Annotated in this window: 465 protein-coding genes, 9 tRNA genes, 2 pseudogenes and 1 riboswitch (1 of these 477 running past the window's edge); of the genes and pseudogenes, 330 read left to right on the top strand and 146 right to left on the bottom strand. The window is 69.9% G+C overall.

Translation table 11 applies throughout. The features are described from left to right. The 4 genes from pdhA to ACZ7CD_RS03450 form a co-directional block, all read left to right on the top strand. On the top strand, positions 1-955 hold the 3' portion of the coding sequence (gene pdhA / locus ACZ7CD_RS03465; protein ID WP_360394044.1) for a pyruvate dehydrogenase (acetyl-transferring) E1 component subunit alpha. It extends 242 nt beyond the left edge of the window; the window shows 955 of its 1,197 coding nt (coding positions 243-1,197); its start codon lies beyond the left edge, outside the window; the stop codon is at positions 953-955. Further along, positions 955-1,980, top strand: a complete 1,026-nt coding sequence (locus ACZ7CD_RS03460) for an alpha-ketoacid dehydrogenase subunit beta (protein ID WP_360394047.1) — start codon at positions 955-957, stop codon at positions 1,978-1,980. Before pdhA ends, ACZ7CD_RS03460 begins: the two co-directional genes overlap by 1 nt. A 14-nt stretch (positions 1,981-1,994) precedes the next feature. After that, a complete protein-coding gene (locus ACZ7CD_RS03455; protein ID WP_470378259.1) occupies positions 1,995-3,404 on the top strand; it encodes a dihydrolipoamide acetyltransferase family protein in 1,410 nt (469 codons plus the stop codon). 115 nt (positions 3,405-3,519) lie between these two features. Then, on the top strand, positions 3,520-4,443 hold the full coding sequence (locus ACZ7CD_RS03450) for a helix-turn-helix domain-containing protein (RefSeq protein ID WP_470378258.1): 924 nt from the start codon (positions 3,520-3,522) through the stop codon (positions 4,441-4,443). 142 nt (positions 4,444-4,585) lie between these two features. Here the strand turns inward: ACZ7CD_RS03450 and ACZ7CD_RS03445 are convergent, their stop codons facing one another. Then, positions 4,586-5,800, bottom strand: coding sequence for an acyl-CoA dehydrogenase family protein (locus ACZ7CD_RS03445; RefSeq protein ID WP_360394054.1), 1,215 nt, complete (start codon positions 5,798-5,800; stop codon positions 4,586-4,588). A gap of 12 nt (positions 5,801-5,812) precedes the next feature. Further along, a complete protein-coding gene (locus ACZ7CD_RS03440; RefSeq protein WP_360394057.1) occupies positions 5,813-6,442 on the bottom strand; it encodes an SCP2 sterol-binding domain-containing protein in 630 nt (209 codons plus the stop codon). A gap of 101 nt (positions 6,443-6,543) precedes the next feature. Between ACZ7CD_RS03440 and ACZ7CD_RS03435 the strand changes: the two genes are divergently transcribed. After that, the gene (locus ACZ7CD_RS03435; protein ID WP_360394060.1) at positions 6,544-7,179 is read left to right on the top strand and encodes a TetR/AcrR family transcriptional regulator; all 636 of its coding nucleotides are present in this window, start codon (positions 6,544-6,546) and stop codon (positions 7,177-7,179) included. Here the strand turns inward: ACZ7CD_RS03435 and ACZ7CD_RS03430 are convergent. Both ACZ7CD_RS03430 and ACZ7CD_RS03425 read right to left on the bottom strand, forming a co-directional pair. Further along, the gene (locus ACZ7CD_RS03430) at positions 7,168-7,929 is read right to left on the bottom strand and encodes a MaoC family dehydratase (protein ID WP_360394811.1); all 762 of its coding nucleotides are present in this window, start codon (positions 7,927-7,929) and stop codon (positions 7,168-7,170) included. The two genes, ACZ7CD_RS03435 and ACZ7CD_RS03430, sit on opposite strands and share 12 nt — an antisense overlap. Next, the gene (locus ACZ7CD_RS03425) at positions 7,929-9,164 is read right to left on the bottom strand and encodes a 3-oxoacyl-ACP reductase (protein WP_470378257.1); all 1,236 of its coding nucleotides are present in this window, start codon (positions 9,162-9,164) and stop codon (positions 7,929-7,931) included. The genes ACZ7CD_RS03430 and ACZ7CD_RS03425 overlap by 1 nt, the downstream gene beginning before the upstream one ends. A gap of 53 nt (positions 9,165-9,217) precedes the next feature. Between ACZ7CD_RS03425 and ACZ7CD_RS03420 the strand changes: the two genes are divergently transcribed. Both ACZ7CD_RS03420 and ACZ7CD_RS03415 read left to right on the top strand, forming a co-directional pair. Continuing rightward, positions 9,218-10,423, top strand: a complete 1,206-nt coding sequence (locus tag ACZ7CD_RS03420) for an acetyl-CoA C-acetyltransferase (protein ID WP_470378256.1) — start codon at positions 9,218-9,220, stop codon at positions 10,421-10,423. A gap of 58 nt (positions 10,424-10,481) precedes the next feature. After that, positions 10,482-11,453 (top strand): serine hydrolase domain-containing protein, encoded by a 972-nt coding sequence (locus ACZ7CD_RS03415; RefSeq protein WP_470378255.1) that lies wholly within the window; start codon positions 10,482-10,484, stop codon positions 11,451-11,453. A gap of 57 nt (positions 11,454-11,510) precedes the next feature. Here the strand turns inward: ACZ7CD_RS03415 and ACZ7CD_RS03410 are convergent, their stop codons facing one another. Beyond that, positions 11,511-12,119: an SIMPL domain-containing protein gene (locus ACZ7CD_RS03410; protein WP_458429901.1), complete on the bottom strand. Its 609-nt coding sequence runs from the start codon at positions 12,117-12,119 to the stop codon at positions 11,511-11,513. A 360-nt stretch (positions 12,120-12,479) separates the two neighbouring features. Here ACZ7CD_RS03410 and ACZ7CD_RS03405 point away from each other — a divergent pair, with 360 nt between their 5' ends. Then, on the top strand, positions 12,480-12,626 hold the full coding sequence (locus ACZ7CD_RS03405) for a hypothetical protein (RefSeq protein WP_167969512.1): 147 nt from the start codon (positions 12,480-12,482) through the stop codon (positions 12,624-12,626). A gap of 229 nt (positions 12,627-12,855) precedes the next feature. After that, positions 12,856-13,710 carry an NAD(P)-dependent oxidoreductase gene (locus tag ACZ7CD_RS03400; RefSeq protein WP_458429902.1) on the top strand — a complete coding sequence of 285 codons (855 nt, stop codon included), beginning with the start codon at positions 12,856-12,858 and terminating at the stop codon, positions 13,708-13,710. Here ACZ7CD_RS03400 and ACZ7CD_RS03395 read toward each other — a convergent pair. Together ACZ7CD_RS03395 and ACZ7CD_RS03390 are read right to left on the bottom strand one after the other, a co-directional pair. Further along, positions 13,707-14,843 (bottom strand): LGFP repeat-containing protein, encoded by a 1,137-nt coding sequence (locus ACZ7CD_RS03395; protein WP_470378254.1) that lies wholly within the window; start codon positions 14,841-14,843, stop codon positions 13,707-13,709. The genes ACZ7CD_RS03400 and ACZ7CD_RS03395 overlap by 4 nt on opposite strands. Before the next feature lie 5 nt (positions 14,844-14,848). Continuing rightward, entirely contained in the window at positions 14,849-16,030 is a 1,182-nt protein-coding gene (locus tag ACZ7CD_RS03390) for an LGFP repeat-containing protein (protein WP_470378253.1), read from the bottom strand. Between the two features lie 135 nt (positions 16,031-16,165). Between ACZ7CD_RS03390 and ACZ7CD_RS03385 the strand changes: the two genes are divergently transcribed. Further along, positions 16,166-17,551, top strand: coding sequence for a S28 family serine protease (locus ACZ7CD_RS03385; protein ID WP_470378252.1), 1,386 nt, complete (start codon positions 16,166-16,168; stop codon positions 17,549-17,551). Between the two features lie 15 nt (positions 17,552-17,566). After that, on the top strand, positions 17,567-17,911 hold the full coding sequence (locus ACZ7CD_RS03380) for an NTP pyrophosphohydrolase (RefSeq protein WP_360394084.1): 345 nt from the start codon (positions 17,567-17,569) through the stop codon (positions 17,909-17,911). Between the two features lie 3 nt (positions 17,912-17,914). On the opposite strand, the gene ACZ7CD_RS03375 is transcribed toward ACZ7CD_RS03380, so the two are convergent. After that, positions 17,915-18,688, bottom strand: coding sequence for an HAD family hydrolase (locus ACZ7CD_RS03375; protein ID WP_360394087.1), 774 nt, complete (start codon positions 18,686-18,688; stop codon positions 17,915-17,917). 97 nt (positions 18,689-18,785) lie between these two features. Here ACZ7CD_RS03375 and ACZ7CD_RS03370 point away from each other — a divergent pair, with 97 nt between their 5' ends. From ACZ7CD_RS03370 to ACZ7CD_RS03360, 3 genes are all read left to right on the top strand, one after another. Continuing rightward, entirely contained in the window at positions 18,786-19,457 is a 672-nt protein-coding gene (locus tag ACZ7CD_RS03370) for a dienelactone hydrolase family protein (protein WP_360394090.1), read from the top strand. Positions 19,458-19,542: 85 nt separating this feature from the next. Continuing rightward, positions 19,543-20,697: a PucR-like N-terminal domain-containing protein gene (locus tag ACZ7CD_RS03365; RefSeq protein ID WP_470369795.1), complete on the top strand. Its 1,155-nt coding sequence runs from the start codon at positions 19,543-19,545 to the stop codon at positions 20,695-20,697. Positions 20,698-20,832: 135 nt separating this feature from the next. Then, positions 20,833-21,426, top strand: coding sequence for a DUF6801 domain-containing protein (locus tag ACZ7CD_RS03360; protein WP_470372945.1), 594 nt, complete (start codon positions 20,833-20,835; stop codon positions 21,424-21,426). Between the two features lie 6 nt (positions 21,427-21,432). Here the strand turns inward: ACZ7CD_RS03360 and ACZ7CD_RS03355 are convergent, their stop codons facing one another. Further along, the gene (locus ACZ7CD_RS03355) at positions 21,433-22,476 is read right to left on the bottom strand and encodes an NAD(P)-binding domain-containing protein (protein WP_360394098.1); all 1,044 of its coding nucleotides are present in this window, start codon (positions 22,474-22,476) and stop codon (positions 21,433-21,435) included. A gap of 194 nt (positions 22,477-22,670) precedes the next feature. Here ACZ7CD_RS03355 and ACZ7CD_RS03350 point away from each other — a divergent pair, with 194 nt between their 5' ends. The 5 genes from ACZ7CD_RS03350 to ACZ7CD_RS03330 all read left to right on the top strand — a co-directional run bounded on the left by ACZ7CD_RS03350 (position 22,671) and on the right by ACZ7CD_RS03330 (position 28,192). Further along, positions 22,671-23,072, top strand: a complete 402-nt coding sequence (locus ACZ7CD_RS03350) for a DUF4259 domain-containing protein (RefSeq protein ID WP_360394101.1) — start codon at positions 22,671-22,673, stop codon at positions 23,070-23,072. Between the two features lie 44 nt (positions 23,073-23,116). Next, positions 23,117-24,937 (top strand): NHL domain-containing thioredoxin family protein, encoded by a 1,821-nt coding sequence (locus ACZ7CD_RS03345; protein WP_470369798.1) that lies wholly within the window; start codon positions 23,117-23,119, stop codon positions 24,935-24,937. Positions 24,938-24,973: 36 nt separating this feature from the next. Next, positions 24,974-25,267: a GroES family chaperonin gene (locus tag ACZ7CD_RS03340; RefSeq protein ID WP_360394817.1), complete on the top strand. Its 294-nt coding sequence runs from the start codon at positions 24,974-24,976 to the stop codon at positions 25,265-25,267. A 289-nt stretch (positions 25,268-25,556) separates the two neighbouring features. Beyond that, positions 25,557-27,353, top strand: a complete 1,797-nt coding sequence (locus tag ACZ7CD_RS03335) for a VanW family protein (protein ID WP_470369992.1) — start codon at positions 25,557-25,559, stop codon at positions 27,351-27,353. 110 nt (positions 27,354-27,463) lie between these two features. Beyond that, positions 27,464-28,192: a DUF1206 domain-containing protein gene (locus ACZ7CD_RS03330; protein ID WP_360394823.1), complete on the top strand. Its 729-nt coding sequence runs from the start codon at positions 27,464-27,466 to the stop codon at positions 28,190-28,192. Between the two features lie 86 nt (positions 28,193-28,278). Here ACZ7CD_RS03330 and ACZ7CD_RS03325 read toward each other — a convergent pair whose 3' ends face one another. After that, positions 28,279-30,114 (bottom strand): acyl-CoA dehydrogenase, encoded by a 1,836-nt coding sequence (locus tag ACZ7CD_RS03325; RefSeq protein ID WP_360394103.1) that lies wholly within the window; start codon positions 30,112-30,114, stop codon positions 28,279-28,281. 163 nt (positions 30,115-30,277) lie between these two features. After that, positions 30,278-31,312: an FAD-dependent oxidoreductase gene (locus tag ACZ7CD_RS03320; RefSeq protein WP_470378251.1), complete on the bottom strand. Its 1,035-nt coding sequence runs from the start codon at positions 31,310-31,312 to the stop codon at positions 30,278-30,280. Between the two features lie 82 nt (positions 31,313-31,394). Between ACZ7CD_RS03320 and ACZ7CD_RS03315 the strand changes: the two genes are divergently transcribed. Continuing rightward, on the top strand, positions 31,395-31,973 hold the full coding sequence (locus ACZ7CD_RS03315; protein ID WP_470369800.1) for a TetR/AcrR family transcriptional regulator: 579 nt from the start codon (positions 31,395-31,397) through the stop codon (positions 31,971-31,973). Here ACZ7CD_RS03315 and ACZ7CD_RS03310 read toward each other — a convergent pair. Then, the gene (locus ACZ7CD_RS03310; RefSeq protein WP_360394112.1) at positions 31,935-32,573 is read right to left on the bottom strand and encodes a response regulator transcription factor; all 639 of its coding nucleotides are present in this window, start codon (positions 32,571-32,573) and stop codon (positions 31,935-31,937) included. The two genes, ACZ7CD_RS03315 and ACZ7CD_RS03310, sit on opposite strands and share 39 nt — an antisense overlap. A 243-nt stretch (positions 32,574-32,816) precedes the next feature. Here ACZ7CD_RS03310 and ACZ7CD_RS03305 point away from each other — a divergent pair, with 243 nt between their 5' ends. The 3 genes from ACZ7CD_RS03305 to ACZ7CD_RS03295 all read left to right on the top strand — a co-directional run bounded on the left by ACZ7CD_RS03305 (position 32,817) and on the right by ACZ7CD_RS03295 (position 35,532). Then, positions 32,817-34,319 (top strand): sodium:solute symporter family protein, encoded by a 1,503-nt coding sequence (locus ACZ7CD_RS03305; RefSeq protein WP_360394115.1) that lies wholly within the window; start codon positions 32,817-32,819, stop codon positions 34,317-34,319. 122 nt (positions 34,320-34,441) lie between these two features. Then, positions 34,442-34,858, top strand: a complete 417-nt coding sequence (locus ACZ7CD_RS03300) for a hypothetical protein (RefSeq protein WP_360394118.1) — start codon at positions 34,442-34,444, stop codon at positions 34,856-34,858. A 50-nt stretch (positions 34,859-34,908) separates the two neighbouring features. Continuing rightward, on the top strand, positions 34,909-35,532 hold the full coding sequence (locus ACZ7CD_RS03295) for a Crp/Fnr family transcriptional regulator (protein ID WP_360394121.1): 624 nt from the start codon (positions 34,909-34,911) through the stop codon (positions 35,530-35,532). Here the strand turns inward: ACZ7CD_RS03295 and ACZ7CD_RS03290 are convergent. Then, the gene (locus ACZ7CD_RS03290; protein ID WP_360394123.1) at positions 35,527-35,994 is read right to left on the bottom strand and encodes a Pycsar system effector family protein; all 468 of its coding nucleotides are present in this window, start codon (positions 35,992-35,994) and stop codon (positions 35,527-35,529) included. The two genes, ACZ7CD_RS03295 and ACZ7CD_RS03290, sit on opposite strands and share 6 nt — an antisense overlap. A gap of 353 nt (positions 35,995-36,347) precedes the next feature. Here ACZ7CD_RS03290 and ACZ7CD_RS03285 point away from each other — a divergent pair, with 353 nt between their 5' ends. From ACZ7CD_RS03285 to ACZ7CD_RS03265, 5 genes are all read left to right on the top strand, one after another. Next, positions 36,348-37,031, top strand: coding sequence for a Crp/Fnr family transcriptional regulator (locus ACZ7CD_RS03285; RefSeq protein ID WP_360394126.1), 684 nt, complete (start codon positions 36,348-36,350; stop codon positions 37,029-37,031). Positions 37,032-37,142: 111 nt separating this feature from the next. Beyond that, on the top strand, positions 37,143-37,826 hold the full coding sequence (locus ACZ7CD_RS03280) for a hypothetical protein (protein ID WP_360394128.1): 684 nt from the start codon (positions 37,143-37,145) through the stop codon (positions 37,824-37,826). A 2-nt stretch (positions 37,827-37,828) separates the two neighbouring features. Continuing rightward, entirely contained in the window at positions 37,829-39,913 is a 2,085-nt protein-coding gene (locus ACZ7CD_RS03275; RefSeq protein ID WP_360394131.1) for a hypothetical protein, read from the top strand. Between the two features lie 141 nt (positions 39,914-40,054). Continuing rightward, the gene (locus tag ACZ7CD_RS03270) at positions 40,055-40,909 is read left to right on the top strand and encodes a hypothetical protein (RefSeq protein ID WP_470378250.1); all 855 of its coding nucleotides are present in this window, start codon (positions 40,055-40,057) and stop codon (positions 40,907-40,909) included. A gap of 13 nt (positions 40,910-40,922) precedes the next feature. After that, positions 40,923-42,209: a DUF4407 domain-containing protein gene (locus ACZ7CD_RS03265; protein WP_360394136.1), complete on the top strand. Its 1,287-nt coding sequence runs from the start codon at positions 40,923-40,925 to the stop codon at positions 42,207-42,209. A 64-nt stretch (positions 42,210-42,273) separates the two neighbouring features. Here ACZ7CD_RS03265 and ACZ7CD_RS03260 read toward each other — a convergent pair. Then, positions 42,274-42,347, bottom strand: a tRNA-Gly gene (locus ACZ7CD_RS03260). A gap of 94 nt (positions 42,348-42,441) precedes the next feature. On the opposite strand from ACZ7CD_RS03260, the gene dcd reads away from it, so the two are divergent. Beyond that, the gene (dcd, locus tag ACZ7CD_RS03255; RefSeq protein WP_360394139.1) at positions 42,442-43,023 is read left to right on the top strand and encodes a dCTP deaminase; all 582 of its coding nucleotides are present in this window, start codon (positions 42,442-42,444) and stop codon (positions 43,021-43,023) included. Here the strand turns inward: dcd and ACZ7CD_RS03250 are convergent. After that, positions 43,020-43,994, bottom strand: coding sequence for a cation diffusion facilitator family transporter (locus ACZ7CD_RS03250; RefSeq protein WP_360394141.1), 975 nt, complete (start codon positions 43,992-43,994; stop codon positions 43,020-43,022). The genes dcd and ACZ7CD_RS03250 overlap by 4 nt on opposite strands. Positions 43,995-44,305: 311 nt before the next feature. Between ACZ7CD_RS03250 and ACZ7CD_RS03245 the strand changes: the two genes are divergently transcribed. Further along, positions 44,306-44,686, top strand: coding sequence for a phage holin family protein (locus ACZ7CD_RS03245; protein ID WP_360394144.1), 381 nt, complete (start codon positions 44,306-44,308; stop codon positions 44,684-44,686). Positions 44,687-44,745: 59 nt separating this feature from the next. Here ACZ7CD_RS03245 and ACZ7CD_RS03240 read toward each other — a convergent pair whose 3' ends face one another. Continuing rightward, complete coding sequence (locus ACZ7CD_RS03240) at positions 44,746-47,007, bottom strand: (Fe-S)-binding protein (protein ID WP_470378249.1); 2,262 nt, start codon at positions 47,005-47,007, stop codon at positions 44,746-44,748. Positions 47,008-47,151: 144 nt separating this feature from the next. On the opposite strand from ACZ7CD_RS03240, the gene ACZ7CD_RS03235 reads away from it, so the two are divergent. From ACZ7CD_RS03235 to ACZ7CD_RS03200, 8 genes are all read left to right on the top strand, one after another. Continuing rightward, a complete protein-coding gene (locus ACZ7CD_RS03235; protein WP_360394150.1) occupies positions 47,152-47,475 on the top strand; it encodes a DMT family transporter in 324 nt (107 codons plus the stop codon). Then, on the top strand, positions 47,472-48,047 hold the full coding sequence (locus ACZ7CD_RS03230) for a TetR/AcrR family transcriptional regulator (protein WP_360394826.1): 576 nt from the start codon (positions 47,472-47,474) through the stop codon (positions 48,045-48,047). Before ACZ7CD_RS03235 ends, ACZ7CD_RS03230 begins: the two co-directional genes overlap by 4 nt. A gap of 5 nt (positions 48,048-48,052) precedes the next feature. Continuing rightward, complete coding sequence (locus tag ACZ7CD_RS03225; protein WP_470369804.1) at positions 48,053-48,607, top strand: hypothetical protein; 555 nt, start codon at positions 48,053-48,055, stop codon at positions 48,605-48,607. An 83-nt stretch (positions 48,608-48,690) separates the two neighbouring features. Beyond that, positions 48,691-49,527, top strand: coding sequence for a DUF4097 family beta strand repeat-containing protein (locus ACZ7CD_RS03220; RefSeq protein WP_458429923.1), 837 nt, complete (start codon positions 48,691-48,693; stop codon positions 49,525-49,527). Positions 49,528-49,715: 188 nt separating this feature from the next. Beyond that, entirely contained in the window at positions 49,716-51,584 is a 1,869-nt protein-coding gene (gene dnaK, locus ACZ7CD_RS03215; RefSeq protein WP_360394159.1) for a molecular chaperone DnaK, read from the top strand. After that, positions 51,581-52,207 carry a nucleotide exchange factor GrpE gene (gene grpE / locus ACZ7CD_RS03210; RefSeq protein ID WP_360394161.1) on the top strand — a complete coding sequence of 209 codons (627 nt, stop codon included), beginning with the start codon at positions 51,581-51,583 and terminating at the stop codon, positions 52,205-52,207. Before dnaK ends, grpE begins: the two co-directional genes overlap by 4 nt. Positions 52,208-52,224: 17 nt before the next feature. Then, positions 52,225-53,391 (top strand): molecular chaperone DnaJ, encoded by a 1,167-nt coding sequence (gene dnaJ, locus ACZ7CD_RS03205; RefSeq protein WP_470372956.1) that lies wholly within the window; start codon positions 52,225-52,227, stop codon positions 53,389-53,391. A gap of 6 nt (positions 53,392-53,397) precedes the next feature. Then, a complete protein-coding gene (locus ACZ7CD_RS03200) occupies positions 53,398-53,826 on the top strand; it encodes a heat shock protein transcriptional repressor HspR (protein ID WP_360394166.1) in 429 nt (142 codons plus the stop codon). A 1-nt stretch (position 53,827) separates the two neighbouring features. Here ACZ7CD_RS03200 and ACZ7CD_RS03195 read toward each other — a convergent pair whose 3' ends face one another. Continuing rightward, positions 53,828-54,724, bottom strand: coding sequence for an SDR family oxidoreductase (locus ACZ7CD_RS03195; RefSeq protein WP_470378248.1), 897 nt, complete (start codon positions 54,722-54,724; stop codon positions 53,828-53,830). Between the two features lie 83 nt (positions 54,725-54,807). On the opposite strand from ACZ7CD_RS03195, the gene ACZ7CD_RS03190 reads away from it, so the two are divergent. After that, positions 54,808-55,374, top strand: coding sequence for a TetR/AcrR family transcriptional regulator (locus ACZ7CD_RS03190; protein ID WP_470369808.1), 567 nt, complete (start codon positions 54,808-54,810; stop codon positions 55,372-55,374). A gap of 4 nt (positions 55,375-55,378) precedes the next feature. Here the strand turns inward: ACZ7CD_RS03190 and ACZ7CD_RS03185 are convergent, their stop codons facing one another. Beyond that, positions 55,379-55,849 carry a pyridoxamine 5'-phosphate oxidase family protein gene (locus ACZ7CD_RS03185; RefSeq protein WP_360394175.1) on the bottom strand — a complete coding sequence of 157 codons (471 nt, stop codon included), beginning with the start codon at positions 55,847-55,849 and terminating at the stop codon, positions 55,379-55,381. A gap of 456 nt (positions 55,850-56,305) precedes the next feature. On the opposite strand from ACZ7CD_RS03185, the gene ACZ7CD_RS03180 reads away from it, so the two are divergent. From ACZ7CD_RS03180 to ACZ7CD_RS03170, 3 genes are all read left to right on the top strand, one after another. Next, positions 56,306-57,409 carry an FAD-binding oxidoreductase gene (locus ACZ7CD_RS03180; protein WP_360394178.1) on the top strand — a complete coding sequence of 368 codons (1,104 nt, stop codon included), beginning with the start codon at positions 56,306-56,308 and terminating at the stop codon, positions 57,407-57,409. Between the two features lie 6 nt (positions 57,410-57,415). Beyond that, positions 57,416-57,500: riboswitch (ZMP/ZTP riboswitch) on the top strand. Between the two features lie 14 nt (positions 57,501-57,514). Further along, on the top strand, positions 57,515-58,732 hold the full coding sequence (locus ACZ7CD_RS03175; RefSeq protein ID WP_470378247.1) for a serine hydroxymethyltransferase: 1,218 nt from the start codon (positions 57,515-57,517) through the stop codon (positions 58,730-58,732). A gap of 294 nt (positions 58,733-59,026) precedes the next feature. Then, positions 59,027-60,697, top strand: a complete 1,671-nt coding sequence (locus tag ACZ7CD_RS03170) for an MDR family MFS transporter (RefSeq protein ID WP_360394180.1) — start codon at positions 59,027-59,029, stop codon at positions 60,695-60,697. On the opposite strand, the gene ACZ7CD_RS03165 is transcribed toward ACZ7CD_RS03170, so the two are convergent. Further along, the gene (locus tag ACZ7CD_RS03165) at positions 60,595-60,978 is read right to left on the bottom strand and encodes a VOC family protein (RefSeq protein ID WP_360394183.1); all 384 of its coding nucleotides are present in this window, start codon (positions 60,976-60,978) and stop codon (positions 60,595-60,597) included. The genes ACZ7CD_RS03170 and ACZ7CD_RS03165 overlap by 103 nt on opposite strands. Before the next feature lie 147 nt (positions 60,979-61,125). Between ACZ7CD_RS03165 and clpB the strand changes: the two genes are divergently transcribed. From clpB to ACZ7CD_RS03130, 7 genes are all read left to right on the top strand, one after another. Further along, positions 61,126-63,711: an ATP-dependent chaperone ClpB gene (gene clpB, locus ACZ7CD_RS03160; protein WP_458429932.1), complete on the top strand. Its 2,586-nt coding sequence runs from the start codon at positions 61,126-61,128 to the stop codon at positions 63,709-63,711. A 102-nt stretch (positions 63,712-63,813) separates the two neighbouring features. Beyond that, the gene (locus ACZ7CD_RS03155; RefSeq protein ID WP_360394189.1) at positions 63,814-64,197 is read left to right on the top strand and encodes a hypothetical protein; all 384 of its coding nucleotides are present in this window, start codon (positions 63,814-63,816) and stop codon (positions 64,195-64,197) included. A 108-nt stretch (positions 64,198-64,305) separates the two neighbouring features. After that, a complete protein-coding gene (locus ACZ7CD_RS03150; RefSeq protein ID WP_360394832.1) occupies positions 64,306-65,022 on the top strand; it encodes a type III secretion system chaperone family protein in 717 nt (238 codons plus the stop codon). 88 nt (positions 65,023-65,110) lie between these two features. Further along, the gene (locus tag ACZ7CD_RS03145; protein WP_470369811.1) at positions 65,111-65,884 is read left to right on the top strand and encodes an SDR family NAD(P)-dependent oxidoreductase; all 774 of its coding nucleotides are present in this window, start codon (positions 65,111-65,113) and stop codon (positions 65,882-65,884) included. Positions 65,885-65,921: 37 nt separating this feature from the next. Then, positions 65,922-66,272, top strand: coding sequence for a hypothetical protein (locus tag ACZ7CD_RS03140; protein ID WP_360394194.1), 351 nt, complete (start codon positions 65,922-65,924; stop codon positions 66,270-66,272). Continuing rightward, the gene (locus ACZ7CD_RS03135; RefSeq protein WP_360394196.1) at positions 66,272-67,219 is read left to right on the top strand and encodes a WXG100 family type VII secretion target; all 948 of its coding nucleotides are present in this window, start codon (positions 66,272-66,274) and stop codon (positions 67,217-67,219) included. Before ACZ7CD_RS03140 ends, ACZ7CD_RS03135 begins: the two co-directional genes overlap by 1 nt. Next, on the top strand, positions 67,216-67,662 hold the full coding sequence (locus tag ACZ7CD_RS03130; protein ID WP_360394199.1) for a hypothetical protein: 447 nt from the start codon (positions 67,216-67,218) through the stop codon (positions 67,660-67,662). The genes ACZ7CD_RS03135 and ACZ7CD_RS03130 overlap by 4 nt, the downstream gene beginning before the upstream one ends. Before the next feature lie 4 nt (positions 67,663-67,666). On the opposite strand, the gene ACZ7CD_RS03125 is transcribed toward ACZ7CD_RS03130, so the two are convergent. After that, the gene (locus tag ACZ7CD_RS03125; protein WP_360394202.1) at positions 67,667-68,242 is read right to left on the bottom strand and encodes a hypothetical protein; all 576 of its coding nucleotides are present in this window, start codon (positions 68,240-68,242) and stop codon (positions 67,667-67,669) included. A gap of 71 nt (positions 68,243-68,313) precedes the next feature. Between ACZ7CD_RS03125 and pyrE the strand changes: the two genes are divergently transcribed. From pyrE to ACZ7CD_RS03105, 4 genes are read left to right on the top strand one after another with little or no spacing between them, the layout of a single operon-like run. Continuing rightward, entirely contained in the window at positions 68,314-68,862 is a 549-nt protein-coding gene (gene pyrE, locus ACZ7CD_RS03120; protein ID WP_360394835.1) for an orotate phosphoribosyltransferase, read from the top strand. A 58-nt stretch (positions 68,863-68,920) separates the two neighbouring features. Then, positions 68,921-69,289, top strand: coding sequence for a DUF2784 domain-containing protein (locus ACZ7CD_RS03115; protein ID WP_470378246.1), 369 nt, complete (start codon positions 68,921-68,923; stop codon positions 69,287-69,289). 10 nt (positions 69,290-69,299) lie between these two features. Beyond that, positions 69,300-69,965 (top strand): TrmH family RNA methyltransferase, encoded by a 666-nt coding sequence (locus ACZ7CD_RS03110; protein WP_470378245.1) that lies wholly within the window; start codon positions 69,300-69,302, stop codon positions 69,963-69,965. A gap of 25 nt (positions 69,966-69,990) precedes the next feature. Next, positions 69,991-71,073 carry a glycoside hydrolase family 76 protein gene (locus tag ACZ7CD_RS03105; protein ID WP_360394210.1) on the top strand — a complete coding sequence of 361 codons (1,083 nt, stop codon included), beginning with the start codon at positions 69,991-69,993 and terminating at the stop codon, positions 71,071-71,073. Here the strand turns inward: ACZ7CD_RS03105 and ACZ7CD_RS03100 are convergent. Both ACZ7CD_RS03100 and ACZ7CD_RS03095 read right to left on the bottom strand, forming a co-directional pair. After that, a complete protein-coding gene (locus tag ACZ7CD_RS03100; RefSeq protein WP_458429940.1) occupies positions 71,055-71,789 on the bottom strand; it encodes a sugar phosphate isomerase/epimerase family protein in 735 nt (244 codons plus the stop codon). The two genes, ACZ7CD_RS03105 and ACZ7CD_RS03100, sit on opposite strands and share 19 nt — an antisense overlap. Continuing rightward, positions 71,783-72,757: a LacI family DNA-binding transcriptional regulator gene (locus ACZ7CD_RS03095; protein ID WP_470378244.1), complete on the bottom strand. Its 975-nt coding sequence runs from the start codon at positions 72,755-72,757 to the stop codon at positions 71,783-71,785. The genes ACZ7CD_RS03100 and ACZ7CD_RS03095 overlap by 7 nt, the downstream gene beginning before the upstream one ends. A gap of 33 nt (positions 72,758-72,790) precedes the next feature. On the opposite strand from ACZ7CD_RS03095, the gene ACZ7CD_RS03090 reads away from it, so the two are divergent. Both ACZ7CD_RS03090 and ACZ7CD_RS03085 read left to right on the top strand, forming a co-directional pair. Further along, a complete protein-coding gene (locus tag ACZ7CD_RS03090) occupies positions 72,791-73,636 on the top strand; it encodes a PfkB family carbohydrate kinase (protein WP_360394217.1) in 846 nt (281 codons plus the stop codon). A gap of 23 nt (positions 73,637-73,659) precedes the next feature. Next, complete coding sequence (locus ACZ7CD_RS03085) at positions 73,660-74,235, top strand: nucleoside/nucleotide kinase family protein (protein ID WP_360394837.1); 576 nt, start codon at positions 73,660-73,662, stop codon at positions 74,233-74,235. Between the two features lie 21 nt (positions 74,236-74,256). Here the strand turns inward: ACZ7CD_RS03085 and ACZ7CD_RS03080 are convergent, their stop codons facing one another. Continuing rightward, a complete protein-coding gene (locus tag ACZ7CD_RS03080) occupies positions 74,257-74,916 on the bottom strand; it encodes a DedA family protein (protein WP_360394220.1) in 660 nt (219 codons plus the stop codon). A 153-nt stretch (positions 74,917-75,069) separates the two neighbouring features. On the opposite strand from ACZ7CD_RS03080, the gene ACZ7CD_RS03075 reads away from it, so the two are divergent. Next, positions 75,070-76,488, top strand: coding sequence for an FAD-binding oxidoreductase (locus tag ACZ7CD_RS03075; protein WP_470378243.1), 1,419 nt, complete (start codon positions 75,070-75,072; stop codon positions 76,486-76,488). Between the two features lie 37 nt (positions 76,489-76,525). On the opposite strand, the gene ACZ7CD_RS03070 is transcribed toward ACZ7CD_RS03075, so the two are convergent. The 5 genes from ACZ7CD_RS03070 to ACZ7CD_RS03050 form a co-directional block, all read right to left on the bottom strand. Beyond that, complete coding sequence (locus ACZ7CD_RS03070; protein WP_360394840.1) at positions 76,526-77,242, bottom strand: DedA family protein; 717 nt, start codon at positions 77,240-77,242, stop codon at positions 76,526-76,528. Between the two features lie 23 nt (positions 77,243-77,265). Next, positions 77,266-77,436 (bottom strand): hypothetical protein, encoded by a 171-nt coding sequence (locus ACZ7CD_RS03065; RefSeq protein ID WP_360394226.1) that lies wholly within the window; start codon positions 77,434-77,436, stop codon positions 77,266-77,268. A gap of 38 nt (positions 77,437-77,474) precedes the next feature. Then, positions 77,475-78,626, bottom strand: a complete 1,152-nt coding sequence (gene nagA / locus ACZ7CD_RS03060) for an N-acetylglucosamine-6-phosphate deacetylase (RefSeq protein WP_470369818.1) — start codon at positions 78,624-78,626, stop codon at positions 77,475-77,477. Beyond that, on the bottom strand, positions 78,626-79,534 hold the full coding sequence (locus ACZ7CD_RS03055) for an ROK family protein (RefSeq protein ID WP_458429944.1): 909 nt from the start codon (positions 79,532-79,534) through the stop codon (positions 78,626-78,628). The genes nagA and ACZ7CD_RS03055 overlap by 1 nt, the downstream gene beginning before the upstream one ends. A 128-nt stretch (positions 79,535-79,662) precedes the next feature. Next, a complete protein-coding gene (locus ACZ7CD_RS03050) occupies positions 79,663-80,229 on the bottom strand; it encodes a SigE family RNA polymerase sigma factor (RefSeq protein WP_065915671.1) in 567 nt (188 codons plus the stop codon). 63 nt (positions 80,230-80,292) lie between these two features. Between ACZ7CD_RS03050 and ACZ7CD_RS03045 the strand changes: the two genes are divergently transcribed. Beyond that, the gene (locus ACZ7CD_RS03045) at positions 80,293-80,553 is read left to right on the top strand and encodes a YciI family protein (RefSeq protein WP_458429945.1); all 261 of its coding nucleotides are present in this window, start codon (positions 80,293-80,295) and stop codon (positions 80,551-80,553) included. Here ACZ7CD_RS03045 and ACZ7CD_RS03040 read toward each other — a convergent pair. From ACZ7CD_RS03040 to ACZ7CD_RS03030, 3 genes are all read right to left on the bottom strand, one after another. Then, positions 80,543-81,394, bottom strand: coding sequence for an SDR family oxidoreductase (locus ACZ7CD_RS03040; protein ID WP_360394237.1), 852 nt, complete (start codon positions 81,392-81,394; stop codon positions 80,543-80,545). The two genes, ACZ7CD_RS03045 and ACZ7CD_RS03040, sit on opposite strands and share 11 nt — an antisense overlap. Before the next feature lie 45 nt (positions 81,395-81,439). Next, on the bottom strand, positions 81,440-82,366 hold the full coding sequence (locus ACZ7CD_RS03035) for an aldo/keto reductase (protein WP_458429947.1): 927 nt from the start codon (positions 82,364-82,366) through the stop codon (positions 81,440-81,442). Between the two features lie 70 nt (positions 82,367-82,436). Next, entirely contained in the window at positions 82,437-82,721 is a 285-nt protein-coding gene (locus ACZ7CD_RS03030) for a DUF427 domain-containing protein (RefSeq protein ID WP_470378242.1), read from the bottom strand. 10 nt (positions 82,722-82,731) lie between these two features. Here ACZ7CD_RS03030 and ACZ7CD_RS03025 point away from each other — a divergent pair, with 10 nt between their 5' ends. Both ACZ7CD_RS03025 and fbaA read left to right on the top strand, forming a co-directional pair. Further along, positions 82,732-83,529, top strand: coding sequence for an LLM class F420-dependent oxidoreductase (locus ACZ7CD_RS03025; RefSeq protein ID WP_470378241.1), 798 nt, complete (start codon positions 82,732-82,734; stop codon positions 83,527-83,529). A 57-nt stretch (positions 83,530-83,586) separates the two neighbouring features. Next, positions 83,587-84,621 carry a class II fructose-bisphosphate aldolase gene (gene fbaA / locus ACZ7CD_RS03020; protein ID WP_360394248.1) on the top strand — a complete coding sequence of 345 codons (1,035 nt, stop codon included), beginning with the start codon at positions 83,587-83,589 and terminating at the stop codon, positions 84,619-84,621. 68 nt (positions 84,622-84,689) lie between these two features. On the opposite strand, the gene ACZ7CD_RS03015 is transcribed toward fbaA, so the two are convergent. Next, complete coding sequence (locus tag ACZ7CD_RS03015; RefSeq protein ID WP_470378240.1) at positions 84,690-85,529, bottom strand: SDR family oxidoreductase; 840 nt, start codon at positions 85,527-85,529, stop codon at positions 84,690-84,692. Between the two features lie 84 nt (positions 85,530-85,613). On the opposite strand from ACZ7CD_RS03015, the gene ACZ7CD_RS03010 reads away from it, so the two are divergent. Continuing rightward, complete coding sequence (locus ACZ7CD_RS03010; RefSeq protein WP_360394253.1) at positions 85,614-86,003, top strand: winged helix-turn-helix transcriptional regulator; 390 nt, start codon at positions 85,614-85,616, stop codon at positions 86,001-86,003. Here ACZ7CD_RS03010 and ACZ7CD_RS03005 read toward each other — a convergent pair. Beyond that, on the bottom strand, positions 85,996-87,111 hold the full coding sequence (locus ACZ7CD_RS03005) for a hypothetical protein (RefSeq protein WP_360394256.1): 1,116 nt from the start codon (positions 87,109-87,111) through the stop codon (positions 85,996-85,998). The two genes, ACZ7CD_RS03010 and ACZ7CD_RS03005, sit on opposite strands and share 8 nt — an antisense overlap. A gap of 250 nt (positions 87,112-87,361) precedes the next feature. On the opposite strand from ACZ7CD_RS03005, the gene ACZ7CD_RS03000 reads away from it, so the two are divergent. Further along, on the top strand, positions 87,362-87,769 hold the full coding sequence (locus ACZ7CD_RS03000) for a DUF3151 domain-containing protein (protein WP_360394259.1): 408 nt from the start codon (positions 87,362-87,364) through the stop codon (positions 87,767-87,769). Between the two features lie 221 nt (positions 87,770-87,990). Continuing rightward, a complete protein-coding gene (locus ACZ7CD_RS02995) occupies positions 87,991-89,151 on the top strand; it encodes an FUSC family protein (RefSeq protein WP_470378239.1) in 1,161 nt (386 codons plus the stop codon). Positions 89,152-89,310: 159 nt separating this feature from the next. On the opposite strand, the gene ACZ7CD_RS02990 is transcribed toward ACZ7CD_RS02995, so the two are convergent. Next, positions 89,311-89,940 (bottom strand): GmrSD restriction endonuclease domain-containing protein, encoded by a 630-nt coding sequence (locus ACZ7CD_RS02990; RefSeq protein ID WP_470378238.1) that lies wholly within the window; start codon positions 89,938-89,940, stop codon positions 89,311-89,313. 115 nt (positions 89,941-90,055) lie between these two features. Beyond that, a complete protein-coding gene (locus ACZ7CD_RS02985) occupies positions 90,056-90,664 on the bottom strand; it encodes a hypothetical protein (RefSeq protein ID WP_470372980.1) in 609 nt (202 codons plus the stop codon). A 110-nt stretch (positions 90,665-90,774) separates the two neighbouring features. On the opposite strand from ACZ7CD_RS02985, the gene ACZ7CD_RS02980 reads away from it, so the two are divergent. The 5 genes from ACZ7CD_RS02980 to ACZ7CD_RS02960 all read left to right on the top strand — a co-directional run bounded on the left by ACZ7CD_RS02980 (position 90,775) and on the right by ACZ7CD_RS02960 (position 95,671). Next, entirely contained in the window at positions 90,775-92,064 is a 1,290-nt protein-coding gene (locus ACZ7CD_RS02980; RefSeq protein ID WP_360394269.1) for an adenylosuccinate synthase, read from the top strand. An 83-nt stretch (positions 92,065-92,147) separates the two neighbouring features. Then, positions 92,148-92,915, top strand: coding sequence for an ABC transporter permease (locus ACZ7CD_RS02975; RefSeq protein WP_360394271.1), 768 nt, complete (start codon positions 92,148-92,150; stop codon positions 92,913-92,915). Continuing rightward, entirely contained in the window at positions 92,900-93,601 is a 702-nt protein-coding gene (locus tag ACZ7CD_RS02970) for an ABC transporter ATP-binding protein (RefSeq protein ID WP_360394273.1), read from the top strand. The genes ACZ7CD_RS02975 and ACZ7CD_RS02970 overlap by 16 nt, the downstream gene beginning before the upstream one ends. Then, positions 93,585-94,550 carry an ABC transporter substrate-binding protein gene (locus tag ACZ7CD_RS02965; RefSeq protein ID WP_470378237.1) on the top strand — a complete coding sequence of 322 codons (966 nt, stop codon included), beginning with the start codon at positions 93,585-93,587 and terminating at the stop codon, positions 94,548-94,550. Before ACZ7CD_RS02970 ends, ACZ7CD_RS02965 begins: the two co-directional genes overlap by 17 nt. Next, a complete protein-coding gene (locus ACZ7CD_RS02960; RefSeq protein WP_360394278.1) occupies positions 94,547-95,671 on the top strand; it encodes an LLM class flavin-dependent oxidoreductase in 1,125 nt (374 codons plus the stop codon). The genes ACZ7CD_RS02965 and ACZ7CD_RS02960 overlap by 4 nt, the downstream gene beginning before the upstream one ends. On the opposite strand, the gene ACZ7CD_RS02955 is transcribed toward ACZ7CD_RS02960, so the two are convergent. Beyond that, positions 95,661-96,758 carry a glycerophosphodiester phosphodiesterase gene (locus ACZ7CD_RS02955; protein WP_470378236.1) on the bottom strand — a complete coding sequence of 366 codons (1,098 nt, stop codon included), beginning with the start codon at positions 96,756-96,758 and terminating at the stop codon, positions 95,661-95,663. The two genes, ACZ7CD_RS02960 and ACZ7CD_RS02955, sit on opposite strands and share 11 nt — an antisense overlap. A 66-nt stretch (positions 96,759-96,824) precedes the next feature. Continuing rightward, on the bottom strand, positions 96,825-98,372 hold the full coding sequence (locus tag ACZ7CD_RS02950) for a Na+/H+ antiporter (protein WP_470378235.1): 1,548 nt from the start codon (positions 98,370-98,372) through the stop codon (positions 96,825-96,827). A 175-nt stretch (positions 98,373-98,547) separates the two neighbouring features. Here ACZ7CD_RS02950 and ACZ7CD_RS02945 point away from each other — a divergent pair, with 175 nt between their 5' ends. Genes ACZ7CD_RS02945 through ACZ7CD_RS02930 form a run of 4 tightly spaced genes read left to right on the top strand, consistent with a single transcriptional unit; the run spans position 98,548 to position 103,582 of the window. Next, complete coding sequence (locus ACZ7CD_RS02945; protein WP_470378394.1) at positions 98,548-100,437, top strand: TRAP transporter permease; 1,890 nt, start codon at positions 98,548-98,550, stop codon at positions 100,435-100,437. Then, positions 100,427-101,404, top strand: a complete 978-nt coding sequence (locus ACZ7CD_RS02940) for a TAXI family TRAP transporter solute-binding subunit (protein WP_458429957.1) — start codon at positions 100,427-100,429, stop codon at positions 101,402-101,404. Before ACZ7CD_RS02945 ends, ACZ7CD_RS02940 begins: the two co-directional genes overlap by 11 nt. Positions 101,405-101,420: 16 nt before the next feature. Beyond that, positions 101,421-102,677, top strand: coding sequence for a phosphoribosylamine--glycine ligase (gene purD / locus ACZ7CD_RS02935; RefSeq protein ID WP_470369828.1), 1,257 nt, complete (start codon positions 101,421-101,423; stop codon positions 102,675-102,677). Further along, entirely contained in the window at positions 102,674-103,582 is a 909-nt protein-coding gene (locus ACZ7CD_RS02930; RefSeq protein WP_470378234.1) for an ADP-ribosylglycohydrolase family protein, read from the top strand. The genes purD and ACZ7CD_RS02930 overlap by 4 nt, the downstream gene beginning before the upstream one ends. Here ACZ7CD_RS02930 and ACZ7CD_RS02925 read toward each other — a convergent pair. Then, positions 103,572-104,420 (bottom strand): AraC family transcriptional regulator, encoded by an 849-nt coding sequence (locus ACZ7CD_RS02925; RefSeq protein WP_470369830.1) that lies wholly within the window; start codon positions 104,418-104,420, stop codon positions 103,572-103,574. The genes ACZ7CD_RS02930 and ACZ7CD_RS02925 overlap by 11 nt on opposite strands. A 218-nt stretch (positions 104,421-104,638) precedes the next feature. Between ACZ7CD_RS02925 and ACZ7CD_RS02920 the strand changes: the two genes are divergently transcribed. From ACZ7CD_RS02920 to ACZ7CD_RS02875, 10 genes are all read left to right on the top strand, one after another. Then, positions 104,639-105,088, top strand: coding sequence for a hypothetical protein (locus ACZ7CD_RS02920; protein ID WP_470378233.1), 450 nt, complete (start codon positions 104,639-104,641; stop codon positions 105,086-105,088). Beyond that, positions 105,088-105,684, top strand: a complete 597-nt coding sequence (locus ACZ7CD_RS02915; RefSeq protein ID WP_470378393.1) for a DUF3558 domain-containing protein — start codon at positions 105,088-105,090, stop codon at positions 105,682-105,684. The genes ACZ7CD_RS02920 and ACZ7CD_RS02915 overlap by 1 nt, the downstream gene beginning before the upstream one ends. 9 nt (positions 105,685-105,693) lie before the next feature. After that, the gene (locus tag ACZ7CD_RS02910; RefSeq protein ID WP_470378232.1) at positions 105,694-106,992 is read left to right on the top strand and encodes a WXG100 family type VII secretion target; all 1,299 of its coding nucleotides are present in this window, start codon (positions 105,694-105,696) and stop codon (positions 106,990-106,992) included. A 23-nt stretch (positions 106,993-107,015) separates the two neighbouring features. Beyond that, positions 107,016-107,753, top strand: a complete 738-nt coding sequence (locus ACZ7CD_RS02905) for an ESX secretion-associated protein EspG (protein WP_470378231.1) — start codon at positions 107,016-107,018, stop codon at positions 107,751-107,753. Positions 107,754-107,846: 93 nt separating this feature from the next. Continuing rightward, positions 107,847-108,308, top strand: coding sequence for an ESX secretion-associated protein EspG (locus tag ACZ7CD_RS02900; protein ID WP_360394306.1), 462 nt, complete (start codon positions 107,847-107,849; stop codon positions 108,306-108,308). Positions 108,309-108,329: 21 nt separating this feature from the next. After that, the gene (locus ACZ7CD_RS02895; RefSeq protein ID WP_470378230.1) at positions 108,330-108,635 is read left to right on the top strand and encodes a hypothetical protein; all 306 of its coding nucleotides are present in this window, start codon (positions 108,330-108,332) and stop codon (positions 108,633-108,635) included. Position 108,636: 1 nt separating this feature from the next. Next, positions 108,637-109,806, top strand: a complete 1,170-nt coding sequence (locus ACZ7CD_RS02890) for a transglycosylase SLT domain-containing protein (protein ID WP_470378229.1) — start codon at positions 108,637-108,639, stop codon at positions 109,804-109,806. A 367-nt stretch (positions 109,807-110,173) separates the two neighbouring features. Next, positions 110,174-111,319 (top strand): pyridoxal phosphate-dependent aminotransferase, encoded by a 1,146-nt coding sequence (locus ACZ7CD_RS02885; protein WP_470372988.1) that lies wholly within the window; start codon positions 110,174-110,176, stop codon positions 111,317-111,319. A gap of 29 nt (positions 111,320-111,348) precedes the next feature. After that, positions 111,349-111,498 (top strand): hypothetical protein, encoded by a 150-nt coding sequence (locus ACZ7CD_RS02880; RefSeq protein ID WP_360394313.1) that lies wholly within the window; start codon positions 111,349-111,351, stop codon positions 111,496-111,498. Between the two features lie 39 nt (positions 111,499-111,537). Next, positions 111,538-112,263, top strand: a complete 726-nt coding sequence (locus ACZ7CD_RS02875; protein ID WP_470378228.1) for a potassium channel family protein — start codon at positions 111,538-111,540, stop codon at positions 112,261-112,263. Here ACZ7CD_RS02875 and ACZ7CD_RS02870 read toward each other — a convergent pair. Continuing rightward, positions 112,207-112,794, bottom strand: a complete 588-nt coding sequence (locus ACZ7CD_RS02870) for an HAD family hydrolase (RefSeq protein WP_360394319.1) — start codon at positions 112,792-112,794, stop codon at positions 112,207-112,209. The genes ACZ7CD_RS02875 and ACZ7CD_RS02870 overlap by 57 nt on opposite strands. Before the next feature lies 1 nt (position 112,795). After that, on the bottom strand, positions 112,796-113,737 hold the full coding sequence (locus ACZ7CD_RS02865) for a threonine aldolase family protein (protein WP_470378392.1): 942 nt from the start codon (positions 113,735-113,737) through the stop codon (positions 112,796-112,798). Between the two features lie 183 nt (positions 113,738-113,920). On the opposite strand from ACZ7CD_RS02865, the gene ACZ7CD_RS02860 reads away from it, so the two are divergent. From ACZ7CD_RS02860 to ACZ7CD_RS02830, 7 genes are read left to right on the top strand one after another with little or no spacing between them, the layout of a single operon-like run. Continuing rightward, positions 113,921-114,439, top strand: a complete 519-nt coding sequence (locus tag ACZ7CD_RS02860; protein ID WP_458429971.1) for a SigE family RNA polymerase sigma factor — start codon at positions 113,921-113,923, stop codon at positions 114,437-114,439. Between the two features lie 26 nt (positions 114,440-114,465). Continuing rightward, a complete protein-coding gene (locus tag ACZ7CD_RS02855) occupies positions 114,466-115,152 on the top strand; it encodes a hypothetical protein (RefSeq protein WP_470378227.1) in 687 nt (228 codons plus the stop codon). Between the two features lie 38 nt (positions 115,153-115,190). Then, a complete protein-coding gene (locus ACZ7CD_RS02850; RefSeq protein ID WP_360394327.1) occupies positions 115,191-115,775 on the top strand; it encodes a TetR/AcrR family transcriptional regulator in 585 nt (194 codons plus the stop codon). A 57-nt stretch (positions 115,776-115,832) separates the two neighbouring features. Further along, positions 115,833-116,366: an RNA polymerase sigma factor gene (locus tag ACZ7CD_RS02845; RefSeq protein ID WP_360394330.1), complete on the top strand. Its 534-nt coding sequence runs from the start codon at positions 115,833-115,835 to the stop codon at positions 116,364-116,366. Continuing rightward, entirely contained in the window at positions 116,363-117,127 is a 765-nt protein-coding gene (locus tag ACZ7CD_RS02840; protein ID WP_470369836.1) for a hypothetical protein, read from the top strand. Before ACZ7CD_RS02845 ends, ACZ7CD_RS02840 begins: the two co-directional genes overlap by 4 nt. A 25-nt stretch (positions 117,128-117,152) precedes the next feature. Then, positions 117,153-118,571 carry an adenylosuccinate lyase gene (purB, locus tag ACZ7CD_RS02835; RefSeq protein ID WP_360394335.1) on the top strand — a complete coding sequence of 473 codons (1,419 nt, stop codon included), beginning with the start codon at positions 117,153-117,155 and terminating at the stop codon, positions 118,569-118,571. 2 nt (positions 118,572-118,573) lie between these two features. Beyond that, entirely contained in the window at positions 118,574-119,389 is an 816-nt protein-coding gene (locus tag ACZ7CD_RS02830; protein WP_470378226.1) for an MOSC domain-containing protein, read from the top strand. Here ACZ7CD_RS02830 and ACZ7CD_RS02825 read toward each other — a convergent pair. Beyond that, entirely contained in the window at positions 119,386-119,823 is a 438-nt protein-coding gene (locus tag ACZ7CD_RS02825; protein ID WP_360394340.1) for a hypothetical protein, read from the bottom strand. The two genes, ACZ7CD_RS02830 and ACZ7CD_RS02825, sit on opposite strands and share 4 nt — an antisense overlap. Positions 119,824-119,909: 86 nt before the next feature. On the opposite strand from ACZ7CD_RS02825, the gene ACZ7CD_RS02820 reads away from it, so the two are divergent. Then, the gene (locus ACZ7CD_RS02820; RefSeq protein ID WP_360394343.1) at positions 119,910-120,785 is read left to right on the top strand and encodes a phosphoribosylaminoimidazolesuccinocarboxamide synthase; all 876 of its coding nucleotides are present in this window, start codon (positions 119,910-119,912) and stop codon (positions 120,783-120,785) included. Between the two features lie 65 nt (positions 120,786-120,850). Continuing rightward, positions 120,851-121,486: a DUF2334 domain-containing protein gene (locus ACZ7CD_RS02815; RefSeq protein ID WP_470372992.1), complete on the top strand. Its 636-nt coding sequence runs from the start codon at positions 120,851-120,853 to the stop codon at positions 121,484-121,486. Here the strand turns inward: ACZ7CD_RS02815 and ACZ7CD_RS02810 are convergent. Then, positions 121,449-122,072: an MBL fold metallo-hydrolase gene (locus tag ACZ7CD_RS02810; RefSeq protein WP_470372993.1), complete on the bottom strand. Its 624-nt coding sequence runs from the start codon at positions 122,070-122,072 to the stop codon at positions 121,449-121,451. The genes ACZ7CD_RS02815 and ACZ7CD_RS02810 overlap by 38 nt on opposite strands. A gap of 318 nt (positions 122,073-122,390) precedes the next feature. On the opposite strand from ACZ7CD_RS02810, the gene ACZ7CD_RS02805 reads away from it, so the two are divergent. Further along, positions 122,391-123,266, top strand: a complete 876-nt coding sequence (locus ACZ7CD_RS02805; RefSeq protein WP_458429978.1) for a trypsin-like serine peptidase — start codon at positions 122,391-122,393, stop codon at positions 123,264-123,266. Here the strand turns inward: ACZ7CD_RS02805 and ACZ7CD_RS02800 are convergent. Then, complete coding sequence (locus ACZ7CD_RS02800; RefSeq protein WP_360394354.1) at positions 123,250-124,230, bottom strand: NAD-dependent epimerase/dehydratase family protein; 981 nt, start codon at positions 124,228-124,230, stop codon at positions 123,250-123,252. The genes ACZ7CD_RS02805 and ACZ7CD_RS02800 overlap by 17 nt on opposite strands. 115 nt (positions 124,231-124,345) lie before the next feature. Here ACZ7CD_RS02800 and ACZ7CD_RS02795 point away from each other — a divergent pair, with 115 nt between their 5' ends. The 4 genes from ACZ7CD_RS02795 (at position 124,346) to purL (ending at position 128,287) form a co-directional block, all read left to right on the top strand. After that, positions 124,346-124,885, top strand: a complete 540-nt coding sequence (locus tag ACZ7CD_RS02795; RefSeq protein WP_360394357.1) for a hypothetical protein — start codon at positions 124,346-124,348, stop codon at positions 124,883-124,885. Between the two features lie 233 nt (positions 124,886-125,118). Further along, on the top strand, positions 125,119-125,358 hold the full coding sequence (gene purS / locus ACZ7CD_RS02790) for a phosphoribosylformylglycinamidine synthase subunit PurS (protein WP_053739663.1): 240 nt from the start codon (positions 125,119-125,121) through the stop codon (positions 125,356-125,358). After that, the gene (gene purQ / locus ACZ7CD_RS02785) at positions 125,355-126,029 is read left to right on the top strand and encodes a phosphoribosylformylglycinamidine synthase subunit PurQ (protein WP_360394360.1); all 675 of its coding nucleotides are present in this window, start codon (positions 125,355-125,357) and stop codon (positions 126,027-126,029) included. Before purS ends, purQ begins: the two co-directional genes overlap by 4 nt. Further along, complete coding sequence (gene purL / locus ACZ7CD_RS02780) at positions 126,026-128,287, top strand: phosphoribosylformylglycinamidine synthase subunit PurL (protein WP_470378225.1); 2,262 nt, start codon at positions 126,026-126,028, stop codon at positions 128,285-128,287. Before purQ ends, purL begins: the two co-directional genes overlap by 4 nt. A gap of 70 nt (positions 128,288-128,357) precedes the next feature. On the opposite strand, the gene ACZ7CD_RS02775 is transcribed toward purL, so the two are convergent. Both ACZ7CD_RS02775 and ACZ7CD_RS02770 read right to left on the bottom strand, forming a co-directional pair. After that, a complete protein-coding gene (locus tag ACZ7CD_RS02775) occupies positions 128,358-129,146 on the bottom strand; it encodes a lysozyme (protein ID WP_470378224.1) in 789 nt (262 codons plus the stop codon). Between the two features lie 42 nt (positions 129,147-129,188). After that, a complete protein-coding gene (locus ACZ7CD_RS02770; protein ID WP_360394368.1) occupies positions 129,189-130,028 on the bottom strand; it encodes an aldo/keto reductase in 840 nt (279 codons plus the stop codon). A gap of 78 nt (positions 130,029-130,106) precedes the next feature. Here ACZ7CD_RS02770 and ACZ7CD_RS02765 point away from each other — a divergent pair, with 78 nt between their 5' ends. Further along, complete coding sequence (locus ACZ7CD_RS02765) at positions 130,107-131,000, top strand: LysR family transcriptional regulator (RefSeq protein WP_470372994.1); 894 nt, start codon at positions 130,107-130,109, stop codon at positions 130,998-131,000. Positions 131,001-131,150: 150 nt separating this feature from the next. Here the strand turns inward: ACZ7CD_RS02765 and ACZ7CD_RS02760 are convergent. Beyond that, positions 131,151-131,600: pseudogene (locus tag ACZ7CD_RS02760) on the bottom strand (hypothetical protein); the annotation flags it as partial. Positions 131,601-132,055: 455 nt separating this feature from the next. Between ACZ7CD_RS02760 and ACZ7CD_RS02755 the strand changes: the two are divergent. Genes ACZ7CD_RS02755 through ACZ7CD_RS02745 form a run of 3 tightly spaced genes read left to right on the top strand, consistent with a single transcriptional unit; the run spans position 132,056 to position 136,920 of the window. After that, positions 132,056-132,880 (top strand): SAM-dependent methyltransferase, encoded by an 825-nt coding sequence (locus ACZ7CD_RS02755; RefSeq protein WP_470372995.1) that lies wholly within the window; start codon positions 132,056-132,058, stop codon positions 132,878-132,880. A 60-nt stretch (positions 132,881-132,940) separates the two neighbouring features. Continuing rightward, complete coding sequence (locus ACZ7CD_RS02750; RefSeq protein ID WP_360394376.1) at positions 132,941-135,106, top strand: putative bifunctional diguanylate cyclase/phosphodiesterase; 2,166 nt, start codon at positions 132,941-132,943, stop codon at positions 135,104-135,106. A 20-nt stretch (positions 135,107-135,126) separates the two neighbouring features. Then, positions 135,127-136,920: a glycoside hydrolase family 15 protein gene (locus ACZ7CD_RS02745; protein ID WP_470378223.1), complete on the top strand. Its 1,794-nt coding sequence runs from the start codon at positions 135,127-135,129 to the stop codon at positions 136,918-136,920. Here the strand turns inward: ACZ7CD_RS02745 and ACZ7CD_RS02740 are convergent. After that, entirely contained in the window at positions 136,913-139,555 is a 2,643-nt protein-coding gene (locus ACZ7CD_RS02740) for a glycoside hydrolase family 2 protein (protein WP_470378222.1), read from the bottom strand. The two genes, ACZ7CD_RS02745 and ACZ7CD_RS02740, sit on opposite strands and share 8 nt — an antisense overlap. Positions 139,556-139,706: 151 nt before the next feature. On the opposite strand from ACZ7CD_RS02740, the gene ACZ7CD_RS02735 reads away from it, so the two are divergent. The 5 genes from ACZ7CD_RS02735 (at position 139,707) to ACZ7CD_RS02715 (ending at position 144,573) form a co-directional block, all read left to right on the top strand. Continuing rightward, entirely contained in the window at positions 139,707-140,300 is a 594-nt protein-coding gene (locus ACZ7CD_RS02735) for a DUF3558 domain-containing protein (RefSeq protein ID WP_470378221.1), read from the top strand. A 178-nt stretch (positions 140,301-140,478) separates the two neighbouring features. Further along, positions 140,479-140,778, top strand: a complete 300-nt coding sequence (locus tag ACZ7CD_RS02730) for a transcriptional regulator (protein WP_360394387.1) — start codon at positions 140,479-140,481, stop codon at positions 140,776-140,778. A gap of 17 nt (positions 140,779-140,795) precedes the next feature. Further along, entirely contained in the window at positions 140,796-142,070 is a 1,275-nt protein-coding gene (locus ACZ7CD_RS02725; RefSeq protein ID WP_470378220.1) for a PPE domain-containing protein, read from the top strand. Further along, positions 142,067-142,873, top strand: a complete 807-nt coding sequence (locus ACZ7CD_RS02720) for an ESX secretion-associated protein EspG (protein WP_458429996.1) — start codon at positions 142,067-142,069, stop codon at positions 142,871-142,873. Before ACZ7CD_RS02725 ends, ACZ7CD_RS02720 begins: the two co-directional genes overlap by 4 nt. 56 nt (positions 142,874-142,929) lie before the next feature. Next, entirely contained in the window at positions 142,930-144,573 is a 1,644-nt protein-coding gene (locus ACZ7CD_RS02715; protein WP_470378219.1) for a glycosyl hydrolase family 28-related protein, read from the top strand. Between the two features lie 145 nt (positions 144,574-144,718). On the opposite strand, the gene ACZ7CD_RS02710 is transcribed toward ACZ7CD_RS02715, so the two are convergent. Then, positions 144,719-146,272, bottom strand: a complete 1,554-nt coding sequence (locus tag ACZ7CD_RS02710; RefSeq protein WP_470378218.1) for a hypothetical protein — start codon at positions 146,270-146,272, stop codon at positions 144,719-144,721. 88 nt (positions 146,273-146,360) lie between these two features. Here ACZ7CD_RS02710 and ACZ7CD_RS02705 point away from each other — a divergent pair, with 88 nt between their 5' ends. Further along, on the top strand, positions 146,361-146,720 hold the full coding sequence (locus ACZ7CD_RS02705; RefSeq protein WP_458434289.1) for a sterol carrier family protein: 360 nt from the start codon (positions 146,361-146,363) through the stop codon (positions 146,718-146,720). Here the strand turns inward: ACZ7CD_RS02705 and ACZ7CD_RS02700 are convergent. Together ACZ7CD_RS02700 and ACZ7CD_RS02695 are read right to left on the bottom strand one after the other, a co-directional pair. Beyond that, positions 146,717-148,702: an alpha/beta hydrolase gene (locus tag ACZ7CD_RS02700; RefSeq protein ID WP_360394407.1), complete on the bottom strand. Its 1,986-nt coding sequence runs from the start codon at positions 148,700-148,702 to the stop codon at positions 146,717-146,719. The two genes, ACZ7CD_RS02705 and ACZ7CD_RS02700, sit on opposite strands and share 4 nt — an antisense overlap. Continuing rightward, the gene (locus ACZ7CD_RS02695) at positions 148,699-149,022 is read right to left on the bottom strand and encodes a type VII secretion target (RefSeq protein ID WP_360394409.1); all 324 of its coding nucleotides are present in this window, start codon (positions 149,020-149,022) and stop codon (positions 148,699-148,701) included. The genes ACZ7CD_RS02700 and ACZ7CD_RS02695 overlap by 4 nt, the downstream gene beginning before the upstream one ends. Before the next feature lie 95 nt (positions 149,023-149,117). Between ACZ7CD_RS02695 and ACZ7CD_RS02690 the strand changes: the two genes are divergently transcribed. The 6 genes from ACZ7CD_RS02690 to arfB all read left to right on the top strand — a co-directional run bounded on the left by ACZ7CD_RS02690 (position 149,118) and on the right by arfB (position 154,606). Further along, entirely contained in the window at positions 149,118-149,864 is a 747-nt protein-coding gene (locus ACZ7CD_RS02690; RefSeq protein WP_470378217.1) for a maleylpyruvate isomerase N-terminal domain-containing protein, read from the top strand. Next, positions 149,864-150,187 (top strand): hypothetical protein, encoded by a 324-nt coding sequence (locus tag ACZ7CD_RS02685; RefSeq protein WP_360394415.1) that lies wholly within the window; start codon positions 149,864-149,866, stop codon positions 150,185-150,187. Before ACZ7CD_RS02690 ends, ACZ7CD_RS02685 begins: the two co-directional genes overlap by 1 nt. Positions 150,188-150,367: 180 nt before the next feature. After that, positions 150,368-151,873, top strand: coding sequence for an amidophosphoribosyltransferase (purF, locus tag ACZ7CD_RS02680; RefSeq protein WP_360394417.1), 1,506 nt, complete (start codon positions 150,368-150,370; stop codon positions 151,871-151,873). A gap of 29 nt (positions 151,874-151,902) precedes the next feature. After that, positions 151,903-152,964: a phosphoribosylformylglycinamidine cyclo-ligase gene (gene purM, locus ACZ7CD_RS02675; protein ID WP_470369852.1), complete on the top strand. Its 1,062-nt coding sequence runs from the start codon at positions 151,903-151,905 to the stop codon at positions 152,962-152,964. Positions 152,965-153,025: 61 nt separating this feature from the next. Next, a complete protein-coding gene (locus ACZ7CD_RS02670) occupies positions 153,026-154,174 on the top strand; it encodes a SigE family RNA polymerase sigma factor (protein WP_470373000.1) in 1,149 nt (382 codons plus the stop codon). Positions 154,175-154,183: 9 nt separating this feature from the next. After that, a complete protein-coding gene (gene arfB, locus ACZ7CD_RS02665) occupies positions 154,184-154,606 on the top strand; it encodes an alternative ribosome rescue aminoacyl-tRNA hydrolase ArfB (protein WP_360394422.1) in 423 nt (140 codons plus the stop codon). On the opposite strand, the gene ACZ7CD_RS02660 is transcribed toward arfB, so the two are convergent. Both ACZ7CD_RS02660 and ACZ7CD_RS02655 read right to left on the bottom strand, forming a co-directional pair. Then, on the bottom strand, positions 154,589-155,260 hold the full coding sequence (locus tag ACZ7CD_RS02660; RefSeq protein ID WP_360394425.1) for a response regulator: 672 nt from the start codon (positions 155,258-155,260) through the stop codon (positions 154,589-154,591). The two genes, arfB and ACZ7CD_RS02660, sit on opposite strands and share 18 nt — an antisense overlap. Further along, positions 155,257-156,786: a sensor histidine kinase gene (locus ACZ7CD_RS02655; RefSeq protein WP_360394428.1), complete on the bottom strand. Its 1,530-nt coding sequence runs from the start codon at positions 156,784-156,786 to the stop codon at positions 155,257-155,259. The genes ACZ7CD_RS02660 and ACZ7CD_RS02655 overlap by 4 nt, the downstream gene beginning before the upstream one ends. A 130-nt stretch (positions 156,787-156,916) precedes the next feature. Between ACZ7CD_RS02655 and ACZ7CD_RS02650 the strand changes: the two genes are divergently transcribed. Genes ACZ7CD_RS02650 through ACZ7CD_RS02640 form a run of 3 tightly spaced genes read left to right on the top strand, consistent with a single transcriptional unit; the run spans position 156,917 to position 159,930 of the window. Next, complete coding sequence (locus tag ACZ7CD_RS02650; protein ID WP_470378391.1) at positions 156,917-157,885, top strand: Bug family tripartite tricarboxylate transporter substrate binding protein; 969 nt, start codon at positions 156,917-156,919, stop codon at positions 157,883-157,885. Then, a complete protein-coding gene (locus tag ACZ7CD_RS02645; protein WP_470378216.1) occupies positions 157,882-158,412 on the top strand; it encodes a tripartite tricarboxylate transporter TctB family protein in 531 nt (176 codons plus the stop codon). The genes ACZ7CD_RS02650 and ACZ7CD_RS02645 overlap by 4 nt, the downstream gene beginning before the upstream one ends. Then, the gene (locus tag ACZ7CD_RS02640; protein ID WP_470378215.1) at positions 158,413-159,930 is read left to right on the top strand and encodes a tripartite tricarboxylate transporter permease; all 1,518 of its coding nucleotides are present in this window, start codon (positions 158,413-158,415) and stop codon (positions 159,928-159,930) included. It abuts the gene before it with no gap. 69 nt (positions 159,931-159,999) lie between these two features. Here the strand turns inward: ACZ7CD_RS02640 and ACZ7CD_RS02635 are convergent, their stop codons facing one another. Further along, on the bottom strand, positions 160,000-161,493 hold the full coding sequence (locus tag ACZ7CD_RS02635; protein ID WP_470378214.1) for a CoA-acylating methylmalonate-semialdehyde dehydrogenase: 1,494 nt from the start codon (positions 161,491-161,493) through the stop codon (positions 160,000-160,002). Beyond that, on the bottom strand, positions 161,490-162,491 hold the full coding sequence (locus ACZ7CD_RS02630) for a LacI family DNA-binding transcriptional regulator (protein WP_470378213.1): 1,002 nt from the start codon (positions 162,489-162,491) through the stop codon (positions 161,490-161,492). Before ACZ7CD_RS02630 ends, ACZ7CD_RS02635 begins: the two co-directional genes overlap by 4 nt. A 133-nt stretch (positions 162,492-162,624) precedes the next feature. Here ACZ7CD_RS02630 and ACZ7CD_RS02625 point away from each other — a divergent pair, with 133 nt between their 5' ends. The 10 genes from ACZ7CD_RS02625 to ACZ7CD_RS02580 all read left to right on the top strand — a co-directional run bounded on the left by ACZ7CD_RS02625 (position 162,625) and on the right by ACZ7CD_RS02580 (position 173,000). Next, positions 162,625-163,620, top strand: a complete 996-nt coding sequence (locus ACZ7CD_RS02625; protein WP_470378212.1) for a Gfo/Idh/MocA family protein — start codon at positions 162,625-162,627, stop codon at positions 163,618-163,620. Between the two features lie 4 nt (positions 163,621-163,624). Beyond that, positions 163,625-164,485, top strand: a complete 861-nt coding sequence (locus ACZ7CD_RS02620) for a TIM barrel protein (protein ID WP_470378211.1) — start codon at positions 163,625-163,627, stop codon at positions 164,483-164,485. A gap of 14 nt (positions 164,486-164,499) precedes the next feature. Continuing rightward, positions 164,500-165,486 (top strand): sugar ABC transporter substrate-binding protein, encoded by a 987-nt coding sequence (locus ACZ7CD_RS02615; RefSeq protein ID WP_470378210.1) that lies wholly within the window; start codon positions 164,500-164,502, stop codon positions 165,484-165,486. 75 nt (positions 165,487-165,561) lie between these two features. Further along, positions 165,562-166,551, top strand: a complete 990-nt coding sequence (locus tag ACZ7CD_RS02610; RefSeq protein WP_458434291.1) for an ABC transporter permease — start codon at positions 165,562-165,564, stop codon at positions 166,549-166,551. After that, complete coding sequence (locus ACZ7CD_RS02605) at positions 166,548-167,318, top strand: ATP-binding cassette domain-containing protein (protein ID WP_360396733.1); 771 nt, start codon at positions 166,548-166,550, stop codon at positions 167,316-167,318. The genes ACZ7CD_RS02610 and ACZ7CD_RS02605 overlap by 4 nt, the downstream gene beginning before the upstream one ends. After that, the gene (gene iolC / locus ACZ7CD_RS02600; protein ID WP_360396734.1) at positions 167,315-168,247 is read left to right on the top strand and encodes a 5-dehydro-2-deoxygluconokinase; all 933 of its coding nucleotides are present in this window, start codon (positions 167,315-167,317) and stop codon (positions 168,245-168,247) included. Before ACZ7CD_RS02605 ends, iolC begins: the two co-directional genes overlap by 4 nt. Further along, positions 168,244-169,149, top strand: a complete 906-nt coding sequence (locus ACZ7CD_RS02595; RefSeq protein WP_360396736.1) for a Cgl0159 family (beta/alpha)8-fold protein — start codon at positions 168,244-168,246, stop codon at positions 169,147-169,149. Before iolC ends, ACZ7CD_RS02595 begins: the two co-directional genes overlap by 4 nt. Next, positions 169,146-170,033, top strand: a complete 888-nt coding sequence (gene iolB / locus ACZ7CD_RS02590; protein WP_470378209.1) for a 5-deoxy-glucuronate isomerase — start codon at positions 169,146-169,148, stop codon at positions 170,031-170,033. The genes ACZ7CD_RS02595 and iolB overlap by 4 nt, the downstream gene beginning before the upstream one ends. Continuing rightward, positions 170,030-171,883, top strand: coding sequence for a 3D-(3,5/4)-trihydroxycyclohexane-1,2-dione acylhydrolase (decyclizing) (gene iolD, locus ACZ7CD_RS02585; RefSeq protein WP_470378208.1), 1,854 nt, complete (start codon positions 170,030-170,032; stop codon positions 171,881-171,883). Before iolB ends, iolD begins: the two co-directional genes overlap by 4 nt. Before the next feature lie 121 nt (positions 171,884-172,004). Continuing rightward, entirely contained in the window at positions 172,005-173,000 is a 996-nt protein-coding gene (locus ACZ7CD_RS02580) for an NADH:flavin oxidoreductase/NADH oxidase (RefSeq protein ID WP_470378207.1), read from the top strand. Between the two features lie 72 nt (positions 173,001-173,072). Here the strand turns inward: ACZ7CD_RS02580 and ACZ7CD_RS02575 are convergent, their stop codons facing one another. After that, entirely contained in the window at positions 173,073-173,258 is a 186-nt protein-coding gene (locus ACZ7CD_RS02575; protein ID WP_360396744.1) for a DUF3073 domain-containing protein, read from the bottom strand. A gap of 173 nt (positions 173,259-173,431) precedes the next feature. Here ACZ7CD_RS02575 and ACZ7CD_RS02570 point away from each other — a divergent pair, with 173 nt between their 5' ends. Beyond that, positions 173,432-174,295: a DUF8083 family protein gene (locus ACZ7CD_RS02570; RefSeq protein WP_360396746.1), complete on the top strand. Its 864-nt coding sequence runs from the start codon at positions 173,432-173,434 to the stop codon at positions 174,293-174,295. Here ACZ7CD_RS02570 and ACZ7CD_RS02565 read toward each other — a convergent pair. From ACZ7CD_RS02565 to ACZ7CD_RS02545, 5 genes are read right to left on the bottom strand one after another with little or no spacing between them, the layout of a single operon-like run. Beyond that, entirely contained in the window at positions 174,238-175,419 is a 1,182-nt protein-coding gene (locus ACZ7CD_RS02565; RefSeq protein ID WP_360396748.1) for an MFS transporter, read from the bottom strand. The two genes, ACZ7CD_RS02570 and ACZ7CD_RS02565, sit on opposite strands and share 58 nt — an antisense overlap. Before the next feature lie 57 nt (positions 175,420-175,476). After that, a complete protein-coding gene (locus ACZ7CD_RS02560) occupies positions 175,477-176,046 on the bottom strand; it encodes an RsiG family protein (protein ID WP_360396750.1) in 570 nt (189 codons plus the stop codon). A 60-nt stretch (positions 176,047-176,106) separates the two neighbouring features. Then, positions 176,107-176,931 carry a beta-keto acid cleavage family enzyme gene (locus ACZ7CD_RS02555; protein ID WP_360396751.1) on the bottom strand — a complete coding sequence of 275 codons (825 nt, stop codon included), beginning with the start codon at positions 176,929-176,931 and terminating at the stop codon, positions 176,107-176,109. An 18-nt stretch (positions 176,932-176,949) separates the two neighbouring features. Then, positions 176,950-178,011, bottom strand: a complete 1,062-nt coding sequence (gene ygfZ / locus ACZ7CD_RS02550) for a CAF17-like 4Fe-4S cluster assembly/insertion protein YgfZ (protein ID WP_458430017.1) — start codon at positions 178,009-178,011, stop codon at positions 176,950-176,952. Beyond that, a complete protein-coding gene (locus tag ACZ7CD_RS02545) occupies positions 178,008-178,397 on the bottom strand; it encodes a Fur family transcriptional regulator (RefSeq protein ID WP_470369996.1) in 390 nt (129 codons plus the stop codon). The genes ygfZ and ACZ7CD_RS02545 overlap by 4 nt, the downstream gene beginning before the upstream one ends. Positions 178,398-178,468: 71 nt before the next feature. Between ACZ7CD_RS02545 and ACZ7CD_RS02540 the strand changes: the two genes are divergently transcribed. Continuing rightward, positions 178,469-179,311 carry an aminodeoxychorismate lyase gene (locus ACZ7CD_RS02540; protein WP_458430018.1) on the top strand — a complete coding sequence of 281 codons (843 nt, stop codon included), beginning with the start codon at positions 178,469-178,471 and terminating at the stop codon, positions 179,309-179,311. Between the two features lies 1 nt (position 179,312). Here ACZ7CD_RS02540 and ACZ7CD_RS02535 read toward each other — a convergent pair whose 3' ends face one another. From ACZ7CD_RS02535 to ACZ7CD_RS02485, 11 genes are all read right to left on the bottom strand, one after another. Then, on the bottom strand, positions 179,313-181,847 hold the full coding sequence (locus tag ACZ7CD_RS02535) for a glycosyl hydrolase family 18 protein (RefSeq protein ID WP_470378206.1): 2,535 nt from the start codon (positions 181,845-181,847) through the stop codon (positions 179,313-179,315). An 85-nt stretch (positions 181,848-181,932) separates the two neighbouring features. Further along, complete coding sequence (locus tag ACZ7CD_RS02530) at positions 181,933-182,784, bottom strand: 5-oxoprolinase subunit C family protein (RefSeq protein WP_470378205.1); 852 nt, start codon at positions 182,782-182,784, stop codon at positions 181,933-181,935. Then, positions 182,781-183,368: a 5-oxoprolinase subunit PxpB gene (gene pxpB, locus ACZ7CD_RS02525; RefSeq protein WP_458430021.1), complete on the bottom strand. Its 588-nt coding sequence runs from the start codon at positions 183,366-183,368 to the stop codon at positions 182,781-182,783. The genes ACZ7CD_RS02530 and pxpB overlap by 4 nt, the downstream gene beginning before the upstream one ends. A 66-nt stretch (positions 183,369-183,434) precedes the next feature. Beyond that, positions 183,435-184,046, bottom strand: coding sequence for a heme-binding beta-barrel domain-containing protein (locus ACZ7CD_RS02520; protein ID WP_360396765.1), 612 nt, complete (start codon positions 184,044-184,046; stop codon positions 183,435-183,437). Positions 184,047-184,293: 247 nt separating this feature from the next. Further along, positions 184,294-184,593, bottom strand: coding sequence for a DUF1416 domain-containing protein (locus ACZ7CD_RS02515; protein WP_360396767.1), 300 nt, complete (start codon positions 184,591-184,593; stop codon positions 184,294-184,296). A gap of 5 nt (positions 184,594-184,598) precedes the next feature. Next, positions 184,599-185,444, bottom strand: a complete 846-nt coding sequence (locus ACZ7CD_RS02510; RefSeq protein ID WP_360396769.1) for a sulfurtransferase — start codon at positions 185,442-185,444, stop codon at positions 184,599-184,601. 33 nt (positions 185,445-185,477) lie between these two features. After that, on the bottom strand, positions 185,478-185,915 hold the full coding sequence (locus tag ACZ7CD_RS02505; protein WP_360396771.1) for a DUF4395 domain-containing protein: 438 nt from the start codon (positions 185,913-185,915) through the stop codon (positions 185,478-185,480). Between the two features lie 73 nt (positions 185,916-185,988). Continuing rightward, positions 185,989-186,060 carry a putative leader peptide gene (locus ACZ7CD_RS02500; RefSeq protein ID WP_355300619.1) on the bottom strand — a complete coding sequence of 24 codons (72 nt, stop codon included), beginning with the start codon at positions 186,058-186,060 and terminating at the stop codon, positions 185,989-185,991. A gap of 85 nt (positions 186,061-186,145) precedes the next feature. Further along, positions 186,146-186,565, bottom strand: a complete 420-nt coding sequence (locus tag ACZ7CD_RS02495; protein ID WP_470378204.1) for a thioredoxin family protein — start codon at positions 186,563-186,565, stop codon at positions 186,146-186,148. Further along, positions 186,562-187,398 (bottom strand): LmeA family phospholipid-binding protein, encoded by an 837-nt coding sequence (locus ACZ7CD_RS02490; protein WP_458430023.1) that lies wholly within the window; start codon positions 187,396-187,398, stop codon positions 186,562-186,564. The genes ACZ7CD_RS02495 and ACZ7CD_RS02490 overlap by 4 nt, the downstream gene beginning before the upstream one ends. Then, complete coding sequence (locus tag ACZ7CD_RS02485) at positions 187,395-188,051, bottom strand: alpha/beta hydrolase family protein (RefSeq protein ID WP_470369867.1); 657 nt, start codon at positions 188,049-188,051, stop codon at positions 187,395-187,397. Before ACZ7CD_RS02485 ends, ACZ7CD_RS02490 begins: the two co-directional genes overlap by 4 nt. Before the next feature lie 240 nt (positions 188,052-188,291). Here ACZ7CD_RS02485 and ACZ7CD_RS02480 point away from each other — a divergent pair, with 240 nt between their 5' ends. From ACZ7CD_RS02480 to ACZ7CD_RS02450, 7 genes are all read left to right on the top strand, one after another. Further along, positions 188,292-189,044, top strand: a complete 753-nt coding sequence (locus ACZ7CD_RS02480) for a response regulator transcription factor (protein ID WP_360396779.1) — start codon at positions 188,292-188,294, stop codon at positions 189,042-189,044. A 10-nt stretch (positions 189,045-189,054) separates the two neighbouring features. Beyond that, positions 189,055-189,930, top strand: a complete 876-nt coding sequence (gene mshD / locus ACZ7CD_RS02475; protein ID WP_470373016.1) for a mycothiol synthase — start codon at positions 189,055-189,057, stop codon at positions 189,928-189,930. Between the two features lie 198 nt (positions 189,931-190,128). Next, positions 190,129-191,235: a phosphate ABC transporter substrate-binding protein PstS gene (gene pstS, locus ACZ7CD_RS02470; protein ID WP_360396781.1), complete on the top strand. Its 1,107-nt coding sequence runs from the start codon at positions 190,129-190,131 to the stop codon at positions 191,233-191,235. A 33-nt stretch (positions 191,236-191,268) separates the two neighbouring features. Next, positions 191,269-192,333, top strand: a complete 1,065-nt coding sequence (gene pstC / locus ACZ7CD_RS02465; protein ID WP_360396783.1) for a phosphate ABC transporter permease subunit PstC — start codon at positions 191,269-191,271, stop codon at positions 192,331-192,333. Beyond that, a complete protein-coding gene (gene pstA, locus ACZ7CD_RS02460) occupies positions 192,330-193,244 on the top strand; it encodes a phosphate ABC transporter permease PstA (RefSeq protein WP_360396785.1) in 915 nt (304 codons plus the stop codon). The genes pstC and pstA overlap by 4 nt, the downstream gene beginning before the upstream one ends. 10 nt (positions 193,245-193,254) lie before the next feature. Further along, positions 193,255-194,031: a phosphate ABC transporter ATP-binding protein PstB gene (gene pstB / locus ACZ7CD_RS02455; RefSeq protein ID WP_470373017.1), complete on the top strand. Its 777-nt coding sequence runs from the start codon at positions 193,255-193,257 to the stop codon at positions 194,029-194,031. A gap of 10 nt (positions 194,032-194,041) precedes the next feature. Next, complete coding sequence (locus ACZ7CD_RS02450) at positions 194,042-195,235, top strand: hypothetical protein (RefSeq protein ID WP_470378203.1); 1,194 nt, start codon at positions 194,042-194,044, stop codon at positions 195,233-195,235. A gap of 16 nt (positions 195,236-195,251) precedes the next feature. Here the strand turns inward: ACZ7CD_RS02450 and phoU are convergent, their stop codons facing one another. From phoU to dusB, 5 genes are all read right to left on the bottom strand, one after another. After that, complete coding sequence (gene phoU, locus ACZ7CD_RS02445) at positions 195,252-195,917, bottom strand: phosphate signaling complex protein PhoU (RefSeq protein ID WP_360396791.1); 666 nt, start codon at positions 195,915-195,917, stop codon at positions 195,252-195,254. A 72-nt stretch (positions 195,918-195,989) separates the two neighbouring features. Further along, positions 195,990-199,391 carry an LCP family protein gene (locus ACZ7CD_RS02440; protein WP_470378202.1) on the bottom strand — a complete coding sequence of 1,134 codons (3,402 nt, stop codon included), beginning with the start codon at positions 199,389-199,391 and terminating at the stop codon, positions 195,990-195,992. A 301-nt stretch (positions 199,392-199,692) separates the two neighbouring features. Beyond that, positions 199,693-200,538 carry a GGDEF domain-containing protein gene (locus ACZ7CD_RS02435; protein ID WP_470378201.1) on the bottom strand — a complete coding sequence of 282 codons (846 nt, stop codon included), beginning with the start codon at positions 200,536-200,538 and terminating at the stop codon, positions 199,693-199,695. Between the two features lie 141 nt (positions 200,539-200,679). Then, complete coding sequence (locus ACZ7CD_RS02430; RefSeq protein ID WP_360396797.1) at positions 200,680-201,132, bottom strand: hypothetical protein; 453 nt, start codon at positions 201,130-201,132, stop codon at positions 200,680-200,682. After that, a complete protein-coding gene (gene dusB, locus ACZ7CD_RS02425) occupies positions 201,125-202,252 on the bottom strand; it encodes a tRNA dihydrouridine synthase DusB (RefSeq protein ID WP_470378200.1) in 1,128 nt (375 codons plus the stop codon). The genes ACZ7CD_RS02430 and dusB overlap by 8 nt, the downstream gene beginning before the upstream one ends. Before the next feature lie 167 nt (positions 202,253-202,419). Between dusB and ACZ7CD_RS02420 the strand changes: the two genes are divergently transcribed. After that, a complete protein-coding gene (locus tag ACZ7CD_RS02420; protein ID WP_360396801.1) occupies positions 202,420-203,097 on the top strand; it encodes a DUF4241 domain-containing protein in 678 nt (225 codons plus the stop codon). A gap of 59 nt (positions 203,098-203,156) precedes the next feature. After that, complete coding sequence (locus ACZ7CD_RS02415) at positions 203,157-203,639, top strand: DUF6328 family protein (protein WP_470378199.1); 483 nt, start codon at positions 203,157-203,159, stop codon at positions 203,637-203,639. Here the strand turns inward: ACZ7CD_RS02415 and ACZ7CD_RS02410 are convergent. Next, positions 203,604-204,308, bottom strand: coding sequence for a hypothetical protein (locus tag ACZ7CD_RS02410; RefSeq protein ID WP_470378198.1), 705 nt, complete (start codon positions 204,306-204,308; stop codon positions 203,604-203,606). The genes ACZ7CD_RS02415 and ACZ7CD_RS02410 overlap by 36 nt on opposite strands. 380 nt (positions 204,309-204,688) lie before the next feature. On the opposite strand from ACZ7CD_RS02410, the gene ACZ7CD_RS02405 reads away from it, so the two are divergent. Then, entirely contained in the window at positions 204,689-206,086 is a 1,398-nt protein-coding gene (locus tag ACZ7CD_RS02405) for an MDR family MFS transporter (protein ID WP_458430032.1), read from the top strand. Positions 206,087-206,823: 737 nt separating this feature from the next. On the opposite strand, the gene ACZ7CD_RS02400 is transcribed toward ACZ7CD_RS02405, so the two are convergent. After that, positions 206,824-210,012 carry a COR domain-containing protein gene (locus ACZ7CD_RS02400; RefSeq protein ID WP_470378197.1) on the bottom strand — a complete coding sequence of 1,063 codons (3,189 nt, stop codon included), beginning with the start codon at positions 210,010-210,012 and terminating at the stop codon, positions 206,824-206,826. A gap of 195 nt (positions 210,013-210,207) precedes the next feature. Here ACZ7CD_RS02400 and ACZ7CD_RS02395 point away from each other — a divergent pair, with 195 nt between their 5' ends. Further along, the gene (locus ACZ7CD_RS02395; protein ID WP_470378196.1) at positions 210,208-210,705 is read left to right on the top strand and encodes an HD domain-containing protein; all 498 of its coding nucleotides are present in this window, start codon (positions 210,208-210,210) and stop codon (positions 210,703-210,705) included. Between the two features lie 53 nt (positions 210,706-210,758). On the opposite strand, the gene ACZ7CD_RS02390 is transcribed toward ACZ7CD_RS02395, so the two are convergent. Both ACZ7CD_RS02390 and ACZ7CD_RS02385 read right to left on the bottom strand, forming a co-directional pair. Beyond that, positions 210,759-211,232 (bottom strand): NUDIX hydrolase, encoded by a 474-nt coding sequence (locus ACZ7CD_RS02390; RefSeq protein WP_470373025.1) that lies wholly within the window; start codon positions 211,230-211,232, stop codon positions 210,759-210,761. A gap of 10 nt (positions 211,233-211,242) precedes the next feature. Further along, positions 211,243-211,986, bottom strand: a complete 744-nt coding sequence (locus ACZ7CD_RS02385) for a DUF5919 domain-containing protein (protein ID WP_470378390.1) — start codon at positions 211,984-211,986, stop codon at positions 211,243-211,245. A gap of 227 nt (positions 211,987-212,213) precedes the next feature. Here ACZ7CD_RS02385 and ACZ7CD_RS02380 point away from each other — a divergent pair, with 227 nt between their 5' ends. From ACZ7CD_RS02380 to ACZ7CD_RS02365, 4 genes are read left to right on the top strand one after another with little or no spacing between them, the layout of a single operon-like run. After that, positions 212,214-212,600, top strand: coding sequence for a plasmid replication, integration and excision activator (locus ACZ7CD_RS02380; RefSeq protein WP_470373026.1), 387 nt, complete (start codon positions 212,214-212,216; stop codon positions 212,598-212,600). Continuing rightward, positions 212,597-212,803 (top strand): hypothetical protein, encoded by a 207-nt coding sequence (locus tag ACZ7CD_RS02375; RefSeq protein WP_470378195.1) that lies wholly within the window; start codon positions 212,597-212,599, stop codon positions 212,801-212,803. The genes ACZ7CD_RS02380 and ACZ7CD_RS02375 overlap by 4 nt, the downstream gene beginning before the upstream one ends. After that, entirely contained in the window at positions 212,803-213,063 is a 261-nt protein-coding gene (locus ACZ7CD_RS02370; RefSeq protein ID WP_470378194.1) for a hypothetical protein, read from the top strand. Before ACZ7CD_RS02375 ends, ACZ7CD_RS02370 begins: the two co-directional genes overlap by 1 nt. Further along, the gene (locus ACZ7CD_RS02365; RefSeq protein ID WP_470378193.1) at positions 213,050-213,322 is read left to right on the top strand and encodes an AMED_5909 family protein; all 273 of its coding nucleotides are present in this window, start codon (positions 213,050-213,052) and stop codon (positions 213,320-213,322) included. The genes ACZ7CD_RS02370 and ACZ7CD_RS02365 overlap by 14 nt, the downstream gene beginning before the upstream one ends. Before the next feature lie 180 nt (positions 213,323-213,502). Here the strand turns inward: ACZ7CD_RS02365 and ACZ7CD_RS02360 are convergent. After that, positions 213,503-213,578, bottom strand: a tRNA-Lys gene (locus tag ACZ7CD_RS02360). Positions 213,579-213,781: 203 nt separating this feature from the next. Between ACZ7CD_RS02360 and ACZ7CD_RS02355 the strand changes: the two genes are divergently transcribed. The 3 genes from ACZ7CD_RS02355 (at position 213,782) to ACZ7CD_RS02345 (ending at position 217,084) form a co-directional block, all read left to right on the top strand. Further along, the gene (locus ACZ7CD_RS02355; RefSeq protein WP_470378192.1) at positions 213,782-214,852 is read left to right on the top strand and encodes an aldo/keto reductase; all 1,071 of its coding nucleotides are present in this window, start codon (positions 213,782-213,784) and stop codon (positions 214,850-214,852) included. A gap of 97 nt (positions 214,853-214,949) precedes the next feature. After that, positions 214,950-216,062, top strand: coding sequence for a serine hydrolase domain-containing protein (locus ACZ7CD_RS02350; RefSeq protein ID WP_470378191.1), 1,113 nt, complete (start codon positions 214,950-214,952; stop codon positions 216,060-216,062). Further along, on the top strand, positions 216,059-217,084 hold the full coding sequence (locus ACZ7CD_RS02345; protein WP_470378190.1) for a serine hydrolase domain-containing protein: 1,026 nt from the start codon (positions 216,059-216,061) through the stop codon (positions 217,082-217,084). The genes ACZ7CD_RS02350 and ACZ7CD_RS02345 overlap by 4 nt, the downstream gene beginning before the upstream one ends. Here ACZ7CD_RS02345 and ACZ7CD_RS02340 read toward each other — a convergent pair whose 3' ends face one another. Continuing rightward, on the bottom strand, positions 217,085-217,993 hold the full coding sequence (locus ACZ7CD_RS02340; protein ID WP_470378189.1) for a CobW family GTP-binding protein: 909 nt from the start codon (positions 217,991-217,993) through the stop codon (positions 217,085-217,087). A 15-nt stretch (positions 217,994-218,008) separates the two neighbouring features. After that, positions 218,009-218,824, bottom strand: a complete 816-nt coding sequence (locus ACZ7CD_RS02335) for an LLM class F420-dependent oxidoreductase (RefSeq protein WP_360396835.1) — start codon at positions 218,822-218,824, stop codon at positions 218,009-218,011. 96 nt (positions 218,825-218,920) lie between these two features. Here ACZ7CD_RS02335 and ACZ7CD_RS02330 point away from each other — a divergent pair, with 96 nt between their 5' ends. Genes ACZ7CD_RS02330 through ACZ7CD_RS02320 form a run of 3 tightly spaced genes read left to right on the top strand, consistent with a single transcriptional unit; the run spans position 218,921 to position 225,790 of the window. After that, positions 218,921-219,448 (top strand): hypothetical protein, encoded by a 528-nt coding sequence (locus tag ACZ7CD_RS02330; RefSeq protein WP_458430077.1) that lies wholly within the window; start codon positions 218,921-218,923, stop codon positions 219,446-219,448. Position 219,449: 1 nt separating this feature from the next. After that, entirely contained in the window at positions 219,450-221,375 is a 1,926-nt protein-coding gene (locus ACZ7CD_RS02325) for a flotillin family protein (RefSeq protein WP_360396839.1), read from the top strand. After that, positions 221,372-225,790, top strand: coding sequence for a DNA repair ATPase (locus ACZ7CD_RS02320; protein ID WP_470378188.1), 4,419 nt, complete (start codon positions 221,372-221,374; stop codon positions 225,788-225,790). Before ACZ7CD_RS02325 ends, ACZ7CD_RS02320 begins: the two co-directional genes overlap by 4 nt. Here ACZ7CD_RS02320 and ACZ7CD_RS02315 read toward each other — a convergent pair. Together ACZ7CD_RS02315 and ACZ7CD_RS02310 are read right to left on the bottom strand one after the other, a co-directional pair. After that, positions 225,787-226,323 (bottom strand): hypothetical protein, encoded by a 537-nt coding sequence (locus ACZ7CD_RS02315; protein WP_470378187.1) that lies wholly within the window; start codon positions 226,321-226,323, stop codon positions 225,787-225,789. The two genes, ACZ7CD_RS02320 and ACZ7CD_RS02315, sit on opposite strands and share 4 nt — an antisense overlap. Positions 226,324-226,395: 72 nt before the next feature. Continuing rightward, positions 226,396-226,806: a PPOX class F420-dependent oxidoreductase gene (locus tag ACZ7CD_RS02310; RefSeq protein ID WP_360396842.1), complete on the bottom strand. Its 411-nt coding sequence runs from the start codon at positions 226,804-226,806 to the stop codon at positions 226,396-226,398. Between the two features lie 34 nt (positions 226,807-226,840). Between ACZ7CD_RS02310 and ACZ7CD_RS02305 the strand changes: the two genes are divergently transcribed. Both ACZ7CD_RS02305 and ACZ7CD_RS02300 read left to right on the top strand, forming a co-directional pair. Then, a complete protein-coding gene (locus ACZ7CD_RS02305) occupies positions 226,841-227,656 on the top strand; it encodes an oxygenase MpaB family protein (RefSeq protein WP_470378186.1) in 816 nt (271 codons plus the stop codon). A gap of 82 nt (positions 227,657-227,738) precedes the next feature. Continuing rightward, complete coding sequence (locus tag ACZ7CD_RS02300) at positions 227,739-228,554, top strand: glutamate ABC transporter substrate-binding protein (protein WP_360396890.1); 816 nt, start codon at positions 227,739-227,741, stop codon at positions 228,552-228,554. Here ACZ7CD_RS02300 and ACZ7CD_RS02295 read toward each other — a convergent pair. Continuing rightward, positions 228,551-229,699, bottom strand: a complete 1,149-nt coding sequence (locus ACZ7CD_RS02295) for a L,D-transpeptidase (protein ID WP_470378185.1) — start codon at positions 229,697-229,699, stop codon at positions 228,551-228,553. The genes ACZ7CD_RS02300 and ACZ7CD_RS02295 overlap by 4 nt on opposite strands. Before the next feature lie 325 nt (positions 229,700-230,024). Between ACZ7CD_RS02295 and ACZ7CD_RS02290 the strand changes: the two genes are divergently transcribed. After that, complete coding sequence (locus tag ACZ7CD_RS02290; protein ID WP_030473173.1) at positions 230,025-230,228, top strand: cold-shock protein; 204 nt, start codon at positions 230,025-230,027, stop codon at positions 230,226-230,228. Positions 230,229-230,320: 92 nt separating this feature from the next. On the opposite strand, the gene ACZ7CD_RS02285 is transcribed toward ACZ7CD_RS02290, so the two are convergent. The 4 genes from ACZ7CD_RS02285 to ACZ7CD_RS02270 all read right to left on the bottom strand — a co-directional run bounded on the left by ACZ7CD_RS02285 (position 230,321) and on the right by ACZ7CD_RS02270 (position 233,894). Beyond that, positions 230,321-230,620 carry a hypothetical protein gene (locus ACZ7CD_RS02285; protein ID WP_360396845.1) on the bottom strand — a complete coding sequence of 100 codons (300 nt, stop codon included), beginning with the start codon at positions 230,618-230,620 and terminating at the stop codon, positions 230,321-230,323. A gap of 474 nt (positions 230,621-231,094) precedes the next feature. Further along, entirely contained in the window at positions 231,095-233,335 is a 2,241-nt protein-coding gene (locus ACZ7CD_RS02280; RefSeq protein ID WP_470378184.1) for a heavy metal translocating P-type ATPase, read from the bottom strand. After that, complete coding sequence (locus ACZ7CD_RS02275; RefSeq protein WP_360396847.1) at positions 233,335-233,541, bottom strand: heavy-metal-associated domain-containing protein; 207 nt, start codon at positions 233,539-233,541, stop codon at positions 233,335-233,337. The genes ACZ7CD_RS02280 and ACZ7CD_RS02275 overlap by 1 nt, the downstream gene beginning before the upstream one ends. A gap of 56 nt (positions 233,542-233,597) precedes the next feature. Then, a complete protein-coding gene (locus ACZ7CD_RS02270) occupies positions 233,598-233,894 on the bottom strand; it encodes a hypothetical protein (protein WP_360396848.1) in 297 nt (98 codons plus the stop codon). 154 nt (positions 233,895-234,048) lie between these two features. On the opposite strand from ACZ7CD_RS02270, the gene ACZ7CD_RS02265 reads away from it, so the two are divergent. The 5 genes from ACZ7CD_RS02265 (at position 234,049) to ACZ7CD_RS02245 (ending at position 235,569) form a co-directional block, all read left to right on the top strand. Then, positions 234,049-234,294: a hypothetical protein gene (locus ACZ7CD_RS02265; RefSeq protein WP_360396849.1), complete on the top strand. Its 246-nt coding sequence runs from the start codon at positions 234,049-234,051 to the stop codon at positions 234,292-234,294. 123 nt (positions 234,295-234,417) lie between these two features. Continuing rightward, on the top strand, positions 234,418-235,035 hold the full coding sequence (locus ACZ7CD_RS02260) for a ScbR family autoregulator-binding transcription factor (RefSeq protein ID WP_470378183.1): 618 nt from the start codon (positions 234,418-234,420) through the stop codon (positions 235,033-235,035). A 246-nt stretch (positions 235,036-235,281) separates the two neighbouring features. Beyond that, positions 235,282-235,354 (top strand) — tRNA-Glu (locus ACZ7CD_RS02255). Positions 235,355-235,408: 54 nt separating this feature from the next. Then, positions 235,409-235,482 (top strand) — tRNA-Asp (locus ACZ7CD_RS02250). 13 nt (positions 235,483-235,495) lie between these two features. Continuing rightward, a tRNA-Phe gene (locus ACZ7CD_RS02245) sits at positions 235,496-235,569 on the top strand. A gap of 46 nt (positions 235,570-235,615) precedes the next feature. Here the strand turns inward: ACZ7CD_RS02245 and ACZ7CD_RS02240 are convergent. Beyond that, on the bottom strand, positions 235,616-236,317 hold the full coding sequence (locus ACZ7CD_RS02240) for a protein phosphatase 2C domain-containing protein (RefSeq protein WP_470378389.1): 702 nt from the start codon (positions 236,315-236,317) through the stop codon (positions 235,616-235,618). Between the two features lie 64 nt (positions 236,318-236,381). Between ACZ7CD_RS02240 and ACZ7CD_RS02235 the strand changes: the two genes are divergently transcribed. Both ACZ7CD_RS02235 and ACZ7CD_RS02230 read left to right on the top strand, forming a co-directional pair. Next, positions 236,382-236,591 carry a helix-turn-helix domain-containing protein gene (locus ACZ7CD_RS02235; protein WP_030473166.1) on the top strand — a complete coding sequence of 70 codons (210 nt, stop codon included), beginning with the start codon at positions 236,382-236,384 and terminating at the stop codon, positions 236,589-236,591. After that, positions 236,588-237,115: a Clp protease N-terminal domain-containing protein gene (locus tag ACZ7CD_RS02230; RefSeq protein ID WP_360396851.1), complete on the top strand. Its 528-nt coding sequence runs from the start codon at positions 236,588-236,590 to the stop codon at positions 237,113-237,115. Before ACZ7CD_RS02235 ends, ACZ7CD_RS02230 begins: the two co-directional genes overlap by 4 nt. Here ACZ7CD_RS02230 and yczE read toward each other — a convergent pair. Further along, positions 237,081-237,719: a membrane protein YczE gene (gene yczE, locus ACZ7CD_RS02225; protein ID WP_360396852.1), complete on the bottom strand. Its 639-nt coding sequence runs from the start codon at positions 237,717-237,719 to the stop codon at positions 237,081-237,083. The two genes, ACZ7CD_RS02230 and yczE, sit on opposite strands and share 35 nt — an antisense overlap. Before the next feature lie 61 nt (positions 237,720-237,780). On the opposite strand from yczE, the gene yczR reads away from it, so the two are divergent. Next, positions 237,781-239,217 carry a MocR-like transcription factor YczR gene (yczR, locus tag ACZ7CD_RS02220; RefSeq protein WP_470378182.1) on the top strand — a complete coding sequence of 479 codons (1,437 nt, stop codon included), beginning with the start codon at positions 237,781-237,783 and terminating at the stop codon, positions 239,215-239,217. Positions 239,218-239,516: 299 nt separating this feature from the next. Here the strand turns inward: yczR and ACZ7CD_RS02215 are convergent, their stop codons facing one another. The 5 genes from ACZ7CD_RS02215 to ACZ7CD_RS02195 all read right to left on the bottom strand — a co-directional run bounded on the left by ACZ7CD_RS02215 (position 239,517) and on the right by ACZ7CD_RS02195 (position 245,757). Continuing rightward, on the bottom strand, positions 239,517-240,536 hold the full coding sequence (locus ACZ7CD_RS02215; RefSeq protein WP_470378181.1) for a hypothetical protein: 1,020 nt from the start codon (positions 240,534-240,536) through the stop codon (positions 239,517-239,519). A 960-nt stretch (positions 240,537-241,496) separates the two neighbouring features. Further along, on the bottom strand, positions 241,497-243,614 hold the full coding sequence (locus ACZ7CD_RS02210; protein ID WP_470378180.1) for a CHAT domain-containing protein: 2,118 nt from the start codon (positions 243,612-243,614) through the stop codon (positions 241,497-241,499). Continuing rightward, on the bottom strand, positions 243,611-243,970 hold the full coding sequence (locus tag ACZ7CD_RS02205; RefSeq protein ID WP_470378179.1) for a hypothetical protein: 360 nt from the start codon (positions 243,968-243,970) through the stop codon (positions 243,611-243,613). Before ACZ7CD_RS02205 ends, ACZ7CD_RS02210 begins: the two co-directional genes overlap by 4 nt. Continuing rightward, entirely contained in the window at positions 243,967-244,497 is a 531-nt protein-coding gene (locus tag ACZ7CD_RS02200; RefSeq protein ID WP_470373042.1) for an RNA polymerase sigma factor, read from the bottom strand. Before ACZ7CD_RS02200 ends, ACZ7CD_RS02205 begins: the two co-directional genes overlap by 4 nt. Positions 244,498-244,593: 96 nt before the next feature. Continuing rightward, complete coding sequence (locus ACZ7CD_RS02195) at positions 244,594-245,757, bottom strand: pyridoxal phosphate-dependent aminotransferase (RefSeq protein ID WP_360396858.1); 1,164 nt, start codon at positions 245,755-245,757, stop codon at positions 244,594-244,596. A 29-nt stretch (positions 245,758-245,786) separates the two neighbouring features. On the opposite strand from ACZ7CD_RS02195, the gene ACZ7CD_RS02190 reads away from it, so the two are divergent. Further along, positions 245,787-247,034: a DUF445 domain-containing protein gene (locus ACZ7CD_RS02190; protein WP_458430089.1), complete on the top strand. Its 1,248-nt coding sequence runs from the start codon at positions 245,787-245,789 to the stop codon at positions 247,032-247,034. Here ACZ7CD_RS02190 and ACZ7CD_RS02185 read toward each other — a convergent pair. Continuing rightward, positions 247,007-247,495 (bottom strand): CGNR zinc finger domain-containing protein, encoded by a 489-nt coding sequence (locus tag ACZ7CD_RS02185; protein WP_360396859.1) that lies wholly within the window; start codon positions 247,493-247,495, stop codon positions 247,007-247,009. The genes ACZ7CD_RS02190 and ACZ7CD_RS02185 overlap by 28 nt on opposite strands. An 86-nt stretch (positions 247,496-247,581) precedes the next feature. Here ACZ7CD_RS02185 and ACZ7CD_RS02180 point away from each other — a divergent pair, with 86 nt between their 5' ends. The 4 genes from ACZ7CD_RS02180 to ACZ7CD_RS02165 are packed head-to-tail and all read left to right on the top strand — an operon-like array spanning position 247,582 to position 251,770. After that, positions 247,582-248,106, top strand: coding sequence for a PadR family transcriptional regulator (locus ACZ7CD_RS02180; RefSeq protein WP_360396860.1), 525 nt, complete (start codon positions 247,582-247,584; stop codon positions 248,104-248,106). Continuing rightward, complete coding sequence (locus ACZ7CD_RS02175) at positions 248,103-248,777, top strand: ABC transporter ATP-binding protein (protein WP_470378178.1); 675 nt, start codon at positions 248,103-248,105, stop codon at positions 248,775-248,777. Before ACZ7CD_RS02180 ends, ACZ7CD_RS02175 begins: the two co-directional genes overlap by 4 nt. Next, the gene (locus tag ACZ7CD_RS02170) at positions 248,774-251,020 is read left to right on the top strand and encodes an FtsX-like permease family protein (RefSeq protein ID WP_470378177.1); all 2,247 of its coding nucleotides are present in this window, start codon (positions 248,774-248,776) and stop codon (positions 251,018-251,020) included. The genes ACZ7CD_RS02175 and ACZ7CD_RS02170 overlap by 4 nt, the downstream gene beginning before the upstream one ends. Positions 251,021-251,053: 33 nt before the next feature. After that, on the top strand, positions 251,054-251,770 hold the full coding sequence (locus ACZ7CD_RS02165) for a Long-chain-fatty-acid--CoA ligase (protein ID WP_470378176.1): 717 nt from the start codon (positions 251,054-251,056) through the stop codon (positions 251,768-251,770). A gap of 164 nt (positions 251,771-251,934) precedes the next feature. On the opposite strand, the gene ACZ7CD_RS02160 is transcribed toward ACZ7CD_RS02165, so the two are convergent. Further along, positions 251,935-253,941: an NACHT domain-containing protein gene (locus tag ACZ7CD_RS02160; protein WP_470378175.1), complete on the bottom strand. Its 2,007-nt coding sequence runs from the start codon at positions 253,939-253,941 to the stop codon at positions 251,935-251,937. Between the two features lie 70 nt (positions 253,942-254,011). Next, on the bottom strand, positions 254,012-255,079 hold the full coding sequence (gene tgmC, locus ACZ7CD_RS02155) for an ATP-grasp peptide maturase system methyltransferase (RefSeq protein WP_470378174.1): 1,068 nt from the start codon (positions 255,077-255,079) through the stop codon (positions 254,012-254,014). A 117-nt stretch (positions 255,080-255,196) separates the two neighbouring features. Between tgmC and ACZ7CD_RS02150 the strand changes: the two genes are divergently transcribed. The 5 genes from ACZ7CD_RS02150 to ACZ7CD_RS02130 all read left to right on the top strand — a co-directional run bounded on the left by ACZ7CD_RS02150 (position 255,197) and on the right by ACZ7CD_RS02130 (position 257,938). Continuing rightward, positions 255,197-255,574, top strand: coding sequence for a helix-turn-helix domain-containing protein (locus ACZ7CD_RS02150; protein WP_360396866.1), 378 nt, complete (start codon positions 255,197-255,199; stop codon positions 255,572-255,574). Between the two features lie 5 nt (positions 255,575-255,579). Then, positions 255,580-256,254 carry a hypothetical protein gene (locus ACZ7CD_RS02145; RefSeq protein ID WP_360396867.1) on the top strand — a complete coding sequence of 225 codons (675 nt, stop codon included), beginning with the start codon at positions 255,580-255,582 and terminating at the stop codon, positions 256,252-256,254. A 179-nt stretch (positions 256,255-256,433) separates the two neighbouring features. Further along, positions 256,434-256,727 (top strand): DUF2516 family protein, encoded by a 294-nt coding sequence (locus ACZ7CD_RS02140; RefSeq protein WP_360396893.1) that lies wholly within the window; start codon positions 256,434-256,436, stop codon positions 256,725-256,727. Further along, complete coding sequence (locus ACZ7CD_RS02135) at positions 256,724-257,380, top strand: alpha/beta fold hydrolase (RefSeq protein ID WP_470378173.1); 657 nt, start codon at positions 256,724-256,726, stop codon at positions 257,378-257,380. Before ACZ7CD_RS02140 ends, ACZ7CD_RS02135 begins: the two co-directional genes overlap by 4 nt. Before the next feature lie 9 nt (positions 257,381-257,389). Next, positions 257,390-257,938: a type 1 glutamine amidotransferase domain-containing protein gene (locus tag ACZ7CD_RS02130; protein ID WP_470369907.1), complete on the top strand. Its 549-nt coding sequence runs from the start codon at positions 257,390-257,392 to the stop codon at positions 257,936-257,938. Between the two features lie 27 nt (positions 257,939-257,965). Here ACZ7CD_RS02130 and ACZ7CD_RS02125 read toward each other — a convergent pair whose 3' ends face one another. After that, on the bottom strand, positions 257,966-258,727 hold the full coding sequence (locus ACZ7CD_RS02125) for a MerR family transcriptional regulator (RefSeq protein WP_458430096.1): 762 nt from the start codon (positions 258,725-258,727) through the stop codon (positions 257,966-257,968). Between the two features lie 183 nt (positions 258,728-258,910). Between ACZ7CD_RS02125 and ACZ7CD_RS02120 the strand changes: the two genes are divergently transcribed. After that, complete coding sequence (locus ACZ7CD_RS02120) at positions 258,911-259,471, top strand: YbaK/EbsC family protein (RefSeq protein ID WP_470378172.1); 561 nt, start codon at positions 258,911-258,913, stop codon at positions 259,469-259,471. Here the strand turns inward: ACZ7CD_RS02120 and ACZ7CD_RS02115 are convergent. Genes ACZ7CD_RS02115 through ACZ7CD_RS02095 form a run of 5 tightly spaced genes read right to left on the bottom strand, consistent with a single transcriptional unit; the run spans position 259,439 to position 263,441 of the window. Further along, positions 259,439-260,515: an LOG family protein gene (locus tag ACZ7CD_RS02115; protein WP_470378171.1), complete on the bottom strand. Its 1,077-nt coding sequence runs from the start codon at positions 260,513-260,515 to the stop codon at positions 259,439-259,441. The two genes, ACZ7CD_RS02120 and ACZ7CD_RS02115, sit on opposite strands and share 33 nt — an antisense overlap. Positions 260,516-260,543: 28 nt before the next feature. Further along, on the bottom strand, positions 260,544-261,419 hold the full coding sequence (gene purU / locus ACZ7CD_RS02110; RefSeq protein ID WP_470378170.1) for a formyltetrahydrofolate deformylase: 876 nt from the start codon (positions 261,417-261,419) through the stop codon (positions 260,544-260,546). 13 nt (positions 261,420-261,432) lie between these two features. Continuing rightward, positions 261,433-262,158 (bottom strand): maleylpyruvate isomerase N-terminal domain-containing protein, encoded by a 726-nt coding sequence (locus tag ACZ7CD_RS02105; RefSeq protein WP_470378169.1) that lies wholly within the window; start codon positions 262,156-262,158, stop codon positions 261,433-261,435. Positions 262,159-262,167: 9 nt separating this feature from the next. Continuing rightward, entirely contained in the window at positions 262,168-262,974 is an 807-nt protein-coding gene (locus ACZ7CD_RS02100; RefSeq protein ID WP_470378168.1) for a class I SAM-dependent methyltransferase, read from the bottom strand. Then, complete coding sequence (locus ACZ7CD_RS02095; RefSeq protein ID WP_458430102.1) at positions 262,953-263,441, bottom strand: DUF2505 domain-containing protein; 489 nt, start codon at positions 263,439-263,441, stop codon at positions 262,953-262,955. Before ACZ7CD_RS02095 ends, ACZ7CD_RS02100 begins: the two co-directional genes overlap by 22 nt. On the opposite strand from ACZ7CD_RS02095, the gene ACZ7CD_RS02090 reads away from it, so the two are divergent. Further along, the gene (locus ACZ7CD_RS02090) at positions 263,440-264,540 is read left to right on the top strand and encodes a UDP-N-acetylmuramate dehydrogenase (protein WP_360396877.1); all 1,101 of its coding nucleotides are present in this window, start codon (positions 263,440-263,442) and stop codon (positions 264,538-264,540) included. The genes ACZ7CD_RS02095 and ACZ7CD_RS02090 overlap by 2 nt on opposite strands. A 91-nt stretch (positions 264,541-264,631) precedes the next feature. Then, positions 264,632-265,648: a chymotrypsin family serine protease gene (locus tag ACZ7CD_RS02085; protein ID WP_360396878.1), complete on the top strand. Its 1,017-nt coding sequence runs from the start codon at positions 264,632-264,634 to the stop codon at positions 265,646-265,648. Here ACZ7CD_RS02085 and ACZ7CD_RS02080 read toward each other — a convergent pair. After that, complete coding sequence (locus ACZ7CD_RS02080; protein ID WP_458430104.1) at positions 265,602-266,372, bottom strand: SDR family NAD(P)-dependent oxidoreductase; 771 nt, start codon at positions 266,370-266,372, stop codon at positions 265,602-265,604. The genes ACZ7CD_RS02085 and ACZ7CD_RS02080 overlap by 47 nt on opposite strands. An 88-nt stretch (positions 266,373-266,460) precedes the next feature. Here ACZ7CD_RS02080 and ACZ7CD_RS02075 point away from each other — a divergent pair, with 88 nt between their 5' ends. From ACZ7CD_RS02075 to ACZ7CD_RS01985, 19 genes are all read left to right on the top strand, one after another. Then, positions 266,461-267,564 (top strand): L,D-transpeptidase, encoded by a 1,104-nt coding sequence (locus tag ACZ7CD_RS02075; RefSeq protein ID WP_458434295.1) that lies wholly within the window; start codon positions 266,461-266,463, stop codon positions 267,562-267,564. A 122-nt stretch (positions 267,565-267,686) separates the two neighbouring features. Further along, positions 267,687-268,451 (top strand): alpha/beta fold hydrolase, encoded by a 765-nt coding sequence (locus tag ACZ7CD_RS02070; protein WP_470378167.1) that lies wholly within the window; start codon positions 267,687-267,689, stop codon positions 268,449-268,451. Then, complete coding sequence (mshA, locus tag ACZ7CD_RS02065) at positions 268,448-269,695, top strand: D-inositol-3-phosphate glycosyltransferase (RefSeq protein ID WP_470369913.1); 1,248 nt, start codon at positions 268,448-268,450, stop codon at positions 269,693-269,695. Before ACZ7CD_RS02070 ends, mshA begins: the two co-directional genes overlap by 4 nt. Beyond that, on the top strand, positions 269,692-270,171 hold the full coding sequence (locus ACZ7CD_RS02060) for a type III secretion system chaperone family protein (RefSeq protein WP_360399893.1): 480 nt from the start codon (positions 269,692-269,694) through the stop codon (positions 270,169-270,171). Before mshA ends, ACZ7CD_RS02060 begins: the two co-directional genes overlap by 4 nt. Before the next feature lie 60 nt (positions 270,172-270,231). Next, complete coding sequence (locus ACZ7CD_RS02055) at positions 270,232-271,104, top strand: DUF4349 domain-containing protein (RefSeq protein ID WP_470373054.1); 873 nt, start codon at positions 270,232-270,234, stop codon at positions 271,102-271,104. A gap of 395 nt (positions 271,105-271,499) precedes the next feature. Further along, complete coding sequence (locus ACZ7CD_RS02050) at positions 271,500-273,065, top strand: AMP-binding protein (protein WP_470378166.1); 1,566 nt, start codon at positions 271,500-271,502, stop codon at positions 273,063-273,065. Between the two features lie 234 nt (positions 273,066-273,299). Then, complete coding sequence (locus ACZ7CD_RS02045) at positions 273,300-274,046, top strand: phosphoglyceromutase (protein WP_360399884.1); 747 nt, start codon at positions 273,300-273,302, stop codon at positions 274,044-274,046. A 188-nt stretch (positions 274,047-274,234) separates the two neighbouring features. Continuing rightward, positions 274,235-275,407, top strand: coding sequence for a sensor histidine kinase (locus tag ACZ7CD_RS02040; RefSeq protein ID WP_360399882.1), 1,173 nt, complete (start codon positions 274,235-274,237; stop codon positions 275,405-275,407). Then, positions 275,404-276,084 carry a response regulator transcription factor gene (locus tag ACZ7CD_RS02035; RefSeq protein WP_360399879.1) on the top strand — a complete coding sequence of 227 codons (681 nt, stop codon included), beginning with the start codon at positions 275,404-275,406 and terminating at the stop codon, positions 276,082-276,084. Before ACZ7CD_RS02040 ends, ACZ7CD_RS02035 begins: the two co-directional genes overlap by 4 nt. Before the next feature lie 27 nt (positions 276,085-276,111). Continuing rightward, positions 276,112-277,092, top strand: coding sequence for a Ppx/GppA family phosphatase (locus ACZ7CD_RS02030; RefSeq protein ID WP_360399876.1), 981 nt, complete (start codon positions 276,112-276,114; stop codon positions 277,090-277,092). Beyond that, complete coding sequence (locus tag ACZ7CD_RS02025; RefSeq protein ID WP_470378165.1) at positions 277,092-278,453, top strand: hypothetical protein; 1,362 nt, start codon at positions 277,092-277,094, stop codon at positions 278,451-278,453. Before ACZ7CD_RS02030 ends, ACZ7CD_RS02025 begins: the two co-directional genes overlap by 1 nt. Beyond that, a complete protein-coding gene (locus ACZ7CD_RS02020) occupies positions 278,450-279,292 on the top strand; it encodes a sugar phosphate isomerase/epimerase family protein (protein ID WP_360399870.1) in 843 nt (280 codons plus the stop codon). The genes ACZ7CD_RS02025 and ACZ7CD_RS02020 overlap by 4 nt, the downstream gene beginning before the upstream one ends. 89 nt (positions 279,293-279,381) lie before the next feature. Further along, positions 279,382-280,278 carry a proline dehydrogenase family protein gene (locus ACZ7CD_RS02015; RefSeq protein ID WP_360399867.1) on the top strand — a complete coding sequence of 299 codons (897 nt, stop codon included), beginning with the start codon at positions 279,382-279,384 and terminating at the stop codon, positions 280,276-280,278. Further along, positions 280,275-281,057 carry a thioesterase family protein gene (locus ACZ7CD_RS02010; RefSeq protein WP_360399864.1) on the top strand — a complete coding sequence of 261 codons (783 nt, stop codon included), beginning with the start codon at positions 280,275-280,277 and terminating at the stop codon, positions 281,055-281,057. Before ACZ7CD_RS02015 ends, ACZ7CD_RS02010 begins: the two co-directional genes overlap by 4 nt. Before the next feature lie 10 nt (positions 281,058-281,067). Continuing rightward, positions 281,068-281,877 (top strand): pyrroline-5-carboxylate reductase, encoded by an 810-nt coding sequence (gene proC / locus ACZ7CD_RS02005; protein ID WP_360399861.1) that lies wholly within the window; start codon positions 281,068-281,070, stop codon positions 281,875-281,877. Positions 281,878-282,089: 212 nt separating this feature from the next. Next, positions 282,090-282,302, top strand: coding sequence for a helix-turn-helix domain-containing protein (locus tag ACZ7CD_RS02000; protein ID WP_053737062.1), 213 nt, complete (start codon positions 282,090-282,092; stop codon positions 282,300-282,302). 131 nt (positions 282,303-282,433) lie between these two features. Next, positions 282,434-282,535, top strand: coding sequence for a 30S ribosomal protein bS22 (locus ACZ7CD_RS01995; protein WP_015105422.1), 102 nt, complete (start codon positions 282,434-282,436; stop codon positions 282,533-282,535). A gap of 263 nt (positions 282,536-282,798) precedes the next feature. Further along, positions 282,799-283,836, top strand: a complete 1,038-nt coding sequence (locus ACZ7CD_RS01990; protein WP_360399858.1) for an NAD-dependent epimerase/dehydratase family protein — start codon at positions 282,799-282,801, stop codon at positions 283,834-283,836. Between the two features lie 15 nt (positions 283,837-283,851). Next, a complete protein-coding gene (locus ACZ7CD_RS01985) occupies positions 283,852-284,811 on the top strand; it encodes a lysophospholipid acyltransferase family protein (protein WP_360399855.1) in 960 nt (319 codons plus the stop codon). Here the strand turns inward: ACZ7CD_RS01985 and ACZ7CD_RS01980 are convergent. Next, positions 284,780-286,012 (bottom strand): isocitrate lyase/PEP mutase family protein, encoded by a 1,233-nt coding sequence (locus ACZ7CD_RS01980; RefSeq protein ID WP_470378164.1) that lies wholly within the window; start codon positions 286,010-286,012, stop codon positions 284,780-284,782. The genes ACZ7CD_RS01985 and ACZ7CD_RS01980 overlap by 32 nt on opposite strands. A 56-nt stretch (positions 286,013-286,068) precedes the next feature. Here ACZ7CD_RS01980 and ACZ7CD_RS01975 point away from each other — a divergent pair, with 56 nt between their 5' ends. Further along, on the top strand, positions 286,069-286,731 hold the full coding sequence (locus ACZ7CD_RS01975; RefSeq protein WP_470378163.1) for an ArsR/SmtB family transcription factor: 663 nt from the start codon (positions 286,069-286,071) through the stop codon (positions 286,729-286,731). Here the strand turns inward: ACZ7CD_RS01975 and ACZ7CD_RS01970 are convergent. Further along, a complete protein-coding gene (locus tag ACZ7CD_RS01970) occupies positions 286,720-286,956 on the bottom strand; it encodes a glutaredoxin family protein (protein ID WP_360399846.1) in 237 nt (78 codons plus the stop codon). The genes ACZ7CD_RS01975 and ACZ7CD_RS01970 overlap by 12 nt on opposite strands. Before the next feature lies 1 nt (position 286,957). Continuing rightward, positions 286,958-288,433 carry an AMP-binding protein gene (locus tag ACZ7CD_RS01965; protein WP_360399843.1) on the bottom strand — a complete coding sequence of 492 codons (1,476 nt, stop codon included), beginning with the start codon at positions 288,431-288,433 and terminating at the stop codon, positions 286,958-286,960. 207 nt (positions 288,434-288,640) lie between these two features. Here ACZ7CD_RS01965 and ACZ7CD_RS01960 point away from each other — a divergent pair, with 207 nt between their 5' ends. The 18 genes from ACZ7CD_RS01960 to ACZ7CD_RS01875 all read left to right on the top strand — a co-directional run bounded on the left by ACZ7CD_RS01960 (position 288,641) and on the right by ACZ7CD_RS01875 (position 304,300). Further along, a complete protein-coding gene (locus ACZ7CD_RS01960; RefSeq protein WP_360399840.1) occupies positions 288,641-289,216 on the top strand; it encodes a sigma-70 family RNA polymerase sigma factor in 576 nt (191 codons plus the stop codon). Positions 289,217-289,270: 54 nt separating this feature from the next. Beyond that, positions 289,271-290,353 carry a DUF5667 domain-containing protein gene (locus ACZ7CD_RS01955; protein WP_360399837.1) on the top strand — a complete coding sequence of 361 codons (1,083 nt, stop codon included), beginning with the start codon at positions 289,271-289,273 and terminating at the stop codon, positions 290,351-290,353. 221 nt (positions 290,354-290,574) lie between these two features. Beyond that, entirely contained in the window at positions 290,575-291,471 is an 897-nt protein-coding gene (locus tag ACZ7CD_RS01950; protein WP_360399834.1) for an HAD family hydrolase, read from the top strand. Between the two features lie 70 nt (positions 291,472-291,541). Continuing rightward, positions 291,542-293,011, top strand: a complete 1,470-nt coding sequence (locus tag ACZ7CD_RS01945) for a molybdopterin-dependent oxidoreductase (protein ID WP_470378162.1) — start codon at positions 291,542-291,544, stop codon at positions 293,009-293,011. 208 nt (positions 293,012-293,219) lie between these two features. Continuing rightward, entirely contained in the window at positions 293,220-293,960 is a 741-nt protein-coding gene (locus ACZ7CD_RS01940) for a redox-sensing transcriptional repressor Rex (RefSeq protein ID WP_360399914.1), read from the top strand. Positions 293,961-293,997: 37 nt separating this feature from the next. Further along, positions 293,998-295,314: a glutamyl-tRNA reductase gene (locus tag ACZ7CD_RS01935; RefSeq protein WP_470378161.1), complete on the top strand. Its 1,317-nt coding sequence runs from the start codon at positions 293,998-294,000 to the stop codon at positions 295,312-295,314. Next, positions 295,311-296,246, top strand: coding sequence for a hydroxymethylbilane synthase (gene hemC, locus ACZ7CD_RS01930; RefSeq protein WP_360399825.1), 936 nt, complete (start codon positions 295,311-295,313; stop codon positions 296,244-296,246). Before ACZ7CD_RS01935 ends, hemC begins: the two co-directional genes overlap by 4 nt. An 18-nt stretch (positions 296,247-296,264) precedes the next feature. After that, positions 296,265-297,797, top strand: coding sequence for a bifunctional uroporphyrinogen-III C-methyltransferase/uroporphyrinogen-III synthase (locus tag ACZ7CD_RS01925; protein ID WP_360399822.1), 1,533 nt, complete (start codon positions 296,265-296,267; stop codon positions 297,795-297,797). Positions 297,798-297,876: 79 nt separating this feature from the next. Continuing rightward, complete coding sequence (hemB, locus tag ACZ7CD_RS01920; protein WP_458430115.1) at positions 297,877-298,851, top strand: porphobilinogen synthase; 975 nt, start codon at positions 297,877-297,879, stop codon at positions 298,849-298,851. Beyond that, entirely contained in the window at positions 298,836-299,351 is a 516-nt protein-coding gene (locus ACZ7CD_RS01915; protein WP_360399816.1) for a hypothetical protein, read from the top strand. Before hemB ends, ACZ7CD_RS01915 begins: the two co-directional genes overlap by 16 nt. 9 nt (positions 299,352-299,360) lie before the next feature. Next, positions 299,361-299,804 carry a hypothetical protein gene (locus ACZ7CD_RS01910; protein WP_458430116.1) on the top strand — a complete coding sequence of 148 codons (444 nt, stop codon included), beginning with the start codon at positions 299,361-299,363 and terminating at the stop codon, positions 299,802-299,804. Then, positions 299,801-300,217, top strand: coding sequence for a hypothetical protein (locus tag ACZ7CD_RS01905; protein WP_470378160.1), 417 nt, complete (start codon positions 299,801-299,803; stop codon positions 300,215-300,217). The genes ACZ7CD_RS01910 and ACZ7CD_RS01905 overlap by 4 nt, the downstream gene beginning before the upstream one ends. Further along, a complete protein-coding gene (locus tag ACZ7CD_RS01900; RefSeq protein ID WP_360399807.1) occupies positions 300,214-300,834 on the top strand; it encodes a hypothetical protein in 621 nt (206 codons plus the stop codon). Before ACZ7CD_RS01905 ends, ACZ7CD_RS01900 begins: the two co-directional genes overlap by 4 nt. Then, positions 300,834-301,256: a hypothetical protein gene (locus ACZ7CD_RS01895; protein ID WP_470373063.1), complete on the top strand. Its 423-nt coding sequence runs from the start codon at positions 300,834-300,836 to the stop codon at positions 301,254-301,256. Before ACZ7CD_RS01900 ends, ACZ7CD_RS01895 begins: the two co-directional genes overlap by 1 nt. Continuing rightward, a complete protein-coding gene (locus ACZ7CD_RS01890) occupies positions 301,253-301,813 on the top strand; it encodes a hypothetical protein (protein ID WP_470378159.1) in 561 nt (186 codons plus the stop codon). Before ACZ7CD_RS01895 ends, ACZ7CD_RS01890 begins: the two co-directional genes overlap by 4 nt. A gap of 11 nt (positions 301,814-301,824) precedes the next feature. Further along, positions 301,825-303,120, top strand: coding sequence for a glutamate-1-semialdehyde 2,1-aminomutase (gene hemL, locus ACZ7CD_RS01885; RefSeq protein ID WP_360399798.1), 1,296 nt, complete (start codon positions 301,825-301,827; stop codon positions 303,118-303,120). Next, entirely contained in the window at positions 303,117-303,746 is a 630-nt protein-coding gene (locus ACZ7CD_RS01880) for a histidine phosphatase family protein (RefSeq protein WP_360399796.1), read from the top strand. Before hemL ends, ACZ7CD_RS01880 begins: the two co-directional genes overlap by 4 nt. Then, complete coding sequence (locus ACZ7CD_RS01875; protein ID WP_360399793.1) at positions 303,743-304,300, top strand: TlpA family protein disulfide reductase; 558 nt, start codon at positions 303,743-303,745, stop codon at positions 304,298-304,300. The genes ACZ7CD_RS01880 and ACZ7CD_RS01875 overlap by 4 nt, the downstream gene beginning before the upstream one ends. Positions 304,301-304,473: 173 nt before the next feature. Here the strand turns inward: ACZ7CD_RS01875 and ACZ7CD_RS01870 are convergent, their stop codons facing one another. After that, positions 304,474-305,466, bottom strand: coding sequence for a M64 family metallopeptidase (locus ACZ7CD_RS01870; RefSeq protein ID WP_470369926.1), 993 nt, complete (start codon positions 305,464-305,466; stop codon positions 304,474-304,476). Between the two features lie 127 nt (positions 305,467-305,593). On the opposite strand from ACZ7CD_RS01870, the gene ACZ7CD_RS01865 reads away from it, so the two are divergent. The 4 genes from ACZ7CD_RS01865 (at position 305,594) to ACZ7CD_RS01850 (ending at position 310,313) form a co-directional block, all read left to right on the top strand. Continuing rightward, positions 305,594-306,370, top strand: a complete 777-nt coding sequence (locus ACZ7CD_RS01865; RefSeq protein WP_458430123.1) for a cytochrome c biogenesis CcdA family protein — start codon at positions 305,594-305,596, stop codon at positions 306,368-306,370. 41 nt (positions 306,371-306,411) lie between these two features. Beyond that, positions 306,412-307,887 (top strand): cytochrome c biogenesis protein ResB, encoded by a 1,476-nt coding sequence (resB, locus tag ACZ7CD_RS01860; RefSeq protein WP_360399911.1) that lies wholly within the window; start codon positions 306,412-306,414, stop codon positions 307,885-307,887. Next, positions 307,887-308,810, top strand: coding sequence for a c-type cytochrome biogenesis protein CcsB (gene ccsB / locus ACZ7CD_RS01855; RefSeq protein ID WP_360399785.1), 924 nt, complete (start codon positions 307,887-307,889; stop codon positions 308,808-308,810). The genes resB and ccsB overlap by 1 nt, the downstream gene beginning before the upstream one ends. Positions 308,811-308,912: 102 nt before the next feature. After that, on the top strand, positions 308,913-310,313 hold the full coding sequence (locus tag ACZ7CD_RS01850) for a MinD/ParA family ATP-binding protein (RefSeq protein WP_470373065.1): 1,401 nt from the start codon (positions 308,913-308,915) through the stop codon (positions 310,311-310,313). Positions 310,314-310,367: 54 nt separating this feature from the next. On the opposite strand, the gene ACZ7CD_RS01845 is transcribed toward ACZ7CD_RS01850, so the two are convergent. Beyond that, positions 310,368-310,535, bottom strand: coding sequence for a hypothetical protein (locus tag ACZ7CD_RS01845; protein ID WP_086667950.1), 168 nt, complete (start codon positions 310,533-310,535; stop codon positions 310,368-310,370). Between the two features lie 57 nt (positions 310,536-310,592). Continuing rightward, positions 310,593-310,802 (bottom strand): BldC family transcriptional regulator, encoded by a 210-nt coding sequence (locus tag ACZ7CD_RS01840; protein WP_053737033.1) that lies wholly within the window; start codon positions 310,800-310,802, stop codon positions 310,593-310,595. Positions 310,803-311,043: 241 nt separating this feature from the next. Here ACZ7CD_RS01840 and ACZ7CD_RS01835 point away from each other — a divergent pair, with 241 nt between their 5' ends. Genes ACZ7CD_RS01835 through ACZ7CD_RS01795 form a run of 9 tightly spaced genes read left to right on the top strand, consistent with a single transcriptional unit; the run spans position 311,044 to position 318,284 of the window. After that, positions 311,044-311,505 carry an Lrp/AsnC family transcriptional regulator gene (locus ACZ7CD_RS01835; protein WP_360399777.1) on the top strand — a complete coding sequence of 154 codons (462 nt, stop codon included), beginning with the start codon at positions 311,044-311,046 and terminating at the stop codon, positions 311,503-311,505. A 4-nt stretch (positions 311,506-311,509) separates the two neighbouring features. Beyond that, on the top strand, positions 311,510-311,779 hold the full coding sequence (locus ACZ7CD_RS01830; protein WP_360399774.1) for a DUF4229 domain-containing protein: 270 nt from the start codon (positions 311,510-311,512) through the stop codon (positions 311,777-311,779). 27 nt (positions 311,780-311,806) lie between these two features. After that, positions 311,807-312,895 (top strand): L-cysteine desulfhydrase Cds1, encoded by a 1,089-nt coding sequence (gene cds1 / locus ACZ7CD_RS01825; protein WP_360399771.1) that lies wholly within the window; start codon positions 311,807-311,809, stop codon positions 312,893-312,895. A gap of 55 nt (positions 312,896-312,950) precedes the next feature. Then, entirely contained in the window at positions 312,951-313,256 is a 306-nt protein-coding gene (locus ACZ7CD_RS01820; RefSeq protein WP_360399768.1) for a hypothetical protein, read from the top strand. After that, entirely contained in the window at positions 313,253-316,066 is a 2,814-nt protein-coding gene (locus tag ACZ7CD_RS01815) for a hypothetical protein (protein ID WP_470378158.1), read from the top strand. Before ACZ7CD_RS01820 ends, ACZ7CD_RS01815 begins: the two co-directional genes overlap by 4 nt. Next, a complete protein-coding gene (locus tag ACZ7CD_RS01810) occupies positions 316,063-316,446 on the top strand; it encodes a hypothetical protein (protein WP_360399762.1) in 384 nt (127 codons plus the stop codon). Before ACZ7CD_RS01815 ends, ACZ7CD_RS01810 begins: the two co-directional genes overlap by 4 nt. Continuing rightward, positions 316,443-317,423, top strand: a complete 981-nt coding sequence (locus ACZ7CD_RS01805; RefSeq protein WP_458430126.1) for a hypothetical protein — start codon at positions 316,443-316,445, stop codon at positions 317,421-317,423. Before ACZ7CD_RS01810 ends, ACZ7CD_RS01805 begins: the two co-directional genes overlap by 4 nt. A gap of 10 nt (positions 317,424-317,433) precedes the next feature. Further along, positions 317,434-317,883: a hypothetical protein gene (locus ACZ7CD_RS01800; protein WP_360399756.1), complete on the top strand. Its 450-nt coding sequence runs from the start codon at positions 317,434-317,436 to the stop codon at positions 317,881-317,883. Continuing rightward, entirely contained in the window at positions 317,883-318,284 is a 402-nt protein-coding gene (locus ACZ7CD_RS01795) for a hypothetical protein (RefSeq protein WP_360399753.1), read from the top strand. Before ACZ7CD_RS01800 ends, ACZ7CD_RS01795 begins: the two co-directional genes overlap by 1 nt. A 7-nt stretch (positions 318,285-318,291) precedes the next feature. On the opposite strand, the gene ACZ7CD_RS01790 is transcribed toward ACZ7CD_RS01795, so the two are convergent. From ACZ7CD_RS01790 to ACZ7CD_RS01775, 4 genes are all read right to left on the bottom strand, one after another. Then, positions 318,292-319,164 (bottom strand): 1,4-dihydroxy-2-naphthoate polyprenyltransferase, encoded by an 873-nt coding sequence (locus ACZ7CD_RS01790; RefSeq protein WP_470369929.1) that lies wholly within the window; start codon positions 319,162-319,164, stop codon positions 318,292-318,294. 45 nt (positions 319,165-319,209) lie between these two features. Then, positions 319,210-320,298, bottom strand: a complete 1,089-nt coding sequence (locus tag ACZ7CD_RS01785; RefSeq protein ID WP_470369930.1) for a hypothetical protein — start codon at positions 320,296-320,298, stop codon at positions 319,210-319,212. A gap of 89 nt (positions 320,299-320,387) precedes the next feature. Next, positions 320,388-321,425 (bottom strand): o-succinylbenzoate--CoA ligase, encoded by a 1,038-nt coding sequence (menE, locus tag ACZ7CD_RS01780; protein WP_470378157.1) that lies wholly within the window; start codon positions 321,423-321,425, stop codon positions 320,388-320,390. A gap of 21 nt (positions 321,426-321,446) precedes the next feature. Beyond that, positions 321,447-322,370, bottom strand: a complete 924-nt coding sequence (locus ACZ7CD_RS01775) for a 1,4-dihydroxy-2-naphthoyl-CoA synthase (protein WP_360399741.1) — start codon at positions 322,368-322,370, stop codon at positions 321,447-321,449. Here ACZ7CD_RS01775 and menD point away from each other — a divergent pair. From menD to ACZ7CD_RS01740, 7 genes are all read left to right on the top strand, one after another. Further along, positions 322,369-323,940, top strand: a complete 1,572-nt coding sequence (gene menD / locus ACZ7CD_RS01770) for a 2-succinyl-5-enolpyruvyl-6-hydroxy-3-cyclohexene-1-carboxylic-acid synthase (RefSeq protein WP_470378156.1) — start codon at positions 322,369-322,371, stop codon at positions 323,938-323,940. The two genes, ACZ7CD_RS01775 and menD, sit on opposite strands and share 2 nt — an antisense overlap. Before the next feature lie 66 nt (positions 323,941-324,006). Further along, positions 324,007-325,509 (top strand): M1 family metallopeptidase, encoded by a 1,503-nt coding sequence (locus ACZ7CD_RS01765; protein WP_470378155.1) that lies wholly within the window; start codon positions 324,007-324,009, stop codon positions 325,507-325,509. Positions 325,510-325,719: 210 nt separating this feature from the next. Then, positions 325,720-326,070, top strand: coding sequence for a hypothetical protein (locus ACZ7CD_RS01760; protein ID WP_360399732.1), 351 nt, complete (start codon positions 325,720-325,722; stop codon positions 326,068-326,070). 9 nt (positions 326,071-326,079) lie between these two features. Next, positions 326,080-326,616, top strand: coding sequence for a DUF3558 family protein (locus ACZ7CD_RS01755; protein ID WP_470369934.1), 537 nt, complete (start codon positions 326,080-326,082; stop codon positions 326,614-326,616). A 27-nt stretch (positions 326,617-326,643) separates the two neighbouring features. Then, positions 326,644-327,858 carry a WXG100-like domain-containing protein gene (locus ACZ7CD_RS01750; protein ID WP_470378154.1) on the top strand — a complete coding sequence of 405 codons (1,215 nt, stop codon included), beginning with the start codon at positions 326,644-326,646 and terminating at the stop codon, positions 327,856-327,858. 67 nt (positions 327,859-327,925) lie between these two features. Beyond that, positions 327,926-328,774, top strand: coding sequence for a helix-turn-helix domain-containing protein (locus tag ACZ7CD_RS01745; protein ID WP_470378153.1), 849 nt, complete (start codon positions 327,926-327,928; stop codon positions 328,772-328,774). Further along, positions 328,752-328,922, top strand: a complete 171-nt coding sequence (locus ACZ7CD_RS01740; protein ID WP_360399720.1) for a DUF397 domain-containing protein — start codon at positions 328,752-328,754, stop codon at positions 328,920-328,922. The genes ACZ7CD_RS01745 and ACZ7CD_RS01740 overlap by 23 nt, the downstream gene beginning before the upstream one ends. On the opposite strand, the gene ACZ7CD_RS01735 is transcribed toward ACZ7CD_RS01740, so the two are convergent. After that, complete coding sequence (locus tag ACZ7CD_RS01735; protein WP_360399717.1) at positions 328,919-330,151, bottom strand: isochorismate synthase; 1,233 nt, start codon at positions 330,149-330,151, stop codon at positions 328,919-328,921. The two genes, ACZ7CD_RS01740 and ACZ7CD_RS01735, sit on opposite strands and share 4 nt — an antisense overlap. 78 nt (positions 330,152-330,229) lie before the next feature. On the opposite strand from ACZ7CD_RS01735, the gene ACZ7CD_RS01730 reads away from it, so the two are divergent. The 8 genes from ACZ7CD_RS01730 to ACZ7CD_RS01695 all read left to right on the top strand — a co-directional run bounded on the left by ACZ7CD_RS01730 (position 330,230) and on the right by ACZ7CD_RS01695 (position 335,653). Continuing rightward, positions 330,230-330,661 (top strand): DUF3592 domain-containing protein, encoded by a 432-nt coding sequence (locus ACZ7CD_RS01730; RefSeq protein WP_360399714.1) that lies wholly within the window; start codon positions 330,230-330,232, stop codon positions 330,659-330,661. A 9-nt stretch (positions 330,662-330,670) separates the two neighbouring features. Then, a complete protein-coding gene (gene paaA / locus ACZ7CD_RS01725; protein ID WP_360399711.1) occupies positions 330,671-331,612 on the top strand; it encodes a 1,2-phenylacetyl-CoA epoxidase subunit PaaA in 942 nt (313 codons plus the stop codon). Next, entirely contained in the window at positions 331,609-331,893 is a 285-nt protein-coding gene (paaB, locus tag ACZ7CD_RS01720; RefSeq protein ID WP_089948924.1) for a 1,2-phenylacetyl-CoA epoxidase subunit PaaB, read from the top strand. The genes paaA and paaB overlap by 4 nt, the downstream gene beginning before the upstream one ends. Continuing rightward, entirely contained in the window at positions 331,890-332,774 is an 885-nt protein-coding gene (gene paaC / locus ACZ7CD_RS01715; protein ID WP_360399706.1) for a 1,2-phenylacetyl-CoA epoxidase subunit PaaC, read from the top strand. Before paaB ends, paaC begins: the two co-directional genes overlap by 4 nt. Then, entirely contained in the window at positions 332,771-333,262 is a 492-nt protein-coding gene (gene paaD, locus ACZ7CD_RS01710; protein WP_470369937.1) for a 1,2-phenylacetyl-CoA epoxidase subunit PaaD, read from the top strand. Before paaC ends, paaD begins: the two co-directional genes overlap by 4 nt. Beyond that, positions 333,263-334,303 (top strand): 1,2-phenylacetyl-CoA epoxidase subunit PaaE, encoded by a 1,041-nt coding sequence (gene paaE / locus ACZ7CD_RS01705; RefSeq protein WP_360399700.1) that lies wholly within the window; start codon positions 333,263-333,265, stop codon positions 334,301-334,303. It abuts the gene before it with no gap. A 38-nt stretch (positions 334,304-334,341) separates the two neighbouring features. Beyond that, on the top strand, positions 334,342-334,869 hold the full coding sequence (locus ACZ7CD_RS01700; RefSeq protein ID WP_458430147.1) for a hypothetical protein: 528 nt from the start codon (positions 334,342-334,344) through the stop codon (positions 334,867-334,869). Positions 334,870-335,026: 157 nt separating this feature from the next. Beyond that, complete coding sequence (locus ACZ7CD_RS01695; protein WP_360399694.1) at positions 335,027-335,653, top strand: hypothetical protein; 627 nt, start codon at positions 335,027-335,029, stop codon at positions 335,651-335,653. Here the strand turns inward: ACZ7CD_RS01695 and ACZ7CD_RS01690 are convergent. Beyond that, on the bottom strand, positions 335,641-336,477 hold the full coding sequence (locus ACZ7CD_RS01690) for an inositol monophosphatase family protein (protein WP_360399691.1): 837 nt from the start codon (positions 336,475-336,477) through the stop codon (positions 335,641-335,643). The genes ACZ7CD_RS01695 and ACZ7CD_RS01690 overlap by 13 nt on opposite strands. Before the next feature lie 145 nt (positions 336,478-336,622). Between ACZ7CD_RS01690 and ACZ7CD_RS01685 the strand changes: the two genes are divergently transcribed. Genes ACZ7CD_RS01685 through ACZ7CD_RS01675 form a run of 3 tightly spaced genes read left to right on the top strand, consistent with a single transcriptional unit; the run spans position 336,623 to position 339,595 of the window. Next, positions 336,623-337,696 (top strand): glycosyltransferase family 4 protein, encoded by a 1,074-nt coding sequence (locus ACZ7CD_RS01685; protein ID WP_458430149.1) that lies wholly within the window; start codon positions 336,623-336,625, stop codon positions 337,694-337,696. Further along, a complete protein-coding gene (locus tag ACZ7CD_RS01680; protein WP_470369941.1) occupies positions 337,693-338,790 on the top strand; it encodes a glycosyltransferase family 4 protein in 1,098 nt (365 codons plus the stop codon). The genes ACZ7CD_RS01685 and ACZ7CD_RS01680 overlap by 4 nt, the downstream gene beginning before the upstream one ends. A 34-nt stretch (positions 338,791-338,824) precedes the next feature. Then, positions 338,825-339,595: a demethylmenaquinone methyltransferase gene (locus tag ACZ7CD_RS01675; RefSeq protein ID WP_470378152.1), complete on the top strand. Its 771-nt coding sequence runs from the start codon at positions 338,825-338,827 to the stop codon at positions 339,593-339,595. Between the two features lie 116 nt (positions 339,596-339,711). On the opposite strand, the gene ACZ7CD_RS01670 is transcribed toward ACZ7CD_RS01675, so the two are convergent. After that, entirely contained in the window at positions 339,712-340,755 is a 1,044-nt protein-coding gene (locus ACZ7CD_RS01670) for a hypothetical protein (RefSeq protein ID WP_470373073.1), read from the bottom strand. Positions 340,756-340,892: 137 nt separating this feature from the next. Between ACZ7CD_RS01670 and ACZ7CD_RS01665 the strand changes: the two genes are divergently transcribed. The 16 genes from ACZ7CD_RS01665 (at position 340,893) to ACZ7CD_RS01590 (ending at position 359,071) form a co-directional block, all read left to right on the top strand. Further along, entirely contained in the window at positions 340,893-342,158 is a 1,266-nt protein-coding gene (locus ACZ7CD_RS01665; protein ID WP_360399676.1) for a geranylgeranyl reductase family protein, read from the top strand. A gap of 267 nt (positions 342,159-342,425) precedes the next feature. Continuing rightward, positions 342,426-342,791, top strand: a complete 366-nt coding sequence (locus ACZ7CD_RS01660; RefSeq protein ID WP_065915906.1) for an NADH-quinone oxidoreductase subunit A — start codon at positions 342,426-342,428, stop codon at positions 342,789-342,791. 7 nt (positions 342,792-342,798) lie between these two features. Next, a complete protein-coding gene (locus ACZ7CD_RS01655) occupies positions 342,799-343,350 on the top strand; it encodes a NuoB/complex I 20 kDa subunit family protein (protein ID WP_089948943.1) in 552 nt (183 codons plus the stop codon). Then, complete coding sequence (locus tag ACZ7CD_RS01650) at positions 343,347-344,099, top strand: NADH-quinone oxidoreductase subunit C (protein WP_458430153.1); 753 nt, start codon at positions 343,347-343,349, stop codon at positions 344,097-344,099. The genes ACZ7CD_RS01655 and ACZ7CD_RS01650 overlap by 4 nt, the downstream gene beginning before the upstream one ends. After that, positions 344,096-345,493, top strand: a complete 1,398-nt coding sequence (locus ACZ7CD_RS01645; RefSeq protein WP_360399672.1) for an NADH-quinone oxidoreductase subunit D — start codon at positions 344,096-344,098, stop codon at positions 345,491-345,493. The genes ACZ7CD_RS01650 and ACZ7CD_RS01645 overlap by 4 nt, the downstream gene beginning before the upstream one ends. Beyond that, the gene (gene nuoE / locus ACZ7CD_RS01640) at positions 345,490-346,209 is read left to right on the top strand and encodes an NADH-quinone oxidoreductase subunit NuoE (protein WP_360399669.1); all 720 of its coding nucleotides are present in this window, start codon (positions 345,490-345,492) and stop codon (positions 346,207-346,209) included. Before ACZ7CD_RS01645 ends, nuoE begins: the two co-directional genes overlap by 4 nt. Before the next feature lie 10 nt (positions 346,210-346,219). Then, positions 346,220-347,500, top strand: a complete 1,281-nt coding sequence (gene nuoF, locus ACZ7CD_RS01635; RefSeq protein ID WP_360399666.1) for an NADH-quinone oxidoreductase subunit NuoF — start codon at positions 346,220-346,222, stop codon at positions 347,498-347,500. Next, positions 347,497-349,947, top strand: coding sequence for an NADH-quinone oxidoreductase subunit G (locus ACZ7CD_RS01630; protein WP_470369944.1), 2,451 nt, complete (start codon positions 347,497-347,499; stop codon positions 349,945-349,947). Before nuoF ends, ACZ7CD_RS01630 begins: the two co-directional genes overlap by 4 nt. After that, positions 349,944-351,278: an NADH-quinone oxidoreductase subunit NuoH gene (nuoH, locus tag ACZ7CD_RS01625; protein ID WP_360399660.1), complete on the top strand. Its 1,335-nt coding sequence runs from the start codon at positions 349,944-349,946 to the stop codon at positions 351,276-351,278. Before ACZ7CD_RS01630 ends, nuoH begins: the two co-directional genes overlap by 4 nt. Before the next feature lie 2 nt (positions 351,279-351,280). Next, positions 351,281-351,811, top strand: a complete 531-nt coding sequence (gene nuoI, locus ACZ7CD_RS01620) for an NADH-quinone oxidoreductase subunit NuoI (protein WP_360399657.1) — start codon at positions 351,281-351,283, stop codon at positions 351,809-351,811. A gap of 59 nt (positions 351,812-351,870) precedes the next feature. Further along, complete coding sequence (locus tag ACZ7CD_RS01615) at positions 351,871-352,659, top strand: NADH-quinone oxidoreductase subunit J (RefSeq protein WP_458434296.1); 789 nt, start codon at positions 351,871-351,873, stop codon at positions 352,657-352,659. After that, on the top strand, positions 352,656-352,955 hold the full coding sequence (gene nuoK, locus ACZ7CD_RS01610) for an NADH-quinone oxidoreductase subunit NuoK (protein ID WP_030473209.1): 300 nt from the start codon (positions 352,656-352,658) through the stop codon (positions 352,953-352,955). Before ACZ7CD_RS01615 ends, nuoK begins: the two co-directional genes overlap by 4 nt. Before the next feature lie 10 nt (positions 352,956-352,965). Next, on the top strand, positions 352,966-354,903 hold the full coding sequence (gene nuoL / locus ACZ7CD_RS01605; protein ID WP_470378151.1) for an NADH-quinone oxidoreductase subunit L: 1,938 nt from the start codon (positions 352,966-352,968) through the stop codon (positions 354,901-354,903). Continuing rightward, the gene (locus tag ACZ7CD_RS01600; RefSeq protein WP_360399651.1) at positions 354,900-356,468 is read left to right on the top strand and encodes an NADH-quinone oxidoreductase subunit M; all 1,569 of its coding nucleotides are present in this window, start codon (positions 354,900-354,902) and stop codon (positions 356,466-356,468) included. The genes nuoL and ACZ7CD_RS01600 overlap by 4 nt, the downstream gene beginning before the upstream one ends. A 1-nt stretch (position 356,469) precedes the next feature. Continuing rightward, positions 356,470-358,050, top strand: a complete 1,581-nt coding sequence (gene nuoN, locus ACZ7CD_RS01595) for an NADH-quinone oxidoreductase subunit NuoN (RefSeq protein WP_360399648.1) — start codon at positions 356,470-356,472, stop codon at positions 358,048-358,050. Positions 358,051-358,105: 55 nt separating this feature from the next. Next, positions 358,106-359,071: a polyprenyl synthetase family protein gene (locus ACZ7CD_RS01590; protein WP_360399902.1), complete on the top strand. Its 966-nt coding sequence runs from the start codon at positions 358,106-358,108 to the stop codon at positions 359,069-359,071. Between the two features lie 61 nt (positions 359,072-359,132). Here the strand turns inward: ACZ7CD_RS01590 and rarD are convergent, their stop codons facing one another. After that, entirely contained in the window at positions 359,133-360,065 is a 933-nt protein-coding gene (rarD, locus tag ACZ7CD_RS01585; protein WP_470369947.1) for an EamA family transporter RarD, read from the bottom strand. A gap of 144 nt (positions 360,066-360,209) precedes the next feature. Between rarD and ACZ7CD_RS01580 the strand changes: the two genes are divergently transcribed. Further along, on the top strand, positions 360,210-362,327 hold the full coding sequence (locus ACZ7CD_RS01580; protein WP_470378150.1) for a sunset domain-containing protein: 2,118 nt from the start codon (positions 360,210-360,212) through the stop codon (positions 362,325-362,327). 82 nt (positions 362,328-362,409) lie between these two features. Here ACZ7CD_RS01580 and ACZ7CD_RS01575 read toward each other — a convergent pair whose 3' ends face one another. The 4 genes from ACZ7CD_RS01575 to ACZ7CD_RS01560 form a co-directional block, all read right to left on the bottom strand. Beyond that, positions 362,410-363,462, bottom strand: coding sequence for a 2-oxoacid:ferredoxin oxidoreductase subunit beta (locus ACZ7CD_RS01575; protein WP_360399639.1), 1,053 nt, complete (start codon positions 363,460-363,462; stop codon positions 362,410-362,412). After that, positions 363,459-365,297, bottom strand: coding sequence for a 2-oxoacid:acceptor oxidoreductase subunit alpha (locus ACZ7CD_RS01570; protein WP_360399636.1), 1,839 nt, complete (start codon positions 365,295-365,297; stop codon positions 363,459-363,461). The genes ACZ7CD_RS01575 and ACZ7CD_RS01570 overlap by 4 nt, the downstream gene beginning before the upstream one ends. Before the next feature lie 211 nt (positions 365,298-365,508). After that, entirely contained in the window at positions 365,509-366,249 is a 741-nt protein-coding gene (locus ACZ7CD_RS01565) for an enoyl-CoA hydratase (protein WP_458430158.1), read from the bottom strand. Positions 366,250-366,259: 10 nt separating this feature from the next. Next, positions 366,260-366,700, bottom strand: coding sequence for an Lrp/AsnC family transcriptional regulator (locus tag ACZ7CD_RS01560; protein ID WP_360399630.1), 441 nt, complete (start codon positions 366,698-366,700; stop codon positions 366,260-366,262). 75 nt (positions 366,701-366,775) lie between these two features. On the opposite strand from ACZ7CD_RS01560, the gene ddaH reads away from it, so the two are divergent. Further along, on the top strand, positions 366,776-367,660 hold the full coding sequence (ddaH, locus tag ACZ7CD_RS01555) for a dimethylargininase (protein ID WP_360399627.1): 885 nt from the start codon (positions 366,776-366,778) through the stop codon (positions 367,658-367,660). A 130-nt stretch (positions 367,661-367,790) separates the two neighbouring features. Next, complete coding sequence (locus ACZ7CD_RS01550) at positions 367,791-368,525, top strand: class I SAM-dependent methyltransferase (protein ID WP_470378149.1); 735 nt, start codon at positions 367,791-367,793, stop codon at positions 368,523-368,525. A gap of 84 nt (positions 368,526-368,609) precedes the next feature. Here the strand turns inward: ACZ7CD_RS01550 and ACZ7CD_RS01545 are convergent, their stop codons facing one another. Beyond that, positions 368,610-368,987 carry a helix-turn-helix domain-containing protein gene (locus tag ACZ7CD_RS01545; RefSeq protein WP_360401810.1) on the bottom strand — a complete coding sequence of 126 codons (378 nt, stop codon included), beginning with the start codon at positions 368,985-368,987 and terminating at the stop codon, positions 368,610-368,612. Positions 368,988-369,886: 899 nt separating this feature from the next. On the opposite strand from ACZ7CD_RS01545, the gene ACZ7CD_RS01540 reads away from it, so the two are divergent. The 4 genes from ACZ7CD_RS01540 to ACZ7CD_RS01525 all read left to right on the top strand — a co-directional run bounded on the left by ACZ7CD_RS01540 (position 369,887) and on the right by ACZ7CD_RS01525 (position 371,932). Next, positions 369,887-370,042 (top strand): hypothetical protein, encoded by a 156-nt coding sequence (locus ACZ7CD_RS01540; RefSeq protein WP_470378148.1) that lies wholly within the window; start codon positions 369,887-369,889, stop codon positions 370,040-370,042. A gap of 57 nt (positions 370,043-370,099) precedes the next feature. Further along, positions 370,100-370,486, top strand: a complete 387-nt coding sequence (locus ACZ7CD_RS01535; protein ID WP_470369974.1) for a hypothetical protein — start codon at positions 370,100-370,102, stop codon at positions 370,484-370,486. Between the two features lie 406 nt (positions 370,487-370,892). Next, on the top strand, positions 370,893-371,639 hold the full coding sequence (locus ACZ7CD_RS01530; RefSeq protein ID WP_360401819.1) for a transglycosylase SLT domain-containing protein: 747 nt from the start codon (positions 370,893-370,895) through the stop codon (positions 371,637-371,639). 140 nt (positions 371,640-371,779) lie between these two features. Next, the gene (locus tag ACZ7CD_RS01525; protein WP_470378147.1) at positions 371,780-371,932 is read left to right on the top strand and encodes a hypothetical protein; all 153 of its coding nucleotides are present in this window, start codon (positions 371,780-371,782) and stop codon (positions 371,930-371,932) included. Positions 371,933-371,965: 33 nt separating this feature from the next. Here the strand turns inward: ACZ7CD_RS01525 and ACZ7CD_RS01520 are convergent, their stop codons facing one another. Continuing rightward, entirely contained in the window at positions 371,966-372,997 is a 1,032-nt protein-coding gene (locus ACZ7CD_RS01520) for a LysR family transcriptional regulator (protein ID WP_360401825.1), read from the bottom strand. 225 nt (positions 372,998-373,222) lie between these two features. Here ACZ7CD_RS01520 and ACZ7CD_RS01515 point away from each other — a divergent pair, with 225 nt between their 5' ends. From ACZ7CD_RS01515 to htpX, 4 genes are read left to right on the top strand one after another with little or no spacing between them, the layout of a single operon-like run. Beyond that, on the top strand, positions 373,223-373,633 hold the full coding sequence (locus tag ACZ7CD_RS01515) for an NADH-quinone oxidoreductase subunit B (RefSeq protein ID WP_360401828.1): 411 nt from the start codon (positions 373,223-373,225) through the stop codon (positions 373,631-373,633). Continuing rightward, entirely contained in the window at positions 373,630-374,163 is a 534-nt protein-coding gene (locus tag ACZ7CD_RS01510; RefSeq protein ID WP_360401831.1) for an NADH-quinone oxidoreductase subunit C, read from the top strand. The genes ACZ7CD_RS01515 and ACZ7CD_RS01510 overlap by 4 nt, the downstream gene beginning before the upstream one ends. After that, a complete protein-coding gene (locus tag ACZ7CD_RS01505; RefSeq protein WP_470378146.1) occupies positions 374,160-374,630 on the top strand; it encodes a 4Fe-4S binding protein in 471 nt (156 codons plus the stop codon). The genes ACZ7CD_RS01510 and ACZ7CD_RS01505 overlap by 4 nt, the downstream gene beginning before the upstream one ends. Before the next feature lie 19 nt (positions 374,631-374,649). After that, a complete protein-coding gene (htpX, locus tag ACZ7CD_RS01500; protein ID WP_470378145.1) occupies positions 374,650-375,513 on the top strand; it encodes a zinc metalloprotease HtpX in 864 nt (287 codons plus the stop codon). Here the strand turns inward: htpX and rfbA are convergent. Next, entirely contained in the window at positions 375,510-376,382 is an 873-nt protein-coding gene (gene rfbA, locus ACZ7CD_RS01495) for a glucose-1-phosphate thymidylyltransferase RfbA (protein WP_360401840.1), read from the bottom strand. The two genes, htpX and rfbA, sit on opposite strands and share 4 nt — an antisense overlap. Continuing rightward, positions 376,379-376,870 carry a YajQ family cyclic di-GMP-binding protein gene (locus tag ACZ7CD_RS01490; protein WP_065915931.1) on the bottom strand — a complete coding sequence of 164 codons (492 nt, stop codon included), beginning with the start codon at positions 376,868-376,870 and terminating at the stop codon, positions 376,379-376,381. Before ACZ7CD_RS01490 ends, rfbA begins: the two co-directional genes overlap by 4 nt. 120 nt (positions 376,871-376,990) lie before the next feature. Here ACZ7CD_RS01490 and ACZ7CD_RS01485 point away from each other — a divergent pair. Next, a tRNA-Tyr gene (locus ACZ7CD_RS01485) sits at positions 376,991-377,071 on the top strand. An 86-nt stretch (positions 377,072-377,157) separates the two neighbouring features. Here ACZ7CD_RS01485 and ACZ7CD_RS01480 read toward each other — a convergent pair. Continuing rightward, positions 377,158-377,514, bottom strand: a complete 357-nt coding sequence (locus tag ACZ7CD_RS01480; protein ID WP_470373088.1) for a winged helix-turn-helix transcriptional regulator — start codon at positions 377,512-377,514, stop codon at positions 377,158-377,160. 83 nt (positions 377,515-377,597) lie between these two features. On the opposite strand from ACZ7CD_RS01480, the gene ACZ7CD_RS01475 reads away from it, so the two are divergent. The 3 genes from ACZ7CD_RS01475 to ACZ7CD_RS01465 all read left to right on the top strand — a co-directional run bounded on the left by ACZ7CD_RS01475 (position 377,598) and on the right by ACZ7CD_RS01465 (position 379,646). Continuing rightward, the gene (locus ACZ7CD_RS01475) at positions 377,598-378,419 is read left to right on the top strand and encodes an NAD(P)-dependent oxidoreductase (RefSeq protein ID WP_470373089.1); all 822 of its coding nucleotides are present in this window, start codon (positions 377,598-377,600) and stop codon (positions 378,417-378,419) included. Then, positions 378,416-379,135, top strand: coding sequence for an SDR family NAD(P)-dependent oxidoreductase (locus tag ACZ7CD_RS01470; protein WP_470378144.1), 720 nt, complete (start codon positions 378,416-378,418; stop codon positions 379,133-379,135). Before ACZ7CD_RS01475 ends, ACZ7CD_RS01470 begins: the two co-directional genes overlap by 4 nt. Before the next feature lie 85 nt (positions 379,136-379,220). Then, entirely contained in the window at positions 379,221-379,646 is a 426-nt protein-coding gene (locus ACZ7CD_RS01465; RefSeq protein WP_360401853.1) for a carboxymuconolactone decarboxylase family protein, read from the top strand. A 109-nt stretch (positions 379,647-379,755) separates the two neighbouring features. Here the strand turns inward: ACZ7CD_RS01465 and ACZ7CD_RS01460 are convergent, their stop codons facing one another. Both ACZ7CD_RS01460 and ACZ7CD_RS01455 read right to left on the bottom strand, forming a co-directional pair. Then, the gene (locus ACZ7CD_RS01460) at positions 379,756-379,965 is read right to left on the bottom strand and encodes a hypothetical protein (RefSeq protein WP_458430167.1); all 210 of its coding nucleotides are present in this window, start codon (positions 379,963-379,965) and stop codon (positions 379,756-379,758) included. A 162-nt stretch (positions 379,966-380,127) separates the two neighbouring features. Then, the gene (locus ACZ7CD_RS01455) at positions 380,128-380,922 is read right to left on the bottom strand and encodes a GNAT family N-acetyltransferase (RefSeq protein ID WP_360401859.1); all 795 of its coding nucleotides are present in this window, start codon (positions 380,920-380,922) and stop codon (positions 380,128-380,130) included. A gap of 30 nt (positions 380,923-380,952) precedes the next feature. On the opposite strand from ACZ7CD_RS01455, the gene ACZ7CD_RS01450 reads away from it, so the two are divergent. The 12 genes from ACZ7CD_RS01450 to rplA all read left to right on the top strand — a co-directional run bounded on the left by ACZ7CD_RS01450 (position 380,953) and on the right by rplA (position 388,917). Further along, on the top strand, positions 380,953-381,705 hold the full coding sequence (locus ACZ7CD_RS01450; protein WP_470378143.1) for a PhzF family phenazine biosynthesis protein: 753 nt from the start codon (positions 380,953-380,955) through the stop codon (positions 381,703-381,705). 157 nt (positions 381,706-381,862) lie between these two features. Next, a complete protein-coding gene (locus ACZ7CD_RS01445; protein WP_470378142.1) occupies positions 381,863-384,469 on the top strand; it encodes a putative bifunctional diguanylate cyclase/phosphodiesterase in 2,607 nt (868 codons plus the stop codon). 74 nt (positions 384,470-384,543) lie between these two features. Continuing rightward, positions 384,544-384,619, top strand: a tRNA-Thr gene (locus ACZ7CD_RS01440). Between the two features lie 42 nt (positions 384,620-384,661). Beyond that, positions 384,662-384,734: transfer RNA gene (locus tag ACZ7CD_RS01435), tRNA-Met, on the top strand. Between the two features lie 171 nt (positions 384,735-384,905). Next, positions 384,906-385,070 carry a 50S ribosomal protein L33 gene (gene rpmG, locus ACZ7CD_RS01430; protein ID WP_053733184.1) on the top strand — a complete coding sequence of 55 codons (165 nt, stop codon included), beginning with the start codon at positions 384,906-384,908 and terminating at the stop codon, positions 385,068-385,070. A 72-nt stretch (positions 385,071-385,142) separates the two neighbouring features. After that, on the top strand, positions 385,143-385,592 hold the full coding sequence (locus ACZ7CD_RS01425) for a MaoC family dehydratase N-terminal domain-containing protein (protein WP_360401868.1): 450 nt from the start codon (positions 385,143-385,145) through the stop codon (positions 385,590-385,592). Next, the gene (locus ACZ7CD_RS01420) at positions 385,589-385,996 is read left to right on the top strand and encodes a MaoC/PaaZ C-terminal domain-containing protein (RefSeq protein ID WP_470370014.1); all 408 of its coding nucleotides are present in this window, start codon (positions 385,589-385,591) and stop codon (positions 385,994-385,996) included. Before ACZ7CD_RS01425 ends, ACZ7CD_RS01420 begins: the two co-directional genes overlap by 4 nt. A gap of 235 nt (positions 385,997-386,231) precedes the next feature. Next, positions 386,232-386,304, top strand: a tRNA-Trp gene (locus ACZ7CD_RS01415). A 34-nt stretch (positions 386,305-386,338) separates the two neighbouring features. After that, positions 386,339-386,752, top strand: coding sequence for a preprotein translocase subunit SecE (gene secE / locus ACZ7CD_RS01410; protein WP_360401874.1), 414 nt, complete (start codon positions 386,339-386,341; stop codon positions 386,750-386,752). Positions 386,753-386,792: 40 nt separating this feature from the next. Continuing rightward, positions 386,793-387,611: a transcription termination/antitermination protein NusG gene (gene nusG / locus ACZ7CD_RS01405; RefSeq protein WP_458430171.1), complete on the top strand. Its 819-nt coding sequence runs from the start codon at positions 386,793-386,795 to the stop codon at positions 387,609-387,611. Between the two features lie 85 nt (positions 387,612-387,696). Beyond that, positions 387,697-388,131 carry a 50S ribosomal protein L11 gene (gene rplK / locus ACZ7CD_RS01400; RefSeq protein ID WP_360401880.1) on the top strand — a complete coding sequence of 145 codons (435 nt, stop codon included), beginning with the start codon at positions 387,697-387,699 and terminating at the stop codon, positions 388,129-388,131. A gap of 75 nt (positions 388,132-388,206) precedes the next feature. Then, complete coding sequence (rplA, locus tag ACZ7CD_RS01395) at positions 388,207-388,917, top strand: 50S ribosomal protein L1 (RefSeq protein ID WP_360401883.1); 711 nt, start codon at positions 388,207-388,209, stop codon at positions 388,915-388,917. 67 nt (positions 388,918-388,984) lie between these two features. On the opposite strand, the pseudogene ACZ7CD_RS01390 reads toward rplA, so the two are convergent. Beyond that, positions 388,985-389,629, bottom strand: a pseudogene (locus ACZ7CD_RS01390) (GlxA family transcriptional regulator); the annotation flags it as partial. A 190-nt stretch (positions 389,630-389,819) separates the two neighbouring features. Here ACZ7CD_RS01390 and ACZ7CD_RS01385 point away from each other — a divergent pair. Then, positions 389,820-390,683: an NAD(P)-dependent oxidoreductase gene (locus tag ACZ7CD_RS01385; RefSeq protein ID WP_470378141.1), complete on the top strand. Its 864-nt coding sequence runs from the start codon at positions 389,820-389,822 to the stop codon at positions 390,681-390,683. 29 nt (positions 390,684-390,712) lie between these two features. Here the strand turns inward: ACZ7CD_RS01385 and ACZ7CD_RS01380 are convergent, their stop codons facing one another. Then, entirely contained in the window at positions 390,713-391,423 is a 711-nt protein-coding gene (locus tag ACZ7CD_RS01380) for a hypothetical protein (RefSeq protein ID WP_360402186.1), read from the bottom strand. A 242-nt stretch (positions 391,424-391,665) separates the two neighbouring features. Between ACZ7CD_RS01380 and rplJ the strand changes: the two genes are divergently transcribed. The 15 genes from rplJ to ACZ7CD_RS01305 all read left to right on the top strand — a co-directional run bounded on the left by rplJ (position 391,666) and on the right by ACZ7CD_RS01305 (position 412,088). Further along, complete coding sequence (gene rplJ, locus ACZ7CD_RS01375) at positions 391,666-392,220, top strand: 50S ribosomal protein L10 (RefSeq protein WP_360402183.1); 555 nt, start codon at positions 391,666-391,668, stop codon at positions 392,218-392,220. A gap of 56 nt (positions 392,221-392,276) precedes the next feature. Continuing rightward, entirely contained in the window at positions 392,277-392,663 is a 387-nt protein-coding gene (rplL, locus tag ACZ7CD_RS01370) for a 50S ribosomal protein L7/L12 (RefSeq protein ID WP_360402180.1), read from the top strand. 310 nt (positions 392,664-392,973) lie between these two features. Beyond that, positions 392,974-394,041 carry an ABC transporter ATP-binding protein gene (locus ACZ7CD_RS01365; protein ID WP_458430173.1) on the top strand — a complete coding sequence of 356 codons (1,068 nt, stop codon included), beginning with the start codon at positions 392,974-392,976 and terminating at the stop codon, positions 394,039-394,041. Beyond that, positions 394,038-394,820 carry an MlaE family ABC transporter permease gene (locus ACZ7CD_RS01360; RefSeq protein WP_360395681.1) on the top strand — a complete coding sequence of 261 codons (783 nt, stop codon included), beginning with the start codon at positions 394,038-394,040 and terminating at the stop codon, positions 394,818-394,820. The genes ACZ7CD_RS01365 and ACZ7CD_RS01360 overlap by 4 nt, the downstream gene beginning before the upstream one ends. Continuing rightward, positions 394,820-395,629 (top strand): MlaE family ABC transporter permease, encoded by an 810-nt coding sequence (locus tag ACZ7CD_RS01355; protein WP_360395683.1) that lies wholly within the window; start codon positions 394,820-394,822, stop codon positions 395,627-395,629. The genes ACZ7CD_RS01360 and ACZ7CD_RS01355 overlap by 1 nt, the downstream gene beginning before the upstream one ends. Then, on the top strand, positions 395,626-396,942 hold the full coding sequence (locus ACZ7CD_RS01350) for an MCE family protein (RefSeq protein ID WP_360395685.1): 1,317 nt from the start codon (positions 395,626-395,628) through the stop codon (positions 396,940-396,942). Before ACZ7CD_RS01355 ends, ACZ7CD_RS01350 begins: the two co-directional genes overlap by 4 nt. Next, entirely contained in the window at positions 396,939-397,970 is a 1,032-nt protein-coding gene (locus ACZ7CD_RS01345) for an MCE family protein (protein WP_360395687.1), read from the top strand. Before ACZ7CD_RS01350 ends, ACZ7CD_RS01345 begins: the two co-directional genes overlap by 4 nt. Then, positions 397,967-398,968 (top strand): MCE family protein, encoded by a 1,002-nt coding sequence (locus ACZ7CD_RS01340; protein ID WP_470378140.1) that lies wholly within the window; start codon positions 397,967-397,969, stop codon positions 398,966-398,968. Before ACZ7CD_RS01345 ends, ACZ7CD_RS01340 begins: the two co-directional genes overlap by 4 nt. Further along, positions 398,965-400,131 carry an MCE family protein gene (locus ACZ7CD_RS01335; RefSeq protein ID WP_360395691.1) on the top strand — a complete coding sequence of 389 codons (1,167 nt, stop codon included), beginning with the start codon at positions 398,965-398,967 and terminating at the stop codon, positions 400,129-400,131. The genes ACZ7CD_RS01340 and ACZ7CD_RS01335 overlap by 4 nt, the downstream gene beginning before the upstream one ends. Continuing rightward, complete coding sequence (locus ACZ7CD_RS01330; protein ID WP_458430176.1) at positions 400,128-401,270, top strand: MCE family protein; 1,143 nt, start codon at positions 400,128-400,130, stop codon at positions 401,268-401,270. Before ACZ7CD_RS01335 ends, ACZ7CD_RS01330 begins: the two co-directional genes overlap by 4 nt. Then, positions 401,267-402,493, top strand: coding sequence for an MCE family protein (locus tag ACZ7CD_RS01325; RefSeq protein WP_360395695.1), 1,227 nt, complete (start codon positions 401,267-401,269; stop codon positions 402,491-402,493). Before ACZ7CD_RS01330 ends, ACZ7CD_RS01325 begins: the two co-directional genes overlap by 4 nt. Continuing rightward, positions 402,493-402,993, top strand: a complete 501-nt coding sequence (locus ACZ7CD_RS01320) for a nuclear transport factor 2 family protein (RefSeq protein ID WP_360395697.1) — start codon at positions 402,493-402,495, stop codon at positions 402,991-402,993. The genes ACZ7CD_RS01325 and ACZ7CD_RS01320 overlap by 1 nt, the downstream gene beginning before the upstream one ends. A gap of 47 nt (positions 402,994-403,040) precedes the next feature. Continuing rightward, positions 403,041-403,946: a hypothetical protein gene (locus ACZ7CD_RS01315; protein WP_470378139.1), complete on the top strand. Its 906-nt coding sequence runs from the start codon at positions 403,041-403,043 to the stop codon at positions 403,944-403,946. A gap of 644 nt (positions 403,947-404,590) precedes the next feature. Further along, on the top strand, positions 404,591-408,076 hold the full coding sequence (gene rpoB / locus ACZ7CD_RS01310; protein WP_360395701.1) for a DNA-directed RNA polymerase subunit beta: 3,486 nt from the start codon (positions 404,591-404,593) through the stop codon (positions 408,074-408,076). 115 nt (positions 408,077-408,191) lie between these two features. Next, a complete protein-coding gene (locus ACZ7CD_RS01305) occupies positions 408,192-412,088 on the top strand; it encodes a DNA-directed RNA polymerase subunit beta' (protein WP_360395703.1) in 3,897 nt (1,298 codons plus the stop codon). Positions 412,089-412,148: 60 nt separating this feature from the next. On the opposite strand, the gene ACZ7CD_RS01300 is transcribed toward ACZ7CD_RS01305, so the two are convergent. The 12 genes from ACZ7CD_RS01300 to ACZ7CD_RS01245 form a co-directional block, all read right to left on the bottom strand. Next, entirely contained in the window at positions 412,149-412,430 is a 282-nt protein-coding gene (locus ACZ7CD_RS01300) for a DUF4287 domain-containing protein (protein ID WP_458430179.1), read from the bottom strand. Between the two features lie 75 nt (positions 412,431-412,505). Beyond that, entirely contained in the window at positions 412,506-413,072 is a 567-nt protein-coding gene (locus tag ACZ7CD_RS01295; RefSeq protein ID WP_458430180.1) for a histidine phosphatase family protein, read from the bottom strand. A gap of 19 nt (positions 413,073-413,091) precedes the next feature. After that, complete coding sequence (locus ACZ7CD_RS01290) at positions 413,092-413,529, bottom strand: hypothetical protein (RefSeq protein WP_470378138.1); 438 nt, start codon at positions 413,527-413,529, stop codon at positions 413,092-413,094. An 8-nt stretch (positions 413,530-413,537) separates the two neighbouring features. Beyond that, positions 413,538-413,984 (bottom strand): hypothetical protein, encoded by a 447-nt coding sequence (locus ACZ7CD_RS01285; RefSeq protein ID WP_360395711.1) that lies wholly within the window; start codon positions 413,982-413,984, stop codon positions 413,538-413,540. 93 nt (positions 413,985-414,077) lie between these two features. Further along, positions 414,078-414,389 carry a TFIIB-type zinc ribbon-containing protein gene (locus ACZ7CD_RS01280; protein WP_360395713.1) on the bottom strand — a complete coding sequence of 104 codons (312 nt, stop codon included), beginning with the start codon at positions 414,387-414,389 and terminating at the stop codon, positions 414,078-414,080. Positions 414,390-414,428: 39 nt separating this feature from the next. Beyond that, positions 414,429-415,253, bottom strand: coding sequence for a phosphotransferase family protein (locus ACZ7CD_RS01275; protein WP_470378137.1), 825 nt, complete (start codon positions 415,251-415,253; stop codon positions 414,429-414,431). Positions 415,254-415,288: 35 nt separating this feature from the next. Beyond that, positions 415,289-416,809: a hypothetical protein gene (locus tag ACZ7CD_RS01270; RefSeq protein ID WP_470378136.1), complete on the bottom strand. Its 1,521-nt coding sequence runs from the start codon at positions 416,807-416,809 to the stop codon at positions 415,289-415,291. Next, entirely contained in the window at positions 416,806-417,498 is a 693-nt protein-coding gene (locus tag ACZ7CD_RS01265) for a hypothetical protein (protein ID WP_458434478.1), read from the bottom strand. The genes ACZ7CD_RS01270 and ACZ7CD_RS01265 overlap by 4 nt, the downstream gene beginning before the upstream one ends. Beyond that, positions 417,495-422,039 carry a WXG100 family type VII secretion target gene (locus ACZ7CD_RS01260; RefSeq protein ID WP_470378135.1) on the bottom strand — a complete coding sequence of 1,515 codons (4,545 nt, stop codon included), beginning with the start codon at positions 422,037-422,039 and terminating at the stop codon, positions 417,495-417,497. Before ACZ7CD_RS01260 ends, ACZ7CD_RS01265 begins: the two co-directional genes overlap by 4 nt. A gap of 21 nt (positions 422,040-422,060) precedes the next feature. After that, positions 422,061-422,369, bottom strand: coding sequence for a WXG100 family type VII secretion target (locus ACZ7CD_RS01255; protein WP_360395723.1), 309 nt, complete (start codon positions 422,367-422,369; stop codon positions 422,061-422,063). Beyond that, positions 422,366-422,863: a YbaB/EbfC family nucleoid-associated protein gene (locus tag ACZ7CD_RS01250; protein WP_458430186.1), complete on the bottom strand. Its 498-nt coding sequence runs from the start codon at positions 422,861-422,863 to the stop codon at positions 422,366-422,368. The genes ACZ7CD_RS01255 and ACZ7CD_RS01250 overlap by 4 nt, the downstream gene beginning before the upstream one ends. A 108-nt stretch (positions 422,864-422,971) precedes the next feature. Further along, entirely contained in the window at positions 422,972-423,454 is a 483-nt protein-coding gene (locus tag ACZ7CD_RS01245; protein WP_470378134.1) for an LppU/SCO3897 family protein, read from the bottom strand. On the opposite strand from ACZ7CD_RS01245, the gene ACZ7CD_RS01240 reads away from it, so the two are divergent. The 31 genes from ACZ7CD_RS01240 to rpmJ all read left to right on the top strand — a co-directional run bounded on the left by ACZ7CD_RS01240 (position 423,453) and on the right by rpmJ (position 442,436). Next, positions 423,453-423,584 carry a hypothetical protein gene (locus ACZ7CD_RS01240; protein WP_470378133.1) on the top strand — a complete coding sequence of 44 codons (132 nt, stop codon included), beginning with the start codon at positions 423,453-423,455 and terminating at the stop codon, positions 423,582-423,584. The genes ACZ7CD_RS01245 and ACZ7CD_RS01240 overlap by 2 nt on opposite strands. 326 nt (positions 423,585-423,910) lie before the next feature. Then, complete coding sequence (gene rpsL / locus ACZ7CD_RS01235; RefSeq protein ID WP_030473471.1) at positions 423,911-424,285, top strand: 30S ribosomal protein S12; 375 nt, start codon at positions 423,911-423,913, stop codon at positions 424,283-424,285. After that, positions 424,285-424,755, top strand: a complete 471-nt coding sequence (gene rpsG, locus ACZ7CD_RS01230; protein ID WP_030478293.1) for a 30S ribosomal protein S7 — start codon at positions 424,285-424,287, stop codon at positions 424,753-424,755. Before rpsL ends, rpsG begins: the two co-directional genes overlap by 1 nt. A gap of 78 nt (positions 424,756-424,833) precedes the next feature. Continuing rightward, the gene (gene fusA / locus ACZ7CD_RS01225; RefSeq protein ID WP_360395728.1) at positions 424,834-426,936 is read left to right on the top strand and encodes an elongation factor G; all 2,103 of its coding nucleotides are present in this window, start codon (positions 424,834-424,836) and stop codon (positions 426,934-426,936) included. 144 nt (positions 426,937-427,080) lie between these two features. Beyond that, positions 427,081-428,274 carry an elongation factor Tu gene (gene tuf, locus ACZ7CD_RS01220; RefSeq protein WP_360395730.1) on the top strand — a complete coding sequence of 398 codons (1,194 nt, stop codon included), beginning with the start codon at positions 427,081-427,083 and terminating at the stop codon, positions 428,272-428,274. Between the two features lie 590 nt (positions 428,275-428,864). Then, the gene (rpsJ, locus tag ACZ7CD_RS01215) at positions 428,865-429,170 is read left to right on the top strand and encodes a 30S ribosomal protein S10 (protein ID WP_003938093.1); all 306 of its coding nucleotides are present in this window, start codon (positions 428,865-428,867) and stop codon (positions 429,168-429,170) included. Positions 429,171-429,197: 27 nt separating this feature from the next. Continuing rightward, the gene (rplC, locus tag ACZ7CD_RS01210) at positions 429,198-429,848 is read left to right on the top strand and encodes a 50S ribosomal protein L3 (protein WP_360395731.1); all 651 of its coding nucleotides are present in this window, start codon (positions 429,198-429,200) and stop codon (positions 429,846-429,848) included. Then, a complete protein-coding gene (gene rplD / locus ACZ7CD_RS01205) occupies positions 429,848-430,534 on the top strand; it encodes a 50S ribosomal protein L4 (RefSeq protein WP_360395732.1) in 687 nt (228 codons plus the stop codon). The genes rplC and rplD overlap by 1 nt, the downstream gene beginning before the upstream one ends. Next, positions 430,531-430,830, top strand: coding sequence for a 50S ribosomal protein L23 (gene rplW, locus ACZ7CD_RS01200; RefSeq protein ID WP_065915972.1), 300 nt, complete (start codon positions 430,531-430,533; stop codon positions 430,828-430,830). Before rplD ends, rplW begins: the two co-directional genes overlap by 4 nt. Before the next feature lie 19 nt (positions 430,831-430,849). Then, on the top strand, positions 430,850-431,683 hold the full coding sequence (gene rplB / locus ACZ7CD_RS01195) for a 50S ribosomal protein L2 (RefSeq protein WP_065915973.1): 834 nt from the start codon (positions 430,850-430,852) through the stop codon (positions 431,681-431,683). Positions 431,684-431,701: 18 nt separating this feature from the next. Further along, entirely contained in the window at positions 431,702-431,983 is a 282-nt protein-coding gene (gene rpsS / locus ACZ7CD_RS01190) for a 30S ribosomal protein S19 (RefSeq protein ID WP_030478300.1), read from the top strand. Between the two features lie 34 nt (positions 431,984-432,017). Continuing rightward, positions 432,018-432,416, top strand: a complete 399-nt coding sequence (rplV, locus tag ACZ7CD_RS01185) for a 50S ribosomal protein L22 (RefSeq protein ID WP_285643061.1) — start codon at positions 432,018-432,020, stop codon at positions 432,414-432,416. Beyond that, positions 432,416-433,249, top strand: a complete 834-nt coding sequence (gene rpsC / locus ACZ7CD_RS01180; RefSeq protein ID WP_360395734.1) for a 30S ribosomal protein S3 — start codon at positions 432,416-432,418, stop codon at positions 433,247-433,249. The genes rplV and rpsC overlap by 1 nt, the downstream gene beginning before the upstream one ends. Positions 433,250-433,252: 3 nt before the next feature. Then, entirely contained in the window at positions 433,253-433,672 is a 420-nt protein-coding gene (gene rplP / locus ACZ7CD_RS01175; RefSeq protein ID WP_030473461.1) for a 50S ribosomal protein L16, read from the top strand. Further along, positions 433,672-433,914 carry a 50S ribosomal protein L29 gene (rpmC, locus tag ACZ7CD_RS01170; RefSeq protein ID WP_053733144.1) on the top strand — a complete coding sequence of 81 codons (243 nt, stop codon included), beginning with the start codon at positions 433,672-433,674 and terminating at the stop codon, positions 433,912-433,914. Before rplP ends, rpmC begins: the two co-directional genes overlap by 1 nt. Beyond that, the gene (gene rpsQ, locus ACZ7CD_RS01165) at positions 433,911-434,192 is read left to right on the top strand and encodes a 30S ribosomal protein S17 (RefSeq protein ID WP_089949051.1); all 282 of its coding nucleotides are present in this window, start codon (positions 433,911-433,913) and stop codon (positions 434,190-434,192) included. Before rpmC ends, rpsQ begins: the two co-directional genes overlap by 4 nt. Positions 434,193-434,262: 70 nt before the next feature. Then, the gene (gene rplN / locus ACZ7CD_RS01160; RefSeq protein WP_089915281.1) at positions 434,263-434,631 is read left to right on the top strand and encodes a 50S ribosomal protein L14; all 369 of its coding nucleotides are present in this window, start codon (positions 434,263-434,265) and stop codon (positions 434,629-434,631) included. A 2-nt stretch (positions 434,632-434,633) separates the two neighbouring features. Continuing rightward, on the top strand, positions 434,634-434,948 hold the full coding sequence (gene rplX, locus ACZ7CD_RS01155) for a 50S ribosomal protein L24 (protein WP_045309812.1): 315 nt from the start codon (positions 434,634-434,636) through the stop codon (positions 434,946-434,948). 2 nt (positions 434,949-434,950) lie between these two features. Next, positions 434,951-435,514 (top strand): 50S ribosomal protein L5, encoded by a 564-nt coding sequence (gene rplE / locus ACZ7CD_RS01150; protein ID WP_360395736.1) that lies wholly within the window; start codon positions 434,951-434,953, stop codon positions 435,512-435,514. A gap of 4 nt (positions 435,515-435,518) precedes the next feature. Then, positions 435,519-435,704: a type Z 30S ribosomal protein S14 gene (locus tag ACZ7CD_RS01145; RefSeq protein WP_030473455.1), complete on the top strand. Its 186-nt coding sequence runs from the start codon at positions 435,519-435,521 to the stop codon at positions 435,702-435,704. 115 nt (positions 435,705-435,819) lie between these two features. Continuing rightward, entirely contained in the window at positions 435,820-436,218 is a 399-nt protein-coding gene (rpsH, locus tag ACZ7CD_RS01140) for a 30S ribosomal protein S8 (RefSeq protein ID WP_030473454.1), read from the top strand. A 12-nt stretch (positions 436,219-436,230) separates the two neighbouring features. After that, a complete protein-coding gene (gene rplF, locus ACZ7CD_RS01135; protein WP_090094708.1) occupies positions 436,231-436,770 on the top strand; it encodes a 50S ribosomal protein L6 in 540 nt (179 codons plus the stop codon). Between the two features lies 1 nt (position 436,771). Next, positions 436,772-437,173, top strand: a complete 402-nt coding sequence (gene rplR / locus ACZ7CD_RS01130; protein ID WP_360395738.1) for a 50S ribosomal protein L18 — start codon at positions 436,772-436,774, stop codon at positions 437,171-437,173. Between the two features lie 34 nt (positions 437,174-437,207). After that, a complete protein-coding gene (gene rpsE / locus ACZ7CD_RS01125) occupies positions 437,208-437,816 on the top strand; it encodes a 30S ribosomal protein S5 (protein WP_030473451.1) in 609 nt (202 codons plus the stop codon). Positions 437,817-437,818: 2 nt separating this feature from the next. Further along, positions 437,819-438,004 carry a 50S ribosomal protein L30 gene (gene rpmD, locus ACZ7CD_RS01120; RefSeq protein WP_045309828.1) on the top strand — a complete coding sequence of 62 codons (186 nt, stop codon included), beginning with the start codon at positions 437,819-437,821 and terminating at the stop codon, positions 438,002-438,004. Further along, positions 438,001-438,441: a 50S ribosomal protein L15 gene (gene rplO, locus ACZ7CD_RS01115; RefSeq protein ID WP_360395741.1), complete on the top strand. Its 441-nt coding sequence runs from the start codon at positions 438,001-438,003 to the stop codon at positions 438,439-438,441. The genes rpmD and rplO overlap by 4 nt, the downstream gene beginning before the upstream one ends. A 591-nt stretch (positions 438,442-439,032) precedes the next feature. After that, positions 439,033-440,346 (top strand): preprotein translocase subunit SecY, encoded by a 1,314-nt coding sequence (gene secY, locus ACZ7CD_RS01110; protein WP_360396061.1) that lies wholly within the window; start codon positions 439,033-439,035, stop codon positions 440,344-440,346. After that, the gene (locus ACZ7CD_RS01105; RefSeq protein WP_360395742.1) at positions 440,346-440,906 is read left to right on the top strand and encodes an adenylate kinase; all 561 of its coding nucleotides are present in this window, start codon (positions 440,346-440,348) and stop codon (positions 440,904-440,906) included. The genes secY and ACZ7CD_RS01105 overlap by 1 nt, the downstream gene beginning before the upstream one ends. Before the next feature lie 53 nt (positions 440,907-440,959). After that, the gene (gene map / locus ACZ7CD_RS01100) at positions 440,960-441,733 is read left to right on the top strand and encodes a type I methionyl aminopeptidase (RefSeq protein ID WP_458430188.1); all 774 of its coding nucleotides are present in this window, start codon (positions 440,960-440,962) and stop codon (positions 441,731-441,733) included. A gap of 342 nt (positions 441,734-442,075) precedes the next feature. After that, the gene (gene infA, locus ACZ7CD_RS01095) at positions 442,076-442,297 is read left to right on the top strand and encodes a translation initiation factor IF-1 (protein ID WP_005166804.1); all 222 of its coding nucleotides are present in this window, start codon (positions 442,076-442,078) and stop codon (positions 442,295-442,297) included. Between the two features lie 25 nt (positions 442,298-442,322). Next, positions 442,323-442,436: a 50S ribosomal protein L36 gene (gene rpmJ, locus ACZ7CD_RS01090; RefSeq protein ID WP_010148647.1), complete on the top strand. Its 114-nt coding sequence runs from the start codon at positions 442,323-442,325 to the stop codon at positions 442,434-442,436. The last annotated feature ends 164 nt before the right edge of the window (positions 442,437-442,600 follow it).

Genomic DNA, 442,600 nt, shown 5'->3' with positions numbered 1-442,600 from the left:
CCGCGAGGCGAACGCGTTGCAGCGCAAGGGCCAGCTCGGCATCTGGGTGCCGCTGCTGGGCCAGGAGGCCGCGCAGATCGGTGCCGGCCGCGCGATGCGCCCGACCGACATGGCCTTCCCGAGCTACCGCGAGCACGGCATCGCGTGGACCCGCGGGATCAACCCGACGGAGCTGCTCGGCATCTTCCGCGGCACCGACCAGGGCACCTGGGACCCGGTCGAGAAGCGCTTCCACCCGTACACGATCGTCATCGGCAACCAGGTCCTCAACGCGGCCGGGTACGCGATGGGCCAGAAGTTCGACGGCAAGGTCGGCGACGACGAGGGAGAAGCCACCATGTGCTTCTTCGGCGACGGCGCGACCAGCCAGGGTGACGTGCACGAGGGCTTCGTGTGGGCCGCGGTCTACGACGCGCCGCTGGTCTTCTTCTGCCAGAACAACCAGTGGGCCATCTCCGAGCCCACCGAGCGCCAGTCGCGCCTGCCGCTGTACCAGCGCGCCCGCGGCTACGGCTTCCCCGGCATCCGGGTCGACGGCAACGACGTGCTGGCCACGCTCGCCGTGACGAAGTGGGCGCTCGACGAGTGCCGCCACGGCAACGGCCCGATCCTGATCGAGGCGTTCACCTACCGGATGGACGCGCACACCACCTCCGACGACCCGACCCGCTACCGGCTGTCGGACGAGCTGGAGATGTGGAAGCTCAAGGATCCGATCGAGCGGGTCAAGGTCTACCTCGTGAAGCAGCAGTGGGCCGACAGCGCGTTCTTCGAGGGCGTCGAGGCGGATGCCGACAAGCTCGGCGAGGAGCTGCGGGAGTTCTGCACGAACATGCCCGACCCGCCGGCTGAACGGATCTTCAGCAACGTCTACGCGGAGGGGAACCCCAACCTCGACGCGCAGCGCGATGAGTTCCTCGACTACGTCTCGGGTTTTGCTGGAGGTGAGCACTGATGGCTGCTCCGACGATGGACCGCTCCACCGCTGCCGCCCCGGCGACCCCGGTGCAGACGCTCACGATCTCGAAGGCGCTCAACATGGGCCTGCGGGCGGCCATGGAGGCCAACCCCAAGGTCATCATGATGGGCGAGGACATCGGCAAGCTCGGTGGCGTCTTCCGCATCACCGACGGCCTGCAGAAGGACTTCGGTGAGCAGCGCGTGCTGGACACGCCGCTCGCGGAGTCCGGCATCATCGGCACCGCCGTGGGCCTCGCGATCCGCGGCTACCGCCCGGTGTGCGAGATCCAGTTCGACGGCTTCATCTTCCCCGGCTTCGACCAGATCGTGTCGCAGGTCGCGAAGCTGCACTACCGCACGCAGGGCAAGATCAAGATGCCCATCGTGATCCGCGTGCCGTTCGGTGGCGGCATCGGTGCGGTCGAGCACCACTCGGAGTCCCCGGAGTCGTACTTCGCGCACACCGCCGGCCTCAAGGTCGTCTCGTGCTCGAACCCGGCCGACGCGTACTGGATGATCCAGCAGGCGATCGACTGCGACGACCCGGTGCTGTTCTTCGAGCCCAAGCGCCGCTACTACGAGAAGGGCGAGGTCGACACCACGACCCAGCCCGGCAAGCTGTTCGAGTCGCGCGTGCTGCGCTCCGGCACGGACGCCACGCTGGTCGCCTACGGCCCGATGGTCCGCACCTCGCTCGACGCCGCCAACGCGGCCGCCGAGGACGGCACGTCGCTGGAGGTCATCGACCTGCGCACGCTGTCGCCGCTCGACCTGGAGCCGGTGTTCGAGTCGGTGCGCCGCACCGGCCGGCTGGTCGTCGTGTCCGAGGCGCCGTCCGAGTCCTCGATCGCCAGCGAGATTGCGGCCAAGGTCCAGCAGGAGTGCTTCTACTCCCTGCAGGCACCGGTGCTGCGGGTGACCGGTTTCGACACCCCGTACCCGCCGTCGAAGCTCGAGGAGGAGTTCCTCCCCGACCTCGACCGGGTGCTGCACGCCGTCGACCGCTCTCTCGCCTGGTAAGGGGACAACCGGAAATGCCGCAGTACAAGCAGTTCCCCCTGCCGGACACGGCTGAGGGGCTGACCGAGGCCGACATCCTCACCTGGCACGTGAAGCCCGGTGACACCGTCACGGTCAACCAGATCATCGTCGAGATCGAGACGGCCAAGGCCGCCGTCGAGCTGCCGTGCCCGTGGGCCGGCGTCGTGACCGAGCTGCTCGCGGAGCCCGGTCAGACCGTCGAGGTCGGCGTCCCGATCATCACGATCGACACCGACCCCGGTGGCGCGGCCGCACCCGCCCCCGCTCCTGCCGCGGCAGAGACGAACGGCACCTCGTCCGGCAAGATCGGCGAGGAGATGCCGGGCGGGCGCATCGCGACGCTCGTCGGCTACGGCCCGAAGTCCGGTGCGGCCAAGCGCCGTGCCCGCAAGGACGCCCCGGCCGTGGCCGGCGCCGCCGGCGCCGCCGTCGCCGCGGTCACCCCGGCCGCCGTCGCGGCACCGCCGGCCCCCGCTCCTGCTCCGGTCGTCCCGGAACCCGTTGCGGCGGCTCCGGTCTCGGCCCCCGGCGGGTACGTGCCGCTGGCCAAGCCGCCGGTCCGCAAGCTCGCCAAGGACCTCGGCGTCGACCTGCGCGCGCTCACGGGCTCCGGCCCCGGCGGCGTGATCACCCGTTCCGACGTGGAGAACGCGGTGTCCGCACCGGCCGCCGCACCCGTTGCCGCGTCCACTGTGGACAACGGCACGCGGGAACGCCGGGTGCCGATCAAGGGCGTCCGCAAGGCGACCGCGCAGGCGATGGTGGACAGCGCGTTCACCGCACCGCACGTCACCGAGTTCCTGACGGTCGACGTGACGCCGATGATGGAGCTGCGGGCCCGGTTGAAGAACCACCCGGAGTTCCGCGGCGTGAAGCTGACGCCGCTCGCGTTCTGCGCCAAGGCCGTGATCCTCGCGGCCCGCCGCACACCGGACGTCAACGCCACGTGGGACGCGGCGGCCAACGAGATCGTCTACAAGGACTACGTCCACCTCGGCATCGCGGCCGCCACGCCGCGCGGCCTGGTGGTCCCGAAGGTCCGCGACGCCGACCGCATGTCGTTGAAGGAACTGGCCGTCGCGCTGGACGAGCTCGCCACGGTGGCCCGCGAGGGCAAGACCGCGCCTGCCGACATGATGAACGGCACCATCACGATCACCAACGTCGGCGTCTTCGGCGTCGACACCGGCACGCCGATCCTCAACCCCGGTGAGTCCGCGATCCTCGCCCTCGGCGCGATCCGCGACATGCCGTGGGTGGTCGACGGCGAGATCAAGGTCCGCAAGATCTGCCAGCTCGCGCTGTCGTTCGACCACCGCGTGGTCGACGGCCAGCAGGGCTCGCAGTTCCTGGCCGACGTCGGCGCGCTGCTGGCCGAGCCGGGCATCGCGCTGACCTACTGATCCCAGGTCCGTGAAGGCCCCCGTGCTGCGGCGCGGGGGCCTTTTCGCTGTTCAGCCACCTGTTCGGCCAATCCGGCTTGACCCTCCAGCCACTGGAGACTGCACAGTTGTCCCCGTGACGCGCTACCAGATCGGCGAGCTGGCCAGGATGACCGGCCTGACCGTGAAGACCATCAGGTTCTACTCGGACTCGGGCCTCATCCCGCCCACGGACCGGACCACCGGCGGGTACCGCACCTACGACGCGGAGGCCGTCGCCCGGCTCAAGCTCGTCCGCACCCTGCGCGACCTGGGTGTGGACCTGCCGACGGCCGGGCGGGTGCTCGCCAAGGAGGTGTCGGTGACCGACGTGGCGCGTGCACACGCTGATGCGATCGACGCGCAGATGAGGACGTTGCGGCTCCGCCGTGCCGTGCTGCGCGCCGTCGCCAAGGGAGGGGAGATGGAACTGATGAACGAGCTGGCCCGCATGTCGGACGAGGAGCGGCAGCGCATCCTCGACGACTTCTTCGAGGACGTGTTCGGGCCGTACGAGCTGGACCCGCAGTTCGAGCAGCACATGCGGTCCGTGCGGATCGAGCTGCCGGACGACCCGTCGCCGGAACAGCTGGAGGCCTGGGTCGAGCTCGCGAAGCTCGTGCAGGACCCGGACTTCCGCGCGTCGATCAAGCGGATGTCCCGGCAGCACGAGCAGTACCGCCGCGACAACGTGAACATGACCCCGCCGTCGAGCGGCAACCAGATGGAGACGTTCACCTACTCCATCGACCAGGCACGGCAGGCGATCGAGGCCGGCATCGCACCGGACTCGGCGGAGGCCGCGGAGGTCGTCGCCCGCGTCAACGCGAAGTGGGCGGAGGCGCTGGACGTGCCGAACGACGAGACCGTCGTGCGGCGGCTGCGCGAGTTCGCCGACTTCGCGGACCCGCGGGCCGAGCGGTACTGGGTGCTGATCGGCCGCGTCAACGGCTGGCCCGCCATGCCGGACAACACCCGCGAGCGCGAGTGGCTGCGCGCCGCCGGGGTGCCGCTGGGCTAGACCCTGCGCACGACGCGGGAACCAGCTGGGCGCCCAGCTCGTTCCCGTGGCGACGAAGGTGACGGTTCGCGGTGGACGGGGTCTTCAAGCCTCGCAAGACCCCGCCCCTCAGACGGCCTGAGGACGGCCTGGGGTGATCAACTCACTTGATCTGCATCCCGGAGATCATCCGCGACACCACCAGCCGCTGGATCTCCGACGTCCCCTCGAAGATGGTGAAGATCTTGGCGTCGCGGTGCATCCGCTCCACCGGGTGCTCCCGCGTGTAGCCGGCGCCGCCGAGGATGTGGATCGCCCGCTCGGTCGCCCACACCGACACCTCGGACGCCTTCAGCTTCGACATCGAGCCCTCGCCCGCGGTGAACGGCACGTTGTTGCGGCCCATCCACGCCGCCCGCCACACCAGCAGGCGTGACGCGTCGATCTCCATCCGCATGTTCGCGAGGTCGAAGGCGATCGACTGGTTCTCGATGATCTTGCGGCCGAACGCCTCGCGGTCCTTCGCGTACTCCAACGCGTAGTCGTAGGCGGCCCGTGCGACACCGACGGCCATCGCGCCCACGGTCGGGCGGGTGGTCTCGAAGGTCGCCATCGCCGCCTGGCCGCCGGCCTTCAGGCCCTCACGAGCTCGTGCCAGCCGGGCGTCCAACCGCTCCTTACCGCCCAGCACGCAACGGCCCGGCACCCGCACGTCGTCCAGGAACACGTCGGCGGTGTGCGACGCGCGCATGCCGTGCTTCTTGATCTTGCCCGGTGACGACAGGCCGGGGGTGCCGGGGGGAACGATGAAACCGGCCTGCCCGCGCGAGCCCAGGGCGGGGTCGACGACTGCGGTGACCACGTGCACGTTCGCGATGCCGCCGTTGGTGGCCCAGGCCTTCTGGCCGTTCAGGACCCACTCGTCGGTGGCCTCGTCGTAGCGGGCCCGCGTCCGGTAGCCCGCCACGTCCGAGCCCGCCTGGGGTTCGGAGGCGCAGAACGCCGCCAGCTTCGGGTCCGACTCGTCGCCGAAGCACTCCGGGACCCACTCGGCCAGCTGTTCCGGCTCGCCGCCCGCGAAGATGCCGGCGACCGCGAGACCGGTGCCCATCAACGACAGCGCGATGCCCGCGTCACCCCAGAAGAGCTCCTCGGTGGCGATGGGCAGCGACAGCCCGATCGGGTCGGCGAACCAGGTCGCGAGGGCCTCGAAGCCGTAGAGACCGATCTTCGCGGCCTCCTGGATGACCGGCCACGGCGTCTCCTCGCGCTCGTCCCACTCCGAGGCCGCCGGCCTGATGACGTCGCGAGCGAAACCGTGCACCCAGTCGCGCAGGTCGGTCTGGTCTTCGTTCAGTTCGAGCGAGAAGCCACCCACGGGAGAACCTTCCTACGCCTTCGGGATGTTGAACAGGCTCATGAACCCGGCCGCGAACCCCAGGTCGCCCTTGACCTTCAGCTTGCCCGTCATGAACAGCACGGGGGCCGACGCGTTGCCGGTCGCGAGCTTCAGGAAGTCGGCCGGCGTCAAGGTCACGATGGCGCGGGCCTCGCGGGTCACGCCCTTGTTGATGGTGCACGTCGCGTCTTCGATGATGGCCTCGTAGACGTCTTCGAGCACGTGGAAGTGCACGACGGCGCGGGTGGCACCGGCCCGGTCCGCGCGGAAGTGGACCTCCATGCGGCGGAACACCTCGTCCAGCACGCGCACGCGCAGCGCCGGGTCCGCGACGACCGCCTCGATCTGGTCCTTGGAGGCGCGCGAGATGATGCGGGCGAAGTTCGACGGGTCCATCTTCGAGAGGTCGAGGTCCGCGCCGCCGTCGGCCAGGGCGCCGAGGGCGTTCAGCAGGGCGGCGAAGTCGTCCTTGCCGAGCTTCTTCGGGTCGATGCCGCGTGCGATGACGTCGATGTCGACGTCCTTCAGCGCGGGGTCGTCCGGCGAGATCTGCTGCAACGTGCTGATGAGCTCGGCGGGGCTGAGCTTCGCGATCGCCTCGGTCGTGAGGTCGTGCGTCATCGAGACACCTCCTGGTACCTACTCGCGAGTAAGACTACTGGCGAGTAGATAGAGCGGCAAGCCGATCGGATAATCTTGCACCTCCGAACCGAGGGGTAGTGATGCGCACAGAAGGTCGAGCCAAGCGCTTGCCGCGCGCCGTGCGGGAGCGGCAGATCATGGATGCCGCCGTCGACGTGTTCTCGCGGCTCGGCTTCCACGCGGCGTCGATGGACGAGATCTCCGACGTCGCGGGCATCTCCAAGCCGATGCTCTACGCCTACCTCGGGTCGAAGGAGGAGCTGTTCGCGACCTGCATCCGGCGCGAGGCCACCAGGATGATCGAGGCCATCGCGACCGGCGTCGAGCCCGACCAGGAACCGGACGTGCAGCTGTGGAGCGGGCTGCGGGCGTTCTTCGGGTTCGTCGGGGAGAACCGGGCGAGCTGGCAGGTGCTGCACCGGCAGGCGTCCTCGCAGGGCGGGCCGTTCGCGGCCGAGCTCGCGGACATGCGCGGGCGCGCGGTGTCGCTGGTCGCGGCGCTGCTCACCCAGTCGACGAAGGCGCCGGCGACCACCCTGGAGGCCGAGTCGCTGGCGGCCGCGCTCGTCGGTGCCGGCGAGTCGCTCGCGGACTGGTGGCTCGACCACCCCGAGGAACCGGCCGGCGTGGTCGCCGCCCGGCTCATGAACCTCGTGTGGATGGGCTTCGGCGACCTCGTCGACGGCAACGTCTGGCACCCACCGTCACGTCGCTGAGCCGAGCAGGTGAGGTCCCTTGCCCCAGACGGCGAACTCCCAGCCGTTCTCGTCCTCGCGCGCCGAGAACTCGACGCGCCCCGGGATCAGCAACGGCTTCTTGAACCTCACGTCCACCGTCACGGCCTCGGGCAACCGGCCTTCCAGCGCCGCGAGGCACCGCGCCTTGGTCCACATCCCGTGCGCGATCGCCCGCGGGAACCCGAACAGCTTGGCGCTCAACGGGTGCAGGTGGATCGGGTTGCGGTCGCCGGACACCGCGCCGTAACGCCGCCCGATGTCCGCGGGCACCCGCCACTGCGCCGACCCGGCCGGCCGCCGCAGCTCCTCACCGGAGGACGAGCCGGAACCGGTGCGCCGCAGGTAGGTCGACACCCCTTCCCAGACACCGGACACCGCCGTCACCACGTCGAGCTGGCTGCCCTGCGGGTGCGGGCGAAGGTCGCGCGCCGACACCGTGACCTCCAGCGGTTCGTCCAGGCGCAACGGCCGCGACTGCGTGATCCGGTTCGCGACGTGCACCAGACCGGGCAGCGGGAACGGGAAACCTGCCCCCGTCATCAGCTCCAGCTGCAACGGGAAACCCAGCACGTGCGGGTAGGTCAACGGCAACGCGTCGCGCAGCCCGAACCCGCACACCTCGTTGTACGCCGCCAGGTGCTTGAGCGAGACGTCGTAGGTGGCCGAAACCGGTTGTGCGGCAAGGGAGTCACCGCGCCGGAACGCCGTGAGCGCCGCCTTCAGCAACATCACGCCCCCAGCAGCATCTGGCCGCACACCCGCACGACGTTCCCGTTGACACCACCGGATCCGGGCGCGGCGAACCACGCGACGGTCTCCGCGACGTCAGAGGGCAGCCCGCCCTGCGACAGGCTGTTCATCCGCCGCCCGACCTCGCGGGTCAGGAGCGGCACGGCCGCGGTCATCTTCGTCTCGATGAAACCGGGTGCGACGGCGTTGATGGTGGCGCCGCGCTCGGCGAGCACCGGCGCCAGCGACGTGACCATCCCGATCACGCCGGCCTTCGAGGTGGCGTAGTTGGTCTGCCCGACGTTGCCCGCGATCCCGGCGATCGACGACACCCCGACGATCCGCCCGCCGGTCCGCAGCACGTCGCCGTCCAGCAGGGCCGCGTTGATCCGCTCCTGGCAGGCCAGGTTGACCTCCAGCACGGCGTCCCACTTGTCGGAGTCCATGCGCGCCAACGTCTTGTCACGGGTGATGCCCGCGTTGTGCACGACGACGTCCACGCCGCCGTGCCGTTCCAGCAGGTACGAGGTCAACCGAGCCGGGTCGCCGGTGATGTCGAGCTGCAACGCCGACCCGCCGACCACGTTCGCGACCCTCGACAGGTCCTCACCGGCCGCCGGGACGTCCAGGCACACCACGTGCGCGCCGTCGCGGGCCAGCGTCGTGGCGATCGCCTCGCCGATCCCGCGCGAGGCACCCGTGACCAGCGCGACCTTGCCCTCCAGCGTGCCGGTCGACGCGGCTCCCGATATGTGGACGACCTGGCCGGACACGTACGCGGACCGCCCGGACAGCAGGAACCGCAGCGTCGACTCGGCACCGTCCTCGGCGCCGTCGGCCACGTACACCAGGTTCGCCGTGCCGCCGCGGCGCAGCTCCTTGCCGACCGAGCGCACGAACCCTTCGAGGGCCCGCTGCGCCACCGAGTCCGGCGACCGCCCGATGACGACCACCCGCCCGCACGGGCCGAGCTGCGTGATCACCGGGTGGAAGAAGTCGTGCAGCTGCCGCAGGCCGGCCACGGTCTCGATGCCGGAGGCGTCGAACACCAGCGCGCCGTAGGGCGCCGAGCCGGTTTCGAGCGTCTTGAGGAAGGGCAGCCGGGGGGTGCCACCGACCAGGACCGGTGTCGCCAGTGCGGCGTCGCGGCGGAGCGGATGCGGGTTCGGCAGGCCGAGCCTGCGCACGAGCTGGCGGCCGAGTCCCGACGAGGCGAACTTCTGGTACCTGTCCACGTCACACAACCTACTCGCTAGTAAGTCTACCCGCTAGTAGGTAGTATGGCGGCATGCGAGTAGCGATCATCGGCGGCAACCGCATCCCGTTCGCCCGCTCGAACGGCCCGTACGCCACCGCGTCGAACCAGGACATGTTCACGGCGGTGCTGGACGGCCTGGTGAGCCGCTTCGGGTTGCAGGGCGAACGCCTCGGCGAGGTGGTCGCCGGCGCCGTGCTCAAGCACTCGCGCGACTTCAACCTCGTCCGCGAGTCGGTGCTGGGCAGCAGGCTCAGCCCGCAGACACCCGCATACGACCTCCAGCAGGCGTGCGGCACCGGCCTGCAGGCGATCATCGCGGTGGCCAACAAGATCGCGCTCGGCCAGATCGAGTCCGGCATCGCGGGCGGCGTCGACACCACCAGCGACGCGCCGATCGGCGTGAACGAGGACTTCCGCAAGCTGCTGCTGGAGTTCAACCGCACCCGCAAGGTCGGTCTGCTCGCCAAGCTGCGGCCCGGCCACGTCGTCCCGCACCTGCCGCGCAACGGCGAACCGCGCACCGGCAGGTCGATGGGCGAGCACGCCGCGCTGACCGCCGCCGAGTACGGCATCACCCGCAAGGACCAGGACGAGCTGACCGCGCGCAGCCACCGCAACCTCGCCCGCGCCTACGACGAGGGCTTCTTCGACGACCTCGTCACGCCCTACCTCGGCCTCACCCGCGACCAGAACCTGCGCCCGGACAGCAGCGTCGAGAAGCTCGCCAAGCTCAAGCCGGTCTTCGGCGACACCATGACCGCGGGCAACTCCACCCCGTTGTCCGACGGCGCCTCCGCGGTGCTGCTCGCCACCGAGGAGTGGGCGGCGGCCCGCAACCTCCCGGTGCTCGCGTACCTGACGTTCGCCGAGACCGCCGCCGTCGACCACGTGCACGGCGGCGAAGGCCTGCTCATGGCCCCGGTGCACGCCGCACCGCGGATGCTCGACAAGGCGGGGCTCAAGCTGCAGGAGTTCGACTTCTACGAGGTGCACGAGGCGTTCGCGTCCCAGGTCCTCGCGACGCTGAAGGCCTGGGAGACCGACCTCGGCGAGATCGACCGCGCCAAGCTCAACGTCAACGGCTCGTCGCTCGCCGCGGGGCACCCGTTCGCGGCGACCGGTGCGCGGATCGTGGCGACGCTCGCGAAGCTGCTGCACCAGAAGGGCAGCGGGCGCGGGTTCGTGTCGATCTGCGCGGCCGGCGGCCAGGGGATCACGGCGATCCTGGAGCGATGAGTTCCGCGCGGTCCCGAGGTCAGCACATCCGACCCGTTCACGGAGAAGGATGACGACCATGACCTTGCAGGACGTGCTGGAAAAGCACCGCGGGACCACCCCGAACGCCGTGGCGCTCGTCGCCCGCGGTGACGACGTGGAGGTCGCGGCGGTCGGGGGCGAGACCCGCGACTCGGCGTTCGCGGTCGCGTCGGTGACCAAGCCGGTCGTCGCGTACGCCGCGCAGTTGCTGGTGAACGACGGCCGGATCGCGCCGGACGACCCGGTCGCGCGGTGGCTGCCGGAACTGGCCGAGCCGAAGGTCGTCCGCACGCCGCAGGGGCCTGCCGACGACGTGGTGCCCGCGACGACGCCGATCACCGTCCGGCACCTGCTGACCTCGCGGTCCGGCTGGGGCTTCACGGCGGACTTCTCGTTGCCCGCCACGCGGGTGCTGTTCGAGAAGGCGCACCTGCACGGCGTGCCGGAGCTGCCCACGCCGGACGAGTGGTTGCCGCGCCTCGCCGAGGTGCCGCTGCTGCACCAGCCGGGCGCAGGGTGGACCTACAACACCTCCTACGACGTGCTCGGCGTGCTGGTCCACCGCGTCACCGGCTCGTTGCCCGACTTCCTGGCCGAACGCGTCTTCGCGCCGTTCGGCATGACCGCCACGGGTTTCGTGAGCCCCGTCTTCCCGTCCGGCGCCGGTGGCCTTAGCTCCACGGCGGACGACCTGCTGGCGTTCAGCCGCGGTCTGCTCGCGAGCGACCTGCTGCCGGTGCTCGCGACCGACACGACCTCGGCGGCCGAGCGGGCGGCCGCGCGGATCTTCCTGGAGGGGCAGGGCTGGGGCTGCGGCGGCAGCGTCGACATCGCGGACGTCGACCCGTGGAACGTCCCCGGCCGCTACGGCTGGGTCGGCGGGTCGGGCACGGCGCTGCACGTCGTCCCGGCGCAGCGGAAGGTGACCGTGCTGCTCACGCGCACGGCCATGACGAATCCCGAGCCGGCGCCGGTCATGCGCGACTTCTGGGAACTCGCTGCCGGATAGCACCCTCCGTCGAGCACACTTCCCCACGGCCGCCCTGGAGCACTGGGCGGGCCGGACCTAGTCGAGCAACGCCCAGGCCGCGGTGCAGGTCGCGGTGACCGTGATCTGCTGCGCCTTCAGGTTCAGCTGGTCGACCATCCCGGCCGGCCCGGCCATCTCGAACGACGCACTGCGCATCATCTTCGGCGAGTAGCCGCCGCCGTCCGTGTCGCCGATGCGCAGCAACGGCCCGAGCCGCCGCCCCAGCGCGTTCGCGTAACCCTCGGCGCGGCGCAACGCGTCGGCCACGGCCTCCTTCTGCGCCTCGCGGACCGCCTCGGTGTCGTCGACGAGCGTCCACGACGGGCCGTTGACCCACGACGGCTCGGCCTGCACCAGCTCGGCGAGCAGGCCGTCGAGCTTGTCGAGGTCGGACACCCAGATCACGTACTGCTGGGTGGCGCGGCTGCCGATGCGCTGGTTGTTGTCCCAGTTGTCGTGCACGGACAGCTGGCGCGACCGCACCTCGAAGTCCGCCAGCAGCGGTTCTACGGCGGAAATGCGCTGGTTGAGCGTGCTCACCGCCTCGGACCGTTCGGCGCCGAGCGCCTCGAACGTCACGTCCACCTGGGCGCGGTCGGCGGTCCGCTCGACCTCGCCGGTCCCCTTCGTCACCACTTCAGCCACACCACCCACCCAACCGCCACCCCACTCCATCCGCAACCACTACCTCTTGCAGCTCTCCCACCAGCACCCCCAATCCTCACTTCGCGAAGTGCACGCGGGGAGCTTTCGTACCCTCCTGGGGCACGCGGGGTCCCCGCGTGCCCCTCGGAGCGGGCCTGGTGCGGGCCGCCGGGCCGTACGTCGGCCGGTCTCTGCCTGGGCGTGAGGGATGACCGGTGTTGTCCGGTCGTTCACGTTGTCCACCGGCGATTCATCGGCGTGTGCCCCACCTCACCGGATAATCGCGTGCTTTCGACGGGCTCAGGGTGCATACTTGAGTCACCAGCCCAACAGATCTCCGAGAGGGAAGTGCAGACCGAGATGAACTTCGCAGCGAAGCTCCGCGCCCGTCGTGCCGAGGCGCGCAACCGGAAGGCCGTGGCTCGCGCGATCGACATGGCCACCACCCCGGCCATGCGTCACGAGCTGATGGCCATCGCCCAGGCTCAGGTCACCACCCTGCGCTGACACTCGAGAACCCGGCACTCGCACGGCGCCCCGGCGCGAGTGCCTCCCCAACGGGAACCCCTGGAGCACCTCCCGCGCTCCAGGGGTTTCATTCTGTTAAACGTGATCCACGCCACAGTATGCTGGCCGTGTAACAGAGCGCATCGGTCCGCCGATGTCACGGATGACCTCGCGGTGCTGTCGGACCCCCGACCTGGCAGCACCGCGAGGTTTCTTGTTTGCTGGGGGCATGAAGATCGCCGTGCTCGGCACCGGCCTCATGGGTGCCCCGATCGCAGCCAACCTCGCCGCCGCCGGACACGACGTCCGGGTCTGGAACCGCACCCGCGCCAAGGCCGAACCGCTGGCCGCGCAGGGCGTCACCGTCGTGGACACGCCCGCGGGGGCCGTCGACGGCGTCGAGGTCGTGCTGACGATGCTCAACGACGGCCCCGCCGTCACCACGACCATGCAGGACGCGGCCCCCTCGCTGCCGCACGACGCGGTGTGGGTCCAGGCCTCCACGGTCGGCATCGAGTCGACCGAGGACCACATCGCGCTCGCCCGGTCGCTCGGGCTGGAGTTCGTGGACGCCCCGGTCCTCGGCAGCACCAAACCGGCCCAGGACGGCACCCTCGTCGTGCTCGCCGCGGGTGTCGAGGAGCTGCGCGAACGGGTGCAGCCGGTGTTCGACGTGATCGGCGCCCGCACGATGTGGGTCGGCGAGGCGGGTGCGGCGACGCGGTTGAAGCTCGTCGCGAACAGCTGGGTCCTCTCGCTGACCGCCGCGGTCGGTGAGGCCGTGGCGCTGGCCGAGTCCTCCGGCCTCGACCCGAGGCTGTTCCTGGAGGCCGTCTCCGGTGGCCCGCTGGACTGCGCGTACCTGCAGACGAAGGGCAACGCGATCATCGAACGCTCCTTCCCGCCGGCGTTCACCGTGCAGAACGCCCTCAAGGACGCGCTGCTCGTGAACGAGGCGGCCACGCGGGCCGGGGTGCAGCTGGACGTGGCGCAGGCCTCGGGCGCCCGCCTGAACCGCGCGGTCACCCGAGGCCACGGCGACGAGGACCTGGCCGCCGCCTACTACGCCAGCTTCAAGAACTAGTTCCGCACCGACCAGGCACCCTTGGCGGGCGTCCAGTAGAAGGTCGAGCCCTCGAAGACCTGCATCCGGCCGCCTGCCTCGCCGGCCCAGTCCTTCTCGGCCTCCCTCGGGTAGCCGTGGGTGTGCTCGTCCCCGGTGCTCATGAACTTCGAGAGGATGTCGCCGTACACCGGGTACGCGCTGGTGCGCGCGCTCCAGTACCAGATGCCGTTCTGGAACTTCTGGTAGCGACCGCCGTTCGCCCCCGGTGCCTCCTCCATGAGCGGGTAACCCCAGCGGTGCTCGTCACCGGCGTTCATGAAGTTGGTCAGGATCTCGCCGTAGACGGGGAACGCCCCGGTGGCCGCTGTCCAGTAGAAGTGCGCCACCTGGAACTGCTGCCATCGGCCGCCGCGCGCGCCCGGTGACTCGTCGTTGACCGGGTAGCCCCAGCGGTGCTCGTCGCCGGTGTCCATGAACCGGGTCAGGATGTCGCCGTACACGGGGTGGGCGCTGAGCGCGGGCGTCCAGTAGATGTTGCCGCGCTGGAAGCCCTGCCACCGACCGCCGGGAGCGCCGTCCTGCTCGTTGTTCACAGGCGCGCCGACGACGCTGTTCTCCGCGCCCATCGCACGCCACTTGACGCCGATGTCGCCGCCGACCGCGATCCTGACCTCGTCGAGCATCTGCCGCGCCTTGGCCTCGGCCTGGTCGTAGCGGGCGGGACAGCACGAGCGCTGCACCTTGTCCGCGAGCAGACCCGCGGTGAGGTTCGGGTACTTCGGTTCCACCCGCTGCGCCTCGGCGAAGAAGCGGTCGGCGGCGTACGCGACGTTCATGATCTGCTCCGGCGTGCCCCAGCCCTGCGAAGGCCGTTGCTGGAACACGCCGAGCGAGTCGCGGTCGCCGCAGCCCAGGTTGTTCATGTGCGACTCGACCCAGCCCGCCTCGAACCCGGCGAGCATCACCTTCGCCGACACCCCGCGGCGGACGCCGACGTCGTGCACGGTCCGGGTGACATTGATGTCGCGGTTGGCCGGCACCGCGCACGCCGCCTGCATCTCGGCGTTGGAGATGTGCGCGGGTTCGGCCTGGGCGACGCCCGCCAGCGGGAGCAGGGACAGCGTTGCGAGAGCGAGAACTGCCTTCCTCATCGCCGTCACCCGTTCCGGACGGACCAGGCACCCTTGGCGGGGGTCCAGTAGAAGGTGGAGCTCTCGAACGTCTGCATGCGACCGCCCGTCTCGCCGGCCCAGTCCTTCTCGGCTTCCTTCGGGTAGCCGTGGGTGTGCTCGTCGCCGGTCGACAGGAACTTGGTCAGGATGTCGCCGTAGACGGGGTACGCGCTGGTGCGCGCGCTCCAGTACCAGATGCCGTTCTGGAACTTCTGGTAGCGACCGCCGTTGGCGCCGGCCGCCTCCTCCATGAGCGGGTAACCCCAGCGGTGCTCGTCGCCCGCGTTCATGAAGTTGGTCAGGATCTCGCCGTACACGGGGAAGGCGCCGGTCGCCGCGGTCCAGTAGAAGTGCGCGGTCTGGAACTGCTGCCACCGCCCACCGTGCGCGCCGGGCGACTCGTCGTTGACCGGGTAGCCCCAGCGGTGCTCGTCACCGGTGTCCATGAACCGGGTCAGGATGTCGCCGTAGACCGGGTGGGCGTTGAGCGCAGGGGTCCAGTAGATGTTGCCGTGCTGGAAGCCCTGCCAGCGACCGCCGGGAGCGCCGTCCTGCTCGTTGTTGACCGGGGCGCCCACGACGCTGTTCTCCGCGCCCATCGCACGCCACTTCGTGCCGATGTCGCCGGCGACGTTGTACGAGACGATGTTGTTGTAGCGGATCGGCGTGTACTTGGCGGCCGTCGCGGCCGACCAGTTGCGCTCCACCGTGGGCGAGCCGTTCGGACCGGCCTGCTCGCGCACCCGCGGCATCGTCCGCGCGGCGTCGGCCCAGCCGATGAACAACGCGGTGTGCTGGCCCGGCCAGTTCAGCGCGTCACCCGGCTGCAGGTCGGCCCGGTTGATCGTGTGCGACACCTGGTGCAGCGTCGACGTGGTGTAGGAGTGGGCCAGCCCCCAGATCATCGACAGGTAGCCGCTGCAGTCGGTGCGGTACGAGCCGAACTGGTTGTTGTGGCAGGCGCTCTGGCTGTACGGCACCCGCGCCTGGAGCCACGTCGTCGACCTGGCCAGCGCCTCGTCCCTCGCGGTCTGCTTGCCCGCGGGGTAGTTGCCGCAGTTGAACATCACGCCGATCTCGTCGGCGGTGGCCACGTTCGCGTTCGCCGTCCCCATGACGAGCGCGACGGCCACGGCTGTCGTGCCGAGCAGTTCTCGAACCTTCATGTCAGTCCCCCTCTTCGGACGTGGACCCAGGTTCGGGGGCCGGTCTGCAAGGCGTCTCCAAGTCCGCTGCAAGCCACCTGCAGTCCCGCCGATCGGCCGGTCCGCCGCCCGCCCGCCGCTGGCTAGCGTCGGAGCGTGAACAGACTCGTACGCTCCCTGCTGGCGTTCGGCCTGGTATCAGCGCAGGTCACGGCCACAGCGGCGGTCGCGACCGCCGCCACCGACATCAAGGACCGCATCGCAGCCATCCCCGGTGTGCGGATCATCAGCGAGGGCACGTCCGGCACCGCCAGGACGTTCGTGCTCGGCATCCAGCAGCCCGCGGACCACCGCAAGCCGCGCGGCCAGCGGTTCGAGCAGCGGTTCTCGTTGCTGCACAAGGACGTCTCCCGCCCGATGGTGCTGCACACCACGGGTTACAACCTGCCCGGCACGATCGGCGCCTCCGAACCGGCCCGGCTCGTCGACGGCAACCAGCTCAGCGTCGAACAGCGGTTCTTCGCGCCCTCGCGCCCGTCACCGGCCGACTGGGACGACCTGACCATCTGGCAGGCGGCCAACGACCACCACCGGATCGTCACGGCGTTCAAGGAGCTCTACGGGGCGAAGTGGCTGTCGACCGGTGCCAGCAAGGGCGGCATGACGTCGATCTACCACCGGCGGTTCTTCCCGCGCGACGTCGACGCCACCATCGCCTACGTCACGCCGAACGACGTGGTGAACGACCGCGACACCTACGGCGAGTTCATCCGCGAGGTCGGCACCGACCCGTCCTGCAACCGCCGGCTCGAAGGCGTGCAGCGGCAGCTGTTGCAGCACCGCGACGAGATCGTGGCCAGGCTGACCGCGCGGGGCTACACGTTCCAGCAGTTCGGCGGCGGGCACCGGGCGCTGGAGGTGCTGGTGCTCGACACGCCCTTCACGTTCTGGCAGTACGGCACCCAGGAGCAGTGCGCGCTGGTTCCGGGCGCCGGTGCGTCCGTGGACGACCTCTGGACGTTCATCGACAAGACCGTCGGCTGGGACTTCTACAACGACGCGGGCGTCGCGCCCTACGCGGCGTACTACTACCAGGCTGGCACGCAGCTCGGCTGGCCGGAGGCGGACGAGTCGGCGGTGGCGGACCTGCTGCGCCACCCCGGCGTCTCGGTGCCGCGCACGATGGTGTCCCCCGACATCAGGTTCCCGCGCTTCGACCGGCACGCCATGAAGGACGTCGACCGCTGGGTGCGCCACCAGGGCAACCGCCTGCTGTTCGTGTACGGGCAGAACGACCCGTGGAGCGCGGAACCGTTCCGGCTCGGGCCCGGCACCCGTGACTCGCTGTCGTTCGAGGTGCCCGCCGGCAACCACGGCGCGAACATCGCGAAGCTGCCGGAGGACCGGCGCGCGGCGGCCACGGCGGCGGTGCTGCGGTGGGCCGGCGTGTCCTCCCCGGTCTCGGCCGCGCTGTCCGACACCGGCCCCGACGCCGGCCCCGACCCGGACTCGCTGGACGCGCTGCGGGCCCGCCGCGGCTGAGGCAGGCTGACGGGCGTGAAGCCGTTGCTCGTGGTCGACGCCGCCAACGTCGTGGGTTCGGTGCCCGACGGGTGGTGGCGCGACCGCGCGGGTGCGGCCGAACGCCTGCGCGACGCGTTGCGCGGCCGGGACGAGGAGGTCGTCCTGGTCGTGGAAGGCAAGGCGCGCACCGTGTCCAGCGTCGACGACGTGCGGGTCGTCGCCGCGGAGCACTCCGGTGACGACACCGTCGTCGAGGTCGTGCGCACCGAGGGCGCCGGCCGCGCGGTGACGGTCGTGACCGCTGACCGCGAGCTGCGGCGGCGGGTGGCGGAGCTCGGTGCCGAGGTGGCCGGACCCACCTCGGTGCCGCGCCGTTAGTCCCTAGAGGCGGAAGAGCCGTTCGAGGACCTGTGCGACGCCGTCCTCCGTGTTCGGCGGCGCGTGGTTCGCACAGGCCTGCTTCACGAGCGGGTGCGCGTTGCCCATCGCGTAGGCCGTGCCCGCCCAGCCGAGCACCGACAGGTCGTTGGGCATGTCCCCGAACGCGACGACCTCGTGCTGACCGATGCCGCGCGTCGCGCAGAGGGCTTCGAGCGTGGCGGCCTTCGACACCCCCGGCGGGCTGATCTCCAGCAGCCCGAGCCCGCCCGAGTGCGTGACCGAGACGTGCTGGCCGACCGCCTCCCTGGCGATCTCCATCATGTGGTCGGACTCGCTGTCCGGCGCCCACGCGAGCATCTGCACCACCTGGTGCGCCTCGTCGAGGACGTGGTCGAGCAGCTCCAGCGTCCGGTGCGGGTTGTTGGCGCTGAACCCGCGGAAAGCGGGTTCGCACAACACCTCCAGGCCGGTCTCGACCGCGATGCCGACGTTCGGGATGACGTTCGCGAGTGCCTCCGACACCGTCCGCACGACGTCCAGCGGCACCGTCTGCGCGTGCGTGACGCTCTGGCCGGCCAGGTCGTAGACGATCGCCCCGTTGGAGCAGACCGCGGTCCCGGTGAACCCGAGGTCCGCCACGAACCGCGGCGGCCGGGCGGTCACCACGACGACGTCCGCGTCGACGGCCTCCAGCGTGGCGCGCGTGCGGTCGCTGAGCACACCGCCCGGCTGCAGCAGGGTGCCGTCGAGGTCGGTGGCGATCAGCCTGATCATCGGCCGATTATCGGGCACCGGCCGCGCGTGCGGGACGGGTTTTCCCGTCGCACGGGCGGGCGTGGGCGCGAAGTCGACCTTCCGGCAGGATCACCCCATGACTCACCGCGTGAACGACATCCCGCTCCCGGTCTGGTTGCCGGAGAGCGGAACCGGCCCCGGCATCGTGCTGATCCAGGAGATCTTCGGGCTGGACTCCTACCTGCAGGGGGTCGCCGCCGACCTCGCCGCGCGCGGGTACGTCGTGGCGATCCCCGAGCTCTTCCACCGCTTCCAGCCGGGCTGGGTCGGCGAGCACGACGAGGCCGGCGTCGCGCGGTCCATGGAGGTCGTGCAGGGCCTGGACTTCCCGCAGGCCGTGCAGGACGTGGTCGCGTCGGTGCAGTACCTGCGCTCGCTGCCCGAGGTCTCCGGCGGGGTCGGCGTGTTCGGCTTCTGCCTGGGCGGGACGCTCGCGTTCAACGCCGCCGCGGTCTCCGACCCGGACACCGCCGTGTCGTTCTACGGCTCGGGCGTGCCGGACCAGGTCGCGCTGCTGGACCAGGTGTCCTGCCCGATCATCTTCCACTTCGGCACCGAGGACGACTTCATCCCCGGCTACCAGAAGGTGGTCGACGCGTCCGACTCGCACGAGGGCGCCGAGGTGCACCTGCAGCCGGCCGGGCACGCGTTCCACAACCACCTCGGCCACTTCCACGACAAGGCCGCCGCCGACCGCGCGTGGGACCTGACGACGGCGTTCCTGGACCGCACCCTGCCCGTGGCGTAGTGCGGTTGTCCCGACTGCGGCTTCGTCCGGTTGGCTGACGACGTCCTTTCACCTGCCCCGTACGCTCCGGGCAGTGGGAGGGTGAATGAGCCAACCGGACGATCCACGCAGTTCGGTGCCCCGCGAACTCGCGCCACTTCTGCGTCGGGAGATACCGCCGCTCGCCGTGAGCATCTTCGAGGCGATCGAGAAATCGATTCCGGAGTACCAGCATTTCCGGGAAAACGTCATCGAAGGCATTCAGCAGGCGCTGGACAAGTTCGTCGACCACATCGCGGCACCCGATGCGCTGGTCTACCCGCACGACATCCACCGCAAGCTCGGCGCCTGGGAGTTCAAGTCCGGCCGCAGCCTGGACAGCCTGCAGGCGGCCTACCGGATCGGCGCTCGGGTGGCGTGGCGGCACGTGTGCGCGTTCGCGGAGCGGCGGACGCTGTCGCTGCACCTGATGAGCGTGCTCGGCGAAGCCATGATCGCGCACGTCGACGAGCTGGTGAGCCTGTCGGTCGACGGGTACGCCGCGGCTCAGGCCAGTGCCGCCGGCACGCTGGAGCGCAAGCGCCGGCGGCTGACGGAGCTGCTGGTCGGTGACCCGCCGGTGCCGTGGCAGTCGGTCGTCGACGCGGCGGACGTGGCGGCGTGGCCGATGCCGGACTCGCTGTGCGCGGTGGCGCTGGAGCCGTCGTCCGGGCACGTCGACGAGCTGCTGCTGCCGCAGGACGTGCTGGTCAACCTCGAAGACGCCACGCCGTACGTGCTGGTCCCGAACCCGGTCGAGGTGCCGCGCATGGTCCGCGCGGTGGGCTGGCGGGCCGTGGTGGGGCTGGCCGTGCCACCGCGGGAGGCGCGCCGGTCGCTGGCCTGCGCCCGCCGGGTGCTGGCGCTGTCGAACGCCGGGGTGCTGCCCGGTGACCAGGTGCTCGACTGCGCCGACCACCTGGTCGAGCTGACCCTGCTCGCCGACGAGTTCCTGGCCCGCCAGCTGGCCGAACGCGCGTTGGCGCCCCTCGCACCGTTGACCGCCCGGCAACGCACGAAGCTCGCCGAGACGTTGTTCGCCTGGCTCTCCGCCCGCGGTGGCGCACCGGAGATCGCGGCCAGGCTGGCGGTCCACCCGCAGACCGTGCGATACCGGGTGAACCAGTTGGAGGAACTGTTCGGCGACCGTTTGCAGGACGCCGGCGAACGCTTCACGCTCGAACTCGCACTGCGGGTCCGCGCGTTTTTGGGTCTCGACTGACAAATCGCACCGCGGCAATTATTACGCGGATGACAAAAACGCGCTAATGCTTGCTTTGCATTGTCGGCGTCGCTACCTTACTGACCAGTAGCTCCATTCCCTGCAGTTCGATGCCGCACTCAGGAGAACCCTGCCATGAAACTCGGAATCATCGCACGTGCCGCCGCGGTCGTCCTGTTCGCCGGAGCGACGAGCATTGTCGCGGCGGGCACCAGCCAGGCCGCCGACGTGACCCTGAACATCACGTACTCCTGCACGTTCACCCTGATCGGCCTGCAGGACCAGCCGTCCACGGTCACCGCGACGAACCTGCCGGACTCCGCCACCGTCGGCACGCCCACCGCGGGCGGTCAGACCCAGGTCGTCTCGACCGTCTCCGCCGCGGCCACGGGCGTGCTGAACTGGCTCGGCGCCGCGACCGTCGAGGGCACGCTGAGCACCACGAACACGATCAACAACGCGGGCAGCGTCTCGTCGGTCACGGCGACGCTCGCGATCCCGAAGACGAACGTCGCCTCCTCCGGGACGTTCAACGTGACCGGCACCGGCACGTTCCCGTCGCTGACGCTGACCAGGGCGGGTACCACCACGGTCAACCTCGGCAACGCCTCGCTGACGCTCACCCCGCGCCACGCGGACGGCTCGACGACGTTCCTCGGCACCTTCACCTCGCCGTGCACCGTCAAGGCCGGCCAGAACACCAAGCTGCACGAGTTCCCGGTGGTGTAAGGCCTTTCAGGCGATACAAGGCACCGCGAGCTGCGTGGAGAAGAACCTCTCCAGCGGCTTGCGGTGCAGCCTGCGTTCCACGGCGATCAGCTCGTTGTGCCGGTAGTGCTCGACCTGCGCGTTGGTGACGACGAACCCGGTGCGCCGCCTGGCCGGCATCTCGTCGTAGAGCAGTGCGTTCTGTCCTTGCGGCACAACGACATCCGCCAGCCCCTCCGGGATCTCCCGAGCCCTGGTCGCGATCGCCGCCGCCAGCGCGTCCGGCCGGTTGCGCAGCTTGCGGTGCGGCCACGGCACCCCGTGGTGCTCGGCCTCCAGCGTCCGGTGCAGCGCCCTCGTCGAGTGCCGGATCGCCCTGATCGAGTCACCCGCCGCCAGGTGCACGTGCGGCACGTCGAGCGTGGTGTCCCGCTTGAACCCGGTGCACGCGATGACCCGGTCGTAGTACAGCTCCCCGGTGTCCAGCACCGCCTTGAACCCCTTGCCGTGCCTGGCGATCCGCCGCACGGTCCGCCCCACCGTGTGCGTGACCGCCGCCGTCGACGACACCAGGTCCGCCGTCTCGAACGCGCTGTGCCCCCGCCCGATGATCAGCACCCGCTGCCCCGCGTACACCGTCGGGTCGGTGCTGGCCGTCGCGTACGTCTCCGCGAGCCCGATTCCCTCGATCCGCGGCAGGTGCTCCTTCGCCCGCCCGGTGGCGAGGATGATCCGCTCCGCCTCGATCCGCCCGTGCGCGTGCCGGACCTCGTTGCCCCGGATGCCCTCGACCCGCGTCCGGTACCGCACGTGCAACGGCCGCGCGAAGTCCTCCAGGTACCGCACCAGCTCGTCCGCCGGCGGGAACGCCCGCTTGCTGTACCGCTCGAACGGCGTGCCGAACAACGAGTTGTCGTCCGTCGCCAGCACCCGGTGCCGCGGGAACTCGCGGAAGAACGTGCCCGCCGACGGCCCCGCTTCGAGGATCACGTAGTCGCGCCCGGCCTCGTGCAGGAAGTGCCCCATCTGCAGGCCCGCCGGACCGGCGCCGATCACCAGGTACTCCACCATCGCGCACCTCCCGGCGACCTCTACGCCGACGGCACGTAAACGGTTCAGAACCTGTCGACGTCGACAGGTTGGGCCGGTCGCGCCCGGCTCGGCGGGCGCGTGGCCGGGGTTGCCGCTCGCGGGGGCCGCGCGGTCGCGCATGATCAGCGCTGGCCAGCGCCACGCTGCCTTTCCACCTGCACCGGGAGATCGCCTTGGGTACTTGGGACATCGGGTCGTTCGACAACGACGCGGCAGCGGACTTCGCCGGCAGGCTGGACAAGGCGCGGGCCGAGGAGCGCGAGGGCATCGTCCGGGCCGTCCTGGCCGGCGCGGCCGAAGCGGACGACGTCGAGGCCGATGACGGCAGCGAAGCCGTGGCGGCAGCCACGCTGGTCGCCGCGCAGTGTCCTGGTGGGAAGCCGGTCACCACCGCCTATGGCCCCCGCGAGCCCCTCCCCGCGTTCCCGGCGGACCTGCCTCCGCTGGCGGTGAGGGCGCTGGACCGCGTGCTGGCGAACTCCGAGCTCGCCGTGCTCTGGGACGACGCCGGGCACGGACCGCTGTGGCGCCAGGGCGTGGGCGACCTGCGCGCGGTACTGGCCCAGTCCACATGATGGACGTCGGAACACCACCACCGTCCACAGTGTTGGATACGGCCGTGACGACTGCCAAGCGCCGTGCCCGTGTCCGTGCCCCCGAGCTGCACGGCCGCGGCTGGCTGAACACCGGTGACGCCGCGATCAGCCTCAGGGACCTGCGCGGCAAGGTCGTGCTGCTCGACTTCTGGACGTTCTGCTGCATCAACTGCCTGCACGTCCTCGACGAGCTGCGGCCGTTGGAGGCCAAGTACTCCGACGTCCTGGTCACGATCGGCGTGCACTCGCCGAAGTTCGTGCACGAGGCGGACCCGGAGGCGTTGAAGGCCGCCGTCGAGCGCTACGAGGTGCACCACCCGGTGCTCGACGACCCCGAGCTGGAGATGTGGCAGCAGTACGCGGTCAAGGCGTGGCCGACGCTCGCGCTGGTCGACCCGGAGGGGTACGTCGTGCACGTCGCCGCCGGTGAGGGGCACGTCGACGCGCTCGACACGATCATCGGCGAGCTGGTCGCCGAGCACGCGGCGAAGGGCACGTTGCACCGCGGCAGCGGGCCGTACGTCGCGCCGGAACCGCCGAGCACCACGCTCCGGTTCCCCGCCAAGGCGATCGTCACGCCGCGGAACACGATCCTGGTCAGCGACAGCGCCCACCACAGCCTCGTCGAGCTCGAAGCGGACGGCGAGACGGTCGTCCGGCGCATCGGCACCGGTGAGCGCGGGCGCGCGGACGGGCTGAACCCCACCTTCTCCGAGCCCGCCGGGCTCACGCTGGTGCCGAACACGCACGGCTACGACGTGGTCGTCGCGGACACGGTCAACCACCTCCTCCGCGGCCTCGACCTGGAGACCGGCGAGGTCACGACCATCGCGGGCACCGGTGAGCAGTGGCGTGACGGCCAGACCGACGGACCGGCAGACAAGATCGACCTCACCAGCCCGTGGGACGTGGCGTGGTGGAACAGCGGCGTCGCCATCGCCATGGCCGGCAACCACACGCTCGGGTTCTTCGACCCGGGGACGAACCAGGTCAGCAGGCTCGCCGGCACGACCGTCGAGGGCATCAACGACGGCCCGGCGGAGGGGGCGTTCTTCGCCCAGACCAGCGGGCTGGCCGCGGCCGGCGACCGGCTGTGGATGGTCGACTCGGAGACCTCCGCGCTGCGCTACCTCGAGAACGGCGAGGTGCGCACCGAGGTCGGCAAGGGGCTGTTCGCCTTCGGGCACAGGGACGGCGACGCCGACGAGGCGCTGCTGCAGCACCCGCTCGGCGTCACGGTGCTGCCCGACGGGTCGGTGGCGGTCTCGGACACCTACAACGGCGCGATCCGCCGGTACGACCCGGAGACGCGGACGGTCAGCACCATCGCGACCGACCTCGCCGAGCCGAGTGACGCGCTGGTCGTGGACGGCGAGCTCGTCGTCGTGGCGAGCGCGGCGCACCGGCTCGAGCGGTTCACCGCCGCGGCCGTCAAGGTCGACGGCGAGGCGCACCGGGTGAAGCGGCCGAGCACCGACATCGCGGCCGGTGCGGTCGAGCTCGCCGTCGTCTTCACCCCGCCGACCGGGACGAAACTGGACGAACGGTACGGACCGTCCACCCGCCTGGAGATCACCAGCTCACCCCCGGAGCTGATCCTGGAGGGCGCGGGCGTCGGCACCGAACTGGTACGGGCGTTGCGGATCAACGATCAGGTCACGAACGGCGTTCTGCACGTCGTAGCGCAGGCGGCCAGTTGCAGTGACGATCCTGCCGACGAACACCCGGTCTGCCGCCTGACCAGGCAGGACTGGGGCGTCCCCGTTCGAGTGGTTGCCGATGCACCGACCCGGCTCCCGCTGCTGATGGGCGGCATGGACGAGGCACCTCCGCAGGCCACGTAGACTCTGCGGGTGCCTGATGTCAAGCTCGAGATCCAGATGCTGTACGACCGTGTGATGGTGCGCATCTCGCCGGAGGACGGCGAGCGGCGGTCCAGCGGTGGCATCGTGATCCCCGCGACGGCCCAGATGGCGAAGCGGTTGGCGTGGGGCAGCGTGTTCGGAGTCGGTACCAGCGTGCGGCACGTGAAGGTGGGAGACCGGGTGCTGTTCAACCCGGACGATCAGCTCGAGGTCGAGGTGCAGGGCACCACGTACCTCGTGCTGAGGGAACGCGATCTGCACGCTGTGGCCAGCGAGCTCACCGAGCACGGCACCGGCCTGTACCTGTGAGCCGCCGGTTCGAGATGGTGAACTGCTAGCTGTACACACGTATACGCCGCCTCAGTGGAGAGACAGGGCAACGGGGAGAGCTGTGCCGTACGACGCTGACAAGACGAGGGCGATGCCACCGGTCAACCCGAGAGGCACCGCCTCCGAGGAGACCACCCAGATCGCGCCCGTGAACGTGAACGCGTCCACCGAGGCCTGGCCGTCGGAGGAACCGGACACCGAGCAGCCGACCGTCACGGCCGCCGTGCCCGGTGTCGGCTTTCCCGCCGGCGAGGACGCCACCGAGTACATGCGACCGGTGACCCCGCCGCAGCCCCTGCCGGAGGACTCCGGCGTCTACGGGCCCGTGATGATCGAACCGGGCGACGAGGACGACGGGGCAGAGCCGAAGAACACGAAGAAGAAGGCGTTGATCGTGGCCGCGGCCGTGGTCGGCGCCTTCGGTCTGCTGTACGGCCTCGACATGCTCGTCTCCAGCGGCAACGTGCCCCGCGGCGTCACCGTCGCGGGCGTCGACGTCGGCGGCATGAGCCACTCCGAGGCCGAGGGGAAGCTGCGCGAGGCGATCGAGCCGCGGCTGAGCAAGCCGGTCGCGCTGAAGGCCGGTGACGTCACGGGCGAGCTCGACCCGAAGGCGGCGGGCCTGGAGCTCGACTGGAACGCCACGATCGACCGCGCGGGCAGCCAGCCGCTCTCCCCGATCACCCGCGTGACGTCGTTCTTCACCAGCCGCGAGGTGGGCGTGGCGACGAAGGCGGACGACGAGAAGGTCGCCGGCGCGCTCGAGGCACTGCGCCCCGAGCTCGACCACGAGCCGATCGAGGGCACCATCAGGTTCGAGGGCGCCGCCCCGGTCGCCGTCGAGCCGCACGCCGGTCAGAAGATGCGCACGGAGGACGCGGCGCGCACCGTCGTGGCCAACTGGGCCTCCGGTGACCCGGTCGACGTGCCGATGGACTTCACCCCGGTCAAGACCACCAAGGAAGGCGTCGAGAAGGCGCTCAACGAGGTCGTGAAGACCGCCGTCTCCGCCCCGGTCACGATCAAGGGCGAGGGCAAGGACGCGGTCCTCGCACCCGAGCAGATCGCCGCCACCCTGAACTTCGTGCCCCTCGACGGGGGCGCGCTCGACGTCGGCGTGAACAAGGACAAGCTCGTCGAGGTGGCCGCTCCGCCGCTGAAGGAGACGGTCAAGGAGGGCAAGGACGCCCAGATCGTGTTCGAGGGCGGCCGGCCGACCGTGAAGCCGTCCGTCGACGGGCTCGACGTCGACTGGGACAAGAACATCCAGCCCTACTTCGACACGCTCAAGAAGACCGACGGGCGCGAGCTGAAGTTCGAGTACAAGCACACGCCCGCGAAGGTCACCACCGAGCAGGCGAACAAGATGGGCATCAAGGAGGTCATCGGGGAGTTCCAGACCGGTGGCTTCGCCGCGACGTCGGGCGTGAACATCCGGGTCGTGGCCGAGAAGGTCAACGGCGCGATCGTGAAGCCCAAGGAGACGTTCAGCCTCAACAAGCACACCGGCCCGCGCGGCACCGCGCAGGGCTACGTCGAGGCGGGCATCATCGAGAACGGCATCCCGGGCAAGGCGGTCGGCGGCGGCATCTCGCAGTTCGCGACCACGCTCTACAACGCGTCCTACTACGCGGGCATGAAGGACGCGGGCCACAAGGAGCACAGCTACTGGATCACGCGGTACCCGAAGGGCCGCGAGGCCACCGTGTTCATGGACGGCGCGGGCAACAGCCTGATCGACATCGCGTTCACGAACCCGGACGACACGGGCGTCGCCATCCAGACGATCTGGACCCCCTCGTCGATCAAGATCGTGCTCTGGGGCACCAAGAACTACGACGTCACCGGCTCCACCAGCGGTGAGTTCGCCCCGACCCAGCCGCAGGAGAAGAAGATCACCAAGGAGGGGTGCACGCCGAGCAACGGCGCCCCCGGCTTCTCCGTGACGGACACCCGCACGATCAAGGACCGCCGCACGGGCCAGACCCGCAGCGAGTCGCGCACGGTCCGCTACGACCCGCAGTTCAAGATCATCTGTGAGGGTCCGCCGCCTGCGGGCGGCTGACCCGAACCCGGGATTTGCCGTGGCCACGAGCGGGTATTCACCCGTTCGTGGCCACTGTTGCGCATGAGGCGCGAAGACACCCCGTCGTCCAGACGCTGGGGCGGGTGGGGATGGTTGTGTACGGAGCGGTGCACGTGCTCATCGCGTGGCTCGCGCTCCAGGTCGCGTTCGGCACGGACGCCGAGCGGACGGACTCCAAGGGAGCGCTGAGCGAGCTCGCGAAGAACGGCGCCTGGTTGCTGTGGGCCGTCGGCATCGGTCTGGTGTTCTTCGCCGTGTGGCAGCTGATCCTGGCCTTCGTCGGCTACACCTACGTGAGCAAGAAGCGCAAGCGGATCTCCAAACGCGTCGGCTCCGCGGCACGTGCCATCACTGCGGGCGGTATCGCGTTCGGTGCGTTCAAGTACGCCACCAGCGGTGCCACCGGTGACTCCACGCAACAGCAGCAGGAGCTGACCGCGCAGGTGCTCGCGTGGCCGGGCGGCCAGCTGATCGTGGGTGCGATCGCGATCGGCATCCTGGTCACCGCCGGCGTGATCGCCTACAAGGGCTTCAAGAAGTCGTTCGAGAAGGACCTCGACATGAGCCGTGCGCCGTCGTGGGTCGAGCCCGTCGGCCGGATCGGCTGGATCGGCAAGGGCGTCGCGTACGGCGTCATCGGCGTCCTCGTCGGACTGGCCGCGATCAACGCGGACCCCGAGCAGTCCGGCGGCATGGACAAGGCGCTGCACACGCTGGCCGCGCAGCCGTTCGGCATGTTCCTGCTGTCGGCGGTCGCGGTGGGCATCGCGGCGTTCGGCGTCTACTGCTTCGTCGCCGCGCGGGCGCTCAAGGAGTGAGCAGGAGCCGGAAAACGGAGACCGACTGAAAACGGGTCCGCGCACCTCGGGCAGGAGGGGCGCGGACCCGTCGTCGTGATCGCGTCCTAGAAGACGCTCTCGTCGATGTCCATCAGCGAGTTGTCGGTCTGCTCGGTGACCTTGCGGCGCGCGGTCAGCTCCGGCAGCACGTTCTTCGCGAAGAACGACGCCACCGCGATCTTGCCCTCGTAGAACGCCTTGTCCTTGGCCGACGGGGTGCCGCCGAGCTTCTCCAGCGCGACCTCGGCCTGGCGCAGCAGCAGCCAGCCGACGAGCACGTCACCCGCGGTCATCAGCAGGCGGACCGAGTTCTGGCCGACCTTGTAGAGGTTGCGGACGTCCTCCTGCGACGAGGTCAGGAAGCCGACGAGGGCGCCGAGCATGCCCTGCAGGTCTTCCAGGCCCTGCTTCAGGAGAGCGCGCTCCTCCTTGAGGCGACCGTTGCCGCCCTCGTTGTCGAGGAAGGACTGGATCTCGCCGTTGATGAACGCGAGCGCCTGGCCCTTGTCGCGGATGATCTTCCGGAAGAAGAAGTCGAGCGACTGGATGGCCGTGGTGCCCTCGTACAGCGAGTCGATCTTCGAGTCCCGGATGTACTGCTCGATCGGGTACTCCTGCAGGAAGCCGGAGCCGCCCAGGGTCTGCAGCGACTGCGCGAGCTGCTCGTAGGCGCGCTCGGAGCCGACGCCCTTGACGATCGGCAGCAGCAGGTCGTTCACCTGGGCCGCGAGCTTGGCGTCGTCGCCGCCGAGCATCACCTTGTCCTGGAACGTCGCGGTGTACAGGTACACGGCGCGCAGGCCCTCGGCGTACGCCTTCTGCAGCATCAGGCTGCGGCGCACGTCCGGGTGGTTGGTGATGGTGACGCGCGGGGCGGTCTTGTCCGTCATCCGCGTGAGGTCGGCGGACTGGACGCGCTCCTTGGCGTAGGACAGCGCGTTCAGGTAGCCGGTCGACAGCGTCGCGATGGCCTTGGTGCCGACCATCATGCGGGCGTACTCGATGACGTCGAACATCTGCGCGATGCCGTCGTGCACCTCGCCGAGCAGCCAGCCCTTGGCCGGGACGCCGTGCTGGCCGAACGTCAGCTCGCACGTCGTGGACGCCTTGATGCCCATCTTGTGCTCGACGTTGGTGACGAAGGCGCCGTTGCGCTCGCCCAGCTCGCCGGACTCCGGGTCGAAGTGGAACTTCGGCACCAGGAACAGCGACAGGCCCTTGGTGCCGGGCTTCGCCTCGATGCCCTCACCCTCGGGACGGGCGAGCACCATGTGCATGATGTTCTCGGTCAGGTCCTGGTCGGCGGACGTGATGAACCGCTTCACACCCTCGATGTGCCAGGTGCCGTCGTCCTGCTTGATCGCCTTGGTGCGGCCTGCGCCGACGTCGGAACCGGCGTCCGGCTCGGTCAGCACCATCGTGGCGCCCCAGCCGCGGTCGATCATCAGCTGCGCCCAGTGCTGGTCGCGCTCGGTGCCGTTGTTGTAGACGACCGTCGCGAAGCTCGGGCCCGCCAGGTACATGTAGATCGGCGGGTTGGCGCCCAGGATCAGCTCGGACGCGGCCCACGCCACCGAGGGCGGGGTGCCGAAGCCGCCCAGCTCCTCCGGCAGGAACATGCGGTACCACTCGCCGTCCCACACGGCCTGGTACGACTTCTTCAGCGACTCCGGCAGGGTCGCCGAGTGCGTCGCCGGGTCGAACTTCGGCGGGTTGCGGTCGGCGTCGGCGAACGAGTCCGCGAGCGGACCCTCCGCCAGGGTCTTCATCTCGGCCAGAACGCCGCGCGCGGTGTCCTCGTCGGACTGCTCGAACGGCCCCTTGCCGAGGTGGTCCTGCACGTTGAAGACCTCGAACAGGTTGAATTCGAGATCCCGGACGTTGCTCTTGTAGTGGCCCATCTCGTCAGCTCACTCCTCAGGGTCGCGGCGGGGTCGCCTACTGACCGGTAACAACAGAGTATTACCCGACAGTAACCCCGGCAAGGGCGACCACCCACCGGTGGCGAAGCAGACAGTCCTCCGCGCGGCCTGAATCGGACATGAGGTCGGACATGAGAGCAGGTCAGACGCGTACGGGGCGTGCGGGAACCATGTCGAGCAGTCCGGCCTCCGTGCGCTCGGCGAAGTCGACCGCACGCGGCACCATGACGGACTCGTAGGCCCGCACGCCCTCGTCGACACCGTCGCGGGCGACCGCGAGCGCCAGTTCGGCGGCGTCCTGCAGTGCGAGGTTCGCGCCGACGCCCAGCGGGGGCATCAGGTGGGCGGCGTCCCCGAGCAGCGTCACGCCCGGCGTCGGGTCCCACCGGTGCGGGACGGGCAGGGCGTACAGCGGCCGGTGGACGGGCTCGCCGCGCAGGAACGCCCGCAGCGACGGGTGCCAGTCGGCGTAGACGTCCAGCAGGTCGGCGGTGGAGGGCCGCCAGTCCTCGGGGGCACGCAGGCACGCGTACGCGCGGATGTGGTCGCCGCTGCTGCGCTGCGACCACAGCATCAGGCCGTCGTGGTCGGCGACCATGGTGCCCTGGCCGGTGAGGTCGAGCAGCGCCTCGTCGCCGTCGTGCCGGACCTCGACGAACAGCACGCCGGTGTACCGCGGCACGGCGGCCGAGACCGCGCCGCGCACCCGTGACCAGGCGCCGTCCGCGCCGATGACCAGGTCGAACGTCGCGGTGGTGCCGTCCGTGAGCGTGACCTCGTGCGGGGCGGCGCCGGTGACGCCGAGGCCCCACGCGACGGTGCCCGGCGCGAGCGAGTCGAGCAGGAGGCCGCGCAGCTGCCCGCGGTCGATCTCCGGCCGGAAGTCGCCCTCGGCCGGTTCGTGCTCGACCAGCGCGGCCGTGGCGTGGTCGACCTTGCGCTGCTCCTGGCCCTCGAACCGGGCGAGCGCGCGCCACTGGTCGTAGAGGCCGGCGGCGCGGATCGCCTGCTGGCCGCTGTCGGCGTGCAGGTCGATCGTGCCGCCCTGCTGGCGGGCGTCCGGGGAGCTCTCCCGCTCGAAGACGGTGACGTCGGTGAACCCGTGCTGCTGCAGGACGCGGGCGCAGGTGAGGCCGCCGAGACCGGCTCCGGCGATGGCGATGCGTGGTGTGGTCATGCCACCGATGAAAGCGCACTGACTCAAAAAGTGCAATGACTACACTTTTGAAGTGGTTAAACTCGCAGGGTAGGCTGCCGGCGTGACCGAACTCGGCCGCCGTGAGCGCAAGAAGCTGCAGACCCGCCAGTCGATCGCCGACGCGGCGCTGGAGCTGTTCCTGGCGCGTGGGTTCGACGACGTGGGCGTGAAGGAGGTCGCCGACTGCGCCGACGTGTCGGTGACGACGCTGTTCAAGCACTTCCCGAGCAAGGAGGCGCTGCTGTTCGACGAGGACGCCGAGATGGAGTCCTCGCTCATCGGCGCCGTGCGGGACCGCCCGGCCGGGACGTCGATCCCGGCCGCGCTGCGCGACCACTTCGTCGGCGCCGCGGAGGGCCACGTCGACCACCCGCTGTTCGAGTCGTTCGCCCGGCTGGTCGAGAGCACCCCGTCGCTGCGCGCCTACCAGCGCACGATGTGGCTCCGCCACGAGAAGGCGCTGGCCGAGGCCATCGCCGCGGAGATCGGCGCGCCACCCGGCGACGTCCGGTGCGCGGGCCTCGCCCGGTTCGCGCTGGAGGCCCGTGACGTGATCTTCAGCCGGCCGGACCGCGAGCGGGCGGCGGCGGAGCTGTTCGGCCTACTCGAACACGGTTGGCAGGCTCAGCAGCAGGCCTGACCGGTACGCGAGCGACACCGCGTGCGTCCGGTCGCGCGCGCTCAGCTTGCGGAGGATGCCCTTCACGTGGGTCCGCACGGTCTCCACGGACACGATCAACGCGTCGGCGACCTGCCGGTTCTCCATCCCGTCCGCGATGAGCGTGAGCACCTCGTACTCGCGCCGGGTCAGCGCCGGCCGTTCCCGGCAGCGCAGGTCGGGGTGCACGTACCCGCGGATGCGCAGCGTCTCGGAGATCACCCGCACGATCTGCTCCGGCTCCGCCGACCGCGGCACCACACCGCGAACCCCCGCCTCCAGCGCGCTCGTGACGTAGTTCGCGTGCGAGTGCGCGTCCCTGGCCAGCCCGATCACGACGAGCCGGCTGTCGCGTTCGAGGAGCTGCCGCGCGAGCTGCCCCACCGGGTCCAGCATCGAGTCGACCAGCAGCACGTCCGGGTTCAGGTGCTCCTGCAGGCGCGCGGCGGCCTCCGGGTGCCCCGTCGACCCGAGCCAGCGCAGGCCGGCGGTCCGCCGGACCAGCGAGGACAGGCCCTCGCGGTAGAGCGGTACGGGGTCGATCAGCGCGACGCCGGGAGCAGGCCGGCCTGGCGGGAGCATCAGCACCTCCGTTCGTGCTTCCAGAGGAATGACGTCGTTCCCCCGGCCGCATGACGTGGAAAGTGCCGTTCATGTAAGTGAACAAGGGTCACGAATGTGATTCAAGACTGGCCAAGGTCTTCCACCCGGGGGCAACGGTCTCGTAAGACCTACGTCACATATCCCGTGCGGATGTGCCAGGTTCCCGCCGCCATGATGCCTGGTGCTCTCGCGGGCACACGTGTGTGCACGCAAGGAGGTCACATGGGCACCCTCGATTGGATCGTGGTTGTCGGCTATTTCTTCGTGATGGTCGCGATCGGGCTCTGGTCGCGCGGGCGGGTCCAGAACATCGCCGACTTCTTCACGGCGGGCGGCAAGATGCCGTGGTGGCTGTCCGGCATCTCCCACCACATGTCGGGCTACAGCGCGGTCATGTTCGTGGCGTTCGCGTCCGAGGCGTACCGGCTCGGTCTCACCGTCTACGTGTGGTGGTCGCTGACGATCGGCATCGGCGTCGGCATCGGCGCGTTCCTGTTCGCACCGCGGTGGAACCGGCTGCGCTCCAAGCACGACGTCAAGTCGCCGCTCGAGTACCTGGCCAAGCGCTACAACCTGCCCACCCAGCAGGTCATGGCCTACGCGGGCGCACTGCTCAAGGTCGTCGACATCGCCGCGAAGTGGGCGGCCGTCTCGATCCTGCTCCGCGGCTTCGCGGGCGTCCCGATCACCTGGGGCATCGTGATCATCGGCCTGGTGACGATGGTCTACTCGGTGCTCGGCGGCCTGTGGGCGGACGCGCTCACCGACTTCGGCCAGTTCATCATCCAGGCGGCCGCGGGCTTCGCGATGTTCATCGCCGTCGCCGACACCCTCGGCTGGGGCTTCCCCGTGACGATCTGGGACAGGCTCCCCGACAGCCACAGCGACCCGCTCGCCGGCCCGTACACCTCGACGTTCCTCATGGCGCTCTTCCTGATCAAGACGCTGGAGTACAACGGCGGTATGTGGAACCTGGCGCAGCGCTACATGGCCGCGCCGTCGGGCTTCGCGGCCAAGCGGTCCGCGCTGCTGTCGTCCGCGCTGTGGCTGGTGTGGCCGCTGGTGCTGTTCTTCCCGATGTGGGCAGCGCCGCTGATCGTCCCCGGCCTCGAAGGCGCGCAGGCGGAGAACGCCTACATCGAGATGGGCAAGCAGATGCTGCCCGCCGGCATGATCGGCCTCGTCCTGGCCGGCTTCTTCTCGCACACGATGGCCATGGTGTCCTCGGACGCGAACGTCATCGCCGCCGTGATCAACCGCGACATGCTGCCGCACATCTGGAAGAAGGTGAAGACGTTCTCCGCGGACAACCAGCTCGTCCTGGCCCGCGTCACGACGTTCCTCTTCATCGGCATCAGCATGATCATCGCCATCGCCTCCGGCGGCCAGGGCTTCGTGCTCAAGGTGGTCGTCGACCTGGTCGCCGCCACGATGGGTCCGATCGCGATCCCGCTGATGCTCGGCCTGCTCCCGTGGTTCCGCAAGATCGGCTCGACGGCCGCCATCGCCTCGGTCGTCGGCGGCCTCGGCATGTGGGCGTTCCTCTACGTCGAGCAGATGAGCAAGGCCGCGTGGGTCACCAAGGGCGTGCTCGTCTCGTGGCCCCTGCTGCTCTCGCTGGTGCTGTACCTGTCGATCGGCTTCCTGAAGAAGGAGCCCTCCACCGAGCGCGACGCCCTGCTCGACTCGCTCAACTCCGACGAGCGCGAGCGCGTCAGGGCTTGATTTCCTGCGCGTCTCGCGGCGCCACGCCACGCCGCCGCGAGACGCGCAGATCACCCGTTGGTTGCCGTGGCGTGCGTCATCGTCACGAGACTCCCGCTTCGTCCGCATGCACAGTGGAGGTCATGGGTGCATGGCGTCCGGCGGACGACGCGGAACTGACCGCAGGCTGGCGACTCTGGCTGGAGCTCGCCGACCGCGTCTACCCCGGCCCGTCCTGGGACGGCACCCCGGCCGACGCCATCCGCCAGGTCCGCGACCTGCTGGCCGCTTGCGACTCGATCCGCACCGACTACCTGACCGAGTCACCGTCGCCTTCCGCCGCGCTGCTGCAACTGCTGCAGTCGATGACCTTCGTGGCGTCGTTCCCGGTCGACCTGTGGCACGACGACGTCCATCCTCTGGACGTGGAACGCGCCGAGCTGCTGCACGGGGACCTGGCCTCGTTCGCGGAGCACGTCGCGGGGGTGCGTGCGGCGCTGGCCCGTGGTGGCGGGTGGGTGGAACTGGACCGCCGACCGTGGGGCCTACCGGTCGACTGACAGACCCTCGCAGCTAGGTTGGATGCCGCGCTTCGCGTCAGACTGAGTTCGTGAGCGCACAGTTGCACGCAGCATTGGCCCATGTCGGAGTCAGGAAGGCATTCCCGCCTGGCAGTGTGATCGTCCGGCAGCACGAGGTAGCTGTGTCGGTGGTCTTCGTCGAGCGTGGAATCTGCCGAGTCGCTCATCTGTCGGCGAACGGCAAGGAGAGCCTGCTGGCGCTGCGTGGTGCCGGTGAGCTGATCGGCGATTTCGGCGTTCTCGCTCAGCGTCCACGATCGGCGATGGTGACAGCGGTGACCGAGGTGGTCGGCTTGGTGGTGCCGGCGGAGAGATTCGAGCGGCTCGCCGAGGACGACCCCGCCGTGAGCCGCGAGCTGATGCGGCGGCTCGTCCTGAGGGTGGAGCAAGCCAACAGCAAGCGCGTCGACCTGGGCACCCTGCCGACGAGGCAGCGACTTGCCCGATTGCTCCAAGAGTTGGTCGCGACTCACGGCAGCGATGTCGGATCGTTGCTGACCCAGGAAGAACTCGGGCACGCGATCGGGGCGACCCGTGAATCGGTCGTCCGTGCCCTACGGGGTATGAGGGAAGATGGCGTGGTCAGCACCTCGCGGCGCACGCTCATCGTGCGCCGCCCTGACCTGCTGGCCGCCGAATGCGCTGAGTCATGATGCGACGACGAGCCATGTGATGAGAAGTGTGGCCGAGACGAACCACAGCATCAGAGCCCACCGCAGCGATCGGTATTTCGCCTGAGCGATGCGTGCGAGGGTCTGTGCGTAGGCCCAGCCGGCTTCCTCACCCGCTGGAGTCCTGCTCATGAGGTCGTCCAACGGCAATTGAGCCAGGGACGGCCATGAGTAGCGACTGTGCGCTCCTGGCGCCGTGCGCGGTAGGAGCACCTTCACGAGGAAGAAGGCCGAGGCGATCAACGCTGCGGCGGACAGTCCTAACGCGACGAGCGCCAAGACGTTCACCACTCCAGCCGACTTCGCCACCGTGCCCAGGATCGGGCGCTGACTCGCCACGGCAGTCGCCACCCCGGCCACCGCCGTGGCGCACAGCCCTGCCTTCACGTCGGCGTTCTTGATCCACGTCGTGCTCTGTTCGATCGCCAATTCAGCGTCACTCATGTCTCCTCCGTCCTTCAGCATCCACCTTTCCTGATCACTGGATCATGGAAAACGGCTGTTCGAGTGCGGACTTGTGCCACTTTCTGGGTCATTTGTCGCAGACTTCGCGTAGTGCGGATGGTATTACTCCAGGTGGCGGAATGGATGCTGAAACTTCTTGCGGAGGTGGCGAGGTGAATCGAGGACACGTCGATTGGCATAGATCAACTTTTGGCCTGTTTCGCTTACTCCTGATTCACCCGCTATTGTTTCGGTGCTTTCGTCGCCGCGCTCGCTCGGACTGTCTCGCGACAACGGATGCCCTCAACGGTGCACCAGGAGGTCAGGTGACTGGCAATGGTGGTGGCTGGCCTGTGCGAACCCTGCTCGGCAGGCTGCCGTCATCGGTGTGCGATCGCGCGCTGCAGTTGGGGACCGAGCGCTTGCGTTCGTCAGGAGAATCGCTTCTCCGGCAGGGCGAAGTGGGTAGCGAAGTCATCCTCCTGCTGTCGGGATACGTGAAAGTAGAGGTCGATCTGCCCAGCGGGAAGCAGGTGTTGATCGCTGTTCGCACAGGTGGCGACCTCGTCGGAGAGATGGGTCCGCTGGAGGGCAAGCCGAGGAGCGCCAGCGTCCGGGCCTGTACGCCCATCAGGTTCAGGTCGATCGCGTGGGGCGAGTGGGAACGCTTTCTCGCTCTCCACTCGTCAGCTGCGATCGAGTTCGGTCGAATGTTGTCATCCAGGCTGAGGTGGGCGAACGAACGTCGTCTGGACGTTGCCGGTTCTCGCCGCGTGTCGGTTCGAGTTGCGCGGATTGTGGAAGAGCTGTCTGCGATTCACGGAAGGCCTGTCGAAGCAGGTGTCGAGCTCGTGGTGGCGCTCACGCAGCGAGAGCTGGCTTCTTTGGCTGGCGTGTCGCTCTCATCGGCAGAATCGGAACTGAGTGATCTCGAAAGTGCTGGGATCATCAGGTGGGGTTACCGCGGCTGCGTCGTGCTGGACGAGGCTGCGCTGAGTCGACGAGCCGAAAACATGGACGAGAATCCCTGCCAGTAGGGAATGTCGTTCGTCTGTTCCGGTGGAAAGTTCAGCAGGGCGCTGCCCAGGTCGCGCGTCCTGTCCAGAAAGGTAGTCGGAATGCATGGAACATTCAGTCGCGCCCTCTGCATGACCGCCGACGTGGAGGCGTACGGAAGACGCAGCGATCCCGAGAAGCTGGCGGCGCAGGAAGAGCTTGCGGCGGTCCTGCGGCAAGCGGCCGAAGACGTCGGTCTGCAGCGGGACCGCTGGCTGCGCCAGCCCAAGGGCGACGAGGAGCTCGCCGTGATCCCGAGCGAAGAGTTCGAGCCACAGGTCGTCGACCCCTTCATCGCTGCGGTTGACCGCCACCTCAGCGTCGTGAACCTCGGTGTCGCACCGAGCAAGCGCCTGAGGCTCAGAGCGGCGTTGCACCACGGCAACGCTTTTCCGTCAGCCATGGGGTTCGGTGGGCAGGCAGTCGTGCACGTGAGCAGGCTCGTCAACGGCGACGTGGTGAAGCAAGCACTGATCGCCGCACCTGATGCGAACCTCGCCGTCATCCTCTCCGCGGAGGTGTTCGACCACGTCGTCAAGACCGGACACACATCTCTGTCACCCAGCGAGTTCCGCAAGGTTGCCGTGGTGAACAAGGAAATCACGACATCTGGCTGGCTTCGGGTGCCGGGTGCGGATGTGCACTCACTGAACCTCCAGCCTGCGAAACCGCCGGCTGCCCGTGCGAGGGCGGTCGGGGACAACCGAGCCGTGCACAACGAGTTCCACGACGTCGTCCACGCGGACAACGCGAACTTCGGTTTCCAAGGAGGATGAACGTGAGCGAGGGGGATACCGGGGACGACGGACGCGTCGACGAACCGGTGGTTGAGCAGTCTCCGCAATCAAACCCGGCGAACGACCTGCAGGTCGTACAGGGTGAGACGGGCGAGGACCAGGACGACGACCTTCTGCCGGTCGAAGAGTTGCGCGGTAGCCAGGTCATCAACAACTTCTACGGCCGCGTAGACGCTGACAACGCCAGGTTCGGAGTGTCGATCTCGGCGTCGACGAGGAGGTCGACCGGCCCGGTCAGCACCGATGAGATCAACGCGATCGTCGAGCGCTACGTCGGTTCTGAGTGTTTCGACAACTTGATCGAGTTGTTGAGGACCAACCACATCGCGTTGGCGGTAGGAACGGACGGCACCGGCAAGCGGACTGGTGCCATTGCTGGCCTGCACTCAGTGCTTCCTCCCGGTGGCCGGATCACGGCGCTCGCACCCTCGACGAGCCTGGGCGAACTCACGATCAAGCCAGGCAAGGGCTACCTGATCGCGGATCGGTTGGACAGCGGCACTGCGTCGGTGCAACAGCGCTTCGAGATCGAACGCGTCCGCGATGAGTTGAAGCGCAACGGATCGTACCTGGTGATCACGCTGAATTCAGCGGGCTCTCTTCGCAGGCATGTACGCGACCTCGTCGTGGAGTGGCAACCGCCCGATCCGCAACTGCTGCTCGACCGGTACCTCGACGACGCCGCGCTGGACGACCCAGATCTGGAGCTGGTGCGCAAGCGAGTCGCCGACCTCGTGTTCCCGAGAACCATCGTTGCCATCGCCAAGGCAGCGACGGGAAGTTGCCAGGCCGCACTTCGCGCGCTCGACGGTTCGTCGAAGGACAACGTGCGCGAGTGGTTCGACGACGAAAGCCGGACGCTGGCGGACGTGTTGTCGGCAGCGGCTGTGGTCTTCGCGCACGGTGTGCCGCTGCGGAAGTTCGAGGTCCTGCTTCAGCGCTTGCTCGACCTGGGCACGTCGGGAGGCGGTGAAGTGCCCGCACAACAACCGCGTCCACTCGGCGAGAAGCTGGTGCAACGGCGGGTGAGTTGGGCGAACGTGGAGGGACTTTTCACCGTCACGCGCGACCTCGCAGCCGGCTCAGATGAGTCTGACCGCGAGCGCACGGTCGTGTTCCGTTCGGATGACTACCGCGAGCACGTCATCGCTGAGTTGTCCGAGCGCTATGGGCTTGAGCTCTGGGCGCCTGTGCGGACATGGGCACGGGAGATCGCCGCTTCGACTCCGGTGTCGGAGGTGCAGGTCCAGGTTGCGCTCGGTCTGGCGCTGTTGTGCCGCGACTCCTGGGGCGAGGTTGAGGAGTCGTTCCTCACCCCGTGGTCGAACGGCACCAGACCGGAACGCGCCACCGCGGCGTACCTGCTTTCCTGGATGTGCATCGACGACTCGTTGGCGCCGATTGCCCTCGACCTGGCTCTGAAGTGGGTTCGCAACGGTCGAACCCGGCAGAAGACGACTGCCGCGGCAGCGCTGGGCAGCACGCTGGGCATCCGTTATCAACTCTCCGCGCTGACCTGGCTGTGGCACCTCGCTGCGCGCGGCGGCGTCCAGACCAAGGTCGCCCGCCAGTCGATCGCATTGCTGTTCTGCGCGAACACGGCCGAAGGCGAAGATGCCGGCGGCCTGCTCCGATTTGTCCAACGCGGACTGGACACCGCGATCGACGGCGGTCGCGACCTGCCCGCGCTGGATGCGGTGATCAACGTACTGGCTGCCAGGCAACCGGACTCCGGTGAAGCGGCGATGGCCGCGGTGCTGCGCAACCAGCCGCAGAACGTGGAAGTCGCAGGCGAACTGTGGGCCGAGGCGTTGCGCAGCGGTCTTCACCGTGGCAAAGCGATCGACGCGCTGCGCAACACCCTCGTCGCACTCGGCGGAGACGAGAGGGCTCGCCAGATCACCGGACGTCTCGGTGATGCCGTGCGGGCGTCCCTGTCCGACGGGGAGATCGATCTTCTGCACAGATCCCTTGAGTACGAGTTCACCTCTGCTGATGGCGCGGGTCTCACCGAACAGGTCACCTCCGCTCTGTTGGCCGCTTTCTTGATCACGAACGTTCGTTGAGGAGACCCACCGATGAACAGCAACGACCACAGCAGTTATCCCGTTCGTGAGGAACGGGCGTTGGCGCCGGTCAACCGTCGTTTCCTGTCCCGCCGACGCGACGTCGCCGAGCTCCCGGCCCAGGTGCCCGGGACGGTCCTCGTGTTCGAGGTGGGGGGCAGGTATGAGGCCTTCACCGAACGCAGGCACCTGACCGGTGCAGAGGAGGCGGTGCTCGAAGCCGTTACCGTCAGCGTGGTCGACATGGGCCCGCGACTGGTCACGGTTGAGCTCCCCATCCCTTCCTCCAACCCCGGCAACGACTTCTACGTGCGCGTTCGATTCGTCTGTGCGGTGACGAATCCTGAGACGGTCGTGGCCAGGAGGCTGACGAACGTGGCAGCGGTGCTGAGCGAGCACCTCCGCCGTGATCGGAAGTTGCTGGAACTGGGCGTCGGGCGCGACATCGACCAGCTGAACGAGGTGCGGAGCCAGGCCCACGCGCGGGTGACCGCATATTGCACGCTCGAACCACCCCGGATTCCCGGTCTCACCGCCGATTTGTCCACGGTGGACGTCCTGACACCAGGTGAGCTCCGCAGCCACGGGAAGAAGGTTCAGGCGTTGAGCTGGGAACAGCAGCTCGAAGCGTTGAGCCTCAGCGGGCAGAAGGCGTCTACGGAGTTCCTGTACGAGCTGATCAGCCGCGGACCGGAGATGGCCGACGCGCTCGCCCTCAACCGAGGTGAGACCACGGCATCTCAAGTGGCTGACCAGATCCGCAACGACCGGCATCGACACGACCAGAACCTGCTGACGGTGCTCCAGCAGCTGAGCGAGAACAACGCGCTGAACAGGATTGGCTACGACCCGGTCGAGCTGATCAATCAGGTCACCAGGTCCCAGCTGGGCATCCAGCCCGCGAGGGAGGTGGGACCATCTCAGCGCCGCCGTGCCGTGACTGCGGCCGACGACCAGAAGCCCGGCTTCGTCCCGAGTGAGGACGACCTTGCCTGAACACGAGAAGTCGATGAGCAGGCGACTCCGCGTCTTCGCGGGTGTCGACGAAGAGGTGCTGGCCAGGGTTCCGCAGGAACGCGCTCGCTACACGGGTGTCGGCGGGGCTGTGCTCGGCACGGCCACCATCGCCACCGCGTCGTTCGGCCTCGCGCTCTCCCAGATCTTTGACGGCTGGCACCTCCTGCTGGCAGTGCCGATGCTGATCTGGGGCCTCTTCGTGTTGAACCTCGACCGGTGGCTGGTGTCGAGCTCGACCGGGTCGAAGTGGACAAGGCGGGCCTGGTTGCTCGTGCCGCGGCTCCTGCTCGCTTGCTTCTTTGGTGTGATCATTGCTGAGCCGTTGGTTTTGGGCATCTTCGGGAAGGCGATCGAACAGCACATCAACGAGGAGCGCCGTACGGAGATCGAGAGGTTCGAGAAGAGGCTTGCAGGCTGCAACCCCGTTTCGGGTGCAGCACCATCGGGTGACTGCACTGAAGCTGACCGCATTCGAACGGGCACGACGCCGGCCGCTGTGGAACAGGAACTGGCCGCCCGGCGAGCCGATGCGAACACCCTCCAGAGCGCCATCGTGCGGGACTCCGAGGAGCACGGCAAGCTGGAGGACCTTGCTCGGCGCGAATGCACCGGTGGCAGTGGTGAAGGGCTGACAGGCGTGCCCGGTGCGGGGCCTGAGTGCCTCCGGCTGCGCAAGCAGGCAGACGACTACGCCGCAGCCCACCCGATCGCTCCGGCGAAAGCACAGCTTGCCGAGGTCACCAACCGGATCAACGAACTCGAAGCACAGGCCGGCACCGTCAAGGCGGACTACGAGCGGGCGATCAACGAAGAGATCGAGAAGCGGGTACGGGGCAAGCGCGAGACCTATGACGGTATCGGCCTGCTCGAACGTTTCAAGGCGCTCGACGAGTTGACCCGGAGCAGCGGCTTCCTCGTCGCTGCCCTGTGGTTCATCCGGTTCTTCCTCATCGTGATCGACTGCCTGCCGGTGCTGGTCAAGCTCTTCGGCGGTGTCAGCGCCTATGACCGGCTGGTGGAGGAGCGCCTCACGAGCGCGGTCAAGGTCGATGGCGACGAGCTGCGAGTACTAGAGGCACGTCGCCTGAGCGCGACGCGGATCGCCCTGCACGAGATCGAGGTCGCCGAACAGAAGAAGTTCTCGGAGATCGACGTCGAGCTCCGCAAGCACAAGGTGACGATGAGTCAACAGGAGGAGAGGGCAGTCGATCAGCTCGCCAATCTGCTCCTGAAGCAGCCGCAGCGGCAGGAAACGCTGGTCAACGGGCATCGGCTCTGAAGCTGACCCTGCCGTTTCACGGACGAAGGGCCCCTCTGGTGGTCGACCAAGGGGGCCCTTCGGGTGGAGCGGGTGACGGGAATCGAACCCGCCTCTACAGCTTGGGAAGCTGTCGTTCTACCAATGAACTACACCCGCAGGAGCAAGCTCGCAGCCGATCATACACAGCCCGGCAACGTGACGTCTCACCGTCCTCGTCGGCGAGCCGGACCAACTCGGTTACCCTGCCCAGGTGCTGCTGAGTGACCAGGATCTGCGCAAAGAGGTCGAGTCCGGCCGTCTCCACCTCGACCCCTTCGACGCCGAGATGCTCCAACCGAGCAGCATCGACGTGCGGCTCGACCGGTTCTTCCGGGTCTTCAACAACACGAAGTACACGCACATCGACCCGTCGCAGCAGCAGGACGACCTGACGAGCCTGGTGGAGACGCCGGAGGGTGAGCAGTTCGTGTTGCACCCCGGTGAGTTCGTGCTGGGCAGCACCTACGAGATGGTGACGCTCCCGGACGACCTGGCGGGCCGGCTGGAGGGCAAGTCCAGCCTGGGGCGCCTCGGGTTGCTCACGCACTCCACGGCCGGGTTCATCGACCCGGGGTTCTCCGGCCACATCACGCTGGAGCTGTCGAACGTCGCGAACCTGCCGATCACGCTGCACCCCGGCATGAAGATCGGGCAGCTGTGCCTGTTCAAGCTGTCGAGCCCGGCGGAGCACCCGTACGGTTCGACGCAGGCCGGCAGCCGGTACCAGGGGCAGCGGGGACCGACGCCGAGCCGCGCGTACCTGAACTTCCACCGGACGGACACGCGCCGCTAGAAGCCGTAGCGCTCCAGCACGCGGCGGCGCAGTTCGGGATCGGTGCGCGGGACCGGTTCGAGGAAGATCTCGTCCAGATCGGGGAACTCCGAGTGCAGGTCCGCGGAGATGCGCACGCAGGCCAGTTCCAGTTCGTGGGCGGTCATGGAGTCGTCGAAGTCCAGTCGGGCGCACAGCAGGACGCGGTCGGTGCCGATGAGCATCGTCAGGACGTCCACCACGGCGTCGACCTCGGGCAGGTCGGCGAGCCACTTCCAGATCGCCTTGACCACCACCTGGTCCGCCTGGCGGCCGATCAGCAGGCCGCGGTTGGTGCGGGCCAGGGTGTAGGCGACGAGGGCGAGCAGCACGCCGATCGCCAGTGACGCGAGGCCGTCCCACACCGACGAGCCGGTCAGCTGGTGCAGGCCGAGGCCGGTGAACGCGAGGACCAGGCCGATCAGGGCCGCCGAGTCCTCCAGGAACACGGTCTTCACGGTGGGGTCGTCGGACTCGCGCAGGAACGCCCAGAAGCTCTTGCCGTGCTCGGCGGACTGGGAGCGGACCTGGCGGAACGCCTGCGTCCACGACACGGACTCCAGCAGGAACGCCAGTGCCAGCACGATGTAGCCGACCAGGGGGCGGGTCTGCTCCTCCGGTTCGCCGAACACGGTGCGGAAGCCCTCGTAGAACGCGAACATCGCGCCGGAGGCGAAGATCGAGACGGCGGCCAGCAGCGACCAGAAGTAGCGCTCCTTGCCGTAGCCGAAGGGGTGGCGGCGGTCGGCCGGGCGGTCGGAGCGGCGCAGGGCCGTGAGCAGCAGGGCCTCGGTGAACGTGTCGGCCACCGAGTGCGCGGCCTCGGAGAGGATCGCGGCCGAACCGGTCAGCACGCCCGCGATGGCCTTGGTGATGGCGATCGCCAGGTTCACCAGCAGGGCGAGTACGACGGTCAGCGTGCTTTCCCCAGAGCCCTGCGGCTTGTCGCTCATGGTGATCAGCGTAGGCCCGGCGGGGCCGCTCCACCGGTTGTGACCTGGCACGATCCGAACCCCGGCAACCGGACAAACCGCCCCGAACCACAGGCGTTCATTGGTTCATTCGAGTGACATTCGGGGAACCGGGCAACATCACCGGGGGCTGTGGTGTCTTAGGGACGGGATCTGCTCCGGGGGGAGACGCTGATCACCAAGGGGGTAAGACGGAACCGCCCGCGTCCAGCGAGAGGACGCGGGCGGTTCTGCGTCCGGCGCACCACGCCGGCGCTCCCGGCCACTTAGGACCGAAGTGGTTAGTCTGCGGCATGGGCATCTTGGTGCATGTGCTGCTGACTGCCGTGGCGGTCTGGGTCTCGACGGCCATTCCCGGCATCGACCTGGGCGAGGGCAGCACCGGGTCGCGGATTCTCACGCTGATCGGCGTGGCGGTGATCTTCGGCCTGGTGAACGCGGTCGTGAAGCCGCTCGTGAAGTTCTTCGGCTGCCTGTTCTACCTGCTGACGCTCGGTCTGATCGGGCTCGTGGTGAACGCGCTGCTGTTCATGCTCACCGGCTGGCTGGCCGAGCAGCTGGACCTGCCGTTCCGCGTCGACGGGTTCTGGCCCGCCTTCTGGGGCGCGATCATCGTGGCGCTCGCGAGCTGGCTGCTGAACGTGGTCTACGACAAGGTCACCGACAACGACTGACGCGCAACGAGAAAGGCCCTCGGTCCATCGGACCGAGGGCCTTTCTCATGCCGTCAGGCTCAGGCCTTCGCCTTGTCCTCGTTCGGCAGCGGCGTGCCGGTCGGGACCTCGTCGGTCGGCGTGTCGGCCTTCTCCGTGCTGCGCTTCACCGACGCCAGCAGCATCTGCGCCACGTCCACGACCTCGACGTGCGCACCGGCCTGGCCGTCGGACTGCCGCGCGGTCACGCCGTCGGTCAGCATCACGCGGCAGAACGGGCAGCCGGTCGCGATCTTCGACGGCGCGGTGCCCAGCGCCTCGTCGACGCGATCGATGTTGATGCGCTTGCCGATCCGCTCCTCCATCCACATGCGGGCGCCACCGGCACCGCAGCACATGGAGCGCTCCTCGTGGCGCGGCATCTCGCGCAGCTTCGCGCCGGACGCGCCGATGAGCTCGCGCGGGGCCTCGTAGACCTTGTTGTGGCGGCCCAGGTAGCACGGGTCGTGGTAGGTCACGTCCTCGGTGACCGGCGCGACCGGCACCAGGCGGCGTTCGCGCACCAGCTTGTTCAGCAGCTGCGTGTGGTGCACGACCTCGTACGTGCCGCCGACCTGCGGGTACTCGTTGGCCAGCGTGTTGAAGCAGTGCGCGCACGTCACGACGATCTTGCGCTGGCCTGCCGGGCGGTCCTCGAACACCGCGTTCAGCACCTCGACGTTCTGCTGCGCCAGCATCTGGAACAGGAACTCGTTGCCGGCGCGGCGGGCCGGGTCACCGGTGCAGGTCTCCTCCGGGCCGAGCACCGCGTACTTGACGCCCGCGGTGTGCAGCAGCTCGGCCACGGCGCGGGTGGTCTTCTTCGCGCGGTCCTCGAACGCACCGGCGCAGCCGACCCAGAACAGGTACTCCGCGTCGCCCAGCTCGCCGTCGAACACCGGCACCTCGAACTCGAGGCCCTCGGTCCAGCTCAGCCGGTCCTTGGCGTTCTGGCCCCACGGGTTGCCCTTGTTCTCCAGGTTCTTGAACATCCCGCCGAGCTCGGTCGGGAAGTTCGACTCGATCAGCACCTGGTAGCGGCGCATGTCGACGATGTGGTCGACGTGCTCGATGTCGACCGGGCACTGCTCGACGCACGCGCCGCAGGTCGTGCACGACCACAGCACCTCGGGGTCGATCACGCCCAGCTCGTCGGGGCCGCCGACCAGCGGGCGCTCCGACTCGGCCATCGCCAGCACGTCGATCGACTCGAGGCGCTTCTTGTAGTCCTCGTACTTGTCCTCGGTGAGGCCGACCTCGTCGCCGGCCATGTCGCGCGAGCCGCCGGCGAGCAGGTACGGCGCCTTGGCGAACGCGTGGTCGCGCAGCTGCGTGATGACCATCTTCGGGGACAACGGCTTGCCGGTGTTCCAGGCGGGGCACTGCGACTGGCAGCGACCGCACTCGGTGCAGGTGGAGAAGTCGAGCCAGCCCTTCCAGCTGAAGTCCTCGACCTTGCCGACGCCGAACACGTCCTTGTCCGGGTCGGCCTCTTCGAGGTCCAAGACCTTGCCGCCGGACATCATCGGCTTCAGCGCGCCCAGCGCGACGCCACCGTCGTCCTCGCGCTTGAAGTAGATGTTGAAGAAGGCCGAGAACCGGTGCCAGGCGATGCCCATCGTCAGGTTCCGGCCGACCACGACCAGCCAGAGCATGCCGCTGAGCAGCTTGACCAGCGCCATCACCGACACCCAGATCGGGGCGGCCGGCAGGATCTGCGCGAGCGGCTGCGTCACGAACGACGTCCACAGCGGCGCGGACTCGAGGCCGCTCGACTGCTTGAACGCCTTCACGAGCAGGATGCCGAGGCCCTCGACGATGACGACGGCCTCGACGAAGTACGCCGACCTGAAGCTGGAGCCCGCGAAGCGCGAGATGCGGTCGGCGCGGCGCGGGTGGTTGCGCTGGCGGATGACCGCGAGGGCCACACCACCGACGACGGTGCCGAGGCCGAGCAGCTCGACGAGCAACAGCCAGATCGACCACGTGCCGATGACCGGCCAGTGGAAGTGCGGGTCGAACACCTCGCCGTAGGCCTCGAACAGCACCGCGGAGCCGATGAGGAAGCCCCACATCACCATCCAGTGCCACGGGGCGACCGAGCGGAACTTCGCCATCCTGGTGTGCGCGACGAACTCGACGACCATCGTCTTCAGGCGCGGCCAGAACGGTCCCGTGCGGGTGCCGTCCGGCTGGCCGAGCCGGATGATCTTGATCATCTTCCAGACGCCGGCGACGAACACGCCCCAGGCGACGACGCTCACCACTACGGCGACGAGTCCGAGAACCAGCTGGAGGGTCATGGCGGGAGTCTAGGCCAGGTTACCGCTGAGTAACCACTTGGACGTGGCCGGTGTCTCGTCACGTACCGGTCAAGTACCCGGAATGTGATCGAAAACTTGTGGAACACTTGTTCAGATAGTTCTGCGAGGCATCCGGAGGCCGCCGTGTTGTACCTGTACCTGGCCGCGGCGATCGTCGCGGAGATCGCCGCCACCGTCTCCCTGAAGGTCTCCGACGGATTCACCAAACTGTGGCCTTCGGTGGTCGTCGTCGCCGGCTACACGATCGCCTTCACAGCGCTCTCGCGCGCGTTGAAGTTGGGTATGCCCGTGGGCGTCGCCTACGCCGTGTGGTCCGCGATCGGTGTCGCCGCCGTGGCGCTCATCGGCTGGCGGTTCCTCGGCGAGGCGCTCAACCCCACGATGGTCGTCGGGCTGGCCCTGATCATCGGGGGCGTGGTGACCCTGGAGCTCGGGAGGACGCACTGAGCGCGACGGCAGTCGACGGGCGCAAGGCGCGCGGCGAGAAGAAGCGGCGCGCCATCGTCGAGGCCACGTTGCGGGTCATCGAACGCGAGGGCGTCGCCGGGGTGACGCACCGCAGCGTGGCCCGCGAGGCCGGCGTGCCGACCACGGCGCCGACCTACTACTTCGCGACGCTCGACGACCTGCTGACCGCCACGCTGCTGTGGTCGGCCGAGGCGATGTGCGACGAGGTCCTGAAGATCATCGCCGTCGGCACCCCGCGGGAGATCGCGCGCAGCCTGGCCAGGGCGGTCGACGAGCACCGGGCGCGCACGCTCGCCGAGTACGAGCTGTACCTGCTGGCAGGGCGGCGACCGGAGCTCAAGCCCGCCGCTCGCCGCTGGCTCGACCTGGCCGCCGAGGTGGCCGCGCCCGCGGACCCCGTGGCGTTCCGCGCGTTCCTCGCCGCGATCGACGGCCTGCTCATCCAGGGGCTGATCGCCGACGTCGCCCCGGACGTGGACGAGCTGGAGCCAATCGTGTCCTTCTTGATCCGCGGTCGCGACGATCCCACGCCCGCCGCACGGGGAGAATGAGCGGCATGAGGTTCGCGCGAGAGGTGTCCGGCATCAGCCACGGGGTGAGCCTCGGGCTGCTGACCGCGCTCTACGTGCGCGACGGCCTGGCGTTGTCGGTGGACGTCGAACCGCACGTGCCGGGACTGGAACCGTCGCTGCCGGTGCACGTGCCGGCCGGGGTCGACCGCGCCGCCGTGACCGCCGAGTGGCCCGGCTGGTGGGCCGACGCGCTGGACGCGTGCACCCGCGGTGCCGAACCGGCCGTGCCCGAGGACGCGGAGGCGTTGCTGACCCGGCCCGCCAGCCGGACGGCGGTGCTCGCGCTGAAGCCCGGCATCCAGGAGCTGCACCGGGTGCAGAGCCCGGCCGCGCTGCCGATCGGCGACGTGCTGCGCGGCATCGAGTCGCGGATCGGGCGGTGGGCGCAGAGCGTGGAGCTGCACATCGCCGAGGTGCCGGTCGAGGGCCTGCTCTGGGAGCGGATCGCGCCCGCGCACGTGCTGGCGTCGTCGCGGTTCCTCAACGACCCGGCGCGGACCGCACCGGCCCTGCGCGCGGTGCTCGAAGACCTGGTCTAGGCACGGGGTAGGGAGAACCCCACCCCGCCTCCGGGGGCTGACTGCCGTGTGGCCGGACCCCGGCCGGCTCTACTTTTGTGCCCATGATGAGGGCAGCGCTGGTGGCGTTGGTGGCGGGGACGGTGCTCACGGCGCTGACGGGCTGTGGCATCCGCATCGTGAAGTACGAGTTCTCCGATGACTACGTCGTCGCGGAAACGTTCACGTCGGTGCGTGCGCGCAACGGGTCGGGTGACGTGACGATCAGGTACCAGGAGGGCCTGACCGGGACGAAGGTCCACCGCAGGGTGGAGCACGCCAAGAACAACAAGCCGGGGGGCACCACGCACCGGGTCGAGGGCGACACGCTGGTGCTGGACACCTGCGGCGACAACTGCGAGGCCAACTACGAGGTGCTCGTGCCCGCCGCCGGCATCAGGGTCGTCGGCGACGTGGGCTCGGGCGACGCGGTCGTCGAGGGTCTCGCGTCCGTCGAGTACGCGACCGGCTCCGGGGACATCACCACCCTGGACATCTCGGGGGACGTCAAGGTGAACACCGGGTCCGGCAACTTCCGGGCCACCAGGGTCGGCGGCACCGTGACCGCGGACCTCGGGTCCGGGCACATCGAGCTGAACACGGTGAAGGGCAAGCTGCTCGCCGTCACGAGGTCCGGTGACATCGACGGCTCGTCCCTGAGCGGCGAGGTGATCGCCGACGCCAGCTCGGGACGGGTCGAGCTGATCATGGCGGAGCCGCGGTCGGTGCGGGTCAACTCCGGCTCCGGTGACGTGGACGTCCGGGTGCCGGGTGGTCCGTACCGGATCACCGGGGTGTCGGGCAGCGGTGACCGCGACATCCAGGTCGCGACCGCGCCGGACGCACCGCTCGAGCTCAACCTCACCACCGGTTCCGGCGAGGTCCGGGTGCTCGCCATCTGAGTCCGTCCGAGGGGGACTGTGTCGAGGGCCACTCCACAAGGGGTGGCCCTCGTGGCGTTCTGAGGGAACAACGGGAGCTTCCCAGCCGTTATGCCAGTCAGAAAGCTTGAGTCGGGTAGGCTCAAGGTTGAGCAAGGTGGCAAACTTGAGCCAGCAACGCTCAACAAGTACTAGCGGAAGGAACTCCAATGGCGCGTGCAGTCGGCATCGACTTGGGGACGACCAACTCCGTCGTCGCCGTTCTCGAGGGCGGTGAGCCGACGGTCATCGCCAACTCGGAGGGCTCGAGGACGACCCCGTCCATCGTCGCTTTCGCCAAGAACGGCGAGGTCCTCGTGGGTCAGCCCGCGAAGAACCAGGCCGTCACCAACGTCGACCGCACCATCCGCTCGGTCAAGCGCCACATCGGCACCGACTGGAAGACCGACGAGGTCGACGGCAAGAAGTACACCTCGCAGGAGATCAGCGCGCGCGTGCTCATGAAGCTCAAGCGCGACGCCGAGGCGTACCTGGGCGAGGAGATCACCGACGCGGTCATCACCGTCCCGGCCTACTTCGAGGACGCGCAGCGGCAGGCCACCAAGGAGGCCGGCCAGATCGCGGGTCTCAACGTGCTCCGCATCGTCAACGAGCCGACCTCCGCCGCTCTGGCGTACGGCCTCGACAAGGGCGAGAAGGAGCAGACCATCCTGGTCTTCGACCTCGGTGGCGGCACGTTCGACGTCTCGCTGCTCGAGCTCGGCGACGGCGTCGTCGAGGTCCGCGCGACCTCCGGTGACAACCACCTCGGTGGCGACGACTGGGACCAGCGCGTCGTCGACTGGCTGGTCGAGCGCTTCAAGCAGGCCAACGGCATCGACCTGACCAAGGACAAGATGGCCCTGCAGCGGATCCGCGAGGCCGCTGAGAAGGCCAAGATCGAGCTGTCCAGCTCGGCGCAGGCGTCCATCAACCTGCCCTACATCACGGTCGACGCGGACAAGAACCCGCTGTTCCTCGACGAGACGCTGTCGCGCGCCGAGTTCCAGCGCATCACGTCCGACCTGCTCGAGCGCACCCGCGCGCCGTTCAACAACGTGATCAAGGACGCTGGCGTCTCCGTCGGCGACATCGACCACGTCGTGCTCGTCGGTGGCTCGACCCGCATGCCCGCCGTCGCGGAGCTCGTCAAGGAGCTGACCGGCGGCCGCGAGCCCAACAAGGGCGTGAACCCGGACGAGGTCGTCGCCGTCGGCGCCGCCCTGCAGGCCGGTGTCCTCAAGGGCGAGGTCAAGGACGTCCTGCTGCTCGACGTCACCCCGCTGTCCCTCGGCATCGAGACCAAGGGCGGCATCATGACCAAGCTGATCGAGCGCAACACCACGATCCCGACCAAGCGGTCCGAGACCTTCACGACGGCGGACGACAACCAGCCGTCCGTGCAGATCCAGGTCTTCCAGGGCGAGCGCGAGATCGCGTCGCAGAACAAGAAGCTCGGCATGTTCGAGCTGACCGGTCTGCCCCCGGCCCCGCGCGGCGTGCCGCAGATCGAGGTCACCTTCGACATCGACGCGAACGGCATCGTCCACGTGTCGGCGAAGGACCTGGGCACCGGCAAGGAGCAGTCGATGACGATCACCGGTGGCTCCGCGCTGCCGAAGGACGACATCGACCGCATGGTCAAGGACGCGGAGGCCCACGCGGAGGAGGACAAGCGCCGCCGCGAGGAGGTCGAGGTCCGCAACCAGGCCGAGACGCTGGTCTACCAGACGGAGAAGGTCGTCAAGGAGAACGACGACAAGCTCCCGGCGGAGATCAAGGACAAGGTCAACGCCGCCGTCGCCGAGGCGAACGAGGCGCTCAAGGGCACCGACATCAACGCCATCAAGGCCGCGGTGGAGAAGCTCGCGACCGAGTCGCAGGCCATCGGCCAGGCGATCTACGCCAACGCGCCGGGCGCGGCGGGTGCCGAGGCCCCTGGTGCGGGTGCCGGTGCGGCCGGTGCCGGCCAGGCCAAGTCCGACAAGGACGACGACGTCGTCGACGCCGAGATCGTGGACGAGGACGAGAAGAAGTGACCGAGCCGAGGCACGCAGCTCCTGACGAGCAGCAGCCTCCCCTCGTCGTGAACGACCGGCGCCGGATCGACCCCGAAACGGGCGAGGTCCGCGCGCCGGCCGCTCCGGCGGAGGAGGGCGCAGCCCAGGAGACCGACGAGACCGTGGTCGCCGCCGAGTTCGTGGACGACGCCGCCGTCGAGCTGAAGGCCCAGCTCGACGAGCGCACCGCGGACCTGCAGCGGCTCACCGCCGAGTACGCGAACTACCGCAAGCGGGTGGAACGCGACCGGGAAGCGGTGATCAACAACGCGAAGGCGTCCGTGGCCGCCGAGCTCCTGCCGCTGCTGGACGACGTCGAACGGGCCGCCGCTCACGGCGACCTGACCGGCGCGTTCAAGGCGGTGGCGGACAAGCTCGTGTCCACGCTGCAGAAGACCGGCCTGGAGCCGTTCGCGCACGAGGGCGAGGCGTTCGACCCGTCGGTGCACGAGGCCGTGCAGCACAGCACGTCCCCGGACGTCGAGGGCCCGACCGTCACCGCCGTGCTGCGGCGCGGCTACCGGTTCGGCGAGAAGCTCGTCCGCCCGGCGCTCGTCGCCGTGACGGACCACGAGCCGGCAGCACCCGCTGAAGAGAGCTGAAGGGAGGGAGACGTCCGGTGAGTGCTAGGGACTGGATCGAGAAGGACTTCTACCGCGAACTGGGCGTCTCCTCCGACGCCTCGGCGGACGAGATCAAGAAGTCGTACCGCAAGCTCGCCCGTGAGCTGCACCCCGACGCCAACCCCGGCGACGCCAAGGCGGAGGCCCGCTTCAAGGCCGTCTCCGAGGCCTACGGGGTGCTGTCCGACGCGGCGAAGCGCAAGCAGTACGACGAGGCTCGTCGCCTGTTCGCGGGCGGAGGGGGCTTCCCCGGCGGCTTCGGCGGTGCCGGCGGCTTCGACGTCAACGACCTGTTCGGTCGGGCAGCGCAGGGCACCGGTGGCGGTGGCGGTGGCCTGGGCGACCTGCTCGGCGGCCTGTTCAACCGGCGCGGTGGCGGCGGTGCGGCCTCGGCCACGCGTCCCCGTCGCGGCGAGGACGTCGAGACCGACGTCCGGCTCGACTTCACCGAGGCGGTGAGGGGCGCGCAGGTGCCACTGCGGCTGTCCTCACCGGCCGCGTGCACGACCTGCGGCGGCTCCGGCGCCAAGCCGGGCACGACGCCGCACACCTGCGCGACCTGCTCGGGTTCCGGCCTGGTCACGCGGTCGCAGGGCGCGTTCGCGTTCAGCGAGCCGTGCCGCGACTGCCGCGGCACCGGCCGGATCATCGACGACCCGTGCGTCGAGTGCGGTGGCGACGGCGTCAGCACCCGCACCCGCACGCTGACCGTCCGAATCCCCTCGGGGGTCGACGACGGCCAGCGGATCCGCCTGGCGGGGCAGGGCGAACCGGGGCGCAACGGCGGACCGTCGGGCGACCTGTTCGTCCGCGTGCACGTCAACCCGCACAGCGTGTTCGGCCGCCAGGGCAACGACCTGACGCTGACCGCGCCGATGACGTTCCCCGAGCTGGCGCTGGGCACGACGTTGACCGTGCCGACGCTGGACGGCAAGGTGACCTTGAAGGTGCCGGCCGGCACCGCTTCCGGGCGCGTGCTGAGGGCGCGCGGCAAGGGCATCACCCGCAAGGACGGCAGCCAGGGCGATCTGCTGATCACGCTGGAGGTCGCCGTCCCGAACAACCTGTCCTCCGAGGCGCGCACGGCCCTGGAGGCGTACGCGGACGTGACCAAGGAGCACGACCCGCGAGGTGAGCTGAACGCGCTGCTGGAAGGGCGGTGAGTTCCGGTGAGTTTTCCGTTCCCGCCGGGGACCGACGAGGACACGCCGTTCTTCGTCATCTCGGTGGCAGCACAGCTCTCCGGCCTGCACGCGCAGACCCTGCGGTCCTACGACCGGATGGGCCTCGTGTCGCCGGGCCGCACCTCCGGCGGCGGCCGCCGCTACTCGATGCGCGACATCGTGCTGCTGCGCGAGGTCCAGCGCCTCTCCCAGGAGGAGGGCGTGAACCTCGCCGGCATCAAGCGCATCATCGACCTGGAGCACCAGGTCGACGCCCTGCGCGCCCGCGTGACCGAGCTGTCCCAGGAGCTGGCCCAGGCACTGGCCGCCGCCGACTCCGCGGCGGCCGCGGTGCACGCCTCCTACCGCAGGGACCTGGTCCCGGTGCGGCAGGAGACGGCGCTCGTGGTGTGGAAGCCCAAGCCGCGCAAGTAGCTCACCGCTCGAAGTAGAACCCGGTCTCCAGGTCCGCCAGGAGGCCGGGTTCCTGCGGTTCCCACCCCAGCAGCGTCCTCGTGCGCGCGCTGGACGTCGGTGCGTCCCGCGTCACCATGAACGCCAACGGCCCGAAGTGCTCCTGCGCTCGTTCCGCGGGAATGCTCTCGACCGGCAGGCCGAGCTTGCGCCCGATCGCCTCGGCGATGGTGCGCATCGGCACGGCCTCCTCGGCCACCGCGTGCAGCACCGCGCCCGTAGGCGCCGCCTCCACCGCCAGCCGGTACAGCCGCGCCGCGTCCAGGGTGTGCGCCGCGGACCAGCGGTTCGTGCCGTCACCGGGGTAGCCGGACACGCCCTTCTCCCGCGCGGTCCTGACCAGGATCGGGATGAACCCGGCCGTGTCGAGCGGGCTGTGCACGGTGGGCGGCAGCACGACCACCGAACCGCGCACGTCCGCGGCGTCGACGATCGCGTTGCGGGCGGCACCGCGGCTGTCGGTGTCGGTGACCCGGTCCTCCTCCGTCGCGGTGCGGCCCAGGTCGGCGTACGACAGCGTGCCGCTGGTGCCGATCAGGGCCTTGCCGGTGCCGGAGAGCTCGTCGAGGAACGCCTTGACCACCGCCAGGTCAGCTCCGGCGGCACCCGCGTAGTCGCCGGCGAACATCTCCTCGTGCTTGAACGCCAGGTGGACCACCGCGTCCGCCTCGGCGGCGGCCTTGCGCAGCCCGTCCAGGTCGTCGAGGTCACCGCGCCGGACCCGGGCGCCCCAGGCCTCCAGCCTGGCGGCGGACATGTCGGACCGGGCCAGGCCGACGACCTCGTGCCCGGCTCCCAGCAGCTCCGGGACCAGCGCCGAACCGACGTGACCGCTGGCGCCCGTGACGAAAACCTTCATCGCACTTCCTCAAGGTGATGGGACTTGGTCTCATCAACAGTAGCAGAGTGATGGGACTTAGTCGCATCACTTAGGATGGGGTCATGGGTCGATGGGAGCCGGACGCGCGGGAGCGGTTGGTGCGCGCCGCACTCGACCTGTTCGGCGAGCAGGGGTACGACAACACCGCGGTCGCGCAGATCGCCGAACGCGCCGGGCTCACCAAGAGCACGTTCTTCCGGCACTTCCGGGACAAGCGCGAGGTGCTGTTCGGCGGTCAGGACCAGCTCGCCGAGGTGCTCACCACCGGCATCGCCGGCGCGCCGGAGCAGGCGGAACCGCTGGCCGCGGTCGAGGCGGCGCTGGTCGCGGTCGGCACCTGGTTCACCGACGAGCACCGGGCGCACGGCCCGCAGCGGCAGGCGGTGATCGAGGACCACCTGGAACTGCGCGAGCGGTCGGCGCTGAAGATGGTCGGGTTCGGCGTGGCCATGAAGGACGCGCTCGAACGCCGCGGCGTCGCCGAGCTGGCGGCAGCGGTGGCCGCCGAGCTCGGCGTGCTCGCCTTCGAACGCGCGTACGGCACGTGGGTGACGACCACCGGAGACTGGTCCGACGTCGTCCGGCGGTCGGTCGCCGAGGTGCGGACCGCGGCCGCGACGCTCGGCTAGCCGCTCACGACTCCTCGCCAGACCCCTTGCCGGCCTTCACCCCGAAGTAGTCGCCGCCCTTGCGCTTCGCGTCGTCGGTGCCCCAGTCGCGGATGCGGTCCACCGGCACCATGCGGGGGATGTGCTTGCGGCAGTGGACGTAGGCCTCCTGCACCTGCACGACGACCCAGCGCTCCACCTTGCGGTCCTCGGTGGGGAACTCCTCGCGCGGCGCGATGCGGGCCCTGCCGTTGACGTGCAGGCCGATCAGGTCCTCGGTGAAGTCCACCATCAGCATGCCGACGTGCGGGTTCTCCATGATGTTGCCGAGCGAGGCCATGACGCCGTTGCCGCGGTACTCGGGGTACGCGACGGTCCTCGGGTCGACCACCCGGATGAAGCCCGCGGGTCCGGCGCGCAGCGTCGAGTCGCATTCGCCGTCGGCGTCGGAGGTCGAGATGAACGCCATCTCCATCCGGCCGACGAACTCGGCCATCGCGGGGTTGAGGTGGTCCAGTACCTGGTCCGAGTAGAAGCGTGTGGCGCGATCGGAGGTCTCCAGGGCACATTGGAGGAAGTGCTCGCCGCGGGAGCCGGGATGTTCGACACGGTTGGGTGAGGTGGTTCCAGTCAATTCAGGCAAGGACACGCGCCACACCGTTGCACGCAAGCGCGCAACTCGGTACGGAGGGACCCTCAGATTCACACTGTTGCGGTAACAAGCAGTTGCGTACCGTAGTCATGCTTCGCTCGAAGGTGGCATCAAGGAGTCGGAAGGCCAGAACAGAGGTTAGTGTCCACCCCGTCGGGGGACGGATGTTTGACGAGCACGGCGCCTCACCGGTGCCAGGACGAAGAACGTGGAGACTGCGCGCGGACCATGACTGCGAACGCTGTGCTGAGCCCCATCCCTACCCCGCCACACCGTGAACCCCCGCCTGGCGTCACCGCGATGGTGCGGATGATCCGGGAGAGCTTCGCGGTGGTGGAGCCGCATTCCGAAGAAGTGGCGAAGTTCTTCTACGGGATGCTCTTCTCGCTCTCGCCCGCCACACGCGAGATGTTCCCCGCCAACATGGAGGTGCAGCGGAGCCGTCTGCTGCGCGCCCTGGTGCACGTGGTGCAGATGGTCGACCGCCCGGACGACCTGATCCCCTTCCTCCGCCAGCTGGGCCGCGACCACCGCAAGTTCGGTGTCATCAACGTCCACTACGAGGCGGTCGGCACGGCACTGCTGTCGGCGGTGAAGAAGTTCGCCGGTGCCGCCTGGACGCCGAAGGTCGAGATGGCCTGGGCCGAGGCGTACACGCTGATGGCCCGCGCGATGCAGGAGGCGGCCGACGCCGACAACGGGCCCGCGTACTGGCACGCGACGGTGCTGGAGCACCAGCGCGTGTCGTGGGACCTGGCGGTCGTGCGGCTGCAGCCCGACCACCCGGTCAACTACCGCGCCGGGCAGTACGTGTCCGTCGAGACGCCGCAGCGCAAGCGGCTGTGGCGCTACTACACGCCGGCGAACGCGCCGCGCGAGGACGGCATCATCGAGTTCCACATCCGGTCCGTCGACGGCGGCTGGGTGTCGCGCTCGGTGGTCGGCCACACACAGGCCGGCGACACGTGGCGCATCGGTCCGCCGATGGGACGCCTCTCGGTCGACCGCACGTCCGGGTCGGACATCCTGATGGTGGCCGGTGGCACGGGCGTCGCGCCGATGCACGCGATCATCGACGAGATGGCGCAGTGGGGCGACAACCCGCGCGTGCACCTGTTCTACGGCGGCCGCACCCGCGAGGACCTCTACGACCTGGACAACCTGCAGCGCATCGCGACCACGAACCCGTGGCTCACGGTCGTGCCGGTGCTGGAGTCGGACCCCGGCGTCCGCGGTGTCGAGCAGGGCACCCTGGCCGACGTGGTCACCCGCTACGGCGCGTGGGAGGAACGCGACGTCCTGGTCTGCGGCAGCCCGGCGATGATCAGGTCGACGGTGTCCCGCATGCTGGTCGCGGGAACTCCGCTCGACCGGATCAAGTACGACCCGTTCACGCTGGACTAGGCTCGGCACGTCGAAAGCGACTGGCGTGCCGAGGGTGGAACCGACCACCGGGAAGCGACTGCCGAGCGCACCGAACGCCTGGGTGCACCGGTGTGGAGCTGAGCCGTGCTCTCCCAGGTCGATCCCGAGATCGCCGCACTGATCGAGGCCGAGTCCGCCCGCCAGTCCCGCAGGCTGCGCATGATCGCGTCGGAGAACGACGTGTCCGCCGCCGTGCTTGAGGCAACGGGCTCGGTGCTGACGAACAAGTACTCCGAGGGGTACCCCGGCAAGCGGTACTACGAGGGCCAGCAGGTCGTCGACCAGGTCGAACAGCTCGCGATCGACCGCGCGAAGGCCCTGTTCGGCGTGGACCACGCCAACGTCCAGCCGCTGTCCGGCGCGCCCGCGAACCTCGCGGTGTACCTCGCGTTCCTGTCGCCGGGCGACACGGTGATGGGCATGTCGCTGCCGATGGGCGGCCACCTGACCCACGGCTGGAACGTGTCCGCGACCGGCAGGTGGTTCCACGCGGTGCAGTACGACGTGCGCAAGGACACCGGCGTCGTCGACCTGGACCAGGTCCGCTCCCTCGCGCTCGCCGAACGTCCGAAGGTGATCTTCTGCGGTGGCACGGCCATCCCGCGCACGATCGACTTCCCGGCGTTCGCCGCCATCGCCGCCGAGGTCGACGCCGTCCTGGTCGCCGACATCGCGCACATCGCCGGTCTCGTCGCGGGCGGCGCCCACCCGTCCCCGGTCGGCCACGCCCCGGTGATCACCACGACCACGCACAAGACGCTCCGCGGCCCGCGTGGCGCCATGATCCTCAGCGACGCCGAGCACGCCAGGGCCGTCGACCGCGCTGTCTTCCCCGGCCTGCAGGGTGGCCCGCACAACCACACGACCGCCGCCATCGCCGTGGCCCTGCACGAGGCGGCGCAGCCGGCGTTCCGCGAGTACGCGCACACCGTCGTGGCCAACGCGCGGGCGCTCGCGGCCGCGTTGCTGGAGCGGGGCTTCGACCTGGTCTCCGGTGGCACCGACAACCACCTGATCCTGATCGACCTGACGTCCAGGGGCATCGGCGGCAAGCCCGCCGCGCGGGCACTGGACCGGGCGGGCATCGAGCTGAACTACAACGCGGTGCCGTACGACTCCCGCACGCCGTTCGACCCGTCCGGCATCCGGCTCGGCACCCCCGCCATCACCACCCGCGGCCTCCGCCCGTCCCACATGCCGCAGATCGCCGACTGGATCGACCGGGCCACCACCGCCGTCGCTGACGAGCCCGCACTCGCACGCATCGCCACCGAGGTCGAGGACCTGCTCACCTCCCTCTAACCCCCGCCGTAAGTGCACGCGGGGACCTTTCGTACCCCTGGGAGGGCACGCGGGGACCTTTCGTACCCCCAGAGGACACGCGGGGAGCTTTCGTAACCCTCGGGAGTGCACGCGGGGAGCTTTCGTAACCCCCTGGGAGGGCACGCGGGGACCCCGCGTACCCCCAGAGGGCACGCGGGGTCCCCGCGTGCCCTCCACTCCTGGAGGAGTGACGCAGGAGACCGTGGGAAAGTTGTTCTAGCTAACTATTTCCCGATATAGTTGTATGGCATCAACTAACTACTGGAGGTGTGCTTGAACCGGCCCTCGTCGCATCGGGAGATCCTCGAAGCGCTGTCCGGCATCTGGGTGGCGTTGCTCGTCGCGATCCTCAGCTCCACCATCGTCTCGAACGCTCTCCCGACGATCCTGGCCGAGCTCAAGGGCACCCAGACCCAGTACACCTGGGTCATCACGGCGATGCTGCTGGCCTCCACGGCCAGCACGCCGCTGTGGGGCAAGCTCGCGGACCTCTTCGACAAGAAGAAGCTGCTGCAGGCGGGCATCGTGCTGTTCGTCATCGGCAGCGTGCTGTCGGGCCTGAGCCAGAACATGGAGCAGCTCATCGCGTTCCGGGTCGTGCAGGGCCTGGGCATGGGCGGTGTGCAGGCGCTCGGCCAGGTCGTGGTCGGCGCGCTGCTCAGCCCGCGTGAACGCGGCCGTTACAGCGGCTACACCGGCATGGTGATCTCGGCGGGCACCGTCGGCGGACCGCTGGTGGGCGGGTTCCTCGTCGACTGGCCCGGCTGGCGCTGGTGCTTCTTCGTGTGCGTGCCGCTGGCCCTCGTGGCCCTCGCCGTGCTGCACAAGACGCTGCACCTGCCCGTGCAGAAGCAGCACGTGAAGATCGACTACCTGGGCGCCACGCTGATCACCGGCGGGGTGAGCCTGGTGCTGATGTGGGTGTCGTTCGCCGGCAAGGACTTCGCCTGGTTCTCCGGTGAGAGCGCCCTGTACGTCGGCGGTGTGGTGCTCGCGCTGACCGCCGCCTACTTCGTCGAGCGCAGGGCCTCTGCGCCGGTCATCCCGCTGCACCTGTTCCGCAACCGCACGGTCGTGCTGGCGATGCTGGGTGGCATCGCGGTCGGCACGGCGATGTTCGGCGCCTCGGTGTTCATGGGGCAGTACTTCCAGATCGCGCGGGGCTTCTCGCCCACGAAGGCGGGGCTGCTCACGGTGCCGCTGGTGCTCGGGCTGAGCATCTCCTCGACCGTCAGCGGCCAGCTGATCGCGAAGAGCGGCCGGTGGAAGAGCTACCTGGTCTGGGGTGCGTTCTCGCTGGTCATCGGGCTGGCGCTGCTCGGCACGATCGACCACGGCACCAACCTCACGCTGATGGGCGCCTACCTGCTGCTGGTCGGCGTGGGCGTCGGGCTGACCATGCAGAACCTGGTGCTGGCCGTGCAGAACGGCGTGGGCATGGCCGACCTGGGAGCGGCGAGCTCCACGGCGACGTTCCTGCGGTCGCTGGGAGGCACGGCCGGCGTCTCGGTGCTCGGTGCGGTGCTGGCCGCCCACGTGAGCACCACGTCGCTCGACCGCGGCTCCCTCTCCCCGGCCGTGCGCAACTCCTACGGCGACGCGATGGGCGAGCTGTTCCTGATCGCCGCCGGGCTCGCGGTCTTCACCGTCATCGCAGTGCTGCTGATCAAGGAACAGCCGCTGCGGGACTCCGTGGACGTGACGGCGGAGATCACCCCAACGGGTTCTGGCGCACAGACGGTCGCCACCGAACTTGCCTCACCTGTGGATACTGACCAGCGGATTGTGGACAACTCAACCCCTGGTGTGGACAAGCGGTTGATCCGAACGAGTGACGGCGATCATGAGGTCGCGGCACGTTCGGCTGCGCTGCGTTCCACGCAGAACTCGTTGCCCTCGGGGTCGCGCATCGTGACCCAGCCGGTGCCGTCCGCCCTGCGCTGATCGTCGTAGACCGTCGCACCGATCCCCAGCAGCCGGTCGACCTCCTCGTCACGGGAGAGGTCGGCCGGCTGCAGGCAGATGTGCACCCGGTTCTTGACCGCCTTGTCCTCGGGAACGGCGACGAACAGGTAGCGGATGCCGTTCGGCAGTTCGATCAGGCACTCGTCGTCGCCGGGGTTGTCGTCGGGGTGCAGCGGCAGCCCGAGCACCTTGCTCCACCACGACGCGATCTCGTAGGAGTCGCGCGCGTCGACGGTGACGTTGTGGATGATTGAGGTCATGGCGCTGATCTTCGCCCATCTCCGCTCCACCGACGTGCGATTTTCGCGACCTCCGTCACGTTCTCGTAGTTGAGCGGAACAGGCTCAACTTTTCTGACGTTGTGCGGGATGATGGTCCGTGCCGCAGGCTGACCACGAGGTGGAGGAATGGACGCTTTCAACCCGACGACCAAGACCCAGCAGGCCGTGTCCGCGGCCGTGCAGGCAGCGACCCTCAACGGGAACCCCGACGTGGGACCCGTGCACCTGCTCGGTGCCCTGCTGGCGCAGGCGGACGGGTTGACCGCGCCGTTGCTCTCCGCGGTGGGCGCCGACCCGACGCTGGTGCGCAAGGAGCTGGAGCAGCTCTCCCGCGCGCTGCCCAGCGCCTCCGGTGCGAGCGTGTCCGCCCCGCAGTTCTCGCGCGACGCCGTGCGGGTGCTCAGCCGGGCGCAGGAGCTCGCCACCGAGATGGGCGACGAGTACGTGTCCACCGAGCACCTGCTCGTGGGCTTGGCGCAGCACGGTGGCCAGGTGGCCGACCTGCTGCGGCGCAACGGCGCGACGCCCGAGGCGCTGACCGAGGCCTTCACGAAGGTGCGCGGCTCGGCGCGGGTCACCTCGGCCGACCCCGAGGGCACCTACAAGGCGCTGGAGAAGTACGGCGTCGACCTCACCGAACGTGCCCGCAAGGGCGAGCTCGACCCGGTGATCGGCCGCGACTCCGAGATCCGCCGCGTCGTGCAGGTGCTGTCCCGGCGCACCAAGAACAACCCGGTGCTGATCGGCGAGCCCGGCGTCGGCAAGACCGCCATCGTCGAGGGCCTGGCCCAGCGCGTGGTGGCCGGCGACGTGCCGGAGTCGTTGCGCGGCAAGCGGGTCGTGTCACTGGACCTCGGCTCGATGGTCGCGGGCGCCAAGTACCGCGGTGAGTTCGAGGAGCGGCTCAAGGCCGTCCTCAAGGAGATCACCGACTCGGCCGGCCAGGTCATCACGTTCATCGACGAGCTGCACACGATCGTCGGCGCCGGCGCGACCGGTGAGTCCGCCATGGACGCCGGCAACATGATCAAGCCGATGCTGGCGCGCGGCGAGCTGCGCATGGTCGGTGCCACGACGCTCGACGAGTACCGCGAGCACATCGAGAAGGACGCCGCACTGGAGCGCCGCTTCCAGCAGGTGCTGGTCGGCGAGCCCTCGGTCGAGGACACCGTCGGCATCCTGCGCGGCCTCAAGGAGCGCTACGAGGTGCACCACGGCGTGCGCATCACCGACGCCGCCCTCGTCGCCGCGGCCACGCTGTCCGACCGCTACATCACCGCGCGCTTCCTGCCGGACAAGGCCATCGACCTCGTCGACGAGGCCGCGTCCCGGCTGCGCATGGAGATCGACTCGCGCCCGGTCGAGATCGACACCGTCGAGCGCTCGGTCCGCCGTCTCGAGATCGAGGAGATGGCGCTGGCCAAGGAGTCCGACCCGGCGTCGCTGGAACGGCTCTCCGCCCTGCGCGCCGAGCTGGCAGAGAAGCGCGAGGAGCTGTCCGCGCTGACCGCCCGCTGGCAGAACGAGAAGGGCTCGATCGACAAGGTCCGCACCCTGAAGGAGCAGCTGGAGTCGCTGCGCGGCGAGTCGGAGCGCGCCGAGCGCGACGGCGACCTCGGCCGGGCCGCCGAGCTGCGCTACGGCCGGATCCCGGCGCTGGAGAAGGAGCTGGCGGTCGCCGCGGAGGCGTCCACCCAGGAGTCCGCCATGCTCAAGGAGGAGGTCGGCTCGGACGACGTCGCCGACGTCGTGTCCGCGTGGACCGGCATCCCCGCCGGCCGGCTGCTGGAGGGCGAGACCGCGAAGCTGCTGCGGATGGAGGACGAGCTCACCCGCCGCGTCGTCGGCCAGGCCGAGGCCGTGCGCGTCGTCTCGGACGCCGTGCGCCGCACCCGTGCCGGTGTCGCCGACCCGGACCGCCCGACCGGCTCGTTCCTGTTCCTCGGCCCCACCGGTGTCGGCAAGACCGAGCTCGCGAAGGCGCTGGCGTCGTTCCTGTTCGACGACGAGCGGGCGATGATCCGCATCGACATGAGCGAGTACTCCGAGAAGCACTCGGTGGCCCGCCTGGTCGGTGCCCCTCCCGGCTACGTCGGCTACGACCAGGGCGGGCAGCTCACCGAGTCGGTCCGCCGCCGCCCGTACTCGGTCGTGCTGCTCGACGAGGTCGAGAAGGCGCACCCGGACGTCTTCGACGTGCTGCTGCAGGTCCTCGACGACGGCCGCCTGACCGACGGCCAGGGCCGCACCGTGGACTTCCGCAACACGATCCTGGTGCTCACCTCGAACCTGGGCTCGCAGGCCATCGCGAACCCGTCGCTCACCGAGGTCGAGCGCAAGGACGCCGTGCTGGCGGTGGTGCAGCGCCACTTCAAGCCGGAGTTCCTGAACCGGCTCGACGACGTGGTGGTGTTCCACGCCCTCGCCACCGAGGAGCTGACGTCCATCGTGGACATCCAGATCGCCCGCCTGGCCGAGCGCCTCGCCGCGCGCAGGCTGACGCTGGAGGTCACGACGGCCGCACGCGACTGGCTGGCGCTCAACGGGTTCGACCCGGTGTACGGCGCCCGGCCGCTGCGCAGGCTGGTGCAGTCGGCGATCGGCGACCAGCTGGCCAAGGAGCTGCTGGCCGGCGAGGTGCGCGACGGTGACGCGGTGAAGGTCGACGTGGTGGACGACCAGTCCGGCCTGATCGTGGGCCGCGGCGTCTAGTTCCACCGAGCTGGGCTGAGGTGTCGTCGCGGGTGTGGTCAACCCACACCCGCGACGCCGTTCCAGCCCGCCCGATCCCCCGCGGTCGATAGGTTGACCGCCATGGGGGATCTTCGCTTCGTGCGGTTCGAAGGGGTCGAGCCGACCGCCCGCGGCACCTGGCCGGGTGTCTTCGGGCTGGTGAACGGCCTGCGCAGGGCCGGTCGGCTGACCGCGGAGCAGGAGTCGTACTGCCGTGTGAACGGTGACTGGTTCAACGCCGCCTACACCGACCCGTCGACGGTCGACCCGGCCGTGTACGACCGCGAGCTCAACCCCGGTGCCGCCGCGTGGTTCAAGGTCGAGGCGACGCACCTGGTCGAGCGCGTGGCCGGCTACCTGGACATCCTCGACGCCCACGGCGTGCGGTGGCGCAGGGTGGAGTCCGACGACCCCGGTCGCGTCGTCTACGAGGACGCGGACCAGGTCGTCGTCGTGCCCCGGTGACCGGTCGCGGGACCCTCGTCGACGTGGAAACACGGCCCCCGGCCCACGACGCGCGGAAGTGATCTTCGTTCTCGGCTGCCGACCCACTACGCTTCAGCTGTGGGTGGCATACCGGCGTGGGTCTGGTTCACCGTCGCCGCGGTGGCGGGCGTGGCGGGGTTCGCCCTGCTCGCGACCGACCGGGCGCAACGAACCGCGCGTAATCGTGAACGGCGCCGTTGGGCTGCCCTGCGCGGCTGGCAGTTCGAAGAGACAGACCACGTGCTGCCGACACGCTGGGAAGCGGGCGCGATCGCCTACTACGGCACCGGGCTCGCCCGTGACGTGGTCGCCGGTTCGACCTTCACCGCGGACGGGCGGCGCCAGGTCTACGTGCTCGACCACGAGACCGGCGGCAAGGTCAACTCGGTGCTGGTCGGCGTGCGGTGCCGCCGCGCGTTGTCCGTGGTCATCGAGCTGTGGCTGTCGACTGTGCCGTTCCAGCGGGACAAGATGCCGGACCTGCTCGGACCGGTCGGGTCGCGCTACGCGTTCGTGACGGACGTGCCCGCGGCGCGCAAGCTCATCACGCCGGACCTGATCGACGCGGCCGAGGAGATCGGTGGCGACGTCACGGTCGTCTGGCTGGAGAACGACTGGGTACTGGCCTCCGCGCCGCCGAACTCGTCGCCCGCGCGCCTGGAGCGGCTGCTGCGCGACGTCGGCGAGCTCGCGGACGTGATCGACCCGTTCGACGCGGACCCGGCGCGGGACGAGCCCGTCGCGGACGCCGAGGACGAGGGCGGAGAGGTCTACCGGCCGACGTTCGGGCGAAAGCAGACGTAGCTGGTTCGGGTGTGACTCACGTCATACCTCACTCTGCGTGGAACCGCGTGCTTCGGCCTCGGCGGTTTTCCGACTAGCGTGCGGAGCCATGCCAACCGCACTGGTGACCGGAGCAACCGTCGGGATCGGGGCCGCCTTCGCGCGCAGGCTCGCGGCCGAGGGCTACGACCTCGTCCTCGTCGCACGGACGGCGTCCGCTTTGGACGAGCTCGCGAAGCAGCTGCACGACCGCCACGGCGTGCACGTCGACACCCTGCCCGCCGACCTGAGCGACCGCGCCGATCGCCTCAAGGTCGAGGCCCGACTCTCCGAGTCCGCTGTGGACCTCCTCGTGAACAACGCGGGCTTCGCCACCAGCGGCGAGCTCTTCCAGACCGACGTGGAGAAGCTCCAGTCCCAGCTAGACGTCAACGTCGCCACCGTCCTGCGCCTGAGCAGGGCCGCCGTCCCGCTGATGGTCGCGCGTGGCAAGGGCGACGTCATCAACGTGGCCAGCGTCGCCGGCTTCCTGCCCGGCCGCGGCACGAGCTACAGCGCCGACAAGGCGTGGGTCATCGCGTTCTCCGAGGGCATGTCGCTCGCCGTGGCCGGCTCGGGCGTCCGCGTCCTGGCCCTGTGCCCCGGTTTCGTGCGCACCGAGTTCCACAAGCGCGCGAACATCGACATGTCGAAGACGCCGGGCTGGCTGTACGTCGACGCCGACCGCCTGGTCCACGAGGCGCTGCGCGACCTGCGCCGCGGCCGGGTCCTGTCGATCCCCGGCTCCCAGTACAAGGGCATCGTCGGCGCGACGAAGCTGCTCCCCAGGGCGCTGGTCCGCAAGATGGCCTCGCGCTTCGCCGGCGGGCGCGGCCGGACGTGAGCGGAACCATTCAGACCAACCGAGCGTCGGAGCAGCCGTGAGTGAACAGTTCCACGTCGTGCCGGAGGAGCTGCGCGGGTACAGCGAGCTGCTGGACCGCAACGCCCAGCACTTCCTGACCATCAAAGACCACGCGATCTCCAAGGGCGGTGACACCAGCGGGTTCACCGGGCTGCTGTCGTTGCTGCACCCCGTCGTGACCGGGGTGGCGAGCCTGTACGGGGAGACCCTGGACTTCGCCAACAAGATGCTGCTCAAGGACTCGGAGGCGCTGCGCAAGACCGCGGAGCACTACGAGAAGGCCGACGCCATCGGCCTCAAGCTCTTCGACGGTGTCCAGAACAAGCTGGCGAGCGCCCAGAAGGCGCCGCAGGTCGGGGGCAACTGATGACGACGGCGTACGCGGACGTCGAGGACCCCTCGGTCGCGCTGAACAAGGCGGCGGAGGACCGGCCGGGCCGGCAGTCCACCAAGGAGCTCATCGAGAAGGCCGGCTGGAAGATCCAGGGCGTCAACTGGATCTACGAGAAGGTCACCGGCGAGAACCTGGTCGAGTCGCTGATCAACCCGCTGCTCGGCGACTTCGAGAAGATCGACGCCAACGCCAAGGCGTGGGACAACGTCGCGAAGGCGCTGGACTCCGTGCGGCACAACGTCGACGCGGGCGTCGACCAGCTGAACCCGCACTGGAACGGCTCTGCCGCGCAGGCGTTCGAGCGCCGCATGGACACCATGTGGGTCATCGCGATCGAGGCGGACTCGCAGGTCGCCCGCATCATCGGCGACAAGTTCAAGTCGACGGCGAACACCTGCCGCACGCTGACGGGCCTCGCGCTGTCGCTGCTCGACTACCTGTGCCAGAAGCTGATGGAAGCGGTGATCCTCGCGCCGATCCCGGTGGTCGGCTGGGGCAAGGCCGTGTGGGTCGTCTACGACTGCATCCAGATCGTCGACCGCATCCGCAAGATCATCATCGCGGTGCAGACGCTGATCGAGGGCGTGCAGGGCATGATCAACGGCATCAAGGACATGGGCACCGCCCTGATGAAGCTGAAGGACGTCCGCGACGTCAACGACCTGCTCGACGTCGTCGACGGCTACCAGGACGGCAAGGAGAAGTTCGACGACGGCAAGTCCGCGGCCAAGTCCGGGGCGCTGGGCGTCGCGCTCAACGGCTACAAGCTGAACAAGGACATCGGCAAGGCCACCACCCGCTACGACACCAGCAGCGCGTCCAGCGCCGCGTCGAGCAGCTCGTCGGCAGCGGGCAGCAGCTCGTCATCCGCGGCGGGCAGCTCGTCGGCCTCCGGTGGCCAGGGCGGAGGACAGCAGTGACGTTCCCCTACGACCAGGCCCGGTTGCAGGCGCTCGTCGACGGGTTCGACGCCACGACGGCCGCGGTGGAGAAGACCGGCAGGGAAGCCGCCCAGTTCCAGCCGCGTTCGCGTGGGGTGACCGAACAGGACCTCGCCGCGATCGAGCGGTACGCCAAGGGCCCGAACGCGCCCAAGGAGTTCAAGGAGCTCCAGCGGCGCATCGACTCCGGCGAGTTCAGCTGGCAGGACGTCGCGGCCGGCCGCGTGATGGACGACGGCGTGCAGAAGGCGCTCGCCACCGGCGTGCCCGACCTGCGACGCGCCTACACGGCCATCCAGGAGGGCCACGACCTCGACGACATCATCGAGTCGGGCAACCCGTCGCGGCCGCCGGCCCGTCCCGCACGCGGTGACGACGGCGACGACGACGGCCCGCCCGTGTTCAAGGAACGAGTCTGGTGAGCCGCTAGCTCGACAGGAAGTCCGGGATGACGTCGCCGGTGCCGAGGTGGTTCGTCCCCACCCCGCGGACGACGTCGAACGCCACCACGGCCGCGACCGCGAGCGACCGGACGGGGTCGGCGGTGCCGGGGCGGAGCTGAGCGACGTCCCGGCGCACCCGCTTGCCGTTGCGCTTCGTGATCTGTCCGATGTGGAGCTTCAGCACGTCGCCGAGCAGGCAGAGGTGCGTGCCGTTGGCGTCGAGCAGGGCGTACCGGCCCGGTTGCGGCACGATCGAGCCGACCGGCCGCCCGTCCGGCCACGCCACCTTCGTCGGCCGCCTGCCCACGCCGGCCGACTTGGTGATCACGAGCAGCGGCCGGCCGTCCGGTCCGGTGGCGAGCAGGCGGAACGGCGTCCACCGGGACAGGCTCAGGTTGCGCAGGCGGGCGGTGACGAACCCGCGCCTGGTCTCGCGCACCGACCCCAGCAGGGTGTTGCGTTCGTCATAGGCCTCGACCGAGTACCTCGACCCCAGCATCAGCCGCACCGGCGTCCACGGCTGGTCCACCACGAAGGAGTCCGCGCTCAACAGGTTCACGGTGATGCAGGGTATGCGGCGTCTCGGCGGCGCGTGTGCGAAGCTTGCGACCTGTGCGAACTGAACAGGTCTTGGACGCGAACGCGAAGTCGGAACTCGCCCGCTTGGTGAGCGAATTGGCCGTGGTGCACGGCAAGGTGACCCTCTCGAGCGGCAAGGAAGCCGACTACTACGTCGACCTGCGCCGCGCCACGCTGCACCACGCCGCGGCCCCGCTGATCGGCAAGCTGCTCCGCCAGCTCACCGCCGACTGGGACTTCGTGGCCGTCGGCGGCCTCACCCTCGGCGCCGACCCCGTCGCCTACGCGATGATGCACTCCGCCGCCACCGCCGGCGACGTGCTGGACGTCTTCGTCGTCCGCAAGGCCGCCAAGGCCCACGGCATGCAGCGCCAGATCGAGGGCATCGAGGTCCGCGGCCAGCGCGTCCTGGCCGTCGAGGACACCTCCACCACCGGCGGCTCCGTCCTCACCGCGGTCGAGGCCCTGCGCGCGGCCGGCGCCGAGGTCGTCGGCGTCGCGACCGTCGTGGACCGCGGCACCGGCGCCCGCGAGGCCATCGAGGCGGAGGGCCTGCAGTACCGCTACCTGCTGGACCTCGACGACCTCGGTCTCGCCTGAGTTTCGTCGAGCGCGGTTCGAGCTACCCCGTCCTGGGCTGGAGGACGGGGTGGTGCGAATGGCCGGGTTCCTCGCGGGAGCCGTTGTGCTCCTGCACTTCGCCGTGCTGGCGTTCCTGCTGGCCGGCGGCTTCCTCGCGTGGCACTGGCGCCGCCTGATCTACCCCCACCTCGCCCTCGCCGCGTGGGCCGTGCTGAGCCTCGCGGTGCCCACCGTGTGCCCGCTGACCACCTGGGAGAACGACCTGCGGGCCGCCGCCGGGATGCCGGTGCTGGAGACCGGGTTCATCGACCACTACATCGACGGCGTCTGGTACCCGGAGAGCGCGTCGACGGTGGTGCAGCTGGTGCTCGGGGCGGTCGTGGTCGTGTCCTGGACCGGGTTCGCGGCGAGTGCCAGGACGGCCCGGCGGGTGAGCGTTCAGTAACGTCTGGTCCGTGCTGCTCGAAGGGTTCCACGCCGTCAAACACGCCCTGCGCTTCGGCGGGAACGTCACGTCGCTGGTCACCACCAGCAGGCCCGTGGCCGTCGGGCTCGCCGAGTCGCACGCACCGGACCTGGTCGAGGCCTTCGGCCGGGCGACCGAGGTGACGAAGGAGGAGTTCGTCCGCCGGGTCGGCCGCACCCACCCGACCGGTGTCGCGGGCTTCGCCGACCGCCCTGACCTCCCGTTCGACCGCGACGCCCCGGTCGTCCTCCTCGACAACCCGCGCAACCTGGGCAACTTCGGCGCCGCGATCCGGGTGGCCGCGGGCCTCGACGCCGGCGGCGTCCTGTCCACCGGTGACGTCGACCCCTGGCACCCGAACGTCCTCAGAGGATCCGCGGGCCTGCACTTCGCCCTGCCCGTCGCCAAGGCCGCCACCCTCGACCTCGCGGGCCCGCTGATCGCCTTCGACGCCGACGGCGAACCGCTCAGGGGACCGATCCCCGACAACGCCGTGCTGGCGTTCGGCTCCGAGCGGCACGGCCTGAGCGACGAGGTGAGGCAGCGCGCGGCGAAGGTCGTCCGCCTTCCCATGCGCGCCAAGGTGAGCAGTTACAACCTGACGACTTCTGTCGCCATGGGTCTCTACCACTGGGCGGTTCACCGAGCTTCTTGACCGGTCAAGAACTCACCATTGCAGGGTGGTGATCGCGAAACTGCTGGCCGCGCGGGCGGGTGTTGCGGAGCGTGCCGTGCATTCGAGGCACCTGCGACGGGTGTGGGGTGTGCCGGGCACGAGCCTGGGGGCCTGCGGGTGGCCGCCGAGGTTCAGGGACAAGGTCTTCGCGCCGTTCAACTACTGGTGGCAGGCGCACCTGCTCGACTGCATGGTCGACGGGTACGAGCGCAACCCGCTGGAGGCGCGCAGGCAGGCGATCGTGCGGGTGGTCCGCGGCATCCGGGTGCGCAACGTCAGCGGGTGGACCAACGACTACTACGACGACGTCGCGTGGCTGGGGCTGGCGCTGCAGCGGGCGGAGAAGATCGGGGTCGGACGGCCCAGGGCGGTGCGGCAGATCGCGGACCAGCTGCGCGACGGGTGGACCGACCACGCCGGTGGCGGGATCTGGTGGAAGCGCGGCGACGACTTCAAGAACGTGCCGGCGAACGGGCCCGCGGCCATCTTCCTCGCGCGGCAGAACGAGGGGACCGACCTCGCCAAGGCGCGGTCCATCGTGGACTGGGTGGAGGAGCACCTGGTCGACCCCTCCGGGCTCGCGTGGGACGGGCTGCACGTGCACCCCGACGGGGAGGTCCGCGAGGTCGAGAAGAACATCTACACGTACTGCCAAGGTGTTCTCATCGGTGCGTGCGTGGAGCTGGCCAAGCACGGGCAGCAGCAGAAGTGGCTGGAGAAGGCCGCGCGCACCATCACGGCCGTGTACGACGACCTCGCCATCGGTGGGGTGGTCAAGGGGCAGGGTGAAGGCGACGGCGGCCTGTTCGCGGGCATCCTCGTGCGCTACCTCGCCCTGGCGGCGGTGGAGATGCCGCGGCTCGACCCCGCGCAGCAGGGGGCCGCCGAGCTCGCCCGTCAGCTGGTGGTGGAGTCGGCGGAGGCGGCGTGGGCCAACCGGACGGTGGCGGTCAGCGGGCCGCTGTTCGGTCCGGAGTGGAGCGTGCCGGCCGAGGAGGCGCAGAGCAGGGACCTGTCGGTGCAGCTGGGCGGGTGGATGTGCCTGGAGGCGGCGGCCCTGCTCGAACGTCACGACGCGGCGAGGTAGCCCAGCAGGGTCCTGGCGTCCTCGCGGAACTGGTCGGCGGAGTCGTCGCGCACGAACTCCAGCAGCACGTTGCGGTCGACGCCGTCGCGTGCGAGCTCGCCGAGGACCGGCTTCCACAGGTCGCGGCGCGCGGACAGGGGCAGGCGGTCGGTGAAGCCGCCGGGGCCCCAGGAGAAGACGTGCGCGGTCACCGGTTCCAGGGTGCGGACCTCGTGCACCGCCGAGAACACGTCCTGGCCGCCGCTCGGCTGCCAGTACGGCACCACGCCGTCGACCTCGTCCAGCAGCCGCACGGCCGAGTCGAGCGTGTCGGTCAGCGTGTTGCGGTGGTACTCCAGCGCGATCCGGGTGCCTGCGGCGTCGGCGTGCTCGACGGCGTGCCGCAGGGCCTCCACCACGGCGCCGCGGTCGGCGCACTCGGCCGAGCCCGCCGTGCCGGCCCACACCCTGACCAGCGGTGCGTCCAGCTCGGCCGCGGTCTCCAGCACGGCGGCGAGCTCCGCGCGGTCCGTCACGCCTGCGCGGTAGTACGAGCCGTAGGCGGCCACCTTCAGGCCCGTGTCCACCGCGCGGCGCGCCGCCGTGAAGTCACCGGGCGGCACGTGCACGTCGGCACCCCACTCGACCGCCTGCAGACCGCAGTCCAGCGCCAGCTCGCCGATCTCGCCGACCGACAGCTGCCGGAACGTCACCGAGACCAGGCCGGGGATCAGCACCCGCAGGACTGCCGGTGCAGCAGCGACGGGGCCAGCCGGATGGTCTCCGCGGGACGGGACGGGTCGGCGATGCGCGACAGCAGCAGCTTCACGGCGGTGCGGCCGATCTCCTCGACCGGCTGGGCCAGTGTCGTCAGCGGCGGGTCTATCAACGTCGCCCACTCCACCTCGTCGTAGGCCACGACGGCCAGGTCCGTGCCGAGCTTCAGGCCGCGGGCGCGGGCCTCGTGCAGCATGCCGACCGTCACCAGGTGGTCGGCCGCGACGACGGCGGTGACCGGGTCGTCCTGGTCGATCAGCGGCGCGAGCCAGCCGCTCTGCGAGACCAGGCCCTCGTCCCACTTCAGGCCCGCGCGGCCGAGGCCGAGGCGGTGGCCGAGGACGCGCTCCTCGGTCGTGGCCACGCCGGCCTTGCCGCAGACGATGCCGATGCGGCGGTGACCGAGCTCGGCCAGGTGCGTGACCAGGCCGGAGGTGGCCTGCACGTTCTCCGGGCCGACCTGGTCGATGTCCTTCGCCACGGTCAGGCGGTCCACCAGCACGGTCGGGATGCCGAGTCGCTTGAGCTCCGGCAGCACCTGGTTGCCCGCACCGGCGGAGGGCGTCAGCAGCAGCCCGTCGACCCGGCGCGACCGCAGCATTCGCACCGCGACCTGCTCCGACTCGGGCGTGTCCCTGGTGTCGATCAGCACGAGCGAGTAGCCCGCTCTCGTCGCTTCCGACTCGATGGCCGCGATCAGCTCGGCGAAGTACGGGTGGGAGACCAGCGACACCGCGAGGCCCAGCGACTTCGTGCCACCCATGACCAGCGACCGCGCGATGGCGTCACCGGTGTACCCGGTTTCGTCGATCGCCTTCTGCACGCGCTCGCGCGTGTCCCCGGCGACCGGCCTGGTCTCGTTGATCACGTGTGACACCGTGGTGATGGAGACCCCCGCGAGAGCCGCGACATCCCGCATGGTGACCATGGCCGGGACCTTACCCGTTTGGAGGAAGGCCAGATGGCAGCCGTGCTGTGTGTCGGGCTCACAACTCTCGACGTCACCCAGCGAGTGGCCGTGTTCCCCGCTCCCGGCGAGAAGGTCAGGTCGGCCGAGGCGCACCTCGCCCCCGGCGGTCCGGCGGCCAACGCGGCGCGGGCGGTGGCCGCTCTGGGCGGATCTTCGTCACTTCTCACCGCCCTGGGCGCCGACGCACTGGGTGAATTCGTGCGGGCCGGGTTGGAGCCGGTCCACGTCGTCGCCGTCGAGGGGACGACGCCGGTGAGCATGGTCGTCGTCAGAGATGCTGATGGGGAGCGCACGGTCGTGTCGCGCAACGCCTCGGTGCCGGTCATCGCGCCGGATTTGTCCGATCTCGTGGCCGCCGCGGACGTGGTGCTCTTGGACGGGCACCACGACGGACTGGCGTTGCCCGCCGCCCGTGCGGCGAAAGCGGCGGGATTGCCTGTGGTGCTCGACGCCGGGAGCTGGAAACCTGTCCTCGATCACCTGTTGCCGCTGGTCGACGTGGCCGCTTGCGCTTCGGGGTTCGAGCGGTCCGCTGCCGAGGTGCACTCGTACGGGGTCCCGCTGGTGGTTCGCACCAACGGCCCCGCACCCGTGACCTGGTCGTGGAACGGCTCGACCGGGGCGGTGCCCGTGCCGGCGGTGCAGGTGAAGGACACGAACGGTGCCGGTGACGTCTGGCACGGCGCGTACGCCTACGCGCTGGCGTCAGGAGCCGACCCGGTCGCGGCCATAGGCTTCGCGTCGCAGGCCGCCGCCGTTCGGGTCGGTGTGATCGGGGACTGGGTTGAGGAGCTGGCACGGTGGCAGGACAGCAGGTCAGGTTCGAAGAGCTGCTAGAGCGGGCCAAGGCGCTCACCGACATGGGTGAACGCAAGATCCTCGGGATCGGCGGAGCTCCCGGCTCCGGCAAGTCGACACTCGCGCGCAGGCTCGTCGAGGCGCTCGACGGGCAGGCCGTGCTCGTCGAGATGGACGGCTTCCACCTCGCGCAGAGCGAGCTGGAGCGGTTGCGGCTGGTCGAGCGCAAGGGCGCGCCGGACACGTTCGACATCCCCGGCTACGTCGACCTGCTCGGCCGCATCAAGGCGTGCGGGCCGGACATGATCTACGCGCCGGAGTTCCGCAGGGAGGTCGAGGAACCGATCGCGTGCGCGGTGCCGGTGCACCCGGACGTCCCGCTGGTCGTGACCGAGGGCAACTACCTGCTGCTCAACTACGACAAGTGGAAGCGCGTCCGGATCATCCTCGACGAGGCGTGGTTCCTGTTCATCGACGAGGACGTGCGGGTGCAGCGGCTCATCGACCGCCACCTGCGGTACGGGCGCACGTTGTCCGAGGCCGAGGAACGCGTGCTGCACGGCACCGACCACGTCAACGCGCTGATGGTGAACTCGTCCAAGGGCTCGGCGGACCTGCTGATCACCGAGGTGCTCTGACCGGGCCGCGGGCCCCCGCCGTCAGCTCCGGCGGGCGGAGGGCTCCAGCTCGGCCGCCTCGTCGATCGGCTTGCGCATCTCCTGCCGGTAGCGCCAGACGCCCCACCCGGTGCCGACTAGGAAGAACGCGACGCTGACGACCAGTGCCGCCGTCTCCAGCCAGGGCAGCTGCTCCAGGACGCCGGCGCCGTAGTAGCCGGCGAGCACGAGCGTCGGCACCCAGGCGACGGCACCGATGGTCGTGGCCAGCGTGAACCGCTTCACGTCCATGCGGGCCGCTCCGGCGATCATCGGCGCGAGCGTGCGCACCCACGGCAGCCAGCGGGCCAGCACGACGGCCCAGAACCCGCGCTGGTCGAGGAACCGGCGGGCCTTCTCCAGGTTCTGCCGGTTCAGCACCTTCCCGTCCTTGCGGGCCAGCACGCGGGTGCCGGTGTGCTTGCCGATGTGGTACCCGACCTGGTTGCCGACCACGGCCACGACCAGTGCGACCGCCGAAAGCGCCCACGCCGAGACCTCGCTGCCGTGTGCCGCCAGGACCACCCCGGCCGCGAAGAGCAGCGAGTCACCGGGCAGGAACAACCCGAAGATGAATGCGCACTCGATGAAGATGAAGCTCAGGACGATCAGCCACACGGCCACCGGACCTGCGGTCTCCAGCGAGGCGAATGCGTGCGCCACGGTGAACCAGCCTACGTCGTGCCCGCCGGCAGGGCGGCGACATCGGTGCGACGGGCCGGCCAAATCCGGGTTGAGGACGCCCGGTCACCGGGTGAACTCGCCCGTGCTCGTTCACCCTCGAAGGAACCGGCCGGTCCCGCTAGCGTGGCGGACATGGAGACCCTGCTCGGCGAACTCCGCACCGCACTGGGTGACTCGGGCGTGCTCACGGACGCCGACGTCACGGCGGGCTACCAGCGGGACATGATGCCGCTCGCCCCGTTCGGCAGTCCGCTCGCGGTGGTGTTCCCGTCGGACACCGAGCAGGTCCAGGCCGTGGTGCGGGCGTGCGCGCGGCACCGCGTGCCCGTCGTCCCGCGCGGCGCCGGCAGTGGTCTGTCCGGTGCCGCGAACGCGGTCGAGGGCTGCGTGGTGCTCGTGACCACGAAGATGGACGCGATCGTCGAGGTCGACACCGACAACCGGCTCGCCGTCGTGGAACCCGGTGTCGTGAACCTCGACCTGCGCGGCGCGGTGGAGAAGCACGGGCTGTTCTACCCGCCGGACCCGAGCAGCTACGACTGGTGCACGATCGGCGGCAACCTCGCCACCAACGCGGGCGGCCTGTGCTGCGTGAAGTACGGCGTGACCACCGACTCCGTGCTGGGGCTGGAGGTGGTGCTGGCCGACGGCGAGGTGCTGCGGACCGGCCGCCGCACCGTCAAGGGCGTCGCCGGCTACGACCTGACCAAGCTCTTCATCGGCTCCGAGGGCACCCTCGGCGTGATCACGAAGGCCACGCTGGCGCTGAAACCGCTGCCGCAGGCCCCCGCCACGCTCGTCGCCGCGTTCAGCAGCACCGCGACGGCCGGTGCCGCGGTCAGCCGGATCGTCCGCGAGGGCCTGGTGCCGTCGCTGATGGAGATCATGGACCGCACCTCGATCGAGGCCGTCGAGCAGTACCTCAGGACCGAGCTCGGCGCCGGTCCCGGCTGTGCGGCGCTGCTGATCTGCCAGTCGGACGCGGGCGGCGAGCAGGCGCGCCACGAGCTGCGCAAGATCGAGGAGATCTGCCTGGAGGCCGACCTCGTGTACGCCACGCACGACGTGAGCGAGGGCCGTGACCTGCTGACCGCGCGCCGGGCCGTGCTCACGGCGCTGGAGGTCTACGGCTCGTGGCTCACCGACGACGTGTGCGTGCCCCGCACCCGCATCGCCGAACTCATCCAGGGCTGTGAGGACATCTCCGCGGCGACCGGCCTCAAGATCGCCGTCGTGGGCCACGCCGGTGACGGCAACATGCACCCGACGATCGTCTACGACCCCGCGGACGCCGACCAGTTCGCCCGCGCCCGCGAGGCGTTCGACGACATCCTCGCCCTCGGGCTGGCGCTCGGCGGCACGATCACCGGCGAGCACGGCGTCGGCAAGGTCAAGCGGGAGTGGCTCGCGAAGGAGATCGGCCCGGTCGGCCTCCGCGTCCACCGCGAGATCAAACGCGCACTGGACCCGGAAAACCTGTTCAACCCCGGTTCGATGTTCACCCCTGACCCCCTTGCAGATGCCGGCAGAGGCAGGGCGCGCAGGCGGTGACCGGGATCGGCCCGGTGGCTGCCGCCCGGTCCTGGGCTCAGCGTTCGACGCGCGGGATGATCTGCGTCGAGTCGTCCTGCAGCTGCGCCTCCATCACCTGCGTGATGTCGTCCGCCTCCTCCTGCACGAGCGACTTCTTCTCCTTGCGCGCCTTCAACACCTCGATGATGATCGGCACGATCGACAGGAAGACGATGGCGAGCAGGGTGATCTCGAGGTTCTCCCTGATGAAGGAGACCTGGCCGAGGAAGTAGCCGAGGACCGTCAGGCCCGCCGCCCACGCCACGCCGCCGATCGCGGAGTACGTGAAGTACTTCTTCGGGTCCATCCTGCCGACGCCGGCCATGGCCGTGATGAACGTGCGGACGATCGGCACGAACCGGGCCAGGACGATGGCGCGCGCCCCGTACTTGTCGAAGAACTCCTGCGTCTTGTCGACGTACTCCTTCTTGAAGATCTTCGACTCCGGCTTGCTGAACAACGCCGGACCGGCCTTCGCGCCGATGTAGTAGCCCACGACGTTGCCGACGAACGCGCACACGGTCAGCAACGCGCAGACGAGCCAGAGCGGGGTGTCGATGGTGCCCGCCGCGACGAAGAGGCCTGCGGTGAACAGCAGCGAGTCGCCGGGCAGGAAGAAACCGACGAGCAGCCCGCACTCAGCGAAGATGATGAGGCACAGCCCGATGAGCATGTACGGGCCGAGCCCGTTCAGCAGCACGGTGGGGTCCAGCCAGTCAGGGCCCAATGCAATCGTCACGGCGACAACGGTACAGGTCAGCCGAGCGTGATCACTGCGGCCACCGTGCCCGCTGCCAGGCCCAACAGCAGGGCGAGGCCCAGCACCCACCACGTGGACATGGGTGCGGGGCGCTCAGGAACAACCGGGGCAGATGCGACAAATCCGGCATTCGTGCTGGTCGCCTGCGCGCGCAGTGCGTTGGTCACCAGTCGCTCCGGATCCTCCGCCATGCCCCGCCCTCAGCTCAGTCCTGGACCCACTCGCCCTTGCTCATCACGTCCCTCGGCTTCAATTCTGCATCGAGGACGACGAGGTCGGCGGCGCAGCCCGGTTGCAGCTTGCCGGTCTCCAGGCCGAGCAGCTCGGCGCCGCGGGTCGCGGTGGCGTACGCGGCCTCCACGAGCGACAGCCCGCACGCGTTCACGGCGTTGCGGAACGCCATGTCCATCGTGAGCGTGCTGCCGGCCAGTGCGGCGCCTCCTGCCAACGTTGGAACGCCGTCGACGACGCGCACCTCGAGGCCGCCGACGTCGTACACGCCGTCGCCCACGCCCGCCGCCGCGATGGCGTCGGTGATGAGGACGGTGCGCCGCAGGCCGGCGTGGCGGGCGGCCAGCCGGACGGCGGTCGGGTGCAGGTGCACCAGGTCGCAGATGAGCTCGACGGTCACGCGCTCGTCGTCCAGCAGCGCGCCGATCGGGCCGGGCTCGCGGTGGTGCAGCGGCCGCATGCCGTTGAACAGGTGCGTGGCCACGCTGGCACCGGCGTCCACGGCCGGGCGGACCTGCGCCTCGGTCGCGTCGGTGTGGCCGATGGCGGCGAGGACACCGTTGTCAACGAGCTGGTGCACGGCCTGGACCGCGCCCTCCAGCTCGGGCGCGACGGTGATCATGCGGACCGTGCCCTTGCCCGCGTCGAGCAGCTTCGTGACCGCGCTCTGCTCCGGCGGGCACAGGATCGCCGGGTCGTGCGCGCCGCAGCGGGCCGCGGACAGGAACGGGCCCTCCAGGTGGATGCCCGCGACCACGCCCTCCTGGACCAGCTCTGCCAGCGCGGAGACCTGGTCGGCCAGCTCCGGCACCGGGCGCGAGACCAGCGACGCGAGCAGCGTCGTGGTGCCGTGCCTGCGGTGCGCGGCCGCGGCCTTGCGGACCTTCACCGGGTCGCTGCTGGTGAACGCGTCACCGCCACCGCCGTGGCAGTGGATGTCGACGAAGCCGGGCACGATCGTGCCGCCGCCGACGTCGGTCGTGGGGCCGTCCGGTACCGCTCCCACACCGACCCCGGCGATGCGACCGCCCCGGACGCTCACCCACCCGTTCTCGAGCACCCTGTCCGGCGTGACGACCCGACCACCGGTCAGGGTCACGTCGACCGGTCCACCCCACGTGCTCATCACGCCTCCAGCGTGTCGATGGCCAGCAGCGCCGCGCCGAGGAAGCCCGCCTCGTCGCCGAGCGCCGCGAGCCGAAGCTCCGGTCGGCGCTGGAAGGCGATCAGGCCGTCCAGCCTGTCCTCGAGCGGCTCCACCAGCAGGTTTCCCGCCAGTGCGAGCCCGCCGCCGAGCACCACGGCCTCCGGGCCGAGCAGCGTCGCCAGCACCAGGACTCCCCTGGCGAGCGCGTCCACGGCCTCGTGCCACACGGCGACGGCGTCCTCGTCCCCGGCTCTCACCAGGTCCGCGACCTCGGCGGCACCGTGCACGGCCCGTCCGGTGCGCGCGGTGTAGCGGCGGGCGATGGCGGCGGAGGACGCCACGGTCTCCACGCAGCCGACCTGCCCGCAGGCGCACGGCACGCCGTGGCCGACGTCCACGTGCCCGATCTCGCCCGCGTACCCGCCGCCGCTGAAGATCTGCCCGTCCAGCAGCAGCGCGCCGGCGATCCCGGTGCCGATCGGCATGATCACCGCGTTGCGCAGGCCCTTCGCGGCACCCATCCGGCACTCGGCCAGACCCGCGGCGCGCACGTCGTGGCCGAACGCGACGGGGACGCCGAGCCGTTCGGTCAGGACCTCGCTGAACGGGAATTCGCTCCACGGCAGGTTCGTCGTGTACACGCCGACGCCGTTGGCCTCGTCCACGATGCCCGGCGCCACGATGCCCACGGCGTCGATCTCGTGCTCGGAGGCCCCGCGGAGCTCGTCGACGAGCTCGGTGAGGACGTCCAGCAGCGGCTCCAGCTGTGCCGGAGTCGCCCTGCGCGCGTGCTTCTGGGCCACCACGGCTTCCGAGGTGCCGGTGACCAGCGCCGCCTTGGTTTCGGTGCCACCGATGTCGACGGCGACCACGTGTCTGCGTGCCACGGGGTGTGATCCTGCGGCATCGGAGCCCTATTGGTCTATACCAAGCACCGGATTGGGCGCGTGTTCCTGCGACCGGAAACCGCCTTCATCGGGCAAAAGGGGTGTCCGGTGGGCGGTGTGACGTTGCCTCAGCGGCCGGCCATGAGCTTCTGCAGCGCGTCGAGGGCCCGGGACGCGGTCGACTTGACCGTGCCCTTGGAGATGCCGGTGGCCTCGGCGATCTCGGCCTCCGACAGGTCGCCGTAGTAGCGCAGCACGAGCACCTCGCGCTGGCGCGGCGGCAGCTGCTGGAGCGCCTTGACCACGGCCTGGTGCTCCGCGGTGAGCATCGCGAGCGACTCGGCCGAACGTGCGTTCGCCACGTGCGGAGGGGTGTAGTCGCGGGCGGTCTTGCGGCGGCGCAGCACGCTGCGCGAACCGTTGACCACGGCCGTGCGGAGGTAGCCCACGGCGGCCTGGGCGTCGCGCAGGCCCTTCCAGTTGCGGTGCAGGCCCGTGAAGGCCTCCTGCACCACGTCCTCCGCCGTCGCCGGCTCGTCCACCAGCAGCAGCGCGAGCCTGATGAGGCGCATGCGGTGCTGCTTGTACAGGTCTTCGAGCGTCAGAGGCCCTGCGGGAGGTCCTGCGACGCCGTCCTTGATGCGCAGGTTGGTCAGGGTGTCCTGCACGCTGCGCGGGGTTTCGTCGCCAGCCACGAGGTAGGACGGTACCGGTCACGTCGCTACGGTGGTGCCATGGCCCGCTTTGCAGTCGAATTGGTGTTCGGTTCAAACCGTGACGAGCGTCTCGCGGCGCGCCCGGCGCACCGCGAGTACATCGCCTCCCTCGCCGAGAAGGGCGTGGTGCTCGCCGCCGGCCCGTACTCGGACGACACCGGCGCGTTGATCATCTACGAGGCCGCGGACGAGACGGCCCTCCAGGAGATCATCGCCGCCGACCCGTACACGCCCGCGAACGTCGTCACCAAGTGGGACGTCCGCCCGTGGAACGCCCTGCTCGGCTCCTGGCTCAACGGCTAGCGGCCTGCCCGCCGGGCCCGACCAGACCGGACGTGTCGTTCGCGGCCATCTGCCGGTCGGCCTCGGCCACCTCCGCGACCGCCTGGCGGTCCACGACCACCGGCGTGAACGCGCGGAAGTACTTCAGAGCGCCGACCCAGCCGGGGACGTGGACCGCCTTCGACCGCTTCTCGATGCCCTTGACCACGGCCCTGCCGACGTTGCGGACCGGGTACTTCTTGCCCGCGACCCCCGGCATGCCCTGGCGCAGCTTGCCGAACACCGGGTGCTCGTCGGCGCTGTTGACCATGTCCGTGGAGATCCACGAGAAGTACGCGGTGCCGACGTCCACGCCGAGGTGCCGCACCTCCGCGCGCAGGCTGTCCGCGAACGCCTCGCAGCCCGCCTTCGCCGCCGAGTAGGCCGCGTTGCCGGGGATGTGCACGATCGCCGCCAGCGACGACACGACCATGCAGTAGCCGCGGCTCTCGATGAGGTGCGGCAGCGCCGTGCGCACCGTGCGCCACACCCCGAGCAGGTTGACCTCGATGACCCGTTCGAACGCCTTGGGGTCCATCGAGCGCACGAAACCGGTGGCGGCGATGCCCGCGTTCGCGACCACCACGTCGATGCCGCCGAAGTGCCCGGCGACCTCGTGGAAGGTGCGTTCGAGCGCGTCCCAGTCGGTGACGTCGACCTCCCACGCCCTGCCGCCGGTCTCCCGCGCGACCTCCTCCAGCTGGGCCTTCTCGAGCCCGACGAGCGCGAGCCGAGCTCCGCGTGCGGCCAGCTGCCTCGCCACCTCGGCGCCGATGCCCCTGGCCGCGCCGGTGATCAGTACCACCTTGCCCGTGACGTCCATGACCGCCACGGTAACGCAACCTACTCCCAGTAAGCTACTGGCAAGTTAAATTGCACTCAGACGGTCCACCTCGGCCTGCGACAGCTCCAGCTCCAGCACCGGCGTGAGGTCGCTGAGCTGCTCCAAAGTCCTGGCCGACGCGATCGGTGCCGCCACCGTCGGCTGCTGGGCGAGCCACGCCAGCGCCACCGCGGCAACCGTCGTCCGGTGCGTCTCGGCCAGCTCGTCGAGCACCTCCAGCACCTGCAGGCCGTGCTCGTCGAGGTACTTCGACGCGGCACCCGCCCGCTCGCTGCGCACCTCCACGCCGGGCCGGTACTTGCCGGTGAGGAAGCCCTTGGCGAGCGACCAGTACGGCACGGTGGCGAGGCCGTGCTCGGCCACGACCGCCTGCAGCTCGCCCTCGAACCGGTCGCGGCTCACCAGGTTGTACTCGGGCTGCAACGCGACGAACTTCGCGAAGCCCTCGCGCTCCTGGACCTCCAGCGCCGCCGCGAGCCGTTCGGCGGAGAAGTTGGACGCGGCGACGTAGCGGACCTTGCCGTCCCGCACGAGCTGGTCGTAGGCGGCGAGCGTCTCCTCCAGCGGCGTGTCCGGGTCGTCGAGGTGGTTGTAGTAGAGGTCGATGTGGTCGACGCCGAGCCGCTTCAGCGACCGCTCGGCCGCCGTCAGGACCGTGTCGCGCTTCTGGTTCTTGAAACCGGCCAGCATGCCGACCTTGGTGGCGACCACGACGTCGTCGCGGTCGCCGCGCCTGGCGAGCCACCTGCCGATGATCGTCTCCGACTCGCCGCCGGAGTTGCCGTCCGCCCAGGCCGAGTACACGTCGGCGGTGTCGACGAAGTTCCCGCCCGCCGCGACGTAGGCGTCGAGCACGGCGAACGAGGTGTCCTCGTCGGCGGTCCAGCCGAAGACGTTGCCGCCCAGGCAGAGCCGGGACACGTTCAGGTCAGTGGTGCTCAAGATCCCCATGTTCCGACGGTAGTCCGCCGTGGCCGGGGACACGTGACGAGCTCAGCGGGTGGAACACGGGCCGGCCGGCTCAGGCCGTGATCTCGACGCCCTTCCAGAACGCCACGCGGTCCTTGATCTCCTTCGCGGCGTCCTTCGGCTCGGCGTAGTACCAGGCGGCGTTGGTGTTCTCGGCGCCGTCGACCTGCAGCGAGTAGTAGTTCGCGGTGCCCTTCCACGGGCACACGGTGGTGTGGTCGGTCGGCGTGAGCACCGCGGGGTCCACGGAGTCCAGCGGGAAGTAGTGGTTGCCCTCGACCACGACCGTGTCGTCGCTCGAAGCGATGATCTTGCCGTTCCACTCAGCGGTTGCCATGGTCTCCACTATGCCTTCGAAAGCGTCGCTCGGAACGTTCGGTGTGTGGGGCTCGCACGTGCAGTGGGCCGACGGGGTCGATCGGATCGCCGAGCTCGAACAGCTCGGCTACGGCACCTTCTGGATCGGTGGCTCGCCCGACGTCGGGCTGGTCGGCAGGGCGTTGGCCGCGACCGGGTCGATGACGATCGCCACCGGCATCGTCAACGTCTGGCAGTCGGAGCCGGAGGAGGTCGCCGCCGAGTTCCACCGGCTCGCGAGCGACCGGTTCCTGCTCGGCGTCGGCGTGGGCCACCGGCAGCTGGACCAGGCGTACGAGAAGCCCTACGACAAGCTGGTGGCGTACCTGGACCGCCTGGACGTGCCGACCGAGTCGCTCGTGCTCGCCGCGCTCGGCCCGCGGGTGCTCCAGCTCGCCGCCGACCGCACCGGCGGCGCGCACCCGTACCTCGTCCCGGTCGAGCACACGGCGCACGCGCGCGAGGTGCTCGGCGACAAGGTCCTCGCTCCCGAGGTGACCGTCGTCGTCGAGGCGGACCCGGACCGGGCGCGGGCGATCGCACGCGAGCAGCTCGCGTTCTACTTCACGCTCACCAACTACACGGACAACTGGCTGAGGTGGGGTTTCTCGGCCGACGACGTCGCCGGCACCGGCTCTGACCACTTGATCGATGCACTCGTGGCGTGGGGAACCCCGGACCAGGTCGCCGCCAAGTTGCGCGCGCACGTCGACGCGGGAGCCGACCACGTCGCCATCCAGTCGCTGAACGGGCACTACGCCGAACTGGCCGCCGCGTTGGGCCTGTGACCCAGCCTCGTAGGATGCCGGTGATACGGCGTTCAGGGCACCTGAGGAGGACGACCGATGCCCATCGCAACTCCCGAGGTCTACGCGGAGATGCTTGACCGGGCCAAGGCGAACGAGTTCGCCTACCCCGCGATCAACGTCACTTCTTCGGAGACTCTCAACGCGGCTCTCCGCGGGTTCGCCGAGGCCGAGAGCGACGGCATCATCCAGGTCTCGACCGGTGGTGCCGAGTTCGCCTCGGGCACCAAGGTCAAGGACATGGTGACCGGCGCTGTCGCACTCGCCGAGTTCGCGCACGTGGTCGCCGCGAAGTACCCGGTGAACATCGCGCTGCACACCGACCACTGCCCGAAGGACAAGCTCGACGGGTACGTGCGTCCGCTCATCGCCATCAGCCAGGAGCGGGTCGACAAGGGCGGCAACCCGCTCTTCCAGTCGCACATGTGGGACGGCTCCGCTGTTCCGCTGGAGGAGAACCTCCAGATCGCGAGCGAGCTGCTCGACCTGTCCGCCAAGGCGAAGATCGTCCTCGAGATCGAGGTCGGCGTCGTGGGCGGCGAGGAGGACGGCGTCGACAACGAGATCAACGACAAGCTCTACACGACGCCCGAGGACTACCTGAAGACGGTCGACGCGCTCGGCGCCGGGGAGAAGGGCCGCTACCTGCTGGCCGCGACCTTCGGCAACGTGCACGGCGTCTACAAGCCGGGCAACGTGAAGCTGCGCCCGGAGATCCTCAAGCAGGGCCAGGACGTCGCGGCGGAGAAGCTGGGCCTCGCGGCCGGCTCGAAGCCGTTCGACCTGGTCTTCCACGGCGGCTCCGGCTCGCTGCTGGAGGAGATCCACGAAGCCGTGTCGTACGGCGTCATCAAGATGAACATCGACACGGACACGCAGTACGCGTTCACCCGTCCGATCGCGGCGCACATGTTCGCGAACTACGACGGCGTGCTGAAGATCGACGGCGAGGTCGGCAACAAGAAGGCCTACGACCCGCGCAGCTACCTCAAGGCAGCTGAGCAGGCCATGGCCGCCCGCATCGCCCAGGCGTGCGAGCACCTCAAGTCGTCGGGCCGCATGATCGCGGGCTGATTTCCGACCGCACGCGGGGACCTTTCGTACTCTCGGAGAGTACGAAAGGTCCCCGCGTGCGTTTGCGGCTAGCGGAACGCGTCGGCGTTGCGCGTGGCCCAGTCGGCGAACGGGCGCGGGGCGCGGCCGAGCACGGCCTCGACGTCCGGGCTGACGCGCAGCTCGGCCTCGGTCGGGGCGCCGATGATGTCGAGGGTGTCGTCGGCGAGCTCACCCGGCATCACCCGCTCCATGCCCGCCTTCGCCTCGGCGCGGGTGAGCTCGTGGAACCGCACCGGTTCGCCCAGCGCGGCGGCGATGGCCGCGGTCTGCTGCCGCGGCGTGACCACCTCCGGGCCGGTCAGCTCGTACACCCCGCCGCTGTGCCGGTCGTCGGTCAGGCAGGCGGCGGCGACCGCCGCGATGTCGGCCGGGTCGACGACGGGCACGCCGACGTCCCCGAACGGTGCCGCGACGAGCCGCTGCGCGCGAACGGACTCCGTCCACCACAGCGCGTTGGACGCGAACCCGCCCGGCCGCAGCAGCGCCCAGTCGGCCCCGGACTCCCGCACCCCGTCCTCCAGCGCCCGCAGCTGGACCCGCGTCGTGCCGAACGGCCTGGTCACCACGCCCAGCGAGGACAGCAGGACGATTCGGCGGACCCCGCTCGCCACCGCCGTGCCGATGACGTCGGCCGGGTTGGCGCCGACCGCGTGCAGGTCGCCCGACAGCAGCAGGAACAACGCCTTCGCGCCCGCCAGGGCGGGTTCCAGACCCGCCGGCTCCGCCAGGTCGGCCACCACGTGCCGCACGCCGTCCGGTACCTCCGCCGAGTGCCGCGACACCGCCGTCACCTGCTCACCGGCCTCGGCCAGCGCCCGCGTCAACGGTCGGCCCACGTTCCCGGTAGCCCCGGTCACCACGATCATGAACAGCTCCTTCGTCGTTGTCGGCACGACGCTAGGAACCGGGCTAACTCCTGGTAAGGACGTACCTGGAGGTAAGCTCAAGACGTGACGGGAGGTGTCCAGGTGGACCAGACCGAGGTCAAGGCGCGGTATGAGGTGTTTCACACCGACTGCCCGGCGCGCGACATGGTCGACCACGTCACCAGCCGGTGGGGCATCTGGGTGCTGATCTCCCTGCGCGGCGGCGACCTGAGGTTCTTCGAGCTGCGCGACAGCATCCGCGGCATCAGCGAGAAGATGCTCTCCCAGACCCTGCGCGGGCTGGTCGAGGACGGTCTCGTGTGGCGGCACGTCGAACCGACGACCCCGCCGCAGGTCACCTACGGGCTGACGGGGTTCGGACGGGACCTCGGCGAACCGCTGGAGGAGCTGTTCGGCCGGATCACGCGGCACCTCACGGCGTCCGGCCTGACCCGGCCGCAGCCGGTCAGCTGAGTTTCAGCCGCGCGGCCAGCTGGTGCGCCTCCGGCCGGTGGATCACCAGGTCGCCCACGGTCCACAGCACCGCCAGCAGCACGGCCGTGACCGCCGCGGACGAGAACGAGATGGGCGGCGCCCACAGGTACTCCTGCTGCGCCCAGATCCCCACGTACCCGATGGTGGTGACCGCGGCCGACCCGAGCACCGCGGCGGCCGGCGTCGGCATCTTCACGACGTGCACCGCGTCGATCACGAGCCCCACGACGACCAGGAACAGCGGCACGGCGGACTTCGGGAAGTCGATGCCCGCGAGCAACGGCCAGATCAGGCACCGGTACGCCACGTACCCGCCCGCGACCGCCGTCGCAGCCCAGACCCGGTCGGTCGTGCGGCGCGCGATCACGAGCACGACGGCCGCGGCCACCAGCCCCCACACCGGGTAGACCCAGTCCGCGATGGGCAGCGCGAAGTTGACCACCGCCTCCCGGCCGACCGGGACGCCCAGCTGGTCGGCGGCGAACTGCAGCAGGATCGGCTCGGCCTCCGGCTTGCCGCTGTCGTAGGCCTGCAACGCGCGCACGCCGTACTCCTGGTGCTGGTTGGGGAACCAGACGTTCTCCAGGACGAAGAACCACAGCGCCACCAGCCCGAACGTCCGCCAGTTGCCGGCGGGGAAGTACTTGATCCACCCGCGGATCGCGCCCGCCAGCATCACCGCCGTCCCCAGGTACAGCAGCGCGTGCGAACCGGACCAGCTGGTGATGTCGAGCCCGTTGATCCGGTGGTTGATCACGTCGATCGGCAGCGCGACCAGGAAGATCCCGCACCCGACCTGCATCAGCCGCAGCGCGGCCTTGTCAGCGCCGTAGCCGGTGAACGTGTGGAACAGCGTGAGGCCGACCACGATCGCCGTGCCGACCGTGTTGATCAGGTGCGGCGGTGCGAAGTCGTCGCGCAGCCACTTGAAGTGCCACGAGACGTCCCACGACGAGCCGATCAGCTTCAGCAGCAGCCCCACGAGCCACAGCTGGTACAGCTGCCTGGTCAGCGCCGCCGGCGTCTCCCTGCCGGGCACACCCCGCTCCCAGTACGTGTCCCGGAACTGCCTAACCCCCTGGATCATCCGCCCATCATGAGGTGACAGTGGGTGATCATGTTGCCGAAACGCCCCTGGTTTTACCCTGATGTTTCCAATTCGTGTGCACGGACGAGTGAGTGTCATTGCTCCGCCTGGTCCAGAACGGCACCATGCACGCCCATGGGCAAGAAGATCGTCGCCGGTGTGCTCGTCACTGCTCTGCTGCTGGCCGTCGTGGCCGCGGTCATGCGGCTGTTCCTCTCCTAGCCGCGCGCCGTGCGGCAGGATGGACCGCATGGTTGAGAACCTCCTGGGCCCCGGTCCGACCCACCTGCCCGACCGTCCGGAAGCGCAGGCCGCGGCCGACGGCGGGACCGACCCCGCCAAGATCGTGCGCGCGTACCCGGACTTCTCCGAGGCGTGGGCCCTGCTCGCGGAACGGGCGCTGCAGGCCGGCGACCCGGTCGCCGCCTACGCCTACGCCCGCACCGGCTACCACCGCGGGCTGGACCAGCTCCGCCGCTCCGGCTGGAAGGGCTTCGGGCCCGTGCCGTGGGACCACCGGCCCAACCAGGGCTTCCTGCGGGCGCTCGCCGCGCTGGCGCTGGCCGCGCGGGAGATCGGGGAGGACGAGGAGTGGGAGCGCTGCTCGAAGTTCCTCGCGGAGTCCGACCCCCAGGCCCCGGCCGCCCTCGGCCTCTGATCCCACCCCTGGCTGTCCAGGCGTCTGCGAGTACCACCAACCCTTGATCGAGACGCCGCTGACTGCACCCAACTCGCGCACGGGGCGGTTCGCCGTCCCGCTGCGCGCGGTGTGAGGCTGCTCGCCATCGCGGATCGAATCCGGGTCCCCGCAGGTTGTGCCTGGTGGCCGTGGGACGAAGACTGACGGCGGCAGGTGCGGCGGAAGACGGGGTGGCAGTGGTGGGCGTGGTCAGGGACGCGGTCGGACGGGGGTTGACGCGGTGGCGCGCGACCGCGTTGCCGATCGTCCAATGTGCCCTGTCGGCCGGGTTGGCGTGGGTGGTGGCGACGCTCGTCATCGGGCACCAGCACCCGTTCTTCGCGCCCATCGCGGCGGTCGTGTGCCTCGGGGTGTCGCTGGGGCAACGGCTGCGCCGGGTCGGTGAGCTCGTCGTCGGCGTGTCGGTCGGGGTCGGGGTGGGCGACGCGCTCATCGGCTGGATCGGCAGCGGACCCTGGCAGATCGCGCTCGTGGTGGCGCTGGCGATGTCGACGGCCGTGCTGCTCGACGGCGGGTCGGTGATCGCCCTGCAGGCCGGGAGCAGCGCGGTGCTGGTGGCCACGCTGCTGCCGCCCAGCGCGGGCGGCGGGTTCGACCGGATGATCGACGCGCTCACCGGCGGGCTGGTGGGGCTGGCGGTCGCCGCGCTGATCCCGGCGAACCCGGTGATGGTCGCCCACCGGCAGGCGAAAGCGCTCACGGGCACCCTCAGCACGGCCCTGCGGAGCATCGCGGAGGCCATCGACCAGCGCGACGCCGTGAAGGCGGCCGGGGTGCTCGCGGAGCTGCGCAACAGCCAGTCGGCGATCGACGACTACAAGTCCGCGCTGCAGACCGGCAGCGAGATCGCGAAGATCGCGCCGATCCGGTGGCGGTCCAAGGACGAGCTCAAGCGCTACCAGACCGCGGCCGGGCCGGTGGACTACGCGATCCGCAACACGCGCGTGCTGGCCCGCAGGACGATGGCGGCGCTGAAGGCCGAGGAACGGATTCCGGACGGCGTGTCCGGTGTGCTGCAGCGCTACGCCGACGCCGTCGACTGCCTCAGGGGTGAGCTGGAGAGGGGCAGGACGCCGCAGCTGACCAGGGAGGCCGTGCGGGACGCCGCACGGCCGTTGACCGCGCGGCGCCTCGGTGGGGACGGGTTCTCGTCCAAGGTGGTGCTGGCGCAGATCCGCAGCATCGCCGTGGACCTGCTGCAGGCGACCGGGCTGAACCGGGCGGAGGCGATGGAGGCGTTGCCGCCGCTCAGCCCTCCGGCCGGTGTAGAAGAGCCAGGAGCAGGGAGTGGACCGGCTCGTGGTCGCGAGGATCGGTCAGGGCGGACGCAGCGCCCGTGACGGCGTACCACTCTTCCGCGCCTTCATAGCGGACCAGCGCCTGGAACTTCCCGTCGTCGGAAAGGTCCGTGCGCAGTTCCAGGTCGCCGGTCACAACGCCGACCTCGTCGGTCATCACGCCGCCGGGACCCGCCACGAACAGCGAGGAGAGTGACGCCATCAGCACCTTCCGAGCATGTCCGACAAAGCCGATTTCTCCGACGAGTTCACGCTGAGGCTCCAGCGGTACTTGGTGTGTACCCACATCTTGGCGTAGGTGCACCAGTAGGACGTCAGCGGAGGCTTCCACGTCGCCGGCGTCTGGTCGCCCTTCGCCTGGTTCACGTTGTCGGTCACCGCGATGAGCTGCGGGCCGGACATGTCGTTGGCGAACGACTGGCGCTGCGCCGTCGTCCAGGAGGCCGCTCCCGACCTCCAGGCGGCCGCCAGCGGCACGACGTGGTCGATGTCCACGTCGGAGGCCGCGGACCAGGTCGCGCCGTCGTACGGGGAGAACCAGCTGCCGGAGGTGGCGGCGCAGGCGGAGTCGGTGACCACGTTGGTGCCGTCCCGCTTCAGCACGGCCTCACGGGTGTTGCAGGTACCCGACTGGGTGATCCAGTGGGGGAACTTGTCGCGGGAGTAGCCCGTCATCGAACCGTCGGCGCGAACGGTCAGCCCGGCGAGTTCGGCGGTCGCCGTGGCGGCGCTGGGGATGTTCGGCGGTGTCGCGAGTGCAGGGGTGACGAAACCGAGGGTGAGCGCCACCGCGGTGACGGAGACACCGATGATCCGGTTAACTGTTGACATCGTCCCGACCTTCCTGGTTGGAAGTGATCGGAACCACCCTCGGTCACATTGTGCAATTAGGCAATGCCTTCGAGTGACACACGAGTGAACGACAAACGCCGAACAAGCCCTGTTTTTAAAGACCGCGAACCAGCCTCAGGTCTTCCGTGTGGCGGTACCAGGTCCACTTGTCGACCGGTCGCGGGTGCCTGTGCCCGTCGAGCACGGCGGTGGTGGGCAGGCAGCCCAGCTGGAACGCCCGCGGCTTGCTCTCCCGCACCCGTGACCCGAACAGGCGCTTGTTCACGATCCGGACGGTGAGGCCCAGGCCACCCTCGGTGTCGGGCGTGCACTCGATCCGCGACGCCTGACCGCGCAGCACGTTCTCCGCATCGCTGTAACCGACGCCACGAACGGGGGAAAGCACGCCCAGACCCATCAGGACACCGCCGACGTCGTCACGCACGAACGGCACGGGATCCACGTCACCGTTCAGGGCGATGTCCAGTGCCCGCGCCGGGTCCGTCGAAAGGTTCCACAGGGCGGCCACCGCCGACGGTCCGACGGGCACGAACCCGAGGGCCACGGACGCGAGCTTCTCCTTGCGCAGCAACCGAACCCCGACGGCGGCGAGGTCGGCGTCGGTGCCCACGACGACCAGCCGTTCCGCGTCCAGGTGGGGGTCGACGTGCTCCTTGCCGGGGCGGGTGGGCACCACCTGCACGTCGTCACGTTCTGTGATCATTGGCAACTGCGCGTTTCCGCAGGCCAACACGATTCCGTGCACGGTCATCTCCTGGTCTACCCTCGCTTACCGGCGTTCGCTCGAACCAGTCCAAGCGCTTGGAGTTTCACATGCCGGCCGTCGTGCTGATCGGTGCCCAGTGGGGCGATGAGGGCAAGGGCAAGGCCACCGACATCCTCGGTGAGCGTGTCCAGTGGATCGTCCGCTACCAGGGCGGCAACAACGCGGGTCACACCGTCGTCCTCCCGGACGGCCAGAAGTTTGCCCTGCACCTCATCCCGTCCGGCATCCTCACGCCCGGCGTGAAGAACGTGATCGGCAACGGTGTCGTGGTCGACCCCGGCGTGCTGCTCACCGAGCTCGCGGGCCTGGAGGAGAAGGGCGTCGACACCAGCGGCCTGCTGATCTCGTCGGACGCGCACTTGATCATGCCGTACCACGTGGCCATCGACAAGGTCACCGAGCGCTACCTGGGCAAGGCGAAGATCGGCACGACCGGTCGCGGCATCGGCCCCGCCTACCAGGACAAGCTCGCCCGCGTCGGCGTGCGCGTGCAGGACCTGCTGGACGAGAAGATCCTCCGGCAGAAGGTCGAGGCCGCGCTGGACTTCAAGAACCAGGTGCTGGTCAAGGTCTACAACCGCAAGGCGCTCGACCCGGAGCAGGTCGTCGACCAGGTGCTGGAGCACGGTCAGCACTTCGTGCACCGCATCGCCGACACCCGCCTGCTGCTGAACCAGGCGCTCGACCGCGACGAGATCGTGGTGCTGGAGGGTTCGCAGGGCACGCTGCTCGACGTCGACCACGGCACCTACCCGTTCGTCACGTCGTCGAACCCGACCTCGGGTGGTGCCACGGTCGGCTCCGGTGTCGGCCCGACCCGCATCAGCACCGTGATCGGCATCCTGAAGGCCTACACGACCCGCGTCGGCTCCGGTCCGTTCCCGACCGAGCTGAACGACGACCAGGGCGAGTACCTGCGCAAGCAGGGCGGCGAGTTCGGCGTCACCACCGGCCGCTCGCGCCGCACCGGCTGGTTCGACGCCGTGATCGCCCGCTACGCCTCGCGCGTCAACGGCATCACCGACTACTTCCTCACCAAGCTGGACGTGTTGTCCGGCCTGGAGAAGGTGCCCGTCTGCGTGGCGTACGAAGTGGACGGTCGCCGGGTCGACGAGATGCCGATGACGCAGACCGACGTGCACCACGCCGTGCCGGTCTACGAGGAGCTGCCGGGCTGGTTCGAGGACATCTCGCACTGCCGCACGTTCGACGAGCTGCCGGCCAACGCCAAGGCGTACGTCGAGCACCTGGAGAGCATCATCGGCGCCCGCGTCTCCGCGATCGGCGTCGGTCCGGGCCGCGACCAGACGATCGTCCGCCACGACGTTCTCGGCTGACACCGACTATCTCGAAGTACGACGCGTTTTCACGATTTGGGCGTCGTTGACGAAGGGCCACGGCTCGCCTGTAATTCAGCGCCGTGGCCCTTTCCGTTGTTCGAAAACCGACGCTGCCGCTGCGCTGGATCAGCCCGGCGGCGCTGGTTCTGCTGTGGCAACTGGCCAGCTCAACGGGTGTGCTCTCGCCTGAGAAACTGGCGTCGCCGCTGACGGTGGCGGAGTCGGCCGGTGAGCTCATCGCCGACGGCCAATTGGTCGACGCATTTCTCGTTTCGCTGGGCCGCGTTTTCTTCGGATTTCTCATCGGCGGCGTGGTCGGTGTCGCGCTGGGGCTCGCGGCGGGTCTTTCCCGGTGGGGCGAGACGCTGGTGGACCCGCCCGTCCAGATGCTGCGAACGCTCCCGCACCTGGGCCTGATCCCGCTCTTCATCCTCTGGTTCGGCATCGGCGAGGAACCCAAGCTCGCGCTGGTCGCGGCCGGTGTCGCGTTCCCGCTGTACCTGAACCTGCACTCCGGCATCCGGCAGACCGACCCCGGTCTCGTCGAGGCCGCCCGCGTCCTGGGCTACACCCGGTTCGAACGCGTCGTGCACGTCGTCCTGCCCTCGGCCGTGCCGCAGACGCTGGTGGGGCTGCGGATCTCGCTCGGCACCGCCTGGCTGTCGCTGATCGTCGGCGAGCAGGTCAACGCCGACGCCGGCCTCGGCCACCTGATCAACAACGCCCGTGAGTTCCTCCGCACCGACGTCGTCGTGGTCGGCCTCGTGGTCTACGCGCTGCTCGGCCTGTCCACCGACGCCCTGGTGCGGTTGCTGGAGAGGAGAGTGCTGCGATGGCGAGCGCGGTGACGGTGCGCGGTCTGCGCAAGGCCTTCGGGCAGCGGACGGTGCTGGACGGGATCGACCTGGAGATCGCGCCGGGTGAGCTGGTGGCGCTGCTGGGCCGCAGCGGCTGCGGCAAGTCCACGCTGCTGCGCATCCTGGCCGGCCTGGACGACGACTTCTCCGGCACGGCCCAGGTGCCCGGCACGGTGTCGGTCGCCTTCCAGCAGCCGCGGCTGCTGCCGTGGCGCAAGGTCTGGCGCAACATCGCGCTCGGCCTGCACCGGCCGGATGGCCGCCCGGTGGCGCTGAAGGCGCTGGAGGAGGTGCGGCTGCCCGACCACGCCGACGCGTGGCCGTTGACGCTCTCCGGTGGTGAGGCGCAACGGGTGTCGCTCGCGCGGGCGCTGGTCCGCGAACCCGACGTGCTGCTGCTGGACGAACCGTTCGGCGCGCTGGACGCGTTGACCCGCCTGGCCATGCACCACCTGGTGGAGGACCTGTGGGCCCGCCACCGCCCCGCCGTGCTGCTGGTGACGCACGACGTCGACGAGGCGTTGCTGCTCGCCGACCGGGTCCTCGTGCTCGACGAGGGCCGGATCGTCGCCGAGCACCGCGTCACCGAGTCCCGCCCGCGCCGCCGGGCCTCCGTTGTGGAGCAACGCACCCGCGTGCTCGCCGACCTGGGAGTGGATGTTGAGACAGCTGCCTAGGAAGTTGCTCGGGCTGCTCGCCGCGATCCTGCTGACGACCGGGTGCGCCGCGACCGCGCAGGACACCCCGGCCGGTGAGGTCGTGCTGAAGGTCGGCGACCAGAAGGGCGGGGCGAAGGCGCTGCTGACGGCCGCCGGTCTGCTGAAGGACTTCCCGCACGAGCTGGAGTGGTCGACGTTCACGTCCGGTCCGCCGCTGCTCGAAGCCGCGTCGGCCGGTGCGATCGACATCGGCGGTGTCGGCAACACCCCGCCGATCTTCGCCGCCGCCGCGAACGCCAAGATCGCCGCCATCGGCGCGTCGAAGGGGCAGGTCGAGGCCGACGCCATCCTCGTGCCGGAGAGCTCGCCGCTGCGCAGCGTCAGCGAGCTGAAGGGCAGGAACATCGCGGTCGCCAAGGGCAGCTCCGCCCACGGCCAGGTGCTGCTCACGTTGCGCGCCAACGGGTTGACGACCAAGGACGTGACGCTGAACTTCCTGCAGCCCTCCGACGCCTACAGCGCGTTCACCCAGGGCAAGGTCGACGCGTGGGCGGTGTGGGACCCCTACACGGCGCAGGCGCAGCAGGAGGCCAAGGCCCGCGTGCTCACCACCGGTGAGGGCAGGTCCAACGGGTACGGGTTCCAGGTCGCGGGCCGGAAAGCCCTGGACGACAAGGGGAAGGCCCCGGCGCTCAAGGAGTACCTGATCCGCTACTACAAGGCCCAGAAGTGGGCCGACACGCACCGCGAGGAGTGGGCGAAGGCGTGGGCCGCGGAGACCGGGCTCAAGCACGAGGTCGCGCTCGCCGCGGTCAACCGCAACGGCGACCTGCCGGTGAAGATCGACGACACGCTCATCAGGTCGGAGCAGGAGCTCGCCGACGCGTTCACCGAGGACGGGACGCTGCCCGGCAAGGTCGACTTCGCGAAGTTCGTCGACACGAGGTTCCAGGGAGATCTCACATGAGCATCACGCTGCACTGGTTCCTGCCGACCTCCGGTGACGGCCGCACCGTCGTGGAGCACTTCCACGCGCAGCGCGCCCCCGCCGCCGGCGCCCGCCGTGAACCGGACATCGACTACCTGGCGCAGATCGCGCGGACGGCCGAGCAGGTCGGGTTCACCGGGGTGCTCACGCCCACCGGCACGTGGTGCGAGGACGCGTGGCTGACCACGGCCGCGTTGATCAGCCAGACCTCGACGCTCAAGTTCCTGGTGGCGTTCCGGCCGGGCGTGCTGTCGCCGACGCTGGCCGCGCAGATGGCCGCGACCTACCAGCGGATCTCCCGCGGCCGGTTGCTGCTCAACGTCGTCACCGGCGGCGACTCCGTCGAGCAGCAGCGGTTCGGCGACTGGCTCGACCACGACGAGCGCTACTCGCGCACCGACGAGTTCCTGGAGGTCGTGCGCGGCGTGTGGAGCGGGCAGCCCTACTCGTTCCACGGCAGGCACTACCAGGTCGAGGGCGCGACCGTGCTGCGTGCACCGGACCCGGTGCCGCCGATCTACTTCGGCGGCTCGTCCGACGCCGCGCTGCCGGTGGCCGCCGCCAGGGCCGACGTGTACCTGACCTGGGGCGAGCCGCCCGCCGACGTCGCGGCGAAGATCGCACGGGTGCGGGCGCTGACGGACCGGCCGATCCGGTTCGGCATCCGGCTGCACACGATCAGCCGCGACACCTCGGCCGAGGCGTGGGCGGCCGCGGCGCGGTTGCTCGACGCGCTGGACCCGGCTGCCGTCGCACAGGCGCAGGCGCAGCTGGGCAAGTCGGAGTCCGTTGGCCAGCAACGGATGGTGGCCCTGCACGGCGGCGACCTCAGCCGCGGTGTGCGGGGTCTGGAGATCCACCCGAACCTGTGGGCCGGGGTCGGACTGGTGCGCGGCGGCGCAGGGACGGCGCTGGTGGGCTCGCACGCGGAGGTAGCGGATCTCGTGGAGGAGTACCACTCCATCGGGATCAGCGAGTTCATCCTCTCCGGCTACCCGCACCTGGAAGAGGCCTACTGGTTCGGGGAGGGCGTGCGGCCCCTGTTGGAGCAACGCGGGTTGCTCGACGGGGACCGCACGCTCTCACTCGCTAGCGCTTGACCTTGGCCTCGACGGCCGTGTCGGGGTTGTCCGCGAACACGCCGTCGATGCCCTGCTTGAAGAACAGGTCGTACTCCTCGAAGGCCCGGCCGTACGCGGCCGGGTCGGTCGAGGAACGGAAGTCCGCCGGCAGGAACGAGTTCTCGTTGCGGAACGTCCACGAGTGCACGGCCAGTCCGAGCCTGTGCGCGTCCCTGACGACGGTCGTCGGCGCCTTGAGGAACCCGTTGGCGTCCCTGGGGATGATGATGTCCTTGGTCAGGCCCACGCCGTCGGCGTACGAGCGGACCTCGCGCAGACCGGCCGGCGTGACCAGGTCGGCGTAGGTGCGCTTGTCCCCGGCCACGACGAAGTCGTACGGCGCGCCGGAACCGTTGACCAGCTGCACGATCGGCACGCGCAGCGACCGGTTGAGCTCCTTGAGGTTCGCCACCTCGAACGACTGGACGAACACCTTGGCGCCGCGGCGGTTGAGGCCGTTGCGGTTGAGCACGTCGACGAGCTTCGGCTCCAGCGCGAGCCCGATCGACTGGAAGTACGTCGGGTGCTTGGTCTCGGGGTAGATGCCGATCTCGCGGTGCAGTTCCCGGGACAGGCGCTTGGCGAGGTCGATGACCTCCTGCAGCGTCGGCACCTCGAAGCGGCCGTCGTAGAGCGTGTTGCGGGGGCGGATCGCGGGGATGCGTTCCTTGGCGCGCAACGTCTTCAGCTCGGCGAGCGTGAAGTCCTCGGTGAACCAGCCGGTGACCGCGACGCCGTCGATCGTCTTGGTCTTCCTGCGGTCGGCGAACTGCGGCTTGGCGGAGACGTCGGTGGTGCCGCCGATCTCGTTCTCGTGCCGCGCGACCAGCTTGCCGTCCTTGGTGGGCACCAGGTCCGGCTCGATGTAGTCGGCCCCCATGCGCGCGGCGAGCTCGTACGCCGCGAGCGTGTGCTCCGGCCGGTACGCCGACGCACCGCGGTGCCCGATGACGATCGGTCCCTTGTCGTCGTGTGCGGACGCGGAGGGCAGTGACGCCACCACCGCACCCGCGAACACGAGGACCACGGCGGCCAGGCCACGGCCGCGACCCCTCTTGGGATCCATCATTCGACCTCCCATTTCGTGTTGAGAGCGCACCCAAGCATCGCAACACGAAAAGCAGGTGAACGGTTACTCACGGGACAGTGCCGCCTCCTCCAGGTCGAGCTCGCGCAGCACCCGGAACAGCACCTCGTCGTCGATCTCGCCGGAGTCCCTGGCCTTGATGAACTCGTCGCGCTCGGCCTTCAGCATCACCCGGCGCAACCGCCGGTACGCCGCGGCCGGGCTCTCCTCGTCCTGGCGCCCCAGGCGTTCCCACGCGGCGTTGCCCCGGTGCTCGGCGAGCGACCGCAGCTGGTCGCGCACGTGGTCGGGCACCTCGTCGACCTCCTGGTCCAGCCGGTCGACCGCCGCCTGCGCCGCCCGGTGCTGCACCTGGGCCTCCGCCAGCGCGTCCTGCCGCGCGTCGTCGCCCTCGAAGCCGATCTTGCCGATCAGCCACGGCAGCGTCGTGCCCTGCAGCAGCAGCGTGGCGACCGTCACGACGAACGCGCAGAACACGATGATGTCGCGGCCAGGCACGTCCGGCGGGATCGCGGCCGCCGCGGCGAGCGTGACCACACCGCGCATGCCGGCCCACGAGATCACCGTGAGCTGACCGGTGTGCGGCGGCCGTTCCCGTTCCCGCAGCTTCTTCGACAGCCGGTACGGGATCCACGCGGCCGGGTACATCCAGGCGAACCGGGCCAGCACCGTCGCCAGCAGCACCGCAGCGGCACCGAGCAGCAGGCTCGCGTTGAGGTCGGCGGCACCGATGATCGAGGACAGCTGCAGGCCGATCAGCGCGAAGACGAACGACTCCAGCAGCACGTCCAGGGCCCGCCACACCGCCGCGTCCTGCAACCGGGTGGTGTAGGTGCCGCGCGGCGAGTGGTGACCGACGTACAGGCCGGCCACGACGACCGCGAGCACACCGGAGACGTGCGCGACCTCCTCCGCGAGCAGGTAGGCGCCGAACGGCACCAGCAGGCCCAGCGCGCTCTCCAGCACACCCTCGCAGAGCCGCTTGCGCAGGAACCTGACCACCACGCCCACGGCCAGGCCGACCGCGATGCCGCCCGCCGTGACCAGCAGGAACAACCCGACGCCCTCGACCGGGTGCATGGCGGCGCCGGCCGCGGCGGCCACCGCCACCTTGAACGCGGTCAGCGCAGTGGCGTCGTTGATCAGGCTCTCGCCGACCAGCAACGTCATCGCGCGGCGCTGGAGGCCCAGCTTGCGCCCGATGGCGACCGCGGCGACGGCGTCCGGCGGTGCCACGACGGCACCGAGGACCAGCGCGGCGGCGAACGGCAGGTCGGGGAACACCAGCTTCGCCGTCAGCCCCACCACGAGCGTCGTGAACAGCACCAGGCCGATCGCGAGCAGGCCGATCGGCCGCAGGTTCGCGCGGATGTTGAGGTAGGAGCTGTCCAGCGCGGCGCTGTAGAGCAGCGGCGGCAGCACGACCAGCAGGATCAGGTGCGGGTCGATCTCGAACTCCGGCACGCCGGGTATGAACGACACCACGAGCCCGACGGCGACCAGCACCAGCGGTGCCGACCAGTTGAGCCGACGGGCGATGGACGTGACGACCAACGCCCCGAGCAGCAGCAGCAAGACTTCAGGCCCGACCATGCGCTCATTCTGCGCAATGGCGGGAGCGCTGTCCTGCGCGTGCCGTGTGGACGGTCGCGGTGACTCTTTGCAGTTCCTTTGGATTGATCCCCTGGGGCTGTGATCGGCCCCACAGTACGGTCGGTCCGTGGCCAACCCCGACCTCGCCCGCATCGTCGCGGAGCACGACGAGGAGATGCCGTCGCGCTCGCTCTCACCCCGGTGGGAGCGGGCGCTGTGGATCGCCGGCCTGCTGATCGCACTGCTGGTGCTCAAGCAGGTGTTCTTCCCGTTCGCCAAGGGAAGCCAGTACTACCTGATCATCTTCCTCGCGGTGACGCTGCCGCTGGTGTTCCTGTCCTACGGCCGCGGGCACCAGCCGCCGTGGTGGGACTGGGTGCTGGCGGCCCTGGCGTTCGTCGTCGGCGCCTACCCGCTGTTCGGGGGCTTCGACGCGTTCCTCGACCGGCAGGGGCAGCTCACCGCGCTCGACGTCGCCGCGGGCGCCGTGCTGCTCGTGCTGGTCCTGGAGGCCTGCCGGCGCACGACCGGCTGGGTGCTCCCCGTGGTGTGCCTGGCGTTCATCGCCTACGCCTACTACGGCGGGTTCCTGCCGCCGTCGTGGTCGATCGCGCACTCCGGCGTCGACTTCTCCCAGATCATCAACGGTTTCTTCAACGACGCCAGCGGGTTCTACGGCACACCGCTCGACGTCGCCGCGACCTACATCGTGCTGTTCACGATCTACGGCGCGGTGCTGAACGCGTCCGGCGCGGGCAGGTTCTTCGTCGACATCAGCTTCGCCGCGTTCCGCAAGTCCCGCACGGCACCGGGCCGCACCGCCGCGACCGCCGGGTTCCTGCTCGGAACGGTGTCCGGCTCGGGCACCGCGACGACGGTGTCGCTGGGCGCCGTCACGTGGCCGATGCTGCAGAAGGCCGGGTACCCCAGGGAGAACGCGGGCGGGCTGCTCGCGGCGTCCGGCATCGGCGCGATCCTGTCGCCGCCGACGCTGGGGGCGGCGGCGTTCATCATCGCCGAGTACCTCCAGGTGTCGTACCTGTCGGTGCTGATCTGGGCGATCATCCCGACCCTGCTGTACTACCTGGGCATCGCGCTGGCAGTCGAGGCCGACGCCCGCCGGTTCGGCGCGCGGCCGGTCGACGTGGACGCGCCGCGGTTCCTCGACGTGCTGAAGCTCGGCTGGTACCACTTCCTGTCGCTCGGGATCATCATCGTGTTCCTGGCGCTGGACATCCCCGTTTACAAGGCGGTCGTGTACGCGACGGGCGTGGCCGCGCTGTTCGCGCTGGTCAACCACCGGCGCGACTGGCCGCGGATGGTCGCCGACTCGCTGTCGGCCGGCGTGCGCTCGGCGTTCCCGGTGATCGCGGTCTGCGCCGCGGCCGGTGTGATCACCTCGACGATCACCAAGACCGGCCTGGGGCAAGCGCTTGCGGGCTCGCTGGTGGACCTGGCGTCGGCGCTGACCTCGGAACCCGCGGTCGTGCTGATGCTCACCGCGGTGCTCGCGGCCGTCGCCGTGTCCGTGCTCGGGCTCGCGGTGCCGGTCACGGCGTCGTTCATCATCTCGTGGGTCGTCATCGGGCCGGCGCTGATCACGCTGGGCGTGGAACCGGCCGAGACCGCGATGTTCATCTTCTACTACGCGGTGCTGTCGGAGGTGACGCCGCCGACCGCGCTCGCCGCCGTCGCCGCGGCCGCGCTGACCGGCGGTGACGTCATGAAGACGATGTGGCAGACGTGGAAGTACACGCTGCCCGCGTTCCTGGTGCCGCTCGCGTTCGTGCTGACCGACGAGGGCGCCGGGCTGCTGCTGCGCGGCTCGTTGCTGGACTCGGTGTGGACGTTCGCCGCGTCCGCGCTGGGGGTCGCCGCCCTCGCCGTGCTGACGGGCGGCTGGTTGTTCGGCCCGGCGCGCTGGCCGGAGCGCCTGCTGTGCGTGCCGGCCGCGTTGTTCCTGCTCTACCTGCAACCGCTGACGATCGCCATCGGGGCCGGGTTCCTCGTGGTGGCCGTGGCGGTCCACCTGGTCACTCGTAGGAGGGTTCCTGATGCTGCGTAGGTACGCGATCGGCGCGATCGCACTGGCGCTCGTGGTTTCCGGGTGCGGCGGCAAGCGCACGCCCACGACACCGGACGCGGGCAGCGGCTCGCAGGCGTCGTGCGAGGCGTCGGACGGGCGGATCACGATCGCGACCGGCAACTCCGGCGGCGTCTACTTCGTCGTCGGAGGCGGTCTCGCGAAGCTGATCAGCGACAACTCGAAGCTCAAGGCGTCGGCGGCCGAGACCGGCGCGTCCGTGCAGAACGTCCAGCAGCTCGTCGGCGGCACGTACGACATCGCGTTCTCGCTCGCCGACACCGCCGCGGACGCCGTCAACGGCACCGGCGCGTTCACGACCAAGCAGAAGGTCTCCGCGCTGGCCCGGATCTACCCGAACTACACGCAGGTGCTCGTCAGGGCCGACTCCGGGATCAACTCGATCGCGGACATGAAGGGCAAGCGGATCTCCACCGGCTCGCCCAAGTCGGGCACCGAGGTGATCGCGGGCCGGCTGCTGAAGTCCGCCGGGCTCAACATCGACTCCGACGTCTCCGCCCAGCGCCTCGACCTGACCAAGACCGCGGACGGGATGAAGGACGGCAGCATCGACGGCTTGATCTGGTCCGGCGGCCTGCCGACGCCGCAGATCACCGACATCACCACCTCCATGAAGGACCGGGTGAAGTTCATCGACATCACCCCGCTGCTGCCGGAGATGAAGAAGATCAGCCCCGTGTACGACACGGCCAAGATCCCCGCCGCGACCTACGGCGTGGCCGAGGTGTCCACGATCGTGGTGCCGAACCTGCTCCTCGTCCGGGACGACTTCGCCGCCAACAACGCGTGCGCCGTGACCAAGCTGATCTTCGACAAGAAGGCCGACCTGGAGAAGGTGCACCCGGCCGTGAAGGACATCGACAGGGCCAAGGCGTCGGCGTCCGACCCCGTCCCGCTGCACCCTGGAGCGAAGCAGGCCCTCGGCTGAACTACGCTCAGGCACCGTGCGCGTCCTGGTCATCGGGTCTGGAGCCCGTGAGCATGCCCTTGTCCTCGCGTTGTCGCGCGACCCGCAGCTGACTGCCCTGGCGTGCGCGCCGGGCAACGCAGGCATCGCGGGACACGCCGAGATCTACGGCGTGGACGTCGCAGATGCCTCGGCGGTCGCCGGCCTCGCCCGTGAGTGGAAGGCCGACCTCGTCGTCATCGGCCCCGAACAACCGCTGGTCGCCGGGGCCGCCGACGCGGTCCGCGAGCTCGGCATCCCGTGCTTCGGGCCCTCGAAGGCGGCGGCCTGCATCGAAGGCTCGAAGGCGTTCGCCAAGGACGTCATGAACGCCGCGGGCGTGCCGACGGCCCACAGCGAGGTCGTGGACAACCCGGCCCGCCTCGACGCCGCCCTCGGGCGCTTCGGGCCGACGTGGGTCGTGAAGGACGACGGTCTCGCGGCCGGCAAGGGCGTGGTCGTCACGTCTGACCTGGCCGCGGCCCGCGCGCACGCGATGACGTTGCTCGACGGCGGCCACCCGGTGCTGCTGGAGTCCTTCCTGGACGGTCCGGAGGTGTCGCTGTTCTGCGTCACCGACGGCGTCTCGGTGGTGCCGCTGATCCCGGCGCAGGACTTCAAGCGCGTCGGCGACGGCGACGCCGGCCCCAACACCGGCGGCATGGGCGCCTACGCGCCGCTGCCGTGGGCCCCGGAGGGCCTGGTCGACGAGATCGTCGCCCGGTGCGTGCAGCCGGTGGTCGACGAGCTGCGCGCGCGGGAGACGCCGTTCGTCGGCCTGCTGTACGCGGGCCTGGCGCTGACGTCGAACGGCGTGCAGGTGATCGAGTTCAACTGCCGCTTCGGCGACCCGGAGACCCAGTCGGTGCTGGCGCTGCTGAAGTCGCCGATCTCCGCGCTGTTCCTGGCCGCGGCCACCGGCACCCTGGGGTCCCTGGAGCCGTTGGAGTGGGAGAACGGCTACGCCGTGACCGTCGTGGTCGCCGCGGAGGGCTACCCCGGCCGCCCGCGCACCGGTGACGTGATCACCGGCTCCGACGCCGACGGCGTGCTGCACGCGGGCACCCGCCGCCGCGAGGACGGCGCCGTGGTGTCCGCAGGCGGCCGCGTGCTGTCCGTCGTGGGCACCGGCAAGTCGTTGGCGAAGGCTCGTGAGCGCGCCTACAAGAGGGTGGCCGACATCCACCTGACCGGCTCGCACCACCGCACCGACATCGCGCTGAAGGCCGTCGACGACCAGATCACGGTGCCGTGAGCCTGCTCGGGTGCGTCCTGGGAGGCGCCGTCGGTGACGGTCTCGGTGCGCCGATCGAGTTCTCCTCGATCGACGTGATCCGCCGCCGGCACGGCCCGGACGGTGTCGTCGACCTGCCGTCGCTGGAGATCACCGACGACACCCAGATGGTGCTGTTCACGCTGGAGGGCCTGCTGCTGGCCCGCCAGTACGGCGTGGACCCGCTGCTGACGGTGCGCGCCGCCTACGGCCGGTGGCTGCACACCCAGGGCGGCCCGCCGGTGGCCGACGACGGCTGGCTGATGTCCGACCGGCGCCTGCACTCACGCCGCGCACCCGGCCACACGTGCATCACCGCGCTGAAGCACGGCGAGAAGAACGACTCGAAGGGCTGCGGCGGCGTCATGCGCGCCGCCCCCGTCGCCGTGTGGTCCCCGGACGTGCGCGAGGTGTTCACCCTGGCGGTGGGGACGGCGCGGATGACCCACCACCACCCGAGCGGCTACCTGTCCGCGGGCGTGCTGGCGGCGGTCGTGCGTTCCCTGCTGGACGGCGCCGACCTCCTGTCGGCCGTGGCCGTGGCCCGCGCGGAACTGGTCCGCTGGGACGGCCACGAAGAGCAGACCACGTTGCTGGACAAGGTGGTCGGCCTCGGCCCCCTGACACCGGAGCAGGTCGAGTCCGAGCTCGGCGGCGGCTGGGTCGGCGAGGAGGCCCTCGCCATCGGCCTGCACGCGGCCCTCGTGGCCCCCGACTTCGCCACGGCCGTGCGCCTGGCCGTGAACCACTCCGGCGACAGCGACTCGACCGGTTCCATCTGCGGCAACCTCCTCGGCGCCCGCGACGGCGCCGAGGAGGTGCCCGACCAGTGGCTCGCCGTCCTGGAACTGCGGGACGTCATCGAACGCCTCTGCCTCAGCTGGTGACCGGAACCCACAGCTCGGCCTTCGCCGTGTCCCCGTGGATCTCGGTCCGCAGCATCGTCGGCCCTTCGGCGCTCTCGTAGCTGTTCGACGGGAACCACTGCGTGTAGACGTCCCGCCACATGTACTGGATGCTCTCCGGGTACGGCCCCTCGGTCGTGAACACCGCCCACGTGCCCTTCGGCACCGTGACGGTCTCCATGTCCTCCGGTGCCTCCGCGGTCGTCACCACACCGTGGAAGTAGTCGAGGTGGTCACCCTCCTCGTTGCCCTCCTGGTTGCTGGTCAACGCCACGAGCCCACGCGGTTCGCTGTCGCTGAGCTCCTTCATCCGCTCCAGCACCGGCATCCCGATGCCCTTGACGAACTCCACGATCGCCGGGTTCATCCCCAGGTGCACCAACGGCACCCGCGTCCCCCGCCCGACCACCCGGAACCCGTCCCTCTCGACGACCCGGTACTCCATGCTCGCACTCCCCTCCACGATCAACTTGAACGTCAGCACCTGCTGCGACTGCAACGGCTTCCTGGTGCTGCGCGCCTCCTGCGGCCCAACCCCGTGCATGGCCCTGAACGCCCGCGCAAAAGCCTCGTTGGACCCGTAACCCCACCTGACGGCCACGTCCAGCAACGAGCTCTGTCCACTGAGGACCTCACTCGCCGCCCTGGTGAGCCGCCTGCGCCTGATGTACTCGCTCAGCGGAATCCCGGCGAGCGCCGAGAACATCCGCCGGAAGTGGTACTCCGAACTGCCCGCGATCCGCGCGAGCTGCTTCACGTCCACCTCGCGGTCGAGGCTGTCCTCGATGTGGGCCATGGCCTGGTTGAGTCGTTCCAGCACGCGACCAACGCTATGGGCTCTCCCGCCGGCGCACCCGACTTCCTGTGCCCGGTTCGGTCGCCCCGGTTCTTGGCACGTTCTGCCAGCGCAAACGAACGCTGAGTGACGTGGAACCAACTGGGGGTGGTCTTCGTCGAACTACAGGTGCGTCTTACGCGGGCGTTGGTAGCCTGCGAAGCGAGACCGAACCGTCACCAACCGTACGGGGGTAGGACGTCGTGACACAGGAGAACGCGGGGGCGGATGCCGTTCTCGGTGCCGCTGCGGCAATGGCGGGTGGCGCTATCGCAGGCGCGGTCGGTGCCTTCAAGGCCGCTTCGGCGGTCTTGGACAACGTGTCTGCAGGTCCGTCGACCCAGCAGTTCCACGTCGACAAGGACACCGTGCTGAAGGCCGGCAAGGTCATCGCCGAGCAGTACGACAAGCTTGAGAAGGCTTATCGGCGCAACGTGCCCAAGCTGCGGATTCCGACGACCGAGGACCAGGTCACCACGGACGTCGTCGAGGCGTGGAACGACCGTTTGGTCTATCACACCGATTCGTACGCGAACCGGCTCACTCGGTACATGGAAGTGCTGGACAGCCTTTCCCAGCAGCTGCAGACCTCGGCGAAGCAGTACGGGTACACCGAGGACGAGATCACCGCCGTGTTCAGGCCGAAAGCGTGATGATGCACATCTCCAAGCTAGTTGCCGTGGTTCTCCTCGCTGCAGCTGTGTCGGCTTGTACGTCCTCCGGTGAGAAGGGGAACCCGACTCCGGCGCCTCCGCCGTCGACCAGTTCATCTGGCAACGACTCAGCGAGCGAACTGCCTGAACGGCCTCAGGCCATCAAGGTCGACGCGGTGGACACCTGCAAGCTCCTCACCGCCGAGCAGATGAAGCAGATCAACGTCGTGGGGTCCGAGGCGCTGAAGCTGGACCTCGTCGAGGGCGAGGAATCACCCAGCTGCGACTTCGACGGCGACAGCGGCTTCGGGTACCAGGTCGGCGCGGTGACGCACAAAGGTGTGTCCTACTGGCTGCAGGGCGGCGGCAACGTGGACGCGAAGGTGATCAAGGTCGCCGACTTCGGAGCTGTCGAGGTCAAGCTGAAGGGCGGTACGGGGTTCGACTGCTCGGTCGCGATCGACGTGGCGGACGGTCAGCAGCTGATGGTGAGCTACATCCCGACCACCACCAAGGAGAAGGACCAATCCGTCTTGTGCGGGAAAGCCGAGAAGGCTGCCGCATTCGCGCTCGCGACACTCAAGACTGTGAAGTGAGGGGAAGCCATGTCGGGCTACAAGCAGCTCAACGACTGGAATTTCGAGGGTTGGTCCAACGAGCTCCTTGCAAAAGAGGTCCAAGCGCTCTCCAAGACCACGGTCGTTTCGCGCTTCAGCGAAGCTTCTGAGGCCCTCCGCACGCTGGCCAACAGCCTTGAGTCGATCGACCAGGAAATCCGAGCCCAGCTGAAGGAGCTCGAGATCGACTGGGGTGGTGCGGCAGGCCAGAAGAGCCACCAGAAGCACGACGTGGTCGCCCAGGGGATCGAGGGCAGCAGTCAGGCGTCGAACGACAACCACCAGGCGATCACCCAGCAGGGCGAAGTCACGAGCCATGCCCGCCACACCAATCCCAACCCGGAAGCGCTGCGCGGCGACACCGAGCGGAACCTGGGCGACAAGGTCGTCGGCCTGGTCGGCATCGAGACCGACCACGCCGCTGAGGTCGCGGCTACGAACAGGGCTCGTCAGCAGGCCATCGACAACATGACCGGCTATGTCGACAACAGCCGGGGCGCCCTCGAGAACTTCCGTCCGCCGCCTCCCGCGCCGGATGTCGTGGTCAGCAGCTCTGCTGTCTCCAGCCCATCGGTCGGCCCCACCGTGGGCATGCCCCACTCCACCCCGCCCGGCGTCACCGGCGGTCCCGGCTTCACCGGCACCCCCGGCTCACCGGGCTCCCCCGGCGTCCCCGTCGGCCCCACCCCGAACATCCCCGGCAGCACCACCGGCATCCTCCCCGGCACCTCCACGCCGGGCACGATCGCCGCAGGCCCCGGCCTCCCCAAGCCCTTCGGCTCCCCGCTCCCGGTCGCGGCCACCGCCGCCACCGCAGCGGCGGCCGGCCTGGCGGGTGCCGCGGGCAACGCGCGGGGGGCGCAGGTCGTCGGCGGTGGGCGCGGGCCCAGCCAGGCGCCGAAGACGCCGATCGCCTCGACCGGTCCGAAGGGTGCTCCGAGCACCATCGGCGGCGGTGGCAAGGGTGGTCCCGGCGCGGGCGGCGGCCCCGGTGGCGCGAGTGGCACGGGTGCGGCCGGCAAGGGTGTGCCGGGCAGCATGACGCCGGGTGGCTCCACGGGTGTCGGCCCCGACGCGAACCGGCCCGGTGCGGCCGCCGGGAAGGGTGGCGCCGTCGCCGGCAAGGGGTCCGGCTCGCTCATGTCCCCCGCGGCCGGTGCGGCCAAGGGCGAGGGCGACGAGGACAGCGAGCACGTGCGCAAGTACGGCGTCGACTCCGACGACGTGTTCGGCGACGAGCGCATGGTGGTGCAGTCGGTGATCGGCGAAGAACCGAAGGACAAGTAGATCCCTTGAGCTCACCAGGTTCCGTGGTTCTGTCCACAGTGGAGTTCGCCGTGGTCTGGGAGGCGCAACGCCTCCCGGCCGCCCACGTCGCGCTCGACACGCGGATTCCCTCCATCACCCACACCGAGAAGGCCGAGGTGGTGAAACGGGCCTGGGAGTCGCTCGAAGCGCGCGGCCTGGCCGGCAACGGCCGGGTCGTGCCCGAGCTCGCCGACGGGTTCGCGTTGCTCGCGAACGCGCCGATGTCGATCGACCTGTGGGTCTGGGCCGACCGGCAGATCAGCGGGCTCGCCGCTGCCGTGGGCGACGAGGCCATCCTCGCCGTGCAGGACCGCGGCGAGATGTGGCTGATCGAGGCACGCGGCACGGCGCTGGCCGAGGCCGCCGTGTCCGTGGCCGGTGAGATGCCGGCCGGGTACGGGCGTTCGATCAGCCTGCCGTACGACGACCTCGTGGCCGCGGCCAAGGACGTCGGGCAGGACGCTCAGCGCATGATCACCACTTTGGAACGCCAGGGCATGCGCCTCGGCGACGCGCAGGAGCTCGCCGCCATGCTCGACGGCACCTCCACCCGCGGGCAGTTCGGTGCGCAGCGCAACGGACAGCGCGCGGGACGCGTGGTCTCGTTCCACGACACGCACAACGGCCGCTACCTGCGGCAGCTCAAGCCCAGCAGCGACGGCCGCAAGTGGTGCACCATCACGCCGGTCGACAACCACCGGCTCGCCGCCGCCGTTTGGGAGCTCCTCCAGGAAGTGTGACCACGGAACCCCCGCGCTCGCCCGTGCGTCGTAACGCACGCGGGCCTGGGGGGCCAGGGGACGTCGCCCGCGACATGCCGGGAGAGTTCCGCCGTGAGAGCAGCACTCACCCCGTCCGCGTTCCGCGCGGCGTGGGACCACCTCGACCTGGGCGCGATGCCGATCGTGCTGCACGCGCCAGAGTCCACTGTGGAGTCTGACGAGCTGGACCCGTGGCTCGCCAAGGCCTTCCACCAGCTCGCGACCCCCGCACTCGCCCTCGACCTCCGCCTCGGCATCGGCAGCACGTCGACGCGCGCCATGGTCGTCGCCGGCGGGGTCAGGGCAGTGCTCACCCGCGACGAGGTCGTGGTCGACGAGGTGGCCGACATGGCGGCCGCACTCGTCGAACTCGTTCCGGAGCAAGGTGTTCGCGCCTGGATCGGTGCCATCGCCACACATGGCGGGCGCCGGTGCCGGCTCGACGTGATCGTGGACGAGGACATCACCCGACCGGCGTTGAAAGGGCGAATCGACGCCCTGCTCGACTCAATTCGTTCTAAGGTCTCCGAGTAGACATCGAGGGGGTACGTGCGCATGGCTGTGGCGAAGTTCAACAGCGAAGCCATGGAACAGTGCCGAACAACCGTGAGCAGTCAGGCCGGACAATTCGGCGCGATCGGTGACGGCTTTTCCAATCAACACGGCAATTCGGACATCTTCGGAAAGTTCGGCGCCTCCGCGGCGATCTTCAGTGCGGTCAGTGCAATGGACCAGGCGGGCGCGCAGGAGTTCGAGGCGGCGGAGAAGGTGCTGCGCAAGGTGGAGAGCACACTCGACGCGATCCAGTCCAACGTGGCCGCCGTCGAGGACGTCAACCGGAACTCCTTCAGGGCGGTGTGACGTGAGCGCGATGGACGAGGTCGCGGGCCTGCCCGGCGGCGCACCGCTGGCCGAGTTTGCTGACAAGGTCGAGAACGCCCAACCGCAGGCCGTGCGCGACATCGCCACCCGCTGGAAGCAGGCGGCCGGCAAGTGCGGCGACCAGTCGAACGTGCTGCAGCGGTCCGTCTCCCAGCTCGACGGCGCCTGGGAGGGCACGTCGGCCGACGGTTTCGTGGCCTACATGGGCAACGTCACCAGGTGCGGCACCGCGATGACGGACGCGCTCAACGGCGCCGCGGCCGACCTGGAGGCGGCCGCGAACGCGTTGGAGACGGCGAAGAGCGCCATGAGCCGCATCTGCGAGAACCTGCTGAGCCGCGCCCGCCAGGTCCGCCGGCAACTGCACGGCCAGCCGCAGGAAGACGTCGACAGCATCATCCGCAGCTACTGCGCCGAGGCCTTCGCGGACGCACAACCCGTTGTCGCACAAGCAGAAAACTCCTTGAGCTCAGCCGCTGGCACCCTCAAGGGCCGCCCCGGCGCGCTGGCACCGAAGTTCTCGTCCGTCGAGGACCCGAACACCCAGACCTTCACACCCGCGCCCGGCAAGCCCGTGGAGTGGACCGCGACCCCGCCGCCGGACGACAGCACGACCACGTCCAGCTCGGACGCGAAACCGGCGTCCGTCGAGGACCGCGGCGGTGGCGGGGGTGGTGCTTCCGGTGCTTCCGGTGGAGGTGGCGGTGGTGCTTCCGGAGGCGGCGGTGGTGGCGGCGGAGGTGTTGGTGGCATGGGTCCCAGCGGTGGTCCGCCGTCGGGCAGCCCGCCGCCCGGCAACGTCGAGGAGTGGATCCGCGAGGCCATCAAGATCCTGCAGGCCAACGGCATCCCCGTCACCGAGGACAACATCGACGAGATCTGGAAGATCATCGAGAAGGAGTCCAGCGGCAACCCGCACGCCATCAACCTCTGGGACTCGAACGCGCAGAAGGGCACCCCGTCCAAGGGCCTCATGCAGTGCATCGACTCGACGTTCAACGCCCACAAGCTGCCCGGCCACGACGACATCTGGAACCCGGTCGACAACATCATCGCCGGCGTCCGCTACACGTTCTCGCGCTACGGCGGCTTCGAAGGCCACCCCGGCCTGAAGGCGATGTCCCAGGGCGGCGGGTACCAGGGCTACTGATTCATCACTCGAACGAGTGAGCTTTGTCCGGAACCCGGCGCATCTCCGTCTGTGTTTGCATGACGGAAATGCGCCGGGTTTCGTTCGTGCTCACCCGATCGAGTGGGCTTTGTCCTGATTCGCCCGCTCGCTCGCCCCGCAAAGGGGAAACGCGGGGAGGGCGGCCGGGAGGTGAACGGGGAAATGGTCGGTCGGGTGCGGCTCGCGGCGAGGTTGATGGGGATCATCGGAGGGGGCAGCCGGTGAGGCCTGGCTAGCGCAGGTGGTGGCGTTTGGGCCCGGTGGTGGATGTGCGTGTGTGCAGATGTGTGGGTGTGCGCCCGAGGTCTCAGGCCCCACCGGCCCGCAGGCGAGTTAGCCTGGCGCCATGCTGACCGTGGCTGCTCGCGCTGACGTCCCGCCGTTCCACGTCATGGACGTGCTGTCCGCCGCCGCGCAACGGCAGCGCACCCACGGGGACGTGGTGTCGCTGGCCGCCGGGCAGCCGTCGAGTCCGGCGCCGCGGCCGGTGCGGGATGCCGCGGTGCGTGTGCTGGGCGAGCAGGCGCTGGGGTACACCGAGCAGTTGGGGGTGCTGGAGTTGCGGGCCGCCATCGCCGGGCACTACCGGCGGCAGTACGACCTGGCGGTCGGGGCTGAGGACGTGGTGGTGACGACCGGGTCGTCGGGGGCGTTCACGTTGGCGTTCCTGGCGGCGTTCGACGTCGGGGACCGGGTGGCGTTGGCGCGGCCGGGGTACCCGGCTTACCGGAACATCCTGAGGGCGTTGGGGTGTTCGGTGGTGGAGTTGGCGTGCGGGCCGGCGACGCGGTTCCAGCCGACGGTGGAGATGCTTGCCGCGGAGCACGCTGTTGCGGCGCTCAAGGGGGTCATCGTCGCCAGCCCCGCGAATCCCACCGGGACGGTGGCCGACATCGCGCCGATCGCGCGGTGGTGTGCGGACAACGGTGTGCAGTTGATCAGTGACGAGATCTACCACGGGATCAGCTACGGGGAGCCGTTGGCGTGTGCGTGGGAGACGTCGCGGGACGCGGTGGTCGTGAACTCGTTCTCGAAGGCCTTCGCGATGACCGGGTGGCGGCTGGGGTGGATGTTGCTGCCGGAGCGGCTCAGGCGGGCGGTGGACTGCCTGACCGGCAACTTCACGCTGTGTCCGCCCGCTTTGTCGCAGTTTGCGGCGATTGAGGCGTTTCACCCGGACTCGTACGCGGAGACCGCGGGGCACCTGGAGCGGTACCGGGTCAACCGGGACCTGCTGGTCGACGGGCTCACCAGCCTCGGGATCGGGGAGCTCGCGCCGGCCGACGGGGCGTTCTACGTGTACGCGGACGTGCGGCACCTGACCGACGACTCGATGGGGTTCTGCCGCAGGCTGCTGGACGACACGGGGGTCGCGATCGTGCCGGGCATCGACTTCGACCCGGTCGACGGGCACCACTTCGTGCGGATGTCGTTCGCGGGTTCAACGAACGACGTCGAGGAAGCGTTGAGGCGGTTGAAGGCCTGGCTGTAGAGCAACCAGAAGAACAGGGGAGACACCACATGTGGGCGATCATCGGCTGGCTCGTCGCGATCTGGGTCGTCCTCGCCGTCGTCGGCGCCGTCGTGAAGGGCCTTTTCTGGCTCGCCGTGATCGGAGTGCTACTCCTCGTGGGCACGGTGGCTTATGGCGCGGTGAAATCGCGGCGCTAGCCCCTGGAACAATGCCGCCGCAACATTCACCATGGAGCGGTGTTGCAGTCCAGCGAGGCCCGCTTGGAACGGTGGGAGCGCAAGGCGGAGTGGCCGTTGACGGCGCTCGCCGTGCTGTTCCTCGTCGTTTACGCGTTCCAGGTGCTCGACGACCACGTGTTCCTGCACGTTCCGGTCGAGGTCGTGTTGTGGCTGATCTGGGCGGTGTTCGCGGTCGAGTTCGCGGTCAGGTTCAAGCTCGCCGTCGACAAACCGCGGTTCCTGAAAACGCACCTGTTCGACCTCGCCGCGGTGTTGCTGCCGATGATCAGGCAGTTGCGCGTGCTGCGGTTGATCACCGTCATCACGCTGTTGAACAAGAAGTTCCAGCACAAGATCCGCCGGCGCGTCAGCATTTACGTCGCGGGGGTCACGGCCATCGTCGCTTTTTGCGCGAGCCTTGCCGTGCTCGACGCGGAAAGGCACGCCGAGAACGCGAGCATCACGACGTTCGGTGACGCGTTGTGGTGGACGCTCGCCACGATGTCGACGGTCGGGTACGGCGACCGCTACCCGGTCACGACCGAGGGGCGGCTCGTCGCCGGGCTGCTCATGATCGGCGGCATCGCGTTGCTCGGTGTCATCACCGGGACGATCGCCAGCTGGCTGGTCGAGAAGCTGCGCGGCGTCGAGGAGGCGGAGCTGGAGACGGTGCGGGAGCTCAGGAACCTACGCGCCGAGATCGCCGAGCTCCGCGCGGAGCTCAACGCGCGCAGCGGCGGCTGACGTCCACAGCCGCGCGTCGATGCCCGCGGCCAGGGCGCCGTCGACGTTGACCTGGCGGTCGTCGTAGAACACCAGGTCCGAGCTGCCCACGACGTCCTTCAGCCGCTGCCAGATCACCGCGTCCGGCTTGGCGCAACCGAGGTCACCGGAGAAGACCAGGTGCCGGAAGTGCTCGGTCCACGGCTCCTCCTCCGCGAGGCGCGCGAACGTCACCGGCGCGTTCGACAGCAACGCGAGCGGCACCCCCGCGGCGGCCAGGTCCGCGATCAGGGCGACGGTGTCCGGCACCGGGTCGGCCAGCCAGCCCGCGTTGTCGAGGGCCGTCAGCTCCTCCACGTCCACCGGCACGCCCAGCCGCGACCCGATCCGGCCCCAGTAGTCCGCGTCGGAGCCGCCGCGGTCGTAGGCGTCGCGGTCCCAGTACACGGCCTCGAACGCCTCCACGGACACCCCGAGCCGCGCGGCCATGCCGGGAATCCCGGGGTTGCGCTGGCTGATGACCTCACCGAAGTCGAACACGACCCAGCGCATCTCAGGCACCTTCCCGAACCCGGCGGAGCACCTCGGTGATGTCCGCTGCGGTCACGTCGCCGTGCGTCACGAACCGCACCTTGCCCGACATCGGGCCCGCGAGCACACCGGCCTCCCGCAACGACAGCAGCGTCTTGTCCAGATCCGGCACCGCCGCCAGCACGATGTTCGTCGCGGGTTCCGCGACCTCCCAGCCGATCGACCGCAGCCCGGAGGCCAGCGCAGCGGCGTTCGCGTGGTCGTCGGCCAGCCGGGCGATCCGGTCCAGCGCCACCAGCCCGGCCGCGGCCAGCACACCGCCCTGCCGGACCCCGCCGCCGAGCATCTTCCGCACCCGCCGCGCCTCGACGACGAACGACGCCGACCCGGCCACGACCGACCCGACCGGCGCGCCCAGCCCCTTCGACAGGCACACCTGCACCGTGTCCACCCCGGCGGTCAGCGCCGTCAACGGCACCCCGAGCGCCACCGACGCGTTCCACAGCCGCGCCCCGTCCAGGTGCACGGCCAGCCCGACCGACCGCGCCGCCGCCACCAGGGCGGCATGACCGGCGACCGGGGTCAGCGCGCCACCGGCGGCGTTGTGGGTGTTCTCCAGGCACAGCAGGGTCGACCGCAGCCCGTAGTACGGCGACTCGCCGCCGCCCGCCGCGACCACGGCCTCCGGGGTCATCGAGTGCAACGCGTGCGGCATGCCGCCGGCCAGCCACGCCGCCGTGCCCAGCTCCGCGTCCAGCACGTGCGCGCCGAGCGGGGCCAGGAACCGGTCACCGCGGTCCAGGTGCAGGAACAACGCGATCAGGTTGCCCATCGAGCCTGACGGCACCCACAGCGCGGCCTCGACGCCGAGCAGCCCGGCGACGCGCTCCTCCAGTGCGGCCATCGTCGGGTCGTGGTCGAGCACGTCGTCGCCGACCTCGGCCGCGGCCATCGCGCGGCGCATCTCCTCGTCCGGGCGGGTGACGGTGTCCGAGCGCAGGTCAATGGGGGTCACGACCCCGATCACATCACATCCGGCTCACGACCGAGGGGGTGATGTGGCTCTCCTCGCGGGTTCGTGCAACCGTGGGGCCCCCGGATTCCGTCCGGTCAGTGCAACTCGAGGAACGAGCGGAGAGCAGTCCGCGTGGATCAGCGCGACGAGCAGGAGTTCGCGGAGTACTTCGTGGCTCGCCGTGAGGCCGTGCGCCGAACGGCATACCTGCTGTGCGGCGACTGGCACCGCGCTGACGACTTCGCGCAGACCGCGTTCGTGGCACTGCACAGGAGGTGGCGGAAGATCCGGGACAAGCAGGCCCTCGACGCCTACGTCCGGCGCAGCGTCGTGCGCGCGGTGATCGACGAGTCACGGCGTCCGTGGCGGCGCGAGAAGTTCACCGACGAGCTGCCGGAGACGCCGGCCCTCGACCACGAGGTCGGCGACACGGTCGCGACGCGCGAGGCGCTGATGAAGGGCCTGCGCAGGGTTCCGCCGCGGCAACGGGCGGTGCTCGTGCTGCGGTTCCTCGAAGGGCTCGACGTGACGGCCACCGCCGAGGTGCTGAAGTGCTCGGAAGGAACTGTGAAGAGTCAGACCGCCCGCGGGCTGACCGCACTGCGGGAAGCGCTTGGCAGCGCGATCGACGACCTGCGACCGGCGTCATGACGGCGACCAGCGGAAGGAGGCTGTAGGTGGACGAGAACAAGCTCGCGGACCTGTTCCGCGACGCCGCGCACGACGCACCACCGGCGGCCTTCGACGTGTCGGACGTCCGCACCGCGTCGCGCAGGGCCACCCAGCGCAGGCGCAGCGCGATCGCCGGCGGGACCGCGCTGGTCGTGGTGCTCGGCTTCGGCGGCGTCCTGGCCGGGACGAACTGGGTGAACCAGGACAAAGGCGCCGAGTCCGTCGCCGGTGCTGGCCAGGCGGGGGACGACTCGGCACAATCGCCGCTGTCCGCTCCGGTCGACCCGCCGAACATGCAGACGAAGAACTTCCCTGGTGACGTGTCCACGCAGGGGGACACGGCCACGCCGGGAAGCGCCGACCCCAGTGTCGGCGAACGCGCGGTGCAGGGCTGCGCGGAGGTGGACCGGGAGCTCGCCGTCGCCCTCGCCGGAGAGCTTTCGGTCCCACCCGCTGACGCCGTCCCGCCGACCGTCAGCTGCGCGCCGTCGTCGCGCTCGGCCGCGTTCAAGGTCGACGGGCTGACGATCACGGCCATCGTCACCCCGAGCGAGTTCACGGCACCCGACCGCGCCGACACCGCGGTGGTCAAGACCGGCAAGGGCCAGGACCTCTACGTCTTCACGCAGGGCGACGGCGAGCTGAAGGGGCAGGCAACGCGGGTCGCGGACGCACTCGCGTCCCGGTTCTGACCAGGCCGCGCCCGCTCGCCCAGTACTCTGGCCCGACTATGACCGCAGCAACTCCCAAGGGGGAGCGCCGCAGGCAGGCGCTCGTGGAGGCCGCGGCCGAACTGCTCGTGGAGGGCGGGTTCGACGCGGTCCGGCACCGCGCGGTCGCCGAACGCGCAGGTCTGCCGCTCGCGTCCACCACGTACTACTTCGACTCGCTCGACGAGCTCGTGACCGCGGCGGTCGAGCTGCACGGCCGCGCCGAGCTCGCGAGCAGCAGGGAGAAGCTGGCCGCGCTGCCGCACGGGACCGTCGACGACGACGCGTTGATCCAGCTGGTCCTCGACCTGCTGGTCGGCCCGGACGTCACCGACACCGAGACGATGCTGCTGCGCTACGAACGCCTCGTCGCGACCGGCCGCCGCCCCTACCTGCGGCCGTTGATGCGGGTCATGGGCTCCGAGCTGCAGGACCTGATCTCCGCGATCTTCGCCCGCTCCGGCCGCGCACTGCCCGCCGACCGGGTCGAGGAGCTGATCGCGCTCGTGGACGGCACGATGGTGAACGCGTTCATCGAGCTGAAGTCCGACCCGCGCGGTGTCGCGGCGAGAATGCTCCGAAAGGCCCTTTCGCGTCACGAGTGATGCAACCCCGCGTTCCCCCGGTGCGTTCCCCTGGATGAGGACGCGAGAGGGGATCGCATGCGCAAGGCCGATGAACAGGGCTTCCGCGAGTTCGCGGCAGCCAATGCCGCGAGCTTGCGCCGCACCGCGTACCTGTTCTGCGGGGACTGGCACACCGCAGAGGACCTCATGCAGTCCAGCCTCATGAAGATGTACCTGGCCTGGAAGCGCATCAAGGGCCTGGACAACCTGATCGCCTACGCCCGCAAGGTGCTGCTGCGCACCTGGCTGGACGAGAAGCGCAGGCCGTGGCGCAGGGCCGAGCAGCGCGACGGGGAGCTGCCCGACGCCGCCGACGAGCGGGTCGACCCCGACCACACCAGCGCGAAGCTGTGGGCGCGTGAGCTGGTGCACACCGCGTTGCTCCAGGTCCCGCCACGGCAACGGGCGGTGCTCGTGCTGCGTTATTTCGAGGACCTCTCGGTCGCCGAGGTGGCGGTGGCCATGGGGTGCTCGGAGGGAACGGTCAAGAGCCAGACGGCGCGTGGCCTCGCGACGCTGCGCACCATCGTGGAGAAGCTCGACAGCAGTTCGGGGAGGGTCGCGTCGTGAGTGAGCAGGAGATCCGCGAGGGGATGCTGCTGGCCGTCTGGGACGAGCCGCCCCTCGACTTCGACCCGGACGCCCTGATGAGGCGGGCCGAGCAGAAAAAAAGTCGCAGGCGAGCACTGGTCAGCGTGGGAGTGGCCACCGCCCTGATCGTCGTGTCCGCCTTCGCACTGCCGGGGCTGCTGCCCAAGACCGGTGACGACGACCAGATCGCGGCGCGGCGCACCGAGAGCAGCGCGCCCACGTCGACCGAGTCGCCGAACGCCCGCAGCGTGCGCATCGGCGACGCCCTCGCGGCGAAGCTGCAGACCGTGCGCCGGGAGCTGCGCGACGTCTCCGCCTACGTCCAGCCGGGCATGCAGGTGGTCCAGGGCACCTCGACGACGAAGCCGCCCTCGCCCGGCTCCGCGCCGGACCCGTCCCTGAGCGGTTACGTGTACCTGACCGACGACATCGGGCCGACCGCGTTGCTGCTCACGACCACGAGCACCCCGAAGAGCTCGCGGCTGGAGTGCATCGGCGCGGTCACGTGCAAGGAGATGCCCGTCGACGACGGGTCGACGATCCTCGAGGCCGAGTACCTCGACGGGACCTCGACGGTCGTCAGGGCCGTGTCCACCCGCGTCTTCGAGAGCGGTTACACCGTGAAGCTGTCGGCGTTCACCACGAACCCGGCGACGGGCAGCGGTCTGCGGGCGCAGCTGCCGGTGTCTGTGGACGTGCTCACAACGATGCTCACCGACGGCCGCATCCGCTGGGAGTGAGTCCGACGTGCACTAACCTGGCGGCGTGACCAAGCCGCGCATCGCCAACGTCCTCGCAGGTCGCTACGCCTCCACGTCGCTCGCGACGCTCTGGTCGGCCGAGCACAAGATCGTGCTGGAGCGCCAGCTGTGGCTCGCGGTCCTGCGCGCGCAGGCGGCCGCCGGCATCGACGTGCCGGACGGCGCGGTGGCCGACTACGAACGCGTGCTGGAGCAGGTCGACCTGGAGTCGATCGCGGCCCGCGAGCGGGTGACGCGGCACGACGTGAAGGCGCGCATCGAGGAGTTCAACGCCCTCGCCGGTCACGAGCACGTGCACAAGGGCATGACCTCGCGCGACCTCACCGAGAACGTCGAGCAGCTGCAGGTGCTGCGGTCGCTGGAGCTCGTCCGCGGCAAGACCGCGGCGGTGCTGGGCCGGCTGGCGCGCCTGGCCGCCGAGCACACCGACCTGGTGATGGCCGGCCGTTCGCACAACGTCGCCGCGCAGGCCACGACGCTGGGCAAGCGGTTCGCCACGGCCGCCGACGAGCTGCTGGTGGCGTTCTCCCGGCTCGACGAGCTGATCTCGCGGTACCCGTTGCGCGGCATCAAGGGCCCGGTCGGCACCGCGCAGGACATGCTCGACCTGCTCGGCTCCGGCGAGAAGCTGGCCGAGCTGGAACGCACGATCGCGGGCCACCTCGGCTTCGAGCGCGTGCTGACCTCGGTCGGCCAGGTGTACCCGCGCTCCCTGGACTTCGACGTGGTGTCGACGCTGGTGCAGCTCGCGGCGGCGCCGTCGTCGCTCGCGAAGACCATCCGGCTGATGGCGGGCCACGAGCTGGTGACCGAGGGCTTCAAGCCCGGCCAGGTCGGGTCCAGCGCCATGCCGCACAAGATGAACACCCGGTCGTGCGAACGCGTGAACGGCTTCGCGGTGATCCTGCGCGGCTACCTGTCGATGGTCGGCGAGCTCGCGGGCGACCAGTGGAACGAGGGCGACGTCTCCTGCTCGGTCGTGCGCCGGGTGGCGCTGCCCGACGCGTTCTTCGCGTTCGACGGGCTGCTGGAGACGTTCCTGACCGTGCTGGACGAGTTCGGCGCGTACCCGGCCGTCGTCGCCCGTGAGCTGGACCGCTACCTGCCGTTCCTCGGCACGACGAAGGTGCTGATGGCGGCCGTGCGCGCGGGTGTCGGCCGGGAGACCGCGCACGAGGCCATCAAGGAGAACGCCGTCGCCGTGGCGCTCGCGATGCGCGAGGAGGGCCTGGCGCAGAACGACCTGCTGGACCGCCTCGCCGCCGACGAGCGCCTGCCGCTCGACCGCGCGGCCCTGGACGCGCTGCTCGCGGACCGGCTGTCGTTCACCGGCGTGGCGTCGGCGCAGGTCGCCGCGGTCGTCGAGCAGGTGGCCGCGGTCGTCGAGAAGTACCCGGCGTACGAGCCGGAGCCGATCCTGTGATCGTGTCCGGGCTGTTCGCCTACCCGGTCAAGGGGTGCGGCGGCGTCGCCGTCACGTCGTCCGCCGTGGACCTCACCGGGCTGCGCGACGACCGGATGATGATGCTGGTGTCGGCCGAGGACGGCGTGTTCCTGTCGCAGCGGAACACGCCCGCGCTCGCCGCACTGCGACCGTCCCTCGTGGACTCGGCGCTGCGGGTCGGCGGTGAGTCGTTCCCGGTGGTCGCCGACGGGCCGCGCATCCCGGTCGTGGTGCACAAGTGGGACGGCTTCGGCGTCGACCAGGGCGACGACGCCGCCGCGTACTTCTCCGACGTGCTCGGTCAGGCGGTCCGGCTGGTGCGGATGCCACAGGACGTGCGCAGGAAGTCGGGCGGGCAGACCGAGGGCCTGGTGGGCTACGCGGACGCGCACCCGCTGCTGGTGCTGTCGCTGTCCTCTTTGGACGGCCTGAACGAACGCGTCCTGGACCGCGGCGGCGAACCGGTGCCGATGGACCGCTTCCGCCCCAACGTGGTGATCTCCGGCTGGCCGGAGCCGCACACCGAGGACCGGGTGCGGCGCGCGGTCATCGGCGACGTGGAGCTGGGCTACGCCAAGGACTGCGTGCGCTGCTCGGTGCCGCTGGTCGACCAGGACACCGGTCTGCGCGCGGGCCCGGAGCCGATCCGCACGCTCGCCTCCTACCGGCGCGACCCGGACGGCGGCGTGACCTTCGGGATGAAGGCGGCCGTCGTCCGCGCGGGATCGCTCGCCGTCGGCGACGAGGTCGACGTCCTGGAGTGGGCCCCTCCGGCCCCTCCGGCTTCCCCGGCCTAGGCCTGCTGCCAGCGGAGGCGGTCGGCCCGCCGGTCGTCCTTGCGGCACACGAGCGCCTGCCCGCGCAGGTCGACACCGCCGGCACCCTCGGGAGCACAGCGCGCGCCTTCGTTCACGAGGAGACCCCGCTGCGGCGGCTCCGTCGTGGTGACCACCGGCGCGGGTGGCGGCGGCTGCACGGGCGGCGGCGCCGGCCTGCGCGTGGTGGTCGTGGTCGTCGTGGTGGTGGTCGTCGTGGTCGTGGTCTTGACCGTGATCTCGGCGAGCTCGGGCGTCGGCACGAGGCTGACCTGCTGGGTCGTGCTCGCGCCCAGACCGGGGGCCGGTGCGGACGACTGCGGACCGGAGTCGCCGCCCCACCCCGCGACGGCGAGCACGACGAGCAGTCCCGCACTGGCGGTTGCCGGGATCAACAGGGCCTTTCGGGTGAGCACGGGGTGCACCTTAAATGGCCGGACGCCCGATCTGTAGTGGTGCGGTGGCCGGAAGCCGGCCGACCCGCCCGGCTAGGCTGACCGGCGTGCCAACGCTCGCTGACTACCAGCACGTCGCCAGGGGCAAGGTCCGCGACCTGTACGACGTCGACGACGAGCTGCTGCTGTTCGTCGCGTCCGACCGGATCTCGGCCTACGACCACGTCCTGAGCACCGCGATCCCGGACAAGGGCCGCGTGCTCACCGCGATGAGCGTGTTCTGGTTCGAGCGGCTCGGCCCGAACCACCTGGTCGCCGCCGACGACCCGCGGATTCCCGCCGAGGTGCGCGGACGGGCGTTGCTGGTGCGCAAGCTGGCCATGGTCGACGTCGAGTGCGTGGCGCGCGGGTACCTCACCGGCTCCGGCATGGCCGACTACCGGCAGACCGGCGCGGTGTGCGGGATCGAGCTGCCGGAGGGCCTGGTCGAGGCCGACGAGCTGGACCCGCCGATCTTCACGCCGGCGTCCAAGGCGGAGATCGGGCAGCACGACGAGAACGTGTCGTTCGACGTCATCGCCGCCAAGCACGGTGTCGAGCTGGCCACGAAGCTGCGTGACCGCACCATCGAGCTGTACAGCGAAGCGCGCGCGTACGCCAAGACGCGCGGCCTGATCCTCGCCGACACCAAGTTCGAGTTCGGGCTGGACAAACAGGGCGAGCTAATCCTCGCCGACGAGGTCTTCACGCCGGACTCGTCGCGCTACTGGCCCGCCGAGGGCTACGCGCCGGGCCGGGTGCAGCCGTCGTTCGACAAGCAGTACGTGCGCGACTGGCTGACCTCGGACGCGTCCGGCTGGGACCGGCGCTCGGACACCCCGCCGCCCCCGCTGCCCGACGAGGTCGTCGAAGCCACCCGCGAGCGCTACGTCGAGGCCTACGAGCTGCTGACCGGCCGGTCCTTCGCCGACTGGCTCGCGTGAGTTAGCTCCGGTTTCACGCGGACGTCACCACGGCATGGCGCACTCGTCGGGTGCACTCACAGCTCGTGGTCTCACTGTCCGGCATCGGTCCGCAGACCCTCGACCGGTGCGCTGATCTGGCCGCGGCCCTCCAGTCGCGGCGGGTGCCGTTGTCGCTGCTCGTGGTCCCCCGCGAGCTCGCCACGGCGCAGGACTGGGTGCGGCAGCGCGCCGCGCTCGGCGACGCCGTCGTGCTGCACGGCCTCGGCCAACGCAGGCTCCCCGCGTACGAGGCGGGGCTTCTGCTGACGGGCGCCCGTGTGCAGATGGACGCCATCGGGTTGAACGTCGACACGTTCGCGCCACGGCGTTGTGTGGCGTCGCCGGGGACGTTGATCGCGCTGGCCAAGCACAAGTTCAAGCTCTGCGCCGACGCCCACGCCGTGCGGGACGTCGGCACCGGGCTCGCGACGCTCGGGCGGCTGCACGCGCTGACCGAGCGCAGCAACTTCGGTGAGCTGCGGTCGCTGGCGCTGGTCTACGCGGCGGCCAGGTCCGCGCGGCGCGGTGGGCTCACGCGGATCACCGTGGACGCGCGCGACCTGCACCGTGCGGGGGCGCGGCAGGCCGTGCTCGACGCCGTGGACGTGGCCCTCGCCCACGACGCCGTGCCGACCACCTACGTCAGACTTCCGTCTCCTCGCCCCGCTGCAGTGGTCTGACCTCGGTTCCGACCGGCTTGAGGTTCTCGAAGTGGTGGTAGGCCATCTGCGGCATGGCCAGCACCGCCTCGTGGATCGGCACGGCCACGCGCGGCTTCACGGCGCGCATGAAGTCGACGGCCTCACCGGTGCGCATCCAGGGCGCGCCGGAGGGGAGGCCGAGCACGTCGACGTCCTCGTCGGGCACGAACAGGGCGTCGCCGGGGTGGTAGAACGCACCGTCGCCGACGACGTAGCCGGTGTTCGGGACGACCGGGATGTCCTGGTGGATGACCGCGTGCTGACCGCCGACGGCCTTGACGGTCGTGTCGCCGACCTTCAGCACATCACCCGGCCGTGCGACGGTCGGGTGCTCGACGCTCGGCGCGGTGCCCTCGTCCACGACCAGCAACGCCCGCGGGTTCGACCTGAGCAGCGCGGGCAGCTTCTCGGCGTCGACGTGGTCGGCGTGCTGGTGCGTGATCATGATCGCGTCCAGGTCCACCAGGTCCTCGAACCCGGACGAGAAGGTGCCGGGGTCGATCAGGATGCGGGTGCTGCCGGTGTCGAGCAGCACACAGGCATGACCGAAATGGACAACTTGCATGGATTCCTCCATTACCGACGTTCGGCGGGCTGACACGGTCAGGTGACGTCGGAAGTATCAAAGGGCATGAGGAAAACCCTGCAACTCCTCACGGCACTGGCGCTGGCCCTGCCGATGACGACCGTTGTCCCTGCTACCACCACCACGTCTACACCTGCTCAGGCGCAATCGCCGCAGTCACAGGAAATCGGCACCGAGGAATCCGTCTCGGTCCGCGTGGGCGGCCTCAGCCGTTCGACGACCGTCGAACGGCCCGGATCGGGATACGTGAAGCTGCATTTCACGGATCTGCGCATTCTGCCGGGTGACGTGCTCACGGTGTCGAACCCTGACGGCACCGAGAAGTACACCTACACCCGCGACCTGAAGTCCTCGCTGACCGCCACCGTCGACGCGACCGGCTTCTGGGCCATGTCGATCACCGGCGACAGGGCGGTGGTGTCGGTGAGCAGCCCGCTCAGCCGCGCCCGCGTCGACAAGCTCACCCGCGGCTACACCGAGGCGGAGATGTCCGCGCAGCCGTCCGTGCAGAGCATCTGCGGCACGAACGACTACAAGGACGCCGTCTGCTACCAGTCCAGCAACCCGACCGAGTGGGGCAAGACGCCGGCCGTGGCGAAGCTGCTGCGCAACGGCAGCTCGCTGTGCACCGCGTGGCGGGTCGGCCCCAACAACCGCATGCTGACCAACGAGCACTGCTTCACCAGCACCACCGGCATCGAGGTGTGGTTCAACTACCAGTGCCCCACCTGCGGCGGCACGGCCACGGCCACCGTCACGAAGGTGCTGGCGGCCCAGGTCCTGAAGTACAGCGCCGCGCTGGACTACACCCTCTTCACCGTGAACAACTTCGCGGCCATCAGCTCGTTCGGCTACCTCGAACTGGACGCGCGCGTTCCGGCCGTGGGTGAGGAGATGTACATCGTCGGCCACCCGGCCGGGAAGCTGAAGAAGCTGTCGTTGCGCGACGACAGCAACGGCGGCGGCTACTGCGCCGTGCGGGCCGTACGGGTCAACGGCAGCTCGTCGCAGTCCGACATCAGCTACATGTGCGACACCGAGGGCGGTTCGTCCGGTTCGCCGGTGCTGTCGAGGCGCACGCACAAGGTGATCGGGCTGCACCACTTCGGCGGCTGCCCGAACCAGGGCGTGCGCATCGACCTCGTCGCCGCGCAGGTCAACCCGCTGCTGTAAGGACCTCCGCCTCCTCGTCGGGCGTCAGTCCCGCCTTGCGGGGCCTGTCCACGCCGAGGCCGCGCTCGTACTCCAGCGAGTCGAGCGCGGTCTCGGCCAGCGGCCTGGTCCGCAACCCGTTCGCCAGCGCGGCGCTGACGTCGCGGCCGACCATCTTCGCCCACTCCCGCGGCAACCACAGCGGCAACGACCGCGGCCCGGCCCACGGGTTGACCCCGAGCTGTTCGAGCACGCTCTCCGCCACCGGCACGAGCTGCGTCCCCGGCGCCGCCGTGGCCCCGGCGATCTCCCCGATGGCCATCTGGAACGGCATGACCGGCCCGGTCGAGTCGAACGTGCCGGTCACCCGCTCCTCGGCCGCGAACACGATCCACCGCGCCAGGTCCCGCACGTCGATGTGCTGGAACCCCAGCTCAGGGCTGTCCGGCACCACCACCCGGCCACCTCTGCTGAGCCTGGCGGGCCAGTACCCGAACCGGTCGCTCGGGTCGTCCGGCCCGGTGATCAGCCCGGCCCTGACGATGAACTCCTTGCCCTGCACGGCCTCCCTGACCGCGTTCTCGCTCGCGACCTTGACGCTGCCGTACCGCTCGGACGTGAACTCCTGCGCCGGATCGTCTTCGAGCGGCGGCAACAGCTCGTCGCTGCCCGACGCGTGGTCGGCGTAGACCGAGATGCTGCTGACGAACGTCCAGTGCGGCGTGGTCGCCCCGAACGCCTCCAACGCGTCCCGCACCCAGGTCACCGAGTACTTCGACACGTCGATGACGGCGTCGAACCGCTCCCCGGCGAGCTGGTCGAACGCGCCGGGCCGGTTCCTGTCCATCGAGACCAGGCGCGCACCTTCGGGTACTTCGCCCGAGGCGCCGCGAGCGCCGCACACCACGTCGTGGCCCCGGCGGACCGCCTCCGCCGTGACGGCCTTGCTGAGGAACACGGTTCCGCCGAGCACCAGGATCTTCATGATCCCAGCATCCGTCCGGAACACCCCGGACGCCAGCGCGCTCCGCTGACGGCGAAACGCGCTCGATCGGCTGGACTTCCTGCAGTGTCGTTCGGCCCCGGCCGATGAACGTTCCGTGAGTCTGCACGCCTTCGTCGACGAGTCGCGGCGAAACAACACCTACCTGCTGGCCGTCGCACTGGTCTCGCCCGGCCAACTGACCAAATTGCGCAAGCTGCTCATGGGCCTGCGCATGCCGAACCAGCGCGAGCTGCACTTCAAGAAGGAGACACCGGCTCGGCGCAAGCAGATCCTGTCCGCTCTGGGACCGGCCTTGGTCCAGGTCGACATCTACCTCGCCTGCTGCCGGAAGGGTGAGGAGCGGGCGCGGCAGACGTGCGTCTCCCGCCTGACGGACGACGTGCTGAAAGCCGGCGTGACGCGGTTGGTGTTCGACAGCCGTGAGATCCGCGACGACCACGACCTGCTGACCATCCGAACGACGCTCGGCAAGTCCGCGTGGGGCACGGGGTTGTTCTACGAGCACCTGCCCAGCGAGAACGACCCGTTGCTGTGGATCGCGGACATCGTGGCTTGGTGTTACGGCGCGGGCGGTGACTGGCTACGCCGGTCACGACCGCTGATCGGGACCGTCATCGACACGCGAAGGCCCTAGAAAGCGCGAAGCACGGCGGCCGACCGTCCGGACGGGCACCGTGCTCACTTCTCCGGCTTACGGGCCGAAGCTGAGTCAAGAATAGCAGGACCCGTGGCCCGGACAAGCCGCTTCACCCGATGGTGGAACCCGGTGAAGATGTGCCCCCGAACACCTGTCGAGTTGATGAACACCCAGGTCAGGTAGGCTCTCCGGGTACCGCCAGCCCCCTCGAATCCCGGGAGCAGTCTGTCGTGGCCCGAGTCGTCGTCGACGTCATGCCGAAGCCCGAAATTCTCGACCCGCAAGGCCAGGCGGTGGCGAACGCGCTGCCGCGCCTCGGTTTTGACGGCATCACCGCTGTCCGCCAGGGCAAGCACTTCGAGCTGGAGGTCGCCGACGACGTCGACGACGCCACGCTCGCCAAGATCGCTGAGACCTTCCTCGCGAACCCCGTGATCGAGGACTGGACCGTGCGCAGGGTCGACGCATGAGGGTCGGGGTCATCACCTTCCCCGGCACCCTCGACGACGTCGACGCACAGCGAGCCGTCAGGTACGCGGACGGGGAGGCCGTGCCGCTCTGGCACGGCGACCACGACCTGAAGGGCGTCGACGCGGTCATCGTCCCCGGCGGGTTCTCCTACGGCGACTACCTGCGCTGCGGTGCCATCGCCCGGTTCGCGCCGGTCATGCAGGAGGTGGTCGAGGCCGCGAACAAGGGGATGCCCGTGCTGGGCATCTGCAACGGCTTCCAGATCCTCGCCGAGGCCCACCTGCTGCCGGGTGCGCTGGTCCGCAACCACAAGCTGCACTTCGTGTGCCGCGACCAGTGGTTGAAGGTCGAGAACAACAGCACCGCGTGGACCACCCGTTACGACGCCGGCGCCGAGGTCCTCGTGCCGCTGAAGTCGGGTGAGGGCGGCTACCAGGCCGACGACCGGACCCTCGACGAGCTCGAAGGTGAAGGCCGCGTCGTCTTCCGGTACGTCGGCGAGAACCCCAACGGCAGCCGCAACAACATCGCGGGCATCACGAACGCCAGGGGCAACGTCGTCGGCCTCATGCCGCACCCCGAGCACGCGATCGACGCGCTCACCGGCCCGACGGACGACGGACTGGGGATGTTCCTGTCCCTCCTCGACGCAGTGCAGGTGAAGGCATGACCGTGGACACCGTCAAGAACGCCGAGAGCACCCCCGACCAGGAGCAGCCCTACAAAGAGCTGGGCCTGAAGGACGACGAGTACGCGCGCATCAAGGAGATCCTCGGCCGCAGGCCGACGGACGCCGAGCTCGCCATGTACTCGGTCATGTGGAGCGAGCACTGCTCCTACAAGTCGTCCAAGGTGCACCTGAAGTACTTCGGCGAGACCACGACCGACGAGATGAAGTCGAAGATGCTCGCGGGCATCGGCGAGAACGCCGGTGTGGTCGACATCGGTGACGGCTGGGCGGTCACGTTCAAGGCCGAGAGCCACAACCACCCGTCCTACGTCGAGCCCTACCAGGGTGCGGCGACGGGGGTCGGCGGCATCGTGCGCGACATCCTCGCGATGGGTGCCCGGCCGCTCGCGGTCATGGACCCGCTGCGCTTCGGCGCGCCGGACGCGCCCGACACCAGGCGCGTGCTGCCCGGCATCGTCGCGGGCGTCGGCGGCTACGGCAACTGCCTCGGCCTGCCGAACATCGGCGGCGAGGTCGTGTTCGACGAGACCTACCAGGGCAACCCGCTGGTCAACGCGCTGTGCGTCGGTGCGATGAAGGTCGAGGACCTGCACCTGGCGCACGCGTCCGGTGCCGGCAACAAGGTCATCCTCTACGGCGCGCGCACCGGCCTCGACGGCATCGGTGGCGTGTCCGTGCTCGCGAGCGAGACGTTCGACGACACGGCCGGCAAGCGCAAGAAGCTGCCGAGCGTGCAGGTCGGCGACCCGTTCACCGAGAAGGTGCTGATCGAGTGCTCCCTGGAGCTCTTCGAGAAGGGCATCGTCGTCGGCATCCAGGACCTCGGTGGCGCGGGTCTGTCCTGCGCCACGAGCGAGCTGGCGTCCGCGGGCGACGGCGGCATGCACGTGTGGCTCGACCGCGTTCCGCTGCGGGCCACGGGCATGACGCCGGCGGAGATCCTGTCCAGCGAGTCCCAGGAACGCATGTGCGCGGTCGTCGAGCCGCACAACGTCGACGCGTTCATGGAGGTCTGCCGCAAGTGGGACGTCATCGCCACCGAGATCGGTGAGGTGACGGAAGGCGACCGCCTGGTCATCACGTACCACGACGAGGTCGTCGTGGACGTGCCGCCGCGGACCGTCGCCCACGAGGGCCCGGTCTACAACCGGCCGATCCAGCGGCCCGCCGACCAGGACGAGCTGCAGGCCAACACGCCGGACGCCCTCGCGAAGCCCGCGAAGGACGAGCTGCTGGAGCTGATCAAGTCCCAGGCGGCCAGCCCCAACCTGGCCTCCAAGCGGTGGGTCACCCAGCAGTACGACCGGTACGTGCGCGGTGGCACGGTCCTGGCGCAGCCCAGCGACGGCGGCATGATCCGCATCGGCGAGGACACGCACCGCGGTGTGGCGCTCTCGACCGACTGCAACGGCCGCTACACCAAGCTCGACCCGTACGCGGGTGCGCAGCTGGCGCTGGCCGAGGCCTACCGCAACGTCGCCGCCACCGGTGCCACGCCGGTCGCGGTCACGAACTGCCTCAACTTCGGCTCGCCGGAGGACCCCGGTGTCATGTGGCAGTTCGAGCAGGCCGTGAAGGGCCTCGCGGACGGCTGCGTGGAGCTGGGCATCCCGGTGACCGGCGGCAACGTCAGCTTCTACAACCAGACCGGTTCCACGGCGATCCTGCCGACGCCGGTCGTGGGCGTGCTCGGCGTGATCGACGACGTGCGGCGCCGCATCCCCACCGGGATCGGGGCCGAGGCCGGCGAGACGCTGCTGCTGCTCGGTGAGACGCGCGCCGAGTTCGGCGGGTCGGAGTGGGCGCACGTCGTCCACCGCCACCTCGGCGGTCTGCCGCCGAAGGTCGACCTGCAGCGCGAGAAGCTGCTCGGCGAGGTCCTCGTCGCGGGTTCCCGCGACGGCATGGTCTCCGCCGCGCACGACCTGTCCGAGGGCGGTCTGGCCCAGGCCCTGGTCGAGACGTGCCTCATCGGCGAGACGGGTGCGCGGGTCTTCCTGGAGGGCGACCTGTTCACCGAGCTCTTCAGCGAGTCGGCCGGCCGTGTGCTCGTGGCCGTTCCTCGCACCGAGGAGCAGCGCTTCACCGACATGTGCACCGCGCGCGCTCTGCCGTGGCGCAAGGTCGGCGTCGTCGACCCGGAGTCGGGCGCCCTGGAGATCCAGGACCTCGGCTCGCTGCCCCTGACCGAGCTCCGCGAGGCCTGGGAGGGCACCCTCCCAGCCCTGTTCGACTGACGCTTCAACCGCACGCGGGGAGCTTTCGTACTCTCGGAGAGTACGAAGGCTCCCCGCGTGCGTTGAGCGGTCAACGGGCGGCCAGGCGGGCCAGTTGGTCGTACTTGCCGTTGAAGAGGTTCTGGTCGCCGGGGAAGAAGCCGGCGGCCTGCCACTGCCAGATGGTGTGGAAGGTGAAGCCGGCCGGGAGCGGTCCGAGCTCGTCGGCGTAGCGCGCGATCCACAACGGGTGGTGCTCGCCGAAGTTGTACGAGCCGCCGACGCACTTGTTCCACCAGTTCGTGGACGTGTAGATCGCCGGATACCGTTTCGTGCGCGCGTAGACCGTGTCGCTGAACGAGCGCACCCACGTCGTCAGCTCCGCCTGGGACATGTCGTAACAGGTGTCGCCGTACGGGTTGTACTCCATGTCCAGCGCGGGTGGCAGGGTCTTGCTGTTCGGCGTCCAGCCCCCGCCGTTGTCGACGAAGAAGTTCGCCTGCTCGGCGCCGTCGGAGCGGTCGGGCAGCGCGAAGTGGTACGCGCTGCGGATCATGCCGACGCCGAGCGAGCCGTTGTACTGCTGGGCGTAGTCCGGGTTCTTGTAGTCGGTGCCCTCGGTCGCCTTGACGTAGGCGAACCGCGCACCCTTGGCCCACGAGTCCGCCCAGTCGACGTCACCCTGGTGGCTGCTGACGTCCATGCCGGGCACCTTGCCGTCTGCCGGTGGTGCTGCGGCCGTCCGGGTCCCCACCCCCTCGTGCCGGAGGATCTGTGAACCCGCGAAGTGGTCCGCGGAGCCCTCGGGCAAGGGCACCGCGGACGCGGGGGCCGGGGTCATCCCGGCGACGATCGCCGCAATGCTGATCAAGGTCCGCATGCACTAGATCGTGCGACCATTCGGCTCAGTCGGCCACCGGCTTCACCCGTCCAGGCGGGTCAGCTCCTCCGCGGTCAGCTCCAGGTGGGTCGCCGCTGCCGAGTCCGTGGTGCTCGCCGGCCGGGAAGCGCCCGGGATGGGGATGACGACCTCGGACTTGGCCAGCATCCACGCCAGGCACGCCTGGTGCGGGCTGACCCCGTGTGCGTCGCCGACCTCCTTGAACGGCCCGCTCAGCGCGCCCGCCTTGCCGATGCCGCCGAACGGGCTCCACGGCAGGAACGCGATGCCGAGCTTGTCGCACAGCTCCAGCTCCGGTTCGCTCGACCGGAACGACGGCGAGAACTGGTTCTGCACGGCGGCCAGCCGACCGCCCAGGACCTCGTTGGCCTGCACGATCTCCTCGGGGTTGAAGTTCGACACGCCCGCGTAGCGGATCTTGCCGTTGTCCAGCAGCTCGGCGAGCGCCCCGACCGACTCGGTGATCGGCGTCTTCGGGTCCGGCCGGTGGAACTGGTAGAGGAAGATCTGGTCTACACCCAGCCGCCGCAACGACCCGTCGACCGCCTTGCGCAGGTACTCGGGCCGTCCGTCGAGCGCCCAGCCGCCACCCTCGACGCGCGTGTGACCGCCCTTCGTCGCGACGAACACCTCCTCGGAACGACCGCGCAACCCCTCGGCGATCAGCTCCTCGTTGTGCCCGAAGTCGCTGTCGTCGAGCGAGTAGGCGTCGGCGGTGTCGATGAACGTCACGCCCGCGTCGAGCGCGGCGTGGATGGTCTCGATGGCCTGTGCGCGGTCCGGCCGGCCCTGGACCGACATGGGCATGCCGCCCAGTCCGATGGCGCTGACCTCGACTTCTCCGATTCGGCGCTTCTGCATGCCCTCCACTCTGCTCCACCTGCATTAAGCTGTCCAACGCAGAGAAGTGATCTCATTGAGCACCGCAGGTGATGAATCGTGGAACTCCGGCAGCTGGAGCACTTCGTCGCGGTCGCCGAGGAATCCCATTTCACCAGGGCCGCGCGGCGCCTGCACATCGCCCAGTCGGGGCTGTCGGCGTCGATCCGCGCGCTGGAGGTCGAGCTCGGCGCGCCGCTGTTCCTGCGCACCACCCGCCAGGTCGAGCTGACCGAGGCGGGCCGCGCGCTGCTCCCGGAGGCACGGCGCGCGCTGGGCACCGTCGAGTCGGCGCGCGACGCCGTGGCCGCCGTGCAGGGGCTGCTGCGCGGCACGTTGTCCGTCGGCAGCCTGCAGTGCCTGCACGTGGTGCACCTGCCGGCCGTGCTGGCGCGGTTCCACGAGCTGCACCCCGGCGTGGAGATCCGGATGCGCCAGTCCGGCAACGCCGAGCTGGTCGAGGACGTCCGCGCCGGGCGGCTCGACCTCGCCTTCGTGACGCGCCGGCCGAGGATGCCCGACGACCTCCGGGTGTCCACTTTGGCCAGTGAACCGCTCGTGCTCGCGTGTGCGCCGGAAAGTTCGTTCGCCGGTAAAGAAAGCGTCGAGCTGACCGAGCTGAGGGGGCAGGCGTTCGTCGACTTCAACGCCGACTGGGGCACGCGCGACGAGGTCGACCGCACCCTCACCGCGGCCGGGGTCGAGCGGCACGTCGCCGTCGAGGTCAACGACGTGCACTCACTTCTGGACTTCGTCGGGTTCGGTCTCGGGGTTGCGCTCGTCCCGCAGTCCTTCGCGGTCAAGCCCACCAGGGCGCACTTCGTCGGCCTGCGCGGGGACGTGCCCGTTGCCGAGACCGCGGTCGTCACCGGCCACGCGGTCAGCGCCGCCGCGCGCGTCCTGCTGGACGTGGTCGCCGAGGCGCGGGCGGGGCGCCTGCGCGCCGCCGGATAGCGACCAGCCCTCCACCGGCGTGCGCAGAGCGGTGCCGGGCAACAACCTCAGCTCGCCCACCTGCTCCGGCGGTGGCGGGTCGACGAGCGCCAGGAACGTGCCGACGGTGGCACCGCGGAAGTCCACCCTGCCGTGGAACGTGCACTCGGTGAACGCGAGCCCGCCCTCGAACCGCGCCTCCGGTACCGAGAGCCGGCCGTGGAAGGTCGAACCGGAGAACAACGCCCGGCTGCGCACGTGCAGCTCGCGGAACTCGGTGATGCCGTAGAACTGCGCGCGCCGGCAGACGAACCGGTGCACCCGCCGCCCGTCGAGCTGGAAGTACTCCAGCGCGGCACCGGTCAGGTCGAGGTCGTAGAAGTCCTTCCTGTTCCTGTCCCCCCACGACAGCAGGTCGCGGATCAGCCGTTGCGCGGTGCGGCGGACCTGCTGCTCGCGCTGGACCTCCGGGTCGACCGTGACGAACACCGTGTCCGGGTCCGCGCGGTCGTGCTCCCACGACGGGTGCGTGAACGGGCGGCGCAGGTACGCGCACAGCACGTCGAGCACGGTCTGCGTGTAGCGCGGCGTCGAGTTCGCGAGCCACACCAGCGCGTGCATCGCGCCCACGCGCACCTGGTCGGCCTCGTTGCCGAGCAGCTCGACCGAGCGCGCGAACCGCTCGTCGGCGACCTTGTCGCTCTCCAGCAGGTGCTTGCGGTCGTTGAGCCACAACGCGTAGACCGCGATGACGGCACCACCGGCGACACCGGCGGTCTTCACGACCTCCACCGCGGGTGCCTTGAGCCACCACAGCGCCACGGCGGTGCCCGCGGTGACGAGAGCGGCCGAGATGACGGCGAAGAGCCACTTCACGTCAGTTCCTCCACGTCAGCGGCAGGTCGGGCTCGTGGGAACGCCACGAGGGAGGCGGGGAGGGTGGGGAGCAGCACGGTCTTCTGGTGGTGCTTGCGCCGATCGGCAAGCCGCAGGAACCTCACGAGGTCCGCATTCTGCCAACGGCGCGATGTGCAACGCTGGCGGATCGGCCCATGACGTGGGTGCGCGGATCCGACGTGGAGGTAGCGGTGGAGCGGCCGAACTGGGCACCGGGGGACATCGACCTGGAACGGCCGAGCGTCGCACGGGTCTACGACTACTGGTTGGGCGGTGCGCACAACTTCGCGGCCGACCGCGCGGTCGGGCAGCGGGCCCTGGAGGTCATGCCCGAGCTGCGCGACGTCATCCTCAACCACCGCGCGTTCCTGCGCCGGGTCGTGCGCCACCTGCTCGGCGCGGGCGTCCGGCAGTTCCTCGACCTGGGCTCGGGCATCCCGACCGTGGGCAACGTCCACGAGATCGCGCAGGGCACCGACCCGGCCGCGAAGGTCGTCTACGTCGACGTCGACCCGGTCGCCGTGGCCCACAGCCGGTCGCTGCTGAACGGCAACGGACGGGTGGCCGTGCTGCAGGCCGACGTGCGTGACCCGGCGGCCGTGCTGGGCTCGCCCGAGGTCGGCGGCCTGCTGGACTTCGACGAGCCGATCGCCGTGCTGATGATCGCGCTGCTGCACTTCGTGTCCGACGAGGAGGACCCGCTGGGCATCATCGGCGGGTACCGCGACCGGCTCGCACCGGGCAGCCACCTCGCCATCTCCCACGCCGGGTACGAGGCGGACGAGGAGACCGGCTCGTACCGGGCCGTGCGCAGCGTGTACGACCGCGACGTCACCCCGATGACGTACCGCAACGAGGCTGAGTTCACCCGTTTGTTCGACGGGTTCGACCTGGTGGAGCCGGGTGTGGTGCGGTTGCCCGCCTGGCGGCCCGAGTCGCCGGACGACCTGAACGGCTCGCGAACGCCCTTCCCGGCGTTCGGCGCGCTGGGCCGGAAGGCGTAAAGGTGACTGCGCACGGCAACCGCCCGTATGCTGCGCGTTCGTGGCGTTAGGGCCGAGACGATGACCGAACGGGTTGACCACCGGGTGCGCGACGACCGCTCTCCCTCGGACCCGGCCGTGTTGGCCGGTGCCGAGTCGTTCGCGCGCAGCTGGGCGACGGCCGTCATCGGGTCCAGCTACGTCCCCATGACCAGGGCCGAGGTCGCCCAGCACCTGCAGGACCTGACCGTGCTGCTGGTCGAGGCGCTCTACGCGAGCCCGTTCCGCACCGAGCCCGGCTACGAGATCGGCTCCCGGCTGGTCGACGCGCACTTCACCGGCACCGACACCCTCGGCCGCACGGTCCAGCTGCTCGGTGACGACCTGCTGGCCGAGCTGGGCGCGGCCGGGGACACGCGGTTGCGGTCCCGGCTGGCCGCGCTGCAGGGCGCCCTGTCCGCCGGGTACGCCCGCGCGCTGCGGGAACGCACGCTCGCCGAGCAGGAGGCGATCAGGGCGGCCGTGCTGGACGCCCGCGACCAGGCCGAGGCGGCGCTGCGGGCCTCGGAGGCCCGGTTCCGCGCCATGTTCACCGAGGCCGCGATCGGCATCGGCATCGCCGCAATCGACGGCCGGATACTGGACGTCAACCAGGCGTTGCAGGACATGCTCGGCTTCAGCGTCGAGGAGATGCGCCAGTACAACGTGCGCGACCTCATGCACCCCGAGGACGCGGGCAGCGTGTGGCGGCTCTACGACCAGCTCATCGCGGGCGAGTGCGACCACTACCGGGCCGAGAAGCGCTTCCACCGCGCCGACGGCGAGCAGGTGTGGACGCACCTGACGCTGTCGCTGGTCCGCGACGACCACGGCGAGCCGCAGTACCAGGTGGCGATGATCGAGGACGTCACCGACCGGCACCTGCTGCAGAACCGGCTGCGCTACCAGGCGCTGCACGACCCGCTGACCGGGCTGCCGAACCGGGCGCTGTTCCTGGAACGCCTCGGCCGGGTGTTCAACAACCGCGGCAAGCACCAGCGGGCCGGCCTCTGCTACCTGGACCTCGACGGTTTCAAGGTCATCAACGACTCGCTCGGCCACGACGTCGGCGATCAGCTGCTGGTCGAGGTCGGGCGCAGGCTCGACCACTCGGTGTCCGGCGAGGGCAAGCTGGTCGCCCGCATGGGCGGCGACGAGTTCGTGATCCTGGTCGAGGGCTCGTCCGGTGAACAGGACATCGTCGACGTGGCCGGCCGGGTGCTGACCGAGTTGGAGGCACCGATCCGCATCGCCGGCCACGAGCTGTCGGTGTCGGCCTCGATCGGCATCGTCGAACGGCAGCTGTCCGGCACCACGGCCGCCGACCTGATGCGCGACGCGGACATCACGCTGTACTGGGCGAAGGCCGACGGCAAGGCGCGCTGGGCGTTGTACGACCCGGAGCGCAACGCCCGCGAGGTCGCCCGCTTCACGTTGTCCGCCACGATGCCGCGCGCGTTGGAACGCGACGAGTTCTACGTCGAGTACCAGCCGCTGGTGCGGCTGGAGGACTCCACGGTCGTCGGTGTCGAGGCGCTGGTGCGCTGGCAGCACCCGGAGTTCGGGCGGCTCGCGCCGGACCGGTTCATCGAGCTGGCCGAGGAGACCGGGCTGATCGTCCCCTTGGGACGGTGGGTGCTGCGCAAGGCCTGCGAGGAGGCGCGGCGCTGGCTGGTCGAGTTCGGTGACGCGGCACCGTTCGTGTCGGTGAACCTCGCCGTGCGCCAGTCCCGCGACCCCGAGCTGGTGCGGGACGTGAAGCGCATCCTCGACGAGTGCGCGCTGCCGCCGCACCACCTGCAGCTGGAGCTGACCGAGTCGGCGATCATGGGCACCGCCGACGAGCCGTTGGAGGCGCTGCGGGCGTTGTGCGACATGGGTGTGCGCATCGCGATCGACGACTTCGGCACCGGCTACTCCAACCTGGCGTACCTCAAGCACCTGCCCGTGCACGAGCTGAAGATCGCCGGTTCGTTCATGGAGGGCCTGCGCGCCGAGAACGAGGAGGACCCGGTCGACGCGCAGATCGTGGCCACGCTGGTGCAGCTGGCGCACGCGCTGTCGTTGGGCGTCACCGCCGAGGGCGTCGAAACGCCTGCTCAGGCCGCACGGCTGCTGCGGCTGGGCTGCGACACCGGCCAGGGCTGGTTCTTCGCGCGGCCCGGTCCGCCTGAGGACATCGACAGCCTGCTGCGTGGTGATCTCTAGGTCGGGGAACTCCGAGTGCCATGAAGATCCTGGCGCTCGTCGTGCTCCTTCTCGTGGCGGTGACACCGGTCGTGCACGCCGCTGAGGTCGTCCCCCTCCCCGCGGACAAACAGGGGTTCGGCACGGCCAGAGGTGGCAGCCCGGTGTGGTTCACCCTCGGCCACCAGGGCCTGTCCGAGGTCTTCCACCCCGACCTGAGCACCCCGGCGACCCGCGAGACCCGGCTGCTGGTCGACGGCAAGCCCGGTCAGGCGCGGACCGAACCCGCCGACGACCGGTCGTTGACGTTCCGGCAGCGCTTGTACGGTGAGGGCTGGCACGCCGTGCTCACCTACGTCACCGATCCGCAGCGTGCGGCCGTGCTGGCGGACGTGGAGTTCTGGGCCAAGCGGCCGATGAAGCTGACGATCGACCACGTGCCGATGAAGGGCGCGAGCACCGTCGAGAGCACGCTGCCCGCCGAACCCGTGCGGCACGCTCGTGGCACGTTCGCCGTCGGGTTCGGCGACGGCGTCGCACGGGCGGCGCTGAACCGTGATTTCCGTGTGGTGGCACGGGAGTACGCACGCGGCTGGCACCAGTACCTGGACGGGTTGAAGCGGCCGAAGTCGGCGGACCGGCGGCTCTACGACATGTCCGTGATGGTGCTGGCGGCGACCGAGGACAAGACGCACCCCGGTGCGTCCATCGCGTCGCCGAGCTTCCCGTGGGCCTTCGGGTCCGATCGGGAGCTGGCACCGGAGCTCGGCCCGTACGCGCTCGTGTGGCCGCGCGACCTCTACCACGTGTCCACCGCCATGATCGCCGCCGGCGACCGCGGGTTCGCCGAGCGCTCGCTGGACTTCATGCTGCGTGAGCAGCAGGAGCCGGACGGCCACCTGCCGCAGAACACGCGGGTCGACGGCACCCCGGTGTGGCTGAAGGTCCAGCTCGACCAGACCGCGGCACCGCTGCTGCTGGCGTGGCACCTGGACCGGCGCGACAGGTCCACAGTGGACGCTCTGCGCCGTTCGGCCGACTACCTGCTGAGCTACCCGGACGCGCCGTTCAGCGAGCAGGAGCGGTGGGAGAACCAGAGCGGGTACTCGCCGGCGACGATCGCGTCCGCGGTCGCGGGCCTGGTGTGCTTCGCGGACCTCCTGCGGCGCAACGGGGAGAACGCCGACCGCTACCTCGCCGCGGCCGACGCGTGGCAGCGGCAGGTCGAGGGCTGGACCGCGACGAGCACCGGCCCGTACGCGCCCAAGCCGTACTACCTGCGCGTCACCAAGGACGGGAAGCCCGACCAGGGTACGAAGTACAACCTGGGTGACAACAACCCGACCGACATCGACCAGCGGGCCGTCGTCGACCCGAGCTTCCTCGAACTGGTGCGGCTCGGCGTGAAGCGCGCCGACGACCCGGTCATCCGCAACACGGTCGCCGTGGTCGACGCGCAGCTGAAGGAACAGGGCTACTGGCACCGGTTCACGCAGGACGGCTACGGCGAGACCGCGGACGGCCGCCCGTGGGGCATCAACTGGCCGGAGCCGACCCGCACGTACGGGCGGCTGTGGCCGTTGCTCAGCGGTGAACGCGGCGAGTACGAGCTGCTCGCGGGCGACAAGGCGAGTGCAGCCAAGCGGTTGCGGGAGGTCGCGGCGACGGCGAACAGCGGCCTGATGCTGCCCGAACAGGTGTGGGACGGCCGGGGCACGCAGTCGGCGACCCCGCTGGCCTGGACGCACGCCCAGTACGTGCGGCTGGCGTGGTCGCTCGACCGGGGCGAACCGGTCGAGCGACCTGCCGTGGTGGTCGAGCGGTACCTCAGCTGACCGACTTCTTCGCCACGTTGTGGCCGGAGACCTCCACGACGGGCCGGGCGGACCCGAGCGACGAGGACCGGTACTCGGCCTTCAGCGCCAGGGTCTCGCCCGGCCACAACGTCACGTAGTTGTCGCTCCACCGCGTCGGCAGCACCTCGGCACCGCCGGTGCCCTTGCGCAGCGACGCCCGCACGAAGAACGCCACGGTGCTGCCGGTGTTCTTCAGCGTCACCGTGGTGACCTGCCGGTCGTCACCGGCGGGCGCGGTCGACACGGTCGAGGTGACCGTGCCCGGCTTCAACGCGTTGAGGCCTTTGAGGTCCGCGTACCCGGACTGCGGCGTGTGGTACCAGGTGGAACCGCCGTAGTTCAGCGTGTCGGGCTTGGTGGAGAGCCAGTAGACGTTGCGGTCCACCACCTGGCCGGCCGCGTCCTTGAGCAGCAGGCGCACGAAGTACGTGGTGGACAGCCCGGACGGCTGCGGCAGCGGGCCGGCCTTGGTGGGACCGTTGGCCGCCGCGGTCACGGCCCGGGTCTCGTCGGCCTTCTGCGTGCCGTCGAGGTTGAACAGGGTGATCTGCAGCCGGTGGCCGGTGGCCGGGTGCAGGCTCGTGTTCATGACGGACAGCGACTTGTCGTCGTAGGAGTACTGGGCGTGCAACGGCCGCAGTCCCGCCTTGGCGCCGAAGTACGACCCCGCGGTGGCGAGGTAGTAGTCGTACAGGTGCCAGTAGAGCGTCGGCCAGGCGTTGTTGAGCATCCAGTAGATGACACCGGTCGACGGGTTGGTCGCGTCGCTGAAGTTGTCGCCGAACGCCTCGAACTGCGCGCGGTTCGTCTCGTAGTTCGCGAGCTGCGCCTTGCGGACCAGGTCCTCGGCGTTCGCCGGCTTGCCGTAGCGGTTGTCGAGCGCGGTGCCCCAGAACGTCAGCTTGTCGAACGTGGCCGACGGCGACAGGTGGTACTGCGTCGCGTTGTAGTCGGTGAGTCTGTTGATCTCGGCGGCGGACAGGAACTTCTTCAGCTCGTCCATCTCGGGGATGGTCGCGCCGGGGCCGATCTCGGAGGCGAACCCGGCCGCGCCGCCGAGCTGCTTGGTGTGCCAGTAGACCGGCGGCTCCCACCAGTACGGGCCGTCCATCTTCATGCCGGGCTCGCCCAGCTGCGGCGAGCCGATGTTCTTGGCCGACGAGATGACCGGCAGGTTCCACTCGGCCCGCTGCAACGCGTCGAGGTAGGTCTTCTCCAGGCCGGCGCCGGGTGCGGCGTCGGAGCCGATCATGAACCCGATCATGCTCGGGTGGTTGCGGATGCGCCGTGCCTCGCTCTCCGCGGACTCGCCGGCGACCCGGTCGTCCTCGGCGTCGAACGAGTCGTACCGCTCCCACTTCGAGCAGCACTCCCAGCCGGTGAGGATCATGATGCCGCGCTGGTCGGCCAGGTCGTAGAGCTCGTCGTTCTCCGGCTTGCCCTCCAGCCGGAGGGTGTTCATGCCCATGGCCTTCACGAGGTCGAGCTGGTCCTCGACGTAGCGCACGTCCGTGCGCAGGAACAGGTCCGAGGCCCAGCCACCGCCGCGGATCAGGAACGGCTTGCCGTTGACGGTGAACTGCCGTCCGGTGCCGCGGAGGCTCGACGACACCTCGCGGACGCCGAAGGTGGTCTTCGCGCTGTCGGACGCGGTGGTGCCGACGTTCGCGGTGAGCACGGCCTCGTAGAGCGGCTGCGCGCCCATCTGGAACGGCCACCACACCCGCGGGTCCCGCAGGTCCTGGGTGAACGTCACGGTCCTGGTCTGGTTGGCCGCGAGCTGCACCCGCTGCTTGAGGACCTGACCGGCGACCGCGGCGGTGACCTCGGTGGTGACCGGCTGGCCGGTGTTGTTGCGCGCGTCGACCTTCGTGGTGATCTTCGCGCTGGTCAGGGCCGGCAGCGGCAGGTCGGTGTCGACGCGCGGGTTGCGCAGCGAGACCGGGCCGCTCGGTTCGAACGTGACGTCGCGGAAGATCCCCTGGTTGCGGTCGGGCGGCAGCTGCGCCCAGTCGATGAAGTGGATCAGCAGTTCGTTCTGCGGGTCGGCCGGCGTCGCCTTGATCGCGAGCGCGTTGTCGCCCTTGCGCAGCAACGGCGTCACGTCGAACTCGTGCGTCGGGTACGCGCCGACGACCTGGTCGGTGCCGGCGACCTTGCTGCCGTTCAACCAGATCTCGCCGCGGGCGATGATGCCGCCCTTGAGCCGGAGGAACGTGTGCACGCCCGGCTGCGGGTCGGCGCTGAACACCTTGCGGTACCACCAGGCGACCTTGAAGTCGCCGGCGTCGACCTGCTTCATGTTCTCGGAGAACCGGACGTCCGGGTACCGGCCGTTGGCCACCAGGCCGGCCATGACGGTGGACCGCGCGGGCACCGTCAGCCACCCGGTGTCCGAATAGGCCGGTCCGGAGATCACGTCACCGGCCTGCGCGGCCCTGGCGCTGCTCTGCATGCGCCAGTCGGGGACGGTGGAGGCGGTACCGGGCCGTGCGGTCACGGTCAGCGCCGCTCCCGTGCCGGGCACCGGACCCGCGGCCGCCGTGGTGGGCACCAGCAGTGCCAGCCCCAGGGCCGCCACGGCCAGTGCCGGTAGTGGTCGGTTGCGCAGCATGTCGCTCCTCGACGCATCGGGGCGGCGGCGCTCCGGGTTATCGTAAAGAAGGTTTCCTTTCAGTGGGGGTCACCGGCAATGGGCCGTGCGGGTGACTCGGCTCACCGCAATCGCGACACTCCGCGTTCGGCGATCCGATACGTTGACCGTCATGCGTCGCGTGGTGGTCCCGTTCCTGCTGGCAGCGGTCCTGACCGGGTGTTCTTCCACCGAGCCCGGCACCTCCTCCGCGGGCGGGCAGACCTCGGCCGGCACGCAGACCGGGACGTCTGCGAAGAGCGCACCGGTGAACCGCCCCAGGGCCGTCGACCTGCTGGCGCTCGACCCGTGCACGCTGGTGACCCCCGAGACCAGGACCGCGCTCGGCATCCGCAGCGTGCAGCCCGGCACGCCCGACGCCGACTACGGCGAAGGCAGCAGGGGGTGCGGCACGAGCTACGAGGACCGCAAGTTCCTCTGGAGCATCGACACCGTGGTCAACGGTGGCGCCGACCGGCTGAAGAGGACGGTCGGCCAGGCGACCGGGCTGACCGAGCTGGAGGTCGCCGGGTACCCCGCCTACCTCGCCACCGGCCGGTCCGGGAACAGGACGGCCCAGTGCGAGGTCTTCCTCGACGCCAACGAAGGGCAGCTGTTGAGGGTTGCGGTGACCGCCGGTCTGGGTAATGACTCCACGGCGGACAGCGCGTGTGAGAGGGCCAAGCCGCTCGCGGAGGCAGCGGGGTCGGCGCTCCGGGCGAAGTGAGCAGAACTACTCGCTTTTACCGGGAACCGGTCACCCGCGTCATGCATCAGAGCTAAAGTCGTTCCAAATGCACACGCGGCCCCGATCCTGAGGGCCGTACTGAGGAGGGTGTGCCGTGCATCTCGCGGATGGTGGGGGTACTTCGTCGCCTCCGGAGTTCGGTCAACGCAGGCTGAAGGTGGACCCGTCCGCCATTCCCCAGGCGAGGGCGGCGTTCGAGCGCGCGTTGGACGAGTTCGAGGCCAAGATCGAACGTTCGTCGGACGCGCTGCCCACCAGGCCCTGGGCCGGTGACCCGATCAGCAGCGAGACCTCCAAGGCGTTCAACGAGCAGACCAGCGAGAAGGCCCTGGCCGCGCTGGTGTTCTACAAGAAGCAGCTCATCGGGGTCATCGACCAGCTCCGCGCGATCGAGGAGCAGTACCGCATGGTCGAGGGCGACAACACCGCCCTCTGGGGAAAGCACCTGCAGGGCTGAGAGGAGGGGACTGACCGATGAGCGACCACCGCTTCCAGGGGTACGCACACCCCGAGCTGTACAAGATGATCAACTCCGGCCCCGGCGTCTCCGCCTCCATCCCGGTCGAGGGCGGCTGGAAGACGATCGCCGCCTCGCTCGCGGAGATCAACGAGAACCTGCACGCCGCGCTGGCGAAGATGGGCGCGGACTGGGAGTCCGACGCCGCCGACGCCGCGAACGCCGCGCTGTCGCCGCTGGCGGAGTGGGCCGGGTTCGCGAACCAGGGCGCCACGACCATGGAGAGCTCGGCACGCCTGCAGGGCGAGTTCATCGCCGAGGCGCGCAAGAAGATGCCCGAGGTCGTCCCGATCACCGCCGAGAAGCCCGGCTTCCTCGACTTCGCCGGTGGCGCGCTGACCGGTCCGGCCGGCATCGCGCACGTCATCGGCCAGCAGCGCGACCACGAGCGCCAGGAGGCGGCCGCCGACAACGCCGCCGCCCAGGCCGTGAAGGTCATGGAGGACTACCAGGCCGACAGCCGGTGGAACTCCTCCACGCTGGGCGAGTTCCCGGACCCGCCGCAGATCGTCATCGACACGCCGCCGCCCGGCCAGACGGGCACGCACAACCAGCACGTCGGCTACACCCCGACGGGCGTGAGCTCGCCGACGGGCACCGGCACGAACACGGGCACGACCACGCCGTCGTGGACCGCGCCGCCCACCGGCACGGTCTCCCCGACGCCGACGTGGACGCCGCCCGGTGACACCACGCACACGTCGTGGACGACGCCGTCGACGACCACGACGCCCCCCACGACCCACCTCCCGCCGACGACCCTGCCGACGCCCGAGCCGAAGCAGACCCCGACGCCGGGGCCCGGTCCGGTCTTCACCCGCCCGGCCACGGGCGTGCCCGGTGGCGGCCGCAGCGGTCCCGGTGGCACCGGTGGCGTGCGCGGTGGTCAGCTCGGTGGCGGCAAGGCGTTCGGCCCGATGTCCGGGTCGCTCGGTGCCTCCGGCCAGGGCGTCGGCGCCGGTCAGGGCGGCCTGAAGGCCGGCGTGCCCGGCATGGGCCCCGACGCGCTGCGCCCCGGCGGCATGGGCGCTGCCGGTGGCCCCGGCGGTGCCGCGGGCAAGGTCGGTGCCGCCGGTGGAGCCGGCATGGGCGCCGGTGGCGCGCACGGTGCCAAGGGCGAGGGCGAGGACGACATCGAGCACAAGGTGGCCGACTACCTGGTCGAGACCGACGACGTGTTCGGCGACGACCGCATGATCGCGCCCCCGGTCATCGGAGGCCTGTCGGAGTGAGCCTGTTCGGCGGCCCGGCGGAGAGGGAGCCGATCACCCTGTCCGCCGAGGAGTTCGACGTGGTGTGGGAGCGGCTGAACGTCGGTCCCATGCCGCTCGTGCTCAAGGTCCCCTCACCTGGCCGGACGCGGGACGAGCGCATCGCGCTGGAGAACCGCGTCCACCAGCAGCTGGACCACCGCCGGCTCGGCAACTCCCGCGGCCTGTCGGCCGAGCTGGACGGTCTGCTGCGGATGTTCTCCAAGCCCGAGCGGGAGGCGGACGGCCGCCTCTGGCTCGGTCACGGCCTGCGCGTCCTCGCCGTGGCGAACGGCGACCACGGCGCGCTCGCGACGTTGCGGGACGACCAGCTGACGTTCCAGCCGTGGGCGGGCTCCGGCCTGGCCGCCGCGGTCCTGTCGGTGCTGCCCCAGCACCCCGCAGGCACCGGCCTCTCGGTCACGCTGCCGAGTGCGGACATCGAGAAGGCGGCCGCGCGGACCGACGGTTCACCGAAGTCGATGGAGGCCGCGTTCCGCGGCATCGGCCTGCGCGAGGACGACGCGAAGGCGCTCGTCACGATGTTCACCGGCGTCGTGCGGACCGGGAACTTCGGCGCGGCGGCCCGCGACAGGTACGGCAAGCGCTGCCGGCCCGACCGCGTGATCTCGTTCTTCGACACCGAAGAGGGCCGTTACCTGCAGCAACGCCGTTCCACCAACGGCCAGCCGCCGTGGAGCACCTTCACGCCGACCGACGCCCGCCGGTTGATGCACCAGGTGGACGAGCTGGTCGCGGAAGCAGTGCGTTCCGCAGCGGACTGATCTCTGGTTTGATCTGACCACCGCCGCCGTGGCCAAGACCCCTTGGAGACGGCGAAATGAACATCGACAGACGGCAGTTCCTGGTGGCTGCGGGGATTGCGGTGGCAGGGACACCGGCGTTGACGGGGACGGCGGCCGCCGAGTCCTCCGCCTCGCTGTGGCAGGAGTTCGTCGCCAACCCGTACGACCACCCGCAGCTCCCCAACGTCGCCTACGCGGGCCACCGCACCGGTGAACGCCCGCCCCGCCGCCCGGTGCTGGCGAACGTCCTGTTCTTCGGCGCACGCCGCGACGGTTCCGCCGACGCCGCGCCCGCGATCAACAGGGCGGTCGAGTTCGTGGGCCGGTTGGGCGGTGGCACCGTCCTCGTCCCGCCGGGCCGCTACCGCATCGACGACATCATCCGCATCGGCTACGACAACGTCGTGCTGCGCGGCGCGGGCAGTGCGAAGACGACGTTCTACGCGACCCGGTCGCTGGAGCAGATCATCGGCATCAACCGCAGCCGCTACGGCTCGGAGAACTCGGCGTGGAGCTGGGCGGGCGGCCTGGTGTGGGTCTGCCACCGCGACCGCTACCGGCCGCTGGTCGAGTCGATCCAGGCGAAGAGGTGGCCGTTCGAGGGCTGGACCGGCAACGAGCTGGAGCAGGGCTCGGTGCTGACCGGGATCACCGGCTCCGCACCGCGCGGTGCGTTCGTCGTGACCGTCGCGGATGGACGGTCGATCCACGCGGGACAGCGGGTGCTGTTGCGACTGGACGACTCCGACTACTCGCTGCCCAGGCACATGTGCGGCGACGTGCCCGGCACGACGTCCTACCGCTGGGACGACAAGACGAAGCTGTTGTCCTACTTCCCCTTCCTGTGGCCGGTGCGGGTGGAGTGGGTGCGCGGCAACAGGGTCAAGCTCGCGCAGCCGTTGCCGCTGGAGCTCCGGCCCGAGTGGAAGCCGCGGCTCACCACCATGGCACCCGTCGTCACCGGCGCGGGCGTCGAGGGCATCAAGATCGAGATGTTCCGGGTGCCGACCCCGAAGCACCTGCAGGACAAGGGCTACAACGGGGTGGCGTTCCAGTGCGCCTGGGACTGCTGGGCCGACGACGTGCACGTCCACGACGTCGACAACGGCTTCCTCCTGGTGTCCGCCAAGGGCATCTCGCTGCTGAACACCCGTGTCTCCGGCCGCGGCCACCACCACGCCTACGCCACCCGCGAGCAGTCCCACGACAACCTCACCGACGGCTTCGTGATCGAGGCCCCGTCCGAACCGTCCCAGGCGGGAGCGGGCAACCACGGTCTCAACGTCGAGGGCCTGTCCTGCGGCAACGTCTGGACCCGCGGCAGGATGGACCACGACGTGTTCGACACGCACCGCGGTCTGCCGTTCGGCAACGTCCGCACCGAGATCACCATCAACAACGTCGGCGCCCACGGCGGCAGCGCGGACGCGGGCCCGTTGTACGGCGCCCGGTTCGCGCACTGGAACGTCACCGTGACCAACCAGCGCGCCGGCAACGTCCGCATCGACCAGGTCGCCCCGTGCAGCGCGACGGTGGCGATCTCCGAGGTCCGCGACTTCGGCCAAGTCGACAAACCGGACTTCACCGGGCCGCTGAACTCGCGGCTGGAGCTGTACGGCACGACGGACGTGGTGCCGCGCAACCTCTACGACGCGCAGCGGCGCCTGCGCGGCCGCTGAGCCCGGGCCGGACCGGTCGGGCGGTGCCGCGTCACGACCGGTCCGCTGCCGCAGCTCGGTGCACTCGGGTCCGTCCTCCGCCACCCGCCGTCGGCGAGCGCTCGTGGTCCGGTCAGGTGGGGCGGGCCGATGAGGTCGCGGTGGGTCACGGCAGCGCGATCTGCACGTGCAGCCGGTCGGGCACGGACAGGCCGAAGCCCGGCCGGTCCGGCACCCGGCCGGCCTCGCGCGCCCCGACCAGTGACGTGGCCGGGTCGTCGAGGCGGAGCTCGACGCCGAACGCGAGGCTGTCGAGGACGAACTGCGGCACCTGGTCCCAGGTCCGGGCCGTCACGACGACGTGGCGGTCCGGGTCGAGGGGTTCGCCGGGGCCGTCGAGCAGCTGGAAGCCGGTGAGGTCGGCGAGCACCGTCGCGAGGGTGCGCAGCGTGGTGGTCTTGCCGGTGCCGGGGCCGCCGACGATCGCGCCGTGCCGCAGCTCGTCGGTGAACGACGGGACGAGCACGCCGCGGCGTTGTTCGTAGGGCAGGTCGAGCACGCCGATCGCGCCCGGCGGCAGCACGTCCAGGGTGGGCGTGTCGCCGGTGGTGTGCAGCGGCGCCAGGACGATCTCGTGCGCGGGCGGGCCGCCCACCAGCACGTGCGGCAGTGCCGCGGCCATCTCGTCGAGGTCGAACGCGGGGGTCGCGTGCGGCCACTCGGGGAGCTGGAGCGCCAGCTGCGGCGGGAAGGCCTCGCCGGAGAACAGCATCCGGATGCCGAGGGTGCGCCCGGCCCTGACCAGCGGTTCCAGCACGTTGCGGTAGCCGCGTTCGATCAGGATCTCCGCGGTGTCGACGCAGATCAGCAGGTCCGGCAGCGGTTCGAGGCCGGCACCCGCCGCGCGTGCGGCCCGGTAGTCGAGGCTGTTGCGGCACCGGGCAACCCGGTGGATCAGCTCCTGGCGGCGGTTGAGCTCGCCGTGCAGGCCCGCGGTGAAGCGGTCGAACCACTCGTCGTCGTCCTGGCCGGTCAGCTCGAACGTCGTGTGGCCCGTGTTCGGCAGCTCGCCGAACACGTCGTTGTCCTGCATGTCGAGGAACGCGATGTTCAGGTCTGCCGGCGAATGCGTGACCATCAGGCCGAGGAGCGCGCTCTGCAACCATTGCGAGCGCTGCTCGAACGGGCCGAGGTACGTGCCGCTGTAGCCGTGTCCGTCCACGCTGATGTCGAGGTACACGGGCCAGCCGTGCTCATCCGTGCCGAGAGCGGTCTTGAAGTCGCTGCGCTGCCACTTGTCGTGCAGGTCGGCCGAAACCCCGTGCAGCGCCAGGAAGTCCGTCGCCTCGCCGTGCAGGTGCCTGCGCAGCCGCCGGGGCAGCGTGTCCCAGTCCCGCGCCGTCACCACGGTCTGCACGCCCCGCCCTGGACCGAAGGCCGCGACCCACTCCACCGTCCGGTCGAGCTCCGGGTCCATCTCCGCGCACAGCGCCCAGTCGTCGACCAGCAGCACCGCACCCGACGGCGCGCCCCGCTCGAACCAGTCGAGCAGGCTGCGGCACCCCGACTGGTCGGCCGGGTCGAAGCTCGCCGAGACCGGTAACGGGTCGGCGCCCCGGCCGATCCGGTAGACGGACAGGTTCGGCGCGGCCGCCAGCGCCGCCGCCAGCCGCTCCCTCGTCGCCGGCCTGGGGCCCACGACGGCGAAGTTCCTGATCACCGCCCAGATATACCAACAGCACCAAATCGGCTGCTCGCACTTCGCTAATCTGGCCCGCGTGCCAGCCAAACCCGTCGACCCCGCGCAGATGCGCGCCGCGGTCGAAGCCGTCCTGCCCTGGCTGCACGGCACCGCCGACCAGCCGGAACGCCCCGTGCTCGCCGCCGCCGTGCGCCTGAGCCTGCGCACCCTCGAACAGGTGGCACCCGGCCGCAGCGTCGAGGTCCGCGTCCCGCCGTTCGCCGCCGTGCAGTGCGTCGAGGGCCCCCGCCACACCCGCGGCACGCCCCCGAACGTCGTCGAGACCGACGCCCGCACCTGGCTCGAACTGGCCACCGGCGCCCTGACCTGGCCCGACGCGGTGGACACCGCCCGGGTCACCGCGTCCGGCACCCGAGCCGACCTGTCCGCACTGCTCCCGGTCGTGAGGTTCCAGGACCCGGTCTAGAACCACGACCCGATCGTGTTGCCGATGCCCTTCACGATCCCGACGCCGCCCTCGACGACGTCGCGGCCCAGCTCCACCGCGTTGCCCACGGTGTCCGCCACGACGTCGACGGCGTCGCTGCCGACCTCCTTGGCGGTGTCCCAGGCGTGCCCGGCGGCACCGCCCCAGTTGCCGTTCGACACGTCCTCGACGACCCGGCCGCCGCCGTTCCAGAGGTCCTCGCCCATGTCGGCGACCTCCTTGCCGGTGTTGACGCCCCAGTCGATGATCGGACCGGCCACCGGCAGGTCGGAGCCGGGCACCTCGACCGGGGTGGGCGAGTCCTGCCAGCGTTGCGAGCTGATCTCGTCGCCGCGACCGGTGGCGATCTTCGCGAGGTTGTCGAGCGACTCGGAGTTCTTGTCGAAGTAGGCCGAGTGCGCGTAGTCGACCTTCGCGTCCGTGGCGGTGCCGAACGTCTGGGCGCCGAACGACGAGTCGTAGGGGCCCGTGGACGAGCCGTCCTTGGTGAACCAGTCACCGCTGGTGGCCTGCACGACCGGGTCGTGCTCGGTGCCGCCGACGTACACGTGGCCGCGGCCGGCGGAGAGCTGGTCGACGGTGGAGGCGCCGACGCCCGGCGAGCCGACGAACGCGATGTCGTCGGCCCTGAGCCCGTTGTCCATGGCCGAGTAGCCGACGACGGTGCTGCCGTAGCTGTGGCCGATCACCGTGACGTGGGCGCCGGGGTTCGTGGTGCGGTAGCCCTCGACGTCCTTCGCGAGGATCGCCGCGCCCTCCTGGGCCTGCGCCGGGTCGTTGACCTGGCCGATCGCGAACTCCGGCGCGTCGTAGCCGAGCCACTGGATCGCGGCGCCGTCCGGTCCCATCGCCGCGCTGAGCTGCGCGGCCTGGTGCTGGCTGAAGGACGTGAGCGTCGACGTCGTGCCGGGCACGCACACCGCGAGGTTCTTCGCGGTGTCCGGGTTGCCGTAGGACACCGCGAGGGCGCCTTCCTTGGCACCGGCGCCGTCCGGGCTCCAGTAGAGGACGTAGGGCTGCTTGCCGTTCGCCTTGCCCAGGTCCCTGGCGTCGGTCAACGCCTTGGCCGCGTCGTTGGAGTTCTTCTCCCGCCGGGCCGCCTCGTCGTACTGCGCCATCAGCTGGGAGCCCTGCGGGTCGTTGCGCAGTGCGCGCTGGCCCTCCGCCGACTTCGGGTCGACGCCGAGCTCCCGCGCGCGGTCGGCGAGCTGCTGCCCGAGCTGTTCGCGCTGCTGCTTGAACCGGGCCTGGTCCTCGGGGATGCGCTTGCGGTTGGCCTCGTCGAGCACGTCGGCCGGCAGGCCGCGGAGCTGGCCGAGCTCCTGGTACCTGGTGTCCCGCAACGCCTTGCGCTGGTCCTCGCTGAGCGAGTTCCACCAGGCGGCGACCGCCTTCGGGTCGGTTCCCGGCGGCGGCACCGGCGGCAGCGGTCCACCCGCACCGCCAGCGCGCTGGGCCGCCCGGCTCCAGCCGCCGTCGGTCCGCGCGGACTCCTCGAAGCCCGGCGGGATCTTGGCGAGCGCACCCGCGTAGGAGCGCAGCACGGCGTCGTAGCCGGTCCGCACCCGGTCCAGTGCGGCGTTGACCTGGTTGGCCAGCTGGCGCGTCTGCTGCTCGTCGAGACCCGGTGGGCGGCTGCGCCACACGCTGATCGCCTGGTCGGCGGCGCCGCGCATCTGCCCGTAGGCGCGGGAGGCGGCCTGCACGATGTCCACGCCGGCACCGAGGCGTTCGCGGACGGCTTTCGTGGCGGTGGAGGACAGCTCCGCACGCGCGGTGAACTTCGCGGCGCTCTCGCCGACCCAGCTGCTGACCGCGGTCCTGCCGCCGTTGACGACCGACTCCCCGGCCCTGCCGACGGCGCTGATCGCACCGGTGATCGGGTCCGCGGCGGCGGCGATGCGGCTGACGTCCCCCGAGGCGAGCCGGCCGTACAGGCCCTCCGGATCGGTGTAGCTCACCGGCCGCCCCCCAGTCCGTTCATGATCTTCGTCAGGAACGACGCGTGGTCGTCGTCCGTGCGCTGGTAAGCCTCCGCGTTCGACACCAGGCCCTCGGCGGCGTCGGTGAACCAGGCCGAGCCGCGCTGGAGGTCCTGCGAGTGGGTGCCGACGAACCGCGACAGGGCGTCCGCGAACTCGGCGGCCGCGTCCACCTCGCCGAGCGCACCGGCGTCGAGCTGGAGCATCGAGATCATCTCCGCTGCCTCCCGCACCGCGTCGGAGCCGTTGCCGAACTCCTTCGACGCGGTTCGCAGCAGCTCTGGCTCAACGCCGAACATCGCCACCCCCTGGTTGGTCGTCGATCCATGCGACGCAGGAGCATCATGACCGGTTCCCCACTCATGCGAAGACCGTTTCGGGCACGATGACGCGCATGGTGCAGACAGGGTGGACGGCCCAGCGGTGGACCGCTGTGTTCATCGAGCAGGCGGAGATGTTCCGCAAGGCAGTGGCGGACGCGGACCCGGCGGCGGAGGTGCCGACCAGGCCCGGCTGGACCGTGCAGGACCTGGTCATCCACCTCGCGCGCTTCCTCGAGACCTCCACCGCCTACCTGCGCACCGGCAGCCGCAACCCGATGGCGCCGCCGCCCGCGCCGACCGGGCTGTCCCCGCTCGAGTACCTCGACCTCCAGCTCGTGGCCGCGAACGAGATCCTCACCGCGGTGCCGGGCAACCGCCCGGTGTGGACCTTCTCGCCGTCCGCCCCCGACCTCGCGTGGGTCTGGCACCGCCGGATCGCGCACGAGACGGTGCTGCGCCGGTTCGACGCGCAGACGGTCGTCCGCACGCTCGTCGGTACGGACGCCGACCTGTGCGCCGACGGCATCGACGAGGTGCTGACCACGATCGTCGCCGCCAAGCTCGACGGCGACTCGCCCACCGTCCTGTCCGGCACCGCCGTGGTCCGGCCCACCGACGTGCCCGAGTCGTGGCTGATCTCCTTCACGCCGGGCGGGGTGCCGGACGTCCGCGCGGCCGCCCCCGGCGAGGAGGGTGACGCCGGGGTCACCGGCGAGGCCGAGCTCGTCTACTTCTGGCTGTGGAACCGGATGAACCTCCAGGACATGACCGGCGACCGGGACGTGCTGGACGTCCTGCAGGTCGGACGGGGGCACTGATGCGCAAGCTCACCGCGGTCCTGCTCGGCTGCCTGCTGCTGTCCGGGTGCGGTGCGTCCGGCTGGGAGGGCCAGCTGCGCTACCGGATCGCCTCGATCGACAGGTCGACCCCCACCGAGTTCCTGGACCTCGAACTGGTGGGCGACGCACCCGAGGGGGTGCTGTGGCAGGACGGCCTCACCCCCAAGTCGCTGATGCCGAGCAACGTCAGCGGTGACGTGGCCGTGGGCGACGAGGTGGTCTGCACGGGCACCCAGAAGAAGGGCAGCCCGTTCGCGGACTGGCAGAAGGGCACCGAGCTGAGCGGGTGCCGGAAGGCCTGACGCGCGGCCGGGAAGTACACGATCGGGGTGTCGTCCCGGCGAACTCGGTGCGAACCGAGGTCGCCGGGTGCCGGAAGGCATGAGTTTCATCACCTCAACGGGGGTGCGATGGGGGTGAACAGCCCCCTGCTCCACATACACTCGGGTAGCAGCCAGCCCCGTCGTGAGGGAGCCAACTCGGTGGTCGCCGACCATTCCCAGCCCGAACAGGAACCTCGTGAGGAGTGCGGCGTCTTCGGCGTCTGGGCTCCTGGCGAGGACGTCTCGAAGCTCACCTACTACGGCCTCTACGCCCTGCAGCACCGCGGTCAGGAGGCAGCGGGCATCTCGGTCGGTGACGGCGCGCAGGTGGTCGTCTTCAAGGACCTCGGGCTCGTCAGCCAGGTCTTCGACGAGCAGGTCCTGCAGTCGCTGAAGGGCCACGTGGCCGTCGGCCACTGCCGCTACTCCACCACCGGGTCCACGACCTGGGAGAACGCGCAGCCGACGTTCCGCACCACCGCCGCCGGGTCGGGGCTCAGCCTCGGGCACAACGGCAACCTGGTGAACACCGCCGAGCTGCGGGAGAAGGCGCGGGAGCTGGGTCTGACCAGCCGCAACGGCGCCACCACCGACTCGGACATCCTCACCGCGCTGCTCGCGCACGCGGCGGCGGACAAGGGCATCGAGCAGGCGGCCATGGAGCTGCTGCCGACCGTCCGCGGTGCGTTCTGCCTGGTGTTCTCCGACGAGAGCACGCTGTACGCGGCACGGGACCCGCACGGCGTCCGGCCGCTGGTCCTCGGCCGGCTGGAGCGCGGCTGGGTCGTCGCGAGCGAGACCGCGGCGCTGGACATCGTCGGCGCGAGCTTCGTGCGCGAGGTCGAGCCGGGTGAGCTGATCGCGATCGACGGCGACGGGCTGCGGTCCAGCCGGTTCGGGAACCCCGAGCCCAAGGGCTGCATCTTCGAGTACGTCTACCTGGCGCGGCCGGACACGACGATCTCCGGTCGCAGCGTGCACGCCACGCGCGTCGAGATCGGCCGCCGGCTCGCCAAGGAGCACCCGGTCGAGGCCGACCTGGTGATCCCGGTGCCGGAGTCCGGCACGCCGGCCGCGATCGGGTACGCGCAGGCCAGCGGCATCCCGTACGGCTCGGGCCTGGTCAAGAACGCCTATGTCGGCCGGACGTTCATCCAGCCGTCGCAGACCATCCGGCAGCTGGGCATCCGGCTCAAGCTGAACCCGCTGCGCGACGTCATCCGCGGCAAGCGCCTGGTCGTCGTGGACGACTCGATCGTGCGCGGCAACACCCAGCGCGCGCTCGTGCGCATGCTGCGCGAGGCCGGTGCGCTTGAAGTGCACGTGCGGATCGCGTCACCGCCCGTGAAGTGGCCGTGCTTCTACGGCATCGACTTCGCCTCGCGGGCCGAGCTGATCGCCAACGGCCTGGACGACGACGGCATCCGCCGCTCGGTCGGTGCCGACTCGCTCGGGTACGTGTCGCTCGAACAGCTCGTCGCGGCGACCGAGCAGCCCAAGACGCGGCTGTGCTCGGCGTGCTTCGACGGCGAGTACCCGATCGAGCTCCCGGCGGACGCGCTCATCGGCAAGCACCTGCTGGAGGGCCTCAAGGGCGTGGCGGGCTCGGCCGCTCCCGTCCTGCCCAACGGCTATGGTGCCGAGGACGCACTGCGTCGCCCCTGAGGCCTCCAGAACAAGTGGAAGAAGTTGACGTGACCGACAGCGCCAAGGCCACCTACGCCGCAGCCGGAGTCAGTATCGCCGCAGGTGACGAGGCGGTGGAGAAGCTGAAGCCGTGGGCGGCCAAGGCGCACCGGCCCGAGGTGCTCGGTGGCATCGGCGGGTTCGCCGGCCTGTTCCAGCTCAAGCTCGACCGCTGGAAGGAGCCGGTCCTCGCCTCCTCCACGGACGGCGTCGGCACCAAGATCGCGGTCGCGCAGGCGCTCGACAAGCACGACACCGTGGGCATCGACCTGGTCGCCATGATCGTGGACGACCTGGTCGTGTGCGGCGCGGAGCCGCTGTTCGTGCAGGACTACATCGCGGTCGGCCGGGTTGTGCCGGACAAGATCGCGGCGCTGGTCAAGGGCATCGCCGAGGGCTGCGTGCAGGCCGGCTGCGCGCTGCTCGGCGGGGAGACCGCCGAGCACCCCGGCCTGATGGGCGACGACGACTACGACATCTCCGGCACTGGCGTCGGCGTGGTCGAGCAGTCGAAGCTGCTCGGCCCCGACCGGGTCCGCGACGGCGACGTCGTGATCGCGATGGGCTCGTCCGGCCTGCACTCCAACGGCTACTCGCTGGCCCGCCACGTGCTGCTGGAGATCGCCCGCATGCCGCTGGAGGGCCACGTCGAGGAGTTCGGCCGCACCCTCGGCGAGGAGCTGCTGGAGCCGACCAAGATCTACGCGAAGGACTGCCTCGCGCTGATCGCCGAGACCGAGGTCCGCGGGTTCTCCCACGTCACCGGTGGTGGCCTGGCCGCGAACCTGGCCCGCGTGCTGCCGGAGGGCCTGCACGCGAAGCTCGACCGCGGCACCTGGACGCCCGCCCCGGTCTTCCAGCTCATCGCCCAGCGCGGCCGGGTGGAGCGCGAGGAGATGGAGAAGGCGTTCAACATGGGCGTCGGCATGGTCGCCGTCGTCGCGCCGGAGGACGTCGACCGCGCGCTGGCCGTGCTGACCGCGCGCCACGTGCCGTCGTGGGTGCTCGGCGAGGTCACCAGGTCGGAAGAGGGCGGCGCCTCGCTCGTCGGGGACCACCCGCGTTTCTGATCTCCCGAGGCAACCTCCCGGGGTCGCCGCCGCGTACTAGGCGGCGACCGAGGAGGGGCACTTGGACCGGGACCGCGAGTTCGGGGAGTTCGTCGACGCACGCGCGCTCGTCATGCGCCGCACGGCGTTCCTGCTGTGCGGCGACTGGCACCGTGCCGAGGACATCGTCCAGAACGCGTTGATCAAGCTCTACGTGGCGTGGCCGCGGGTGCGCAGGGACAGCGTGGACGCGTACGCGCGCAAGGTGCTCGTGCGCACGTCGATCGACGAGTCCCGGCGCGGGTTCTTCCAGCGCGAGCGGTCCGTCGACGCCGTGCCCGAACGCGCGGCACCGGAACCGTCGACCGCCGACCTGGACCTGCGCCAGGCGCTCGACGCGTTGCCACCGGGGCAACGCGCCGTCGTAGTGCTGCGGTACTGGGAGGACCTGAGCATCACCGAGACCGCCCGCATCCTCGGCAGGACGGAGGGCACGGTGAAGAGCCAGGCGGCCAAGGGACTCGCCGCGTTGCGCGACCTGCTGGTCGACGAACCGCAGTCGGGCATCCGCCGCAGCGAGGTCATCAGAGCGGGCAGGACGAAGCTCGCCCGCCGCCGCACCGCCATCGCGGGCGCGCTCGCGTTCGTGCTGGTCGCGGGCCTGGGCGGGGTGGTCGTCGCACTCCGGCCGCAGCTCACGGCGAGCGACAGCGCGGGCAGCGCGGTCTCCGGCACGATCGACCGCAACGCCCAGCTCACCGCGGTCCTGGGCGCCGCGGACGTGATCCCGGCCGGGGTGACCGTGCGGGACGTCCCCGGGGTGCCGGGACGTGCGCTGCAGTTCTTCGACCTGGACAAGAGCCGTCGCGCCGTGGCGCTGCTGGACGACGCCCAGGGCACCGGCGCGTTGACGATCGAGCTCACCCGCGGCAACGCCACGGACATCAGCACGTGCTTCGAGCCCGAGGTCGCACCGTGCGAACTGCGCGAGGTCGGCGGCATCAAGGTCCGGTCCAGCATCGCGGGCAGGCCGGACGGCGTCCACCTGTACCAGGTGGAGGCGCTCCGGCCGGACGGCACGTTCGTCAAGGTCATCAGCGTCAACGTGGGCGAGTTCCGCACCAACGTGGCCGGCGCGCCGAAGCTGGACGCCCCGACGTCCCGGCCGGCGCCGCTGCCCGACCGCGAGACGCTGATAAAGATCGCGACACTTCCGGGCCTGACCTTCTAACCTGGAGGCATGAACGACGTGACCGTGACTCGGACGCTGGTGCTGCCGGCGGCCGAGTTGCGCGAACGTTTTTCCAGGTCGGGTGGCCCTGGCGGGCAGGGCGTGAACACGGCGGACAGCCGGGTGGAGCTCAGCTTCGACGTCGCCGGCTCGCCCACGATCCCCGAGCACCTCAGGCGCCGCATGCTCGACCGCCTGGCCGGTCGGCTGGTCGACGGCGTCCTCACGATCGCCGCCTCCGAGCACCGCGCCCAGCTGCAGAACCGCGCCGCCGCCCGCGAACGCCTCGCCGCGATCCTGCGCGCTGCGGCCGCACCCCCGCCGCCGATGCGCAAGCCGACCAAGCCCACCAGGGGCTCGAAGGAACGCCGCATCGCGGGCAAGAAGCGCCGGGCACAGACCAAACGCGGCCGCTCAGGCTCCTGGGAGTAGTGCATAGATCCGTTCCGGTCGGCCGGTTCCGCCGTACCGCAACCGCACCTCCGCCCGCCCCGCCGACACGAAGTGCTCCAGGTACCGCCGCGCGCTCACCCGCGCGACCCCCGTGGACGACGCGCACTCCGACGCCGACAACCCCTCCGGGTGCGCCCTCAGCGCGTTCTCCACGAGCCGCGCGGTCTCCGGCGTCAACCCCTTGGGCAGCAACGGTTTCGACGACGGTCGTGCACCGAACACCTGGTCCACGTCCGCCTGCCCGGCCGTTCCGAGCCGGTCGAGCTTCTCGTGCAGCGACGCGAAGTGCGCGAGCTGGTCGCGCAGCGCGTCGTAGTCGAACGGCTTGATCAGGTAGTGCAGGACGCCGCCGCGCATCGCACCGCGCACGGTGTCCACGTCGGTCGCGGCCGTGATCACGATGACGTCGACGTCCTCGTTGGCGCGCAACGACTTCAGCACGTCGAGTCCGCTCATGTCCGGCAGGTAGACGTCGAGCAGCACCAGGTCCGGTTTGAGCGTCGCCACCAGCCGCAACGCGTCCGCGCCCGTGTGCGCGACGCCGACGACCTCGAAACCGCCGGTGCGCGCGACGTAACCGCTGTGCACCTTGGCCACCATGAAGTCGTCGTCGACGACCAGCACCCGCTTCACCAGGGCAGCCTTGCCGTGAACACCGAGCCGGACACGCTCACCGACCCGCCACGCCGCAGGCACGCCCGCCGGATCAGCGCGAGCCCGAGGCCGCGTTCCCCGTGCGATGCCGCCTTGGTCGTGAACCCGTGCCGGAACACCTCCTCGGCCAGCTCCGGTGCGACTCCCGGGCCGGAGTCGCGGACCACGACCTGGACCTCGTCGTCCACCTGCACCACACCCACCTCGATCCACTTCCGGTCGCCGTTCAACGAGCTCAGCGCATCCAACGCGTTGTCGACGAGATTTCCCAGCACCATCACCAGATCGGCGGACAACGCCTCGTCGGTGCGGCCCAGCACGCTGTCCGGCGCCATCCGCAGCTCCGTGCCGCGCTCGGCGGCCAGCGACGCCTTGGCGATCAGCAGCGCGGCCACGGCGGGGTCGCCGATCGACGAGCTGACCTCGGCCCGCCACTGGTCCTGCGCCGAGCTGATCCGGTGGATGTAGTGGGTGACCTCGTCGTACTCCTGGAGCGAGATCAGCCCGGCGATGGTGTGCAGCCGGTTCGCGAACTCGTGCGCCTGCGCCCGCAACGTGTCCGTCGCGTGCTGCGAGGCGTCCAGCTCGTGTTGCAGCGCGAGGAGCTCCGTGCGGTCCCGCAGCGTCACGACCGCGCCCGCGCCCTCGATCGGCATGCGGTTCAACGTGAGCACGACGCCTTGGCGCAGCACGAGCTGGTCGACGCCGGTGGCCCGCCCGGTGAGCACGTCGCGCAGCCGGTCGTTGAGCTCCAGCTCCTCCACCGCCCGCCCGACCGCGTCGCCCGGCAACGCGAGCAGCTCCCGCGCGTGGTCGTTGACCAGCGTGATCCGGTCCTGCGCGTCGAGGCCGACCACGCCCTCCCTGATGCCGTGCAGCAACGCCTCGCGGTTCTCGACCAGCGCGGTGATCTCGTGCGGTTCCAGCCCGAGCGTCTGGTTCTTCACCCGCCTGGCCAGCAGCAGCGACCCGGTGACGCCGATGACGAGCGCGATCAGCAGGTAGCGCAGCGCGTCGACCGGCTGGTTGAGGGCGCCCGCCCAGATGCCCGGCTCGCGCACGCCCGCGACCACGATCCCGTTGACCCCGCGGGTCTGCGGGTCGAACACCGGCACGTGCGCCTCGATCGAGCCTCCGGCCGTGCCGACCCACGCCCTGCCGTCGAACGCGGTGGTCGTGGTGTCCAGAGTGGACCCGACCTGGGCGGGGTCGGGTGAGGTGAGGACGCGCCGCTGGAGGTCGACGACCAGCACGTAGGTGGCGCCGGAGAGGCCCCGCGCGGTCTCCGCGGCCGGTGCCAGCAGGTCGCGGTTGCCCATCTGCGTCTGCACGACGTCCGTGGCGGCCACGTTCTCCGCGACGGACAGCATCCGGCGTTCCTCGTTGGAGCGGAAGTTGCGGCCCGTCTGGACGACGGTCAGCGCGCCCACCGCGAACAGCAGGCACAGGACCACTACGAGTTGCCACACGAGCAGTTGACTGGCCAGGGAACGGCGGCGGCGCATGAAACCTCCCGTGACCAGAAAGACCGAAAGAAACCTTAGAAGCGCAAGAGCGACATCCAGGTTTACACCAGAGCAACATGTCCAACCACGCGGACGAGAGGCGGGGATCACAGTGTCGGTGAAGGTGTGGGTGGCGGTGGCGACGGCGTTGCTCGCCGTCCTGCTGGTGCCGCCGTTGCTGACGCCGGGTGCGGACAGCGGCGACACGAACCAGGTGCGGGCGCTGCGCGTGCTCGTGCCGAACGCACCGGGCGGCGGCTACGACATCACGGCGCGCACCGCGGCCAAGGCCATGGAGGACGCCGACCTGCTGCGCAACGCCGAGGTGTTCAACCTCCCCGGCGCCGGCGGCACGGTCGGGCTCGGCCGCACGGTCGGCGAGCGCGGCAACGGCAAGCTGATCATGTCGATGGGCCTGGGCGTGGTGGGCGCGGTCTACACGAACAAGTCGCCCAACTCGCTGCTGGACACCACCCCGATCGCGAAGCTGATCGAGGAACCGGACATCGTCGTGGTGGCGAAGAACTCGCCGTACACGTCGATGCAGCAGCTCGTGGACGCGTGGAAGGCCAACCCCGGCACGGTCACCGTCGGCGGCGGGTCGGCACCGGGCGGTCCCGACCACCTGGCACCGATGCTGATCGCGAAGGCCGTCGGGCTGCCGCCCAGGACCGTCAACTACATCCCGTTCGACGGCGGCGGCGAGCTGCTCGCGAGCGTCCTCGGCGGCAAGGTCGCGTTCGGCGTCTCCGGCGTCGGCGAGTACCGCGACCAGATCCAGGCCGGCACGCTGCGGGTGCTCGCGGTGACCAGCAAGGACCGCATCCAGGGCATCGACGCGCCGACGTTGCGGCAGGCGGGGGTGGACGTCGAGTTCACCAACTGGCGGGGCGTCGTCGCACCGCCGGGCATCGCGCAGGCCGACCGCGACAAGCTCGTCGACCTGTTCGAACGGATGCAGAAGACGCCGCAGTGGTCGGAAGCCCTGCAGCGCAACGGGTGGACCGACGCGTTCGCACCGGGCGACGAGTTCGGGACCTTCCTCGACAACGAGAACAAGCGGGTGGCAACGGTGCTCAAGGACTTGGGGCTCGCATGACGACGAAGACGGAGGAGCGGCCTCGGGCACGGCCGGGTGCCTGGCTCCGCGAACGGTCCGAGCTGGGCATCTGCGCCCTGCTGGTCGTGCTCGGCGCGCTGGTGCTGACCGACGCCGTGCAGATCCCGACCGACTTCGCCCAGCGCGGCCCGGTCGGCCCGAAGGCGGTGCCGGTCCTGGTCGGCTCGCTGCTGCTGGTCGTGGCGGTGCTGCTGGCCCGCGACGTGCTGCGCGGCGGCCGCGGTGAGGCCGAGGGCGGCGAGGACGTCGACCTGACCGCACCCGCCGACTGGCGCACGGTCTTGTTGCTGTGCGGTGCCTTCCTCGCGAACGCCGCGCTCATCGGCGTGGTCGGCTTCCCGATCTCCGGCGCGGTCCTGTTCTGGGGCGCGGCCTACGCGCTCGGCAGCCGCAACCTGGCCCGCGACCCGCTGATCGCGGCCGGCATGTCGGTCGCGACCTTCCTGGTGTTCAACAACCTGCTCGGCGTCCCCCTGCCCGGTGGCCCGTTGATGGAGGTGTTCTAGGTGGAACAACTGCTCGACGGCTTCGCGACCGCGCTGACGCCGACACACCTGCTGTTCGCGGCGATCGGCGTGCTCCTGGGCACCGCGATCGGCGTCCTGCCGGGCATCGGCCCGGCCATGGCGGTGGCACTGCTGCTGCCGGTCACCTACGGCATGGAGCCGACCGGCGCGTTCATCATGTTCGCGGGCATCTACTACGGCGGCATGTTCGGCGGCTCGACGACGTCGATCCTGCTGAACACACCGGGTGAGAGCGCCGCGGTCGTCGCCGCGTTCGAAGGCAACCCGATGGCCCGCAAGGGCAGGGGTGCGCAAGCGCTTGCCGCGGCCGCGATCGGCCACTTCACCGGCGGCATCGTCGGCACGCTGCTGATCGTGCTGCTGGCCCCGTTCGTCGCGAAGCACGCCGTCGACATCGGTGCACCGGACCTGTTCGCGATCATGGTGCTGGCGTTCATCGCGGTGACCTCGGTGCTGGGCGCCTCGCGCATCCGCGGCGTGGCGTCGTTGCTGATCGGCCTCACCCTCGGGCTGGTCGGCCTGGACGAGATGACCGGCCAGCAGCGCCTGACGTTCGGCTCGCTGCACCTCGCGGACGGCATCGACATCATCGTGGTCGCGGTCGCCCTGTTCGCGGTCGGCGAGGCCCTCTGGGTGGCCGCCCACCTGCGCCGCAAGCCGTTCGAACCGATCCCGGTCGGCCGCCCGTGGCTGTCCCGCGCCGACCTCAAGCGCACCTGGAAGCCGTGGCTGCGCGGCCCGGTGATCGGCTTCCCGTTCGGCGCGATCCCGGCCGGCGGCGCGGAGATCCCCACGTTCCTGTCGTACGTGACGGAGAAGCGCCTCTCCAAGCACAAGGACGAGTTCGGCAAGGGCGCCATCGAGGGCGTCGCGGGCCCGGAGTCCACGGCCTCCGCCTCCGCCGCCGGCACCCTCGTCACGATGCTGACCCTGGGCCTGCCCACCACGGCGGTCGCGGCCGTCATGCTCGCCGCGTTCCAGCAGTACGGCATCCAGCCGGGCCCGCTGCTGTTCCAACGCGAGTCCGGCCTGGTCTGGGCGTTGATCGCGTCGCTGTTCATCGGCCTGACCCTGCTGCTGGTGCTGAACCTGCCGCTGGCACCGGTGTGGGCGAAGCTGCTGCGCATCCCGCGGCCGTACCTGTACGCGGGCATCCTGTTCTTCGCCTCGGTCGGCGCCTACGCGGTCAACGCGGACATCTTCGACCTGCTGCTGATGTTCGTGATCGGCCTGCTGGGCTTCGCGATGCGCCGCTACGGCCTGCCCGTCCTGCCGGCGATCATCGGCGTCATCCTCGGCCCGGCGGCCGAACAGCAGATGCGCCGCGCACTGCAGCTCTCCGACGGCTCGCTCACCGGCCTGGTCAACACGCCGATGGCGATCGTCGTCTACGTCGTGATCCTGCTGATCGTGTTCTTCCCGCTGCTCCGCCGCCTCTTCCCCACCCCAACCCCTCCTGCTGCTCCCTCTCCCCAGCACGAGAAAATCGACGCCTGAGCAGGGCACGCGGGGACCTTTCGTACCCTCCTGGGGTACGAAAGGTCCCCGCGTGCCGTGAAGCCGGGGTCAGCCGTGCGTGGGGAAGCCCAGGTTCACGCCGTGCTGCTGCGGCCATCGGGCCGTGATCGCCTTCGCCCGCGTGTAGAACCGCACGCCCTCGGCGCCGTGCACGTGCGTGTCACCGAACAGCGAGTCCTTCCAGCCGCCGAACGAGTAGTAGGCCATCGGCACGGGGATGGGGACGTTGATCCCGACCATGCCGACCTGCACCCGCCGCTGGTACTCGCGCGCCGCCAGCCCGTCACCGGTGTAGATGGCGGTGCCGTTGCCGTACGGGTTGGCGTTGACCAGCGCGAGCGCGTCCTCGAACGTCTCGGCGCGCACGACGACGAGGACCGGCCCGAAGATCTCGTCGGTGTAGACGCTCATGTCGGGGGTGACGTGGTCGAACAGCGTCGGCGCGAGCCAGAAGCCGTCCTCGTGGCCCTCGGGTGCGTGCCCGCGGCCGTCCACCACCAGGGACGCGCCCGCGGCCTCGCCCGCGTCCACGTAGGACCGGACGCGGTCCCGGTGCGCGCCGGTCACCAGCGGGCCCATCTGCGCGGACGGGTCTGTGCCCGGCAGCACGGACGGGTGCAGGTCGCGGGTGCGCGAGGCGATCTTGGCCACGAGCTCGTCACCTGCCGGGCCCACCGCCACGACCACCGAGATCGCCATGCAGCGTTCGCCCGCGGAGCCGTAGCCCGCGGACACGGCGGCGTCGGCGGCCACGTCGAGGTCCGCGTCCGGCAGCACGACCATGTGGTTCTTCGCGCCGCCCAGCGCCTGCACCCGCTTGCCGGCCGCCGTGCCGCGCGCGTACACGTGCCGGGCGATCGGGGTCGAGCCGACGAACGAGGCCGCCGCGACGTCCGGGTGGTCGAGCAGGGCGTTGACCGCGAAGGCGTCGCCCTGCAGCACGTTCAGCACCCCGTCGGGCAGGCCGGCCTCCTGGAACAGCTCGGCCAGGCGCACCGACGCCGACGGGTCGCGCTCGGACGGCTTCAGCACGAAGGTGTTGCCGGTCGCGATGGCGATGGGGAACATCCACATCGGCACCATCACCGGGAAGTTGAACGGCGTGATGCCCGCGACCACGCCCAGCGGCTGCCGCAGCGAGTACGCGTCCACACCGCGCGAGACCTGCTCGGAGTGCTCGCCCTTGAGCAGCTGCGGGATGCCGCACGCGAACTCGACGACCTCCAGCCCGCGCTGCACCTCACCGGCCGCGTCCGACAGCACCTTGCCGTGCTCGGCCGTGATGATCGCCGCGAGCTCGTCGCGCGCCTCGTGCAGCAGGTGCCGGTAGGCGAACAGAATCCTGCCGCGGGTCGACAGCGACGACTCCGACCACGACTGCGCCGCCTTCAGCGACGACGACACCGCCAGGTCGACATCGGCCTGCTCGGCCAGCACGACCTGCGCCGACACCGCACCGGTGGCCGGGTTGAAGACGTCGGAGGTCCGGGACGACACCCCGGTGGTGCGGGCGCCGTCGATCCAGTGGGGGATGGTGCTCAACGCAAGCCTCCTGGTGGGGCGGTCGTGGTCCGGACTACGAGGGAAGGGGTCAGCAGGTGGCGCACGGGTTCGGTGCGTCCTTCGCGAACCCGTTGCAGCAGCGCGGAAGCAGCCAACCGGCCGAACTCGGCGCGGGGCTGGTCGATCGTGGTCAGCGAGACGTGCCGCAACGCCGCCAGCGACGTGTTGTCGTACCCCACAACGGAAACGTCAGCAGGCACGCGCAACCCGGCGTCCTCCAGAGCCGAGATCGCGCCGACGGCGTTGAAGTCGTTGCACGACAGGATCGCCGTGGGCAGGGCATCTGCTTCAAGCAGCCCGCGGATCGCCCGCGCACCGGCCGCGTCGGTGTACTCGGACGGCACGACCTGCGGCACCAGCCCGTGCGCCTCCATCGCGGCGACGTACCCGCGCCGGCGGGGCCCCGCCTGGGTGCCCTCGCCACCGTCCAGGTGCGCGATCCGCCTGTGCCCCAACGACACCAGGTGGTCGACGGCCAGCCGGGCGCCCACCTCGCCGTCGTCGTTCACCGTGTCCACAGTGGACACACGGGACGAACGGGCCACGAGCACGACCGGGAGTTGTTCGGCCGCCTTGGAGATCGCCGTCGCGGGCACGACCGGCGACAGCAGGACCAGGCCACCGGGGCGGAACGACAGCAGTGACTCCAGCGCCCTGCGCTCGCGGGTGGGTGAGCGGCCGCCGGTGTTGATGATGATGTCGAACCCCTGCTCGCGCGCCACCTCGTCGATGCCGTCCACGACCTCGGCGAAGAACGCGTTGTGCAGGTCGGACACCATCACGCCGAGCACCGTCGAGGTGCGCGAGGCCAGCGAGCGCGCCATGGCGTGCGGGGAGTACCCCAGCTCCTCCGCTGCCTTCAGCACCGCGGTGCGTCGCGCCTCGCTCACCTTGGGTGAATTGCGCATCACCAGTGACACGAGGGCGCGGGACACGCCCGCGCGCAGTGCGACGTCTTCCATCGTCGGCCTGACCACCGGCAACACCTCCCCTCACGTCACGGGCGGGAAACGCACCCTTGACACCCGTGTGACGCAAGCTACAGCATTAGAGCGCTCCAACCAATAGAGCGCTCTAACACATCAGGTCGATGAACAGGGGAAACCTGCGATGCGGATCGGAGTAGCGGGTGTCGGCAGGATCGGCACCATGCATGCGACCAACCTCGCCGCACTGGATCGGGTGGACGAGGTGCTCCTCTTCGACCCGGTGCCCGGCAGGGCAGCGCAGGCGTCGGCGGGCCTCGCCGGGACCACGGCGGTGGACGACCTCGACACGCTCCTGGGCAGCGTCGACGGCGTCCTGCTCGCCACCCCGACGAACACGCACCCCGAGATGCTCCGCGCGGCCATCGCCCAGGGCGTTCCCACGCTGTGCGAGAAGCCGATCGCGAGCGACGTCGCCGAGATGCGCGCGCTGGTCGCGGACGTCGAGAAGTCCGGTGTGGAGGTCCTCGTGGGCTTCCAGCGCCGGTTCGACCCGGCGATCTACGAGCTGCACCGCCGCATCCGCGCGGGTGAGGTGGGTGACGTCTACCTGGTCAGGGCGGTCGGCAACGACGCCACCCCACCCGACTTCTCCTACCTGCCCGCGAGCGGCGGCATCTTCCGCGACCTGCTGATCCACGACCTGGACTGCGTGCCGTGGCTGGTCGGCGAGCCGGTCGTCGAGGTCTACGCGAGCGGGTCTGTCCTGGTGCACCAGGCGTTCGCCGACGCCGACGACGTCGACAACGCGGTCGTGCTGCTGAAGTTCGCCGGTGGTGCGCACGCCACGCTGGCCGGCGGGCGGCACGACCCGGTCGGCTACGACCACCGCATCGAGGTGCTGGGCAGCAAGGACTCGCTGGTCGCGGGCGTCGACCCGCGCACCCCGCTGAACTCGCTGGAGCCCGGCGGCCACGTGGCCGGACCGGACGCCTACCCCGGCTTCCCCGAGCGCTTCCACCGTGCTTATGTCAACGAGATGAAGCTGTTCACGCAGGTCATCAAGGGCGAGGTCGCGAACCCGTCGCCGGCGGGGCAGAGTTTGATCAGCCTTCGCCTGGCCGAAGCGTGTGAGCAGTCGCGCCGCAGCGGCGCACCGGTGCGGATCGAGGGGAACTGAGGACATGGCGAAGATCGCCGGAGCACCGATCTCCTGGGGCGTGTGCGAGGTGCCGGGCTGGGGTGACGTGCTCCCGTCCGGGACCGTGCTGAGCGAGATGCGCTCGCTCGGCCTCACCGCGACCGAGCTCGGCCCGCCCGACTACCTCCCGGCCGACACCGAGCAGCTCAAGACCCTGCTCAAGAGCCACGAGCTCGGCCTCGTCGGCGGCTTCCTGGCCGTCCCGCTGCACACCGGCGCCCAGTCCACCCTGGACGAGACCGACCGGGTCGCCGCGATCCTGGCGGCCGGCGGCGCCGAGGTGCTCGTGCTCGCCGCCGCGACCGGCCTCGACGGCTACGACGAGACGCCGGAGCTCAGCGCCGACGAGTGGGACACGCTCGTCGGCACCTGCGCGAAGATCCGCGAGATCGCCGCCGGGCACGGACTGCGGACCGTGCTGCACCCGCACGTGGGCACCCACGTCGAGCGGGAGGCGGAGGTCGACCGGTTCCTCGCCGACTCCGATCTCCAGCTCTGCCTGGACACCGGCCACCTCCTCATCGGCGGCACGGACCCGGTCGAGCTGGCGCGCCGCTACCCGGACCGGATCGGTCACGTGCACCTCAAGGACGTGCGTGACGAGGTCGCGGCGAAGGTGCGCAGCGGCGCGCTCAGTTACACCGATGCCGTGGAACAGGGCATCTACGTGCCGCTCGGGGACGGCGACGTGGACGTGGAAGCACTGGTGAAGTCCGTCCTGGAGGCGGGCTACACCGGTTGGTTCGTGCTTGAGCAGGACACCCGGCTCAAGCACGGAGGTCCCGTGGACAAGCCGCTCCAGGACACCGCGCGCAGCCTCGCGCACCTCAGCAAGATCCTCTGAAGGGACGGGAGACGATGAAGTCTCGTCTGGTCATCCGTGCGGGCGCCGCTCTCGCCGGTGTTGCTCTACTGGCCGCGTGCAGCGGCCCGACGGGAACGCAGTCGCAGAACACGGGCGACAACGCCCCGGCCGCCGCGTCGGGCGACCTCAAGGTCTCCGTCATCACGCACGGCACCGCGGGTGACGCGTTCTGGAGCGTCGTGAAGGTCGGCGCGGAGGACGCGGGCAAGCAGCTCGGCGTCGGCGTCACCTACAACTCCGACGGCGACCCCGGCGCCCAGGCCAAGCTGATCGACAACGCCGTGTCGCAGAAGGTCGGCGGCATCGTCGTGTCGATGGCGAACCCGGACGCGCTCAAGACGTCCGTCGAGAACGCGGTGAAGGCCGGCATCCCGGTCATCACGATCAACTCCGGCAGCGCGAAGAGCGCGGAGTTCGGTGCCATGGCGCACGTCGGCCAGGAGGAGACGATCGCGGGTGAGGAAGCCGGCAAGAAGCTCAAGGCCGCCGGCTGGACGAAGCTGCTCTGCGTGATCCACGAGGCCGGCAACTCGGGCCTCAACCAGCGCTGCGACGGTGCCCGCACCGGCTTCGGCGGCGCGGTGGAGAACCTCCAGGTCGACATCTCCAACCCGACCGACGTCGAGGCCCGCATCAAGGCCAAGCTGCAGTCCGACACCACCGTCGACGGCGTGCTCGCGCTCAACCCGCAGGTCGCCGTGAACGCCGCGTCCGCCATCAAGGGCACGAGCTCGAAGGCGCAGGTCGCCACCTTCGACCTCAACGCGGACGTGGTCACCGCGATCAAGGCGGGCGAGGTGCTCTTCGCCGTCGACCAGCAGCAGTACCAGCAGGGCTACCTGCCGGTCGTGATGCTGAAGCTGTTCAAGGACAACGCCAACACCCTCGGTGGCGGCAAGCCCGTGCTCACCGGCCCCGGCTTCGTCGACAAGTCCAACGTGGACAAGGTCGCGGAGTACGCCAAGAACGGCAAGAGGTAGGGAGGAGGCGGGGAGATGACCGTGACAGCCACAGCTCCACCGGCTGCCGACGAACGGCTGGGCAAGCCGAAGCCGATGGACCAGCTGGTCAAGCGGCCGGAGATCGGCGCCATGCTCGGCGCACTGCTCGTGTTCGTGTTCTTCTCCGTGGTCACCGAGCAGTTCCTGAGCGTCGGCGGTGCCGCCACCTGGCTGGACGACGCGTCCATGCTCGGGATCATGGCGGTCGCGGTGGCGTTGCTGATGATCGGCGGCGAGTTCGACCTGTCCGCCGGCGTCATGACCGCGTCCACCGCGCTGGTCACGGCTCTCCTCGCCACCCAGCTCGGACTGAACGTCTGGCTGGCGCTGCTGGTGTCGCTCGCCTTCGCGCTGGCGGTGGGCGCGCTGAACGGCTGGCTCGTGATGCGCACGGGCCTGCCGAGCTTCATCGTGACGCTGGGCAGCTTCCTCGCGTTGCAGGGCCTCAACCTCGGCGTCACGCGCCTGGTCACGGGCAGCGTGCAGGTGTCGGGCATGCGCTCGGCGGCCGGGTACGAGTCGGCCGGGTTCCTGTTCGCCTCGACGTTCCAGGTCGCGGGCACCGGCTTCTACGTGTCGATCATCTGGTGGGTGCTGTTCACCGTCGTCGCGTCGACTGTGCTGATGCGCACCCGGTTCGGCAACTGGATCTTCGCGGTCGGCGGTGCCGCGCAGAGCTCGCGCGCGGTCGGCGTGCCGGTCGTGCGGTCGAAGATCCTGCTGTTCATGACGACCGCGTTCGCCGCGTGGCTCGTCGGCTCGATCAACATCCTGCGGTACGCGAGCGTGCAGGCCAACCAGGGCATCGGCCTGGAGTTCCAGTACATCATCGCGGCGGTGATCGGCGGCTGCCTGCTGACCGGCGGGTTCGGTTCCGCGGTGGGCGCGGCGATCGGCGCGCTGATCTTCGGCATGGCCCGGCAGGGCATCGTCTACGCCGGCTGGAACAGCGACTGGTTCCAGCTGTTCCTCGGCGTGATGCTGCTGGCCGCCGTGCTGGTGAACAACATGCTGCGCCGCCGAGCGGAGAGGGTCCGGCGATGACGCCACTCATCGAGACCGAGGACATCGGCAAGACCTACGGCAGCGTCATCGCGCTCAGCGACGTGTCCACCGTGGTCAACGCCGGCGAGGTCACCTGTGTGCTCGGTGACAACGGCGCCGGCAAGTCGACGCTGATCAAGATCCTGGCCGGTGTGCACCAGCACGACCGGGGCTCGTTCAAGGTCGAGGGGCAGGAGATCCGCTTCTCCTCGCCCCGAGAGGCGCTGGACCACGGCATCGCGACCGTGTACCAGGACCTCGCGGTCGTGCCGCTGATGTCGGTGTGGCGCAACTTCTTCCTCGGCTCGGAACCGACGACGAAGCTCGGGTTCCTGGACCGGAAGAAGGGCAGGGAGATCACCAGGAAGGCGTTGTCCGACATGGGCATCGACCTCCGCGACGTCGAGCAGCCCGTCGGCACGCTGTCCGGCGGTGAACGGCAGTGCGTCGCCATCGCCCGCGCCGTGCACTTCGGCGCCAAGGTGCTGATCCTCGACGAACCGACCGCGGCGCTCGGCGTGAAGCAGGCCGGGGTGGTGCTGAAGTACGTGGCCCAGGCCCGTGACCGCGGCCTCGGCGTCGTGCTGATCACCCACAACCCGCACCACGCCTACCCGGTCGGCAACCGGTTCCTGCTGCTCAAGCGCGGCCGTGCGCTCGGCTCGTACGAGAAGTCCGAGATCGACATCAACGAGCTCACGAAGCAGATGGCCGGTGGTGCCGAGCTGGAGGCCCTGGAGCACGAGCTGCGGGGTGTGGAGGCGTGACGTCGCTGGAGGTGCTGACCGTCGGCCGGGTCGGGGTCGACCTGTACCCCGAGCAGTCGGGCGTGCCGCTGGCCGACGTCAGCACGTTCGCCAAGTCGCTCGGCGGCACGGCGACCAACGTCGCGGTCGCCGCCGCACGGCTCGGCCGCCGGGCCGGTGTGCTGACCAAGGTCGGCCCGGACGGCTTCGGGACCTACGTGCGGCGAGCACTGGAGGGGTTCGGGGTGTCGCCGGCACACGTCGGCACGTCGCCGGACCTGCTGACGCCGGTGGTGTTCTGCGAGCTGAACCCGCCCGCCGACCCGCCGCTGCTGTTCTACCGGCTGCCGACCGCGCCGGACCTGACGCTGACCGACGCCGACGTGCCGTGGGACGTCGTGCGGGACGTGCCGCTGCTGTGGGTGACCGGCACCGGCGTCTCCGCGGAACCGGCCCGCGCGACCCAGCGGAAGATGCTGGAGCACCGCGGCCGGCGCACGCACACCGTGCTCGACCTGGACCACCGGCCGATGTTCTGGCCGGACGTCGAGACCGCGCGCACCGAGATCGGCTGGATGCTCGACCACGTCACGGTCGCCGTGGGCAACCGGACCGAGGTCGAGGTCGCCGTCGGCACGTCCGATCCGGACGGGGCCGCTGACCGGCTGCTGGCCCGCGGGTTGTCGTTGGTGCTGGTCAAGAAGGGTGCCGACGGCGTGCTCGTCGCCACGCCGGAGGGCCGCTGGACGGTCGCGCCGAACCCCGTCGAGGTCGTCTGCGGGCTCGGCGCCGGTGACGCGTTCGGCGGGTCGCTGGCGCACGGCCTGCTGTCCGGCTGGGACCCGGTGCGGATCGCCCGCTACGCCAACGCGGCCGGCGCGTTGGTCGCGTCCCGGCTGGCCTGCGCCGACGCGATGCCGGACGAGAAGGAGATCGAGGAACTGCTGTGATCACTGATGGGCAGTGGCGCGAACTGCTGTGGCGGCGCGCGGAGGACCCCGGTTCGATCCGGCGGGCCTACCAGTCGCGCAGGCGCAGGCAGACGTTGCTGAACGGCAAGTCCACGCTGTTCCTGGTCGCGGCGGACCACCCGGCGCGCGGTGCACTCGGCGTCGGCGGCGACCCGCTGGCGATGGCGGACCGGCGCTCGTTGCTGGCGCGCCTGCTGACGGCGCTGGCCAACCCCGACGTCGACGGCGTGCTCGGCACGCCGGACGTGATCGAGGACCTGCTGCTGTTGGACGGCCTGCACGAACGCGTGGTCATCGGGTCGATGAACCGCGGTGGCCTCGCCGGTGCCGACTGGGAGATCGACGACCGGTTCACCGCGTACTCGGCGGCGTCCATCGCGACGTTCGGCCTGGACGGCGGCAAGATGCTGCTGCGCCTGGTCGACTCGGACCCCGGCACGATCCCGACGCTGGAGGGCTGCGCGCGGGCCGTCACCGAACTGGCCGAGCACGGCCTGATGGCGATGGTGGAACCGTTGCCGTACCAGCGCGACCACAACGACAAGCTGGTGCTGCAGAAGGACGCCGCCGCCCTGTCGCGCGCTTCGGCCGTGGCAGCGGGGCTGGGCTCGACCTCCGCCTACACCTGGCTCAAGCTGCCCGCGCCGGGCGAACCCGAGGTCGTGCTGGACACGACGGCGCTGCCCGCGCTGGTGCTCGGCGGCGTGCCGTCCGCGAACCCCGAGGACGACCTCGCGTCGTGGGGCCGTTCGCTGCGCCACGACGCCGTGCGGGGCCTGGTCGTCGGCCGCGCGCTGCTCTACCCGCCGGACGGTGACGTGGCCGCCGCCGTCGCCGCTGCCGCCGAAGTCCTCCGCGCCGCGAAGGGGATCACCGAATGACCCTGCACCGTCCACACGGGACGCTCTCGACGCCGTCCGACGTCGTCTCGCTCGCACCCGCGGACGCGGGCTGGACGTACACCGGTCTGCGGGTGCTGCGGATCGAGGCCGGCCACGCCCGTACCGTCGCGACCGGTGAGTTCGAGGCGTTCGTGCTGCCGCTCGCCGGATCGCTCGTGGTCGAGGTGGACGACGAGCGGTTCGAGCTGCGGGGCCGTGAGTCGGTCTTCACCCGCGTCACGGACTTCGCCTACGTGCCACGGGACGCGACGGTCGTCTTGTCCAGTGTGGACGGATGCGAGGTCGCGCTGCCGATGGCGCGCTGCGAGAACCGGCTGTCGCCGAAGTACGGCCCGGCGGAAGGCGTCCCGGTCGAGGTGCGCGGCGCGGGCAACGCGACCCGCCAGGTCACGAACTTCGGCGTGCCGGGCGTGTGGGACCACGCGGACAGGCTGAACGCGTGCGAGCTGATCACCCCGGACGGCAACTGGTCCTCGTACCCGCCGCACAAGCACGACGCCTCCGCGCCGTGCGAGGTGGAGAACGAGGAGGTCTACTACTTCCGCATCGCCGACCGGGACGGCGTCACGCCGTCGCGCACCGGTTTCGGCTTCCACCGCACGTACACCGACGACGGCACGATCGACGAGGACGTGACCGTGCGCGACGGCGACGTGTTCCTGATCCCGCGCGGCTACCACGGCCCGTGCGTGGCCGCGCCCGGTTACCCGATGTACTACCTGAACGTGCTGGCGGGACCGGGTGCCGAGCGCTCGATGGCGTTCTGCGACGACCCGGCGCACACCTGGGTCCGCGACAGCTGGGCGGCGCAGGAGCTCGACCCGCGCTGCCCGGTCACGACCGCAGAGGGGCGGACCAAGTGAAGCTCACGACCGCACAGGCGCTCGTCCGCTGGATGCTCGCCCAGCAGACCGAGCTCTTCGACGGCACCCGCGCACCGCTGTTCCCCGGCGTGTTCGCGATCTTCGGTCACGGCAACGTCCTCGGCGTCGGCACCGCGCTGGAGGAGGTCCGCGACCGGATTCCGGTGTGGCGCGGCCACACCGAGCAGGGCATGGCGCTGGCCGCCGTCGGCATCGGCAAGGCCACCCACCGCCGTCAGGTCGGCGTCGCCACGTCATCGATCGGCCCCGGCGCGTTGAACATGGTCACCGCGGCCGGCGTCGCCCACGCCAACCGCCTGCCGCTGCTGTTGCTGCCCGGCGACACCTTCACCGGCCGCGCGCCGGACCCGGTGCTGCAGCAGGTCGAGCACTTCCACGACCCCACGGCCACCGTGAACGACGCCTTCCGCGCCGTCTCCCGCTACTTCGACCGCATCACCCGGCCCGAGCAGCTGCTGTCGACGTTGCCGCAGGTGGCCCGCGTGCTGACCGACCCGGCGGACTGCGGCCCGGTGACCCTGGCGCTGCCGCAGGACGTGCAGGCCGAGTCCTTCGACTTCCCGGAGTCGCTGTTCAAGCCGGTCGTCCACCGCCTGGTGCGCTCCCGCCCCGACCTGCACGCGCTGGCCGACGCCGCTCACCTGGTCCGCTCGTCGGCCCGCCCGCTGCTCGTGCTGGGCGGCGGCGTCCGCTACTCCGGTGCCGCCGGCCGCGCCCTGCGGTTCGCCGAACAGCACGGCATCCCGGTCACCGAGACCACGGCGGGCCGCACGCTGGTCCCGCACGACCACCCCCTGCACGCCGGTCCCCTGGGCATCACCGGCTCGACCTCGGCGAACGTCCTGGCCGGCGAGGCCGATCTGGTGCTCGCGGTGGGCACCCGGCTGCAGGACTTCACGACCGCGTCCTGGACCGTGTTCTCCCCGGACGTGAAGCTGGTGTCGCTGAACACGGCCCGCTTCGACGCCGTGAAGCACGGCTCGTCCGCCCTGGTCGCCGACGCCGACGAGGGCCTGCGCGAGCTGACCGACGTCCTCGGTTCCTGGCAGGCCCCGTCCTCGTGGGCCCAGCGCGCGGCCTCGGAGCGTGCGAAGTGGGACGCCCACATCACCGCGCTGCGCACCCCGTCGGCAGGCCTGCCCACGTACGCCCAGGTCGTCGGCGTGGTGAACGAGGCCAGCGGCCCGACCGACTACGTGCTGACCGCGTCCGGTGGCCTGCCCGGCGAGCTGATCGGCGGCTGGCGCGCCACCGGCGCGGCCACCATGGACGTCGAGTACGGCTTCTCCTGCATGGGCTACGAGCTGGCCGGCGCCTGGGGAGCCGCGATCGCCCACACCTCCGGTGTCGTCACGACCCTGCTGGGCGACGGCTCGTACCTGATGCTGAACTCGGAGCTGTTCTCCGCGTCCTTCGCCGGCCACGGCTTCGTGGCCGTGGTCTGCGACAACGACGGCTACGCCGTGATCCACCGCCTGCAGACCGGCCAGGGCGGCACCGGCTTCAACAACCTCTACGCCGACTGCCGGTCCACCCACGCCACACCGCCCCGCACCGACTTCGCGGCACACGCGGCGGCCATGGGCTGCGCGGTGTTCCCGGTCGACTCGCTGGACGAGCTGGACGGCGCCTACCGCAAGGCGCGCGAGGTGGCGGTCGGTGAGCAGCGGCCCGCGGTCGTGGTGATCCGCACGCACCCGTCGTCGTGGACGGAGGCCGGGGCGTGGTGGGAGGTCGGGGTGCCGGAGACCTCGCACCGGGCGGAGATCGCGGCGGCGCGGGAGGACGTGCTGGAGGGCAAGGCCAGGCAGGTCCGCTATCTGACCTGATGACCGGTTCGGTGTCTCAGCGTCACGCCCAGTGACTGAGACGACGCCGCTGCCGGGAACAACACGCCGAGAGGCTCCCTTGAACATTTAGTTAGGTCTACGAACGTTCAAGGGAGCCCCCGTGAGCTTGCTGTTCTCCCCGCTTACCCTGCGGGGCGTCACGCTGCCCAACCGCATCGCGGTCAGCCCGATGTGCCAGTACTCGGTGGACCAGGAGGACGGCGTCCCGACCGACTGGCACCTCGTCCACCTCGGCTCGCGCGCCGTCGGCGGGGCCGGCCTGGTGATCGCCGAGGCCACGGCCGTGGTGCCGGAGGGCCGGATCTCACCGCAGGACACCGGCATCTGGAACGACGAGCAGGTCGCGGCCTGGCGCAGGGTCACGAGCTTCATCAAGGCGCAGGGCAGCGTCCCCGGCATCCAGCTCGGGCACGCCGGGCGCAAGGCGATCGGCGACTGGGTGCCGGTGGCGCCCACGACCGAGCCGTTCCCCGGTGGCAACCAGCCGGAGAAGATCACGAACCACACCGGGGTCGTCAAGGCGTTCGTCGAGGGGGCGATCCGGGCGCTCGCGGCCGGGTTCGAGGTGCTCGAGATCCACGCCGCCCACGGCTACCTGCTGCACCAGTACTACTCGCCGCTGACGAACAAGGGCAGCCTGGAAGAACGCATCGCCGTTCCGGTCGAGGTCACCGCCGCCGTGCGGGCAGCCGTCGGCCCGGAGGTGCCGGTGATCGTGCGGATCAGCGGTACCGACTGGGTCGACGACGGCTGGACCGCCGACGACAGCGTGGTGCTGGCGACGGCGCTCAAGGCCGCGGGTGCCGACCTGGTCGACGTGTCCAGTGGTGGCAACACGGCGCAGGCGGAGATCCCGGTCGGGCCCGGCTACCAGGTGCCGCTGGCTGAGGCTGTGCGGCGCAAGGCGGACGTGCCCACGGGTGCGGTCGGCCTGATCACCGAGGCGAAGCAGGCCGAACAGGTGTTGAACGACGGTGCCGCCGACCTGGTGCTGCTCGCACGCGAGCTGCTCCGCGACCCGTACTGGCCACTGCACGCGGCACAGCAGCTGGGTGTGGAGGTTCGAGCACCGAGGCAGTACGCCAGGGCGTTCTGAGCAGGCCTGACGAGGTCAAGGGTTGGGTGGCCTCGATCAGCCACCCAACCCTTGAACCGCGTCAGGCTTGATTCAGCGACGGTAGTCGTCGTAGTCGTCGTACGGGTCGTCATGGCGCTCATCGCCACCACTCCCGTTCGGCGACGTTTCGCCACCAGACAGCTCTCGCTGCAGCGCAGCGAAGTCGGTCTCATGAGAGCTGTATTTGAGCTCCCTGGCGACCTTCGTCTGCTTGGCCTTCGCTCGGCCGCGCCCCATGGCTCGACCCCCTCGCACAGGGACGGGGGCGGCCGGGGGAACGGCGGCCCCACTCGTCTCGACAACTAGTTCCTGGTAACTACCGTACCGTGCCGATGGGGTTCCTCGCGACGCGGTAGGCGTGACACGCACCGCCAAATCTCCCAGCCGCCCCCGCGTGGAAGGATGCACAGGTGCCCAGACCGTTCGTCGCCTACCTCAGGGTGTACGAACCGTTATCGGTTCTGGACGCGCCGCTGGCCGATGAAGTGCGAAAAGCCCTGGACAGGGGCCCTGTCGCCCGCGCGGAGGTCGGTGACCGAGAGCGAGAGCTGTGGTTGCGCTCACAGTTGGCGAAGAAGTTGCTCCCGGGCGGTTCGGACCTCGACGTGATGACCATCAGCCCGGCCGAGGTGCCGACGTCCGACGCCGCGCGTGTCGGGCCGGGACCCCTCGTCTGCCCGCTGGACCTCAGGGCCCGGTCCGCGGCGGCCCTGGTGGGCTTCCTGGCCTCTTCTCCGCCCGTTCTGCAGGACGCGGCGCTCGGCGCGGCACCGGAGACGGTCCGGTCGCGTGCGTCCGCCGTGCTGGCCGAGCTGTCCGCCGGGGCCGTGCACGTGATCTCCACGACGTGGACGGTGCCGCTGCCGTGGTTCGCCCTCGTCGACCCGGCCCAGCGCCGGGTGGTGCTCGCGAGCGCCCAGGACGACCCGGAGCGGCAGGTGTCCTGGCGGGTTGCCATGGCCGACGCCCGCCGGCGGGTCGCGCGGGCGTTGAAGGTCGTGAAGAGCGCGCTGGGTGACGACGGGCCGGCCAAGGTCCTCGCCGACACCGGCCGCTGGCTGGAGCACTTCCACCCGCACTCGGCGGTCGAGCTCGACTACGGCGGCCTGGTCCAGCTGCTGAACGACGTGGACCTGATGGAGGACTCCTCCGCGGCCGACGTGAACGCCGTCGTCGACGCGCTGGAGACCGGGGACGCCGAGGAGGTCGCGCTGCGCTACGAGACGCTGCGCGAGTTCTGGGGCGAGCTGGCCCGCCGCGAACGCCACGGCTGAAGCAGCGCCCACCCGGCGGTCGAAGCCGCGGCCGCGAGCAGCATCGCCGCGGGCCACCCCACGTGCACCGCGACCCAGGCCGAGACGGCGGGCGTGACCGTCGCGCTGAGGTAGTTCGCGCTGTTCTGCATGCTGATCGCGGTCGCGCTGCGGCCCTCCGGCGCGAGCTCGCCCGCCTCGGTGACGGCGAGCCCGTTCCACGCCAGCGCCACCACGGCGGTCGGCACCAGCACCGCCACGAGCACCGGCACCGGCGCCCGGTCCAGCACGGCGGTCAGCACGAACCCCACCGCCATCGCCACGGCGAGCACCCGCAGCGGCCCGACGCGGCTGCCCACCCGGTCCGACCAGACCCCGGCCGCCAGCCGGCCGGCCCCGCCCAGCGCCTGCGCCACGCCGAACACCACGGCGGCGGTCGTGACGGCCAGCCCGCGGTGCTCGTGCAGCAGCGGCACCAGCAGCGTCGCCGCGGTGAACTGGGGGACGACGAGGAGCCCGCTGGCCGCGGTGAGCCGGATCAGCCGCGGGTCCCTGAGCACGAGCCCGTGCGCGCCACCGCCGCGGGTGGCACCCGGTGGTTCGCGGACCAGCAACGCCACCGCGAGCGCCACGAACGCCGTCACCGACGCCAGGACGACGAACGCCACCGGCACGCCGGAGGCGAGCGCGATGCCGGGCAGGAACGCGGCGGTCAGCGCGGCGCCCAGCGGGGTCGCCGTCTGCCGCACCCCCATCGCCAGCCCGCGCCGGCCGCTGGGGAACCAGGACATCACCGCCCGGCCGCTGGCGGCGTTCACGCTGGCACCGAACAGCCCGGCGCCGAGCAGGGCCGCGCCCGCGAGCCACGCGTCGCCGACCGCCACGCCGAGCAGGCAGGCCGCGGCGCCGGCGCCCCCGATGGTCATCGCGAGCCGTTCGCCGCGCTTGTCCGCGAAGAGGCCCCACGGCACCAGCGCGATCATCGTGCCGAGGTTGACCGCGCCGAGCAGCAGCCCCACCTGGGGCAACGTCAGGCCGAAGTGGTCGCGCAGCTGGGGGCTGAGGGCCGAGAGGCCGAGGAAGACCGCCGCGTTGGTGCCCTGCGCCAACGCCCCCACGAACAGCACGACCCAGCGGTACCCCATGGGGGCACGCTAGGTCCGCAGCTCAGAAAGTGGAACGACTCTCCCAGATGCTGGGAGTCAGCTCTTCCGCCGGTGGTGGCCGCGCTCCGCGGCCAGCAGCTCGTCCACGGACGCGCTCCCGCGCTGGTAGCGGGACGCGATCTCGGCGTTGAGCCGGTCCACGACCACCTGCACCTCACGCCGCCGCACCGACACGGAGGCCTCTTCGGAGATGAACGTCTCCAACACCTCACCGAGGCGGTCGTCGGACAGCTTGCTCACGTCGGAGAGGTCGACATCGGAAATCAGCGCTTCCACGTGCCGTTGATGCGCATCAGCACGTGAGGGCTCATGGGTCTGGTACCGGCCGAGGCCGGTCGCCGGCCCGACGGCGTTCGTGGAGAGGATCGTGGCCAGTTGGTCGACCACCGCCGAGCCGCCGGAGCTGCGGCGCTGCTGTTCGGCACGCACGATGTCGATTCGCGCGTGCAGCAGCCGCCGCAGGTAGGACAGGTCGGTTTCCTCCTGCGCTGCTTCGTCGCGGAGTTCGCGCACCTCGACGAGCGGGCGTTGCTCGACGCCCTCCGTGTAGTCGGGAGCGAGCACCCGGTCGATTCGGCGGCGCCCGCCAGGACGCACCTCGATCACGTGTCCATCCTGCGGTAGATCCTCCTCAGCCGCCAACAGATCCCTTGCACCGAACTTGTCTCAAATCTGCACGCCCAGCACCTTGCGCGCCTCGTCGGGCGACAGCGGCGGCCGCTGCGCGATCTTCGCGAGACCCGCCGCACGGGCGACGAGCTGTGCGTTGTCCCGCACCGGCACGCCTCGCGAGTAGCTGGTCGTGTCTTCCATACCCACGCGGAGGTGCCCACCCGCGCCCAATGCGGTGAACATCACGGGAAGAGTGGTCCGGCCGATCCCGGTGGCGGAGAACGTCGCCCCGTCCGGCAGGGCGTTCACCGCGGCGACCAGCGTCTGCGCGTCACCGGGCATGCCGCCGGGCACGCCCATGACGAGGTCGACGTGCACGTGCCCGCCCGCGGGCAGGCCGTGCTGGTCGAGCAGCCGCTTCAACGACGCCAGCTGGCCGATGTCGAAGATCTCGTACTCGGGCACGATGCCGCGTTCCTGCATGCCCTTGTGCAGCGCGACGACGAACTCCCAGCGGTTCAGGAACACGTCGTCGCCGAAGTTGACGGTCCCCATCGTGCAGGACGCCGAGTCCGGCATCGCCTCCAGCACGCGCAGCCGGTGCTCCTCCGGGTCGTGCACCGACCCGCCGGTGGACAGCTGGACCACGAGGTTCGTCTGCTCGCGCAACGCGGCGACGGTGGCCTTCAGCAGCCCGAGGTCGAGCGACGGCTTCGCGTCCGCGCCGCGGACGTGGACGTGGATCATCGCCGCGCCGACCTGCTCGCAGCTCCGCGCCGTCGAGACCAGCTCCTCCAGGGTCACCGGGAGCTGGGGGACGTCGGTCTTCGCGTGCTCCGCTCCGGTGGGAGCGACAGTGATGAGCGTGCCCAGGGACATAGGCGCGACTGTAGGGGCTCAGCCCCTCAAGTTGCGAACAGCTTCCCTGCCCAGACCGGGCGTGTCCGGCGGCACCGAGTCGGGGTCGATGCGGGCGGCCGCCTGGCGCTCCCCGTCACCGGCGACCAGCTCGGACTCGACCGGTACGGACCGCTTGACCAGCGCCAACGCGATCGGCCCCAGCTCGTGGTGCTGCGCGACGCTGCCCACCCGGCCCACCACGCGGCCGTCCAGGAGGACCGGGTCACCGGTCTCCGGCTGGCCATCGGCAGAACCATCCAGGTGGAGTAGGAGCATGCGGCGGGGCGGCCGTCCCACGTTGTGGACCTTCGCGACCGTCTCCTGGCCGCGGTAGCAGCCCTTGCTCAGGTGGACCGCCGGCTCGACCAGGTTCACCTCGTGCGGGATCGTGCGCTCGTCGGTGTCGACGCCCAGCCGGGGCCGCAGCGACTCGACCCGCAGCGCCTCGAAGGCGAAGCTGCCGGCCGGGCGGGCGCCCGCGCCGGTGATCCGCTGCCACCACGCGGCCAGCTCGGCGCGCGGCACCAGCAGGTCGAACGCGCCCTTGCCCGGCCACGACGTCCGCCGCACGAAGCCGTCGCCCAGCGCGGCGACGTCCGCGGGCACCGGCACGCCGAGCTTCTCCAGCAGCGCGGCCGCGTCCGGGCCGATGACCGTCAGCAGCGCGAGCTCGGCCGTGGCGTCACGTGGCTCGACCTTCGACCAGAAGACCATCTTCTTCAGGTACGCGAGCAGGTCGTCGACCTTCTCCACGTCCAGGAACACGGTGCCGCCGACGTTCGCGACGACCATGTGGTGCTCCAGCCGGCCCTGCGCGTCGAGGATCAGCGCCTCGGTGCCGGCGTTCTCGCCGAGCTGCTCGAAGTGCTGGCTGGTGAGCTGGTGCAGCCAGGTGAGCCGGTCCTCGCCGGGCACGGCGATGATCCCGCGGTGCGAGCGGTCCACGACGACGACCGAGCGCGCGGCCGAGCGTTGTTCCGCGAACGGGTCGCCGTAGTGCCAGGCGACGCCGGCGTCGGTCGACTCGTCGGGCGGAGGAACGGCTCCTGGGAGGCTCACTCGGTCTCCTGCTCCTGCTTCAGGCAGTCGCGGCACGTGCCGGACAGCGCGAGGTGGCTTGCATCAAGTTCGAACCCGTCGCGCTCCCGCAATGTTCCGACCAGCGGGTCGAGCAGCTCACACGGGATCTCGTCGATCCGGCCGCAGGAGTGGCAGACCAGGTGCACGTGCTGGTGCTCGTCGACGGAGTAGCTCGGCGCGCCGTGCCCGAGGTGCGTGTGCCGCACCAGCCCGAGCCGGTCGAGCAGGTCGAGCGTGCGGTAGATCGTCGTGATGTTGACCGTCGGCGCCGTCTCCTGGACGCGCTGGCAGATCTGCTCCGGGGTCGCGTGGCCCAGGACCCTGACGGCGTCCAGCACGAGCTGGCGCTGCGGTGTCATCCGCATGCCGCGGTCGTGCAGCGTTTTGCGCAGGCCTCTTGCGGTCTCCACAGCCCTGATGTTAGTAGGCTCACGCCATGCGCGTGCTGGCACTGCTCGACGGAACCCTTGCCGACCCCGACGCCCCGCAGATCCGTGTCGACGACCTCGGTCTGATGCGCGGCGACGGCGTCTTCGAAACCATCCTCGTCGTCGACGGCAAGCCCCGTGAGCTGTCGCCGCACCTGGACCGCCTGGAGCGGTCGGCGGCCATGCTCGACATGCCGGTCCCGCCGCGGCCAGAGTTCGAGCGCGCGGTCGAGCTCGTCATCGCCAACTGGACCGGTGGCGGCGAGTTCGCGCTCAAGCTCGTCTACACCCGCGGTGTCGAGGGCGGCGACGGCACCGGCACCGGGTTCGCGCTGGGCATGGAGATCGGCGCGAAGGTGCTCAAGCAGCGCGCCGAGGGCCTGTCCGCGGTGACGCTGGACCGCGGCATCGAGGCGGACCTCGCCGACCGCGCGCCGTGGTTGCTGCTGGGCGCCAAGTCGCTGTCGTACGCGATCAACATGGCCGCTGTCCGCGAGGCCGAGCGCCGCGGCGCCGCCGAGGTCATCTTCACGACCTCCGGCGGTTCCGTGCTGGAGGGCCCCACCTCCACCGTGGTCCTGGTGCGCGGCAAGACGCTGGTCACGCCGCCGTCCGAGCTCGGCATCCTGCCCGGCACCACGCAGTACGCGTTGTTCCGCGCCGCCGAGCGCGCCGGCTGGACCGTGCTCGTGGAGCCGGTCCAGACCGGCGAGCTCTACGACGCCGAGGGCGTGTTCCTCGCCTCCAGCGTCCGCAAGATCACGCGGGTGACCACGCTGGACGGCAAGCAGCTGCCCGACTCGTCGGCCCTGCTCACCGAGCTGCAGGGCCTGTACGAGTCGGAGTACTGAGCTACCTCAGCCCGGCGTCGACCGCGGCCAGCAACGGGCCGCGGTCACCGGACATCTCCCAGAACATCGCGCCCAGCAGGTTCTTCGACTTGAGCCACGCGGTCTTCTTCTGGATCGACCACACGTCGTCGAAGGTCCACCACTGGTTGCCGGTGTAGCAGGACGTCGCCACCGCCACCTCGTCGTGGAAGACGGTGCAGTTCGGCACCGACGCGACGAGGTTGGCGTACCCGCGCGTGCCGGACTCCTCCGGGAACTGGCCCGGTGCCGCGCCACCCGCCTGCTGCCACTCGCCGTTCTTGCCGCCGTTGACCACGTTCTGCCAGCCGCGGCCGTAGAACGCGAGCCCGAGCGTGATCTTGCGCGGCGGCACCCCCGCGTCGAGGTAGGCCTGCACCGTGCTCTCCACGCTGAACTTCGTCGTGTACGGGTCGTCCAGGTCCGGGTACAGGTTGCCCTGGTGGCCGGTCCGGTTGGGCTCCCACGAGTTGTCGCTGCCGGAGCCGTGGAAGTCGTAGCCCTGGACGTTGAAGATGTCCATCGACTGCGCGACCCGCCCGAGCTCCCAGCCCGCCTCGATCTTGGCCGGGTCGGCCGGCGTGAACGCGGTCAGCTGGTAGCGCTTGCCGGTCGTGGCGCCGTAGGCGTCGATCTGCCGGCGGAACTCCTCGATCAGCAGGGTGTTGTTGACCTTGTCCTGCGGACCGAAGTGGTTGCCCGCGTGGCCCTCCGCGCCCGGCCACTCCCAGTCGAGGTCGAAGCCGTCGAAGATGCCCGCCGCCGTGCCGGGACCGCCCGCGCCGTTGTAGACCGGCAGGTTGCCCTTGAGGTAGACGTCGATGCACGACGACACGAACTTCTTGCGCGCCGCGTCGGTGGCCGCGACGTCGGAGAAGTACTTGGAGTACGTCCAGCCGCCGAGCGAGATCAGCACCTTCAGGTCCGGGTGCTTCGCCTTGAGCTTCTTGAGCTGGTTGTAGTTGCCGCGCAACGGTTCCCAGCCGCTGTCCGCCACACCGTCGACGGACTGGGCCGCCGCGAACGGCCTGCTGTAGTCGGCTTCCGCGTCACCGGCGCCGTCACCCTGGTTCGGGTCCTGCGGGTTCGGGCTGGTGCCCTTCGTGACACCGTGCAGGCACGTCAGGTTGACCGGGTCGATGTTGCCGAACGCGTAGTTGACGTGCGTCAGCTTCGCGGCGTCCATGTCCTTCACGAAGTACTGGCGTCCGTAGATGCCCCACTGCACGAAGTACCCGACACGGGCGTGGCCGCCGACGATGTCACTGGTGCGTTCGTTCACCGCGTTGCTCGCGGCGGACACGTTGTCGTAGATGTCCCGTGCGCGCACGGTGAACGTGTAGTCCGTGGACGGCGCAAGGCCATTGACGACCGCGGTGGTGCCGGAGACCGTCTGCTTCACGGTCGAGCCGACGTAGACGTCGTAGTTCGCGACGCCGCGGTTGTCGGTGGACGCGGTCCACGCCAGCGTGACGCTGCCCGCGTCCTTCGCCGTGGCGCGCAGGGTGCCCGGCGCGGTCGGCGGGGTCGTGTCGTCGGCGGGGTTGTTGGTGGTGACGGCCACGGCCGTGCTCGGAGCGCTCTGCGTGCCCTTGGTGTCCTTGGCGCGCACGGTGAACGAGTACGCCGTGTTCGGGTTCAGGCCGGTGATGATCGTGGACGTCGTGGTGGAGCTGCCGGCGAGCGTGCTGCCGTTGTAGACGTCGTACCCGGCGATGGGCAGGGAGCCGGGGTTCGACGCGGTCCACTGCAACGTCACCGTGCGCGTGGTCTTCGTCGGCGAGGTGAGGCCCGTCGGGGTGCTCGGCGGGGTGTCCGCGCTGCCGTCGCAGTTCGCGTTGTTGATCCGGCACGTCACCGGGTCGACGTTGGAGCTGATGGCGAACGTCGGGCTGTACGGCTCGGTGCTGCCACCCGCGGCCACGGTCTTGTTGTAGTGCAACGGGGTGATGGTGACCTGGTTGCCGTTCTGGCTGACGGTGCCGTTCTGGCCGTTGCCTGCCGTCACGCCGTTGGGCAGCGTGAGGGAGATCGACCAGTCGCTCACCGCGGCGGTGGTGTGGTTGCGCACGACGAACTTCGCCGTGCCACCGGCCACCGAGTACTCGGCGGTGAGCCCGGTGGGCGCCGGTGCGGGGTCACCGCTGCCGTCGCACGCCATGCCGTTGATCGTGCAGGCGGTCGGGTCGGCCGCGGCGCTCAGCGTGAACGTCGGGCTGTAGGGCTCGGTGGTGCGCCCCGCGGGGAGGTTGGCGAGGTAGAACGCCGGGGTGAGCGTCACCCGCGTGCCGTTCTGGGTGGTGGTGGCGTTCTGGACGCCGCTCACCGTGACACCGGTGGGCAGGTCGAACTTGACCAACCAGCCGTTGAGCGCGGCCGTGGACGCGTTGGCGACCACGAGCTTGGCGCTCGTGCCGGTGCGGGTGAAGGTCGCGGTGATGCCCGTGGCGGCGTGTGCAGGGACCGCCAGGGCTGTTACCGCGACCAGAATCGCTAGGAGGGCAGGGAATCGGCGCATGCGGAACTCCAGTTTGGTGAAGGTTCCGCGGCGGCCTGGTGGATACCGTATTTGGTCTGGACCACTTCCGTCAACGCCGTGGTCCTCAGTCCCGCGGCAGGAACCTCACCGTCGTGCCGGGCCTGGCCTGGCCGAGAAACCGCAGGTGAGCGCTGTCGACGACACCGATGACGGGGTAGCCGCCGGTCGTCGGGTGGTCGTTGAGGAAGACCACGGGCTGCCCGTCCGGCGGCACCTGGACCGCGCCGGTGATCATGCCCTCGCTGGGTATCTCGCCGTCACGACGATTCAGAACGGTGCCCCGCAGTCGCACGCCGACCCGGTTGCCGCGGTCGCTGACGGTCCAGGAACCCCGGCGCAGCTGGGTTTCCGCGTCCTCGAACCAGTCGTCGCGCGGGCCGAGCAGGACGGGAACGGTGATGGTCTGCGGTGCGTGGAACGGCGGCACGACGTCTGCGCCGGTCGCCGGGTTCGGGGCGCCGAGCTCCAGGACGTCGTTGTCCCGCAAGGGTTCTGGACCGATTCCGGAGAGCAGGTCGGTCGACCGGCTGCCCAGCTCCGCGCGCGCGTCGATGCCGCCCGAGACGGCGAGGTAGGTGCGCAGGCCGGTCTGCGGGGTGCCGATGACGAGGGTCGCGTTCGCCGGCAGGTGCACCGGCTGGTGCGAGTCGGCGAGCCGGCCGTCGACGCGGACCTCGACCGCGGGCCCGGTGATCGCGACCGTGCAGGAGGAGTGCGCTTCGAGGTGGAGACCACCGAGCAGCAGTTCGAGGCCGGCGGCGGTCTCGTCGTTGCCGACCAGCCGGTTGGCGAGCCGCAGCGAGTGCGGGTCGACGGCACCGGACGGCGGCACGCCGAGGTGGGCGTTGCCGGGGCGGCCGAGGTCCTGGACGAGCGCCTGCGGGCCGGTGCGGACGATCGTGACGCGGCGGCTCATGCGACCACGAACCTGACCTCGTCGCCGGGCGCGAGCAGGGCCGGTGTCTCGGCCCCGGGGTCGAACAGCGTGATCCGGGTGCGGCCGATCAGGCGCCAGCCGCCGGGGGTCGCACGCGGGTAGGCGGCGGTGAACTCGCCGGCGATGCCGACCGACCCGGCCGGGACCTTCGTGCGCGGCGAGTCGAGCCGGGGTTGCCGGAGCACCTCCGGCAACCCGGTCAGGTAGCCGAAGCCGGGAGCGAAGCCGCAGAACGCGACCTCGTAGGTGGCGGCGGTGTGCAGCTCGACGACCTCGGCGGTGCCGATGCCGGCGGTCTCGGCGACGAGGTCGAGGTCCGGCCCGTCGTAGGTGACGGGGATGGTGACCTGGCGGGACTCGGTGGCGGGCGCCTTGGTCAGGTCGACGTTCGCGAGCACTTCCCTGACCCGCGGCAGCGCACCCTTGACGAGCACCGTCCTGGCGGCCGGGACGAGCTCCTCGACCCCGGGCAGCCCGTGCAGGGCCGCGCGGACGGCCGCGACCTCGGTCAGCGAGTCGACCTCGACCAGGAGTGCGTCAGTACCGCAGCGCCGCAGCAGCATGGACCCATGCTACGGGGAATCGTGGGATTGTTGAACAATCCCACGACCCCGGCTTCAGCGTGTCGCTCAGCCGACGATGCGCTGGAGCTGCGCCGACGCGTGCGCCTGCATCGGCTGCCCCATCATGGCGCGCTCCTCGACGTAGGCGAGGTCGCCGTTGACGATGCCGTAGAGCCGCTGGGCCGCGGTGACGTCCTTGGCGGTGGCGGTGCGGATCAGCGCGTCGGTCTGGAACTCCCAGGCCGTCTGCTTGATCGGCTTGCCGTAGTACATCTCGATGATGCCCGTGTTGTGCGTGAGCAGCACCTCGATGGTGTCGTCCGGCTGCGGGCGCCAGAACCCGCTCTCCCGCGCCGCCGGCCTGATGACCTCGCCTGCCTCGTTGAGCAGCCACGACCGCGCCTCGTAGACGAGGAACGGCCGGCCGTCGTGGGCGAACGTGATCTGCTGGCCGAAGCGGAACGGGCCGTCGATCGTCGGGTAGACGACCTCGCCCTCACCCCGCCACACACCCACCAGCGGCAGCACCGCGAGCAGGGCGTCGTTCAGGTTCGCGCCCTCCCGCAGGTTCGCCGTGTCGCCCGGGATGGGCATGTCGGTGAACTGCGGCAGGTTGCGGGCACGCGTCGCCTCCGCGCGCTGCTCGGCCAGGCGGATGGCCTCGTCGCCGCTGGTCATCGCTGGTCGGAGTAGAGCCGGTACACGACGTAGGCCGAGAACCAGACGACCGCGATGGTCACGAGCACCAGGAGTCCGGTGAAGATGTGTTCCACCGGGAAAGGATATCCCGGGGCGGCTGACGTGCAGGATTGTGGTGGTGGACGACACGGCTCACGCCCCGCGTGAGCCGCGGCTGTCGCGGCAGGCCTGGACGGCGAAGGGCCCCGGCAGTGGCGTGACTGCCGGGGCCCTCCTGCTCGAAGCGTCAGGCGACCGCGATCTCCAGCGAGTGCACGCCGGGACCCGAGGCCGCCACGTCGGCCTGCCCGTTGCCGGTGCGGTGCAGGGCGCGGACGGTCCAGCTGCCCGGCGCCGCGAAGAACCGGAAGTCGCCCTCCGGGGAGGAGACGACCTCGGCGGTGAACTCGCCGGTCGAGTCCAGCAGGCGGACGAAGGCGCCGCCGACGGGGGTGCCGTCGGCCACGACCTTGCCCTGCAGGACGGTCTCCGAGGACGAGACGTCGATCGCGCCGCCCTGGACGGGCGCGCCGCACGAGTCGCTCATGGTGATCAGGCCTCCTTGCCGGAACCGAGCTCGATCGGCACGCCGATGAGCGAGCCGTACTCCGTCCAAGAACCGTCGTAGTTCTTGACGTCTTCGTGGCCGAGCAGCTCGCGCAGGGCGAACCAGGTGTGCGAGGAGCGCTCGCCGATGCGGCAGTACGCGATGGTCTTGCGCGAGCCGTCGAAGCCGGCCTCCTCGTAGAGGGCGCGCAGCTCCTCGTCGGACTTGAAGGTGCCGTCCTCGTTGGCGGCCTTGCTCCACGGCACGTTCACGGCCGAGGGGATGTGGCCGCCGCGCTGGGCCTGCTCCTGGGGGAGGTGGGCCGGGGCGAGGAGCTTGCCGGAGAACTCGTCGGGGGAACGGACGTCCACGAGGTTCTTGTTGCCGATGGCCTCGACGACCTCGTCGCGGAACGCGCGGATCGAGAGGTCCTGCTCCTGGGCGGAGTAGGAGGTGGCCTCGCGGACGACCTCCTCCTTGTCCAGCGGACGGCCGTCGAGCTCCCACTTCTTGCGGCCACCGTCGAGGAGCTTCACGTCGTTGTGGCCGTAGAGCTTGAAGTACCAGTACGCGTAGGCGGCGAACCAGTTGTTGTTGCCGCCGTAGAGGACGACGGTGTCGTCGTTGGAGATGCCCTTGGCGGACAGCAGCTTCTCGAAGCCCTCGCGGTCGACGAAGTCGCGGCGCACCGGGTCCTGGAGGTCGTTCTTCCAGTCGATCTTGACGGCGCCGGGGATGTGGCCGCCCTCGTACGCGGTGGTGTCCTCGTCGACCTCCGCGAAGACGACGCCGGGCGTCTGGAGGTTCTCCTCGGACCAGGCTGCCGAGACCAGCACGTTCTCACGGCTCATCGAAGTTGCTCCCATTTAAGGTTCAGTGCTTGTTCATTGGGGACGGGCGAGGGCGGGTGCGTACCGGCGCAGCAGCAGGTACATCTCGCACCCGAGGCACAGGCCGAAGGCGGCGTTGAGGAACGCGGCGACCAGGGCGAGGCCGGTGGCGACGGTGCCGAACGTGGGGTAGCCCGCTGCGTAACCGACGGTGCCGAGCAGCGCGAACACGAAACCGACGCCCTGGGCGAAGCGCAGCGGGGCCGCTTCCTCGCGTTCGGTGGTCGGGGTGATGCGCGGCTGGACGGCGTACCGGTAGACGTGGCCCCACGGGTTGAGCTTCAGCGAGATGAACGCGCACATCGCGAAGAGCACGGTCTGGGCGGCTAACAGGCGCCACCAGCCGGTGAGCAGCACGATCGCGAGGACGACGGTGGTCATCCAGGCGGAGAAGCGCGGTCCGCGCGGGTCTACAGGGGCATCTTGGGGCACGACGACCTCCGGACATTCGGACGAGGGGTGATTCAGTCCGTCAGAGGTGGCTGGTGGGCGTCAAGCGGCCCAGTCAGCTCGTCGTGCGACACAGGCTGCTGCGCACGCGGCACAGATCAACCGCGCGTCGCTTCGTGAGCAGCATGGTCATGCCAGCGAGGGTAGTACCCGATCCCTCGGTCCGGGAGATATGTCCATCAGGTGGAACAACGCAGGTTCACTCAACCGGACTAGGCCGATTGCGCGCCCAGATGTGGGCGCAACGCGGCCAGCAACGTGTCCCGTTTCGGCACCCCGCCGACCCGCAGCACCTCGGTCCCGTCGGCGGTCAGCGCCAGCGTCGTGGGCGTGCGCATCACGCCGAGCCGTGCGGCCACGTCCGGCAGGTTCGTCACGTCCAGCTCGGCGTGCGTGAGGCCGTCGGTGCGGTCGGCGAGGTCGCGCAAGATCACCTTGGCGTGCCGGCACGGTGCGCAGAACGTGGTGGAGAGCTGGACCAGCGTCACGCCCGGAGCGAGCAGTGCGCGCACGGGCTCCGGCAGGTCGACGGCCCGCGCCGGCTCCTTGATGCGGCCCTCGCGGACCTTGAGCAGCACGCCGATCGCACCGGCCACCGCCAGCGCGCCCAGCAGCGCCCACACCCCGGTCATCGTCCGGCCAAGGGTACGTCCGTGACGATGCCGCTCAGGGTGAACGCGCCGTTCTCCACCTCGACGGCGGTGGGCTTCGCACCGAACGGCAGCGCGCCGGGGTCGATCTTGATCGCGAGTGCGTTGCGCAGCTGCGGGACGAGCTGCTTGAGCGACGCGTCCTCCAGCTCGATGTCGTCGACGGTGATCTGGATGGCGCCGTCGACGAGCGCGATCTGGCCGTACGCGGCGACCGTGATGGTCTTGCCGGCGAGGTTCGTCTGGCCGGACAGCTTGATCGCGGCGGTCGTCTTCTGCTTGGGCGTCTCCGGTGCCGCGGGCGTCGGAGTCGTGGTGGTCACCCGGTTGTCCGGCTCGATCGACAGCTTGTCGAACGGCGTGACCTGGTTCGCGAGCCGGTTCAGGTCGAGCGCCTTGATCCGCACCTTGCCGTCGACCTGGTCGATCGTGGCCTTGGAGACGTTGCCCGCCAGCAGGTCGCCCAGCTCGACGCGGGTGTGCAGCAGGTCGGCCTCGACGTCGAGGTCGCGCAGCTCGATGTCCTTCTGCTCGTCCTTGATCGGCACGCCGTAGGCGTCGATCTCCACGCGCTGGTAGTCACCGCGGATCGCCTGCAGCACGAACGGGAAGCCGCTGATCCGGACCGACGGGTCCTCCTTGAGCTGCAGCTTCTCCCGCATCCGCTGCGCGATCTGGTACTCCGCCGCCGCGGCCAGTGCGAAGTCGGCGGCCACCAGCAGCACACCGAGCACGAGCACCGCGATCACGAGGAACTTGCCGCGCCGCGACTTCCGCTTCACCTTGCGCGTCTGTCCAGAGTGCCCTGCAGTCATCCCTCGTCCTCGACGTTGCCGGCGGTCCAGGCCGCCATCCGGTCTACCAGGTCAGGAGTCGTCGCCGATTCCGCGTGCCGCATGCCCGGTTCCAGCCACAGCCGCGCATGTCCGGAGGACGCGCGGTGCAGCGACTTGGCGTGCTCCGGTCCGAAATAGTGGTCCAGCTCACCGTGCACGAGCAAAAGCGGGGTCGGTGCGATCCGCGAGACCACCTCCAGCGGGCTCTCGGGCACCTGTACCCACGGGTCACCGAGCCGAACCCCCATCGCACGGGCCGCGAGCTTGCCGTGCGGCTGTTCCAGCAGCCAGTGGACCCGCCGCATCGGCGCGGTCTCCCGCGACCACCACCGCGCGGGCCCGCTCACCGCGACCACGGCGTCCGGCTTCGCCTCCCCCAGCGCCGCGTGCCGCACGACGATCGACGCGCCCATCGAGAACCCGACCGTCGCAACGCGGGTGTAACCCAGTTCACGTGCCGTCCGGACGGCCGCCTCCACGTCGTGGACCTCGTCGGCACCGACCGTGCAGCGCCCGCCGGACTTGCCGTGACCCCGGAAGTCGAACGCCACGACACCCCCGTGCCGGGCGAACCGGGCGAGCACCCGTGCCACGTAGGGCTTGGTCACGTTGTTCGTGAACCCGTGTGCCACAACGAAAGCGAGGGGGCCTTCACCCTTGTGGTGGACGCCGTGCAGACGCACGCCGTCGTGTGACATGGATGTAACAGGCGTGACGCTTGTGGAAACAACTGTGAGCACGGCTTCTTGACCTGGGACTTTCTCGGGGTGCACCGGTATTGTCTCCGTCATCCGCAGGCAACGGGGCCCGGTCACCGTACGCCGCTGGTCTGGTCGTGGTGACCGACCACGGCCGACTTGGAGGGCGCCGCGATGAGCATCGACGTGCTTCTGCTGACGACAGACCCCGACCCGGAGGCGGTGCTCCCGGCTCTGGCGCTGCTCCCGCACGCGGTCCGCCCGCTGCGTCCTGAGGTCTCCGCGCTGCTGGAGGCGGGCCCGCACGACATCGTGCTGGTCGACGCCCGCACCGACCTGGTCGGAGCGCGGTCGCTGTGCCGCCTGCTCGACTCGTCCGGCGTGGACGTCCCGGTCGTGGCCGTGGTCACCGAGGGCGGCCTGGTCGCGGTCAACTCCGACTGGTCGGTCGACGAGATCCTGCTCCCGACCTCCGGCCCCGCCGAGGTCGACGCCCGCCTGCGCCTGGTGCGCTCGCGCCGCGGCACCACCCAGCCCGGTGGCGACGGCGCGCTGCAGCTCGGCGACCTGGTGATCGACGAGGCCACCTACACCGCGCGCCTCAAGGGCCGCCCGCTCGACCTCACCTACAAGGAGTTCGAGCTGCTCAAGTACCTCGCGCAGCACGCGGGCCGGGTGTTCACCCGCGCGCAGCTGCTGCAGGAGGTCTGGGGCTACGACTTCTTCGGCGGCACCCGCACGGTCGACGTCCACGTGCGGCGCCTGCGCGCCAAGCTCGGCCCCGAGCACGAGGCGCTGATCGGCACCGTGCGCAACGTCGGCTACAAGTTCGTCCGGCCGCCGCGCCCCGGCTCGTCGCGCCGCGCGTCCGATGTGGAGATCGCCGACTCCGTCCGAGTCCTGGATGACGAGTTGATCGCGCGGTAGGTTCGCCGGTGTGGCGCAACTGAGCTGGTTCGACGAGCTGACGACCGACCAGGCTGCGGAGGTCGCGCAGCTGCTGACCGCCGCGGAGGCGACCGACGGCGTCGCCCCGGTGGGCGAGGCGGTCAGGCTGCGGATGCGGCCGGGCGCCACGGGCAGCAGGCACCTGCTCGCCCGCGTCGACGACCGGCTCGCCGGCTACGCGCACCTCGACCTGCTGGGCGACTCCGGCGGCCACCAGGTCGCCGAGCTCGCCGTGCACCCCGAGCACCGCCACCGCGGCGTCGGCGCCGAGCTGGTGTCCGAGCTGCCCGCGCGGAACCTGCGGATCTGGGCCCACGGCGGCCACCCCGACGCGGACCGCCTCGCGGGGAAGCTCGGTTTCGACAAGGTCCGCGAGCTGCTGCGGATGCGCCTGCGGGTGCAGGACGACCTGCCGGAGCCCCGGCTCCCCGAGGGCGTGGTCATCCGGGCGTTCGTGCCCGGCAAGGACGAGGCCGCGGTCGTCTACGTGAACCACCGCGCGTTCGACTGGCACCCCGAGCAGGGCGCGATGTCCATCGAGGACGTCCGCGCGAAGGAGCAGGAGCCGTGGTTCGACCCGGCCGGGTTCCTGCTGGCGTTCGACGCGGAGGACCGGCTCGTCGGCTTCCACTGGACGAAGGTGCACACCCCCGAGCTCGGCGAGGTCTACGTCGTCGGCGTCGACCCCGACCGGCAGGGCGGCGGCCTGGGCAGGGCGCTGACCCTCGCGGGCCTGCGGCACCTGCGCGACCAGCGGGTCCAGGAGGTCATGCTCTACGTGGAGTCGGACAACACCGCGGCGGTGCGGGTCTACACCAAGCTCGGCTTCACCCTGTGGGATGCCGACGTCCAGTACGCGCGGTAGTCAACGTACCGTCACAAAACGCATACGCGCTGGTCACGCAGTCACTCTTTCGGCCGTGTGACCCGTCACTTCCCGTTCGGTGTTCACCTCCCGTTCACCCGGTCTAGGTGGTCTGTCCACTCTGGCTACCTACCTTCCGAAGCGAGCGGCGACGTCCGTCGCGAAACCGCTAAAGCTTCCGCAAGGTGGAGGACCAAGGTGAAGATCCAGCGGCACGGCGCCGTGCTCGGCCTCGTCGCGGCCAGCGCGCTTCTGCTCGGTGCGTGTGGTTCCGACAACAACACGGGCGCGGGTGGCAGCACGAACACGCCCGCCGCCTCCGGTGTCGAGTGTGGCGGCAAGACCAAGCTGAACGCCGAGGGCTCTTCCGCCCAGAAGAACGCCGTCGACGCGTTCGTGCAGGCGTACCAGGCGGCTTGCCCCGGCACCGACCTCGCCTACAACCCGTCCGGCTCCGGTGCCGGCGTCAAGAACTTCAACGCGGGCCAGGTCGACTTCGGCGGCTCTGACTCCGCGCTGAAGGAGGGCGCCGAGACCGAGGCGGCCGCCAAGCGCTGCCAGAGCAACCCGGCGTGGAACCTCCCGCTGGTGTTCGGCCCGGTCGCGGTCGGCTACAAGGTGTCCGGCGTGGACAGCCTGGTGCTGGACGCCAAGACCACCGCCGCGATCTTCTCCGGCGCGGTCAAGAAGTGGAACGACCCGGCCATCAAGGCGCTGAACGGCTCCGCGAACCTGCCGGACAAGGACATCGCGGTCATCTACCGCTCGGACGAGTCGGGCACGACCGACAACTTCCAGAAGTACCTGAAGGTCGCCGGCGGCTGGACCAAGGGTGACGGCAAGCAGTTCAAGGGCGGTGTCGGCGAGGGCAAGGAGAAGTCCGCCGGTGTCGCGCAGGCCGTCGGCTCCATCGACGGTGCGATCACCTACGTCGAGTGGTCGTTCGCGCAGGACAACAAGCTCTCGATCGCCAAGATCGACTCCGGTGCCGGTGCGGTCGAGCTGACCGCCGAGTCGGCCGGCAAGGCCATCGACGGCGCGAAGGTCAAGGGCGAGGGCAACAACCTCGTCCTCGACCTCGACTCGATCTACGGCTCCAAGGCCGCCGGCGCGTACCCGCTGCTGCTCGCGACCTACGAGATCGTCTGCTCGAAGGGCTACGACGCCGACACCGCGAAGGCCGTCAAGGCGTTCCTCACGGTCGCCGCGACCACGGGCCAGCAGCAGCTCGCCGACGCCGGCTACGTGCCGCTGCCCAAGGCGTTCCAGGACAAGCTGCTGACCGCCGTGAAGGCGATCGCCTGAGGTTGATGCGAGACTTCGACCAACGCTGACGCGATGAACGATCCCGTCGTGGCCAAGCGCCCCGCCCGCACCGGTGCCGCCGGTGCGGAGCGGGGCGTTGCGGCTGCTCCCCACGCCTCGGAGGCTCCGATTCCCCCGACACCGGAAGCTCCAGAAACCCCTAAGGCACCGCACGTTCGGCCCGGTGACCGCATCTTCCGCGGCCTGGCGACGGGGTCTGGTGTCTTCATCGTCGTCCTCATCGGCGCGATCGGCCTGTTCCTGATCCTGCAGGCCATCCCGTCGCTCGGGCTGGACAACGTCAACTTCCTGACCAGTCGCGAGTGGAACACCACCGACCCGTCCAACCTGCGGTTCGGCATCCTGGACCTCACGCTCGTCACGGTCGTGGTGGCGGTGCTGGCCCTGCTGATCGCCATGCCGATCGCGCTGGGCATCGCGCTGTTCCTCACCCAGTACGCGCCGCGCAACCTCGCCCGGCCGTTCGCCTACGTCGTGGACCTGCTCGCCGCGGTCCCCTCGATCGTGTTCGGCCTCTGGGGCCTGTTCGTGCTCGGCCCGGTGCTCTTCCCGTTCTCCGAGTGGCTGATCTCCAACCTCGGCTGGATCCCGCTGTTCGCCAAGGGCAACGTGAACGTCCAGCTCGGCGGCACCATCTTCACCGCGGGCATCGTCGTCGCGGTGATGATCCTGCCGATCATCACGGCCGTCACCCGCGAGGTCTTCGAACGCACGCCCACCATGCACGTCGAGGGCGCCATCGCCCTCGGTGCGACCAAGTGGGAGGTCGTGCGCACGACGGTGCTGCCGTTCGGCAAGGCCGGTTACGTCAGCGCCTCCATGCTCGGCCTCGGCCGCGCGCTGGGCGAGACGATCGCCGTCGCGATCATCCTGAGCACGGCCACCCAGTCGTTCGGCTGGTCGCTGTTCGACGGCGGCTCGACCTTCGCCTCGAAGATCGCGCTGGCCGCGCCCGAGTTCAACGACCCGCGCTCGGCAGGCGCCTACATCGCCGCCGGTCTGGTGCTGTTCGTGCTGACCTTCGTCGTCAACGCCATCGCGCGCTCGATCGTCGCCGGCCACAAGGAGTACGAGTGAGCACCAACCTCGCCGACCCCACGCGGCTCGCGACGCCGCCGACGTTCCAGTCGGTCAGCGTCTCCCGCCGGCTCAAGAACGGCCTCGCCACCACGCTCGTGTGGGGCGCGTTCGCGGTCGCGATCATCCCGCTGGTGTGGGTGCTCTACACCGTCGTCCAGCGCGGCTTCCCGGTCATCCTCGACGGTGACTGGTGGCAGAAGTCGATGTCCGGCCTGCTGGCCCGCCAGCAGGGCGGCGGCGCGTACCACGCGATCTACGGCACCCTGGTCCAGGGCCTGATCTGCGCCGTGATCTCGGTGCCGATCGGCATCATGGTCGCGATCTACCTCGTCGAGTACGGCGGCCGTTCGAGGCTGGCCAAGGCCACGACGTTCATGGTCGACATCCTCACCGGTGTCCCGTCGATCGTCGCCGCGCTGTTCGTCTACACGGTCTGGATCACGTACTTCGGCCTCGGCCGCAGCGCGCTCGCCGTGTCGCTCGCACTGGTGCTGCTGATGGTGCCGGTCATCGTGCGCACGACCGAGGAGATGCTCAAGATCGTCCCGGACGAGCTGCGCGAGGCCTCCTACGCGCTCGGCATCCCGAAGTGGAAGACGATCGTCAAGATCGTCATCCCGACGGCGCTCTCCGGCATCCTGACCGGCATCATGCTGGCCCTCGCCCGCGTCATGGGCGAGACGGCACCGGTGCTGGTGCTCGCGGCGTACGCGCCGTTCATCAACTACAACCTGTTCGACGGCCCCATGGCCTCGCTGCCGTTGATGATGGTGAACGAGCGCAACAACCCGACGCAGGCGGGATTCGAGCGCATCTGGGGCGCGGCGATCACGCTCGTCGTCCTCATCACCCTGTTCAACCTCCTGGCGACCGTGATCTCGCGGGCGCTGGCGCCGAAGACGAAGTGAGCGGGCGGACATGGCCAAGCGACTCGACATCAAGGACCTGAACCTCTTCTACGGCAAGTTCCACGCCGTCGAGAACGTCTCGCTCGCGGTGCCGCCGCGCAACGTGACCGCGTTCATCGGTCCCTCCGGTTGCGGCAAGTCCACGGTGCTGCGGTCGCTGAACCGCATGCACGAGGTCGCGCCCGGCGCCCGCGTCGAGGGCAAGGTGCTGCTCGACGGCGAGGACATCTACGCGTCCACTGTGGACCCGGTCGAGGTGCGCCGCACCATCGGCATGGTGTTCCAGCGGCCCAACCCGTTCCCCACGATGTCCATCAAGGACAACGTGGTGGCCGGTCTGCGGCTCGCGGGCGTGAAGAACAAGAAGGAGCTCGACGAGGTGGCGGAGCGCTCGCTGCGCGGCGCCAACCTCTGGAACGAGGTCAAGGACCGCCTCGACCGCCCCGGCGGCGGCCTCTCCGGTGGTCAGCAGCAGCGCCTCTGCATCGCGCGTGCCATCGCGGTGCAGCCGGACCTGCTGCTGATGGACGAGCCCTGCTCGGCCCTGGACCCGATCTCCACGCTGGCGATCGAGGACCTGATCACGGAGCTGAAGAAGGAGTACACGATCGTCATCGTGACCCACAACATGCAGCAGGCGGCGCGCGTGTCGGACCAGACCGCGTTCTTCAACCTGCTCGGTGTGGGCCAGCCCGGTCAGCTCATCGAGGTCGACGACACGGAGAAGATCTTCTCCAACCCCGGCCAGAAGGCGACCGAGGACTACATCTCCGGCCGGTTCGGCTAAATTGCCGGGCGTGAGCCCGCAGAGCAAGTCCCGCAAGAAGAAGCAAGGCAAGGCACCCGGCCGCCGGCCGGAGCAGCAGTCCCCGTACGGGGCGCTGCTCGAGTCGGCGGCCGTGCTGCGTTCCGAGTCCTGGTTGCTCGCGGACGCCTGGGCGAGCGAGGTCGTGGCGTCGCTCTGGCTGGGGTCCTGGCGGTTCCCGGAGCCGGCCGAGGCGTTCGAGTCCGAGCACGGGAAGCTGGTCGCGGGGGTGCTGCGGGCCGGTGGTGAGGCCGCGCTGACCGCGTTGCGCGCGCTGTCCGGTGTGTCGTCCGGCGAAGCGGCCGTCGAGGCGGCGGAAACCCTTGCCGCGCAGGGCGTTGCCGAGCCGTCGTGGTTCATCGCCGGTGCGGCGCTGGAGTTCCGCGAGGCGTTCCTCGTCACGAACCTGCTCGGTGACGTCGAGGTCGTCGCGGTCACCCAGGAACGCGCGGGTGCCGTGGAGACCGTGCTCTTCATGCGGCAGCCGGTGCTGGGCGCCACCGCGATCGAGCTGTTCGCGACCCCGGACGAGGGCACCACCGCGTTGCTGGAGGACATGATCTCCTCCGCGCCGGGTGCGTTCCGCGACCGGATCACGCCGATGAGCGCCGAGGAGGCGTTCAGCCGGGTGTGGCCCGACATCGAGCTGTTCTGGAACGAGGAACCCGACGAGGAGGCCGAGGCCGGTCTGCTCGACGACGACGAGGAGGCGCGGCACCCGATCCAGCTCATGGCGCTGGCCGAGGCACGGGTGCGGGCGCTGGTCCCCGACGACTACGAGATCCCCGAGCGGCCCGACCGGACCGACGAGGTGGTCGAGGCGTTCCTGGCGTCCGAGCACGCCACCGCGCTGCCGGACGCGGAGCTGGCGAGGGCGGTCGCGCGCGTGCTCGCCGGGGAGGCCACCGACCAGGACCGCGACCCCGTGGCGTACGGGCCCGCGTCGCTGACCGGTGTGCTGATCCTGGCCGTGGCGGCCCGGCTGCACGTCTCGGACGAGGACCTGGCACTGCTGCCGGACGTCGTGCGGGCGTGGGCGTACTTCACCGCGGACGCGCGCGATCTGCCGCGCGAGGAGGCGCGCGCCGCCTGGGACGCGGAACTGCCCACCGTGCTCGCCGAGTTCTCCGAGGCCTACGCCGATCCGGAGCTCGAGGCTGAGCGCGACGGGCAGCTGCGCGGGTAGCCGTACCTGAAGTTTTCTAGAGGTCGTCGTCGCCACCGTAGCCGGGCATCCGGCCGGTGACGACGAAGACGGTGCGCTTGGCGACCGACACGGCGTGGTCGCCGTAGCGCTCGTAGAAGCGGCCCAGCAGGGTCACGTCCACGGCGGCCGCGACACCGTGCTGCCACTCCTTGTCCATGATCACCGAGAAGAGGTGGCGGTGGATGTCGTCCATCGCGTCGTCCTCCTCTTCGAGGGAACGGGCGCGGGCGACGTCCCGCTCGCGGATGACCAGGGCGGCCTCCGTCGCGAGCTTGACCGCGATCCGGCCCATCTCGGTGAAGTACGGCTGGACGTCCTCGGGGATCGCGGACGCGGGGTGGCGGCGGCGCGCGGCCTTCGCCACGTGCAGCGCCAGGTCGCCCATCCGCTCGACGCTCTCGGCCGCGTGGATCACCGCGAGCACGGTGCGCAGGTCGGTCGCGACGGGGGCCTGCAACGCGAGCAGCGCGTAGGACTGCTCCTCGATGCTGGCGCGGACGTCGTCGACCTCCTGGTCACCGCTGATGACCTGCTCCGCCAGACCGAGGTCGGCCTGCAGCAGGGCAGCGGTCGCGTTCTCCATCGCCTCAGCGACCATGCCGGTCATGTCGGCCAGTCGTTCGGCGAGCTGTTCTAGCTGGTCGGTGTAGGCCTCGCGCATGGGGCTCAGCCTACGGTGCGACCATCGCGGCAGCGACATGCCCGAGTGAACCGCGGGTGAACCCCAGGCGAATCACTTCGCGCAGGGGTCCTGGCCCGCGTTCACAATGGACAGATCACCCTGGTTGCCCGCGCTCTGGTTCTGGTTCTGCGCGGGGGCGTTCCCACCCGTCTTCGGGTCGACCACCTTGTCGTCGAAGTCGGAACCGAGGACGAGCATCACCGCGCCACCCATCTCCGGGGCCTCCACCAGCTCCGCCTTGGGCACCGCGGCCCGCAGCGTCGCCGCCTTGTCCTCGAAACCCCTGGCGTAGCGGATGGTCGTCTTCGCGGCCCGCTCCGTCGCGTCGCCCTTGAAGGACACCTGGAAACCGACGCCCTGCAACGCGTCCGCGGTGCGGCCGGCAACACCGTCGTTGTCCGGGTCGCCGTTGAGCACCTGGATGAGGACGCTCTTCGGGTCGATCACCGTGCCCTGCTTGGGCGCGGAGCTCTGCTCACCCGGCTTCTGCTCGGCCGGCTTCTCCAGCGGCAGCGGCGTTCCGTCGATGATCGACTGGAAGAGCCTCTTGACGCCGTCCTTGTCCAGCCGCTCGATGTTGTCGTCCGGGATGTTGATGAGCTTGTTGTCGTCGGTCCAGTGCGGCATCGTCACGAACGACACCCGGCCGGCTTCCAGGCCCTGCAACGACTGCCCGAGCTCCAGCAGCTGCGCGACACCGATGTTGTCGCCGACCGTCGACCTCGTGAAGGCCTTGATGAAGTCGTTGAGCCTGCTGGGGTTCAGCAGCACCTCGCTCGACAGGGCCGTGCGCAGCATCGAGGACATGAACTGCTGCTGCCGCGTGATGCGCGCGAAGTCCGAGGCGTCGTCGCCCTGGACGTAGCGGGCGCGCACGTACTGCAGCGCTTGGTCGCCCTTGAGGACGTGCTTGCCCGGCTTGTCGATCACGACGCCGATCTCGTTGTCCTTGATCGGCTTGGACGTGCAGATCTCGACGCCGCCGACGGCCGTGGCCATCTCGCGGAAGCCGTTGAAGTCGATGCTGACGAAGTGGTTGATCTTGAGACCGGTCAGCTGCGTCATCATGTTGGCGACGCACTGCGGTCCGCCCTCGGCGTAGACGCTGTTCGCCATGACGTCCTTGGCCGGTGCCAGCGCGTCGCCGTACTCGCCGTTGTCCGAGTTCCAGCTGCGGCAGTCCGGCCGGTCGACGCGCACGTCCCGCGGCAACGACACCACGACCATCCGCTTCCGGTCGGCCGGGATGTGCGCCAGCATGATCACGTCGGACCGGGCGCCCTTCTCGGTCGCCGTCGTGCCGACGTTGTCGCCCGCCTTCGCGCCCGCCCTGGTGTCCGAGCCGACCAGCAGGAAGTTCTCGTCACCGAGCTGCTTCTCGGCCTGCTGCACGGCCTGCGAGTTGCCGCCGAGCGCGTCGATGTCCCTGAACTGCGAGTCGGCCCACTGCATCGCGCCCCAGCCGATGCCGGTGGACGCGAACACCACGGCCGCCGCGGCGATAGCACCGACCTTCGCCGTGCGCATCAGCTTGCGCTGCTGCGGCGTCCGTCCGGCCGGACCGGCCTTCTGGTCGTCCTCCGCGCCGACGACGACGGGGTCGGCGAACTGGGTCGCCTCCTCGTCCTCGCCGTCACCGTCGTTGAGCCACGGCATGAGCTTCGCGCGGCGTTCCTTGCGCTGGCGCTCCTGTTCGAGCAGCTCGTCGTGGACGGCCGAGAACCGCGCGAGCGTGTGGTCCACCTCGCGGCGCTTCTTGACCTCCTCGCCGATGGCCTCCATCTCGGTGGTCAGGCTCATCGGGTCGATGTCCTCGCGCCGTTCCACCTTGGCCACACCCGCCGGGGCGATCTGGGTGGCCTCGGGGCCCTTGTCCTGCGTCGCGTCGTCCTCGGGGGCACCGGCGGGCCGGTCGGCGACGTCGCCGCCACCGAGCCGGTCGGAGACACCGCCGGGAGCGGGCCGCGGCGCGCTGGACTCCGCACGCGTCGGCATCGGGTGCCGGCCGGTCACGTCCCCGGTCACGGGCCGCTCACCCGGAACGGGCGGACGCGGGATCCGGTTCGCCGAGGGCGCCTCGCCGGGGAGCAGCCTGCGCGGCGCACCCTCCGGTGCCGGGGGCACCGCGTTCGGGTCGGGGCGCCGGATGCTGTTGGACGACGGTGCGTCGCCGGGGTGCCTGCGCGGGCCGCCCTCGGGAGCGGGCGGGCGCGGGATGCCGTTGGAGGAGGGCACGTCGTGCCGGAGCGCCTCACCGGGAACCGGTGGCCGCGGGATGCCGGTGGACGAGGGCACGTCGTGCCTGCGCGGTCCACCGTCGGGCGCCTCACCCGGAGCGGGCCTGCGGCCGTCCGGTGCGGGCGGACGCGGGATGCCGTTCGACGACGGCGCGTCGCCGGGAGCGAGCCGCCGGGGCGCACCACCGGGACCACCGGGGCCGTCGAGCCGGCGCTGCACGCCCTCGGCGTCCGCGGGAGCACCCGGAACGGGACGCCGCATCGTGCCGCTGGGGGGACCGTCCTGGCGGCGCGGCGCACCGGTCACGTCACCGGGCCGGGCCGCGGGGTCCGGGCGCCGCTGCGCACCGGTCGCCTCGCCGGGCCGGGGTCCGCGCGGGACGCCGTTCGGGTCTGCCGGGGGCTCCGGTCGCCGGACCGGTCCGTTCGCGTCACCGGGACGCACGCCCGGTGCGTCGGCCGGCGGAACGGGACGGCGCACCGCACCGCTCGCCTCGCCCGGCCGCATGCCGGGAGCCGGTCGCCGCGGGGCGCCGTTCGCGTCCGGCCGCGGTCGCATCCCGGTCTGCTCGCCGACGGGCGGCGGGGTCTGCGCGGGCCGCGGTCGCGTTCCGGTCTGCTCACCGGTGGGCGGTGGGGCCTGGGCAGGTCGTGGGCGCGTTCCGGTCTGCTCGCCGACGGGTGGCGGGGCTTGCGCAGGTCGCGGTCGCGTTCCGGTCTGCTCACCGGTGGGCGGCGGGGTCTGCGCAGGTCGTGGGCGCGTTCCCGTCTGCTCGCCTGCGGGCGGGGTCTGCGCGGGCCGCGGGCGCGTTCCGGTCTGCTCGCCCGGACGGACACCGCTCTGCGGCGGTGCCGGGGGCGCTGCCTGCGGCGGGTTCCGGTCCGGTCGCGGCCGGGCACCGGTCTGCTCGGCACGACGGTCACCCGGCGCCGGGCGCGCGGGCGCACCGTTCTGCTCGGGTTCGGGCCTGCGCCGCCGACCGGTCTGGTCGGGTGCCTGGCCACCGGTGAAGCCCTGCGGCGGAGCGGGTTGCCGCTGGTCGGCGGGCGGCTCCTGCAGCGAGCGGCGGCCGGTGGCCGCGGGCGGGTTCTCTGGCAGAGCACGCCTGCCGGTAGTGGAAGCGTCGGGCGAGCCGGGCGGGACGGGCCGGGGGATGTCCGTCCTGCTGTGCTGCTCGATGAGGTCCGAGACGCTCAGGCCCCCAGAGCCATCCATCGAGCGACGTCTACGGCCGGTCGGCTGGTCGTGCTGGGGATCCTGATCACCGCGGGAAGAGGGGCCGCCACGTCGGGGGTCGTCGGGCACCCAATCTCCCTTCTGGGTCAGAAGCGCTTTAGCGGTTCGCTATTACGAGTTGACGACGACCGGGACACAAGGGTTGCATCACCGGGCGTGTCAGTTGCGCCCGCGATACTACGGATGTAGCCGTCTTCTGACGACCACTCCGGGTGATACGAGTTCGATCTGTACGCGATTACGCGCAGTCCGCTTGCCCTGAACGGGTGAGCTGGGTCACTCAGCAGTAACCGAGAACACGTGTTTCAGCGACGGCACGCCGCCCGGAAGCGGCACCGGCGAGGCGAACCCGGCCGTCCGAACGGTACGCCACGGCGTTGCGGCCCGACTGCTTGGCCGAGTACAGGAGGCTGTCGGCGCGCAGCAGCTGCTGCTCGGCGCTGACCGGTGGCCGCTGCGGAGCCTCGTCCGCTGGCGGTTCGTAGGCGAGACCCGCCGAGACCGTCACGCGCAGCCCGGGAGCGATCTCGTCCCAGGGGTGACGCTCGACACGTTCTCTGGCCTTCTCGGCCACCTCGACGGCCGACGCGGCGTCCACCCGCGGCAGCACGAGCACGAACTCCTCGCCGCCGTAACGGGCGCAGAACGCACCTTCCGGCAACCCCTGCTGGAGCAGCTCCACCACGCGCTGGAGCACGCGGTCGCCGAGCAGGTGGCCGAAGGTGTCGTTGACCTGCTTGAACCAGTCGAGGTCGATCAGGGCGATGGCGAGCCCGTGCCGGCACGCGCCGTGCTCGGCCAGCAGGTCCATCAGCCGCTGGTCGAGGTAACGGCGGTTGTAGGAGTCGGTGAGGCTGTCGCGCAGGCTCTGCTCGCGCGCCTCCGCGTGCTCCCGGCGCAGCCGGTCGACCTCGCGGCGCAGTTGCTCGGGGACGTGCGGCTCCTCCTCCTGGTCGGCCTGGACGAGGTCGAGCGCCGAGCGCAGGTGCTGGTAGGCCTGGCGCCACTGACCGCGGGAGGCGAGCAACCTCGCGATGGACTCGTGCAGGCCGACCAGTGCGGGCCCCTGCCCGGCAGCGGCGTCGGCCGGCTCGGTCTCTGCGATTTCGGGTCGCAGCGCGGTCATCGCGATCACCTCCTTACTTGCCAGGTGTCGTCTCCGAAGAGGCGGCGCTTGAGCAAGAAGGACGGGTGGGGGCGGGATTTCCCCCGTCCGGTTGACCGGGGCCTGCTCCGATCCAGTGAGCTTGGGAGATCAACAACCCGCTCAGCCACCGGGACAGGGGGCGAACCCGTAGACCTCGTCGTCGAGGAGCACCACGTGCAGTGATCCGATCTGGCTGCCGACGACCGCGTCCTCCTGGCGCAGCGTCACCGTCACGGCGACGACGTACACGTCCCCGCGTGGGTGGGACTTCTCGCCAGGGGGTGCCCAGTCGGCGTCCATCCGAAGCGTCGACCAGGTCGGTTCGACCTTCAGGGTGGCGCCCCGCAGGTTGCAGGTCTTCTGCTTGAAGTCCGGGTGCTGGGTGTCCTTGAACAGTGCGGCCTGCTGCTCGGCACCCTCGTCGCCGGCCTTGTTGACCCGCTCGTAGTACTCGCGGAACTTCGCGCGGTCGCCGTCGGACAACGACACCGGCCGCGCCTTGCCCGCGACGGGACCGCCGCAACCCGCGAGCAGCAGCAGGGAGACCAGGAGAACCGCCGCGCGCTCAGCCACCGGAGTGCATCACGTCCGCACCGGCGGGAACGGTCGCGTCCTCGGGGTCGTCCAGCCACCCCTCCGGCAGCACGACCTTGGCGGCGGACCCCTGCCGCCCGCGCGGCCCCTCGGCGTTGGCCGGGAACGGCACGTCCGCGTCCAGCTGACCGATCAGGTCGTCCAGCTCCTGCAGGCTCGACATCATCGCGAACGCCCGCCGCGTGTCCCCGCCGACCGGGAACCCGTGCCAGTACCAGGCCATGTGCTTGCGCAGGTCGCGCAACCCCTTGTTCTCGCCGTCGTGCGCCGCCAGCAGCCGCGCGTGCGTGCGCAGGACCTCGGCCACCTCGCCGAGCGACGGCCCCGGCGGCACCTCCTCGCCCCGGAACGCCGCCTGCAGGTCGCGGAACAACCACGGCCGCCCGAGGCACCCGCGCCCGACGACCACGCCGTCGCACCCGGTCCGCGCCACCATGTCGAGCGCGTCCTGGGCGCTGAAGATGTCGCCGTTGCCCAGCACCGGAATGCTCGTCACGGCCTCCTTGAGCCGCGCGATCGCACTCCAGTCCGCCTTGCCCGAGTACCGCTGCGACGCGGTGCGCGCGTGCAGCGCCACGGCCTGCGCACCCTCGTCCTGCGCGATCCGCCCCGCGTCGAGGTAGGTCAGGTGGTCCTCGTCGATGCCGATGCGGAACTTCACCGTCACCGGCATGTCCCCGGCGTTGCGCACCGCGGCCCGCACGATCTGCCGGAACAGCTCCCGCTTGTACGGCAGCGCCGCCCCGCCGCCCTTGCGCGTCACCTTGGGCACCGGGCAGCCGAAGTTCATGTCCATGTGGTCGGCGAGGTCCTCGTCCACGATCATCTTCGTGGCCTCGCCGACGTTCTTCGGGTCGACGCCGTAGAGCTGCATCGACCGCGGGTTCTCCCCCTCGTCGAAGGTGATCATGTGCATGGTCATCGGGTCCCGCTCGACCAGCGCACGCGCCGTGATCATCTCGCAGACGTAGAGCCCGGCCCCGTACTGACGGCACAGCTGCCGGAACGCGACGTTGGTGATCCCGGCCATCGGCGCGAGCACAACGGGCGGGTCGACGGCGTAGGGGCCGATCTTGAGGGTGGGGGCGGACACGACCACCAGGTTACGGCACTGACCTGGCCGGATCTTCGCCGATGCGCGCCCCCCGCCGCGGAAGTGCCTGCTGAACGCCGATTTCCCGGAGCCCGGCCGGATCGTGGTGGTGGTGCCCCGATCGGGTGGCGTACCCCTTCTGCCAACATGCCACCTGGAAAGGAGACCGAAGCGTGGGGGCGAGTCAGCTGATCAAGACCGGGTTCGAGCTCTTCTTCGAGGAAGGTCCCATCGGCAGACCGACCGGTGGTGACGAGCAGCAGGTCATCAGCGTGCGCGAGGTCGGTTTCCTGGCCATGCCCACCGGCCGGCTGGTCGCGGCCGACCCGTTCGTGCTGTGGCCGGAGGACGCCGAGCCGTTCACCGCGACGTTCGAGCCGGGCAAGTACCCGGTCGCGGTCTCCCTGGTGTCGTGGCTCGACCGCGACGGGTTCCCCGACGTGCGCCAGGGCTACCGGGTCGCCGCCGCCAAGCTGACCGTGCGCGACGAACCCGCCTACGTCTGGGAGCCGGCCCTGGTGCCGGGCGAGCACGTGACGCCGATGCTGCCGGGCCAGCGCTTCGGGTACGAGGTCGAGTCGAGCACCGGCGCGTTCTTCGACCTCTCCGCGGCACCCGCCGTCGACCGGCTCGCCGGCGACGACCAGGGCGGCTGCGAGCTCATCGACGCGCTGAGCGCGGTCGGCGGCGGTCGCGGGCCTGCCAACGTCACCGACGTCGAGTCGGGCCTGAACGTGGTGGCGTTCTCGACCGGCTGGGGCGACGGCGTCTACCCGACGTGGGTGGGCCGCAACGCCGCGGGCGACCCGGTCGCGTTCGTGACGGACTTCTTCGTGATCAACCGGTTCTGAGGGGCTGGTTCGCCCGGTCGCCGCGTTTCGAACGGGGGTGACCGGGTACGCGGGAAGGCGTGAGCGAAGCCGAGGAGTCCGATCAGCACAGGCTCGCGCGCAACGTCAACGAGCTGCTGCAGGAGCTCCGCGTGGCGCAGGCCGGTGTGCAGATCCTGTTCGGCTTCCTGCTCTCCATCGCCTTCACCGACAAGTACTCGACCGTCGGCGCCTACGTCCGCGTCACCCACCTCGTCACCGTCCTGTGCGCCGCCATCGCCGTCGCGTTCCTCACCGCCCCCGCCGCCTGGCACCGCGTGCTGTTCCGCCAGGGCCGCCGCGAGGACGTCGTGTCGTCCGGCAACACGTTCGCGTTGGCGGGCCTGGGTTTCCTCGCACTGGCGATGACCGGCACGGTGCTGCTGCTGGCCGAGGTCGTCGTCGGCGGCTGGCCCGCGATCCTCGTGGGCGCGGTGGCGTTCCTCGTCTTCGCCGGCCTGTGGTTCGCCTGGCCGTTCGCCTCGCGCTCAACCGAGCGTGCTGACGAACGCGAGCGCCCCTAACCCCACCGCGACCGGCACCGCCAGCACGACCGCCCTGCGACTCGGCCGCGGCAGCTCGCGCAAGGTCCTGACCCCCAGCGGGACCAGCGCGACGCACAACCCGGCCGTGCCCACGACCGACAGCACCTCCGCACCCTTCAGCACCCCCAGCGGCAACAGCCCCATGGCTGCCAACGCCACCGCCCTCACCGGCCCGAGCACCCCACCCAGGTAGGCGCCCACCGCCAGCACGCACCAGCCGAACACGATCGTGAACGACAGGTGGCTGAACAGGTGCAGGTCCCCGTACCCGTCCGCGACCAGCCGCGTGGCCTCCTCGACCCCGCGGTGCCGCACCGCGCCGAACGCCGCCTGGTCCACGCCCGCGTGGAACGTCCGGGCGAACAACCCCACCGTGACCAGCACCCCGCCCCAGGCCGCCCACACCGGCCGCCGCCCCGCGACCCGCCGCGCGACCTCGGCCACAGCGGGCCACATCACCACGTGCCCGGCGAGGAACGCCGTGTAGGCCGCCGTCATCAGCCCGGGGTGGTCGGCGGCGGCCCTGAGCTGGTCGGGGAAGAAGAAGTGGAACGGCGACCGCAGCAACGTCCCCACCAGCAGCAGCACCGGCCCCAAGACCAGCGCGACACCGGCGGTCCACCCGTTCGGGAACACCTCGTCCGCCATGGTCGGCAACGCTGCCAGCGCGGCCGTTCCCCGTGATCGGACCGTGGTCCGACCGCCCGCCTCGGACCACGGTCCGAGACCGTTGTCCAAAAGATTTTTCGAGCGGTCTGTCGATCGGCGTTCCCCCAGTTCGACGTACCGGTGGGCGGACGAGCGCTGGATCTGCCGGAGGCGGAATTCGGGTGAGACGAACGCGGCGATGAGGAACACTCGGACCCACCGATGAGTTCTACCTGATCTGCCGGTCTCAACCGGCGTCGACGACGACGCCGGCGGCCTTGGCCGCGACGCGACTGTGCCAGCCAGCTACCTAGTGAGGGCCTGACATGCCTGCTGCGATCCAAGACCGACCGACCGCGCAAGCGAGTCGAACACCACTCGTGGTGCGCCTGCTGGTGCTGGCGACGTTCGTGGTCATCCTCAACGAGACCCTGATGATCAACGCGATCCCGCGCCTGATGGAGTCGCTGCACGTCAGCGAACAGGCCGCCCAGTGGGTCTCCACCGCGTTCATGCTCACCATGGCCGCCGTCATCCCGATCACCGGCTGGTTCCTGCAGCGCGTCACGACCCGCCAGGGCTACCTGATCGCGATGAGCGTGTTCATGGCGGGAACCGCGATCTCCGCGGCCGCGCCGACGTTCACCGTGCTGCTGATCGGCCGCATCGTCCAAGCCGCCGGCACCGCCGTGATGATGCCGCTGCTGATGACCACGCTGATGACCGTCGTCCCCGAACAGGACCGCGGCCGCGTGATGGGCAACGTGACCCTCGCGATCTCCGTGGCCCCGGCCATGGGCCCGGCGATCTCCGGCCTGATCCTGCAACTCGGCTCGTGGCGCCTGCTCTTCGTCGCGGTCCTCCCGATCGCCGGCGCCGTGACGTACTTCGGCCTGCGCCAGCTCACCAACATCGGCGAACCCAAGGTCAGCACGATCGACTGGCTCAGCGCAGCCCTGGCGACCGTCGGCTTCGGCGGCCTGGTCTACGGCCTCAGCCTGTTCGGCGAGGGCACCGACCACCTCGGCCCGACCATCGGCGTCGTCGTGGCAGGCGCCGCCACCATCACGTTCTTCGTGCTCCGCCAACTCCGCCTGCAGCGCACCGGCGCCCCGCTGATGGACCTCCGCACCCTGAGCCACCGCACGTTCGCCCTGGCCCTGATCCTGATGTGCGTCGCGTTCCTGGCGATGATGGGCTCGATGATCCTGCTGCCCCTCTACCTGCAGAACCTCCGCGGCCTCACCCCACTGGAAACGGGTCTGCTCCTCATGCCCGGCGGCCTCGCCATGGGCCTCCTCGGCCCCACGGTCGGCAAGGTCTACGACCGCCTCGGCAGCCGCCCCCTGGTCCTGCCCGGCTCCATCGGCATCGTGCTTTCGTTGGCCGGCTTCACCCAGATCTCCACCACCATGCCGTACTGGCAGATCCTCGCCCTGCACGCACTGCTGATGGTGAGCCTGGCCGCCACCTTCACCCCGATCTTCACCCTCGGCATGGGCGCCCTGCCCCCCGACATGTACCCGCACGGCAGCTCGATCCTCGGCACCCTCCAACAGGTCGCCGCGGCCCTGGGCACCGCGCTGGTCGTGACCGTGATGTCCGCCCGTGCCAGCTCGTTGGTGGCCGACGGGGTCGCGGCCGGTGCGGCTCAGCTGAGCGGCATGAAGATCGCGTTCGTGGTGGCGACCGTGCTGGCCGCGGCGACCATCGTGGTGGCGGTGCTGCTGCCGAGCCGGGCGTCTGCTTCGGCTGGTGGAGGTGTGGCGCACCACTGATCGTGGTTGGTTGTTGGAGGCCGACGTGCTGGTTGCACGTCGGCCTCTTTCGTTCGGTGGCGCTCTTGCGACGCGGTGCAGCATCTGGGGGTGTGGTGGGCCGCCAGGGACTCGAACCCTGAACCCGAAGAGTAAGAGCCTTCGCTTGGTGTTGTTCGTCGATCTTCCTCGACAGCGCTTACTACCTGCGCGGATGCGATCTTAATCTGAGCACTGTGGACAGTCGCTTCTCGACTTCTGTCGTCGTTTTGTGAGGGTTAAGTATGGGTTGATCTTGGTGTCCTGGACCCGCTCACACCCCTGCCATCATCCCGACACTGAGCCTCGAACGCGGCCGGTGGCGTCGGGTCAAGGTAACTCGTTCCAGCCTTGACGCGACGTTGCCGGCCGTTGTCATGCTCGCGGTGTCGGGGTGGCTCGGCCTGATGCTCGTCGAGCTTTTCGCGGCTTCGTCTGGGCCTCTTCGGTGGCAAGGCGGCGCAGCCGTCGCGGCAGTCGAGCGCCGTGCCCAGCCGGCCTGTGGTGACTGCGCTGGCGCTCGTCGGGAGTCGGGGACGCATCAGGCCTCGGGGTCGGATGCGCCGTCAGCTGCTGCCTGACGTCCGGCGCGCAGCGCCGCCCGACCGACCGGCGGAGCGAAGCGGATGCCGGGAGTGTCGGGATGGATGCTGGCGCAGCAACACACCGCACGCGCCGGCGTGGCGGCGCCTTGATCCTGTAGAGCCATATTCGGCAGATTAGATCGAAGGCAAGCCAGGATCATATTCGCGGTAGTGTTCCGGGCATACCCAGAGGTAATCGCCTGCCGGGCTGAGTGTCCGTCGTAGATCTCCGTACGCGGCTTCGGCGTCCAACTTCATCAGCAGAATCCGAAAGGCCCGCAAGGCCGCTCCCTGTGGCTTTGTCATTGCGTTCTTACCGGTGTGTGAGTCCAATGGATCCTCTGGAAGTTTCTCCGCCAGAATCTTCATCAAATCAAGATCTGCTTTCGCGCTTTTCAGCGCATCGTCGCTCATGGAGGCCGCATAGGCCGTGACGCCGATGGGCACAGCAATCCGAAGGAACTTTGTAAGGTAATTCACGTACGGTGCGACCGACTGAAGCCAGCTCTTCGGGGGGTGAAAACTGTACGTCGCTTCTTCCTGCGGATGCTCGCTTCCTGGCTCCTCGCACCATAGAACCATCTTGTATTTCTCCGTAGGACTCAACTTTCTCATCGCGAACGAGCGATCTTCAGGGGTGAGTGTGAAGTACCTGGGACAGTCGGTGACCTCTTTGTCTAGAACTTTTAGAACCGTCCGCGCGTAGCGGGCTGTTTCTGATGAGCTTGCCTCTACCGATAGCAGTCGTGATGAAATCTTCTGCATACCTTCCAGAAGCTGATCGATTGGTGCTGCGAGACGCCCGAATCCAGTAAGCAGAATGTTGACATCGCTCCAGCCGGCACATGCATTGCAGATTATTCGAGGTTCGCTTCTCTCTCGAAACTTTTGGAGAATTTTGAACGGAAATAGCCCGCTGCACGCAGTAGCGTCCTCGGTTATCTGTTGGCATGGGACCAGGAAATCATATGAGAGGCCTCTCCAGCGCAACTGGATGAGCTCTTCAATTCCGTCCCTCAGAACATGGAAAAAGTAGTCAGGTGCAGGCCCGATTACTGTCAATCGAAGATCGCGGTTGTTGTCGGCTAGTTCGAGCACCGCTTGAGATGCGTACTTTTTGTATTCGAGTAGAACTCCGCGTCTCCAATGCAGCCCGGTTGAGAAGCGGTGATTGCGAACTGTCAGCCACGCAATCAACCCCGGCGCCTCTTCGGCCGTTTGGCAAACTGCGCGCATCCGTCGGCGACCATGAAAGCTCGGCGCGCCATCCTGCCAAACGTTCTTGGGGCGTTCGTAAGGCACAAGTTGAGCTACTAGGCTTGCGCTATCGTCAGTGAGGCGATAAGAGACGTCGAACTTCTCCATAAGTCTCAGAAAGTACGGGTGGAGCTTTGCGTCGTACTGAATCTTTTCGGACTTGTCGGACCAAATGTTCTGTAGACGCCCGTGCTGCAACACGCCGCCATTAGCGCGTGTTGGCTCATCCTCTAGCACATATCCGATTGCCTTCGTGAGCCATTCCGGTTGGAGAACGACGATGTCACGCAGGCCGTCGTCGTCTCCATAGTGGATGATGTGGCCGAGATCATGGAGTAGGGAGCTGAGAGTTTCGGTTTCTGCTTCATCAAGACCATGAGCTGCGCAGATCCGTTCGAACATCATCCGAGATATTTGCGGTCCGTCTTGATGTTTGATCTCATCACGCGCATCAATCCAACTCTGGCTTATCAGCTCCCCCATCTGCGGAAGCTTCGATGCATGGTTAGCGATGGAAGTTCGTAGAGCGTCGATACCTCGTCCGGATCCGCTATCGACTTCGTGATATCCCACGAGAAGATTGGGGAACTTTGCTCTTAGGTATTCGAAGTCGAACTCTGGTCTTCTTTCGTCTGCGTGAGTGGCAACGATCAGTATTCTTGCGTGGTCGCCGACACGAAGGCGGATCCGCCTGCACCAAGCTTCCACACTATTCTCTTCATGCCCCTCGCGCGGCTTCCATACGAGTATGTAAAGCGCGCGCTTCGAGAAGAAGAACTGATGAGTTATTCGGTATACCTCCTGTCCGCCGAAGTCCCATGAGTTCAACTTGAGGGTTTGAGCAAACTGAGGATGGTCAAGCGTGAGTCCGTTGATCTCAATACCGTGGGTGGTAGGACGGTTTTCTAGGAAGTCATCTCCCCGGAGAGCGGCGATGAGCGATGATTTACCAACACCGCCTTCGCCCACAAGCAGGACTTTAGCTTCGTAATGAGGAGTTCCGTCTCCTAGACTGCGTAGATAGGTGAGAAGTGCCGGGACGCCTCTTGCGACTAGACTTGGAAGTGGCTCGACAAGCGGGTTGCCGCTTAGGTCTATTTGTACATTTTCGGGAAGATTCCCGAGTTCCTTGGGCAAAGTCTTGATCTGGTTCCCGGACAAATCTAGATGTTCAAGACTGCTCAGTTTGCCAATCTCGGCCGGAATAGATGTTAGTTCATTGTGGGAAACATCAAGATTGCGCAGGCCGCGGAGTTTTCCTATCTGGCTAGGGAGGAGCTTTAGTTGGTTTCCCGACAAGTGAAGGTCTTGAAGTTCCTGTAGCCATTGTATGCTTGGAGGTAGAGATCGTAGGGTGTTCTCGGCAAAGTTCGCGAACTTGAGCTTATGCAGTCTTCCAATTGATACAGGTAGTCGAGAGATAGAATTGGCGGACAAGTCGAGAGACTCTAGATCATTAATTTCACCTATTTCTTCGGGAATATCTGTGAGCTCGTTATCGGCTAGATTCAGGCTGTTTAGTGCGCGCAACTTGCCGATCTGGCGCGAGATCGATCGCAAGTGGTTGGAAGTGAGGGAAAGCTCTCCGAGATTTACTAGGTAAAACAGGCTTTCGGGTAGCTCCTTTATCTTGTTTTCGTTCGCCTCGAATGCGTAGAGGCTCGAAACTCGACCTATGTTAACCGGCAGGCGCGTTATCTTGTTCCCGCTAATGTCGAGCAGTGCCAGGTTTCGAAGTTTGGTAATCTGCTTGGGAAGCTCTGTAAGCTCGTTTCCATAGGCTGATATTGTGGTAATAAAATCCGGGTTGTCGTCGAGGAGTTCGACTGGGAATTTATCGTGGCCTTGAATGCTGATATCTATATTGACTTCTTCATCGTATGGCAAGGAGGACGTTGACTTGTTAGTTGCGGAGCGCTCTTCGTCAGGCCAACTATCGGGGTCTTCGCTCAGGGATGCCGACAAACTCGTTTTCCCTGGATCAATGGCGTGGCTCTCAAGCTCGCTGATTGCTGATTCTGCAAGCTTGTCTGCATCATCGTCGATGAAGGGGTTGTCCGTAGTCATGGCTCCCGGTCCTACCTGAGCTATACGATGGTCTTGCGGGCTTAGCTATACAGGTATGTCGTAGCAGAAGTGCGGCTCGTTACGTTTCTGCGTCCACTCGCTCTGAGCAGCCCTCTGCAACCCGGCATCTCGTTATATTTTTCTGGGCGATCGATGCGCTTTTGTAGTTGTTGCATCGTGCCGTACGCTGGTGGCGTGGATCTAGTTGATTGGGCGACAAAGGTTGCACGGGAAGCGTTGGCGGAGCCGTTGCCGCGCCGCTGGAAACACGTTATAGGGGTAGGTCGCAGAGCGCGGATGGCGGCGCTATTGTTGGATGTGTGCGACCAGCATGTTTTGATTTCATCTGCATTGTTGCACGATATCGGCTATGCGCCGAAAATGGCGAGGTCTGGATTCCATCCTTTGGATGGGGCTCGTTTCCTTGCTGGCATGAAGGTTGATGAGCGGATATGCGCGCTAGTTGCGCATCACTCTTTTGCCTACCTTGAAGCTGAGCTTCGTGGACTTTCATCAGAGCTTGCGGAGTGGTCAGACGAGAGGACTGTGCTGCGGGATGCTCTTTGGTGGGCTGACATGACGACGACGCCCGATGGTCAAGCTACGAACGTCTTCGATCGAATCGAAGAGATTCAGAAGCGCTACGGCCCAGAAGACTTGGTGAGCTTCTTCATTAGGCAAGCTAAGCCTTAACTGGTTGCCGCGGTAGAGCGCACGGAGGAACGGCTACGAGCGGCGGGAGTCGACTACACCGCGAAGTAGGGAGTCGACCGCTTTTCGAACCCGTGCTCGATCCGAAGCCGGATGGACGGGTGGATGTTGAGCGCGCCGAGGTCTCCGCGGCTCACCCAGTGAACTTCGCTGGACTCGTCGCTGGTCCGCAGCTCCCCACCGACCAACCGTGCCCGGAAGCAGATGGAGAACTGCTGCCGCACCTCGCCGTCCGTGTAGGCGATGACGTGCGCGGGGTCGGAGTACACGCCGATGATGTCGACGGGCTCGACGTCGATCCCGGTCTCTTCCTTGACCTCGCGGATGACACTGTGGCCGATGGTCTCGCCGACGTCCTGCGCCCCACCGGGGATCGAGTACAGGTCGTTGTCGGTGCGGCGGATCATCAGCAGCCGGCCTTGCTCGTCCTGCACGAACGCCGTCACCGCCACGACGATGTTGGTGGCTTCCGGTGCGTTCGGGTCGTTGTAGTGATCAGTGCGAGCCATGCCTACCTGCCTACCACTTCGGCGGCTTCGCGCCATCCCAGACGCCCTGGAAGCTCTCGGCGTACGTCTCGAACAAGTCGCCCCCGGACAACCGTCGTAGGTGCAGGACCGGCGCGTGAGCTGCCATGAAGCCGTGCACGTGCGTGTTCACGAGCATCTCGTCATCGAAGCGGTAGATCGAGTTGTAGAGCGTCGTCCCGTGCACGCGGATCTCTACGCCGGGCACCTCGGCCAACGGCTTGTAGACCGCGAGGGCGTTCCGGATCTTCGCGCCAAGCGTGGTCTTGCCGATGCCCTCTTCCTCGCTGCGACGCGCGACTTCCCGACTCGCTGGGTCCCCTAGTAGCAACCTGATCCGCACGCCGCTCTCTGCCTTCTGGCGCAGCGTCTTGATCAGGGCTGGGTTGTCCACCAGGAACATGGCGGCGTAGACGAGGATCGAGATGCTGATCTTGGACTGTTCGATCAGGTGCCCCCAGATGTCGTGCGACACCGCGTGGCGGTGTGCGTAGACCTGGACGACCTCGGACTCGTTGATCTTTTTCTTCTTCTCCGGCGCGACGGCGTCCGGCCAGAGGTAGGTCTCCGTCTCGCGGACCATCGCGGCGATGGCGTGCCGGTGACGTGGGTACGGCGTCCGGTCCTGCGTGATCCACCGTTCGACGGTCTTCGGGTCTACGCCGGTTGCCTTGGCGACTTCATCGAAGCCCAAAGTGTTGCGCAGCAACGCATCCCGCAGGCGTTGGTTCGGTATGGCCCACCCTCCGTACAACTAGGGACGACTTCAATGTAGCCGAGACGTCTGTAGTTGTCCTGATGTGTGGTGTTGACGTCCTGCCGATTCGCCGAAAGTCGTAGGTGTCGAAACGTCGGGGAACAGCCCCGACCGGCACAAATGACAGGAGAACGACGATGGCGATCACAGGTGGGAGCAGGCTCCCGGCGGGTCACGACTTCGTGTTCCCGAGGGGTGCGCTCGTGATGAGCGTCGAGCCAGTGCTCAAGTTCCAGTCAGCTGAGGAGCGCACCAAGGGCCTCCCTGTCGAACAGGAGAAGGACAAGGAGACCGGTCAGCTCGTGTGGTCCGTGCTGGTGATCGACCAGGCGGCGGAGCGCAAGACAGACGCGGCGGTCACGGTCAAGATCTCCGCGCCTCACCAGCCGGTGCCGCCGGAGGCGATTCCGGGTACGGACATCCGCCCGGCGATGTTCGAGGGTCTGACGGTCACGCCGTGGATCGACGACAAGGGCTGCCGTGGTGGCCACGTCGGCGAGCGTCACCGCTGCCGGGCGAAGCTGGGCTACAGCCTGCGCGCCACCGGCATGAAGGCGGCCGTCGCGTCCAAGTCAGCACCCAAGGCGGCGTGACCGTGGCCGACTTGATGCGCCTGCACCTGACGGCGAACCTGCCGATCCGGGTGGAACCGCTCGTCTTCGCTGGACGGGTTGAGTTCCGGTTGGGCAACGCGTTTCCGGCCGTCCTGGTGGTCGACGCGGAGGCACTGCCTCGCCTCGCTGAGGCGGTCGCCGAAGGACAGGCAGCTCTCGACGGGGCTCGGGGTGGTCGGTGATGGGGTTCAACGCCACCTGCACGCCCGGTCAAGACGCGGGCGCGGCCATGGTCCGCGTGACGCCGGAAGTTCCGGCACTGGCCATCTACCTCGACCCGGTCAACATCTCGATCCAGCTCCCGCCCTTCCCTGGTGGTTCAGACGTACTGATGCGGTTCTGCCGCGAGTTGTCGCGTGAGGCTTCCAAGCTGGCTGACCACCTCGGCAACCAGGAGGGAGGTCACGCGCTCGCGGAGGAGGTTCCCGATGTCCGCGGCTGAGGCCACGCACTGGGGAGTCGCGGAGCAGGTTCGAACGCTGAGCGAGGCGCACGACGTGCTGAGCAAGCTCCTGCCCAACCCCAAGGCTGCTCCCGCCGTCCTGCGGGACTACTACCTCCGCTTGGCCGCTGTTTACGCGCGGGTCGCCGAGACCGATCGCAGTCACCACCACGAAGCCGTCTACTGGGCGAACCGTGAGCGCGAGAAGGGGGAGGCGATCAAGGTCACCGCGACGGAAAAGAAGCAGCAACATCCTTGATGGCGCAGAACACCTACATGGAACGGGAGACGGTCAACCGGCGGGCCGCTGACGCTCTGGAGACGCGCTCGGAGGGCCGAAAGAGGAGGACGGCGAAGTTGAATGACCAGCAGTTTTGTGTGGGTTAAGTGTGGGGAGACCCGGACAAAGCGAAACCCCCAGGCCTGTGACCTGGGGGTTTGGTGGGCCGCCAGGGACTCGAACCCTGAACCCGAAGATTAAAAGTCTCCTGCTCTGCCAATTGAGCTAGCAGCCCTCGCCGACACAGCCTACCGATCGTCATCACGCCATGTCGCTCGGGTTACCCACCTCACGGTTGACACTCCCCACCCACCCGAACGACCGAGCCCAAGCCGAATGAGAGGATCAGGCAAGACCCCAGGAGCATCGTCGTACCGCCGACCACCCCAGCACTGGTTCCATTGGAGCAGCGAAACAGCAACCCCAAGGAGCCAAGAGATGCCGCTCGACCACTACGTCACCCTCGGCCGGTCCGGCCTCCGCGTCAGCCCGTTCGCCCTCGGCGCGATGACCTTCGGCGAGGACCCGGGGTCTGCCGGCTGCAGTGTCGAGGAAGCGGAGAAGATGCTCGACGCCTACCTCGAACGCGGCGGGAACTTCATCGACACGGCCAACTTCTACACCAACGGGCACTCCGAGAAGATCCTCGGCGACTACTTCAGGACCAAGGACCGGGACCGGGTCGTCCTCGCCTCCAAGTTCTTCTTCAACATGCACCCCGGCGACCCGAACGGTGGTGGTGCGGGGCGGAGTGCCGTCCGCAAGCAGCTCGAAGAGACGTTGCGCAGGCTCGGGACGGACTACCTGGACCTCTACTGGTTGCACAACTGGGATCGGAACACCCCGGTCGAGGAGACCATGCGGGTGCTCGACGACCTGGTGGGATCGGGCAAGGTGCGGTACATCGGGTTCTCCAACACGCCTGCCTGGGTCACGGCGCGGGCGCAGACGATGGCCGAGCTCAACCGGTGGACGCCGCTGATCGCGTTGCAGGCCGAGTACTCGCTGTTGGCGCGGACCGTGGAGGGGGAGGTGGCGCCGATGGCGAGGGACCTGGGCATGGCGCTGGTGCCGTGGAGTCCGCTCAAGAACGGGTTCCTGTCGGGCAAGTACCGGCGGGACGGGCGGGTCGGCGACTCGGAACGGGTGAAGTTCGTGGGTGGGCCCGGTGAGGCGGAGTTCCGGGTCATCGACGTGGTGGTGGAGGTTGCCGAGGAGGTCGGTGCCTCGGCCGCGGCGGTGTCGTTGGCGTGGCTCAGGCAGCGGGCGGGGACGGTGGTGCCGATCATCGGTGCGCGCCGGCTGGAGCACCTGGAGAGCAACCTCGAGGAGGTCGTTCTCAGCGGGGAGCAGCTCCGCAGGCTGGACGAGGTGTCCGCGCCGGAGTTGGGTTACCCGGCGCCGTTGCACGGGGAGTTGCGGGCCATGTTGCAGTTCGCGGGTGCCACGGTCGACGGAGAGGCGTCCGCCGTCTACCCGCCGCTGCTCCTGAGCGACGTCCGGTACTAGGTGGAGCAGGCTCTACCTGATCAACGGCAGTGTGCCTGACTGTGTGCGCGGCGCGGAATTGGAATCGTCTTCCTCAAGCCGAACGAGGGGACGAACGATGAAGAAGACGCTGGTAGGAGTGCTGGCAGCGGCCATGCTGTGCAGTGGGACGGCCATGGCCACGCCGGCGGGGCAGGTGCAGAAGCAGCTCGACGGGCTCGCCAAGGAGTTCCCGGCGGCGCTGGCGACGACGACCGATGCGCACGGCAGGGCGACCGCGTACACCGCGGGGACGGCCGAGTTGAACAAGCGGGTGCCGGTGCCGAAGAACGGGCAGGTGCGGGCCGGGTCCAACACCAAGGCGTTCGTCGCCGTCGTGATCATGCAGCTGGTGGCCGAGGGCAAGGTCGAGCTGGACGTGCCGGTCACGAGGTACCTGCCGGGCGCCATCAAGGACGACCGGATCACGGTGCGGCAGCTGCTCAACCACACCAGCGGGCTCGCGAACTACACGGGCTTCCTGGGGCTCGAGAAGTTCGAGGACGTGCGGCACCGGTACTTCGAGCCGTACGAGCTCCTGGCCGTCGCGAACCAGCAGCCGCCGACGCACCAGCCGGGTGAGAAGTTCAAGTACAGCAACACGAACTACGTGCTGCTGGGGCTCATCGCGCAGAAGGTCACCGGGCGGCCGATCGCGGAGAACGTCGACCAGCGGATCGTGCAGAAGCTCAAGCTCAGGGACACCTACTGGCCTGGCCAGGGTGAGCAGGGCATCCGCGGCAAGCACGCCAAGGGGTACGACCGGGTCAAGGGCGTGCCCACCGACGTCACCGAGATGGACCCGTCGTGGGGCTGGGCCGCCGGACAGATCGTCTCGTCCACCAAGGACCTCAACACCTTCTACCAGGCGCTGCTCAAGGGGGACCTGGTTCCCGCCGCGCAGCTGACGGAGATGCAGAAGACCGTCGACACCGCCGGTGAGATGTGGCCGGGTTCGGCGTACGGGCTGGGCATCGCCAGCACGACGCTGAGCTGTGGTGGCAAGTACTGGGGTCACGGCGGTGACATCCACGGGTACGAGACCCGCGGTGGCGTCACGGAGAAGGGCCGTGCGTTCTCGATCGCGGTCACGGCGCTGCCCGGCACGTTCCAGGACACGCCGGAGAAGGGTGCCAAGGCGCACGACCAGATCCTGGCCACTGTGGACAGTGCACTGTGCGGTGCGAAGTGAAGGTCGTCGCGGCCTTAGCCGCCCTCAGCCTCGTCACGCCGATACCGCAGCAGCTCGACCGGATCGTCGAGGACGGCATGCCCGGCGTCGAGATGCACGTCAACGGCAGCAACCACGCGAAGGGCAACGCACCCGTCAACGGGCGGGTGCGGGTCGGCAGCATCACCAAGTCCTTTGTGGCCGTGACGGTCCTGCAGCTGGTCGGCGAGGGCGAGGTCGCGCTCGACGGGCCCGTCAAGAACTACGTCCCGCGCATCGAGGACGAGCGCATCACGGTCCGGCAGGTCCTGCAGCACACCAGCGGCCTGCCCGAGTTCTCGGTCGCGGTGGGCGTCGCGAAGATCGCGGACGTCCGCGACCGGTACTTCGAGCCGTACGAGCTGCTCGACGCGGGGCTCAAGCAGCCCGTGACCGGTGCGCCCGGTGAGAAGTACAGCTACAGCAACACGAACTACGTCGTCGCGGGGCTGCTGGTGCAGAAGGTGACCGGCCGGCCGGTGGCGGAGGAGGTGCAGCGGCGGGTGCTCGACCGGGCCCAGCTGCGCGACACCTACTGGCCGGCGCAGGGCGAGCGGACCATCCGCGGCCGGCACGCCCGCGGGTACGCGCCGGCGGACCTGTTCGACCCGAGGTCGAAGGCGGTCGACGCGACGGAGCTCGACTCGTCCTGGGCCTGGGCGGCGGGTGCGCTCGTCTCCACGCCGCAGGACATCGCCCGGTTCTACCGCTCGCTGCTGCGGGGCGAGCTCCTCCAGAAACCGCAGCTCGACGAGATGCGCAGGACCATCCCGATCGACGACCGGAACGCGGCCGGGCTCGGCCTGGAGAGCACGAAGCTCAGCTGCGGCGGCGTCTACTGGGGCCACGGCGGCACGATCCACGGGTTCTCGTCGTTCGGTGCCGCGACGGACGGCGGGCGCCACACCGCGATCACCGCGACCGCGCTGTTCGGCACCTACGGCGACGCGGAGAAGTCGCTCAAGCAGATGCTCGACGTCGTCGACACCGCGCTCTGCACGTGATCAGCGGGCGTACCGCAGCACCCACAGCATCTCCTCGGAGCTGACCGGCTCCAGTGCGACGCACGCGAGCAGCCAGTCGGTCACCGAGTCCGCGTCGATGCCCGTCCCGATCAGCACCAGCTGGGTCGGGGCGGGCTCGACCGGTGTGAACGACACGTACGCGCCGACGGTGTGCAGCATGAAGGTGCCGTGCTCGAACTGCACGAAACCCTTGGCGCGGAACAACCCCGGTGGCCGCGCGGACAGGAAGTCCATGAACAGCCTGGGGTGCAGGGGGTCCTCGGACGTGAACGTCACGGTGTCGTACGCGGCGTGCGCGTGCGTCGAGTGGTCTTCCAGGTCGTCGAACGCCAGCTGGCGCGGGCCCGGGTCCGGCGGCCGCACCTCGAAGAGCAGCGCCGGGTCGATCCGGCCGTACGACACCGCGAGCGCCGGCGCCTCGCACGGCAACGACGGCAGCGCGTCCACCCGGTCGACCTTGTTCAGCACCACCAGGTCCGCCAGCGCGAGGTCCCGGTCGAGGTGGTCGACGGCGTCGAGTTCCACGGCGTCGACCACGTAGATCAGCCCGCCGTACGCCACGTCCGGTGCCTGGACCACCATCCTGACCAGCGCGGACGGTTCGGCGAGCCCGGACGCCTCGATGACGATGACGTCCAGGTCCGCCGTGGCGAGCGTGCCCAGCATGTCGGCCAGCTCGGAGCCGTCGACGGCGCAGCACAGGCAGCCGTTCGACAGCGTCACCATCGAGTCGACCTGCGCGGACACCGCGAACGCGTCGATGTTGATCGAGCCGAAGTCGTTGACGACCACGCCGATCCGCGTGCCGCCGGACGTGCGCAGCAGGTGGTTGAGCAGGGTGGTCTTGCCGGCGCCGAGGAAACCGGCCAGGACGACTACGGGGATCACGGCCGTTCAGGCTACCTACCGCAGGGCGATCAGGCTCGCCAGCGCCTCGTCCACCGGCAGGTCGACCGACGAGGGGACCACGATCAGCTGGTCGACGCCGAGGTCCTCGTACTGCCGCACCACCGACGCGTCCAGCGGGGCCGTCGCGAGGACGTCGATCTCCAGCGCGCCGAGCGAGTCGGGTCGTTCGGTCATCGCGGACAGCCTGCGGATCCGCTTGAGGTTGGCCGCCGTCTCCTCCGGCGTGCCGATGCCGATCCACGCGTTGCCGCGGGTCAGCGCCCGCCGCAGGGCACCGTCGCTGGCACCGCCGACCGCGATCCGGGCGTTGGCCGGGCGCGGGTGGGCGTCGATGCCGCTGAACGAGACGTGCCTGCCCGAGAACGACGGCGCCGGCGAGTGCCACAGCTCCCGCATCGCGTCGATGTACTCGTCCGTGCGCCGGCCACGGCCCGCGAACGGCACGCCGACCGCGGCGAACTCCTGGTGCAGGTAGCCGGCACCGACACCGAGCGTGAACCGGCCGCCGCTCAGCACGTCCAGTGACGCCACCTGCTTCGCGAGCACCACCGGGTTGCGCTGCGGAAGGATCACGATGCCGGTGCCCAGCTCCAGCCTGGTCGTGGCCGCGGCCACGAAGCTCAGGCTGACCAGCGGGTCGAGCAGCGGCGTGTCCGGTTCCGCCGGCGACGGGTCGGCCTTCGGCGAGGGCAGCACCACGTGCTCCGCCACCCACCACGACCGGTACCCCAGCGCCTCCACCAGCTCGGCCAGCCGACGAGTCTCGGCGGGGGCGATCGCGTCGCCCGTGTTCAGCCCCTGAACCCCCATGTCCATGTTCCCGGCAACGACCGGGTGACAACGATCATTCCCCGAAGTGCAACGAAAACGCCGTTTCGCGCATCAGAGTGGCGAGAGGGGGCGATGATGACCGAGTTCCTGTCCGCCGCGGTGGCCTTCCCGACAGTGCTGTTCAGCGTCCTGGTGCTCCTGGTGCTGGCGTACTGGTTGACGGTCGCGTTGGTGGGCGTGGACTTCGACGCCCCGGTGCTGCCGGTCTCCATCTCGCTGTTCGTCGTGATCACGTGGTTCGCCGCGCTGGTCGGCACGGTGCTGACGCCGGAGAACAAGCTCCGCTACGCCGTCCTGGCCGCAGCGCTGCTCGTCGGCGCGCTCGTCACGAAGGTCGTGCTGATCCCGGTGAAGCGGTGGACGCGACCGGAGAAACCCGCCTCCCGCAACGACTTCGTGGGCCGCACGGCGATCGTGCGGACCGCTCGGGTCACCGGGCACTACGGCCAGGCCGAGGTCACCGCCGACGACGGCGGCACCGCTGTCGTCCAGGTGCGGGCGGCCGAGAGCACGCAGCTGGTCTTCGGGCAGACCGCGCTGATCTTCGACTACGACGCCGAAGGCGAGTTCTTCTGGGTCGTCGACATCTCCACAGGGGGCTGACATGGGTGCAATTTCGACGGGGTTGCTGGTGCTGATCGGGGTGATCGCGGTCGTCCTGCTGATGGCGGTGGTCGTCATCAGCAGGTTGTTCAAGAAGTGCGAGCAGGGCAAGGCGCTCATCGTCTCCAAGATGCGCAAGGTCGACGTGACCTTCACCGGCACCGTGGTCCTCCCGGTGCTGCACAAGTGCGAGACGATGGACATCTCGGTGAAGACCATCGAGATCAAGCGGGCCGGCAACGAGGGCCTGATCTGCAAGGACAACATCCGCGCCGACATCCGCATCACGTTCTTCGTGCGCGTCAACAAGACCGTCGAGGACGTCATCAAGGTCGCGCAGGCGATCGGCACCGAGCGCGCGAGCCACGAGGCCACGCTGCAGGAGCTGTTCAACGCCAAGTTCTCCGAGGCGCTCAAGACCGTCGGCAAGCAGCTCGACTTCGTCGACCTCTACACCCACCGCGACGAGTTCCGCGACCGGATCATCCAGGTCATCGGCACCGACCTGAACGGCTACAGCCTCGAAGACGCCGCGATCGACTACCTGGAGCAGACGCCGCTCAAGCAGCTCGACCCGGCGAACATCCTGGACGCGCAGGGCATCCGCAAGATCACCGAGCTGACCGCGATCGAGCACGTCAAGACCAACGAGTTCACCCGCAACGAGGAGAAGGAGATCACGCGCCAGAACGTCAGCGCGCGTGAGGCGATCCTGGAGCTCGAACGCCGGCAGGCCGACGCGGAGATCAAGCAGAAGCGCGAGATCGAGACCGCCCGCGCCCAGCAGGAGGCGGAGACCCAGAAGGTGCAGGCAGAGGAACGCCTCAAGGCCAACACCGCGTTCATCCGCACCGAGGAGCAGCTCGGCATCCAGACCGAGAACAAGGCCCGCGAGATCGCCGTGGCGGAGAAGAACCGCGAGCGCGTGATCGCCGTCGAGACCGAGCGGATCGAGAAGGACCGCCTGCTGGAGGTCATCGCGCGCGAACGGGAGACCTCGCTGCGCATGATCGAGAAGGACAAGGAACTCGAGCACGAGCGGCGCGCCATCGCCGACCTGGTGCGCGAGCGGGTCGCGGTCGAGAAGACCGTGGCCGAGCAGGAGGAGAACATCAAGCGGCTGCGCGCGGTCGAGGAGGCCGAGCGCGAGCGGCAGCAGATCATCATCCGGGCCGAGGCCGAGGCGCAGGAGTCGCTGGTCAAGGACATCAAGGCCGCGGAGGCCGCCGAGCAGGCCGCGCAGCACCAAGCCCGCCAGGAGGTGCTGCTCGCGGAGGCCCGCAAGCAGTCCGCCGAGCTCGACGCCACCGCCAAGATCCGGCTCGCCGAGGGCGTGCAGGCGGAGGCCGCCGCGAAGGGCTTGGCCGACGTGCAGGTCAAGGAACGCGACGCCGTCGCGGTGGAGGCGCTGGGCCGCGCGGAGGCCGTCGTCGACCGCGAGAAGGCGCTCGCCGACGCCGAGGGCATCAAGGAACGCCTCAAGGGCGAGGCCGAAGGCCTGTCGCACAAGGCGGAGGCCATGGCCGCCCTCGACACCGCGACCCGCGAGCACGAGGAGTACCGCCTGCGGCTGGAGGCTGAGAAGGAGATCCGGCTCAAGGGCATCGACGTGCAGCGCCAGATCGCCGAGGCGCAGGCCATGGTCCTCGCGGCCGGGCTGGAGAAGGCCGACATCGACATCATCGGCGGCGACACCGTGTTCTTCGACAAGATCGCGAACGCCATCACCGCGGGCAAGCAGGTCGACGGGTTCGTCGGCAACTCCGACGTGGTGCAGGCGCTGGGCGCCAAGTGGATGGACGGGACGAACAACTTCCCGGAGGACCTGACCAAGGTGCTCAGCTCGTTCACCACCGGTGACGCGCAGAACATCGCCGCCGCGATCGCGCTGACCCAGATGGCCAAGAACAACGGCCAGCCCGCATGACAGCTCTCGACGCGGGCACCTACGAGGTGCTCAGAGCCCGGCTGGCCGAACAGGCCGCCGGGCTCGCCCGGAGCACCGAGGCGCTGAACGACCGGCGCGTCGAGACGTTCGGCAGCCAGGCGCTGGAGCTCGTCGCCACCGAACGCATCCGCACCGAGAACAACTGCGTGCCCCGCGACATCGTGCCGCTGGGCGACCAGATGTTGTTCGGCTACAACGTGTTCCTCGGCCTCAAGCCGGAGACCGCGGTCGCGGACGTGTTCGCGGTGCACGGCAAGGACCTCGGCCCGGCCGACGCGGGGTTCCTCGACGACCCGAGGTTCCGCAACGACTTCGCCGAGCTCTACCGGTACTACCGCGAGACCAGGCTGCTGCAGCTGCGGATCGTCGAGTCGCGGTTGCTCGCGGTGTTCCAGACCGGCGCGCGGATCGAGGACATCCGCGTGCTGCGCTGGGACGTCGCGGTCGACGGCACGGTCACCTACCTCGACAACCGCGGTGAACGCGACCACGTCTTCCCGCCCGCGCACGACTTCACGTGGGTCGAGACGACCCGTGAGCAGCACGTGCTCGGCCGGCACCCGCACATCGCCATCGACGGCGAGGTGTTCGTCGAGACCGTCGGCGGCACGCTGACCATCAAGGTCGAGAACAACACCGAGACCGGCGAGGGCATCTACTCCGAACCGGTCGACGAACCGCTGCAGAGCCTCGCCGACGCCGACGTGCACTACGCGCGCGTCGGGCCGTTGCTGCTGCTCAGGGTCCTCCCGTACAAGGAGACCGAGTGGCGGCACCTGGTGTTCAACACGCGCACCAAGGCCGTGGCCCGGCTCGACGGCATCGGCCAGGCCTGCCAGCGGCTGCCCGAGGACCAGGGGATCATCTTCCCCGGCGGCTACTACCTGGTCACCGGTGACGACAAGACGTTCGACGTCGACACCGAGGACCTGGAGTTCGAACGGGTCATCCGCTCCGCCAACGGCGAGGACGTGCTGTACGTCTACCACGCCCGCCGCGAGGGCCGCAGCCTCCTGCTGCCCTACAACGTGATCCGCAAGGAGGTCGCCACCCCGCTGGTGTGCCACGGCTACTCGCTCTTCGCCGACGGCACGCTCGTGGTGTTCCGCGAGACGAGCACCGAACCCGTGCGCGTGCACCCGATGCAGGTGTGGCGCACTCCGTTCGTGGCCGACGAGGTGCTGCCGGAGGAGTCCGGCCCGCTCGCCCGCATCGGCAACGCCGAGCTGGTCCGCGGCATCTCCGACTGCCTGAGCGTGACCCGCATGGCCGCCGGGATGACCCCGACCATACCGGTGTTCGAGGGCCTGATCGCCCTGTGCACCAGGGTGGTCGACAACGTCCACTGGCTCGCCGAGCTGGGGCTGCGCGACGACGTCGTGGCCGTGCGCGCGACCGCGGAGCAGGTGCTCGACGAGTTCGAGTCGGTCCGCGTGCTCACCGAGAACGCCGCTCAGCAGCTGCACGAGGCCGGTGAGCAGCTCGCGTCGCTGGTCCGGCTGTCCCGCTCGGCCGCGCCGCGGTCGGCCGACGAGTGGGTGCGGTTGCTGGCCGACCTGCGGTCCGCGCAGGGCCGCCTGATCACGTTGCGGGACGTCCGGTACGTCGACCTCGACGACCTGGGCCGCAGGGAGGCCGCGCTCGTCGAGGCGCTGGCCGACTCGGCCCGCCGCGCCGTCGCGTTCCTCAGCGGTGAGAACGCGTTCGCCCAGTACCACGAGGAGATCGACCGGATCGCGGCCACCGGGCTCGCGACCGCGGCCGAGGCGGGACCGCTGCACGACCGGCTCGCACAGCAGCAGGCCGGTCTGGAGGTGCTGACCGAGGTCGTCAGCACGCTCGACGCCGCCGACACCACGACCCGCACGCAGATCCTGGCCGGCATCGGCGAGGTCCTGGCCGCCGTGAACCGCGCGCGGGCCACTGTGGACGGTCGCAGGCGCGCGCTCGCCGAGGCGGAGGGCCGCGCCGAGTTCGCCGCGGAGTTCGCGCTGCTCGGCCAGGCCGTCACCGGTGCGCTCGCCGTCGCCGCCACACCGCAGAGCTGCGACGACCACCTCGGCCGGCTGCTGCTGCAGCTGGAGAACCTGGAGTCGCGGTTCGCCGAGTTCGACGACTTCCTCGCCCAGGTCGGTGCCAAGCGCACGGACGTCTACGAGGCGTTCTCCGCGCGCAAGCAGACCCTGCTCGACGAACGGGCGCGCAAGGCCGACCGGCTCGTCCAGTCGGCGCAGCGCGTGCTCGGCACGATCCGGCGCCGCGTCGAGAAGCTGACGTCGGTCGACGAGATCAACACCTACTTCGCGGGCGACCCCATGGTCGCCAAGGTCCGCACCGTCGCCACCCAGCTGCGCGAGCTCGGTGACGTGCGGGCCGACGAGCTCGAAGCGGAGCTGCGCGACGCCCGGCAAGAGGGCGGCCGGGCGCTGCGGGACCGCGCCGACCTGTACGACGGCGCGTCGATCGTGCTCGGCAGGCACCGCTTCCCGGTGACGACCGAGCCGATGAACCTGACCCTCGTGCCGCGCGACGGCCGGATGTACTTCGCCATCACCGGGACCGACTACCGCGGCGAGGTCACCGACCCGGCGTTCGCGGCCACCCGGCCGTTCTGGGACCAGCTGCTGGTCTCCGAGACGCCGGAGGTCTACCGCTCCGAGCACCTGGCCGCGTGCCTGCTCGCCGAGGGCCGCACGGACGTGTCGGTGGCCGCCGCGGAACGCTACGACGAGGGCTACGAGAAGGGCGTCCACGACCACGACGCCGAACGCATCCTCGCTGTCCTGCACCGGTTGCACGCCGGCGCCGGGCTGCTGCGGTACCCGCCGGACGCACGCGCGGAGGCCCAGCTCTTCTGGGCCGCGCAACCGGAGGAGAAGCGTGCCGTGTGGACGCGCAAGGCCGAGTCGCTGGCTCGCGCCCGCACGGTGTTCGGTGGCACGCACGGCATCCCGGAGCTGACGGCCCAGTTCGGCATCAGCCCGCTCGCCGCCGAGTACCTGTTCGAAGAACTCGCCTGCGCACCAACGGGTTTCGTCACCAGCAAGGCCGCCCGCGCGGTGATCGACCGGTTCCGCGCGGTCGTGGACGAGGACCTGCACGACCGCGACCTGATCGAGGCGTGGCTGCGCGGGTTCCTCGGCGACGAGGACTGCCCCGAGTTCCCCGAGGTGGTCGCGGTGCTGCTCACCGACCTGCCCCGGTACGACTCCAGCGCCGCGCTGAGCGAGACCGTCACCGGCCTGCTCGGCTCCCACCCGCGGGTGCGCGACCAATCGTTGGACCTGCGCCTGGACGAGGCGCTGACCAGACTGCGGCGGTTCGGCGGCGAGCACGTGCCGGCGTTCCGGGCCTACCAGCGGCAGCGCGACGAGCTGCTCGCAGGGGAACGCCGGCGGCTGCGGCTCGACGAGTACCGGCCCGCGGTGCTGAACACGTTCGTGCGCAACAGGTTGCTGAACGAGGTGTACCTGCCGCTGATCGGCGACAACCTCGCCAAGCAGCTGAACGACGGCACCGGCCTGCTGATGCTGATCTCCCCGCCGGGCTACGGCAAGACGACGCTGGTCGAATACGTCGCGAACCGCCTCGGCATGGTGTTCGTCAAGGTCAACGGCCCGGCGCTGGGCAGCGGCGTCACGTCCCTCGACCCGAGCGAGGCACCGAACGCCACGGCCCGCCAGGAGGTCGAGCGGATCAACTTCGCGTTCGCGCTGGGCTCCAACGTCCTCCTGCACCTCGACGACATCCAGCACACCTCACCGGAGCTGCTGCAGAAGTTCATCTCGCTGTGCGACGCCCAGCGCAGGGTTGACGGCGTGCAGGACGGCGAGGCACGCACGTTCGACCTGCGCGGCAAGCGGTTCGCCGTCTCGATGGCCGGCAACCCGTACACCGAGACGGGCCGCGCGTTCCGGGTCCCGGACATGCTCGCCAACCGGGCGGACGTGTGGAACCTCGGCGACGTGCTGCACGGCCGCGAGTCCCTCTTCGCGTTGAGCTACCTGGAGAACGCGTCCTCGGCCAACCCGACGCTCGCGGGCGTGGACGTGGAACCGCTGGTGCGCCTCGCCTCCGGCCAGGACGTCAAGACCGGCCACGACACCGTGCAGCTCGACCGGATGCTGTCCGTGCTGCGGAAGCTGCAACGCGTCCAGGAGGTCGTGCTCAGGGTGAACCAGGCGTACATCGCCTCGGCGGCCGGCGCGGACGGCGAACCGTTCCTGCTGCAGGGCAGCTACCGCAACATGAACCGGATGGCCGCGCGGGTCGTGCCGGCGATGAACGACGCCGAGGTGGAGGCGTTGATCGACGACCACTACCTGGGCGAGGCGCAGCTGCTCGGCTCACGCGCCGAGTCGAACCTGCGCAGGTTGCGGGAGCTGAAGGGCTAGCACTTCGGCGCGTTGAGCCTGCGCCCGTCGGGGCCGCGGACCTCGACCGGGCGCAGGCGGTGGTCGTCGAGGAACTTGCACAGCTCCTTGGGCGACATCGGCCACGGCAGGCAGCGCTCGAAGTCCTTCTCGACCAGCTTGTCGAAGTACTCGGCGTCGCAGCGCAGCAGGTCCAGCAGCGGCGGACCCGGCTGCGGTGGCGGTGGCGGGGGCCGGTGACCGCGGTCGGGCGGTCCAGGGCGGTGCGGTGCGTCCCCCGTCGGCGGGGGCGGCGGCGGCGGCGGCGGAGGTGGTGGCGGAGGCGGCGGAGGTGGTGGCGGAGGCGGCACGTGGGTGTCGAGCACCACGGGGCCGATGGCGACCAGGGTCGTGGTGGCCGACGCGATCACGGTCGCGGGCGGCGGAGGTGGCGGTGCGACGAGGCGGATGTCCACGGGACGGTCCGGCGGCGCGGTGATCAGTGCCGTGACCAGGGCGGCACCGAGCATCGCCACCGCGGCTGTGAAGTAGCCGCGGCGTCTGGCACCACTCATCGCGCTCCCCAGGTCCGGATGACGTGTCCGCTGCCGTCCCCGTGGAATCGTTGTGCCCGCTAACGGTGTTACTCAGCCCGTCCGGTCCGGTCCGGCGGTGGTCAGCGCGATGCGCAGCACGACCCGCTGTTCGCGTTCCATCGAAGCGCGGTACTCGTCCCAGTCGGGGTGCTCGCCGGAGATCGTGCGGTAGTACTCGACCAGCAGGTCCATCGCCTCGGGCAGCGGCACGACCGTCGCCGTTCCCGCGATCTGGATCCACCGCCCGAAGAAGCTGTCCGGCAGCACGCACAGCCACACGCGCGGATCCCGTTGCACCTGCTTGGTCTTGTACGCGGTCGCGCGCGTCGAGACGAGCACGTCGCCGTTGTCGTCCAGTGCCACGAGCACCGGTGACATCGACGGCGTCCCGTCGGACTTCATCGCGCTGAACACCGCGCGGTGCTGGCTGCGGAGCACGTCCCGTGCCTGGTCGAGGTCCATGGCTTTCATCTTGGCCAGGCGCGACGATGCTCGCATGCTCGATGCGAACACGGTCAGCTGGCAGCTGCACGCGGACCCGACGATGTGGATCGCCGGGATCGCGAGCCTCTACCTCCAGGCACTGCACCCGAAGGCGGTCGCGGGTGTCGTCCAGAACTCGAACTTCCAGGCCGACCCGCTCGGCCGGCTCAAGCGCACGGCGGACTTCGTCGGGCTCGGCGTCTACGGCACCGGCGAGGAGATCGCCGCCGCCGCGGCACGGGTCCGCGCCACGCACCGCAGCCTGCGCGCGACCGACCACGCGGGCAGGACGTTCCGGGTGGACGAACCGGAACTGCTGCTGTGGGTGCACTGTTCGGAAGTGCACTGCTTCGAGACGGTGCTCGACCGCGCGGGCTACGGCCTCACGGACCGGCAGAAGGACCGGTACTACGCCGAACAGCGGTTCGCGGCCACGCTGGTGGGCCTGCACGAGGAGGACGTGCCCGGCTCACGCAGGGAGATGGCCGAGTACCTCGACTCGATGCGGTCGTCGTTGCGCCGCACCGCGGACTCCGAGGTGATCTACGAGTTCCTCCACGGCCCGCCCGTCAAGGGGTGGCTTCGTCACGGCCTGCCCCTCTACCGCGTGCTGGTCGGTCATCTGGCGTACTCCGTGTTGCCCGAATGGGCGGTGGAGCTGCACGGGCACGAGCCGTACGCCAACCCGGACCGGTGGTTGCGGGTGTTGCGCCGAACAGCGCTCTTGGTGCCGGGCAAGATCCGCAGGATGGCACCGCCCGGACACCTGCGCCGTGCCGTGGAACGTGAGGGGCGTCATGTGACACCCAGCAAGGCGCGGCTGCCGTAGTTGTCATACATCACAGTTGATAATCGCCGCTGGTACGTAGCATTGCCCACGACTCCACACCACCCCGGAAGGTCCTGTCGTGATCCGTCGTGCTGCGCTCCTCGCTGCTGTCGCGGTGTTCGCCACTGCCTGTGGGAGCGGTGACACGGCCACCGTCGTCGGTCGTGCCGGGTCCGGGAAGCTGACCATCGGCATCCGGTACGACCAGCCGGGACTGAGCGAGCGGCGGCTCGACGGCCGCTACGTCGGGTTCGACGTCGACGTGGCCAAGTACGTGGCGAACGAGCTGGGCGTGAAGGAAACAGGCATCACCTTCAAGGAGGCCCGCGGCGCCGTCCGGGAGTCGATGCTGGAGAGCGGCGAGGTCGACCTGGTCGTCGCGACCTACTCGATCACCGACGCCCGCAAGGAGAAGGTCGCGTTCGCCGGCCCGTACTTCGAGACCGGCCAGGGCATGCTCGTCCGCTTCACCGAGACCTCGATCACCGGTCCGGAGACCCTCGACGGCCGCAAGCTGTGCTCGGTCAAGGGGTCCACGTCCGCGCAGAAGGTGAAGAACGACTACGCCAAGGGCGTCACGCTGATCGAGTACGGCCAGTACTCGGACTGCGTGATCGCTCTCATGGCGGGCAACGTCGACGCCGTCTCCACCGACGAGGTCATCCTCGCGGGCTTCGCGGCGGAGAACCCGGAGCTGCTCAAGCTGGTCGGCAAGCCGTTCTCCGAGGAGCGCTACGGGATCGGCCTGCCGAAGGGCGACGACGAGAGCCGCGCCGAGGTCAACGAGGCCATCGAGAAGATGATCTCGACCGGTGAGTGGAAGCGGGCGCTGGAACGCAACGTAGGCCCGTCGGGCTACTCGATCCCAGCGCCGCCCCAGATCACCGAGAAGTCCTAGCCGTTCACGGCGGACTTCGACTTCCAGGTCTCCCAGTCCAGCGCCCAGTCGTAGTAGTCGCGGTCGGCGGGCCCGAGCTTGACCGACGAGTTCAGCACCTCGACCGGGTCACCGATCATCGTGAGGTCGAAGAACGTCTTCGCGTCGGCCGGTGAGAGGTTCGCGCAGCCGTGCGACACGTTCTCCTTGCCCTGCGCGTACATCGAGCCGGCGTACTCGTGCACGAACTCGCCGTTGTTCGACAGCAGCACGGCCCAGGTGACCGGGACGTCCTTGTAGTTGAACACCGTGCTGGACATGGTGCGGCTGGCTTCCTTCTGCATCACCACGTGCGTGCCGGAGCGGGTGACCCGGCGCGGGTCGGTGTCGAGCCCGTACGAGGCCGGGAAGTCGTGCAGCTGCACGCCGTCGCGGTAGACGACGAACCGGTGCGACTGCGTGTCCGCCTTGACCACCAGCGCGCGGTCCGCGATCGCGAACTGCACGTGCAGGTCCTCCGCGCCGTACGCGCCGCCGCCGAACGGGACGCCGTGGACGTTGACGTCCACGGACACCTGCGTGCCCGGCTTGTAGTACTCCTTCGGCCGCCAATGCGCTTCGCGGTCCGACAGCCACGCCCACGCGCCCTCGGTCGGCACCGACGTCGTGACCGTCATGGCCTTCTGCACGGACGCCTTGTCCTGCACCGGCGCGCTGAACGTGATCTTGACCGGCATCGCGACGCCGTAGGTCTGGTGGTCGCCCACGTTCGCCGACGCGCTCGTGAGGCGGCCCGGCTTCACCGTGCGGAACGAACCGGAGACCGGCACCTCCGCGCCGTCCTCGCCCTTCGCCGACCCGGACCACGTGTAAGCCTTGTCGTAGCCCAGGTCCTCGGTGGCCACCCACCGGTCACCGGTCAGCTCACCCTTGACCACGCGGTTGCCGGGACCGGTGAGCGCGACCGAGGTCAGCTTCCCCCCGGTGACACCGACCTGGAACGGACCCGCCGGGCTGATCCCCTCACCCGACGCCGGCGTGACGGTCACCGCCGCCTTCGCCTTCTCCTGCACGACCGGTGCCGCATCGGGCGCCGACGGTGCGTCGGGCGCGCCGCCGCACGCGGTCAAACCCAGCAGTACAGCCAACATGAACGGCCGGAACACGCGTTCTCCCCGAGATCCCCCTGGAACTGATGCTCAGAGGACGCGCGAGCCACCAACGAGTTGCTCAAGGGTTCGTTATCACCCTCATGGACCAGCGCCTTTGGTCCTGTTGAGGCACTCGGCTGGCTGGATTTCACCTGTAGTGCTATGACGCGGCACACGTTAGGCTTCTCCGCGCAGGCCGTGGTTTCTGTGTTCGTGCTTCACACGCTCGCGGAACGACACGCGGGCGTGCTGTGCGCTCGATTCGAGCGGGCCGAACGCCCCCGGGACGGCCGGGGTTGCACGGTGCAGCCCCAAGCTTTCCTGCGATGGAGGCAGGTACATGGCACAGGGCACTGTCAAGTGGTTCAACTCCGAGAAGGGCTTCGGCTTCATCGCCCAGGACAACGGCGGCGCTGACGTCTTCGTCCACTACTCGGAGATCCAGGGTCAGGGCTTCCGCACCCTGGAGGAGAACCAGCGCGTGGAGTTCGAGGTCGGTCAGGGCACGAAGGGCCCGCAGGCCCAGAACGTCCGCGCGATCTGATGTGATTCGCCGCAGCAAGACGTAACTGAGAAGGACCCTCGGCCGGGCTCGGCCGAGGGTCCTTCTTCGTGCTGGGGGTGACTGCGCAGGGGTCAGTTGCCGCGCTGGCGGGCTTCCCACTCCAGTCGCTGCATGACCCACTCCGTGGCGAGCGCGCCGGGGGAGGTCTGGCGTTCGGCGGCGAGCTCCTTGAGCTGCTCGTTGGCCATCAGCTGGAGGCGCAGCTGGTACACCTGCGCGTTGCCGAAGCCCGAGGCGGTGGTCTCGTTGTCCGAGTCCGGGGCCAGTGCGGCCAGGTAAGAGGTCAGCTCCTCGTCGGGCGTCGTCTCCTGCGGTTCGTCCGCGGGGCGGTGACGGCCGGACTTGGAGCGTCCGAGGGATCCGATAGGCACCGGAACACGATAACGGCTCGGTCACGGAACCCAAACCCCTGTGACCTGAGTCACCCACCCATGTGCCTCCCCCGCTGCTGCCGAAGTGCACGCGGGGAGCTTTCGTACTCCAAGAGGGCACGCGGGGTCCCCGCGTGCCCTCCTGGAGGTGGCGGCGGGGGCAGCGGTGGCGGAGGGAGCAGCGGTGGCCGGGGGAGCAGCGGTGGCGGAGGGAGCAACGGGAGGTGGCGGAGGGAGCAGCGGGAGGTGGGCGGCGGGAGCAGCGGTGGCGAGCCGGCTCGGCGTCGAGCCGGCTGGGGGTCCGGGGCGGCCCCCGGCTGGGGTCTGGGGGCTTGGCCCCCAGAAGGCACCTCCGACCGACCGCGGCGAGGCGTCAGCCGAGCAAGGTCGGCCGGAGAAGAGGAGAGGCCCCCGCGCCAGGGGGAGGAACGCGGGGGCCGGAGGGGATCTCCACAGGCGCTGACCGGGGGTGTGTCAGCAATCGGATTGTTGCACGCGCACGCGGCGCTGCGGGAGAGGTTGCACGGAAGATTCTTGAGTTGCCGATGGGCGGAATTGCCGCAGTCGCAAGCTGTTGGTAACAACGAACACGCTGCTGAAGGCCATCGCGGCCCCCGCGAGCATGGGGTTGAGCAGCCCGAGCGCCGCGAGTGGAAGTCCAGCGACGTTGTAGGCGAACGCCCAGAACAGATTCCCCTTGATCGTGCCCAACGTCTTGCGTGACAACCGAATTGCGTCCGCAGCCACGCGCAGGTCGCCGCGCACCAGGGTCAGGTCGCTCGCCTCGATGGCGGCGTCGGTGCCGGTTCCCACGGCCAGCCCCAGGTCAGCGGCCGCGAGCGCGGGCGCGTCGTTCACGCCGTCGCCCACCATGGCCACGACTCGGCCCTGTGCCTGCAGATTCCGGATGGCCTCGACTTTTCCGGCGGGCAGCACGTCGGCGATCACCTCGTCGATGCCGACTTCCCGTGCCACCGCCGCAGCGACGACAGCGTTGTCCCCCGTCAGCAGGACAGGTCGCAGGCCGAGTTCCCGCAGATCGCGAATTGCTTGTGCGGACGTGGGTTTCACGGTGTCCGCCACCGCGATCAACCCGACGACCGCGCCGTCAAAAGAAACCGCGACCACCGTGCGATCGGCGTGCACGACTGCCGCCGCGGACAGCGATTCGGGGACTTCGGCATTCCGCAGCCGGCCGACGGCAACGCGGCGGCCGTCCACCACGCCGCTGACGCCGACGCCGTCGGTCGACGCGAAGTCGGAAACGGGCCTCGGTTCCGGTGCGGCGCGGACGATGGCCGCGGCGATGGGGTGCTCGGAGGCGTTCTCGACCGCCGCCGCGCACGACAGCACCTCGGCGCGGGACACGCCGTCGGCCGGGACCACGTCGACGAGCGCCAACCGGCCCGTGGTGACGGTGCCGGTCTTGTCGAGCACCACCGTGTCCACGCGCCGGGTCGACTCCAGCACCTCCGGGCCCTTCACCAGGATGCCGAGCTGGGCGCCGCGGCCGGTGCCCACGAGCAACGCCGTCGGCGTCGCGAGCCCCAGCGCGCACGGGCAGGCGATGACGAGCACCGCCACGGCCGTCGTCACCGCGAACTCCAGCGGCCGCCCGGCGAGCAGCCAGGCCCCGAACGCCACGGCGGCGATGGCGACGACGACCGGCACGAACACCGCCGACACCCGGTCGGCGAGCCGCTGCACGTCCGCCTTGCCCGCCTGCGCCTGCTCGACGAGCCGGGCCATCCGCGCGAGCTGCGTGTCCGCGCCGACCGAACGGGCCTCGACGACCAGCCGGCCGCCCGCGTTGACCGTCCCGCCGACGACCGGTGCGCCCTCGCGCACCTCGACCGGCACCGACTCGCCGGTGACCATCGAGGCGTCCACGGCCGAGCTGCCCTCGACGACTACCCCGTCCGTGGCGATGCGCTCACCCGGACGGACCACGAAGCGTTCGCCGACCCGGAGCTGCTCTACCGGCACGCGGGTCTCCACGCCGTCGCGCAGCACCGCCACGTCCTTGGCGCCGAGCGTCAGCAACGCCCGCAGCGCGGTACCCGCACTGCGCTTGGACCGGGCCTCCAGCCACCGCCCGAGCAGCAGGAACACGGTCACGCCGACCGCGACCTCGAGGTAGATGTCGCCGGAGGACGCCGGCCGCGGCAGCAGGCTGAACTCGTGCCGCATGCCGATGGTCCCGGCGGCGCCGAACACCAACGCGTAGAGCGACCACAGGTACGAGACCGTGACGCCCATCGACACGAGGGTGTCCATCGTGCTGGCGCCGTGCCTCAGGTTGACCGCGGCCGCACGGTGGAACGGCCAGCCGCACACCCACACGACCACGCTCGCGAGCGCCAGCGACACCCACTGCCAGGTGGGGAACTGCCAGGCCGGAACCATCGAGAACGCGATCACCGGCACGCCCAGCGACGCGGCGAGGACGAACCTCAGCCGCAGCTCACCGGCGTCGCCCTCCTCGGGCTCGGCGACCGGCTCCCGCGCGTCGTACCCCGCCGCCCGCACGGTCGACACCAGGTCGTCCACGCGCATGCCGACCGGGAACTGGACGCTGGCCTTCTCGGTCGCGTAGTTCACGGTGGCGGAGACGCCGTCGAGCCGGTTCAGCTTGCGTTCCACGCGATGCGCGCAGGAGGCGCAGGTCATGCCGCTGATGCTGAGCTCGACGTGGCGGGGTTCGGTCGTGGTCATCAGGCGACCTGGTACCCGGCCTCGGTCACGGCGGCCTCGACCTCGGACCGGTCCAGCTCGCGGTCGCTCGTGACGGTCACCGCTCCGGTCTCGAGCACCACGTCGACACCGGTCACGCCGGCGACCTCGGACAGCTCCTCGGTGACCGAGCTGACGCAGTGGCCGCAGGTCATGCCGGTGACGGTGTAGGTGGCAGTGACGGACATGGAGTCCCTTCCTCTCGATCGGGACTCCGATGATACCCACCCAGGGTATGGCGACTCTACTGAGGACCGTCGGGTTTCGGCTGGTCCAGGTTCTGGATGTCCTTCTCGATCTTGTCCACCAGCGAGTCGAGGCCCGCGAGCATCTCGTCCAGCTGGGCCATCCGCGAACCGAACGCGGACTCGATGTCGGCGTCGATCGTGGCGAGGTCGATCCCGCTGATCGCCTTCAGGATCTCCTGCGGATCGGGTGCCGGCGGGATGGTGCCCGGCTGGGGGTCACCCCCGGGCTCCGGCGCAGGTCGGGGGTTTTGGCCTGCGGCTTCGGGGGAAGGCTCCGGCGTGGGGTCGGTCATCGGTCCATCTTCCACTGGCCACCTCCCCATCGGACAGACGGCACACCTGTACGGAAAGTAACGCTGGGTGTTGGTGGAATCACTCTGCGGGGGGCTGCGGCCGTTGTCCCAGGTCGCTTAGCCTCGCGCCAACCTCAAGTCGGGGAGGGCACTCATGAGCGGCTCACTGGAAGTGCGCAAGTTCCTGTGGACGCAGGACGACGGCATGCAGAGGCAGGGCGGCCCCAACGTGCCGGCCCAGCGCAGCGGAGAGCCCTCGCGGATCTCCGACGAACAGGTCCACCGGGCCAGGCTCGCGGTCGCGCGGAGCGCACTGGGCACCGAGGACTGCAGGACGCTGCTGGACATGCTGGGGTTGTCACCCGGCGAGGACGGCGGGACACCGCCGGTCCAGCGGTGAGGCGGTAGCGGAGCAGAGGCGGCCCTGGCCGAGGCGCGCACCCCCCGGAGCGCGTCTCGAAACAGGGCCGCACCTGGAAACATACCCACGGGTCTCTTTAGCGGCAACGACTAACCTGGAGCCATGCCCCAGCAAGACCGGGCGTATGCGACACGGGAGGCGATTCTCCGCGCCGCGGCGCAGGAGTTCGACCGGCTCGGCTACGACCGCACGTCGCTGACCGCCGTGCTCGCGCGCGCCGGTCTCACCAAGGGCGCGTTCTACTTCCACTTCGCGTCCAAGGACGCCGTCGCCGGTGCTCTCACCGAGTACCAGCACGACTTCTGGGTGGAGATGCGGCAGCGGTGGCACGCGCGCGGCCTCGACCCGTTGCACACCCTCGTCGGCATGGTCGTCGAGTCCGCCGGCCGGATGGCGGCCGACGTCCTGCTGCGGGCGGGCGTGCGGCTGACCGCCGACCGCGAGGTCGGCTATCCGGGCGTCCCGAACTCCCACCTCATGTGGGAGAAGATGATCGCCGCCTACGTGGCGGAGGCGGGCGAGTGCGGTCACCTGCGCGAGGGCGTCGACCCGGCGGCGGTGGCGCGGACGATCTGCGGCGCGACCCTCGGCGCCCGGTTGATCTCCTCGGCGACCACGATGTGCGCCGACTTCCCCGACCGGCTGCGCGAGGTGCTCCGGCTGGTGCTGCCCTCCGTCGCGAACGACGCGTGGCTGAGCGCCTGGGACGGGCTCTCCTGACCGCTCCTGCGGAGTTACCCAGGTCACACAACATCGTCGGAAAACCTCCGTTCGACCCGTGTTCACCACCGATTGGGCCCTTGAGCTGGCATTTGCCGTTTCCGGACGCTTCCACGAGATCGTCCCGCGCGCTTCGTCCGGCCTGCTTTTTCGACGGTTTTGGCAGGTCAAGGCATAAGTGGGACCCCCGTTTTGGAGGTGCGCGGACCTATGTCATATGCTTACGATGCTTCCAGAGACCAGCTAGTCCCCATCATCTAGCGGCCTAGGATCCCGCCCTTTCAAGGCGGTCGCGCGGGTTCGAATCCCGTTGGGGGCACGCAGTAAAGCAAGATGATGCAGTAAGGTACGATCTGCACGACAGCAAGAGCAAGGCCCAGTGGCGCAGTTGGTTAGCGCGTCGCCCTGTCACGGCGAAGGTCGCGGGTTCGAGTCCCGTCTGGGTCGCTTTTTCTCTCATGGCCAGGTAGCTCAGTTGGTACGAGCGACCGCCTGAAAAGCGGTAGGTCGGCGGTTCGACCCCGCCCCTGGCCATCCCTCTTCGAAAGAAGCCCCGCGAGTCTCGCGGGGCTTCTTTCGTTCATGCGGTGATCCGGACGACGGCTTGATCGTCGTGCGTTTTGCAGCGCGGCCACCGGATGTGTTCCGGATCACTGCGCTCGGCTTCCCTGATCCGGTCGAGCGCCGCACCGAGCGGGAGCTCCGCGAGCTCGTCCCACGAGAACAGCCCGTACTCGGACACTCCACACGAGACACCGTCCGTGGCGACGACCACTTTCTTGATCATCTCTCGCGGCCAGCTCGCGGTCAGCGCCTGGCGGCCCGCCTCGGGATCGGCCTCCGCGACCCAGTAGCCGCCGGGCCTGTTCGTCCACCGCAGGATGTCCGGGTCCGGCCGGAGGTCGGCCAGCCGGGTGTCCTCGACCACGTCCGTGGTCCGTCCGAACGCGACGACCGGGGTGTCGCACAAGACGAGGGCGTCGATCGTCTCGTCGTCCCACCGCACGATCGCCGCGGTGGCGGCCGGGGAGTCGCCGGGAACGAGGTCGTGCTCCGCCACGAGGGACGTGATCGCCTGCGCGAGGAGCTCGGTCAACGGCGTGCCGGCGTCCATCGTCCTGGCCAGCTCGTCGGCGAGCCGGGTGGCGTACCAGCCGCCGTCGCGGTCGGGTGGCCGGGTGCGCGAGGTGACCCCGTCGAGGACCACGACGGCGTTGGGCAGCACGCGGATCCGGTCCTCGGTGACGCGTCCGGGAGCGCCCTGTTCGGCAGTCTCGATCATCACCGCTCCACCGTACGTGTCAACCCCGGTTGACGAACCCTCATTGTCAACGTACGTTGACGGCATGACGGAAGCGACGGATCTCGCCACAGCGGCCGGTGATCGCGACCCGAAGGTCGGGTTGCGGGCCGTCAGCGCGTTGCGGCGACTGCTCGAACACCTGGAAGCGGCCCAGGTCCGCAGTGCGCGGGCGCAGGGCTGGTCGTGGCAGGACATCGCGGCGGAACTCGGGGTGTCCCGCCAGGCGGTGCACAAGAAGCACGGGGGACGATGATGATCGCGGAGCGGTTCACGAAGGAAGCGCGCGAGGCCGTGCAGAAGGCGGTCGCGGACGCGGAACGGGTGCACGCGGGCGAGGTCGGCGTGGAGCACCTGCTGCTGGCGTTGCTGGACACGCCGGTGCTGGCCGGGTTCGACCTGCCGCGCGAGGAGCTGGAGGCGGAGTTCCGCGACTACCGGCGCAAGGGCGGGCTGACCAAGGCGGACGCGGATGCGTTGCGCGGCTTGGGGATCGACGTCGACCAGGTGATCGACTCGGTCGAGCAGTCGCTCGGCACGGGCGTGCTGCGGCCGGGGCCGCGGCGGCGCTGGTTCGGGATGCCGCTGGAGCCGGAGTTCAAGAAGGCGCTGGAGAAGAGCCTGCGCGAGGCCCGCGACCTCGGCCACAACCACCTCGGCAACGAGCACCTCGTGCTGGCTCTGTTGCAAGGCAAGGGGATCGTGGCCGAGGTGCTGGCCGAACGCGGGGTCGGGTACGCCGAGATCAGGAAGCGGGCTGCGAGCGCTCGCGCCAGGTGAGGTGCGGCAGGAACAGCTGCGAGAGCGGGCCGATCCCCAGCGCGTACAGGACCGTGCCGATGCCGACGGTGCCGCCGAGCAGCCAGCCCGTGCCGAGCACCAGCAGTTCGAGGACGCTGCGCGTGAGGCGCAGCGAGAGGCCCGTGCGGCGGCAGAACCCGGTGACGAGGCCGTCGCGCGGGCCCGGTCCGAGCCGGGAACCGACGTAGGCGGCGAACGCGACCGCGTTCAGCACGATGCCCAGCGCCAGGAACACGATCCTGGGCACGAGCCCCTGCGGTGCGGGCAGGATCGCGAGGGTCGCGTCGACCGCCAGTGCGATGACGACGACGTTCGCGATCGTGCCGACGCCGGGCTTCTGCCGCAGCGGGATCCACGCCAGCAGGACCAGCACGCCGGTGATCGCGGTGATCAGGCCGAAGCTCAGGCCGGTGCGTTCGGTGAGGCCCTCGTGCAGCACGTCCCACGGGTTCAGGCCGAGCGTCGCGCGGATCTGCAGCGCCATGCTCGCGCCGTAGAGCCACAGCCCGGCGAGGAGCTGCGGAAGGCGACGGGCGGGGGAGATCCGGACGGAGACCTGGTGGAGTGCGGTCGTGGAGGCCATGTGGTCATACTGAGGCGCGATTGGCCTGGTAATCCATAGCCAATTCTGGGAAATTGGCCTCATGCTCCCACCAGGTGGACGTATATCGGGTGCTCGGCTGGCCCGGCTGCTCGGGTCGTGGCGCAAGCAGGGTGCCCGGCAGGGGTCGGCCGACCTCGCCACCGCGATCCGGCTGCTCGTGGCGGACGGCCGGCTGCCGGTCGGCACCCGGCTGCCGTCGGAGCGCGAGCTCACCGACGCACTCCCGGTGAGCCGCACGACGATCACGGCCGCGCTCGACCAGCTGCGCGGTGAGGGGCTGGTCGCATCCCGGCGCGGCGCCGGATCGTGGATCGACGGCCCGGTCGGAGGCGGCGGTGGCATCGTCGGCGGCGACGACGCGTTGATCGACCTGACCCGGTGCGCGCCGCCCGCCCACCCCGGCCTGCGCCAGGCGATGGCGGCGGCGCTGGCGCGGATGCCCGAGCACCTGGTGTCGCACGGGTACCACGAGCGCGGCCTGCCCGTGCTGCGGCAGGCGATCGCCGACCGGTACGCGGCACGGGGGCTGCCGACGTCACCGGACCAGATCGTGGTCACCTCGGGCGCGCAGCACGCGTGGGCGCTGGCGCTGCGGCTGTTCGCGGGACCGGGTGACCGGGTGCTCGTGGAGCAGCCGACCTACCCCAACGCGCTGGAGGCGGTGCGGGCCGCGTCGGCGATCCCGGTGCCCGTGCCGATGACCGGCGACGGCTGGGAGGTCGACGCCTACGAGGCGGCGCTGCGGCAGGCAGGTCCCCGGCTGGCCTACCTCATCCCGGACTTCCAGAACCCGACCGGCGCCCTGCTGCCCGCGGCCGGCCGTGAAGCGCTCGCCGCCGCGTTGAGGAAGGCGCACACGCCGGTGGTGGTGGACGAGACGCTGGTCGAGCTGTCGCTGACCGATGACCGGATGCCAACGCCGATGGCGGCGTTCGGCGGCGATCTGGTGGTGACGCTCGGATCGGCGAGCAAGTCGCACTGGGGTGGACTGCGCGTCGGGTGGATCCGGGCGTCGGCGGAGATCGTGCACCGGCTGATGTCCACGCGCGCGGCGATCGACCTCGGCACCCCGGTGTTCGAGCAGCTGGTGCTCACCGAACTGCTGACGGACGCGGACCCCGTGTTGCGGCAACGGCGCCTGGAGTTCGCCGCTCAGCGGGACGTCGCGGCGGAGGCGCTGCGGCTGCACTGTCCACAGTGGAGCTTCCAGGTCCCGGCCGGTGGGCTCGGGTTGTGGTGCACGCTCGACGCGCCGGTGAGCACCCGGATCGCCGTGGTGGCGCAGAACCACGGCCTGCGGCTCGTGCCCGGCCCGCGCTGGGCGGTCCACGGCGGCTGCGAGCAGATGCTCCGAGTGCCGTACACGCAGTCGCCCGAAGTGCTGCGCGAGGCGATCGGCCGTTTGGGTGTGGTAGCTGCATCCGTTGCGGGCACTGGATTTCCGTCGGATGCCGACGTCTCGGTGCCGGTCGCGTGAGACACGTCGGCCCGGTCTCCCACAGCGGTGGAGACCGGGCCGACGAACTTGCCAACGGAGTGGCCTGCGGCGGGGGACGTCCCAGGGATTGGCGTCCCCCGTCCGCAGGTTTCCCCGTGCGGTCCGAGGCTGCGGGGGCAGCGCGGCACTCGGACCAGACCCGACCTGCCAGGGCGCGGTTGGCAGGTCAGGAAGACTGGGGGTTCCTTGCGTACAACGGGAAATACGAGGAGGAGTTACTGGCGCGACGGCACGAGACGGTCACAAATCGCGCAGAGGGCAGACCTGTCCTGTCGGACTCAGTCGGGTGACGTGCTCGGCAGGCCGGGAAGGCTGCCGGGGGACCGACCGTCGCGGCGTTCCTCGACCGACCACGTGGCCGGCGGGAACAGCTCGTTGCGCGACGTGAGCACGGCCAGCACGCCGCGCGTGCCGCCGGAGTTGTCGGTGTGGCTCGACGACGCGGACGCCGTCGTGGTGACCGGGGCGGGCTGGGGCGCCGGAGCGGGCGCGTCCCTGCCGGGCTCGGTCCAGGTGAGGTCGGCCTGCTGCGGCGCGGGCTCGGCCTGTGGCGTGGGCTGGCTGAACGTCCGCAGCGGCTGCGGCACGTACTTCGCGACCGCGACCGCGACGGGCGCGGCCGCCGGCGGCGGAGGAGCGGGCAGCTCGGCGGCGGCCCTGGCGGCCAGCCGCGCGGCGCGGACCTGGGCCTTCGCCCTGATCACCTCGGGCGGCGCCTTGTTCGAGACGGTGCCGGACCGGGAGTTGGAGTGCGTGCCGCCGGTGAAGTCGAGCACCGGGCCGTCGTCGTGGTCGTCGTCCCCGGCGGGGTCCTCCGGCCGGTTCGGCGGGACGAACCCCGGTACCGGGACGTCGTCGACCGGCTGGTGCTGCTCGATGAAGGACGTGGTGAACGCGGTGGCCCAGCCCGCGGGGTCGTCGCTCAGGCTCGGGGCGGTGAACAGCTGCGAGGCGTCGAGCGCCTGCGGTTCGTCCGCGGCCTGCGGTTCGTCGAGGGCCTGCGGTCGGTCGACCGGCTGCGGTTCGCCGGCCGGGGTCGCTACCGGGGTCTCGGTCGCCTGCTCGGCCTGCGGTGCGGCGGTCTCGGGGCTCTGCTCCTGGACCGGCTGCGGTGCCGTGACCGGTGTGGCCGGGTCGAGCGGCGCGGGAGCTTCGGTCGTGATCTCGACGGCGGGCGGTGCCTCCACGGGGTTCGCGTCGGCCGAGGCGGGCGAGCCGCCCATCAGCCAGGCCGCGGCCGTGAACCCGCCGAGGGCAGCGGCCCGCAGCAGCAGTGCGACAGCTCCACCACCGGCCACAGGATCACCACCGTCCACCGTTCGGGCCACCGTCAACGCCGCAGCGCCGTCGGAGGTCGACGTTGAGCTATGTCTAGCACCGGTGGGTGGTTTTGCGAACCAACTCGCCGCAAACCACACGGAAGGGCGGTCACGTGCGGCTGTCCGTGTTCGCCTCGATCGGGCGCGAACACCGTCTGTGTGGTCATCGGATCGAGTGACATCGCGCTCCGGTCTCCTGTGGACCTCGCCGCAGCGCGGGATGGTGTCCGCTGTGGACGCACCGAAACAGGTCAAGAGCCTCTCTGAGCTGGCCGGTCACGCGTCGGAGGCCCTCGGTCCGGTGCACGTGCACGATCCGGGCGGTCCGAACGAGTGCTTGGTCCGTTCGGGGGAAGTCATCGTGCTCCCGGAGGACGCACCCACTGTGCGCAAGCGTTTGCGGGGTGTCTGCTCGCACGAGGAGGCCGTTCCGGGGGCCGTCCGGATGCACCTGAAGGCGGCGCACGCACTGCGCGTCGTCCCCATCGCCCGCGACGTCGGTGCCGCACCGCACCACGTCCACCTCGCCTGCCCGATCATGATCGGCACCTCCCGCCCGGTCATCGGTGGCCACCTGCCGTCGTTGCGAGGGGAGGGGTCCGTGGCGTTGCTGGACACCCCTCTCGATGCCCCGCACGGCGCGTTGGTCGCCGGTGTGCTGCGGCACCACGGTGCGACCGTCCGCCCGTTCCCCGTCCTCACGCCGTCCGGCTTCGGCTCCGACCTCGCCCTCGCCGCCGCACTGCGCGCCACCCGCTCGGTGCCGGTGGTCCTGGTGTCGTCCGGCACCTACACGTTCGACGACGCCTGCCCGCCGGTCCTGGCCGCGTGCGGCGGCAACGTCGTCGCGGCCGCGGGCAACGGCGGGTCCGCCCGTCCGTGGTGGCCCGCCGCCCTGCCCGCCGTGACCGCCGTGGGCACCTCCGACCCGTTCTCCGGTCACGGCCCGTGGGTCGACGTGGTGACCAACGGGACCGACGTGCCCGCCAGCGTCGGCTCCGCGCAGTCGCTGTGCACCGGCACCTCGTTCGCCGCCGCGCTGCACGCCGCGACGCTCGTGCCGGTGCCGTAGCAGCTGAAGCCCAGGTGGGCGACGGCGCGTGCGGCCGCCGCGGGGTGGTCGAGCCGCCGGTGGACCGCCGCCATGGCCGCGCCGACCTGCCGGTCCGGGACGGGCAGGACGCTCGCCAGCACCGCCCTCGTGCCGGCGTCGAGGAATGCCCGCGCGAGGCCCGACTCGCAGGCCGAGAGCACGACGACCTCCGGCGGGTGCTCGACGCGGGCCAGGTCGTAGCCGTAGAGCGGGCCGTCGTCGAGCTCCAGGTACGAGAACAGCGGGTTGTCCGCGTTGACGACGCCGTGCGCCGCGATGTGGGCGATGCCGGCGCCTTCGAGGCCCCGCAGCGTCTCCTCCACAGTGGATCCGAGGACCGTGCCGCCGTGTTCCCGGTGCAGCGCGGTCACCTCCTCGTGGCCGAGGTCCGGTCCGGCGACCCACACCCTGCGGCCACCGGGTTGCGGTGGGCACCAGCGGTCCAACGCCGGCAGCACGTGCACCTTCGGCCGGAGCGCGGCCCACGGCATGTCGCGCAACACGCCGTCCGGGACCACCACGACCTCCTCCACCTGCGGCAACAGGTCGTTGTCGACCGTGCGGCCCGCGCGCAGCGCCAGCTTGGCCGCCTGGACGAGCGCGGCCGGCTCGGCCACGACGCGGACGCTCTCCGGCGTCACGGCCAGCACCTGTCCCCTGTGGACGACGAAGCTGACCACCGGCAGGTGGCCGGGCACCTCGTCGCCGGAGGGGGAGCGCCGGGCCGTGGCGACGGTCAGCCGGCGGATGTCCCGTTCCAGCGCCTCGACCGGACCGCCGAGCGCCCGTGCCCGCCGCAGCCCGGCCAGCGCGCTCGCGAGCGCCGGATCGCCCGGCGGCAACGGCGACGGGTAGCTGCGGCGGTGCCGCTCGCCCCACCGCAGCACCTCGCGCGGCGTCCGGGCGAGGTCGAGCGCGCGTCCGGTCAGCTCCCGCCGCACCCACTCGTTGGCGAGCCCGGCGCCGTCCTCGTCGAGGACGCGCAGCCCGGCCCGGCACGCCGCCAGCGCACCCCGCCGGTCCGACCGCCTTGCCTGCGCGAGCCACCCCAGCGCCCTGGTCCTGGCCGGTCCGCGGAACCGCTGGGCCGCGACCGCGTCGACCTCGCCCGCGGCCAGCATCAGCTCGCCGTCCGGTCGTCCGGCCGTCCGGTAGAGCCGCAGCGCCGTGGCGGTGTCCCCGCGTCGCAACGCGCACCGCGCGCCGAGCAGCACCGCCTCCGGTGACCGCCGTCCGCACCGCTCCAGCAAGGCGAGCGCGGGCTCCACCACCCGGTGCGCCTCCTCGTCCAGCCCGGCCGCGAGCAACGCCTCCGCCCGATCGACCAGCGCCTCCGGCCGGCTCGTGGAGTCGAGACCGGCCCGTGCCGCCTCCTCGTACCGCCGCAGCGCCGACGGCAGGTCACCGGCCAGCATCGCGACGAAACCCCTGTTGTGCAGGCACATCGCGATCCGGCCGCTCTCGCCGATCCTCCGCAGCGCCGCCGCGGCCGCCGTGAAGTCCGCGTCCGCGCCGGCCAGCCGCAGGGCGTAGCACCGCGCGATGCCCCTGCCGATCAACGCGTTCGCGAGCCACCGCTGGTCGTCGTACCGGCGCAGCTCCCTGATCACGGCGGTCAGCTCGGCCATTGCCGGACGAGGGTCGGCCGACCGGCACAGGTGCAGCCCGCGCAGGCAGCGCGCCCGCGCGAGCTCGTTGCCGCGCAGCTGCGGCGTGGCGAGGTCGAGGTGCCGCAGGCTGCGGGTGCGACGGCCCCGGTCCAGGTCGATCCACGCGAGCGTCAGCCGGAACCGCGGTTCGCCGGTGAGCCGCAGGCCGTGCTGTGCCAAAGCGGCCGCCTCGTCGAGGTGCCCGAGCTCGACGTGGGCGACGCTCAGGTCGTGCAGGGCCTGGGCGCGTTCGGCCTTGGAGCCGCGGACCACCGTGCCGGCGATGGTGGCCCGCGGGTCGGCGCTGGCGCTCACGCGACGAACCAGTCCGTGGTCAGGCCCAGCTCCGGCACGCAGACGCACACCGGCCCCGGCGCGACCTCGGCGCGGAACCAGCCCTCGGCGTCCGGCGCGACCGCCCGCACGGCCACCGGTGAACGCACCTCGACGGTGCCGGTCACGCCGTCCAGGACGCCGGTCAGGCGCGGGCCGTCGAGCTGCAGGTACATCCGGCCGGTGCCGACGTGGAACACGAGCTGCCGCGACGGGCCGCGAACCGGCTCGTCGACGACCGCCATGGGGGCCAGGCCGGTCGGGACCGGCGCACCGACGGCCGGGGGTACGTCGGCACCGAACAGCGCGGCGATCTCGTCGAGCAACGGGTCCCTCACCGCGCCACCGCCAGCTTCCGGCGCAGCGCGGTGAGGCACCGGGTCCGCGTCGGGCCGACGCTCCCCAGCTTCATCCCCAGGGCGTCGGCAACCTGTGCATAACTCAGCTCGGGGCTGTGGGCGGCGATCCTCAGCAGCCGCTGGCAGCGTTCGTTCAACGTGACCAGCGCCGTCCACAGCCGGTGGGCGCGGTCGTCGCCCAGCACGACGTCCTCAGGTGTCGGCAGGGCCGACTCCGGCTCCCAGCGGTCGACCGGGACCTCACGGCCGCGGCTGCGCAGCACGGCGATGCTCTGCCGGGTTGCGGTACGGAGCAGCCACCCGGCCAAGGCCTCGGGATCTCGCAGCCGGGTGAGGTGTTCTGCCAGGCAGAGCCACGTGCACTGGTAGACGTCGGCCGCGTCGGCGTGGCTCAGGCGGAACGATCTGGGCACCGACCAGACCAGCCGTGAGTAGCGCTCGACGAGCGCGTCCCAGCCCGTGGCCCCGGCTCGTGCGGACTGGACGACCTCGGTGTTCGAGTTCATGCCATTTGGAGTGGAACACCACCGGCACGGCTCCGCCGCTCACCCGAAAGTGGTTTGTCCACAGGTGTGGAGAAACTCATCCACACCTGTGGACAACTACAGCTTGTGGAGTCGCTCCACGGCCTCGTCGATCACCGCGTCCTGCTTGCAGAACGCGAACCGGATCAGGTGCTGCCACTCGGCCGGCCGGTCCGTGAAGACCTGCACGGGCACCGCGGCGACCCCGATCCGCGCGGGCAGCTCGCGGCACAGCGCCAGGCCGTCGGTGTAGCCGAGCGGGCGGACGTCGGCGCAGATGAAGTACGTGCCCTCCGACGACCGCACCTCGAAGCCCGCCGCGCGCAGCCCCTCCGCCAGCCGGGCCCGCTTCGCCGCCAGCGAGTCGCGCAGCGCCGTGACCCAGTCCAGCTCGGTGGTCAGCGCCTGGGCGACGGCGGGCTGGAACGGCGCCCCGCCCACGAACGTCATGAACTGCTTCGCCGCGCGCACCGCCGCGACCAGTTCGGCCGGGCCGCACACCCAGCCGATCTTCCAGCCGGTGCAGTTGAACGTCTTGCCCGCGCCCGAGATCGACAGGGTCCGCTGGGCCATCCCCGGCAGCGAGGCCAGCGGGACGTGCTGCCGGCCGTCGAAGACCAGGTGCTCGTACACCTCGTCGGTGATCGCCAGCAGGTCGTGCTCGACGCACAAGGCGGCGATGGCGCGCATCTCGTCGACGGTGAACACGGTGCCGGTCGGGTTGTGCGGCGAGTTCACCAGGATCGCGCGCGTGCGCGGCGTGACCGCGGCCCGCAGCGCGTCGACGTCCAGCGCCAACCGGCCGGACGAGTCCTCGCGCAGCCCCACGGTCACCCTGGTCGCTCCCGCGAGCGCCACCGACGCCGCGTACGAGTCGTAGTAGGGCTCGACCAGCACCACCTCGTCACCCGGCTCGACCAGCGCCAGCAGCGAGGCCGCGATCGCCTCTGTGGCGCCGACCGTGACCAGGACCTCGGTGTCCGGGTCGTAGGAGGTGCCGTAGCGCGACCGGTGCGCGGCGATGGCGGCGCGCAGCACCGGCATGCCGGGGCCCGGCGGGTACTGGTTGACGCCCGACGCGATGGCCGACTGGGCCGCCGCGAGCATCGACGCCGGACCGTCGGTGTCGGGGAAGCCCTGACCGAGGTTCACGGCGTCGTGCTGCACGGCCAGCCCGGTCATCTCCGCGAAGATCGTCGAGGTGAACGGCTGCAACCTGGGGACTAGCGCTGGTACCCGCACAACGCAGGATCTTCACGGACAATGGTGCCGTGGAGCAACTGACCGCCGCTGACCAGCAGAAGCGCACAGACCTGCGCAAGATGAAGGTCGTCGCCACCAGCTTCCTCGTGGGTGCGACGGTCGTCTTCTTCGGGACCCACGCCTTCGAGGGCGCCTGGGTCGGGTACGTCCGGGCCGCCGCGGAGGCCGGCATGGTGGGCGCGCTCGCCGACTGGTTCGCCGTCACGGCCCTGTTCCGGCGCCCGCTCGGCCTGCCGATCCCGCACACCGCGATCATCCCGACCCGCAAGAACATGTTCGGCAAGACGCTCGGCGACTTCGTCGGCGTCAACTTCCTGAGCAAGGAGATCGTCCAGGACAAGCTGCGCCGCGCGGGCATCGCCGAGCGCGCCGGTGCGTGGCTCAAGCAGCCGGAGAACGCCGAACGCGTCACCAACGAGCTCGCGAACGTCCTCAAGGGCGCGATCACCGTGCTCAAGGACGAGGACGTGCAGGCCGTCGTCGAGCAGGCGATCGTCAAGCGCGTCACCGCCAAGCCGTGGGGCCCGCCGCTGGGCAAGCTCCTGGAGCAGGTGCTCACCGACGGCGCCCACCACAAGCTCGTCGACCTGATGTGCGACCGGGCCTACGAGTGGGTGCGCGACAACTACGACAAGGTCAGCCTCATCGTCACCGACCGCGCGCCGGCGTGGTCGCCCAGGTTCGTCGACTCGATGCTCGGCGACAAGGTCCACACCGAGCTGGTCAACTTCGCGTGGGCGGTGAAGACCGACGTCAACCACCCGATGCGGCTCGCCGTGGACCAGTTCCTGATCGAGTTCTCCGCGGACATGCAGAACGACCCGGCCACCCTGCAGCGCGCCGAGCAGGTCAAGCAGCAGGTCATCAACCACCCCGACGTGCAGAAGCTGATCAGCAGCGCGTGGGGCACGGCGAAGAAGATGCTGCTCGACGCCGCCGAGGACCCGTCCAGCGAGCTGCGCAGGAGGGTGATGCAGGGGCTGATCACGCTCGGCACCAACCTGACCGACGACCTCGAGCTGCGCGCCAAGGTCGACGGCTGGCTGGAGCAGGCCGCCGGGTACGTCGTGAGCAACTACCGGGCCGAGATCACCACGCTCATCACCGACACCGTCGAGCGGTGGGACGCGGAGGAGACCTCGCGCAAGATCGAGCTGCAGGTCGGCAGGGACCTGCAGTTCATCCGGATCAACGGCACCGTGGTCGGCGCGCTGGCCGGCCTGGTGATCTACACCGTGGCCAACGTGCTGTTCTGAGAGGCGCGCGAGCGTTTTCGGAACGTCCTGGCCTTCTCGCGGTTGCCGCACACCCGCATGGAGCACCAGGTGCGGGAGCGGTTGCGGGATCTGTCGAAGAACGCGCGCAGGCAGTCGTCTGCGGGGCAGATCTTGAACCGCTCCCACGACCCGAGCACCGCGAGGCGGGCCGACGCCGCGAGCACCGCGCCCACCGCGTCGCTGCTCGCGAGCATCGGGACGCCGCCGGTCAGCTCGACGTGCACCACGCCGGCCGCCGTGCGCGGCCCTGACGACCCCTCGATGGACGAGCGCAGTGCCGCCCGCGCGGCGCGCGCCTGTGCGATCTCCCCGCTCCGCCCGAGGCCGCGTTCGGTCACCCACGCGCGCCAGGAGGCTTCACTGTCCAGTACGTGTCGAGTGTTCAGGAAGTCGAGCAGCAGCTCGACGTCGTGATCCCAGCCGACAGTCAGACCAGTCACCCCACCACTGTAGGCGCCACGGCGGTTGCCCGTCAGGACATCCGGGGAATGCACCCGGTGTATACACGGGGTGTACAGTCGTCCGCATGTCGATCGGTCACGCACTGTTGGGCCTGCTAGAGGGTGGTCCAAGGCACGGGTACGACCTCAAGCGCACCTACGACGAGCGCTTCGGGCAGGACCGGCCGTTGCACTACGGGCAGGTCTACTCGACGCTGTCGCGGCTGCTGAAGAACGGCCTGGTGACCGAGGCCGGAGTGGAGGCGGGCGACGGTCCGGAGCGCAAGCGGTACGCCATCACCGACGCCGGGGTCACCGACGTGGAGCGCTGGCTGGGCACGCCGGAGAAGCCGGAGCCGTACCTGCAGAACACCCTCTACGCGAAGGTCGTGCTGGCGCTGCTGTCCGGCCGCAGCGCGGTGGAGGTGCTGGACGTCCAGCGCTCCGCGCACCTGCGGACCATGCGCGAGCTGACCCGGCGCAAGACCGGCGGCGACCTGGCCGACCAGCTGATCTGCGACTTCGCGCTGTTCCACCTGGAGGCGGACCTGCGCTGGCTGGAGCTGACGGCCGCCCGCGTCGACCAGCTCGCGGAGCAGGTGGCGCGATGACGCTGCTGAGGGCCGAGGAGCTGCACAGGTCGTTCGGGAAGACGCACGCGCTGGCCGGCGCCGGGCTCACGGTCCGCGAGGGCGAGGTCGTGGCGGTCATGGGGCCGTCCGGGTCCGGCAAGTCGACCCTGCTGCACTGCGTCGCGGGCATCCTGCCGCCGGACAGCGGCACGATCACCTACCGCGACCGCGACCTGACCCGGATGTCCGACCACGAGCGCAGCGAGCTGCGGCGCACCGAGTTCGGGTTCGTGTTCCAGTTCGGCCAGCTGGTGCCGGAGCTGACCTGCCTGGAGAACGTGGCGCTGCCGTTGCGGCTGAGCGGGATGCGGCGCAAACCGGCCGAGCGCGCCGCGCACGAGTGGCTGACCAGGCTGGAGGTCGACGGCGTGGCCGACCAGCGGCCCGGTGAGACCTCCGGTGGCCAGGGCCAGCGCGTCGCCGTGGCCCGCGCGCTGGTCACCGGCCCGAAGGTGATCTTCGCCGACGAGCCGACCGGGGCGCTCGACTCGCTCAACGGCGAGCGGGTGATGCACCTGCTCGCCACCGCGGCGCGGGAGACGGGCGCGGCCGTCGTGCTGGTCACGCACGAGCCGCGGGTCGCCGCCTACTCCGACCGCGAGGTCGTGGTGCGCGACGGGCGGTCCCGGGACGTGGAGCCGGCCGGGTGAAGCGGGCGATCGGCGACCTCGCCCTCGGGGTCCGGCTGGCGGTCGGGGGCAGCCGGAAGTCGTGGGCGCGGCTCGTCCTGCAGGGTCTCGGCATCGGCCTGGGCGTGGCCGTGCTGGTCCTCGCGGCCTCGCTGCCGGGGGCCATCGACGTGCGCGACAAGCGCGGGGACGCGAGCGAACCGGTGTCGGAGGGCACCGGGCCGGCGCCGTTGCTGGTGAGCGTCGTGCACCTGGAGTACCGGGCGGAGCTGGTGCGCGGCCGGTACGTGAAGGTGCTCTCGCCGGACGCCCCCGTGCCGCCCGGTGTCGACCGGCTGCCCGGTGACGGGGAGGTCGTCGTGTCACCCGCGCTCGCCGAGCTGCTGGCGAGCGAGGAGGGCGCGCTGCTGCGGCCGCGGTTGCCGCAGCGGGTGGTCGGGACCATCGGCAGGGAGGGGCTCACCGGTCCGCTCGACCTGGTGTTCCTGGCCGGGGACGCCTCGATCGTGTCGACCGGGAGCAACGAGACGTACCGCTGGGGCGCGTACTACGGCGGCGGAGGGCTCGCGCCGATCCTGTGGCTGCTCAGCATGGTGGGCGTGATCGTCCTGCTGTTCCCGGTGCTGGTGTTCGTCAGCGTGGCCGCGCGGCTGGCCGCGGCCCAGCGCGACCGCAGGCTGGCGGCGTTGCGGCTGGTCGGCGCCGGTGCGAGACGGGTGCGGCTGATCGCGTCCGGTGAGGCGCTGGCCAGCGCGGTGGTCGGGCTCGCCGCGGGGTTCGGGCTGTTCTACGCGCTGCGGCCGTTCTCGGACGACGTCGTCCTGGAGCAGCTGGTGGTGTTCCCGGAGGACCTGACCCCGGCGCCGGCGCTGACGGTCGCGGTGCTCGTCGGGGTGCCGGTGCTGGCGGTGGCCACGTCGTTGTTCTCGATGCGGCGGACCATCATCGAGCCGCTGGGCGTGGTGCGCGAGCAGCGCCCGGTGCGGCGCAGGCTGTGGTGGCGGCTGCTGCCCACGGTCGCCGGTGCGGCGCTGCTGGTCAGCCAGGCCGGCCGGGTCACCGGCGACCAGCAGCCGGAGGAGCTGCCCGTCGTGCTCGGCGTGGTGCTGCTGATGTTCGGCATCCCGGTGCTGCTGCCGTGGCTGGTCGAGCGGGTCGTCTTCCGCCTGTGCGGCGGCACCCCGGCATTGCAGCTGGCCGTGCGCAGGCTCCAGCTCGACAGCGGCACGGCCGCGCGGGTCGTGGGCGGCGTCGCGGTGGTGCTCGCGGGCACCGTGACGTTGCAGATGGTCCTCGCCGCCGTCGAGAACGAGGTGGTGGACAGGGAGCTGACGCGGTCCCCACAGGACGTGCTGGCCATGCGGGTCACCGACACCACCGCCACACCGGGCCTGCGCGATGCACTGGCGCGCAGCGCCGGGGTGCGTGCCGTGCACGAGCTGCGCTGGACGTCCGGCAGCACCGGCGAGCGGTCGTCCGTGTCGATCGTCGTGGGCACCTGCGCCGCGCTGCGGACGCAGCTCCCGGTGACCGGGTGCACCGACGGCAAGGCGTACCTGGCGCGGGAGGCCACCGGCGGTTTCACCGTCACGCCGGGCGTGCCGCTCGCCGTCGGCAGGGACCGCGAGCAGCGGTGGCTGCCCCCGGCCGTGGTCGAGGAGGTCTCCGGCGCCACCACCGGCGGCTACTACCTCACCCCGGCTGCCGCTCAGGGCCTCACCCTCGGCACCCGCGGCGTCGAGTACATCGCCCAGCTCGACCTGGCGACGCCGGACGCCGCCGAACACGCCCGCAACGCCGTGGCCCCGTACTCGTGGCGCGTGCGGTCGTTCTCCGGCGGCCAGTCCAGGATGTCGGAGGTGGAGCGGGTGTTCGGGCTGGTGCGCCAGGGCCTGTACGGCGGCATGGCCGTCACTCTGCTGCTGGCCGGTGCATCGATGCTGGTGGTGGGCCTCGAACAGGTCAGGGAACGCCGTCGCCCGCTGGCCGTGCTGGCCGCGTCCGGCGTCCCGCGCGCCACCCTGGCCCGTTCCCTGCTGTGGCAGAACGGGCTGCCCCTGGTGCTGTCGACGGTGGTGTCGGTGGCCACCGGCATCGGCCTCGGCGTGCTCTCGGTGAGGGTGTCGAGAGCCGAGGTCGCCTTCGACTGGCAGGGCATCGCCCTGGTCACCGCCGCCGCGATGGCCCTGGTCCTGCTGGTCACCGCCCTGACGCTGCCATCCCTGCGCAAGGCGACCGGCGCCCTCGGCCTGCGCACGGAGTGAGGTGCCGATCTGCACGTGCCTACGATCAGGCCCGTGCAGATCGTCACCACCTCCGACCACCCGCACCTCTCCACGGCGGCGCTGGTCGGCGAGTGGCCCCTGTTCGTCCTGAAGGACCCGATCTCCAACCGGTACCGCAAGACCGTCCAGCAGTACTTCCCGCAGTACGACGTGCTCGCACTCGACGGCTCGGAGGTCCTGGCCCACGCCGTGGCCGTCGCCCTGTGCTGGGACGGCACCCCGTCCACCCTCCCCGACGGCGGCTACGACGGCGCCATCGTCCAATCGGTGCGCGACCACGAATCCGGCACCACCCCGGACACCCTGTGCGTCCTCGCCGCCACCGTCCGAGCCACCCACGCCGGCCGGGGCCTGGCCGCCGCGGTCCTGACCGCCCTCCGCACCCGCGCCCTCGCGAACGGCCTGTCCCGCGTCGTCGTACCGGTCCGCCCCACCCTGAAGGCGAGCTACCCGCTCACCCCGATGGCCGACTTCGCGACCTGGACCCGCCCCGACGGCCTGCACCTGGACCCGTGGATCCGCACCCACCAACGCCTCGGCGCCACCGTCCTCGGTCCGGCCGAACGCTCCATGGTCGTGACGGGCACCGCCGCGGAGTGGCAGAGGTGGACCGGCCTGCACTTCCCCCAGTCCGGCCGGTACGTCGTACCCGGCGGCCACGACGTCGTGGTGTTCGAGGGGGACCGCGGCGTCTACGAGGAGACGAACCTCTGGATGCGCCACCTCTGACGGCCCAGGCTCCCGCCCGCGTACCGCACAAGACGTCCGCGCCTTCCGGTGCCTCCGCTCATCCCGCGCCGTTGAGCCCGCGTGGCGTGGCTTGCGCCGCTCCGCCTGCGCTGCCCACGCGGTTCGGCTCGCGCACCGCCTCGCGCCGTCCGCGCTCGACAGCCCTACACTCGGTCCTTCCGGCGCAACCGCACCTTCCCCACCCCGCCCCCGGCCGCCGCACCGTGCTCCGCCAGCCGGTCCTGCACCAGCCCGTGCCGGAACTGGTAGCAGGCCCCGGCCCGGCACAGCACCCCGAGCTTGCGCGCGTCCTCGAAGAACACCATCAGCTCCCACGGCAGCTTGCCCCGCAGCGCCAACCAGATCCGCGCCACGGTGAACCACCACCACCGCAGGTGCAGCACGGCCAGCGCGAACCCCAGCATCAGCCCGGAAGCCAGCCCCAGCCCGACCATGCCGGTCTGGTTCGGCCCGAACACCAGTGCCGCCGCCGAACCGAACACCACGGCCAGCACCAGCGACCCGGTCCACACGGCGATCCGGTCGCGCGCCATGGTCCACTGTGGACTAGAGGCCTGGGACAGCTCGGCCGTGCTGGACAACGCGAACCGCAGCGCCACGGCCACCGCGAGGCCCAAGCCGACCACCAGGCCGGCGGACAACCCGTACAGCGCGCCGAAGACGAGGCCCGCCGCGAGGCCGAGTACACCGGGGACGAGGAGCAGGGAGCGCGAGATTCCCAGGCGTGGCTTGGGTTTGCGTTCCTGCGAGGCGGTCAGTGCGGCGCCGCCGACCAGGACGCCGGCGACCAGGCCGCTGAGCGGGGCGAGTTTTGGGGTGATCGAGTAGGCCATCAGCCAGGCGACGCCGAAGCCGCCGATCGCGCCCAGTGCCAGTGCGCCGAGCAGGGCGAGCCAGGTGCGGCCGACCGAGCGGCGCAGTTCCCACCAGGCTAGCTCGCGGATGCCGCGGTCGCGCATCTCGTGCGCGAGGAACTCCAGCCACCTGCGCGCCCTGTCGCGGGGCCAGACCTGGCTGGCCCTGGCGTGGTGGGCGGCGGCGCGGTTGCCGAAGGCGCGGGAGACCAGCTCGTCGCAGAGGTGGTCGCAGACGGCGCGGGCGTCCGGGAAGCGGCCGCGGTCGAGGAGCTCGGTCGGTTCCGCCTCGAAGTCGGCGTAGACCATGCTGGCCAGCCACATCGTCAGCGGTGTGGACAGGGCGTCGGCGAGGCGGCCGTCCGGTTCCTCGCGCAGGTGGATGAACACCGGTTCCCAGCGGGCCGCTCCCACGCTGTCTGCGCTCGCCCGCAGGTAGGAGGCGACCTCGTCGAGGTCGAGCGGGGCCAGTTCGACGACGTCGGCGCCGTGCAGCGGGCCCGCGAGGTGCACGGCCTGGGCGTACTCGGCGGTGCGGCACGTGAGGACGAGCGGGCGCGTGGCGGGGAACGCCTTCGCGATCCGCGCCAGTGCGTCGGCGCGCTGGTGTGCGGGGACGTCGTCGAGGCCGTCCAGCACCGGCAGGACGCGGTGCTGCTCGATCAGCAGGTCACCGGCGTAGCTGCCGTAGAGCTCGGTGTTGCTCAGGGCCGGGTGGTCCTCGTAGAGGCGGCGGGTCAGCCACGTGCGGATGTCCTCGACCGCCGGGTTCCACGTCGACAACGGCAGCAGCACCGGCACCATGCCGCCGTCGTAGCGGTCGAGCAGGCCGCACGTCAGCAGCATCGCGACCGTCGTCTTCCCGGTGCCCGCCTCGCCGAGGACGACCATCCGGCGGTGGGGCTGCCGTTCGAACGCGCCGACCACCGCGTCGCTGTGGCCGGGGGGTGCGTTCCGTCCGTCACCCAGGTCCAGTTCGGGTGCGGTCCAGTGCAGGTCGAGGACGTCCGGGTCGGTGAGGCCGCGGGAACGCACCTCCTCGTTCCACTGCGCCTGCAGAGCGGTGGCCAGGGCGCAGCAGGCGGCGTCTAGGTGCTCTTCGGTGCTCAGTTCGGCGTTGTGCCTGCGCCGCACCCACGGGTCGAGCAGCGCGAGGAAGCCGAGGAACACCACGGCGAGCGCGCCCAGCCACACGTGCGGGTTGATGCCGTGGTCGGTGACGAACAGACCGGCAGCCGTGAGCAGTGCGGTCAGCACGCAGCCGGCCAGCAGCGCCTGCTGGCGGAATCTGGACATGCGCGCATCATGACGCACCGCATCCGCCCGGGGTCGGTTCAGTGAGCCGTGTCGTGCCGTTCGCTGTTGATCACAGTCGCCACCTCCGCCCGTCGAAGGTGAGGAACTGGCCGTCATGACCGATGGTGACACCGAAGTGCTGCCGCCGGGGTTTGCCCAGGTCCTCCCACAGCGCCAGCGCCTGTTCCGCCAGGTCCCACAGCCGTCGCGGACCGCCCTGGTCGACGTGCGAGCCGTGGTGGTGCACCCAGGAGCCGTCCGGGTGGCCCAGCCAGTCCTGTCCCGCGACGACGTCGGGCAGCGCGACGCCGGCGAAGAACTCGAACGGGCCGGCCGGGTCGACCACCGTGGCCATCGGCAGCGTGGTGGTCCTGCGGTCGAACGCGCCCGTACCGGCGAGCGCGGGCTTGCGGGCGTGCGCGCGCAACGGCATGAAGCGGCCGTCCTCCACCAGGACCCGGCCCTCGCCGGTGCCGTCGCCGCGGGAGACGATCCGGACGAGCCCGGCGCCGATGGGGCGGTGCAGGGTGGTGATGACGAGGCCGCCGGGCCGGGTCTGCTCCAGCCACGCGGGCGGGATCGTCGTCACGGAACACGTCGCGAGCACCCGGTCGTACGGCGCTCCCGCCGGATGACCCCGCGCGCCGTCGCCGATGACGCAGGTGGGGGTGAAACCGTTGCGGTGCAGGCGTTCGCGGGCCCGTGTGGAGAGGTGCGGGTCGACGTCGACGGTCGTCACGCGGTCGGCGCCCAGGGCGTGGCACAGGAGTGCGGCGTTGTACCCGGTGCCGGTGCCCACCTCCAGCACCGACTGTCCGGTGTGGACCTCCAGCGCCTCCAGCATGATCGCCATGATGGCCGGCATGCTCGACGAGCACGTCGGTGTGCCACCGGTCACCGTGTCGTCACCGTCGAACTGGGTAACCCAGACCCGGTCGGTGTAGACGAGCTGCAGCCAGCCGGGGTGCTCCGCGGTGACCGGTTCCCAGTCGCCGTCGTGCCGCTGGCGGTAGAAGCGCGGCAGGAACTCGTGGCGCGGCACCTCGCGGAAAGCCTTGAGCCACCGGGGATCGCGCAGCACACCGGTGCCGAGCAGGTGGTCGGCCAGCTCGGCGCGCAGGGCTCCGGCGTCGTCCATGACCCCTCCACGGTAGCCCTGTGGCGCAGCACACGCAGCGATTGCTAGCAGAGTGCTTGCAACTGCTAGCACCCCTCGCTAACGTGGTCGGTGCACGAGGAACGGGAGCGGGAACCAATGGACAAGTCCATCGACAAAGCCGTCGCGGACCTCGGCCGCAACATCGGGGACTTCATCCGCGAGCAGCGCAACACCGCGAAGATCTCGTTGCGGGAGTTGGCAAAGCAGGCCGGTGTCTCCAACCCGTACCTGAGCCAGATCGAGCGGGGACTGCGCAAGCCCAGTGCGGAGATCCTGCAGCAGATCGCCAAGGGGCTGCGCATCTCGGCCGAGGTGCTCTACGTCGAGGCCGGGATCCTCCAGCAGCGCGAAGGCGGTGCGTTGGCGGACGCCGTCGTCGCCGCGACCGATCTGACCGAGCGGCAGAAGCAGGTGCTGCTCGACGTCTACGAATCTTTCCGGCGGGAGAACGCCGCCAAGACCAAGGAGGAGTGATCTCCATGCCGAAGCTCACCCAGGACGACATCCGCACCGCCGCCGAGCAGGGCGCGCACGCCGCCCGCCAGGCCCTCCTCGCCGCCCTCGGCGCCGGTGACCTCGCCGCCAAGGCCGTGGTCGAGGCGCTGGGCAAGGCCAGGGAGCGCGCGGAGGAGGCCTCCGCGAAGGCCACCGACCTGCCCACCGAGCTCAAGGACCTGCGCGAGAAGCTGCAGCCCGCCGAGCTGAAGAAGCTGGTCGACGCCTACACCGCCTCCGCCGTGAACCTCTACAGCTACCTCGCGGAGCAGGGCGAGCAGACCCTCGAGCAGATCAAGGCCCAGCCGCAGGTCAAGCAGGCCGTCGAGCAGGTCGAGCAGGCCGTCGGGGCCGCCCAGAAGCGTGCGGGGACCGCCGCCGCCGACGCCCGCGTGCTCGCCGACGACGTCCTCGGCAAGGTGACCCGCCGCACCCGCTCGGTCGGCGAGAAGGTCGCCGTCCAGGTCGAGGACACCGCCGAGAAGCTGGCCGAGGAGATCGTCGAGGTCGGTGGCGAGGCCGCGTCCGAGGTCCGCAGCACCACCCGCAAGGCCGCGAACCGCACCGCGCCGCGCAAGCCGGCGACCACGACCCGCAGCACCGGCACCACCGCCGCGGTCAAGAAGCCGACCACGACGACGGACGACACCGCCAAGTGAGTCGTTGAGAACCCGCTGAAGTTCCTCCGCAGGGGGAGCGCGCCACGGCGTGCTCCCCCTGCGGCGCGTCCGGCGCAAGTGCGCGCCGCTGGCCGGATCGGGCCCTGCCCGACGCTCCGTTCCCGCTGACGCGCACGGGCACGTAGGCTGGTCCTGTGTTCCCCGTGCCGATCTTCAGCATCTGGAACCTCGACGGCATCGTGTACTTCCTCGCCGACCTGGGGTTCACCATCCTCGGGCTGTTCGCGTTCTTCCACGCGCTGAGCCAGCGCGTCGACGCCTACACCGCGGCCGAGCGCATGACGAAGCCGGCGTGGTTGGGCATCACCGGTGGTGGAGCCGCGGCGATGCTGCTGTTCTCGCCGGGCACCTTCGGGTCGATCTTCTGGCTCGCCGGTCTCGTCGCGGTGCTCGTGTACATGGTGGACGTGCGCCCCAGACTCATCGAGGTGCAGCGCGGCCCGCGCTGGTGATCACGAACTCCTACGGCTCCGGCTCGCCCGTCACCCTGGTGGCGCACGGGCTGGGGGCCACGCCCGGTGAGGCGCGCATCCCCGCCTCCGGGCTGCCCGGCACCCGCGTGGTCGTGACGCTGCCCTCCCACGGGTCGGCTCCCGACGCGCCGCCCGGCTACTGGGACTACGGGCGCATCGCCGACGACCTCGCCACGGTCGAGGCCGACCACGCGGTCGGCGTCTCGCTGGGGGCCGCGGCCCTGGTCAGGCTGCTGTCGCGGCAGCCGCGACGGTTCCGGCGGGTGGCGTTGCTGCTGCCCGCGGTGCTCGACCAGCCGCGCCCTGCGGTCACGCTCCAGCAGCTCTCCGACCTCACCACCGGCCCGCCCGCCTACGTCGAGGACCGCCGGCAGGCGCTCACCAGGCTCGAAGCCGCGGCCGAACAGCTGCCCGGCCAGGTCGCCGTCGCCGACGCCGGACTGCTCGCCCACGTCGAGGTCCCGGTGCTGGTCATCGCCGCCACGAACGACCCGCTGCACCCCGAGGACGTCGCCAAGGCGACCGCCGGTGCGTTCCCGAACGGCGAGCTGTGGCTGGTCGACTCGCCCGCGCCGATGATCACCCACCGCGCCGAGGTACGCCACAGGTTGGTCGAGTTCTTCGGCGGGTAACCGAACGACATGGCTGAGAAGAAGATCGCATTCCTGGTCGCCTCGGAGGGCATCGAGCAGGTCGAGCTCACCGACCCGTGGACGCACGTCGAGAAGGCCGGTGGCACGCCGCGGCTGCTCGCGCCTGAGCTCGGCGAGGTGCGCGGGTTCAACCACCTCACGCCGGCGGACGCGTTCCCGGTCGACACCAAGCTCGCCGACGCCAAGGCCGACGACTACGCCGGCGCGGTCATCCCCGGCGGGGTGGCCAACTCGGACTTCCTGCGGATGGACGGCGACGCCGTGCGGCTGGTCAAGGAGCTGGTCGCGCAGGGCAAGCCGGTCGCGGCGATCTGCCACGGGCCGTGGCTGCTGGTCGAGGCGGACGTCGTCCGCGGCAAGATGCTGACCTCGTTCCCGAGCCTGCAGACCGACATCCGCAACGCGGGCGGTGACTGGGCCGACCAGGAGGTCCGCGTCTGCGACATGAACGGGTGGACGCTCGTGACGTCGCGCAACCCGGACGACCTGCCCGCTTTCAACCGCGAGGCGCTCAAGGCGTTCGGGCTGGCCGAGTAGCCGGGATCTGCAGCTCCCGGCCCTGCGTCAGCTCAGACGCGTCTCGGCGTAGTGCGCCATGGCGTCACGCGTCCACTCGGCCATGTTGCCGGCACCCTCGACGTCGAAGTTGGCCCGGAACTCGTCCGAGTCGACGTAGAGGTCGCCGAGGCCCTTGTAGGACTCCCGGTTGGGCGTCCAGCTCAGGCAGATCCAGCGGTAGTGGCGGTCGACCAGCTCCTGCGTCTGCGGAGTGTCGACCGCCGCGCCGGCGACGTACAGGGCACCGAGCTGTGTCGCGATGTCCTGCCACTCGGCCATGAACCGGTCCGCGTCGGCCCGGTTCCAGCCCTTCATCTTCCGCTTGCTCTCGGCGATGTGCTCCTTCGCACCCTCGCCGTAGCGCTCGACGAGCTCTGCCTCGTGCCGTTCCTGCTTCTTCGCGTCGAAGCCGTCGAACAGCTCTTCCATCTTCACCTCGTCCCCTCCTTCCAGTTCGGCGATCGTGCGCGCGACGGTGCCCGCCAGCCGGTCCAGCCGCCGCTGCTCGTCGCGCAGCCACCGGTGGTGGTTGCGCAGGACGGTCAGCTGGTCCGTGCCGTTCAACACCTCCGCCACCACGTCGAGGCCCAGGCCCAGGTCGCGCAGCAGCAGGATCTGCTGCAGGCGGTGCACCTGCTCCTTCTCGTAGTAGCGGTAACCGTTGTCGCCGACCCAGGCCGGCGGCAGCAGCCCGATCGAGTCGTAATGCCGCAGCGTCCTGGACGTCACCTTCGACATCCGGGCCACCTGGGCGATCGACCAGGCCATCTCTTCTCTCCTTCGCGCTCTCCAATGACGCTAAAGGTTGACGCAACGTCAATGTCAACGCGACTTTTCAAGTGCACGCGGGGCGCTTTCGTACTCCAGGAGGGCACGCGGGGTCCCCGCGTGCCCTCCTGGAGGGAACGTAGGGTCCCCGCGTGCCGGAAAGTGGAGGGGGAGTGGGGGAGGATGAGAGGTGTGTGGACCATCGGTGGTTCGTTGGAACCCGTACCTGTGCTGTCGCGCCTCGACCTGGTCGCGGAACCGGTCGCGAAGGCGCTGAAGGAGCTGGACGGCGCCGACCGCGTCGCCGTCGCGGAGATCGACCCCTCGCTCGCCGACACCGCCGAGTTCTGCGCCCACTACGGCTCACCGCTGGAGGCCAGCGCGAACTGCGTGGTCGTCGCGGGCAAGCGCGGCGGTGAGATCCGTTATGCGGCCTGCATGGTGCTGGCGACCATGCGTGCGGACGTCAACGGCGTCATCCGCAGGCGGCTCGACGCGCGCAAGGCGTCGTTCGCGCCGATGGACGAGGCAGTGACGTTGACGGGCATGGAGTACGGCGGGATCACGCCCATCGGGGTGCCCGCGGACTGGCCGGTCCTGGTGTCGCCCGAGGTCGCCGCCGCTCCTGAGCTGGTGGTGGGCAGCGGCATCCGCGGTTCCAAGATCCTCATCCCCGGCGACGTGCTGCTGACGCTGGCGGGCGCCGAGGTGCTACCCGAGCTCGCCCGCGTACTTGAGCAGTAGCGCGACGGCCTCGTCGACGTCGTCGGTCACGAGGATCCACCGCTCGGCGTCCCGGCCGGCCGCGAGCTTCTGCACGAGCGGTGCGGCCGGGACCTCGTCGGTCCAGAAGGCCGTGCCCAGGAAGATCATGGGCGCGGCCGGGCCGACGCTGCCGTAGTAGTTCTGCGTGAAGTCCTGGAAGACCTCCTGGACCGTGCCCGCCTTGCCCGGCGTGTAGACGATGCCGCCGGTCGCGATGGTCAGCAGGCCCTCCTCGCGCACCGAGTTCGCGAAGTACTTGGCGTGCAGCTCGCAGGCCGGGTTGGGCGGCTCGTGGCCGTAGAACCAGGTCGGGATGCCGATCGTGCGCGGCACCTCGAACGACGGCACCTCCGGGAACGCCGCCAGCCACCGGCCGATCGACTCGTCGTCACCGCCGAACGACGGCGCCTCCGCCAGCTGCGCGAGCACGTCGGCGTCCGCCGAGCCGCAGCGCACGCCCAGCGGCACGGCCTCCATGGCGCCCGGACCACCACCGGTCAGCACGGTCAGGCCCGCGCGCCCCAGTGCGGCGCCGAGCTCGACGGCGTTGCGGTAGCCGTCCGAGCCGCGGGCCAGCGCGTGACCGCCCATCACGGCGACCGGCCGGCCGGTCAGCACCTCGTCGAGCGCCTCGGTGATCGAGTGGTCGTGCAGGCGCTCGGCCAGCGCGTGCAGCGGGTCAGGGTGGTGGCCCTGCTGCTTGCTGTGCCGGTAGATCACCGCGTCCGGGGTGTCGGCGTAGGTCCTCGGGTCAGCCGGGTCGAAGCCCGCGAACAGCTCACCGGGCGTGTAGAGGTGCGAGCGGTACACGTCGTAGGGCACGTCCGGGATCACCGGGAAGATCAACGCGCCCGCCGCCTCCGCCCGGCGCTGCATCGTCTCGCTGAGCGTGCAGCCGAGCAGCAGCGCGCCGTCCATCGGCACGCGCACGTCCTCACGCGTCAGGTCCAGCCCGACGATGACGGCTTTGCGCAGGTCGGGCGCTGCCCGCAGGTGGTCGAGGTCGGTGATTTCGGTCCGCACGGGAAAAGCCTATGCCTCGTGTTGCCGGCTAGAAGATGACCGTCTGGTTGCCGTGCACCAGCACCCGGTCCTCCAGGTGCCACCGCAGCCCGCGGGCCAGCACGACCTTCTCGATGTCACGGCCCTTGCGGACCATGTCCGCGACGCTGTCGCCGTGGTGCACCCGCAGCACGTCCTGCTCGATGATCGGCCCCGCGTCGAGGTCCGCCGTCACGTAGTGGCAGGTCGCCCCGACCAGCTTCACACCGCGCCGGTGCGCCTGGTGGTACGGCCGGGCGCCGATGAACGACGGCAGGAAGCTGTGGTGGATGTTGATCGTGCGGCCGGACCAGTGCGCGCACAGCTCCGGCGGCAGGATCTGCATGAACCTCGCCAGCACCACGGCGTGCGGGTCGTGCTTGTCGACCAGCTGGCGCAGCTGGGCGAAGGCGGCCTGCTTGCCCTCGGGGTCGTTCACGGGGAACGGGACGTGGTGGAACGGGATGCCGTGCGCGCGCGTGATGTCGCCGAGCTCGGGGTGGTTGCCGATGACGGCGGCCACCTCCACGTCGAGCTCGCCGGTCGCGACGCGGGCCAGCAGGTCGTACAGGCAGTGGCCCTCCTTCGACACGAGGATGACCACGCGCTTGCGCTCGCCGGTGTCGGTGACCGTCCACGTCGACCGCGCGCCCAGCGACGCCGCCACGTCGGCGAAGCGGGTGCGCAGCTCGGTGGCGTCGAAGGGCAGGGAGTCCGCGCGGACCTCCTGGCGCGTGAAGAACCAGCCCGTCTCCGGGTCGGTGTGGTACGCGGCCTCGACGATCCAGCCGCCGTTCTCCGCGAGGAACGTGGAGATCCGCGCGATGATGCCGGTGCGGTCGGGGCAGCCGAAGGTGATCACATAGCGGCGTTCAGGCGATGACACGACGGACGAGTATTCACGCCCTGGGCAGCGCCGCCAACAGCGACTCGTCACCGGACACGATCGCGTGGCTCGGACGGGCCCACAGCGCGCGGTAGACCGCGTCGGCGGTGCCAGCGAGGGTGGCGTCGGTGTCGACGGCCGAGTCGAGCACGTCCGTCACGACCGGCGCCTCGCCGGGCGCGAGCCAGACCTCCCAGGCCCGTCCCGCGTCGGCGGCGTGCACGAGGACCCGGCCGGTCACCTCGACGGTGCGGCCGAGCACGAGCTGGCGCGGCATCATGACCGTGAGGAACTCGTCGACGCCGTCCGCCGCGAACTCGGTGCCGAAGACCAGCGACGGCAGGTCGTGACCGGTGGCGAGCTGCGCGTCCAGGCGGTGGACCGAGGTCTCGTGCGCCTGCCTGCGCGCCCAGAAGCCGGCGACCTGGGGGCCGTGGAACGTCCAGGCCGGACGGTCGGCGGGCACCTCGCGGAGCCGTTGCACGAGCGTCGCGAGCCCGTTGTCCCACCAGGCGAGCGCCTCGTCCCAGTCCCGGGGCGCCTTCGGCCACTCCGGGCGACCCGCGGCGGGTTCGGTGACGACGCAGGTGCCCGCCCACGTGTGCACCTCGGCGATGTGCCGCACCAGCTCCAGCACCGTCCACTCAGGACAGGTGGGGACCGCGGCACCCGGACCCGCCTGCTCGGCGGCCGACCGCAACGACGAAGCCTGCTTCTCGATCTGCGCGACGAAGTCCACCGGCCCACCCTAGGGTGCGACGGCGGCCCATTCGAGCGAGATCTCGCCCAGCCGCCAGCGCTTGCGGTCGTCCACCACCGGCCAGCCGCGCTCGGCCAGCAGCCGCGCCGACTCCACCCAGCGCGCACGGGGTCCGAAGGGAGCGAACGGGGCCGCGGTGGCCCAGCACGCGTCCAGTTCGGCCAGCAGCGCGTGCACCCGTTCGCCCGGCACGTTCCTGTGGATCAGCGCCTTGGGCAGCCGCTCGGCGAGGTCGGACGGCACGTCGATGCCGGACGGCTTGCACGCCAGCGTGAACGTCCGCGGCCCTTCCGCCGACAACGTCACCCACGTGCAGCGCCGGCCGATCTCGTCGCAGGTGCCCTCGACGACCAGGCCGCCGGGCGACATCCGCGACAGCATCGTGTCCCACGCCTCGAACGACTGCTCCTCGGTGTACTGGCGCAGCACGTTGAACGCGCGCAGCAGCACCGGCCGCGCGCCCGCGAGCTCGAACCCGCCGCGCCGGAAGTCGAGCAGCGGCGGGTCGGCGACGGCCTTGCCCGCGTCCACCCGCTCCTGGTCGATCTCCAGCCCGAGCACGCGCACGTCCGGCCGCACCGCCCGCAGGCGTGCGGCCATCTCGACGGTCGTGATCGGCGTCGCGCCGTACCCGAGGTCGACCACCAGCGGGTCCGCGGCGTCGCGCAGGAACCCCGCGAGCGTGCCGGTCATCCACCGGTCGACCCGGCGCAGGCGGTTCGGGTTGGTCGTGCCGCGCGTGGGCAGGCCGAGCGCTCGGGCCCGGCCGGCCGCTAGCCGCGGTTTTCGAGCCATCGCGAGGTGAACTCGCTCTCCTTGTCGATCAGCACGGCGACCTGCTCGGCGATCATCTTCTCGAGCTTGCCGCCCATCAGCGGGATGCCGACCTTGACCTCCCCCGTGAGGGTGAGCTTCGAGCCGGCGCCGTCGTCGGTGATCGTGAACGCGCCCTCGAGCCGGCCGGGCACGCCACTGATCGTCACCTCGACCGTGCCCGCGCCCGCCGCCCAGTTCTCCGTGCGCTGGATCACCAGGTCGCCGCCCAGCGCGGCCTTGGCGACCGACGGCAGGTGCTCGGCGGGCACGCCCTGCTTGAGCTGGTACGACGTCTTCCCCTCCACCGAGGTGAACGAGATCAGCTCGGCGTTCGGGCCCCCGATGGCGGCCAGCCGGTCGCGCAGGTGGGTCTCGTCGACCATCGCGCCGAAGACCTCCTCCGCCGAACGGGGTGAGGTGGTGTGGTGCTCGATGCGGCGTGCCATGTCGCGGAGGCTACCGTTGACGTCCGTGACCACCACGCAGTCCGTGCCTCTGGCCGAGCGCACCACGCTCCGACTCGGTGGACCGGCCGCGCGGTTCGTCCACGCCACGACCGCAGCCGAGCTGGTCGACGCCGTGCGGACGGCCGACGCCGCCGCCGACGAGAAGGTCCTCGTGCTCGGCGGCGGGTCCAACCTCGTGATCTCCGACTCCGGCTTCGACGGCACCGTCGTGGAGGTCGCCACCAAGGGCTTCCGGCTCGACCCGCTGGGCGGCGGCATCGTCCAGTTCACCGTCGAGGCCGGCGAGGAGTGGGACGCGGTCGTCGCCGAGGCGGTCGCGCAGGGCCTCGGCGGACTGGAGTGCCTGTCCGGCATCCCCGGCTCGAACGGCGCCACGCCCGTGCAGAACGTCGGCGCGTACGGCGTCGAGATCTCCCAGGTGCTGCAGTCGGTCGACCTGCTGGACCGGCGCAGCGGCAAGGTGCACCAGGTGCCCGCGGCCAAGCTCGGCCTCGCCTACCGCACCAGCGTGTTGAAGAACACGGACAACGCCGTCGTGCTGCGGACCCGGTTCTCGCTGACCGCGGGCGGCATGTCCGCGCCGATCCGCTACGCCGAGCTGGCGCGGGTCCTCGGCGTGGCGCAGGGCGACCGCGTGCCGGCCGACGCCGCCCGCAAGGCCGTGCTGGAACTGCGCCGCGGCAAGGGCATGGTGCTCGACCCCGCCGACCACGACACGTGGAGCGCCGGCTCGTTCTTCACCAACCCGATCCTCGACGACTCGACGTTCTCCGGCGTGCTGATCCGCATCGCGGAACGCCTCGGCACCGACGTCGACGTGCCGACTTACCCGGCGGGCCACGGCTTCCGGAAGCTGTCCGCCGCGTGGCTGATCGAACGCGCCGGCTTCCGCAGGGGCCACCAGGGTCCCGGCGGTCGGGTCGCGTTGTCGGGCAAGCACACGCTGGCGCTGACCAACCGCGGCACCGCCTCCACCGAGGACCTGCTGGACCTGGCGCGCGAGGTGCGCGACGGGGTGCGGTCGGCGTTCGGCGTCGAGCTGCACCCCGAGCCGGTCTTCGTGGGCGTCTCGCTGTAGCTCCCCGGCTCCCACCGCCGTCCGGGTGACTCCGTGTGACGAACGGCTACTTCGCGTGTTTCATTGAGGTAGGGGTGGAACGGAGGTTGCCATGAGCCACCTCGACGACAGCGCGCGAGAGGTCATCCGGCCGGTCAAGCGGATGGTCGAGGACGAGTTCCTCGCCCGGCCCGGCGTCATCGGCGTCGACATCGGCGAGAAGTACACCGGCGGCCGGCCCACCGGCCGGACCGCGATCGTGGTCTACGTGTGCACCAAGGGACCCGAGCACCCGCAGCAGATCCCGCCGGAGGTCGCCGGCGTGCCGACCGACGTGGTCGCGGAGACGGTCGTGCTGCACCGGGCGCGGCTCTCGCGCTCGGCCGAGGTGCTCGGCGAACCCGGTGCGGCGGAACGGCATCCGGTGCTGCGCGGCGGTCTGAGCATCGGCCCGGCGCGCGCGGTGCGGATGGTGCCGCCGGACGTGCCGGTCGCGGGCGACTACGTGGTCGTGGGCACGCTGGGCGCGTTCGCGGTGACCCGCGAAGACCGGAAGGTGGTGGGGCTCACCACGTTCCACGTCGGCTGCGTGGACGACGCGTGGGCGGTCGGCGACGAGTTCCTGCACCCGTCCAGAGTGGACGGTGGGCTGGTAGGTGCCGACCAGGTGGCCGTGCTCGACCGGGCCGCGCTGGCCGGGTCGGTCTCGGCGGCGGGGCTGCGGATGGGCGGCCGGCCGTTCCGCGCGGAGGTGCTCGACGTCGGCGCGCTGACCGGGACGGCACCGGCCGTGGTCGGCTCGTCGGTGCGGAAACGGGGCCGCACAACGGGTCTGACCTACGGCGTGGTCACGTCGGTGGACGCGACGCTGCGGCTCGACTTCGGTGCCGAACTGGGCGTGCGGACGTTGCGCGACCAGGTCCGCGTGCACTCGGCCGAGCGCTTCGGCGACCACGGCGACTCGGGCGCGGTGCTCGTCGACGCGGACAACCGGGTCGTCGGGCTCTACGTCGGCGGAACGGGCACGACCGGGTTCGCGAACCCGATCGAGCCCGTCCTGCGCCTGCTGGACGTGGAGTTGCTCACACCCGGTGTACCCGAGTCGCGGAAGCCTGGGCCCGCGGCTTGAGCACGATCTCGTCGAGGTTCACGTGCGAGGGCCGGGTGACGGCGAACGCGATGACGTCCGCCACGTCGTCGGCCGTCAGCGGCGTGAGGCCCTGGTAGACCTTGGCCGCGCGCTCGGTGTCGCCGCCGAACCGGTTGGCGGAGAAGTCGGTCTCGACCATGCCCGGCAGGACCTCGGTGACCCGCACCGGTTCGCCGAGCAGCTCGCCGCGCAACGTCCGGTGCAGCGCCGACTGCGCGTGCTTCGCGCTCGTGTAGCCGGAGCCGTTGTCGTAGGCGTCACGTGCCGCGACGGACGTCACGGACACGATGTGGCCATCACCGGACGCGATCAGCTTCGGGATGAAGGCCTTGGTGACGAGCAACGTGCCGAGCACGTTCGACTCCCACATCCACCGCCATTCGTCCGGGTCGCCCTCGGCGACGGTCGAGAGACCGCGCGCACCACCCGCGTTGTTCACGAGGACGTTCGCGTGGGGTACCCCCTCCGCGAACGCCGCGACCGAGCCGGCGTCCGTGACGTCCAGCTCGATCGCGGTCCCCTCGATCTCTTTCGCGATAACGTGGAGACGGTCCAGACGACGTGCGCCGAGCACGACGTGGAACCCCTCGGCGGCAAGCCGCCGCGCGGTCGCCTCGCCGATGCCCGCGCTCGCTCCGGTCACTACTGCGACAGGTCGATTCACGACCCCGATCGTAGGCGTCGACCCGGGTGTGACTGACATCACTCGCACCAGGCGGTCGGGCTGGACGTCTTGGTTTGTGGAGGTCAGAACCGTGAAGAGAACCGTTGGTGCGTTGCTCGCCGGCCTGATGCTGCTGTCCGCGTGCTCGAGCGTCGAAGCAGGGTCCGCGAAGCCGGACAGTTCGCTCCCGTCCGCGAAGGTGACCGTGTCCCCCGTGGACGGCACCAAGGACGTCCAGGTCACGTCCCCCGTGCAGGTGGCGGTGGTGGACGGCAAGCTGGAGGCGGTGGCGCTGAAGTCACCGGAGGGCAAAGAGGTCAAGGGCACGCTGACCGAGGACAGGACCGGGTGGACCAACGCCGAGCCCCTCGGCTACGGCAAGACCTACAGCTACTCGGGCAAGGCCGTCGGCACCGACGGCAAGCCGGTCGAGCTCACGGGGTCGTTCACCACGGTGGCGCCGGGCTCGCAGACCCGCGCGACGCTGTGGCCGGGCGACAACCAGACCGTCGGCGTTGCGGCGCCGATCATGGTGAAGTTCGAGGCGCCGGTGCAGGACAAGGCGACCGTCGAGAAAGCGCTGAAGGTCACCAGTTCGGCGAACGTGCAGGGCTCGTGGGCGTGGCTGACCGCCCAGGAGGTGCACTACCGGCCTGAGCAGTACTGGCCGGCGAACACGCAGGTCAAGGTCGAGGCCAAGCTCTACGGCGTGAACTACGGCGGCGGCGCGTTCGGCAAGGCCGACGTGACCAGCGAGTTCACCATCGGCCGCAACCAGGTCGTGAAGATCAACAACCCGACGCACCAGCTCGTGGTGCTGCGCGACGGCCAGCAGGTCGCGTCCTACGCCGCCTCGTTCGGCCGGGACGCCGACCCGGAGCTGACCACGCCGAACGGCACGTTCGTGGTCATGTCGAAGCACGAGACGTTCTCGTTCGACAACCCGCGCTACGGCTACACCAACGTCGTGAAGAAGTGGGCCGTGCGGTTCTCCAACCACGGCGAGTTCATCCACGAGAACAACGACAACGCGGCGAACATCGGCAAGAACAACACCTCGCACGGCTGCGCGAACCTGCTGGAGGCCGACGCCAAGGCGTACTACGACTCGGCGCTGGTCGGTGACCCGGTCGAGGTGACCGGCTCCATCACCACGCTGCCGGCGCAGTTCGACTGGTACGACTGGCAGATCCCGTGGGCGCAGTGGAAGGAGAAGTCCGCCGTCAAGTAGGCGCCCCCTGCTGCTCCAGCTGTCACGCGGGGGCCCCGCGTTTCCCACAGGGGAACGCGGGGCCCCCGCGTGACGTTCGGGCTGAGGGGAATGTGTGCGTCGACCAGGTCGTTCGTCATTGTGTGCAGCTGACACGCGTGACGGTGGCCGGTGGGGGACGACTGGCCGTCCGTGCGGCGGGACCTCCTGACGCGCCACCGGTGGTGCTCGTCCACGGCTGGGCGCAGACCGGTGCCGCCTGGGACCTGCCGGAGTTCCGCACCTACGCCGTCGACCTGCGCGGACACGGCGAGTCCGACGACTTCGGCGACTACCGCGACAGCGCGCGGTGGGCCGCAGACCTCAAGGCCGTGCTCGACCACACCGGCCCCGCGACCGTCGTCGGCTGGTCCTACGGCGGTCTCGTGGTCGCCGACCACCTGAGGTTCCACGGCACCGCGCAGATCACCGGCCTGGTGCTGGTGGGCGCCATCACCGAGATCGGCCGCGGTCGCCCCGGCGGCGAGACGGGGCCGGTCATGCGGGCCGCGCTGCCCGCCGCGATCACCGACGACGCCGCGCTCGCGGACTTCTGCCGTGCGATGGCACCGCGTCTACCTGGTGGGACGGTCGACGCGCTCACTGCCGCCGCCCTCACCACGAGCCCTAAGGTGCGGGGGGAGCTGTTCCGCAGGGACGTGGGCAGCGCCGACGTGCTGAGGGCCGTCGACGTGCCGACCCTGGTGGTGCACGGAACCCAAGACCAGGTGGTCGCCCCTGCCGCCGCCGAGTACTCCGCCGCCCTGATCCCCGGAGCCGAGTTGAGCCTCTACCCCGACACCGCGCACGCGCCCTTCCTGGAGCAGCGGGACCGCTTCGCCGCGGACCTCGAGAAGGTGGTCCGGTGAAGCGGGTCGCGGTCCTGAGCGTGCACACCTCCCCGCTGGAGCAGCCCGGCACGGGCGACGCGGGCGGCATGAACGTCTACATCGTGCAGACGGCGACGCGGATGGCGCGGCGGGGCGTGGAGGTCGAGATCTTCACGCGCGCGACGTCCAGCGAGCTGCCGCCGGTCGCGGAGCTGGCACCGGGCGTGCGGGTGCGCCACGTCGCCGCCGGGCCGTTCGAAGGGCTCGGCAAGGAGGAGCTGCCGGGGCAGCTCTGCGCGTTCACCGCGGGCGTGCTGAGGGCCGAGGCGCGGCACGAGCCGGGCTACTACGACGCGATCCACTCGCACTACTGGCTGTCCGGGCAGGTCGGCTGGCTGGCGCGGGAACGCTGGGGCGTGCCGCTGGTGCACACGGCCCACACGCTGGCCAAGGTGAAGAACCTCGCACTGGCCGAGGGCGACGCACCGGAGCCGCGGATGCGGGTCATCGGCGAGGAGCAGGTGGTCGCCGAGTCGGACCGGCTGGTGGCCAACACCGACATCGAGGCCGCCGAGCTGGTCAAGCTGTACGAGGCGGAGCCGTCGAAGGTGGCCGTGGTGCCGCCGGGGGTCGACCTGGACCGCTTCACGCCGGGTGACCAGGCCGCGGCGCGGCAGCGGTTCGGCATCCCGCCGGACGCCGTGGTGCTCGCGTTCGTCGGCCGGATCCAGCCGTTGAAGGCGCCGGACGTGCTGCTGCGCGCCGCGGCGGAGATGCTGGTCCGCGACCCCGGGCTGCGGTCGCGACTGGTCGTGCTGGTCGTCGGCGGGCCGTCGGGCAGCGGGCTGGAGCAGCCGAAGGCGCTGGAGGAGCTCGCGGGCCGGCTGGGGATCGCGGACGTGGTGCGGTTCCTGCCGCCGCAGCCGGGAGCGGCGCTGGCGGAGGTCTACCGGGCGGCGGACCTGGTCGCGGTGCCGAGCCACAACGAGTCGTTCGGGCTGGTGGCGCTGGAGGCGCAGGCCTGCGGGACGCCGGTGGTCGCGGCCGCGGTCGGCGGGCTGCCGGTGGCGGTCAACGACGGTGTGTCCGGGGTGCTGGTGCACGGCCACGAGGCCGAGGCCTGGGCGCGGGCGCTCGCGGACGTGGCGCTGCCGCAGCGCGAGCACCTGGCGAGCAACGCGGTCGGCCATGCGCGACGCTTCTCCTGGGACCGCACGACTGACGCCCTGCTCGCGGGGTACCAGGAGGCGGCAGAAGTGTTCCGCCGGGAGGTTTTCGCGTGACCGTCGACGCCGTCATCAAGTCGTTCCTCGACGAACGGGAGATCGAGTACGACCGTCGTGAAGAGGGCAGGTTCTTCGTGACGCTGCCGGGCACCAAGAAGCTGCAGACCAACGTGTGGCTGGTCGAGACGGCGCACGCGCTGGTCGTCGAGGCGTTCGTGTGCCGGCGGCCGGACCAGTCGTTCGAGGACGTCTACCGGTTCCTGCTGCGGCGCAACGCCCGGCTCTACGGGGTGCACTACACGATCGACGCCGAGGGCGACATCCACCTGGTCGGGCGGATCGGCAAGCACGCCGTGACCCCGGACGAGCTGGACCGGGTGCTGGGCCAGGTGCTGGAGGCCGCCGACGGCGACTTCAACCCGCTGCTGGAGATCGGGTTCGCCGACGCGATCCGGCGGGAGTGGGCGTGGCGGGTGTCGCGCGGCGAGTCGCTGGCGAACCTGCGGGCCTTCGAACATCTCGTTTCGGAGTAGGCGCCGCCTCGTTTCGGTCTGGACGGCAACTCCGGCGGCCCTCCGCTCCGTCCGACGGGCATGAGCAGACGAGTGCTGTGGGTGGGAGTCGCGTTGCTGGCCGTCCTCGCGACGGGGTGCGGCGCGGACTCGAAGAGTTCCGGTGGCTCGTCGGTCGCGGAGAACGCCGCACCGCAGCAGCGTGCCGCACAGCCGACGGGGGCGCAGAAGCAGCAGGACAACAGCGGTCAGCAGAACCAGTCCGCCGAGTCGGTGCAGCAGCAGGAACGGCAGCTGGTCCGCACGGCGACGGTCGACCTGCGCAGCGACGACGTGCTGCGGTCGATCAGCGACATCAAGGCGAAGGCCCAGCAGGTCGGCGGGTTCGCCGGGCAGGAGAGCTCGACCCAGGCTCGTGGGAGCGTGACCGTGCGGGTGCCGTCGAACGAGCTCGACGGGGTCGTGCGGAGCCTGGAGGACTACGGCGACGTCACGCGCAGCGAGGTCCGCAGCGAGGACGTCACCGACCAGCTGGTCGACGTCGAGGCGCGGATCGCGACGCAGAAGGCCAGCGTCGAGCGGTTGCGCGTGCTGTTCGAGCGGGCCGGGTCGACGGCCGAGATCGCGCAGGTCGAGGGCGAGCTGACCAAGCGGCAGAGCGAGCTGGAGTCGTTGCAGCGGCGCAGCGAGTCGTTGAAGGGCAAGGCCGCGCTGGCGACGTTGACGGTGCAGGTCAGCACCACCCCGATCGCACCGCCGGCGCCGGAGCGCACCGGGTTCGGCGACGCCTTCGTGGCCGGCTGGAACGCGCTCGTGCACGTGCTGCGACTGGTGCTGGTGGGGGTCGGCGGCCTGCTGCCGTTCGTCCTGGTGCTCGGCGCGCCCACGGTGGCGGTGATCTTCTGGCTGCGTCGCCGGAAGCGTGTCACTCCAACGGTCGAAGCAGACGCCTGACGATCTACTGAGAGTGGTCCTTTGTGAAGCGCGGAACGGCTCGGGAGAGAGGGGGAGTCGCATCGAGCCGTCCCGCGTCAAAGGTCCCCGCTGCGTCGATCCGTGGACGGGGGGAGCCGACGGATCTCAAGCGGGCCACGCGATCCGACGGGGGATGACGAACCGCGCCCTTGCCGTCCGCTTGTCGAGTTAAGCGTGGGAGCCGACTCGCGGAGGCGTGACCAACTTCCCAGATACCTGGTTGCGATCACAAGTGCTCGGATTGCTCCATTCGAGTGTATTTAGCGGCGCGAAGTAACGTCTCTGTAGCGATCCCGACTTGCTTGACCTGTTCAGTGGGCTGGCTCACGATGACGGCGCAGGCTGGGTGTACAGCGAGTGAATGAGGTCGCCGCATGGTCTTTCGCAGTCCGTTCCCCGACGTCGAGATCCCCGACGTGTCGCTGCACCAGCTGTTGTTCGGCGACATCGCCGACCGGGTGGACCGCGTTGCGCTGATCGACGGCATGTCCGGCACGTCGCTCACGTACGGCCAGCTCGCCGGTGCCGTCGACCGCCTGGCCGCCGCACTGGCCGCGCGGGGCATCGGCAAGGGCGACGTGGTCGGCGTCCTCAGCCCGAACACGCCGTACTACGCCGTCGTGTTCCACGGCATCCTGCGCGCGGGTGCCACGGCGACGACGATCAACGCGCTCTACACGCCCGACGAGGTGGCCCACCAGCTGCACGACGCGGGCGCGAAGATGCTGTTCACGGTGTCGGTGCTGCTCCCCAACGCCGCACCGGGCGCCGCGAAGGCCGGTGTCACCGACGTCGTCGTGCTCGACGGCGCCGAGGGCTACCCGTCGTTGCCGGAGCTGCTCGCCAACACCGAACCGGTGCCCGAGGTCGAGATCGACCCGGCCGAGGACGTGGCGGTGCTGCCGTACTCGTCCGGCACGACCGCGCTGCCCAAGGGCGTGATGCTCACGCACCGCAACCTGGTGGCGAACATCGTGCAGTGCCAGTCGATCCTCAGCGACGTCGGCCCGCACACCCGGATCCTCGCGGTGCTGCCGTTCTTCCACATCTACGGCATGCAGGTCCTGATGAACAACGGCCTCTACATCGGCGGCGTCGTCGTGACCCTGCCGAAGTTCGAGCTGCCCGAGTTCCTCCGCGTGATCGCCGAGCACAAGACCGACCGCGTCTACATCGCCCCGCCGGTCGCCGTCGCGCTGGCGAAGCACCCGATCGTCGACAACTACGACCTGTCCCCGCTGAAGACCCTCTTCTCCGGCGCCGCCCCGCTCGACGCCGACCTCGCCGCCGCCGTCCGCAAGCGCATCGGCTGCCGCGTCGTGCAGGGCTACGGCATGACCGAGATGTCCCCGGTCAGCCACGCCATCCCGGACGGCCGCGACGACATCTCGGTCGGCACCGTCGGCCTGATCGTGCCGAACCTGGAGTGCCGCCTGGTCGACCCGGCCACCGGCTCCGACGTGGGCGTCGGCGAACGCGGCGAGCTGTGGTGCAAGGGCCCGAACGTCATGAAGGGCTACCTGAACAACCCCGACGCCACCGCCGCCACCATCGACGAGGACGGCTGGCTGCGCACCGGCGACGTGGCCGTGATCGACGACGACGGCGTCGTCTCGATCGTCGACCGCGTCAAGGAGCTCATCAAGTACAAGGGCTACCAGGTCCCGCCGGCCGAGCTGGAGGCCGTGCTGCTCACCCACGAGGAGGTCGCCGACGCGGCCGTCATCGGCGTCCGCGACGCCGACGGCGAGGAGGTCCCGAAGGCGTTCGTGGTGCGCCAGGCCGGCTCGACCATCGACGCGGACGCGGTGATGTCGTTCGTGGCCGCGCACGTCGCACCGCACAAGAAGGTGCGCGTGGTGGAGTTCATCGAGGCGATCCCGAAGTCGGCGTCGGGCAAGATCCTCCGCAAGGACCTCCGTTCCCGCGAACAGGTCTGACCGCGGTCCGAACGCCCCCGGCTCGATCACCGCCGGGGCCGTTCGCCGTATGTGGTGAACGCACGCGGGGACCTTTCGTGCTCTCCGAGAGTACGAAAGCTCCCCGCGTGCGCTCCCCGCGAGTACGAAAGGTCCCCGCGTGCGCTGTCAGAGCTGGCTGACGACACAAGCGGTTGCCTTCGTCAGCGTGGGGACGGGGTACGGCGGGAGGTCCGGCATGGCAGGCTAGCCGCCATGTCTGTCGGAACCTTGGTGCTGCTCCGCCACGGCGAGAGCACGTGGAACGCGGAGAACCTGTTCACCGGCTGGGTGGACGTTCCCCTGTCGGAGAAGGGCGAGAAGGAGGCCCGCCGCGGCGGGTTGCTCCTCAAGGAGGCCGGTGTCCTGCCGGAGGTCCTGCACACCAGCCTGATGCGCCGCGCGATCATGACCGCGAACCTGGCGCTCGACGCCGCCGACCGGCACTGGATCCCGGTCAAGCGCGACTGGCGCCTCAACGAGCGCCACTACGGTGCGTTGCAGGGCAAGAACAAGAAGCAGACGCTGGAGGAGTTCGGCGAGGAGCAGTTCATGCTCTGGCGCCGGTCCTACGACACCCCGCCGCCGCCCATCGAGCCGGGCAGCGAGTTCAGCCAGGACACCGACCCGCGCTACGCGGGGCTGGGTCCCGACCTGCCGCTGACCGAGTGCCTGCTCGACGTCGTGAAGCGCATGCTGCCGTACTGGGACGAGGCGATCGTGCCGGACCTGCGCACCGGCAAGACGGTGCTGGTGGCCGCGCACGGCAACTCGCTGCGCGCGCTCGTGAAGCACCTCGACGGGATCTCCGACGAGGCCATCGCGGGGCTCAACATCCCGACCGGCATCCCGCTGCGCTACGACCTCGACGAGGACCTGAAGCCGATCAAGCCGGGTGGCGAGTACCTCGACCCCGAGGCCGCGAAGGACGCCATCGCGGCGGTGGCCAACCAGGGTCGCTGAAAGTCACGCGGGGGCCCCGCGTTCCCCCGAGGGGAACGCGGGGCCCCCGCGTTCCGCCCCGTGCATCACGGTTGGGTGAACAGGGGCTGACCAGGTGCGGAACAACCGTCCACTGAGGTGTCGCGGGTATCACGGTTCACGCTTCGGCACTAGGCCGGGACACCTCTGAGCTGCTTACCATTCGCCTCGTGACCACAACGGGTTACCTCGCTGTGTCGATCGGCGTCGCGCTCATCGGCGTGATCGCCGCATTCTTCGTTGGCAGGTTCACCGCTCCCAGGAACCCCAAAGCCCCGGAGGGGCTGACGGTGGCCGACCTGATGCAGCGGATCGTCCAGGACGCCCACGACGGCATCGTGGTGCTGAACCACTTCGGTGACGTCGTGCTGCACAACCCGCGGGCCGAGGAGCTCGGGGTCGTCCGCAACAACCGCGTCGACGACCGCGCGCGCAAGGCCGCCGAGGCCGTCCGCAACAGCAACGAGGTCGTCTACGTCGACCTGTCGCCGCTGGAGGGCCAGCGCCGCGCCCGGCAGCCGGAGGCGGTGCACGCCGAGGTCAGGCTGCTCACCGAGGGCTTCACCGTGGTCGACGCGAACGACGAGTCCGAGGCCGTGCGGCTGGAGAAGACCCGGCGCGACTTCGTGGCGAACGTCAGCCACGAGCTCAAGACGCCGGTCGGCGCGCTGGCGCTGCTCGCGGAGGCCGTGCTGGACGCGAGCGACGACCAGGAGGAGGTCCGCCGGTTCAGCGCGAAGATCATGCAGGAGGCCACCCGCCTCGGCACGCTCGTCACCGAGCTGATCGCGCTGTCGCGGCTGCAGGGCGCGGAGAAGCTGCCGGAGCTGTCCGACACCGAGATCGACGTCGTCGTCAACGAGGCGCTGTCGCGCTCCAAGCTCGCCGCCGAGTCCGTCAACATCTCGATCACCACCGACGAGCCGAGCGGCTTCGTCGTGCCCGGTGACCGGTCGTTGCTCGTCACGGCGCTGACGAACCTGCTGGACAACGCCGTCGCGTACTCCCCGCCCGGCAGCCCGGTGAGCGTGAGCCGCCGACTGGTCGACGGGCACGTCGAGATCGCCGTCACCGACCGCGGCATCGGCATCGCCGAGGAGCAGCAGCAACGCGTCTTCGAGCGGTTCTACCGCGTCGACAAGGCCCGGTCGCGGGCCACCGGCGGCACCGGCCTGGGCCTCGCGATCGTCAAGCACGTCGCCGCCAACCACGGCGGTGAGGTGAAGCTGTGGAGCCTCCCGGGAACGGGGTCCACCTTCACGCTGCGGCTGCCGGCCGCGGCGACCGAGATCGACCCGACCCTCGTCCACACCGGCGCGGGTGACACTGGAGGAGAGCTGTGACCAGGGTGCTCATCGTGGAGGACGAGGAGTCCTTCGCCGATCCGCTCGCCTTCCTGCTGCGCAAGGAGGGGTTCACCGCAGCGCTCGCGGCCACCGGCCAGGAGGCGCTGGAGGAGTTCGACCGCAACGGCGCCGACATCGTGCTGCTCGACCTCATGCTGCCCGGCATGAGCGGCACGGACGTGTGCAAGCAGCTGCGCCTGCGCTCCGCCGTGCCGGTGATCATGGTGACGGCGCGCGACAGCGAGATCGACAAGGTCGTGGGCCTGGAGCTGGGCGCCGACGACTACGTGACCAAGCCCTACTCGGCCCGCGAGCTCATCGCCCGCATCCGCGCGGTGCTGCGCCGCGGCGGCGAGTCCGAGGACCTGCTCCCGCAGATCCTGGAGGCCGGCCCGGTGCGGATGGACGTGGAGCGCCACGTCGTCACCGTCGGCGGCCAGGACGTCAGCCTGCCGCTCAAGGAGTTCGACCTCCTGGAGTACCTGCTGCGCAACGTGGGCCGGGTGCTGACCCGCGGCCAGCTGATCGACCGGGTGTGGGGCGCGGACTACGTGGGCGACACGAAAACGCTGGACGTGCACGTCAAGCGGCTGCGGTCGAAGATCGAACCGGACCCGTCGGCACCGCGGCACCTGGTGACCGTGAGGGGTCTGGGTTACAAGTTCGAGTCCTGACGGACACGACCAGGTACCGTTTCCGGCGTGCGCCTGGGCGTCCTTGACGTGGGTTCGAACACCGTCCACCTCCTCGTGGTGGACGCGCATCGTGGTGCCCACCCGATCCCGACGACCTCCGAGAAGACGATCCTGCGGCTCGCCGAGCAGCTGGACGCCGGGGGAATGCTCAGCAAATCAGGTGCTGACCAGCTGGTTCGCGCTGTGGCCGCCGCCAAGGCGTCGGCCAAGCGCTCCGGCTGCGAGGACCTGATGGCGTTCGCGACCTCGGCGGTGCGCGAGGCGGGCAACTCGGCCGAGGTGCTCGACCGGGTGCGCACCGAGACCGGGGTCGACCTGAAGGTCCTGTCGGGCGAGGACGAGGCGAAGTACACGTTCCTCGCCGTCCGCCGCTGGTACGGCTGGTCGGCGGGCAAGCTGCTGTGCCTCGACATCGGCGGCGGCTCCCTCGAGCTCGCCGTCGGGCGCGACGAGAACCCGCAGATGGCGTTCTCCGTGCCGCTCGGCGCCGGCCGGCTCACCAGGACCCGGTTCAAGAAGGACCCACCACGGCGGTCAGAGGTCCGCGAGACCACCGAATGGCTCGCCGAGCAGCTCGCGCCCGTGGCGCGGAAGCTGAAACGCGCGGGAGAACCCGATCGGGTGGTTGCGACCTCGAAAACCTTCCGAACGCTGGCGCGGCTCACCGGGGCCGCGCCATCGTCTGCCGGGCCCAGGGCGCGTCGCGTGCTCACCGACGCCGGCCTGCGGCAGCTGATCGCGTTCATTTCCCGGATGTCGGCCAGCGACCTCGCCGAGTTGGAAGGTGTCAGCACCTCGCGTGCGCACCAGCTCGTCGCGGGTGCGCTGGTCGCGGAGGCAACCATGCGAGCCCTGTCACTCACGCAGCTGGAGATTTGCCCGTGGGCGCTCCGGGAGGGTGTCATCCTCCGGCGGCTGGACCACACTGATGGGACGGACCAGAGCGATACTGGACGTACCAGCCAGACCGGGGCACGGTGGAGTTGATGAGTCGAGAGAGCGGATCGGAGCACACGCAGCGCACTGTCGCTGAGCTGCTCGCCCAGTACGGCGGCAGCTCGGGGGAGGCGCCACGTCGGCGACGCCGCCGCGCGGAGGACGACGACGACGTCCAGCAGCCGGAGACCGCGCCCCAGTCGATCATCGAGCGCGTCCTGTCCGACAGCGGCCGGCTCATGGCCGTGCGCGACGACGACCCGGCACCGACCGGTCGCCGCGCCGCACCGGAACCGTCCTCCGAGCGGACCGCCTACCAGCCGGTGCCGCCGGTGGCACCGCCCGCCGCACCCCCGAAGGCACCCCAGCCCCCGGCAGCGCAGCCCCCGCAGCCGCAGCCGTCGCAGCAGCTGCCCAAGCCGCAGCCGCCGGTGGCGCCGCAGGTCCGCAGACCAGGCCAGCCCGCTCCCGTGCCCCCGCCCGCCGCTGCCGCCGAGCAGACCCGGCAGGTGCCGCCGGTCCGCGACCAGCCGTCGCGCTCCGACCTGCCCCGTCCCGACCTGGCCCGCCCCGAGGTGTCGCGGTCGGACCTGCCGCGCCCGGACGTGGCCAGGCCCGACGTCTCGCGGTCCGACCTGCCGCGCCCGGACGGCGCCCGCATCGAGTCCCGGCTGGACCCCGCCGCACCGCCGGCGTCGCGCACGAACATCGCGCGCCCGCCGAAGCCCGGCCAGCCGTCGGTGCCGCTGCCGGTCCCCGGTCCGCCGCGCGAGGCGATGACCGAGCAGCTCCCGCGCATCCCGGCGAAGGCGCCGGTCGACCAGATCGCGGCGCTGGAGACCGAGTCGGTCCTGATCGTGCCGCCCGCACCGCCGAAGCTGCCGGAGCCGCTGCCCGGCAACGACGCCGACGCGTGGTTCGGCGACGACGAGCCCGACCTGCAGAAGACCGACCTGTCGCTGCCGCCGATGGAGTCGACCGCGGCCCACGCGGGCCCGTACGTGGACGACGACGACTCGCAGGAGTACGCCGTCTACCGCGAGGACGACTACCTCGCCGATGCGGACGAGATCGACGACGACGAACGCCCGGCGGGCCTCGACGACGTCAGCGAGGCCGAGGAGGACCCGGAGGAGGACGCGCAGCGGTCGCCGGCCAAGGAGTGGCTGGTCATGATCGGCCAGCTCGCGGTCGGCGTCCTCGGCGGCGCGGCACTGTGGCTCGCGTTCAACTTCCTCTGGCGCACCCAGGCCGTGGCGGCGCTGGTGGTCGCACTGGCCGTGACCGTCGGCCTGGTGCTGCTGGTCCGCAAGATCCGCCGCGCCGACGACCTGCAAACCACACTGCTCGCCATCCTCGTGGGCCTCATCGTCACCGTGTCACCAGCGGCGATGCTGCTGGTGAAGAGTTGACGGCCCGCATCCCGGTCGGGCTTTCCACGGCATCGGTCTACCCGCAGCCCGCCGGAGCTGCCTTCGAGATCGCCTCCGAGCTGGGCTACGACGGCGTCGAGCTGATGGTGTGGGCCGACCCGGTCTCCCAGGACATCCGGGCGGTGGACCGCCTGTCCACCCGCTCCGGCCTGCCGGTGCTGGCCGTGCACGCCCCGTGCCTGCTGATCTCCCAGCGGGTCTGGTCGCCCGACCCGGTGGAACGCCTGCGCAAGGCCGTGCGGGCCGCTCAGGACCTGGGCGCGCCGACCGTGGTGCTGCACCCGCCGTTCCGCTGGCAGCGCAGGTACGCCGACGGCTTCGCCGGCCTGGTGTCGTCGCTGGAGGACGAGAGCGGCATCGCGATCGCCGTGGAGAACATGTTCCCGGTGAAGCGCCCGCTCGGTCGCGGCCGGTCGGTGCAGATGACCGCGTTCAAGCCCTCCATCGACCCGACCGACGTCGGCCACGCCAACTACACCCTGGACCTCTCGCACTCGGCCGCGGCGCACGTGGACGCGCTGGAGCTGGCGAAGCGGATGGGCGACGGGCTGCGGCACGTCCACCTGGCCGACGGCTCCGGCGCGCCGAAGGACGAGCACATGATCCCCGGCCGCGGCACGCAGCCGTGCGCCGAGCTGTGCGAGCGGCTCGCCCGCAGCGGGTTCGACGGGCAGGTCGTGCTGGAGGTCAACACCCGGCGTGCGGTGACCCCGGCGGCCCGGCGGGAGATGCTGGCCGAGGCGTTGCTGTTCGCGCGGCTGCACCTCGACTGGCCGGCCGACGGCCCCTCCACGACCCCTCGCTCCGCCCTGTCCTGAGTGCACGCGGGGAGCTTTCGTACTCCCACAGCGCACGAAAGGACCCCGCGTGCGCTGAGCGGCGGAGGCCAGCGGGTTAGGGTTCCGGTGTGGACCCGCTGCGAGCGTTGATCATGGCCGCGTCTCGCAACGAGGCGGTGCGGCACCTCGTCGCCAACGCGCCCATCAGCCGGGACGTCGTGAGGCGGTTCGTGGCCGGCGAGTCGACGGCGGACGCCGTGCGGGTCGTCCGCGATCTCGGACTGCCGGTGACGCTCGACTACCTCGGCGAGGACACCACCGACAAGGCGCAGGCGGAGAAGACCGTCCAGGCCTACCTGGAGCTGCTCGACGCCCTGCACGCCGCAGGCCTGGCGGCGAACGCCGAGGTCAGCGTGAAGCTGTCGGCGGTCGGCCAGTCGCTGGACGAGTCGCTGGCGCTCACGAACGCCTCGCGGATCTGCGCGGCGGCCGAGCAGTGCGGCACGACGGTCACGCTCGACATGGAGGACCACACCACCACCGACTCGACGCTGGAGGTCCTGCGCGAGCTGCGCAGGACGTGGCCGTGGGTCGGGGCGGTGCTGCAGAGCTACCTGCACCGCACGCTCGACGACTGCCGGGCGCTCAGCCACGAGGGCAGCCGGGTCCGGCTCGTCAAGGGCGCCTACGCGGAGCCGCCGGAGGTGGCGATCCAGGACCCGCACGAGGTGGACCTGAACTACGTGCGCTGCGCCAACGTGCTCCTGGCAGGAGAGGGGTACCCGATGTTCGGCACGCACGACCCGCGGCTCATCGAGATCATCGGTGAGCGGGCGCGGTGGTATGACAAAACCGACTTCGAGTTCCAGATGCTCTACGGCATCCGGCCGGAGGAGCAGAAGCGGCTCGGGACGCGCGTTTATGTCCCGTACGGCGAGCAGTGGTACGGATATCTCATGCGGCGACTTGCGGAACGGCCTGCCAACGTGACTTTCTTCCTGCGGTCGCTGGCCAGCCGCTCATGACCTTCTCGAAGTCCAGCGCGGTGCGGTCACTCGGTGACGGAACCTTCACCGCCTCGCTCCCGGCCGAGTGGACCGTGGGCCCGAAGCCGCACGGCGGGTTCCTGCTCGCGGTCATGACCAGGGCCGCCGCGGAGCTGACCGGCCACGACCCGCTCGCGGTGTCCGCGCAGTTCCTGCGTGCGCCCGAGGTCGGTCCGGTGCTGGTCAGGACCGATCTGCGCAAGGCGGGGCGCACGGCCACGGTGGTGGCGGTGACGCTGGAGCAGCGCGGTCAGGTGTGCGTCGAGGCGTCGGTCACGCTCGGGCGCATCCCGGAGAACCGGGCCGACTACGCGAACCTGCCGCAGGTGCCGGCCGCGCCGCCGCCGGGGTCGATCGAGCTGGCGTCGTTCCCGACCGGCGGGGCCTACAAGGTCGGCGCCCTGTGCGACCTGCGGGTGGACCGGGAGTCGGCGGCGTTCCTCGAACGGCGCACGGACGGGCCGCTCACGTTCAAGCTGTGGGCGCGGCCGGTCGACGAGCACCCCGACCTGCTCTTCGCGTTGCTCGCGGGCGACCTGTCGATGCCGGTGACGTTCAACCTCGGCCGGTTCGGGTGGTCGCCGACGGTGCAGCTGACGGCCCTGCTGCGGGCGCGGCCGGCACCGGGGTGGCTGCGCATCCACGTCACCTGCCAGGCGGTGCACGGGCAGTGGTTCGACGAGGACGCCACCGTCATCGACGCGACCGGCCGGCTGGTGTGCCAGGCACGGCAGCTGGCGCTGACACCCGCTGTGTGAGACTTGACCGATGACGAAGATCGCGGTGCTCGGCGCGGGCAAGATCGGTGAGGCGCTGCTGTCCGGGCTTCTGCAGGGCGGTCGTCCGGCCGCCGATCTGATGTTCACCGAGAAGCACGAGGCCCGTGCGCGCTCGCTCACCGAGCAGTACGGCATCGAGGGCACCACGGTGGCCGGTGCGGCGGCGAGCGCGGACGTGCTCATCGTCGCCGTCAAGCCGCAGGACATCGAGCCGCTGCTGGTCGACCTCAAGCCGGTGCTGAAGCCGGGCGCGCTGGTCGTGTCGCTGTGCGCGGGCCTGCCGACCGCCCTGTTCGAACGCAGGCTGCCGGAGGGCACGCCGGTGGTGCGGGTCATGCCGAACACGCCGATGGTCGTCGGTGAGGCGATGAGCGCCATCTCCGGTGGGTCCAACGCCACGCCCGAGCACCTCAAGGTCGTCGAGGAGCTGCTGTCGACCGTGGGCAAGGTCGCGGTGGTGCCCGAGTCGCAGCAGGACGCCGTCACCGCCCTGTCCGGTTCCGGCCCGGCGTACTTCTTCTTCCTCGTCGAGGCGATGATCGACGCGGGCATCCTGCTCGGCATCCCCCGTGACCTGGCCTCGCAGCTGATCATCCAGTCGGCCGTGGGCGCCGCGACGATGCTGGCGGAGGGCCAGTCGCACCCGGTCATCCTGCGCGAGGCGGTCACGTCACCGGCGGGCACGACGATCATGGCGATCCGCGAGCTGGAGAAGCACGGCGTCCGCGCGGCCCTGCTGGCGGCCATCGAGTCGGCCCGCGACCGCTCCGTCGAACTGGGCCGCCAGCACGAGGACTGAGTGCACGCGGGGAGCTTTCGTACTCTCCTGGAGCACGCGGGGGCCCCGCGTGCCCCTCAGGGGAACGCGGGACTCCCGCGTGACATCAAGACTGACCGGTTGGTCGTCGCAGTGGTCACACCAGTCCCGCTACTCTCAGGGCAGCACGTGCGTGTCGAACCGTCGGTGGGGAAGACCGACGGCACGACACGTGTCGAAGGATGCGGTGATGCATGTCTGCGAAGGAGAACGAACGAACAGGTCTCGCTCAGGTGCAGTTCCTGACCGTGGCCGAGGTGGCCTCGATGATGCGGGTCTCGAAGATGACCGTGTACCGCCTGGTGCACTCCGGTGAGCTGCCCGCTGTGCGGGTCGGCAAGTCGTTCCGGGTGCCCGAGAAAGCGGTGCACGCCTACCTCGAGAACGCGTACTTCGACGCCGGCTGAAGGGCGTTGCAGGACTGGCGAACCCCAGCGGGTAGACTGGCAGGCCGATCGTGCTTACCGGCGCGCCGTGCTTGACACGGCCAAGGCTGGGGCGCGCCAGTAAAAGCAACGTCTAGAGCTAAGGATCCCGCATGGGCTCGGTCATCAAGAAGCGCCGCAAGCGCATGTCGAAGAAGAAGCACCGCAAGCTGCTGCGCAAGACTCGCGTCCAGCGCAGGAAGCGCGGCAAGTAAGGCCCATGTGCGGCTCTCGCCACCGCCGGTCCCTCTCGCAGGGGCCGGCGGTGGCTGCTTTTCCGGCACGCCCGGTAGTTGCACTGGCACGGAATTTCACCCAGTGAGACGCTTGCCCGGAAACGCGGGAACGGTCGCCGCCGATCGGGTGATTGGGCCGTAAAGGCTGCGTGACCTGCGTCAAGACGGCGTTCCGGCCCCCTGCGCTCATCGGCCGGGCTTGTAGCATCGACCAATCGCACCACCCGTCTGCTTGGAGTCGCATGACGCCCAAGGTCGTCCTCGTCACCGGAGTCAGCCGCTTCCTCGGCGGCCACCTCGCCGCGCGGTTCGCCGCGAACCCGGACGTCGAGCGCGTGCTCGGGGTCGACACCGAGCCACCGCCGCGTGACCTGCTGCGCCGCATGGGGCGGGCCGAGTTCGTGCGGGCGGACATCCGCAACCCGCTGATCAGCAAGGTCATCGCCACGGCGAACGTGGACACGGTGGTCCACGCCTCCGTCACCGCCAACCCGGCCGGGCCCACCGGCCGCACGGCGATGAAGGAGATGAACGTCATCGGCACCATGCAGCTGCTGGCCGCGTGCCAGAAATCGCCGAACGTGCGCAAGCTCGTGGTGAAGTCGACGAGCGCCGTGTACGGGTCCAGCTCGCGCGACCCGGCGGTGTTCACCGAGGACATGGGCCCGAAGGACCTGCCGTCGTCCGGGTACGCCAAGGACGCGGTCGAGGTCGAGGGGTACGTGCGCGGGTTCGGCCGCCGCAGGCCGGACGTGAACGTCACGACCCTGCGCTTCACCAACTTCATCGGACCGCGCATCGACACGGTCCTCACCCGGTACTTCGCGCTCCCGGTCGTGCCCACGGTCCTGGGTTACGACGCGCGCGTGCAGCTGCTGCACTCCGAGGACGCCCTCGCTGTCCTCGAACGCGCGACGCTGCACGACCTGCCGGGCGTGTTCAACGTGGGCGGCGACGGCGTGCTGCTGTTGTCGCAGGCCATCCGCAGGGCGGGCAGGCTGGCCCTGCCGGTGCCCAGCGCGGCCGTGCCCACGGTCGGCGGCTTCTTCCGGAGCGCCCGGCTCGTCGACTTCTCACCCGACCAGATGAGGTTCCTCAACTGGGGGCGGGTGGTCGACACGACCCTGCTGAAGAGGGAGTTCGGGTTCACACCGCGGTGGACCACCCAGCAGGCGTTCGACGACTACGTGAGCGGCCGGGGTCTCAAGCCGCTCGTCGATCCCGAGACGGTGGACGCCGCGGAACGGGGAATCCTCGACGCGGCCGCCCGTTTCCGCTGATCTTTGCCTGAGGAGATGAACGCAGTGGCAGGAGCGCGCGTTATCCCGCTGCACGACCCGGAACGCGACGCCGCACGCAGAGCGCGGCACGTCGAGGTGGTCCCGGAGCCCGCGCAGCAGCAGTCCGGGGTGCCGGACTGGGAACGCCGGCTGACCGACCTGCTGTCGTTCGCGCGCAGGCGGATCGCGGGCGACTACCAGGTCGACGAGTTCGGGTTCGACAAGGACCTGACCGAGAACGTGCTGATGCCGCCGCTCAAGCCGCTGTACGAGAAGTGGTTCCGGGTCGAGACGATCGGCATGTCGAACGTCCCGGCGACCGGGGGTGCGCTGATCGTGGCGAACCACTCCGGCACGTTGCCGCTCGACGCGCTGATGACGTCGTACGGCATCGCCTCCGAGCACCCGGCGCAGCGGCACATGCGCATGCTGGGCGCCGACCTGGTGTTCCGCACGCCGGTGCTGGGCGCGCTCGCCCGCAAGTCCGGGCAGACGCTGGCCTGCAACCCCGACGCCGAGCGGCTGCTGTCGTCCGGCGAGCTCGTGGGCGTGTGGCCGGAGGGCTTCAAGGGCATCGGCAAGCCGTTCAAGGACCGCTACAAGCTCCAGCGCTTCGGCCGCGGCGGGTTCGTGGCGGCGGCGCTCAAGACCGGCACGCCGATCATCCCGTGCTCGATCGTGGGCGCGGAGGAGATCTACCCGATGATCGGCGACATCAAGGCGCTGGCCCGGCTCTTCGGGTTCCCGTACTTCCCGGTGACGCCGTTCTTCCCGCTGCTGGGGCCGCTGGGCGCGATCCCGCTGCCGTCGAAGTGGTACATCGAGTTCGGCGAGCCGATCCGCACGGACGTCTTCGGCGAGAACGCGGCCGACGACCCGATGCTCGTGTTCAACCTGACCGACCAGGTGCGCGAGACGATCCAGCAGACGCTCTACCGGCTGCTCACGCAGCGCCGGAACGTGTTCCTGGGCTGAGCAGGGCGTTCGCCGTCTCGACGGTCGCGGCGCGGGCGGCGCGGAACAGCTGCGAGCCCGTGCTGATCCGCCGCACGCCGAGGTCGGCCAGGCGGTGCACCGGCTCGCCGGCCAGCACGTTCAGCGGGGTGTCGAACGTGGCGGTGAACGTCGCGATGCCCGGCAGCGGCAGCCGCGGCACGAAGATCCCGTCGGCGCCGGCGGCGAGGTAGTGCTCGGCGCGGCGCAACACCTCGGTGGTCGTCGCGTCGATGCCGAGCCAGTGCGTGTCGACGCGGGCGTTGACGAACACGCCCGGCGTCCGCCGCTTGACCGCCGCGACCAGTTCCGCCTGATCAGCCGGGTCGGCGAGGTGGTCGCCGCGGCCGTCTTCGAGGTTGATGCCCGAGACGCCGAGCGAGGCGACGTACTCGGCGACCTCCTCCGGGTCTTCGGAGAACCCGTGCTCGACGTCGGCGGTGACCGGGCACGGCAGCGTGCCGATCAGCCGGGCCAAGGCGCGGGTGTGCTCCTTGGCGAGTCCGGACGCGTCGGGCACGCCGTGCGCCGCCGAGACTCCGAAGCTCGTGGTGCCGACGGCGGGGTAACCGGCTTCCTGGAGCGCGACGGCGGTGGCGTGGTCCCAGGCGTTCGGCAGCAGCAACGGCTCGGCGCGGTGGTGCAGCGCCTTGAACGCCATGTTCTTCGCGATCTTCGTGGCGAGCTCGCGGCCGGGGCAGGCGTGGGCGCCGTGACCGAACGGGTGGGCGGTGAGGTCGACCTCGACCACGCCCTGCGGGCTCTGGCGGCGCGTCAACGGGACCGGAGGCGTCCGATCACCGGTTGTCAGGCGGTCGGCGAACGCCCGCGTTGCCGCCCAGGCCTGCACCAGGAGCCCGATCCGGGCCGCGGTGGTCTCCGTGCGCCCGTGCCGGGCCACCAGCCGCTCCACGGCCGCGTCAGCCTGCGCCGTGATCGGCTCGTGCGGCTGGTAGCTCGGCGCGATCTCCGCGACGTCGGCCGGCGCGCCCGGCAGGACCCGGTCGGCCAGCTCGTCGAGCGTGGTGGCGTCGACCCCCTCCAGCAACGCGGTCGTGAGCGCGCGCCGGCGGGTGTGCTCGGGGCCGTCGCTGAACCGGACGACCTGCGATCGAAGCCACGCCACCCCGCTCTCACCTGCGGGAACGCTGGGCACGGGCAGGATCGGCAGCTCTTCGGTCATGTCACGAAGCTAGGGCCGGGACGGTTCGGCGCTGACCGAATCGTCGCAGGCGCAGAATGGCCGTCGTGGAGGCATTGGCACAGGTGGCCGCGCTGCTGGCGGACCGGACGCGGGCCGCGTTCTGCTCGGCGCTGCTGGACGGCCGGGCCTGGACCGCGACCGAGCTGGCCCGGCACGCGGGTGTGGCGCCGTCGACCGCGAGCGAGCACCTGACCCGGCTCGTCGAGGGCGGTCTGCTCGCCGAACACCGCCAGGGCCGGCACCGGTACGTCTCGTTGGCAGGACCGCACGTCGCCGAGCTGCTGGAGTCGATGACCGCGTTCGCGGGGCCGGGGGAGAAGCCGCGCACGCTGCGGGCCGCGTCGGCGTCGGAGGCCCTGGCCCGTGGCCGGACCTGCTACGACCACCTCGCCGGACAGCTCGCCATTGCGCTCAAGACCGGTCTGCTGGGGCTGGGCGTGCTGACCGCCGACCTCGCCGTGACGCGGCACGGCCTGGTCTGGCTCGGGGAGCTCGGCTTCGAACCCTCGAAGCGGCAGGGCAGCAGGGCCTGCCTGGACTGGACCGAACGCGTCCCGCACGTCGCCGGAGCCGCCGGGGCCCACCTGTGCGGCGAGTTCCTCCGGCGGGGCTGGGTCAGGCGGATCGGCACGAGCCGCGCCGTCGTGCTCACCTCGCGGGGCGAGCACGGCTGGCGCGACCTGGGCCTACTCGGCTAGCGCCGCCCGCAGCCGGTCCTCCTCGACCTTCCAGAACCCGTGCTCGACGCCGTCGACGAGGAACACCGGCACCTGGTCGCCGTACTCGGCACGCCACTCCGGGTCCGAGTCGACGTCCTCCACCGACCAGGTCGCGCCGGCCTCGCCGCAGATGCGGGCGATCTCGGCCTCGGCGACCTCGCAGGCGTGGCAGTCCTTGCGGCCCATGACGGTCACGTGGTGCATGTCAGGCTCCCAACGGCCGGCGCAGCACGGCGCGGGCCAGCTTGCCGGTCGGCGAGTGCGGCAGCGTGGCCGCGAACTCCACCGACGTCGGCACCTTGAACTTCGCGAGCCGGGCCGCGCAGTGCGCCACGACCTCGTCGGAGGTCAGCTCCTGGCCGTCGCGCAGCACGATCACGACCTTCACCGACTCGCCGGTCCTCTCGTCCGGCACGCCGACCGCCGCCGCCTCCACCACACCCGGCAGCTCGCCGAGGACCTGCTCGACCTCGTGCGGGTAGACGTTGAAGCCGTTGACGATGATCAGGTCACCGGCCCGGTCGACCAGGTGCAGGTCACCGTCGGCGTCGATGAACCCGACGTCGCCGGTGCGGAACCAGCCGGTCGCGTCCGGCCCGTGCGCACCGTCCGGCCAGTAGCCGGAGAACAGGTTGTCGCCCTTCGCCGACACCAGGCCGGTGCCCGGCTCGTCCTCGTCGATGTCGAGCACCGAGCCGTCGGTGTCGACCAGCCGGATCTCGACGCCGGGCAGCGCCCTGCCGACCGAACCCGGCTTCGGCGTGCCGCCGACCAGCGTCGACGTCAGCACCGGGCCCGTCTCGGTGAGGCCGTAGCCCTCGAAGACCGGGATGCCGAGCGCGGTCTTCATCTCGTTGATGACCCCGGCGGGCAGCGGCGCCGCGCCCGAGGTGAAGAGCCGGACCGTGGCGAGCTTCTCGCGCAGCACCTCGACCGGGTGGGCCAGCAGCGCCCGGTACATCGGCGGCACGCCGACCATCGTGGTCACCCGGTGCTGCTCGATCACGTCCAGCGCGCCGGCCGGGTCGAAGCGCTCCAGCAGCACGGCCGTGGCGCCCGCGCCCGCGACCTGCAGCAGACCGGGGCCGAGGCCGTAGACGTGGAACAGCGGCAGCGCGAGCAGCACCCGGTCGCCCGCGGTCACCGGCGCCGGGCGCAGCGAGGCGCACTGGGCGACGTTCGCGAGCAGCGCGCGGTGGGACAGCATCGCGCCGCGCGGCACACCGGACGTGCCGGAGGTGTAGCCGAGCACCGCCAGGTCCTCGCCGCCGCCCACCGCCTCGAACGGTTCCGCGGTCGCCCGCACGTCCGGCAGGTCGAGCACGGTGGCGTCGGACCCCTCGCCGTCACCGACCAGCAACGCGGCCCCGGAGTCGGCCAGGATGCGCTGCAGCTCGCGCGACGGGGTGCCGGGACCGGTCGGCACGACGACACCGCCCGCGCGCAGGACGCCGAACACGGCGACCACGAACTCGGGCCCGGTGGGCAGCCGTACCGCCACCCGGTCGCCGGTTTCCAGACCAGAATCGGCCAAACGGCGGGCGAAAGCGTCGACCGCGCCGTCGATGGTCTCCCACGTGAGGCTCAACCCGCTCGTGACGTCGACCAGTGCGACGTGGCCCGGCCCCCGCTGTGCCGAGGCACGAACCAGATCTGCGACATTGCGAGCGGAAGTCACCATGGCCTCCTCATGAACAACTGGGCGCTCCGAGCAGTCTTCCACGCGTCGGCGGCGTCACGAATACGCGGTTGGTGCGTCTCCACATCACAATCGGTCCACTACCTACTACGGAGTAACAACACGTATGCTGCCGCCACGGCGACTCTGTGGAGGTGCCGCCAGCCGATGACCGCGCGGGCACGACCGACGATCAGGACCACCCGGACCATGACGGGAGGTCAGCACGACGACGCAGGCGACGAGCCGTGGCAGCTCGTCAAGGCCGCCCAGGAGGGTGACACCGACGCGTTCGGAGTGCTTTACGACAAGTACGTCGACATGGTGTTCCGCTACGTCCTCTTCCGGGTGGGCGGTGATCGGGCGTTCGCCGAGGACGTCACCAGCGAGACGTTCTTGCGCGCGTTGCGCAGCATCGGGTCGGTCAGCTACCAGGGCCGTGACGTCGGCGCCTGGTTCGTCACGATCGCCCGCAACATCGTGTACGACCACGTGAAGTCCAGCCGCTACCGGCTGGAGGTCACGACCGCGGAGCTGCAGGACAACCGCGAGGAGACCAGCGGCCCCGAGCAAGAGGTGATGACCGAGGCGACCAACGCGGAGCTGCTCCGCTGCGTCTCCCAGTTGGGGGACGACCAGCAGGAGTGCATCCGGCTGCGGTTCATCGAGGGCAAGTCGGTGTCCGAGGTCGCGGAGCTCATGGACCGCAACGAGGGCGCCGTGAAGGCGTTGCAACACCGGGCCGTCCGGCGGCTCGCACAGATCCTCCCGTCGTGGTTGCGGTGATCGCAGTCGCAGACGCGTAACCCAAAGCAGATCAACTTCGTTACTCGGGCTGAGATGGACGGCAAGGGAAGAACACCGCGGTGGCGGCAGACGGAGCACGAGCGATTCGCCCGTGCCGTGGAAGGCGGTCCGCAGCCGGTCGGGGGTGACTCGTTCGCAGAGGAGCTCGCGGTCGTCGAGCTGCTGCGCGGCCTGGACGTCGGCCCTGACGCCGCGACCCGCGAGCGGATGAGGCAGCGCGTCCTGACCGCGCCGCCACCGGAGAAAGCGCCGGTGCTCCTGTCGGTAAGACGCGTGGGAGCGCGTGGCCGGATGGCGGTCGCCGCCGCCGCGGTGCTGTGCCTGCTGATGTCACTCGGTGGCATGAGCGTGCTGCTCAGCCGTGACGCGCTCCCGGGAGACCCGCTGTACGGGGTGAAGCGCACCGCGGAGGGCGCCTCGCTCGGCCTGACCTTCGACGACGAGTCGCGCGCGCTGAAGCACCTGGAGTTCGCCGCCTCGCGCGTCACCGAGATGGAGACGCTCGCCGACCGCGGCGCCGACTCGGCGAGCCAGCTCACCGCCCTCGCCGACCTGGACGCCGACGCCGTGGAGGGCGCGCGCCAGCTCACCGCGTACGGCACCGTGGCCGACAAGACCGTCCTGCCCTCGCTGCGCGACTGGGCCCTCGACCAGTACGAGAAGCTCGGCGTCCTGCGCCCCCGCCTGCCGGAGGACGCCGGCAAGCACGCTGACACCACCATGTGGCTGCTCGCCTCCATCGCCCAGCGCGCCCACGACCTGGCCGCCCGCGCCGCCTGCCCCGACGTGGTCAGCGGCACCTCCGACCCGCTCGGCCCGCTGCCCGCGAAGGACGCGTGCGCCGCGGCGCCGACCCCGAGCACCACCCCCAGCCGCTCGCCGGTGGCCCCCACGCCGTCCGGTCGGCCGGTGCCGTCCGCGTCCGGCCAGCCGCCGGTGCAGCCGACGCAGTCCGCGGTGCCCGGCCTGCCGGGGGTCTCGACGCCGCCGGTGCCGTCCGGTCAGCCGGACACGACCCCGCCGCCCACGTCGGGCAAGCCGGGGATCACGATCCCGCTGCCGTTGCCCCTGCCGAGCATCTCGCTGCCGCTGCTGCCGGGGATCAGCTTCGGCTGACCCGGCCGCCCGCCGGCCGGCCGGGGCCGGCGCGGTGCGTGCTGCCGGGGTGCGCTCGGCCGCCGGGAGGAGGCGGCCCGGGGGCTTGGTCCGCCGGGCGCCGCCGCCCGTTCGGCACCACCCGCCACCCGTCACCCACCAGGTCTCGTTCCGGCACGACATGGAATCCGCTTCGGCGCAGTCGGGCGTTTTCGACCGGACCAGATCGCTAGGCTGGTCACATGGCAGGCAAGCGTGAGGTGCAGAGCGACCGGCTGGCCGAGCTCGCGGGTGAGGCGTCAGCCGACGCGGCCGTGGCCGCCGCTGCCGCCGCGCCCGAGCTCGAAGCCTCGCTGGCGGTGCCGACGGACCTGACGGCGGCCGCGTTCTTCGACGTCGACAACACGATGATGATGGGCGCGTCGATCTTCCACTTCGCGCGTGGGCTGGCGGCGCGCAAGTACTTCTCGTCGTCGGACCTTGCCGGGTTCGTCTGGCAGCAGCTGAAGTTCCGGGTCGGCGGGCGGGAGGACCCGGAGTCGGTGAAGGCCTCGCGGGAGCAGGCGCTGTCGTTCGTGGCCGGGCGCAGCGTCGCCGAGCTGGTGTCGCTGGGCGAGGAGATCTACGACGAGCTGATGGCCGACCGGATCTGGAAGGGCACGCAGGCGCTCGCCCAGATGCACCTCGACGCGGGGCAGCGGGTCTGGCTGGTCACCGCCACGCCGGTCGAGCTGGCGCAGATCATCGCGCGGCGGCTGGGGCTCACCGGTGCGCTCGGCACGGTCTCGGAGTCGGCCGACGGCATCTACACCGGCCGGCTGGTCGGCGACCTGCTGCACGGCAAGGCCAAGGCGCAGGCGGTGCGGTCGCTGGCCGCCAAGGAGGGGCTCGACCTGCGGCGGTGCACGGCCTACTCGGACTCGTCGAACGACGTGCCGATGCTCTCGGTCGTCGGCACGGCGGTGGCGGTGAACCCCGACTCGCAGCTGCGGGAGATCTCGCGCCGCAAGGACTGGGAGATCCGCGACTTCCGCACCGGGCGCAAAGCGGCCAAGATCGGCGTGCCGTCGGTGCTGGGCGTGGGTGCGCTGGCGGGTGCCGTGGCAGCCACGATGGCGTGGCGGCGCCGGGTCAGGTAGCCCCGCGGGCTGATTACCGACCCCTTACGGACCGTGCGAACCGGGGCCGGGTCGGTGTCGAATGAGAGGCATGAAGCCCGCCAAGGCCGCTCTCACGGGACTGCTCGCCGTCATCGCCGCTCTCGCGGCCGGGCACCTGGTGGCCGCGTTCGTGGGCCTGAGCGCCTCGCCGTACCTCGCGGTCGGCAACGCCGCCATCGACCTCACGCCGTCGTGGCTCAAGGACTTCGCCGTCGCCACGTTCGGCACCTACGACAAGCTCGTGCTGCTCACCGGCATGGCGCTGGTCCTCGTGGGCGTCGGCGTCGCGGCGGGCCTGCTCAGCCGCACCAGCCCCACCCCCGGCTCGGTGGTCGCGGTCGCGCTCGGCGTCGTCGGCATCGCGGCCGTGCTGAGCCGGCCGGACGTCGGCCAGCTCAGCGTCCTCGCACCGGTCGCGAGCCTCGCCGCCGGCCTCTACGTCTTCCGCTACCTGCACCGGGAGGCCCAGCACGACGGCGCGCGGCGGGACTTCCTCATCACCGCCGGGCTCGCGGCCGTCGCGGGCGTCGCGGGGCAGCTGTTCGGCAGCCGGACCGACGTCGAGGGCTCCCGCCAGGCGATCGGCGAGCTCAAGGCCGCCACGCCAGCGCCGGAGCCGCCACCGGGCGCCGACTTCGCCGGGGACGGCACCCCGAGCTTCATCACCAGCGGCGACGACTTCTACCGGATCGACACGGCGCTGAGCGTCCCGCGGCTCCGCGCCGAGGAGTGGTCGCTGCGGGTGCACGGCATGGTCGAACGGCCGACCGTGCTCACGTTCGACGACATCCGCAGGCGCGACCTCAAAGAAGAAGTCATCACGCTGGCCTGCGTGTCCAACGAGGTCGGCGGCCCCTACATCTCCACCGCCAAGTTCATCGGCATCCCGATCGGCGACGTGCTGCGCGAGGCCGGCGTGCGGGCGGGCGCCGACCAGCTGTTCAGCACCAGCGACGACGGGTTCACCGCGGGCAGCCCGCTCGACTACGTGCTGGAACGCGGCATGATCGCGATCGGCATGAACGGCGAACCGCTGCCCGCCGAGCACGGCTTCCCCGCGCGGCTCGTCGTGCCCGGCCTCTACGGCTACGTCTCCGCCACCAAGTGGGTCACCGACCTCAACGTGACCACGTTCGCCAAGGACCAGGGCTACTGGATCCCGCGCGGCTGGGCGACCAGGGCGCCGATCAAGACGATGTCGCGGATCGACCGGCCCAGGGGGCTCGCGAAGGTCCGGGGCAGGACCGTCGTCGCGGGCACGGCGTGGGCGCAGCCGACGGGCGTGGCCAAGGTCGAGGTCCGCTTCGACGGCGGGCCGTGGCGGGAGGCCGTCCTCGCCGCCGACGTCAGCGACAGCACGTGGCGGATGTGGCGGGTCGAGGAGGACCTCCGGCCCGGCAGTCACACGGTCGAGTGCCGGGCCACCGACAAGTCCGGGTACACCCAGGACCAGGCGCGCCTGGACCCCGTTCCCGACGGTGCGACGGGATGGCACTCGGTCACGTTCACCGTCGAGTAGGCGCTCACCCGGAATGATCATGAGCCGAGGAAGTGCTGGTCACAGCCCGTCACCGCCGTCGCGACCGGCGAGCGCCGACTTTGTGCATGCGTTCACAAGCGGTACGGTGTGAGCATCACCAACGCCGCGGGCTCCCTGCGGTGGAGCACACCCGGAGGTCGGACGCGTGGCAGCACAGCGGGGCGAAGGTGAGACGACCGCCACCCCTCTGGAGCCCGCCGACAGGGAGCGCGCGCGTGCGATCCCGGAGGCGGCGGTGGCCAGGCTCGCCGTCTACCTCCGCGTCCTGTCCGGCATGTCGGACCAGGGTGTGACCGCGGTCTCCAGCGAGGAGCTGAGCCAGGCGGCCGGCGTCAACGCCGCGAAGCTCCGCAAGGACCTGAGCTACATCGGCTCGTACGGCACGAGGGGCGTCGGGTACGACGTCGAGGTCCTCGTGAGCCACATCGAGCGCATCCTCGGCCTCACCCGCAACCACTCCGTGGCCGTCGTCGGCATCGGTAACCTTGGTCACGCTCTCGCCAACTACGGCGGGTTCCCCGGCCGCGGGTTCCCGGTCACCGCCCTGTTCGACGTGGACGCCGATCTCGTCGGAGTGCCTGTTGGGGGCATTCCGGTCAACCACATCGACGAGATCACCGCTGTTTGCATCGAGCGCGAGGTGTCGATCGGCGTGATCGCGACGCCGCCGCCCGCCGCTCAGTCGGTTTGCGACCGTTTGGTATCTGCGGGCGTGCAGTGCATCCTGAACTTCGCACCGGTTGTCCTCCAGGTTCCAGACAACGTCGAGGTGCGCAAGGTTGACTTGGCGGTCGAGATGCAGATCCTGTCGTTCCACGTCGCTCGGCGTGCGGACGAGGCTGTGCACGCAGCAGGCGGCGTCTCGGCGGGGATCGGCCCGGCAGGCAACAACGGACATGGTGTGGACGGGATGGTGATTCGCCCGTGAGCGTGAGCCAGACGGCTCCGGCAGACGTGGTGAGTGCATGAGCGTGCTCGTAGTCGGTCTCTCGCACCGCACCGCACCCGTCCCGGTCCTCGAACGCGTCACCGTGGCCGAGCCCCAGCTGCCGAAGGTCCTCGGCCAGCTGCTCGCCGCCCCGAGCATCTCCGAGGCGATGGTCCTCTCCACCTGCAACCGGGTCGAGGTCTACGCCGTCGTCGAGTCGTTCCACGGCGGCATGTCCGAGGTCGTCGACGTGCTGGCCCAGCACGCCCAGGTCGACCCGCAGTCGCTGTACGAACACTTTTACGTGCATTACGCCGCCGCTGCCGTCGAGCACCTGTTCTCCGTCGCGGCCGGCCTCGACTCGATGGTCGTCGGCGAGTCCCAGATCCTCGGTCAGCTGCGCGGTGCGTACGCGGCGGCGGACGAGGCGGGCACCGTCGGCAGGACCGTCCACGAGCTCACCCAGAACGCGCTGCGCGTCGGCAAGCGCGTGCACGCCGAGACCGGCATCGACCACGCGGGCGCGTCGGTCGTGTCCGAGGCCCTCGGTGACGCGGAGTCCGAGCTGGGCACCCTCGTCGGCAGGCGCGCGCTGCTCGTCGGCGCCGGCGCCATGGGCGGCCTGGCCGCCGCTCACCTGCGCAGGGCGGGCATCGGCGAGGTCGTCATCGCCAACCGGACGCAGGCCAACGGTGTGCGCCTCGCCACGTCCCTGCGGGCCGACGGCGTCCCCGCGACGGCCGTCGACCTCGCCGCGCTGGCCGTCGAGATCGACCTCGCGGACATCGTCTTCGCGTGCACCGGGTCGATCGACACGGTGGTCCGCGCGGACATGATCAGCGCCCGCTCGCGCCCGCTCGTCGTGTGCGACCTCGGCCTGCCCAAGGACGTCGACCCGGCCGCGGCCGAACTGCCGAACGTTCGTGTGGTGGACCTGGAAACGCTGCAGCGGCGCCTCTCGGACGCCCCGGCCGGACAGGACGCCAGGCTGGCCGCCCGGCTCGTCGCCGACGAGGTGAAGGCCTACCTCGCCACCCAGCGCTCCGCCGAGGTCACCCCGACCGTCACGGCGCTGCGCAAGCGGGCGGCCGAGGTGGTCGACGCCGAGCTGCTCCGCCTCGATTCGCGGCTTCCCGAACTGGACGCCGCGACACGCGGTGAATTGGCCAAGACGGTGCGCCGCGTTGTAGACAAGCTCCTGCACACGCCGACCGTCCGGGTGAAGGAGCTCGCAACCTCCCCCGGTGGTACCGGCTACGCGGAGGCTCTCCGCGAACTGTTCGGGCTCGACCCCCAGACGCCAGGGGCCGTCAGTCAGACCAAGCAAGCTTCTGTGGATGGTGAAACGCGGTGACCCGCACCCTACGGATCGGTACCCGTGGCAGCGCTCTGGCGCTCGCCCAGACGGGGACCGTGGCCGAGGCGCTCAAGGCTGCCGGAGCACAGGTCGAGATCGTCGTCATCAAGACGCCGGGCGACCTCTCCGACGCGCCCATCGCCCAGATCGGCATCGGCGTGTTCACGTCGGCCCTTCGTGACGCGCTCGCGAACGGCGAGATCGACGTCGCCGTCCATTCTTACAAGGACCTCCCGACCGCGCCGGACCCCCGTCTGGTGCTCGCGGCCGTGCCGCAGCGCGAGGACCCGCGTGACGCCCTCGTGGCGCGCGACGGGCTCACGCTCGGCGAGCTGCCGCCGGGGTCCACTGTGGGCACCGGTTCCCCGCGCCGTGCGGCGCAGCTGGAGGCCCTCGGCCTCGGGCTGAACGTGGTCCCGTTGCGCGGCAACGTGGACACCCGCATCGGCAAGGTCCGCAACGGCGACCTCGACGCCGTGGTGCTGGCTCGCGCCGGCCTCGCGCGCCTCGGTCGCACGAGCGAGATCACCGAGAGCCTGGAGCCCATCCAGATGCTTCCCGCACCCGCACAGGGCGCGTTGGCAGTGGAGTGCCGGATCGACGACGTCGACTCCGAGCACCTGATCCAGTCCACTTTGGACGACTCGGCCAGCCGGGCCGCTGTGACCGCGGAGCGCGCCATGCTGGCTGCGCTCGAAGCGGGCTGCAGCGCGCCGGTCGGCGCGCTGGCCGATGTGGTGGAGGACCTCGACGACGAGGGCAAGGTCGTGTACCGACTTTCCCTGCGCGGGGTCGCAGCGACGCCGGAGAACGATCTCCTCCGCGCGTCCGCCACCGGTGACTTGACCGAAGCTGAGGGACTCGGCCGGGCGCTGGCCGCCGAGTTGCTCGACCTCGGGGCCGCGGTTCTCAGCGGTCCAGAGGCGTAATCGATGGGGAGTGCCCTGATGACCCGCGCACGCAAGACCCCCGGACGCATCGCCTTCGTGGGCTCCGGCCCCGGCGACACCGGGCTGCTCACGGTCCGGGCCCACGACTTGCTCACCAGGGCTGAACTCGTGGTCACCGACCCGGACGTCCCCTCGGACGTCCTCGCGACCGTGGCGGAGGGAGTCGAGGTCCGCCCCGCCGTCGGCGAGTCCGCCGACGTGGCCAAGGACCTGGTGAACGAGGCGAAGAACGGCGCCACGGTCGTCCGCCTCGTCGCGGGTGACCCGCTGACGCTCGACTCGGTCGTCAAGGAGGCGCAGGCCGTCGCGAAGTCGACGATCCCGTTCGACGTCGTACCCGGCGTGCCCGCGGGCACCGCCGTACCGGCGTACGCGGGCGTCGCGCTCGGCGGCGTGCACACCGAGGTCGACGTGCGCGCGGTGACGGACTGGGCAGGCCTCGCGTCCGCCCCCGGCACCCTCGTGCTGCACGCGACCGGCTCGCACCTGGCGGAAGCCGCGTCGAACCTGGTCGAGAACGGTCTCGCGCCGCAGACGCCGGTCGCCGTGACCGCCGAGGGCACCGGTTTCCAGCAGCGCACCGTCGACACGACGCTGGCCGCCGCGGCCGCGGACGCCGGTGACCTGGGCGGCCCGCTGGTCGTCACGGTCGGTGCCGCCGCCGCCGCGCGCTCGAAGCTCTCCTGGTGGGAGTCGCGGGCGCTGTACGGCTGGCGCGTGCTGGTCCCGCGGACCAAGGAACAGGCCGGCGCGATGTCCGAGCGGCTGCACTCGCACGGCGCGATCGCCGTCGAGGTGCCGACGATCTCGGTCGAGCCGCCGCGCAGCCCCGCGCAGATGGAGCGCTCGGTCAAGGGCCTGGTCGACGGCCGCTACCAGTGGGTCGTCTTCACCTCGACCAACGCCGTGCGCGCCGTGTGGGAGAAGTTCCGCGAGTTCGGCCTGGACGCCCGCGCGTTCTCCGGCGTGAAGATCGCCTGCGTCGGCGAGGCCACGGCCGCGAAGGTGCGCTCGTTCGGCATCATCCCCGAGCTCGTGCCGTCCGGTGAGCAGTCGTCCGAGGGCCTCCTCAACGACTTCCCGCCCTACGACGACATCCTGGACCCGGTCGACCGCGTGCTGCTGCCGCGGGCCGACATCGCCACCGAGACGCTGGCCGCCGGCCTGCGCGAACGTGGCTGGGAGATCGACGACGTGACGGCGTACCGCACCGTGCGTGCGGCCCCGCCGCCCGCCGACACCCGCGAGATGATCAAGTCCGGTGGTTTCGACGCGGTGTGCTTCACCTCGTCGTCCACGGTGCGGAACCTGGTCGGCATCGCGGGCAAGCCGCACGCCCGCACGCTCGTCGCGTGCATCGGCCCGCAGACCGCCGAGACGGCGCGGGAGTTCGGCCTCCGGGTCGACGTGCAGCCCGAGGAGGCGAACGTGCCCGCGCTGGTCGACGCGCTGGCCGCCCACGCCGCCCGGTTGCGCGCCGAGGGAGCGCTGCCTCCTCCCCGCAAGACGAAGCGTCTGCGCAGGAGCTAGAAGACACTGAAGCCGTCGGGGCCACTCCAAGATCCTTTGGGTGGCCCCTTCGACTCTCTTGAAGTCAGGGAGTCAAGCGATGTACCCACTGCACCGGCCCCGGCGTCTGCGCACGACGCCCGCCATGCGCCGCCTCGTGTCCGAGACCGAGGTGCGCCCCCGGCAGCTGATCCTGCCGATGTTCGTCAAGGAGGGCCTGCGCGAGCCGGCCGAGATCACGAGCATGCCCGGCGTTCTCCAGCACACCCGTGACTCGCTGCGCAAAGCCGCGGTCGAGGCCGTGCAGGCGGGCGTCGGCGGCATCATGCTGTTCGGCGTCCCGGCCGAGCGCGACGCCGTCGGCTCCGCCGGCACCGACCCGGACGGCATCCTCAACGCCGCGCTGGTCGACCTGCGCGCGGAGCTGGGCGACAGCACCGTGCTGATGTCGGACTGCTGCCTCGACGAGTTCACCGACCACGGCCACTGCGGCGTGCTCGCCGCCGACGGCACCGTGGACAACGACGCCACCCTGCAGGCCTACGGCGAGCTGGCCGTGGCCCAGGCCCGCGCCGGTGCCCACGTCGTCGGCCCCAGCGGCATGATGGACGGCCAGGTCGCGTTCATCCGCAACGCCCTGGACGCCGCGGGCTTCGCCGACACCGGCATCCTCGCCTACGCGGTCAAGTACGCCTCGGCGTTCTACGGCCCGTTCCGCGAGGCCGTCGAGTCGCAGCTCGCCGGTGACCGCAAGACCTACCAGCAGGACCCGGCCAACGCCCGTGAGGCGATGCGCGAGGTGCAGCTCGACCTCGCCGAGGGCGCGGACATGGTCATGGTGAAGCCGGCGCTGCTGTACCTGGACGTGCTGCGCGCGGTCGCCGAGGTGTCGGACGTCCCCGTCGCGGCGTACCAGATCTCCGGCGAGTACGCGATGATCGAGGCCGCCGCCGCGAACGGCTGGATCGAGCGCGAGCGGTCGATCCTCGAGTCGCTGACGTCGATCCGGCGCGCCGGTGCCGACATCGTGCTGACCTACTGGGCCGTGGAAGCCGCGCGGTGGTTGGACCGGTAACCGCTCCACCGCCCGTCCCGAAGCTCGTGAACGCGGCGCGCTGGTTGTGGATCTCCAGCGCGCTGCTCGGGATGGTGCGGTTCGTCGCCGAGCTGTTCGACCGCGAGACGCTCGTGGCGGAGGCCCGGCGGCAGAACCCCGGGATGGGCCAGGACCAGGTCGACGCCGGCGTCAACGGTGGCATCCTGTTCGGACTGCTGATCGTCACGGCCGTGCTGCTGGCCTACACCCGGCTCGCGAACACCATGGCACGCGGGAAGAACTGGGCCCGCGTCGTGCTGACCGCGATCGGCGCCGCGTCCGTCCTCTTCGGAGTGTTCCGGGTGTTCGCCTGGGCCAGTGGGATCGCCGCCGAGGTCGGTGTGGTGCTGCGGCCGGTCGACCTGGTGGTCACGGTCGTCACCGCCGGTCTGGACGCCACCGCGATCGTGCTGATGTGGCGGTCGTCCGCGCACTTCAGGACGCGCGTCGCGGTGGACACCGACTTCCTGCGGCCCTAAGTTCCGACCGTGACGTCTCCGAAGCGGTCGGGTGCTCCCGGCACGATCACCGCGGGGTTCTGGCTGGTCGTGGTCGGCATGGCGTTCGTCGTGCTCACCTCGCTCTTCCTGTGGGTCAACCGGCAGGTGCTCATCGACGCCCAGGTGAAGGCGAACACCGACCAAGGGCTCACCGCGCAGGAGATCGCCGACCTGGTGCCGACGGTGCTGCTGGTCGCGCTCGGCGTGAACGTGCTGCTGGCCGCGCTGGCGGTGTTCTTCGGCAACCGGGTCCGCCAGGGCTCGCGCAGGAGCCGCACGAGCCTGTTCATCACGCTGATGATCGCGCTGTTCTTCCAGCTGTTCGTCGACAACCTGCTCGGGCTGGTCGTCGTCGTGATCGCGCTGGGTGGTCTCGCGCTGCTGTTCTTCCGCCAGTCCACCGACTACCTCACCCGTGAGCAGGCGCTGTGAAGGAACCGCTGGAGGACACCGGAACGCCCAGGACGGTGCGGACCGCGGTCGGGCTGTGGCTCGCCATCGCCGTGTTCGTGCTGTTAGTGACCGCGGGGCTGTGGTTCCAGCGCGGGCAGGTGCAGGAGCTCACGAGGTGGACGTCCGGGCAGGTCACGAGCTTCCTGACGACCCTCACCGTGATCGCCGTGCTGTTCGCGGCCGCCTACGCCTGGCTGACCCGCGCGTTCCTGCGTCGCAGGAAGTGGGCTCGGATCGCGTTGTCGGTGATCGCGGTCGTGCACATGGTCTGGCTGCTGTTCCTCGGGGTGAGCGCGGCGAACCTGGTCACGTTGCTGCTCATCTCCGTCGCAATCGTCTTCACGTGGCAGTCGCGTACGGCACAGTGGTTCGCGGAGGTGCGTGACGAGTGAGCGATCCGCAGGGCTCCTGGCAGAACCCGGAGCAGTGGCAGAACCCCGGCCAGTACCAGGCGGCGCCCTACGAGGCCGGCCAGTACCCGCAGCCGACGAGCCAGTACCAGGTGCAGCCGGTGCACAACCCGGCCTGGTCGATGGCACCGCTGACCCCGGTGCTGCCCCAGGAGCTGGCGCCGCCGCGACCGGCGACGATCACCGCGGCGATGTGGACCTGGATCGCCGCCGCGGTCCTCGCCGTCGCCGTGCTGCCGGTGCTGATCCTCGGCAACGCCGACGCGCTGATCGGTGACTCGACGATCAGGGAGGACGACCGGCAGGCGGCTGAGCTGGGCGTGACGACGATCGCGGTGTTCGCGGGCTTCGGCATGCTCGTGGCGGCAGCGCCGTACGTGGCGTTCGCGGTCGTGCTGCGCAACGGGCAGAACTGGGCGCGAATCCTGCTGACCATCCTCGGCGCGCTCGGGTTGCTGAACATGATCGGCACGCTGCTGTTCGCCGTGCGCGCCGACTCGTGGCAGCCGGGGGTGCTGCTGACGCTGCTGGTGATGGGGCTGACCGTCGCGGCCGTGGTGCTGCAGTTCATGCCGGCGTCGAACAGGTACGTGCGTTAGTGCCCCTGTACCAGGAGTCCGGCGGCAGCCGGTGGCCGCTGGTGTGGGGGCCGGCGTTCGCCGTCGCGGGCTACCTGGTCGAGCTGATCACCGGGCCCGCGTCCGTCGCGCTGTGGACGATCGTGGGCCTCGGGCTGCTGCTGGCCGCGTTCCTGTGGGTCAACGGGCGGCGCAAGGTCGGCAGCGTGCGGCTCACGACCGAGGACGTGCAGTTCGGGCGGGAACGCCTGCCGGTTGCGATGGTCGAGGCGTTCCGCGACGTGGGCGCGCCGACCGGGGCGCGGGTGCTCGGCGGTGGCTGGTCGGTGCCCAAGGGGACGACCGCCGTGCCGTTGCGGCTGCTCGACGGCACCGTGGTGCTCGGGTGGGCGCGCGATCCGGAAGCCTTGGTCGCCGCGCTGCTCAAGGTCGTGAGAGGGTGAGCGACGTGACAGAGGCGAGGTCGGACACCGGGTCGTCGGACACCGAGACGCCGGGGACCGGGTCGGCCGGGACCGAGGCGACTGGAACCGGGGCGACCGGGACCGGGGCGACCGGGACCGGGGCGACCGCGGCCGGAGCGGCCGGTGCCGGGTCGCCCGTGCCCGCCGGTGGCGGGCCCGCCGAGCTGGCCGAGGAGTTCGAGCCCACCGCGGAGGAGCGCTCCCACGCGGCGGCCCTCGCGCAGGGCCCGTACCCCGCCACGCAGCCCGCCCCCGACCTCCACCAGCCCAAACGCGCCCTGATCGCCGCCGGGGAGCTGGTGGTGGCCGTCGTCCTCGTGCTGGTCGCCGTCTGGGCGTGGAACCGGGGCATCAGCACGCTCGCCTACCCGCTCGAAGGCCGCGACCCGCTGATCTCGACCCGCTACGAGGGCAACTGGCTGGGCACGGCCGTCGCCGCCGTCACGGTGTCCGCGATCCTGCTGCTCGACGCGGTCCGCCAGCTCGTGCTGGCCGCGCGCACCCGGCCGGGGAAAGCCGCCGACGCCGACGTGTGAGACTGGGGTACGTGACTGCGAGTCGATCCCAGGCCCTGTTCGAGCGCGCGTCGACGCTGACCCCCGGCGGGGTCAACTCTCCGGTGCGGGCGTTCCACTCCGTCGGCGGCACGCCGCGGTTCATGGTCCGCGGCGAGGGCCCGCACCTGTGGGACGCCGACGGCAACCGCTACGTCGACCTGGTGTCGTCGTGGGGCCCGATGATCCTCGGCCATGCCCACCCCGCCGTTGTCGAAGCGGTGCAGAAGGCCGCGGTCCACGGCCTGTCGTTCGGCACGCCGACCGAGGGGGAGATCGACCTCGCGGCCGAGATCGTCGACCGGGTCGAGCCGGTCCGCCAAGTCCGGCTGGTCAACTCCGGCACCGAGGCCACGATGAGCGCGATCCGCCTCGCTCGCGGCTTCACCGAGCGCCGCAAGGTCATCAAGTTCGCCGGCTGCTACCACGGCCACGTCGACGCGCTGCTGGCCCAGGCCGGCTCCGGCGTCGCCACGCTGGGCCTGCCGACCTCGCCCGGCGTCACGGGCGCGCAGGCCGCGGACACGCTGGTGCTGCCGTACAACGACATCGAGGCGGTGCGCGCGGCGTTCGCGGAGAACCCCGGCGAGATCGCCTGCGTGATCACCGAGGCCGCGGCGGGCAACATGGGTGCCGTAGCCCCGCTCGCCGACTTCAACCAGGGCCTGCGCGACCTCTGCGACGCCGACGGTGCGTTGCTGATCATGGACGAGGTCATGACCGGCTTCCGCGTCTCGCGCGCCGGCTGGTACGGCCTGGAGCGGGTCAAGGGCGACCTCTACACGTTCGGCAAGGTCATGTCCGGCGGGCTGCCCGCTGCGGCGTTCGGCGGTCGCGCGGACGTGATGGCCCGCCTGGCGCCCTCCGGCCCCGTCTACCAGGCGGGCACCCTGTCCGGGAACCCCGTGGCCGTGGCGGCCGGCCTGGCCACGCTGCGCGCCGCCGACGAGGACGTCTACCAGGCGCTGGACCGCAACGCGACCCGCCTGGGCGCGCTGTTCACCGCCGCGCTGACCGAGGCGGGCGTCGAGCACCGCGTGCAGTTCGCCGGGAACCTGGTGAGCGTGTTCTTCGGTTCTGAAGAGGTGAAGGACTACGCGGGCGCCCAGGCGTGCGAGACGTGGCGCTTCCCGCCGTTCTTCCACGCCCTGCTCGACCGCGGTGTCTACGCGCCGCCGTCGGCGTTCGAGGCGTGGTTCGTCAACGCCGCACTGGGTGAAGAGGAGTTCGCCGTGATCGCCGACGCGCTGCCCCACGCGGCCCGCGCCGCCAAGGAGGCCCGCAAGTGACCAGCACCGTCGTCCACCTGCTCCGCCACGGCGAGGTGCACAACCCGACCGGCATCCTCTACGGCCGCATCCCCGGCTTCAAGCTGTCCGAACGCGGCCAGAAGCAGGCGCTGACCGTGGCCGAGCACCTCGCCGACCACGACGTCGTGCACGTCGTCGCGTCCCCGCTCGACCGCGCCCAGCAGACCGCGGCACCGATCGCCGACTCCCACCGCCTGGAGCTCGCCACCGACGAGCGCCTGATCGAGGCGGACAACCAGTTCGAGGGCCTGAAGGTCTCCGTCGGCGACGGCGCCCTGCGCTCCCCGGAGCACTGGCCGAAGCTCGTGAACCCGTTCAAGCCCTCCTGGGGCGAGCCGTACATCGAGATCGCCCACCGCATGCTCGGCGCCATCCAGCGCGCCCGCGTCGCCGCCGAGGGCCACGAGGCCGTCTGCGTGTCCCACCAGCTGCCGATCTGGACCGTCCGCCGGTTCCTGGAGGGCAAGCGCATGTGGCACGACCCGCGCAGGCGCGAGTGCTCGCTCGCTTCCCTGACCTCCCTGCACTTCGAGGGCGAACAGCTGGTGCGCATCCGGTACTCCGAGCCGGCCGGCGCCACGAACCCGCGGGTGACCGGGGCATGAAACGCCTGCTCGTGCTGCTCCTGCTCGTCTCGGGCTGCACCGTCGGCAAGGACGCGTCCCAGGTCGGCGGCGGCGACTTCTACCTCGTCGCCCCCGGCGGCCAGGTGAACCTCCGCTACGAGGTCGCGGACCGCAAACCCCTCAAGGGCCTCGAAGGCGAGTCGCTGCTGGAGCCCGGCAAGACGGTCCGGCTCTCCGACTACGCGGGCAAGCCCGTCGTGGTCAACATCTGGGGAGCCTGGTGCGGGCCCTGCCGCACCGAGGCGCCGGAGATGCAGAAGCTGTACGAGGCGGGGACGCAGGTCATCGGAATCGACGTGAAGGAGACCTCGCCGGAACACCCGCGGGACTTCATGAAGGTCCGGAAGCTGACCTACCCGTCCATCTACGACCCGTCGGGACGCAGCTTCATCAACGTGTTCAAGGGGTTGTCGCCCAACTCGGTGCCGTCGACGTTCGTGCTCGACAAGGAGCACCGGGTCGCGGCGGTGTTCCTGCAGGCGGTGCTGGAGTCGGACCTCAAGCCCGTGGTGGAGGAACTCGCCAAGGAGTGACCCTGCCTCCGCATCCGCACGTCACGCGGGGGCCCCGCGTTCCCTCCAGGGGAACGTAGGGCCCCCGCGTGACTTTTCAGGGGTACGTAGGGTCCCCGCGTGCCCTCCAGGGGTACGTGGGGTCCCCGCGTGACTTTCAGGGAGCGGGGGATGGGCGGGGCTGCGGCACTCGGTCAGCTGACCGGTGCCGGTGCGGTCGGGGTGGTCAGCGACGGGATCTTGGCCTTGAACGCCTTCACCATCGCCTCCCGCCCGATCGAGTTGAACTCCTTGCCCAGCGTGCGCATGATCGAGTTCTGGGTCGGCCGGTACAGCCCGTTCTTGTAGTACCGGGCACCCTCGACCGGTGCGATCACGCCGCCGTCCGGGGAGGGCTGGCCGAGGTGGGCCGACCACTTCAGTGCGCCGGTCGGGTCCTTGGTGACGTTGACCTCGCGCGGTTCGGAACCCGTGTAGGTGGCGTAGGGGTAGTCGTACTCGTCGGCGAGGCCGCCGATGGAGTGGCCGAGCTCGTGGACGGCGATCTGGCCCGCCTGGTCGTTGGAGCCGGCGGCGGTGGCGACGGAACCGCCTGCGCCGCCGTACTTCGCGGTGTTGCCGAGGGCGATGACCTGGTCGGCGGCGGGGGCGAGGGCGGCGAACTGCTTGGCCTTCGTCTCGTTCACGCACAGGAGGCGCTCGGTGTTCGGGTCGCGGCCCTGGCACCAGAAGCCCATGTCCAGTGCGGTGTTCCTCTCGACGCCCTTGGCCGGGTCGTTGTCCACGCCGGACTCCGCGGAGACGACGTTGACCTGCCAGACGTTGAAGTAGTCCTTGTAGGACGCGAACGGTTCCACGGCGGACAGCTCCGTCCACTTGCTCAGGACGTTCGCGGTGTAGGTCGGCAGGTCCGCCTCGGTGTAGCCGTCGCCGACGAAGACGAGGTCGAAGCGGTCGGCCGAGTCGCCGGTCACCTGGACCGGGACGACCTCGGCCGCGGCCAGTGTGCGCAGGTCGGTGGCTCTTTCCTTGGGAGCCTTGGGGGTGAGGGCCTGGGTGATGGAGCCGTCCTCGTTGAAGACCTCGCGCCACTCCATCGCGGGGGCTGCGCCGCCGGCCGGGGACTGGGCGAAGAGGGCCAGGGCGGTGACGGTCAACGCCGGGAAGATCAGCCGGGAACGTCGCATGTGATGACGCTAAGCACACGTGTTGTCACCCACAAGGCGGCAATCGTCGGTACTTCCGGCCCAAGGGCGCGACCCGAAGGTGACACCGGTCGTCGCGTGATCTGGGCAACTACCTACCCTGAGGTGTGTGAACCCCACCGATCTGGCGATCTCCGGGCCGTTGCTGCTGGCCACCGGGGTTGCCTTGCTCGCTGGCTTCATCTCCTTCGCCTCCCCGTGCGTGGTGCCGCTGGTGCCCGGCTACCTGGCGTACCTGGCCGGACTGGTCGGGGCCGAGGCGCCGCGGGTCGAGGCGAACGAGCCGGCCAAGGCAGGGCGGTGGCGGGTCGCGGGTGCGTCGTTGCTGTTCGTGCTCGGGTTCACCGTGGTCTTCGCGCTGGCGTCGATGGCGGTGCTCGGGGTCTCGCACGCGCTGCTCTTCAACGCCGACCTGTTCCAGCGGATCGGTGGCGTCGTCACGATCCTCATGGGACTCGTGTTCATCGGGCTGGTGCCCGCGCTGCAGAAGGACGTGCGGTTCCACAGCAGGCCGAAGGCCGGGCTCGTCGGGGCGCCGCTGCTCGGTGCGGTGTTCGCGCTCGGGTGGACGCCGTGCCTCGGGCCGACGCTCGCCGGGGTGCTGGCGGTGGCGCAGAGCACCGAGGTCGGGTCGATGTCGGCGCGCGGTGCGGTGCTGGTGCTGGCCTACTGCCTGGGGCTCGGGTTGCCGTTCGTGGTGCTGGCGCTCGGGGCGCGGTGGGCGCTGGGCGTGACGAAGTGGCTGCGCGCGCACGCGCGGCAGGTGCAGGTCTTCGGCGGGGTGCTGCTGATCCTCGTCGGCATCGCGCTCGTCACCGGGCTCTGGGGTGAGTTCGTCGGGTGGCTGCGCTACTCGTTCGTCGACGTAGTGGAGTTGCCGCTCTAGTGACCGCCTTCCTGCGCAACACGTGGCGCGGCCTCACCTCCATGAGGACCGCGCTCACCCTGCTGTTCCTCCTCGCGCTCGCGGCCATGCCCGGCGCGTTGCTGCCGCAGCGGTCGCTGAACTCCGCGCGGGTCGACGACTACGTCCGCGAACGCGGCTGGTGGGGTGAGCTCCTGCAGGACCTCGGCTTCTTCGAGGTCTACGCGACGCCGTGGTTCGCGGCGATCTACCTGCTGCTGTTCACGAGCCTCGTCGGCTGCCTGCTGCCGCGCACGGTCGAGTACTTCAAGCAGATGCGCGCGAAGCCGGTGCTGACGCCGCGCAACCTCTCCCGCATGCCGCACCACGCGCAGGCCGAGCTCGACATCACGCCGGACGAGGCGGTCGCCAGGGCGAAGAAGGCCATGCGCGGCTGGCGGATGGAGACCGGCGAGGGCACGGTCAGCGCCGAGCGCGGGTTCCTGCGCGAGACCGGCAACCTGGTCTTCCACTTCGCGCTGCTCGGGCTGCTCGTCTCGTTCGCGCTGGGCAAGATGTACAACTACGAGGGCCAGGTCATCGTCCAGGCCGACGGCGGCCAGTTCTGCAACGGCGGCATCTTCAACTACGACCAGTTCCGGCCCGGTCTGCGCATCGACGGCACCGACCTCACGCCGTTCTGCGTCGAGATCGGCAAGTTCTCCGCCGAGTACCTCGACAACGGTCAGCCCGTCGGCTACCAGGCCGACATCCGCTACCAGTCCGGCGCCGACCTGGAGACGAACACCTGGCGGCCGTACACGCTGCAGGTCAACCACCCGCTGCGGACCAGCGGCGACCGGCTCTACCTGCTCGGCCACGGCTACACACCCACGTTCACGGTGACGTTCCCCAACGGGGAGAAGCGCACGCAGGGCATCCAGTGGCTGCCGACCGACCAGCTGACGCTCGCCTCCGAGGGCGCGACGAAGTTCGACCCGCCGGGCATCACCGACTCCGAGCAGCGGCGCAAGAACCAGATCGCGGTCACCGGCCTGCTGGCGCCGACGCCGTTGCTGCACGGCAACATCCTGAACTCGAAGTTCCCCGCGCTGAACGCCCCGATGGTCGCCGTCGACGTGTACCGCGGCGACCTCGGCGTGGACGACGGGCGCGGGCAGTCGATCTTCTCGATCGATCAGGAGCTGGTGGAGCAGGGCCGGTTGCAGAAGGTCGCGCGCAAGAACCTCGCGCTGGGCGAGGAGATCGCGCTCGACGACGGCACGAAGGTCCGGTTCGACTCGGTCAACGACTGGGTGTCGTTGCAGGTCTCGCACGACCCCACCCAGGGGTACGTGCTCGCGTTCGCCGTGCTGATCATCCTCGGGCTCGGCGTCTCGCTCACGGTCAAGCGCCGTCGCGTCTGGGTGCGTGCGACTCCTCGGGAGGACGGGCGTACGTTGGTCGAGGTCGGCGGCCTCGCCCGCACTGACCAGGCCGGATACGGCGAGGAGTTCACGCGGCTGGCCCGCGCGGTGTTGATAGGGGAGAAGTCCTGATGCCGGTCAACGAGACACTCGCGACCTACAGCGACTGGCTGTACCGCAGCGCCCTCGGGGTCTACCTCTTCGCGATGGCGTTCTACCTGGTCGAACAGGCCTTCACGCGGGCGCCGCGCAAGGCCGAGGCGCTGGTGGGCGCCGGTGCGCCGGTCCCGGGACCGGCCGAGGAACCGACCAGGCGCGAGGTCTCGCGGCCGGAGCGGTTCGGCCGCATGGGTGCCGCGCTGACCGTGCTCGGCGCAGTGCTGCACCTGGGTTCGCTGGTCATGCGCGGCCTGTCCGCGGGGCGGGCTCCCTGGGGCAACATGTACGAGTACATGTCGCTGCTGTGCCTGGCCGCGGTGGTGGCGTGGATCGTGCTGATGGCGAAGTTCCCCATCCGCCGCCTCGGCGCGTTCGTGCTGGTGCCGATCTGGGTGCTGCTGTTCCTCGGCGGCACGGTGCTCTACGCCGAGTCCGCGCCCGTGCAGCCGGCGCTGCGCTCGTACTGGCTCGTGATCCACGTCTCGGTGATCTCGATCTCGTCCGGCGTCCTGCTGATCCCCGGTGTGGCCTCGGTCCTCTACCTGCTGAAGGACGGCAGGGACGACCGGCTGCCGAGGCTGCCGTCGGCCGACGTGCTCGACCGCCTGGCCTACCGCACGACGGTGCTGGCGTTCCCCTTGTTCACCGCGGGCATCATCTGCGGCGCCATCTGGGCGGAGGCGGCCTGGGGCCGGTTCTGGGGCTGGGACCCCAAGGAGACCGTGGCGTTCGTGTCGTGGGTCGTCTACGCGGCCTACCTGCACGCCCGTGCGACGGCCGGCTGGCGTGGCCGCGGGGCCGCGTGGATCAACGTGGCCGGGTTCGCGCTGAACGTGTTCAACCTGTTCTTCATCAACTTGGTCACCAGCGGGTTGCATTCCTACGCGGGTCTCTAACGAGTTAGCCCCCACGTCGATGGAACCGTTGCCGGTTGCGTACCGTCGCAACCCGGGGGTCGGGGAGGTCTCGATCCTCCTTGCTCAGGGAGGGCCACAGCGGTGACACGGCAACCACCGGGTGAGGAACAGGGCTCGGGCCCGCAGTACGTCGACCCGCAGACGGCCTACCTCGACCCGCAGCAGTCCGGTCCGCAGCAGATCAGCGGCCAGTCCGGCGCGTACCCCGTCGCCGGCGGTCAGTCAGGCCCCTACCCGGCACCGCACGGTTCCGGCGCGTACCAGGTCCCCGGCGGGTCGGGCGCGTACCCGGTGCAGGGCGGCTCCGGTGCGTACCCGGTGCAGGGCGGCCAGTCGGGGCCCTACCAGGTGCCCGGCGGGCAGTCCGGCGCGTACCAGGTGCCCGGTGGGCAGTCCGGCGCGTACCCGGTGCCCGGTGGGCAGTCCGGGCCGTACCCGGTGGCCGGCCAGTCCGGGCCGCACCAGGTCGGCGGCGGCCAGTCCGGTCAGCACAGCACGGCCCAGTACGGCCAGTTCGCCGGCCAGCAGTACCCGAACAACTTCCCGCAGCAGCAGTACCGCTCGCAGGCCCAGGAAGTCTCGTCGCAGCAGCTGATCAAGAAGGAGAAGCGCCCGCCGTCGTCCGGCTGGCGCAAGTCGCTCCACTCGATGAGCGGCGGCCTGATCAACCTCGGCGAGAGCCCGGCGGACCTGCGCCGGCGTGAGCTGATCGCGCGGATCAACCAGCCGCTGCGCGGGTGCTACAAGATCGCGATGCTGTCGCTGAAGGGCGGCGTCGGCAAGACCACGACGACCACCACGCTGGGCTCGACGTTCTCGTCGCTGCGCGGTGACCGGGTCATCGCCGTGGACGCGAACCCGGACCGCGGCACGCTGGCGCTGAAGATCCCGCGGGAGACCACGGCGACCGTGCGGCACCTGCTGCGCGACGCTTCGCGGATCACGAAGTACAGCGACGTGCGCGCGTACACCTCGCAGTCGCCGTCCCGCCTGGAGGTGCTCGCCTCCGAGCAGGACCCGGCGGTGTCGGAGGCGTTCAGCGAGGACGACTACCGGCGCACGGTGGCGTTGCTGGAGCACTTCTACAACATCGTGCTCACCGACTGCGGCACCGGACTGATGCACTCGGCCATGAAGGGCGTGCTGGACGAGGCGGACTCGCTGGTCCTGGTGTCGTCCGGGTCGGTCGACGGCGCGCAGACGTCGGCGGCCACGCTGGACTGGTTGGAGGCGCACGGCTACGGCGCACTGGTCGCCAAGTCCGTGTGCGTCATCAACTCGGTGCGGCCGAAGTCCGGCAAGGTCGACCTGGACAAGCTCTCCGCGCACTTCGCGCAGCGCTGCCGGTCCGTGGTCCGCATGCCGTTCGACGCGCACCTGGAGGAAGGCGCCGAGATCGAGCTGGACAAGCTCGCGCCGGAGACGCGCCTGGCGCTGCTGGAGCTCGCCGCGGTGGTCGCGGACGACTTCCCCAACACCTAGGCGCTGGTCGTCAGAGCACGCGAGAGGGGCCCCGGGAACGGGGCCCCTTGTCGTTCACTCGTCGCGTTTGCGCTGCTCGTCGAGCTTGCGGAGGAACTCCGGGTCGTCGTCAGGTGCGATCACCTTGCGGCCCGGGGTGTACTCCGAATGCTGTGGGGCGAACGCCCGCCACACGAGCACAGCCACGGTGAGCGCACCGATCACCGCCAGCAGGTAGATCATCTGGTCGCCACCTCCCTTTGCCACGAGATTACCCGCGGCACGGGGATTGCCGCGGTCTCAATGGCGGACGGGTTCGGTCGCCTCGGTCGTGAGCTCCGTGAGCAGCGCCTTCACCTCGGTCTCACGGAACCTGCGGTGTCCTCCAGGGGTGCGGATCGAGCCGATGCGTCCAGCGGTCGCCCACCGGGTCACGGTCTTCGGGTCGACCCTGAACAGGTTGGCCACTTCTCCAGGCGTCAACAGGCGCTCGGTCGCTGCAGCAGTCACTACTGCCTCCTCAGATCAGACGTTCCGGTCCGATCGTGGCATCTCACCCGTCAGGTACTCGAACGCTTGTTTTTTGGTAAAGAGGTAGTAATGGGACGACCGACGCGTTTCGGACACTCCCCCCGTTGACGGCCGCACGCGGGGCCCTCCCGTGCTCTCCTGGTGAACGAAAGCTCCCCGCGTGCACTTCAACTGTGACCGGGACGACGTGCACGCGTGTGCGAGGCATAGGGTGTCGCGGGTGGATGCACTTGATCGCCAGATCATCGCCGCGCTGCGTGCCAACGGGCGGGCCACCTACGCCGACCTGGGCCGACAGGTCGGGCTCTCGGCCTCCGCGGTGCACGAGCGGGTCGGCAAGCTCGAGTCGGCCGGCGTCATCGTGGGCTACCACGCCGTGGTCGACCCCAGCTCGGTCGGCCTGGGCGTGACCGCGCTGATCGGCATCCACCCCACGGACACCGCGGACGACAACGAGGTCGCGGACGAGCTGGCCGAGCTGATCGAGGTCGAGTCCTGCTACCGGGTGGCGGGCGACGAGTCGTTCGTCGTCAAGGTCCGGGTGGCCACGGTGGACGACCTGGAGAAGTCGCTGGGCAGGTTGCGGCGCATCCCCGGCGTTGCCCGAACGCGCACGACGGTGGTGCTGTCCACCCGTTTCGAAGGACGGCCGAACACCTCCGACGAAGGCGACGTAACCTGAACGGGTGCTCGCTCGAGATGTGACCCTGTACGTTCTGGCCCGCTTCGGTCTCGTCGCGGTGGTGACGGGCGCTCTCCTGCTGTTCAAGGTCCCGCTGCTGGTCGCGCTGGTGGTCGGCATCGTGGTGGCGCTGCCCGCGTCGCTGTTCGTGTTCAAGGGCCTGCGCGAGCGGGTCGCCGCCGGTCTGAACGAGCGCGACGCCGTGCGCAGGGCCGAGCGGGACAAGCTGCGCGCCCAGCTCCGCGGTGACGAAGGTCCCGTCACCCAGGCGTGAGCCCGTGGCGCGGATATCGTGCCCGGTGTGAGCACTTCTGTGGACCGGTGTTGCAGCAGGACCAGGCACTGGGTGTGTGAGGCCGTCGGGATCATCGAGGCGGATGCGAACCGCAGCGCGGACACGCACCTGCTGCGCTACCCGCTGCCGCTCGACTGGGGCATCGACCTCTACCTCAAGGACGAGTCGACGCACCCGACCGGCTCGTTGAAGCACCGGCTGGCGCGGTCGCTGTTCCTCTACGCGATCTGCAACGGCTGGGTGACCGGCGGGACGCCCGTGATCGAGGCCTCCTCCGGTTCCACGGCCGTGTCCGAGGCGTACTTCGCACGGCTGCTGGGGCTGCCGTTCATCGCCGTGATGCCGCGGTCGACGTCCGCGGAGAAGGTCGCGCTGATCGAACGCCAGGGCGGCCGGTGCCACTTCGTCGACGACCCGTCGGCGCTCTACGACGAGTCCCGCCGCCTCGCCGCGGAGCTGGGCGGCCACTTCATGGACCAGTTCACGCACGCCGAGCGCGCGACCGACTGGCGCGGGAACAACAACATCGCCGAGTCGATCTTCGACCAGATGCGGCTGGAGCCGTCGCCGGAACCGGAGTGGGTCGTCGTCGGCGCCGGCACGGGCGGCACGTCCGCGACCATCGGCCGGTACATCCACTACCGCAAGCTGAACACGCGCCTGGCCGTGGTGGACCCGGAGCACTCGGTGTTCTTCGACGCCTGGCGCGACGGCAACCCGGACCTGGTCGGCACCCGCGGCTCGCGGATCGAGGGCATCGGGCGCCCGCGCGTGGAGCCGTCGTTCGTCGGCCAGGTGATCGACCGCATGATCAAGGTCCCGGACGCGGCGTCGGTGGCGACGATCCGGTACGTCGAGGACCTGCTCGGACGCCGGGTCGGCGGCTCCACCGGCACGAACCTGTGGGGTGCGTTCCAGGTCGTGGCCCAGATGCGGCAGTCGCGCACCCGCGGCAGCGTGGTGACCCTGCTCTGCGACGGCGGCGAGCGTTACGCGAACACCTACTACGACGACTCATGGGTAGCTGCCCAGGACATGGACCTCGCCCCGTGCCTGGACCGCCTCAACAACTTCCACCGCACGGGGAACTGGTGACGAGAGCGCTGCGTCACAGCGTGACCTGAGCACTTTGAGTCCGAGGGGGACCGCCGTGGCGCTGTTTTCAACAGACGCTGCCGAGCTGCGCGCGTACGCCGAGTACCTGCGCACCGAGGCAGCGGAGTTCGAGACGATCCGCAAGTACGTCCACGCCACGGCCTGCGACAAGAGCGGTTTCACCGGCCTGCTGACGCTGTTGCAGCCGGGCGTGGACCTCGTGCGCGCGCTGTTCGACGAGACCCTCGACTTCGGCAAGTCCAAACTGGAGGGCACCGCCACCGGCGTGGAGGCCACGGCCGCCGTCTACGAGCAGGTCGACCTGGCCCAGCGGAAGATCTTCGAGGGCCTCCTGCGATGACGACGACGTACTCCTCGCCGCGCCCGGTCTCGGGTTCGCTGCAGCAGCCCGAGGTCGACCGGGCCGCGCTGAACGACGTCCTCCAGGACCAGGGCTGGGGCGTCCAGGCCGTCAACTGGGTGTTCGAGGCCGTGACGGGCGAGAGCCTGGTCGCCACGATCATCACGCCGATCACCGGTGACTGGTCGAAGATCCGCGCCGACGGCGACGCCTGGCGCTCGGTCGGCAACGCCATGAACGACATGTCCTACAACCTCACCGACGCCGTCGGGAAGGTGCGGGACGCGTGGGACGGCGAGGCCGCGAGCACCCACGAGAAGTACATCGCGCTGGGCTGGAAGGCCGGCCTGCTCGCGGAGATGGGCGTCGCCCAGCTCATCGCGAAGGGCTTCGACACCCTCGCCTCCGGCGCCGAGGCCCTGGGCAGGCAGGCCGCCCGCCTGCTCGACTACCTGATCAACAAGCTGCTGCAGGCGGCAGCGACCGTCTGGGTCCCGGTGGCCGGCTGGATCAAGGCCGCCGAGATGGTCTGGAACGCCTACCAGATCTACCGCCGTGTCATGGACATCATCGACACGGTCAAGAAGCTCATCACGGACGTGAAGGCCCTCTTCGACGCCGTGGGCCGGGTCGCCTCCGCGCTCGGCAAGCTGAAGGACGCCGACTCCCTCGCCGAGGCCATGAACGCCACCCAGGAGGTGGCCGAGGGTGCCCGCGACGTGCGCAACAGCGTCCGCGACATCCACGAGGACATCCAGTCCGTCAAGGACTCCGCCACCGAGATCGGCGAACGCGGCCGAGACATCGGCTCGACCGTCCGCGAGGTCTACTCCCCGTCCGGCGGCGGCGCCGACGGCACGAAGGCGGCCTCCGTCTCCACCCCGGTCGCGGGCACCCCGGTCTCCGCACCGCCCACGGTCCAGTCGCCCGGCGACACCACCGCCCCCTCGTCCGGTGGCGGCGGCGGAGGCGGCGGCGCCGTGACGGCCCCGCCCCCGGTCCGCCCCGGCGGCGGTGGCAGCGCGAGCGCACCCCCGTCCGGCGGCCACTCCGGCGGCCCCGCGGTCACCCGCCCCGACACGACCCACGCGGCCGGCGCGGCCCCCGCACCCGCCCCGTCCTCGCACTCCGGCACCCCGGTCGGCGGCGCCATGCCGATGGGCGCCCCCATGACCCCCGGTGCAGGCGGCGGCGACACGCAGCGCTCCGGCCCCCGCCCCGGCTCCACGGCCGCCGCGGGCACCCCCACCGCCCCGCCGCAGCACCGCCCGGCCGGCGGCTCGGGTTCCGCACTGCCCTCACCGCAGCCGGCCGGCCACTCGACCCCCGGCTCCGGCGCCGGCACCGGCGGCACCTCGTCCGGCCCGCGCCCGACCCCCGGCGGCCTGCCGTCGCCGTCCGGTCAGGGGTCCGGCCTGCCGTCGCCCTCGGGTCACGGCTCCTCGGGCTCGCCGTCGAGCCACGGCTCGACTCCGGGCACGCCGACGGGCCACGGTTCCGGCCTGCCCTCGCCCGCTGGTCACGGCTCAACGCCGGGCTCGACTCCGGGCTCGCCTGCGGGTCACGCGCCGGGAGGTTCCGGCTCGGGCCTGCCCTCGCCGACCGGCCACGACACCCCGCGTCCGCACGACACGCCCCCGTCCGGCACCACGCCCCACGACGGCGGCACCAAGCCGCACGACAGCACCCGTCCCCACGACGGCACCGGTGCCCCGACCGACACCAAGCCGCACGACACCAAGCCCCACGACACGACGACCCCGCACGACGGCACCCGTCCCCACGACACGGACGGCACCCGCCCGCACGACACCGACGGCAAGCCGCACGACACCGGCACGAGCGGTGCCGACGACGCACGTCCCCACGACGACACCCCCACCGGCCACGACCGCGACCCCGGCACCGACCGCCCCGCCGACCACGACACCCCCGGCAACCACAACACCGGCGACAACCACAACACCGACAACCACAACAACGGCGACGACAACGGTGGCGGCGGCGATGGTCCGCCCCGGTCGCCGCAAGGCCACGACCTCACCCCGCAGTTCGACAACTCGGCCATGGCCGCGCAGGGCGAGGGCTACCGGCAGCAGCTGGAGCACATCCTCCCGAACGAGGCCGACCGCCAGCGGTACGAGCAGCTCAGCACGACCCTGTCGACGAACCTCACCCCGGACGAGGCCCGGCACGTCGCGGACGTCCGCAACCAGCTGACCGTCGGCAACGGCGACATCGTCACCAAGGCCCTCAACCAGGGTGCGATGGACACCTACCTGCCGGCGACGCCGCACCCGGACGGCGACCGCAGGCAGGACTGGCAGACCCAGGTCGGCGGGTCGATCGCGCGCGGTGTCGACGTGGTGGACATCAACACGCCGCAGGGGCTGCGGGACGGTCTCGCCCTCGACGACAAGGGCGCCGGCTGGACGCCGATCCCGGCGAACGCGGACTCGGCGATGCAGCTGCGCTACAAGCTCGACGCGACCACGGCGGGGGAGGCGTTCATCCCGTTCGGCGGGCCGAACAAGGAGACCTACGCGGACGCGGCCGAGCAGCGGCGCTACGACGACGCGGCGCAGCGGATGGCCGACGCGGGTGGTGTGGCCACGCCGAACCGGAACCTCGACCCGTTCACGGGCACCGGGTCCACCGGTGGCGGCGTGCCGGAGTGGATCGTGCCGCGCGGCACGGACCTGCCTGACCGCGCCGAGATCTGGCAGGTCGACCGGGCCGGCGGGGAGCGCCTGCACGCCGTCTACGACAGCCGGTACGGCTGGTACCAGCTGCCCGCGGGCACGCCATGACCCACGACTTCGACGTCGCCGAGTACCGCGGCGAGACCTTCCGCACGAGCACGAGCGAGGCGGCGGAGGGCCACGTCTGGCTCATCCGGATCGGCGAGCAGGCACCGGAGCGGCAGGTGCCCATCGCCGACCTGGACGCCTGGTACCGGGACCGCACGACGGCGACGTGGCGCGGGCAGCCGTTCCGGGTCGGCCAGGTGCGCAACGGCACGGCGACCGTCGACTACGTCGGGCACGACGGCACCTGGGCCGCGCAGAACGGGCTCCAGGGCGACCGGTACAACGGCTTCTACGGCACGATCAGTGCGGCAGAGCTGGAGGACGTGCGGGTCGACCGCACCGACCACCTGGCGCGGTGGAAGAAGGAGAACCTGGGATGACCACGCCACAGGCCGTGCACAAGGCAGCGGGCATCGGGCCGGAGACCATCCTGCAGAAGATCGTGCACCCGGCGACGGCGCAGCTCTACCTGGGCAACGTCACGGTCACCGGCCGGTTCGAGCCGCACCGCACCGCCGGGTTCGTCACCCGCGGCCAGGACTTCCCGCAGGGCACGAGCACGCAGTTCGCCGAGGCGTTCGGCGTCGACCGGGTCGAGGGCTGGCCGCAGGGCACGCAGTACCTGCTGCGGTTCTACGCGCACACGACGGAGCTCTTCGAGACCAGCTTCGGCGGTCCCGACCTCGAAGGCGCGCGGAAGATGGGCACGACGCGCGTCTACCCGCTGCCGTTCACGGGCACCGGGTACACGCCGAGCGCCACGCCGATCCCCGAGTACGTCATGGAGCTCAGCGAGTTCGCGGCCGGCACCGAGCTGTGGCGGTTCGAGCCGAACGGCGAGGGCCGCAGCGTCGGCAAGTACGTCGACCGCCAGGTCGGCTGGGTGCCGACGGGGGACGTGGGCTTCGGGCCGGGGAGGTACTGGCAGGGCCCGGTTCCGCTGCGCCCGACCGTCCGGCGTGGACTGATGGCGCGCTACCGCGGCCAGGACTTCGAGGTCGACTTCGCGCCGCGGCCGGGTGCGCTGATCCTGCACCCGTTCCCCGGCCAGACGGTGCCGGAGGACTTCACCGACCGCAACGGACACTGGTCGCTGGAGCTGCCGGACGCGGCCGTCGAAGAGCTCGTGCACGTCCGCAAGCTCTGCACGTACCGCGGCGCGCCGTTCGAGGTCCTGGGCATCCAGAGCGACCAGGTCACCCTGCACTACCTGGGTGAGAACTACCAGCAGGCGCAGGAGCTGGGCCTGACCGAGGTCGACTTCCGCCAGTGGCGCACGTTCGCCACGCGTGGTGAGGTCACCGACGTACGCGACGAAGTCAGGCCGTTGCCACGCGGTCTCTTCGGGTCGAACTGACGGGGAGAGCATGAGCACGCCCAACGACAGCTGGAAGACGCCGGAGCTGCGTGCGGCCGAGGCGCAGGTCGACGCGCGCTTCAAGGAGGCGCAGGACCTGGCGAACCGGCTGAAGGACACCCCGCTGCCGCCGGTGCCGCCCGTCGACTTCAAGGCCATCGCCCAGCAGGTCGAACGCGCCGCGCAGGAACGGGACGCGCCCGAGCAGCTGAAAGCGTTGAAGCGCAAGGTGGACGCGGGCGAGTTCACCTGGGAGGACGTCGTCTCCGGCAAGGTCGCGCAGGACCCGGACGTGCAGGCCATGCAGCAGGAGAACGTCAACAAGATGAAGCAGGCGTTCCAGATGCTCCAGGAGGGCATGACCGCCGAGGAGATCATGAACGCCCAGGGCCCGCGCCGCGGCGGTGGCGAGGACGGCGACGAGATGGACCCCGGCATCTTCACGGAGGACAAGTGGTGATGACGGCCTGGCGGACACCGGACATCCGGGCGGCGGAGGACTTCCTGACCCAGGCGGTCCGGCAGGCCGAGCAGGACATGCGCACCACCGCGCAGAACCTGCGCGGCAAGGAACCGTCCACTGAGGACGTGCGCAGGGTGATGCAGTTCGCGAAGTCGAGCGAGGCGTCACCGGCGATGCGGCAGCTGGCCGACCGCATCGCCCGCGGTGCCGGGCTCAGCTGGCGTCAGGTCCTCACCGGCGAGGCGTCGCACGACCCGCTGGTGCGCCAGGCGCTCGAAGCCGACCGCGCCAGGCTCGACGAGCTGATCCAGGGCGAGACGGCCAGGCCGCCGCAGCCCCGCAGGCCGCAGCGTCAGGACGACGACGAGCCCACCCAGTTCACCGAGGACGCCTGGTAGCGGGCCGTCAGTCCAGGACCAGGGCCACGCTGACCAGCACGGCCCACGCGAGCATCGCGATCCCGGTGAACTGCAGCACCGGGATCAGCTCACGCCCCTGGCGCCCCGCCGCGACCCGGCGCACGGCGGGCAGCAGCACCGGCGCCGCCAGGAACCCGAGCAGCGCGTACGGCACCCGCACGGTCATGCCCACGGCGATCAGGAACGGCACGGCCACCAGTGCCAGGTAGAGCCGGCGGGTGTCCTTGTCCCCCAGCACGACCGCGAGGGTGCGCTTGCCCGACACCGCGTCGGTCGGGATGTCCCGCAGGTTGTTCGCGACCAGCACGGCCGCCGAGATGCAGCCCATCGCGATCGACGAGCCGATGCCGATCCCGGTGATCTCCCCGGTCTGCACGTACAGCGTGCCCAGCACCGCGGCCGGCCCGAAGAAGAGGAACACCGCGATCTCGCCCAGGCCCGCGTAACCGTAGGGGCGCTTGCCGCCGGTGTAGAACCACGCGCCCGCGATGCACACGGCACCGAGGGCCAGCAGCCACCAGTACCCGGACAGCACCACCAGCGCGATCCCGGCCAGCGCGCCGGCACCGAGGCTGATGAACGCCGCCAGCCGCACGTTCTTCGGCTCCGCGGCACCGGAACCGGTGAGGCGGAACGGCCCCACCCGGTCGTCGTCGGTGCCGCGGATGCCGTCGGAGTAGTCGTTCGCGAAGTTCACGCCGATCTGGAACGCGATCGACACGACCAGCGCGAGTCCCGTGAACAGCGCGTTGAACTCGTCGATGTGGTGCGCCGCCGCCGCGCCGACGACCACCGGTGCGATCGAGTTCGGCAGCGTGCGGGGGCGGGTCCCCTGGATCCACTGGACGACTGAGGCCATGCCCCCATCCTCCGCTATGGCCACCGGGGACCCGCCGAGGGGTTATCAGCAGCTAGTCGCTCCGGAGACGCCCGCCACGTAGGCCTTCGCGACGTGCTTGCCGGACGCGATGCGGTACCAGACGTTCGACGTGCCCTGTGTGCCCGACACCGACTCGCCGGTCAGCTGGCACGTGACCCGCACCTGCGCGTAGTTCGCGGCCAGACCCACCTGGGAGGACGAGGAGTTCGCGCCGGACCGCACGTTCACCGTGCCGTTCGCCGCCGAGGTGCGCACCGTCCCGACCGGACCGGAGCCGGTCCACAGGTACGTCACGGTCACCCACGCGTTGTTCGACAGCTGGAGGCCGTCCCAGAACGTGCCGTCGGCCAGGTCGATGCCCGCCGGGTTCGCGACCGCGCGGCCGAACTGGTCCTTGCCGCCGTTGTAGTCGTTCTCGTACGCGGCCTGCGCCTCCGGCTTGCCCTGCGGCAGGTCCTTCCACATCTCGCGGGTCGTGGCCGGGTTCCAGTAGTCGTCCTTGGTGTTCCACGGGCCGACGTCCCACACCGGCGCCCACTCGCAGCGGCCGTTCGACGCGCACACCTGCACGCTGTAGTTGCCGGAGTTGTTGCCCGCCAGGCCCCGCCGCGACGGCAGGGCGACGAAGTGGTCGCGCGAGCGGATCACGTGCCCGTTGGCGGTGGTGCCGCCGACCAGGCCCTCCCGCGTGGCGTAGACGCGGTACGAACGCCCGGCGGCCAGCGCCGACACGTCCTCGGCGGCAGCGGGCGCGGTGTACGCCGACACCTTCACCTTCGCGGCCTTGCCGCTGTTCAGGACGACCCGCGCCTGAACGGTCGAGGTGGTGACCGGCAACGTCGCCGGTGCCTCGTACCACTCGGTCCACTGCCCGTCGGCGCGCAGTCCGCGCACGTCGACGACGCCGTCGCCGGTCACCGCCGCCGTGACCGCGTTGGCGGGCCGCGCGAGCCGGTGCGTCCCGAGCTCGACCAGACCGATCCGCGGGGCGCCACCCCACGAGACGGCGTGCCCGCTCGCGTCGACGGTCCACTCGTTGGAGGCGGCCTGGGCGGGTGCCGCCAGTCCGACCGTCAGGGCCGCCCCGACGACCAGCGGTAACAGGTAGCGCATGAGAACCCCCATCGCCAGCGCGCACGGCCTGGGTCCGTGCGCTTCGCGGCGAGAGTCGTCCTCAGCGGTAAAGGTTCACCTAAAGGAGGTCACCTGAAGGAGTCGGCCACCGCGGTCCGGTTGACCTTGCCCGGTCCGCGCAACGGCAGTTCGGTGACGAACCGCACCAGCTTCGGCGCCGCTGCCCGGCCCACCTGCTCTGCCACCGCGGCCTTGAGGTCCTCGACCGGGGGAGTGCCGCCGCGCGCGACGACGGCGGCCGCCACGACCTGTCCCCACTCGTCGTCCTGCACGCCGACGACGCACGCCTCCAGCACGCCGTCCACCGTGGCCAGGGCCCTCTCCACCAGCACGGGGGGCACCTTCTCGCCGCCCGTGACGATCATGTCGTCGGCCCGCCCGAGCACCTCCAGCCGCCCGTCGCGCAGCCGCCCGAGGTCACCGGTGCGGAACCACTCGCCGAACGGCTCGGGGCTGCCGCGGTACCCCAGCGCCAGCACCGGCCCGCTGATCTCGATCAGGTCGTCCGTGCGCAGCTCGACGTCCTTGAGCGGCACACCGTCGTACACACACCCGCCGGCCGTCTCGCTCATTCCGTACGTGGTGACGACCTGCACCCCGAGCGCGCGCGCCTGCTGCAACAGCCGCGGCGGGGTGGCCGCCCCGCCGATCAGCACGCCGTCGAACTGCCGCAACGCCTCCAGCCCCGGCCCCTCCCCGGCGACGAGCCGGGACAGCTGCGTGGGCACCAGCGCCGTGTAGTGCCGCCCCGGTTCGGCCAGCACCGGCCGCGCGGCCAGCGCGAACCCCATGGCGCGGAAGCCGCCGGACAGGTCCAGCTCACCGGGCGTCGTGCCGGCGACGACGGACCGCACCAGCACCTGGATGCCGGCGATGTGGCCCGTCGGCAACGCCAGCAGCCACGTGCCCGGCCCGCCCAGCCGTTCGTGCGTGGCCTCCGCGGACGTGGTCAGCGCCTCGGCGTCGAGCAGCACCGTCTTCGGCTCGCCCGTGGACCCGGAGGTCGGCACGCCGATGGCGGCCCGCTTCTCCCAGCCGTCGAGCGGTCCGTCCACCAGCGGTTCGCCACCGGAGAGCGCCGCGCGCAGTTCGTCGAGCACGGTCACCTGCCCAAGAGAAGTGCGGACTCAGAAGTAGTACGGGTAGTTCGACCAGTCGGGGTCGCGCTTCTCCAGGAACGAGTCACGCCCCTCGACCGCCTCGTCGGTCATGTACGCGAGCCGCGTCGTCTCCCCGGCGAAGAGCTGCTGCCCGACCAGGCCGTCGTCGATCAGGTTGAACGCGTACTTGAGCATCCGCTGCGCGGTCGGCGACTTGCCGTTGATCTCCCGGGCCCACTGCAACGCCGTGGTCTCCAGCTCGGCGTGCTTGACGACCGCGTTGACCGCGCCCATCTTGAACATGTCCTCGGCGCTGTACGTGCGCCCGAGGAAGAAGATCTCCCGCGCGAACTTCTGCCCCACCTGCCGCGCCAGGTAGGCGGACCCGTACCCGCCGTCGAACGAGCCGACGTCCGCGTCCGTCTGCTTGAACCGCGCGTGCTCCTCGCTCGCGATGGTGAGGTCGCACACCACGTGCAGGCTGTGCCCACCCCCGGCCGCCCACCCCGGCACGACCGCGATGACGACCTTCGGCATGAACCGGATCAGCCGCTGGCACTCCAGGATGTGCAACCGCCCGGCCCGCGCCGGGTCCACCGTCTCCGCCGTCTCACCCGACGCGTACTGGTACCCGCTGCGCCCGCGAATCCGCTGGTCACCGCCACTGCAGAAGGCCCAGCCACCGTCCTTGGGACTCGGCCCGTTGCCCGTCAGCAGCACGCACCCGACGTCACTCGACATCCGCGCGTGGTCGAGCGCCCGGTACAGCTCGTCCACCGTGTGCGGCCGGAACGCGTTGCGCACCTCGGGCCGGTTGAACGCGATGCGCACGGTGCCCTGGTCGAGCGCGCGGTGGTAGGTGATGTCGGTGAAGTCGAAGCCCTCGATCGGCTTCCACAACGACGGGTCGAAGAGGTCCTGGTCTGCCACGGTCTGAGACTCTAGGCGCATGAATCCGGCAACGCTGCAGGCGAGGGTGGTCGTCGACGAGCTGGTGCGCAACGGCGTGCGGCACGTCGTCCTGTGCCCCGGTTCGCGCAACGCCCCGCTGTCGTTCGCGCTGCACCAGGCCGAGCAGAGGGGCCTGCTGACGCTGCACGTGCGGATCGACGAGCGCACCGCGGGGTTCCTCGCGCTCGGCCTGGCCAAGCGGGGCACGCCGGCCGTCGTCACCTGCACGAGCGGCACCGCCGTGGCGAACCTGCACCCGGCGGTGGTCGAGGCGGAGCTGACGCACGTCCCGCTGGTCGCGCTCACCGCCGACCGCCCGGTCGAGCTCTACCGCACCGGCGCCAGCCAGACGATCAACCAGCACGACATCCTCGGCATCCGGACGCTCCACATGCCCGAGGCCGCCGACGAGCCCACGACGCGATCTCTCATCTGTCGCGCGATGGCCACCGACGGCCCGTCGCACATCAACATCCCGTTCCGTCCGCCGCTCACCCCCGACGACGACGCGTGGCCCACGTCCGACCGCACCCCGTGGACGGCCACAGACCGAACCACCGCAATCGAAACCCGCCCGTCGGACCTGCCCGCGAAAACGCTGGTGCTCCTCGGCGACGACCACCCCGGCCGCGTCCGGGAAGCCGCGCGGCTCGGCTGGCCCGTCATCGCCGAACCCACCGCCCCCGGCGGCCTCCGCCACGGTTCACTGCTGCTCAACGCCGGTCTGCCGGAACACCTGGAGCCCGAGGCGGTCCTGGTGGTCGGCCGGGTCACGCTGAGCCGCGGCCAGCAGGCGCTCCTCAAGAACACCGCGGTCGTGCACGCCGTCGGCGACCAGGCGGAGTGGGCGGACACCCAGTTCACCGCCACCCGCGCCTCGACGTGGCTGCCCGAGCCGCAGGCCGTCGACCAGGACTGGGCGCAGGCCTGGCAGAGCGCGGTCAAGGACGTCAGCGCCGCCGTGGACGAGCTGCTGGACACCGAGCCGTGGCCGACAGGGCTGCACGTGGCGCGCGAGCTCACGCACACGATCCCGGCCGGCTCGATGCTCTTCGTGGGCTCCTCCAACCCCATCCGGGACGTCGACTTCGCCGGCGAGCGCCGCGACGACCTGGAGGTCCACGCCAACCGGGGTGCCGCGGGCATCGATGGGAGCGTGTCCACGGCCATCGGGCTGGCGACCACGCACGAAGGACCGGCCTACGCGTTGATGGGCGACCTGACGTTCCTGCACGACCTCAACGGCCTGATCACCGACCGGCGGCCGGACCTGACGATCGTGGTGCTCAACGACGACGGCGGCGGCATCTTCTCGTTGCTGGAACAGGGCGCGCCGGAACACGACAAGAGTTTCGAGCGGATTTTCGGCACCCCGCACGGAGCTGATCTCGCGGCATTGTGCGCCGGACACCGGATCAAGCACTCCATTGTGGACAGCAAGGAGGAGTTCCGTAGCGCACTTGCGCCACCGGAGGGCATCCAAGTGGTGGAAGTGCGGTCGAAAAGAGACGAACTGCGCTCTTTGCACCAACGTCTCAAGTCGACGGTGTCAACGGTTTTCAGCAGGTAGGAAAACCCTCCGAAACCTACGTAAGTCGGTGGTTGCCCCCGGAAAGGGGTGGATAGCGTCCGGCGCATGTCGATCAGAACCAAGGCAACGGCCGCGGTCGCGTCCGCAGCCGCAGTGACGCTCTTCGCGGGAACGGCGCTCGCCGCGGCGCCCGGTGCCCCCGGCGCGGGCGACCCGTACTTCCCCGGCTACGGCAACGGCGGGTACGACGTCTCCCACTACGACATCAGGCTCAACTACAACCCCAACGGCGACCAGCTCTCCGGCACCACGACGATCCTCGCCAAGGCCACCGAGGACCTCACCCAGTTCAACCTGGACTTCCTGCTCAAGGTCAAGACGCTGCGGGTCAACAACGCCCCCGCCTCGTTCGTCCAGGACGGCGACGAGCTCGTCGTCACCCCGCGCGGTGGCCTGCGCAAGGGCCAGGACGTCACCGTCGTGGTGACCTATGCCGACGTCCCGTCGCAGGTCAAGGACCACAACGGCTACACGGCGTGGACGAAGACGCCCGACGGCGCGCTCGCGATCGGTGAGCCGGAGATCGCCCGCTGGTGGTTCCCCGCCAACGACCACCCCACCGACAAGGCCACCTTCGACGTCAACGTCGCCGTCCCGGAGGGCGTCGAGGTCATCTCGAACGGCACCTTCCTCGGCAACACCCGCCAGATCAACGGCTGGACCCGCTGGAACTGGCGCAGCACCAAGCCGCAGGCCACCTACCTGACGTTCCTCACCATCGGCCAGTACGAGCTCCGCCAGTACGCGGCGCCCAACGGCCAGCCGGTGTTCAACGCCTACTCCACGCGCCTCGGCGACTCCACCGACGCCGCCAGGGCCAGCGTCGAACGCACCCCCGAGGTCATCGAGTTCCTGTCCGGCAACTTCGGCCCGTACCCGTTCGAGGCGCAGGGCGGTGTCGTCACCCCCGACCTCGGCTACGCGCTGGAGGACCAGACCCGGCCCACCTACGACGACGCGTTCTTCCGCCGCGGCGCCAACACCTACGTCGTCGCCCACGAGCTCGGCCACCAGTGGTTCGGCGACTCGGTGTCGGTGCACCACTGGCGCGACATCTGGCTGGACGAGGGCTTCGCCTCCTACGCGGAGTTCCTGTGGTCCGAGCACGTCGGCGAGGGCACGGCCCAGGAGAACGCCGACTTCGTCTACGACTCCTACCCGGCCGACGACCCGTTCTGGCAGGTCCTGCCCGGCGACCCCGGCGCTGACAACGTCTTCCACGGCGCCGTCTACGACCGCGGCGCGCTCGCGGTGCACGCGCTGCGCGTGGCCGTGGGCGACGAGAAGTTCTTCGAGGTCCTCAAGACCTGGCAGGCCGAGAAGAAGTACTCCGACGCCACCATCGAGGAGTTCATCGCGCTGGCCGAGCGGGTCTCCGGGCAGCAGCTCGACCAGCTGTTCCAGACCTGGCTCTTCACCAAGGGCAAGCCGGCGGAGGCCCCCGGCCGGTCCGCCGCCCTGACGGCGAAGACCACGGCGAAGGCCGCAGAGCCGAAGTCGCGGGCCAAGATCGCGCTGACGCACGAGCTGCTGGACGCCCACAAGTAGTCGCCATCCGGCCGTGAGCGGTTTTTGTCATTGATATGACCAAAACCGCTCACGGCTTTTTTGTGCTTGGATCGCGATCAATGTATTCCCGATCCGGTGGAACCGGTTAATCCGAACGGGGTGTTTTGCGGGTCAATCCATTTTTGTTCCCCTGATTCTGCCCTAACGTCACTCCCCGGATCACGGTGCCGGTCTCGGGGAGGTGAGCCTGTGGCGGATCAGAACAGTGCCGGGGAAAGCGCTCAGGCCTACGCCTCCGGGCTGTACATCGAGCACGACCCGCAGGCCGTCGACAAGGCGATCGGGAAGCTCGACGACCTCCAGCGGACCTTGGAGCGGATCAAGCGCAGGTCGTCGCTGCTCGCGACCAGGACCCCGCTCGGCGGGGGCTACGCGCAGGCCGTGGGTTCGATCAACGAACGGGTCGGCGAGCTCGCGCGCTCCACGGTCATCCCCGGCCTGCTGAGGGTGATCGACGAGCTGAGGGCCGAGCTGGACAAGAGCAGCCGGTCGTACCGGAACGTGGAAGAGAGCACGTCCGACACGCTGAACAGACTCTGACGGGAACTCATGAACCGCATGCGCATCGCCGTGGTCGGTCTGGCCCTGTTCGCCGCGGCCTGTTCGGACGGGGGCGTGAGCGGCCGGGCCCGTCCCGCCTCGGTGCGGACGCCGGTGACCAGCGAGGTCAGCCGCACGTCCGGCGCAGGGCTCGCCGGGGTCAAGCCCTGCGAGCTGATCAGCGGGGCGGAGGCGGCCGGCCTGGGCCTCGTCGCGCCGCGCCCCCGCACGACCGCCGGCCTGCAGACCTGCGAGTGGGACGGCAGCGGGAACGGCGGTCTCACCGTCGCCGTGGACGTGCGGCGGGGCGCCGACGCCCTCGACTACTCCGGTGACGCGAAGACCCCGGCCAGGTTCGGCGAGCGCGACGGCTTCAGCGTGGCGGCGCCGGACGGGGCGAAGGACCTCTGCCACGCGGTGATCTCCGTGTCCGCGTCGTCGAGCGTGCAGCTCGTGGCGAGCGCGGGCGGCGCGTCGGCCGACACCGCCAAGGCCTGCGCGCTGGCGACGAGATCGGCCGAGCTGGTGGCCGCCAGGCTGCCCTGATCCACAGATCCGCGAGGGGGACGAACGATGCCGCACGACACGCCGCGATTACCGCAGCCGAACGTGAACTACTCGGCGCACAGCCACGCCGACCTGCACCGGCTGGCGATGGACGGCAACGACCCGGCGCTCGCGGGGGAGATCGCGGCCGAGTGGAGGTCGATCGGCACCGAGCTGACCGAGCTGGCGGCCGGGATCAACGAGGTGGTCAACGGCCTGCGCGCGGGCTGGTCGGGCGCTGCGGGCGCCGGTGCGTCGGCGGCGTTGACGAAGATCTGCTCCTTCACGGACGAGCTGGCGTCGACGTTCACCGCAACGGCCCGCGTGGTCGAGGAGCAGGCCGCGGCGGCAGTGGCGGTGAAGAGCGCGTTCCCGCAGGAGGTCCCGTTCGACCCCGCGCGGATGCTGAAGGACGCGGCGACCAGCTGGAACCCGGTCCGCATGGTGGCGGCCCCGTTCGACGTCCTGGCCCAGTACGAGAAGGCCAAGGCCGCCAAGCAGGAGGCCGAACGGGTCGTGCAGGCCCGCGACAACGCGCTGGCGGCCTCCGCCGCGCTGCTGCCGGCCTTCGACGACGTCCCGCAGGTCACCACCGGCGACCAGGGCGTGACGACGACGAGCAGCACGACGTTCGCGCACACCACGGCCACGGTGAACCCGAACGCGGTGCACCCGGCCACGCAGGTCGGCACCCCCGTCGTCGGTGTGCCCGGCGTCCCGGTGAGCCCGGTCGGCCCGGTCAACGGCAACCCGGCCGGCGACTCCAGCGCCACGAGGACCGCGTGGTCCGCATCGGCCACCCACCCCACGCCACCTGGCCCGATGCTGGCCGACCGCACGCCACCCGCACCCGGTTCGGGCGCACCGGTCTCCTCGGGAGCCGTCCAGGGCATGAGCACCCCGCGCACCGCCGCGGGCAGGGGCGGGGGAGCGGGCGGTGGCCGCGGTGCCGGCGGGTTCGGCACGGCGCGCCCCGGTGGTGCCGCGGGACGGGGCACGTTCGGTCCCGCCACACCGGGCGGTGCCGCGGGCGTCGCGCCGGGTGCGGAGGGAACGCGCGGCGGCGGCGGTGCTCCCGGAGCGGGCAGGAACGGCGCTCCCGGCCCAGTCGGAGCCGGCCCCGCCGCGGGCGCGGGAAACGGCGGCGAGGAGGACAAGGAACACCGGTCCAACTACCTCGTGCCGACCGACGAGTACTTCGACGACAACCGGATGGTCGTTCCCCCGGTCATCGGGGAATGAGCTCGTCCCCATTTCACCCGAACGAGCCAGTATCTTGGAATAGAAACACGTCATACCCTCGATGGACATGGCCCCAAGCACTCCATCCACCGCGTACAGCCGCGATCTCGGCGACGAGTTGCGCCGGCTGCGCGAGTCCAGCACCGATCTCACCGGAAACGCCATGGCGCAACGACTCGGCTGGGACCCCAGCAAGGTGTCCACCATCGAAAAGGGCAAAGCGCGGCCGAGCGAGGTCGACCTGGTCCAGTTCATCACGATGTGCGGCAAGGACGTCGACTTCTTCGAGGACTTCCGGCGCAGGTACCGGTACGCCTTCGACGAGTACATCGTCCAGGTCTCGGACAACGTCCGCACGCTCGCCCTGGCCGAGTCGACGGCCGACAAGATGCTCAACTACGACACGTTGACGGTGGCCGGGCTACTGCAGACGGAGCGGTACGCCGATGCCCTCTACCGAGCCCATGGTGTCGCCACCGAAGAACGAATCCCGGCGCTGGTGCAGGCCCGAATAGATCGCCAGGCGGTGCTGCGTCGACACAATCGGCCGGATTGCTTGTTCTACATCCATGAGCTGGCGCTGCGGCAGCAGGTCGGCAACGCCGAGATCATGGAGGACCAGTACCTCCAGCTGCTGTTCAACGCGCGCATTGTGCGAATAGTCCCCGCGAACGTGCTCATCAACTCGGCGGGTGTCCGGCTGTGGGAGTACGAGAAGGCGTTGCCGGTCGTCTACAGCGAATCCGACCTCACGCACGTGTTCGTGCAGGACCCCGGGGCGATCGCGCGCACCAGGTTGATCTTCAACCGCTTGGCCGAGGTCGCCTTGGATGAGGAACAATCGCGGAGCAAGCTGGCGGAGTACGTCGGCTCACCGCGAGAGGACCTCCACGATGCAGGACCGCGCCTGGCGTAAGAGCAGCTACAGCAACGGGACGCCGGAGGGTGATTGCGTCGAGGTGTCGCTGACCCGGGACGTGCTCGTCCGCGACACCAAGAACACGGCCGGTGAGGTGCTGACCTTCAGCACCTCTGCCTGGCACGCGTTCCTGGAAGAGCTCTAAAGCCCTTCCAGCGCCTCCCGCATGGGGCGCATCTTGGCGTGCGCCTCCTGCACCTCGCTGTCGGGGTCGGAGTCCGCGACGAGCCCGCAGCCGGCGAACAGGCGTGCCGTCGACCCGTTGATCTGCGCGCACCGCAGGGCGATGCCGAGCTCGCCGTCGCCGTTGCCGTCGATCCACCCGACCGGTCCGGCGTAGCGCCCGCGGTCCATGCCCTCCAGCTGCGCGATCAGCCGGGTCGCGTCCAGCCGCGGTGTTCCGCCGACGGCCGCCGTGGGGTGCACGGCCTCACCGAGGTGCAGCAGGGACGCGGACGACGACAGCGTGCCGATGACGTCGCTGGACAGGTGCGAGACGTTCGGCAGGCGCAGGACCGACGGGCCGTCGACGGACATGGTCGAGCAGAAGGGGCGCAACGTCTCCGCGAGAGAGGTGATCGCGTACTCGTGCTCTTCGAGGTTCTTCTCGGACGACATCAACGCCGCCGCGAGCTCTTCGTCGCTGATGCCGTCGTGCGGCCACGTCGTACCCGCCAGCACGCGTGAGTCGACCACGGAGCCGGTGCGCCGCAGCAGCAGTTCGGGTGTGGCGCCCACGAGACCGTCGACCGCGTAGGCCCAGCACTCGGGGTAGCGCCGTGCGAGGCCTTGGAGCACGAAGCGCTGGTCGAGCCGTTTGTCGGTCACGGCCAGGAGGTCGTGGGCGAGCACGACCTTGCCGAGCTCGCCGTCGCGCATGCGGGCGACGGCCTCGCGCACGGCCTCGCGGTACTGCGTGACGGGCAGCTGGCCGTTGGCGTAACGGACCGCCGAAGGGCGCGAGAGAGGGGTTTTGCGGGGGATCGAGTCGGCGGTGCCGATGGTGGTGACCCACTCCACACCGTTGCGCCTGCCGACGACGACCTCGGGGACGATCAGCACCGAGTCGCCGGGCTCGTCGGCGAACGCCATCGAGATGAACGCGACGGGGCCGCTGCCGGGAACGCCCAGCTCGTCGTCCACGTCGAGGTGGCTGACGAACTCGCGCCACCACGCGTCGGCGCGGGCGAACCGGTCCGGACCGCTCACCTCCAGGCGCGCGGCCTCGCCCCACCCGACCAGTCCGGAGCCGTCGCGCACCCACGCGAGGGCCTGCTCCGGGTTCGGCAGCAGTCCGAGCAGGTCACCGGCCCTGTCCCGCCTCGACCGGACGCGGATCCGCTGCCGTGCTCGTGATGTGGGTGCTGATGTCACGCCTCGACTGTATGGACCTGAACCTGAAAGCGTGGCACTCACCCGGCTCTAGACTTCTCAGTTGTGGTGGAGGACGCAGTGACCAAGCCGCCGCTCGGCGTACGCGTCCGCCGTGCGGTCAGCCGTGCTTTGTTCATCGTCGGTGGTGTGGTCACGCTGATCTGCGTGCTGCTCCCTCTCGCGTGTTGGCGCGACGATGTTGCCATCGAGAAGCGCACGGGTGAAGCGGTCGCACAGGTGGATTCGGTGGCATTCAACAGAACCGTTGTGCGCTACGCCACACCGGACGGGCGGGTGATCATCCCGGCGCAGGGGGTGCTCTACCCGGACGGCCTGAACGTGGGCGACAACGTGCGGGTCCAGTACGACAGGGCGAACCCGGAGCTCGTGCGCGTGGCCGGCCGGACGGCGGTGCTGTCCCTGCTGCCCGTCGGGACGTTCCTCGCGGCCGTCTGGATCGTGATCGCGGCCGTTGTGACAGTTCTACGCAGATTCGGCACTCAGGTGTAACATCGGTGCATGGCGGATGACCTGGAGCTGCGCTTCGAGCGCACCGTGCAGGCCGACGCGCGCATCGAGCCGCGTGACTGGATGCCCGACGGCTACCGCAAGACGTTGATCAGGCAGATCGCCCAGCACGCGCACTCCGAGATCATCGGGATGCAGCCGGAGGGCAACTGGATCTCCCGCGCGCCCTCGCTGCGGCGCAAGGCGATCCTGCTGGCCAAGGTGCAGGACGAGGCAGGCCACGGCCTGTACCTGTACTCGGCGACCGAGACGCTGGGCGCCGACCGCGAGGACCTGACGACCAAGCTCGTCGAGGGCCGCCAGAAGTACTCCTCGATCTTCAACTACCCGACGCTCACCTTCGCGGACGTCGGCGTCATCGGCTGGCTGGTCGACGGCGCCGCGATCTGCAACCAGGTGCCGTTGTGCCGCACGTCCTACGGGCCGTATGCGCGCGCGATGATCCGCATCTGCAAGGAGGAGTCGTTCCACCAGCGCCAGGGCTACGAGCTGCTCATGACGATGATGCGCGGCACGCAGCAGCAGCGGGACATGGTGCAGGACTCCGTGAACCGCTGGTGGTGGCCGGCGCTGATGATGTTCGGCCCGCCGGACGCGGAGTCCACGAACACCGAGCAGTCGATGGCGTGGCGGATCAAGCGCGACACCAACGACGAGCTGCGGCAGAAGTTCGTGAACATGAGCGTGCCGCAGGCCGAGGCGCTCGGCGTCACGTTCCCCGACCCCGAGCTCAGGTGGAACCCCGAGCGCGGGCAGTACGACTTCGGTGCGCCCGACTGGGACGAGTTCTGGCAGGTCGTGAAGGGCGGCGGTGTCTGCAACGAGCAGCGCATCGCCCACCGGCGCAAGGCGCACGAGGACGGCTCGTGGGTCCGCGAGGCCGCTGCCGCGCACGCCGCGAAGCACGCCGTTGCGAAGGAAGGTGCCGCGTGAGCACGTCTTGGCCGCTGTGGGAAGTGTTCGTGCGGGGCAAGCGCGGCCTGAACCACGTGCACGTCGGTTCGCTGCACGCGCCGGACGCGGAGATGGCGCTGCGCAACGCCCGTGACGTCTACACGCGCCGCAACGAGGGCGTGTCGATCTGGGTGGTGCCCGCGGCGTCCATCACGGCCTCCTCGCCGGACGAGAAGGACCCGTTCTTCGCGCCGTCGGGCGACAAGGTCTACCGGCACCCGACGTTCTACGCGATCCCAGAGGACGTGCCGCACCTATGAGCTTCGACAACGCGTACGAGTCGCTGCTGGGCCACGAGGACGCGCACTGGGCGTTCGGGACGGGCTTCTCCGACGCGCTGGTCGGCGTGAACCGCGAGTTCGCCGCCGGTGTCGACCGCGAGGCGCTCGCCGCGTACTGCCTGATGCTCGGCGACGACGCGCTGATCATGTCCCAGCGGCTCGCGGAGTGGTGCTCGCGCGCACCCGAGCTGGAAGAGGACATCGCGCTCGCCAACATCGCGCTGGACCTGCTCGGCCAGGCCAGGATGCTGCTCACGCGCGCCGGCGAGGTGCTCGGGAAGTCCGAGGACGACCTCGCCTACCTGCGCGACGAGCGCGAGTTCCGCAACGTGCACCTGGCCGAGATCGACTGCGGTCCCGGCCCCGGCGGCGACTTCGGCACCACGATCGCGCGGCTGCTGGTGTTCTCGTCGTGGCGCCTCGCGCTGTTCTCCCGCCTGCGCGGCTCCGCTGACCCGGTGCTGGCCGCCGTGGCCGAGAAGGGCCTGAAGGAGCTGGCGTACCACCGCGACCACGCCGCCCAGTGGACCGTCCGCCTCGGCGACGGCACCGACGAGTCGCACCGCCGCATGCAGGCGGGCCTGGACCGCGTGTGGCCGTTCGTGGACGAGCTGTTCGCCACGCACGCCGTCGAAGCGCGCCTGGAGGGCGTCGCGGTCGACCCGGCGTCGCTGCGGTCCGAAGTGGACGGTGTGTTCGAGGCCGTGTTCTCCGCAGCCGGGCTGGTGCGCCCCGAGGACCGGCGGGCCGCGCGGGTCGCGGGCATGGCCGGTCGCGACGGCGTGCACACCGAGGCCATGGGCTACCTGCTGGCCGAGATGCAGCACCTGCACCGCTCGCTGCCGGGAGCCGTGTGGTGAGCACGGCACTGGAGATCGCGTCGGCCGTGCGGGACCCGGAGCTGCCGGTCCTCACGCTGGCGGACCTCGGCGTGCTGCGCGACGTGTCCGAAGAGGACGGACGCGTCGTCGTCACCATCACCCCGACCTACTCCGGCTGCCCCGCGATCGACGAGATGGGCGCGGACCTGCGCCGTTCGCTGCTGTCGGCGGGGTTCGAGGAGGTCGAGGTGCGGCTGTCGCTGTCCCCGGCGTGGACGACGGACTGGATCAGCTCGGAGGGCCGGTCGAAGCTGGCCGCCGCGGGGATCGCGCCGCCGTCGCGGATCGGCCCCGCCCTGGCCGGCCCGGTGCCGCTGAACCTGGTACCGCCGTCGCGCCAGGTGCCGTGCCCGCGGTGCGGTTCCCCGAACACGGCGGAGATCTCCCGCTTCGGTTCGACCGCGTGCAAGGCGCTGCGCCGCTGCAACGCCTGCTCCGAGCCCTTCGAGCACGTCAAGGAGATCTGAGTGGTCCGCCGCGCTGCCTTCCACAAGTTGACGGTCGCCCGCGTCGACCGCCTCTGCGACGACGCCGCAGCCGTGACGTTCGACGTGCCCGCCGACCTCGCCGACGAGTTCGCCTTCTCGGCCGGCCAGTACCTGACCCTGCGCCAGGGCGACGAACGCCGTTCGTACTCGATCTGCGCGCCGGCGGGGTCTCCTCCGCGCATCGGCGTCCGCCGCGTCGACGGCGGCACCTTCTCCTCGTGGCTCGTCGACCGGCTGGCCGTCGGTGACGTCGTCGAGGTCCTGCCACCCCTGGGCAAGTTCACGCCGTCGGGCTCGGGCGTGCACCACGGCTTCGTGGTCGCCGGCTCGGGCATCACCCCGGCCCTGTCGATCGCCGCGACCGTGCTCGCCACGGGCGCCCGCGTGACGCTGCTGTACGGCAACCGCCGCACCGACACCGTGATGTTCGCCGACGAGCTGGCCGACCTGAAGGACCGCTACCCGGCCACCCTCCAGCTCGTCCACGTCCTGTCCCGCGAACCCCGCGACGTGGAGCTGTTCTCCGGCCGCCTGGACGCGGCGAAGCTCTCCGCGCTGTTCTCCACGGTCGTCCCGTTCGACGGCATCGACGAGTGGTGGCTCTGCGGCCCGTACGAGATGGTCCAGGACGCGACCTCCGTGCTGCGCTCCCGCGGCGTGCCCCCCGACCGCGTGCACCACGAACTGTTCTACGTGGACGAACCCCCACCCCCACCGCGCCGGGCGGAAGCCGTGGTGGAGTCCGCCTCCGCCGTGACCGTGGTGCTGGACGGCAAGTCCACCACCCTCCCGCTCCCCGCCGACGAACCGATCCTCGACGCCGCACAACGCGTCCGCGCCGACCTGCCGTTCGCGTGCAAGGGCGGCGTCTGCGGCACCTGCCGCGCGCTCGTGACGGACGGCACGGTCGAGATGCGCCGCAACTACGCGCTCGACGAGTCCGAGGTGGCGGCCGGGTTCGTGCTGACGTGTCAGGCGTTGCCGACGAGTGAGCGCGTGACGGTCGACTTCGACGCCTGAATGGATCAGTGCATTACTCCTTTGAGACCATATGTTCCATGTGGCATGGATTTTTCGACGAGTCCCGTCGAGGCACGACCTACCTGGTTGCGGTGACGCTCGTGCGTTCCCGTGATCTCGACTCGATGCGCTCGGTCATGCGCGGGCTCGTGAAGCAGGGACAGCGACGGGTGCACTTCAACATCGAGGGCGATCGCAGGCGGAAGGACGTGCTCACGAAGATCAGCGCGCTCGGTGTGCGCGCTCACCTCTGGACCTGCAAGCACAACAACGACTCGAAGGCCCGCTCCGCCTGTCTCTTCGACATGGTCCCGCGGCTGGTCGACCTCGACGTCTCGCGGTTGGTGCTGGAGAGCTGTCAGCACCAAGACGCAGCCGATCGCAAAGTGCTCGCCGCCGGGGCGCGCAAGTTCGGAGCTTCGTTCACGTACGAGCACCTGAGGCCCGCGGAAGACCCATTGCTCTGGATCAGCGACGCTGTCGCGTGGTCCTACGGAGCCGGCGGCGACTGGCGGCGGCGAGTCGCGGACCTCGTCGACGGCGTCTGCGCGGTGAACGTCCCCTAGACAGCGCGAAACCCGGCAACCCGTCGTCCGGCGGGTGAACCGGGTCCACTTCCGGTTCCTACTGGAACCGACAAGAAGAACTGTAGCACTGATAGTGCGCGACCAGTAACTCCAGCTTGCCGACGCACGAGCGCCGAACATGGCACGATCGACGGTCATGGGGGTCGTGATCCGCTCAACGCTCGGCGGTGCCGCAATCGGCGCCGCGGTCGTGGGCGCCTTCGTCACGATCATCGACCTGTCGATCCCGTCGCCGTCGCAGTCCTCGACCTCGCTGTTCGTCCGGTTCCTGGCGATCCTCTTCTTCGCCGTGGTCTTCGGCGCGCTGCCGGGCGCTCTGATCGGCACCGGCGTCGGCGCCCTCCGCCGTTCGGCGCAGCGCGGGCCGGCCGTGCCACTGCGCCCGATGCACCCGCCGATCGCGCAGCAGCCCTACGACATGTGGTCCGAGCTGGTCGAACGTTGCGCCGAGAGCACGCGCAGGGTCACGGCGGCGGTGCAGACGGTGCCGAACTCACCGGCCAAGGAGTGGCTGCAGCGGATCAGCGGGCAGCTCGCGGGGGAGCTCGACGACGTCCGCGGCATCGCGCAGCTCGGCAGGGCGCTCGGCGCGGTCGACCGGCAGCACCCGGTCTACCAGCGGCTGCTCAGGGCGGCGCACGACTTCCACCAGTTCGAGAACGAGGTGGGCCGGGTCGCGCTGCAGATGTTCGACCACCCGGAGCTCGACGAGGCGCGCACGCATCTCGAGGTCCTCGAGCGGCAGTTGCCTCAGCTCAGTTGACCGTTCAGCGCCGACTGCCACCAGCCGAGGACCTCGTCCGCGGCGTCCGGTGCTGCCACCAGCAGGCCGTCCGCGGGCAGTTGAGCGCCCTCGCCGCGACGGTCCAGCACGACCGCGCCGGACTCCAGGGCCAGCGACACGGCACCGGCGACGTCCCACTCGTGGTAGCCGTGCAGCACGGCGGCGGCGACGTGGCCGAGTGCGACCTGCGCCACGGCCAGGCACTTCGACCCCAGCACGCGGACGCCCGTGCCCGCTATCGCGGCCGTGGAGATGAATTCGCCCATGCCGGGCCACGGTCCTGTGCGGGTCATTTCGGTGCACACGACCAGCGAGTCGCCTTGGCGTTCGGCCAGCCGCACCGGGGTGCCGTTGGCACGCATGCCACGGCCGCGGGCGGCAGCGTAGATTTGCGACCTGTACGGATCGGCGACCACACCGACTACCGGGCCCCACCTGTCCACGAGTGCGAGGCTGTAGGCGCACCAGGGCATGCCGGCGGTGTAGTTGGCCGTGCCGTCGACCGGGTCGACCACCCAGCGGAACTCCGAGTCACCCGGGACGTCGTCGTCGGAGTTTTCACAGAAGACCGGAATGGACGGGAACTCAGCGGTGAGCACGCGTCGGGTGTGGCGTTCGAGGGTGCGGTCGGTGTCGGTGACCCAGTCGAACGGTGACTCGTCGGAGTCGGGACGCGCACCACGGCCCGCTGTGGCCATGATGACGTCCGAGGCGTCGTTCGCCAGACGACCGGCCACTTCCATCGCGATGGACACCAGTCCGGGGTCGGCTGGATGCGCGGGACGGGACGACAAGACGGTCATGCTGGCCTAGTCTCACCGCTTCGGGTGACCGGAACACGACCGCCAGATGACCAAACGACGATCACCTGGCCACGACGTGAGGTGTTCTGACCGCGTCAAATTTCGCGTCACGCGGACTTCACACCAGCACTACAAGGTAGGTTCTGTGCGCGTAGCGATCGTGACCGAGAGCTTCCTGCCCCAGGTGAACGGGGTGACCAACTCCGTGCTCCGCGTCCTGGAGCACTTGCGCAGCAGAGGCCACGAGGCCATGGTGGTCGCCCCCGGCGCCGGCGAGGACTCCGTCCACGGCATGCCCGTCATGAGGGTGCCCGCGGTCGACGTGCCGATCGTGACGAGCCTCCCGATCGGCGTCCCCAGCCCCAAGGTGCTGCACGCGCTGGCCGACTTCGAACCGGACGTGGTGCACCTCGCATCACCGTTCGTGCTCGGCGCCTACGGGCTCAGAGCCGCGCGCAAGCTCGACGTGCCGACCGTCGCCGTCTACCAGACCGACGTCGCCGGGTTCGCCGGCAGCTACGGCCTCGGGCTCACCAAGCGCGCCGCGTGGCGGTGGACCAAGCGCCTGCACACGCTCGCCGACCGCACCCTGGCGCCGTCCAGCTCGGCGGTCCAGGCGCTGGAGGAGCACGGCGTGCCGCGCGTGCACCGGTGGGGTCGCGGCGTCGACATCGAGCTGTACCACCCGCGCCCGCGGCAGAACGACCGGCTGACCGTCGGCTACGTCGGCCGCCTCGCGCCGGAGAAGCAGGTCCACCGGCTCAAGGAGATCCACGACATGCCCGGCGTGCAGCTGCGCGTCGTCGGCGACGGACCCTCCCGCGACCAGTTGCAGAAGGACCTGCCGAACGCCGAGTTCCTCGGTTTCCGCACCGGTGAGCCGTTGGCGGAGGCCTATGCGTCGCTGGACGTGTTCGTGCACACCGGACCGCACGAGACCTTCTGCCAGGCCGTCCAGGAGGCGCTCGCCACCGGGCTGCCCGTCCTCGCCCCGAACGCGGGCGGACCGCGCGACCTGGTTGCGCACGGCCGGACCGGGTACCTGTTCGAGGACGACATCGCGCAGTACGTGGACCTGCTGCGCGACCCGCTGCTGCGCAAGCGGTTCGGCCTCGCCGCACGCAGGTCGGTGCTCTCCCGCACCTGGCCCGCGGTCTGCGACGAGCTGCTGGGCCACTACGCTGCGGTTACCGGACTCACACACCAGGCGGCCGCTTGAGGATCGTTCAGCTAGCCAACTTCTACGGACCGCGGTCGGGCGGACTCCGCACGGCGCTGCACCACCTCGGCGCGGGCTACGTGCAGTCGGGCCACGAGGTCGTCCTCGTCGTGCCCGGCGACCACCGCGCCGACGAGGTGCTCGAGAACGGTGTGCGGCGCATCACGCTGCCGGCCGTGAAGATCCCGTACACCGGCGGCTACCGCGTCGTGGACCCGTGGCGGGTCAAGGCGCTGATGGAGCAGGTCGGACCGGACCGGCTGGAGGTCTCCGACCGCCTGACGTTGCGCGGCATGGGCGCGTGGGCCGGCGCACGGGGCATCCCGAACGTCGTGATCTCCCACGAACGCCTCGACCGGCTGCTGCAGTTCGTGCTGCCGGAGGGCCCCGCGGTGAAGGGCGCCGACTGGGCGAACGCCCGCATGGCCGCCTCGTACGACACCGTCGTGTGCACGACCGGGTTCGCCCGCGAGGAGTTCGACCGGATCGGCGCCACGAACGTGACGCAGGTGCCGCTCGGCGTCGACCTCGCGACGTTCACCCCGGAGCGGCACTCGGCCGACCTGCGGCGAGACCTGTTGCGCGGCAAGGAGAACCTGCTGATCCACTGTGGTCGGTTGTCGCCGGAGAAGCACGTGGAACGCTCCGTCGACACGCTCGCCGAACTGCACGAGCAGGGCCACTCCGCACACCTCGTGATCGCCGGCGACGGCCCGCGCAGGGCCGCGCTGGAGAAGCGCGCGGCGGGCCTGCCGGTGACGTTCCTGGGCTTCGTGAAGTCCCGGTCGGAGGTCGCCTCGCTGCTCGCCTCCGCGGACCTGTCGCTGGCGCCGGGCCCGCACGAGACGTTCGGCCTCGCGGCACTGGAGGCCCTCGCCAGCGGCACGCCCGTCGTGGTGAGCAGGAGCAGCGCGCTGAAGGAGATCGTGCAGCCGTCGTGCGGCGCCGCCGTCGACGACCACGCGCACGCCTTCGCCTCGGCCGCCGAACGCCTGCTGGCCTCCGGCTCGCGGGAAGCCGCGCGCGCCCGTGCCGAGCAGTACCCGTGGCAGGCGGCGGTGGACGGCATGCTGACCGCTCTGCGGGTGCCGTAGGACGTCCTCAGCGGTTCTGACCTAGGCTCTTGGCATGTCGCGAGCAGGTTTGGACAAGAACCCCCGCGAGGTCGCCGAGATGTTCGACGGCGTTGCCAAGGGCTACGACCGCACGAACTCGGTCATGACGCTGGGCTTCGACCGCCGCTGGCGGGAGTGGAGCCGGCGCGTGCTCGACGCCCGCTCCGGCGAGAAGGTCCTCGACCTCGCCGCGGGCACCGCCGTGTCCACGGTCGAGTACGCCGCCTCCGGCGCCTGGTGCGTCGCCGCGGACTTCTCCGTCGGCATGCTCGCCTCCGGCGCCCACCGCCGCGTCCCGAAGGTCGCCGCCGACGCCCTGCGCCTGCCGTTCAGGGACAACTCCTTCGACGCCGTGACGGTGTCCTTCGGCATCCGCAACTTCAACGACACCGTGGTGGCGCTGCAGGAGATGGCCCGCGTCACCAAGCCCGGCGGCCGCATGGTGATCTGCGAGGTCTCCACCCCGGTGTGGAAGCCGTTCCGGTTCGTCTACATGCGCTACCTGCTGAAGCTGCTGCCGCTGATCGCCCGCTTCGTGTCCTCGAACCCGGCGGCCTACTCCTACCTGTCGGAGTCGATGGCGGCGTGGCCGGACCAGCGGTCGCTGGCGGAGCTGATCTCGAAGGCCGGGTGGGAGGACGTCGCCTGGTTCAACCTGACCGGCGGCATGGTGGCCCTGCACCGCGCCACAAAACCGAAGCCCAAGCCGGAGTCCGTGCCGGCGTCCGAGCCGGAACCGGGCCCCGGGCCCACGCTGAACCCCGCGCCCGAGCAGCAGACCTGACTACCTGACCGCCCGCCTCCACTTCGTCCCCACCCCGCCCCGCCCCGCCCCCCGCTTTTTGTCGCACGCGGGGCCCTTCCGTTCTCTCCTGGAGTACGAAAGCTCCCCGCGTGCACTCAGACCGGCCGCCACAACGTCGCCGAGACGCGAGGTCTCGGGCGCTGTGCCGCGGCTTGGTAGGCGCCGCGCAACTCGTTGATGACAGCCGCCGGGTCCTTCTTCAGCCGCGACGGAACCGTGTGGACGGTCATCACGCCGTTGGCCAGCAGAGCGGAGTGCTGCGCCATCGTCCGTGCGTAGTCATCCGGTGCCAGGTGGAACTCCAGCGAGTCGATCTGCCATGCGAGTCCGACCTCGTCCCACCAGCCGTCCACGACGGCAAGTTGCTCGCCTGACACGGATCTGATCAGCACGTTCCACTGAGGTGGCGGCAGCGAGGAACGATGGACCAACGATCGTGACCACGCTTCAGCCGCCGAACGAACACCGTCGCTGACCTCCGCCAACACGCGCCTTGGCAGCCAGGTGCCGCCCAGTCGCTGGTCTTTCAGCTCCTCGGCGATCGCTTCCGGTGAACAGAGCCGCCTCTGCACCGCGTCCGCGATGAACGCGCGCACCACGTCCAGACCGCTCTCCTTGCGGGCCGCGTCGATGAGGGCTCGCGCGAGCGTCACAACGGGAAAACCGTCGATGATCACGCCGTCCCACGGCCGGTTGGTCCGTTCGACGAGCATGGCGCCTTGGCTCGTCACACGGCGGCCATGAGGGACGAGCACGTGGACGCGTGGATCTGCCGGCAATCGACGTACCCCGTGCCTGCGGGCGGCTTCGACGCCGGTCAAGAACGTCAGCGGTCCAGCCCGCAGCAACGCGCCCCGGACGAGCTGCCGTCTGCTCGGTGTTCCACCGCTGAGCAGGTAGACGCCCAGGAACAGCCGCGTCCACCCGCCTCCTGGCCTGCACTTCTTGGCCAGCGTGTTGCTGCTGAACCCGAGTGCGAGCAGGTGCCTGCGAACAGCCACGCCGTCCTCGAAGGCGTCGGCGAGCAGGCCGTAGTCGATCGATCTGGTCTTCATCACTCGATCAATCATCAACACATGTCGGCCAGGAGCAACCAGCCCTTGATCGACATGTGGACAACTCGCGATCTTCAGGTGCACGCGGGGAGCTTTCGTACTCTTCTGGTGCACGAGAGGGCCCCGCGTGCGGTGAGGCGGGGCGGGCGGGAGGCGTGGGGTCTCAGGGAGTGGCGGTTAGAGTCGCGAGGGAGTCACGAGCGAGCGTGTAGGGAGTCTGGATGAGCAGGCGCGGGATCAACGAGGACGCCGACGTCATCGTGGTGGGGGCGGGACCGGCGGGCTCGACCGCGGCGACCTACCTGGCCCGCGCGGGCCTCGACGTCCTCCTGCTGGAGAAGAGCTCGTTCCCGCGCGAGAAGGTCTGCGGTGACGGGCTGACGCCGCGGGGTGTCAAGCAGCTGATCGACCTCGGCATCGACACGAGGGAGAGCAACGGCTGGCTGCACAACAAGGGGCTGCGGGTCGTCGGCGGCGGCGTCACGATGGAGCTGGACTGGCCGGAGCTGGCCACGTTCCCCAACTACGGCGTCGTGCGGCCGCGCATGGACTTCGACGAGATGCTCGCGAACGCGGCGAAGGCGGCCGGCGCGCGCATGCACGAGAACACCACGGTCACCAAGGCGATCGTCGAGAACGGGCGCGTGGTCGGCGTCGAGGCCAAGCAGGGACCGGAGAAGAACCCGGTCACCTACCGGGCGCCGATCGTCGTCGGGTGTGACGGTGTGTCAGCGCGGCTGGCCCTCAGCGTCGGCCTGCAGAAGGACGACGACAAGCCCATGGGCGTCGCAGTGCGGAGGTACTACGCCAGCCCGCGCACCAAGGACGACTACCTGGAGTCGCACCTGGAGCTGTGGGCGCCGGACGGGCAGCTGCTGCCCGGTTACGGCTGGATCTTCGGCATGGGCGACGGCAGCGTGAACGTCGGTCTGGGCATCCTCAGCACGTCGAAGGCCTACGGCACCACGGACTACCGCCAGCTCCTGCGCTCCTGGCTCGACGGCACCCCCGAGGAGTGGGGCTTCCGCGAGGAGAACGCGACGAGCCGCATCGGCGGCGCCGCGCTCCCGATGGGGCTCAACCGCAAGCCGCACTACTCGAAGGGGCTCGTGCTCGTCGGGGACGCCGGCGGCATGGTCAACCCGTTCAACGGCGAGGGCATCGGCTACGCCATGGAGTCGGCCAAGATCGCGTCCGAGAGCATCGTCCAGGCCCTCGCGCGCACCGGTGTCAACCGTGAACACGCGCTGTACGGCTACCCGGTGCGGATCGAGCAGGCGCTCGGCAGCTACTACCGGCTCGGGAACGTCTTCTCGAAGCTCATCGGCAACCCGGCGGTCATGCGGACCGCAACGAAGTACGGAATGCCGCGAAAGCGCCTGATGAAACTCGTGCTCAAGCTGCTCGCGGGGCTCTACGACCCCAAGGACGGCGACGCAATGGACAAGCTCATCGTGGCCGCCACGAAGCTCGCGCCGACGGCGTAAATTACTCCGAATAGGTGACGGCACCGGCTCTTTTCGAGCCGGTGCCGTTTCGTTTGTGTCCACCAGGTTAAACGGCCAGGTCAGACCCTGTGACCCAGGTCATTTACAGGCGTTCTACACTGGCGAGCGAGCTTGTGAATCACTTCACAACAGTGTGATCAGGCTTGTGAACTGTTTCACAAGCGTTTGTTAGGTTCGCCTAACAAACGAGTGGCAGAAGTACACCCTTAGGGTGCGCCTCGACACGCGAGGAAAGGACGACGGAGAGTGCTGGACCCTTACCTCCCCCTCGTATTGATGTTCGCGCTCGCCGGGGCGTTCGCGCTCTTCTCGGTGACCGCAGCGCCCTACATCGGACCCCGCCGCTACAACCGGGCCAAGCTCGACGCGTACGAGTGCGGCATCGAGCCGAGCCCGCAGCCGGTGATCGGTGGTGGCCGCATGCCGGTCGCCTACTACCTGACGGCGATGCTCTTCATCTTGTTCGACATCGAAATGGTGTTCCTCTACCCGTTCGCCGTCGCTGCCGACAAGCTCGGCCTGTTCGGGCTGGTGGAGATCGTCCTGTTCGTCGCAACGGTCGGCTTCGCGTACATCTACGTGTGGCGCCGCGGCGGCCTCGACTGGAACTGAGGAAGTCATGGGTCTCGAGGAGAAGCTCCCGAACGGCATCCTGCTGGCCAGCGTGGAGAAGCTGGTCAACTGGACCCGCAAGTCCTCGCTCTGGCCTGCCACCTTCGGCCTGGCCTGCTGCGCCATCGAGATGATGACGACGGGTGGTCCGCGCTACGACCTCGCCCGCTTCGGCATGGAGGTCTTCCGGGCGTCACCGCGCCAGGCCGACCTGATGATCGTCGCGGGCCGGGTCACCAACAAGATGGCGCCGGTGCTGCGGCAGATCTACGACCAGATGCCCGAGCCGCGCTGGGTGCTGGCCATGGGCGTGTGCGCCAGCAGTGGCGGCATGTTCAACAACTACGCGGTGGTGCAGGGCGTCGACCACGTCGTGCCCGTCGACATGTACCTGCCGGGCTGCCCGCCGCGGCCGGAGATGCTGATGGACGCGATCCTCAAGATCCACGCCAAGATCATGGACGAGCCGCTGGGCGCCGTGCGCGCCAAGGCACTCGCCGACTCGGGCTACCGCACCGACCTCATCCCGTCGTCCGAGCGCTTTGCGAGGAAGAAGTGACCGAGCCAGGGGGAGAGCACTCCAGCGTCAACAACCGCGCGGGAGAAGACCTCGAGAAGACCAACGGCGACGAGGCGAAGGCCAAGGCGCCGATCCTCGCCGGCAAGGAGCGCAGGGGCCTCTTCGGCGTCACCGGCTCCGGTGACACCTCCGGCTTCGGCGGCCTGCGCCTGCCCGCCCACGTGGCCGCTCCGTCCGAGCGCCCGTACGGCGGCTGGTTCGACGAGGTCGCCGACGAGATCCTCGCCGCCGCGAACGAGAAGGGCCTGCCCGCCGACACGGTGCAGCAGGTCTCCGTCGACCGCGGCGAGATCACCTTCTACCTGCGGCCGGAGACGCTGCTGGAGGTCGCGCGGATCTGCCGCGACACCCCGTCGCTGCGCTTCGAGCTCTGCAGCTCGGTGTCCGGTGTGGACTACGGCGCCGGGGTGCCGCAACGCCTGCACTCGGTCACGCACCTCACGTCGATGACGTACCGCCGCCGCATCCGGCTAGAGGTCGCGGTCGACGTCGAGCACCCGCACGTGCCGAGCCTCGTCGAGGTCTACCCGACGGCGGACTGGCAGGAGCGCGAGACCTGGGACATGTTCGGGATCATCTACGACGGTCACCCCGGACTGACCCGAATCCTCATGCCGGACGACTGGGACGGCCACCCGCAGCGCAAGGACTACCCGCTGGGCGGCATCCCGGTCGAGTACAAGGGCGCGGAGATCCCTCCGCCGGACCAGAGGCGGTCCTACTCATGACCGAGCGGCTTTCCGACTTCACCACCGGCACGAACACGAGCGCCACCGGCAGCGACAGCTCCGACGACGTCGACACGAGCCCGAACACCCCCGAGATCGCCGACTCCCGCAAGACCACCGAGGGCACCGTCTACACGGTCACCGGCGGCGACTGGGACGAGGTGCTCGCGGACGCGGTGCACGACGAGCGCATCGTCATGAACCTCGGCCCGCAGCACCCGTCGACGCACGGCGTGCTCCGCCTGGTGCTGGAGCTCGAGGGCGAGACCGTCACCCACGCCCGCAGCGTGATCGGCTACCTGCACACCGGCATCGAGAAGAACCTCGAGTACCGCAACTGGGTGCAGGGCGTCACCTTCATCACGCGCACGGACTACCTGGCGCCGCTGCACCACGAGGCCGCCTACTGCATGAGCGTCGAGAAGCTGCTCGGCGTCACCGTGCCGGACAAGGCGCAGGCCATCCGCGTGCTGCTGATGGAGCTCAACCGGATCAGCTCGCACCTCGTCGCGCTCGCCACCGGCGGCATGGAGCTCGGTGCCCTCACCGGCATGACCTCCGGCTTCCGCGAGCGCGAGGAGGTGCTGCACCTGCTGGAGTTCCTGACCGGTCTGCGGATGAACCACGCGTTCATCCGGCCCGGCGGCCTGGCGCAGGACCTGCCCGACGGCGCGATCGAGAAGATCCGCGACTTCATCAAGCTGATGAACAAGCGCCTTCCCGACTACGACAAGCTGCTCACCGGCCAGCCGATCTGGCGCAACCGGCTCGCGGACGTCGGCTACCTGCCGGTCGACGCGTGCCTCGCGCTCGGCATCACCGGTCCGATCCTGCGCTCCGCGGGCCTCGCCTGGGACCTGCGCAAGGTCGACCCGTACAGCGGCTACGAGAACTACAGCTTCGAGGTGCCGGTCTCCGACCAGGCGGACTGCTTCGCGCGGTACCTGCTGCGGCTGGAGGAGATGCACCAGTCCCTCAAGATCATCAAGCAGGTCGTCGACACGTTGCCGACCGGCCCGGTGATGGTCGAGGACGCGAAGATCGCGTGGCCGGCGCAGCTCACGATCGGCAGCGACGGCATGGGCAACTCGCTCGAGCACGTCCGCAAGATCATGGGCCAGTCCATGGAGTCCCTCATCCACCACTTCAAGCTGGTGACCGAGGGCTTCAAGGTGCCGGCGGGCCAGGTGTACGTGCCGGTCGAGTCGCCGCGCGGCGAGCTCGGCTACCACGTGGTCTCCGACGGTGGCACCCGCCCGATGCGCGTGCACCTGCGCGAGCCCAGCTTCGTGAACCTCCAGTCGATGCCCGCGATGTGCGAGGGCGGCATGGTCGCCGACGTGATCGCGTCCGTCGCCTCGATCGACCCGGTGATGGGTGGTTGCGACCGATGACCCAGGCAGCAGAGAACACCACGTTCGACCAGTCCACCGCGGACAGGGCGCAGGCGATCATCGCCCGCTACCCGCAGGCCCGCAGCGCGCTGCTCCCGATGCTGCACCTCGTGCAGTCGGTGGAGGGCTACGTCTCCCAGGACGGCATCCGGTTCTGCGCCGGGCAGCTCGACCTGACCGAGGCCGAGGTCAGCGCGGTCGCGACGTTCTACACGATGTACAAGCGCCGCCCGTGCGGCGAGCACCTCGTGAGCGTCTGCACCAACACGCTGTGCGCGGCGCTGGGCGGCGACGACATCTACAAGACCCTCAAGGACCACCTCGGCGTGGGCCACGAGGAGACCGCGGGCGAGCCGGGCACGCCGGGCTCGATCACGCTGGAGCACGCCGAGTGCCTCGCCGCGTGCGACCTCGGCCCTGTTCTCCAGGTCAACTACGAGTTCTACGACAACCAGACGCCCGAGAAGGCGCTGGGACTCGTGCAGGCGCTGCAGTCGGGGGAGAAGCCCGCCCCCACCCGCGGCGCCCCGCTCACCGACTTCAAGCAGGCCGAGCTCCAGCTCGCCGGGTTCTTCGAGGGTCGCGACGCCGACCTCGACGGCCCGTCGGCGGCCGCGGAGACGTTGCGCGGCGCCAAGATCGCCCAGGAACGCGGCTGGGACGCGCCGGAGATGCCGTCCAACGCCGAGTTCCCCGCCCTGCCGGAAAAGAAGTAGGGGGCACACGATGGTTGACCCGCTGACTCCCGTTCTCACCAAGCGCTGGACCGAGCCCAGGTCCTGGACGATCGAGACCTACGAGCGCACCGGTGGCTACACCGCGCTGCCCAAGGCGCTCAAGGCCCACCCGGACCAGCTCATCCAGCAGTGCAAGGACTCCGGGCTGCGCGGTCGCGGCGGCGCGGGGTTCCCCACCGGCATGAAGTGGGGCTTCATCCCGCAGGGCGACGGCAAGCCGCACTACCTCGTCATCAACGCCGACGAGGGCGAGCCGGGCACCTGCAAGGACATCCCCACGATGATGGCGGACCCGCACTCGCTGATCGAGGGCGTGATCATCACGTCGTACGCGATCCGCGCGAACTTCGCGGCGATCTACGTCCGCGGCGAGGCCCTGCACTGCATCCGCCGCCTCAACGGGGCCGTGCGCGAGGCGTACGCCAAGGGCTACCTGGGCAAGGACGTCCTCGGCAGCGGGTTCGACCTGGACGTCGTCGTGCACGCCGGCGCCGGCGCGTACATCTGCGGTGAGGAGACCGCGCTGCTCGACTCGCTGGAGGGCCGCCGCGGCCAGCCGCGGCTCAAGCCGCCGTTCCCCGCGACCTCGGGCCTGTACGCGTCGCCCACCGTGGTGAACAACGTCGAGACGATCGCGTCGGTCCCCTTCATCGTCAACGGTGGCGCAGACTGGTTCCGCGCGATGGGCCGCGACCGGTCGCCCGGCCCGAAGATCTACTCGCTGTCCGGCCACGTGACCAACCCCGGCCAGTACGAGGCGCCGATGGGCACCACGCTGCGCCAGCTGCTGGACATGGCCGGTGGCATGAAGGACGGCGTCCCGCTCAAGTTCTGGACGCCGGGTGGCTCGTCCACCCCGCTGTTCACCGCGGAGCACATGGACGTGCCGCTCGACTTCGAGGGCGCGGCCGAGGCGGGCTCGATGCTCGGCACGACCGCGATCCAGGTCTTCAACGAGACCGTGTCCGTGCCGTGGGCCGTCATGAAGTGGACGGAGTTCTACAAGCACGAGTCGTGCGGCAAGTGCACGCCGTGCCGCGAGGGCACGTACTGGCTCGTGCAGATCCTGCAGCGGATGGTGGCGGGCAACGGCACGGCGAGCGACATCGACACGTTGCTCGACGTCTGCGACAACATCCTCGGCCGTTCCTTCTGCGCGCTGGGTGACGGTGCGGTCAGCCCGATCACCAGTGGCATCAAGTACTTCAAGGACGAGTTCCTGGCTCTCTGCGACCAGAACTCCAAGGTCCTGGCTGGAGCGAACGCATGACCATCGCCCCTGACAAGAGCACGCCCACCGAGCTCGTCGTGCCCGAGGGCCACGTCAAGCTCGTCATCGACGGCGTCGAAGTGGTGGCGCCCAAGGGCGAGCTGCTGATCCGCACGGCCGAGCGCCTCGGCACGGTCATCCCGCGCTTCTGCGACCACCCGCTGCTGGAGCCCGCCGGCGCCTGCCGCCAGTGCCTCGTCGAGGTCGAGATGGGCGGCCGGCCGATGCCGAAGCCGCAGGCCTCCTGCACGATGACGGTCGCGGACGGCATGGTCGTGAAGACCCAGCTGACCTCGCCGGTCGCGGACAAGGCCCAGCAGGGTGTGATGGAGCTGCTGCTCATCAACCACCCGCTGGACTGCCCGATCTGCGACAAGGGCGGTGAGTGCCCGCTGCAGAACCAGGCGATGGCCCACGGCCGCAGCGACTCCCGCTTCCACGAGCACAAGCGGACGTTCCCGAAGCCGATCAACATCTCCACGCAGGTGCTGCTCGACCGCGAGCGCTGCGTGCTCTGCCAGCGCTGCACCCGGTTCTCCGCGCAGATCGCCGGCGACCCGTTCATCGAGCTGCTGGAGCGCGGTGCGCAGCAGCAGATCGGTGTGGCGCAGGAGAAGCCGTTCCAGAGCTACTTCTCCGGCAACACCATCCAGATCTGCCCGGTCGGTGCCCTCACGAGCGCCGCCTACCGGTTCCGCGCCCGGCCGTTCGACCTCGTGTCGACGCCGAGCATCTGCGAGCACTGCTCGTCGGGGTGCGCCGAGCGCACCGACTGGCGGCGCGGCAAGGTGCAGCGCAAGCTCGCCGGCGACGACCCGCAGGTCAACGAGGAGTGGATCTGCGACAAGGGCCGGTTCGCCTTCCGCTACGCCACGGCCGGCGACCGCATCACGCGGCCGCTGGTCCGCGACGCCGAGACCGGTGAGCTGCGCGAGTCGTCCTGGACCGAGGCGCTGCAGGTCGCGGCGGCCGGTCTGACGGCGGCCCGGGACGCGAACGGCGTCGGCGTGCTGACCGGTGGCCGGCTGACCGTCGAGGACGCCTACGCGTACTCGAAGTTCGCCCGGATCGCGTTGCGCACCAACGACATCGACTTCCGCGCCCGGCCGCACAGCGCCGAGGAGCTGGAGTTCCTGTCCGGCACGACGGTGTTCACCAACCCGGACAACGGCGTCACGTTCGAGGGCATCGAGAAGGCACCGGCGGCTCTGCTGGTCGCGTTCGAGCCCGAGGAAGAGGCGCCGATCGTCTTCCTGCGGCTGCGCAAGGCCGCGCGCAGGGGCACCACGAAGGTCTTCCACCTCGGCCAGTACACGTCCCCGGCCGTGGAGAAGACGTTCGGAACGCTGCTCGCGTGCGTGCCGGGTGCCGAGGCCAACGCCCTCAACGCGTTGCCGGAGCACGCCTCCGACGTAGTCGAGCTGCTGGGCAAGCCCGGTGCGGTGATCCTCGTCGGCGAGCGCGCCGCCGAGATCCCCGGCGCGTTCACCGCGGTCGCCCGGCTGGCCGAACGCACCGGCGCCAAGGTCGCGTGGATTCCGCGGCGGGCCGGTGAGCGCGGTGCGCTCGCGGTCGGCGCGGTGCCGAACCTGCTGCCCGGTGGCCGTCACGTCGCGAACGACGCGGCGCGCACCGAGGTCGAGCGGACCTGGGGTGTGGCGGAGGGCTCGCTGCCCGCGACGCCCGGCCGCGACACCACCGGAATCCTCGAAGCCGCCGCGAGCGGTCAGCTGTCCGGCCTGGTGGTCGGCGGCGTCGACCCGTTCGACCTGCCGGACCCGCGGCTCGCGGAGAAGGCGCTGGCGGGAGCCGGTTTCGTCGTGAGCCTGGAGCTGCGGCCGAGCGCGGTCACCGCGCACGCCGACGTCGTGCTCCCGATCGCCCCCGCGGTCGAGAAGTCGGGCACCTTCCTCAACTGGGAGGGCCGCCTGCGCGAGTTCGGCACGACGCTGGAGGGCACCGGCGCGCTGCCGGACTGCCGCGTGCTCGACACCCTCGCGGTGGAGATGGACGCGGACCTGTTCACGCAGACGCCCGCTGCCGCTGCCGCCGACCTGGCGCGGCTCGGCGAGGGCGTCTCGAACGGGTCCTCGCTGAACGTCGCCGCCCCGCTGGTGTCGCCGGCCGGTGCGGGCAAGGCCGTTCTCGCCACCTGGCACCGCCTGCTCGGCAACGGCTCGCTGCAGGTCGACGAGCCGCACCTGGCCGGCACGGCCCGCCCGGTCGTCGCCAAGGTCGCCGAGGCCACCGCGCGGCAGTTCGGCCTGGAGAGCGGCGGCTTCGTGACGGTGTCCACCGAACGCGGCGCGATCACGCTGCCGGTCGAGACCGACGACCTGCCCGAGGGCGTCATCTGGCTGCCCACCAACTCGGGTGACGTGACCGTCCGGGCCACGCTCGGCGCGGGCCACGGCTCGATCGTCTCCGTCAGCGGAGGAAAGTCATGACGCAGCACTACTTCGCGGCGGAGCTCGGTGACACCGGCAAGCTCCTCGCGGACGACCCGATCTGGCTGGTCCTGGTCAAGGTCGTCGGGATCTTCGCCTTCCTCGTGGTCATGACCCTGTTCATGATCAACTGGGAGCGCAAGGTCGTCGCGCGGATGCAGCACCGCCCCGGTCCCAACCGGGTCGGCCCGAACGGCTGGCTCCAGTCGCTCGCGGACGGTCTGAAGCTCGCGTTCAAGGAGGACATCCGCCCGGTCCTCGCGGACAAGTGGGTGTTCTTCCTCGCCCCGGTGATCTCGTGCATCCCCGCGTTCCTCGCGTTCTCGGTGATCCCGCTCGCGGGCGAGGTCAGCATGTTCGGCGAGCAGACCGCGCTGCAGCTCGTCGACCTGCCGGTCGGCGTGCTGGTGGTGCTGGCCTGCTCCTCGCTCGGCGTCTACGGCATCGTGCTGTCCGGCTGGGCCTCCGGCTCGCCGTACCCGCTGCTCGGCGCGCTGCGCTCGGCCGCGCAGGTGATCTCCTACGAGATCGCGATGGGCCTGTCGATCGTCGCGGTGATCATGTTCACCGGCTCGATGTCGACCGGTGACATCGTCAACGCGCAGGCGAGCACGATCCTCGGCACCCCGATCCCGGGCTGGTTCGGCATCCTGCTGTTCCCGAGCTTCGTGATCTACGTGGTGTCGATGGTCGGCGAGACCAACCGCGCGCCGTTCGACCTCCCCGAGGCCGAGTCCGAGCTGGTCGGTGGCTTCCACACCGAGTACAGCTCGCTCAAGTTCGCGCTGTTCTTCCTCGCCGAGTACGTGAACATGGTGACCGTCTCGGCGTTGGCGACCACGCTCTTCCTCGGCGGCTACCGAGCTCCGTGGTCCGGTGAGTTCATGAACACCGGCTGGTGGGGCCTGCTGTGGTTCATCGTCAAGACGCTGTTCTTCCTGTTCATCTTCATCTGGCTGCGCGGCACGCTGCCCCGCCTGCGCTACGACCAGTTCATGAAGCTCGGCTGGAAGGTGCTGGTCCCGGTCAGCCTCGTGTGGATCATGGCCGTCGCCGTCATCCGCACCGGTGCGCTCAAGGAGCTCTCCACCGGGCAGAAGCTGGTCGCACTGGGTGTGTTCGTCGGCGTCGTGCTGCTGATCTCGTTCCTGCTGCCCGACAAGAAGCAGCAGGCCAAGGGCGGCGTCCCGCTGGCGGGCTCCGGCTTCCCGGTGCCGCCGCTCGACCTCCAGGTCCCCAGGTCCGCGCCCAAGCGCAAGGTCAAGGTCGCCACTCTTCCCCAGGACAAGGAAGCCCTGGCCGCCGCTCCCACCGCGAAGGAGGCGGAGTAGGGATGTTCGAGTCCATCAAGGGCTTCGGAGTCACCTTCGGCACCATGTTCAAGAAGGTGGTGACCGAGGAGTACCCCGAGGTCAAGAAGGTGACCGCACCGCGGTTCCACGGCCGCCACCAGCTGAACCGGCACCCGGACGGGCTGGAGAAGTGCGTCGGCTGCGAGCTGTGCGCGTGGGCCTGTCCCGCGGACGCGATCTTCGTCGAGGGTGGCGACAACACCGAGGAAGCGCGCTACTCGCCCGGTGAGCGCTTCGGTGCCGACTACCAGATCAACTACCTGCGGTGCATCGGCTGCGGCCTGTGCATCGAGGCCTGCCCGACCCGGTCGCTCACGATGACGAACGAGTACGAGCTCGCCGACGACAACCGGCAGGACCTGATCTTCACGAAGGAGGACCTGCTCGCCCCGCTGCTGCCCGGCATGGAGCAGCCGCCGCACCCGATGCGGCTCGGCGACAACGAGCAGGACTACTACGTGAACGGCCCGCAGCTCGCCAAGGCGGCCCAGAAGGAGGGGGATCAGCAGTGAGCCTCGTCCTCCAGTTCCTGGCGCAGCAGCCGGAGCCGGTGCAGCGCGCGGTCGACGTCATGACCACCGGTGAGAAGGTCGCGTTCTGGGTCCTCGGCCCGCTCGCGCTGGCCGGCGCGCTCGGCATGCTGTTCTCGCGCAACGCGGTGCACTCCGCGCTGTGGCTGGTGCTGACCATGCTGAACCTCGGTGTGCTGTACATGGTCCAGCAGGCGCCGTTCCTCGGCTTCGTGCAGATCATCGTCTACACCGGCGCGATCATGATGCTGTTCCTGTTCGTGCTGATGATGGTCGGCCGGGACAGCTCCGACTCGGTCGTCGAGGTGATCAGGGGACAGCGCCTCGCGGCCACGTTCCTCGGCATCGGCTTCGCGGTCCTGCTGGTCAGCTCGATCGCCCGGTCGCTGACCGCGGTGACGCCGGTGGGTCTCGCCGAGGCGAACACCACCAACGGCGGCAACGTCGGCAACATCGGCCAGAAGATCTTCACGGACTACCTGTTCCCGTTCGAGCTCACCTCGGCGCTGCTGATCACGGCGGCCATCGGCGCGATGATCCTCGCGTTCGTCGGCCGCGACGGGAAGCCCGCCAAGAAGACGCAGCGGGAGCTCGTCGAGGAGCGCTTCCAGGAGGGCAAGCGGGTCGGGTCCATCCCCGGTCCCGGTGTCTTCGCCACCGCCAACTCGGTGGCCACGCCCGCACTGCTGCCCGACGGCAGCGTCGCGGAGGAGTCCCTGTTCGAGGTCATCGAGACCACCGACAGGGGCAAGCTCTCCGACGACGTCGCCGAGGTCGCAGGCTCCGGCCACCAGCCGGACCCGCACGCGCTCAAGGGAAGTGAGTCGTGACTCCGACGTACTACCTGCTCCTGTCGGCACTGCTGTTCAGCATCGGCGCCGTCGGCGTGCTGGTGCGGCGCAACGCCATCGTCGTGTTCATGTGCGTCGAGCTCATGCTCAACGCGGTCAACCTGAGCCTGGTGACGTTCGCGCGGATCAACGGCTCGCTCGACGGTCAGGTGATGGCGTTCTTCGTGATGGTCGTCGCCGCGGCGGAGGTCGTCGTCGGCCTCGCGATCATCATGTCCATCTTCCGGACGCGTCGCTCGGCCTCGGTCGACGACTCGAACCTGCTGAAGTACTGAGGGGTCACCGGTGACGGAACCTGTTGCCGCCAGCGGGGTCGCTTCTCTCGCCTGGCTTCTGTTGGCGCTGCCCGCGTTCGGCGCGGTGGTGCTGTTGGTCAGTGGCAAGCGCGCCGACAAGTGGGGCCACCTGCTCGGCAGCGCCACGCTCCTGGCGTCGTTCGGCTACGCGCTCGCGTTGTTCTTCTCGACCCTCGGCGTCTCGAACACCGAGGAGCGGGTCCAGAACCTCAAGCTGTGGGACTGGATCGACGTCAACGCGCTGACCGTCGAGTTCGGACTGCGGCTCGACCCGCTGTCGCTGACGTTCGTGCTGCTGATCACCGGTGTGGGCTCGCTGATCCACATCTACTCGATCGGCTACATGGCGCACGAGGAAGGCAGGCGGAAGTTCTTCGCCTACCTCAACCTCTTCGTGTCGGCGATGCTCCTGCTGGTGCTGGGCAACGGTTTCGTGACCCTGTACTTCGGCTGGGAGGGCGTCGGTCTCGCCTCGTACCTGCTGATCGGCTGGTACCAGTACAAGCCGGAAGCGGCGTCGGCGGCCAAGAAGGCCTTCCTGATGAACCGCGTCGGTGACCTGGGCCTCGCCATCGCGATCTTCCTGATGTTCAACCGCCTCGGGACCACGCAGTACACCGAGGTCTTCAGCCGGGTCGGCGAGTTCAGCGGTGCCGAGGTCCTCGCGATCACGCTCCTGCTGCTGCTCGGCGCCTGCGGCAAGTCGGGCCAGTTCCCGCTGCAGGCCTGGTTGCCCGACGCGATGGCAGGCCCGACCCCGGTGTCCGCCCTGATCCACGCGGCGACGATGGTCACCGCGGGCGTGTACCTGATCGCCCGCTCCAACCCGCTCTACAACCTGAGCGAGGACGGCCGCCTGGTCGTCATGATCATCGGTGGCGTCACGCTGCTGATCGGCTGCATCATCGGCTGCGCCTACGACGACTTCAAGAAGGTCCTGGCGTACTCGACGGTCTCGCAGATCGGCTACATGATCCTCGCCGTGGGCCTCGGCCCTATCGGTTACGCGCTCGGCATCATGCACCTGCTGACGCACGGCTTCTTCAAGGCAGGGCTCTTCCTCGGTGCCGGCTCGGTCATGCACGGCATGAACGACGAGGGCAACATCCGCCGGATGGGCGGGCTCTACAGGTTCCTGCCGATCACGTTCGTCACCTGGACGCTCGGCTACCTCGCGCTGATCGGCATCCCGCCGTTCGCGGGCTACTTCTCGAAGGACGCCATCATCGCGGCGGCGTTCGGCGCGGAGGGCTGGCGCGGGTACGTCTTCGGCGGTGTCGCACTGCTCGGTGCCGCGCTCACCGCGTTCTACATGACCCGCCTGCTGATCCTGGTCTTCCTGGGCAAGCCCCGCTGGAAGGACCTGAAGGCCGAGAACGGCAAGGACTACCACCCGCACGAGTCCCCGCTGACGATGACCATCCCGATGATCGTCCTCGCGGTCGGGTCCGTCGCCGGCGGCTGGTTCCTCTCCTCCGGCGGCCGGCTCGCCGGCTGGCTGGAGCCCTCGCTGGGTGAGCTGCAGGAGTCGCACGGCGTCCTGTCGCACGGCGTGGTCGGAATCCTGACCGTGGTGCTCTCGCTCGCCGGCGCCGGTCTCGCGTTCCTGCTCTTCGGCCGCGGCACGCAGCCGGTCGAGCGGCCGGAGCGGGTGTCGTTCCCGGTCCGCGCGGCCCGCAACGACCTGTACGGCAACGCCCTCAACGAGGCCCTGTTCGCGCGGCCGGGCACCTGGCTCACCCGCGCGCTGGTCTACCTCGACCTCAAGGGCGTCGACGGCGTGGTCAACGGCACCGCGGCGTTGCTGGGCGGTAGCTCCGGCCGGCTGCGCAGGCTGCAGACCGGTTTCGTCCGCTCCTACGCACTGTCCATGCTCCTGGGCTCGATCGTGGTTCTCGGGGCTCTGCTGATGGTGAGGTTCTCGTGAACTGGGTCCTGATCGCGCTGCTGGTCGTGCCGCTCGTCGGCGCGCTGGTGGTGACGTTCCTGCGCAAGGACGACGCGAAGGCCAAGTTCGTCGCGCTGGCGTTCTCGCTCGTCGAGCTGGTGCTCGCGGGTCTGCTGTGGTTCGCCTACGACCCCGACGGTGACCGCCTCCAGCTCACGTCCGGGGTGACCTGGATCGAGTCGTTCGGCGTCCGGCTGTCGTTCGGCATCGACGGCATCGCGCTGGTGATGATCGCGGTCATCGCGCTGCTCATCCCGCTGGTGATCGGTGCCGGCTGGACCGAGCGGCTGCCGGAGGGCCGGTCGCAGGGCGGGTACCTCGCGCTGATCCTGGTGCAGGAGGCCGTGACGGTCGCGGTGTTCGCCGCCACCGACGTCTTCCTGTTCTACGTGCTGTTCGAGGTCATGCTCATCCCGATGTACTTCCTGATCGGCGGCTACGGCGGCGCGCGCAGGCAGTACGCGGCGGTCAAGTTCTTCCTGTACTCGTTCCTCGGCGGCCTGATCATGCTGGCTTCCGCGATCGGCGCCTACGCGATGGCGTCGGACGAGCTGGGCAAGGGCACGTTCGACTGGGCGACGCTCGTGACCGTGGTCCGCGACGCGGACGCGACGACGCAGACCTGGCTGTTCCTCGGCTTCTTCCTGGCGTTCGCCATCAAGGCGCCGCTGGTGCCGTTCCACACCTGGCTGCCCGACGCCGCGGCCGAGGCGCCCATCGGCGTCACGGTGATCGTCGTCGGCATCCTGGACAAGGTCGGCACGTTCGGCATGCTGCGCTACCTGCTGCCGATGTTCCCGGAGGCGTCGAAGAACCTGGCGCCGTACATCCTGGTCCTCGCGGTGGCCGGCGTCCTCTACGGATCGCTGCTCGCCACGGGCCAGCGGGACATGAAGCGGTTCCTCGCGTACGTCTCGATCGCGCACTTCGGCTTCATCGCGCTCGGCATCTTCGCGTTCACGTCGCAGGCCGGCGTGGGCTCGGTGTCGTACATGCTGAACCACTCGATCTCGACGGGCATGCTGATCCTGGTGGTCGGCATGATCATCGCGCGCGGTGGTTCGTCGCTGATCTCCGACTACGGCGGCATGTCGAAGGTGGCCCCGCTGCTCGCGGGCATGCTGCTGATCTCGGGTCTGACCACGCTGTCGCTGCCGGGCACGAACTCGTTCGTCTCGGAGTTCCTGGTGCTGATCGGCTCGTTCCCGACGCAGCCGGTCTACACGGTCCTCGCGACGATCGGCATGGTGCTCGCTGCGCTCTACGTGCTGTGGCTCTACCAGCGGATGATGACCGGCCCGCTGCGCGGCGACGCGCTCGTGGGTGCCGCTGCCGGTCCGGGTGCCGTCGGCGACCCGGAGAAGAAGACGGCCATCGGCGACCTGAACAAGCGCGAGATCGCTGTTCTGGCACCGCTCGTCGTCATCGTGCTGGCCCTCGGGTTCTACCCGCAGCCGGTGCTCGACGTCATCACCCCGACTGTCGGGGCGACGCTGACCGAGGTCGGCGTGACCGACCCGGTCTCCGTGCAGGAAGGCAAGTGACGTGAACCTCCTGTTCGCCCAGGCGCAGCAGATCCAGGCGCCGGAGATCGACTACGCGGCCATCGCACCGTTGCTGGTGGTGCTCGGCGCGGCGTGCATCAGCGTGCTGCTGGAAGCGTTGCTGCCCAAGCACCAGCGGTGGGCGGTGCAGCTCGTGCTGTCGCTCGTCACCCTGGTCGGGGCCACCGGCGCGCTGATCCTCTACGCGGTGAAGGACGACCGTCCGGCCGCCGGTGTCTCGACGCTGGCGGGTGCGGTCGCCGTCGACTCGCCGTCGCTCTTCCTGTGGGCCACGCTGCTGGTGCTGGCGTTCGGCAGCCTGCTGCTGATCGCGGACCGCTCGGTCGAGCCCGGCGGCGTGTTCGTGTCGCAGGCGGCGATCCGGCCGGGCACGATCCAGGACCGCGCCCAGGCCACCAAGGCCGGGATGCAGACCGAGGTCTTCCCGCTCGTGCTGTTCGCGCTCGGCGGCATGATGACCTTCGTCGCGTCGAACGACCTGCTGACGATGTTCATCGCGCTGGAGGTCATGTCGCTGCCGCTGTACCTGCTGTGCGGCCTGGCCCGCCGGCGGCGCCTGCTCTCGCAGGAGGCGGCGGTCAAGTACTTCCTGCTCGGCGCGTTCGCGTCGGCGTTCTTCCTCTACGGCATCGCGCTGCTGTACGGCTTCGCCGGCTCGGTGAAGCTGTCGGCCATCGCCTCCGCCGCCGCGGGCACGGACCGCTCGGACACGCTGCTGTTCGCGGGCTTCGGCCTGCTGGTGGTGGGTCTGCTGTTCAAGGCCGCGGTCGGCCCGTTCCACGCGTGGACCCCGGACGTGTACCAGGGCGCTCCCACGCCGGTGACGGCGTTCATGGCGGCGTGCACCAAGGTCGCGGCGTTCGGCGGCATCCTGCGCGTGCTCACCGTGGCGTTCCAGAACACCCAGTGGGAGTGGCGGGGCGTGCTGTACGGCGTCGCCGTCGTCTCGATGGTGATCGGCGCGGTGCTCGGCCTCACGCAGACCGACGTGAAGCGCATGATCGCGTACTCCTCCGTGGCGCACGCGGGCTTCCTGCTGATCGGCTCGATCGCCCTGACGCCGGAGGGCGGGTCGCCGGGCGTCAGCGCCACGATGTTCTACCTGCTGGTGTACGGCTTCACGACGATCGCGGCGTTCGGCATCGTCTCGCTGGTGCGCAACTCCGACGGCGAGGCGACGCACCTGTCGCAGTGGGCGGGCCTCGCGAAGCGGTCGCCGCTGGTGGCGGGCATCTTCACGTTCCTGCTGCTGGCACTGGCCGGCATCCCGCTGACGTCTGGCTTCATCGGCAAGTTCGTCGTGTTCAGCGCGGCGATCGAGGCCGGCCTGACGCCGCTCGTGGTGATCGCGCTGGTGGCCTCGGCCGTCGCGGCGTTCTTCTACCTGCGGGTGATCGTGCTGATGTACTTCAGCGAGCCCGCGCCGGACGGTCCGACCGTCACGGTGCCGGGGGCGTTCACCACGGTCGCGATCACGTTGGGTGCGGTGGTCACCCTGGTGTTGGGTCTGTACCCCACGTTGGTGCTCGAATGGGCGGGTACCGGCACCTTCCTCAGCTAGGTGTACGTAGGCTGCTGATGTGACCAGTAGCGAGCATGAGGGACCGGGGTTCGCGTTGGTGGACCCCGTGCTCACCGAGGTAGTCCAGAACGGCCTGGCCGAGGTGGAGCAGCTCCTGCACGACGTCGTGCAGAGCGAGTTCCACCCGGTCACGGAAACCTCGCTTCACCTTGTGGAGGCGGGCGGGAAGCGGATCCGCCCGCTCTTCACACTGCTGGCTTCCCAGTTCGGCGCGGACTACGACCGCGAGAAGGTCGTCAAGGCGGCCGCTGTGGTCGAACTCACGCACCTCGCGACGCTCTACCACGACGACGTGATGGACGAGGCGACCACGCGGCGCGGCGCGGTGTCCGCGAACGCCAAGTGGGACAACAGCATCGCGATCCTGACGGGCGACTTCCTGTTCGCCCACGCCTCCCGCCTGACCGCCGACCTGGGCACGGACGCGGCGCGGATCATCGCGGAGACGTTCTCGATCCTCGTGACCGGCCAGATGCGCGAGACCGTCGGCCCGAAGCCCGGCGAGGACCCGGTCGCGCACTACCTCCAGGTGATCGGCGAGAAGACCGGTGTGCTGATCGCCACCGCAGCCCTCTTCGGCGGCATGTTCTCCGACGCGACCGACGAGCAGACCGACGCCCTGCGCCGGTACGCGGAGGTCATCGGGGCGGCGTTCCAGATCGCCGACGACGTCATCGACATCGCCTCCCCGTCGGTCGAGTCCGGCAAGACGCCCGGCACCGACCTGCGCGAGGGCGTGCGGACGTTGCCGATGCTCTACGCGCTGGCCGACCCCGCCGAGACGCGGCTGGCCGAGCTGCTGGCCGGGCCGATCACCGAGGACGCCCTCGTCGACGAGGCGCTGGCGCTGCTGCGCGAGTCCTCTGGCATGGACCGGGCGCGCGAGACCCTCGACGAGTACGCCGACCGGGCCCGCACGGAGCTGGGCAAGCTGCCGCCGTGCGCCGCGCGGGACGCCCTCGAAGAGCTCGCCACCTACGTGGTCGCCCGCACGCGCTGATCCCTCGTCACGCGGGGGCCCCGCGTTCCCCTGAGGGTCACGCGGGGGCCCCGCGTTCCCTTCAAGCGGGCTGCTCGACCGGCGCGAGCAGCTGCTTGCGCCGGTTCCGCACGGCGTCGGCCGTGAAGATCGCGAGGGCCACCCACACCAGCACGAACCCGGCCCAGCGGCTGGGCGGCATCGGTTCGCGCACCACGAACACGCCCCACGCGAACTGCAGGATCGGCGCCAGGTACTGCAGCATCCCCATGGTGGTCAGCGGGATCAGCCGCGCGCCCAGGCCGAACAGCAGCAGCGGGATCACCGTGACGATGCCGGTGCTCAGCAGCAGGAGCGCGTGGCCGGTGCCCTCGGTGGTGAAGGTGTTCGCGCCGCCGAGCACGAGCAGGTAGCCGAGCGCGATCGGGAAGATCACCGCGCTCTCCGCGGCCAGGCTCGACGTGGCGTCGAGCGGCACCTTCTTCTTCAGCAGCCCGTAGACGCCGAACGAGCAGGCCAGGACCAGCGAGATCACCGGCAGCGTGCCGTAGTCGACCGTGAGCACGATCACTGCGACGACGAGCACACCGATCGCGGCGAACTGCGCCGCCCGCAGCCTCTCCTTCAGCACCACCATGCCGAGGGCCACGCTGACCAGCGGCGTGATGAAGTAGCCGAGCGCCGACTCCACCACGTGGTGGGTGTTGACGGCGTAGATGTAGACGCCCCAGTTCACCGTGATGAGCACCGCGGCCGCCGTGACGATCAGCCAGCCCCTGCCGGACAGTTCGACCAGCGGGCGCCACTTGCGCAGCACCGCCAGCAGCACCCCCATCGTGACGAAAGACCAGACGATGCGGTGTGCCAGCACCTCCACGGGTGCGGCCGGCACGAGGAGTGGCCAGTACGCGGGGAACAGTCCCCAAAGGACGTAGGCGGTCGCGCCGTAGGTGATCCCTCGCCCCTGGGTGTGAACTTCTGCCGAAGTGAGGTTCGGACTCGTCAGGGGAGGCACAGAATCTCACTCTACGCCGCAGGTTCCGGCGCTTGTTTGCGCTGAACGGCGTAGTGGCGCAGCATCATCAACGGCACTGTAGTTTGACTACGCTCACCCTTCCGAGTGAGTGGGTCGGCGCGTGGTCTTAGAAGGGGCTTACCCGTGAATGTCTTCGGGCAGGTCTGGTTGTGGAGTCTGCTGGCGTTCGTCGCGGGGGTGTTGCTCACCTGGCTCGTGATGGTCAGGCCCGCACGGAAGCAGGTCGCGGAACTCGAAGATCGACTTCTTGAGGAGAGGTCGCGGAACACCGCCGCGCCGGTCGCCTCCGCTCCCGTCGACGACTTCGTGGTCGACGAGTGGGAGAGCGGCCCGCAGCGCCCGCTCCGCGACGACATCCTCGCACCCGTCCCGGCACCGGCCCCCTACGCGGAGCCGCCTGCCTACTTCGGTGCGCCCGTGCCGGCGCCCGTCGCGGTGCCGGAGCCGGTCGTCGCCGAACCCGAACCCGAGCCGGAACCCGAGCCCGAACCGGAGCCGCAGCCCGAACCGCAGCCGGAGCCGGAGCCCGCGCCGGTCGTCGAGGTGCCACGCGCGCCGCTGATGTCGCCGGAGGAGGCGCAGCGCCGGTTCGAGGAGCAGCTCGCCGAGCAGAAGGCCTTCGCCGACGCCGCGGAGGAGGACGACCGGCCGCGTTCGTTGTTCGAGCGCCTCAGCCCGGAGTCCGTGCCGGAGGAGACCCCGGCCGAGATGACGACCGTGCTGCCGCGGTCCGGTCTGGAGGCCGCCGACTTCGACGAGGAGCCGGAGCTCCCCGCCGAGCAGACCTCGTTCGTGCCGGCCTACGAGCCGACCGCGGAACCCGGCGCACCCGTCGCGAAGCCGACCGCGGGCCCCGAGGTCGACGGTCCGGCCGACGACTTCATCTACCAGCCGCGCGAGGTGTGGGCCGAGCAGGAGCAGGAGGTGTTCCTCGACGAGGCCGACGAGCAAGAGGACGAGCCCCAGGGCACCCGCTCCGAGCAGACGACCTACATCGCCGTCGAGGAGAGCGCCTGGCCCGCCAACGACCTCACCGGCGAGTACCCCGGCCTGCGCGACGAGCTCACCGGCCGCCTCGACCCCGAGCCCGAGTCGGCCGCCGAGCTGACCGGCGTGCTGGGCGAGCCCATCGACCTCGACGCCCCGCACGTGCGCAACGGCGTCTTCACCGAGCCGCAGCCGGACGCCGAGCCCGCGCAGGACCCCGAGTCCGGGTACGACGAGCCGGCGTACGACACGCAGGTGCACGCGGCCGTGCCCGCGTTCGAGGAGCCCGAGCCCTCCTACGCCCAGGACGAGCCTTCGTACGCCCAGGACAAGCCCTCGTACGTGACGCCCGCCCAGGACGAGCCCGTGTACGGCACGCCTGCCTACGACGAGCCCGCGTACGGCACTCCCGCCCAGGACGAGCCCGCCCGCCAGTCGCCCGCGGCGCACTCCCAGCCGTTCACCAGCCCCGGCGCGGCCCCGGCCACGGCGTTCTCCGCGTTCGGCGACAACACCGACCCGGTCGAGCCGCAGGAACGCCAGCCCCGCGGCATGGGCGCCGCCTTCAACCACCCGCCGGAGACCCCCGAGGAGGCGGCACCCCCGGCGGTCCGCCCCGAACCGGTCGCGGAACGCCCGCGCTCGCTGTTCGAGCCCCTCCTGGACGCCGACGAGCCGCTGCCGGCCACCGGCCAGACCCGTTCGCTGCCGGACACGAGCGACGACCAGCCGTTCGTGCCGAAGTTCGTGCCCTCCGACGAACCCCTGCTCGCCGCCCCGCCGGAGCCGGAGCCGGAACCGGAGCTCGACCTCCCGCAGCGCGTGACCGAGGCCGGCCTGCCCATCCGCGAGGCCCGCAAGACCACGAAGCAGCGCCAGCAGAGCTTCCCGGCCTTCCAGGCGTTCGAGGCCCCCAAGCAGGAGGCCCCGAAGCCGGCGGCGGCCCTGCCCCAGCGCCCCCGCCCGGTCGGCTTCTCGCCGTCCACCGGCGGTCGCCCCAACGGCACGGCAGCCCCCGGCTCCTCCCGCTTCCAGCAGCCGGAGGGCTTCAACCCGCGCTCCCCGTTCGGCCCCGGCTCTGTCCTGCCCAGGTCCGACGGCCACGCCCCGGCGGAGGACTTCGCGGTGAAGGCCACCCTGACCGGCCGCCGCTACTACACGGAGGGCTCGGCGAACTTCGGCGAGACCCGCGCCGACGTGTGGTTCCGCACCGAGTCCGACGCCGAGAAGGCGGGCTTCCGCCCGGCGCCCTGAGCCGCCGCACCTGAGGTGTTGAACGCCGAGAGGCCCCCACCGACCGCGGTGGGGGCCTCTCGCGTTGTCACCGAGCCGTGGATCAGTCGCTGAGCACGGTCCACGTGTCCTTGCCGTGCAGCAGCTTCTCCAGGTCCGCGGCCTTCGCCTGCTTGGCCGCCGCCACCTGCGCCCGCGCACCGTCGTCGTACGTCGGACGGTCCGCACGCCGGAACACACCGGTCACCGTGTGCGTGAGGTCCTGCGTCGACAACCGCGACAGCGCGAACGACAGGTTCAGGTCCGACGCGTCGTGCACCACGACGTCCGAGGCGTCCACGTCGGCGGACTTCGCGACCGCCAGGCCGAAGCCGTCGCGGACCACGCAGTACTCGCCCTCGCGGCCGAACCGGATCGGCTCGCCGTCGACGACGTTGATGATCCGGCGCTGGGCCTCGTCGGCGTCCTTGAGGACGTCGAACGCGCCGTCGTTGAAGATCGGGCAGTTCTGGTAGATCTCCACGAGCGCCGACCCGCGGTGCTCGGCGGCCTGGCGCAGCACCGACGTGAGACCCGCCTTGTCGGAGTCGAGCGCGCGGCCCACGAAGGACGCCTCCGCGCCCAGCGCCAGCGACACCGGGTTGAACGGGTGGTCCAGCGAGCCGATCGGGGTCGACTTGGTGACCTTGCCCTCTTCTGACGTCGGCGAGTACTGGCCCTTCGTGAGGCCGTAGATCCGGTTGTTGAACAGCAGGATCTTGAGGTTCACGTTGCGGCGCAGCGTGTGGATCAGGTGGTTGCCGCCGATCGAGAGCGCGTCACCGTCACCGGTCACCACCCACACCGACAGGTCCGGCCGCGCTACGGCGAGACCCGTGGCGATGGCCGGCGCACGGCCGTGGATGGAGTGCATGCCGTAGGTGTTCATGTAGTACGGGAACCGGGACGAGCACCCGATGCCCGACACGAACACGATGTTCTCGCGCTTGAGACCGAGCGACGGCAGGAACGACTGCACGGTGTTGAGCACGATGTAGTCGCCGCAGCCGGGACACCAGCGGACCTCCTGGTCCGACTTGTAGTCCCTGGCCGTCTGCTTCTCGTCCGTCGTGGGAACTCCGGTCAGTCCCGGGATTCCGAGGTCGATCGCAGTCACGCCGACACCCCCTTGATCACGTCAGCGAGCACGTCCTGGAGCTCTTCCGCCTTGAACGGCAGACCCTGCACCTTCGTGTAGGACACCGCGTCCACGAGGTACTTGGCCCTCAACAGCAACGCGAGCTGGCCCAGGTTCATTTCCGGCACGACCACCCTGTCGTACCGGCCGAGCACCTCGCCCAGGTTCTTCGGGAACGGGTTGAGGTGCCGCAGGTGCGCGTGGGCGACCGGCAGGCCCAGCTTGCGGACGCGGCGTGCGGCCGCGCCGATCGGGCCGTAGGACGAACCCCAGCCGAGGACCAGCACGCGGGCCTCGCCGCTCGGGTCGTCCACCACGACGTCGGGGACCTCGATGCCGTCGATCTTCGCCTGGCGCAGGCGGACCATCCGGTCGTGGTTCTCCGGGTCGTAGGAGATGTTGCCGGTGACGTCCTGCTTCTCCAGACCGCCGATGCGGTGCTGCAGACCGGGGGTGCCGGGCACGGCCCACGGGCGGGCCAGCGTCTCCGGATCGCGCGAGTACGGCTGGAAGTTCTCCGGGTCGGTCGCGAACTCGACGGTGAGGTCGGGCAGCGCGTCGACGTCGGGGATCAGCCACGGCTCGGAACCGTTCGCGACCGCGCCGTCGGACAGGAACAGCACCGGCGTGCGGTACTTGAGCGCGATGCGGCAGGCGTCCACCACCGCGTCGAAGCAGTCGGACGGCGACTGCGGCGCGACGATCGGCACCGGCGACTCGCCGTTGCGGCCGAACATCGCCTGCAGCAGGTCCGCCTGCTCGGTCTTCGTCGGCAGACCGGTGGACGGGCCACCGCGCTGCACGTCGATCACCAGCAGCGGCAGCTCCGTCATCACCGCGAGGCCGATGGTCTCGGACTTCAGCGCGATGCCGGGACCCGACGTCGACGTGACGCCGAGCGCACCGCCGTAGGACGCGCCGAGCGCGATGCCGATGCCGGCGATCTCGTCCTCGGCCTGCACGGTCGTGATGCCGAAGTTCTTGTGCTTCGACAGCTCGTGCAGGATGTCCGACGCGGGCGTGATCGGGTACGTGCCGAGCACGACGGGCAGCTTCGAGCGCTGCGCCGCCGCGACGATCCCGTACGCCGTCGCCGTGTTGCCGGTGATCTGGCGGTAGGTGCCGGTGTTGAGCTTCGCGGGCGCCACCTCGTAGGTGACGGCGAAGGCCTCGGTCGTCTCGCCGTAGTTCCAGCCCGCGCGGAACGCCAGGACGTTGGCCTCGGCGATGTCCGGCTTCTTCGCGAACTTCTCGCGCAGGAACCGTTCCGTGCCCTCGGTGGGCCGGTGGTACATCCACGAGAGCAGGCCGAGCGCGAACATGTTCTTCGCGCGTTCCGCGTCCTTCTTGCCCAGGCCGGTCTCTTCCAGAGCGCCGATGGTCAGCGTGGCCATCGCGATCTTGTGGACCTGGAACTTCTCCAGCGAGTCGTCCTCCAGCGGGTTCGAGTCGTACCCGACCTTGGTCAGGTTCCGCTTCGAGAACTCGTCGGTGTTGACGATCAGGATGCCGCCGTCGGGGAGGTCGACGACGTTCGCCTTGAGCGCGGCCGGGTTCATCGCCACGAGCACGTCGGGACGGTCACCCGGCGTCAGGATGTCGTAGTCGGCGAAGTGCAGCTGGAACGACGACACACCGGGCAGGGTGCCCTGTGGTGCGCGGATCTCGGCGGGGAAGTTGGGCTGCGTGGCGAGGTCGTTGCCGAATGCCGCCGCTTCCGACGTGAACCGGTCTCCGGTGAGCTGCATGCCGTCACCGGAGTCGCCGGCGAAGCGGATCACGACGCGATCCAGCTTGCGGGTCTCAGTGCTCATTCCTACGCCGATACCTCTCTCCAAGGGTGGCTGTGCCCCACCGCGAGGGTAGTCGCCAGGACCGCCTGCGAGACGGGCCGTGTACCACTAGGCGAGACGAACCGTCCCATCTGCCGCACCGGGTCCTCACTCAGACGGTAGGCACAGCACTACCAGCGGATACCTGAATGCGGCAGACGTCACCCTCGATACCTGTTACCCACGGTAACACCTAACGCCCGCTGATCCGAGCCTTCATCGCGGCAAGCCTGGCAGCGAACTCTGGAGTGTCGATCGAAACCACCTGTGGCCGCAGCTCCGTCTCGACCGCTTCGCCGTGGTCGTCGAGAACATCGGTCACCCGCATCGTGGCCTTGATGGTCCGGACGAGTTCGGCCGGTGCCTCCGCGGCCGCCCTCGCCAGTCCCCTCGCCGCCTCCACGGGGTTCTCCGCACGCTGGAGGGCCAACCCCGTCCTGACCGCCTCGTCGGCGTCGAGCACCTGCCCGAGCAACGTCATCGCGGTCGCGACCTGCGGCCCGACCTTGCGCTGCAACATCCACGTCATGCCGCCACCGGGGTGGATGCCGAGCTGCAGGAACCGCGCGTCGAACCGCGCCTTCGGTCCTGCCACCAGGACATCGCACGCGAGCGCGAGGTTGAGCCCGGCACCGACAGCGGCCCCGTTGACGGCGGCGATGGTGGGGATCCGTGCGTTCGCCACGGCGAGGAACCCGCGGTAGATCCGCCGCAGCCCCTCGTCCTTGGAGTTGCCGAGCTGCGTGAGGTCCGCACCGGCGCAGAACGCCGGCGGCGCCCCGGTGACGACCACCGCGTTGGCGCGCTCCTCGGCCTCGGCGACCTTCTCCGCGAGCTCCTCCGACAGGTCGATCGTCAACGCGTTGCGCCGCTCCGGGTCGTCGATCGTGATCACGGCGACGGAGTCGGCGCACTCCAGCAGAACCTGAGCCATGGCCCGGACTCTAGGGTGCCGGCGGCCGGTCCAGCAGCCGGGACAGCACCACCGTGGACACCGTCCGGTCGATGATCTCGACGGCCCTGAGCCGCTCCAGCGCCGTCTCCAGGTGGTGGATGTCCGCGGCCCGCAGGTGCACGATCGCGTCCGCCGCGCCGGACACCGTGTAGGCCGCGCTGACCTCGGCCATCGGCTCCAGCCGGTGCTGGATGTCGTGCGGCGCCACGTTCCCCCTGCAGTGCACCTCCACGAACGCCTCGGTGCCCCACCCGAGCGCCTCCGGGTCCACCACGGCCGTGAACCCGCGCAACACCCCGTTGTCCAGCAGTTTGTCCACCCGCCGCTTCACCGCGGGTGCGCTGAGCCCGACCTCCTTGCCGATCTCCGCGTAGCTGGACCGTGCGTTCGCCATCAGGCACGAAATGATTCGCTGGTCAATGCTGTCCACACGCAACATTCTGCCCTAGTTCACGCAATATCGCGGCGTTGTTCGAGGGTCATCCTCACCTTTACATTTCGATCCATGACGGTATCCATCTCCGGGCCGGCCGAGCCGATCACGCTCGACATCGCCGCACCCCTCGCGCCGACGCGCACGCCGACCACCCGTCGGTACCTGATGTGCCCGCCGACGTACTTCACGGTGGAGTACGCGATCAACCCGTGGATGGACCCCACGCAGCCCACCAGCACCTCGCTGGCCGTGGAGCAGTGGACCGCGCTCAAGGAGACCTACGAACGCCTCGGCCACGAGGTGAACGTCATCGACCCGGTCCCCGGCCTCCCCGACATGGTCTTCTCCGCCAACAGCGGCACCGTCGTCGACGGCCGCGTCCTCGGCTCCCGCTTCCGCGCCCCGCAACGCGCGGCAGAAGCCGACCACTTCCGCCGCTGGTTCCTCGCCTCCGGCTACAACTCCGTCGTCATGCCCACCGCCGTGAACGAGGCGGAGGGCGACTTCACCTGGACCGGCACCCTGCTGCTGGCCGGCACGGGCTTCCGCACCGACCCCCACGCCCACGGCGAGGCCCAGGAGGTCCTCGGCGTCCCCGTGGTGTCCCTGCAGCTGGTCGACCCGCGCTTCTACCACCTCGACGTGGCCCTGTTCATGCTCGACGACCAGTCCCCGACCCCCCTGGTCGCCTACTACCCGGAAGCCTTCTCGCCCGGCTCACAGGCGGTGCTGCGCCGCCTGTTCCCGGACGCGGTGATCGCCAACGACGCCGACGCGGTCTGCCTGGGCCTGAACGCGGTGTCCGACGGCAAGCACGTCGTGATGCCCGTCGAGGCCACGCACCTGGCGGAGCAGGTGGCCCTGCGCGGGTTCGAGCCCGTGTTCGTGGACATCTCGGAGCTGCGCAAGTCCGGTGGTGGGCCGAAGTGCTGCACGATGGAACTGCGCGGCTGACCTCGCCCACGCGACCATCACGATCTGCGCTGGAAGGAGCTCCCGAACCGGGTCTTCGACCAGCGCAGATCCGTTTCCGGGCGAACTACCGCTCCGACACGGTGATCGACATCTCGGCACTATGGGAACCATGCCTGCCGATCCCAACAGCCCCACCCCCGCACCGGTGGAGAACAACTACGACCTCTTCGCCGAGAACTACACGGCCGTGAACGAGACCAGCCTCCTCAACGCCCACTACACCCGGCCCGCGATCGTGAACCTGGCTGGCGACGTGACCGGCCGGCGGATCCTGGACGCCGGGTGCGGCTCCGGCCCGATCTCGAAGGTGCTGCGCGACAGGGGTGCCGCCGTGGTCGGCTTCGACCGCAGCGCGAAGATGGTGGAGTTGGCGCGGCAGCGCCTCGGCGACGACGCGGACCTGCGGGTCGCCGACATCAGCCAGCCGCTGCCGTACCCCGACGGCGCGTTCGACGACTGCGTCGCCGCCCTGGTCCTGCACTACCTGGAGGACTGGTCCGCACCGCTGGCCGAGCTGCGGCGGGTGTTGAAGCCCGGTGGGCGGCTGATCGTGGCCGTCAACCACCCCATCATGCTCAAGATCCTGGATCGCAAGACCGACTACTTCGCGACCACCAAGTGGACCGACGAGTACGACTTCAACGGCCAGAAGGCCACGCTCACCTACTGGCACCGGCCGCTGCACGCCATGACCGACGCCTTCACCGCGGCGGGCTTCCGCACGGCCGTCATCAGCGAGCCGCCTCCGGCGCCGGAGGCCCATGAGCTGTTCCCCGACGAGATGGCGGAGTTCCCGGGCGGGGCCTTCCTGAGCTTCCTGTTCTTCGTCCTGGAAGCCGCCTGAGCCGGAGCGGCGGAGCAGTGGATCTGCGCTGGTCGGACGACTTGGAGCAGGGTTTTCGCCAGCGCAGATCTGCTTTGTGCGGGCCTACGCGCCACGCAGCGGCGGGCGGGCCTCCTGGTGCGGCACCGGAGCGGTGTGCCGGGCGTTGATCGCCTGGGCTTCGGCGAGCTGGTCCTCCAGCGTCACGATGCGGCAGGCGGCGTCCAGGCCCGTGCCCTGGTCGACCAAGGCGCGGACGCGGGCCGCGAGGCGCAGTTGGTAGCGGCTGTACCGGCGGTGGCCGCCGGCCGAGCGCTGGGGCTCGATGAGCTTCGCCTCGTCCAGGCTGCGCAGGAAGTTCGCCGAGGTGTTCAGCAGCTCCGCGGCCCGGCCCATCGTGTAGGCGGGGTAGTGCTCGTCGTCGAACTTCTCGGCTGTCGTCTGCGGGTTCTCCGCAGTTGATTCATCTGTGCCAGGGGTCATCGCGCCTCCGCATCACGAGGGGCCCCGATGCCGTAGCACCGGGGCCCCAGGGTTGTTGGGTTTCACTTCCACCTAGCCGACCGTGAGATCGACTTGCTCTGTCCGCACGGCCCCTGTCAGAAGCGGGCACTGCGGGGATCGCGTGTGCGTAACCGAAGACCACCTTCCAATCTGATGGAACTGCGGTACCCGTCCGGCCGAGTTCAGCCGAAGGCGGGCGATCCGATGGGGTGCAACCCTTCCCTTCTCCTCTGATTACTGCTCTTTCACTCTCACGTGGCTGTCGGCACCGGACCTCATGCACATGCCGGTTTCGCTTCCACCGACTGCCTTCTTGCACATCTCACGGGCAGTTCGTCATCTCCCGTGCCCTGGACCTCTTGTTCGACGAGGAGAATGCTACCCACATCGGACCGAGGATGTCTACCTCCGCCGCCACAGATTTTCTCCCGCAGGCAACGTGCACCGTCGACCAGCCGCTCATCGCAGCCCTGCGAGCTCCTACCGCCTGTGGACAACCCTTCAACGGCGCGGGAAGGCCTTCAAAGGCCCATGGAGTTCGATCAACGCGACTACCCGCTCGTTAACGCTCCTGCAGCCCACCGTGTGGACGGTGCCGCTCAACGACCAACGGCCGTATGCGCACCCTTCGGCTCCATACGCTGGCCATCGCCCGGAGGTACACGCCTAAAAAGAGGAACGGCTCCCTGGCCAGAGGGAGCCGTTCGATCACCTTCGCCGGGCTGAAACCACTCCACACGCGAAGGAGCTTGCGACAAGTGACGTTAGCCAGTCGGTCCGCCGCCCAGAACCACGCGGACGACGAACGGTCGGTCGCGCCTGCCGGCCAGCACGCCTGTTCCCGCCGAAGCGAAGGACCCGCCGAGAACCTCTGGTCCATGATCCGCCACCACACGTCCAGTTGGTCACTGCTGCTGCGCCTGCTCACGCTCGCGCTCGGCGTTGCCTTGTTGTTGGGCGCGGCCACCGCGCTGATGTGGCTCCTCGGCATGAGGGTCGGCATCGCGGGCTTCGAGGTGGCACCCGCGTCCTGAACCGGTGGCCCTCGTCAACGGTGCCGAGGGCCACCGAACGGCAGTAGCCTCCGGCGGGTGCCCACCGTTCTCGTCATCGGCTTCGACCCGCACACCATCCCCGGTTACGACCCGGACGCCGTCGCCGCGGCCATCGAGCAGGGCAGCAGGCTCGTGGCCGAGCTCGGTCTCGCCGAGGACCTCCACCTCGTCGACTTCGCCCAGCTCGGCGACGCCGCGCTGGCCGGGATCGCCGACCGGCTCAAGGTCAAGCGGTACGACTGCGTGGTCGTCGGTGGCGGCATCCGCAAGCAGCCGGAGTTGCTGGAGGTGTTCCAGCAGGTGGTGAACCTCGTGCACTGGCTCCAGCCGGACGCGGCCATCGCGTTCAACAGCGGGCCGAGCGACAGCGCGGACTGGGTGCTCAAGGCGCTGGAGCAGAGGCGCCAGAACAACCGGCCGTGAACCGCGGCGGCCACGCTTCCGTACCTCTCGTCAGAACTGTGTGCCAAGCGAGCACCGAGTCGGCAGACAGCTCCGCCGGTTCGCCAGGAGGCAACGATGAACACATCACGGAAGCATTCACAGCAGTGCTGACTGTGTGTTAGCAACGGATCGCCCAAGTCATCGGAAACGTGACGAGAGTCACCGAACGGGTGCCCAGGCTTGCCTGTGCTCGTGACGCGAGGTTACGTTCTCGCCCGCCGATAACGGTTTGGTCACTGGCAGGACACGGGAACCGCAGCTCGAAGGGTTCCGCAGGTCCGCCCGGAATCCCCCGCCGGGAACGCCGGAGACCAAGCTCCCCGACGCAGGAGGCTCCCCCTTGGCCCGGCACAGCAAGGCCGCCGGCCGAACCGTGTACACGGTCGTGCCCAAAGCAGAAGTGAAGCCCGGTTCCCACCGCGCCGAGGACGACAAGGTCCCGCTCGCCCACCGCGTGAGCGCCATCGTCGTCGCGGCGGGTGTCGCCGCCGGCACGGCCGCCATCGCCAACGCGGCCACCAGTGGCTCCTCCACCGACCTCGCCGCGGGTGCGGCCGAGCTCGGGGCGGCTCCGCAGACGCAGCAGGCCTTGAAGACCGTGCACGACGTCAACCCCGGCGGTGAGGTCGGGCGCCTGCTGCAGTTCCAGCAGATGTACGCGATGCAGACGTTCGAGCAGGCGAGCAAGATCGCCAAGGACGCGCACGCGCAGCGGGTGGAGGCGGCTCGCGTCGAGGCGGAGCTCCAGGCCGAGATGCGCAAGCCGGCCAAGCAGCGCGAGGTCGAGGGCTGGATCAAGGAAGCCATCAAGGTCCTGCAGGCCAACGGCACCAACATCGACAACAGCAGCCTCGACGAGATCTACACGATCATCATGAAGGAGTCGAACGGCAACCCGAACGCCGTCAACAACTGGGACTCCAACGCGCTGCGCGGCACCCCGTCCAAGGGGCTCATGCAGTGCATCGACCCGACGTTCCGCGCGTACAAGCTGCCGGGGTACGACAACATCCTGGCGCCGGTCGACAACATCATCGCCGGTGTCCGCTACACCTACGCGCGCTACGGCGGCTTCCACAACCACCCGGGTCTGGTCAACATGAACCTGGGCGGCGGGTACCTGGGGTACTGAGAACGGTCGCCCCGGGGTGCGGGAACCCCATCGGCGGGCGATGCTGTCAACAGAGTTCACCCACAAGCATGGCGGCCCTAGCGGGCGCACGCCCGGTAGTGCTCCCATCGAAGCGATCCCCCGAACGCAGGGAGTGGCCGATGAACGAGCAACAGGCACCCGACACCGAGCTGGCGAAGATCCGCTCGGAGGCGACGAGCTGGCTGGCCAAGATGGCCAAGGCCCAGCACCGTTCCAAAGTCGAGCCCCGCAGGCCTGAGCACGACGCCATGACACCCGCGAAGACGCAGTAGCGCAGCACCCGCAGGACCCCGGGAGCGCCTCGGCTACGGCCGGGGCGCTTCTGCTGTGAAGGCCGCCCACAGCAGGTTGAGCGGGTGATCGGCCGGGTGCTTCGACAGTTCGTCCGTTCGGGCGAAAACGCCGACGAGCCGCTCCAGCGAGTCATCTGCGAGCTCGACGACCCGGAGGCCGCCTCCCTCCCGCAGCTCGTTGTTCGACGCCACCACGCCCAAACCGGACGTCACGATCATGGCTCCCTGGACGAGGTTCGAGCGCAGCAGCGAGATGCCGTACTGGATCTCGTCGATCTCCGCGGCGATGTCGATGCTCTGCCGGTAGTCGGGGCCGAACCAGCCGCGCAGGAACTCCGCGATCAGCCCCGCCCCCGGCACCACCAGCGGCAGGGACCGCAGCTGCGGCACCCGCACCCGTTCGCCGACGACCGCGTCCGGCAGGTTCGTCAGCAGCGCTAGGCCGCCGCGCCGCCACTCGATCACGTCGAACTCCGGCCGCTCCCAGCCGGCGCCCGCCCGCGTCACGACGCTGCCGCACACCACGTCGACCTCGCGGGTCTCCAGCTTCGTCCAGATGTCCTTGGTGCGGATGTGCACGACCTTGAGGTCCACGTCGCGCTCGCGGAACTCGTCGGCGACGTGGTGCCACGCCTTCGCGAGCGTGTCCAGCATGTATCGCGTGGTGCCGACGGTGACGGTCGTCCCGAGCTTGCGGCGGCACTCGTGAATTCCGTCGAGCCAGTCCGCGAGCGTCTCCCGCGCCATTTCGACGAGCGACTCACCGGTGGGCGTGAACAGCACGTCCCTTCCGCGTCCCTGCTTCACCACCAGCGGTTCACCGCACAGTTCCCGGAAGTTCCTGTTCAACGTGTCCAGCTGCTTCTGCACGCTCGACTGCTCACGTCCCAGCGCCCGTGCCGCGCGCAGGGCCGACCGGGTCTCGTGCACCGTCAACAGCGTCCTGAGCTGGTCCATCGTGGTGTCCAGGAGAGCGCCGGGCATGTTCAGCAGACGGTGCAGCGAGGTGCTGGTGGGCAGCACCAACTGGGACGAGCCGGACATCGGAACCCTCTCTGGTGTTCTACCGATCAGTTGAACTGAACTTGACCGCAGTTCGCAGACAGATAATCTGCAGATTCTGCCGGTAAATCCCTGGACACTTATCTGACGGTGTACAAAACTATCCGCGGCGACCACGCGTGGGAGCCGATTCCGGGGGGAATCATTGGGGGGTGGGGGTCCGCCAGGCGCAAGCCGGCGGGCCCCCAAGTATTACCCTCGCTGGTTGTGACGGCTTCCGCTCGCCTGGAATGGGGCACCACCTACCAGGTCACCGTGCTCGAACTCGGACTCGCCTGCTGCGGGGTAGAGGTGATGGCAGCGCTCGACCGCCTCCCCGGCCTCGGCGTGACGCCGGTCGACGGCGCGGGCGAGGCGCACGTGCTCGTCGTCTCCGGCACCGTCACGGACGTCATGTTGCCCGCTGTGCTCCGCAGTTACGAGGCCATGCCGGAACCCAGGTACGTGATCTCCGTGGGTGCCTGCAGCAACACCGGCGGCCCGTACTGGGACTCCTACAGCGTCACCAAGGGCATCGACCAGGCGTTGCCGGTCCACGTTGCCGTCCCCGGCTGCCCGCCACGCCCGGAGGCGCTGCTCGAAGGCCTCAGGGCGCTGCACCGGCTGGTGAACGCGTGACGACCACCCCCAAGACCGCGTTCGGGCAGACGGTCCACCACGTCGAGCTCGCCGACTGGCTCACCACCGCCACCGAGCACCACGCCGCGGGCTTCGCGATGTTCGACTGGCTCGGCGTCGAGGACGCGGGCCGGCCCGGTGCCGTCGGCCGGCGCCACGCCGTGTTCCTGCACGTCATCGACCCGAGCACGCGCGAAGGCGTCATGCTGCGCACCGAGGTCGGCCAGGACGACCCGCTGCCGAGCGTCGCCCACCTCTGGCGCGGCGCCGAGTGGCACGAGCGCGAGGCCGCGGAGATGTTCGGCATCGTGCTCACCACGCCCGGCGACCGCCTGCTGCTGCCCGACAGCTTCCAGGGCCACCCGCTGCGCAAGGACTTCGTGCTGGCCTCCAGGGTCGTGCGCCCGTGGCCGGGCCGGCTGGAGCCGGGCGAGGACAACACCAGCGCGCCCAGCCGCCGCCGCACCGCACCGCCCGGAGTGCCGGACCCGTCGTGGGGCCCGCGCCGTGAAGAGGAGAGCACGCCATGACCGGGCCGGAGAACGGCAACAGCCTCCCGCCGCGCACGAGGGGCGTTATCGCGCTGCTGGAGGCCAACTGCACGGTCTGCATGATCTGCGCGCGCGAGTGCCCCGACTGGTGCATCCACATCACGTCGCACACCGAGGTCGAGCAGCAGCCCGGCAGCGCCCGCCCGCGCAGCCGCAACGTGCTCGACCGGTTCGCGATCGACTACGGCCAGTGTCTCTACTGCGGCATCTGCGTCGAGGTCTGCCCGTTCGACGCCCTGCACTGGGCACCGGAGTTCGGCTATCCGGGCACCGGGTCGCTCGACGGCGACGGCGCCGTGGCGGAGCTGGTGCACGAACGGGACGTGCTGGCCACGTGGGTCGACCAGGTGCCACCGCCGCCCGCGCTGGACCCGGCCGCGGAACCGGCGCCGGAGACGGCCACCGGAACCGGGAGGCGACCGGGTTCGTTGAGGGGTAGGACGTGAGGAACCCGGAGGCGCAACCGTGCACAAGCACATCAACGGGTTGAAGACGGCCTTGCTGCTCGGCGGGATGAGCGCGCTGATCATCGTGATCAGCAGCCTGTTCGGCCGCACGGCACTGGTCATCGGCCTGCTGCTGGCCTTGGGCGTGAACGCCTACGCGTACTTCAACTCGGACAAGCTCGCCCTGCGCGCGATGCGGGCCAGGCCCGTGTCGCAGGTGGAGCAGCCGGTCATGTTCGCGATCGTGCGCGAGCTGTCGCAGAAGGCCAAGCAGCCGATGCCGCGGCTCTACCTGAGCCCGACGGTGGCACCGAACGCGTTCGCGACCGGCCGCAACCCGCGCAACGCCGCCGTCTGCTGCACGACCGGCATCCTGGAGCTGCTCGACGAACGCGAGCTGCGCGCGGTGCTGGGCCACGAGCTCGCCCACGTGTACAACCGCGACATCCTGATCAGCTGCGTCGCCGGCGCGCTGGCGGGCGTGATCACCATGCTCGCGAACCTGGCCCTGTTCGCCGGGATCTTCGGCGGCGGCGACGGTGACGACGACGGCCCCGGCCCGCTCGGCCTGCTGCTGATCGCGCTGCTCGGCCCGGTCGCCGCGACCGTCGTGCAGCTGGCCGTGAGCCGGTCCCGCGAGTTCCAGGCCGACCAGTCCGGCGCTGAGCTCACCGGCGACCCGCTGGCGCTGGCGAGCGCCCTGCGCAAGATCGAGCTCGGGACGCGGGCGGCACCGCTCGCACCGGAGCCGGAGGTGGTGTCGCAGAGCCACCTGATGATCGCGAACCCCTTCCGGCCCGGGGAGCAGTTCGCGCGGTGGTTCTCGTCCCACCCGCCGATCGCCGACCGCGTCCGCAGGCTCGAGGAGATGGCGCGGCGCTAGCGCGAGGTCTGCGCCACGGCCATCAGGTACTCGCCGTAGCCCGACTTGCCGAGCTTCTCGCCGAGCGCGTAGCACTCCTGCGCGGAGATGAAGCCCATGCGCAGCGCGATCTCCTCGGGACACGCGATGCGCACGCCCGTGCGGTGCTCCAGCACCTGCACGAACTGCCCGGCCTCCAGCATCGAGTCGTGCGTGCCGGTGTCGAGCCACGCGAACCCGCGGCTGAGCTCCACCAGCTGCGCCCGCCCCTCGCGCAGGTAGCGCAGGTTGACGTCGGTGATCTCCAGCTCGCCCCGCGCCGACGGCTTGAGGTTCGCCGCGATGTCGAGCACACCGTTGTCGTAGAAGTAGAGCCCGGTGATCGCCCGGTTCGACTTCGGGTGCCGGGGCTTCTCCTCGATGGAGATGAGCCGCCCGAACGCGTCGACCTCGCCCACGCCGTACCGCTCGGGGTCCTTCACCTGGTACCCGAACAGCACGCAGCCGTCCAAAGAGGACGCGTGCTGCTGCAGGGTGGTGGAGAAGCCCTGGCCGTAGAAGATGTTGTCGCCCAGCACCAGCGCCACGTCGTCGTTCCCGACGAAGTCCGCGCCGATGACGAACGCCTCGGCCAGCCCGTTCGGCGCCGCCTGCTCGGCGTACTCGAAGCGCATGCCCCACTGCGACCCGTCGCCCAGCAACCGCCGGAACAGCGGCAGGTCGACCGGCGTGGAGATGATCAGCACCTCCCGGATGCCGGCCAGCATCAGCACCGACAGCGGGTAGTAGATCATCGGCTTGTCGTAGACCGGCAGCAGCTGCTTCGAGACGGCCTGCGTGATCGGGTGCAGGCGCGTCCCGCTGCCACCGGCGAGGACGATGCCCTTCACCGGTAGTTGGTGAACTGGAGCGCGATGCCGAAGTCCGAGCCCTTCAACAGGGCGATGACGTCCTGCAGGTGGTCCTTCTTCTTGCCGGACACGCGCAGCTGGTCGCCCTGGATCTGCGCCTGCACGCCCTTGGGCGCCTCGTCGCGGATCTTCTTGGCGATCTCCTTGGCCTTCTCCGACGAGATGCCCTGCACGAGGTTCCCCGTGACCTTGAACACCTTCCCGGAGATCGCCGGCTCGCCCACCTCGAACGCCTTCATCGAGATGTTGCGCTTGACCAGCTTCTCCTGGAAGACGTCGATGGCCGCCTTGCAGCGCTCCTCGGTCTCGGAGGTGAAGGTGATCGCCTCCTCGCCGGCCCAGGCCACCGTGGTGCCGGTGCCCCGGAAGTCGAAGCGCGTGCTCAGCTCCTTGGCCGCCTGGTTGAGCGCGTTGTCGACCTCCTGCCGGTCCACCTTGCTCACCACGTCGAACGACGGGTCCGCCACGACTTCACTCCTCAACGATCTCGGGGTCTTCGTGCTGCACCGATGCTACTGGGGGACCCCGATTTGAGGCCGCCCGACGGGGTTATGTATTGTTCCCACCGCACCGTTACGACGGTGTGGGGCGGGTTGCCCGAGCGGCCAATGGGAGCGGACTGTAAATCCGTCGCGAAAGCTACAGAGGTTCGAATCCTCTACCCGCCACTCGACGCCAGGGGTCTCTGTCTGCGGACAGGGACCCCTCGTCGTTTTCCGGCTCAGCTCGTCCGATCGGGACTGAGCTCGAACGCTCACCCGTGCCGCGGAGCCGGTTCCACGCCGCGGCGGCGCGCGATGTCGGTCATGTTCTCCTCGCCCCAATCGCCCAACGGCAGCAGTGCGTCGTTCAGCCGCGTGCCCTGCGGCGTCAGCGAGTACTCGACGCGCGGCGGTACCTCGTGGAACACCTCGCGGTGCACGATCCGGTCCGCCTCCATCTCGCGCAGCACCTGGATGAGCATCTTCTCGCTGATGCCGGACACCGAGCGGCGCAGTTCGCCGGTGCGCATCGGGCCGTGGTGCAGGGCCCAGAGGATCAGGGCCTTCCAGCGGCCGCCAATCACGTCGATGGCCGCGTCGAGGCCGCACGAGTACGTCCGTGGTTTCATGCTCGATCCTTACCAAAAGGTGGGTACCTGACAAAATAGTAGGTACTTGTCGTTCTGTCAGTGTCGGCACGACGATTTCGGCCATGGGGACCAAGAAATCGGTGAGCGTGCTCGGCCTCGGCCGCATGGGCAGCGCGCTCGCCTGCGCCCTGGTCGAAAAGGGCTACGACGTGACGGTGTGGAACAGGTCGGCGGACAAACCAACGCCGGCCGGCACGACGAGGGTGCGCACGACCGAGGAAGCGTTCGAGGCGGACGTCGTGGTGACGTGCCTGACCTCCTACGCGGTGCAGCAGCCGTTGCTCAGCAAGAACATCAGGACGCTGGTCAACCTCACCAGCGGCACGCCGGAGGAGGCGCGGGCCACCGCGCGGTGGGCGTCGGACAACGGGGTCGAGTACGTCGACGGCGTGATCATGGCCGTGCCGCAGCAGATCGGGACGCCGGGTGCGCGGATCTTCTTCAGCGGCAACGAGGAACACCACGTGCTGGACGCATTCGGCGAGCCGGTGCACGTGGGGGCGGACGCCGGGCTGGCCGCGCTGTACGACCTCGGGTTGCTCGGGATCATGTGGGCGACGTTCGCCGGGTACCTGCAGGCGGTCGCGTTGCTGGGCACGGAGGGCATCACGCCGCAGCAGTTCACGCCGATGGTTGCGCAGTGGCTGAACGAGCTCGGCGGCATGCTGCCGGAGATGGGGGAGGAGACGCGGCACCGGAGCTACGAGACCGAGGTGTCCGCTTTGGACATCAACGTGGCCGGGCTGCGCATGCTCACCGAGGCCAACCGGGAGCAGGGGCTCGACACCGCGCTGCCGCAGGCGTTGCACGACCTGTACCGGCGCGCGCAGGAGCAGGGGCACGGCACGCACAGCATCGCGAGCGTCATCGAGGTGATCAGGTGAGGTACCAGGGGAAGAAGGCCGTCGTCACCGGCGGCACGCACGGCATGGGGCGCGCGGTCGTGGACAGGCTGCTCGAACAAGGCGCCGAGGTGCTGCTGACCGGGCGCAAGGCCGACGACGTCGAGCACGGCCTCTCGATGGACGCCGCGAACCTCGGCGACATCGCACGGCTCAGGGACGAGGCGAGGCGCCGGTTCGGCACCATCGACCTGCTCTTCGTCAACGTCGGCTTCTCCACGCTGACGCCGTTCGCGCAGACCGGCGAGGCCGACTACGACACGACGTTCGACGTGAACACGAAGGGCGCTTTCTTCACCGCCCAGCTGCTCGCGCCGCTGGTCGTCGAGGGTGGCTCGATCGTCTTCACCACCAGCGTCGCCACGGTGCTGGGGTCGCCGGGGCTGAGCGTCTACGCCGGGGCCAAGGCCGCGGTCAGGGCGTTCGCCAGGGGGCTCGCGGCGGAGCTGGCGCCGCGGGTCAGGGTCAACGTCGTCAGCCCCGGGTTCATCGACACGCCGTCGATGGGCGTGACCGGTGTGCCGGACGAGGTCGTCCAGCAGTTCAAGGACGAGGGCGACCGGATCACGCCGCTCAAGCGGCACGGCACGTCCGACGAGGTGGCGAAAGCCGTGCTGTTCCTCGCGTTCGAGGCGACCTTCACGACCGGGTCGGAGCTCGCCGTCGACGGTGGCCTCGGCCAGGGCGTCAGCGCCTGAGGAGAAGTTCTCGCGCCGGCCTGTCACACGTTCGCCGCCCGCCGGGTCAACAGGGCACAGGCGACGAAGACAGGGAGAACGAACCATGAGGATTGCCAACCCGGTGCTGAGTGTTCCCGGTGCGATGCAGGCGCTGCTGGCGTTGTCCGAGGCGGCCGCGACCACCGGGGTCGACAAGGACCTCGCGGAGCTGATCTGCCTGCGGGTCAGCATCATGAACGGCTGCGGGGCCTGCATCGACCACCACACCAGGCTGCTGCGCGAGGCGGGCGTCGAGGACCAGAAGATCTGGGCGATCGCGGGGTGGCGGGACGTGCCGTACTACACCGACGCGGAGAAGGCGGCGTTCGCGCTGGCCGAGCAGGTGACGCACGTGCACGTCAGCGACGAGGTGTGGAACGGGGCCGCGGAGCACTTCGACGAGGAGCAGCTGGCCGGGCTCATGCTCGTGATCGGCGCGATCAACCTGTGGAACCGCATGAACGTCGGCACCCAGCAGAAAGCCGGCTGATCCGGCGTCTCGAAGAGCGAGGCCGGCGCGCAAGAGCTTCCTCTCCCTTGCGTGCCGGCCTCACGGCGCAGCATACCTCATGTCGAACAAATGTTCGATCATCAGGCGATCAACTCGCCGCGAGCGCGGCGCGTCCGTCCTCGGTCAGCTCGGCGCACACGCGGTGCTCGAACCGGGTCGGTTCGGCCGCGCGCAGCAGTCCCGCGTGGACGAGGTCGTGCGTCGCCGTCTGGTCGCAGCACGGCAGGCCGTCGACGTACAGCTCCGGTTCCGAGCCGCCCGTCACCTCGGCCCTGCCTGCCTCGACAGCCTTCAGCATCGCGCGGGCTCTTCCGCTGAGCTCCATCTCGACCCCCAGGTGTGGTGTCCGGTCCACTTGTCCCTTTGTCGAAAAGAGTCCGCATTCGTTCCACAAGTACGGGTCGGTCCGGGTTCTTCACGGTTGCGAACGCCGTGAGCTTGACCCAGTAGGCCGTTCGGGTCACGGCGACACGCCGGGGGAGGACCTCAGCGCGGGCCGGCGCACCCACGTCGTCCAGCGCGGCCGGTAGCCGTGCGAGTACCAGAACGGCGTCGAGCGCGGGTTCGGCAGCGCGTGGTGCAGCAACGTCGACGCCACGCCCGCCCCGTCCAGTACCGCGTGGGCGTGCGCGACGAGGGCGCTGCCGGCGCCGCTGCCGCGGGCGTCGGGTCGCACGCCGAGGTGGCCGAGGTAGGCGAACGGCCGCTGCTCGGCGAACCGGTCCATCCACCCCGCGTGCCGCGGCAGGTCCACGTAGACCATCCCGACGGGCGTGCCGCCGTGGACCGCGAGCCACATCGCCTCGTGGTCGCGGTCGAGCACCTCGGCCAGCGCCGCCCGCAGGTGCTCCGCGCCGTTCGCGCGCACGGTGACCATGCCGAACTCGGCGTCGTACCGGACCGTGTGCAGGTTCAGCTCGACCGCGACGTCCAGGTCGGCGCGGGTCGCGGGGCGCACCGCGACGGTCGAGGGCCGCGCAGGGGCGGTCCGCCCGGCGAGGCGTTCCGCGACCACCGTGAGCGGGGCGAAGCCGTGGTGCAGCAACGGCGCCGCGGTCGCCGTCTCGTGGCTCGGCACGGTCACGAGCGCCGCGGTGTCGGGGTCGTCGAGACCGGTGAGCCGGGGCTCCCACTCGTCGAGCAACGCGGGCAGGTCGCAGCCGGGCCGCCAGTGCAGCCGGTGCACCCGCAGCGGCCCCCAGGTCGCCCCGATCGAGCCGGGGTCCGTCTCGGTGAAGGAGAAGTCGTCGTCCACCGGCCACTTCTACCTGGCAGGGTCGGTCCGGTGGAGATATTCGTGGTGGACTCGTTCACCGACAAGCGCTTCGCGGGCAACCCGGCCGGGGTCGTCCTCCTGACCGAACCGCGCGACGACGTGTGGATGCAGCACGTCGCCGCCGAGATGAAGCACGCCGAGACGGCCTTCGTCACCTCCGACAACCACCTGCGCTGGTTCACCCCGGAGGTCGAGGTCGACCTCTGCGGGCACGCCACGCTGGCCACCGCACACGTGCTCGGCGGCGAGCAGAGGTTCACCACGCGTAGCGGTGTGCTCACCTGCGTACCGGACAACGGGTGGATCCGGATGGACTTCCCGGCCGATCCGCCGAAGTTGACTGACCCGCCAGTCGGACTAGTGGAGGCGCTCCCACATGCGACGATCAAGTCCGTCGCGGTCGGCCGCTTCGACTACCTGATCGAGCTCGGCAGCGCGGAGGAGGTCCGTTCCCTGCGGCCCGACGTCCAAGGACTGGCACAGATGTCGTCACGTGGAGTGATCGTCACAGCGGTCGGCGATGGCGAGGCGGACATCGTCAGCCGGTGCTTCTACCCGGCCGTCGGCATCCCGGAGGACCCCGTCACCGGATCGGCGCACTGCACGCTCGCGTCCTACTGGGTGCCCCGGTTGCAGCGCGCTGACCTGCTGGCGGAGCAGGCGTCGGCGCGCGGCGGGTTCGTCAGGGCTGCTCTCGCCCAAGATCGGGTGCTGCTCTCCGGGCAGGCCGTGACGGTGCTCCAGGGGCGTCTGACCGACTAGCCACGTCTGGGTGAACAGGCGTCACGCGGGGTGCTCGACCTGCCATTTCGTCCCCCGAGCGGGGTACTCTGGTGCCCCTGGAGGGGTCCTGATCATCAAGTACGGGACCCCTCAGTCACGCCTGAGCGTCCCCACCCCAGGCCGACGAGGAGGCTGGATGTCCGACCGAGCGTCGGCCCCCGTGTCGAACTCGGCCGCCTGGTCGGCCAAGTCGACCAACCGCGCGTTCAGCGCGTTCGCCGTCACCCTCCTGGTGGCCGGCGTCGTGTGCGCGGGCATGGTCGCGGCCTGGCTCCCCGAGGAGGAGCACACCTCGCTCTTCTGGATCGGCCCGCTGCTCGTCGTCGGCTTCCTGCTGGCCGAGCAGCTCGCGATCAACGTCGACGTCCGCAGCGGCGTCGCCTGGACCATCTCCTTCACCGAGATCCCGCTGGTGCTCGGCCTGCTGGTGGCCCCGTTCGAGATCGTCCTCGCCGCGCACGTAGTCGCGGGCGTGGGCACGCTGCTGGGCAGGCGGATCCTGGACCGCGCCGTCTACAACGCGGGCCTGATGTTCATGGAGATCTCCATCGCGTTCGCCGCGGCGGCCGTGGTGAACCGGGTGGTCGGCGAGGGCGGGCCGTTCTGGGCGGGCGCGTTCGTCGGCACGATCACGGTGCCGCTGCTCGCGAGCGTCCTGGGCCTCTGCGCCCTGCGGCTCATGGGCAAGTCGATGCGGGTGGGCAACAGCCTCCGCCTCGTGCTCCAGACGCTCGTCGTGGCGCTGCTCAACACCTCGGCCGGCCTCGTCGGCTACCAGATCGTCTCGACCACGCAGTGGGGCGGCCTGCTGATCGTCCTGGTGCTCGCCGGGATCATCGCCACCTACCTCGCCTACTCCGGGCTGCTGCGCGAACAGCGCGACCTGGAGGCGCTGAGCGAGGTCAGCCTCCGCGTCGCGCGGTCGGGCCAGCACGGCACCGGCCCGCGCCAGCCCGACGACGACCTCACCGCGAACGTCGAAGAGGACGAGTGGCAGCTCATCGCGGAACGCATCCGCGAGCAGCTCAACGCCAACCGGGTCGTGCTGCGCCTGCGCACCGACCCGCAGGAAGCCATGATCACCCTCGTCGCCGGCGAACCGCTGCCGGAGGAGATGACCACGACGGACCCGCGGGCCGTGCGCGAGGACCCGGTCCTGCAGCTGCCTGGCACGCACGTCCGCTACTACCGCGTGGCCGACGCGACCGAGGACGTCACCGAGGCCCTGCTGCGCCGCGACGTGCAGGAAGCGCTGGTGGTGCCGTTGCGCGGCGCGACCCAGCTGCTCGGCGCGGTCGAGGCGCACGACCGGCTCTCCCGGTGGCGCGGCTTCGGCAAGGCCGACATCCAGCTGCTGCGCACCCTCGCCTCCCACCTCGCGACCGCCGTGGACAACCGGCGGCTGCTCGCCCGCCTGCGCCACGACGCCTACCACGACCCGCTGACCGGCCTGCTCAACCGCGCGGGCTTCCGCGAGGCCTGCGCCGAACCGCTGCGCGAGTCGAAGAGGGGCGTGGTGCTGCGCATCGACCTCGACGTCCTGTCGACGGTCTCCGACGCGCTCGGCCAGGCCTGGGGCAACCGCATGGTCGTCGCCGCCGGGCGCAGGCTGCGCGACGCGCTGGGCGCCGACGTGCCGCTGGCCCGCCTGGAGGGCGGCGCGTTCGCGGCGTTCTTCGACGACGAGCAGGCGGCAACGGCCCACGAGATCGCCGACCGGCTCCGCGCGGGCCTGTCCGTGCCGTACCCCGTCGACCGGCTGACCGTCGAGGCCTCCGCCGTCGTGGGCTACGCGTCCAAAGCGGACTCCGAGACCGAGGACCCCGACCCCGACGCGTTGCTGCAGCGGGCGGACGTCGCCGTGCGCGCCACGACGGAGGGAACGCCGGTGCGGGCCTACGCACCGAGCATGGGCCAGATCTTCCTGCGCCGCTTCCAGCTCGTGACGCAGTTCCGCCAGGCCGTCGAGACCGGGCAGATCTCCGTGCACTACCAGCCGAAGGTCGCCCTGCCCTCACGCCAGGTCGTGGGCGCGGAGGCGCTGGTGCGCTGGACGCACCCCGAGTTCGGCCGCGTCGACCCGGACGAGTTCGTGCCGGCCGTCGAGGCCACCGGCCTGGTGGACGTGCTGACGGACTTCGTGATGGACCGCGCCCTGGAACGGGTGCGCCGCTGGCTCGACCGCGGGCTGCGGATGTCCATCGCGGTCAACCTGTCCGTGCGGACGCTGGGCGACGAGGACTTCCCCAACCGCGTGGCGGCCGCGCTGGAACGCCACGACGTGCCCTCCGGCCTGCTGACCTTCGAGCTCACCGAGTCCGGCGTCATGGCCGACCCCGAGCGCGCCCTGCCGGTGCTGCGGCGCCTGCACGCGATCGGCGTCGTGCTGGCGGTCGACGACTTCGGCACCGGGTACTCCTCGCTGGCCTACCTGCGCCAGCTGCCGGTGGACGAGGTGAAGATCGACAAGTCGTTCGTGCTCGGCATGGGCACCGACCTCGGCGACATGGCCGTGGTGCGCTCGATCGTCGAGCTCGGTCACTCGCTCGGTCTCGTCGTGGTCGCCGAGGGCGTGGAGGACGACGCCGCACGTGACCAGCTGGTCGGCATGGGCTGTGACGTCGCGCAGGGGTACCTGATCTCCCGGCCGCTCTCCGAAGATCGCTTCGAGGCGTGGCTGCGGGCACGAACGGTGCAGGTCAGGGGTGCTCGCGATGAGACGGTGCTCACCTTGGTCCACTGAAGGGACCCCCGGATTTCGTTCTTGGTGGACGGGTGTTGTAGAGTTCTCCTCGCTCGGCAAGAACGAAAGAGCAAGCCCCTTTAGCTCAGTCGGCAGAGCGTCTCCATGGTAAGGAGAAGGTCTACGGTTCGATTCCGTAAAGGGGCTCCACTACTGGCCGCGGTGCTGAGCATCGCGGCTGTGGTGTGTTAAAGCGGTGTAGCTCAGTTGGTAGAGCAAGCGGCTCATAATCGCTGTGTCGCCGGTTCAAGTCCGGCCACCGCTACGTGAGTGGGTGAGGTGTGCTGGCGGAGAGCGCCAGCCGTCCTCACTCCGCCATGATTTTGGGGGCCGAGCCCCCAGACCCCCGGGCAGCACCCTCGCTGCCCATCCCCGCCAGGCGGTAAGCCCGCACTGGGTTGTCCGGGGTTCGCGTGCTCTCAGGAAGGCAAGGACCGTGGCTGCAACCGACGTACGCCCGAAGATCACCCTCGCGTGCGAGGAGTGCAAGCACCGGAACTACATCACCAGGAAGAACCGGCGCAACGACCCGGACCGCCTGGAGGTCAAGAAGTTCTGCCCGAACTGCAAGACGCACCGCGCGCACAAGGAAACCCGCTGAGCGCGTAGCGAGTCTTTCGGCGAGGCCCGTCCCACACCGTGGGGCGGGCCTCGCCGCATATAGGCTCATTCGGTGCCTCTGGACCCCGCCTTCATCGGACGTAGTTATCCGCCGTCGCAGCCGTACGACGTGAGCCGCGAGAAGATCCGCGAGTTCGCCGACGCGATCGGTGCCGACAGCCCGGCTCATCGCGACGCGGAAGCGGCGAAGGCGCTGGGGTACGGGGACGTCATCGCGCCGCCGACGTTCGCGATCGTGGTGTCGATGAAGACCAACGAGACGGTCATGTTCGACCCGGAGCTGCAGCTCGACTACAGCCGGGTCGTGCACGGCGACCAGAACTTCGTCCACCACCGGCCCATCACCGCGGGCGACCAGCTCGTGTGCGTGGCGCACATCGACGGCATCGTGGCCCGCATGGGCAACGACATGGTGACCGTCCGGACCGAGATCAGCACGGCCGAGGGCGAGCCGGTCACCACCGCCAGGTCGATGCTCGTCGTGAGGGGAGAAGACGCGTGAGCCACGAAGTCGGGACCGTGCTGCCGGCCCTGTCCGTCCGCCTCACGCGCGCCGACCTGGTGCGCTACGCGGGCGCCTCGCTGGACTTCAACCCCATCCACTGGAACGAGAAGACCGCGAAGGACGTCGGCCTGCCCGACGTCATCGCCCACGGCATGCTCACGATGGCCGTGGCGTCGCGGATCGTCGCGGAGTGGATCGGCGACCCCGGTGCGATCGTCGAGTACGGCTGCCGCTTCGGCCGGCCGGTCGTGGTGCCCAACGACGACGAGGGCGCGCTGGTCGAGGTGACCGCGAAGGTCACCAAGGACCTCGGCGACGGAACTGTGAAGGTCAACATCAACGCGGCTTTTGACGGCAAGTCGGTGTTGACGGGCGCGTTCGCCCGCGTGCGCGTGGCCTGACGATGTGATCAACGACACCGCCGGGCCACCCGGTCCGGTGGTGTTTGCCGTGCTCACGGGAGGTTCTGGTCACACCGCCGCCGCGGTTGCCCGACCCTGATTCGTCTTCTCGGCACTCGTGTGGGTAGGGTGTGCGACAGGCCGCTCGACAGATGCTTGGGCGGTCTGGTTGGAATGGACGGGGCAGGCTCCCGTACACTTCCTGCGTGGCCAGGGGATCTCTCGCAGATCCCGAAGGGGCGTAGCTCAACTGGCAGAGCAGCGGTCTCCAAAACCGCAGGTTGCAGGTTCAAGTCCTGTCGCCCCTGCTGTCGAAGCGTCATGGGTGGAGTGGAGGACGGCATGAGCGAGGGCCGCGAGCAGGACCAGCCGGAGGAGCGCGAAGGCGCTGTCCGGCCGTCCACTGCTGCGGCGCGGCGTGAACGTCGTGCCTCCTCTCGCCCGGCCGCCCGCAAGGACGGCAGCAGCGCTGAGTCGAAGAAGAGCGCCGTCAAGTCCGACGACTCGGACGACGACGCCAAGAAGGGTCGCCCGACGAAGACCCGTGATGGACAGGAGAAGGGCCCCTCGCTGATCGGGCGGTTCTTCCGCTACATCCGCGAGGTCATCAGCGAACTCCGCAAGGTGATCTGGCCGACGCGCAAGCAGCTCGTCACGTACACCGGCGTAGTCCTGGTGTTCGTGGTCGTGATGGTCGCGCTGGTGTGGGCTCTCGACCTCGGCTTCGGCGCGGCTGTTTTCGAGTTGTTCGGCTGAGCCGGACAGCTGCCGCTGCAACCAGGAAGCGAGATCCACAGTGAGCTCCGACAACGGCGTTGACGCCCAGGAGAAGACCGACCTCATCGACGACGAGGTGTCCGAGGACACCGCGGCCGACGAGACGGTCGAGTCGGAGGCTGTGGACTCCGAGGACGCCGCTGACGCCGACGTCGCGGACGAGGCCGACGAAGACGAGACCGAGGACGTCGACGTCCTCGCCATCGACGAGACCCCGATCGACGAAGAGATCGCCGACCCCGCCGAAGAGCTGCGCCAGGCCCTGCGCCACGCGCCCGGCGACTGGTACGTCGTGCACTCGTACGCCGGTTACGAGAACAAGGTCAAGGCCAACCTCGAGACCCGCATCCACACGCTCGACATGGAGGACTACATCTTCCAGGTCGAGGTGCCGACCGAAGAGGTCACCGAGATCAAGAACGGCCAGCGCAAGCTGGTGCAGCGCAAGGTGCTGCCCGGCTACATCCTGGTCCGCATGGAGCTCACCGACGCGTCCTGGAGCGCCGTCCGCAACACGCCGGGCGTGACCGGGTTCGTCGGGGCCACCTCCAAGCCCTCGCCCCTCACGATCGACGAGGTGCTGAAGTTCCTGCTCCCGCAGGGCGAGCAGAAGCCGGCAGAGGGCAAGAAGGCCGCCTCCACCACCGCGCCGAAGCCGACCATCGAGGTCGACTTCGAGGTGGGCGAGTCGGTCACCGTCATGGACGGCCCGTTCGCCACGCTGCCCGCCACGATCAGCGAGGTCAACGCGGACGGCCAGAAGCTGAAGGTCCTGGTGTCGATCTTCGGCCGGGAGACGCCGGTCGAGCTGTCGTTCAGCCAGGTCTCCAAGATCTGAGCGGTTCCCTCGAAAGAGGAACCGATCGGCCACGCTGCGGCTGGCAGGGCCGCGCGCGGACACCGCAATAACAGGAAGTACGGACATGCCACCCAAGAAGAAGAAGCTGTCAGCGATCATCAAGCTGCAGATCAAGGCTGGTGCCGCCAACCCGGCGCCGCCCGTCGGTCCCGCGCTTGGTCAGCACGGCGTCAACATCATGGAGTTCTGCAAGGCCTACAACGCCGCGACCGAGTCGCAGCGCGGTCAGGTCGTGCCGGTCGAGATCTCGGTCTACGAAGACCGCTCGTTCGACTTCAAGCTGAAGACCCCGCCGGCCGCGCGCCTCATCCTCGCCGCCGCCGGCGTCGACAAGGGATCGGGCGAGCCGCACCGCGTCAAGGTCGCCAAGGTGACCATGGAGCAGGTGCGCCAGATCGCGCAGACCAAGATGGTCGACCTGAACGCGAACGACGTCGACCAGGCCGCGAAGATCATCGCCGGCACCGCCCGTTCCATGGGCATCACGGTCGAAGGCTGATCTTTCTCTTTCGCAAGCGTGGGAGAGCCGAGCGCGGCTCATTCACCACGACTGATCCACGGTTAGGACAGAGTCATGAAGCGCAGCAAGGCCTACAAGGCCGCAGCCGAGCTGGTGGACCGGGAGCGGCTGTACTCGCCGCTGGAGGCCGCCAAGCTCGCCAAGGAAACGTCCAAGGTGAAGCTGGACTCGACCGTCGAGGTCGCGATTCGCCTCGGCGTCGACCCCCGCAAGGCCGACCAGATGGTCCGCGGCACCGTGAACCTGCCGCACGGTACGGGCAAGACCGCCCGCGTGATCGTCTTCGCAACCGGTGACAAGGCCGCAGAGGCCGAGGCCGCCGGTGCGGACGCCGTCGGCGCCGAAGACCTCATCGAGCGCATCCAGGGTGGCTGGCTCGACTTCGACGCCGCGATCGCGACCCCCGACCAGATGGCGAAGGTCGGCCGCATCGCCCGCATCCTCGGCCCGCGTGGCCTGATGCCGAACCCCAAGACCGGCACCGTGACCCCCGAGGTCGCGAAGGCGGTGAACGACATCAAGGGCGGTAAGATCAACTTCCGCGTCGACAAGCAGGCCAACCTGCACTTCGTGATCGGCAAGGTGTCGTTCGACCCCGAGAAGCTGGTCGAGAACTACGCCGCGGCTCTGGACGAGGTGCTCCGCGCCAAGCCGTCCGCGGCCAAGGGCCGGTACGTCAAGAAGGTCACCGTCTCCACGACGATGGGCCCCGGCATCCCGGTCGACCCGAACCGCACCCGCAACATGCTGGTGGACGAGGCCTGAGCCTCGCGGTTCTGAAGCACCCGTGAAAGGCCCCCGGCGCACGCCGGGGGCCTTTTGCCTGCGTCGCTCAGTGCTGCTCGACGGGCGGTGAGGCCCGCTTCCGCCGCTCCGGCTGCCACGCCTGCCGGTAGTCGCTGGGCGACACCCCGACCTGCTTCAGGAAGTGGTGCCGCAGGTTGTTCGCCGTGCCGATGCCGCTCAACGCCGCGATCTTCTCCACCGGCAGGTCGGTCGACTCCAGCAGCGCCTGCGCCCTGGCGATGCGTTCGTTGAGCAGCCACTGCAACGGCGTGGTTCCGGTGGCCGCGTGCAGGCGGCGGTAGAACGTCCGCGGGCTCACGGCGGCGCGGCGGGCCAGGGCGTCGATGGTCAGCGGTTCGTCCAGGCGTTCGCAAGCCCAGTCGAGGGCCGCGGTCATGCCCGCGCTCGTGAGGACGTCGCCGTCGTCGACGTGGAGGACCGAGTCGTCGACCCGCACCGCGGGGTAGCGCTCGGCGAGCAGTGCGGTGTGCATCCAGTGGGCCGTTGCCCTGCGGCCGTCGAGGAGGCCCGCTTCGGCCAGTGCGAAGGCGCCGACGCAGAGGGAGACGATGCGGGCGTCGGCCTCGTGTGCTTCGCGGAGGGCGGAGACCAGGGCGGGTGGGACCGGGGCGTTGTCCTCGATGACCTCCTCCGGCACCCACGGGACGATGACGGTGTCCGCTCGTGCGAGGGTCGGGGTGCGGCGTGCCGAAGACGGCCGCGAGGATGCCCAGTTCGTAGAGGTCCAGGACGCCGAAGTCGTCGGGCACGACCAGGGCGACGGAGCCGGCGGTCATGCGACCCAGCCTATGGCAGGAATTTGATGGACGGGGGCATTCCGGTCACTGGTTGCGGTGATCACCGGTGGCGAAGCTGGAGCCATGACAACTGAGGCGATCACGGTGCTGGGGCTGGGCAACCTCGGACGTGCCGTGGCGGAGGCGTTCCTGCGGGGCGGGCACCCCACGACGGTGTGGAACCGTTCTGCCGCAAAGGCTTTGGCGCTCGTGGAGGGTGGTGCGACCGCGGCGGCCACCGTCGGGGAGGCGGTCGCGGCGGGTGAGCTCGTGGTCGTGGCCGTGCTCGACCAGCGGGCGGTGCGGGAGGTGCTGCACGGGGTGGACGTGCGGGGGCGGGCGTTGGTGAACCTCACCTCCGGCACGCCGGACGAGGCGCGCGCGGTGGCGCGGTGGGCCGGGGAGAACGGCGCGGAGTACCTGCACGGCGCGGTCTACGCGGTGCCGCAGACGATCGGGACCGCGGCGTCGTCGATCAACTGCAGCGGTTCCGCCGCGGTGCACGAGCGGTTGGGGCTGCTCGGGAAGGTCACGTTCCTCGGCGCCGACGCCGGGCGCGCGTCCGGGTACGACGTGGCGGTCCTGGCCGGGATGTACGGGCTGATCGGCGGGTTCCTGCACGCGGCGGCGCTGGCGCGGGCCGGTGGCATCAAGGCCACCGAGCTCACGCCGATGTTGTTGTCGTGGCTGGTGGACCTGCACCCCGCGCTGGTCGCGTTCGCCGAGGAGGTCGACTCGGCCGCCTACGCTGGCGGGGAGTCGAGCCTCGCGATGAACCAGAGCGGGCTGGCCACGCTGATCCGCGCCGCCGAGGCGCAGGGCGTGCCGTTCGCGGGATTCGACGCCGTCAAGGCGCTGGTCGACCGGCAGGTCGCCGAAGGGCGGGGCGCGGAGAGCCTGGCCCGCGCCGTCGAGTCCCTCGGCGGCTCACCCCGGCGTGCGGGCTGACAGCAGGAACACCGGGCGAGCCGCCCTGCTCAACCGCAGGTGCTCGGGTTCCAGTCGGTGATGACCCAGCCGGAGCCGACCTTCTCGACGACGAACGTGCCCAGCCGCGGGCCGCCCTCGACGGTCAGCGCGCAGGAGTCGATGGTGACCTTGGTGGAGGTCGGGGTCTTCAGCATCTCGGGCGGGAACATGACCTGCTGGTACCGGTCGACGTTGGTGACCTGCGCCCGCAGCCCCTTCACCGCGGCGGCGCAATCGCTTGCGCCCTGGGCGTTCGCGAACTTCTGGCGGGTGTCGTCGCGCAGGATCAGCGTGCAGGCGCGGGTCGTGTCGGCGAAGGAGACGTGCTTGTAGAACATGCCGACGGTGCCCTGCAGGCCCGCGGGTGCGGACAGTCCCTGTGCCGCACCGGTCACGCCGCCGCTGTCCTGCGCGATGTCGCCGGGGTCGTCGGTGCCGAAGAAGTGGTTGTAGGCCCAGATCGCCGAGCCCAGCACGACGAGGAACGTCAGCACGCGCCAGAAGAGCGCGCTGCCGAGGATGAACAGCACCCACCGCAGCCGGTTGCCGGGGCCCGGCCTGGGTGCCTGCGGCGCTTGGCCGGTGGCCTCCTGGTAGCGCTGGAACTCCTGGAAGCGCTGGAACTCCTGGAACTGCCGGAGCTGTTCGGGGTCCATCGGGGGCTGCGGCGGCTGCGGGGGCTGCCGGGGTGCGAGGTCCTTGCCGGGCTCGTCCGTCACAGGTCACATCATGCCGATTTGGAGTGGCCGTACACAGTCGAGTAGTCTTTTCCTGGTTCTACCGAAGACCGCTGGTTTTCTCCGCGAGGAGAACGAAGGCCCCGTTGCAACACGGGCGGCCCGCGCAGGGAGGACGAGGCTCAGCTTGTCGTGACGCCCCGTGCTGCTTGTGCGCGTGGGCGTTTTTGTTGTTTCGGAGCCTTCTCGAACCGGCGGTCACCCAGCCCAGAGAGGAGGCGATCATGGCGAAGCCCAGCAAGGTTACGGCGGTCGCTGAGCTCGCGGACCAGTTCCGCAGCAGCTCGGCAGCGGTTGTCACCGAGTACCGTGGCCTCTCCATGGCGCAGCTCACGACGCTGCGTCGCGCTCTCGGCGCGGGCACCAAGTACACCGTCGCGAAGAACACGCTGGTCAAGCTGGCCGCCGCGGACGCCGGCATCGAGGGCCTCGAGGCTCTCCTGTCCGGTCCGACCGCCATCGCGTTCGTCGAGGGCGAGCCCGTCGACGCCGCCAAGGCGATCCGCGACTTCGCGAAGGACAACAAGGCCCTGATCATCAAGGGCGGCTTCATGGATGGCCGCCCGCTCTCGGTCGACGAGGTCACGGCTATCGCCGACCTCGAAAGCCGTGAGGTGCTGCTCGCGAAGCTCGCGGGCGCGATGAAGGGCAACCTGGCCAAGGCCGCGGGTCTGTTCAACGCCCCGGCTTCCCAGGTCGCTCGCCTGGCTGCTGCCCTGCAGGAGAAGAAGGCCGAGTCGGCTCCCGCCGCCGAAGCCGACGCTCCCGCCGAAAGCTGATCACCCGAAGACACACCCGACGCTTTCGCGCGGGAAATTAGAAAGGACCGCCGATCATGGCGAAGCTCAGCACCGAAGAGCTGCTCGACGCGTTCAAGGAGATGACCCTCCTGGAGCTGTCGGCGTTCGTGAAGCAGTTCGAGGAGACCTTCGAGGTCACCGCCGCGGCTCCGGTCGCCGTCGCTGCCGCCGGCCCGGCCGGCCCCGCCGCCGCCGAGGTCGAGGAGAAGGACGAGTTCGACGTCGTCCTCGAGTCCGCCGGTGACAAGAAGATCCAGGTCATCAAGGTCGTCCGCGAGGTCGTCTCGGGCCTGGGCCTGAAGGAGGCCAAGGAGCTGGTCGAGTCCGCTCCGAAGCCGATCCTCGAGGGTGTCGCGAAGGACGTCGCGGACGCCGCCAAGGAGAAGCTCGAGGCCGCCGGCGCCAAGATCACCCTCAAGTGATCCGGGCCCCCTCGGGGGCTTGGCGTTCAGCCGCTTGAAACGGGCGTGCACCCACAACGGGGGTGCACGCCCGTTGTGCTTTTGCCGTCACGCGGGGGCCCCGCGTTCCCCACAGGGAAACGCGGGCCCCCGCGTGACTTCCGGTATGCGGAAGTTGGGGTTGGGTGACCGTTTCACGAGGTCACGCTCAGTGCTGTTATCCGAACGCAACCGCCATTAACCCAACTGGTGAGTAACCTCCCGCGAACGAACTCGTTGCCCAGGTGTGACGCCGGTCCCGTCGGCGTCGTCGGGCTGTGCGGAGGTGCGGATGGGCGTCGAGGTGGTCGTCGAGGGTCTGACCAAGTCCTTCGGCAAGCAGACCATCTGGCAGGACGTCACGCTCACGTTGCCGCCGGGTGAGGTCAGCGTGATGCTCGGGCCGTCGGGCACCGGCAAGAGCGTGTTCCTGAAGTCGCTGGTGGGACTGCTCAAGCCGGAGCAGGGCAAGATCGTCATCAACGGCACGGACCTCGTGCGGTGCTCCGAGCACAAGCTCTACGAGATCCGGAAGATGTTCGGCGTGCTGTTCCAGGACGGTGCGCTGTTCGGGTCGATGAACCTGTACGACAACATCGCCTTCCCGCTGCGGGAGCACACCCGCAAGAGCGAGGCCGAGGTCCGCAGGATCGTCCTCGAGAAGATGGAGATGGTCGGTCTCGTCGGTGCGGAGAAGAAGCTCCCCGGTGAGATCTCCGGCGGCATGCGCAAGCGGGCCGGTCTGGCCCGCGCGCTGGTGCTCGACCCCGAGATCATCCTGTGCGACGAGCCGGACTCCGGGCTCGACCCGGTGCGCACGGCGTACCTGAGCCAGCTGCTGATCGACCTCAACGCGCAGATCGACGCGACGATCCTCATCGTCACGCACAACATCAACATCGCGCGGACCGTGCCGGACAACCTCGGCATGCTGTTCCGGCGGGAGCTCGTCATGTTCGGGCCGCGGGAGGTCCTGCTCACGAGCGACGAGCCGGTGGTCGAGCAGTTCCTCAACGGGCGGCGGCTCGGGCCGATCGGCATGTCCGAGGAGAAGGACCAGGCGACCATGGCCGCCGAGCAGGCGCACGCGGACGCCGGGCACTCGGACGGGTCGCCGGACGAGGACATGCGCGGGGTCGTGCCGCAGCTGGAACCGACGCCGGGGTTGCCGTACCGGGACGCGGTGCGGCGGCGCAAGGACCGGGTCATGTCGATCATCCACCGGCTGCCGCACGAGGCGCAGCAGGGCATCATCGCCAGCCTCACCACCGAGGAGCAGGTGCGGTACGGGGTGCACGTCGGGACGCCGGTCGCGGCTCCCACGCCGAGCCCGTGGCCGCGGACCGGTGGTGTGCTGTGAGCACCCAGACCTTTCCCGGCGCCGGTGCGCTGCGGGAGACCGGGAAGCTGTGCCAGCTCGGCATCGACGTGGTGCGCACGTCGTTCCGGCGGCCGTTCCAGCTGCGGGAGTTCATCCAGCAGAGCTGGTTCATCGTCAGCGTCACGGTGCTGCCGACGGCACTGGTCAGCATCCCGTTCGGCGCGGTCATCGCGTTGCAGCTGGGCAGTCTGACCAGGCAGATCGGCGCGCAGTCGTTCACCGGTGCCGCCAGCGTGCTCGCGATCATCCAGCAGGCCAGCCCGATCGTGACGGCGCTGCTCATCGCCGGTGCCGGCGGCAGTGCGATCTGCGCGGACCTCGGGTCCCGCACGATCCGCGAGGAGATCGACGCCATGGAAGTGCTCGGGGTGTCGCCGATCCACCGGCTGGTCGTGCCCAGGGTGCTGGCGGCGATGCTGGTGTCCGTGCTGCTCAACGGCATGGTCAGCGTCGTCGGCGTGCTCGGCGGCTACTTCTTCAACGTGATCATGCAGGACGGCACGCCCGGTGCCTACCTCGCGAGCTTCAGCGCGCTGGCGCAGCTGCCGGACCTGTGGATCAGCGAGCTCAAGGCGCTGATCTTCGGGTTCATCGCGGGCATCGTGGCCGCCTACCGGGGGCTCAACCCCGCGGGCGGGCCGAAGGGCGTGGGCGACGCGGTCAACCAGGCCGTGGTCATCACGTTCCTGCTGCTGTTCTTCGTCAACTTCGTCCTCACCACGATCTACCTGCAGGTCGTGCCCGCGAAGGGGAGCTGATGGCGAACAAGGTGCTGTCCACCCTGGACGGGTTCGGCGACCAGCTGTCGTTCTACCTCAAGGCGCTGGCGTGGACGCCCCGCGCGCTGAAGCGGTACTCCAAGGAGACGCTGCGGCTGCTGGCCGAGGTGAGCTTCGGGTCCGGTGCGCTCGCGGTCATCGGCGGCACGATCGGCGTGATGGTCGGGTTGTCCGTGTTCACCGGCACCGTCGTCGGTCTGCAGGGGTTCACGGCCCTCAACCAGATCGGCACGAGCGCGTTCGCCGGGTTCGTGTCCGCCTACTTCAACACGCGTGAGATCGCGCCGCTCGTCGCCGGGCTGGCGTTGAGCGCGACGGTCGGAAGTGGGTTCACCGCGCAGCTCGGCGCCATGCGGATCTCCGAGGAGATCGACGCGCTGGAGGTCATGGGCATCCCAAGCCTGCCGTTCCTGGTCACCACGCGGATCATCGCCGGGTTCGTCGCGATCATCCCGCTGTACGTGATCGGCCTGCTCACCAGCTACCTGGCGGCCAGGACGATCACCGTGGAGTTCTACGGGCAGTCGGCGGGCACGTACGACCACTACTTCAACCTGTTCCTGCCACCGGTCGACGTGCTCTGGTCGTTCGGCAAGGTGCTGGTCTTCGCGGTCGTGATCATCATGACCCACTGCTACTACGGCTACCGCGCCTCCGGCGGGCCGGCGGGGGTCGGTGTGGCCGTCGGACGGGCGGTGCGCACCGCCATCGTCACGACCGCGCTGCTCGACTTCTTCCTGAGCCTCGCGATCTGGGGCGCCACGACGACGGTGAGGATCGCCGGATGAAGAAGCGCGTGCTGGGCATCGCGTTCCTCCTCGCGATCGCCATGTTCCTGTCGCTCACGGTGGCGCTCTACAAGGACGCCTTCAGCGACTACGTGAAGGTGACGCTCAAGACCGACCACATCGGCAACCAGCTGCTGACCGCGAGCGACGTCAAGGTGCGCGGGCTGATCGTCGGCTCGGTCAAGGCCATCCGCACCACCGGCGACGGCGCCGAGCTGGAGCTCGCGCTGCTGCCGGACAAGGTCGAGCAGATCCCCGGCAACGTCTCCGCGCGCCTGCTGCCCAAGACGTTGTTCGGCGAGCGGTACGTGAACCTCGTGCTGCCGCAGCGCAAGGGCGCCGCCATCAGGGAGGGCGCGGTCATCGAGCAGGACCGCACCAGCAGCGCCATCGAGGTCGAGCGCGTGCTGAACAACCTGATGCCGGTGCTGCAGGCGATCCAGCCGGAGAAGCTCGCCACGACGCTCACGGCGTTGTCGCAGGCGCTCGACGGCCGCGGCAAGCCGCTCGGCGAGACGCTGGTGTCGCTCGACGCCTACCTCGGTGAGCTCAACCCGCAGCTGCCGGCGCTCAAGGAGAACATCTCCAGGCTCGCCGACGTCGCGAACGTCTACTCCGACGCCGCTCCCGACCTGCTCCAGGCGCTCAACGACATGACCACGACGACCAAGACCGTGGTCGACCAGCGGGACAACCTGCTCGCGCTGTACGGCTCGCTCACCACGACCTCGCAGGACCTCACGGGCTTCCTCGCGGTCAACAAGAACAACATCATCCAGCTCGCGGACACCAGCCGCCCGACGCTGGAGCTGCTGGCCAAGTACGCGCCCGAGTACCCGTGCCTGCTCAAGGGCCTCAGCGAGTTCAAGCCGGTCATCGAGAAGGCGTTCGGTGTGGGCACCAACGAGCCCGGCCTGCACATCACGCTGGAGATCACGAACACCCGCGGCAAGTACAAGCCCGGCATCGACGACCCCGAGTACCGGGACAAGCGCGGGCCACGCTGCTACGACCTGGTCCCGCGGCCGGACCCGTTCCCGCAGTACCCGCCGGAGGGTCCGGTGAAGGACGGCTCCAGCTCGCCGCCGCCCGCCCGCGTCGCCAACGACGGGATCCTGCCGCCCGCGACCGCCGGGAACGCGACCTCGCCGTCGTCGGCCACCGCGGTGAACCTCGCGAACTCGCCGGAGGAGGCCCGGATGATCGCGGCGCTGTTCGGCCCGCGGATGGGCGTGGACCCGCAGGACGTGCCGGGCTGGTCGAGCCTGCTGCTCGGACCGCTGGTGCGCGGAACGGAGGTGACGGTCGAGTGAAGGGTGTGCTCGCCCCGCTGCTGAAGCTGATCACGTTCGCCGTGGTCACGATCCTCGCCACGACCCTGCTGGCGATCACCATCGCGAACGTCAACCTGGCCGGCGCCACCGGGTACAAGGCGCGGTTCACCGACGTCACCGCCCTGAACGAGGGCGACGACATCCGCATCGCCGGCGTCCGCGTCGGGCAGGTCGACGAGATCAGGGTCGTCGACCGCAAGACCGCCGAGGTCGAGTTCTCGATCGACGGCGACCGCCGGCTGCCCGACGCGGTGACCGCGACCATCAAGTACCGCAACCTGGTGGGCCAGCGGTACATCGCGCTGGAGGCCGGCACCGGCGACACCAGCGCGGTGCTGCCCGAGGGCGGCACGATCCCGCTGGAGCGCACCAGGTCAGCGCTCGACCTCACGGTGTTGTTCAACGGCTTCAAGCCGCTCTTCCAGGCCCTGTCGCCGGACGACGTGAACAAGCTGTCGTTCGAGATCGTCCAGGTGCTGCAGGGAGAGGGCGGCACGATCGACAGCCTGCTGCGGCACACGGCGTCGCTGACCAGCACGCTCGCCGGCAAGGACAAGGTCATCGGCCAGGTCGTCGACAACCTCAACGTCGCGCTGGACACCGTGAACTCGCGCGGCGACGACCTGAACAACCTCGTCGTCACGTTGCAGCAGCTCGTGTCCGGGCTCGCGCAGGACCGCCAGCCGATCGGCGAGGCCATCACCGCGCTCGGCGACCTCACCAACGCGACCGCCGGCCTGCTGGAACAGGGCCGCGAACCGTTGCGCAACGACATCGCTCAGCTCGGCATCGTCTCGAAGACGCTGGGGGACAACGAGGTGCTCGTCGAGGGCGTGCTCCAGCGGCTGCCGAACAAGCTGGAGACGATCACCAGGACCGCGACCTACGGCTCGTGGTTCAACTTCTACCTGTGCGAGGCCAGCGGCCAGATCGCCGTGCCGCCGGTCATCACCAACCCCGTCCCCATCACGGCGTTGCCGGTGACACAGCAGAGGTGCCGCCGATGAAACAGCGCAACCCCATCGCCACCGGCGCGATCAGCCTGACGTTGATCGCACTGCTGCTGCTCGCCGCGTTCTACTCCGACGACCTGCCGATCGTGGGCGGCGGCACGAGCTACGCGGCGGACTTCAGCGAGGCCGCGGGCCTGGTGCCGGGCAACGAGGTCCGCGTCGCCGGCGTGAAGGTCGGCAAGGTCACCAAGGTCGGGCTGAACGGCGACCGGGTGCGGGTGACGTTCAAGGTCAAGGACGCCTGGGTGGGCGACCGGTCGACCGCGATGATCCGCATCAAGACGTTGCTGGGCCAGAAGTTCCTGGCGCTCGACCCGCAGGGCTCGCAGCCGCTCTCGCCCGGTGACCCGATCCCGAAGGAACGCACGCTCGCGCCGTACGACGTGAACGAGGCGTTCAACGGGCTCGCGACGACCGTCGGCCAGATCGACACCAAGCAGCTCGCGGACAGCTTCACCGTGCTGTCCGAGACGTTCAAGAACTCGCCCGAGCACGTCCGCGGCGCGCTGGACGGCCTGTCCGCGCTGTCGAAGACGATCTCCTCGCGCGACGAGCAGCTCGCGAAGCTGCTCGACAACACCCGGCAGCTGACCGGGACGCTGGCCGACCGCAACGCCGAGTTCGAGAAGCTGATCGCCGACGGCAACCTGCTGCTGGGCGAGCTGCGCAAGCGGCGGGAGGCCATCAGCGCGGTGCTCGGCGGCACGCGCGACCTGGCCAGGCAGCTCTCCGGGCTGGTCGCGGACAACCAGGACCAGCTCAAGCCCGCGCTGCAGCAGCTCGACCGGGTCACCACGATCCTGCAGCGCAACCAGGACAACCTGGACCGCAGCCTGGCGCTGCTGGCCCCGTTCTACCGGGTGTTCGCGAACACCCTGGGCAACGGGCGCTGGTTCGACACCTACATCTGCGGTCTGCTGCCGCCCTCGGTGAACCTCGGCGTCGTCGGGTTCAACGAGGAAGGCTGCCTGCCTCCGGGGGTGGCGCGATGACGACTGTGGTGCACAGCAGGGCCGGCCGGTTCATCGCGATCGCGTGCGTGCTCGCGCTCGTGCTGACCGCCGCGCTCTGGTGGGTGTTCAACGGCATGAACGGGCGCAAGGTCACCGCGCACTTCGCGGCGGCCGTCGGCGTCTACCCCGGCGGTGACGTGCGGGTGCTGGGCGTGAAGGTCGGCACGATCGACGAGGTCACGCCGGAGGGCAAGACGGTGAAGGTGGTGTTCACCGTCGACCGCGACGTGCGGGTGCCGGCGAACGCGCAGGCCGTCGTGGTCTCGCCGAGCGTGGTCAGCGACCGGTACGTGCAGCTCTCGCCCGCCTACACCGGCGGGCCGGCGATGGCCGACGACGCCGTGATCCCGCGCGAGCGCACCGCGACACCGGTCGAGCTCGACGAGCTGTACTCGTCGCTGGACAAGCTCACGACCGCGCTGGGCCCCAACGGCGCGAACGCCGACGGCGCGCTCGCGGACCTGCTGAACTCCGCGGCGAAGAACCTGGAGGGCAACGGCCAGGCGCTCAACGACACGCTGAAGAACCTGGGCCAGGCCACCCGCACGCTGTCGGGGTCGAAGGAGGACCTCTTCGCGACCGTCGACAACCTGCAGAAGTTCACGGCGATGCTGGCCGCGAACGACAGCCAGGTGCGGGACCTCAACAAGCAGCTGGCTGACGTGGCGAAGCTGCTCGCCGACGAACGCGGCGACCTCGGTGCCGCGCTGAGCGAGCTGGCGACCGCGCTGGGGCAGGTGCAGGGGTTCGTCAAGGACAACCGCGCCGGGCTGAAGTCCAACGTGGACAAGCTGGCGTCGATCACGCAGGTGCTCGTGAACCAGCGGGCGGCACTGGCCGAGACGCTGGACGTGGCACCGCTGGCGCTGGGCAACCTGCAGAACTCCTACAACGCGGCGTCCGGCACGCTCGACACCCGCGCGAACATCAACGAGCTCAACCAGCCGCCGATCGTGCTGATCTGCAAGCTGGTGCAGCAGGCGACGCCGAACAACGTGCCGCCGGTGCTCGCGAACACGTGCAAGCAGCTGGAGCCGCTGCTGAGCGGTGCGATCCCGCTGAAGTCGCCCGCAGAGGTGCTCGGCGACCTCAACGCGGGCAAGCTGCCGCTGCCCCTGCCGCTCGCGGGGGTGCCCCGGTGAAGAAGCTCGTCGTGGGTCTCGCGGCGGTGTTGCTGGTCTCCGGCTGCGGTTCCGGTGGCTTCGACGGCGTCTACAACATGCCGCTGCCCGGTGGCGCGGACGTGGGCGACCACCCGTACCGGGTGAAGGCGCACTTCAAGGACGTGCTCGACCTGGTGCCGCAGGCGGGCGTGAAGGTCAACGACGTGCCGGTCGGCCGGGTGGAGCGGATCGACCTCGCTCCCGGCGGCTGGACCGCCGAGGTCACGCTGCTCGTCAACGGCGACGTGCAGCTCCCGGCCAACGCGTACGCGAACCTGCGCCAGTCGGCGTTGCTCGGCGAGAAGTTCATCGAGCTGGGCAAGCCCAAGGACGCGAGCGGCAAGCTCGCGGACAACGCGACCATCCCGATCGAGAAGACCAACCGCAACCCCGAGGTCGAAGAGGTCTTCGGCGCGTTGTCGTTGCTGCTCAACGGTGGCGGTGTCGCGCAGCTGCAGAACATCACCAAGGAGCTCAACGCGACGTTCGAGGGCAACGAGCAGGAGATCAGGTCGCTGCTCGGCAACCTCGACACGTTCGTCGGGCAGCTGGACGAGCACAAGGCGGAGATCGTCCGCGCGCTCGACTCGATGAACCGGCTCGCCGCCACCCTCGCGCAGCAGCGGGACCGGATCACCGTGGCGCTGACCGACCTGGAGCCCGGCCTGAAGGTGCTGGCCGAGCAGCGCACGCAGCTGGTGACGTTGCTGCAGTCGCTGACCAGGCTGTCCGACGTGGCCGTGGACACGGTCAACCGCAGCCGTGACGACATCGTGGCCGACCTCAAGGCGTTGCAGCCGACGCTGACGAAGCTGGCCGAGTCGGGGCAGAACCTGCCGAACGCGTTCGAGCTGCTGCTGACCTACCCGTTCCCGGACGCGGCGGTCGACGGCATCAAGGGCGACTACACCAACGCGTTCATCGACCTGGACCTCAACCTGGGCAACGTCCTCGACAACCTGGGCCGGTCGCGGCAGACCCCGCTCGAAGGCATCCTGCCGCCGAGCCAGGGCACTCCGCTGCCGCTGCCGAACCTCCCGCTGCCCGGCATCGGCCAGGGCACCGGGTCGGGCCTCGGCGACATCCTCGGCGGTCTGCTGGGAGGGGGGCGCAAGTGATCACGCGGGGCACGAAGCTCAAGGTCGTGGCGTTCGTCCTGGTGGCGTTGCTGGGCATCTCCTACGTCAGCGCGAACTACGTCGGGCTCTTCCGCTCGTCGTCGACCGTCGTGACGATGCAGCTCGCCGACTCCGGCGGCATCTTCTCCAACGCCGAGGTCACCTACCGCGGTGTCACGATCGGCCGGGTCGGGCAGCTGCGGCTGACCGCCGACGGCGTCGAGGCCGACCTGGAGCTCGACGCCGACGCACCGCGGGTGCCGGCGTCGGCCGAGGCCGTCGTCGCCAACCGGTCGGCGGTCGGCGAGCAGTACGTGGACCTGCGGCCGAAGACCGACGGCGGCCCGTTCCTGGAGGCCGGGTCGGTGATCCCGCGGTCGGCGACGAAGACACCGCCGCCGGTGGACGGGCTGCTGACGAACCTCGACGCGTTCGCCACCTCGGTGCCGACGGACTCGCTGAAGATCGTGGTCGACGAGCTGCACACGGCCTTCAACGGCACGGGCGGCGACCTCCAGGTGCTGATCGACAACACCGCGGCGTTCACGGCAGCGGCGCGCGAGCACCTGCCGCAGACCACGCGGCTGCTGCAGGACGGGCGGATCGTGCTGGCCACGCAGGCCGCGTCCGGCGGCGCCATCCGGTCGTTCAGCGGTGACCTGCGGTTGCTCGCCGAGCAGCTGAAGGCCTCCGACGGCGACCTGCGGCGGCTCATCGTCGCGGTGCCGCCGGCGTCCGAGCAGGTGTCGGCGCTGCTCAGGGAGAGCGGGCCGAACCTGGGCGTGGTGTTCGCGAACCTGCTGACCACCTCGAACATCCTGGTGACGCGGCGCGACGGCCTGGAGCAGATCGCCGTCACCTACCCGATCGCCGTGGGCGGTGGCTTCACCGTGGCGCCGGGCGACGGGTCGGCGCACTTCGGGCTGGCGCTGAACGTGTTCGACCCGATGCCGTGCACGGTCGGGTACGAGGGCACGCGCATCCGCACCGGTGCCGACACCGCGCCCGTGCCGCTGAACACGCAGGCCTACTGCGCGCTCGCGCCCGGAAGTGCCACCTCGGTGCGCGGGTCGCAGAATGCTCCGTACGGCGGGACACCGGTGGGCACCGCGGTGACCCAGCCCGGCCAGGAGCCCACCACCGGGTCGCAGACCACCGTGCCCGAGGTGCCGTTGCTGACGTCGCTGGGCCAGCTTCTGGGCCTGCCAGAGGGGAAGAAGTAGTGCGGACCTTCACCACCGTCGCCGCCGTCCTCGCGGTCCTGACCTTCGGCTTCGCCGCGTACGCGGGCGTGACCTGGTACGCGGCGGCCCATTCCTCCGAGTCGTCGTTCGCCTCCGCGCGCGACGAGGCCCGGCGCGCGGGTGAGGTCGGCATCACGAACTTCCTGACGCTCGACTACCGCAAGGTCGACGAGGACCTGCAGCGCTGGCTGAGCTCGTCGACCGGCGAGCTGCGCGCGGAGATCGACAAGGACAAGGACGCGCGCAAGAAGCAGCTGGTCGACGCGAAGTCCGTGACGACGTCGAAGGTCCTCGACGCCGCCGTGTCCGAGCTGGACGACCGCGCGGGCACCGCCGAGATGATCGCCGTGGTCGAGAGCACCGTGACGCCCGACGGCGGCCAGCAGGTCACCAAGATCAACCGGTACCTGACCAAGCTCACCCGCACGGACGACGGCTGGAAGCTGAGCCAGCTGGGCCCGCTGCGGGCGGGCGTCTGACCCGGTCCCGGTCCCGGCTTCGGCCAGAGTTGATTGGACGAGAGCACGTGCCCCCACCCCGCCGCCGCCCCATCCCCACGCCGCCCGCCGGTGGCCGCCCGCGCGTGGCCGGTCTGAACCGCCGTGCCGCCGCGCCCGAGGCCGGTGAGGCGACCGAGGTGGTGACGCCGGAGAGCGCCGCTGCGAAGCGGGCCGAGGCGGCTGAGGCCGTCGAGCGGGCCGAGGCGGCCGGCGCGGGTGAGGTCGTCGAGGCTGCGGAGGCCGGGCAGTCCGCCGAGACCGTCGAGCCGGAGGAGTCCGGGCTCAAGGCGCCCGAGGCGGTGGACTGGACGCCGTCGGCCGCTCCGAAGCCCGCGAAGTCAGAGCCTGCGGAGGCCGAGCCGGAGGGGCTCCCGGTCGAGGTCGCCGGTACGAGGTCAGCGTCCGGGGGCTGGGTGCTGCCGGTCGCGCTGGTCGTGGTCGCGCTGCTGTTCGCGGGCCTCGGCACGTTCTTCCTGGTCAAGTCCAGGTCGGGCGGCTACGACTCGGCGCTGGTCGACTCCGCCACCACGTCCTCGGTGAACGGCCAGGTCCGCGAGGCCGTGGAGAAGTCGTTCTCGTACAACTTCGCCGACGTCACCGCCACCGAGAAGGCCGCGAAGGAGCTCCTGACCGGCAAGGCGCTCTGCCAGTACAACGCCGTCTTCGGTCCGGTCCGCGAGATCGCCCCGCAGCAGAAGCTCGTGGTCAGCGTCCGCGTCGTCTCCTCCGCCGTGTCGTCCCTGCGCGACGGCCGCGCCACCGTCCTGGTCTTCGCCGACCAGGTCACCACCCGCACCACCGACAACCAGACCGGCGGCGGCACCGCCATGCTCCAGGTCGGCGCCGTGGAGGACGGCGGCCGCTGGAAGGTCGACAACCTGAGGATGTTCGGCGCGACCGCCGACCAGGACCGCCAACTCCAGTCCTGCTGACCGGCACGCGGGCCCCCCGCGCGCCGACTTGGGGGTACGCGGGGACCCCGCGTGCGGTCCTGGAGTACGAAAGCTCCCCGCGTGCACCTTGCCGAGGGGTGCGGACGTTACGTTCGGGCTGCCTCGCTGCCCTTCGCCGGGAGCCACATACCCAGTGGATGGTCGGTGCCAAACGCTTCGGTGGGGTCGAGTAAGATCAACAACCTCGTCCAAGGCCCGCAAAGGGCTTGGAAGCACCCCAAAGGGGCCCTTCGCCAGACCCGACACGCGTGATCTCGGTCACACGGTATCTCGTGGCGCGCTGTAAGGGCGCTTGAGGCCGTCAACTTCCCACCAAACCGGGCGTACACGTGTTTGTGCAGGTCAACTGGATGACGGTCGGTGAACGGCGCTCCATCCAGAGAGTGGATAAGCGCTCGACATCTTGACTGCGCGCTCATGCAGGGTCACTCTGTCGGTGAGCAAGAGGAGGGTCCTTCGAGGTGCCTCTCGACAGTCGCCGTGCGTGTGGCTAGACTGCCCCTTTGCGCTGCCCATTTTCCGCTTGCCCTTCGCCGAGAGCGTGGATTAGTCGAGCAGCGCCGCACCCTAGACAGCCGTGCTAGTTCGCTCTAGCCAGCTATTTGTCCCTGGAAGGACGCATCTTGGCGATCTCTCGCGCGACCAAGGCCACTGCTGCGACCAACTCCACGTCGGGGATCCCTGGAGCGCCGAAGCGAGTTTCCTTCGCGAAGATTCACGAGCCGCTTCAGACGCCCAACCTGCTCGACCTGCAGATCCAGTCCTTCGAATGGCTCACCGGTGACGAGGCGTGGTTCCAGCGCCGCGTCGACGCCGGCGACGAGACCCCGACGGGCGGCCTCGAAGAGGTCCTCAACGAGATCTCGCCGATCGAGGACTTCTCCGGCTCCATGTCACTGTCCTTCTCCGACCCGCGCTTCGACGAGGTCAAGGCCTCGACCGAGGAGTGCAAGGACAAGGACATGACGTACGCGGCACCGCTGTTCGTCACGGCGGAGTTCACCAACCACACCACTGGCGAGATCAAGAGCCAGACGGTGTTCATGGGTGACTTCCCGATGATGACGAACAAGGGCACGTTCATCATCAACGGCACCGAGCGCGTGGTTGTCTCGCAGCTCGTTCGCTCGCCTGGTGTCTACTACGACACCGCGGTCGACAAGACGACGGACAAGGACGTCTTCAGCGTCAAGATCATCCCGTCCCGGGGTGCCTGGCTGGAGTTCGACGTCGACAAGCGCGACACCGTGGGTGTCCGCATCGACCGCAAGCGTCGCCAGCCGGTGACGGTGCTGTTGAAGGCCCTGGGCTGGAGCACGGAGCAGATCCGCGAGCGGTTCGCGTTCAGCGAGACGTTGCTGACCACGCTCGAGAAGGACCACACCGCGGGTACCGACGAGGCGTTGCTCGACATCTACCGCAAGCTGCGTCCGGGCGAGCCGCCCACGAAGGAGTCCGCGCAGGCCCTGCTGGAGAACCTGTTCTTCAAGGACAAGCGCTACGACCTGGCGAAGGTTGGTCGCTACAAGATCAACAAGAAGCTGGGCCTGGACACCGAGATCAACACCGGTGTGCTGACCGAGGACGACATCGTCACGACGATCGAGTACCTCGTCCGCCTGCACGCCGGTGAGACGATGATGGACGCCGCCGCCGGTGGCGACGTGCCGGTCGAGGTCGACGACATCGACCACTTCGGCAACCGCCGCCTGCGCACGGTCGGCGAGCTGATCCAGAACCAGATCCGCGTCGGTCTGTCCCGCATGGAGCGCGTCGTCCGCGAGCGCATGACCACGCAGGACGTCGAGGCCATCACGCCGCAGACCCTGATCAACATCCGTCCCGTCGTGGCGGCGATCAAGGAGTTCTTCGGCACCTCGCAGCTGTCGCAGTTCATGGACCAGACCAACCCGCTCGCGGGTCTGACCCACAAGCGCCGCCTGTCGGCGCTGGGTCCCGGTGGTCTGTCCCGTGAGCGGGCCGGCATGGAGGTCCGCGACGTCCACCCGTCGCACTACGGCCGCATGTGCCCGATCGAGACGCCGGAAGGCCCGAACATCGGCCTGATCGGTTCGCTCTCGTCCTACGCGCGGGTCAACCCGTTCGGCTTCATCGAGACGCCGTACCGCAAGGTCGTCGACGGCCGGGTCACCGACCAGATCGACTACCTGACCGCGGACGAGGAGGACCGCTTCGTCAAGGCGCAGGCGAACTCGCCGACCGACGACGAGGGCAACTTCACCGACGACCGCGTCCTGGTCCGCAAGAAGGGCGGCGAGGTCGAGTTCATCGACCCGACCGACGTCGACTACATGGACGTCTCGCCGCGCCAGATGGTGTCGGCCGCGACCGCCATGATCCCGTTCCTCGAGCACGACGACGCCAACCGCGCCCTGATGGGTGCGAACATGCAGCGCCAGGCCGTGCCGCTGCTCCGCTCCGAGTCGCCGCTCGTCGGCACCGGCATGGAGCTGCGCGCCGCGGTCGACGCCGGTGACGTCGTCGTCGCGAAGAAGACCGGTGTGGTCGAGGAGGTCTCCGCCGACTACATCACCGTCATGGCCGACGACGGTGCGCGCAACACCTACGCGCTGCACAAGTTCCGCCGGTCGAACCAGGGCACCTGCATCAACCAGAAGCCCATCGTCAACGAGGGCGACCGGGTCGAGCAGGGCCAGGTCCTGGCCGACGGTCCGTGCACCGAGAACGCCGAGATGGCGCTCGGCAAGAACCTGCTCGTGGCGATCATGCCGTGGGAAGGCCACAACTACGAGGACGCGATCATCCTGTCGCAGCGCCTCGTGCAGGACGACGTTCTCACCTCGATCCACATCGAGGAGCACGAGATCGACGCCCGCGACACGAAGCTCGGCGCCGAGGAGATCACCCGGGACATCCCGAACGTCTCCGAGGAGGTCCTCGCCGACCTCGACGAGCGCGGCATCATCCGCATCGGTGCCGAGGTCCAGCCGGGCGACATCCTCGTCGGCAAGGTCACGCCCAAGGGCGAGACCGAGCTGACGCCGGAGGAGCGCCTGCTCCGCGCGATCTTCGGTGAGAAGGCGCGCGAGGTCCGCGACACCTCCCTCAAGGTGCCGCACGGCGAGTACGGCAAGGTCATCGGCATCCGCGTGTTCTCGCGCGAGGACGACGACGAGCTGCCTCCGGGCGTGAACGAGCTCGTGCGCGTCTACGTGGCCCAGAAGCGCAAGATCCAGGACGGTGACAAGCTCGCCGGCCGCCACGGCAACAAGGGCGTCATCGGCAAGATCCTCCCCGTCGAGGACATGCCGTTCCTCGAGGACGGCACGCCGGTCGACATCATCCTGAACACGCACGGTGTTCCGCGTCGTATGAACATCGGCCAGGTGCTGGAGACCCACCTCGGGTGGATCGCCAAGCAGGGCTGGAGCATCAACGGCGACCCGGACTGGGCGAAGAACCTCTCCGAGGACCTGCTGGAGGTCGAGCCCGGTACCAAGACCGCGACCCCCGTGTTCGACGGCGCGAAGGAAGAGGAGATCACGGGCCTGCTCGGCTCGACGATCCCGAACCGCGACGGCGAGCGCATGGTCAAGGAGAACGGGAAGGCGCAGCTCTTCGACGGCCGCTCCGGCGAGCCGTACCCGTTCCCCGTGTCGGTCGGCTACATGTACATCCTGAAGCTGCTGCACCTGGTGGACGACAAGATCCACGCGCGTTCGACCGGCCCGTACTCGATGATCACGCAGCAGCCGCTGGGTGGTAAGGCGCAGTTCGGTGGTCAGCGCTTCGGTGAGATGGAGTGCTGGGCGATGCAGGCGTACGGCGCCGCGTACACCCTGCAGGAGCTGCTCACCATCAAGTCCGACGACGTGCTCGGCCGCGTGAAGGTCTACGAGGCCATCGTCAAGGGCGAGAACATCCCGGAACCCGGTATCCCGGAGTCCTTCAAGGTGCTGCTCAAGGAGCTGCAGTCGCTCTGCCTCAACGTCGAGGTCCTGTCTTCGGACGGTGCCGCGATCGAGATGCGCGACGGCGACGACGAGGACCTGGAGCGCGCGGCCGCGAACCTCGGCATCAACCTGTCGAGGTCCGAGTCGCCCTCCGTGGACGACGTCGTCAACTAGTCACCTCGCCGGCTGGTGATGGGGCTGCCTCCGAGCCAAGAAATCGGACGCAGTCCCTCACCGGCCCTCCGACCAGCTCCTTTGCCACCGATCTAAAAAGGGGAAGAGAGTAGACGTGCTCGACGTCAACTTCTTCGATGAGCTCCGCATCGGTCTCGCGACCGCGGACGACATCCGCCAGTGGTCCTACGGCGAGGTCAAGAAGCCCGAAACCATCAACTACCGCACGCTCAAGCCCGAGAAGGACGGCTTGTTCTGCGAGAAGATCTTCGGTCCCACCCGGGACTGGGAGTGCTACTGCGGCAAGTACAAGCGCGTGCGCTTCAAGGGCATCATCTGTGAGCGCTGCGGCGTCGAGGTGACCCGCGCGAAGGTGCGTCGTGAGCGCATGGGCCACATCGAGCTCGCCGCTCCGGTCACGCACATCTGGTACTTCAAGGGCGTCCCCAGCCGGTTGGGCTACCTGCTCGACCTGGCCCCCAAGGACCTCGAGAAGATCATCTACTTCGCCGCCTACGTCATCGTGGGCGTGAACGCCGAGCTGCGCCACAACGACCTGCCGACGCTCGAGAGCGAGATGCAGGTCGAGCGCAAGCGCGTCGAGAACCGCCGCGACGCCGACGTGGAGGCCCGCGCCCAGAAGCTCGAGGCCGACCTGGCCGAGCTCGAGGCCGAGGGCGCCAAGTCCGACGTGCGCCGCAAGGTCAAGGAGGGTGGCGAACGTGAGATGCGCCAGCTCCGCGACCGCGCCCAGCGCGAGCTGGACCGCCTCGACGAGATCTGGTCCACCTTCACCAAGCTCGAGCGCGCCCAGCTGATCGCGGACGAGCTGCTCTACCGCGAGCTGTACGACCGCTACGGCGACTACTTCACCGGTGCCATGGGCGCCGAGGCCATCCAGAAGCTCCTGGGTGACTACGACGTGGACGCCGAGGCCGAGGTCCTGCGCGAGACGATCCGCAGCGGCAAGGGCCAGAAGAAGCTGCGTGCGCTCAAGCGCCTCAAGGTCGTCGCCGCGTTCCAGGCGACCCGCAACAACCCGCAGGGCATGGTCCTGGACTGCGTCCCGGTCATCCCGCCGGACCTGCGCCCGATGGTGCAGCTCGACGGTGGCCGCTTCGCGACCTCGGACCTGAACGACCTGTACCGCCGCGTGATCAACCGCAACAACCGCCTCAAGCGACTGATCGACCTCGGCGCGCCCGAGATCATCGTCAACAACGAGAAGCGGATGCTGCAGGAGGCCGTCGACGCGCTGTTCGACAACGGCCGCCGCGGCCGCCCGGTCACCGGGCCCGGCAACCGCCCGCTCAAGTCGCTGTCCGACCTGCTGAAGGGCAAGCAGGGCCGGTTCCGCCAGAACCTGCTCGGCAAGCGCGTCGACTACTCCGGCCGTTCGGTCATCGTGGTCGGCCCGCAGCTCAAGCTGCACCAGTGCGGTCTGCCCAAGCAGATGGCGCTGGAGCTGTTCAAGCCGTTCGTGATGAAGCGGCTCGTGGACCTCAACCACGCGCAGAACATCAAGTCCGCCAAGCGGATGGTCGAGCGTGCGCGCCCGGCCGTGTGGGACGTGCTGGAAGAGGTCATCACCGAGCACCCGGTGCTGCTCAACCGCGCACCCACGCTGCACCGCCTCGGCATCCAGGCCTTCGAGCCGCAGCTGGTCGAGGGCAAGGCCATCCAGCTGCACCCGCTGGTCTGTGAGGCGTTCAACGCCGACTTCGACGGTGACCAGATGGCGGTCCACCTGCCGCTGAGCGCCGAGGCGCAGGCCGAGGCCCGCGTCCTGATGCTGTCGTCGAACAACATCCTGTCCCCGGCGTCCGGCAAGCCGCTGGCCATGCCGCGTCTGGACATGGTGACGGGTCTGTACCACCTGACCCGGCACAAGCCCGGCGACATCGGCGAGGGCCACTTCTACTCGTCGCCCGCCGAGGCCCTGATGGCGTTCGACCGCAAGGTCCTGGGCCTGCAGTCGATGGTGAAGATCCGCGTCTCCGACAAGAACCCGCCCAAGGGCCAGGAGCCCGAGGGCTGGGAGCCCGGTCAGCCGTGGCTCGCGGAGACCACGCTGGGTCGCGTGCTGTTCAACGAGATCCTGCCGCAGGACTACGCCTTCATCAACGAGGTCATGCCCAAGAAGCGGCAGGCCATCATCATCAACGACCTGGCCGAGCGGTACCCGATGGTCACCGTCGCCCGGACGCTGGACAAGCTGAAGGACGCCGGTTTCCACTGGGCCACCCGTTCCGGTGTGACCGTCGCGATCTCGGACGTCCTCGTCCCCGCCGCGAAGCAGGACATCCTCGAGGAGCACGAGCGCCTCGCGGACGCGGTGGAGAAGCGCTACCAGCGCGGTCAGCTCTCCCACGAGGAGCGCAACTCCGAGCTGGTCAAGGTGTGGACCAAGGCCACCGAGCAGGTCCACGAGATCATGGAAGACAACTTCCCCGAGGACAACTCGATCCGCGTCATCGTGCAGTCCGGCGCCGCCGGCAACATGACGCAGGTCCGTTCGCTCGCGGGTATGCGTGGTCTCGTCACCAACCCGAAGGGTGAGTACATCCCGCGCCCGATCAAGAACTCGTTCCGCGAGGGCTTGTCGGTGCTGGAGTACTTCATCGCGACGCACGGTGCCCGCAAGGGTCTGGCCGACACCGCGCTGCGCACCGCCGACTCGGGTTACCTGACCCGTCGTCTGGTGGACGTCTCGCAGGACGTCATCATCCGCGAGGTCGACTGCGGCACCACCCGTGGTGTCCAGATGACCGTCGGCGAGCAGCTGGGCGACAAGGTCGGCCTGCACGAGTTCGCGCAGACCTCGGTCTACGCCCGCACCGTCGCGGACGACATCCTCGACGCGCAGGGCAACCTGGTCCTGAACCGCGGTGACGACCTCGGCGACCCGGCGCTCCAGTCGCTGGTCGACGCGGGCATCATCCGCGTGAAGGTGCGCTCGGTCCTGACCTGCGAGTCCGCGGTCGGTGTGTGCGCGTCCTGCTACGGCCGCTCGATGGCGACCGGTCAGCTGGTCGACGTCGGCGAGGCCGTCGGCATCGTCGCCGCCCAGTCGATCGGTGAGCCGGGCACGCAGCTGACGATGCGCACGTTCCACCAGGGTGGTGTGGCCGGTGACGACATCACGACCGGTCTGCCCCGTGTCCAGGAGCTCTTCGAGGCCCGCGTCCCGAAGGGCAAGGCGCCGATCGCCGACGTCGACGGCCGCGTCCGCATCGAGGACGGCGACCGCTTCTGGAAGATCACGCTGATCCCGGACGACGGTTCCGAGGAGATCGTGTTCGAGAAGCTGTCGAAGCGTCAGCGCCTCGCGAACACGGCGACCGGCCCGCTGCAGGACGGCGACCACGTGGCCGTCGGTCAGCAGCTGCTGGAAGGTACCCCGGACCCGCACGAGGTCCTGCGCGTCATGGGCCCGCGCGAGGCCCAGCTGCACCTGGTGCAGGAAGTGCAGAAGGTGTACCGCGCCCAGGGTGTGGCCATCCACGACAAGCACATCGAGGTCATCGTCCGGCAGATGCTCCGCCGGGTCACGATCATCGACTCGGGTGCGACGGAGTTCCTCCCGGGCTCGCTGGTCGAGCGCGCGGACTTCGAGTCGGGCAACCGCGCCGTCGTCGCCGAGGGTGGCGAGCCGGCGGCCGGACGTCCGGTGCTGATGGGTATCACGAAGGCCTCGCTGGCAACGGACTCGTGGCTGTCCGCCGCGTCGTTCCAGGAGACCACGCGTGTGCTGACCGACGCCGCCATCAACGGGCGTTCGGACAAGCTCATCGGTCTGAAGGAGAACGTCATCATCGGTAAGTTGATCCCGGCCGGTACGGGCATCAACCGCTACCGCAACATCCAGGTCCAGCCGACCGAGGAGGCGCGCGCTGCCGCGTACGCCATCCCCTCGTACGACGACGGGTACTACACCCCGGACGTCTTCGGCACGGGCACTGGTGCCGCGGTGCCGCTGGACGACTACGACTTCGGTCGCGACTACCGCTGAACGCGCTAGTGGAGAACGGCCCCCGGAGCTTCTGCTCCGGGGGCCGTTCCGTTTGTGCCGTCAGCGGTGGGCGAGGCCGTCCAGCCGCAGCGCGGTGGAGTCGTCCCGGTGGCTGCCGGTGCTGCCGACGTGCTTGGCGCTGATCTCCGCGCCGTTCTTGAGCACGTGGTGGAGTGCCATCCCGTGCCCGCGGCCCAGGTCGTAGTCCGTCTTCAGCCATTCCAGGAAGACGCCCGCCTTCGTGCTGCCGTCGTAGCCCTGCTCGGCGGCGGCCGCCAGCAGCTCGGCCGGGGTCTTGCCGGTCTTCTTCTCCGCGCCGTCGAGGTAGGCCTGGAAGGACATCGCCGTCTCCGTTCGTCGTGATGCCCGAAGCCTAGGACAACTCCAGCTGTCTTGACAACTTTTATTGTCGGTGAGTCACAGCCCCGGCCCGGAGACCTCGACACCGTGGTCGGTGAAGCGGAGCCGGTAGATCGCCGGCATCGACATGGCCTGCGAGAACGAGTGGTCCACGGTGTCGACGCCGAAACCGACGAGCGCGCGGGACACGAACGTGCCGTGGCTGCCGATGACCACGGGGCCGTCCCCGTGCTCGCGGGCGAGCGAGGTCAGGACCGCCGTGGCGCGGGCCGTGAGCTGGTGCAGGCTCTCCGCGCCGGGGCGGGCGAAGTGCGGGTTGGCCCAGCTCTCGGCGTAGTGGCGCGCGTAGTCCGGCGTGGGGTCGATGCCGGAGTCCCACTCCCGCAGGTCGTGGCCGGTGCGCACGGGCAGGCCCAGCGCGCGGGCGAACGGTTCGACGGTCTGCACCGCCCGCAGGTACGGGCTGGAGGCGATGAGGCTGGGCTCGATCCCGGCGAGGTGCGCGACGAGGTGTTCGGCCTGCGCCAGGCCCTCCGTGGTCAGCGGCCTGCGGTACTCGTCAGGGCCGCCGCGGCGGGGAGGCGTCGACCGGGCATGCCGGACCAGGACAACTTCGGCGCGCATCAGCCGAGTGTGGCAGCGATCAGCGGCGACGGGCACGGGCCAGCGCGCGGGCCCGCAGGACGAGGTCGTCGACCAGCTGCTCGTCCACCAGCGGCGGCACGCCGGACTCGTCGGTGCAGCACCGCGGTTTCGTGCGCTTCTCCGACAACCGCGGGCGGACGCCGGCCATCTCGTACAGCACCTCGTAGAGGTCGAGGCCGGGATCGTCGTCGTGCGGGCCGACCAGCAGCACCCACACGACGTCGGGGGAGGGGAAGGCGACGACGACCCGGTCGGCACCGCGCAGGTGCTTCACGCACAGGCGGGGCAGCGGTTCGGGGCCGGTGACGCGGTAGCCGAGGGCGGCGCAGCCGGAGTGGGCGAGCTCGTCGAGGAAGCGCTCGTAGGCGACGCGGGCGCGGCCGCGGAGGCCGGCTGCCTGGGCGTGGGCGATGTGGGTTTCTACGACCTGGAGCAAAGGGGATCTCAGACCGGGCGGACCACGCGTCCCCTGCCGCTGCGCATCTCGTCGAGGGAGGCGGCGAGGTCGCTGCGTTCGAGCAGTGACTGGTCGCTGAGGCGGCGGTGGACTTCGTCGAGGAGGCCGCGGGTCTTGCCGGCGCGGCGGAGGTCGGACACGAGGTGCAGCACCTCGTGCAGGCGCACGGTGTCGAGCAGCATGCGCGGTTCCTGGCTGTGGATGGCCAGCACGCCCTCGCGGGCCCAGGCCTTCACGGTCTTCTCGGTGAGGTCGAGCAGCTCACCGGCCACCACCGGGCGCACCGGCGGGGCCTGGCGCAGGGTCTTCGCCACCACGCCGTCCAGCCGGTGGCGGCGTTCGTCGTCCTCCGCCAGGGAAGACGCGACGGACTCGAGCTCTTCGATGGTGTCGAACAGGTCGCGGATCTGGGCGGCCTCGGTTGCGACGGACATCGCTCCTCCTCCTGTTGACTACCGATTATCGCCCTGATTTTCGGTAGTCGTCAACGGCCCCGGAGTCGGGGGTCCGGGGCCGTCGCGCGGGCGTCAGGAGGAGAAGAACAGGCCGGAGAGGCCGTGGTGCTTGCGGTGGCCGTAGCCGTAACCGTGGTGGCCGCCGTGGTGGTGGTGGACCTGCTGCGGCGCGGCGCCCCAACCGGGCTGGACCGGCTGCGGGTAGGCGACGGGCGGCGGGGCCGGAGCGGCCGGCGGCGGCGTGTGCATCTGGGCCTCGAGGCGGGTGATGGACTCGAGCTCGCCGTAGTCGAGGAAGACGCCGCGGCAGCCGTCGCACTGCTCGATGTGAACGCCCATGCGGTCGAACGTGCGCATGTTCGCATGACACTTGGGACACTGCATCGTGGTGAGCCTCCTGCGGTGGGACCGGACAAAACGATATTAGCCGCGGTCGTCGTGCTCATGCGCCGCAGCGATCCGACGACAAGCCTCGACCAGCGGTTCCACGGCCTGCAGACCGGTCACGAGTGCCCGCGCTGCCATTTGCACAACGTACGCCTGGGCCGGGATGTTGAGCGCTTCCCATTCTGATGTCGGCAGCGCCACACCCCCCGTTTCACGGTAGGTGTTCAGGAACCGCGCCCACAGGTCCGCCGGCAGGATGCCCGCCGCGAACAACGCCGCAGGTCGGGCCAGGTCCCACACCGGGTCGCCGACCCCCAGGTCGTCCACGTCGATCAACCGCCACGCCCCCCGGTGCACCAGCTGCCCGAGGTGCCAGTCGCCGTGGATCAACGCCCGCGTCGACATGCCCAGCGGCGGCAGCACCGCGAACGCCGCCAGCACCACGTCCGCGTGCGGCAGCTCCGGCGGCAACGCCCTGATCGCCCGCACGATCCGCTCCGGCGCCCCCGCCACGGGCCCCCGCGCCGGCAACGCGTGCAGCTCCGCGAGCAGCTGCGCGCTCTCCTCCCACGGCGCCGAGTCCGGGTCCGCCTGGCTCACCGGCGTCCCGTACGGCCACACCGTCACCGGCCGGTCGTCCACGAACTGCACCGGCCGCAACGGCGGCAGCATCAGCTCCGGGTGCGCGGCCGCGATCTCCAGCCGCTGCGCCAGCGCCTCGACGTCGGTGTCCGCCGCGTGCGCCTTGGCCACCACGTCACCGACCCGCACCACCACGACGTCACCGCGGTCGCCGCCCAGCACCTCCGGGTCGCCGGAAGAGCCGGTCAACGAGGCCATCGCCGCGATCAGGTCGTCCACGCCGCACAGTGAACCAGGTGGCCACCGCGTGGGGATCACGCTCGTTGCAGCGATCCCGCGTAGGAGTAGAAGAACCCGATCAGGTAGGTCGCCGCGTCTCCCGGGCTGTCGAACTCGGCGTAGAACCGCCGCTCGTCCTCGTTCACCCAGTACACGGCGTAGCGGTCACCGACCCGCACCAGGCACAGCGCGCCGTCGACCTGCTCGCCCACCGAGTAGCGCGCGGGGTCCAGGCCGAGGTGGGCGGCGATGTCCAGGGCGGCGCTCGCCGCCTGCTCGAACTCCTCCTGCAGCCCCGGTTCCTCCTCGGCGCTGCCGGTGGCCGTCGCGAGTGCCCGCGCCCTGACCGCGGAGGGCAGCCGGTCGGGCGGGCGGTACCGGTTGGCCCTGATGTGCGCGAGCAGCGCGGTGTCCGGCGCGATGTCGTGGTGTTCGAGGTAGTGCGGTACCGAACCGGACCAGACCCACCTGCCGTCGGTGTGGAACACCATCGGCACCGTTTCCGGGTGCTCGGGGTCGACCAGGTCGGGTGCGAGACCGCGGGAGGACAGCACGACCGGTGCGCCGCGCAGGTAGTCGAGCACCGCCTGCTTCTCGAACCGCACGACCGGGGTGCGGTAGGCGAGCGCCACGCCGTCCGCGGACATGCCGTCGACCGCCCGCGCCAGGAGCAGCTCCGGCCGGTGCGGTGCCTTCGCCCGCGGCTCGGGCTTCAGCGTGCCGGTCGTGCTCAGCGCCGCGCTGAGCCAGCCCGGCACGTACCGGGGGTTGCGCGGGTAGAACGTCGGCTCGTGCCGCAGGGCCTGGGCCGCGAAGTCCGCGAGGTCGCTGAAGTACGGCCGCCAGGCGGGTTCGGCCTCGGTGTCGAAGGCCAGCGTCGGCCGACCGCCGTCCTCCAGCGCGTAGCGGGCGGTGAACCACGCCCCGAACGGGTAGGAGTAGCCCGCGGCCCTGAGCCGGTGGAACCACTGGCTCACCACCGCCGACGGCAGCCAGTGCACCTCCTCGCCGTCCGCCGTCGTCACCGTGGTCGTGAGGACCTGCCACCCGGCCGTCGCGTCGCACTCGACGCTGATCCGCGTCCACCCCTCGGGTGCGGACGAGGCGAGCTCCGCCGTGATCGCGTCGACGATCGCGTCGAGGTCCGGTTCCCCCGGCGGTCCCCACGCCAGCGAGACGCCGTGCGCCGCGGGTGGTTCGTCCAGGAAGGACAGGTGGTCGACCCGCACCTGGCAGAGCCGGTCGAACTCGCCGGCGGGCCCGCGCAGCCGCCAGCTCCGGGGAACCCGCAGGGAGAGCGGGCTGGTGACGAGGTCCGCACCGTCGGCGGCGACGACCTCGGCGGCGGTCTCACCGGCCAGGGCAACGGTGATGAGCGTGAACCACGACTCGACGAGGCTGCGCTGCAACGGCGTGCCCGCGATGTCGTCGTCGGGGTCGGGATCGACGACGACGTACTGGCGCGCACCGTCCTGCCCCGCACGCGCGACGCAGAGCTGGTCGGACCAGACCGCGTGCGTGGTCCTGCCCAGCGGACCGGACAAGATCGCCTTCACTGCTGTCCTCCCGGCATCGCGGTGCCCATCGGCGTCGGCGTCGCGGGAAGCGGCCCGACGCGCATGAGGTCGTTGACTCGTTCGCTCTCGGCCCGGTGCAGCTCGGCCAGCGTCTGCACCGGTATCCGCAGCTTCGGCTTGGACGACCGGTTGAGCTGCAGGCCGACGTGGTGGCGGCCGTGGCCGAGGTGCCTGATCAGGTCGATGCCGCGCACCGACGTCCAGTGCGGCCAGGTGCTCGGCACCCGCACGAACGAGGTGCAGACGTCGAGCGTGCGGTCGCCGTGCTCGTTCGGCCGGAGCACCAGCTCCTCGCCCTCGTCGCACATGGCCATGAGCTCCGCTTCCGCGAACGCCCGCGCGAACGGCCCGAGCCGTACGAACCCGTTGATCGTGCGCCACAGCTCCAGTTCGAAGTCCGTGTGGAACCTGGTGCCCGCGGTGTCCGGGTGCGGCACGAAACCGGGGTTGCGCCACTCCTCACCGGTGAACGCACCGTCCGGGCCGACCTCGCGGAGCCCCTTCAGGGTCCGGGTGTCGTCGCGCTTCTCCCGCGGCTGGTGGAGGTCGTAGTAGCCGACCTGACCACCGGGGTTGCGGGCGGCCAGGGCAATGCCCTCGTCGTCGACGTCGGGCAGGGGGGACCTGCCCAGGTACCAGTCGACGTGCACCTCTGGCACCCCGCTCATAGCTCTGCCTCCAGCTCCTGCATTTCCGCGAGCCACTTGAAGTTCTCGTTCACCTGGGGGTTGCCGACGCTGGTGTCGTGGATGTCGCCGTTGTCGTCGAAGTACGTGACGCGTTCCCAGGTCCGGTAGACGTACTCGTTGCCCATGCCGCCGGGGAACACGTACTCCGACTCCCCGTGCGTGCCGTTCTGGCCCGCGTCGTGGTAGGTGAAGTCGACGTTGACGCCGTTCGGGTGGTACGCCTCCGTGATCCGCTCCACCCTCTTGTTGAGCCCGCTCTCCGTCTTCACGTCGGTGTCGGCGTTGAACCTCATGTTCGTCTCGAACCGGCCGGGCGCGTGGTCGACGTCCATCGTGAACGACACGTGCGCGGAGCCCGTGACGATCTTGTCGCCGAACCCGGACATCGCGCCGCCCGCCACGTGGTTGTTGATGCTCAGCGCCTCGGGGTTGCGCGGCGCGATGCCCTGACCGGCGTGGATGTCGGCCGCACTGCCGCCGTCGATGCGCAGCAGCGGCTGGCTGAGCATCTGCCGCAGGCCCTGGACGTCGCGGTAGACCGGCTTCTCCGGGATGGCCGAGACGTCCACCTGCACCGGAGCGCCGTCGAGCATCCCGGGCGGTGCCTGGCGGGTGTGGCCGGGCGGCAGCTCCCCACCGGGGGTGAAGGTCGGCTTCTCGTCGTTGCGCCCGCCGGTGATCTCCCCCTTGTTCTTGAACACCCGGTCGACGTACTCCGTCGCGGCCTTGTTCAACCTGCGCTGCATCGCGTCCTGCGCCGACTCGCGGGGTGCGGTCGAGGCCGCGTCCGGCTCGATGAACCTGCCGTCGGGACCGACCTCGAGGCCCGCCGTCCGGATCCACACCTCGGCCATGGACAGCTCGGGGTGCTCCAGCGCGTAGAGCTTGACGGCGTGCTGCTCCAGCTCCGCCTGGCTCATGTCCTCCAGCGACCGCTGCCGTCGAGGAGCTTCCGGCTCCGTGTTCCGGGGCTGCGGTGCGTCGGCCTGGGTGGGGACCGTGTGCTGGACCGGGGCCGGCTGGTGCCGTGCCGGATCGGCCGGTCGGTTCCACGGCTGGTCCTGGGTGCTGCCCGGGGGCACCGGTCGGCGAGGTGGCTGCGGGCCCTGTGCCGGGTGCACCGGACGAGGCGGCCCGGCGTTCGGCGGCGCGGTGTGCCGTGCCTGCTGGGGGTGGTGACCGGCGGGAGGCGCCATCGGGCGCCGCAGCTGGTCGGGGTGCTGCGGGTGGCTGCGGTGCTGTGGGTGGCTGTGGTGTTGCGGGTAGCCGTTGTGCTGCGGGTGACCGTGGTGCTGCGGGGGCTGGCTCTGCTGTGGTGCGGGCCTGCCCTGTTGCGGGTGCTGGCCGGTGTGCGGACGTGGTCCGGCCTGTGGGTGTTGCCAGGCCTGTGGGTGTTGCCCAGCTGCCGGGTGTGACCTGGCCTGCGGGTGTTGGCCGGTGTGCGGACGTGGCGCGGGCTGCGGGTGCTGACCGGTCTGCGGGTGCTGACCAGGCTGTGGATGTTGTCCGGCTTGCGGGCGAGGCCCTGCCTGCGGAGGTGGTCCGGCCTGCGGGCGTGGTCCGGCCTGCTGCGGACGCGGTCCCGCCTGGGGGTGCTGCCCTGCTTGCGGGTGCCGGCCAACCGGTGGCTGGAGCGGGCGTTGCTGCTGGTGCCACGTGCGCGGGTCGGCCCCGTGCTGCGGGCGTTGCTGCCCTGCCCACGGCTGGCCGGGACCGTGGGCCGGGCGCTGCGGAACCCCACCCGGAGGCATCCCGCCCACGGGCGTCCCACTGCGAGGCGGCAGCCCCGGTGGAGGTCCCTGCCGCCGCGGTGGCTGCCGGTCCGACCAGCCCGGTGGCGGTGCGCCGGGGTGGACCGGTCGCTGGTGGCCGTCCGGCTGCACCGGGTGCCACTCGCCGGACGCGTCGCGCACCCAGTCCGTCGGTTCGCCGCGGCGCCATGCGCGCGGGTGGTGCTCCGGTGTCGCGCCGCCCCACGTGGGGGTCGTGCCGGGCGGGGTCGGGCGGTCGTGCCGGGTGCTGGTGCCGTCCGGCTTGAAGGTGACCCAGTCGCCGTTCGGCGGCCAGCCGGGGGAGAAGTCGCCGCGGACGTGGTCGAAGTGCGACGAGCTCGCGAAGACGTTGCCCATGTCGTCGACCCACGCGTCCTTGGTGGGGGAGACGACGTCGACTCCGAGCTCCTGGCTCAGCCGGGCCGCGAACCCGTCCGACCTCGTGCCGGTCTGGCAGGAGACCAGGCGGATCGGCTGCCTGCCGTCCCAGTCGCCGCTCGACCTGATGATGTCGGCGAGGTCCTCCGGCGTCAGCCTGGTGCCGCCCACCCGGACGTCGTCGGTGGAACCGTGCAGGTCAACGGTGTAGCGGTGCGGGTCGGGGGCGATCATCGCCGCCGACTGCGAGTAGGCCTTGAACTCGTCGTCGTGCAGCGACAGGCCGGACCGGGTGTGCCTGACGTCGTCCTGCAGGTGCTCGAAGCGGTCCGGCAGCGGCACCGGGCTCCGCAGCCTCTTGTGCTCCTCCCACGGCGTGCGCGCGGGCCGTTCGTGCGGCGAGGCGGCGTCGGCAGGCGGCTGTGGTGCGTGCGCGGGGTACGGGGACGGCCCGGCCGGTGGCAACGGACGGGCGTGCGGTGACGGGCCCGCGGGGTGGGCCGGCCGGTGCGGGGACGGGGGAGGCTGGGGAGCGCGGTGCGGTGCCGGAGCGGCTGCCGGTGGAGCGGAGCGGTGCTGCGGCGGTGGCACCTGGCCGTGCTGCGGCGGGGAGGTCTGGGCGTGCTGTGGCGGCACGTGGGCAGGCTGGTGCTGGGGGACGTCGTTGGCAGTGCGGTGCGTCGGCGGGAGCAGAGGTGCCGACGTCGCCGCCTGGTGCACGCCGTCCGCCGGCGGTGTGCGCGGAGCGGTCGGCGGTGGGGCCGAGGTCGTCGGTGCCGGCTGGAAGGGGGCGGAGGCGTTCGGCGCGTGGTTGCCGTGGGAGGCGGGGCCGGACGGGACCGGGCCGGTTGACGCCTGACTGCCGGGGGCAGGTGCCGACGGTGCCGGGCCGGTGCGGCCGTGGGGTGCGGACGTGCTGCTGCCGACGGGCACGGGCTGGTGGCTGCTGCCGGACGGGTGAGGACCGGCGTTGGTCGGCGAGGTGCCGGCGTGCCCACCCGGCGTCGAGACGGGTGCGCTGCTCGGCGAGGAGGTCGAGGGGGCCGTCGTCGGCACCGAGCGAGCCGCGGCGGGTGAGCCCTGCTGGCCCGGACTCTGCTGGCCCGGACCCTGAGGCGCTGGACCGGTCTGTGCGGGAGCGTGCTGAAAGCCCTGCGGTTGCTGCGGAGCAGCCGCCGCGGAGGACGGGGCAGCGGAGGACGGGGCCGCTTCGGGCGTGGCCGGGCGGTGGGGCGGCTGGTCGGTGGGTGGGCCCGCGAACGACGTGTTCACCGCGTCCGCGGCACGCGGCGGGGGAGGGCTGTCCGACCCGGACGGCGCGGTCGAAGCTGCCGCAGGAGGGGTGATCGGGGGAGCGGAAGACGCCGCAGGAGGGGCGACCGGGGGAGCGGACGGCGCAGCGGGCGGACCGTCGGGGCGTGCCGTGGGCATGTCGCCGGCCGCAGGGGCGTCGAAGTCGGCGTTCACGCCCTCCATGCCCGACTTGAGGCCGGAAACGCTGCCGCTCACCGCCCCCGACGTGGCGCCGAAGAGGACGTCCCCGGCCTGGATGCCCTCCTCGGACAGGGCACCCTCGGCCAGTGCGGAGCCGGCGCCGATGAGGGCTTCCTCGGCGGCGTTGCGGCCGATGGAGCGGCCGATCGAGTCGCCTACGCCGTCGCCGAGGGCCTTGCCCGCGCCGGCGCCCACGCCGAAGCCGACGGCGCCGGAGATGAGACCCGACTTGGCGGCGTCGAGGGTGAGCTTGCCGTCGAGCTCGGAACGGGTGCCCTTGGCCAGCTGGATGCCCTGGACGGCGAGGTCGGTGGCCACGGAGGTGGCCACCTCGATGCCCACCTGCACGGCGAGCTTTCCGATGAGGTTGCGGCCGACCTGCTGCATCAGCCGTTGCACCAGTTGCCGGAACACGATCTGCACGCCGGCGCGGGTGGCCAGCTGGGCGGGGACGATGCCTGCGGTCGAGGCGCCGAAGGACGCCACCGCGGAGGCGATCATCGCGGCGATCTGGATGGCCAGGATCACCAGCGCGATGATGATCGAGAGCTTGGCGTACTCGATCTGCATGGCGCAGTTGCGGCAGGCGGTGGCGAGCTTCTCGGAGACGTTCTTCATCTTGGGCAAGGTGGCTTCCTCGCCCTTGACGAACTTCTCCCAGTACTTCTTGAACGCCTCCGCCGCCTCGCCGTCCATGTGGGACGTGGCCTGCGCCACGGCGTCGTCCGCCTCGCGCATGGCGTTGTCGATGTCGGTCGCGGCGGTCTGCCACACCTCGGCGAGGCGTTGCAGTGCCGTCTCGTCGCCTTCCGGCCAGCTGTCGCCCACCACGATCGGGATGAGCCAGCGGACCTCGGCGGGCATCTCGATGCCCATTGCAGCAATCCCCCCAGACTGCTAACCGCTGATGCCGCGTGCGTTGAAGTCGTCCTGCTGTTCCATCAGGTTCGCGGACTCTTCGAGGTTCTTCCCGATGTCCTGCAACGTCTGCGCGACCTTCGCCATCACCTCGCGCACGGCCTGCGCGGCGGGGGCGTAGTCGGTGCCGAACTTCTGGCCGGCCTCGTCGTTGCCCCAGCACTGGCCCTCGGCGTCGAGACCGCGGGCCAGCGCCGCCGCGTGCGTGCCCATCTCCTCGCCCGCGTGGCCCATCTTCGCCGCGGCCGAGCGCACGCCGGCCGCTTCCATCCACGTGTGCCCGCTCACCAGCGGTGGCCCCTGCCCATGATCGAGTCACCGCCGAAGTCCTCGTCGTCGGACTCGGCGGAACCGGCGCGCTGCACCGGGCGGGCCTCGCGGCGCAGCACCGAGGAGCCGAAGTCCTCATCGGACGGTGGTGGCGGAGCGGCGGGCTCCTCGCGCTGCTCGACCTTGAAGAAGTCCTTCAGCGACGGTGCGCCCGGCACGACGTCCGGCAGGTCGACCATGCCCTCTTCCGAGGTGAGCGGGGCCATCTCGGCGTTGACCTGCTCGCGCACGTTCATCGCGGCACGGCGGGCCACCTGCGTGATCGTCTGCGCCAGCTGTTCGGGGGTCACCCGGTCGAACGCCCGCGGGCCCAGCTCCAGCTCGTCCAGCACACCGGTCGCGTCCACGGTCACCACGACGTTGCCGTCCGGTGAGGACGCGACACCCGACATCGCCGCGATCGCCGCCTGTGCGTCCCGCAACCCGTCCGTGCGCTGCTTGAGCTCGCGCATCAGGGTGTCGAGCGTGCCTCGCAACTCTGCGTTACGTGCCGCTAGCTGTTCGTCATCGAGCACTGCGGCAACGTACCGAACGCCGCTGCGGCCTGTCGGGCGTATGGATCATTTGGTGATGCAGATCGTCGTCGGCGGCCGGTCGTAGGTCCTGGTGTCGTCGTCGGGACCGCACAACGACCGGTCCGACCTGCCGTCGACCACCTTGGTGACCCTGCGGGTGCCGGTGCCGCAGGCGAGCTTGGTGTCGAAGATGCCGACCTGCTTGAGGCAGTCGCCTTGGCGCACGTTCAGCGAGTAGCACTCCCGCGTCTTGCGCTTGGTCTTGCGGTTGCGCGCCGACGCCTCCTCCACGTAGTCGCCGCCGGGGCAGGGCGCGGTGACGCCGCGCTCGATGGACACCAGCCGGTAGGTGGCGTCCTGCGCGGCGCAGTCCACCTTCGTCAGCTCGGCCTTGTCGCGGGACAGGTCCACGACCTTGGCGCACTCGCCGACGCCGGGCTGCTCGGTCCAGAGCGAGCAGCCGGAGACGACCAGCGCCAACGCGGTGACCGCGACGAGCTTCCGCACGGCGAAGTGGTGCTTCGACATGGCCTCACACCTCCGGGACGCGGACGTCGGACAGCTGCTGTGGCGAAAGTCGCACCGCCCGCGGCCGGGAGCCGGCGTCCGCGGCCGGACCACCGGGTCCTGCGGCGGCGCTGACCGCACGGTCGGGTGACGAGGCGGCGGTGGGCTGTGACAAAACCGCTTCCCCCAGGTAGAGCTTGATGTGCGGACCATGTCTACTGCACGGGCGGGAGCGGTACCCCCGTTTTGACCCAGGTAGACGTGGGCGGGTATCTTTGCTACTCGTGCCCGACCCATGTCGGGCCGCTCCGCGTGCCCGTGAGGCCGCGGTGTCCTCCACTCGCGGTGGCAGTTGAACTGTTGCTTGCGGACCTGAGTAGCGGGCGACACGCCCGACCTCGGGTGCAGAGAGGGATCAAGAAACACGAGGGTGAACCGCAAGGGGAACCCGCAGAAGACGGAAGAAGCAGCCGGCGAATGCCAACGATCCAGCAGCTGGTCCGCAAGGGCCGCCAGGACAAGGTGGCCAAGCAGAAGACGGCGGCCCTCAAGGGCTCGCCGCAGCGGCGCGGTGTGTGCACCCGCGTTTACACCACCACCCCCAAGAAGCCGAACTCCGCACTGCGCAAGGTCGCTCGCGTGAAGCTGACCAGCGGTATCGAGGTCACGGCCTACATCCCCGGTGAGGGTCACAACCTCCAGGAGCACTCGATGGTGCTCGTGCGCGGTGGTCGTGTGAAGGACCTGCCGGGTGTTCGCTACAAGATCATCCGTGGCTCTCTCGACACGCAGGGTGTCAAGAACCGCAAGCAGGCTCGCAGCCGCTACGGCGCGAAGAAGGAGAAGAGCTGATGCCCCGCAAGGGACCGGCCCCGAAGCGGCCGCTTATCTCTGACCCGGTCTACAGCTCGCCGCTCGTGACCCAGCTCATCAACAAGGTGCTGGTGGACGGCAAGCGCTCCGTGGCCGAGAAGATCGTCTACGAAGCCCTCGAGGGTGCTCGCGAGAAGACCGGCACCGACCCGGTCGTCACGCTGAAGCGCGCGCTGGACAACGTGAAGCCCTCGCTGGAGGTCAAGAGCCGCCGCGTCGGTGGTGCGACCTACCAGGTGCCGATCGAGGTCAAGCCCGGCCGCTCCACCACGCTGGCGCTGCGCTGGCTGATCACCTTCTCCCGGCAGCGCCGTGAGAAGACCATGGTCGAGCGTCTGATGAACGAGCTGCTCGATGCGAGCAACGGTCTCGGTGCGAGCGTCAAGCGCCGTGAGGACACTCACAAGATGGCCGAGTCCAACAAGGCCTTCGCCCACTACCGCTGGTGATGTGCCGCCCGGCCTGCCGGTCAGGCCGGGCGCTCCCAGCCCTAGTGAGCCCACAAGCTCAAGACAGGGGAAAGACCCGTGGCACAGGACGTGCTCACTGATCTTGCCAAGGTCCGCAACATCGGGATCATGGCCCACATCGACGCGGGCAAGACCACGACGACTGAGCGGATCCTGTTCTACACCGGGATCAGCTACAAGATCGGCGAGGTCCACGACGGCGCTGCCGTGATGGACTGGATGGAGCAGGAGCAGGAGCGCGGCATCACGATCACGTCGGCCGCGACGACCTGCTACTGGAAGAACCACCAGATCAACCTGATCGACACGCCCGGCCACGTCGACTTCACCGTCGAGGTCGAGCGCAACCTGCGCGTCCTCGACGGCGCCGTTGCCGTCTTCGACGGCAAGGAGGGCGTCGAGCCGCAGTCCGAGCAGGTCTGGCGGCAGGCGACCAAGTACGACGTCCCGCGCATCTGCTTCGTCAACAAGATGGACAAGCTCGGCGCGGACTTCTACTTCACCATCCGCACCATCTCCGAGCGCCTGGGCGCCAAGCCCCTCCCGATCCAGATCCCGATCGGTGCCGAGAGCGACTTCATCGGCGTCGTCGACCTGATCGAGATGCGCGCTCTGACCTGGCGCGGCGAGGTCCAGAAGGGCGAGGACTACGCGATCGAGGAGATCCCCGCGGATCTCGTCGAGAAGGCGCAGGAGTTCCGCGAGGCGCTGCTCGAGGCCGTCGCCGAGACCGACGACGACCTGACCGAGAAGTACTTCGAGCAGGGCGACCTGTCCGTCGAGGAGATCAAGGCCGGCCTCCGCAAGATCGTTGCCGAGGGCACCGCCTACCCGATCCTCTGCGGCTCCGCGTTCAAGAACAAGGGCGTCCAGCCCATGCTCGACGCGGTGATCGACTTCCTGCCGTCGCCGCTGGACCTCCCGCCGGTCGAGGGCACGCTGCAGGACGGCGAGACCGTCGTGTCGCGCAAGGCCTCGTCCGACGAGCCGTTCTCCGCGCTCGCGTTCAAGATCGCCGTGCACCCGTTCTTCGGCAAGCTGACCTACATCCGGGTCTACTCGGGCAAGGTCGCCTCCGGCACCCAGGTCGTCAACGCGACCAAGGACCGCAAGGAGCGCATCGGGAAGATCTTCCAGATGCACGCCAACAAGGAGAACCCGGTCACCGAGGCCATCGCCGGTCACATCTACGCCGTGATCGGTCTGAAGGACACGACGACCGGTGAGACCCTCGCCGACCCGGCGAACCCCATCGTCCTCGAGTCGATGACGTTCCCCGAGCCGGTCATCCAGGTCGCCATCGAGCCCAAGACGAAGGCCGACCAGGAGAAGCTGGGCACCGCGATCCAGAAGCTGGCCGAGGAGGACCCGACGTTCCGGGTCAACCTCGACCAGGAGACGGGCCAGACCATCATCGCCGGCATGGGCGAGCTCCACCTGGACATCCTGGTGGACCGCATGCGCCGCGAGTTCAAGGTCGAGGCCAACATCGGCAAGCCTCAGGTGGCGTACCGGGAGACCATCCGCAAGGCGGTGGAGAAGTACTCCTACACCCACAAGAAGCAGACCGGTGGCTCCGGCCAGTTCGCGAAGGTGCTCGTCACCGTCGAGCCGCTGGAGAAGAAGGAAGACGGCGCGCTCTACGAGTTCGTCAACGCCGTCACCGGTGGTCGCATCCCCCGCGAGTACATCCCGTCGGTCGACGCGGGTGCGCAGGACGCGCTGCAGTACGGCGTGCTGGCGGGCTACCCGCTGGTCGGCGTGAAGGTGACGCTGCTCGACGGCGCCTACCACGAGGTCGACTCCTCGGAGATGGCGTTCAAGATCGCTGGTTCGATGGCCCTCAAGGAAGCCGCCCGTCAGGCGTCTCCCGCGATCCTCGAGCCGCTGATGGCCGTCGAGGTCACGACGCCCGAGGAGTACATGGGCGACGTGATCGGCGACCTGAACTCCCGCCGTGGCCAGATCCAGGCCATGGAGGAGCGCAGCGGTATCCGCGTCGTCAAGGCGCTGGTCCCGCTGTCGGAAATGTTCGGGTACGTGGGTGACCTGCGGTCCAAGACCCAGGGTCGTGCCAACTACTCGATGGTGTTCGACTCCTACGCAGAGGTTCCCGCGAACGTCTCGAAGGAGATCATCGCGAAGGCGACTGGGGAATAACCCCACACCGGAGCACCGCAGTTCCACCGCGGGCTCTCCGGGGTTGATTCCCTGGGGTCCGCTACTTTTTGACCCTGACGTGTAAGTCCGGCCGGCCGCCCCTAGCCGGCCGGACCAGCAAAAGAAGTCCAGGAGGACAATCCAGTGGCGAAGGCGAAGTTCGAGCGGACGAAGCCGCACGTCAACATCGGCACCATCGGTCACATCGACCATGGCAAGACCACGCTGACCGCGGCGATCTCCAAGGTTCTGCACGACGCGTACCCCGATGTCAACGCTTCGTTCGCGTTCGACCAGATCGACAAGGCGCCGGAAGAGAAGCAGCGCGGCATCACGATCTCGATCGCGCACATCGAGTACCAGACGGAGAACCGTCACTACGCGCACGTCGACTGCCCCGGTCACGCCGACTACATCAAGAACATGATCACCGGTGCGGCGCAGATGGACGGCGCCATCCTGGTGGTCGCGGCGACCGACGGCCCGATGCCGCAGACGAAGGAGCACGTCCTCCTGGCCCGCCAGGTCGGCGTCCCCTACATCGTCGTCGCGCTGAACAAGGCCGACATGGTCGACGACGAGGAGATCCTGGAGCTCGTCGAGCTCGAGGTCCGCGAGCTGCTCTCCGAGTACGAGTTCCCGGGCGACGACCTGCCGGTCGTGCGCGTTTCGGCGCTGAAGGCGCTGGAGGGTGACGAGACCTGGGGCAAGTCCGTGCTGGAGCTCATGGCCGCCGTCGACTCGGCGATCCCGGAGCCGGAGCGCGAGACCGACAAGCCGTTCCTCATGCCCGTCGAGGACGTCTTCACGATCACCGGCCGCGGCACCGTCGTGACCGGTCGCATCGAGCGCGGCATCATCAACGTGAACTCCGAGATCGAGATCGTCGGCATCAAGGAGCAGTCGAAGAAGACGACTGTCACCTCGATCGAGATGTTCAAGAAGTTCCTCGACGAGGGTCGCGCCGGTGACAACGCCGCGCTGCTGCTCCGCGGCATCAAGCGCGAGGAGGTGGAGCGCGGCATGGTCATCGTCAAGCCGGGCACCACGACCCCGCACACCGAGTTCGAGGCGCAGGTCTACATCCTGTCGAAGGACGAGGGTGGCCGCCACACGCCGTTCTTCAACAACTACCGTCCGCAGTTCTACTTCCGGACGACGGACGTGACCGGCGTCGTGACCCTGCCCGAGGGCACCGAGATGGTCATGCCCGGTGACACCACCGGCATGTCGGTCAAGCTGATCCAGCCGATCGCCATGGACGAGGGCCTCCGCTTCGCGATCCGCGAGGGTGGCCGCACCGTCGGCGCCGGCTCGGTCACCAAGATCGTCAAGTGACCTGGCTCTAGCTGTTAGTTCGGCGTCAGGCCGGGCCAACGTTCGCGTTGGCCCGGCCTTCGTCGTAGCAGGACCAGGCGTGTGCGACAGCTCACGCCGGAAATGTTTCGCGGCGCGCGAGGTAGATCCGCCGCGGGGATCTCGTTGCCGGGCAACGGGTCCGTTTCGCTCGTCGGTCCACACGCGACCGATCGGGCGGCTCGTCGGACAAGATCCGCACGTGATCTGCCTCCAACTGACCCACCCCGATTTGGAGTGCCCCGCGACCGTGTGGCATCCTTTACGGGTTGCTCGACGAAGGCCGGGTCGCATCCGTGCGTGCCCATCTCCTTCGACCGAGCGTCCGCGCCCTGTTAGTGAACGCCTCCTTGCGGAGATGGGCATCAGGGTGCATGGGCTGTGGTAGGCCCAATCCCACCGGGGAGACCTTGCGTGGGACCGGTATGCGTACCGGGCGCGACACGCCCGACCGCGTGGACCGGGCACCATGACACTTCAACAGGGGCGGAGCGCGCCAAGAGGCTGTAACAGGCCTCATCCGAGGCACCGCACCGCAGCGGTTACGAGAAGCAGAGGAACGGCAAGCCATCATGGCGGGACAAAAGATCCGCATCCGGCTCAAGGCCTACGACCACGAGGCGATCGACGCGTCTGCGCGCAAGATCGTTGAGACCGTGACGCGCACCGGCGCTCGGGTTGTCGGGCCCGTGCCGCTGCCCACTGAGAAGAACGTGTACTGCGTCATCCGCTCGCCGCACAAGTACAAGGACTCGCGCGAGCACTTCGAGATGCGCACGCACAAGCGGCTGATCGACATCCTCGACCCGACGCCGAAGACGGTTGACGCGCTCATGCGCATCGACCTGCCGGCCAGCGTCGACGTCAACATCCAGTAAGCGTTGGGCGCGGAGAGTAACGGACCAATGTCTGACAGGCAGATGAAGGGCATCCTGGGCACCAAGCTCGGCATGACTCAGGTCTTCGACGAGAACAACCGGGTCGTCCCGGTGACCGTCGTCAAGGCTGAGCCCAATGTCGTGACCCAGGTTCGCACCGAAGAGAAGGACGGCTACACCGCCGTCCAGCTGGCGGCCGGCGCGATCGACCCGCGCAAGGTCAACAAGCCCGTCGCGGGCCACTTCGCCAAGGCCGGGGTCACGCCCCGTCGCCACCTGGTGGAGCTGCGCACGGCGGACGCCGGCGAGTACACGGTCGGCCAGGAGATCACCGCTGAGGTGTTCGAGGCCGGCGCTGTTGTCGACATCACCGGCACCAGCAAGGGCAAGGGCACCGCGGGTGTCATGAAGCGCCACAACTTCCGGGGTCTCGGCTCCAGCCACGGCACCCAGCGCAAGCACCGCTCGCCGGGTTCCATCGGCGGCTGCGCCACCCCGGGTCGCGTCTTCAAGGGTCTGCGCATGGCCGGCCGCATGGGCCACGAGCGCGTGACGACCCAGAACCTGAAGGTGCACAAGATCGACGTGGAGAACGGCCTGCTGCTCATCAAGGGCGCGGTTCCCGGTCCCAAGGGCGGTCTGGTGTTCGTCAAGACTGCTGCGAAGGGTGGTGCCTGATGTCGACGGTTGAGATCCGTACGCCGGACGGCAAGTCCGCCGGCACGGTCGAGCTCCCCTCGGCTGTTTTCGACGCGCAGGCGAACGTCGCGCTGCTGCACCAGGTCGTCGTGGCCCAGCAGGCCGCCGCGCGCCAGGGCACGCACTCGACGAAGACCCGCGGCGAGGTGTCCGGTGGTGGCAAGAAGCCGTACCGCCAGAAGGGCACCGGTCGTGCCCGCCAGGGTTCGACGCGTGCGCCGCAGTTCGCCGGCGGTGGCGTCGTCCACGGCCCGCAGCCGCGCGACTACTCGCAGCGGACGCCCAAGAAGATGAAGGCCGCTGCTCTGCGCGGTGCCCTCTCCGACCGGGCCCGCGCCAACCAGGTGCACGTCGTGTCCGGCCTGGTGGACGGGGACACCCCGTCGACCAAGTCCGCGCGCAAGGTCCTGGAGTCGGTCACCCAGGCCCGTCGCGTCCTCGTGGTGCTCAACCGCACCGACGAGGTCTCGTGGGTCAGCGTGCGCAACCTGCAGCACGTGCACGTGATCGCGCCCGACCAGCTCAACACCTACGACGTGCTCGTCAACGACGACGTGGTGTTCACCAAGGACTCGCTCGACGTGTTCCTCGCCAGCAAGGCCCAGTCGGGTTCTGGCTCGGCTGAGGCCACGGCGACCGTGGTGGACGAGGAGGCCTCGAAGTGATCCCCGACCACAGGGACATCTTGCTCGCGCCGGTGATCTCCGAGAAGTCCTACGGACTGCTCGAGGAGAACAAGTACACCTTCCTGGTGGCGCCGGGTTCGAACAAGACCCAGATCAAGATCGCCGTGGAGAAGGTCTTCGGCGTGAAGGTCGTCAGCGTCAACACCATCAACCGGCAGGGCAAGCGCAAGCGCACCCGCACCGGGTTCGGCAAGCGCAAGGACACGAAGCGCGCGATCGTGACGCTGTCGGCTGACAGCAAGGCGATCGAGATCTTCGGCGGCCCTGCCGCCTGATGACGAGGACTGCGTAGAGATGGGCATTCGCAAGTACAAGCCGACGACTCCCGGTCGTCGCGGTGCGAGCGTCTCCGACTTCGCCGAGATCACTCGGTCGACTCCGGAGAAGTCGCTGATCCGCCCGCTGCACAAGCTGGGTGGCCGCAACGCCTCGGGCAAGATCACCACGCGGCACAAGGGTGGCGGTCACAAGCGGGCTTACCGCCTGATCGACTTCCGCCGCAACGACAAGGACGGCATCCCGGCCAAGGTCGCTCACATCGAGTACGACCCCAACCGCACCGCCCGCATCGCGCTTCTGCACTACGCCGACGGCGAGAAGCGCTACATCATCGCCCCGGAGAAGCTCAAGCAGGGTGACACGGTTGAGAACGGCCCCAAGGCCGACATCAAGCCGGGCAACAACCTGCCGCTGCGCAACATCCCGGTCGGTTCCGTGATCCACGCGATCGAGCTCCGCCCCGGCGGCGGCGCGAAGATGGCGCGCTCGGCCGGTGCCTCGGTCCAGCTCGTGGCCAAGGACGGTCCGTACGCCCAGCTGCGCCTCCCCTCGGGTGAGATCCGCAACGTGGACGTGCGCTGCCGCGCCACGCTCGGCGAGGTCGGCAACAAGGACCACCAGAACATCAACTGGGGCAAGGCCGGCCGCATGCGGTGGAAGGGCAAGAAGCCCACCGTCCGCGGTGTCGCGATGAACCCGGTCGACCACCCGCACGGTGGTGGTGAGGGCAAGACCTCCGGTGGTCGCCACCCGGTCAACCCGGCTGGTAAGCCCGAGGGTCGTACCCGCCGCCGCAAGCCAAGCGACAAGCTCATCGTCCGGCGTCGTCGCACCGGTAAGAAGCGCTGAGCAGGGAGGGAGTGAAGGATGCCTCGCAGCCTTAAGAAGGGTCCCTTCGTCGACGACCACCTGCTCAAGAAGGTGGACGTTCAGAACGAAGCGGGCAAGAAGACCGTCATCAAGACGTGGTCCCGCCGGTCCACGATCATCCCGGACATGCTGGGTCACACCATCGCGGTGCACGACGGCCGCAAGCACGTCCCGGTGTTCGTGACCGAGGCCATGGTCGGGCACAAGCTGGGCGAGTTCGCCCCGACCCGGACCTTCAAGGGCCACATCAAGGACGACCGGAAGTCTCGTCGCCGCTAGGCGCCGAACTGAGAAGAGCAAGGGAAAAGCAGCGATGAACGCCCGTAAGGACGCTGAGGCGCAGGAGTTTCCGCGCGCCGTGGCTCGGGCTCGTTACGTTCGCGACACCCCCATGAAGGTGCGTCGCGTCATCGAGCTCATCAAGGGTCGTAACGCCAGCGAGGCCCTGGCCGTGCTCCAGTTCGCGCCCCAGGCCGCCTCTGAGCCGGTCGCGAAGGTGCTCGCCAGCGCCATGGCCAACGCCGAGAACAACCTGTCCCTGGACCCGTCCACCCTCTGGGTGTCGGTGGCCTACGTGGACGAGGGTCCGACCCTCAAGCGTTTCCGCCCGCGTGCCCAGGGCCGCGCGTACCGGATCCGCAAGCGGACGTCGCACATCACCATCGAGGTGGAGTCGCGTCCGAAGAAGACCAGCGCGAAGGGAACCCGGTAGTGGGCCAGAAGATCAACCCGCACGGCTTCCGGCTGGGGATCACCACCGACTGGAAGTCCCGCTGGTACGCCGACAAGCAGTACGCCGAGTACGTGGCGGAGGACGTCAAGATCCGCCGCCTGCTCGGCAAGGGCATGGAGCGTGCCGGCATCTCCAAGGTGGAGATCGAGCGGACCCGTGACCGGGTGCGCGTCGACATCCACACCGCCCGGCCGGGCATCGTCATCGGCCGCCGCGGTGCCGAGGCGGACCGCATCCGCGGTGAGCTGGAGAAGCTCACCAAGAAGCAGGTCCAGCTGAACATCCTCGAGGTCAAGAGCCCCGAGTCGGACGCGCAGCTCGTGGCACAGGGTGTCGCCGAGCAGCTGTCCAACCGCGTCGCCTTCCGGCGCGCGATGCGCAAGGCCATCCAGTCGGCCATGCGTTCGCCGCAGGTCAAGGGCATCCGCGTGCAGTGCGGCGGTCGCCTCGGCGGCGCCGAGATGTCCCGCTCGGAGCACTACCGCGACGGCCGCGTGCCGCTGCACACGCTCCGCGCCAACATCGACTACGGCTTCTTCGAGGCCCGCACCACGTTCGGCCGCATCGGCGTGAAGGTGTGGATCTACAAGGGCGACATCGTCGGTGGCATCTCGGCCAAGCGCGCGCTCGACGCGGCCCCGGCTCAGGGAGCCGACCGCGCCCCGCGCCGCGACCGCGGCGAGCGTCCGAACCGGGCCCGTCGCTCGGGTGCCAGCGGCACCACCGCGACGAGCACCGAGGCCGGCCGTGCCGCAGCTGACGCCACGGCGTCGGCCGAGGCCCCGGCTGCTGCAGAGAAGACGGAGAGCTGAGTCATGCTCATCCCTCGTAGGGTCAAGCACCGCAAGCAGCACCACCCCAAGCGGTCGGGTGCTGCCAAGGGCGGCACGAAGGTCACCTTCGGTGAGTACGGCATCCAGGCTCTCGAGCCGGCCTACGTCACCAACAGGCAGATCGAGTCCGCTCGTATCGCCATCACGCGCCACATCCGTCGTGGCGGCAAGGTCTGGATCAACATCTTCCCGGACCGTCCGCTGACGAAGAAGCCGGCCGAGACCCGCATGGGTTCCGGTAAGGGTTCGCCGGAGTGGTGGGTGGCCAACGTCAAGCCGGGTCGCGTCCTCTTCGAGATGGCCTTCCCGAACGAGCAGGTGGCCCGCGAGGCTCTTCGCCGCGCGATCCACAAGCTCCCGATGAAGTGCCGCATCGTTACGCGTGAGGGTGGTGAGTTCTGATGGCAGCGGGTACCACCGCTTCTGAGCTGCGTGAGCTCACCGAGGAAGAGCTCGTGCTGCGTCTGAAGGAGTCGAAGGAAGAGCTCTTCAACCTTCGCTTCCAGATGGCCACGGGCCAGCTCGACAACAACCGGCGGCTGCGCACGGTCCGGCACGAGATCGCCCGGATCTACACCGTGATGCGGGAGCGGGAGCTCGGGCTCTCCGTCACGCCGGATTCCACTGGTGAGGGTGCGGCATGACCGAAAGCAACGAAGTCCAGACCGAGAAGCGCAACGACCGCAAGGTCCGCGAGGGCCTCGTCGTGTCCGACAAGATGGACAAGACGATCGTCGTGGCGCTCGAGGACCGCAAGAAGCACCCGCGTTACTCCAAGATCATGCGCTCCACCACCAAGGTGAAGGTGCACGACGAGGAGAACGCGGCGGGCGTCGGCGACCGCGTCCTGCTCATGGAGACCCGGCCTCTGTCGGCGACCAAGCGCTGGCGGCTCGTCGAGATCCTCGAGAAGGCCAAGTAAGTCCTTTCTAGACAGACCGAGCCCGTCGGGTCGGAAATCCGGCGGGCCAGGAATGGTCAGGAGCAGGTAAGTGATTCAGCAGGAGTCGCGGCTTCGTGTCGCCGACAACACCGGTGCGAAGGAGATCCTTTGCATCCGTGTTCTCGGTGGTTCGGGCCGCCGCTACGCGGGCATCGGCGACATCATCGTCGCGACCGTCAAGGACGCGATCCCCGGTGCCGGCGTGAAGAAGGGTGACGTCGTCAAGGCCGTCATCGTCCGCACCGTCAAGGAGCGCCGTCGCGCGGATGGCTCGTACATCCGCTTCGACGAGAACGCCGCCGTGCTCATCAAGAACGACAACGAGCCGCGCGGTACCCGCATCTTCGGCCCGGTCGGCCGCGAGCTGCGCGACAAGAGGTTCATGAAGATCATCTCGCTGGCTCCGGAGGTGCTCTGACCATGAAGGTGAAGAAGGGCGACACGGTCGTCGTAATCGCCGGCAAGGACAAGGGCGCGAAGGGCAAGGTCATCCAGGCCTACCCGGAGACCGGCAAGGTCCTGGTCGAGGGCGTCAACCGGATCAAGAAGCACACCAAGATCACGCAGACCCAGCGGGGCGCGCAGTCGGGTGGCATCGTGACCCAGGAAGCCCCGATCAACGTCTCCAACGTGATGGTGGTCGACTCGGACGGCAAGCCGACCCGCGTTGGTTACCGTACGAACGACGAGGGCAAGCGGGTCCGCATTTCCCGTCGTAACGGGAAGGACATCTGATCATGACTACCGCAGAGAAGATCATCCCGCGGCTCAAGACGCGCTACCGCGACGAGGTCAAGGGCGAGCTGCAGAAGCAGTTCTCCTTCGCCAACGTGATGCAGATCCCCGGCGTCGTCAAGGTCGTCGTCAACATGGGTGTCGGCGACGCCGCCCGTGACGGCAAGCTGATCGACGGTGCCGTCAAGGACCTGTCGATCATCACCGGCCAGCGTCCCGAGATCCGTCGGGCCCGCAAGTCCATCGCGCAGTTCAAGCTGCGCGAGGGCATGCCGATCGGCGCGCGCGTCACGCTGCGCGGCGACCGCATGTGGGAGTTCCTCGACCGCCTGCTGACGATCGCTCTCCCGCGCATCCGCGACTTCCGCGGACTCTCGGGCAAGCAGTTCGACGGCAACGGCAACTACACGTTCGGTCTGAACGAGCAGTCGATGTTCCACGAGATCGACCCCGACTCGATCGACCGTCCCCGCGGCATGGACATCACCGTCGTCACCACCGCCACGAACGACGAGGAGGGCCGGGCGCTGCTGAAGCTCCTGGGCTTCCCGTTCAAGGAGAACTGAGTCGATGGCCAAGAAGGCGTTGATCAACAAGGCCGCGAAGAAGCCGAAGTTCAAGGTCCGGGGCTACACCCGGTGCCAGCGTTGCGGCCGCCCCCACGCGGTGTTCCGCAAGTTCGGCCTCTGCCGGATCTGCCTGCGCGAGATGGCTCACCGCGGTGAGCTGCCTGGTGTGAGCAAGTCCAGCTGGTAATTCAGAGCACCATTACTTCGCTGTAGGCCCGCACGCGACCGTCCTGGCCCCTTCACGGGGGCCAGGTCTGGACCCCGAGCGGTGAACCGCAGCGAGAAAGGTTGACCAGGTCACCATGACGATGACCGACCCGATCGCAGACATGCTCACTCGTCTGCGCAACGCGAACTCGGCTTACCACGACAAGGTCGTGATGCCGCACTCGAAGCTGAAGGCCAACATCGCCGAGATCCTCAAGCGCGAGGGCTACATCGCCTCGTACCGCGACGAGGAGGGCGAGGTCGCGAAGAACCTCGTCGTCGAGCTGAAGTACGGCCCGAACCGGGAGCGCAGCATCGCCGGCCTCCGCCGCGTGTCGAAGCCCGGCCTGCGCGTGTACGCGAAGTCCACCGGTCTGCCCCGAGTTCTCGGTGGCCTCGGTGTGGCGATCATTTCGACCTCTGGTGGTCTCATGACCGACCGCCAGGCCAACAAGGCAGGCGTGGGCGGAGAAGTCCTCGCCTACGTTTGGTAAGGGGGAGTAGACATGTCGCGCATCGGTAAGCAGCCGATCATTGTCCCCTCCGGGGTCGACGTGAACATCGCCGGTCAGGACGTGAGCATCAAGGGCCCCAAGGGCACCCTGACGCTGACGATCGCTGAGCCGATCAGCCTGGAGAAGGCTGAGGACGGCACTCTCGAGGTCAAGCGCCCGAACGACGAGCGCCGCAACCGCGCGCTCCACGGCTTGTCGCGCACGCTGGTGCACAACATGGTCGTCGGTGTGACCCAGGGTTACGAAAAGAAGATGGAAATCCACGGCGTCGGTTACCGCGTCGCGCTCAAGGGCTCTGAGCTCGAGTTCGCGCTCGGTTACTCCCACCCCGTCAAGGTCGAGGCCCCTGCGGGCATCACCTTCGCGGTGGAGACCCCGACCCGCTTCTCCGTCTCGGGTATCGACAAGCAGCTGGTCGGTGAGGTCGCCGCCAACATCCGCAAGCTGCGCAAGCCCGACCCGTACAAGGGCAAGGGCGTCCGCTACTCGGGCGAGAAGATCCGTCGCAAGGTCGGAAAGACGGGTAAGTGACATGAGCGAGTCGACTGTTACGAAGCGCAAGCCGGTGGGCAAGGACATCTCCACCAGGCGTCGTGTTGCCAAGGCCCGTCGCCACTTCCGCCTCCGCAAGAAGGTCAACGGAACGGCCGAGCGCCCGCGCCTGGTCGTGCACCGTTCGTCGAAGCACATCACCGTGCAGATCATCGACGACCTGAAGGGCCACACGGTCGCGTCCGCTTCCTCCATGGAGGCCGACGTCCGTGCCCTGGAGGGCGACAAGAAGGCCCGCGCGGCCAAGGTCGGCCAGCTGGCCGCGGCCCGTGCCAAGGACGCCGGTGTCACGGCGGTCGTGTTCGACCGCGGCGGCAACGCGTACCACGGCCGGATCGCTGCTCTGGCGGATGCCGCTCGCGAGGCGGGGCTGGAGTTCTGACAATGATCATCACTGGAATTGAGAGGGACGCCTGATGCCAGGACGTACGCGTCGCGAAGGCGGCGGGGGCGAGCGCGGAGAGCGCCGCGACCGTCGTGACGGCGGCCGCGGCGGCGCGGCCCAGGAGAAGACCCCGCACCTCGAGCGCGTGGTTGCGATCAACCGCGTGTCCAAGGTGGTCAAGGGTGGTCGTCGCTTCAGCTTCACCGCCCTCGTGGTGGTGGGTGACGGCGACGGCATGGTCGGCGTCGGCTACGGCAAGGCCAAGGAAGTTCCCGCGGCCATCGCCAAGGGTGTCGAGGAAGCGAAGAAGAACTTCTTCCGCGTGCCTCGCATCGCCGGCACCATCCCGCACCCGGTGCAGGGTGAGAAGGCCGCCGGTGTGGTCCTGCTGCGTCCGGCCTCGGCCGGTACCGGTGTCATCGCGGGTGGCGCCGTCCGCGCCGTCCTCGAGTGCGCCGGCGTGCACGACGTGCTGTCGAAGTCGCTCGGCTCCGACAACGCGATCAACATCGTGCACGCGACCGTGGCGGCCCTCAAGGGCCTGCAGCGTCCCGAAGAGGTCGCGGCCCGTCGTGGCCTGCCCCTCGAGGACGTCGCCCCCGCCGGCATGATCCGCGCTCGCGCGGGCCAGGGGGTGTGATCATGGCTCAGCTGAAGATCACGCAGGTTCGCAGCACCATCGGTACCAAGCACAACCACCGCGAGTCGATGCGCACCCTCGGGCTGCGCAAGATCCGCCAGTCGGTCGTGCGTGAGGACACCCCCCAGGTGCTCGGCCTGATCCACGCCGTGCGCCACCTGGTGGTTGTTGAGGAGGTCCAGTCGTGACCATCAAGATTCACGACCTGCGTCCTGCCCCCGGGGCCAAGACCGCCAAGACCCGCGTCGGTCGTGGTGAGGGCTCCAAGGGCAAGACCGCCGGCCGCGGTACGAAGGGCACGGGCGCTCGCAAGAACGTCTCGCCGCGCTTCGAAGGTGGCCAGATGCCGCTCCAGATGCGGCTGCCCAAGATGAAGGGCTTCAAGAACCCGTTCCGCACCGAGTACCAGGTCGTGAACGTCTCCGACATCGCTGCCTCGTTCCCCGAGGGCGGTTCGGTCGACGTCGCCGCGCTGGTGCTGGCCGGGCTGGTCCGCAAGGGCTCGCTCGTCAAGGTGCTGGGTGACGGTGAGGTCAGCGTCAAGCTCGACATCACCGCGAACAAGTTCTCCAAGACCGCTGTGGAGAAGATCGCTGCTGCGGGTGGGACGACCACGGTCGCCTGATCCGCGGGACTGTCTGAAGGGCCTCGGGGCGTTGCCCCGGGGCCCTTCGGCGTTTCCGGGGGACGTGGCCGCGAGCGCGGTAGCGGTGACGGCGACGTCGGCGCGGAACCGCTCGCGGAGGGCCTTGACGCCTCGCCTTCGGCGTCGGCTGGGCCGGTGCGGCCCGATCGTGCTGCGGCGCGACTCCGCGGCCCGACCGTGGTGCAACCCGACCGTGGTGCGGTGCGGCTCGGCAGCGCGACGCGGTGCGGCGCGATTCGGCGCGCGTGCGGGGTTCTGCGAACAGCTGAACTTTCCGCCCGATCGGAGGGAACACGAAGAGTGGTGTGGACGTTCCGCCGGGTCTGTTCTGGCTGCTGGTAGCACGGATTGTCCGGGTTCGGTACCCCGAAAGGACCAGTGGACCGGGCAGAGATCAACCGAGTTGAACCTGTGATTGGCCACTGGGTACGACCAGGTGGTGGGGGGCTGTTAGTGTTGCGGGCTGAACCCGGATGTCCTCCGGGTTGCTTGGTCGTGGCTACCTACCTCGGCCCTGCCATCTACCGCATGCGCCGGTCCCTGGGGGTCGGCAACGCTCAGGAGGTTCGCGTGCTCGGCGCATTCCGCTCGGCTCTCGCGACGCCGGATCTACGCAAGAAGATCCTCTTCACGCTCGGGATCATCATTGTGTACCGGCTTGGTGCGACCATGCCCGCGCCGGGCGTGTCCTTCAAGAACGTGCGGGCGTGTGCCGAGCAGCTCGAAGGCCAGAACATCTACTCGCTGATCAACCTGTTCAGCGGTGGTGCGTTGCTCAACCTGTCGGTGTTCGCGCTGGGGATCATGCCCTACATCACCGCGAGCATCATCATCCAGCTGCTCACCGTGGTCATCCCGCGGTTCGAGCAGCTGAAGAAGGAAGGGCAGGCCGGGCAGGGCAAGCTCACGCAGTACACCCGCTACCTCACGATCGGGCTGGCGATCCTGCAGTCCACCGGTCTGGTGGCGCTGGCGGTGCGCGGGCAGCTGTTCGGTGAGTGCGACCAGGACGTCATCCCCGGCAAGGACAGCATCTTCACGCTGATCGTGCTGGTCATCACGATGACGGCCGGTACCTCGGTCATCATGTGGCTGGGTGAGCTGATCACCGAGAAGGGCATCGGCAACGGCATGTCGTTGCTGATCTTCACCGGCATCGCCGCCCGCATCCCGGCCGAGGGCAAGAACATCTGGGACAAGGACCAGTCGCGGATCACCTTCGTCCTCGTCATCATCGCCGCTCTGATCATCATCGCGAGCGTCATCTACGTCGAGCAGGCGCAGCGCCGCATCCCGGTGCAGTACGCCAAGCGCATGATCGGTCGCCGCATGTACGGCGGCACCTCGACCTACCTTCCGTTGAAGGTGAACCAGGCCGGCGTCATCCCGGTCATCTTCGCCTCGTCGCTGCTCTACCTGCCGGACCTGATCGTCCGCCTCACGAACTCCACGGGTGAGCCCAACTGGTTCACCACGTTCGTGCAGACCTACCTGGTCAAGCAGTCGAGCTGGGTGCACATCAGCGCGTACTTCCTGCTGATCGTCTTCTTCACCTACTTCTACGTCGGCATCACGTTCAACCCGGACGAGCGCGCTGACGAGATGAAGAAGTTCGGTGGCTTCATCCCCGGCATCCGTCCCGGTCGCCCGACCGCCGAGTACCTCAAGTTCGTCCTGGGCCGCATCACGCTGCCCGGTTCGCTCTACCTCGGCATCGTGGCGATCCTGCCGAACCTGTTCCTCGACATCACCAGCGAGGGCCAGAACCAGAACTTCCCGTTCGGCGGTACCGCGGTTCTGATCATGGTCGGTGTCGGTCTCGACACCGTGAAGCAGATCGAGAGCCAGCTCATGCAGCGCAATTACGAAGGGTTCCTCCGCTAGTGCGACTTGTTCTCGTTGGCCCGCCGGGTGCGGGCAAGGGCACTCAGGCCGAGGTGCTGAGCACCAAGCTCGGCGTGCCGCACATCTCGACGGGCGACCTCTTCCGGTCACACATCAGCAACCAGACCGAGCTCGGGCTGGAGGTGCAGAGCATCCTCGACGAGGGCGCTCTCGTACCGGACAGCATCACGAACGAGATGGTGCGCAAGCGCTTGGCCGAGTCCGACGCCACGGACGGGTTCCTGCTCGACGGGTTCCCGCGCAACGTGGCGCAGGCCGACAAGCTCGCTGAGTTCCTCTCGGTCGACGGACACGGGCTCGACGCGGTGCTGGAGTTCCGGGTCGACGAGGACGTCGTGGTGGAGCGGTTGCTGGCGCGCGGGCGCACGGACGACAAGGAAGAGGTCATCCGGCACCGGCAGCAGGTGTACCGCAACGAGACCGCGCCGCTGCTCGACTACTACGCGGACAAGGTCATCACCATCGACGCCGTCGGTGAGATCGACGAAATCAGTGAGCGGGCCCTCGCTGCGCTGCACGCGCTGCGCGGCGAGAAGTGACCGGTGGACTGCTCGACCGACTCCGGTCTCTAGTTTCCCCAGGCAGTGAACGCATGATCGAGATCAAGACCCGCGGCCAGCTGGAGGCCATGCGCGCCTCCGGCCTGGTCGTGGCCAGGGCCCTGCGCAACGTCGTCGACGCGGTCAAGGTCGGTGTCTCCACGCAGGAGCTCGACGAGATCGCGGAGCAGACGATCCGCGACGCCGGCGCCGTCCCGTCGTTCAAGGGCTACCACGGGTTCCCCGCGAGCATCTGCGCCTCCGTGAACGAGCAGATCGTCCACGGCATCCCCAGCAGCAAGCAGGTGCTCGCCGAGGGCGACCTCATCTCCATCGACTGCGGTGCCATCCTCGACGGCTGGCACGGCGACTCGGCGGTCACCGTGGGCGTCGGCGAGCTCTCGCCGGCCGACCACCGGCTCTCCGAGGCGACCAGGCTGTCGATGCTCGCGGGCATCGAGGCCGCGGTGCCCGGCGGGAAGCTCACCGACATCTCGTTCGCCATCGAGTCCTCGGCGATCGAGTCCGGTGAGCGCGACGGCATCGAGTACGGCATCGTCGCGGACTACGGCGGCCACGGCATCGGCACCAAGATGCACATGGACCCGTTCCTGCCGAACTACGGCAAGCCCGGCAAGGGTCCGCGCCTGAAGGTCGGCATGGCCATCGCGATCGAACCGATGCTCACGCTCGGCTCCGACGACTCGCAGGAGCTGGACGACGGCTGGACCGTCGTCACGCTCGACGGGACGCGGGCCGCGCACTGGGAGCACTCGGTCGCCATCACCGAGGACGGCCCCTGGGTGCTCACCGCGCCCGAGGAGTGACCCGGCAGCACCACGAACGTCTCCGGCACGGCCCCCGTCTCCACGCGAGGCGGGGGCCGTGCCGTTGTCGCGCCCCGAGTGGCGAGCGGGCCGCCCTCGGACCTGAGCTCCGGTCCCGCGCTCGTCGACGCAGCTCAGCAGTGTTCCGGCGACACCACGCACAGGCGGCGCGGCACTGTTCAGCGGGGCGCACGGGGCCCGATTTGGGTTGCCGGGGTGAACTGCGTACACTGGTCAGGTGGCGCACCCGTAGCGCCGGTTCTGTCGTGCCCTTCAAGGTGAGATCGAGCCGGGCCGAAACGCGTCCAAAGGTTATTATCACCGTCACGAAACGCGGAGGACATGGGCAAGAAGGACGGGGCCATTGAGGTCGAGGGCCGCGTAGTCGAGCCGCTCCCCAACGCGATGTTCCGCGTCGAGTTGGAGAACGGTCACAAGGTACTCGCGCACATCAGCGGCAAGATGCGTCAGCACTACATCCGCATCCTCCCTGAGGACCGGGTTGTCGTGGAGCTCTCGCCCTACGACCTGTCCCGCGGGCGCATCGTCTACCGCTACAAGTGACCTCCAATAGCAGGAGACTTCAGGCGTGAAGGTCCAGCCGAGCGTCAAGAAGATCTGCGACAAGTGCAAGGTGATCCGCCGTCACGGCCGGGTCATGGTGATCTGCGAGAACCTGCGCCACAAGCAGCGCCAGGGCTGAGCAGCTCCACCACGCGCTCGTCGAGACCTTCGATGACGCAGTAACGAGAAACTCCTCGCACCTGCCGCACGCAGGGCTTCAAGCGTGCGGACACCCCCGGATTCCAGGCCGGGGCCGGGACACCGGCTGTGAGAGCAGCCGGAACGACACAGCGAGTCAGTCGC

Source organism: Lentzea sp. NPDC036949, assembly GCF_055608075.1.
This window is presented reverse-complemented; position numbering and strand designations above follow the sequence as displayed.

Excerpts from the sequence above, each read along its gene's own strand:
- ACZ7CD_RS02845 (WP_360394330.1), top strand. The coding sequence starts at position 115,833 with ATGCGCAAGGCCGATGAACAGGGCTTCCGCGAGTTCGCGGCAGCCAAT.
- ACZ7CD_RS01935 (WP_470378161.1), top strand. The coding sequence starts at position 293,998 with ATGAGCGTGCTCGTAGTCGGTCTCTCGCACCGCACCGCACCCGTCCCG.
- ACZ7CD_RS01665 (WP_360399676.1), top strand. The coding sequence starts at position 340,893 with ATGAGCAGGCGCGGGATCAACGAGGACGCCGACGTCATCGTGGTGGGG.
- hemB (WP_458430115.1), top strand. The coding sequence starts at position 297,877 with ATGTACCCACTGCACCGGCCCCGGCGTCTGCGCACGACGCCCGCCATG.
- ACZ7CD_RS03095 (WP_470378244.1), bottom strand. The coding sequence starts at position 72,757 with ATGGTCACCATGCGGGATGTCGCGGCTCTCGCGGGGGTCTCCATCACC.
- yczR (WP_470378182.1), top strand. The coding sequence starts at position 237,781 with ATGCTCCCACCAGGTGGACGTATATCGGGTGCTCGGCTGGCCCGGCTG.
- ACZ7CD_RS01745 (WP_470378153.1), top strand. The coding sequence starts at position 327,926 with ATGGCCCCAAGCACTCCATCCACCGCGTACAGCCGCGATCTCGGCGAC.
- ACZ7CD_RS02200 (WP_470373042.1), bottom strand. The coding sequence starts at position 244,497 with ATGAACTCGAACACCGAGGTCGTCCAGTCCGCACGAGCCGGGGCCACG.
- ACZ7CD_RS01245 (WP_470378134.1), bottom strand. The coding sequence starts at position 423,454 with ATGTCGAAGCACCACTTCGCCGTGCGGAAGCTCGTCGCGGTCACCGCG.
- ACZ7CD_RS02950 (WP_470378235.1), bottom strand. The coding sequence starts at position 98,372 with ATGGTCGGGCCTGAAGTCTTGCTGCTGCTGCTCGGGGCGTTGGTCGTC.
- ACZ7CD_RS02095 (WP_458430102.1), bottom strand. The coding sequence starts at position 263,441 with ATGGCACGCCGCATCGAGCACCACACCACCTCACCCCGTTCGGCGGAG.
- ACZ7CD_RS01785 (WP_470369930.1), bottom strand. The coding sequence starts at position 320,298 with ATGCGCTACCTGTTACCGCTGGTCGTCGGGGCGGCCCTGACGGTCGGA.
- ACZ7CD_RS01950 (WP_360399834.1), top strand. The coding sequence starts at position 290,575 with ATGGCAGGCAAGCGTGAGGTGCAGAGCGACCGGCTGGCCGAGCTCGCG.
- ACZ7CD_RS01675 (WP_470378152.1), top strand. The coding sequence starts at position 338,825 with ATGTCGCGAGCAGGTTTGGACAAGAACCCCCGCGAGGTCGCCGAGATG.
- ACZ7CD_RS01265 (WP_458434478.1), bottom strand. The coding sequence starts at position 417,498 with ATGAGCGGGGTGCCAGAGGTGCACGTCGACTGGTACCTGGGCAGGTCC.
- rplK (WP_360401880.1), top strand. The coding sequence starts at position 387,697 with ATGCCACCCAAGAAGAAGAAGCTGTCAGCGATCATCAAGCTGCAGATC.
- ACZ7CD_RS03305 (WP_360394115.1), top strand. The coding sequence starts at position 32,817 with ATGGGCACCCTCGATTGGATCGTGGTTGTCGGCTATTTCTTCGTGATG.
- rplV (WP_285643061.1), top strand. The coding sequence starts at position 432,018 with ATGAACGCCCGTAAGGACGCTGAGGCGCAGGAGTTTCCGCGCGCCGTG.
- rpmC (WP_053733144.1), top strand. The coding sequence starts at position 433,672 with ATGGCAGCGGGTACCACCGCTTCTGAGCTGCGTGAGCTCACCGAGGAA.
- ACZ7CD_RS02960 (WP_360394278.1), top strand. The coding sequence starts at position 94,547 with ATGAGCATCACGCTGCACTGGTTCCTGCCGACCTCCGGTGACGGCCGC.
- ACZ7CD_RS01750 (WP_470378154.1), top strand. The coding sequence starts at position 326,644 with ATGCCGCACGACACGCCGCGATTACCGCAGCCGAACGTGAACTACTCG.
- ACZ7CD_RS03115 (WP_470378246.1), top strand. The coding sequence starts at position 68,921 with ATGGCCGGGTTCCTCGCGGGAGCCGTTGTGCTCCTGCACTTCGCCGTG.
- rplC (WP_360395731.1), top strand. The coding sequence starts at position 429,198 with ATGTCTGACAGGCAGATGAAGGGCATCCTGGGCACCAAGCTCGGCATG.
- resB (WP_360399911.1), top strand. The coding sequence starts at position 306,412 with ATGAGGACCGCGCTCACCCTGCTGTTCCTCCTCGCGCTCGCGGCCATG.
- pstC (WP_360396783.1), top strand. The coding sequence starts at position 191,269 with ATGAACGATCCCGTCGTGGCCAAGCGCCCCGCCCGCACCGGTGCCGCC.
- infA (WP_005166804.1), top strand. The coding sequence starts at position 442,076 with ATGGGCAAGAAGGACGGGGCCATTGAGGTCGAGGGCCGCGTAGTCGAG.
- ACZ7CD_RS01975 (WP_470378163.1), top strand. The coding sequence starts at position 286,069 with ATGGCCGTCGTGGAGGCATTGGCACAGGTGGCCGCGCTGCTGGCGGAC.
- ACZ7CD_RS02320 (WP_470378188.1), top strand. The coding sequence starts at position 221,372 with ATGACAGCTCTCGACGCGGGCACCTACGAGGTGCTCAGAGCCCGGCTG.
- rplD (WP_360395732.1), top strand. The coding sequence starts at position 429,848 with ATGTCGACGGTTGAGATCCGTACGCCGGACGGCAAGTCCGCCGGCACG.
- ACZ7CD_RS02810 (WP_470372993.1), bottom strand. The coding sequence starts at position 122,072 with ATGCAAGTTGTCCATTTCGGTCATGCCTGTGTGCTGCTCGACACCGGC.
- ACZ7CD_RS01570 (WP_360399636.1), bottom strand. The coding sequence starts at position 365,297 with ATGAGCACTGAGACCCGCAAGCTGGATCGCGTCGTGATCCGCTTCGCC.
- ACZ7CD_RS02520 (WP_360396765.1), bottom strand. The coding sequence starts at position 184,046 with ATGACCAGCGGCGACGAGGCCATCCGCCTGGCCGAGCAGCGCGCGGAG.
- ACZ7CD_RS03145 (WP_470369811.1), top strand. The coding sequence starts at position 65,111 with ATGCCAACCGCACTGGTGACCGGAGCAACCGTCGGGATCGGGGCCGCC.
- ACZ7CD_RS02625 (WP_470378212.1), top strand. The coding sequence starts at position 162,625 with ATGCGGATCGGAGTAGCGGGTGTCGGCAGGATCGGCACCATGCATGCG.
- ACZ7CD_RS01775 (WP_360399741.1), bottom strand. The coding sequence starts at position 322,370 with ATGCGCCTAGAGTCTCAGACCGTGGCAGACCAGGACCTCTTCGACCCG.
- ACZ7CD_RS03325 (WP_360394103.1), bottom strand. The coding sequence starts at position 30,114 with ATGGGCCACTACAAGAGCAACGTCCGGGATCTCGAATTCAACCTGTTC.
- ACZ7CD_RS02175 (WP_470378178.1), top strand. The coding sequence starts at position 248,103 with ATGACGCTGCTGAGGGCCGAGGAGCTGCACAGGTCGTTCGGGAAGACG.
- ACZ7CD_RS02390 (WP_470373025.1), bottom strand. The coding sequence starts at position 211,232 with ATGGCTCGCACTGATCACTACAACGACCCGAACGCACCGGAAGCCACC.
- ACZ7CD_RS02910 (WP_470378232.1), top strand. The coding sequence starts at position 105,694 with ATGTCGGGCTACAAGCAGCTCAACGACTGGAATTTCGAGGGTTGGTCC.
- ACZ7CD_RS02130 (WP_470369907.1), top strand. The coding sequence starts at position 257,390 with ATGGCTGAGAAGAAGATCGCATTCCTGGTCGCCTCGGAGGGCATCGAG.
- ACZ7CD_RS02575 (WP_360396744.1), bottom strand. The coding sequence starts at position 173,258 with ATGGGGCGCGGCCGAGCGAAGGCCAAGCAGACGAAGGTCGCCAGGGAG.
- ACZ7CD_RS01280 (WP_360395713.1), bottom strand. The coding sequence starts at position 414,389 with ATGCAGTGTCCCAAGTGTCATGCGAACATGCGCACGTTCGACCGCATG.
- ACZ7CD_RS01875 (WP_360399793.1), top strand. The coding sequence starts at position 303,743 with ATGAAACGCCTGCTCGTGCTGCTCCTGCTCGTCTCGGGCTGCACCGTC.
- ACZ7CD_RS03280 (WP_360394128.1), top strand. The coding sequence starts at position 37,143 with ATGACCGCCGACGTGGAGGCGTACGGAAGACGCAGCGATCCCGAGAAG.
- fbaA (WP_360394248.1), top strand. The coding sequence starts at position 83,587 with ATGCCCATCGCAACTCCCGAGGTCTACGCGGAGATGCTTGACCGGGCC.
- ACZ7CD_RS03225 (WP_470369804.1), top strand. The coding sequence starts at position 48,053 with ATGAGGTTCGCGCGAGAGGTGTCCGGCATCAGCCACGGGGTGAGCCTC.
- ACZ7CD_RS01805 (WP_458430126.1), top strand. The coding sequence starts at position 316,443 with ATGACCACGCCACAGGCCGTGCACAAGGCAGCGGGCATCGGGCCGGAG.
- ACZ7CD_RS03320 (WP_470378251.1), bottom strand. The coding sequence starts at position 31,312 with ATGACCACACCACGCATCGCCATCGCCGGAGCCGGTCTCGGCGGCCTC.
- ACZ7CD_RS03335 (WP_470369992.1), top strand. The coding sequence starts at position 25,557 with ATGCGACCGGTGACCCCGCCGCAGCCCCTGCCGGAGGACTCCGGCGTC.
- nuoH (WP_360399660.1), top strand. The coding sequence starts at position 349,944 with ATGACGCAGCACTACTTCGCGGCGGAGCTCGGTGACACCGGCAAGCTC.
- ACZ7CD_RS02260 (WP_470378183.1), top strand. The coding sequence starts at position 234,418 with ATGCCCCAGCAAGACCGGGCGTATGCGACACGGGAGGCGATTCTCCGC.
- ACZ7CD_RS03025 (WP_470378241.1), top strand. The coding sequence starts at position 82,732 with ATGCCTTCGAAAGCGTCGCTCGGAACGTTCGGTGTGTGGGGCTCGCAC.
- ACZ7CD_RS02380 (WP_470373026.1), top strand. The coding sequence starts at position 212,214 with ATGAGCGTCGAGCCAGTGCTCAAGTTCCAGTCAGCTGAGGAGCGCACC.
- ACZ7CD_RS01460 (WP_458430167.1), bottom strand. The coding sequence starts at position 379,965 with ATGCTGAAGGCTGTCGAGGCAGGCAGGGCCGAGGTGACGGGCGGCTCG.
- ACZ7CD_RS02075 (WP_458434295.1), top strand. The coding sequence starts at position 266,461 with ATGCTGCTGTCCGCGTGCTCGAGCGTCGAAGCAGGGTCCGCGAAGCCG.
- ACZ7CD_RS02985 (WP_470372980.1), bottom strand. The coding sequence starts at position 90,664 with ATGATCACAGAACGTGACGACGTGCAGGTGGTGCCCACCCGCCCCGGC.
- ACZ7CD_RS02350 (WP_470378191.1), top strand. The coding sequence starts at position 214,950 with ATGAAGAAGACGCTGGTAGGAGTGCTGGCAGCGGCCATGCTGTGCAGT.
- ACZ7CD_RS01810 (WP_360399762.1), top strand. The coding sequence starts at position 316,063 with ATGACCCACGACTTCGACGTCGCCGAGTACCGCGGCGAGACCTTCCGC.
- ACZ7CD_RS02610 (WP_458434291.1), top strand. The coding sequence starts at position 165,562 with ATGGACCAGCTGGTCAAGCGGCCGGAGATCGGCGCCATGCTCGGCGCA.
- ACZ7CD_RS02945 (WP_470378394.1), top strand. The coding sequence starts at position 98,548 with ATGCCGTCGCGCTCGCTCTCACCCCGGTGGGAGCGGGCGCTGTGGATC.
- ACZ7CD_RS01945 (WP_470378162.1), top strand. The coding sequence starts at position 291,542 with ATGAAGCCCGCCAAGGCCGCTCTCACGGGACTGCTCGCCGTCATCGCC.
- ACZ7CD_RS02735 (WP_470378221.1), top strand. The coding sequence starts at position 139,707 with ATGCGTCGCGTGGTGGTCCCGTTCCTGCTGGCAGCGGTCCTGACCGGG.
- ACZ7CD_RS03430 (WP_360394811.1), bottom strand. The coding sequence starts at position 7,929 with ATGTTGCTGAAGGCGGCGCTCACGGCGTTCCGGCGCGGTGACTCCCTT.
- ACZ7CD_RS01540 (WP_470378148.1), top strand. The coding sequence starts at position 369,887 with ATGATCCGCCACCACACGTCCAGTTGGTCACTGCTGCTGCGCCTGCTC.
- ACZ7CD_RS03015 (WP_470378240.1), bottom strand. The coding sequence starts at position 85,529 with ATGATCGTGGTGACCGGGGCTACCGGGAACGTGGGCCGACCGTTGACG.
- ACZ7CD_RS01480 (WP_470373088.1), bottom strand. The coding sequence starts at position 377,514 with ATGAAACCACGGACGTACTCGTGCGGCCTCGACGCGGCCATCGACGTG.
- ACZ7CD_RS02690 (WP_470378217.1), top strand. The coding sequence starts at position 149,118 with ATGGTGCAGACAGGGTGGACGGCCCAGCGGTGGACCGCTGTGTTCATC.
- ACZ7CD_RS02000 (WP_053737062.1), top strand. The coding sequence starts at position 282,090 with ATGTCTGCGAAGGAGAACGAACGAACAGGTCTCGCTCAGGTGCAGTTC.
- ACZ7CD_RS01690 (WP_360399691.1), bottom strand. The coding sequence starts at position 336,477 with ATGACCGTCTTGTCGTCCCGTCCCGCGCATCCAGCCGACCCCGGACTG.
- ACZ7CD_RS01340 (WP_470378140.1), top strand. The coding sequence starts at position 397,967 with ATGAAACAGCGCAACCCCATCGCCACCGGCGCGATCAGCCTGACGTTG.
- ACZ7CD_RS01755 (WP_470369934.1), top strand. The coding sequence starts at position 326,080 with ATGAACCGCATGCGCATCGCCGTGGTCGGTCTGGCCCTGTTCGCCGCG.
- ACZ7CD_RS02555 (WP_360396751.1), bottom strand. The coding sequence starts at position 176,931 with ATGTCCCTGGGCACGCTCATCACTGTCGCTCCCACCGGAGCGGAGCAC.
- ACZ7CD_RS03415 (WP_470378255.1), top strand. The coding sequence starts at position 10,482 with ATGACCTTGCAGGACGTGCTGGAAAAGCACCGCGGGACCACCCCGAAC.
- ACZ7CD_RS03155 (WP_360394189.1), top strand. The coding sequence starts at position 63,814 with ATGGGGGATCTTCGCTTCGTGCGGTTCGAAGGGGTCGAGCCGACCGCC.
- ACZ7CD_RS02850 (WP_360394327.1), top strand. The coding sequence starts at position 115,191 with ATGACCGCAGCAACTCCCAAGGGGGAGCGCCGCAGGCAGGCGCTCGTG.
- rpsE (WP_030473451.1), top strand. The coding sequence starts at position 437,208 with ATGCCAGGACGTACGCGTCGCGAAGGCGGCGGGGGCGAGCGCGGAGAG.
- ACZ7CD_RS01990 (WP_360399858.1), top strand. The coding sequence starts at position 282,799 with ATGACGCCCAAGGTCGTCCTCGTCACCGGAGTCAGCCGCTTCCTCGGC.
- rplP (WP_030473461.1), top strand. The coding sequence starts at position 433,253 with ATGCTCATCCCTCGTAGGGTCAAGCACCGCAAGCAGCACCACCCCAAG.
- menD (WP_470378156.1), top strand. The coding sequence starts at position 322,369 with ATGAATCCGGCAACGCTGCAGGCGAGGGTGGTCGTCGACGAGCTGGTG.
- ACZ7CD_RS02655 (WP_360394428.1), bottom strand. The coding sequence starts at position 156,786 with ATGCGCCGCCGCCGTTCCCTGGCCAGTCAACTGCTCGTGTGGCAACTC.
- rplR (WP_360395738.1), top strand. The coding sequence starts at position 436,772 with ATGAGCGAGTCGACTGTTACGAAGCGCAAGCCGGTGGGCAAGGACATC.
- ACZ7CD_RS03375 (WP_360394087.1), bottom strand. The coding sequence starts at position 18,688 with ATGATCAGGCTGATCGCCACCGACCTCGACGGCACCCTGCTGCAGCCG.
- ACZ7CD_RS02685 (WP_360394415.1), top strand. The coding sequence starts at position 149,864 with ATGCGCAAGCTCACCGCGGTCCTGCTCGGCTGCCTGCTGCTGTCCGGG.
- dnaK (WP_360394159.1), top strand. The coding sequence starts at position 49,716 with ATGGCGCGTGCAGTCGGCATCGACTTGGGGACGACCAACTCCGTCGTC.
- ACZ7CD_RS03190 (WP_470369808.1), top strand. The coding sequence starts at position 54,808 with ATGGGTCGATGGGAGCCGGACGCGCGGGAGCGGTTGGTGCGCGCCGCA.
- pxpB (WP_458430021.1), bottom strand. The coding sequence starts at position 183,368 with ATGCTGCTGCGGCGCTGCGGTACTGACGCACTCCTGGTCGAGGTCGAC.
- ACZ7CD_RS01985 (WP_360399855.1), top strand. The coding sequence starts at position 283,852 with ATGAACGCAGTGGCAGGAGCGCGCGTTATCCCGCTGCACGACCCGGAA.
- paaA (WP_360399711.1), top strand. The coding sequence starts at position 330,671 with ATGGCGGATGACCTGGAGCTGCGCTTCGAGCGCACCGTGCAGGCCGAC.
- ACZ7CD_RS01355 (WP_360395683.1), top strand. The coding sequence starts at position 394,820 with ATGGCGAACAAGGTGCTGTCCACCCTGGACGGGTTCGGCGACCAGCTG.
- ACZ7CD_RS01815 (WP_470378158.1), top strand. The coding sequence starts at position 313,253 with ATGACGACGACGTACTCCTCGCCGCGCCCGGTCTCGGGTTCGCTGCAG.
- purL (WP_470378225.1), top strand. The coding sequence starts at position 126,026 with ATGACCGTGGACACCGTCAAGAACGCCGAGAGCACCCCCGACCAGGAG.
- ACZ7CD_RS01645 (WP_360399672.1), top strand. The coding sequence starts at position 344,096 with ATGACCGAGCGGCTTTCCGACTTCACCACCGGCACGAACACGAGCGCC.
- ACZ7CD_RS01955 (WP_360399837.1), top strand. The coding sequence starts at position 289,271 with ATGGACGGCAAGGGAAGAACACCGCGGTGGCGGCAGACGGAGCACGAG.
- ACZ7CD_RS03040 (WP_360394237.1), bottom strand. The coding sequence starts at position 81,394 with ATGGACGTCACGGGCAAGGTGGTACTGATCACCGGCGCGGCCAGGGGC.
- ACZ7CD_RS03135 (WP_360394196.1), top strand. The coding sequence starts at position 66,272 with ATGACGACGGCGTACGCGGACGTCGAGGACCCCTCGGTCGCGCTGAAC.
- ACZ7CD_RS02310 (WP_360396842.1), bottom strand. The coding sequence starts at position 226,806 with ATGGACCTCGACCAGGCACGGGACGTGCTCCGCAGCCAGCACCGCGCG.
- ACZ7CD_RS02275 (WP_360396847.1), bottom strand. The coding sequence starts at position 233,541 with ATGTCCGTCACTGCCACCTACACCGTCACCGGCATGACCTGCGGCCAC.
- nuoI (WP_360399657.1), top strand. The coding sequence starts at position 351,281 with ATGTTCGAGTCCATCAAGGGCTTCGGAGTCACCTTCGGCACCATGTTC.
- ACZ7CD_RS02725 (WP_470378220.1), top strand. The coding sequence starts at position 140,796 with ATGAGCGACCACCGCTTCCAGGGGTACGCACACCCCGAGCTGTACAAG.
- rpsG (WP_030478293.1), top strand. The coding sequence starts at position 424,285 with ATGCCCCGCAAGGGACCGGCCCCGAAGCGGCCGCTTATCTCTGACCCG.
- arfB (WP_360394422.1), top strand. The coding sequence starts at position 154,184 with ATGAACGACGTGACCGTGACTCGGACGCTGGTGCTGCCGGCGGCCGAG.
- ACZ7CD_RS02535 (WP_470378206.1), bottom strand. The coding sequence starts at position 181,847 with ATGCGCCGATTCCCTGCCCTCCTAGCGATTCTGGTCGCGGTAACAGCC.
- ACZ7CD_RS03195 (WP_470378248.1), bottom strand. The coding sequence starts at position 54,724 with ATGAAGGTTTTCGTCACGGGCGCCAGCGGTCACGTCGGTTCGGCGCTG.
- ACZ7CD_RS03420 (WP_470378256.1), top strand. The coding sequence starts at position 9,218 with ATGCGAGTAGCGATCATCGGCGGCAACCGCATCCCGTTCGCCCGCTCG.
- ACZ7CD_RS02025 (WP_470378165.1), top strand. The coding sequence starts at position 277,092 with ATGAGTCGAGAGAGCGGATCGGAGCACACGCAGCGCACTGTCGCTGAG.
- paaC (WP_360399706.1), top strand. The coding sequence starts at position 331,890 with ATGAGCTTCGACAACGCGTACGAGTCGCTGCTGGGCCACGAGGACGCG.
- ACZ7CD_RS03165 (WP_360394183.1), bottom strand. The coding sequence starts at position 60,978 with ATGACCTCAATCATCCACAACGTCACCGTCGACGCGCGCGACTCCTAC.
- ACZ7CD_RS01335 (WP_360395691.1), top strand. The coding sequence starts at position 398,965 with ATGACGACTGTGGTGCACAGCAGGGCCGGCCGGTTCATCGCGATCGCG.
- ACZ7CD_RS03365 (WP_470369795.1), top strand. The coding sequence starts at position 19,543 with ATGAGCCAACCGGACGATCCACGCAGTTCGGTGCCCCGCGAACTCGCG.
- ACZ7CD_RS02775 (WP_470378224.1), bottom strand. The coding sequence starts at position 129,146 with ATGCGGACCTTGATCAGCATTGCGGCGATCGTCGCCGGGATGACCCCG.
- ACZ7CD_RS02160 (WP_470378175.1), bottom strand. The coding sequence starts at position 253,941 with ATGTCCAGATTCCGCCAGCAGGCGCTGCTGGCCGGCTGCGTGCTGACC.
- ACZ7CD_RS01385 (WP_470378141.1), top strand. The coding sequence starts at position 389,820 with ATGACAACTGAGGCGATCACGGTGCTGGGGCTGGGCAACCTCGGACGT.
- ACZ7CD_RS03435 (WP_360394060.1), top strand. The coding sequence starts at position 6,544 with ATGCGCACAGAAGGTCGAGCCAAGCGCTTGCCGCGCGCCGTGCGGGAG.
- nuoE (WP_360399669.1), top strand. The coding sequence starts at position 345,490 with ATGACCCAGGCAGCAGAGAACACCACGTTCGACCAGTCCACCGCGGAC.
- ACZ7CD_RS02540 (WP_458430018.1), top strand. The coding sequence starts at position 178,469 with ATGCGCGTGCTGGCACTGCTCGACGGAACCCTTGCCGACCCCGACGCC.
- ACZ7CD_RS03075 (WP_470378243.1), top strand. The coding sequence starts at position 75,070 with ATGGAGACCCTGCTCGGCGAACTCCGCACCGCACTGGGTGACTCGGGC.
- ACZ7CD_RS02290 (WP_030473173.1), top strand. The coding sequence starts at position 230,025 with ATGGCACAGGGCACTGTCAAGTGGTTCAACTCCGAGAAGGGCTTCGGC.
- rpsQ (WP_089949051.1), top strand. The coding sequence starts at position 433,911 with ATGACCGAAAGCAACGAAGTCCAGACCGAGAAGCGCAACGACCGCAAG.
- ACZ7CD_RS01700 (WP_458430147.1), top strand. The coding sequence starts at position 334,342 with ATGTGGCATGGATTTTTCGACGAGTCCCGTCGAGGCACGACCTACCTG.
- ACZ7CD_RS02280 (WP_470378184.1), bottom strand. The coding sequence starts at position 233,335 with ATGACCACGACCGAACCCCGCCACGTCGAGCTCAGCATCAGCGGCATG.
- rpsH (WP_030473454.1), top strand. The coding sequence starts at position 435,820 with ATGACGATGACCGACCCGATCGCAGACATGCTCACTCGTCTGCGCAAC.
- ACZ7CD_RS02865 (WP_470378392.1), bottom strand. The coding sequence starts at position 113,737 with ATGCGCCGCGCGATGGCCGCGGCCGAGGTCGGCGACGACGTGCTCGAC.
- ACZ7CD_RS03340 (WP_360394817.1), top strand. The coding sequence starts at position 24,974 with ATGCTGTACGACCGTGTGATGGTGCGCATCTCGCCGGAGGACGGCGAG.
- ACZ7CD_RS02270 (WP_360396848.1), bottom strand. The coding sequence starts at position 233,894 with ATGACCGACCCCACGCCGGAGCCTTCCCCCGAAGCCGCAGGCCAAAAC.
- ACZ7CD_RS01465 (WP_360401853.1), top strand. The coding sequence starts at position 379,221 with ATGAGGATTGCCAACCCGGTGCTGAGTGTTCCCGGTGCGATGCAGGCG.
- ACZ7CD_RS01995 (WP_015105422.1), top strand. The coding sequence starts at position 282,434 with ATGGGCTCGGTCATCAAGAAGCGCCGCAAGCGCATGTCGAAGAAGAAG.
- ACZ7CD_RS03400 (WP_458429902.1), top strand. The coding sequence starts at position 12,856 with ATGAAGATCGCCGTGCTCGGCACCGGCCTCATGGGTGCCCCGATCGCA.
- tgmC (WP_470378174.1), bottom strand. The coding sequence starts at position 255,079 with ATGGACGACGCCGGAGCCCTGCGCGCCGAGCTGGCCGACCACCTGCTC.
- secE (WP_360401874.1), top strand. The coding sequence starts at position 386,339 with ATGAGCGAGGGCCGCGAGCAGGACCAGCCGGAGGAGCGCGAAGGCGCT.
- ACZ7CD_RS03355 (WP_360394098.1), bottom strand. The coding sequence starts at position 22,476 with ATGGTGGAGTACCTGGTGATCGGCGCCGGTCCGGCGGGCCTGCAGATG.
- ACZ7CD_RS02440 (WP_470378202.1), bottom strand. The coding sequence starts at position 199,391 with ATGGATGGCTCTGGGGGCCTGAGCGTCTCGGACCTCATCGAGCAGCAC.
- rpsS (WP_030478300.1), top strand. The coding sequence starts at position 431,702 with ATGCCTCGCAGCCTTAAGAAGGGTCCCTTCGTCGACGACCACCTGCTC.
- rplL (WP_360402180.1), top strand. The coding sequence starts at position 392,277 with ATGGCGAAGCTCAGCACCGAAGAGCTGCTCGACGCGTTCAAGGAGATG.
- ACZ7CD_RS01300 (WP_458430179.1), bottom strand. The coding sequence starts at position 412,430 with ATGTCCTTCCAGGCCTACCTCGACGGCGCGGAGAAGAAGACCGGCAAG.
- ACZ7CD_RS02565 (WP_360396748.1), bottom strand. The coding sequence starts at position 175,419 with ATGGGGTACCGCTGGGTCGTGCTGTTCGTGGGGGCGTTGGCGCAGGGC.
- ACZ7CD_RS02800 (WP_360394354.1), bottom strand. The coding sequence starts at position 124,230 with ATGAAGATCCTGGTGCTCGGCGGAACCGTGTTCCTCAGCAAGGCCGTC.
- ACZ7CD_RS02770 (WP_360394368.1), bottom strand. The coding sequence starts at position 130,028 with ATGCAGAAGCGCCGAATCGGAGAAGTCGAGGTCAGCGCCATCGGACTG.
- ACZ7CD_RS02915 (WP_470378393.1), top strand. The coding sequence starts at position 105,088 with ATGATGCACATCTCCAAGCTAGTTGCCGTGGTTCTCCTCGCTGCAGCT.
- ACZ7CD_RS03220 (WP_458429923.1), top strand. The coding sequence starts at position 48,691 with ATGATGAGGGCAGCGCTGGTGGCGTTGGTGGCGGGGACGGTGCTCACG.
- ACZ7CD_RS02265 (WP_360396849.1), top strand. The coding sequence starts at position 234,049 with ATGAGCGGCTCACTGGAAGTGCGCAAGTTCCTGTGGACGCAGGACGAC.
- ACZ7CD_RS02970 (WP_360394273.1), top strand. The coding sequence starts at position 92,900 with ATGGCGAGCGCGGTGACGGTGCGCGGTCTGCGCAAGGCCTTCGGGCAG.
- ACZ7CD_RS02510 (WP_360396769.1), bottom strand. The coding sequence starts at position 185,444 with ATGAGCCGTGAGAACGTGCTGGTCTCGGCAGCCTGGTCCGAGGAGAAC.
- ACZ7CD_RS03250 (WP_360394141.1), bottom strand. The coding sequence starts at position 43,994 with ATGAGCGACAAGCCGCAGGGCTCTGGGGAAAGCACGCTGACCGTCGTA.
- ACZ7CD_RS02080 (WP_458430104.1), bottom strand. The coding sequence starts at position 266,372 with ATGTCAGTCACACCCGGGTCGACGCCTACGATCGGGGTCGTGAATCGA.
- nuoF (WP_360399666.1), top strand. The coding sequence starts at position 346,220 with ATGGTTGACCCGCTGACTCCCGTTCTCACCAAGCGCTGGACCGAGCCC.
- ACZ7CD_RS02435 (WP_470378201.1), bottom strand. The coding sequence starts at position 200,538 with ATGACCGCGCTGCGACCCGAAATCGCAGAGACCGAGCCGGCCGACGCC.
- rpmD (WP_045309828.1), top strand. The coding sequence starts at position 437,819 with ATGGCTCAGCTGAAGATCACGCAGGTTCGCAGCACCATCGGTACCAAG.
- ACZ7CD_RS01765 (WP_470378155.1), top strand. The coding sequence starts at position 324,007 with ATGTCGATCAGAACCAAGGCAACGGCCGCGGTCGCGTCCGCAGCCGCA.
- ACZ7CD_RS02545 (WP_470369996.1), bottom strand. The coding sequence starts at position 178,397 with ATGCGGATGACACCGCAGCGCCAGCTCGTGCTGGACGCCGTCAGGGTC.
- ACZ7CD_RS03265 (WP_360394136.1), top strand. The coding sequence starts at position 40,923 with ATGAGCAGGCGACTCCGCGTCTTCGCGGGTGTCGACGAAGAGGTGCTG.
- pstB (WP_470373017.1), top strand. The coding sequence starts at position 193,255 with ATGGCCAAGCGACTCGACATCAAGGACCTGAACCTCTTCTACGGCAAG.
- ACZ7CD_RS02240 (WP_470378389.1), bottom strand. The coding sequence starts at position 236,317 with ATGATCGAGACTGCCGAACAGGGCGCTCCCGGACGCGTCACCGAGGAC.
- ACZ7CD_RS02740 (WP_470378222.1), bottom strand. The coding sequence starts at position 139,555 with ATGCTGCGCAACCGACCACTACCGGCACTGGCCGTGGCGGCCCTGGGG.
- ACZ7CD_RS03000 (WP_360394259.1), top strand. The coding sequence starts at position 87,362 with ATGGTTGAGAACCTCCTGGGCCCCGGTCCGACCCACCTGCCCGACCGT.
- ACZ7CD_RS02305 (WP_470378186.1), top strand. The coding sequence starts at position 226,841 with ATGCTCGATGCGAACACGGTCAGCTGGCAGCTGCACGCGGACCCGACG.
- ACZ7CD_RS01445 (WP_470378142.1), top strand. The coding sequence starts at position 381,863 with ATGTCCGACCGAGCGTCGGCCCCCGTGTCGAACTCGGCCGCCTGGTCG.
- ACZ7CD_RS01295 (WP_458430180.1), bottom strand. The coding sequence starts at position 413,072 with ATGCGCGCCGAAGTTGTCCTGGTCCGGCATGCCCGGTCGACGCCTCCC.
- ACZ7CD_RS02010 (WP_360399864.1), top strand. The coding sequence starts at position 280,275 with ATGACCTTCTCGAAGTCCAGCGCGGTGCGGTCACTCGGTGACGGAACC.
- ACZ7CD_RS01545 (WP_360401810.1), bottom strand. The coding sequence starts at position 368,987 with ATGACCCCTGGCACAGATGAATCAACTGCGGAGAACCCGCAGACGACA.
- ACZ7CD_RS02315 (WP_470378187.1), bottom strand. The coding sequence starts at position 226,323 with ATGAGTGGTGCCAGACGCCGCGGCTACTTCACAGCCGCGGTGGCGATG.
- ACZ7CD_RS02355 (WP_470378192.1), top strand. The coding sequence starts at position 213,782 with ATGCCGCTCGACCACTACGTCACCCTCGGCCGGTCCGGCCTCCGCGTC.
- ACZ7CD_RS02235 (WP_030473166.1), top strand. The coding sequence starts at position 236,382 with ATGACGGAAGCGACGGATCTCGCCACAGCGGCCGGTGATCGCGACCCG.
- ACZ7CD_RS02410 (WP_470378198.1), bottom strand. The coding sequence starts at position 204,308 with ATGGCGGACGAGGTGTTCCCGAACGGGTGGACCGCCGGTGTCGCGCTG.
- ACZ7CD_RS03360 (WP_470372945.1), top strand. The coding sequence starts at position 20,833 with ATGAAACTCGGAATCATCGCACGTGCCGCCGCGGTCGTCCTGTTCGCC.
- ACZ7CD_RS02605 (WP_360396733.1), top strand. The coding sequence starts at position 166,548 with ATGACGCCACTCATCGAGACCGAGGACATCGGCAAGACCTACGGCAGC.
- ACZ7CD_RS01285 (WP_360395711.1), bottom strand. The coding sequence starts at position 413,984 with ATGTCCGTCGCAACCGAGGCCGCCCAGATCCGCGACCTGTTCGACACC.
- ACZ7CD_RS03085 (WP_360394837.1), top strand. The coding sequence starts at position 73,660 with ATGGGTGAACGCAAGATCCTCGGGATCGGCGGAGCTCCCGGCTCCGGC.
- ACZ7CD_RS03005 (WP_360394256.1), bottom strand. The coding sequence starts at position 87,111 with ATGATCCAGGGGGTTAGGCAGTTCCGGGACACGTACTGGGAGCGGGGT.
- ACZ7CD_RS03245 (WP_360394144.1), top strand. The coding sequence starts at position 44,306 with ATGGGCATCTTGGTGCATGTGCTGCTGACTGCCGTGGCGGTCTGGGTC.
- ACZ7CD_RS01475 (WP_470373089.1), top strand. The coding sequence starts at position 377,598 with ATGGGGACCAAGAAATCGGTGAGCGTGCTCGGCCTCGGCCGCATGGGC.
- ACZ7CD_RS01350 (WP_360395685.1), top strand. The coding sequence starts at position 395,626 with ATGAAGAAGCGCGTGCTGGGCATCGCGTTCCTCCTCGCGATCGCCATG.
- ccsB (WP_360399785.1), top strand. The coding sequence starts at position 307,887 with ATGCCGGTCAACGAGACACTCGCGACCTACAGCGACTGGCTGTACCGC.
- ACZ7CD_RS01925 (WP_360399822.1), top strand. The coding sequence starts at position 296,265 with ATGACCCGCGCACGCAAGACCCCCGGACGCATCGCCTTCGTGGGCTCC.
- ACZ7CD_RS02050 (WP_470378166.1), top strand. The coding sequence starts at position 271,500 with ATGGTCTTTCGCAGTCCGTTCCCCGACGTCGAGATCCCCGACGTGTCG.
- ACZ7CD_RS02180 (WP_360396860.1), top strand. The coding sequence starts at position 247,582 with ATGTCGATCGGTCACGCACTGTTGGGCCTGCTAGAGGGTGGTCCAAGG.
- ACZ7CD_RS02715 (WP_470378219.1), top strand. The coding sequence starts at position 142,930 with ATGAACATCGACAGACGGCAGTTCCTGGTGGCTGCGGGGATTGCGGTG.
- ACZ7CD_RS02055 (WP_470373054.1), top strand. The coding sequence starts at position 270,232 with ATGAGCAGACGAGTGCTGTGGGTGGGAGTCGCGTTGCTGGCCGTCCTC.
- ACZ7CD_RS02325 (WP_360396839.1), top strand. The coding sequence starts at position 219,450 with ATGGGTGCAATTTCGACGGGGTTGCTGGTGCTGATCGGGGTGATCGCG.
- ACZ7CD_RS02870 (WP_360394319.1), bottom strand. The coding sequence starts at position 112,794 with ATGCGCTGGGTCGTGTTCGACTTCGGTGAGGTCATCAGCCAGCGCAAC.
- ACZ7CD_RS02100 (WP_470378168.1), bottom strand. The coding sequence starts at position 262,974 with ATGGCTCGAAAACCGCGGCTAGCGGCCGGCCGGGCCCGAGCGCTCGGC.
- ACZ7CD_RS02515 (WP_360396767.1), bottom strand. The coding sequence starts at position 184,593 with ATGAGCGACTCGTGCGGCGCGCCCGTCCAGGGCGGCGCGATCGACGTC.
- ACZ7CD_RS02370 (WP_470378194.1), top strand. The coding sequence starts at position 212,803 with ATGGGGTTCAACGCCACCTGCACGCCCGGTCAAGACGCGGGCGCGGCC.
- ACZ7CD_RS01795 (WP_360399753.1), top strand. The coding sequence starts at position 317,883 with ATGACGGCCTGGCGGACACCGGACATCCGGGCGGCGGAGGACTTCCTG.
- ACZ7CD_RS02330 (WP_458430077.1), top strand. The coding sequence starts at position 218,921 with ATGACCGAGTTCCTGTCCGCCGCGGTGGCCTTCCCGACAGTGCTGTTC.
- ACZ7CD_RS02120 (WP_470378172.1), top strand. The coding sequence starts at position 258,911 with ATGAGAGGTGTGTGGACCATCGGTGGTTCGTTGGAACCCGTACCTGTG.
- rplX (WP_045309812.1), top strand. The coding sequence starts at position 434,634 with ATGAAGGTGAAGAAGGGCGACACGGTCGTCGTAATCGCCGGCAAGGAC.
- purQ (WP_360394360.1), top strand. The coding sequence starts at position 125,355 with ATGAGGGTCGGGGTCATCACCTTCCCCGGCACCCTCGACGACGTCGAC.
- ACZ7CD_RS03405 (WP_167969512.1), top strand. The coding sequence starts at position 12,480 with ATGAACTTCGCAGCGAAGCTCCGCGCCCGTCGTGCCGAGGCGCGCAAC.
- ACZ7CD_RS03180 (WP_360394178.1), top strand. The coding sequence starts at position 56,306 with ATGGTGCGGATGATCCGGGAGAGCTTCGCGGTGGTGGAGCCGCATTCC.
- ACZ7CD_RS01525 (WP_470378147.1), top strand. The coding sequence starts at position 371,780 with ATGAACGAGCAACAGGCACCCGACACCGAGCTGGCGAAGATCCGCTCG.
- ACZ7CD_RS02695 (WP_360394409.1), bottom strand. The coding sequence starts at position 149,022 with ATGTTCGGCGTTGAGCCAGAGCTGCTGCGAACCGCGTCGAAGGAGTTC.
- ACZ7CD_RS01615 (WP_458434296.1), top strand. The coding sequence starts at position 351,871 with ATGACCACCGGTGAGAAGGTCGCGTTCTGGGTCCTCGGCCCGCTCGCG.
- ACZ7CD_RS02085 (WP_360396878.1), top strand. The coding sequence starts at position 264,632 with ATGAGCCACCTCGACGACAGCGCGCGAGAGGTCATCCGGCCGGTCAAG.
- ACZ7CD_RS01240 (WP_470378133.1), top strand. The coding sequence starts at position 423,453 with ATGGCCTCACACCTCCGGGACGCGGACGTCGGACAGCTGCTGTGGCGA.
- ACZ7CD_RS01565 (WP_458430158.1), bottom strand. The coding sequence starts at position 366,249 with ATGGCTCAGGTTCTGCTGGAGTGCGCCGACTCCGTCGCCGTGATCACG.
- ACZ7CD_RS02620 (WP_470378211.1), top strand. The coding sequence starts at position 163,625 with ATGGCGAAGATCGCCGGAGCACCGATCTCCTGGGGCGTGTGCGAGGTG.
- ACZ7CD_RS02615 (WP_470378210.1), top strand. The coding sequence starts at position 164,500 with ATGAAGTCTCGTCTGGTCATCCGTGCGGGCGCCGCTCTCGCCGGTGTT.
- ACZ7CD_RS01740 (WP_360399720.1), top strand. The coding sequence starts at position 328,752 with ATGCAGGACCGCGCCTGGCGTAAGAGCAGCTACAGCAACGGGACGCCG.
- ACZ7CD_RS03030 (WP_470378242.1), bottom strand. The coding sequence starts at position 82,721 with ATGGCAACCGCTGAGTGGAACGGCAAGATCATCGCTTCGAGCGACGAC.
- ACZ7CD_RS02090 (WP_360396877.1), top strand. The coding sequence starts at position 263,440 with ATGTCGCGGAGGCTACCGTTGACGTCCGTGACCACCACGCAGTCCGTG.
- ddaH (WP_360399627.1), top strand. The coding sequence starts at position 366,776 with ATGACGGTATCCATCTCCGGGCCGGCCGAGCCGATCACGCTCGACATC.
- ACZ7CD_RS01845 (WP_086667950.1), bottom strand. The coding sequence starts at position 310,535 with ATGATCTACCTGCTGGCGGTGATCGGTGCGCTCACCGTGGCTGTGCTC.
- ACZ7CD_RS01520 (WP_360401825.1), bottom strand. The coding sequence starts at position 372,997 with ATGTCCGGCTCGTCCCAGTTGGTGCTGCCCACCAGCACCTCGCTGCAC.
- ACZ7CD_RS03390 (WP_470378253.1), bottom strand. The coding sequence starts at position 16,030 with ATGAAGGTTCGAGAACTGCTCGGCACGACAGCCGTGGCCGTCGCGCTC.
- ACZ7CD_RS03090 (WP_360394217.1), top strand. The coding sequence starts at position 72,791 with ATGGCAGCCGTGCTGTGTGTCGGGCTCACAACTCTCGACGTCACCCAG.
- rplF (WP_090094708.1), top strand. The coding sequence starts at position 436,231 with ATGTCGCGCATCGGTAAGCAGCCGATCATTGTCCCCTCCGGGGTCGAC.
- ACZ7CD_RS02885 (WP_470372988.1), top strand. The coding sequence starts at position 110,174 with ATGCTGACCGTGGCTGCTCGCGCTGACGTCCCGCCGTTCCACGTCATG.
- ACZ7CD_RS03310 (WP_360394112.1), bottom strand. The coding sequence starts at position 32,573 with ATGCTCCCGCCAGGCCGGCCTGCTCCCGGCGTCGCGCTGATCGACCCC.
- rpsL (WP_030473471.1), top strand. The coding sequence starts at position 423,911 with ATGCCAACGATCCAGCAGCTGGTCCGCAAGGGCCGCCAGGACAAGGTG.
- ACZ7CD_RS01960 (WP_360399840.1), top strand. The coding sequence starts at position 288,641 with ATGACGGGAGGTCAGCACGACGACGCAGGCGACGAGCCGTGGCAGCTC.
- ACZ7CD_RS03370 (WP_360394090.1), top strand. The coding sequence starts at position 18,786 with ATGACTCACCGCGTGAACGACATCCCGCTCCCGGTCTGGTTGCCGGAG.
- ACZ7CD_RS02895 (WP_470378230.1), top strand. The coding sequence starts at position 108,330 with ATGGCTGTGGCGAAGTTCAACAGCGAAGCCATGGAACAGTGCCGAACA.
- ACZ7CD_RS03300 (WP_360394118.1), top strand. The coding sequence starts at position 34,442 with ATGGGTGCATGGCGTCCGGCGGACGACGCGGAACTGACCGCAGGCTGG.
- ACZ7CD_RS01655 (WP_089948943.1), top strand. The coding sequence starts at position 342,799 with ATGGGTCTCGAGGAGAAGCTCCCGAACGGCATCCTGCTGGCCAGCGTG.
- ACZ7CD_RS01800 (WP_360399756.1), top strand. The coding sequence starts at position 317,434 with ATGAGCACGCCCAACGACAGCTGGAAGACGCCGGAGCTGCGTGCGGCC.
- ACZ7CD_RS02045 (WP_360399884.1), top strand. The coding sequence starts at position 273,300 with ATGTCTGTCGGAACCTTGGTGCTGCTCCGCCACGGCGAGAGCACGTGG.
- ACZ7CD_RS02980 (WP_360394269.1), top strand. The coding sequence starts at position 90,775 with ATGCCGGCCGTCGTGCTGATCGGTGCCCAGTGGGGCGATGAGGGCAAG.
- nagA (WP_470369818.1), bottom strand. The coding sequence starts at position 78,626 with ATGAGCACGTGGGGTGGACCGGTCGACGTGACCCTGACCGGTGGTCGG.
- ACZ7CD_RS01250 (WP_458430186.1), bottom strand. The coding sequence starts at position 422,863 with ATGCGCGAGCTCAAGCAGCGCACGGACGGGTTGCGGGACGCACAGGCG.
- ACZ7CD_RS02940 (WP_458429957.1), top strand. The coding sequence starts at position 100,427 with ATGCTGCGTAGGTACGCGATCGGCGCGATCGCACTGGCGCTCGTGGTT.
- ACZ7CD_RS01695 (WP_360399694.1), top strand. The coding sequence starts at position 335,027 with ATGGGGGTCGTGATCCGCTCAACGCTCGGCGGTGCCGCAATCGGCGCC.
- rplB (WP_065915973.1), top strand. The coding sequence starts at position 430,850 with ATGGGCATTCGCAAGTACAAGCCGACGACTCCCGGTCGTCGCGGTGCG.
- ACZ7CD_RS01970 (WP_360399846.1), bottom strand. The coding sequence starts at position 286,956 with ATGCACCACGTGACCGTCATGGGCCGCAAGGACTGCCACGCCTGCGAG.
- ACZ7CD_RS01260 (WP_470378135.1), bottom strand. The coding sequence starts at position 422,039 with ATGGGCATCGAGATGCCCGCCGAGGTCCGCTGGCTCATCCCGATCGTG.
- ACZ7CD_RS01790 (WP_470369929.1), bottom strand. The coding sequence starts at position 319,164 with ATGGCCTCAGTCGTCCAGTGGATCCAGGGGACCCGCCCCCGCACGCTG.
- ACZ7CD_RS02490 (WP_458430023.1), bottom strand. The coding sequence starts at position 187,398 with ATGACTGCAGGGCACTCTGGACAGACGCGCAAGGTGAAGCGGAAGTCG.
- ACZ7CD_RS01965 (WP_360399843.1), bottom strand. The coding sequence starts at position 288,433 with ATGGTGACTTCCGCTCGCAATGTCGCAGATCTGGTTCGTGCCTCGGCA.
- iolB (WP_470378209.1), top strand. The coding sequence starts at position 169,146 with ATGACCCTGCACCGTCCACACGGGACGCTCTCGACGCCGTCCGACGTC.
- ACZ7CD_RS02335 (WP_360396835.1), bottom strand. The coding sequence starts at position 218,824 with ATGGGGGTTCAGGGGCTGAACACGGGCGACGCGATCGCCCCCGCCGAG.
- ACZ7CD_RS03240 (WP_470378249.1), bottom strand. The coding sequence starts at position 47,007 with ATGACCCTCCAGCTGGTTCTCGGACTCGTCGCCGTAGTGGTGAGCGTC.
- ACZ7CD_RS03185 (WP_360394175.1), bottom strand. The coding sequence starts at position 55,849 with ATGGCCGAGTTCGTCGGCCGGATGGAGATGGCGTTCATCTCGACCTCC.
- ACZ7CD_RS02495 (WP_470378204.1), bottom strand. The coding sequence starts at position 186,565 with ATGACCGGGGTGTGGGCGCTGCTGGGCGCGCTGGCGGTGGCCGGTGCG.
- ACZ7CD_RS01870 (WP_470369926.1), bottom strand. The coding sequence starts at position 305,466 with ATGCGACGTTCCCGGCTGATCTTCCCGGCGTTGACCGTCACCGCCCTG.
- rplJ (WP_360402183.1), top strand. The coding sequence starts at position 391,666 with ATGGCGAAGCCCAGCAAGGTTACGGCGGTCGCTGAGCTCGCGGACCAG.
- rpsJ (WP_003938093.1), top strand. The coding sequence starts at position 428,865 with ATGGCGGGACAAAAGATCCGCATCCGGCTCAAGGCCTACGACCACGAG.
- yczE (WP_360396852.1), bottom strand. The coding sequence starts at position 237,719 with ATGGCCTCCACGACCGCACTCCACCAGGTCTCCGTCCGGATCTCCCCC.
- rplE (WP_360395736.1), top strand. The coding sequence starts at position 434,951 with ATGACTACCGCAGAGAAGATCATCCCGCGGCTCAAGACGCGCTACCGC.
- clpB (WP_458429932.1), top strand. The coding sequence starts at position 61,126 with ATGGACGCTTTCAACCCGACGACCAAGACCCAGCAGGCCGTGTCCGCG.
- ACZ7CD_RS01550 (WP_470378149.1), top strand. The coding sequence starts at position 367,791 with ATGCCTGCCGATCCCAACAGCCCCACCCCCGCACCGGTGGAGAACAAC.
- ACZ7CD_RS03290 (WP_360394123.1), bottom strand. The coding sequence starts at position 35,994 with ATGAGTGACGCTGAATTGGCGATCGAACAGAGCACGACGTGGATCAAG.
- ACZ7CD_RS02400 (WP_470378197.1), bottom strand. The coding sequence starts at position 210,012 with ATGACTACGGACAACCCCTTCATCGACGATGATGCAGACAAGCTTGCA.
- ACZ7CD_RS01365 (WP_458430173.1), top strand. The coding sequence starts at position 392,974 with ATGGGCGTCGAGGTGGTCGTCGAGGGTCTGACCAAGTCCTTCGGCAAG.
- proC (WP_360399861.1), top strand. The coding sequence starts at position 281,068 with ATGACGAAGATCGCGGTGCTCGGCGCGGGCAAGATCGGTGAGGCGCTG.
- ACZ7CD_RS02645 (WP_470378216.1), top strand. The coding sequence starts at position 157,882 with ATGACGACGAAGACGGAGGAGCGGCCTCGGGCACGGCCGGGTGCCTGG.
- map (WP_458430188.1), top strand. The coding sequence starts at position 440,960 with ATGATCGAGATCAAGACCCGCGGCCAGCTGGAGGCCATGCGCGCCTCC.
- ACZ7CD_RS02230 (WP_360396851.1), top strand. The coding sequence starts at position 236,588 with ATGATGATCGCGGAGCGGTTCACGAAGGAAGCGCGCGAGGCCGTGCAG.
- ACZ7CD_RS02365 (WP_470378193.1), top strand. The coding sequence starts at position 213,050 with ATGTCCGCGGCTGAGGCCACGCACTGGGGAGTCGCGGAGCAGGTTCGA.
- rplA (WP_360401883.1), top strand. The coding sequence starts at position 388,207 with ATGAAGCGCAGCAAGGCCTACAAGGCCGCAGCCGAGCTGGTGGACCGG.
- ACZ7CD_RS02745 (WP_470378223.1), top strand. The coding sequence starts at position 135,127 with ATGAAGATCCTGGCGCTCGTCGTGCTCCTTCTCGTGGCGGTGACACCG.
- ACZ7CD_RS01980 (WP_470378164.1), bottom strand. The coding sequence starts at position 286,012 with ATGACCGAAGAGCTGCCGATCCTGCCCGTGCCCAGCGTTCCCGCAGGT.
- phoU (WP_360396791.1), bottom strand. The coding sequence starts at position 195,917 with ATGCGCGAGGCCTACACCGACCAGCTAGAACAGCTCGCCGAACGACTG.
- ACZ7CD_RS01145 (WP_030473455.1), top strand. The coding sequence starts at position 435,519 with ATGGCCAAGAAGGCGTTGATCAACAAGGCCGCGAAGAAGCCGAAGTTC.
- ACZ7CD_RS02880 (WP_360394313.1), top strand. The coding sequence starts at position 111,349 with ATGTGGGCGATCATCGGCTGGCTCGTCGCGATCTGGGTCGTCCTCGCC.
- ACZ7CD_RS03440 (WP_360394057.1), bottom strand. The coding sequence starts at position 6,442 with ATGACGCACGACCTCACGACCGAGGCGATCGCGAAGCTCAGCCCCGCC.
- ACZ7CD_RS02530 (WP_470378205.1), bottom strand. The coding sequence starts at position 182,784 with ATGAGCCGCCGCGTCACGATCGTCCGCACCGGCCCGCAGGCGCTCGTC.
- ACZ7CD_RS02990 (WP_470378238.1), bottom strand. The coding sequence starts at position 89,940 with ATGTCAACAGTTAACCGGATCATCGGTGTCTCCGTCACCGCGGTGGCG.
- ACZ7CD_RS03460 (WP_360394047.1), top strand. The coding sequence starts at position 955 with ATGGCTGCTCCGACGATGGACCGCTCCACCGCTGCCGCCCCGGCGACC.
- ACZ7CD_RS02750 (WP_360394376.1), top strand. The coding sequence starts at position 132,941 with ATGACCGAACGGGTTGACCACCGGGTGCGCGACGACCGCTCTCCCTCG.
- ACZ7CD_RS02150 (WP_360396866.1), top strand. The coding sequence starts at position 255,197 with ATGGACAAGTCCATCGACAAAGCCGTCGCGGACCTCGGCCGCAACATC.
- ACZ7CD_RS03330 (WP_360394823.1), top strand. The coding sequence starts at position 27,464 with ATGGTTGTGTACGGAGCGGTGCACGTGCTCATCGCGTGGCTCGCGCTC.
- ACZ7CD_RS02705 (WP_458434289.1), top strand. The coding sequence starts at position 146,361 with ATGCGCGCCGCGGTCGAAGCCGTCCTGCCCTGGCTGCACGGCACCGCC.
- ACZ7CD_RS02145 (WP_360396867.1), top strand. The coding sequence starts at position 255,580 with ATGCCGAAGCTCACCCAGGACGACATCCGCACCGCCGCCGAGCAGGGC.
- ACZ7CD_RS02955 (WP_470378236.1), bottom strand. The coding sequence starts at position 96,758 with ATGGATCCCAAGAGGGGTCGCGGCCGTGGCCTGGCCGCCGTGGTCCTC.
- ACZ7CD_RS03035 (WP_458429947.1), bottom strand. The coding sequence starts at position 82,366 with ATGGGGATCTTGAGCACCACTGACCTGAACGTGTCCCGGCTCTGCCTG.
- ACZ7CD_RS02480 (WP_360396779.1), top strand. The coding sequence starts at position 188,292 with ATGAGCATCGACGTGCTTCTGCTGACGACAGACCCCGACCCGGAGGCG.
- ACZ7CD_RS02125 (WP_458430096.1), bottom strand. The coding sequence starts at position 258,727 with ATGGCCTGGTCGATCGCCCAGGTGGCCCGGATGTCGAAGGTGACGTCC.
- ACZ7CD_RS01505 (WP_470378146.1), top strand. The coding sequence starts at position 374,160 with ATGACCGGGCCGGAGAACGGCAACAGCCTCCCGCCGCGCACGAGGGGC.
- ACZ7CD_RS03395 (WP_470378254.1), bottom strand. The coding sequence starts at position 14,843 with ATGAGGAAGGCAGTTCTCGCTCTCGCAACGCTGTCCCTGCTCCCGCTG.
- ACZ7CD_RS01630 (WP_470369944.1), top strand. The coding sequence starts at position 347,497 with ATGACCATCGCCCCTGACAAGAGCACGCCCACCGAGCTCGTCGTGCCC.
- ACZ7CD_RS03455 (WP_470378259.1), top strand. The coding sequence starts at position 1,995 with ATGCCGCAGTACAAGCAGTTCCCCCTGCCGGACACGGCTGAGGGGCTG.